Here is a 421832-nt window from a genome sequence, read left to right on the forward strand (position 1 = left end):
CGGTCTGACCGAGGCGTTCGAGCCGGAAGGGATCCCGGAGCGTTACGACGCCAAGCTCTTCTTCCTCACCAACCCGAACGCGCCGCTGGGCTTCACCTATAGCCAGAACTACATCGCCGACCTCGCCGGGCGCCTGTCCGGAATGCTGGTGGTGGACGAGGCGTACGTGGACTTCGCGGAGGAGACCTCGCTGGAACTGGTGCGCTCCCTCGACAACGTCGTGGTCACCCGCACCTTCTCCAAGAGCTACTCCCTGGCGGGGATGAGGCTCGGCCTCGCCATCGCGCGCCCGGAGGTGATCGCCGCTCTCAACAAGATCCGCGACCACTACAACCTGGACCGCCTGGCACAGGCTGCCGCCACCGCGGCACTGCACGACCAGCCCTACTTCCTGGAGTGCGTGGCCAAGATCAAGGAGACCCGTGCCTGGTTCACCGCCGAACTGGAAAAGATCGGCTACCATGTCATCCCCTCCAGCGGCAACTACGTCTTTGCCAGTCCGCCGGACCGGGACGGGACCCGTGTCTACCAGGGGCTGTACGACCGCAAGATCCTGGTGCGCCACTTTACCGATCCGAAGCTGCGCCATGGCCTGCGCATCACCATCGGCACCAAAGAGGAGATGGAGCGCACCATCCAGGCGCTGATCGAGATCGGCCCGGGGCGGTAATCCCGGCAACGGCAATTTTTTCGGCAAAAGCCGATCTGGACTTGTGTAGAAAGTGAAAAAGTTGTAATCTTTCCGGCTGGCGCTGTCGCCGTGACCTGAGCAGGTCGCAAAAACGCCAAATATCTCGCAAGCATATATAGATGCAGAAACGGACGGAACCATTTGCAGAACAAGAATAAAGCCACAAATCCCGCAGCGGCACATCTCGTAACCGACCAAAAGACCCTGGATGAACTCGTAGAGCGGCTCTCGAAGGAGTCGGTGCTTGCTTTCGACCTGGAGGCCGACTCTCTGCACCACTACACCGAGAAGGTCTGCCTGATCCAGGTCTCCTCCCTGTCGGAAACGCGCCTGATCGATCCGCTGGCCCCCATCGACGTGCGGGCGCTGGCGCCGATCTTCGCCAACCCGGCTATCAAGAAGATCTTCCACGGCGCGGACTACGACATGCGTTCGCTGTATCGGGACTTCGGCATCGAGGTGGTCAACCTCTTCGACACCATGATCGCCAGCCAGTTCCTGGGCGAGAGCGAGTTCGGCCTGGCCGCGCTCTTGAAGAAGCGCTTCGGCGTCGAGCTGGACAAACGCTACCAGAAGGCCGATTGGAGCAAGCGCCCCTTCTCCCAGGAGATGCTGGAGTACGCCATGAAGGACACCTCCCTCTTGATCGAGCTGTACCGTCAGCTCGAGGCCGAGCTGGTCGCCAAGGGGCGCCTGGCCTGGGTGGAGGAGGAGTCCGAACTGGTGGCGGGGGTGAGATCGCCGTCCCGCGAAGGCGAGCTCATGTGCCTGCGCTTCAAGGGTGCCAACAAGATGAAGCCGCGCGAGCTGGCCGTCCTCGAGGAACTGCTCAAGTTCCGTGACGAGAAGGCGCGCCTTGCCGACGTCCCCCCGTTCCGTATCCTCAGTAACGACCTGTTGCGCGAACTCGCCGAGAAGCAGCCCAGGAGCAACTTTGAACTGGTCGGCATCCACACCATGTCGTCCAAGCTGATCGAGCGGCTCGGGCGCGGGCTGCTGCAGGCGATCGCCAACGGGCTGGCCCTGCCGCAGGACAAGCTGCCGCAGGTGCAGCAACACCGCCGTCCGGTGCTGGACCGGCTCCAGGACGAGAAGGTAAAGCGGCTCAAGATCTGGCGCGAGGCGAAGTCGGCCCAGCTCGGTCTGGGCGTGGGCCTGGTGGCCAACAACACGCTCCTGGAAGCGCTCGCCGAGCCGGGTTCCTCGCACAACGCGCTCTTGAAGCGCTGGCAGCGCGAGGCGTTCGGCGATGAGCTGGCCTCGCTGATCTCCTGATAGACAGACATGGCGGCACGATGGGCGGGTTCCTTATGAGGAGCCCGCCTTTTTTCGTCCTATGAGTGTCCAGCCGGGGGCATTTCCATTAGAATGCCTTGTGCAGTCCGCCCCCTGTTGTATAACATGATGCTGTGGTGGAGACGGGTGGGAGGCACGCCATGATCCTGTACATTGGCACCAGCGGTTATTCCTACAACGAATGGAAAGGGAGTTTCTATCCCACCGACCTGCCGTCCCGCGAGATGCTGCACTACTACGGCGGGCAGTTCAACAGCGTGGAAATCAACAACACCTTTCATCGCATGCCCAAGGATTCGATGCTGGAGGGGTGGCGCGACGAGGTGCCGGAGACCTTCCGGTTCGTGCTCAAGGCGCCGCAGCGCATCACCCACATCAACCGGCTGAATAACGTCGCCGACCAGGTCTCTTACCTCTTCGACGTTGCCGGAGTCCTGGGGCGGCGGCTGGGCGCCGTGCTGTTCCAGCTTCCCCCCAGCCTCAAGAAGGATCTCCCCCTGCTGCACGATCTGTTGGCGTTGATACCACCGGGGCGCCGGGTGGCTCTGCAGTTTCAACACCGCTCCTGGTTGGATGACGAGGTGTTCGCGCTTTTGCATAGAAATGACGCTGCGCTCTGCATTGCCGACGTCGAGGGAGAGTTGGAGATTCCGGCCGTGGCGACGGCAACCTGGGGTTACCTGCGGCTGAGACGCCCGGAGTACCAGGTGGAGGATCTGAGGAAGTGGGCGGAGTTGGTGCGCGGTCGGGGATGGAGCGAAGCCTTCATTTTCTTCAAACACGAGGACGAGGCGAAGGGGCCGCTCTTCGCACGCCGGTTCGTCGAGGCTGTATCAGGATGAGTAGAGGAGGCCCGGAGGATTTTCCCCCTCCCTAACCCTCCCCCTCCGGGGGCGGGGACTAAAGCGACGGAGAGAGCGGCTGCTATTGGTTTCAGGTACGTACTTTAAGGATAAGGAGGCACCATGAGCGTCTGGAGCGTAGCCAAGATCGCGGCGACCAGGATCCCCTGGGGCAGGTTGGTGGAGAACTTCCCGGTGGTTATGGAGATGGCCAACCGTGCTAAGGGAAGGCTGATGGGAGCGGGATCCCCAAGCGGCATCGAGGCCAGGCTGCACCATCTGGAAGAGGAGAACCGGAAACTGGAGCGGGCGCTCCTGGAGACCTCCGGGCACCTGCAACTCACCATCAAGACGCTCAAGGTGGTGCTGGCCCGCGAGAAGATGCTCATGGCGGTGGCAGGGGTGTCGCTGCTGGTGTCGATTGCGGCGCTGGTCGTCGCGCTCAGATAGGGGACTAAAGAAAAGGGGACTGGCTACGCCAGGTGCCTGTCCCCCTACACCCTCCGCTTCACCCCAGGTCTCCCCAGTGGAACTGCAGTATCGAGACCAGGGCCAGCCCCGCGGTCTCGGTCCGCAGGATCCGCTTCCCCAGCGTCACCGGGGTGAAGCCGCAGGCAAGGGCGGCCGCCACCTCTCCACTGGTGAGTCCGCCCTCCGGGCCGACCACCACGGCCACGCTTTCCGGCGCCTGGTAACGCTCCAGGCACTCCCGTAGCGTGGTCTTCTCTTCCCCTTCCCACAAGAGCAGCTTCACCGCCTGCGGCGCATCGCTCAGCACGTCCTTCAGGCTCCCGCGGATGGCGACCTGCGGGGCGGCGCTGCGCCCGCACTGGCGCGCAGCTTCCTGCACGATCTTCTCGAAACGCGCCAGCTTGCCCGCCGTCTTCTCGCCGCGCAGCTTGGCCACCGACCGGGCGGCATCGAAGGTCACCACCTCGGCAACGCCGAGCTCGGTGCACTTTTGCAGGATCAGGTCGAGCTTGTCCCCTTTGGGGAGCCCCTGGTACAGGGTGATGCGCAGTCCCTGTTCCGGTTCGGGCGCGGCCGTGGTCGCGGCAATGCGGACGGTGAGACTCTTCGCCCCTACCTCCTCGACCACGCCGCTGTGGCGCCTGCCGTCGTTGTCGACAAGCTCCACCTCAGCCCCCTGCTTAAGCCGCAGTACGCGCGCCATGTGCCGGTACAGTTCGCCGGTCACGGTGGCTTCCCCGTCGCTGACGGGATTATCGCCGAGGAAGAAGCTGCGCACTTAGAGCTGTTTCCTCAGGGTGAGGCAGGACCACTCGGCCTCCCTCGGGTTTTCCACCAGTTCAAGGGCGGGGAAACCGGCCCGGACGAACTCCTCTTTCTCGGTGAGGATGCCGGAGAGGATCAGCCACCCGCCGGGCGCCACACGGGAGGTGAGCTGGTCGGAGAGGCGCACCAGTTCCTCGGCGAGGATGTTGGCGACCACGACGGCATACCCGCCGGGAAGCTGGGACAGGTCGGTGGTGGAGGCCTTGACGACGCCGTCCACGCCGTTCAGTTCCAGGTTTTCCTGGGTCACCCGGACCGCTTCCGGGTCGATGTCCACGGCGGTGATGTCGGTGGCGCCCAGAAGGGCGGCGGCGATACTGAGCACGCCGGAGCCGGTGCCGACGTCGAGGACCGGGTCCGGGAGTTTCTCCGAGTCGGCGGCAAAGGCGATGCGCTCCAGCGATTCCAGGCACATCTTGGTGGTGGGGTGGGCGCCGGTGCCGAAGGCCATGCCGGGATCGATCTGGATCACCAGGTCCCCCTCGACCTGCTGGTACTCCTCCCAGGTCGGCTTGATCACCAGCCGCTTGCCGATGCGCACCGGCTTGAAGTGCACCTTCCAGTTGTTGGCCCAGTCCTCGTTCTTGATGACGGTGATGACCGGCGGGGTGTAGACGAAGCCGGGGAAGTCCGGCCCGTGCTGGGCCAGGAACTGTTCTATCTTGATGCGCATGTCCTCTAGGGAGTCGTCCAGGGGGAGGTACCCCTTCACCGTCTTGATGCTGGTGTCTTCGAGGGTGTCCAGGGAAAAGGTATCCAGGTGCAGGTTGTCCACGCCGACGCCGTTGCCAGTCAGTTCTACGAGGAAGTCAGCTAATGTGTCGACCATCTCGGCCGGGACGTCACAGGCGATTTCCGCCCAGTCTGTAATCATAATGAGTTTTGCTCTCCTTTGGGGTGTGCGAATTGCCGCATTAAACTAGCAGAGAAATAAAGGGAATGGCAATGAAAACCTTGACATCCAAAAAAACTAGGGCGTAATTATAATTAAAATTTTTCCCGCCTCTGCCGATAAGAATTTACAGAAGCATTTCCCATTAAATTTTAGTTTTGCCTAAAATGAAAAAACATGGTATATATCTAATGAGTTTGACGGGAAACCCTGTAAGGTCTTGGCAGTACGGCAGTTTTCGGGTGACAACGGATGTACCACGTTTATTTACTTTCTGATGCGACGGGCGAGACCGTCGAGCGGGTGGCGCGGGCCGCGCTGACCCAGTTCAAGGACGTGGATGTCCGCCTGCGCCGGGTCGGTCAGATCAGGAACCGCGAGGACATCCTGAAGGCCCTGGACGAAGTCGACCGCTTCCCGGGCATTATCTTTTATACGCTGGTGAACACGGAGCTGGCGCAGTTCGTCAGGAACGAATGCGAGGCGCGGCAGCTCGACGCGGTGGACCTTATCACCCCGCTGCTCTTCAAGCTGGCCGAGTTCCTGGAAATGAGGCCGCAGAAGCTGCCCGGCCTGCAGTACGAGATGAACTCCGAGTACTACCGCCGCATGGAGGCGGTTGATTTTACCGTAAAGCAGGATGACGGCCAGGAGCCGCGCAACCTGCATAAGGCGGACATCGTCCTGATCGGCGTGTCCCGCTCATCGAAGACTCCGCTCTCCATGTACCTCGCCCACAAGGGGTACAAGGTGGCGAACGTGCCCATCATCCAGGGAATCGATCCCCCCCCCGAGTTGGAGGAGGTAGAACCGGAACGGGTGGTAGGCCTCATTATCGACACGCAGCGACTGGTCGATATTCGCAGCGCGCGGCTCAGGAACTTAAGGCAGAGCCCGCGCGGCAGCTACGCCGACTACAGGCAGGTTGAAGAAGAACTCGCCTATTGCCGGCGCTTTTACCGAGCCCACCCCGCCTGGCTGGTTATCGATGTAACCAACAAATCGGTTGAGGAGTCTGCCGCAGAGATTCTGAGCAGGCTTCATGGTGATATCAGGCACGATTAGAGGTCGACATAATTTAAAAGAGAGGGAATCAACATGAGAATCTTGGTGGTTGAAGACGAGAAAAAGGTTGCCAGCTTCATTAAGCGCGGGCTCGAGGAGGAGCAGTACGAAGTCCACACGGCCGCAGACGGTGAAGAGGGGCTTAAGCTTGCGCTGGAGAAGCCGTTCGATCTGATCGTGCTGGACTGGATGCTTCCGAAAAAAGACGGTCTTTCCGTGCTCAAGGAACTCAGGGAGCGCAAGAACGTCACCCCGATCCTGATGCTCACCGCGAAGGATTCGGTAGAAGATATCGTGGCAGGTCTGGACTCCGGTTCCGACGACTACCTGACCAAGCCGTTCGCCTTTGCCGAGCTGCTCGCCCGCGTCCGTGCGCTGATGAGAAGGAGCGAACTCGACCGCGGTGCCGAGATCCGCTTCGCCGACCTGCGTCTCGACCCGGTTACCCACAAGGTATGGCGCAAGGACAAGGAGATCGATCTCACCGCCAAGGAATACGGCCTGCTCGAGTACTTCATGCGCAACCCGCACCAGGTGCTCACCAGGACCATGATCGCCGAGCACGTCTGGGATTACACCTTCGACAGCTTCACCAACATCATCGACGTCTACGTCAACTACCTGCGTAAGAAGATCGATCGTGAAGCCGACAAGAAGCTGATCCACACCGTGAGGGGCGTGGGCTACATCCTCAAAGAAGAAGAGTAGCCGCCTGCCATATCCACTGTCCGACAAACGGACCTCCCCCGGCCGCAGCCGCTGGGGCGGGGTCCGTTTTTTTGTTTACGGGAGCGGCTTCTCAGGCAGGCTTGACAAACTACAGGTGCAGTATTAGCTTTACCGTACTCAAATCCCAGGAGGTAGCCATGCAGGCAGCAATCGTAGCAAGATTTCTGGTGTTTAGCTTATTTCTCTCCTCCGTTTTCTCCACCGTCGCGGGTGCCGCGACGCTCACCCCCGACTTCGCCAAGCTTGCCAAGAAGCTAAAGCCCGCGGTAGTCAACATCAGCACTTCCAAGACCATCGCCATGAAGAAGCGACAGCATCCCGGCGGCGATCCCTTCCAGGAGTACTTCGACAAGTTCTTCGAGGCCCCGCGCCAGCAACCCCACAAGCAGCAAAGCATGGGATCGGGCTTCATCATCAGCGATGACGGCTACATCATTACCAACAACCACGTCGTGAAGGACGCCGACGACATCAAGGTGAAGCTTTCCGATGGCCGCGAGTACAAGGGCGAGATCAAGGGGCGCGACGACAAGCTCGACCTGGCCCTGGTGAAGATCGATGCCAAGGCACACCTGCCGGTGGCTCCGCTGGGCGACAGCGACAAGATGGAGGTGGGTGACTGGGTCATGGCCATCGGTAACCCCTTCGGCCTCTCCCAGACGGTCACCGCCGGCATCATCAGTGCGCAGGGGAGGGTGATCGGCAGCGGCCCGTACGATGACTTCATCCAGACCGATGCCTCCATCAACCCGGGCAACTCCGGCGGTCCGCTCTTCAACACCGACGGCGAGGTGATCGGCATCAACACCGCCATCGTCGCGGGGGGGCAGGGGATCGGTTTCGCCATCCCGATCAACATGGCCAAGGAGATCCTGCCGCAGCTCAAGGAAAGCGGCAAGGTGACCCGCGGCTGGCTCGGCGTGTCGGTGCAGATGGTGACCCAGGATCTGGCCAAGTCCTTCGGGATGGAGAGCGAGCAGGGCGCCCTGGTGGCCGAGGTGATGAAGGACAGCCCCGCCGAGAAGGCAGGCGTCAAAGGTGGTGACATCATCCTCGAGTACGACGGGCACGTCATCAAGGATATGGCCGAACTGCCGCGCCGCGTGGCGGCAACCCCGGTAGGGAAGAAGGTGAAACTCGTGGTGCTGCGCGACGGCAAGCAGGTGCCGCTCCAGGTGACCGTCGAGAAGCTGAAGGATGGCGGCGAAGATGAGGATGCCGCCGTAACTGGTGACCGCCTCGGGCTCAAGGTTAGCGACCTCACCGCTGAGCGCGCCCAGCAGATGAGGCTGCAGGGGGAGAAAGGGGTCGTGGTGACCGACGTGGAAGCCGACAGCCTTGCCGAGAAGGCAGGGATCATGGATGGTGACGTGATCAGGGAGATTAACGGGGTCCGTATCACCAGCGTTAAGGATTACAGCAAGGTCATTGCCGGTGTGAAGAAGGGTGGCTACGTGAAGATGCTGCTGAGAAGGGGCGAGGCTTCGCTGTTCGTGGCGCTCAGGCTCGACTAGGCGCAATATTAAGTACAGAGGAAATACACAGAAAGGGGATCCGGGTGCCGGGTCCCCCTTTTTGCGTATGGTGTCGGTGACTCTGCCCCCTCCCCGACCCTCCCCCTCCGGGGGAGGGAGGTTCCAGGAGTTCCTCCCCCCGGAGGGGGGACGCTGGAGGGGGGGCGCTAACTACCTACCTCTCCCCTCGAACGCCTCCGCTACCTCGCGGCGCAGTTCGTCTTCGGCACCGAGGTGCCTGGGGGAGAAGTGGAACGGGATCACCCTCGCGGCACCGGCTTCGCGTGCGAGTTCTCCGGCCTGGCGCGCGGTGAGATGGGCACGCTCCCGGGCGCGCTCCGCATCCACGTTCAGGAATACGGCCTCAATGAAGAGGTAGTCGGCGCCGCGGGCAAGTTCGACGATGCGGCGTCGGTTGTCCGGGGTGAAGGCGGTGTCGGTGACGTAGGCGATCTTCTCGCCCGGCACCACCTGCAGTACCTTCTCTTTCAACTGTCCGATGGTGAGACGGCGACCTTCGCTTTGGCCGGGGAGCGAGGCGGTTATCACCGTGTCATCCGGCTCGCCGCGCAACACGGCGCGCTTCACTTCCGACAGCCAGGGCCCGACCGGCAGCCCCAGTTCCTCCAGGTGGTTCTTCATGAAGTTCACGTGCAGCTTTTCCTCGAAGGCGTAGGCGAGGCAGGGGATGCTGTGCTCCAGGAAGGTCGCCCGCAGGCGCAGGTTCTCCTCCTCCTGGATCACGCCGTCACTGAAGCGGAGCTTCTCCACGTTTTCCCGCGCGAAGACCCGGCGCGAGCTGAAGCGGGCGCGGACTCCGCTGCCGTCGGGGTGCAGTTCGGTGACGGTGATGACGAACTCGGTGGGGTAGCTCTGGATCAGGTTCCAGCTGTAGGAAGCGAGGCGATGCTCGACTTGGCTCAGGATGCCGGGAGGACCGAACAGGCGTAACGCCATGTCGCGCCCCAGCATGATGCGCAGCATGAGGTCGAAGCCGATGAAGTGGTCGATGTGGGTGTGGGAGATGCAGACGTCGCTTAAGCGCAGGATCTTGCGCGGGCCGAGGCGGTGGATCTCCCCCAGGTCGAAGAGGATGGCCCTCCGGGCGAACTGGAAATCGACGTACACGCCCGGGTCTCCGAAGGGAGGGTTCACCAGGGTGGGGAGGAAATGGGGAGTCATGCGTGCCTCCGGGACCGTGGATACAGGGAGTGGCGAGCCACCCATTGCTATATATCCATAGGAACTGGAGCGCAAGACGAAAAAAAGGGGACCGTCACCGGATCCCCTAATTTCTTATTGCAGCTCTCTCCGCCTTGTCGTTTGGTTGGGGGGCCTCACAGCGAGTTCCCATTCAGGTGGGCTCCTGTAGACCGCTTCAGGCAATTCCCGCGCAATGGGGCAGCACACCACGGTCGAAACAGGCTCCCGTACAATAAATTATTCCGCAGGGGCGTTAATAACCTTCACGGGCATGGCAGAGAGAGCGTGTTAGTGGCTGTATTGTAGATCCGTGCTTATGAGAAATCAACCTTGTTTTCTTTAATGACAATGCCGCTCATACAGTCCCCAAAACTGTTGCAATTTTGACCGGTTGACGTACAATGCGCGGAACCGAAACCCTTTAATAAACGGGAGGCAAGATGCGTCTTAAGGAAGAACAGATCGCGCGCCTGGCGGAGAAGGTGCTGGGTGACCTGGAGCGCGCTCAACTGGTGCAGCAGAAACAGGGACGCGGCGCCGTGCTGGCCGGCATCAAGGCCGCTATCGCTAAGGACATCAAGCAGGAGGAAGACCTGGAGCGCGACGCCGAGGCACTGTTGGAGCAGACGCTGAAGGCCGTGGGAGGCCAGGGGATCGACCGGCACAAGATGCTCAAGATGATCAAGGATAAACTGGCCAAGGAGAGGAAGATCGTTCTGTAACCGACCGCCCCGCCGGACCGGCACGCCGGCACGCATCCAAGGAGAGACCATGCACATCTCGGAAGACCGCATTTCCCATATAGCGCACAAGATCTACGACAAGCTCTATAACGACGACCTCGCCGACTTCCCCGACGAGCGCCGCGCCCTCGACTCCATCAAGGACTCCATCGAGGGATTCTTCTCCATCATGGAACAGGTGGACCAGGCGGTGCGCGCGAAGCTTGCCTCGTACAGCCAGGCCAAGGTTCCGGGGAGCCGTGACTGGGAGATCCTGTACCAGAAGTTTTACGCCGAGGAACTGGCAAAAAAGAAGTGGTAACGAGGGGATAGCTGCAGGAAAATTATTTTGCAGACCGCCCTTGATTTTTAGGGTCATGCTGTTTATATTTAGCAGGCATTTAGCACTCAGCAGTTTTGAGTGCTAATATTTTTTTCAATATCAAGAGATCGATGCATCTCAAGAAAGGAGAGGAAAGCATGAATCTTAGACCGCTGCAGGACCGTATCATCGTGAAGAGGGTTGAGGAAGCTACCATGACCGCCGGTGGTCTGTACATCCCGGAAACCGCCAAGGAAAAGCCGCAGCAGGGCGAAGTCGTGGCAGTGGGCAACGGGAAGAGGGGCGAGGACGGCAAGGTGTACCCGATCGATCTCAAGGTGGGCGACAAGGTGCTGTTCGGCAAATATGCTGGGAGCGAAGTGAAGCTGGAAGGCGAGGATTTCCTGATCATGCGCGAGGACGACATCCTCGGCGTTCTCGAGAAGTAAGCGAATACTATAAATTTCAAGGAGGATATTTGATATGGCAGCAAAGATCATCAAATTCGACCAGGACGCACGCAACTGCATCCTTAAAGGCGTCAACACCCTGGCAGATGCGGTTAAAGTGACCCTGGGGCCCAAAGGGCGCAACGTCGTCATCGAGAAATCCTACGGCGCGCCGCTCATCACCAAGGACGGCGTTACCGTCGCCAAGGAAATCGAGCTGGACGACAAGTTCGAGAACATGGGTGCACAGCTGGTGAAGGAAGTTGCCTCCAAGACCTCCGATGTCGCCGGTGACGGCACCACCACTGCTACCGTGCTGGCCCAGGCCATCTACCGTCAGGGCGCGAAGCTGGTCGCTGCCGGCCACAACCCGATGGAGATCAAGCGCGGTCTGGACCAGGCCGTCGAAGTGCTGGTCGCCGAACTGAAGAACATCTCCAAGCCGATCAAGGACCACAAGGAAATCGCGCAGGTCGGCACCATCTCCGCCAACAACGACAAAACCATCGGCGACATCATTGCCCAGGCCATGGAGAAGGTCGGCAAGGAAGGGGTCATCACCGTCGAGGAAGCCAAAGCGATGGAGACCACCCTTGAGACCGTCGAGGGCATGCAGTTCGACCGCGGCTACCTCTCTCCGTACTTCGTGACCGATCCGGAGCGCATGGAAGCGGCCATGGACAACGTCGCCATCCTGATCCACGACAAGAAGATCTCCAACATGAAGGACCTCCTCCCGGTTCTCGAGCAGACCGCCAAGTCCGGCCGTCCGCTGCTCATCATCGCTGAGGACATCGAGGGCGAGGCGCTGGCCACCCTGGTCGTCAACAAGCTGCGCGGCGTCCTGAACGTCTGCGCCGTCAAGGCCCCGGGCTTCGGCGACCGTCGCAAGGCCATGCTGGAAGACATCGCCATCCTGACCGGCGGCAAGGTGATCTCCGAGGAAGTCGGTTTCAGGCTCGAGAACACCACCATCGACATGCTGGGTAACGCCAAGAAGATCACCGTCGACAAGGACAACACCACCATCATCGACGGCTACGGTGCGGAAGCCGACATCCAGGGCCGCGTCAAGATGATCCGTGCCCAGATCGAGGAAACCACCTCGGACTACGACCGTGAGAAGCTCCAGGAGCGTCTGGCGAAATTGGTAGGCGGCGTTGCCGTGATCAAGGTCGGCGCGGCCACCGAGATCGAGATGAAGGAGAAGAAGGCACGCGTCGAGGACGCTCTGCACGCAACCCGCGCGGCTGTCGACGAGGGCATCGTCCCTGGCGGCGGCGTCGCTTACCTGCGCGCTCTGAAGGTGCTGGACAACCTCCAGCTCGCTCCGGAGCAGCAGTTCGGCGTCAACGTGATCAAGCGCGCCCTCGAGGAGCCGATCCGTCAGATCGCACAGAACGCAGGCGTCGACGGCTCCATCGTCGTTGACAAGGTGAAAGGCGGCCAGGAGGCCTTCGGCTACAACGCAGCCGAGGACGTCTACGTCGACATGATCCAGGCCGGCATCATCGACCCGACCAAGGTCTCCAGGAGCGCTCTGCAGAACGCCGCTTCCGTTGCCGGTCTCATGATGACCACCGAGGCTATGATCGCTGACAAGCCGAGGGATGAGTCCGCTATGCCGGCGATGCCGGGTGGCATGGGCGGCATGGGTGGCATGGGCGGCATGGGCGGCATGATGTAAGCCCTGCAGTCCCCAAGCAGCAACCAAAGGGAGTCGGCCTGAAGCCGGCTCCCTTTTTTGTGCTCATCCGAATCGCCCTTGATCAATTGCCACTGTTGCTGCTGTAGGGGCGAATAATCATTCGCCCCCCCCTCGAATTGCGGGAGGGGGCGGCAATGGAGGATGCTGTGGCTACCGCGGCTAAATCCCCCCTGATCCCCCCTTGCAAAGGGGGGGGACGTGAGGGCTCGTACAAAGGCCGCTTTTTTTAATAAGCAACGTAGCGCCGGCGCCGCCCCAAGTGCCTCTCTTTACAAAAAATAAAGGAAAGCGTATGCTTACGCCGGTGTGCATGAGGCTGAGAGCTCATGAAGGAACAGGAAAGGCTAGGGCGGTCGGAGCGACCGGGAGCAGCACCGCAGGCGAGGGAGCATGATGGAACAGGCTGTTGAGCAGCAGGAGGTCGGCAAGGAAGAGCTTGCTTCGGTGACGCAGATCGTTCTCGGAATGATCAAGACGTCGAAGGGACTCAGGATCTACCTGCCCAACAATCCCGTACTGATAGGGTTCATCTCCGATCTCGGCACCAGGATGACCGTTCACCTGGCGCGCTACGGCGAGCTCACCCTCGACGTGGAGCAGTTTGCGTTGCGCTACCAGGGGGCAGTCGTTTACGAGAACAAGGACCCCAAGGAGAGCATGGCGAGCCGGCTCCATGCCGACGGCATCCGGACCGTGTTCTTCGACCAGGGGGTGGAGCCGGCAGAAATCGTGGCATTTCTCGGCGTGGTCGGTTTCGAGCGCCCCAGCAGCGATGACGACGTCGTGACGCAGCTTTGGGAGCGCAACCTCCAGCATATCGGCTACCTTACCGAGGACGATTTCACCGATCCTTACCTGTTGCGGGACGCCGAGAATGCCGACCAGCAGCGCGACGCGCTGGAGCGCATCCGGCAGGAACTGGTGCAACAGCCTCCCCCCCCGCCGCGTATGATTCCCAAGCACCTCCTCATGCTGAGCGCCGAAGAGGAGGCGTGGTTGCGCAAGGCCGTCGATTTCGAGGGGCGCTGCAACGGTCTCGATGACGTGATCGGCATCCTGGCCGCCATACTGGGCGAGATCCAGGAGCCGGAACTTTTCGCCGATTTCACCGCCATCCTTGGCAACCTCACGGTGAACCTCGTGGTCGCCGGGGATATTGCCCACGCCCTCAAGCTGGCGCAGTTTCTGGACCGCTTGCAAAAGCTGCCGACCACGGCGCCGGAGCAGCGGCAGCAGTTGGCGGCAGCCCTGGCCGCGATTCTCTCGGATTCCACCGTCCAGGTGCTCAAGGTGGCGCTGGACAGCTCCGAGGCTAGCATCGACTACGTACAGTTGAAGGAACTGCTGCTTATTTTGGGCATCCCTTCCCTGGGGGCGATCTGCGAACTGTTGGGACGGGTAGAGAAACTCAAGGTGCGCAAGCTGATCGTCGAGGTCCTGGTGGAGTTGGGGCAGGATAACCCGGCGGTATTCGAGCCGTTTCTCAGTGACCCGCGCTGGTACTTGGTGCGCAACGTGGTGCTGATCCTTTCCCTGATAGGAACGCCGGCGGCGCTCAAGATGATCCTCGGGCTGATCTCGCACCGGGAGCCGCGCATACGGCGCGAGGTGCTGGGGTTCCTGGAGCGCACCAGTGACGCCAAGGCGAAGACCTACGTCCTGAAATACCTGCGGGACGAGTCGAGCGCCCTGCGCATCAAGGCCCTGCAGGTACTGACCAGGGAGAGGCTTCCTTTCGCGCTGAAGCCGGTAGTGGCGCTGGTCGGCGCAGACGATTTCCAGGAGCGCCCGCTGGAGGAGAAGAAGGAGATTTTCCTGGCGCTGGGCGAATTGGGGCAGGAGAGCGTCCTCCCCATGCTGCGCGAGCAGCTCCTGAAGCGCTACTGGTTCCAGAAGGGGAACGAGAAGGAATCGGTGCAACTGGCGCTCCTCGGGCTGGGACGGATCCGCAGCAAAGCCGCCCTGGAGCTTTTGGAAGAGGCGCGTGGACAGAAAAAAGGAGGCGAAATCCGGTCCATGCTGGACCAGGCCATCGCCTCTCATGCCGCCCGGCAGAGAACTCCGGGGGGAGCGAGGTGAGGTTGAGCCATGGTGCTTGAGAGGGATCGGGAACCTGCGGGAGACGAGCTGGCGAGACTGGGCAAGACCCTGGTGTCCCATTTCTTCGTCCTGCTCAAGAGCTCCGTCAATTACGGTGCCGGTCACGCGGCGGTCGTGCAGCGGGTGGGGAACCTGCTCGAGGTGTTGCGGGCGATCAGCGGGCAGCATGACGATGCTGCGCTGGTTCTCAAGAGCGGGCATCTCTACCTGGGAGAGTTCCGGCTCAGGCCGGACATCGCCAGCTTCGAGGGGCCGCGCTACATCATGGAACTGATGCGGCGCCATCACCTGGGAAGTATCACCTTCGGACCCGGCGTCACCAGCACCGACCTGCAGCGTTTCGTGTACCTGTTGCAGGAGCCGCAGGAGGATGAAACGGATTGCTTCCAGAGGTTGGTGGATGCGGTGCAGCAACGCGGCATCGGGAACCTCGAGCTCGACGTGCTGCGCGAGGACGAGGTGCTGAGCATTACGCCGCAGCTCAAGCGGCTCAGGTCGGCGGGTGACAAGGTGCGGCCGCTGTACCGCAAGCTCCTCACCACCATGGACGAGGTGGCGGCGGAGGTTGCATCCGGGCGGAGGCTGCGACTGCGGGAGTCGAAGCGCGTGGTGCAGCAGATCGTCGACCTGCTCTACACCCACGAAGCCGACCTGCTCGGCCTCAGCACCATGCGCTCCCATGACAGCTCCTCGCAGCATCACGCCGCCAACGTCTGCATCCTCTCCCTCGTGGTGGGGAAGCGGCTCGGCATGAACAAGTTCCATCTCTGCGAGTTGGGGCTCGCCGCGCTTTTCCATGATATCGGCAACTGCGACGTGCCGGTGGAGATACTGGACAAGGCGGGAGAACTCTCGCCCGACGAGCGGGCGCTGATGGAAAAACACCCGCTGTACGGGGTGCGCAAGGTGATGAAGCTGAAGGGGCTCGACGACCTCACCGCGCGCATCATCACGGGGATCTTCGAGCACCACCTGATGGCGGACTTTTCCGGCTACCCGCGCCTGGGCTACCGGAAGCTGGGGCTTTTAGGACGCATTATCAGCATCGCCGACAGCTACGACGGCCTTACCTCTTCGCGCATCAGCGGCCGCACCGCCTATCCTCCGCACAAGGCGCTCAGGGTGATGCTGTCGCAAAGCGGCAAGTCCTACGACCAAGCGCTCTTGAAGGTTTTCGTCGGTTGTGTCGGGATTCACCCGGTGGGGTCGTTGCTGCTATTGGATGACAAGGATATTGCGGTGGTGGTGGGGAACAGCGAGGATCCGGCCCAGTGGGACAATCCCCTGGTGCGCATCATCGCGGACCGCGAGGGGCGCGAAACGGAGGGGGGAGAGGTGATTGCGCTTGGCTCACCCGGCTCCCCCCAGACCATTACCGCTGTTTTGGATCCTTACCTCTACGATTTAGACGTGAGTCGTTACTTCTAGAAGTGGACTACCGTCAGCCTCGGCTCGTTTACCACCGTTGCCTCGTCGATCTCGACGATACCGGGGACGGTGGTAAGCAAATCGTTGTCCTGCAGAATCCTCACCTGGAAGTCGGGCAGCCTGCGGAACTGGGCCTCATCCATGAGCGAGGTGACGTCGATGTTCACCTCTCGGTTGACGTCGGCCGAGGAGACGGAGACCACGATCGGGGTTGCCAGGGGCAGCAGGATGGTCCGGTCCCAATCATTGCCGACCAGCGGCGGATCGAACGCTACCAGCTCGATGCGAAGCGGTATGGTCGCCGTCGGCGGGACCACGGTGACGCTGCGTACGACGATGCTGAGGGTCGCCGAATTGATGAGATGGGTGGTGGGGATCCTGGTCAACGGGAAGCTCAGGAAAGCGCGGAAGACGTCGTCGTTTACCGGGTCCACCCCTGCCAGCACGCCCGGAAGCGCATCCCTGGTCACCAGGGAGACGGTGCGCACCCCGGCTACATCGACGATATCCCCATCCACTGCCGGATCGCTGGCGATGGTCGTCTGAATGAGGGGACGGTCGCTGCTGCCGCATCCTGCCAGCGCCACCAGCACCGCCGCCAGTACCAGCCACAAAATTTTCTTGTTCATGTAGGCCTCCTTTTCTTCATCCCAATGAAACCCTTGCCCTGATCAGGACCAGCAAATGGTAACAGAGGATGGGCAAATTTAAAGTCAAGTGCATTCTTCAACTGCCCCCCCCCCCGCTTTTTCCACTCCAGCAGAATCCCTCTTCCCTTGGTTGCAGAAATAAAAGCTGCCGGTACAATTCATTTGCTAATTTTCTAATGTATTCGCCGCAGTAACGAGGTTAACGGCGGGCCGGTAGGAGTTGTCCCTGCCGGCGCCGTCCGCAGACCCTTCCCCGTTAAGGCTTTGCAAATGTAAAGGGAGGGGGGGTATAATTTTTTATGGATGTCAAAATCAATTAAAACGAAGACCGCAGCTTAATAACACGCGGAGGGAAACCATGACTGCCAAGAACGAAACGCTCCGTCAGCACCTGGCCGCCGTCAAGGCGGGAGAAAGGGTTTTTGAGAACGCCTTCCAGGGGATCATCAGGATGATCCTGGAGCCGGGTTTCGAGAAGGTCGTCGTCAATGGCAAAACGACCTACGACTTCAACATCTTCCGGACCGGACGCAAGCACACCATCGGCATGTACGACGAGATCAACAGCTTCGTCTCGTTCGTGAAGGACGCCGCCGAAGGTGGCTCCAGTAAGGAGATGGCGTTCGTGCTGGTCGGCGAGCCCGGCAACGGCAAGACCTTCTTCGTGGAGTTCCTCTGCGGCAAGTACCGCAACTTCCTGCAGGGGCGCAACCGCAAGTACAGCTTCCGGTTCCTGAACATGGACCAGTTGGGCAACTACGGGCGGATCCGCGAGATCGACTCGGAAACCTACGAGGATCCGATGATCCTGGCCATGAACCTCTTCGACGACCCGGAGGCAAGCCGCCGCTTCATTGGGGAACAGGGCTTTTCCGACGCGGAGATCGAGACCCTGTACCGGAACTACCGCCCGCTGGGTGCCAGCACCGGCTATATCCTCAACGAGATCCGGCAGTACCACGACAACGATATCGAGAAGGTTCTCGAGAGCATTGCGATTCTTCCGGTGCCGATGAGCGAGAGCCTCGGGACCTTGACCGGCAAGTATCCGGCCAAGGACAAGATCACGTCGTCGGCAGTGGACCTGCTCGGTGAGGAATCCATCCAGCGCCTGCTGCACCTGTCGGACACCAACAACCCGTACCGCTTCGACCTGCGCCGCGGCGCCCTGGCCCGCGTGGCCGGAGGCGGCATCCACTTCTCGGACGAGATTTTCAAGAACAAGAAGGACCTGGTGCAGGTCTACCTGGGCGTGATCCAGAACCGCGCCATCGAGATCGACGGTTACAAGTGGCCCATCGACTCCATGATCATCGCCACCAGCAACAACTCCGAGTTCAACCGCTTCCTGGCGGAGAAGGAGGAGGCGCCGATCGTGGACCGTTGCCGGATCTGCTACGTCTCGCACAACACCAACTACCGGATGCAGGAAGGTCTCACCGCCTACGCCATCGGCGGCGAATCGAAGACCACCCTGACCAAGGAAGTGCTGCACCAGGACCCGAACCTAAACTACGCCGCCTCCGTCGGCGTGGTGCTCACCAGGCTGCCCAGGTCGGAAAAGCTGACCCCGATCGAGACCATGAAGCTTGCCGCCGGCGAGGTGGCCGGTGAGAAGAGCATCAAGGCGCTGGCCGAGGTCATTGACACCCTGGGGCAGGAGCCGGACATCACCAAGCGCTTCGGGCAGCGCGGCCTGGGGCACAGGAGCCTTGGCCGCAGCATCCAGATCCTGAAGGAAAGCTCCGAGACCAACGAGGGGCGCTGCATGGTGGCCTATGACGTCTTCAGGAGCCTGGAGCGGGTCGTGCTCGACTACGTGGTGGAACCCAATGAGCGGGCCAAATACCTGGAAGACCTGAAGACCGGGAAGAAGCTGTACCGCGAGCGGATCATGACCGAGATGTTCAACGCCTACATGGACGAGCCTTTCGCCATCAAGAAGGACGTGCAGAACTACGTCAACATGATCATCGGCATCGATGCCGAGAACCTCGGCCCGGACCGGATGTGGAAGTACAAAGACCCGCAGACCGGTGAGTTAAAGGCGCTCAAGATCGATGAGCGTTACGTGAAGAGCGTCGAGGAGCGCATCGGGCTGAAGACCGAGGAGCAGCGCGCATCCTTCCGGACCTCGATCCGCAAGATCTACGGCCAGAAGATCTCGGTCGATCCGAGCTACGACTTCATGGACAACCTGGAACTGGTCAAGGCGGTCACCGACGTGCGGCTCAAGTCCGACATCGCCGGTGCCGGCAGCCTGATCGGGGCGCTGGCCAACCGCACCAACGAGGAAAACCAGAAGCTCTACGACCGGATGATCGTGACCATGCTCGGGAAACTCGGCTACTGCCGCACCTGCGCCCAGAAGACCATAGAGTATTTCTGCACGCAGGAGGATGAGAGCTAGCAGCAACGCCTGTCCGGGGTGAGGGGGGCGAATAATTATTCGCCCCTACAGAAGGTTGCGCGTTTGGAAGCTGCAATGGGAAGAGAAATGACCGTAGGGGCGAACGATCATTCGCCCGCCTTTAAAAGGCCGACGATGCCATGAAAGATTCCGAAAAATACCTCGAACGACTGAAGGCCCAGGGGCTCGACCCGGAACGCGAGGCGCGCTTCCGCGAGGAACTGTCGGGAGTGCGGGAGATCTCCGTCTCCGACCGGCGCGGCCCTTTCCCGGACTTCTCCCGCGGCCTCTACACCTGGCACGACCTGGCGGTGCTGCAGGACCAGGAGCGGGTCCCCAACCCGTACCAGCTGCACATGAAGGCGCTGGATGAGCTCCTGGAGCGGGACCGGCAGCGCGAGAAGGACGGTTTCCCCCGCAAGATCCGGGTGGGGAGACTGATCAAGCCGGGCAAAGGGGGCAAGGGTAAGATCGTCGTGGTTCCCTCCACCGAGGAGGAGAAGTTCCTGCACGACCCGACCATCCGTCCTCCCGGCGAGGGTGGCTCGACCGGCGGCAGCGGCAAGGGCGAGGAAGGCGAGGTCATCGGCGAGCAGAAGGTGCGCGAGACCGGCGAGGAGCCGGGGCAGGGGCCGGGACAGGGTGAGGGTGAAGCCCACGAGATGGGCGCGTCCGCCTACGAACTGGGGCGGGTCCTCACCGAACAGTTCCAGCTCCCCAACCTGAAGGAAAAAGGGAAAAAGCGCTCCTTCACCCGGTACATCTACGAACTCACCGACAGGAACCGCGGTTCCGGGCAGGTACTGGACAAGAAGGCGACCCTCAGGAAGATCGTGGAAACCAACATCTCCCTGGGCAACCTCCCTGACCCTGCCGATATGGACCCCACCCGGTTCCTCATTTCGCCGCGGGACAAGGTGTACCGCATCTTCTCCCAGGAGAAGGATTACGAGCCGCAGGCGATGGTCTTCTTCCTGCGCGACTACTCCGGCTCCATGGCGGGCAAGGTGACCGAGCTGGTGGCGACCCAGCACGTCATGATCTACAGCTGGCTTTTGTACCAGTACGCGGGACAGGTGGAATCCCGTTTCATCCTGCACGACACCGAGGCCAAGGAGGTGCCGGACTTCGACACCTACTACAACTCCCGGGTGGCCGGCGGGACCGAGGTGGCCAGCGCCTACAAGCTGGTCAACGAGATCGTCGAGAAGGAAAACCTGGCCGCGGACTATAACATTTATGTTTTCCACGGCACCGACGGCGACGACTGGGATACCGGCGGCGACAAGTCGATCCCGGAACTGGTCAAGATCCTCAGTTACGTGAGCCGTATGGGGGTCACCATCGCGGAGCACGCGGGGACGCAGTGGACCGAGGTGGCGCGCTACCTGGAGAACTCGGGGCTGTTGCGCGACAAGCCGGACCTTCTGCGCATGGACATCATGCATGAGGATGCCGAAGAGGCCCGTGTCATCGAGGGGATCAAGAGGCTCATCTCTTAAAAAACGGTGTCTTTCTCTGGCGAGCCTCCCCCCGGAGGGGGGAGGTTGGAGGGGGGAAGGTTGATGGATTGTCCCCCTCCCTAACCCTCCCCCTCCGGGGGAGGGGACGATAGGTGGCAAGAGGCAGTTATGGAACTGATCAACCAACATACCAAGGCGATCATGGAAGGGTGCAAGGAGCGGGCGCGTGCGGCAGGCCTCACCTTCACCGACGAGAGCCTCGAATATATCGTCACCAACCGCGACCTCATCGAGCTCTCGCCGAAGGTGATGATTCCGACCCTCTACGATTACTGGGTGCACGACGTGGAGGTGCTGCGGGGCAAAGGGGAGTACGAGCTCTACCCGCATAACCCCTACGAGACGGTGATCAACACGCGCCCCCCGATCTCGTTCTACAACGACAACAACCCCGACTGGCTCAACGTGATGATCTTCTACCACGTGCTGGGCCATATCGATTTTTTCCAGAACAACCTCTACTTCCGGCACACCTGGGAATACGACTTCACCGGCCAGGCGCTCTCGGACAAGCGGGTCATCGCCAAGCTCAGAGCCGAGAAGGGGCGCTGGGTGGACTACATCCTGGAGTTCGCCCGCTCCATCGACAACCTGGTCGGCTACCACGACGAGCTCTCGCCCCTGTTCATGGCGCCGGAGGCCGCCACCTCGAGCCGCCTGGACTACTACTTCGACGTTTTCCTGCAGGTCGAGAAGAAGCTTCCGGTAGGAGAGTACCTGAAAGAGGTGGCGCGTTACAACGACGCCATCTCCCAGAACCGTGAGGAAGGGGAGCGCATCTTCTTCGCCGAGGTGACCGCCAAGTACCCGGAGATGGAAGCACATTTCACCAAGAGCCAGAACGTGAAGCGGGTCGAGCGGCGCGACCTGATGAAGTTCCTGATCGAGAACTCCGAGTTCCTGGCCCGCGACGAAAACCAGTGGATGCGCTCGGTGCTCGAGGTGGTGCGCAAGACCTCCATCTTCTTCCAGCCGCAGATCCGCACCAAGATCATGAACGAGGGGTGGGCGAGCTACTGGCACGAGAAGCTCTTCCTGGTGGACGACCGCATCAAGGGGCACGAGGTAGATTTCGCCCGCGTCCATGCCGGCGTTACTTCCATGCCGCGGGTCGGCATGAACCCGTACGCGCTGGGCATGCGGCTCATGTACCAGCTGAAGGAGAACGGCGACAAGGGCAAGACCGGCTACGAGTTCAACCGGCTCTCGGACCGCGAAGAGAGAAAGCGCTTCGACGCCGCGTCCGGCAAAGGGGACGAGTACCTCTTCAAGATCAGGAGCAACTACTGCGACTACCTCTTCATCAAGGACTTCGTGGACCAGGAGTTCACCGACCGCTACGACCTCTTCGTGACCGGTAAGCGGCTCGACCCGCAGCGCATGGTCTGGCAGTACTACGTCAAGAGCCGGGATGCCAACGACTACCGCGACATGGTGCTGGCCTCACTGTACCATCCACCCTACATCGAGATCGCACCGGAGCGCGGTGAAGAGGGAATGCTCTACCTGGTGCACCATTTCGAGGGAAAACAGCTGGTCTCCGAATACATCGCCAACACCATGGTCGGCATCGAGTACCTGTGGGGGGCGCCGGTGCAGCTGGAGACCAGCGAGGCGGTGATAGAGCAACAGCGCGGCAGCTCCGGCCGGGAAGGTGTGGAAGAGCCGGAGATCACGTGGCAGCGGGTGGTGTACACCATGAAGGACAAGGTCCTCAGCCGGCAGATACTGTGACAGGCGGATAAGCTATGCCAGATCTAGAGACAGTCATAAAGCAGTTGAGTCGCTCCATCGTCGAGCACAAGAACACCTCGTATATGTCGTTCGAGGAGTTCATACAGCTCGTCACGGAGAAACCGGAACGGATGATGCGCAACATCTTCCAGCTCTTCCACGACATGGTGAGTAGCTACGTCAACGCCGGAACCGATGAGTACCCGGAGGATCCGGAGTCGATCAACTTCGTCCCCTACGACACCACCAAGCTCTTCGTGCAGAACTCCGACCGCCCGTTCTTCGCCGACCGCCTGTTCGCCAATCGTTTCATGAACCACGTGGCCGACATGAAGAGCGGGGCGCGCCAGAACAAGATCTACATCTTCGAGGGCCCCCCCGGCTCGGGCAAGAGTACCTTCCTCAACAACGTGCTGATGAAGTTCGAGGAGTACTCCAGCACCGACGAGGGGAGGACCTACGAGGTGGTCTGGCACCTAGATCGCCGCGTCTTGGGGAGTTTCAAGGAGCACCAGGTCAGCGCCTTCGTGGAAAAACTCTCCCACCTGCTCGACGAGTACGAACTGGAGAGTCACGACCACCTGGACACCCGGGCCCTGCTGCGCGGCGGCGACGTGGTCGAGGTTCCCTGCCCGTCGCACGACAGCCCGCTGCTCATGATCGACAAGGCCCAGCGGCGTGCCTTTTTCGACGATGTTTTCCAGAACGACTCCTTCAAATGGAAGCTCTTCACCGAGAAGGAGTACGACTGGGTGTTCCGCGACTCGCCCTGCACCATCTGCACCTCCATCTTCCAGGCGCTCGCGGCGCGGCTCGACGACCCCGCCGACATCTTCCGGATGATCAAGGTGCGCCCCTATCGCTTCAACCGCAGGCTGGGCGAGGGGGTCACGGTGTTCAACCCGGGCGACAAATCCATGAAGATGAACATCCTCACCAACGACATGCTGCAGAGGAAGATCGACCTGCTCCTGGGCGACAGCAACGAGGTGAAGTACCTCTTCTCCAACTTCGCCAAGACCAACAACGGCATCTATGCCCTCATGGACGTGAAGTCCCACAACGCCGAGCGGCTCCTGGAGCTGCACAACATCATCAGCGAAGGGATTCACAAGGTCGAGGACATCGAGGAGAACGTGCGCAGCCTTTTCATCGCGCTGATGAACCCCGAGGACGAGCGGAGCATCGAGGGGGTGCAGTCCTTCTCGGACCGCATCGAGTTCATCAACATCCCCTACGTCATGGATCTCAACACCGAGGTGGAGATCTACCGCAACATCTTCGGCAAGCACATCGATACCAGCTTCCTGCCGCGGGTGCTGCACAACTTCGCCCGGGTGATCATCTCGACCAGGATGAACGTGAAGTCGGACGCGCTTTTGGAGTGGATCGGCGATCCGGAAAAGTACCGGCTCTACTGCGACGAGAACCTGCAGATCCTGAAGATGGAGATCTACACCGGGCACATCCCGGATTGGCTCTCCGAGGAGGACAGGAAGCGCCTCAACGCCAAGCGCCGGAAGAAAATCATCGCCGAGAGCGAGCACGAAGGGGACCACGGCTTCTCGGGGCGCGAGTCCATCAAGATCTTCTCCGACTTCTACTCCGCCTACGCCAGGAAGGACAAGATGATCACCATGAACAACCTGTCCACTTTCTTCACGCGCTGGCACAAGGAGTTGAAGGAGTCGATCCCGGACGGGTTCATGGAATCGCTGGTGCACAACTACGACTACGTGGTGCTCCAGGAGGTGAAGGAGGCGCTCTACTACTACAACGAGGCCCAGATCGAGCGCGACATCCTGCACTACATGTTCGCGGTCAACTTCGAGCCGGGAGCCGTCGAGGTGTGCCGGTTCACGGGAGAGAAGCTGGAAATTACCGAGGAGTTCCTGGCGGGGATCGAGCGGCGCCTGCTGGGGGCCAAGGTGGAGGATGATGCACGGTTCGCATTCAGGCAGGAGACCCAGCGTGAGTATACCGGTAGGACGTTAACCCAGGAGATCATGGTGGAGGGGAAACGGGCACAGGATACGGCGCTGTACCAGTCGCTGCACGACCGCTACGTCTTCAACCTGAAGGAGAAGGTGCTGGAGCCGTTCCTGGAGAACGCCAACTTCCGCCGTGCCATCAAGGATTTCGACACGGAAGCCTTCAAGACCTACGACAAGCGCATCAGGGACGACGTGACCTTCCTGATCAACAACCTGAGTTCCGACAAGTTCAAGTACACCAAGCAGTGCGCCAAGGAAATCTGCGTCTACGTCATCGACAACGACCTCGCCCGCAAATTCCACGTGTAAGCCAACCCTCCCAGTCAGTCCCCTCCCCCTCCGGGGGAGGGAGTCACAGCACTTCCGTTACCCTTTTTACGCCGCCACCCTGAAGCGACTCACCATGTCCTGCAGTGCCCGCGCGGAGTTGGCAAGGTCCTCGGCGGCCCGGGCAGACTCCTGTGCGCCCCCTGCGGTTTCCTGCACCACACCGATGATCTGGCGCATGCTCTCGGAGATGTTGATCGTGGTTGCAGACTGCTGTTCGGCCGCGGTAGCGACCTGTGAGACATACTCCAAAAGAGGAGTGATGTGTTCCTTGATGGTCCCGATGGCGCGGCTGGAATGTTGCACGTCATCGGTGCCGCTCCTGACGCTGTTCGCGCTGCGCTCCATCAGTGCCACAACGTTCTTCACATCCCCTTGCAACGACGCGATGATCGACTGTACTTCGCGGGTGGACGAGGTGGTCCGCTCCGCGAGCCTTCTGACCTCGTCGGCGACCACCGCGAACCCGCGCCCCTGTTCGCCGGCACGCGCGGCCTCAATGGCGGCATTAAGCGCGAGGAGATTGGTCTGGTCGGCGATGTCTTCGATAGCAACAACGATGTCCCCGATCTTGTCCGAGTTGGAACCAAGGGCCTTGACGGCGTCGACGGTCCCTGTCACCATCTGCTCGATTTCTCCCATGACCGAGGTCATGCGTGTGATGGTTTCTTCCCCCTTGCTGGTCGCGGTGTTGGTACTTCCCGCCCGGTCCGCCATCTTTTGGCAACTGAGCGCGATGTCGCTGCTGACCCCCGCCATCTCGCCGACGGCGCTGGAAACCGAGCTCGATTGCTGCGAGGCGTGCTCCGTCCCCTCGGCCATCCTGGTAGAGGTGTTGCTCAGTTGACTGGAGGCGCTGGCGAGTTCGTCGGCGGTTTGCTGGATCCCTTGGATCATCCCACGCATGGAAGTCTGCAGTTTCTGCAGGGACCTGAGCATCTGACTGATTTCATTACGGCGGTTCACCACGATCTCTTCGCTGAGGTCCCCCTGGGCCATGGTCTCCAGGTAGCGCATGGTGCGCGCCAGCGGGGTCCTTATGGACCAGATGTTGATGGCGCCAAAGGCGCCGCCCAGAACGATGAAAAGGGTGAGTGAGCCATACTTGATCAGCAGGGAATCGGCCTGGGCGGCAACTGCGGTAGCGATCAGGCAGAGGCTGTAGCAGATGCACAGCAGGCTGAGCCTGAACTTGATGGTGAAGTTGAGGTAAAGGTTCAAAATTTCCTTCATGTCCTTCTCCTTGCTGACGCCTTAGGGCCGTACCGCTGCTGTGAACGTTGTTTCAGTGGTGCAGGTCACTTATCGGGAGATGCGGTTTGTACTTGAGACGTGTTGTAAACAAAAGAGCTGGTGTTGGTGAAAAATAATGTATTGTCCGCTGCCACCCTCACCCTAGCCACTCCCGGAGGGAGGGGGGACGTGGCAGCATCTGGTCGAAGATGATGGCGAATCAGGAAAAAGGATGGCTGTCGTTGCAGATCGTGATAAGGTGTCCTGGCCGTTTCTGTAACTTGCCAGGAGGTGTCAGAGATGAGAGAAGCCCTGTGCCGGATGATCGAGCGGTTCGTCCAGGAGGAGCCGGGTAACCGGTTCCCGGATGACAGTGCGCCCTACTTCACCGAGCCGTTGCTCGGCTTCGCGGCTGCCGATGATCCTTTATTCACGCAGTACCAGACCGTGATCGGCCCCTTCCATCTCACCCCGACGGAACTCGCGCAGCGGGAAGACCCGCCCTGGCAACCGGCCACGGTCATCTGCTGGGCCCTCCCCATCTCGGAACAGACCCGCCGTAGCAACCGCAGCGAGACCACCTATCCCTCCCGCGCCTGGGCGCTGACCAGGCAGCACGGCGAAGCCTTCAACGCTGCCCTGCGCCGCCAGGTGGTGCAGTTCCTGGTCGATGCCGGTTACCGCGCCTTCGCGCCGCAGTTGCACCCGGCCTGGCGGGAGTACCCGGACTCACCGGTCGGGATCGCGTCTTCCTGGTCGGAGCGCCACGCCGCCTACGCTGCGGGGCTGGGGACCTTCAGCCTCAACGACGCCCTGATCACCTCCCGCGGCATCGCTCACCGACTAGGTAGCGTCGTCACCGACCTCGCCATCGAGCCGAGCACGCGGCCGTGGAGCGATCACCGATCCAACTGCCTGTGGTACCGGGAGGGGAGCTGCGGGGCGTGCATCGGACGCTGTCCGGTCGGTGCGCTTTCCAGGGACGGGCATGACAAGGCCATTTGCCGCGGCTACGTTTATGGGACGGTCCCCGGGGCAGTGGGCGAACGGTATGGGGTCACCAGCACCGGCTGCGGCCTGTGCCAGACCAGGGTCCCCTGCGAGGAGAGGATTCCGGTGGGTAAAAAAACTCCCTCACCCTGACCCTCTCGCTGAGGGAGAGGGGATGTGGACCTCTATGGTGAAAGATGGTAAGGGATAGAAAAGAAAGGGGCACCCCCGTGAGGAGGTGCCCCTTTTTACGTTGCTGCCCGGACCGGCATCGTCACTTCTTCTTGCCGTTCCCCTTGGCGCCGATGGCTGTCTGCATCGCCTCGCCCATCTTGGTCGGGCTGGAGGCGACGGTCACGCCGCACTCGGTGAGGGTGCGAATCTTGTCCTCCGCCTTGCCCTTGCCCCCGGTGATGATGGCGCCGGCGTGCCCCATCCTCTTGCCCGGCGGCGCGGTGACCCCGGCGATGAAGGCCGCCACCGGCTTTTTCATGTGCTCCTGGATCCAGTGCGCGGCGTCCTCCTCGGCGGATCCCCCGATTTCACCGATCATGAACACCCCTTCCGTGCCCGGGTCCTCGTTGAAGAGCTTGAGCACGTCGATGAAGTTCATGCCGATGATGGGGTCGCCCCCGATCCCGACGCAGGTCGATTGGCCGAGCCCCATGTCGGTGAGCTGTTTGACCGCCTCGTAGGTGAGGGTGCCGGAGCGCGAGACGACGCCGATCTTGCCCGGCCTGTGGATGTGCCCGGGCATGATGCCGATCTTGCACTCGCCGGGCGTGATCACGCCGGGGCAGTTGGGGCCTACCAGGCGCATCTTGCTCTGCTTGAGCACCGCCTTCACCGGGACCATGTCGCGCACCGGGATCCCCTCGGTGATGCAGACGGCGAGCTCGAGGCCGGCTGCCGCCGATTCGAGGATGGCGTCGGCGGCCCCCGGCGGCGGCACGAAGATCATGGAGACGTTGGCGTTGGTGTACTTCACCGCCTCGGCCACGGTGTTGAAGACCGGGATCCCCTCGATGTGGATGCCGCCCTTGCCGGGCGTGACACCGGCCACGATGTTGCTGCCGTACTCACGGCACTGCTGGGTGTGAAACAGGCCGCTGCGGCCGGTGATCCCCTGCACTACTATCCTGGATGAATTGTTGATCAATATGGACATAGGCTTATCTCCCGAATATGTAGATTACCCCAGCATTCCCACGATCTTCGAGGCGGCATCGCCCAGGTTGTCGCTGCACTGGACGTTCAGGCCGCTCTCGGTGAGGAGCCGTTTCCCTTCTTCGACCTGGCTGCCGTCCATGCGCACCACGATGGGGAGGGTGCAGTTCACCTCGCTGGCCGCCTCGATGATACCGTGGGCGATCACGTCGCAGCGCATGATGCCGCCGAAGATGTTGACGAAGATCCCTTTCACGTCGGCGTCCTGCAGGATGATCTTGAAGGCCTCCGCCACCTTCTCACGGGTGGCCCCACCCCCGACGTCGAGGAAGTTGGCGGGCTCCCCGCCGAACTCCTTGAGCACGTCAAGCGTGGCCATGGCCAGCCCGGCGCCGTTGACCAGGCAGCCGATGGAGCCGGAGAGCTTGATGTAGGCCAGGTCGTACTTGCCGGCGTTGATCTCCAGCGGGTCGAGCTGGGAGTAGTCCATCATGTCGGGATATTCACGGTGCCTGAAGATGGCGTTGTCGTCGAAGGTGATCTTGGCGTCCATGGCCATGAGCCATCCGGCCCTGGTGACCACCAGCGGGTTGATCTCCACCAGCGCGCAGTCCTTCTCCAGGCAGACCCGGTACAGGTTTTGGATCAGGTTGACGCAGTCCTCGCAGACGCTCCCGGACAGGCCGAGCTGCAGGGCGATCTGCCGTGCCTGGTACGATCTGAGCCCGAGGAACGGGTCGATGGTCAGGGTGTGGATCTTCTCCGGTGTCTTGGAGGCGACCTCCTCGATTTCCATGCCGCCTTCGGCGGAGGCGATCAGGACGTAGCGGGACGTGCTCCGGTCCAGGGTGATGGAGAGGTAGAACTCGCGGGCGATCTCCACCGCCTCCTCTACCAGTATGCGCCGGACCTTGAGCCCTTCGGGGCCGGTCTGGGGCGTGACCAGGGTCTTGCCGAACAGTTCCTTCGCGTACTCCTGGGCCTGTTCCGGATGGTGCACGAGCCTGACGCCGCCCGCCTTGCCGCGTCCGCCGGCATAGATCTGCGCCTTGACCACGCAGCGCCCCCCCATCTCCTTGGCTGCCCGCTCCACCTGGTCGGCGGTGAGCGCGACGCGACCACGAGGGATGGGGATGCCGAACGAATTCAGTATCTCCTTGGCCTGATACTCATGAATGTTCATCCTGTTCTCCTATGGTGCCGCTTTGGATTTAGCCTGATGCAGCTTGTGTTAAGAAGGTAAGCTTTCAGAATCGTGGGGGTATGGCGGAGCGACCGGAGGCGCCTCCCGTACTCTTATCGGCACGTCGTCGCTGGAAATTCAAATTAAGATCAAATACTATCACAATTAAAAAAAAGAGAAGCCCGACGGGGCTTCTCTTTTGACCTTTCCTTCACCTTTTGCCTGCCGCTATCTGGTCTGGATTCTGCGGCGTACCTCGATTCTTTCCGTGCCTTTGCTGCACTGCAGTTCGACGTCGGAAGACGCAGTAAAGTTGCCGCCAGGGTTCTTGCGGGCGGCGCGACCCTGTCGCTCCAGCGCGATCTTCCTGCACTTTTCCAGCACTGCCTGGACGTCGTCACCGGTCACGTCGGCGACCTCGAAACGGTGCTTGCGTGCCACGATCCCTTCCCCCTGGGTGCTGATGATGTTCCCCCGGCAGACGAGTTCTTCGGCGCCGGCAGTACCGGCCAATAACAGCAAAATGCCTACGACAAGGACTTTCATTACCGCCTCCGCTTCCGAGGGACTGGCTCCGCGAGGTGCCTGTCCCCTTAGTGCTCGGGTAAGCTGGCGGAGCGGAATAGAGCGTACCGCTAGAGGGACAGGCACCAGTCGGAGCCAGTACCTTCTGCTAAGTGTATGATACCAGCCCAACCGCTACTCCTCGCCGGTGTTGTTGCTGCGCCTGCCCTGGGCCCGGAGCTCCCTGCGCGAGAGCCGCCCCGGGGCGCGTGTCGAGTTTTGGGCGGCGGGCGCGCGCTCTGCCACCGGCGGCGTCGGGGATACAGCGGCTGCCGCAGGTGCACCCGCCGCCTGAGGCGCAGCCGCCTGGGGGGGCTGCGGTGGTTCCGGCGCGGCCGTGGGCAGCATCGACGGGGCTTGCTGCACCAGCTGCGGTCGGGCGGGTGCGGGCGCGGTGCTGCGGCCCGCAGTGGCAGGTGCTGCCGGTGTTGGCGGCTGTGCCGTCGCCAGGCCTCCCAGTTTGCCGGTTGCCACGTCGAGCACCCGCGCCTTTTTCAGGTAGCGCGCCGGGATCTCGTGCAGGCTGTTGGTGTAGAACCTGGTCCCGGTGCTGTCTTTCCAGGTGTAGATGTCGGCGCAAGCAGCCGTTGCAGTCATAAAAACCATCAGGACTACCAAAAGACCCTTCATTTTACCTCCCAGGCAATGCAGGCAACGTCACTTATTATTCAGGATATCCCCTTCTGCTTCAAGCCAAAAAGGTGAAGATACTTTTCGGCAGATGTGGCTCTTTCTTAACCAGGTGCCCGTCATGCAATATTTGGCCGCCTATGCTATCCTAAGGGTTATGCAAGAGGATATGTTTTCAACAACCTACAGGAGATCGCGCCATGAACTTAGGAAGACTCATTCTGGTTTTTTTGTTCTTTCTCGCGGCGGCAGTAGGTATCGAAGCTGACGCCGCTTCCCGTATCAAGGTCTATTCAGCCGAAAAGGGGAACTACATCATGTCTGACGAGGTAGTGAAAACCAACGCGGAATGGAAGAAGATATTGACCCCTGAGCAGTATCACATCCTTCGGGAAAAGGGGACCGAGCGTGCCTTCACCGGCAAATATGCAGCTACCCATGATCACGGTATCTACCGTTGCGCCGGGTGCGGATTGGACCTTTTCAAGTCCGAGGACAAGTTCGAATCCGGTACGGGGTGGCCCAGCTTTACCCAGCCGATAGCCAAGGAAAACGTGAAGACCGAGACCGACCGCAGCTTCTTCAGCACGCGGACCGAAGTGTTGTGCCGCCGCTGCGGTGGCCACCTGGGGCATGTCTTCAACGACGGACCCAAGCCCACCGGGCTGCGCTACTGCATGAACTCCGCCGCGCTGCAGTTCGTGGCGACCAAGTAAGAGGGAGACGGATAGAAACCCGAAGGCTTTAACGCAAAGGCGCCAAGGCGCAGAGGCGCGGCGGGAACCTCTAAAAACTTTGACTGCTTGTCTTGGCGACTTTGCGCCTCCGCGTCTTTGCGTTGAGGCAGTTGTGGTTTTGGGGGAGGCATCAACATGAAAACTCTGACTTTCCTGGCGACTGCCTTGCTGCTTGTCCTAGCCATGGCAGGTTCTTTGCCGGCCGCGCAGTTGCAGAAGGCGACTTTTGCCGGCGGCTGCTTCTGGTGCATGGAGCATCCCTTCGACGAACTGCCGGGGGTGGTGTCGGTGACGTCGGGCTATACCGGCGGCCACGTGAAGAACCCGACCTACGAGCAGGTCTCCGCGGGAGGCACCGGCCATGCTGAATCGGTGCAGGTCCTGTACGACCCGACCAAGATCAGTTACGACATGCTGCTCAACCGTTACTGGCACAACATCGACCCCACGGTAAAGGATCGCCAGTTCTGCGACGTCGGGCATCAGTACCGGAGCGCGATCTTCTATCATAACGAAGAGCAGCACCGCCTGGCCCTGCAGTCAAAGCAGACTCTCGAGAAGAGCAGACAGTTGAAGGCGCCCATTCAGACTGAAATCGTTGCGGCGACCGAATTCTACCCGGCGGAAGAATATCACCAGCACTATTACAAGAAGAACCCGCTGCGGTATTCTTACTACCGCCTGAGCTGCGGCCGGGATCACAGGCTGAAGGAACTCTGGGGCGACCAGGCAGGGAAGTGATAGAGGACCTGAAAATTCCCCCTTGTCAAAGGGGGATTTAGGGGGGGGTGCTTTTTGTTTGAAGCGGCAAATCCCCCCCGGCCCCCCTTTGACAAGGGGGGAGCCGTTTGCGGCAGGTTTAAGTTGAACATTGAACGTCGAACCTAGAACGTAGAACTCGCCGTTGGCCTCGGGGGATGCCATGAAGAACCGAGAGATAGCCAGGATGTTCGATGAGATAGCAGACATCATGGAAATCCGGCAGGACAACGTCTTCAAGATCAGGGCCTACCGGCGGGCGGCGCTCAACCTGGAAGGGCTGAACCGGGACCTGGCTCAGATGTCGCACAAGGAACTCCTGGAGATCCCGGGGATAGGCGCGGACTTGGCCGCGCGCATCGAGGAGTACCTGCAGACCGGTACCACCGCCCACTACGACCAGCTCAAAAAGGAGGTCCCCGCCGGCGTCTTCACCCTGCTGGCGGTGCCCGACCTGGGGCCGAAGACGGCGAAGGCAATCTACGAGGCGCTGCAGATCACGAGCCTCGAGGAGCTGGAGCAGGCCGCGCGGGAACACCGCCTGAGCGGCATCAAGGGGATCAAGGAGAAGACCGAGGAGAATATCCTGAAGGGGATCCAGGCCGTCAAGCGCGGGCGCGAGCGGCAGCCGCTGGGACGGATGCTGCCGGCGGCGGAGGAACTGGTGGCGGCACTTAAACAGATGGCGCCCCTGGAGCGGATCGAGGTGGCGGGAAGCATCAGGCGCCGGCGCGACAGCATCAAGGATATCGACATCGTGGCGACGTCCCCCGATCCGGCGAGTGTCATGGAGGCCTTCCTGAACCTGACCCAGGTGCACGACGTGATCATGCGCGGCCCGACCAGGGCCAGCGTCACCATCCGCGAAGGGGTGCAGGTGGACCTGCGCGTGGTCGAGCCGGCTTCCTACGGCGCCGCGCTGGCCTACCTCACCGGCAGCCAGGCCCACAACGTTCGGCTGCGGGAAATGGCGCAGAAGCGGGGGCTGAAGATCAACGAGTACGGCATCTTCCGCGAGGAGGACAACGTCCGCCTGGGTGGTGAGAACGAGGAGGATGTCTACCGCCTGCTCGACCTTCCCTTCGTGCCGCCGGTCCTGCGCGAAGACCGCGGCGAGATCGAGGCGGCGCAGGCGGGGAAACTGCCGCAGTTGGTGACCAGGGAGCAGATCCTGGGGGACCTGCATGTGCATTCCCGCTGGAGCGACGGTGCCCACGGCATCGCCGAACTGGTGGAGGCGGCGCGCTTGCAGGGCCTTTCCTACCTTGCCGTGACCGACCATTCCCAGGGGCTCGGTGTGGCGCGCGGCCTGACGGTAGAGCGGCTCAAAGAGCAGCAGGCGGAGATCCGCGAGGTGAACCGCGAGCAGGAAGGGTTCCGGGTGCTGCACGGGACCGAGATGGACATCCGCGGCGACGGCACGCTGGATTTTCCGGACGACGTGCTCAAGGATCTCGACGTGGTGGTGGCATCGATCCACTCCGGCTTCAACAACTCCAAGGAAGTGATGACCGCGCGTATCGTGGCGGCGATGAGAAACCCGTACGTGCACATCATTGCCCATCCCACCGGACGCATCATCGGGGAACGGGAGGGCTACCAGCTGGACATGGAAGAGGTGCTCCAGGTGGCCAGGGAGACGGGGACGGCTCTCGAGATCAACGCGTACCCGCTGCGGCTGGACCTGGAAGACCGCTACGTGCGCCGCGCCAAGGAACTCGGCGTCAAGATCGCCATCAACACCGACACCCACGCCAAGATTCAGTTCGAGACCCTCCCCTGGGGCATCTCGGTCGCCCAGCGCGGTTGGCTGGAGCGGGAGGACGTGCTGAACACGCTGACGGCGGTGGAGCTTTTGAAAGTGTTGAAACGGAAGACGCGCAGACACCTGTAGGGGCGAATAATCATTCGCCCCACCTGTTGCAGCACCATCAGCATCTCGCTCCTCCCCCCGGAGGGGGAGGGGGGGAGGCCTTGAACTGCTTCCCCCTCCCCGACCCTCCCCCTCCGGGGGAGGGAGCAAGAAGACGGCCGCCTCCACGGGGAGGGGGTGACGAGCAAAGAAATGAAAGGAACACAACATGCCCAACTACTGGCTCTTCAAGAGCGAACCCTCCAGTTTCTCCCTCGATGATCTCAAGGGCCGCCCCGACGCCACCGAGCATTGGGACGGCGTACGCAACTTTCAGGCGCGCAACTTCCTGCGCGACCAGGTCCAGGTCGGCGACCTGGTGCTCTTCTACCACAGTAACATCGCGGAACCGGGCGTGGTCGGCATCGCCGAGGTGGTGAGAAGCGGGTACCCCGATTTCACCGCCTTCGATCCCAACAGCAAGTACTTCGATCCCAAGAGTGCGCCGGATAAGCCGACCTGGTACATGGTCGACGTGCGCTTCGTGCGTGAACTGCCGCGGCCGGTGACCCTCTCCGAGCTGAAGTCCATTCCCGAACTCGGGGGGATGGCCCTTTTGAACCGCAGCCGCCTCTCGATCCAGCCGGTGCGCAAGGAAGAGTGGGACCGCATCATGAGGCTCGCCGGACTATGACTTCGATAAAGAAGCGCTCGAAGAAAGCGGGACTGGCCCCGGGGACACTGATCCACATGGGGCGCGACAAGGCCGGCGCCACGAGGGTCGACCTGGTGCAGTACGACGAGACCCACCTCGAAAAGCACCCGGTCAGCTCGCTGGGTGAGTGCCTGATCAAGAAGGGCGGGCCGGGGGTGACCTGGGTTAACGTGGAGGGGCTGTCGGACCTCGAGGTGTTGCGGCATTTCGGCAGCTGCTACGGCATCCACCCGCTGGTCCTGGAAGACATCCTCGCCACGGACCAGCGCCCCAAGGCGGCCGACTACGGTGAGTACCTCTACGTCGTGCTGAAGATGATCGGTCTGGACGAGGGAACCGGCGAGATTAAGAGCGAACAGGTGAGCCTGGTGCTGGGACAGAACTACCTAATCTCATTCCAGGAGGGGCTGGAAGGGGACGTGTTCGAACAGGTGCGCGCCCGCCTGGCCAACGAGAAGTCCCGGCTGCGGGCCATGGGGGCGGACTTGCTGATGCACGCCCTTTTGGACGTGATCGTAGACCATTACTTCCTGGTGCTGGAGCAACTGGCGGACCGGATCGAGGATATCGAGGACGAACTGATCGACAACCCCACCACGGCGACGGTCCAGGCCATCTACCGGCTCAAGCGCCAGTTGCTCTTCCTGCACAAGGTGTTCTGGCCGCTGCGCGAGGTGGTGAGCAGCCTGCAGCGCCGTGATTCGCTGCTGATCCGGGACACCACGGTGATCTACCTGCGCGACCTTTACGACCACACCGTGCAGGTGCTCGACACCCTGGAGACGCTGCGCGAGATGCTCTCGGGCATGCTGGATATCTACCTCTCCAGCGTCTCGAACCGGTTGAACGAGGTGATGAAGGTGCTCACCATCATCGCCACCATTTTCATGCCGCTTTCCTTCATAGCGGGGTGGTACGGCATGAACTTTAAGGGAATGCCCGAGTTGGACCGGCCCTACGGCTACCCGGCGGTCATAGTGTTGTGCCTGTCCATCGCCGGCGGTATGCTGGTCTATTTCAAGAAGAAGCGCTGGCTGTAAAAAAAAGGGGGGACAGGCACCTGCGGAGCCAGTCCCCTTCCAACGGGCTCAGCCCCCAGAAACCAAATCCCCCCTGTCCCCCCTTCGCAAAGGGGGGAACCCTTGGGTCACGTTTTTGCGCTAAGCGACACCCTGGTGATTCCCCGATTACTACAGGCTTTTCGCCGCCAGCTCGTACACGTCCCTTGCCAGGCCTGGTTCTGCCAGGATGCGCTCCAGTTCCTTCTTCATGAGCTCCTGGCGGTGCAGGTCGTAGCGCCGCCACCGGCTGAAGGGGGTGAGCATGCGCGCGGCTATCTGCGGGTTGATCCCGTTCAGGCGCAGGATCTGGTCGCCCAGGAAGCGGTATCCCCTGCCGCCGGCATCGTGGAAGCGGACCTGGTTGCCCTGGCTGAAGGCGCCCACCAGCGAGCGGACCCGGTTCGGGTTGCGCAGGTCGAAGTCTGGGTGCTCCAGAAGCGCCAGCACCCGGTCCATGGTATCGGGCAGACGCGACAGCGCCTGGTGGGTGAACCACTTGTCGATGACGCCGCGGTCGCCGCGCCAGCACTCGTAGAAAGCCGCGAGCGCCTGCTCGCGCTCGGGGCAGGCACAGCTGGCCAGCGGGGCGAGCGCGCCCAGGCTGTCGGTCATGTTGTCGGCGCTTCGGTACTGGGTCATGCAGGCGTCGATCGCCTCCTGCCCCCCCGCCGCCATCAGGTAGCCCAGGCAGAGGTTTTTCAACCTGCGGCAGCCGGCCAGCCCGTCGTCGGGGCGGTAGGGGGCCTTGGGGGCGCAGGCGGCGCGCGCGGCGAAGAGTTCGGCGGCAAGGACCCGCCCTACCGTGGCCCGCACCAGCTCACGGGCCTGGTGGATGGCGTCGGGGTCGATCACCGCCATCTGCTCGGCGAGGTAGCTCTCGGTGGGGAGGGTGAGCGTCTCGGCCAGGAAGGCGCGGTCCTGGCGGTCGTCGGCAAGGAGCCTGCGGAAGGAGTCGATGAAGCTCTCCGGAACCTGCGCCTGGCGCCCCGCCTGGATCTCGCCGATCAGCGCCATGATCAGCTTCACCGCCTGCACCTGTCCCGCCTCCCAACGCACGAAGGGATCGCTGTCGCGGGTCATCAGGAGGTTCAGGTCGTCGTCACTGTAGGGATAGTCGAGCTTCACCGGCGCGCAGAAGTTGCGCAACAGCGACGGCACCGGGCGCTCTTCCAGCCCGACGAAGGTGAAGCTTTCCGTCTCCTGCCTAAGCTCCAGGACGCGGGAGGTCCCGACGGCTTGCGCCTCACCGGCGAGCTGGAGCGGCAACTCGTTGCCGTCCCGGTCCAAAAGCCCCATGGCGAGCGGGATGTGGAACGGCTTCTTCTCCGGCTGACCGGGAGTCGCCGGGCAGCTCTGGGTCACGGTCAGGGTGTAGCTGCCGTCTTCGGGGCGGTAGTCGTCCCGTACCGTCAAGGCCGGGGTGCCGGCCTGGTCGTACCAGAGCATGAACTGGGAGAGGTCGCGCCTGCCCGCGTCCGCCATGGCCTGCACGAACTCGTCGACCCGCACCGCCTGCCCGTCGTGACGCTCGAAGTAGAGGTCCATACCGGCCCGGAATCCCTCGCGCCCCAAAAGGGTCTGCAGCATCCGGATCACCTCGCCCCCCTTGTGATACACGGTCATGCTGTAGAAGTTGTTGATCTCCACGTACGACTCGGGGCGCACCGGGTGGGCCAGGGGGCTCGCGTCCTCGGCGAACTGCGCGCTGCGCAGGCTCTTCACGTCGGCGATCCTCTTCACCGGGCGCGACTGCATATCCGCGGAGAACTCCTGGTCGCGGAAGATGGTGAGCCCTTCCTTCAGGGAGAGCTGGAACCAGTCGCGGCAGGTGATCCGGTTGCCGGTCCAGTTGTGGAAATACTCGTGGCCGATGACCTCCTCGATGGCCTCGTAGTCGTCGTCGGTCGCGCTTGCCGGGCTCGCCAGCACGTAGCGCGAGTTGAAGACGTTCAGCCCCTTGTTCTCCATCGCCCCCATGTTGAAGTCGTCGACGGCCACCACCATGTAGGTGTCCAGGTCGTACTCGCGGCCGAACTGCTCCTCGTCCCAGCGCATGGCGCGCATCAGGGATCTGAGGGCATGTTCGCACTTGTCCTTGTTGCGCTCCTCCACGTAGATCTCGAGCTGCACCTGTCGTCCGCTCATGGTGGTGAAGCGGTCGGCGATGTGGACCAGGTCGCCGGCGACCACGGCGAAGAGATAGCTCGGCTTCTTGAAGGGGTCGTGCCAGACGGCGAAGTGGCGTCCGTCGGGGAGGTCGCCCTTGTCGACCAGGTTACCGTTGGCCAAAAGCACCGGACAACCCGCCTTGTCGGCGCGCAGGGTCACGGTGTAGACGGCCATGACGTCGGGACGGTCGGTGAAGTAGGTGATGTGTCTGAACCCCTCGGCCTCGCATTGGGTGCAGAGCATGGGGCCCGAGGCGTACAGGCCGGAGAGGGCGCTGTTCTCTTTCGGGTTGATCCGGGTTTCCACTTCGAGGACGAACCGCTCCGGAGGGGCGAGCAGGGTAAGGGAGGCGTCATCGACGCGGTAGGCGCCCTGCTCCAGTTCGACGCCGTCCAGCTTGAGCGACACCAGGGTCAGCTCCTCTCCGTCCAGCACCAGGGGGCTCACGCCGTTGCTGCGATCGTGGTTGCTGTGGATGGCGAGCCGGGATAGCACCCGGGTGTCCTCCGGGGACAGGTCGAAGGCGAGTTCCACTGTATCGACCAGGTAGTCGGGAACCTTGTAGTCCTTTTGATGGATGGTCTGGTGCTGGCACTGTGACATAGCGTTCCCTCTTTTCTCAGTTCGTATTGGCTGCGGCCAAGGGTGTTATTGTATCGGGAGCCACTCTTCTTTTCAATGGCCAGGGACGGGAGAGAGATAGATTTGATGAATGATGCCGCATGTTTGGGCAGACTATCCGCCGCGGGGCGTCGCCGGGTGCGCGAGGCCCGCACCGGGAAGCACCCCAATTTGTTGACTTTACTGGTGAATAAGGCTATACAGTCGGCATGAAAAGTCTGCTTCTCTCGTTACTTTTCCTGCTCTTCACTTCTCTTGCCGCTCCGGCCCTCCCTGCCAGTGCCACAGAGATCTACGCCCAACAGACCGGGAAGAGCTGCAACGCCTGCCATGTCGATCCCGCAGGGGGCGGCGAACTCACCGCGGCCGGCAAGGAATTTGCCGCCTCGCGTGCCGCGAAAACCGAGGCACCGCGGGTCGCCACGGCCGGCAAGGTGGTGCGCTTCGTGGCGGGCTACCTGCACATGCTGATCGCCATCCTGTGGTTCGGCACCATCCTCTACGTGCACCTGGTGCTCAAACCCGCCTATGCGGCGGGAGGGCTCCCGCGCGGCGAGGTCAAGGTGGGCGTGCTCTCCATGGTGGTGATGGGCATCACCGGGGCCATCCTCACCCACTTCCGGGTCACTTCCCTGGACATGCTGCTGCACACCCGCTTCGGGCTGCTGCTGCTCATCAAAATATCCCTCTACCTGGTTATGGTTTTCTCCGCCGCCTACGTGGTGCTGGTGATCGGACCCAAGCTGAAGGGGAAACGCCGCGAGCCGGTGACGCTGCCGGCCGGCAAGGAGCTGACGCTGGACGAGTTGACCTCATTCGACGGCAAGGAGGGGCGCCCCGCCTACTTCGCCTACGAGGGGAGGCTCTACGACGCGAGCGCCAGCCGGTTGTGGAAACAGGGGGTGCACATGGGGCGCCACCATGCCGGCGAGGACCTGAGCGAGGCGCTCAAGCTGGCGCCGCACGGGTCGGACAAGGTGCTGCTCATGCCCGACGTCGGGAGCCTGGCGGACGTGACCCAACGCAAGGCTCCGCTGCATGAGCGGGTCTTCTTCTTCATGGCCTACATGAACCTGAGTATCGTATTTCTGATCGTGCTGATCCTGTCCCTTTGGCGCTGGGCCTGATCGCACGATGCCCGGGTTACCCGGACAAGGACTGACCGTGAAGCTATTCCCCACCATATTCCAGGCCGACGCCAAGAAGGACCCAGATAGCCTGCTGCGCCTGTTCGTCTCAGTCGCCCTTGTTTCCATCATCGTCATCACCTCGCTTGCCGGCTACGCCTTCTACCAGGTTCTGCAAAAGAACCTGGTGGCCAGCGCGGAAGAGGACGCCATCAAGGTCAGCACCGCCCTCTCCGAGGATGAAAAGGCGCGCTTCACCATGGTCAAGAGCGACGGCACCGTCGCCGTCGAGGTGTCGCCCGATAATTTCTTCATCCTCGACCGGGATCTCCGGACGTTCCTCGCCCCATTCGACATCGTCAAGATCAAGATCTATTCGTCCGAGTACCGCATCGTGTACAGCACTGAGGCCAAGCTGATCGGCGAGGTGAACCGCGGCAACAAGCGGCTCGCCCGCGCCCTCGCCGGCGCCTTCGACTCCAAGCTCGAGCGCAAGGAAGAGGTGAAGGATCTCGCGGACGAACTTAAATTCAATGTGGACGTGGTGGAGACCTATATCCCCATCCGCGCCCGCGGCAAGGTAATCGGCAGCTTCGAGGTCTACATCGACGTCACCAAGTACCATCAGCAGACCATGAACGCGGCGCTCGTTTCACTGGGGGCGCTGTGCGGCATCCTGATGACGGTGTTCGGGATCTCTTTCGTGCTGATCAAACGCGGCACCAACGAGTTGAAGGAAACCCAGGAGATTCTCCGGAAGCAGACCCTGATCGACGGGCTGACCGGCACTTTCAACAAGCGGCAGATTGAGTTGATCGGGCGCAGGGAGTTCGCGCGCGCCCTGCGCCGCAGGGAGAAGGGGCTGGCTGACGCTGAGGTCGGTTTCATCATGATCGACATCGATCACTTCAAACAGGTGAACGACCGCTACGGTCACCTGGCCGGCGATCACCTGCTGCAGCAGTTCGCGGAAAGGGTGACGGCATCCTTACGCAGCTACGATTCCGTCGGGCGCTTCGGAGGCGAAGAGTTCCTGGTGGTGCTGCCGGGATCGGGGCGCGAACAGACCCTCAGCGTGGCGCACAAGATCTGGTCGCTGATCCGCGAAGAGCCCTTCCTGGTCGATGGCGAAACCCTGCGGGTCACCACCAGCGCCGGCGTCGCCAACGTACAGCACAGCGACGACGACCTGCTGCAGGTCCTGAAGCGTGCCGACCTGAACCTGTACCAGGCCAAGAGCGGCGGTCGGGACCGGGTCGTCTAGTCAGACGGCAGCACCCGTTCCGTTGGCGAGCCAGTCAGCGGACCCGCCCGGCCGCGGACGTCCTTCCGCATCTTCCACGCGCCACATTGACCGCGGCAGCAACTCGCCGCTTCCACCCCCGCTGGTACTCCTCCGGCTTCCCCTCCCGTCGTTCCCCCCGCACCCAGTTACCCCCGAGACGATTTTGAGATGACGGTGCCAGCCTAAAAAGTGTAGTATCGGGAGGCCGCACCGGCTCGCGGCAGACCAGACGTACCAGGAGAGCATTATCATGACCGACAAGAACCTGCGCCTCGAGGGGATCTACCCCCAGCGCCAGAAGGAATTTTTCATGCAGCGCGTCAAGCTTCCCGCCGGCATCATCTCGGCCGACCAGGCCCTCAAGGTGGCGCAGCTGGCCGGTCGTCACGCACGTGGCTTGGTCCACCTGACCACCAGGGGGAGCATCGAGCTGCACTGGCTCACCGAGGCGGACCTCCCGGTGGTGGCAGGACAACTGGCGCAGGTGGGTCTCTACAACCGCGGTGCCTGCGGCGGCGCCGTGCGCGGCGTCATCTGCGGCAGCCTCTCCGCCGCGGGCGCCCCGGCGCTCGAGGCGCTGGTCAGGAAGATCCACCGGCATTTCACCGGTAACCCCCGCTTCGAGAAGCTCCCCAAGAAGTTCAAGATCGGCGTCGAGGCGGACACCGCCAGCAAGAGGCACCTGATCCAGGACCTGGCCTTCGTCCCCGCGGCCTCCGACGACGGCAGGGCGCGCTACGACGTCTACGCGGCTGGCGGGCTCGGGCGCGAACCCCAGCCCGGATTTCTGCTGGTGCAAGGCGTAGCCGAGGAGGCCCTGATACCGCTCATCGAGCGGGTGCTGGTGGAGTACGAGGCGAACACGCCGCCGCCCAAGCGGCTGAAGTACCTCGTGGGGCAGATAGGACAGGAGGAGTTCCGGCGCAGGGTGTTGGGGGACGAGCTGGCAGAACTGCCGGTGTCGGCACCGACACTCACCGGGAGCCTGGTGCCGGTGCCGGCAGCGGTCGAGGACCGTCTGGAGGCGCACGTATTTGCAGGAGAGCTGGCGGCCGACGGTCTGGCTGCGCTGGCAGATGTCGCCGCCAGGTTCTGCGGCGGCATGCTCATGATCACGGGGAACCAGACCGTGGTCATGCACCTGGTTGAGGGGAGTGAGCGGGAAGAGGCGCTCAAGGCGCTGGCGCAGGCGGGTTTTGCCAATGAAAGTGTGGCGGAGCGGGTCGTGTTCCGGGTCTGCCCGGGCAGCCATGAGTGCATCATGGGGCTTGCTGCCACCCGCGACGTGGCGGCGGCCGTGGTGGCGGAGCTCGGGGCAGAGGCGCTCAAGCTTAGCTGGGCCATTTCCGGCTGCCCCAACTGCTGCGCCCAGCCGCAGCTGGCACAGGCGGGGATCGTGGCGTCGCGGCTGGTGAACGACCAGGCCGGGCGCGCCCCGCGTTTCGACCTCTACCGCGCCGGTGCCGGCGCCTTCGCCGAGCCGGTGCAGCAGGGACTCAACCTGACCGAGCTGCTGGCGGCCGTAAAGAAGATCTAGGACCGGTTCTACGTTCTACGTTAGTTCTCTTACCCCTCTCCCTCCGGGAGAGGGTGCCCGTAGGGCGGGTGAGGGCGATGCCATCTGCACCTCACCTGCCTCGTGCAATGCCCTCACCCCCGCCCCTCTCCCAAAGGGCGAGGGGAGCACACCTTCCTCACATCAGTACCTCGCTCCCGCTCCCGAACCTAGAACGTCGAACGTAGAACGTAGAACGTAGAACCTAGAACGGCCTCTAGTTTTCGTCCAGCAGCTCCCTCACCCGGGCCAGCAGCTCGTTGATCTTGATCGGCTTGGAAATGAAATGACGCGGATCGCCCATGGTGAGCGTGTCGGTGATGATGTCGGCGGTATAGCCGCTCATGAAGATGACCTTGACGCCGGGGGACTGCGCGGAGATGGCCTGGTAGGCGTCCCTGCCGTTCATGCGCGGCATGATCACGTCCATGATGATCAGCGCCACACTCCCCGCAGCCGCCTGGAACTTCTCCACGGCATCGACCCCGTCCACCGCCGTGATGACCCGGTAGCCAAAATCCTGCAGCAGCTCCCGCACCATGTCCCGTATCACCGCGTCGTCCTCGACCAGGAGCAGGGTCTCCTCGCCGCCATGCACGGCATCGTCGACGGCGACGCTCTCGCCGGGCGCGGGGAGATCGATCAGGGGAAGGTAGAGCCTGAATACCGTGCCGTGCCCCAACTCGCTGTAACAGTTGATGAAGCCGGAATGCTGCTTCACGATGCCGTACACCATGGCCAACCCCAGGCCGGTCCCCTTGCCCGGCTCCTTGGTGGTGAAAAAGGGCTCGAAGATCCGGTCCCTGGTTTTCTCGTCCATGCCGACACCGGTGTCGGCCACCGTGATCAGGGCGTAGCTCCCGGGGACGCCGTAGCCGTGCGCCGACACGAACTCTTGATCGAGCATGATGCGGTCGGTCGCGATGCTCAGTATGCCGCCGTCGACCATGGCGTCCCGGGCGTTCACGGCCAGGTTCATGATCACCTGCTCGATCTGCCCCGAATCCGCCAGTACCGAAAGCTCCTCGCCCCCCACCTGTATCCTGACCTCGATGTGTTCCGGGATCAGGCGGCGCAACATGACCTCGAGGTTCACCAAGATGGCATTCAGCCCCACGGGGGCCGGGTTGGTCACCTGTTTTCTGCTGTAGGCCAACAGGCTCCGGGTCAGGTTGGCGGCCCGCTCCGATGCCCGCAGGATCTCGCTTACCTTCCCCTGCAGGGGATGATCCTCCTCCAGCTGGACCTGCATCATGGTGCTGTAGCCGATGATGGCAGTGAGGATGTTGTTGAAGTCATGGGCGATGCCGCCGGTCAGGGTGCCGATCGCCTCCATCTTCTGGGACTGGGTCAACTGGTGTTCCAGTGCCCTCCTCTCTTCCTCGGCCTCGAGTCGTTCGGTCACGTCGTAGCAGGTCCCGATGTACCCAGCGAACCTGCCGTCCAGCCCGTTGAAGGGCCGCCCCATGTCGATGATCCAGCGGTAGCTGCCGTCGGTATGGCGCAGACGGTACTGCATCTGGAACGGTGCCCTCTGCGCGAAGGCGTCCCGGTAGGTTTTGAGGCAGTATCCCATGTCCTCGGCGTGCACGCCGGTGGCCCAGCCGTCCCCCAGTTCTTCCGACAGATCCCGCCCCGTGAAGTCGAGCCAGGTCCGGTTGAAGTAGTTCACCTTGCTGTCGGTGCCGGCGCGCCAGATCATGGCGGGGAAATTATCGAACAGGGTCAGGTAGAAGTCTGCGGAACGCTCCAGTTCCAGGAGCATGGTGTTGAAGGTGCGGGCCATCTGGCCGATTTCGTCGTCGGAGGTAACCGGAGCCAGTTTCTGCGAGAGGTCCCCCATGCTCGGGAGCAGCTCCAGGTGTCTGGTGAAGGAGGCCAGCGGCCTGGTGAGGTACTGCATGAAGGGCCAGACCAGGCACAGCGACAGGAGGGCGGCGACCAGGGAGCCGGCGATGAAATAGTTTCTGGCCGCATAGACCGGGGCGTAGGCTTCCTCTATGGGATAACTGACCGCAAGCACCCACCCCGTCGACTTCAGCCGCTTCACCGAGCGCAGCACGGGGATGCCGATCCGGGCCATGGTCTCGGCGGTGCCCTGGAAACCCTGCAGGGCGCGCTCCACCATCAGGTTCGTCCCCGGAGGATCCTGGCGCAGCACCCTGCGTTTGTCCGGGTGCATGAGGACGTTGCGCCGGCTGTCGTAGAGGGACAAAAAACCCCTCTTGCCCAGCTTCAGGTTCGCCAGCGAGCGCAGGAAGTGCTGCTCGCGCAGATCGATGCTCCCCCCGACGATGCCGGCGAGCTGGCGGTTTTTATTGAAGATGGGGACGGTGAACATGATGATGGGGTGGCTTTGCTTCTGCAGCGACGCGAAGGGCGGGGAAATGTAGGTGGTGCCGCGCTTCACGGTCTCCTTGTAGTACTCGCGGAAAGAGAAGTCCGTGCCGATGAAATTGAGGTTCCGCGGGGTGGCCGCAACCAGTTTGCCGGAGGCGGAGAAGAGGAAGAGCGAGTTGTCGAAAAAGGCATGCTGTTTCTGCTCGGCATCGAGCATGCGCTGGGCCTGTCCGGGGTGGTCCACGGCATCGGCGCCGAGGCGGCCGGAGAGGTTGTGCAGCACCTGGGTGAAGTCGAAGATCCGGTCGTCGACTTGGGCGGCCAACGAGTCCAGGAGGAGGGCTTGTTGCTGTGAGATGCTTTCTTTGAAGGTCTTCTCGAAGAACAGGTACGACCCGACCGCGGAAACGGCCATCAGCACCGCGACCAGGAGGAACACGGCCAGGGTCATCTTCGTCTTCATGCTGGTGAAAAGCACAAACGCTCCGGTGGCAGCCGGTTCGCGGTCCCGGCTGCTGTCACAGTCCCTGCTCCGGCACGCTGCCTCGCTGGCAGCCTCGTCAGTCATGCAGATTCTTATAAACCTTCTTGTGCCAATAACAACTTAGATGTGAGCTTTTAATATTTGTTTTTGCCAATACTTTAACTGTTTTTTATAGAAAAGCCAGTTCTTATGAGAGCTTTAACTAATTTTATGAGAGAGAAGATTTGTATGTGCCCAGTATTGAAAGACTTCTCAGCGGCGGGAAACTGCGGACCCGCCCCGCGCCGGAAGCAGGGGAACAGCCGCAGCGTCAATTTACTGTCGATTCTGGCGCAGACGGGGGCAAAGTGGACAACTATCAATGCTTTAGCGGCGTTTACGGTGTAGACTGCGGCTGGCAGTAGTTCTTCTATCCACGTCAGCTGTGGAAAACTATGTGGAGAAAAGGGGGTGGTCGGCATGAAAATACCGTAATGGGGAGGTCTCCAGCAGATTGCACTAATTTTAAGCAGTTAAAACCGGCGTGATTACAGGGGGCGCCAATGATTTGGCGCCGGCAATTGGAACACAAAAAAAGGGGGGCAGAGCCCCCCTTGTGACAGTACTGAATTTTACTATGCCATTACGAAAAGGAGCTCCTCTTTCTCGACCTTGCCCCCTTCCTTGCACTTCACCTCGGCGACGGTGCCGTCCTCCTTGGCCTTGATGTTGGTCTCCATCTTCATGGCCTCGGTGACGGCGAGGATGTCGCCCGCCTTGACCGCGTCACCGACCTTCACATTCAGCTTGATCACCTTGCCCGGCATGGGCGCGCCGACGTGCTTGGGGTTGCCCTTGTCGGCCTTCTCGTGGCCGCACTCGTCGCTTTGCACCGACTGGTCGCGCACGGTGACGCTCCTCGCGTTGCCGTTGAGCTCGAAGTAGATCTTCTTGGTGCCGTCGGGCTGGGTCTTGCCGATGGCGTTGAGCTTCACGATCAGCGTCTTGCCCGGCTGGAGCTCGATGGAGGTCTCCTGCCCCGGCTCCAGGCCGTAGAAGAAGATCGGGGTCGGAATCACCGATACGTCGGAGAACTCCTGGCGGTGCTTGGCGTATTCCACGTAGACGTTCGGATACATCATGTAGGACATGAGTTCTTCGTCGTTCACCGGGTGCCCCACCTTGGTCTCGGCGGCGGCGCGCTCCTTCTCGAAGTCGGCCGGCTCCAAAAGCTCGCCCGGGCGGCAGGTGATGGGCTCCTGCCCCTTGAGGATGATCTTCTGCAGCTCCTGCGGGAAGCCCTGGTAGGGTTGGCCGATCATCCCCTTGAAGAAGCCGACCACCGACTCGGGGAAGGCGAGGTCGGCGCCGGGGGCGAAGACGTCCTCGGGCTCCAGGTTGTTCTTCACCAGGAACATGGCCATGTCCCCCACCACCTTGGAGGAGGGGGTGACCTTGACCACGTCGCCGAAGAGGAGGTTCACCTTGTGGTACATCTCCTTGCACTCTTCCCAGCGCTCGATGAGGCCGAGGCCGGCGACCTGCGGCTTGTAATTGGAGTACTGCCCGCCCGGGATCTCGTGGTGGTACACCTCGGCGGTGCCGCTTTTCAGTCCCGACTCGAAGGGGGCGTAGTAGTCGCGCACCGTCTCCCAATAGTTGGCCAGCTGCTGCAGGCCGCGCTCGTTCACCTGCGGGTCGAATTCGGTCCCTTTCAGGGTCGCCACCAGCGCGTTGAGGTTCGGTTGCGAGGTGAGGCCGGAGATGGAGGAGAGTGCCGCGTCGACGATGTCGACGCCGGCCTGCGCCGCCATCAAGAGCAGCGCCCCGCCGTTGCCGGAGGTGTCGTGGGTGTGCAGGTGCACCGGGATGCCGATCTCCTCCTTGAGCGCCTTGACCAGCTGGTAGCCGGCGTAGGGTTTCAACAGGCCCGCCATGTCCTTGATGGCCAGGATGTGGGCACCCATCTTCTCCAGCTCCTTGGCCATGGACACGTAGTAGGAGAGCGGGTACTTGGTGCGGGTGGGATCGGAGATGTCGCCGGTGTAGCAGATGGCGGCCTCGCAGATCTTGCCCGACTTCTGTACCGCCTCCATGGCCACCTGCATGCCGCGGGTCCAGTTGAGCGAGTCGAAGACGCGGAAGACGTCGACGCCGGACTCCGCCGCCTGCGCCACGAAGCGCTGCACCACGTTGTCCGGGTAGTTGGTGTAGCCGACGGCGTTGGAGCCGCGCAGCAGCATCTGGAACAGGACGTTGGGGATCGCCTCGGTGAGGGCGTGCAGCCTCTGCCAGGGATCTTCCTTCAAAAAGCGCATGGAGACGTCGAAGGTGGCGCCCCCCCACAGCTCCAGGGAGAACAGGTCGCTGGCCAGGTGCGAGGTGGCGTCGGCGACCTTCAACAGGTCATAGGTTCTGACGCGGGTGGCCAAAAGCGACTGGTGCGCGTCGCGCATGGTCGTGTCGGTAAGGAGAAGCTTCTTCTGCTCCAGCACCCACTTGGCGAGCCCCTCGGCCCCTTTCTCGCGCAGGATGTCCTTGGTCCCCTTGGGCTTCTGGGCGAAGAGGTCGATCTGCGGCACGGCCGCCTCGATCAGGTCCGCGGAGCGCAGCGGTTTGGCGACGCCGGCCGAGCCGTTCACGATGACGTCGCCCAGGAAGTTGAGCACCTTGTTGGCGCGGTCCTTCTTCTCCGGGATCACCAAGAGCTCCGGGTGCTGGTCGATGAAGGAGGTGTTGCACTCGCCGGCCAGGAACACCGGGTGGGTGATCACGTTCTCCAGAAAACCGATGTTGGTCTTCACGCCGCGCACGCGGAATTCCTGGAGGCTCCTATCCATGATGTGGGCGGCCTCGGTGAAGGTGAGGCCCCAGGAACTGACTTTCACCAGCAGCGAGTCGTAGTGCGGCGTGATCTGGGCGCCGGTGAAGGCGTTGCCGGCGTCGAGGCGCACGCCGCAGCCGGCGGAGGAGCGGTAGGTGGTCAGGGTGCCGAAGTCGGGGGCGAAGTTGTTGGTCGGGTCCTCGGTGGTGATGCGGCACTGGATGGCGAAGCCGCGCATCTCGATGGAGCCCTGGTTGGGGATGTTGATCTCCGGGTCTGAGAGGCGTTTCCCCTCGGCGATCAGGATCTGCGCCTGCACCAGGTTGCGGCCGGTGATCATCTCGGTCACCGTGTGCTCGACCTGGATGCGCGGGTTCATCTCGATGAAGTAGTAGCGCCCTTCCTCGTCCAAAAGGAATTCGACGGTGCCGGCGTTACGGTAGCCGACCTGCTTGGCGATCTTCAGCGCGTCGGTGCACAGGGCGAGGCGGGTGTCGCCGGGGAGCGCCAGCGAGGGGGCGAACTCGACCACCTTCTGGTGGCGGCGCTGGATGGAGCAGTCGCGCTCGTAGAAATGCACCAGGCTGCCGTAACCGTCGCCCAGCACCTGCACCTCGATGTGCTTGGGGTTTTTCAGGTAGCGCTCGAGGAAGACCGAGGGGTCGCCGAAGGCGGCCTTCGCCTCGGAGGAGGCGGACTGCAGCCCCTCCAGGAGCTCCTTCTGGTTGGTGGCGACGCGCATGCCGCGACCGCCGCCGCCGGCCGCCGCCTTGATGATGATCGGGTAGCCGTGGTTCTTGGCGAAGATGAGGGCGTCTTCCTCGTGGACGATGGGCTCCTCGGTGCCGGGGACGGTGGCGACGCCGGCCGCCTTGGCCACCTTCCTCGCGGCCACCTTGTCGCCCAGGGCGCGCTGCATCTCGGCGGTCGGTCCGATGAAGGCGATGCCGTTTTGCTCGCACTTCTCGGCGAACTCGGCGTTTTCGGCCAGGAAGCCGTAACCGGGATGGATGGCGTCGACATCGCGCTTTTTGGCCAGGGCGATGATCTCGTCGATGCCGAGGTAGGCGTCGATGGGGGCTTTCCCCTTGCCGACCTGGTACGCTTCATCAGCCTTGTAGCGGTGCAGCGAGAGCTTGTCCTCTTCCGAATAGATGGCAACCGTGCTGATGCCGAGTTCGGTGCAGGCGCGGAAGATCCTGATTGCGATCTCCCCGCGGTTAGCTGCCATCACCTTCCTGAATTTCCGTGCTTCCATTTCCTCTCCTTTAGTGGGGGTATTTTTTTACCGAGACTAAAACAAATGGTGGAAATTTTATCGCCGTTTTAAAACAGCTGGCGCTGTATTGGTAAAACCAATTTTCCCTTAATTTTTGAGGGGTTAATTGTGTATTCAAAGGGAGGCATATAAAAGCAGATTCCCTTTAGAATGTCAATCCTGGAATCGTGTTATATTTTTGTATACTTTCCTCAAACGCGGTACGACAGATAAAGATTAAGATTGAGATTAAGAAAAGCCTATCCTAAATCTTAATCTTTGTCTTAATCTGGTGGTTCATTTTGCTTGCCTTAGCACCGAGAACTTCCTATCTTTGCCCGATGATCATGCAAGGAACGGCGGTAAACGCAGCGGCAATCGTTATCGGCAGCGCCCTCGGCCTTAAGGCGGGGCACCTCATCTCCAGCAAGGTGCGCGGCACCGTCATGGCCGGACTCGGGCTTGCCGTACTACTTATCGGCATCCAGCTCGCTTTCAAAAGCCAGCAACCGATGATTATTATAGGTTCGCTGATCGGCGGGGGGATCATCGGGGAGCTGCTCGGCATAGAGGCGCGCCTGGAAGCCCTCGGCAACTGGATCGGCGACCGCTTCAAGGGGAGCGGCAGGATCTCCGAGGGATTCGTGACCGCGAGCCTGCTCTACTGCGTCGGGGCCATGGCCATCATGGGTGCACTCCAGGACGGACTCGGTTCCCGCCCGGACATCCTCTACGCCAAGGCGGCGCTGGACGGCATCGCCTCGGTGGCGCTCGCCTCCACCCTCGGCGCCGGCGTGCTCTTTTCGGCGCTTCCTCTTTTTGCCTACCAGGGCGCCATCACCCTCTCCGCGACGCTGGCCCAGCAGATCCTGACCCCGGTGGTGGTGCAGGAAATGAACGCCGTGGGCGGCCTTCTCATCCTCGCCATCGGGCTGGACATGCTCGGGGTCAAGAGGGTCCCGGTGGGCAACCTGCTTCCCGCCGTTTTCCTGGCGCCTCCCCTGGTGATGCTCTTCGTGTCGTAAACCTTGACATTCCATCTGAGAATTTAATAACATGCGATACTTCCCGCCTTCGCGCTGCGCGCTACGGTGGGGTGCGGCAGAAGGGGCTGGCTGCGTTAGGTGCCTGTCCCTCTAGCGGAACGCTTCTTTCAGCTCAGCCGTCTTCCAAGGAAAAGGGGACAGGCACCTCGCGGAGCCAGTCCCCTCCTGGTGGCGAAGAGTCGCATCAATAAGAAGTATTGGAGAAAAGATTTTGGCCTGGAAAGCAATCGGGATATTCGATTCCGGCGTGGGCGGGTTGACCGTCCTTAAAGAAGTGGTGCAGACGCTCCCCCAGGAGGACACCATCTACCTCGGGGACACCGCCCGGGTCCCCTACGGCACCAAGTCACCGGAGACGGTGATCCGCTACTCGCGCCAGATCGCCCGCTACCTGTTGAACCGCGACATCAAGCTCCTCGTCGTCGCCTGCAACACCGCTTCCGCGGTGGCGCTCGCCGCGCTGCAGCAGGAGTTCGACATCCCCATCGTGGGCGTGATCGAGCCCGGCGCCCGCGCCGCTGCCGCCGCGACCAGGACCGGCAAGGTCGGGGTGATCGGCACCGCCGCCACCGTGGCCTCCTCCGCCTACACCAAGGCCATCAAGCGCATCAACCCGGACATCGAGGTGGTGAACCGTGCCTGCCCGCTTTTCGTGCCGCTGGCCGAGGAAGGGTGGGTGGACAACGAGGTGACCCGAATGACCGCGCGCATCTACCTCGAGGACTTGAAGGCGCAGGGGGTGGACACCCTGGTGCTGGGCTGCACCCATTACCCGATCCTCAAGGAAGTGATCGCGCAGGTGATGGGGCCTGAGGTGACCCTGGTGGATTCGGCGGCCGAGACCGCCCGCACCGTGGCGCAGATCCTCACCGAACAGGGGCTGTTGCGTCCTGAGGCCGAGCGGGGCAACCACCATTACTACGTCACCGACATCCCGGCCGGTTTCATCAGGGTCGGCAACCGGTTCCTCGGCGGCGAACTGGGGGACGTCTACCAGGTGAGCCTGGAGCAGGAACAGGAAGAAGGAGGGGACGGTGAAGAGACGTACTAACAGGGCCAAGGGCGTCCTGCTGATCGCCTTCCTCGTGTTCGCGGTGGTGGTCGGCCTGCTGGTGTTCAGGAAATACCGGACGGCGACCCAGGTGACGCCGCCTGCCGCGCCGGCCGAGCAGGTCGACACCCGCGTGGTGACGCTGTTCTTCTCCAACCAGGACGGCACCTCGCTGGCGCGTGAAGGGCGTGAGATCGCGGTCGAGGACACCACCGACGACATGATCGCCAGCGTCGTCGACGAACTGGTGGTTGGGCCTTTGGGGGATCTGGCGCCCACCCTGCCGCATAACGCCAAGGTGCTCGGGGCGCAGTTGAAGGGGGACGTAGTAAAGGTCGATTTCTCCAAGGAGTTGGTGGAGAGCCTGCCCGAGGGGAGTTCTGCCGAGATGACTGCTGTGTATTCCGTGGTCGACACCGTGGTCGCCAATTTCCCGCAGGTAAAAGCGGTGCAGTTGCTGGTCGATGGCGTGCCGGTGAAGGAGTTGAAGGGGCACCTGGACGTCTCAGCCCCCATCGCCGCCGATTTCACGCTGGAAAAGAAAGAGGCGCCTGCGGCGCCGGAAAAACAATAAACAGACCCGGAACACAGAGGACACGGAGGTCCACAGAGGGCACAGAGGGCACAGAAGGGTAAAACCTTTACGTCCTTTAAAAGATTTTCCTCTGTGTACTCCGTGATTCTCTGTGTCCTCTGTGTTAATGCTTTTGTTTTTAATTTCCTTATAGGGGTGACTGATGAAGATGCCGTTTATGCAGGCGGTTAGAGAGCGGGTGCTGGTTCTGGACGGCGCCATGGGGACCATGCTGCAGGAGCGCGGGCTGAAGCCGGGACAGTCGCCCGAGGAAATGAACCTGACGGCCCCCGAGGTGGTGGCGGGAGTCCACCGCGCCTACGTCGAGGCCGGTGCCGACATCATCGTCACCAACACCTTCGGCGGCACCAAGGCCAAGCTCGATCACTACGGCCTGGGCGACCAGGTGACCCGCATCAACGCCGAGGCGGTGCGCATCGCCCGCGAGGTGGCCGGCGAGGACGCCTACGTGGCGGGCTCCATCGGACCGACCGGACGCTTCGTGGAGCCGGTAGGCGACATGAGCTTCGACGAGGCGCACGCGCTCTTCACCGAGCAGGCCCGGGCCCTCATCGACGCCGGCTGCGACGCCATCTCGCTGGAGACCTTCCTGGACATAAAGGAGATCCGCGCTGCGTTGATCGCCATCCGCGAACTTTCCGCCGACATCCCGGTCATCGCCATGCTCACCTTCGAGGAGAAGGGGAGAAGCGTGCTCGGCTCGCCGCCGGAGGCCGCCGCCATCACCCTGGAAGCGGCGGGCGCCTCCATCATCGGCTCCAACTGCGGCCTGGGCGTGGACGGTATCTACGACATCCTCTGCGCCATGAGGAAGGTGACCTCCCTGCCGCTCATCTCCCAGGCCAACGCGGGGCTTCCCATCCTGAAGGACGGCGTCACCGTCTTCCCCGGCACCCCCGACGAGATGACCGCCTACCACGACCGCATGATCGGGCTGGGCGTGCGCGTCATCGGCGGCTGCTGCGGCACCACCCCGGCCCATATCGCCGCCATCAAGGACGCGCTGGCCGGCAAGCAGGTCCCCTTCACCCCCAAAGAGGATGACGGCACCACCTGGATCTCCAGCCGCGGCTCCTTTGCCGCCATCGGTAAGAAGCACCCGGTGGCCCTGATCGGCGAGCGCATCAACCCGACCGGCAAAAAGCTCTATTCGCAGGAGTTGCGCGAAGGGAAGGTGAGCTACATCCGCCGCGAGGCCCTGGAGCAGACCGAGCTGGGGGCGACCCTGCTCGACGTCAACGTCGGCGCCCCAGGCATCGACGAGCCGGCCGCCATGGAGCGCGCGGTCTTCTGCATCTCCGGCGCCGTGCAGACGCCGCTGGTGCTCGACTCGTCCTCCGCGGAGGCGCTGGAGGCGGGGCTCAAGTCCGCCGACGGCAAGGTGCTGATCAACTCGGTGAACGGCGAGGAGAAGAGCCTCGCCGCGGTGCTGCCGCTGGCCAAAAAATACGGCGCGGCACTGGTCTGTCTGACCCTGGACGACGCCGGTATCCCTGCCGAGGCCGAGGGAAGGGTGGCCGTGGCCGAGAAGATCGCGGAGCGCGCCGCCGCTGCCGGGATGAAGCGCAGCGACCTCGTGGTCGACTGCCTCACCCTCACCGTGAGCGCCGAGCCCAAGGGGGCGCTGGTCGCCCTGGAAGCGGTACGCCGGGTGAGCGAACTGGGACTGAACAGCACCCTCGGCGTTTCCAATATCTCCTTCGGGCTCCCCTGCCGTCCGCTCATCTCGTCCACCTTCTTCTCCATGGTCATGGCGGCCGGTCTCACCTCCGCCATCGTCAACGTGAAAGAAGCTCCCATGATGTCTGCCTGGAGAAGCGCCATGGTGCTCCTGGGCAAGGACGTCAACGCCGCCGGGTACATCGACGCTTACCGCGGCCAGGCCGTCGGCGCCACCGTGCTACCTGCGACCGCAGCCGGGACCGTCGCCACCGTTCAGGCCGAGGCCGCGCAGCCGGAAGGGGTCCGCGGGCGCCTGGCCAAGGCCGTCATCAACGGCGAACTGGAGGCAGTGGTTCCGCTGGTCGAGGAGGCCCTGGCGGAGGGACTCTCGCCGATGCAGATCAGTTCCGAAGCACTATTGGTCGGCCTGGACGAGGTCGGTCGGCGTTTCGGCAACGGCTCCTTCTTCCTGCCGCAGGTGATGGTCTCCGCCGACACCATGAAGGCCGCCTTCGCCCGCCTCAAGCAGGAGCTTTCCGGCGGCGGGCTGGCGAGCATCGGCAAGATCCTCATGGCCACGGTCGAGGGTGACATCCACGACATCGGCAAGAACATCGTGGTGACGCTTCTGGAAAACAACGGTTTCGAGGTGATCGACCTGGGCAAGAACGTGCCGGCGGCCAAGATCCTGGACGCGGCGCGTACTCACCAGGTGGACGCGGTCGGGCTCTCGGCGCTGATGACCACCACCATGGCCCGGATGGAGGAGGTGGTGACCCTCTTGAAGTCGGAAGGGGTGAAGAGCTTCACCATGGTGGGGGGCGCCGTCGTCACCCAGCAGTACGCCGACGAGATCGGCGCTGACCTCTACGCCAAGGACGCCATGGAGGCGGTGGCCCGCATCAAGGAACTGCTGGCAAAATAAACGCTTTTTTGCGGTCAGGGGAGCCGGTTTGGCCCCGAATATCGCTTGCAACGCCGCTCCCGCTGTGCTAACTTGCCACGGGTCCGCCATTTGGCGTAGAGGGTAGCATGGTACTAGGTTTCAACCACAATATCAGGTACAAAGGGGAGCTGTTCCACGTCCAGACCGAGGACAGCGGCGTTGCCAATCCCCATATCATCACCCTGCTTTACCGCGGAGGGGTCATCCTCGCGTCCGCCAAGACCAGCTATGCCGACATCATCAAGGTGGAGCAGCTGGAAACGGTGGTCGAGTCGATCATGAAAGAGCAGCACAAGGACATGATGCGCCGCCTGAAAAACGGCGAGTTCGACGCCCGCATCTTCCCCGACGGGGTACCGGCGGGCGCGAGCGAAGAGAAGAGTCCCGCTGCCGAAGAGCAGAGTCCCGCTGCACCGACAGCCGCCGCATCCCCCACACCGCAGCAAGCACCGGCGCCCCCCGCCATGGCGCGCCCTGCGCAGCAGCCCCCCCCGGCGCCGCCGGCCCCTGCCGCGCCCCCGGCATCCCCAGCCCATCGTAGCCTGGATGAGGTGATCCTCGATTACCTGATCACGGGCGAGGACAAATAAAGCCAGCCTGAAAGGAACCTTCGTGAAAGAAAAGATTGCAGATCTGGAAGAAAAGGCGAGGCGCCTGCGCGTCGCCATCGTGAAGACGCTGCACAAGTCGCAGTCCGGCCACACCGGCGGCTCGCTCTCCGCCATTGACATGGTGTGCGCGCTGTACTTCCACAAGATGCGCCACAACCCGGCGGAGCCCGCCTGGGACGGCAGGGACCGCTTCGTGCTCAGCAAGGGGCACGCTGCTCCGGCGCTCTACGTGACCCTGGCCGAGTGCGGCTACTTCCCCGCCGAGGACCTGATGATGCTGCGCCGCCTGGGCAGCCACCTGCAGGGGCACCCGGACAGCAAGGGCACCCCGGGCGTCGACGTCTGCACCGGTAGCCTCGGGCAGGGCCTTTCCATGGCCAACGGCATGGCGCTGGGGCTCAAGCTGGACGGCAAGGAGAACCGGGTCTACGCGGTGCTCGGCGACGGCGAGCTGCAGGAAGGGCAGATCTGGGAGGCCGCCATGGCCGCCGCTCACTACAAGAGCGACAACCTGTGCGCCCTGATCGATTCCAACGGCCTGCAGATCGACGGCGACGTCGCCAAGGTCATGAACGTTTCCTCCATCTCGGACAAGTTCAAGGCCTTCGGCTGGAACGTGATCGAGATCGACGGGCACGACATGGGGCAGATCGTGGCCGCCCTGGACCAGGCCGAGGCGCACAAGGGGGCTCCCACCGCCATCGTCGCTAAGACCGTCAAGGGCAAAGGGGTGCACCTGTTCGAGAACAAGGCCTCCTACCATGGCGTCACCCCCAACGACGACGAGCTTCCCGAGGCGCTCAGGTGCCTGGGATGCTGCGACTAGGACCGTTAGCTTCCGACGCCTCCCAGCATTCCCCTCCCTCCGGAGGGGGGAGGTCGGGAGGGGGGCTTGGGCTGCGACGAAAAATCTTTTTCCCCCTCCCTGACCCTCCCCCTCCGGGGGAGGGGACGTGGGGCGGCGGACACATACAGAAAGGGACTTAACTATGATCGCAACGAGGGACGCTTACGGCGAGGCGCTGGCCGAGCTGGGTGGCGAGAACGATAAGATAGTGGTACTGGACGCGGACCTCTCCGGGTCCACCAAGACCGGCGTGTTCGCCAAGAAATTCCCGAACCGCTTCTTCAACATGGGCATCGCCGAGGCCAACATGGTGGGCACCGCCGCAGGGCTTGCCGCGGTGGGGAAGGTTCCCTTCCTCTCCACCTTCGCCATCTTCGCCGCCGGCCGCGGCTGGGAGCAGATCCGCCAGTCGGTCGCCTACCCGAAAGCCAACGTGAAGATCGTCGCCACCCACGGCGGGGTCACCGTCGGTGAGGACGGCGGCTCGCACCAGTCGGTCGAGGACGTCGCCATCATGCGCGCCATCCCCAACATGACCGTCATCGTCCCCGCCGACGGCGAGGAGACCAAGGGTGCCATCCGTGCCGCCGCCGCCTACAAGGGGCCGGTCTACGTGCGCCTGGGCCGCAACAAGGTCCCCAGCGTGTTCCCGGCAGGGCACCAGTTCGAGATCGGCAAGGGCGTGGTCGTTGTGCCCGGCACCGACCTTACCTTCATCACCACCGGCCTCATGACCGCCGCAGCGGTCACCGCCGCCGAGAAGCTGAAGGCCGAGGGGATCTCCGCACGCGTGCTGCACATAGGCACCATCAAGCCGCTGGACAAGGAGCTGGTGCTCCAGGCGGCCGAGGAGACCGGCGCCATCGTCACCGCCGAGGAACATTCCGTCGTGGGCGGCCTGGGCGGCGCCGTCGCCGAGTTCCTGGCCGAGACCCGCCCGACCCTGATGAAGAGGGTGGGCATTCACGATCGCTTCGGCACCTCCGGCAAATCGGACGAACTGCTCAAGTATTTCGGGCTCAACGCCGAAACTCTCATCGAAGAGGCCAGGGAGATCGTTTCGAGGAAGAAATGATGCCACGGGCGCTCCGGTCCGACAGGGGCTTCACCTACATCGGCGCCCTGGTGATGGCCGTGATCCTCGGGATCATGGCCAGCCGGGCCGCCGTGGTCATGAGTACCGCCATGAAGCGCGAGCGGGAGGATGAACTCATCTCCCGCGGCACCCAGATCCGGGACGCACTGCGCAAGTGGTACAAGGTCAAGGTCGTGGACGGGAAGCTGGTGTCGAGCCAGACTCCCTCCAACGCCGCCCCGACCGCGCCGGCGGCGGTGGCGGGTCCTCCCGAGCTGAAGTCGCTGCTCCAGGACCCGAACACCCCGGGCAAGTTGCGCTATCTGCGCCCTTATGCCCTGGTCGATCCCATGACCGGCAAGGAGTGGGACGAGATCAAGAAGGACGGCAAGATCGTCGGGGTCAAGTCCAAGAGCGAACAGGCCCCGGTCAAGCAGGGGAACTTCCCCTTCGACCTGCACCCTGAAGACTTCGAGCACAAGAAAAAATACAGCGAGTGGGAATTCGTGTACGACCGCGTCCCGCCGCTTACCAAGACCGGCGGGGCGATACAGGGGCTGAAGACGGAAAGCAGCCCGAGCCCGTTCACTCCGGGGGCATCAGACAGCTCCGGCACGTCCGGTACTTCCGGTACTTCCGGTAGTTCCGGTAGTTCTGACGATTCATCGTCGACCAGAAGGTCGCGGTTCAACAGAGGAAACACCACCCCCTAGGCTGCAGGTGGGCCCCCTCCCGGAGGGGGAGCAGCACCCGAAACCGGAGGCACCCTGATTTTCAAGAGTCTCACATCGCGGGTTATCGTGCTTTCCATCTGCCTGCTCGTGTTCGGCATCGGGACCTTCGCTTTCCTGACGCTGCGACGCGAACAGATGCAGCTCGTCAACTCCGCCCGTGAATCCAGCGAGCTTCTGCTCGATACCATCGAACGCTCCCTGTACAACTCGATGCGCCACGGCAACACCGAGGACGTGAAGGTGATCCTGGAGATGGTGGGGCAGAGCGAAAACCTGGTCGGGGTGCGTATCTTCCATCCTCACGGCGTGATCCTGAAGTCCTCCCAGGCCTCCGAGGTCGGGCGCGTCGTGGACCAGCACGACTTCAAACTTTTCCTGGACAACAAGCGCGAGGGAGTTTTCACCCTGGACGGGCACGGCGAGGTGCTCGGCATGGTGAAGCCGATCTACAACAACCGGCAGTGCAACCTCTGCCACGGCGCCAAGAGCCGCATCATCGGCCTCTTGAACGTGAACTACTCGCTGGTGGAGACCAGGCGGCGCATCGTCGAGCTGACCAAGCTCTTCGTCATGTCCACGGTCGCCATCATCGGCTTCCTGTCGCTGGCCATCTCGCTGGTCATGCTGAAATTCGTGAAGAAGCCGCTGCACCAGCTGGCCAGGAACATGGCCCGCGTCGAGGCGGGGGACCTCTCGGTGCGCATGACGCCGGAAGGCAAGGATGAGATCGGGCGCCTGATCGTCTCCTTCGACTCCATGGTGGACCGGCTGGACCGCGCCAAGAAAGAGTTGGAAACCTATCACTACCAGCAGATGGAGCGCGCCGACCGGCTCGCCTCGGTAGGGGAGATGGCCGCCGGCATCGCCCACGAGATCAAGAACCCGCTCACCGGGATCGCGGCCGCCATCACGGTGCTGAAGGACGACTTCTCCCCCGAGGACGGGCGCTCCCTGATCATCGGCGAGGTGCTGGAGCAGATCTCCCGGCTGGACAAGACGGTCAACGATCTCCTTTTCTTCGGCAAGCCGACCGTGGCCGAGCCGACCTGCACCGACATCAACAGTGCCCTGAAGAAGATCCTGATCTTCGCGTCGCAGCACCGTGGCGGCAAGAACATCGAGAAGAAGCTGGAGCTCTCCGAGGACCTGCCGCCGGTCTACGTCGATCCCAAGCAGATCCAGCAGGTGTTCCTGAACCTGTTCCTGAACGCGGTGCAGGCGATGCAGTCGGGCGGCGTCCTTACGGTGTCCAGTTCCCTGGCCCAGGTCGACGGCATGGACATGGTGCGGGTGCTGGTCAACGACACCGGACCGGGGATCCCGCCGCAGATCCTGGAAAAGATCTTCACACCGTTTTTCACCACCAAGGCCCAGGGCACCGGCCTTGGCCTGGCCATCAGCCATCGCCTCATAGAGCAGCACGGCGGGCGCCTTTCCTGCGTCAGCCAGGATGGCGTCGGCACCACCTTCTCCGTGGAACTCCCGGCGTACTGCCCGAGCCAGGAGGAGATGGAAAAAGCACACCTGAGTAGCGGCATTATCGGTTAAGCGATCGCAGCAGAAAGCAGTACGGCAGACCCCTACCACCCCGGGCCAGCGGGCCCGGCACCACATCCTAAGGAGCCGCCATGCGCAGAGCGAAAATAATGGTCGTCGACGATGAGCACCTGATCCGGTGGTCCCTGGAGCAGAACCTCAAGAAGCAGGGTTACGAGGTTTGCACCGCGGGGACCGGAGAGGACGCGCTCAGGATCGCCCGGGAAGAGCAGCCCGAACTGGTGCTGCTGGATTATCACCTCCCCGGTATCAACGGCCTGGAGGTACTGCAGCGGCTTAAAGAAATCGACGAAGAGATCCTGGTGATCATGGTGACCGCCCAGGGAGGCCTGGAGACCGCGGTCAACACCATGCGCCACGGCGCCTACGACTACATCAACAAGCCGTTCAACCTGGACGAGATGGGGCTGGTGGTCAGGAAGGCCCTGGAGACCTCGGAGCTGCGCCGCGAGGTGGTCCAGCTTCGCAGCGAGCACAAAAAGCAGGGGCCGCCCAAGATCCTGGGCAACTCCAAGCACATGAAAAACGTGCTGGAGATGATGGCCAAGGTGGCCAAGAGCGACGCCTCCACCGTCCTGGTGCAGGGTGAGTCTGGGACCGGCAAGGAACTGGTGGCGAAGTACATCCACTACGAATCCGCCCGCGCCGACAAGCCGTTCGTAGCCATCAACTGCGCCGCCGTCCCCGCCACCCTGTTGGAGAGCGAGCTCTTCGGCCACGAGAAGGGGGCCTTCACCGACGCCAAGACCTCCAAGAAGGGTCTCTTCGAACTGGCCGACGGCGGCACCGTGTTCCTGGACGAGATCGGGGACATGGAAATCGGCATGCAGGCCAAGCTGCTCCGCTTCCTCGAGGACCGCACCTTCCGGCGCATCGGCGGGGCCAAGGTTATCCCGGTGGACGTGAGGATCATCTCCGCGACCAACAAGGACCTGATGAAGGCTATCGAGGAGAAGAGCTTCAGGAACGACCTGTACTACCGGCTCCAGGTGATCCCGATCTTCCTGCCCGCCCTGCGCGAGCGCAAGGAGGACATCCTGGTGCTGGCCAACCACTTCATCGAGGTCTTCTCCAAGGAGTTCGCCAAACCGACTAAGGGAATCTCCAGCATGGCCGAAAAGCTCCTGGTGGACTACAACTGGCCGGGCAACATCCGCGAGCTGAAGAACGTCATCGAGCGCGCCATCATCCTGGGCAACGACGAAAACCTGCTCTTGGAGAACCTGCCGCTGGAGATCGTGGCCAAGGCCTCCCAGGTCACCGTGCCGCTCACCACCTTCAAGCTCCCCCCCGAAGGGATCGACATCGAGGAGGTGGAGCGCGAGCTGATCAAGCAGTCCCTGGAGATGACCGACTGGAACCAGTCCAAGGCCGCCAAGAAGCTCAACCTCGGCATCGACGCGTTCCGTTACCGCATGAAGAAATTCGGCTTCCTCAAATAGGAGCCACCCCGGGAGGTTCCACTGCGCCCTCGCGGGTGACAGACAGGCCGCAGCAGTAGGTGCACCGGATGCCGCCTCTATCGATGAACCACAGCATGACCACGCGCCCTGGCAGATTCTCTGCCGGGGCGTTCTTCGTCCAGGGGGTGCTGCTGGCGGTGCTGGTCGCTTTCCCCTCCTGCGCAGGCGCCTCGTTCGCCGAGCCGGTGGCGCCCGTCGTGCCTACTACGCCTGCCGCGTCCGTCGCACCTGCCGCGTCTCTGGCGGAGCATTCCCCACAGCCTGACATCTTCCCCCTGTTGCTGCCCGGTCTGCCCCTGGCGCCGGCTGCCGTCCCCCCCGGCGTCCGCACGGAGTTTCGCGCCGAATTCCCCATCGAGCCCTGGAACGGCGTCCGCGCCGCCGACCCTACCTTCGTATTGCAGCGGGGCGAGTACGACGGCAGCAGCTACAAATTTTTCGCGGAGATGGGTGACTTGAAGCTGCAGCAGACCAGGAACACGCTGCAGGAGGTGCACGGGCGGGGAGGGCACTTTTCCCTGCTCACGGGGAACTCGGGCAACCGGGCCGTGGTGGAGACCTTTGCGGCCTCGCGTGGGGGCGGGGGCGACGATACCTTGGTGGGGGCCACCGGTGAGCTGTCACTCCTGGACGAGAGCGCCCGCTTCAAGACCATCTTCCTCTCGGGCCGCAAGTCCCTCGACCGTGAGGGGCGCTGGCCTACGGCGGGCGCCCGGCGGGGCGACGTGGTCGGCTTGGTGGCGCAGCTGGAGCCGCTGAAAGGCGTAGTCGCGGCCGAGGCGGAATACGACTATTCCAGCTACGACGCCAACACCGCCGACCCGACCTCGCCTTTGCGTGACAGCGCCTACCGTTTGAAACTGTCGGGGGGACTAGGCGCCAGCCGCTACACCGCGCTCTACGAGCGCACCGGCCCCCGCTATCGGCTCATGAATGACGGACCTGCCCGCGACCGCCAGGGGGGGAGCTTCGGCGTGGAAACGGCGATAGCGGCCCACGTCTTCGACGTCAAACTCTCGCGTTACAACGACAACCTGGACAACGACCCGCTTGCGCCCAGGCTGTACCGTTACGAGGGGGTGTTCGACTACCGCTTCAAGGGGGTGCGGGAGCTTCCCCTGGCGCTGCAGTACAAGAAGAGTTTCATCGACAGCACGAAAGAGCCGCTCGGGTCGCTGCCCAAGGACGTGGCGGAGGATGCGGTTTCGGGGCAGGTGAACTACCTGGCGGGGAGCTGGGACCTGGGGCTTCGCGGCGGGATGTCGCAGCGTACCGACCGGCTGCGCCAGCAACGGGAGCTGACCACGACCAGCGTCGGCTTCCTCCCCAAATTCTCCGCCGGCAGCTTTACCGTGGCGCCCGACCTGTCCCTGAAGAGGGTGGTGGACTTCTCCGCGGCGCAGCGCACCGACCAGTACGCGGTGAATCTGGGGCTTTCCGGCAAGCTGCTGGAGCAAAGGCTCGACTACGAGATCAAGGGGGGCTACAAGCGGGAGTGCACCGGCGTGCCGGGGACCGGCAGGGAGGTGCTTGGCGCCAAGCTGAAGGCGGTCTATCCGCTGGCCCGCTTCTTCAACTGGACCCGGCAGCCCAGCCTGGGAGTGAAAGGGGAGTACAACGAGGTGAACAACTGGACCGAGGATCGCAGGGAGAACAATTTCTCCCTGCTGATCTCTCTGGACGGGGGGAGCTTCTTGTAGGGGCCATTACCCCCTCGCCCTCCGGGAGAGGGGCAGGGGTGAGGGCGCCGCAATCGGCAAAACGTTCCCTTCGTGGCGCCTCCCTCACCCGCCCCGCGGCACCCTCTCCCAGAGGGAGAGGGGACTGGGAGATGTCTCGGCTGAGGGTCAGATTCTGATGAGTTCGTAGGCACGTGTCCCGATCCCGATCTTCTCGGCGTGCTCCAGCTGCACTTCCCAGTCGATCTGGGGGTGCACGCCGCGGAACTTGTCGCCGCCGGGCTCGTGGCCGCTGGCGAGCGCGGTCTCCTGGTTGCCGCGGGCGTTGTTGACCAGGTCCGCACAGGCCTGGTCCAGCGCCACCGGATCGGCCGAGGCGCAGATGCCGATGTCGTTCACGATGGGGGCGTCGGCATGGCCGTAGCAGTCGCAGGCAGGTGACACTTGTGTGATGAAGTTAAGGAAGAGGGTCTTGCCCTCTTTGCCGTGGAGGGCGCCCTTGGCGTACTCCGCCATCTTGCGCATCACCAGCGACGCGCTTTCGTTCCACTGGATATTGATCGCCTTTTTCTGGCAGGCGGTGATGCAGCGGCTGCACCCGACACAGGCGGCCGGATCGATCTGGGCCTTCCCCTCGATGATGGCGATGGCGGCGTGAGCGCAGGATTTCAGGCAGACGCTGCAGCCGTTGCAGAAGCGCTCGGCTACCTTGGGTGCCACCGTGGAGTGCTGCTGCATCTTACCGGTGCGGCTGGAGCACCCCATGCCCAGGTTCTTCAGCGTGCCGCCGAAGCCGGTCAGCTCGTGGCACTTGAAATGGGAAACCGCGATGAGCGCGTCCGCTTCCAGGATCTCGGCGCCGATGTTCACCGTCTTCAGAATCTCGCCGTCCACCTGTACGTCCTTGGCGTTGTGCCCCTTGAGGCCGTCGCACATGATGAGCGGCGCGTTGACCACCGCGTAGGCGAAGCCGTTCTCGACGGCGCAGGCCAGGGCGGAGACCGCCTCCTTGCGCTCGCCGGGGTAGAGGGTGGAGGAGTCGGTCAGAAACGGCTTCCCCTCCAGCGCCTTGATCTCGTCCACCACGCGGCGCAGGAAGATGGGGCGGATGAAGGTGTGGTTGCCCCGCTCGCCGAAGTGAACCTTGATGGCGACCAGGTCCCCGGCGGCGACACTCTGCGCCAGGCCGGCCTGCTGCATCAGGCGGCCGATCTTGCCGAACAGGTTTTCCTTGGCCCCCGCCCTCATATCCGCAAAAAACACCTTGCTCTTCATAAACTTCCCCTCCTTTAGGCAATGCCCACAAAACGATCTGCGATTGGTATCACATATCGCCGGCCAATTCAACAGCACGTAACTTTTTCTTGCTCTGTCGATAAAATATGTTATTTATTAAAAATTCTCAGCGTACTGCGTTGGGAATCAGCGGAAACGACGCTACAGGAGCGGGATCGCGGCCGGTTGCTGTCGGCAGGTCCCGGGGCGGCGACGCACCGCAAACCATTAAAAATTCGGCCCCCACAGCCGTTTCGCCTGCCGCGTGACCGCGGTAGAGCGCGGCTGTGGGAACGATAAAGGAGCACCGATGATCGAATGTGACGAGCGAGAACTTTGGATCATGGGACTGGGCGAGCGGGTGGAGCGCGGCGCCATCGTCTGCAGCTACCTCGCGGAAGGGGGGCACAGGGCCAGGACAGCCAAGGTGTCCGAGCTCTCCGGCTGCACCCCGCGGGCGATCCTCCTGGATCTCTCTCCCTGGTCCGATGACGGCTGGGGCGTGCTGCTGGCGCTGAAGGAGAACCCGGCGACCCGTGAGATCCCGATTCTCCCCATGTACTTAAGCGAGATCGGGCAGGTGGGTGCCGTCTTCCCCGTGGCGGGCTTTTTCACCCTCCCTATCGATACCGCCTACATGACCAGGAAATTGAAGCAACTGGGGCTTACCGACGAGTCGGACGACTACGACCTGCAGGTGATGCTGGTGACCCGCAAGGGTGAGGAGCAGGTGCAGCACGCCATCACCAAGCTCGGCTTCGAGGTGGTCAACGCCTACACTGGGAAGGAAGCAGTGGCCTTGGGGACCATCATCCACCCCTACATGATGTTCTGCGCGCTGATGCTCCCGGACCAGGCAGCATTCGAGCTTCTGGAGCGTTTCCGGCTCTACCCGCAGACGCGCAACATCCCGTTCTTCGTGCTGCTCAAGGGAGAGATGAAGGACGGCGAGCGCCAGGCCATGAGCCGCAGCATCGAGCACCTGGTACGCAAGAAGTGGCTCACCAGGCAGGAATTCCTGGCTTACTTCAAGAGGAGCAAAGAGTAACCGGCAAGGGTTAGACACAACAAGGGGGGGACGGCAGCAGCCGTCCCCCCCTGTTAGTTTGTGCATCTCACCCCAGTGCAAACCCTTTACTTGGTCTCTCTCGGAATTGTGGGAGTGGTGAGAGTTATGGGAAGGGTAGGACGAGAAGCCACGAAAGATAAGGCAAGCGCATCACGTCCCCCCCTTTTGCGAAGGGGGGACAGGGGGGATTTGCACTTAGTCGGCAGATCCGAGACCTCAATCCCCGCTTAGTACGGTTTGGGTCAGGTGGCGGCGGAAGGGAGCGTTCCGCTAGAGGGACAGGCACCTAAAGGAGCCTGTCCCTTCTGCTATCACCGATCTTAGCGCCTCCTCCTGGCGCTGCAGAGAGCGGCGGTGAAGACGGCACTTCCTGCCAGCAAAGCAGCTACGCCCCACTTGTGCTCCGATAGCCAGACCTGCGGGCTCACCCCCTTCGAGCGGGCATCGAAACGGCCGTGCGCGGTATAGGGGCCGGGGACGGTTTGCCAGAGGTTGGCCGGCCGGTCCGGGCGCTCCGGTTCGTCGGTCTGCTGCGACTTGTACCCGGTGCGACCGAGGTAGACGTCGAGCAGGCCCCGGATAAATTTGTTGCCCCACATCGCCTTCACCGTCGGCAGACCGACGTAGATCTCCCGGCGCCGGTGGTGCGACGCCCAGACGATGGCATCGGCAGCGACCTCGGGCTGGTAGATGGGAGGTACCGGCTGGGGCCGGTTGGGGAGGCGCGACTCGACCCAGTCGAACTGCGGCGTGTTCATGGCGGGAAGCTGCACCATGGTAATGTGCACGCGGCTTTTCTCGTGGATCAGCTCGCAGCGGATCGAGTCGGTGAAGCCCCTCATGCCGTGTTTGGCGCCGCAGTAGGCGGATTGCAGCGGGATGCTGCGGTCCGACAGCGCCGAGCCCACCTGGATCACCTTGCCCCGGTTCCGCGGAAGCATCCGTTTCAGCGCAGCCATGGTGCCGTGTACCGCGCCAAGGTAAGTCACCTCGGTCACCCGCCTGAACTCCTCCGGCGTCATCTGGTTGAAGGGGGAGAAGACCGAGGTCATGGCGTTGTTCACCCAGACGTCGATGGGGCCGAACTCACGCTCGACCTCTTCCGCCGCGTCCTCGACTCGCTGCGCGTCCGCCACGTCCCCCACCAATACCAGCGCCTTCCCTCCCAACTGTTCGACCTCGAGTTTGGTCGCTTCGAGTCTTTCGCGGTTCCTGGCGAAAAGTCCTATGCTGGCCCCCTCGCGCGCGAAAGCCTGTGCGATCGCCCGTCCCAAACCTGCTGAAGCTCCGGTCACTACGACCACCCTTCTCTCGACTGACGCCACTTGTAGCCCCCTTTGCATCGCCACCCCCGCCGCGGGTGACGATGCTTTTATTGGTTGCGTGTAATGTTGCGCCCACTAGAATACCAGATGCGCCATCTTAGTCAGCGTCATCCTTGGGGATGCCAGATCGGACTGTTGCTAATCTATAGCTCTCAGTGCTATAGTCGGAGGAATAAGTGCGAATATTAGCTACCAAATGGTTTGCCAAGTTCGCAAAGAAAAACAGTCTCGACGAGGCTTTACTTGTTAACGCAATCGGTGAAGTGGAAAAAGGGAATGTAGATGCTGACTTAGGCTGTGGGCTTATCAAAAAGCGCATTGCCAGGGCAGGCGGGGGTAAGAGAGCAGGATACAGAACCATAATTGCTTACAGGAAAGGATCGAGGGCCATTTTCCTGTATGGTTTCTCAAAAAGCGCCGCTGATAACGTAGACGAAGAGGACCTCCGAACATTGAAGAAACTGGCCGCGATCTATGGAGCATTCTCCGAAGACAGGCTTTCAGAAGCCATAATCGAAGGGGCTTTACTTGAGGTGAGGAATGAGCAAACCAGCGAAGAGTGATATAGCGGCGGCTGTTCATGAAGCTGCAAATGACTTATACGAAGCAGGCATCATCAGCGCAAGGACAATGCGAGGCTTCGACAAAACCTGCCTGACCACGGTGGAACCGCTCTCTCCCGAGGAAATCGTAGATGTCAGGAGACGCTCTGGGGTAAGCCAGGCAGTATTCGCTCAGTACCTGAACGTGACTCCCGGAGTGGTCAGCAAGTGGGAGCGGGGCGAGAAAAGACCGACAGGGGCGTCACTCAAATTGTTGTCGCTGGTGAAGTGTAAAGGTTTACAATCCATCGCCTAGCCCACCAAGTAAAAAGGGGCCGCTGCTGCGGCCCCTTTTCCGTTACGTATAACAGTCCAGCCCAGCCGACTTCGGCAAGCCAAGGGGACAGGCACCTGGCGGAGCCAGTCCCCTTCCGTCGGTCTACTTGTTGATGCTGAACTCGTCGCGCCTGTTCTTGGCCCAGGCCTCCTCGTCGTGGCCGGTGACGGCGGGCTTTTCCTCGCCGTAGCCGATGGTGGAGAGGCGGCTGGCGGGGATCCCCAAAGACACCAGGTACTTCATCGCGGACTGGGCGCGACGCTCGCTGAGTGCCAGGTTGTACTCGTCGGAGCCGCGCTCGTCGCAGTTACCCTCGATGCGGATCTTCACGTTGGGCATCGCCTTGAGCTTCGCGTAGTTGTCGGTCAGGGTTTTCCTGGCTGCGTCGCTCAGCACGTCGGAGTCGAAGTCGAAATAAATCTTCTCCAGTGCGCCAACCAGGGCTACCTCCTTCTGGGTCAGCGGCGCGGGCTGCGACTGGAGCGGCTCGGATTTGATGGAGGACGACGGCAGCGCGGTGGTGGTCGGAGCGGCCTGTGCTGCGGGGGCGGGAGCCTGCACCGGGGCGGGTGCCGCCTGCTGGGTGGTTGCCGAGGGGGCCAGTCCCTGGTCGCCCTTTACGGTCTGCTGCTTGGCGCAGCCGCTAAAAATGAATACGCCGGTGCAGAGGACCGGGATCAGTCGCTTCAAAGTCTTTTTCATGGAGTTCCTCCCTTATGCTTTCGTTATAGGTGAGCGGGGCAAAGCGCGTGCGGGCGCAAGCAACCGCTGCTCTGCGCTGCTGTGACTGCAAAACGGTGCAGTGACTGCTGGATGTCAGACGGCGAGAGCAGGTGGCCCCCGTGATAGCCTGGAGCAAAGCGGGGAGGGTGCCACGCCCTGGAAGGCGGGCGGGTACTCGGTGACGAAGGTGGCGTGGAGAACGGGTTCGCAGGCCTGCGCCAGTTCGGCCTGGATCTGGTCCAGGTGCTTCTTGGCCACGCCCTCCTGCGACTTCTTGAACTGCTCCTCGATGTAGGCGCGGGGCTTGGGCTTGGGGCGATTCGGGCGCGACAGGTCCGGTCCCCGCATCCCGAAGGTGAGGATGCAGATCGAGGTGATGCAGGTGACCAGTAGCAGCAGGCTTTTGTGGTTGAGGTTCTTGTAGATCATGGCCCTGTGACTGCGCGAGAATTGCAGCGAACGAGAGCGTTATAACGCATCTGCACCCGAAAGACAACCTGCTACTTGATGCAGACCCGCCGCACCTCGTGTATGTCGGTGAGCCCCTGCATGCACTTCAGTATTCCGTCCTGCTTGAGAGTAGTCATACCATCGGCTATGGCCTGATCTCTCAATCGCGCCACTTCTGCCTTCCCCTTGATCAATGCCTTCATCTCGTCGCCGCAATCGAGCAACTCGTGCAGGCCGAGCCTCCCCTTGTAGCCTGAGCCGTTGCACTTGGGGCACCCCTTGGCGCGAGCGAGCTGGAATGCAGCTGAACCCGCTGGCGCTGCTGCGCGACCGCACCGATGCTATTTTGCGGGACGAGACCCGGCTTGGGCAGGATATCCCGCAACTGTCGCGGGCCAGGGAACTGGTGGAGTTGACCGGCACCTTCAACGATCTGTCCCGCCACCTGCGCGCGGAGCGGGAAGGACTGGTGGGACAGGTGCGCCAGCGGACCGCAGAACTGCAGGAGTTGAACCAGACCCTGGAACAGGACGTGGCACAGCGTAAGGCGATCCAGGCGGAACTGGCGACCAAGGTGGAGCAGTTGGAGGCGGCGCTGGCCAAGGTTCACATCCTGGAGGGGGTGATACCGATCTGTTCCTACTGCAAGAAGATCCGCAAGGACGAGGAGATCTGGCAGCAGATGGAGCAGTACATCTCGGAGCACACCGACGCCATGTTCAGTCACGGCATCTGTCCCTCATGTTTCGACCAGCACTGCAAGAGAGGAAAAGAAAAAGAGCAGGGCGACCAGGAATGATTCGGGAGCAGCGCGGAGGGAATTGAAAAAGCCGGCCCAAGGGCCGGCTTTTCGTTTTCGTTTAGCGGGTCTGGCTGATGTCGGCCAGGTAGATGCCGTTCAAGTCGCTGAAGACCACGTAGTTGCCGTGAATGGCGGGGGTGTACCGGTCCTGGCTGCAGCCTGCCAGCGCGGTCTCTTTCCCGGTGACCAGGTCGAGGACGTGGATGTTCTCCACTTCTCCCTGGGAGTTGTCCACGAAGGCGACTTTGGTGCCCCAGATACGCGGAAAGCGCTGGTTGGCATCGCTCGTGGTGAGCCGGCGCTCCTGTCTTTTGTTGACGTCGTACAGGTAGATGTCGTAGTTGGGGAGCACGTCCTTGTTGCGGTTATCCTCCCAGACCACCAGGCTGCCGTACACCGACGGCGACCACTGGGCCTCCGGATTGGAGGTCACCCGCTGCTCCTTCCCCTTGCCCAGGTCGTACAGGTAGATGTCTCCTGAATCGTTACGCTCATCCTTCCAGGCCAGGTAGTCGATTCCAAGTGCGGCAAAACCCTGGCCTGCCGGCCCGGCTTCCATGCGCTTTTCCTTCCTGGTCAGCAGATCAAGGAGGCAGACCGTCGCCTTGCCTTCGTTCATCTCGGTATAGGCCAGGTAGCGATCCGACACTGCCAGGTCCACCTTGGGAACGGCGGAAAGGACTACCGGCGCTTCTTTTCCCTCGGCGATGTCGTACATGTAGATGTCCGACGTCCCGTTGCGGTAATCCTGCCAGTAGATCCTGTTGCCGTAGATGCGCGGTTTCTTGTGGTTGTCCCCACCTTGGGTGATCCGGGTTTCCGTGCCGGTCTCAATGTCGTAGAGGTAGATGTCCGCCTTGCCGTCGCGGGTATCCTGCCAGACCACGCGGTTGCCGTAGATGTCCGGGAACTGCCTGGTCCCCACTCCGGAACTGATCAGCTTGACCGGGATGTCCTGGGCGCTGCACCAGGAACCGATCAGCAGGGATGCGATGAGCAGGCAGATAGTCTTCTTCATTGAGTTCCTCACTTGGGGGGACGTTGTCGGCTGCTTGAGCCGCCTGCTTTTGTATGAAATTTCCCTTAGCATGTCAACGTTTCAGTTCTAATAGGCATTTCACCCTATCTTGTGGTGTAAAACACCCAAGAAGGTGAGGTCCCCCACCTATCCCTGTTCACCTTTTGCGAGCCTCCTGGAATTTAATTAGAAATATCGCGTAGTTATTACCGCCGGGCAAGTTGGTATAAGGGTTGCTTATTGCCGAACGTTTGCAAAACAGCACCCGTGGCCACGGAAGACTGTTGATTCATCACTGCAGGGAAAAATTCCAAGGAGGTAGACATGAAGAAAACCGTATTGGTAGGGGGCGTGCTGCTGGCATCCTTCTACGGCACCGCTTTTGCCGCGACGCTGTCAGTGCAGACGGCGACCAACAAGCTGAACTACGGCCAAAGCTCCGTCGTCACCGTCAAGGCCAACGCAGAAAACGGCACCAACAGGATCACCACGGGTAACATCCGCTACGCCAACGTCACCATCAAGAACCCCAGCGGCACCACGCTTTTGAACGGCGTCGCCATGAGCAAGGACCAGTACACCGGCTTCGCCTACTATAACTACACCCTCTCCAGCTCCGCCCCGAAGGGCACCTACACCGCGACCGTCAGCTTCACCGACACCAGCGGCAACACCGGCACCGGCTCCACCACCTTCAAGGTGCAGCTCCCGGTCCCCAGCCACGTAAGCTACGTGACGGCCTATAACGGACCCGCCACCTGCATCACCAGCGCCTGCCATGCGGCCCAGGCAACAGCGATGTTCGGCTCGGTGCACTACCAGTGGACCGGCGATAACCAGAAGGCAATCGAACTGGCCGCCTCCGGTTCCAAGGCGTCCAAACTGGGCGGCATCAACAACTTCTGCATCCAGCCGGACATGAACTGGCTGACCATCTTCCAGAAGACTGACGGCACCACCGGCCCCGGAGGCTGCGCGGTCTGCCACGCCGGTAACGGCCTCAAGCCCTCCACCACCTCCAGCCAGGCACAGCTCGAGAACATCGACTGCCTCATGTGCCACGGCAACGGCTACTCCAGGAAGGTGGTGCAGAACCTCGACGGCACCTTCTCCATGGTCCCGGCCGATGGCCTGAACGTGCTCTCCATCGCGCAGAACGTGATCCGCCCGACCCGCACCGCCTGCATGCGCTGCCACGAGAAGTCCGGCGGCGGCGACAACTACAAGCGCGGCGACATAGAGTCCACCAACAAGACCTGCACCAAGGCCTACGACGTGCACATGGGCAGCGACGGCCAGAACTTCCCCTGCCAGGAGTGCCACCGCACCACCAACCACAAGATGGCCGGCCGCGGCTCCGACATGCGCGCCCTCGACACCACCGCGCCGCTTAGCTGCGAGAACTGCCACTCCCGCATTCCGCACCGCTCCACCAACGTGAGCTACAGCGACCTGAACCGCCACAGCGACAAGGTGAACTGCTCCGTGTGCCACGTGCCGACCTTTGCCAAGACCATCCCGACCGACATGAACCGTGACTGGTCCGTCATGGAGATCGACACGGCCAAGGCACTGTGGGATCCGACCATGGTCAAGGCCACCAACGTGATGCCGACCTACGCCTGGTTCAACGGTTTCAGCCACTTCTACAAGTTCAAGGATCCCGTCAGTCTCGACGCCCGCGGCGTCCAGGTGATCAGCAAGCCCGACGGCGCCTTCGAAGACCCGGCCGGCAAGTTCTCCAAGCTGTTCCCCTTCAAGCTCCACCTGGGGTCGCAGCCGATGGAGACCACCACCAAGCAGCTGCTGCCGTTGAAGAACAAATACGCCTTTGAGACCGGCGACGTCGCCACCGCCATTCAGCTCGGCGCCGCTGCCCAGGGCATGACCTACAACGCCCATACCTTCGTCCCGACCGAGCAGTACGAAGGCATCTTCCACGGTGTCGGTCCCAAGACCACCGCGGTTTCCTGCGCCAACGGCGGCTGCCACCCGCAGATCACCACCGGTGCCAACAGGATTCCGTTCTCGACCCTGGGCTACACCCGCCGCGGTACCACCGCCCAGATGTGCGATGTCTGCCACTCGCTCAAGAGCTACACCAGCTTCACCAGCCTGCACAGCAACCATCGCGACCGCAAGAACTGCGCGGCTTGCCACGGCACCGGCTACCCGCTGAAAGAGCCGACCACCACCCTGTGCGACAACTGCCACAGCAGGGAGACCTTCACCAACGCCAACGACATCCACAGCAGGCACGTCCAGGGCAAAGGGTATGACTGCAGCAACTGCCATACCTTTAGCGCAGGCATGACCGGTGGGCACACCGAAGAACACTAGCAGTACGCTTCAGCAAAATCTGCACCGGAAAGCCACCCCGCAGGGGGTGGCTTTTCCTTTTTCCCCTCCCCCCGGAGGGGGGGGGAGGGCAGGCTAACTCCCCCTCCCTAACCCTCCCCCTCCGGGGGCGGGGACCACCGAGGCGGCTCTTTCTGCAATTGAAGTTGTGGCGTCCACCGGGACACAAGGGCTCTGCACGGAGTTCGCTGTTTTGGCTGCATCAGGCACTTTGTGGTATGCTGTTAGTCGGTGCAGCACACAAAGATGCGCCCTATGAGCTACCTACAACACCTACTGAGAGGATGGAGGACGACATGCGAAGATTGCGTTATGGCTTCATTGTACTGGGGTTGTTGTTCTGTCTGGCAACGACTGCGACAGCCTCGGTGAGCGTTGGCATAGGCATCGGTCTCCCCAACGTGAGCATAGGGATCAACCTGCCGGTCTATCCGGATCTGAGACCGATCCCCGGCTATCCCGTTTATTATGCACCCAACGTCTACGGCAACTACTTCTTCTACGACGGCATGTACTGGGTCTTCTGGAACGATGCCTGGTATGCGAGTTCCTGGTACAACGGCCCTTGGGCGTTGGTCGACCCGTACGTGGTGCCGGTCTACATCCTGCGCGTCCCGGTGCGCTACTATCGTGAACCGCCCCCCTATTTCCGCGGCTGGGTGCCGGATAGACCGCCGCGCTGGGACCGGCATTGGGGACGCGGTTGGGAAGAGCGCCGTCATGGCTGGGACCGCTGGGACCGCAGCCGTGCCCCGAGACGGGCGCCGCTCCCCACTTACCAGCGCAGCTACTCCGGTGACCGCTATCCGGCCCTCGATCAACAGCGCCGGCTGAACAGGGAAAGCTACCGCTACGAGCCGCGCAACCCCGCGGTGCGTCAGCACATGAGAGCTGTAGAACAACGTCCGCCGGCACCGGCACCCCGGCAGGAACGCCCCGATATGAGAGGGCCGGCAGCGGCACCACCGGCACAGATGCATCGTGGCCCGGAACATGAGCGCCAGGCGCCGATGAGGATGGAACCGCGTGCACCGCAAGGTGTCGAGCCAAGGCCGATGGAGCCCCGGCATGAGCCGCGGATGGAGCGGCAGGAGCGGATGCAGGAGCGCATGCCGATGGAAAGGATGGAAAGAGGTGGAGGTGGTGAGCGTGGCGGCGGTCCGGAACGTGGACGCGGCCAGGATAGAGATGACCGCGGCCGCTGATGCCGCACGTGATTAGCCCCCGACCCCGCCTGCTGCGGTGTCTTGTCGGCGAGAAAGTGCACCTCCCCCTGGAGGGGGGAGGCTGGGAGGGGGGAAGCCGGATCGAGCCGCTACGCTCCCCCTCCCTGTCCCTCCCCCTCAGGGGGCGGGAACGCTTCGGCAACTTTATCAGAAGCGCAAAGAGCCCCTCCCGGTATCGGGAGGGGCTCTTCTTTTGTGTCTGCTTCGGGTACGCTAGGCCTGGCTGCCAGTCTGCGCGTAGTTGCGTCCCCAGTCGCACATCATTTCCAGGATGGGGAAGATGGTCCGCCCCTGTTCGGTCAACGAGTACTCCACCTTGGGCGGGACCTGTGGGTAGACCTTTCTGTGCACCAGCCCGTCCATCTCCAGTTCGCGCAACTGCTGGGTGAGCATCTTCCTGGTGGTGTCGGAGAACTGCCGCTGCAGGTCGGAGAAGCGCATGGTCTCCTGCGCCAGGTGCCACAGGATGGAGGCTTTCCACTTACCGCCGACGAGCGCCAGCGTCACGTCGATGCCGCACTTGTACTCCCTGTCCCTTAGTGTCATAAGCTCCGCTGCCGCTTGATTCTGCTGCATAGTTTCCCCGCCTTTGTCGTGGTTTCCAAAAAGGTACTGTGTTTCGTTACAGGTACTACGTTTCAAAAAAGTTCGTTATTGACGATTTGGAACTAATGGTCCTATATAGCCCATCCGGCAAAAAAAGAAAAGCGTCCGGTTCACCCAGACCGGCTCAACGGGAGGAGCAGATATGAAAGTCGTCGCATTCAACGGCAGCCCCAACAAGGAAGGAAACACCTACCACGCCATCAAGCTGGTCGCCGCGGAACTTGAGCAACAAGGAATCGAGACCGAAATCGTCCATGTGGGCAACAAGGCCATTCGCGGCTGCATCGCCTGTTACCAGTGTGTGAAGAACCAGGATGAGCAGTGCGCCATCAAGGACGAGGTTAACGAGTGGGTGCAGAAGATGAAAGAGGCCGACGGCATCATCATCGGTTCCCCGGTACATTACTCCGGTGTCGGCGGCACCATGAAGTCCTTCCTGGACCGTGCCTTCTTCGTCGCCGGTGTCAACGGCGGCCTGTTGCGTCACAAGGTGGGGGCGGCCGTCGTGGCGGTGCGCCGCTCGGGCGGGGTCACCACCTTCGACGAACTGAACCATTTCCTTAACTACTCCGAGATGCTTTTGCCTACCTCCAACTACTGGAACGTCATTCACGGCAGGACGCCGGGCGAGGCGCTGCAGGACGGCGAAGGTATGCAGATCATGCGCGTCCTGGGTAAGAATATGGTCTGGCTCCTGAAGCTCCTGGAAAACGGCAAAGGCGTCGTACCCGAGCCGGAGCGTGAAGCGAAGGTAATGACCAACTTCATCAGGTAAGCCGGAAAAACTTGGAACCTGAAAGCGGTTACGCAAAGAACGCTGAGTATCCGCGAAGAACTCAAAGGAAAATCTTTATTTGGGGAAAGCATAAGGCTTTTAACCCGGTATTCAGATTCTCTTCGCGTTCTTCGCGCACCCTTCGTGTCCTTTGCGTAACTGCTTTTGACTTATTGCACTTAGGATTTTGAGGAGAGACCATGCTCGATTTCAAGGTTGCCAAAGATACATGTACCCGTTGCGGGTTGTGCGTCGCCGACTGCCCGGCCCACGTCATCGACACGGCAGACGGGTTTCCGTTGATCACCGCGGAGAAGGAAGCGGGCTGCTACCGCTGCCAGCACTGTTTCGCGGTCTGCCCGACCGGCGCGGTTTCCATTCTCGGGCTGGACCCGGGGAAGAGCACGCCGCTCACCGGCGACTGGCGCCCGGACCCGGCGCGACTTGAGACCCTGATCAAGGGGCGCCGCTCGGTGCGTCGCTACAAGCCGGAGAACCTGGAGCCGGAACTGATGCAGCGGCTCCTCGAAGTGGCGTGGCACGCGCCGACCGGGGTCAACACCCGGCAGGTCCGTTTCACCGTTATCGACGACCGCGATAAGCTGGCCGCGTTCCGCGAGGAACTCCTGGCAGGCATCAAGCGCCTGGTGCAGGATAACGCTCTTCCCGAAGGACTCGCCTTCTTCGCAGACTTCGTGAAGCTCTGGGAGGAGCAGGGAGTGGACGTTTTGTTCCGCGGGGCTCCGCACCTGCTGGTGGCGTCGGTGTCGAGCAAGGCCGTATCGCCGCTGCAGGATTGCGTCATCGCGCTCAGCTACTTCGAACTCTTCGCCCAGACCAACGGCGTCGGGACCGTCTGGGACGGGCTCGCCAAGATCGCCATCGCCGACCTGGTGCCGGAAGCGCAGGCGACCCTGGGGATTCCGGAGGATCATACCCTCGGTTACTGCATGGCCTTCGGCAAGCCCGCCGTCCAGTACGCCCGCACCGTGCAGCATCGCGGGGCGCTGATCCACAGGGTTTAGTAAGGCAAATCCCCCCTGTCCCCCCTTTCACAAGGGGGGGACGCGGGGGCTCCTGCAGCGCGAAAAGGGGACTGGCTCCGCCAGGTGCCTGTCCCCTTTTCCTATTTCCTCCCGCCCCCGGAGGGGGAGGGCTGGGGAGGGGGAATCATCGTGCCGCTTGGCTCCCATTATTGACTCCCATCAGCTTGGCCATGGTGTCCAACTGGTTGCCCGTAACCCGGCTCCCCTCGTGGTAGAAGGTCACCAGTTGTAGCGATCCACCTTTGACCGCCTTGATGGCCACGTCGTCGGGCGTGAAGGTGGTGCGCCCGAGCGATTTCTTGGTGGGCCAGTCGATCCCGCTGTAGCTCAGGTAAACCAGCTTGGAGCAGTAGACCCGCCCCTTGGACTCCACGTCGAAGTTGAAGTCGTACGGCTTGCCCACCTGGCGCAACGCCTGGATCACCATGTTGGCTCGCTCGGAGCGGGTGGCCCCGGTCTTGCGCATGATGCCGATGCTGTCGATGTTGAGGAAGTGCTGCACGGTGTTCATCTCGACGCCGGAGCGCAGCGCCTCGACCACCTCATGGCCGCTTCTGATCTGCTCCTGGTAGGGGCGCACCACGGGGTGATCCCAGATGCCCAGATCCTTCAGCTCCGCCTCGCTGCCGGTCCAGACCGCAGCATGTCCCCAGTAGCCAGGGATAAGCTTGTCGGTCAGACGGAAGGGTGTCTTCTCCAGCAGGATATCCCCAGCTTGCAGCGTCTTCTGCATTTCGGTCCGCACGTCCTCGCGGCCATAAAGCTTCCCCTTGCGGGTTTCGACCAGTCCCACCGCATTGCCGAAGATCATGCTGAACAGGCTGGTTCCTTCCCGCTCCAGCCCGAGCACCGTGTCGGTGGTCACCGCTCCGAAGAAGCCGAGCTTGCGCCCCACCACGTAGAACGGCGACCACTTCTTCACCATATCGTAGGAGGGGCTCTGCTTGATCAGCGTGGAGACGTAGTCCATGGCCAGCGTGTCCGACGAGAAAGGAGACTTGCGGATCTGCTTCTCGTAGAACTTGATGGCCTTGCGTACCCTTTGCCGGTTGGAGATGGAGTCGTAGCTCATGGTCACCTTGGCGAGCTCGGCGCTCCTCACCGCGTAGCCGGGATCGCGTTCGTTGAGGATGCGGCGCAGTTTGCTGTCCCCTTCGAACAGGGACACGGCGAGCAGGTAGTTGTCGTAGAGGACCAGGGCCGAAGAGAGCGAGAGCATCACGCCTTTCAGCCGGCTTTCCGGGGTGATGCCGAGCGTAGCCATCTCCTTCTCGCCGGCATCCAGCCAACACTCGTGCGCCTCAGCCAGGGCGAGCAGTTTCTGGCGCAGCGCCATGTGCTGGATGATCCCCTGGTTGATGAGGGCGAGGTCGTCGCCGGTGAGCGGCTTGCCCTGGTCCATCTCCTGCTTGATGCGCACGCCGGTCTTGATGGTCTCGGCCCTTAGCGAAAGGGCCTCTTCCGCCAGGGTGCGGAACTCGGTCAGTTCCCTGGTCAGCCCCTGTTCGACCGATGCCTTGCCGCAGCCGTGCGCGGCCAGGAAGTGCCCGGCGCAGGTTTTATTGGACTCGCCTTCGCTGCAAAGCCCCTTTTGTGCCAGGTCTTTAAGCGAGTCGCCGGCGCGGACGGGGAGGGCGCAGGAAAGGGTGATGAGCAAAGCGAGTAGGATGTAGAGCCGCAGTTTCATTGAAATCCTCCAGCAGAGCTCCCTCTCCCTCCGGGAGAGGGCTGGGGTGAAGGCGTTGCGATGATTGACTCTGTTGCCGAGTGGCAGCGCCCTCACCCGGCCTTTCGGCCACCCTCTCCCAGGGGGCGAGGGGATGGACGGATAGTGAGTATCAGCCAAACGCGGCAAAGATACCGGCACTTTACTGCCGTGACAACTAATTTGTTGCCGCGAGCGCCAGTTCCTTGAGCCCCTTCAGGTCGAGCTTGCCGGTGCCGAGGATGGGAAGGCTCTCCACCTCGATATAGCCGTCGCGTCCAGGCTTCCAGAGGTTGGGGAGCTCGCTCTCGGAGAGAAGCCGGGCCAGGGTGGCCGCATCGGTGGTGCCGCGGGTGTAGATCACCACCAGCCGCTCTCCCTTTTTCTCGTCCGGGACCGCGGTTACCGCCAGGATCCCGGTCTGCCCCAGCCTGCCGTGCAGCTCGTCCTCCACCGCGCCGTGCGGGACCATCTCGCCGCCGATTTTGCTGAAGCGCGAGATGCGGTCGGTGATCCTGATGAAGCCGTCATCGTCCATGATGCCGAGGTCCCCGGTGGCGTACCAGCCGTCCCGCACCACCGCTGCGGTCTGTTCCTCTTTCCCGAGGTAGCCCACCATCACGTTTGGTCCCTTCACCTCGATCATCCCGGTTTGCCCCGGTTTGAGGATGGCGCCGCTTTCCGTATCGACCACGCGGATCGCCACGCCCGGGATCGGGTGCCCGACGCTCCCCTCCTTGGCACCCAGCTGGCGCACCCCGTCGATCTCCACGTCCGGCAGGCTCAGCGAGATGACCGGGGAAAGCTCCGTCGCGCCGTACCCTTCCATGGGGCGCACCCCGAATTTCTCCTCGAAGCTGTCGGCCACCTTGCTTTTCAGCTTCTCGGCGCCGGTGATCACCAGCCGTAGCGAGGCGAAGTCCTCGCGCTTGGCGCGACGCAGGTAGGAAAGCAGGAAGGTCGGCGTCGCCAGGAGCAGGGTCGACTTGTGCTCCCGCACCACCTGGGCGATCTTCTCGCCGTCGAGCGGGTTCGGGTGGTATGCCGCGGAGAAGCCGCTGGTGAGCGGGAACCAGAGCGTCGCCGTGAAGCCAAGGGAGTGGAAGAAGGGGAGGGCGGAGCAGATGTTGTCGTTCAGGTCCACCCGGAACACCATGCGCAGCGCCTCGATGTTGGACATGATGTTGTGGTGGCTCAGCATCACCCCCTTGGGCTCGCCGGTGCTCCCCGAGGAGAAGATGACGGTGGCGCTCTTGTCGGCGTGGAAGCCGTTGCTCCGGCACAGTAGCGACGCCGGGAAGAGGCGTGCCTTGAAGAGGGCGACGAGCTTGTCCAGTCCTGAGATGGTCGGGGCGATGTCCTCCAGGCAGATCATTCCTTCCAGCTGCGGCAGCGTGGGCATCTTTTCCAGGAAACTGCGCGACGTGATCACGGTACGGATGCCGCATTGATCGATTGCGGAGCGCAGGGACGCCTCGGAGGCGGTGAAGTTGAGGTTGACGGTGACCCGCCCCAGCATGGAGAGCGCCAGGTTGGCCAGCACCCCGCCCGCTGACGCGGGGAGCAGAAGCCCCGCATGCTCCTCGGGACCGATCAGTCGCTCCAGCTTGCCCGCCAGCGCCACGGCGCCGACCAGGGTGCGGCCGTAGTTCAGGTCTTTGCCGGAGGTGTCTGCCACGGCGCGGCGGCTCCAGTACTGGCGTGCGGTGCGGATGAAGTATTCCGGCAGCGGCCTCCTTTGCTCCTTGCGGGAGGCGAAGTAGTCACAGGAGAGTTCGGCTACCTTCTGGCGCACCTCGACGGCGGGGCTGGTGGCGGGCATCGCCGTGCCGAACAGGATGGTTACCGGGTACGGGGAGAACGCGGGCAGCCGCGACAGGAGTTTGCCGTGGGCGTAGGAGAGGATGCTCCCCCAGGCGCCGCCGATGTAGACCGGGATGATCGGGTGGCCGCTGTCCTTCACGATGCGCTCGAAGCCGCCGCGGAACTCGCCCAGCATGCCGTTCCTGGTCAGGGCGCCTTCGGCGAAGATGCAGACCATGTACCCTTCGTCCAGGGCGGCACGGGCCCGCTTGATGAATTCCAGCATCTCGCGCCTGCCGTCGGTCGAGGAAACCGGGATCACCCCCATGAGTTTGAACAGGCCGCGCAGCACCGGCGTGTTGTAGATGCTGCGTTCCATGACGAAGCGGATGCGGCGCTGGCAGGTGGCGGTGAGGAGCAGCGCGTCGACCCAGGTGACGTGGTTGGGGATCAGAAGGGCCGGCCCCTCCACGGGCAGGTTGTCCTGGCCGATAATGCGCAGGCGGTAGAAGATGCGCATGGTCACCAAGGCGATGAAGCGGAGCAGAAAGTCCGGTAGGATCCGGAAGGAAAGGATGGTGAGCGCCAAGGTCAGCGCCCCTATGATGCTGAACCCCTGCGCGGCGGAGAGTCCCAGCGGCCCGCTGAAGAGCCAGGTGAGGCCCGAGGCGAACAGGATGCCGATCCAGTTGATGAAGGTCGAGGCCGCCAGTACTTCGCCGCGCATGGAGGCGTCGGCGCGCAGCTGGATGAAGGTCTGCAGCGGCAGGCTGAAGACGCCGGCGGAGATGCCGAAGCAGACGATGACGGCGAGGCTGACCGGGAGGCTGGCCGGCAGTACGTGCAGCAGCCACGGTGACAGGGTGAGGCCGGCGGCGCCCAGCGGGACGATGCCGAACTCGACGTCGCGGCCGGAGAGCTTGGCGGCGAGCAGCGAGCCGAGACCGATACCGAGCGCCGCCGCCAGGAAGAGGTAACCGCTATGGGTCTCCGAGAGCCCGAGCCGCTCCATGCCGTAGCCGATCAGGTTGAGTTGGGCGAAGGCACCGATGAACATGAACCAGGCCAACCCGATGATGGCGAGCATGAGGTGGCGGTCGCGGCTCACGCCCCTGATGGTGCGCAGGATCTCGGTCGGGAGCAGCGCCACCGGGTGGTTGGCGTCGCAGTGCTCGCTCTTCCCGATCAGGCGGGCCGAGCAGAGGCCGGCGACCGCGATGGCGAGGCAGAAAAGCGCTGCCACCCAGAAACGTCCGTCGACCAGTTGGGCCAATCCGGAGGCCAGTCCGGTGCCGACGATGATCGCCATGAAAGTGCAGGATTCCATAGCCCCGTTGGCCCGGGAGAGTTCTTCCTTGGCCACCAATTCCGGGAGGATGCTGTACTTCGCGGGAGCGAAGAAGGTGCTGTGGGCGGCCATCAGGAAGGCGACCAGGTAGAGGGCCTGCTCCAGGCGCAGGGCGAAGGCCGCGACCGCCAAGAGCGTCACCAGGACTTCGACCAGCTTCACGTTCACGATCAGCTTCGCTTTCGGGAACCGGTCGGCGAGGCAACCGGCCGGTGCCGAGAAGAGCAGGAAGGGGAGCACGAAGGCCGCGCCTACCGTGGCGGTGACGGCGCCGGCATGGGCGCGCCCGTGGCTGCCGATCAGGAAGAAGATGATCAACAGCTTCAGGATGTTGTCGTTCAGCGCCCCGAGGAACTGGGTGGTGTTGAGCCAGGCGAATGATTTCGATGAGGTGGTGTCGGTGCTCATGGCGGTGCTCCTGGGCTAAAGCCTGATGATCGAATTGGCGTTAAAGAAGATCTGCTCCGGGACGCCCAGCGCTTCCTTGAGGGCGACGTCCTGGTCCCACGGGTTGGGGACCTGCGCGATCTGCAGCATGCGCCGCGGCGAGAGCCGGTTAGGGAACCCCAAGGGGGTGACCGCCGCCGTGTTGGGGATGGGCATGTCGGTGCCGTAGAGGAGCCGGCCGAACAGTTCCGGGTGCTTGAGCAGGCGCTGCAGGTGGGTCAGCCGGTTCAACTGCGTGAGCGCGGAGATGTCCGCGTACAGGTTGGCGTACTCGCCGCAGAGTCTGAGGAAGCGGCGGTGGTTGCTCTCGCCGTGGTTTCTACCGTTACTGGCCGCGTGGGCAGCGATGACGTTGACGCCGAGGCTGAGCGGCAGCCTCAGACGCTCCGGGTCCGCCAGTTCGTTGCGGACTGCGGTGAAGGATTTCTCCGAGCCGGTGTGGGTGAGCAGCGGCAAGCCAAGCTCCACAAGTTTCAGGTAGAACGGCGTCAGGCTCCGGTCGGCCGGGTCGAAGTGCTGGATGGAGGGGAGCCACTTCACCAGCACCGCGCCGTCCGCCGCCGCCCGCTCCAGGCGCTCCAGCGCGTCGCGGCGCAGGGGATTGATGCTGGCGCCGAAAAGGAGGTTCGGGTATTTGGCCGTCTCCGCCGCCACGAACTCGTTGGGGATGAACATCTCGGTCTGCGAGCGGTCCAGTTTCCCCTTGTCGTCCACAGCGCCGTCCATGGCCAGGATGACCGCTGCAGTCACCCGCTTCGAGGTGATCAGGCTCTGCGACGTGCGCCGCATGACCAGCCCGTCCCCTTCCTTGAGCAGTTCCTGTTCCGTCACGCCGAAGGCTTTCAGGAACACTCTGTATCTCCAGCTCCTGCGCATGGCGGGTGAGATGAAGCAGCCACTGTTTCCCGCACCGATGCCGGCGGTGTGGCAGTGGATGTCGATGATGCCTTTTGCTGTGGTGGTGTCCATGTCATTCTCCTGCTAGGTCGGTTTTGGGAAGGGGACTGGCTCCGCCAGGTGCCTGTCCCCCTTAATGCTGCCCCTTAATGCCTAGGGAAGCAGGCTGAGCTGAAAGGAGCGTACCGCAAGAGGGACAGGCACCTAACGGAGCCAGTCCCTTCTGCTATCCCTTGCAACACCATCCGCTGATAGAGCCTTCTTTTACAGATACTATGCCAATTGTGGAACAACGAAGAGTGCAGGTGTAACTGTCTGATTCTGTGCTGGTAGTCGAAAAGAGGCCGCTTCGTGCTGTAAACACAGCTTGACATTTGGTGTACATAGATAATACATAAAATGTATGACTGCTACCAAAATGACTGATCAAGAATGGGCTTTCCTGGAAACAGTTGCGCGGGCCGCCTTTGCCAATCCTTTCGGCGAGACCAGGGGCGATCTCGATTTCGCCATCGGAGGCGCGCCGCGCGGGTCTTCGTCTGAAGAGATCCTGGAGTCGGTGCTGAGCCGGGTAGCGACGCAGGTGGAGAGCCTGCGCCGGCGCGGGCTGGCGGATCTGAAGGGGCAGCGGGATAACCGGCGCGAGGTGCTGCGCCGGTTCTGCCTGTTCCACGTTTTTCACCGGCACGTCGATCACTTCGACCGGCTCATCCAGGCGCAGTTGCAGGAGGGAGACAAGCCCTGCCGCGTCAGCTTCGCCCGGCAGGCCTTGGAGGAGTTGTCCGGTTTCGGCCTTACCACTGAAGAGGCGGAGCGGACCTTTGCCGTATTTTACCAACTGCGCCGCGCCTTTTACTTCATAAGGAACGGGCTGGTGGGGAGCTCACCTTCCATGAAAGCGCTGCGCCGCCACCTCTGGGACTGCGTCTTTACCCACGACGTGCGCTGGTTCGAGGCAGGGCTGTGGAACCGCATGGAGGAGTTTTCTATCCTGCTGCTCGGGGAGACGGGGACCGGCAAGGGGGCTGCTGCGGCCGCTATCGGGCGCTCCGGCTTCATCCCCTACGACCCGGCCCGGAACGGCTTCAGCGAGAGCTTCACCCGCAACTTCGTGGCCATCAACCTTTCTCAGTACTCCGAGGGGGTGCTCGAATCCGAACTCTTCGGCCACAAGAAGGGTTCCTTCACCGGTGCCGTCGAGAACCACGAGGGGCTTTTCAGCCGTTGCGCCCCGCATGGTGTCATCTTCCTGGACGAGATCGGAGACGTCAGCATCCCTGTGCAGATCAAGCTCTTGCAGGTGTTGCAGGAGCGGGTTTTCTTTCCGGTCGGGAGCCACGAGCCCCGGCGCTTCAGCGGCCGCATCGTGGCGGCCACCAACCGGCCTCTCGACGAGATGATGGTCAACGGGAAGTTCCGGGAAGACCTTTACTACCGTCTATGCTCCGACGTGGTCACCATTCCGCCCCTGCGCCAGCGTCTGCAGGAGGAGCCCGCAGAGTTGGAGCACCTTTTGGATGCGATCCTGCGTCGCATCGCCGGACAGCCCGTTTCGGGGCGGGAGCGGCAATTGGTGCAGAAGGTGTTGCAGCGCGATGTGGGGCGGGAGTACGACTGGCCGGGCAACGTCAGGGAGTTGGAGCAGGCCGTGAAGCGGATCATCCTCACCGGTCGCTACCAGGGCGTGCAGCGGGAAAAGGGGAAGGGGGATGCGATGGAGCGTCTGGCCGCAGGGCTCAGGGACGGCGCGCTCAACGCCGAGGAAGTGTTAGCCGCCTACTGCGGGCTTCTCTACGACACCCATGGCACCTACGAAGAAGTCTCCCGCCGCACCCAGCTCGATCGGCGTACGGTGAAGAAGTATGTGCAGATGTGTGGGCGTGAACAGTGAAGCAACTGGGCTAGGCTCGGCGGTCCCGTGAGGTCAAGGGGCCGGGGCTGTTTTCCTGCGTTGGGGGCGAGTGGGTAGGTCCCGGGAGAAACGGCCCTGCAACGGCAATTCTTGCATTTCCTTGAGCAACTCCGGGTGCCTTTCGATTAGTTTTAGGAGCTTCACTACGGGAGCGGGGGGGCGGGTTTCGCCTCTTTCGTAACGTGAAAATGCCACTTTACCTACACCGAACGCTTCAGCCAATTCGGATTGCGTCAGCTTTAATTCCTTCCTTATTCGCCTGATATCGGAACTGACGTCCTCTTTAACTGTACGCAGCAACATGTCCTGCGCTTCCGTATAGCGGCGATAGCTTTGCTCATCCCAGACCCCCTCGTCGCAGGCGCTGCAGAACTGTCCCCGCATTCCGGTCAAGGTCATTACTTCTCCTCCGTACCGAAGGGTCTCTTCACGAACTTCTGCCACCATATCCTTGCCACACGCTGGGCACTTCATAATCAACCTCTCATTTCTTCTTGAATTGGATCACGGGCGGACCCTCTTCAGACCAAGTTACCTTTATATAGACGACAACACCCGTGTCGGTTGTGCAATGATAAACATCCTGCCATTGTCTCGGGTCAGCGAAGGTTGTCATGGACTTGTAGAAATTCTGCCTTCTCAAGGTACACACGACTTGCCGCATCTCAGCTTCCGTCAGCCCGAGAGCCAGCCCGCCACGCAAGGGCGGTCACCGTGAAAGGCCGACTTTGTGGATCGGCCACCATGGCCTGGATAAGTGACAGCGGGTAATGTGGCGTGCGCTTCTCCATGCCAGATGTTATACACGTGCCGCCAATTAGTCAAATTGATAAAAAACCTAAGTCGTCTACCTTGTTCTTCCCTCAGGCAAATCGAAAAAATACTTTCAAAAACTTGAATATATGTTTCACGCGTGCTATGGTCTCCCGCGTTAAGTTGTCAAGATCATTGTCAGTCGTAGCGAAAGCTGACGCTGCGGTGACCTCGGGGACGTGAGATGAAAAATTTTGTTATGAGGAGGAAGCAGTGAAGAAGATTCTTTATGCAGGTCTGTTGGCTGGTTTTGGGATCATGTCCGGTTGTGCCTCTCCTTTCCCGATGGGCGCCCTCTACACCGAATTGAAGCTTCCGGTTGCGGCTACCGCAAACGGCGGCGAGAGAAAGCACGGCACTGCCGAGTGCAAGAGCGTGCTGGGCCTCGTGGCTACCGGCGATTGCAGCATCGAGACCGCCAAGAAAAACGGTGGCATCAGCAAGGTTTCCACCGTGGACTGGGAAGGCAAAAACGTCCTCGGTATCTTCGGTGAGTACAAGCTGCACGTCTACGGCGAATAAGCAGACAAAACATGAAAAAAACGAAGCCGGGCTCCCCAAGGGATGCCCGGCTTTTTTTGTGTCAGACCACCAGGTTGCGCGGGTGGCCGAGAACGAAACCTTCCACGTTCCCGATCACCTGCTCGGCCAGGGTGGCCAGGGAACGGTCGCTGATCCAGGCCACGTGCGGCGTGACGATCAGGTTGGGCTGTTTCAGGTCCAGCAGGGGAGAACCGTCACGTGGCGGCTCCTGGGTCAGGACGTCGAGCCCGGCACCGGCGATTACGCCTTCCTCCAATGCCTTGGCCAGCGCCGCTTCGTCCAGCAGCCCGCCCCGGCCGCAATTGACCAGGATCGCGTGGCGCGGCATCGATTTAAGCTCCGCCTCCCCAATCATGCCGCGGCTCTCCTCGGTAAGGGGGCAGAGCAGCACCAGTACGTCGCTCTGGGCCAGAACCTCCTCGAACGGCGTCCGGTCGGCGCGCACTTCCACCGCTCCCTTTCTTTCCGCGTAGAGCACCTCCATGCCGAAGGCCTCTCCCAGCGCTGCCACCGCGCTCCCCAGCGCGCCTACCCCGATGATGCCGAGCTTGGCCCCGGAAAGCGACCGCGGCATCGGCTCCACCTGAACCAGGTATCCTTCCGAACGCTGCCAGGCGCCCCCCTGGACCACGTCATGGTAGGCAAGCAGGTTGCGCCGCAGGGCAAGGATCAGGGAGAAGACGTGTTCCGGGACGCTCACCGACCAGTTGCGCACGTTGGTCACCGCGATTCCCTGGTGGCGGCAGACGTCAACATCGACGTGGTCCACCCCGGTGGCGGCGACGGCGATCAGGCGCAGATTCGGCAATTCCGCCAGGTGCTCGGCGGTGATGGCGACCTGGTCCGTGATGGCGATGGTCGCATCGGCAAGACGCTCCACCACCTCATCGGCTCGCGTGTCCGTGTATTCCTGCCACTGGTGCGGGAAGCACGGGGTGCGCAGCGGCACCGAGATGCCGCCGCGATCCAGAAAGACGATCCTCTCCATCAATGCGACATGAGGACCGGGATGGTCATGTGGTTTAGCACGTGTTTGGCGACGTCGCCCAGCACGTAGTTGCCGAAGTGCAGATCGGCGTAGGCGCCCATCACGAGGAGATCGCTCCCCTCGTCCGAGATGCGGTTCAGGAGCACGTCGCCCACATGCAGTTCGGTGATGAGGCTGGTTTCGACCTCTGCCTTGACGCCGTGCGCGGCGAGATAGCGGCGCAGGCTCTCCAGGTCCGCCTCTTCTCCCTGGCTCGGGTTGACTTCGAAGATGTGGGTGGACGCAGCGGCCTTCAGGAAGGGAACGGCGTCGGTGAGTGCACGGGACGACTCACGCCCCGATTTCCAGGCCACCAGGACCTTGTCGCCAACGCTGCTGTACTTGCCGGTGTAAGGGACGATCAGGACCGGCTTGCCGGAACCGAAGACCACCTTCTCCGGGAGGAAATCGGTGGCGCGGCGCTCGGAGGAACCGTGCTCGCTCTGCCCCACGACGACGAGGTCGGCGAAGGTGGCGTAGTGGTTGATCGCTTCGACCACACCCCCCAGCACCTTGGCGTCGACAGTGACCCATTCGCCCTTCACGTCGGCGGCAGCGATCTTCTCGCTGAAGAGACGCGCCAGTTCTTCGGTGGTGTCCTGGTCGTGGTCCCGGCGCAGCGGGAGCAGGTGGTGCGGCTGTACCTTGAGCCCGATTAACCCCGCGCGGTGCCGCTTGGCGAGGTTGAGGGCGAGGTCGAGCCGGTCGGCGGAATGGTCGGGATCATCCATGAACACAAGAATCTGTTTCAGCTCCATCAGGTTGCGCCTCCTTGATAAGTGAGCGTGACGTGCTCGGTCGCTGGTGCTGCGGATGTGGTCGGTAAAGTCCTGTCCAAGGCGGCGAAATTGCGCAGCAGGTGCCCCTTGATCATCTCCTTGAAGTCCGCCTCCTGGTCGCCGCGGTAGACCAGCGACGAGGCGATCTCGGCGGCAAGGATGGCGTAACGGCACTTGGCGGGCAGGCGGTCCAGCCGGGTGCGGTACTCGGGCTCGCGCAGCATGGCGGGGAGGTGCGCCAAAATAGCCTGCCGGAATACCTGCTCGTCGCACAACTCCGGGTTTCTCTGGAAGAAGGAGAAGAGCCGCGCGTAGTGCCCGTTGATCTCGTGGCTGATCGCCTCGGAAATCTCGGTGTAGGTGAAGCTGCTCCCGGCCTCGCGGTGGCGCCGGAAGATGAGCTGCGCCTCGTCGCGGGCCCGCTGCTCAAGGATCTGCAGCACATCGCCGACGTAGCGTTCCTTGTGCTGCAGGAACTCCTCCTCGGAGAGCATCAGGTTGGCAATGATCTCGTAGGAGGATGAGATGACGCCGCACTTGTTGGCCGAGGCGTCGCGCATGATGACGATGCCGCGGCGCTGCATCTGGGTCCTCGCCTCCGGCGTGATGAAGGAGTTGGCCCCCTCGACGATGGCGCGGGTGGTGGGTGTGCCGTCCTCGCGGAAAAAGCGCGCCCAGTTCTCGGCGTCGATGGTCTCCGGGCGCCCGCCGGCCGGGATGAAGAGGTCGGTGGGGACGGAGAAGAGGAGGTTGCCGAACTCGCGGTGGAACTGGTCCGTGGTGACCCACTGCTCCTCGACGCCCAGGCCCGTGCTCACTGCCCGCTTGAACAGTTCGCGCAGGCCGTCGGTGCGGCGCTGGTTGCGGTACAGGATGAAGCCGCCCGGGTGCAGACGTTTGGGGTCGAAGGCATCGAGGTCTTGCTTCAGGACGATGCGGGCCAGTTCCTCATGGTCCATACCTTCCGGGTCGAAGATGGCGCCACTGCCGTCCAGGATCAGCTTGATGCAGGCCTGCGGGGAGCGCTCCAGCATGATGCGCAGGGCGTTGCCGGCCACGTCGCCGCTGGGGCCGCCGGTCAGTTTCACGCTGAAGCGGTCGCGCCGGATGTCGATCCCCAGCTCGCGCATGGTGGTCTCGGCGAACTGCATCACGCCGGTGGAGGTGACGCCGTACTCTTTATGGTTGATGCCGACCCGCTTGCTGGATATGAGGCCGATGCCGAGCAGGTAGCCCCGTTTCAGCGACTGGCGCGCGATCATCTCGATCATCACGTCGTGCATGTTCTCGTCGGGGCCGATTTCGATCGGTTCGTCCTCGCCGTAGTAGTCCACGACACGCGGGTCGCGGGCCCGGCCGCCGTCGGTGACGAAGATGTCCAGGAAGGCGTTGATGAAGCCGAACTGCAGCTTGTACAGGCGCTGCGTGGAGAGGTCGTGTGCCTCGAGGCGGGCGGCGTCGAGCACCACCACCATCTTCGAGCCGCCCTCGTAGATGTCCTTGTTCTTCAGGTGCTGGGTGTGCGCCAGCACGTAGACCTCGCGGAACAGGGTGCTCGCCGAGGTGACGTAGTCGTCGCGATTCTTGGTGATGATGGTGCGCCAGCCGCCGCGGGCGATGTCGGAGAAGCCGATGTGGTAGCCACAGCCGTAGCGTCCGAAGAAGAAGGTGATGCGGAACGGCAGCTCCGGCGGCAGGTCCGCGGTGAACTCGGGCGCCAGTTCGGCAAGGTAGGCCGGGTCGAGCCGGAAGGCCAGCGCATGCTTCTCACGCACGTAGAAGTTGGTCTTCAGCGTGTTGCGGATGAAGGCAATGGCGCAGCGGAAGATGGAGCGGCGCAGGTCGTCGATGTAGCGGTGCCCGGTGTTGTACGACTCGACGAAGCGGACCGTCTCTTCCAGGGTCTTCTTGTAGAACTCCTCGCGCAGGGATAACCCCGGCTGGAAACGGGTCCTAAACAGCTTGGCGAGCTGCAGGGCGATGTCCGGGTGGGAGTGGAACGCGAGCCGCACCTCTTCGTGGCTAAAGGGGTCGGGGTGGTGATGGGCCAGGTTGGTGTGGCAGAAGGCGATGAAGGCGTTCACCAGGCTCGCCTCTTCCCCGGTCATCACCTGGGTGGTTACGAACCTGCGGTAGGTCGTCGAGGCGGTGGAGAGGATCTGGGTGTTGTAGAGCTCCATCTGCAGCCGGTCGAAGAGTTCGCTCCCCTTGGAAAGAAGTGCTTCGCCGCCGCGCTTTCTGACGTAGAAGGTGCCCAGGAAGTAGGGATGCACGCCGTTGGAGATGGTCAGGCAGTAGGCGCGCTGCACCCCGAAGTCGAGCCGGTTGAAAACCTCCATGGTCTGCAGCAGGAAGTCGTTCTGGGGCGGGTTGCCGACCGCGAAGAGGACGCGGGTTTCGGCATCGGGGCCGGAGTCCTCGGTTTGCTCGACGTCGAGGAAGATCCCCCCCTGGCGGTTACCCTCCTGGAAGACCCAGAGGAGCTGGGCCACCCGGTTCGGGGGGGAGATGCGCACGTACTGTTCATTGTTGAGCCACAAGAGTCGCAGAAGCGGATCGAGCTGGTTCATGTCGAACAGCGAATAGCGGCTTTGCAGCGCCTGGACGATCCCCTCTTTTATGGCGGGGGGGATCGCCGGCGCCGGCGCGTTGGCGATCTCGCCATGCTCCTTACGGTCGAAGTCGAAGCGCTGCACCTCGAGCCCCTGCTCCAAGCCCGGTACGAGGCCGCGCGAGTGGGTGAACTCGGCGTAGGAGATGTCGCGCTCCTGCAGCGTGCGCAGGGTGTCGTACAGCGAGCCGGGCTGGTTCAGACGGGCGAGGATCAGCGTCTTCGCACGGTCCGCCACGGTGAGCTTCTGGTTGTGGGCCAATGTTCTCAGCCCCACCGCCAGCGCGTGCACCGCCTCGGCTTCCTCCTGCATGGTGATGAAGAAGTAGGAGTCCATCTGGCCCTGGAGCCAGGCAAGGTTGTCCCTGGTGCACCCCTCGTTGGCCCCGATCAGGCGGTCAACAGCGGCGAGCACATTCCCCTCGGCGGCGCACATGTCACTCCCCCTGGACCGGCAGCAGTCCTTCCATTTCCGGTTTGAAAATACTCCAGACGCGCTGGCGCAGCTCACCCAGGAATTCATTCGTGATGAATTTCGGCAGCGTGACCTTGGGGTTCGGGTCGTTCATGACCTGCGAGGGGAGGGTGTACTCCTTCTCCTCGTGGAACCCCTGGCGCAGCTCCAGTGCCAGGCCGCGCAGGTAGGCCCGCCGCACGGCGGCGAGGATGTCGGCGGAGGCAATCTCCAGTCCCGCGGCCTCTTTCAGTGCCCGCACGATAATGTTGTGCCCGATGCCGACCCCGACGAACTTGCACAGGCCGATCATGTCGTAGCCGACCTGGAAGAGCCCGGCGGTGGTGATAGCCTGGGTCCACTCATCAAGGGAGTGTTTTCCTTCCTTGGCGAGCATCATGTGGGTTCCCATGGACATGTGGCCGCCGGCGATGGCGAACATGTAGCCGGGATTGGTGTCCGGGAGGTAGGCTGGGAGTTCCAGGCCCTTCACGTGCATAGCGTAGGCTGTCTCGCCGGTCTCTTCGGAGAGGCGCTTCACGCCGCGGGCGATGCCGGGGAGGGTGCCGCGGCCTGCCCCTTCGATCAGTTCCGCGATCTTCTCGTAGTCTCCGAAGGTGGCGCCGTTGAAGAGCGGCTTGTCCGGGTGACGCTCGTTGTAGTCGAGCACGTAGGAAATGGTGGTCCCGAGCGAAATGGCGTCCATGCCCAGGAGGTCGCAGCGGTGGATCAGGTCGCAGACCTTGGCAGGCTCGTGTACGCCCAGGTTGGAGCCGAACAGGATGAGCGGCTCGAAGTCGAACTTGGCCGCCAGCTTGCCGCGGCTGCCGTCCTCGTTCTTGTAGAAGAGGTTGTTGTGGCAGCGGATGCCGCAGCGGTGGCAGGCCTCGGTGGCGATGTCGAATTCCTTCTCAACCTCGTCACGGAACAGCCGCTCCACGTCGTCGTTGCCCTTGGGGCGGAAGTTGTTGAGCGGGACCGCGTGGAAGACCTGGAGCACCTCGATGTTGGCCCAGGTCCCGCCGCCGCCACCCTGGCTCGCCGGCTGAAAGCGGGCGCTGCCGCCGCTTTTGAGGATGTCGCGGTTCACGTCGCGGATTTCCGGGGTGATCTTCTGCAGCTTGTCTGAGCTGAGCGCCACCACGGCCAAGAGGTTCTTGTACCCCAAAAGGCTCCCCATGCCGCCGCGGCCGGCGAAGCGGCTCTTGGGCTCGCCCGACTTCAGCTCGTTGTCGGTGCTCATTACCACGGCGCCCATGTAGTTGTTCTGCCAGTTCTCGCCGGCGGGTCCGATGGCGGCGAAGTGGGCCTCCGGGTACTCCTGGTACAGCGCCATGATCTTGGCGTGGCCGGTGAGCCCGACCAGGTGGTCGGCCGGCTTCAGCTCGACCTCGGGGCCGTTGGCCCCTTCCTTCAACAGGGCGTAGACCGGCTTGTCGGAGCGGTTCTCGAAGATCACCTCGTCCAGCCCGGTCCACTTGAACTTGTTGCCGAAGTTGCCGCTGCCGGTGGACCACATGGCGCCGGGGCGTCCCGTGCCGGACTGCTTTAACGGGCTGTAGCCGGAGAAGTAGCTGCGCATGCCGGTCATGATGCTGGTGCCGGTCAAGAGGCCGGTGTTGAGGATCACCGGGTTCTCCGGGCAGTAGGCCTCGGCGATGTCGCGCTCGGCGAGGATCTGGAAGCTCCTGCCGAAGCCGCCCAGCACGTCTTCCAGGTTTTTGCAGGGGACTTGGGCGAAGGTGGTTGTGCCGCTGGCAAGGTCGACGGTGCAGCGTTTATAGATGACGCTTTCCGGATTGTTGCTGATGGTTTTTTCGCTCATATCGTAGCTCCGCAAAAATATAGTTGATGGACTGTAGGGGACTGGCTCCGACAGGTGCCTGTCCCCCTGGTCTTAAGGTGGTGATCGAAAGTCCCCCTTGTCAAAGGGGGATCTAGGGGGATTTGCTACTACCCTCCGCCCATGCGCGGCAGGAAGGAAACGACGTCCCCCTCCGCTACCGTCTCGTCCCATCCCGCGTGCAGGCCGTTGACGAGCACCGTGCCCACGTCCTGCCTGGCGAGTCCCAGCTGCTCCACGATCGACGCGATCTTTTGGTCCGGGGTGATCTCCCAGTCCGCTTCGTCGAACTTCTGCCTGCGCAGGGACGCGTAGAGTTTTACCTTGATCTGCATGTGAAACCTCCCGTCATGACAACGGAAAAAGGATCCCTCCGGCCCCGGGGCGACCTGGGGCGGAGGGAGGGTGTGAAAGGAGCGGTGCTACAGGTTGCTGCTTAGAAACCGAGGTAGGCTTCGCGGATGGACTCGTCTGCTTCGAGGTCCTTGCCGGTCCCCTGGCCCACGATGCGCCCGTTTTCCATGACGTAACAGTAGTCGGCGACCTTCAAGGTCTGGTGCACGTTCTGCTCGACCAGGAAGATGGTGAGCCCCTGGTTGTGCAGCTCCTGGATTACCTTGAAGACCTCCTGTACCATGATCGGCGCCAGGCCGAGGCTCGGCTCGTCGAACATGATCACCTGGGGATCCTGCATCAGCGCGCGGCCGATGGCAACCATTTGCTGCTCGCCGCCGGAAAGGGTCTCGGCGGTCTGGGTGCGCCGCTCCTCCAGTCTGGGGAATATCTCGTAGATCCGCTTCAGGGTCTGGGCGCGCTTGGAATGTGCCCTCTTCAGGTAGGCGCCGACCAGGAGGTTCTCCTCCACGGTCATCTTCGGGAAGAGCTGGCGCCCTTCCGGGACCAGGGTGATGCCCAGGTCGACCACCTTGTGCACCGGCATGCCGGTGACCAGCTTGCCGTCATAGTGGATGGTGCCGCTGGCGGTCGGGATCAGGCCGCACAGCGATTTGAGGGTCGTGGTCTTGCCGGCGCCGTTGGCGCCGATGAGCGCGACCAGCTGCCCCTTGGCCACCGAGAAAGAGATGTTCCACAGGGCCTGGATGTCCCCGTAATTGACTGAGATGCCGTTGACGTCGAGCAGATTCATGCCGCTTCCTCCCCAAAGTACGCTTGAACGACATGCGGATCGCTGGACACCTCGGAGGGGGTCCCTTCGGCGATCTTCTTGCCGAAATTGAGCACCACCAGGCGGTCCGAGATGTTCATGATGACGCGCATGATGTGCTCGACGATGAGGATGGTGAGACCCTGCGCCTTGAGCTTCATGATCAGCTCGACGGTGCGGTCCGCCTCGGTCGGGTTGAGGCCGGCGACGACCTCGTCCAGGAGCAGGAAGGACGGCTCCAGTGCCAGCGCCTTGCTGATCTCCAGGCGCTTACGCCCGGCCAGGGTGAGCCCGGCTGCAGAGACGTTGGCGCGGTCGGCAAGACCGGTGGTCTCCAGCACCTGCCAGGCGTGACGCTCGGCGTCGGCCTTTTTCGGGTGCTTAAGGAAGGAGGCGATGGTCACGTTCTCCAGCACGGTCAGGCCGGCGAAGGGCTTGACCACCTGGAACGTGCGGCCGATCCCTACTCCCGCTAAGTCGTAGGGGGGCTTGCCGGAGATGTCGTTCCCCTGGAAGATCACGCTCCCCTTGGTGGGGGCGTAGTAGCCGGAAATGACGTTGAACAGGGTGGTCTTGCCGGCGCCGTTGGGGCCGATGAGGCCGACGATCTCGCCTTTTTCGACGCTGAAGCTGACGTCGTCCACGGCGGTGAGACCGCCGAAACATTTGGTTACCGAATTTACCTTGAGGATAGGTTCAGCCATGAGTTAGTTCCCCTCTTCCGGTGCTGCCACGGCGGAAAGAGCCGCGGGTTCCGATACCGGTTCCGCGTTTTGCTGCGGCCTGGCGGCGCCTGCCTTGCGCTTTACCATGGTGCCCCAGAGGCCGTTGGGTATGAAGATGACGCTGATCGCGATCAGCGCGCCCAGGATGATGAGATAGAGGAGCTGGAAGTCGGACAGGTAGGCCCAGAAGATCGTCTTGAAGGCGAAGATCAGGATGGCCCCGAGAGCCGGTCCGAACAGGGTCCCCATGCCGCCGAAGACCACCATGACCACCGCCTGGTCGCTGACCAGGTCGCCCAGCGTCGAGGAGGGGTCGATGAAGGTGATCCAGTAGGCGTAGATGCCGCCCAGGATGCCGGTGGGAAGCGCCGAGAGGATGAAGGACTGCATCTTCAGCTTGGTCGGGTTGAGGCCCAGCGCCTTGGCGCCTTCCTCGTCCTCGCGGATCGCCTTGAGCTTAAGCCCGAAGGGCGCGCGCTCCAGCAGATACCAGAGGATGGCGAAGGTGCCGCCTACCGTGATCAGCATCAGGTAGTAGAAGAACTGCGGGTTCAGGAACGCCTCCAGGCGCATGCCGTCCGGGCCGCCGGTGAACTCGACGTTCAGGGCGAGCTGCTGAATGGCGCGGGAGAGCGCCCAGGTGGCGATGGCGAAGTAGGCGCCTTTGAGCCTCAGGGTCGGGATGCCGGCGATGAGCGCCACGATAGCGGCAGCGACGCCGCCAGCCGGCAGGGCCGCCCAGAAGGGGAGGTTCGCCTGCATCATGAGGATGCCGATGGTGTAGGCGCCGATGCCGAAGAAGGCACCGTGGCCGAAGTTCAGGTAGCCGGTGTAGCCGGCGATGACGTCGAAGGCGATGGCGAGCCCGATCCACATCACCCCCTCGGTGAGGACACGCAGTACGAAGGTGTCATGCACCACGAGAGGCAGGATCAAAAGGGCGGCACCGATGATGGCCAGTATGGTTGCGCCACGATTTTTCATGTCAGACCCCCTTGCCGAACAGCCCGCGCGGGGAAATCAGCAGGATGATGTAGAGGATGGCGAAGACGGCGAGCAGGGTGTGGCTCGGGTTGAAGTAGATCATGAAGATCGACTGTACCAGGCCCAGAAGGAGCGCCGCCCAGGGCACGCCGGCCAGGTAGCCCATGCCGGCGAGCACCACCACGAAGAAGGCGAAGATGGTGTACTCGTTGCCCATCTGGGCGCCGATGGAGAGGATACAGCCCAGGAGCACGCCGGTCATGGCCGAGATGCCGACGTAGATGCCGTACACGTAGGAGCCGGTGCGCTTGCTGTTCACTCCCATGAGACCCGCGGCATCCTTGTGCTGTGCCAGCGCACGGACGCCGAGGCCGAAATTGGTCTTTTTCAAGAGGTAGTGCAGGATCAGGGTGATCGCCAGCGCGTAGGCGAGACCCACCAGACGCACGGTCGGGATGGTCACGGTCAGCCCCAGCGGCTCCAGGTTGAACGATCCTTCCGAGAAGGCGGACGGGATCGAGTTCGAGTAGAAGCCAAAGGCGGTGAGGGCGAGCCCGCGGAACATGATGGCCAGGCCGAAGGTGAAGACGAGGCCCATCAGGAAGGGGTTGCCCTTGGTCCCGGAAAGCACCCGGTGGATCACCGGCTGGATCACGTAGCCGACCCCGAAGTAGAGGACGAAAATGACCGGCAGAAAAAGGAAAGGATCGAGGCCGGTCCATTTGTTCAGGTAGTAGCCGGTGAAGGCCCCGAACATGATCCATTCCCCGACGGCGAAGTCGATGACGTGCATGACCCCGTAGGTGAGCGAGAATGCGATGGCGATGGTGATGTAGATCCCCCCCAGCAGTATCCCGTCGGTCAAAGCTTGTGGCAGCAGTTCCATCATAAAGCAAGTCCTCCAGCGTTGCGTTTCCAGCGAATAGTGCAGCTACGTTGTGTGCGGTCCGTCTGGACCGGCGGCGGTCGCCCGCCCGGGCCGCTCTGGCCGTTGTGGCTCCCCGATGCGGGGAAATCCCCTGCCGGCGGCGTTTGCTGCCGGCAGGGGATGCTTCATGCAGCTATTAACGGGACTTCCACTCTTTCATCGGGTAGATGGCCGGAGCTTCGACGGAAGCCTTCGGGCCGACGGTCTTGACCTGGCCGCTCTGGATCTGGACGGTGAGCGGGTCGAGGCCGACGTTGGCGTGGTAGAACTCGCCGGAGGTGGCGAACTTCACGCGGCCGTAGAAGGTCTGCACGTCGATCTGCTCGAGAGCCGCGATCAGCTTGGTGCGGGTAGCCTCGTCCATCCCCGGCTTCGCGCCGATTTTCTGCAGAGCGGTCTGGAAGGCGATGCCGGCGGCGGAGCAGCCACCCTGGGTGTAGTCGCCCGGGTTGTTGAATGCTTTCTGGGAAGCGGCTGCGTAAGCGGCAGCGTTCGGCCAGAGCACCTTGCTCTTGGTCTTGGCGGTGCCGGTCCAGCAGGTGGTGCCGAAGATCTGCTCGCCGTCTTTGCCGACTGCGTCGATGAATGCCTTGTCGGTGATGCCACAGTGCATGAGGAGGGCTTTCGGGGTGTAGCCGATCTGCTTGAGTGCTTTCACGAACTTCACGTGCTCTTCGTCGTGGCCGCCGAAGGCGATGACGTCGGGCTTCATGCTACGTACTGCGGAGAGGAGCGGGGTCATGTCCTGACCGGACGGGACGATGCTGAACTTCACGATCTTCAGCTTGGCCTTCTCGGCGGCTGCCTTGTAGGACTCGGCGGTTGCCTTGGAGAATGCGTCGTTGGAGCCGATGATGGCGATGGTCTTCGGAGCCGGCTTCATCTCGGTCAGGGTCTTGATGGAGGTAGCGCCGGTGAAGTTGATCGGCGGGATGGTGCCGAAGGTGTACTTGAACTTGTTCTTCCAGATGAGCGGGCTCTCGGCGGAGCCGGTGATCATCGGGATCTTGTACTTGTCGACGACCGGGGCCACGGCGAGGGTTACGCCGGAGGAGTAGGGGCCGAGGATGAAGTCGACTTTCTCCTGGGTGATCAGCCTCTCAGCCGCTGCCGCGCCGGCAGCCGGGTTGGACTGGGCGTCTGCGTACACCAGCTTGACCGGGTACTTCTTGCCCTGGATCTCGATACCGCCCTTGGCGTTTACTTCCTGCGCCCAGAGGTCGTAACCGCGCTTGGTGATGTTGCCGCCGGTGACCAGATCGCCGGACAGCTCGGTGATGACACCGATCTTGAAGAAGTTCCTCTGCTCTGCGTGGGCCGGGATGGCCACGAAGAGGGCTGCGATGAGCAGCAGTACCCTGACGAATCCAAACTTCATTGTGCTACCTCCTGTTGTTTGATGTGCCAAAAAAAGTTTTTGAAACAACCTGCATCGCATTCCATTCAGGGTTCGCGGCCGGTGCGGTGGACGACGTCGGCTACCGTCGGCCGAGGGAACCCGGCGCCCGCACCTCCCGGCGCTGGCAGCCCGTATACAGCAGAAAGCATGCCAAATGGCCCGTTCCGGCGGCAAAGGAGAATTTTGCAGAACGGGGTTTGGCGAAACTCCGCATGCTTACTGACAATGAACGGTGAACGGGGCGATGCGGGGGAGGCAGGAGGGGGATTGTGCCCCGCCGAGGCGCCCCGGGTCGACGGCAAAATTATTCACATGTGAATAAAGGTCGTATACAGGGTCGCGCCATCAGCAGGCGAGCCCGTAGCGTTTTAATTTGCGTGCTATGGTCGGCTGGCTCACGCCGAGCGCCTCGGCCAGGTCGGCCTGGCAGCCGTGTGATTTGATGGCATGGGCCAGCAACGCACGCTCAGTACTTTCAATGACTTGCGGCAGGGTCATGCTCTCGGGCCACTGTGCCGGTGCGGTCGCCTCGCTGGTGTCACCCTTGGCCACGTCGGCGGGGAGATCCTGCAAGCTGATCACTTCGGACTCGGTCATGACCACCAGGCGCTCGCACAGGTTCATCAGCTCGCGCACGTTGCCCGGGAACGGGTACCCCAAAAGGGTGTCGCAAGCCGCGCGGGAGAGGCGTTTGCTGGTTTTGTGCTTCTTCGCGTACCACTCGATGTAGTGCAGGATGAGGGGGAGCAGGCATTCCTTGCGCTCCTTGAGGGATGGGACGTGGATCGGGATGACCTTGAGGCGGTAGTAGAGGTCGAGGCGGAACTTCCCTTCTTCGACCATTTGCTCTAGGTTTCGGTGGGTTGCGGCGAGGATGCGCACCTTCACCTCGCGGGGGCGGGTGCTCCCCAGGCGCATGATGGTGCCGTCCTCCATGAAGCGCAAAAGCTTCACCTGTGAGGGGAGCGGCAGTTCGGCGATCTCGTCCAGGAACAGGATGCCGCCGTCGGCGAGCTCGAAGTAGCCCGGTTTGCCGCCGGTCTGGGCGCCGGTAAAGGCCCCCTTGTCGTAGCCGAAAAGCTCCGATTCTATGAGGGATTCCGGGATGGCGCCGCAGTTGATCTTGATGAGGGGCTTGTTGGCGCGCTCCGAGTTCTTGTGGATCAGGTCGGCGAAGAGCCCCTTGCCCACGCCTGACGGCCCCAGGATCAGCACGGTGGACTCGACCTTGGCGACCTTGAGCGCCTGGCGCAGCGCCTTGAGCATGGCGGGGCTGCGGGCGATGATCTGCTGGTTCTCAAGCTGCTGTTCCTGCTGCATTTCCAGCATCTGGTTGCGGTACTGGTCCCGGATCGCCTCCTGGTCCTCCAGTTCGCGCTGCAGGTTGTCGATTTCCGTGATATCCCGCTCGCTGACGACTACCCGGGTGATGCGGCCGGCCGAGTCGAAGACGGGGGCTGCCGTGGTGATCAGTTTGCGCCCCTCGCGCTGCTGCAGGAGGTTCACCCGCGTCCCCGTCCTGAGCACCTCGAGGGTAGCGGAACGGTCGAAAACACGGGCGTTGATGAGGTCGCGCATGTTGCGCCCGACCACGTCCTTGGCCTGGACGTTGTTGATGCGCTCGGAAGCCGGGTTGATGCGCACGACGTTGGCGTCGGCGTCGCAGATCCAGAGGCCGTCCGACGAGGAGTCGATGATGGTGTCGAGCTCTCGGGTAAGTCCCTGGAAAAACTCCATCTGCTTGGCCATCTCTTCGAGTTCCGTGCTCTCGACGAAGACGCAGACGGCGCCCACCTGCTCGTGGTCCAGGAGCATCGGGCTCACCCGCACCAGGAAGTTGGATTCGATGCCGCGTACCGAGATCTCGGCATTACGCGCATGTCCCAAAAGCCGCTGCGCCACCTTGGGCCAGAGGTCGGGGAGCACGTCGTTCAGGTGCACCCCCTGGAACGCGCCGAAGCTCTCCCGGACCGCTCGGTTGGCCAGGATCACCATGCCCGAGGTGTTGACGGCCAGGATGCCGACATCGACGGCGTTGACCATGGCTTGGTAGAAGGCGTCCGAGCGCAGCTCGCCTCCGCTGGAAAAACCGATCAGTTCCACTGGGTTAAGCGAGTTGTTCACGGCGGAGCTTCTCCTTCTGCGTACTCTCTTTTACCGGTCGGGAGGCCTGGAAGGGCGGGCAGTTGTGGCGTATACCATATCCCCGTTGAGGCGCATTATGCAGAAATGAATCAAATATTCAAGTGTAAATAATAGAACAACCCCGAAACAGTCATAGCCGTTCTTATCACCCTCAGTAGTGAAAGTCCCTCCTTTTCGCGTATGACATTTTTGGCCTTACTTATAGTGCGTTGCCTGCACCCCTGCCAGTATACATATAACGCGTTACTGTAGCGTGCGTTTTGCCTCTGTCACGAGAGAGGACCGTCGGTCAGCTAACCTTTACGTCAACGGCCAGGTCAGTCGATACAGGCTCCTCTCTGACAGCTTGGTACGGTCTTTGTAGTGGGGGATGACCGGGCGGACTGAACGAAGTCCGGTCTCTTCGATCCGACACCTTTACCGGGGGCCTCACACGAACCCGGTAGTCACCAACTACTAGGCAAAGGAGCTTCACCCATGACTGCTGGTAACGAGCAACTGATGGAACTGCGCAACAAACACGTCCCCGGAGGGGTGGCACTTTTGAGCCCCGCCTTCATTGCCAAGGCCCAGGGGGCCATCATGACCGACGTCGACGGACGTGACCTGATCGACTTCGCCGGTGGTATCGGCGTCAACAACGTCGGCCACAGCCATCCGAAAGTCGTCAAAGCCATCCAGGAGCAGGCCGAGAAATTCATCCACACCTGCTTCCACGTCGCTCCCTACCAGGGGTACATCGAGCTGGCACAGCGCCTGAACGAACTGGCACCGGGCAACTCCCCGAAGCAGACCATGCTGGCCAACTCCGGCGCCGAGGCGGTCGAGAACGCCATCAAGATCGCCCGCTACGTCACCAAGCGCCCGGGCGTCATCTCCCTTGAGAACGGCTTCCACGGCCGCACCCTGATGACCATGACCCTGACCTCCAAGGTGAAGCCTTACAAGTACGGCTTTGGCCCCTTCGCTCCGGAGAGCTACCGCATCCCGTCCGCATACTGCTACCGCTGCCCCTACGGCGGGAGCTACCCGAGCTGCGGCTGCGCCTGCGCCCACAAGCTCGACGAGTTCTTCACCGGCTACGTGGCGGCCGAGCAGACCGCTGCCATCATCATCGAGCCCATCCAGGGCGAGGGCGGCTTCGTCACCCCGCCGAAGGAATACTTCGAGATCGTGCAGGGGATCTGCAAGAAGCACGGCATCCTCCTCATCATCGACGAGATCCAGAGCGGCATGGGGCGCACCGGCAAGCTGTTCGCCATCGACCACTGGGGCATCGAGCCGGACCTCATCACCACCGCCAAGAGCCTTGCCGGCGGCATGCCGCTCTCCGCGATCACCGGTCGCGCAGAGATCATGAGCCAGCCGCACCCGGGCGGACTGGGCGGCACCTACGGCGGCAACCCGCTCTCCTGCGCGGCTGCCCTCGCCGTCCTCGACATCTTCCTCAACGACGGGCTGCTGGACCAGTCCGTTAAGCTGGGCGAGAAGCTGCAGCAGCGCTTCGACGAGATGCAGCAGAAGTACGAGATCATCGGCGAAGTGCGCGGCAAGGGCCCCATGCTCGCCCTCGAGCTCGTGCGCGACCGCAACACCAAGGCGCCCGCCGGCGACCTCGCCAAGAAGCTGGTCAAGCTCTGCTACGACAAGGGGCTCGTCATCCTGTCCTGCGGTGCCCTCGGCAACGTAGTCCGTCTGCTGATGCCGCTGGTCATCACCGACGAGCAGCTCGAGCGCGGCATGGCCATCCTCGAGGAGTCCCTCGCCGAGGTGAACGCCGAGATCTAAGGCTCAAGGCAAAGCAGTAAGAACGATACGGCAACGGCAGTGTCTGGCATCTTCGGGGTTGGGGAAGAAGAGATGCACAGCACTGCCGTTGTCGTTTTTTTAATACCTTAAAACCATTGGCCACGGAGAAAATCTGAGGAAATCTGAGAAAGGCGAAAACATGAACTTCAAGAGCTTTTGGTTTATGACAGCAGTATCTCCCTCTCCCTCTCCCTCGGGGAGAGTGGTTGGGGGTAGGGCGCCAGTTAACTCTGCCGACCTACCCCTTGCCAGCGATGGCCGGCAAATGGCATAGTGGATAGCGCCGCGATGGGGCAGATTTTCAGGAAGGGGAACCTACATGACGGAGCAAAAAGATCCGAGACATACCGTGGTGGTAGGATGCCTGGTGCGCAACGACGAAAATCAGGTCCTGTTGATCCGCCACCGGAAGCGTGGCTGGGAGATACCGCAGGGGCGCGTCGAGGAAAGCGAGGACCTGGTCGCTGCTGTGCGCCGCGAGGTCGCCGAGGAGGCCGGTGTCGACGTGGAGATCGGTCCGCTTGCTGCCGTCTGGTCCATGGTCTCCCCCACCTCCGCGCTCATCTTCGCCTTCCTGGGACGCTACATCTCTGGGGAGTTGAACCCGACTGATGACAGCGAAGCCGCCACCTGGGTGGCAGCAGCAGAGGCCGTCGAGATGGTGACGAGCCCCGTCATGCGCGAGCGGCTCGCCGTGCTCCTCAACTACGACGGCGGCGTAAGCTACCGCTCCTATTCGCTGAAGCCCTACCACCTGCACCACGAACGGAACCTGCTGGCCTGGCCGGAACCCGGTTCCAACTGCGACGTTTAGCCCAGCAGCGCGCCGATCTTCTGCAGGCATTCCCTGAAGTCAATCGGTTTTGAGATGTAGTCATCCATGCCGGCGGCGATGCAGCGGTCCTCGTCCTGTTTCATGGCGTGCGCGGTCATGGCGAGAATGGGTAGCCGTCCCCCGCGCTGCTGTTCCAGCTCCCGAATGGTCCGCGTCGCCTCGAAACCATCGAGATGCGGCATCTGGACGTCCATGATGATCATGTCGAAGCTGGACCGCTGCCACTTTTCCACAGCCTGTTCGCCGTCTTCAGCGAAGTCCACCTGGTAACCAAGCCTCCCCAGCATGGTCCCCAGCACCTGTCGAATGGTAGGGTCGTCCTCGGCGATCAGCAGGCGTCTGGTGATTGCCGTTGCCGCTGCCGCTGTCTCTGCGGCTTGGGCAGGAGGGCGCGGCGAGGGAGGTTCAACCTCCGCCTCGCCCTCGATGAGGTCCAGCAAAACCGAGAACGAGAAACAACTCCCTCCACCCGCTTCACCTGCCACGACGATGCTTCCTCCCATCCGCTCAACGATCTCCTTGCTGATGGCCAGCCCCAGCCCAGTGCCCCCATGGCTGCGGGTGTTGGAGTCGTCGAGTTGGCTGAAGGAATTGAAGAGCAGGTGCCTCTTGTCTGCCGGGATGCCGATGCCGGTGTCGCGCACCGCGAAGCGGAATTCCATCTGGCCGTCGGACCCTGCTCCTGCGCGCACGTCTATGGCGACTCCGCCGTGCTCGGTGAATTTGACCGCGTTACCAACGAGGTTGGTCAGCACCTGGCGCAATCTGACCTGATCCCCCTGCACGTGGTCGGGGAGGCCGTCTTCAACCTGCAGATCAAGCTCCAGCCCCTTGCGCTTCACCTCGGGCATCACAATGTCAACAGCTTGGCCCAGGCAGGCGCGCAGGGAGAACGGCCGGATGTCCAGGGTGAACTTGCCTGCTTCCACCTTGGCCAGGTCCAGGATGTCGTTCAGTATGCGCAGCAGCGAGCGCGCCGACCTCTGGGCCGTCTGGATGTAATCGGCTCTCTCTGCGGCGTCCGGTGTGAGCAGGGCGAGGTCGAGCATGCCCAGGACTCCGGTCATCGGGGTGCGCAACTCGTGGCTCATGTTGGCCACGAACCTGCTCTTGGTGTTGCTGGCCTCTTCGGCCGCCTGCTTCGCCTGGCGCAGCCGTTCTACCATGAGGGTGCGCTCCATGGCGATGGATACCTGGTCGGCAACCGCTTTCATCAGGGAGAGATCATCCTCGCTGAAGCTGGTCCTGCTGCAGGTGCCGAAGGAGAGGGTTCCCAGCACCCGCCCCTGTGACAGCAGCGGGTGGCAGGCGTATGCCTTTACTCCCAGCGATTTGACCAATTCGGTGCGCGCGTCGAGCGACCCCGGGATGTTCTCTGCCACGATCCTGCAGCCGTCGCGTGCTGCGCAGCCGCAGACGGCTACCCCCAGGTTCAGCCGCTCGATGGCTTGGGCCTGCTTCTCGTCGATGCCGGCACAGGCATTTAGTTTCAGTCCACCTTCCTCTGCATCCATCAGGTAATTGAAGAAGACATCGCACTCTAAAAACTCCATCACCTGCCGGCATAAGGCATTGGCAAGTTGCCGGGGATCCTTGCTCTGCAGCAGTTGGCTTGCCGTCTCCGCAAGAAGGTCGAGCCGCTGGTTGCTCCGCTTTAGTGCGGCTTCGCGTTCCTCCTTCTCTATCAGTTCGCTGGTGCGTTGCTCCAGGGCGCGCTGTAGCCGGGCCTCACTCTGCTTGAGGGCTTGTTCGCTCTGTTCCAGGCTGCGGAACAGCACCGACGCGGGTTCTTTCAGTCCCATGGAAACGATGGCCCGGTAGATGAGGAAGGAGGAGAGGAAGAGAAAGAAGTGGCCAACCTGGTTGGCCTGGCCGTAGACGCTCATGTATTGAGTGAACGCGACATCGGCGCCAGCTGCGCTGAGCGTGGAGGCAAGGAGTATTCTCAGGACGCGACGGTCGAAATGTTCCCTGTTGGCCCACAGCACCCCCACCGAGGCCAGCAGGATGGCTATGATGCTGTATTCACTGTAAATCTTGAATGGGGTGAGCCCCTGTCCCTCAATGTAGCATTGAGGGAATTGTCCCGAGAAGATGGCCAGGATGAGCAGCACAGTCGTGCCGCCGAAAAAGGCCAGGGTTGCGGGAAGGTTGAGCTTTCGTCTAATGAACAGTGGTGCCGCCAGGAAGGAGAGGCTAACCACATAGCGGGAGGAGATCCAGAGTTGAGTGGGGAGGTTGGCGTCGTATCCGATAAAGATGCCGATCCCCTTGTAGGAAAAGGTATGTAGCAGTTCCAGGACGCCGGAGACGGCGAAAGAAATCGCCAGGAAAAGAAAATAATGGTTATCGAGAAACTTCCGCGAATTCCAGGCCAACAGGAAGACGCCCAAGGTCACCAGAACGCAGAAGACCTCGACCATGGTGTGGAACAGCAGGTAGGAGTAGCTGCTGCATACGTAGAGGACCAGTATGGCGAGCGTGAACAGGACGAGTGATAGGATCCTTGTCTCCGTCCGTTGCGCTTCGTTGCGGGCGGTGGCCTCGCTCACTCGTTCTCCTCCATGCTGCTTCATAAGGGGAAACTCAATAGTTGCGTTGGGAATTTATCATTGTGACGCGATTAGAGTCAAAGTGTTTTTGGGGCTTTTCGCACCTGGCGGGCTGTTTTTGCCTAGAAGGATGATGTGCGACCCGCGTTCGCTGGACCGATTACGTTGGAAGGGCACCTCCATTGACGCACAGGTTAAAAGGTATTATATTTTTAGTCCGGCCATTGAATGGAGGTGACGGTGCCACTCTCAATGCCAAAAAATCTGAGGAGGGATTACATGTTACGGAAAATTGCTGTTGCTGTTGTACTGACTCTGTCGGTTTCGGGTGTTTCGTATGCCGGGCTTGATGCTGTCAAAGGGCTCGGTAAAGACTTGGGCAAGGAAGCTGCGTCCACCGCTAAGCAGGGCGCTCTCAGTGCCGTGACCAAGAAGCTCAAGAAGGTCCAGAACGAGAAAGGCCCCATCAAGTTCAAGACCGGCAAGGCCGAGGTCGATCCCGCTTGTGACAAGACCATGACCGCCATCGCGGCGATCATGACGGATTATCCCGGCTTCCATGTGCAGGTCGATGGCCACACCGACAACGTCGGCAAACCCGAGGCTAACATGAAACTCTCTCAGGACCGCGCCGACGCAGTCGTCAAGTACCTGGTCGACAAGAAAGGCGTAGCAGCCAACCGCCTCTCCGCCAAAGGTTTCGGCGACACCCAACCCATCGCCGACAACAAGACCAAGGCGGGGCAGGCCAAGAACCGCCGCGTCGATTTCACCGTCACCAAGATGTAGCGAGATGTGGGGAAACCGCGCCGCTGCGGTTTCCCCATCACTCCACATCCACCCCATCCTCCCCTGACTCCCAACCCGCGCCGATAGCCTCCTCGTGGACCAACAATCATCCAGTAGCGGCTCTAAAGCCCTCCTTTGCGTAGGTTCAGCAGAGGATTCCTTGGACCTGCCGACTATGTTCCCACAACGCACTGTGTGTGAACAAGCGTCCCCCCCCTTTTTTGCCTTTAGAAGCCACCTCACACACATACGTTGCTTCGGGCTCAGAGGAATGTTAAGCTGCAGCCCCACATCCCAGTGCAGCTTGTTCCCTGTAGCCTTTGGAGAGAGCCATGAAAAAGATCCTCGCCGTAGAAGACAGCAAGGTGGCGCAGGCCCAGGTGCTGGACATCCTCAGCGGAGAGTATGAGGTCACCCTGCATGAAGACGGGGCCACGGCCAAGTCCGTCGCGCTGGAAGTCACTCCGGATCTGATCCTGCTCGATGTCAACCTCCCCGGGATGAACGGCTATGAAATCTGCGGCCAACTGAAGGCGGACGTGGCAACGCGGGAGATCCCGGTAATCTTTCTTACCAGTTGCGACACCAGCAGTGAAAAGGTGAAGGGATTCGAGGCCGGGGCGGATGACTACATCGTGAAGCCCTTTTACCCGGAGGAGTTGGTAGCCCGTGTCTCTCTTCACTTAGCCTCGCGACGAGAAAAACAGATGGCGGTCGAGTTCGAGAGGCTGAAGCTGTTGCGGGAGATGGCCGTCGCTATCAGTCACGAGTTCAACAATCCACTAACCGCGATACTGTGGCATCTGCACCTGGCTACCAAAGAACTGGGCGAGGGGAACGACAAGGCCCGCACTCACCTTTCTGACTTAAAACTAGAATTGGACAAAATCCGCCGCATCGTAGCCCGCCTCGCCGAAGCCTCCCGTGACGCCAAAACCGAGTACGTCATGGGCGAAGCCATGATCGACGTCAACAGCATTTGATCCCTTGTCTGGGAAAAGGACCTGTTGCTTTTAAGGATGAGGCCACGCGCCAGGTTCTTTTGCGAAGGGGGGACAGGGGGGATTTCCCTTCGGTCGCGAGCGCCGCACACAATACCGCCCCTTTTTTACCACCATCTGTATCTTTTCCACACCAGTCCATAAGTAGTAGTCTGTGAATCCAGACGAACAAATTGCATGGTAGCCAGCACCAAGGAAAAGTATGAAACACAGGAAGCCCGAGATGATCAGGGGAGCCAGGGCCAACGTGCCGGTGGCCGCCAGCGCCATGGCCTATGGCAGCGTGCTGGGCGTGCTCGCCGCACAAAAGGGATTGAGCTGGCTGGACATGATGTACATGAACAGCGCCGTCTTTGCCGGTGCCGCCCAGTTCGTCATGGTCGACATGTGGTCGAACCATATGCCCATCTTCGAGATGACCCTCGCCGTCCTGGTGATCAACCTGCGTTACCTGCTGATCGGCGCCTCACTCGATCCGCTCTTCTCCGGACGGGGACTGCTGCACAAGATGGGGATGATGCACCTGGTTGCCGACGAGAACTGGGCCGTCACCATGTCCGAGCAGCGCAACGGGAGCGCCACCACCTGGTTCCTCTTCGGCGGCGGCGTCTTCCTCTACCTCGCCTGGAGCAGCGGGACGTTGATCGGTCTCTTGGGCGGTGGTTTCATCACCAGGCCCGAAGACTACGCCCTGGATTTCGCCTTCACTGCGGTGTTCACGGCGCTGGCCGTAGGGCTTTGGCGCGGCAAGGGCGACGTGCTCCCCGGGGTTGTCGCCGGAGCAGCCGCCCTGTTGGCTCACAAGTTCCTGCCGGGGAAGTGGTATATCGTGGCGGGGGGGCTCGCCGGTGCCGTAAGCGCCATGCTAGGGCCGTGCGAGATCGAAGAGGCGGAGGAGGTAGAAGATGTTCCCAGCTATTAAACCGCAGGTGTTGGTCGCCGTTGGGCTCGCCGCCTGCGTAACCTATTCATTGCGGCTGGGCGGGTTACTGTTGGCCTCCCGTTTTCCGCGTTCGGGGCGTTTTCGGCGTGGCATGGACGCCCTGCCCGGTGCCCTGTTGTTCTCGCTCGTGTTGCCGTCCATCGTTGCCGAAGGCGTTTGGGGGCTCATGGCCGCTGCCCTCACCGCCATCGTCGTCCTTCGCACCCGCAACACCTTGGCCGCCATGCTCTGCGGCATGCTGGTCATCTTCGCCGTGCGCAAGATGGGGCTGTAAACCGCGCCGAGACCATAGAGCGGACAGTCGCTCATCTCAAGCCCCCCTTTCACCGCTGTTTCCTCTGTTGTTCTCTCATCATAAGCCGCACATGCGTCATCCGTTCCCCGAGGCCGCCGTCTTTCAAGGAGGAGGAAGTTCGCCTGGCGGATCAGGGATGTGGCTATGTTGGCCATTACTTCGGCGTGGCGGTTTTAGATTTATGGCTAGTTGAGACCTTCTCTTTACTACATCTCACTAAATTGTGTGTTTGTTACAATTGGGTTGTATAAACGTTACGTTTTGAGATTGAGTGAGTTAGGTAAAATTAAGTACGAATCCCTGCCATTCTTCTGGTAGTGTGATCTGAATAACAGACGCTAAGGGGTGAAGAGCATATAAAAAAGAATGGTTGCCTGTCTGCTTCAGACAATGGCCCGCAGGATGGCTCGGCGGTGTTATGGCGGCAACCGTTGTTTGCTCTTTATATTACGTCTGCCCTCGGCCATAGAGCCGGCTGGGCATCATTGACGGCGTGCCGGCACTGTCTGCACCCTGAACAGGGCCCCAGGGCCGTAGCAGGCTCCTGGCCAGCCGCACCATGCACTACCCGGAGCAAAGATGAGCCGCAGTAATCGCCTCTTTCTGCTGATTTTCGTCACCTTCCTTTTTTGCGCCTCAACCTGCCTTGCCGAAGAGGAGTTCGTCGGCACTGTGAGTGGCCGTAACGGTGCCCAACTCTCGATCCGGCTCCCCGACGGGTATAGCCGCAGCGTACGCATCACAGGGCAGACCAGGTTCTTCAACCAGGACTCGCCGGTGCCGCAGCGACGCATCCTGCCGCACACCCTGGTGCGCATCGCTCCCAAGGACGGCGAGGCCCTCACGATAACGATCCTGGAGGCGCCCCGATGAAGAAGCTTTTCTCCGTCCTGGTCGCCTGCGTCCTTTTGGGCCTCTGCGCCGGGACTTCCTTCGCGGCCCCGCAGATCATCGCCAGTTCTCTTTCTCCCGCAAGCGGCGCCACCAATGTCGATCCCGCGGTGGTCGATACCATCTGGGCGCAGTTCGATGACAGCAAGATGGACAAGGACAGCTTTGCCGGAAGGATCAGCGTGGATAGCGGGGCGAGCTACACGGTGAGCCTCGTCAACGACCCCGGCGGTGACTGGGCCAAGATCTCCCTGAAAAGCGCACTGAAGTACAGCACCACCTACACGGTTACCATCGACTACCGCGTAAAGAACAAAAACGGCACCCAGATGGGGTCGAGCAGCGCCTACAACTACAGCTGGAGTTTCACCACCAAGGCGAAGCCCTACACCGACACGACTCCTCCCACGGTCACCTCGACCTTCCCGGCCAGTTCGGCCACCGACGTGCCCCTCGCCGCCGACGTCAGCATCACCTTCAGCGAGGTGATGGACCCGGTCAGCATCACCACTTCCAGCATACGCGTGAACAACGGGGCGGTGAGCGGTACCGTCTCCCTCGACAGCAGCGGCAAGGTCGCCACCTTCCACCCCGGCGCGGGCTTCAGCTCGGACACCCCGTACACCGTGACGGTCAGCACGTCGGTGCGCGACAGCGCCGGCAACGCGCTGGCAATGGATTACACCTTCAGCTTCCGCACCCTTAAATTCGACAACATCGCCCCCACGGTGACCGCCGCCTCGCCGCTGTCCGGCGCCACCAACGTAAGCGTCGCCACCACCATCAGCGTGACCTTCAGCGAGGCGATCAACGCCAGCACCATCTCGACTTCGAGCTTCACGGTCGGCGGCGTGAGCGGCACGGTGAGCTACAACCCCGCCACCTGGGTCGCCACCTTCACACCCTCCGCACCGCTGGCCAACTCGACCACGTACACCGTGAGCCTCGGCACCGCTATCCAGGACCTCTCCGGCAACGCCCTTGCGGGCACGAGGACCTGGAGCTTCACCACGGAGGCGACCACGCCGCCCCCCTCTCCGAACGAGTACTGCCAGATCCCCCCCTACGTGACCACTGACGGGACCGGCATCAAGCCCAACCTGCTCCTTATCGTGGACAACTCGGGGAGCATGTACGAGTTCGCCTACAAGGCACCGGGGACCGGGACCAGCTCCTACGACACCAGCTACAACCCGGCCTCCGCCTACTTCGGCTACTTCGACAGCGGCAGGATGTACAAGTACAGCGGATCCTACTTCGAACCCGACACCGCCGCCGTTAACAAGAGTTCCTTCTGGTCCGGCAACTTCCTGAACTGGCTCACCATGCGCCGTGTCGACATCATCAGGAAGGTGCTGGTCGGCGGCAAGGCCCTCTCCCGTTCCACCAACACGACCAACTACCTGCTCGCGGCCGAGGACCCGGACCGGGATTTCTACAAAAGCTACAACAACGTGCGCTACACGGTGCGGGCCGGCACCTCGACCGAGGTGGTCCAGGACACCACCAACAACAAAAGCTACAACGTGAAGATCTACATCGGGGACAACCCGCCCCAGGACGGCCTGATCCAGGGATACCGCGACAAGATCAACTTCGGCCTCATGTTCTTCAACGACGGCTACCGCTACGAAAGCGGGGTGAACGCGGTGCGGGACGGCGGCGTCATCAAGGTCGACCTCGGCACCACCGGGACCAACCTCATCACGCAGATCGAGAGCACCGACCCCTCCACCTGGACGCCGCTGGCCGAGAGCCTGTTCGAGGCGGCACGCTACTTCGAGGCCGCGGACAGCGCCTACAACGGGGGGACCTACTCCGGAAAAGATCCCATCGCGTACCCCTGCCAGAAGAACTTCGTGATGGTCCTGACCGACGGCGAATCCACCATGGACCAGAACATCCCCGGGAGCTCGGCGACGGCTTCCGGCAAGGTGACTGATACGAGCCTCGACGTGAAGAGCTGGATGGACAGCATCGCGGCCCAGGAAGGGTACGCGAGCCAGTATGCCTCCAGCGCCAACGGCAGCGACGGGACCTACTACTTGGAGGGGGTCGCCTACTGGGCCCACAACACCGACCTGCGCTCCTCGACGCTGGGCAAGAATGCCATGCCCGGCAAGCAGAGCCTCACCATCTACACGGTGTTCGCCTTCGACGACTCCCCCATCGGGCGTGACATCCTGAAGAAAACGGCGAAGTACGGCGGCTTCGACGACTACGATGGTACCGGCAGACCGGACAAGACCCGGAAATGGGACAAAAACGGTGACGGCATCCCGGACACCTACTTCGAGGCCCAGGACGGGTCGGTTCTCGCCAACTCGCTGCAGACCGCGTTCAACGACATCCTGGCCAAGGTGTCCTCCGGCACCGCCGCCTCCATCCTTAGCAACAGCGAAGGGAGCGGGGCCAACGTGCTGCAGGCGCTCTTCTACCCCAAGCGCTTCTTCAGCGGCCAGACCTCGGCAGACTGGACCGGCGAGTTGCACAACCTGTGGTACTACGTGGACCCCTTCATCAACGACAGCACCATGCGGGAGGATAGCGACTACGTGGGGGGGAATCCCGCGCCGCCTCACTACCTGAACCTGGGCAGCGACAACGTGGTCCGGTTTCGCTACAACGCCTCGCTCGACCGGACCACGGCGCGACGCTATCGCGACGCCGGCGGGGACGGCAGGGCCGATGTCGACAGCAACGGGGACGGCGTCGCCGACAGCTACACCTTCCTGGACGAGGTCGACGCCGATGCGGTAAAGAGCATCTGGCGTGCCGGCAAACTGCTCTGGCAGAGGACCACGCCGCGCACCATCTACACCCAGACGGTAGGCAGCCTCACCAGCTTCACGGGGCTCGACACCTCGCTTGCCTCGACGAGGACCCTGCTCCAGGCCGCGAACCAGACCGAGGCGGACAAGATCATCGCCTACGTCGCCGGTGCCGACCAGAGCGGCTACCGCAGCCGCACCGTCAACATCGGTGGGACCACGGGGGTCTGGCGGCTGGGCGATATCGTTGCCTCCACCCCGAGGCTGCAGTCCACCCTCAAGCTGAACGCCTACAACGTGGCGGCGCCCAGCGGCTACGGGGACACCTCCTACGGGGACGACCGCGCCAAGGCCGGCTTCATCTACAGTTCCGCCTACGCCAACCGCGGCATGGTCTACGTGGGGGCCAACGACGGCATGCTGCACGCATTCAAACTCGGGAACCTTTCCGTCAACAGCTCCGGTGACCTCAGGGCCACCCTGTCGGGCTCCGACCTCGGCGAGGAGCAGTGGGCCTTCATCCCGAGAAACGCGCTTCCCTACCTCACCTACTACGCCGACCCCGCCTACGCGCACCTGTACTACGTTGACGGCGCCACCACGATCAACGACGTGAGCATCGGGACCACCGCCGGCTGCAGCAACTACTGGGACTGCCCCAAGGCCGCCGACGGCAGCACCTGGCGCACCGTTTTGGTCGGGAGCATGGGGCTTGGCGGTGCGTCCAAGATGAAGGGGGCCGGATGCAAGGGGACCGCCTGCGTGGAAACGCCGACGGTCGACCCGCTCGACAGCAGCAAGGGGCTTGGCTATTCCTCCTACTTCGCCCTTGACGTGACCCAACCGGACGCCCCCTCCTTCTTGTGGGAATTCGGGCACTCCGGCCTTGGCTTCTCGACGGCCGGCGCCGCGCTGGTCAGGATCAGCGCCCGCAAGGCAGACGGCGCCCCGGACAAGAGCAAGAACGGGAAGTGGTTCGCCGTGCTGGCCTCCGGTCCGACCGGCCCGATAGACCCGTCCAACCACCAGTTCAAGGGGACCTCGAACCAGAACCTGACCCTCTACGTCCTGAACCTCGTGGACGGCACGGTGGCGGCCGTCATCGACACCCTCGTCGACGGGAGCAAGATCTCCAACGCCTTCGCCGGGACCATCACCAGCGCCGTCAGCGATACCGACCGGTGGAACAGCAACGCACCTGGGAACTATCAGGATGACGCCCTCTATATCGGCTATACCCAGCTTTCCGGCACCACCTGGACCGGGGGGGGGGTGCTGCGGCTCGTCACCGGAGAGGACCCCGACCCGCGCAACTGGAAGCTCAGCAAGGTGATCGACGGGACCGGCCCGGTCACGAGCAGCGTGGTTCGGCTCCAGGACCGCAAGAACCATAACCTCTGGCTCTACTTCGGCTCCGGGCGCTACTACTACAACCAGGACGACAACAACGGGCAGCGCCGGCTCTACGGTGTGAAGGAGCCATGCTACCTTGCGGCCGACCGCCTCGACGCCACCTGCAGCACCGGGACGTCGCTGTCGGCCCTGACCGACCAGTCGACCAGCATCTCGGCGAGCATCGGCAACCAGGGGTGGTACATAAACCTCGCCCCCGAGAACACGGCGGCGAGCTTGGGCGCCGAGCGCCTGGTTACCGATCCCGTTGCTCTGACCAACGGTGTCGTCTACTTCACCACGTTCGCACCCACTTCGGACCCCTGCGGCTACGGCGGGAACTCCTACTTGTGGGGGGTGAAGTTCGATACCGGGGGGGCCGCCTCTGCCGCCGCACTGCAGGGGAGGGCACTGGTGCAGGTTTCCACGGGGAGCTTCGAGGAGGTCGACGTGGCCAGCTCGCTCACCGACCGGGGGGGGCGCAAGCAGCAGAACCCGATGGTCGGCAAGCCGCCCGCCGATCCTCCCCCCATCGTCAGCAAGAGCAACCTCAAGCCGGTGAAGCGGATCCTGCACATCAAGGAGCACTAGGGCGCCATGGCCGGAGAGTTCGCATGAAACGGAAGACGTCTGCGGGGTTCACCCTCTTGGAGCTGCTCGTGGTCCTGGCCGTGATGTCGGTGCTCCTTACCCTTGCCACGCTGCAATTCAACCGCTACTCGCGCAAGAGTTCCATTGAGGCACAGGTGAAAAAACTGCACGCCGATCTGCAAGCGGCGCGCAGCCGGGCTCTTTTCGAGAAGCGGGACAAGGCGGTCGCCTTCAGCGCCTCGGGGTTCGCCGTCTACTCGTCGGGAAGCGCTACCGGTGCCCCGGTCGACCGCAAGCCCCTGCAGTACCGGCTCGTGCTGAGGGCGGACCCGTTCGTGGTCGTCTTCAACGGCGCCGGCGTGAGCTCCACGGAAGGGGACGCCGTCTGTACCGAGCCGGCCGACAACGAGGCAGCATTAGACGCCTTGCTGATCACACCAACACGTATCGATATGGGGAAGAGAAATGCCGCGGCACCCTGCAGCGCCGAAAACATCACCATCCGCTGACGCCGGATTCACCATGGTAGAGGTCCTGGTCGCCATGGTGATCATGGCGGTCAGCCTGCTCGGGCTTCTCGAGGTAATCGGGACCAGCACCGTCAGCAACGTGAAAAACCAGTTGCGCGACGATGCGGTGCTCATCGGGGAGGCACAGATGGCAGAACTGATCCGGCTGCCCCAGTCGGCGCTGGTGCCGGTGCAGACGCTCACGGTGCCGGGCAGGATGCGGGGCGGGGACAAGCCGTATGCGGTGACGCGGGAGGCCCAGCGGCTTTCCACCAGCGACAGTTACCAGTTCATCGTCAAGGTGAAATGGGCCTACAAGAACGTCACCTCGTTCCACGAGGTGAGGACCGTGCGCAGCTACAAGGACGGCAAGTGAAGCACTCCCGAAACGACAAAGGTTTCACCCTGGTCGAGATGGTCGTCGCCATGGCGATCTTTCTCTTCGTGATCCTGGCGGCGAACCAGGCCTTCCAAAGCGTCGTGGCCTCCTCGACACAACAGACCAAGTCGCTGGCGAGCAACATCGACGGCATCGTGGGGCTCGAGCTTTTGCGCTACGACGTGGAGCACGCCGGCTACGGCCTCCCCTGGCGCTTCCAGAGCTACACCGGGGCCATCTCTTTCAGGAATCTCGGCGGCAGCGCGAACGTGGAGGCGGAGGTGGCCAACGAGGCGCTGGCGAAGGGAATGGATTCCGCCTCGCTAAACGCGGTGCAAAGCGCGAACATCAAGGCGATCGACGCCGGGACCTGCGGCAAGGAAGTCAACGGCAGCGACGCGACCAACGTAGGCGGCGGCCCGGACTACCTGGTGCTCCGGTCCGTGCTGGCGCCACTCAACCGAGGCGCGGGCGACGCCAGCCGCAAGTGGAGCTACCTAAACTACTCCTCCTCCGGTGGGAGCAATCACAGCTATCTGCGCAAGTGGAACAACGCCGAGGACCTCGGCGCCAACGACCGCGCCACGGCGATCCTCTCCACCTTTACCTCTTCGGGAAGCGAGGAGAAGGTGCTCTTGATGAACGGGCTGGACTTCGAGGTACGGGTCGGGACCAACGGGGCGCTCCCCGCCGGGGACCCCTTTAAACCCAACGACCGTTCTGAGGTGGTGGTGGCGTACGGCATCGCGAACAGCGCGAACGCCGGGAGCGCCCTGCGCATGCCCTATCACCGGACCGACTACTACCTGTTCCGTCCGGCCGTCATGCCCCAGACCTGCAACCCCGGCACCGGCATCCTCTACAAGGCAGTCGTCGACCAGGCCACCGGGCGCTTCGGCACGCAATACCCCCTGCTCAACTGCGTGGCCGACCTCCAGGTCGAGTTCGAGTATGACGCCAAAGACGACGGCAACATCAGCTACCTCTCCGGCGCCACCCTCGCCTCGTTGCGTGCCGCCGAGATACGGGACCATCTGAAAATCGTACGGGTCTATCTCCTGGTGCAGGAAGGGAAGCGGGATGACTCTTTCAATTACCCGGGGGACTCGATACAGGTGGGGGACCGGGCCAGGCCGACCACATCCGGCAGGACCCTGAGCGCAGCAGACATGGCGAGCCTCTTTACCGCCGATTGGAGAAAATACCGTTGGAAGCTTTACACCATCGTCACACGACCCAAAAATCTCGTCCAGTAGCGAAAGGGGTGCGGTTCCCAGCGGACAAGCTCGGCAACGAGCGTGGTATCGCCCTCGTGACGGCGCTCATGCTGGCGCTGATCTCGCTGGTGATCGCCCTTGCCGTCCTGTACCTGCTGCTCACCCAGACCAAGGTCTCCGGTGCGCACAAGCGCTACAAGAACTCGCTGGAGGCGTCCCACGGGGGCGTGCAGCTGATCACCAAGGAGCTTATCCCGCGCATGTTCGGCACCCCCACACCGGGAAGCTCTTTGAAGCTCGAGTTCTCCTCCCTGAACCTCGACCTCAGTTCCGACCTCTGCCTCGGCCAGAAGCTGAGTCTGCCCTCGTCCGGGTGGGCCGCCTGTCTTCCCGGCAGCAAAAGTAACGACCCCAAGCAGGCTCCCGACATGACCTTCAAGCTCCCCGGAGCGAGCGGTCCGGGGTACAAGGTGTACGCCAAGATAGTCGACACCCAGCCGGGCAACTCCGACACCTCTGGGGTCGAGCTGTTGGACAGCGCCACAGGGGTCACCGGTGCCTCTCCGGGAGTCTCACCGAAGCACGTCCCGGCGCTGTACCGTCTCGAGACTGAAGGTGAGAGCATCTCGAACGCGAGGGAGAAAGCAGCACTCACCGTTCTTTATTCGTACTGATTGTCCTGCAGGCCCGTACGGTACCAGGCTATGCCGTGACACGGGGGTGATATCCAGCCAAGGCCGTAAGTTGCTGAGCGATCTGGAATGGTGGGAGGGTAGGGTTCTCCTACGGCTTTTTCCGCTGTTGTTCACGCACCATAAGCCGTGCATGCGTCATTCGTTCCCGGAAGCCGCCCTCTTTGAGGAAGGACTTCTCCAGCCCTTTGAGCTGTTGGTCGAGAAGGAAGTTCGCCTGGTGGATCAGGCAGATGACTATGTTGGCGACTACCTCTGCGGGACGGGTTTCGGTGAACTCCCGTAACAACTCAAAGGAGAACGGCGTGCTCCTGCCCAGCTTGCGCACGTACTGTGCCTCGCGGCAGTCCTTGTCCCAGGCGGGGAGGTTGCGGGTGGAGAGGAAGTCGCGGTAGTCTTCCAGCAGTTCTTCAAGGCTGGCGCGGGCCACGTTTGTCAGTTTGATTTCCGTTTCTTTTGAGGTTGTCGCCGCCTTGCTTCCTTCGATGATGTTCTGCTTGCCCGAGCGAGCCGCCTGTACCATTTGGTCGACGGTGCGGTCGCCCCTTGAAAGAAAGCGGCGGCAGAAGCGGTAGGTGATTTCGTAGATTACTGAGGCCTTCTGGTAGGAAAGCAGGGTGTGGTAGTCGCCGCGCGGCGGCAGGAGCGGACCGGCGGTTTTATGGGAGTCATGGGACTGCTGATGCTCCCGTGGTTTCCCGTATTTCCCATCATTCCCAGAACTCCCATAATTCCCATTTTTCACAAGTCACCTCCGGTTCCGGCCTCAACCCCTCGGTGATGTTACCAGACTTTCCCCCGCCGACTAAACCTTCACCGTCTTGTAAAGGAAGTTTAAGGCAACTTCAGTTAAATTAGCTGGTTATCTATGGTGGGTACGATATGGGTACGAAAAAAATTAGAGAAAGTTAATTATAAGTTCAAAAACTCACTCCTGATTTTGCTTCATTTTGTCTCATCTTCCGGTAGGTGTTTTGCGGATTGCACCGCTACACCTCAGTATAGGGCTGCAGCCAGTTCTTTACCAGCCCCCCTCCACCCAGGGGCTCTTTTCCCGGACCTCCCGCTTTGAGGACCTCCTCTCCACTACCAAAGGTACGAATTCGCAGGTCTGAACCTCTAGACAAACCTGCTGAATATGTCCGTACGGTAATTTCTGGTTGGTTTCCCCGCGAGATCAGGTGTAATGTGTCCGTACGGAAAAACGGAGGGAAGCATGGACCAAGAACAAAAGACAAGGGTCGGTGAGGCAATCTACGGCAGGGTCGTCAGCGCCAAGGATCTCGGGCAGGCCATTCGCAGCAAGCGCAAGGAAATCGGGATGCGGCAGGAAACCGCCGCAGGAATGACCGGGGTCGGGACCAAGTTCCTTTCCCAACTTGAGAACGGGAAGGAAACGGCGGAACTGGGTAAAGCGCTCCAGGTGCTGTACAAGATGGGGCTCGAACTGTACGTCTTCCCGAGAAGCGCCGACCCCTTCAAGGAACGATAAGTCTCCCCATATTCAGGAGATCCTGCCACGTGACGCACCTGTCATGGTGTTCCGGGCGCAGCGAGAATTAGGGATACGGCAGCCTGAGCGGACCGCATACAGGCGGGCGGTCCGCCCCGGCTGCTGACCTGGTTTCACCTCCTGCCGGGGTCGCTGGTGCTGGTGCGAAAATGTGCATCGATGAACTGCCGCACCGCCTCCTCCTGGTAGCGCACCGCACCGTGCTGGGCCATCTTTATGAACGGGATGCCACCCCCCTCCCAGCGCTTTCTGCGCAGCCAGTGCACCGACATTCCCACCATCTGGGCCGTTTCCTGTTCCGTCATCAGCCGGTTCATATTTTCCTCCTTTCGGGCCAGGTTCAGGACCCGGTTAGATTTGAATCCTCCAATCTTTAGGCATGGAACATGCCAGCCCCAACTGCCCGATTTCACGTGCTTCAGCTGGTCGTGGCAATGCCAGGCTGGTCAGGATCTGCGCTGGCTGCTGTTCAGGATTCGAACTTTGGGTTGAGTGACGTGGAACGTGGTGGCGATCAAGGCAGGGCCGTTCGAATAAAAAGGATAGAAAGAGGGGCTTCCGGGTTTTCCGTGGGTGGCAGGGTAAAGATTGAGCCCGCCCAGCCGGAACCAGATCATGATTTTGAACTAGACACGAGATTTTGCTTGCAATCGTTCCGGCTGGGCTCTATAGTTGAGTAACTACTCAGTTAAAAAGTGGGATAAATAATGGCGCGGCCCAAAAGCGAAGACAAACAAAAGGCAATTTTGAACGCAGCGGTCCTCGAAATTGCAGAACATGGGGTAAGTGCCCCAACTGCACGGATAGCTAAAGTTGCCGGGGTTGCAGAGGGTAGTTTGTTCACCTATTTCAGCAACAAGGATGAACTGCTCAATCACCTTTACCTTTATTTAAAAGAAGAGCTTCGTGAGTCCATGATGTCGGACTACCCGAAGGCTGAAACCGTTAAGAACCGCATCAAACACGCTTGGGAAAAATACGTTGCCTGGGGTATCAAAAACCCATCGAAACGAATAGTTCTTGCTAAACTTGGTATGTCGAACCGCGTGAGTGAGCAAACCAAAGCACTGGGGCTGGATGCTTTTTCTGATGTCGTTAAAATGATTCAAGAGAGTACAGCAAACGGGTTGTTACGTGATTATCCGTTCGACTTTGTATGCGCAATCATGGGGTCGCTTGCAGATACTTCAATGGATTTCATCGTCGGAGAACCTGCTAAAGCTGAATACTATACTAATGCCGGCTTCGAAGCGTTCTGGAACGCTGTAGCAAACGATTAGTTTTTTTACCATCATAAATGAGCAAGTACTCGCTCGTTTATATATTAACAAAGGAGAACCTATATGTCTAAAAACACAAAAGTCTGGCTGGTCACAGGAAGTTCACGAGGACTCGGACGTAAGGTAGTGGAAGCTGCGCTCAAAGCCGGTTACACCGTCGTGGCGACAGCACGGAAGCCGGAGCAACTCAATGACTTGGCAGCCGAATATGGAGAGCGCCTATTTCCGTTAGCACTTGATGTTACTGACGCTGAAGCAGTACAGGCAACAGTAACTCAAGCTCACAAAACTTTCGGTCAAATCGACGTTGTTGTGAATAATGCGGGCTACGCAAATACAGCGTCTGTCGAAGACATCACTCTCGACGATTTCACACAGCAGGTTCAAACCAATTTCTTCGGTGTTGTGTACGTCAGCAAGGCTGTTGTCCCCATTATGCGCGAGCAGGGGCATGGCAATATCTTCCAGATTGCTTCTATTGGTGCACGGCTCTCAGGTCCAGGATTGACAGCTTATCAGAGTGCAAAATTCGCTGTTCGAGGGTTTTCCCTGGGGTTAGCACAGGAAGTAGCGCCGTTAGGTATCAAGGTTACCACCATTGAGCCAGGTGGAATCCGGACTGATTGGGCGGGAGCCTCAATGAACATTCCCCCTGTTAGTCCACCTTACGAACAGACAGTAGGCGCATTTGCAAAAAAGCTCCGGTCAATGGCGGGCAACGAATCGTCAGATCCGGCTAAAATTGCCAACGCGATCATCGAACTCGCAAACCGTGAAGACACACCATTCGAGATCTTAATGGGAGCGGATGCAGTCGAATATGTTGCCAACTCGGATAGCGCGGTTTCTGAAAATGATCGTAAATGGCACGACTTCTCCGTTTCCGTTAAAGCCGACTGAAAGGGGTTATTTCATGATATGGCCGTGACCCCTGTTTTTATCGGTTGGAAAACAAGAAAAGCCGGTCAAGATGTCAGTGACTCCGCTTCCTTGCCAGAAGCGGAGTGCTACACAAGATAACTTGTTGAACCCGTATTCACATTGAAGGGGCTCAATACAATGAAAGTGATAATATTTGGCGCCACTGGCATGGTTGGGCAGGGAGTATTGCGTGAATGTCTTCTTGCGGATGACATCGAGTGCATCCTGACTCTTGGACGCTCGCCTTCTGGTCAACGCCACCCGAAGTTGCTGGAACTGTTGCATACAGACCTATTTGACTACAGGGCAATCGAATCAGACCTGCATGGCTTTGACGCGTGCTTCTTCTGCCTTGGCGTGTCAGCAGCAGGGTTATCAGAAGCTGAATATACCCGATTAAGCCATGATCTGACTCTGGCGGCAGCACAGACGTTGGCTCACATAAATCCAAAAATGACGTTCACTTATGTATCGGGTGCAGGTACTGACAGTACCGAACGAGGCCGTACGATGTGGGCAAGAGTTAAAGGCAAGACAGAGAATGCCTTGTTACGATTGCCATTCAAAGCTGTATATTTATTCCGTCCAGGCATTATTCAACCGTTACATGGCGCACGATCCAAAACGACCGCGTATCGGATCGTGTACACAATACTCAAGCCGCTGCTGCCTATACTCCGCGCATTGCTGCCCAATATGATATTAACAACTGAAATTATTGGAAAAGCAATGCTTGCAGTAGCCCGTCACGGTGCAGCCAAGGCAATTTTAGAAGCTCGTGATATTAATACTGTTGCACAGGAAACTGCTGTGGAAGATGACTGCCCCAATTGACTCGAGAAGAGTGCGACCGCAGTTCAAAACGAAAGAGCGCCAACTTCAAGTGCCAGAAAGAGGGAGGGACGGAGGCGGTCCTTGTGAGGGAGCCGCCCCTTTATGTTAGGTACCCATAGGGAAGAGGTCGGGGAAGAGGTGTCCTGCGGCGTGCGCCGGGAACCCCATTCTGACGGGGCCTTTTGCCGAAGAAGATACGAGGAGGCCTTCAGCCAGAAGCTGAGCGAGGATGTCTCTACCCATGCGCGGGGACGGGCAAGCGGCGGCAGCTTGGCCACGGGTCATCTCTCCCCGGAGCAGCACTTCCTGGAGGATATGTGCGGCCTCCACCCTCAAGGCGGGATACTGATCGGGTAGTGGCGCCGGAGCCATCTTCAACTCGCGGAGCTTCACGTAGCCAAGGATCCTTCCCAAGAGGCCATCAAGGGAAAGCATGGACGTCATGTACTCCACCTGATCAAGACAGGTCAGCAGGAAAAACTTGCAGAAAAAGATGAGTCCTTCGTTGGACAGGTTCCCTCTTCCGTCCAGGTCATTTCTCCTGCCGGCATCGGCTACCGCCAATGCCTCCATGTATCTGTCCTTGCCGCGGGCCAAGCCTCGGCTGACATTCCATAAGCCATATCCAGGCAGAGAAATCGATCTTAAATAGGCGTCGGAGAAAAGCCGCGCAACCCTGCCGTTTCCGTCCAGAAATGGGTGGATCCAGACGAGCCTGTGATGAGAGGCGGCAGCGGCAATAATGGGTTCCAAGCCATGGAGCGTTTCGGCCTGGTACGCGTCGTGGAACCGAGCCAGAAACATCGGTAATGAGGCGTATTCCGGGGGGAGGTGTCTTCCTACCTCTACGTCACGCTCCCGGAATTGCCCGCCGATGACCTCTACCTTTTCCCCGGTCTTTTCGTTGGTCACCCAGCGCATCTCATCCGGGATCAGCTTGTAGAACTCGTCATGGACCCACGAGAGGAAGTGAGCTGTCGTAGGGTTGAAAGCCTCGGGAGTTTCTGCCGCCAACCCCTCTACGGCTCGCTGGCAACTGATGTGCGCCAAGCTCTCCAATTGGAGGTTGCGCCTCGCGGGGGCCTGGGAATAATCGGCGCGCATGGCGCGCTCGATCTCCACGGGGTGGGTGCTATTGCCTTCGATGAGGTTGGAATAGTAGCTGTTGATGATCCGCACCAACTCGACAACCCCCTCTTGCGTTTTGGGGTGCAAGATGCCGCTAAGGACGGAGGAGCGGGAGAGGAGATCCCGCGCCAAGTCCGCGAGCTCACCCGAAGGATCGGTAGGGAACATAGGAAACATTTTGGATGGCAAGTCAGGCATGACGTCAATCTTATCGGCGATTGTCAGTTTAGTCAAACACTTTATTTTTTTCGATAAATTACAATACGTGCCTGTGGATAAACCTTATTTGCCGTCAATCCTTCCGTCGATCCCTCCCTTGTCAACAAATCGAGCTACAAAAAGTACTCGTTTGCGCCCTTTCCGGGGGTCGTCCCGCTGAAAAATTGCCGGTGCGGAGGGAGGCGTGCAGCGTGAGCGAAAGCGCCTCCCGTAGCACGGGCTGGGACCGTTTAAAGCTGCCGGCGCTTTCCGGCCGGCTGCTTTGGTCCACGATCAGCGCCTCTTTTTGGCATCCTTCCTGGGTGGCGGCTGGGGCACGCCTGTTAGTCGAAAGCCTGCGGACCAGCGATCCGTTGAAAGCGTGCATGCTCGGCTTGATCGTGGGCGACCAGCTGTTTTTCCAAGACTTGGAAAAAGTGTCTTATCTTGTCGGCGCTCAGCGTTTTCTGATCCAGAAGCTCCACTTTTTCTATGATCGAGAGGGCCAAAACCTCCAGATTTTCGACGCGCTCCAGAAGCGTTTCCGGGAGATATACTTCCCGTTCCAGAGCGTCCAGCGCACCGGAAATGAGGTCTCCCATGGAGAGCTTTTGGGACTCCTGCAGTTGCATCAACCGCTCGAAAACCTCGGCAGGTAATCTCTGATTCATCTTTGTTTTTGCCATCTCTTATCCCTCTCAAGCGCTGGACCACCTGGTCCGGTAGTGATATCAACGACCTAGCACACTCCATGCGCCGTTCTGGCGGCAGTCTTTTTGGCCTTTTTCAAGGACTTACACCTGATGCTGCGGCGAAAGGCTGCGTCAGGTGTATAAGGAAAAATGAAGCTGAGCGGAAGCGAGGCTCGCCGTTAAAAAACGGGATGACCTGAGGCATTCCTAGCCAATGATTATTTCGCAAGATCACCCTTGAATTTCCTCGGCAGTGAAAGCTCTGTTGGCGGTCCCGGCATCCTCTAAAGATAACCTCCCGCACTGAAGAGTTAGACGGTCACAGTGAGCGGCGTAGCGAATGCACGATGTGTTCAAAAGGAAGAGTCTTCCTCGACCTGTGCTCCGGTCGCTAAATGACCGCGTGATCACCTGCAGCATCTCTCTGACGCCGAACACTCAGGGGACTGTGAAAGCTTCAGGCTCTCCTCCAGGTGATGCGCGACCGCCTTGCACTTCCTGTCCTCAGGGTTCTGCACCCGGGTGATCTGCCTGAGCTGAGGGTCGCCTGCATGATGATCTCTGTCTAGGTGTGGCTAGTTGATTGACTCCCGAAGATGCACAGCAAGAGGCCCAGCGCCTGAATCTTCTGCATCTGCTTGGCAAACCCCATAAGGTGCAACTTCACGTGCCCCCTCTCGTTTCCGCCCCCTGGACAACGTCGAGCAGGCGCTCGGTCTGCCTTGCCCCGAGAAAACCGGCCTCGTCCACCCGGAGCACCATCTGCTGCTGCGGCCCCCATAGGCATGAGGATTTTTTTACCCCTTGCTACTACATTGGTGGCTCCCGGTTTTGCCTCTGTAGGGCAAATTTGGAAGCCAGGTGTCCTTCTCGAAACTCTGGGGCCCAGGCGAGCGCCTGCCGGTACAAAAGCCCGAGGGGGCTCTGGTCCTGGAAGATGGCCTTCGGCTCGTTGGCTTTCCAGCTTCCGTCCTGGGCATGGACGACGTTCAGCGCGAAGACGTGGGAGTGCAGCTGCGGGTCGATGTTCCTCGAGGTGGCATGGTCGAACTTAGCGGCCACCATTCCGCCGTTCATGATGCCGCCAGGGGTCAGGCAGTGGCAGTAGTGCTCCTCCACGTGGGAAACCACCGAAAGCACCGCCGCGTCGTGCGCCTCCTTGATCCCGGTGACTCTGGCGACATAGGCGATGGATACCGACTTGGGCGCTGAAAAGGTTAGGTCGTTCCCGGCCCGGTGTCGCTCTACGAGCGCCCCCGTATCCGGATCCCGGAAAAGCCAGAAAGACACAAAACGATTACCGGCAGGATCCTCATCCCTGCAGAGGACGCGGAACTCCTCCTCCTCCTGGACCGCGCCTTCAAGTCCAAGGTCCCGGCTCCCCCTGCCGACCCACAGGGAGTTCTCCCCCAGGGCGTCGCCTCCCAGATGGTAGTCCTCTTTGGATCCTCCTGCATGTCCTGCTGTCATGCCGGGTGAGATGGACATCATAATGAGGGGTCCATAACTGATATTTGCATTAGGAATCAAAAAGAATATTGGTAAAAATTAACAGAGGATGTCGGTTTGCCAAGGTTTCATACAGAACTTTCTTATTGTTGTTGGTTAACTTGACATGCTATAGTGCTGCCCCTGATTTCTGTGATGGTTATAAAAATACTGGGGGAGTGGCGAAGTGAAAATATCTGAAGCACGCTTGACACTGTATGCGCTTATTTCGGCGTTGGAATCGGATCTTAAAGCAATCATCCAGACCCAAGTTATTCCATGTCATAGGGACAGCAGCTTTATTGTTGACAAAAAACTTCGAGAAAATGCAACAAGCCGATTCGCGAAAGATTACCCTGGTACCAGTCCCGAATGTAATTTTAACGAATTAGTGCATTACCTTGATTTTCAAGATAGTTATAAAGTCATATTGCAGAACAGAGAGATACTTTCCGACGAATTTATAATGAAAATCCAGGCGATTGTGGAAAGGCTCGATTTAATTGTGCCAATCCGTAACAGGGTGATGCACAATCGGCCTCTGCTGCATGGCGATTTAGGCTTTGTTTATGGCTTTGCTCAAGACATTTCAGCAGATGAAGATTTCAACTCCACAAGAAATGTTCTACACCAAATCGAGTCTGATCCCACCTTTATATTGACTGTTGACCTCCCTAGGGTCGATGTTGAGAACGAGATTGTCTATAACAATCTGCCAATCCCAGATTTTGATGAAACGGGCTTTATTGGTAGGAAGAAGGACACGAAAGAAATAATAAAACTTTTGCTGGGTTCTACCAGAGTTGTGAGTGTGATCGGAGAGGGGGGGATCGGTAAATCAGCACTTATGCTTAAAGTAGCTTATGACATAGTTGATATGTCTGAGATCTGTCCCTTTGACATGGTGTTATGGACCACGGCTAAAACTACCATGCTTACCCCTGCAGGTATCGTAGAAATAAAAGAGGCTATTGATAGTTTTCCCGGGATAGTCAGAAACCTTGCGAGTCACCTCAATCAGCCCCAGCATTCCCTCACTGATAACATACAGGCAGTGATGGACGTGATGCAAAACTTCAAATGCCTACTGATAATTGATAACTTGGAAACCATAATTAGCGAAGAAATAAAGGAGTTTATACGAGAGGCACAGTTGTACGCGAAAATTGCTATCACTTCTAGGGTGGGCCTGGGGGAGTTGGAGTACCCGCGTCACCTAGAGGGGTTGACGGAGATAGAATCCGTGACTTTGATGAGAGAGGCGTCCAAAATGCGTAACGACGATGTGTTGTTGCGTTTGCCGACAGCACGACTTTCTGACATTGCAAAAAAGCTACACTACAACCCTTTGGCGCTAAAATGGTTTATTAACTCTGTTGCCTCAGGTCAGAGTCCCGACCAAGTACTGCTGAATAAAGACTCGCTGTTGGAGTTTTGTCTGTCAAATGTTTTCGACAAAATGAGCGCAAGCGCAAAAAAGGTTCTTCAGACAATGTTAGCCGCACGAACTGAGTTGACGGAAGCTGAAATTATTTTTTATTCAGACATAGAAACGCTTGAGCTAAAGCGCGCAATAATCAGCTTGATATCTACATCCTTTGTAAAACGTCAAATTTGTAAAAGTTGCACAGACAACGAATTGCTTTACTCTATCACCGAATTTGCGAGAGAATACCTTCTAAAATATCATGCCCCTGATAAAGAATTTATAGATGCTGTTACAGACAAAAAAAATAAACTTGTAGGAGCGACAGAGCAAGGCAAAATTACGAAGAAATATTATGAGTTCGGAGTCAACGCAATTGAAGCACGAAACTCGACTGAAACAATAGCAGCAAGCTACTTGCAGCAGGCACTGCAACTGTCAAGGCAAAATAAATGTGAACCTGCACTAGAAATGATAAAGGTTGCAAAAAATCTGGCACCTGGATACTTTGAAGTGTACCGGTTGTCGGCGTTTATTAAAGCCATGACAAATGATGTGCTGGGAGCTGAAGAAGATTATCGTATGGCTCTGGAAATTGAACCTGATAATGCGAGGTTGAATTATTTTTATTCTGGGTTCTTGTTGAGATCTTTGAGTGATTCAACAAAGGCAACCGAATACATACAGAAGGCGTATTTGTTAAGGCCAGATGTTCCAAATGTGGTAATAGAATACGCCAGAAATCTTGTCTATCAAGGTTCATATGATGAGGGAATAGCACTCCTGGAAAAGGTCCTTAAAGAGAATCCAGATCTGCCGGTAAGAACATCAAGAATAGCAGGTACATTATTAATAAACTCGTATAGGAGATATGCAGAAAAAGAAGTGATACTGACTAAAAATACAGGGGAAGCCTTCAAAAAGCTTCTGAGTTCTATTAATGTCTTTAAACTGTGCGGAGATATGCGGGTCATAGACCAAAAATTAATAGATGAATTCGGTAATACTGTCTCCGACCTGATCCGAATAATATCAGAAAAACAGTTGAAACATCTTTCCAAGTTTGTCCACCAGATTTACTCTGAAAATAAAAAATACTTGGATAAGTCTGCTTATCTCCCTTATATCCTGAGGTACATTGCTGCTAATCCACTATGACGTGCCTTAGTTCGTCAAGAGGCTTTGCAGCACAATAAACGGAACGTGCACGTTTGGCAAGGATGCCAGACGCTAAATGTTAGGCCGGCACTGATATTTGTGAAAGCAACACGAGGAAGCAACCATAGCGCTGACCTGACCGACAAGCTCTGTCGGGTCAGCGCCGACTCAATTCGCGTCAATGAAGCTGTAGCACCTTAGCTGTTCCCTCCTTCATTAACCGCTCAAGTTCGCCAGCAATGGTCTGCAAGGGCCTGCGCAGATCTTCAACGTCAGTCGCATCGTAGTGCCGCCCGGAAATCGTGCTGTCCACGTGGTTGGTGAGCCTGTCCGCGTCCTCGAAAATTTTCAACCGCCGAGCCGTGGTTATAAAGGTCCGGCGCAGGCCGTGCACGGTGATGTTCAGCCCGGTGTTGAGCTTAAGCGCTGTAGCCATGAGCCTGACGTGCCCGGTCTTGTTGGTGCTGTAGCGAACCGTCTTCACCGCCGGGAATACAAAAGGACAACCCTCCTCGCGTTGCGCAAGCCTCCGTTCCAGGATCTCCAGCGACTGGCGGCAGAGCGGAGCATACAAAGGCCTGCGGTTTTTGGTGTCGGGTATGGTCAGGGTCAGCCGGTCCAGGTTGACGTACTCCCATCGCAGGGTGGCAGCCTCCTGGCTCCTCAGGCCATGGTAGAGGCAGAACAGGTAGCAGTCCCGGATGTTCTCGTTGAACTTCTGGATCCCCTGGTAGAAGATGCCGAACTCCTTCCCCTCCAGTCGCTCGGTCCTCGCCTGGATCTTCTTCATGTGCTTGCCGAACCGCAGCACGGCCAGCGGATTAGTGGCGACGACACCCGGGTATTTCACCCGTGCATAATTGATGATCGCCGCAAGCATGACAAATGCGTTTCTGGCGCCGTAGGGGCCATGGCCGATTTCCGCTTGCCGGTAACGGTCAATGACCACCTCTGGTGTCAGTTTCCCGATCTCGGCGAGGGGGAGGGAGAGCCAGGTTTCGAAGTGGCGGGTGACGATGTTGGTGTACCCCCTGACGGTTGATGGTTTGTAGCTGTTCCCTTCCGCAGTCTTCTTCTCCAAAAAGTATGCCTCCAGCATTTGCGCCAGGGTGACATCCGACCCGTGCATTTTGGTCTGCCCCCGCTTGATCTCGAGGCGCACGCCGGGGACAAACCCCTTGTCGCGGTCGTCATACCCCTGGATCTCCTTGCGCGCCTGTTCCAGTGTGATCTCTCCGAACCGCCCCAGCGTCTTGCGCACGCTGCGGTATCCGGTCTTCGAGCCCGCATCGCGGATGTCGACCTTCACGAAGAAGGTCTTGGACGAGTTGCCCACCCTCAACCCCAGGCCGCGTGTCTCGGTGTCGAAGTAATCCACCCGCTCCCCGGGAGGGGCTGCCAGCTTTTCCAGCGTCGACTTGGTAAACTTGATCTTTGGCATTGGCACCACAATTAGAATATTTTTATCGTACCCAGGCCTAAAAAAAGGGGGGCTGGGTACGATATGGGTACGAAGATCAGTAAAAAACCCGCTAAATCTGGCTTACAGATTAGCGGGTCTTTATGGCGGTGTCAACTTCTAAGTAATTGTTTTTTATTGATAAATATCCTTGTTTAACACTCCTTTAAAAGGGGTCAAATCTTCACCGTCTTGTAAAGGAAGTTTTTGAACCGGAAGAACCGCTTCCTCTCTTCCTCATCCTCCTGCGGGGAGCCGGTGACGGCTTTCAGGTGCCGGGCGACTTCGGGCATGCTCTTGCCGGCAACACTCCGGCTTCTCTCCACGACCAGCCGCACCACGTCCTTCGAGATCCTGCTCTGCGAGTACGGCTCGTACACGGCTTCCCAGAAGTCCTTCCCAGCTTCGATGTCGCTAAGGATGTCGCTGGCCACTTCCTCGGCCAGCAACTCAAAGGCCGGGACCACCTGCTCGCGCGAACCATCCCTGATGGCCTTCCGGATGTCCTCGCCGGTCACCATCTTCCCGGTCCTGAAGAACAGGGCGCGCAAGAGGATACTCCTCAGCTCTCGGATGTTCCCCTTGTAGTTATGGCCCACCAGCGCTTCCTTGGCGTCTTTGGAAAGGCTCGGTTCGTCGTCGCGGCCGGCTTCCTCGGTGCTTCTGTAGGTACGGTAAAGCTTGCCCAGGAAGTGGGTGGAAAGGTCGGGGATGTCTTCGCGGCGCTCGTTCAGGGACGGCACCACAACGGAGAGCTCGGTGAGACGGTGGTACAGGTCTTCACGGAAGTTGCCGAGGGCGATCTCCTTTCTCAGGTCCTTGTTGGTGGCGGCCACCAGTAGCACACGGCTGATCCTCTCCCGGTTCTCACCGAGACGGACGAACCCGCCGTTGTCCAGGAAGCGCAGCAGCTGTACCTGGGTCTTCGGGTCGGCATCGCCAATCTCGTCCAGGAAGACGATGCCGCCGGAGGCTTCCTCCAGGATCCCTTTCCTGTCGCTGTAGGCGCCGGTGAAGGCGCCCTTGATGTGCCCGAAGAGCTCGGAGTAGGTGAGATCCCCGCTGTAGGCGGCGATGTTGGTCTTCTTGACCGGCAACTCGCCGTCGGGGTTGATCTGCTGCCGGTACAACTCGTTCAGCTTGTTGTACAGGTTGTTGAAGAAGAACTCCTTCCCCGCGCCGGTAGGGCCGAGCACCAGGATGGAGGGGAGGCCGATGGTGGCTTCCTGCAGCACGTGCCGGCTCCAGAGGGCGATCCGGTTGGAGAGCGGCTGCGACACGGTGTTGATGAAGGCAACGATCTCCTGGGCCTTGCGGCTGTTGCCGATGATGTTGCCTAGACGATAGGAGGAGACCTTCGGGTCTTTGTAGGCGATGTCGCTTTGCAGCTTGTTCACCTCGGACTGCAGCCGCTCGATACGCTGGATGTCGGAGATATGCCGCGAGGTGAGGCGGTCGATGATCTGAAGGATGCGCTTGTGCTCTTCGGTGAAGTACGCGTCCTGAAGCGAGTTGAGGCAGATGACGGCAATGACCTCGTCGTCGCTGATCACCGGCACGGCCATCTCGCTCTTGATCAGCTCGTTCATGGGGCGATGAAAGCCTTCGTGCTGCGTGGTGTCCGCGACCTGCCCGATGATCTTGGGTTCCTTGGTCCAAGCCACGTAGCCGGTGAGACTGCGCTCCTGCGGCGGAAGATCGCTGCCGCCGATCTTGAAAGGGGGAATCTTCTTCTTCAACCATTCCTTGTTCTTGGCGCCGACGATGGTCCCCTCCTCGTTCTCGACGACCAGGTACTTCTCCCCTTCGCGCTCCTGCACGATGGCGATGCTGCCGGTATCGGCGCCAATCAGCTCGGTCGCCTTGGAGAGCACCTTGGTCAGGAAGGGGTGCAGCCCCTCGTTGCGTTCCTGAAGCAGGTCGGAGATTTCGGAGAGGACCTTGATTTCGAGGTGCTCCCCACCGACTTCGTTGATGACCCGTTCCACCATCTCGGCGTGGGTCTGCAGCAGCCCTTCCTCGAACTCGGAGAAGCTGGCGAGTTGACGGGTGAAGTAGTTGATCAGGCAGATGAGCCGCCGCGTGCCCGGCTCGATGCGTGGCACCATGTACAGCGTTCTCAGCCCCATCTCCTCGGTAAGCGCCCGGCGCTGGATGGTCTGGTCCTGGAGGTCGGCGATGAAGAGCGGCTTCAGGAGCTGGTCGTCGGTTACTACCCCAGCCTCGTTGACGTAGCGCGACACCAGCGAGGTGCCGTGTTTCAGGTCTATGCTGCCGACGTTGTCGTAGCGGGCTTTGAGGTCCGCGTCTTCTGCGTGGCTCGCCAGCACCTCCATGCCGCCGCGCGCCGGAACCAGGACCGAGGCGAGGGTCAGCCCATCGATCAGGTTGACTGCAGAGCGCACCATGAAACCAGCCGCCTCTCTTCTCTTGTAGACCTCGACGCGGCGCGCCAGCAACAGTTGCTGGTGGTACTTGCGGGCCTGGTCCACCCGCTCACCTGCTCTGGCCAGGAACGGCACCAACATCTCGATCCGATCGCGGGACAGGAGCTGACCGTCCACGCAGACCACGCCGATCGACTTGCCGTCGTTGGTTATCGGGAGCATGGTGGTGCCGTCGATGCTGAAGCGGCGGGAAAAGTCCTGGTCCAGTGGGAGGCCACTCTCGGCCGGGCGCAGGAATTGGGAAGGCATCTGGGTGACGAAGGTATTGGAAACGCCGGCTTCGGCCGAGATGATAGGGAAGGTCGCCTGGCGGATCTCGTCGGCGAAGCTGCCGCAGACGAAGGCGCAGGAAAGCGCGCCGCGGGTCAGGTCTTCGAGGTAGATGCGCACCCGTTCCTGGTCCGAGACCAGTCGCGCTCCTTCACCGACCAGGTGCAGCGTTTCGTCGAGGTTCTCTTTGCCGAAGGAGGCGATGCGGTCGCCTAGCGTCTTGAGTTGCGGCTCTGTAACGGACATGTGCTCCCCTGAGTACAAAAAATACACACTGTGCGACAGTAGTGGAAATGGCGGCGGGTGTCAAGGGTGCAAGGGAGTGATGGGAGTGATGGGAGTGATGGGAGTGATGGGAGTGATGGGAGTGATGGGAGTGATGGGGGCGCCACAGCTGGCGGTAGGGCGGTGGCAGGAGATGAGGGGGGGGTAGGGGCAAATAATCATTCGCCCCCTGCCGTTTAGTTGAACCCTTTCCTGATCTGGTACAGCTCCTCCAGGTTCAGGCCGTTGAGCTCGAAGAATTCGCGCTCGAGTTCCTCGACGTAGAAGCGGTCCAGACCCGAGTTCTCCAGGAAGTCCTCACGCAGCGAGGAGTTCTTCTCGAGGATGATCTGTGGCAGCAGGTTGTGGATGTAGACCGCCTCTTTCTTGATGGTGAGGATGGCCTCGTGGAACAGGTGGTCCGGGATCTCTTCGTCGATGAGCTTCTTGTTGAGCAGTTCCTCGGTGAGCTCCTTCTTGAGCGCGTCCTGGTCCGCCTTGGTGGCGTATTTCGAGTAGAAGTTGCGGATGCGGTCCTTGACGTGCTCAAGCAGGGTGAGGTGCAGCCGCTCGTCGCTGTCGATGCGCACCAACTGCTCCAGGAGCGCGGTCGTCGTAAGCCGGTTCTCTTCGATGAGTTTCAGTCCCGAGGCCAGGTGGCTCACCTTCTTGCGGCCGTAGATTCCCAGGTACTTGTCCTCGAAGATGCCGGAGAGGAAGAGCTTGGTGAATAGCTGCGGGGCCAGCATGTCGAAGGCGTGCTTGTTGCCCAAAAGGCTTCGGATCATCTCCTCCGAGATCCTGACGTTCTCCATGAAGGCAAGCTGGTTGATTGCAGAGGAGGTGGCGTCGTAGCGGTCGAAGTAGGTGATGATGTAGGAGTACCCCTCCAGAATCGATATGTCGGCGCCGTCGCGGATCTTCTCGTCGCAGGCCTTGCTGGCGTCGAGCAGCATCTCTTCGAAGGCATGGTCGCGGTTCTCCGCCGCCTGCTTTTTGGCGAAGAGAAGCTTCAGCATGTCCTCAGGCTCGATGGTGCTCTCGATGTGACGTTCTGAGAGGAACATCCCTTCCAGGATCTGCCTGGTTTCGGAGATGTAGTTGCTCTCCTCGAGGTCGACCAGTTTCTTGTCCTTCTTGAGCATCTCGTCCAGCGTATAGAAGAGCGCTCCCGGGATCTTGTTGCGCACCGACAGCGTCTTCAGGCGAGTCAGGCGCGCGTTCTCCAGCTTGTTGATCTCGCCCTTTCGGTTGCAGGCGATCAGGATGTTCTTGTACTCGTCGACGATGCGCCGGTTGTCCGGATGCTTGTACATCACGTCGATGCGGATGCGTTCCTGCTGGTAACGGTCGATGCCGTAGCGCTCGGCCAGCATGGCCAGCGACTGGAACTCGGCATCGGTTATCTTCTTGTTGTTGAAGTAGAGCGACTTGAAGGCCTCGCTGTACTCGCGGTGCCGGATGTTGATCAGCTTGAACAGGAAGAGGTGGGCGCTAGGATCGTCGACGATGTCCAGGATCTCCTGGATGATCAGGTTGTCCTGTTCCTCCCCGACCGCGCCAGAGCGCTTGAGCGCCTTGCCCAGCACCCTGAGGATCCGCTCCTGCTGGTCGTGCATGGGACCGCTGAAGTCGGCACCGGTGAGGGCGAAGAAGTAGTTGAAGATGGCGTTGCCGTCGAAGAAGATCTTGTCGTAGCTGACGTATCCTTCGGTGCGGTCGCTGAACCTCAGTGTCCCGCTTCTGTGGTCGTAGTGGGTGCCGTAGATGATGAGGCGGTTGGAGACCTCTTCCTTGGCCAGGTCGGCGATGGGCTGGTCCACGCCGAACATGTACTCGCAGAAGGAACCGCCGTTGCCCCGGTGGCTGATACCGTTCTTGGCGATGATGAATTCGTTGCCCGGAGAGAAGAAGCGGATCTCGTCGGGATCGGAGGGGTCGGTGTTGAAGAAATAACGGTTGTACGCCTCGCTGCCCGCCGTGATGGCGTAGAACTCGATCTGGTCGTTTGCATAGCCGTGCAGCCGAATGTCTCTGAACATCAGTTCCGTCCGTTTCTCAGGTTCATTTGGTTCGTCTTCAAAGCTCGACCGTCATGCCGTCGTAGGCGAATTCAACACCCTGGGGGAGTCGCGCCGCGTCGCTGTGGTGCACCTCGTGGGTCAGGTGGGTCAGCACGGTGCGTCGGGGTTTCAGGATTTCCGACATCTTGAGCGCACCCTCCACGTTGAAGTGATTGGGGTGCGGGGAAAAACGCAGGCCATCGATGATCATCAGGTCCAGTCCCTGTAACAGGGCCAGCGACTCTTCCGGGATCTCGCTGCAGTCGGTGAGGTAGGCAGCGTTGTCGAACCGGTAGCCGGTGGCCAGGAAGGAACCATGCCGGATCGGCACCGGCGTCACGCGGCAGCCGAACAGGTCAAAGGGATCCGCAACCGGGAAAGCCTCCAGCAGCGGCCAGTACCCCTCGGAGTGCAGCCCCTCGAAGATGTACGAGAAGTTGGTGCGAACCTGGTCGATAGTCTCCTGGCTGGCGTAACACGGGATCACCCTGCGGTGGATGAAGTGAAAGCCGCGCAAGTCATCGATGCCATGGATGTGGTCGGCGTGGGTGTGGGTGAGCAGAACGGCGTCGATCTGCGGAATCCCTTCCCGCAGCGCCTGCATCCTCAAGTCGGTCGAGGTATCGACGAGGATGCGTTGGCCGCCGGATTCGACCAGGATGGAGGCACGTGTTCTCTTGTCGCGCGGGTCAGAGGAACCGCAGACCTGGCAGTGGCAGCCGACCATGGGGACCCCGGTCGAGGTACCAGAGCCGAGGATGGTAATTTTCATGTGTCGCACCTCGGAATGCGGCTAAAGTACCATGATCCTTTGAGTGAGGCAAGGGGTTTATCCCTTGCCTAGTGCGGGTTTTACGGCTATTATCTGAACCTGTTGCGGCCGGTGTTTTCTAATGATGGTCGTTGCAAAAACTCAAGCAGAGGTTCTTCATGCGTGTCGGCATCATCGCCCCCAACTACTATCCCGCGGAAACCGGCAACGCCGTCACAGTAAGGCGCATCGAAGGGCAGCTCAGGCTCTTGGGGTGCGAGGTGCGGGTTTTCCCGGTGGGGCGGCTGGCGGGCGAGCGTCTGCAGGCCGAAGTCGAGGAGTTCGCGCCGCAACTGTTGCATGCCTTTCATGCCTATCACGGGGGCAGGGTGGCGCACGCGCTGTCCAAGTCCCTTGGCGTCCCCTACCTGATTACCCTGACGGGAACCGACATCTACCAGGCGCTGAGCGATCAGCGCGGCCTGGAGATGCACGGCGCGCTGCGCCACGCCTCGCGGCTGGTCGCCTTTCACGCGTGCGTCAAGAAGCGTCTGGGTGAGCATCTGCCGAGTCTCGAAGAGCGGACCGTCCTGATCCACCAAGGGGTGGAGCTCCCGGCGGAATACGCTCCCCTGGCGGGCGTGGAGGCACGGGATGAATTTGTTTTCCTGCTCCCCGCCGGCCTGCGCCCGGTGAAGAATGTGATGTTCCCGCTGGCCCCATTGGCGGAACTGCATGCCCGCTACCCCCAGGTGCGGCTGGAACTGGCCGGTCCGGTGCTCGAGCCGGCGTATGCTGCGGAGGTAATGGAAGCGTTGGAGCAGTATCCTTTTGCACGTTATCTGGGTGTCGTCGCCCACGATGTCATGGGAGATCTGTACCGGCGGGTCGATGTGGTACTGAATACATCCGTTACTGAGGGGGGCATGGCCAACACGGTCCTCGAGGCCCTTTCCTATGCCAAGCCGGTCCTGGTTTCCGACATTGAGGGGAACCGTTCCATCATTAAAGACGGTGTCGCCGGTCTGGTGTACCATGATGCCGCCGATTTCTGCCGCAAGGCCGAGCACCTGGTGACCGACGCGCAGTTGCGCGACCGGCTGGGGAAAAACGGCAGGTGTCTCGTGCGTGACAGCTGTTGTCCTGAGAAAGAAGCCGGCGCCTACCTGGCCCTCTACCGCGACATCCTAGCTGCTGCGTAGCTGCCCAGTGCCACGCGCGCCCGTCCCCCTATAAGCACGCTCAGTTTTTGTCCACCCAGCGATCCCCGTCCACCGGGTCCACCGCGTCCACTTTTGTCCATGTCGTCCACCTGACGCTGCCCCTCGGCCGCCGTCGGTGCCCCATTGCCGTAGACTGTCCCACCCCCTCGGCCGCCGTCTCCCCCCCACTGCCCTCCCCACCTTAAAATAGACATTAACTCTTGCCAATGAGCCTCCTTCCCGTACACTATCCCTTCGTGGAAAGGGGGGAGATATGAACCGTATCATCGACATCACCGAACTGGCCCTGCGCGATGCCCACCAGAGCCTGATAGCGACCCGCCTGGGCATCGACGACATGATCCCTGCCTGCGAGGACCTCGATAATGCTGGCTTCTGGTCCCTGGAGTGCTGGGGGGGCGCCACCTACGACGCCTGCATCCGGTTCCTCAACGAGGACCCGTGGGTGCGGCTGCGCACCTTCAAGTCGCTTATGCCCAAAACCCCGTTGCAGATGTTGTTGCGCGGCCAGAACCTGCTCGGCTACCGGCACTACCAGGACGAGGTGGTGGACCGCTTCGTCCAGAAGAGCGCCGAGAACGGCATCGACGTCTTTCGCATCTTCGACGCCCTTAACGACCTGCGCAACATCGAGCGCTCGGTCCAGGCGGTGAAAAAGAGCGGCAAGCACGCCCAGGGCGCCATCTCCTACACCGTGAGCCCGATCCACACCACCCAGGCCTACCTGGAGCAGGCCAAACGCCTGGTGGAGATGGGGTGCGATTCCATCTGCATCAAGGACATGGCGGCGCTCATCAAGCCGCAGGCGGCCTACGAGCTGGTGCGTGGCATCAAGGAGTATTGCGGCGAGCAGACCCGCGTGCAGTTGCACGTCCACGCCACCACCGGCGTCACCATGGTGAGCCTGATGAAGGCGGTGGAAGCGGGGGTGGACTGCGTCGACACGGCGGTCAGTTCCATGTCGCTGGGACCCGGACACAACCCGACGGAAAGCTTCGTGGAGATGCTGGAGCATACCGGCAACGCCACCAGGATCGATCTCGGCCGGATGCTGCGCGTGAAAGAGCATTTCTCCAAGATCCTGCCGCGCTACCGGGAGTTTCTCTCCACGGTGACCGGCGTCGAGACTGAAATCTTCAGGAGCCAGATCCCCGGCGGCATGCTTTCCAACATGGAAAGCCAGTTGAAACAGCAGGGGGCGGCAGATCGCATGCACGAGGTGCTGGATGAGATCCCGGTGGTGAGAAAGGACACCGGGTACGTCCCGCTGGTGACCCCCACCAGTCAGATCGTGGGGACGCAGGCAGTGCTCAACACGCTGATGGGGCGCTACAAGGTGCTGACCGGCGAGTTCGCGGACCTGATGCTCGGCTACTACGGTGCATCTCCCGGAGAGCTGAACCCGGAGGTAGTGGAGATGGCTCGCAGGCACGCCAAGAAGGAGCCCATCACCGTCCGTCCGGCGGACCTGCTCGAACCGGAATGGGACAAGCTACGGGCGGCGGCGCTGCCGCTGGAGGGATGTGACGGCAGCGACGAGGATGTGCTCACTTACGCGTTGTTCCCGCAGGTGGCGCCCAAGTTCTTTGCCAGTAGACACGAAGGACCGAGAAACGTCGGCAAGGACCCTGCCACCGGCGCTTCCGAAACCACCATCCCGGAGGGGCACCCCGGCAAGATCACAGGCCCCGTAACCTACACGGTCACCCTGAGCGGTCAGCAGCACAAGGTTACCGTGGCGCCGTACGGCCAGGAATAGACGCCGCACCCGCTAAAGGAGCGCGCTCATGTCGATAGAGGAAAAGGTAAAGGAACTCAACGAGAGGAAAGAGCGGCTGAAGCTGGGAGGAGGGCGGGCCAAGATCGACCAGCAGCACGCCCAGCAAAGTCTAACCGCGCGGGAGCGCATCGAGACGCTCCTTGACAAGGACAGCTTCCAGGAGGTCGGCCTCTTTGCCAGGCACCGCTGTACGAACTTCGGCATGGCGGGCAAGGAGTTTCCGGCGGAAGGCGTGGTGACCGGTGCCGGAACCGTCGGTGGCCGGTTGGTGCACTTGGCCAGCCAGGATTTCACTGTGGCTGGAGGCTCAGCAGGGGAGGTGCATAGCGACAAGATCGTCCAGTCGATGCTCTCCGCCCTGAAGACGGGCACCCCCTTCGTCTTCATGAACGATTCCGGCGGTGCGCGCATCCAGGAAGGGATCGACTCCCTGGCCGGTTATGGCAAGATCTTCTACCACAACGTGATGCTCTCCGGCGTGGTGCCCCAGATATCGCTCATCTGCGGCCCCTGTGCCGGCGGTGCAGCCTACAGTCCGGCACTGACCGACTTCATCATCCAGACCGCCGGCGCGCGCATGTTCATCACAGGCCCATCGGTCATCAAGGAGGCCACCGGTGAGGAGATCACCGCCGAGGCCCTTGGCGGTCCTCTCTCCCAGATGAACTACGCGGGCGTCGCCCATTTCGTCGCGGAGAACGACCTGGTGGCGCTGCGCATCTGCAAGCGGCTGCTTTCCTTCCTCCCATCGAACAACCTCGAAGACCCGCCGCAGCTTCAGGCCGATGATATCGTGGTGCCGGACAAGACCTTGAACACCCTGGTTCCGACGGATCCGAAGAAGGGGTACGACGTGCGCCAAGTGATCACGCGTCTGGTGGACGGCGGCGACTTTTTGGAGGTCCAGCCGCTGTTCGCGCCCAACATCGTGGTGGGGTTTGCCAGGATCCTGGGTCGCAGCGTGGGCGTGGTGGCAAACCAGCCCAGCGTGCTAGCGGGCGCCCTCGACATCAACGCCTCCGACAAAGGGGCGCGCTTCGTCCGCTTCTGCAACGCATTCAACATCCCGCTGATCACACTGGTGGACGTACCCGGGTTCCTCCCCGGCGTGCAGCAGGAGCAGGGGGGGATCATCCGCCACGGCGCCAAGATGCTTTTCGCCTACTCGGCCGCCACCGTTCCCAAGATCACCGTGATCATGCGCAAGGCCTATGGCGGCGCCTTCCTGGCCATGTGCGGCAAGGAGCTGGAAACCGATCGCGTCTTCGCCTGGCCCACCGCCGAAATTGCCGTGATGGGGCCGCAGGGGGCGGTCAACGTGATCTTCAGAAATGAGATTGCGCAGGCCGAGAACCCGCAGAAGAGGCGGCAGGAGTTGATCGAGTCCTACCAGAGCACCTTCGCCACGCCGTACGCGGCAGCGGGGAGGCGCGACGTGGACGATATCATCGAGCCTGCCGAGACCAGGCGCCACCTGGCCATGACGCTCGACATCCTGCATAGCAAACGCGAGTTCCGGCCCATGAAGAAGCACGGGCTGATCCCGCTGTAAGGAGGAGGCCGTGGAAGAGCACGCAGGGAACCATGAGGAGATAACGCCGGAACTGCTGATGGTGATGTCGGCGTCGATAGCGGCATACCTGGGCAGGACCGTCCGCATCAGGAAAGCGAGGTTCCTCGACCCGATGCAGGTCAACGCCTGGGGCCAGTCAAGCCGCGTTGTGCTGCAGGCGTCGCACAACCTCAACGTAAGGCACCAATAGTGTTCCCTCCCCCGGAGGGGGAGGGCTAGGGAGGGGGCTGCTTGAACACGTTGCCCTCTTTCCCCCCCACCCAGCCTCCCCCCTCCGGGGGGAGGGGCAGGAACCTGAGAGGCTACAAGTGAACCGCGCAGCAATAAGGAGACCACCGTGCAGCTTACAATGACCATTGACGGAAAGAAGTACCGGGTGGATGTGGAGGTTGAGGAGGGCGAAGAGGTCCGGTTGGCAGAGTCGTATCCGACCACGACGGTGCAGGCGGCACCGGTGCCGATGGCCGGCATGCCGATGGCTGCTCCGGCACCGGTAACCGGCGCACCGCCGGGAGGCATGTCGGCGGCATCTGACAAAATCTGCCGCAGCCCCATAGCGGGCGTGGTTTTCAAGGTGGTGGCGCAGGTCGGCCAGCACCTTGAGGTGAATGATCTCCTCGTGGTCCTCGAGGCGATGAAGATGGAGACCAACATCACGGCACACATGTCCGGGAAGGTGGAAAAGATCCTCGTTTCCGTCGGCGAAGCCGTCCAGCCCGGGCAGGCCATCGCGGAATTCGAATAGTGCAGAACCCTCCGACATCGACATCTGTCAAACCAGCCCAAATTAAATGCATAGAGTTTTTTGAATATAAAGGGTACAATCGGCAATAGTGGTAGTACAAAGGATGTAAAGGAGGCAAGCGATGAGAAAGGTCAGGCTGTTACTGCTGGTGTTGGTAGCCGCGTTCTTTGCTGTCTCGACCGGCTATGCCGCTGAGCACAGCTTCAAAGCAAAATTGACCCCGAAAGAGGAAGTCGCCAAACCTGATGCCAAGTCTTCAGGCAAGGCTGAATTCAAGCTCAGTAAAGACGGCAAGGAGCTAACTTACAAGCTCTACGTCAAGAACATCATGGACGTCAGCGCGGCTCACATCCATGTGGCCAAAAAAGGGGAAAACGGTCCCCCGATTGTGGGCCTTTTCAGCGGCAGCAAGAAAGGGAAATTCTCGGGCATGCTCTCCGAGGGTAAAGTCGGTGCCAACGACCTGATGGGCGACTACAAAGGGAAGTTCGACGAACTGGTCAAATTGCTCAGGTCGGGCGACACCTACGTGAACGTCCACACCGACAAGTACCCGGACGGCGAAATCCGCGGGCAGATCAAATAACGCAGCGGTCAGTCCGCGCATAAATAAGCCCGCCGGCACCGGTTCCATGGACCGGCTGCCGGCGGGCTGTTTTTATTCGACTATCGCCCGCCCCTTGCGGGAGGGGGAGAGACGGGTAGCAGCCACCTTGCTGTTTAGGCCTCGTCGATCAGCACCACCTCACCTGGCTCTATGTCGGGACCGGCGGGGAGCTCCACCCCCAATATCCCCTTCGCCTCGTGCTCGGGCAACTCCTCGATCCCCTGCATCTTGCGCTGGATCCGGCGCGTCCTCGTTGCGGCGGTGTCGATGCTGGAGGATGCCTCGTCGAGCTTCTTCCTCGTTTTCTCCAACAGCGTCCCGAAGGTCATGAACTCTGTCTTGATGGCACCCAGCAGGCGCCAGACGTCGCTGCTGCGCTTCTCGATGGCGAGGGTTTTGAAACCGAGGCTCAGCGAGGAGAGCAGGGCCGCGATGGTGGTGGGCCCGGCGACGATGACCTTGTGCTCGCGCAGGATGGCGTCGAATAGTCCGGGGCGGCTCAAGACCTGGGCGTAGCTCGCCTCGTTGGCCAGGAACATGACCGCGAAGTCGGTGGTCTCAGGAGGCGCCAGGTACTTGTCGCAGATAAGCTTGGCCATCCCCTGCACCGTCTTGTCGAACTGCTTGGTGGCCTCGATAACGGCAGCCTGGTTCCCCTGCTCCTGGGCTTCCACCAGGCGCAGGAAGTCCTCCTGCGGGAACTTGGCGTCGATGGGGAGCCAGAGCGGTTTGTCGTTTCGCCCCGGAAGCCGTACCGCGAACTCGACACGGGCGTCGCTGCCCGGCTTGGTGGCCACGTTGGCGCCATACTGGTCCGGGGTCAGGATCTGCTCCAGGAGGTTGTGTAACTGCACCTCGCCTAAGGTGCCGCGGGTCTTGATGTTGGAGAGGACCTTTTTCAGATCGCCCACCCCGGAAGCCAGCGACTGCATCTCTCCCAGGCCCTTGTGGACCTGCTCCAACTGACCGCTCACCTGCTTGAACGACTCACCCAGGCGCTTCTCCAGGGTTTCGTGCAGCTTCTCATCGACCGTGGCCCGCATCTGTTCCAGTTTCTTCGAGTTATCCTCCTGCAGCCACTTGAGCCGTACTTCCACCGTCTCGCGCAGCTTGTCCAGGCGCTGCTCGTTGCTGGCGGTGAGATTTGCGAGTTGCTGCGTGAACCCCTCCATCTGCCCTTTCTGCAGCGACGCGATATCCACCATCCTCTTTTGCACCGCCTCGCCGAAGTTGCGCAGGTTGCCCCCCAACTCCTCGCGGTTGCGGCGCAACTCGTCCTGCAGGGTCCGCTCCAGGCGTTCCAGCCCCTTTTCCAGTTGATCGAAGCGCGCCTCAGAGGAGGAGTGCCGCTTGAGGCTCAGGTAGCACAAAAGCGTGACCGCTAAGGTGGCGGCCAGAAGCAGCAGGGTAAGCAATTGCAGGACATCCGCGTTCATGGTTACTCCGGCAGCGAGTTGAGGAACTCGATCAGGGTCTGGTTGAAGATCTCGGGCTGCTCCATGTTGACCATGTGCCCGGCTTTATCGATCACCTTGCTCCGGCAACCGGAGAGGCCATCAATCAGCGTCTGGGCGGCTTCGGCGGGAGCGGCACGGTCCTCGGCCCCGGCTATCACCAGGGATGGGTGCCGGAAGGAAGGGAGTAGCGGCGTGTAGTCCTTGCGGTCGCGCATGGCGAGCAGGCCGCCGGCCAAACCTTTGGGGCTGGTGTCGCGCATCCAGGAGGTGACGCGGGCGATCAGTTCCGGGCTGGTCTGTGAGGTTTCCGCGGCAAAGAGGAGTTCGGCGAAGATCTTGATGATCGGGTTGGCGCCCAACCGTTCCGCCTCGGCGGCCATGGCCTTGCGGCGCTCACGCCCCGCCTCGTCATCGGCGTTGCTCCTGGTCGCGATGAAACAGGCGGCGCGAACTCGGTCCGGGTAGCGCTCCAGGAGGTTCATGAGGATGTAGCCGCCCATGGACATGCCGCCGATGACAGCCTTGTCGAGCTTCAGGGCGTCGAGGAGGGCGATGATGTCGTCGGCGAACCGTTCCATGCTGTAGCCGCCGGCGGGGGCGTCGCTGGCGCCGAAGCCGCGCAGGTCAGGGGCGATGACACGGAAACCGGCGGCGGCCAGCGGCTTAAGTTGCGGCTGCCACATCTGGCGGTTCAGCGGGAAACCGTGGATGAGGAGGACGGCGGGGCCGGTGCCCGCGTCGTCGTAGGCAAGATTTATATCATCAACATTGATGTTCATGGCTGCTCCTTAGGTGGAAGGCGAATGATGTCGGAACCATCAGGGAAAAAAGGTGCAACAAGTTCTTCTTGGCTTCTTCCAGCTTCCCCCTTTTGCAAAGGGGGATTGAGGGGGATTTGACCACCGTTGCAGCTAAGATGCTGTGGCTACCTCGGCTAAATCCCCCCTGCCCCCCCTTCGCAAAGGGGGGAACCTCAGGCCCCGTGCATCGCTATCAGGGCGACAGTATCAATGCCCCCACAGTCGTTCCCGCAAGCCCGATCGTCTCTCGACCCGGCGACCGATGGCCGTTGCGAGCAACTCTGTGGATGACACGATTTGTACTGATTTCTTCGCCCTCGTAATCGCCGTGTAAACCAGTTCCCGCGTCAGCACCGGGGTGTCGCGGTCGGGGAGGACCAGGAGGACTTTCTCGAATTCGGAGCCCTGGCTCTTGTGCACGGTCATGGCGAAGGCGCACTCGTACTCGGGGAGCCGCAGCGGCAGCACTTTCCTCATGCCGCCGGAACCGGAGGGGAAAAAGGCGCGCAGTTCTCCGCCGTTCTCGGCGTCCGGCAGGATCAGTCCCACGTCGCCATTGAACAGCCCCAGGTTGTAGTCGTTCCTGGTGATCATCACCGGCTCACCGGCGTAGCACCGGCCATGCGGGTTGAACAGCCCGGCCTGCGCCAGCCGCTGGCGCACCAGCAGGTTTAGGGCCTCGACACCGTACGGGCCGCTGCGCATGGCGCACAGGATACGGAACCGGCTGAATTCTGCAAAGGCTTCTTCCGGCGTCTGCGTGCGCAGATAGTCTCCGTAACCGTCTGTGATGCGCCTGGCAAGGGCATCGGCGAGCCCCGCGGCAGGCGGCAGGGAGGCCAAGGAAACGTCGCTCAGGGTCGGATCGAGGCAGGCCGCCAGGGCGCCTTGGGCGTCGCCGGCGTTGACCAGCGTGGCGACCTTGCCGATGCCTCCTGAGGACGAGAAACGATAACTCTTGCGTAGCAGCACCACGGCATCGCCGAGCGGCCCGATGCCGGGCTGGACCTCAACCGCATCACCGGCCACGTCGGCGGCCAACTCTGCGAATGCGGCGGAGAAACCGTGCGCTCCGCCGGTGTCGCACATGTCACCCAGGACAGCGCCGGCTTCGACCGAGGCGAGCTGGTCCCGGTCGCCGAGCAGGATCAGGCGGGAATCCTGGCGCAGCGCACAGACGAGCTTTGCCATGAGCGGCAGGGAGACCATCGACGCCTCGTCGACGATGATGACATCGTAGGGGAGCGGGTTGTCGCTGTTGTGCCGGAAGCCGCTGGAACCTTTCAGGTAGCCGAGCAACCGGTGCAGGGTGAACACCTCCTCCGGGATCAGCTCGCGCACTACGGGATCCGCCTTGTCGAGTCCTCCGGAGATGGATTCCTTGAGGCGCGCGGCGGCCTTGCCGGTGGGGGCCGCCAAGGCGATGCGGAGGGCGCTGCCGGCACCGGCGGTTTCGGCTTGTTCCAGCAGCAGCGAGAGCACCTTGACCACGGTGGTGGTCTTGCCGGTTCCCGGCCCGCCGGAGATGACGCAGAAACGCCTGGTGACGGCGGCAAGGGCCGCAATGCGCTGCCAGTCGGTCTCGCCCGGAGTGGGGGGGAAGAGGCGCGCGAGGCCCTTCCGCAGCTGTTCGCGGTCAAATGGCGCCGGTTCTCCCCGGTCCAGGATCGCCTGCGCCAGTTCGCTCTCGTAGCGCCAGTAGCGCTGCAGGTAGAGGCGCCCCGTGGGGTCCAGGATGAGAGGCTTGAACTCGCCGGGGGCGCCGACTGCGGGGGACGCTTTCAGGCGGTCGCGCCAGGTCGACGTCGATTCGAGGCGGAAACCCGCGGCACGCCCCTCCTCCAGTGCTGTGTCGAGATCGAGGCAGACGTCGCCGGCGGTGACCCCGCGGCTCAAGAGCGCGGCGGCAGCCTCGACGTGCTGATCCCGGCTCCCTGCCAGGCGGCAGATGAAGGCGGCGAACTGCCGGTCTATGTCGTTGAGTTGAACTCCATCAGGAGTCATAGGGGCACCTTCTAAAGCTTGAAAGCATGAAGCTTTACCACAGAGGACACGGAGGTCCACAGAGGTCACAGAGGAAAAGCGAATTCAAGGGGAGAACAACAACCTTCTGTTTCCTCTGTGTCCGCCGTGGCTTTTCCTCTGTGCCCTCTGTGATCCGCCTTTCGCCTCACACTCTTATGCCAGATCGAAACTCAGTTGATCGTCGGCACCACTCTTTTTCGACTTCTTGCCGGTTCCCCCTCGCCCTTTGGGAGAGGGCTGGGGCGAGGGAAGCGCTTCTACTGCCACACGCACCGACTCCGGCAGCAGTACAGCGGCCAATTCGGCGATGAACTCCTTGGGCGGTCGGTCGGCGAAGACGCCGTTGCCGGTGCCGTCGATGCCGCGCAGGAAGAGGTAGAAGATCCCGCCGAAATGACGGTCGTAATCGTAATCCTCGATGCGCAGCCGCAGGTAGTTGTCGAGCGCCACAGTGTAGAGGAGGTACTGCAACGGGTAGAAACTCGCCTCCATCTCCCGCTTCAGCGCAGGCTGCCCGTAATCCCCGGCACTGTTGCCGAGGTGGTTGGACTTCCAGTCCACGATGTAAAAACGCCCGTCGCGCTCGAACACGAGGTCGATGAAGCCCAGCAGCATCCCCCGCACCGGCGAGAAGGAGAGCCGGCTGAAGAGTTCTGCCATGTCCACCGGGAAGGCGGCCTTCGCGCCATGATGGTTCATGAAGCGGGTGACGGCGTCCTTGAGCCCGTCGGAGGTGACCTGGGCCAGCGGGAAGAAGAATTCCAGCTCCGTCAGACGCCGCTCCAGGGGTACCTGCGCCAGGGTTATCCCTTGCTCTCCCAGCGGCGCCTGCAGCACGTTCAGCACCATGTCGCGCACGGCGCTGTGCCATTCGGCGGCAAAGCCGTGCTTGTCCAACTGCTCCTCGACCAGCGGCGCCAGTTGGTGTCCGGCCTGGGTGAAGTCGAGGTCTTCGAAGATCTTGTGCAGGAAGATACCGGCCTTGGCCCCTTTGGGGAAAGCGAAGATGCCGGTCGGCTCGACGTCGCGTACCGGGCTGTCCTCGACCGGAGTGGTTTCGTCGCGGTCGGGGAGCTCGGCGGTGTGATGCTGGCGGCTGGAAAGGGAGGTGAAGCTCGCGACGCGCCAGTCACGGGCGATGGTTCCGGTGAAATGCTGCGGCGCCAGTGCCGGCACGTCCTCTGCGCCCTCCCGGAACCCCAGCAGGTCGGCAGCGGGCATCGCGACAGCCTCGATGCTCCCGGCGGAAGCGGCCGCCAGTTCACCCAGGCGCTCCATGATCTTCTCGTCGGATAGCTTCACCTGCCCCTTCACCTCGTCTTGGTCCGGGTGCAACAGGTAGTGCAGCGAACTGTCGGCGGCGTCCTTGAAGGCGCCCCAGACGACGTAGGTGCGGTGCTTGCCGCGGGTGAGCGCGACGTACAGGAGCCTCAGGCTCTCGGCGAGCGCCTCCTGGGCCGCTTTCGCATTGCTCTGCTCCATCTCTTCGGAGCCGATGTCCAGCACCACCTTGCCGTTCTCGTCGTGGAACAGCGCCCCTTCGTCCTTGCCGCTGATTTCGGCCCAGCAGAAGGGGAGGAAGACGATGGGGTACTCGAGCCCCTTGCTCTTGTGGATGGTAACCAACTGGACCGCGGCCTCGTCGGTTTCCAGGCGGACTTCGTACTCCTCTTTCTTGGGCTCCTCGGTGATGCGGCAGGAGAGCCAGGTGACGACCCCTTCCATCCCCAACCGCTCCTTGACCTGGGCCTGGTGGATGACCTCGATGGCGTGCAACACGTTGGTCAGGCGGCGCTCGCCCATCGGCCCGGCGAGCAACCGTTGCCGCACCTTGCGCCGCTCCAGGAACTGCAGGGCCATGGCCATGCAGGAGGCAGAGTTCCAGGTGTCGTGGTAGCCCCGGAATTCCTCCAGGATTTCCTCCCACTTGTCCTCATCGTGGACCAGTTGCGCCAGCTCCGGGCCCGTGACCCCAACCAGGTCTGTGGCGAGCGCACCGCGCAGCAGCGCTTCGTGCCCGGGCTGCGCTACCGCCGAGAGGAGCCGCAGCAGTTCCGCCGCTTCGTCGGTTTCGAACAGGTTTCCCGCGCTGCAGAGTACGCTCGGGATACCCCTGCGGCTCAGCGCCTGCTGCATCAGCCTGGCCTGCCGGTTGGCCCGCACCAGGACCGCCACGTCGCGCGGCCGGACCGGCCGCGGCACCCAGCGTTCCTCTTCGCCCTCCTGCCGGAGTTCCTTGACCGTGAGCTTCCCTGCCGCGCCGTCACGCAGGATGCGCGCGATCTCAGAGGCAACAGTTTCCGGGAGCAGGTCCCACGCCTCACCCTTGTTAATCGGCTTGCCCACATCCTTACGGGGGGCGAACCAGAACTTGAGCGGCGCCTTCCGCTCGCCCTGCTCGGTGAGGATGCTGCGCTCCTTCGGTGCCGCCTCGACCTCGTTGAAGCCGATCTTGTCGTGTAGGAACGGGAGCTCGCGCGAGGTGAAGAGCTTGTTCACCGCCGTGATCAATCCCGGCTCGGAGCGGAAGTTCTGCAGCAGGGTGTGGCGCTGCTTGGTCGCGTCGGCAGCTCCCAGGTAGGCGAAGATGTCGGCGCCGCGGAAGCTGTAGATGGCCTGCTTGGGGTCGCCGATCAGGAAGAAGGGTGCCTCGTACCCGACGGGATAGACGGCGTCGAAGATGGCGAACTGGACCGGGTCGGTGTCCTGGAACTCGTCGATCAGCGCGGCCTGAAAACGTTCGCGGATCAGCCGCGGCAGCGGTGAGCCCGGGCGGGTCAGGGCGGCGTGGAGATCGCCCAGGAGGTCGTCGAAACAGCGCACGTTCTTGAGCCGCTTCCGTTTGGGGAGTTCGGCGCGCAGGTAGTCGAAGAAGTTCCGCTTGAGCGCCAGCAGCCAGTCGGCGTCCTCCTCCGTTGCGGCAGGAGGGTCGGGGACGACGGTGGCGTAGGGATCGCTGCAGACTCTTTTCGCCAGCTTGAGCAGGGAATCGGGGGTGATCTTGGCCTGGTCGGCCGCCGCGATCCTCTCGATCGGCTCGCCGTAGCAGTTGATACGCCAGTAGTCCTGGGCGATCTCCTTGAGGATCTTCTCCTGGTCGGTCAGCAGTTCGGTGTCGCACAGCGAGCCGCTCTCGAAGGGGTTGTCCTGCAGCATCCTCTGGCAGAACCCGTGGATGGTGAAGATGGCGGCCTCGTCGAAGCTGCGCACCGCGTTGGCAAGCTGACGCCGCGCCTTATCGCGGTCGGCGCTCCGCTCCAGGAGCCCGCTCACAAGGAAGTCGTCGCTGGCCCCGGTCTCGAAGGCCATCTCGGCGTCTTTCAGTTTCTGCCGGATGCGCTCCTTGAGTTCCTTGGTGGCGGCCTCGGTGAAGGTGACCACCAGGATGCGGGACACGTCGAGCTCTTCCTCGAGCACCAGGCGCAGGTAGACGCCGGCGATGGTGAAGGTCTTGCCGGTCCCGGCACTCGCCTCGATCAGGTTGCGCCCGCCCAGCGGGGTATGTAGGAGGTCGAATTTCTTCATTTCATATCCTCCCTCTCCCTGTGGGAGAGGGGCGGGGTGAGGGCGGTGCAGTCGGCAACCGGTCCCTTCGTGGCGTCGCCCTCACCCGGCCTTCGGCCACCCTCTCCCAAGGGGAGAGGGGATGGAGGCAACGTATTTCTTTTACGGATTGGCGACGATCTGCCGCTACCTGCCACTCCCCCCTTTGCGAAGGGGGGGCGGGGGGGATTTGCCTCTTCGGAACCAAAAGCAAATCCCCCTAAATCCCCCTTCGCAAAGGGGGCCTTTTACCAGCGTAAGATTGTCACAAATAGGTTTTCTTCTTGGTGCTTTTGCCGCTCTTCACCAGGTTGTCCAGGATCGGATCCCACACTTCCCGGGCCAAGGCCTGGAATTCCTCGTCCAACGGGGGCGCCTCTCCGAAGCAGCGGCGGCAGTACTCGTCCTTGACGTCCCCCTTCTTGTACTCGCTGCCGTTCCAAGCTGCAGCTGCTGCGCCGAGAGCCTTGGCGGCATTCTTCGGCTCGCGGGCATTTTTCACGTACTCGAACGAGGTGTCCGGGAAGAACTTGAGCGGCCGGCTCATCCCTTCCTGGTAGAGCTCGAGGAGTCGGTTCAGGTGCCCTTCGCTCTCGTCGATGGCGGGGAGGTGGACGGTGCTCTTCGCGGCGACGAAGGTGCTCTGCAGCGGGTAGCCCGCGGCCTGCGCGCAGTTGAGCACCAGGTGTTCGACCCAGAGCCGCAACTGGTCCTTGGGCTTCAGGTCGGTGTAGCGATAGCGGACCATCCGGTCGTCGCGCAGGTTTTCCAGCCGGCCGATGATGCGCCCGGCGGGGAGCTTCAGGTCGATGTCCAGGGCGGGGAGCTGAGCGCCGGTGCAAATTTCGGTTACCTTGCCGGCAAACTCGGCCGCCGGGTCGCCCAGCTTCTGGTATAAGGCGGCGCCGCAGACCCCGGGGGGGAGGTCGCCACGGGCACAGGCAACGGCGAACGGCGCCTCCAGTTCCTCACCGCGCAACACCGCCGCCACGATCTCCTGCTCCAGTTGGTATTTCTCCAGCGAGCCGAGGGCGAACGGCTCCACCTCTTCCAGCGGGTCATCCCCCTCCACGATCCGGACGCCGAGCCTGCGCCGCAACAGTTCCTTGGACGGGTTGCACAGGAAATCGACCAGGGACTTCAGCGTGACGGTCTCTGCCTCCTCCCACGGCGGCAGGGGTGCGGCAAGGAACGGCGCGGGCGGGGTGGGGGGGAGCAGCTTGGCCTGGGCCCCGGCGCAGTTTTGCTGCGAATAGCTGAAGTGGCCGTCGGCGCCGGTAAAGTACCTGGGGCTGAAGGGCTGGAGCGGGTGGCGCCGAGCCGCTCCGGCGGGGTGTCCCTCCGCGGTTACGAAGCACCTGGCCAGGTAGTCCTGCAGTTCGCTGACCAGCACGCAGGGGGGGAGTTCCGCGTTGTCCTTGATGCTCTGTCCCACGTAGCTTATGTGCAGCCGCTTGCGGGCGGAAAGGAGTGCCTCCAGGAACAGGTAACGATCCTCGTCGCGCGGCGACCGGTCGCCGGCGCGGCGCTCCCGGGTCATCAGGTCGAAGCCCTGGGCCGCGTTCTTGCGCGGGAACTGCCCCTCGTCCATGCCGATCAGCGCCACCACCGGGAACGGGATGCTGCGCATCGGGAGCATCGCGCAGAAGGTGACGCCGCCGGTCAAAAAGCCCAGGCCGCGTTCGGAGCTGCCGAGCTGCTGTTCCACCCAATAGCGCACCACCTCGAGCCCGATCTCGTCCTCGAAGCCGGCCTGGCTGCCGCACTCCCCCAGTTTCTTCACGATCTCGATCAGGGAGAGGAGTTCGCGCTCCCCGTCCTGGTCCGGGAGGATGAAGTCGTCCAGGATGCGGCGCAAGACCGGCACCCATTCCGCGGCCGGTCTGCGGCGAGAGAGGGCCTGGGTCTCGGCGAACAGTTTTTCGCAGAAGGAGAGGAACCGTCCCAGCACCAGGGCCACGCCCCCCTCCATGTCGTCGAAAGGAAGGATGCCCTTGTAGAAGGAGCGCCCGTCGCCATTCATGGCGTAGCCCAGCAGCAGCCTGTCCAGCCCCGCCGACCAGGAGTTCTCGTGGAACGGGGGGACGCCATGCTCGGCGCGCTGGCCGGCGTCGATGCCCCACCTGATGTTGGCCCCCCTGAGCCAGTCGCGCACGGTCTCCAGGTCGTCCTCGCTGAGGCCGAAGCGGCGCGCCACCGGCGCCGACTCCAGGATGTCCAATACGGTGGCCACGCCATAGCGGCCGCCGCACAGCCCGAGGATGGATAAAAGAGCCTGGGCCGCCTCCCCCTCGTTCTTGAGGCTGCGGTCCGCGATGGAGTAGGGGATGCGCTCGGCGCCGGATTCGGGGTTGCCGAAGGCGGCGGAGATGTAGGGGGCGTAGCTTTCGATGTCCGGCGTCATCACCAGCACGTCGCGGGGCGACAGGGACGGGTCCGCGACGAAGATCGAGAGCAGGGTGTCGTAGAGCACCTCGACTTCCCGCATGGGGGAGTGGCAGGAGTGCACCTGGAGCGAGAGGTCGCCGGCGGTAAGCTGGCGCGCCCCCGCATCGGCACCGCGCAACTCGACGATGTCGCCCTGGACCTCGTGCAGCAGCGAGCCCTGCGGCAGCCCGGCAAAGCTGTCGAGCCTCTCGTGCTCCCCGCAGCCGTCGATGATGGCGTCGAAGAAGTCGCGGCCCAGTTTGCCCCAGGACGCCAGCAGGGGATTGCCGGTCTCGTACCACTGCTCCTTTCCCTCTCCCTGCTTTTCCAGGCGGGCCAGTTCGCGCTCGGAGACGATCTCGCCCCAGTACTGGCGGCAGGGGTTGAGGAGGAACAGGTTCACCTCGGCGTGCTGGGCGAGGCGGGCCAGAACCTCGAGGTGGAAGGGGGGGAGCGAAGGGATGCCGATGACGGAGATGCGCCGCCGGTCCGGGAGCCGGCCGCCGTCCAGCGCCTTGCGGAACTCCTGCAGCAGCCGGGCGCGATGCTTCTGGGGCACCTCCGCGGTCAGGGAGCGCCAGAGCTGCGCCTGCCAGTGATCTTCCTTCCCCTGCTCCCACTCCAGGAGCTTTTCCGGGCGGTAGACGGTGTAACGGTCGAAGGTGTCGGCGATGCGCTGGGCCAACTGCATTCTTTTCAGCCCGTCGGCGTCGTCGGAGAGGTACGCAGCGATCTCCTCGAACCCAGGGTTCGCCGTCGCCTGCTGCAAAAGCCCCAGGATCCTCCAGGTCATCACCTCGGGGGAGAACAGGGGCGCCTCCTCCGGTGCGTCGGGCAGCACCTTGGCGAAAACCCGCTCCACGAACCGGTTGGGGAAAAGGAATTCTCCGTTGGCCCAGACACCGATCCTCGCCGCCAGCTCCATGGCAAGCCAGCGCTGCATCCCCTTGCTCTGCACCACGATCAGTTCCTTGTCGAACGGGCTGCAGGGCGCACGGTGCGGCGCGCGGACCACCTTTTCCAGGCGGTCCACCAGGTGTTCCATGAGGTTGCTGGTGTGGATGTACAGCGGCATCGGTCCTCGTGGTGCGGGGGCGTGCGGGGGATTTCCGGGGGGGGAGGCGGACCCTGCCCCGCGGATGGCAAAACATATCATATCCTCCTGCAGCTGTCTCGGTGAAAAGCGGCCTGCGGGGCGGCGTCCCGCCCTTTGTGGCTGCTTGCATTGCGCGCCGGTTTTGGATATATTTTGTCTTTGCATTTCCTAATTAGTTTACGTTGTTTGTCTGGTTTTCCCCGTCACCGACAACCCACCGGCCCAATAATGGAGGCCTGTGCGACATGCAAAGGAGAGGTCATGAAGCCCTTCATCGAAGAGGCCCTCGCACGCGCTTATTACCGGGTGAAGCCTTGGATGTCACGTCGGTTTCAGATCATGCTGCGCAGCGCAGTGGCAAAATACAAACGCTATATCTTTCAAAACGTCTGGCCCATAGATCCGGCCGCTGGCGCGGTGCCGCCAGGTTTCAGGGGGTGGCCGCAGGGAAAACGCTTTTCCGTGGTGCTGACCCACGATGTGGACACGGCCCGAGGTGTGGCACGGTGCGAACAACTGATGGCCCTCGAGCAGGAACTCGGCTTCCGCTCCTCGTTCAATTTCGTCGCGTATGACTACCATCTCCCCCCTGCCTTGCGTAACAAGCTCGTCAGCCACGGGTTCGAAGTGGGGTTGCACGGTCTGGAGCATAACAGGAAGCTTTACGAATCGGCCGAAACCTTTGAGCGGCATGCCGTGCAGATCAATAACTACCTGAAGGAATGGGGAGCGGTCGGCTTCCGCTCCCCGTGCGTCTACCATAACTTCGAGTGGCTGCACCAGCTGGATATCATTTACGAAGCGTCGGCGTTCGATACCGACCCCTTCGAGCCGCAGTCGGACGGACTGAAAACGATCTTCCCTGTGCAGCAGACCAAGGTCCCGGGAAGGGAGTACGTGGTGCTCCCCTACACGCTTCCCCAGGACTTCACCATGTTCATCCTGTTTCGGGAGAAGGACATCAGTATCTGGAAGGAGAAGCTGCGCTGGATTGCTGAGCACGGCGGCATGGCCCTGCTCATCACCCACCCCGACTACATGAACTTTGGTGGCGAGGTCGGGTATGACGAGTATCCTCATGAGTTGTATCGGGACCTGCTGGACCATATCAGGAAGGAGTACCAAGGGCAGTACTGGCACCAACTGCCCCAAGAGGTCGCGTGTTTCTGGAACAAGAGCATGTGCAAGCTGTGAAACGACGCAGGGGAGGCGTCGGCGGGGCAGCCCCCGGCGCCAAGGGAGGCAGGCGGATGAGTATGTTCAACTGGCTCCTCGGACTAAACGCGGCCTATATCCTTTTGCTGGCCGCCATCACCATTCTCAACTGGGCCGGCCCGGACAGATTCTGGGTCGGCGCTTTCAATTTTTACCTCCCCCAACTCATCTGGGCGGTCCCGGGCCTGCTGCTGGCCCTGGTCGCCTGCCGCAGCACCAAGATCCTGGTGTGGGCGCCCCTGGTGGGAGTCCTGTGGGTTTTGGGACCGATCATGGACTGGCACTGGTCCACGCAAAAGGCGTGGGCAAACTCCCCGCAGACGCTGCGGGTGATGACCTGGAACGTCAAGTACGGCAAGCGCGACCTGATGCCGCTGGTCGAGGAACTGGCCAGGAGCCGCCCCGACATCATCCTGTTCCAGGACGCGGTCGATGCCGGGGACGGGCCGCTGGCGGATTACCTTGCCGGCTGGCAGATGTACAGCGAGGGGCAGTACCTGGTCGCCAGCAGGTTCCTCATCTCCGACGTCGAAGTGCATGATCTGCCTTACCATGAGAGAAAGGGAGAATCTTTCCTGCGGTGCCGGGTGCGGGTCGGTTCCCGCGACATCTCCCTCTACAACGTTCACTTCAAGACCCCCCGGAGAGGCCTGAGCGCTTTCCGCAAGGTGCGCCGGGGCGCCTGGTACATACCCAAGGCCATCGATCGCTTCGAGGCCAACGTGGATACCCGCCTCAGGCAGGCACGGGCGGTGTCGGGGTATCTTGCGCAGGAAAAGGGGGACGTCGTGGTGGCCGGCGACTTCAACTCGCCGGACCACTCGCTGGTCTGTGAGACGCTGAGGGAAGCAGGCCTCAGCGACGCCTTCGTCCAGGGGGGGAGGGGGTACGGTTACACCTACGGGCATTTCCTGCTCAAGAACAAGGTGCCCTGGCTGAGGGCGTCCTGGATGCGCATCGACCACATCATGACCACCCCGGGGATCAAGGCCCAGCGCTGTTGGGTAGGCACCAGCAGGGCCTCGGACCACCGCCCCGTGATAGCGGACTTCATCCTCAGTGATTCCCGTTAGTTTCCTTTTGTCATACCCGTTACTGTTTGCACTTTTCAACAGATAGTGCTAGTTATGGACGTTCCGTCAATGCGAGACCGTGAAGACCGCGGCATCCCACCGATCACACTCTCCACACGTATCGTAGCTGACATCCCCGTACCACTCCCGGTGATACGCAAATAGCAGCGGGCACGGCTGAACTTTCTCCTGCCCGGATCGGAGTTTAGCAGCATGCTGATTCTCACCCTCAACTGCCGCAGATTCTCGGCGCAGTACCAACTCTACAACTGGGGCGACCAGGCCGTTATGGCCACCGGCATGGTTGAAAGGATTGTTGTCGGCGACTCCTTCCTGACCCACCGTGTTCCCGGAGCCGATGCCAAGCACCTGGAAGGGGAGTGCGCGGACCACAAGGATGCGCTGCGGCTGATTCTGGACACCCTGGTCGGGGAGGGGCTGATCAACGCTGTCACCGATATCAAGGCCATAGGGCACCGCGTGGTGCACGGGGGAGAGCGTTTCACCCAGTCGGTGTTGATCGACGAGGACGTGGTTGAGGCGATCAGGGAGGTGGCGACACTGGCGCCGCTGCACAACACCCCGAACCTCGCCGGCATCCGTGCCGCCCAGGAACTCCTCCCGGAACTGCCCCAGGTCGCCATCTTCGATACAGCCTTCCACCAGACCATGCCCGAGCCCGCCTACATGTACCCGCTGCCTTACGAGTGGTACCAAAAGCACGGCGTCAGGCGCTACGGCTTCCATGGTCAGTCCCACCTTCATGCCGCCAGGCGAGGGGCCGAACTGGCCGGCGTACCGCTGGAGAGTTCCAACCTGGTCACCATCCACACCGGCAACGGCGTCTCGCTCTGCGCGGTGAGAAACGGCGTATCGGTCGATACCAGCATGGGGCTAACCCCGCTCGAAGGTGTCATGATGGGGACCCGCTGCGGGGATATCGATGCGGGGATCATCCCGTTCATGGTGAACGAGGCCGGGGTGTCTGCGACCGAGCTCGACCTGTTCCTGAACCAGAAGAGCGGCCTGGCGGGCATCGTGGGGCGCCGGGTCAGTCGCCGGACCGTCGTGGACGAGGCGGTCGTAGGGGACGCTCGCTGCCAGCTGGCGCTCGACATGGAGGCGTACCGGTTGAGGAAGTACCTGGGCGCCTACATCGCCGTGATCGGCAGGCCGGACGCCATCGTGTTCACCTACGGTGAGGGATGGGAGGACTGGCCGGTGCGCGGCATGGCGCTTAACGGGATGAGCCAGTTCGGCATCAAGGTGGACCTGAAACGGGACGCCGAGGCTCTTTTGGGAGGAAAGGACATCATGATCAGTGCGGACGACTCAGCCGTGAAGGTGTTCGTGATACCAAGCGGTGAGGATATGGTGCTCAACGAGGACGTCGCCGCCATCATGGGGTGGCAGTAGCGGTAGTAGCGCGAAAAGAGACGACAACGGGCGGATGATTTGAGATCATCCGCCCGTTTTTTTATTGTGCGTCCCCTCTCCCTCCGGGAGAGGGTGCCCGAAGGGCGGGTGAGGGCGTTGCTACGAAAGCAAGGTCAGAACTTGATCCCATCCAGGAAGGTCTGCACCATCGGCGTGAAGGTCTGGTGCTCGAGCAGGAAGGCATCGTGGCCGTAGGCGGAGGTGATGAGGTGGTACTCCACCGGCTTCCCCAGCTTCTGGAGCGAGATCGCCATCTCCTCGGTCTGAGCCGGCGGGTAGAGCCAGTCTGAGGTGAAGGCGAAGAACTGGATCGGCGCCTGCACCGGTTCGAAGGCTTCTTCCAGCGTTTCGCAGCCGGCGGCGACGTCGTAGAGGTCGAGGGCCTTGGCCAGGTAGAGGAAGGAGTTGGCGTCGAAGCGGTCCACGAAGTTGTAGCCGTTGTAGTTGAGGTAGCGCTCCACCTCGAACTGCCCGAAGAAGTCGAACTGGCCGTCACGTGCCGAGAAGCGGCGCCCGAACTTGGCGGTCATCGATTCGTCGGAGAGGAAGGTGATGTGACCGATGCCGCGGGCCAGCGCCAGTCCGTCCTTGGGGTTCTTGCGGTACTCCCCCTTCTTCCAGGTGGGGTCGTTGAAGATGGCCCAGCGCGCCACGGCGTTCAGCGAAATAGCTTGCGCCGACGGGCGCGGCGTGGTGGCCAGCACCACCGCCGAGGCCACCCGGTCCGGATACTGCGTCGCCCACTCCAGGGCCTGCATCCCTCCCATGCTGCCGCCCAGCACGCAGAAGAGTTTCTTGATGCCGAGCCGGTCCATGAGCAGCGCCTGGGCCTTGACCATGTCGCGCACGGTGATGACCGGGAAGGCGAGGTTGTAGCGTTTGCCGGTCTTGGGGTTCAACGAGGTCGGGCCGGTGGATCCGAAGCAGGAACCGATGACGTTGGAGCAGATGACGAAGTAGCGGTCGGTGTCCAGAAGGCAGCCGGGTCCCACGATGTCGTCCCACCAGCCGGCCCGCTTCTCGTCCTGGCTGTAGCGGCCGGCCAGGTGCGCGCTGCCGGTCCAGGCGTGGGTGACCAGGATGGCATTGGAGCGGTCCTCGTTGAGGGTGCCGTAGGTTTCGTAGGCGATATCGATCGGCCCGAGAATACGGCCGCTCTCCAGGCGTAAATCGGTCTCAAAGGTGGCTATCTGTTCTGTCGCAATGCCGTAGGACATGTCTCTCTCGTACTTTCGGGTGCCGGGACCGGCACTAAAAAAGCCCCATCTCGGTATGAGAAGGGGCTTTTCGGGTGTGACAGTAACTAAAAGCGCCTTTCTCATCTTCGCCTTTCGGCAGGATTTAGCACCTGTCGCCCAATGGGCCGGTTGCTGTGGCTTCGCAGGGCCTTTCCCTCCACCACTCTAGATAAGCAGGTCTTTCTATTCAATTTTCGGTGCAGAATAAGGGAGCCGCTCGTATTTGTCAACGGCAAACTGAGCCGCAGGTTTACCGTGCCGCTAGAGCTGCCGGTGGTATTTGACCAGGATATACAGGCACGCCGCACCAGCCACGAACATGCCGATGTCGCGCAGCCAGGGGACCGGCTTGTCCAAGCCTGACTGTATCAACGGGTCCAGCAGGGCACTGGTCAAAAGCGTTACCGCGGCAAAAGAGAGCAACTTTTTCATGAGGTGATGGCCTTAAGGACGGCGCAGAAGTCGCGGTCGGCAAGACCCATCCCCTTTGCCCTCTTGAAGCTCTCATTGGCGGCCGCGGCGGAGACCAGGGGCTGGTTCAGTGTGTCGCCCAGGGCCACGGCCAGGCGCATGTCCTTCTGCATGTGTTTGAGCGGGAAGGCAGGGTCGAACATCCCCTGCGTCATCTGGGCTCCCTTCAGCTTGAACATCGGGTTGGCCAGCGCGCCGGAGTCAAGCACGTCCAAAAGGTCCGCGCTGGCAAGGCCCGCCTTCTCCGCCAGGGCCAAGCCCTCGCAGAAGATGGTCATCATCCCTCCCATTACCATGTTGACGATGAGCTTCATCTCTGCGCCGCGCCCCACCTCGCCGAGGAAGAGGCTCTTTTTGCCCATCTTCTCGAAGAGCGGCATGGTCTTATCGAAGAGGCCGTGGTCGCCGGCGGCGAGGATGATCAGGGTGCCGTCCTCGGCCGGCTTTTTGCTCCCCGACACCGGCGCCTCGAGGAACCTGCCACCCTTGGCGGTGACTGCGGCCGCGATCTCCTGGGCCGTGGCGGCGTCCACCGTGGACATGTCCACGTAGCCTCGGCCGGCGCCGATTCCTTCCAGCGCTCCCTGCGGGCCGAAGCAGACGTCATGGGCCGCGGCCGGGTCGGCCAGCATCGCGATGGTGATGGCGCAGGTGGAGGTAACTTCCGCCGGCGTTGCCGCGACCGCTGCCCCGAGTGCCGCGAACTCCTCGCACTTGGCAGGAGAACGGTTCCAGACCTTGACCTTGAAGCCCGCCTTGATGAGGTTCTTGGCCATGGCGCTCCCCATGATGCCCAACCCTAAAAAGCCGTACGTTTCCATGTTCATCCTCCTTCTACATGTGATGTAGCCAGAATAGTATCGTCAGTCCATTCCCCTCCCCCCGGAGGGGGGAGGCTGGGAGGGGGGAGCTTCAGTACCGCGCCCCCTCCCTAACCCTCCCCCTCCGGGGGGGGACTTACCGGCATCAGCCTCTCAATCCAACAGCCTCGCCTGCCGCCACCCGCGCACCGAGTTTACCAGAAAAACCGCCTCGGCCCGCTCCAGGTCCTCTCTTTTCAGGATCCTCTCCTTGATCGTCCACTGGGCCAGCAACTCCTCGCGGAGGGTGCCGGGGAGGAGCCCGCAGCCAAGGGGCGGGGTGCATTTCATGCCGTCGATGACGGCGACCAGGTTGCTGTAGGTCCCTTCAGTCACCTCGCCGCGCTCGTTCTCGAAGATCACCTCGTCGAGGTCCGGCCGGGCGGCGAGCTCCCGGTGGAACATGTCGCGCCGGCTGGTCTTATGGTAGAGAAAGGGATCCGAGGAGCTGACACGCTGTCGCGCGAAGGAGACTTTCGCCTCCGGGGTGGCCTCGGCGAGCGGCGTCGCTTCGCAGCTGAGGCGCCCGTCCCTGAAGAGCAGCAGGCGCACCTTGTACCGTGTTGAAGGGATGAGACCCGCCGCGGTTTCCTGCAAGGCGCGCAGTGCGGCGCCTTCTGCAAGGGGAAAGGAGAAGTAGCGGGCTGAGCGCTCCAGCCGCTCCAGGTGCCGCTCCAGCAGGGAATACCCCTGCTCGTCATGCAGCAGCGATTCGATCAGGTGGAATTCCGGCCGCTGCTGTCGGATGAACGTTCCCTTGTCCAGGCACTCCTGGTACTCCGCCTCGGGCTTGGAATCATAGGTGATACCGCTGCCGATACCGAGCTCGCCCCGCCCGGTGTCGCAGTCGAGGACGGCGGTGCGGATGGCAACGCTGAAAAGGGCCTCGCCGCCGGGGGAGAAATAGCCGAGGCAGCCGGTGTACAGACCGCGCGGGTCCGTTTCCAGCTGGGCGATGATCTCCATGCTGCGCTTCTTGGGGGCGCCGGTGACCGAGCCGCAGGGGAACAGGGCCCGGAACAGCTCCGGCGGTGTGATTCCGTCCCGGACGCGCGACTCGATGGTGGAGGTCATCTGGTGCACCGTCGGGTGGCTCTCCACGTCGAAGAGCGACTCCACCCGGACCGAACCGGTCTCAGAGACTATCCCCATGTCGTTGCGCAGCAGGTCTACGATCATGAGGTTCTCCGCCACCTCCTTAGGGCTCTGTCGGAGCTGCGCTTTCCGGGCCAGATCCTCGGCGTACCAGCGGCCGCGCGGGGCAGTCCCCTTCATGGGGCGGGTAACCAGCCTGCCGTCGGCCAGGGAGAAGAACAGTTCGGGGGAGGCCGAGAGCACCCGCCACCTGCCGCACTCGAGGTAGCAGTTGTACGGGGTGGGCTGGCTGCGGCTAAGCTCGCTGAAGAAGGAACGGGGGCAGCCGGTGAAGGCGAAATGCTGCCTGATGGTGTAGTTGACCTGGTAACTGTCCCCGGCGGCTATCAGATCCCGGATCTCCTGCACGCAGTCGCGATACGATTCCCACCCCGGTGTCGCCTGCCATTCAGAGCAGCGAAAGGGGTTGTCATGGCGCGGGAAGGCCTGGGGGGCGCGCTGGGTGTAGAGCACGAACCAGAGAAGCGGCATCGGGTGCGGTGCAGAAGTGGTGAGTGCATTGTTGATGGCGCCCGCCGCCTCGTAACAGACAAAGCCCGCGGCATGGAGCCCAGCAGAGAGCTGACGCTGCAACTCCTCGAAAGCCGGGAGCACCTCTTCCGGCGTCAGCGCGACTATTTCGCCGACCTGACCGGTGAAGGCGAAGCCGTGCAGGTATGCCGGGAAGGGGAGCGTCAAGTGGGCCCTGCCGAGCAGATGTCGCCGATCGGGCAGGTAGCGCACTTGAGGCGGTCCTTGCCGTCGCACCCTTCCGAGATTCCCAGGTGGCAGATGGCGAAGTCGTACTTCACCGGGTCGGCCTGGTCGAGCTGCCGCAGGGCCCGGGTGATCTCGCAGGCCATGCGCCAGTCCGCCTGCTTGCGGCTGGTGAAGCCGAGGAAGCGGCAGATGCGCTGGATGTGGGCGTCGACGGGGATGACCAGCTGCGCCGGGGAGATGCCGTGCCAGATGCCGAGGTCGATGCCGTCGGCGGGGCGTACCATCCATCTGAGATACATGCAGAGCCGCTTGCAGGCGCTCCCCGAGGCTGGGGAGGGGAAGAAGAACGGGAAGTAGGAGTCCGCGGGGACGCCACCGGGGCCGAACACGGGGGAGAGGTCGAGGCTTTTCACGGCCTCGGAAAAACCGGAGAGGGTTCCGGTCAGGTCCTCGTCCGCCGGGGTGTAAAAGCGCAAGAGCCACTTCTCGATGGAACCGGCCTCCTCGATCATTATCCGGGCTGCCAGGAGCAGTGCGCAGAGGTCACGGGCGTCGTTGAAGCGGTGCTTGAAGCCCGCGAAGTCGCGGCTCCCCTGCTTCGGGTCGAAGCGCTCCACGAAACGGCGCGGGGAGGGGCCCATGGCATCGAAGATAACCGCCAGGTTCTTCTTGATGATTTTGACGTTGCCGTAGGCGAAAGACGACGCCACTAGCCCGGCGACCTCCTGGTCCAGGGGATCCTGGTAGCGGTGGCAAAACGAGAGCGGGTCGTTGGCCAGGTGGGCCTGGGAGCGGTTCTGGTACAGCGCTTCGAGTATTGTTTTCAGCTCCACGTGTGGTTCCTTCGCTGCGGCCGCCCCGGTGTCGGCGCGGTAGACAATCGGTTCGAGCCTGCTAGATTATCATAGTTGCTTCATCAGCTTAAAGAGAAAAGGGGGCGGAACACATGAAGCTTGCTGAACTGTTTCCGGAAGGGGGGCGCGGCATTTTGGGCACCGCCGACGCGAACGGCGTGGTCAATCTCGCCGTCTTCGCCGTCCCGCACGTGGTCGATGACCAGACCCTGGCCTGGGGCTTCGGCGACGGGCGCAGCATCGCCAACCTGAGGCAAAACCCGCACGCCAGCTACCTCTACCTGGCGCCGTCGCGAGGCTACAGCGGCTGGAGGCTGACCCTTACTATGATCGAGGAAAAGGGGGAGGGGGAACTCTTGGGTGAGATCAAGGAGCGGACCGCACTGGTGGCGAGCCCGCAGGCAAGTGCGGCGGTTTCCCGGGTGGTCTACTTCAAGGTGGACGAGGTCCGGCCACTCATGTGAATCAGCGGTTGGGCGGGGTCTCCAGGACGAAGGTCACCGGCCCGTCGTTCACCAGCGCCACCTCCATATCGGCCTGGAAGATCCCGCTTTGCACCGGCACTCCCAGCTCCCAAACCTGCCCCATGAAGTAGCTGTACAGCTTGTTGGCCTCCTCGGGGGCAGCCGCGGTATCGAACGAGGGGCGCCTCCCCTTGGAGCAGTTGCCCGCCAGGGTGAACTGGGATACCGCCAGCATCTCCCCCTTGATGTCGGGCAGGGCCAGGTTCATCTTGCCCTGGTCGTCACAGAAGATCCTCAGGTTGACGATCTTCTCCGCCATCCAGTCCGCCTGCTTGCAGGTGTCGCCAATCTCCACGCCGAGCAGCACCAGGATCCCCGGGCCGATCTCCCCGACCACCTTTCCTGCCACCGTGACGCTTGCCCGCTTGACCCGCTGAATTACCGCCTTCACGCCAGAACCTCCTGCATCGTTTCCCGATAAATGTCCGCGTCCTCGGCGGAGAATGCCGTAAAAATAATCTTCTTCAAATCCGGGTAGCTGGCCAGTGCCGCCTTGGCCTCTTCCAGCGCGATGCGGCAGGCCGGCCGCTTGGGGTAGCCGTAGACGCCGGTACTGATGGCGGGGAAGGCGATGCTGGCAAGCCCGTTTTCGTGCGCCAGCCGGAAACAGTTGCGGTAGCAGGAGCGGAGCAGTTCCGCCTCGCCGCGGCCCCCGCCGTGCCAGACCGGCCCCACGGTGTGGATCACGTGCCGGGCCGGGAGCCGGTATCCCCCGGTGATCTTCGCCTCTCCGGTCGGGCATCCCCCGAGGGTGCGGCACTCGGCGAGAAGCTCCGGGCCTGCCGCACGGTGAATGGCTCCGTCCACGCCACCCCCGCCCAAAAGCGAGCTGTTGGCAGCGTTGACGATGGCGTCCACCGTCACCTTGGTGATATCTACCTGTACGATCTCAACCTTGTCGCGCATGCCGCACCTCCTGCCGGTGCCGGATCAGCTTTCGATCAGGCTCCGCAAAAGTTTGAGGTTTACCGCGTCCATCTCATCCTCGTCCCCTTTCGGCGTCTCGATCACCTTGGGGACCAGGGCGAAGTGCGGGTCGTTCAGGATGAAGCGGAAGGGCTCCAGCCCAAGCGTGCCGGCGCCGATGTGCTCGTGGCGGTCCACCTTGCAGCCGAGACCCTTCTTGGAGTCGTTGAGGTGGAAGGCCATCAGCCTGTCGATGCCGAGCAGGGCGTCGAACTCGTCGAAGGTCCTGCGATAGCCGTCGTGGTCGGCGATGGGATAGCCGGAGGCGAAGGCGTGGCAGGTGTCGAAGCAGACGCCGAAGCGGGTCGGGTCGGAGCAACCGGTCATGATCGCCTTCAGGTGCTCGAACTTGTAGCCCAGGTTGCTCCCCTGGCCGGCCGTGTTCTCCAGGAGCACCTTGCCGGTAAACTGTGGCACCTCGCCGAAGAGCTGGTCGAAGGCCTCGCAGACGCGCCGGATGCCCACTTCCTCCCCGTCGCCGTTGTGGGAGCCGGGGTGCATGACCACCTTGTCGATGCCGAGCTTGGCGCAGCGCTCCAGCTCCTCCCGGAAGGCTATCAGGCTCTTGTCCTTCACGTCGCCGGGGGCTGCTGCCAGGTTGATCAGGTAGATGTCGTGGCTCATGACGCTTTTCATGCCGCTGGCCGCGAACTTGTCCCGGAAGAGCTGTGCGTCGGCGTCGGAAATCGCCTTGCCGCGCCACTGGTTGGAGTTCTGGGTGAAGACCTGGATCACCCCGCAGCCGGAGGCGACCCCGCGGTCGACGGCGTTGTGGATCCCCCCGGAGATGGAGACGTGTGCGCCCAAAAGGTCCATTACGCCCTCCCCTTGACGCCCAGTTTGCCGAGGTGGGTCCTGATCAGCTCGGTCCGGGCCAGGTACTCCTCGCTTTTAAGGATCAGTTCCTGGTGCGGCTCGCTCCAGTGCGGGCGCGGCCAGAGCGCGTCGGACGAGCGGCGCGGCACCACGTGCCAGTGCATGTGCGGCGCCATGTTGCCCAGCAGTTCATAGTTGATCTTGTCCGGGCTGAAAGCGTTGTAGAGGGCTTCCGCCACGGCACAGACCTCCGCCATCACCCCGTTGCGCACCGTCTCGGAGAGGTGGAACAGTTCGGTGACGTGGTCCTTGGTATAGACGAAGCAGTAACCGGCGAAGAACTGGTCCCGGTTCAGCGAAACCATGGTGTGTTCGAGCTCGATGACACGCTGGTCCACGTCGTCTTGCCACTTGGTGCAGATGGGGCATGAGTTCACAAAAGGCTCCTAAAGGCAGATTGAGATTAAGACAAAGATTGAGCTTCTCCTTAGTCTCACTCTCAGTCTTCGCCTTAATCTTAATCTTGATCTATGTTTATCTCGCCGCTGAAGACCTCTACCGCCGGACCGGTCATGTAGATGTTGCCGTCCTCGCTCCATTCCATTTCCAGGTCGCCGCCGGTCAAGTGGTTCAGGATCTTCTTCTCGGTCAGGCCGTTTAAAACGCAGGCCGCGGTGACCGCGCTGGAACCGGTGCCGCAGGCGAGGGTCTCACCGGCGCCGCGCTCCCAGGTGCGCTGGCGCACTTCGGTGCGCGAGATCACCTGCACGAACTCGACGTTGGTGCGGCGCGGGAACAGTTCGTGGTTCTCGATCAGCGGCCCGTACTTCGCCACCTCGAAGTTGTCGACGTCATCGACGAAGATGACGCAGTGGGGATTCCCCATCGAGGCGCAGGTAATGTTGAAGGTGGAGTGCAGGATATTGAGCGGTTCGGCGATCACCTTCTCGTCGGGACTGCCGACCATCGGGATCTCCTTCCGGGTGAGGCGGGGCGGTCCCATGTTGACCCGCACCTTCTCCACCTTGTCGGCGGCGCCGGTGAAAAGCTGGAGGGTGAGTATCCCGGCGCCGGTCTCGGCGGTGATCTCCTTCTTGGCGACGATGCCGTGGTCGTAGGCGTACTTGGCGACGCAGCGGATGCCGTTGCCGCACATCTCGCTCTCGGAGCCGTCGGAGTTGAACATGCGCATCCTGACGTCAGCCACCTCACTGGGCATGATCAGGATAAGGCCGTCGGAACCGATACCGAAATTGCGGTCGGACACCTTGACGGCCACGGCGGCGGGGTCCTGCACGGTTGCTTCGAAACAGTTGACGTAGACGTAGTCGTTGCCGGCACCCTGCATCTTTGTGAATTTCATAGAGAAAGACCCCCAAGGAAAGTATCTTACCTAAATAACAAAAACGGCCTGCCGCAACAAGCTAAAACCGGAGTTGCTTGACCGGAGCGTATACTTTTCAGTAGTATCATGAGAAAAAAAGGCTGGGAGGCTTAATGGAAATCAAGAACAGAATCTGGATGAACGGCAACCTGGAGTGGTACGCCTACATCGACGACGCGGAAGTTTTCCTGGGGAGCCGCGAGGTTCCGACTCCGCTGGAAGAAGGGGACAAGTGGACCAACATGTACGGTGACGTCTTCCAGGTCATCGACGGCGCCATCACCCTGGTGGAGCGGGTCGAACCGCCGCAGCGCTACTGGTGATATGGCGCAGGTCTGCAGTGGTAAATGCGGACATGCAATTCTTTATATTCTTGACATGAAAAATGTGGTATTGTATCCTCGCTTAACCATTAAACAGCGGGAGATACAGACATGAGACTTTCCACCAAGAGCCGTTACGGCTTGAGGGCTCTTTTTGACATCGCCTACAACGCCGGGTCCCAACCGGCGCAGATTCAGGACATCTCGCGGCGCCAGGACATCTCGCCCCGTTACCTCGAGCAGATCTTCCAGGGGCTGAAAAAGCACGGCATCCTGAAGAGCAAGCGCGGACCCCAGGGGGGGTACTGCCTCGCCAAGAGCCCCGAGGACATCACGGTACGCGCCGTGATCGAGGCGACCGAGGGGGACACCCTCATCGTCGACTGCGCCGGGAGGAGAAAGGGCGAGTGTGGTTTCGATGGGAGCTGCGTGACCCAGACCGTCTGGGAGGAATCCAACTCCAGGCTAAACGAGTTCTTCGAATCGATCACCCTGAAGACCCTGTGCGAACGGGGTGAGGCGCTGGGCATCAAGCGGGAGCAGGATCACCGCTTCATGTACTTCATCTAGACGGCAGGCCGCTTTACATACCAAAACGACTGCAGCCGCGGCGGCTCCAACGGCTGTTACGTGTGGGGTGTCCCCGGGCGCGGTCCTGCGAGGCCCCATGGCATCACCCCCGCAAAAGTACACCAAACTGCAAGAGATCCTGCGCGAGATGGGGACCGTCCTGGTTGCCTTCTCGGGCGGGGTCGATTCCACCTTTCTGCTCAAGGCGGCCATCGATACCCTCGGAACCGAGAAGGTTCTCGCCGTAACCGCCACCTCACCCACCTACCCCGAAAGTGAACTGAACGAGGCGAAGCGGCTGGCCGCATCCCTTGGCGCCACGCAACTCCTGGTCGAGTCCAACGAACTGGAAATCCCCGGTTTCAGCCACAACCCAAAGGACCGCTGCTACCACTGCAAGAGCGAGCTGTTCCGGATCTGCAGCGACAAGGCGCGGGAACTCGGCTTCACCTTTGTCGCCGACGGCAGCAACACCGACGACCTCGGCGACTACCGTCCCGGGCGGGTCGCCGCCTGCGAACTGAAGGTGCGCTCGCCGCTGCTGGAGGCGGAATTGGCCAAGGCTGACATCAGGGAACTGTCGCGGGGCCTGGGCCTTCCCACCTGGGACAAGCAGGCCTATGCCTGCCTGGCCAGCCGGTTTCCTTACGGCACCGAGATCACCGAGCAGAGGCTGAACCAGGTGGAGCGTTGCGAAGAGTTTCTCAAGGGGGAAGGGTTCCGGGTGTACCGGGTGCGCTTCCACCAGGAGAGCGCGCGCATCGAGCTCTCCGAGGCGGAACTGGGGCGGATGCTGGAGCCGGCCCTGCGGCAGCGCACCCTGGACTTCTTCCGGCAGGCCGGCTTCACATACGTGTCGCTCGACCTGCAGGGATACCGCACCGGCAGCATGAACGAGGGATGACCCCTCAGCCGATCTCGACGGTGATGGTCTTGGGTATGACGATGGTGAGGACGCCGCAATCGCAGCTCGCGTTGAAGCCCGCGGCGTCGAAGTCGGGGGGGACGGCGAAGCTCCTCTGGAAGGGGCCGAAGTAGCGCTCGATGCGGTGGAAGTTCTCCTTCCGGATCTCCTCGCTGTGCTTTCGTTCCCCCTTGATGGTCAGGGTGTGGTCCTCGGCCCTGATCTCGATGTCGGAGAGGTCCAGGTCGGGCAGTTCCACCTTGATGGTGACCGCGGCGTTGCTCTCGTAGACGTCCGCCGGCGGGTGCCAGACCCCCTCCCTGATCTCCTCGCCGATTTCGCGGGTCCAGGCCAGGTCGAGCAGCCGGTTCATCTTGTCCTGCATGCTTCTGAGTTCGCTGAGCGGGTTGTACCTGACAATCGCCATCTTCTCCCTCCGCTGGTGCGCCACCGGGCGCGTATGGTAGGCAAAATTTAAGGGGAGGGAGCCGTTTCCTCAAGCCCCCTCCCCGTTGTTTCCTTCTCCTGGTTTAAATCCGCTTCCCTTTGGGTACGGTGTGCTTCAATTTTTTGGAGCCGTCGTAGAGATGTTGTTTCACCAACTCCCTTTGTGCCTTCAAGTCCTTTTTCTCGTAGTCCATTGCCAGGTTGATTTCCATCCTCTGTGCCAATTCGTCGATGGTTTTTTCTTCGTCTCGTGCCATGCTGGCTCCCCTTTTACCTGGTTGTTAACGCCGATGTCTAACTGCCTGAACTTGCTGGACCTCCTTTTTTGAGTTTTGAGAATCATAGCAGTTTGGATCTTTTTTGCAACAGAACATTTCGCCTTGAAGCATAAGGGTTTATCGGATAATATGGCCGGGAAAATCCCAGTCGTAAGGAGTGTTTATGCTGCAGTACAAGGTCGTCGAGCTAAGCCATGTTTCCGAGGACACCATCGAGGAGGCGCTCAACGAATGGACCCGGAAGGGGTGGAAGTTCGACGCCATGCAGTTCGCCATGCGTGACGCCAGCAAGCGTCCGGCCATGGCTTTTGTGGTCTTCACCAAAGAGGAGAACTAGGTGACCACCGAGAGAGAAACACTGTACCTGCTGGACGGCTCTTCCTATATCTACCGTGCCTATTTCGCCATCCGCCACCTGAGTTCCCCCAACGGTTTTCCCACCAACGCGCTCTACGGTTTCACCCAGATGCTCTTGAAGGTCATGAAGGACCGGGCACCGGCGCACGTGGCCGTGGTGTTCGACGCCGGCAAGATCACCTTCCGAAATGAGCTTTTCCCCGCCTACAAGGCGACCCGGAGCGCCATGCCCGAGGACCTGGCCCAGCAGATCGAGCCGATCAAGCAGATGGTGCGCGCTTTCAACATCCCGGCGCTGGAGCTGCCCGGCTGGGAGGCGGACGACATCATCGGGACCATCGCCAAGAAAGCGGAAGCCGCGGGTCTGGACTGCGTGGTGGTCACCGGCGACAAGGACCTGATGCAGATCGTCACCGAGCACGTGACCCTTCTGGACACCATGAAGGACAAGAGCTTCGGCATCCCGGACGTGATCGAGAAGTTCGGGGTGGAACCGGCGCGGGTGGTCGACGTGCTGGCGCTTTGGGGTGACACCTCCGACAACATCCCCGGCGTCCCGGGCGTCGGCGAGGTGACCGCCAAAAAGCTGCTGCAGGAGTTCGGCACCCTGGACGAGCTGCTGGCGCGGGCGTCCGAGGTGAAGGGGAAGACCGGCGAGCGGCTGGTCGAGTTCGCCGACCAGGCCCGGCTGTGCCGCACCCTGGCCACCATCGACTGCGCCGTCCCCATCGAGTACAACATCGACGACTTCGCGGTCACCCCTCCTGACAACCGCCGGCTGGCCGCGCTGTTCCGCGAGTATGGTTTCGCCACGCTCCTGAAAGATTTGACCAGTTCGCCCACCCTGTCCTGCGACCGCTACTCGCTGGTGCTGACCGAGGCCGAACTGCGCGAACTGGTGGCGAAGCTGGAAAAGGCGCCCGCCTTCGCCATCGACCTGGAGACCACCAGCCTGAACCCGTTCGAGGCCGCCGTGGTCGGCTACGCGGTGAGCTGCCACTCCCACGAGGCCTACTATATCCCGGTCGGGCACCGCTACCTGGGCGCTCCGGAACAGCTCTCCGAAAAGCTGGTGCTGGAGCTTTTGGGACCGCTGCTCGCCGACCCGAACCGGAAAAAGATCGGCCAGAACCTCAAGTACGACTACCAGGTGCTGCAACTGGCGGGCGTGGAGTTCGCCGGCATCTGGTGCGACACCATGCTGGCCGCCTACCTGGTCAACCCGTCGCGCAACAGCCAGGGGCTGGACGCGCTGGCGCTGGAGTACCTGGACCACCGCATGATCTCGTACGCGGAGGTGGCCGGCACCGGCAAATGCGAACTGAACTTCTCCGAGGTGGACCTCGACCGCGCCGGCCCGTACTCCTGCGAGGATGCCGACGCCACCTTCCTGCTGCACGAGATCCTGCTCCCCAAGGTGCGCGAGCAGGGGATGGAGGAGCTTCTCTTCGACATCGAGATGCCGCTCATGGAGATCCTGGCGGACATGGAGCTGTGCGGCGTGAAGCTGGACCTTGAGCTCATGAAGGAGCTGTCGGCCGGATTCGGTAAACAGCTCATCGAGCTGGAAGCGAAGATCCACGACCACTGTGGCGGCCCCTTCAACATCAACTCGCCCAAGCAACTGGGCGAGATGCTCTTCGAGCGCATGGGGCTCGCCGTCGGCAAGAAGACCAAGGGGAAGACCGGCTGGTCCACCAACGTTGAGGAGCTGGAACGGCTGGCCGAGCAGCACGAGGTGGCGCGCCTGCTGCTGCAGTACCGCAGCATCTCGAAGCTGAAATCCACCTACACCGATGCGCTCCCGAAGCTGGTGGACGCGAGGACCGGGCGCGTGCACACCTCCTACAACCAGGCGGTCACCAACACCGGCAGGCTCTCCTCGTCGGATCCAAACCTGCAGAACATCCCGGTGCGCGGGGCGGAGGGGCGCGACATCAGGCGCGCCTTCGTGGCCGAGCCGGAAAGCCTCATCCTGTCCGCGGACTACTCGCAGATCGAGCTGCGCGTGCTGGCGCATCTCTCCGGGGACCGGGTGCTCAGTGAGGCTTTCGCCTCGGGCGAGGACGTACACCGCCGCACAGCGGCCGAGGTATTCGGCATGTTCCCGGAACTGGTCACCCCCGAGATGCGGCGCCAGGCCAAGGTGATCAACTTCGGCGTCATCTACGGGCAGGGGGCGTTCTCGCTGGCCAAGGAGCTCGGGGTCACCGCCAAGCAGGCCAAGGCCTTCATCGACAGCTACTTCGAGCGCCATGCCGGGGCGAGGAGCTTCCTGGATAGCTGTATCTCCGAGGCCGAGACCTGCGGCTTCGTCACCACCATCCTGGGAAGAAGGCTGCAGATCCCGGAGATCGCCAGCAAGAACGGCAACATCCGCGCCTTCGCCCAGAGAAACGCCACCAACTACCCGATCCAGGGCTCAGCGGCCGACATCATCAAGGCGGCCATGATCGAGGTCTCCCGCCGCATGCGCGAGGAGCGGGTGGCCAGCCGCCTGATCATGCAGGTGCACGACGAACTGGTGTTCGAGGTGCCGGAAAACGAGCGGGAGCTGATGGAGGAGCTGGTGCGCAGCGAGATGGAGGGGGCGCTGCAGTTGTCGGTGCCGCTCAAGGTCGATCTCAACTTCGGTCAAAACTGGGCCGAGGCGCACTAAGGTTTTCCGCGCCAGCGACCGAAGAGGAGCTTGGCAGGACGGAGGGGCTATGGCAGAGGAGCTGGAACAATACGCGCGGTACTTCCGGGAAGGGACCCGGGTTCGCGTCGGGATTCCGCTGGAGGGAGGCGGCTGGTTCCCGGAATGGGGCTCGGTGGCCGTGCTGGACGACGACCTGCTGCTGGTCGATCTCTCCCGTGACCAACTCCCCGAGGAGGCCAGGCTCGAGACCGGGCAGACCCTGAACGTGGGGCTTCCCGAGCAGGAGCAGTCGCTCACCTGCCGCGCGGTCCTGGTGCAGGTGGACAGCGTCGAGCACCGCCTGGCGTTGCGCCTCATCGAGGAGGTCTACCCCTTCGAGCCCAGGGAGTACTACCGGCAGGACGTCTACCTCCCCCTGGACTACCGGTTGCCCCTGTCCCAGATCGAGGCGGACGTGCGGCTGCGCTGGTTGCAACGGCGCCGGGAGATGGAGTTCGCGGCCCAGACCCCGGAACCGGGGGAACCTGAGGAGCTGGAGGACAGCCGGGAGGAGATTCGGGCCAGGCTTGAAAAGCGCAAGGACACCCCGCCGGTGGCAGCCAACATCTCCGGCGGCGGGCTGCGCATCAACATCAACCAGAAGCTGATCGTGGGGCAGTTGATCGAGTTGAGCATCTACATTCCCAACGTCCAGCACCTGGTGGAAATAGTGGGGGAGGTGGTCGAGGTGCGGGACCTCCCTGATCAGATGCGTTTCAGCACCGCAGTGCGCTACCGCATGATCGACGAGGCCGACCGCGACCGCCTGATCGGCTACATCTCCGCGCAGCAACTGCTGCAGCTTTCCCAGCAGACCCCGCGGGTGCTGCCGTCGCCGGAGCCGAGGATGTCGACCTTCGCCTGGCGCCTGCAGATCGCCCTGGCCTTCATCCTCCTGGTCGCCTTCATCGGCTGCCAGGTGAAGGCCATCCGCCAGGCCAAGGACCGTGGTGAAAAGTGGGAAGTACAGCGTATCTTCGACGAGGGATTCGTAGAGTTTCTCAAGAGGCAGCGGTGACCATCTCCATGGCGTCCTCGATCATGATCTCCAGCTCGGCGAGCATGATCTCCTTGATCCCCATGCTTTGTGCCTCGAAGGTGGCCGCCAGCATCAGGTTCGGCTCCGGCGCCCCCCCAAGCCCCAGTTTCCGGCAGGCGTGATCCACCAGCCGCACCAGGCTCAGCAGCACGTCGCCGGTGTCGGTAAGTTCCTTGTGGTGGTCGCGCACTATGGTGCAGTACACCTCCGGCAGGTTCCATTTCTGCATCAGCTGGTATCCCGATTCCGTGTGCATCGCCGCCATGATCTCCGCGGTGAGCTCGCGCGAAATCCCTTTCCGCTCCGTGTCGGCGTTGACGATCCCCTCCAGCACCTTGAGTATTAACAGGCTGCCGATGTCGTGCAGGAGCCCGGCGATGAACCCCTCCTGCGCCAGTTGCTTGTAGCCGCTTTTCTCGCACAGCCAGCGGGTGCCGATGGCGCAGCCGATGGCGTGCTTCCAAAGAATCTGCGACTGACTCTTCAATTCCGGATGGGTGAAGCTGTTGTAGCTGTTTTGCTGGGAGGCGAGCATGGCCACGCTGGCGATCTCGCGTGCCCCCAGCCGCACCACCGCGTCCGTGATGGTGGTCACCTTGGCCAGGCCGCTGAAGAAGGCGGAGTTGGCCAGCCGGAGGATCTGGCTGGTCAGTGCCTGGTCCTTGATGATGAGCGCCACTACCTGGTCGATGGTGAAATCCTTGCCGGACAGGATCGCCTGCAGCTTCACGGCGACCGGGTGGAACACCGGGAGGTTGAGCGTTTCCGATTCCAGGTGCTCTTTGACGACGTCGACGAAGGGTTTGCTTTGCATGTCATTCCCCCAGAAGGCGCCTGATCTCGGCGATCGGGCGCGGCTTGCCGATCCTGGGCAGGAGCCGCACCGTGTCGTGCAGCGATACCTCGCCCCGTGCCGCCTTGCACAATCCTGATTCCAAGAGGGTCACCATGCCGGTGCTCTCGGTGGAGATCTTCCGGATCTCGTAGGAGGTCTTCTTGCTCAGGATGGCGTCCTTCACCAGCTCGTTCAGGATCAGCATCTCGAAGACCCCCACCCGCCCCCGGTAGCCGCTGTAGCGGCACTTGCCGCAACCCCGCCCGGTCCTGAACTCGGCCCCTCTCAGATCGACGTTGCTGTAGCCGATCCTTCTTAGCTCGGTGGGGTTGGGGAGGTAGGGTTCGGCGCACTCCGGGCACACCCGGCGCAACAGGCGTTGTGCCAGCACGCAGACCACGGTGGAGGCGATCAGGAACGCCTCGATGTCCATGTTCATCAGGCGCAACAGACCGCCGACGCTGTCCTCGGTGTGAAAGGTGGTGAGCACCTTGTGCCCGGTGAGGGCGGCCTGGATCGCGGTCTCGGCGGAGAAGCTGTCCCTGATTTCACCCAGCACGATGATGTCCGGGTCCTGGCGCACGATGTGGCGCAGTGTTTCGTCGAAGGTCACCCCGATCTTCTGGTTGATGGAACACTGGGCGATCCCCTCGATCACGTACTCGACCGGTTCCTCCGCGGTGGCGATGCTGGTGGAGAGTTCGTTCAGGTGCTGCACGCAGCTGTACAGGGTGGAGGTCTTGCCGCTGCCGGTGGGGCCGGTGACGATGAGGACGCCGCTGGGCGTGTCCAGCGCGTCGTCGATGAAGCGCTCCAGCATGCGCCCGGGCATGCCGATCTCTTTCAGGTCCAGCAATTCACCCTTCATGCTCAAAAGGCGCAGCACGATCTTCTCGCCGTAGATGGTGATGTAGAAGGAGACCCTCATGTCCAGCGTGGCGCCGGTCTTGGGACTCTCGTAGCAGATCCTGCCGTCCTGGTGCCTCCTTCTCTCGGCGATGTCGGCCTCGGCCAGGACCTTGATCCTGCTGCTGACCGGCAGCGCCAGCTCCTTGGCGAGGTCCTTGTAGAGCACCAGCATGCCGTCCCGGCGGAAGCGGACCCGGAGCGCGCTGCGCATCGGCTCGATGTGGATGTCGCTGGCTCCCTCCTTGAGCGCCTCCTCAAAGATGGAGTTGACGATGCCGGTGACGGTGTGCTCGTCGGTCGCGGTGCCGTCCCCCTGGATCATCCCCCTCTTGAGCAGGGTGAAGGCGTCGCGGATCGCCTTCATGGTGCAGATGGCGAAGATGGTGTTGCCCTGCCCGAAGAGCTTCTCCGCGGTCCTTCTCCCCTCCAGGTTCAGTGGATCCGCTATCGCTACCAACACCTGTCCGTTCTCCTCCCGGACCGGGACGAAGTTGTGTTGCGCGAGCCAGTGCTGCGGCACCTTGGCCAGGAGCGAACGGTCGATATCGGCGGCCTGCAGGTCGATGAAGGGGTAACCCAGTTGGAAGGCGAGCACCTCGGCCAGCGTGTACTCCTCGATGAAGCGCTGCTCCACGAGGATCTCCCCGAGCATCTTGCTGTTGTCGCCGTCACGCTGGATGCCGAGCGCCGCCTGCAGTTCGGCCGGTTTCAGGTAACCCAACTCCACCAGCAGGGCGCCCAGCTTCACCGAAATAATATTGTTGCGCAGGGTCTCGCGCAGCTGCTCCCGGCTGAAAAAGCCCAGCTCCAGCAGCACCGCGATCAGAGTCCTTGGCGTCGCCAGCTTGGTCTTCACCCGCTGGGCGTAGGCCAGCTGCGTCTCCGCCAGGTAGCCGGACTTCACCAGCAGCGAGGCTATTTCCAGTCCGGAGTCGTCCATCCCGTCTTTCCGGGCCGTCTGGTTCGGGTAGTTGCCGTAGCTTTCCATGCACCTTCCCCCGCGTGCGCCAGGATCGCAGTACCTGCCGCTGGCCGACACTGATCGTTGACATGCACCCCAAAACCTTGGTAGTATACCATGCCGATTGGAGCAGGCTAATTTATCTCCTCTCTCGAAGTCGCACCACCTCCCCCTTCAATACACGCAAAAACAGCAGCTTATGCTGGCGCGCATTGGTCACTCCGCAGCAATGGCCCGCAGGCAGAGCAGAAGCAAAGGAAAGGGCCCGCCCCATGAAAAAGAAGGACAAAGAGAAACAGCAACCCAAACAGAAAGAGTTCAGCGCCTCCCCCTTCCAGGCACTCAAGGGTGCCACTCTCAACCTGCAGGGTGCGCCGTCGGCCCCGGTTCCTCCCAAGAAGAAGGAGGAGAAGCCCGCGAAGCCAGCACAGGAAATGTCGGACGAGATGTTGTTCTTCGAGGCCGTGGCCGGGGTGAAGCGGATCTCGGGTACCATGCCGCCGGCGCAGGTGAAGGCGCAACAGACGGCGAAGGCCCGTCGCGACGAGGAGGATCAGGAAGTCTTCCTGAAGGCCCTGGAAGCTCTGCGGCTCGACGTCCGGTTTTCGGACCAGGTCCAGGAAGAGGAGGCAGCTCCGCGCCCGGCGGCGGTAAACCGGCTGCGCCAGGTGCGCCGCGGCGGCATCAGGATCGACCTGCAGCTCGACCTGCACGGGCTCACCCGCGACGAGGCGCTGGAAAACCTGGAGAGGTTCGTTAAGGCGGCGTACAACCGCGGTCAGAAAGGGGTGCTGGTGATTACCGGGAAGGGGAACAATTCTCCGGGGGAGCCGGTGCTGAAGGTGGCCGTCGCCAACTGGCTCAGGGAACACGGCAAGGGGATGATCGCGGAATTTGTGCAGGCTCCCAGCGACATGGGAGGAAGCGGCGCTTTCGTGGTGTTCTTCAAGGAGAAAAAGGCGGAGCCGTTAGAGGCGGGTGAGGCAGGGGGGAAGGCGTAAGGGTCACCCTTCGTCAAGCGGCACTTGCTGCCCTAAACCGCTCGGACCTGACGCCCCGAAGGGGATAGAAAACGTCGGTTTGCGCCGGCGAAAAAGACACCCCCGCATGACAGCAGCCTGCGGGGGTGTCTTTTGCTTGAAGCGCAGCAGTCACCTGAGTCGTAAACCGCTGACCCGCACAGGCGTTGCCCGGTTCGTGGTAGTGCCGTCGCCCAATGCTCCGCTGAAATTGTTGCCCCATGCCCAGATGGTCCCGTCTGCTTCAAGTGCCAGCACATAATCAAGACCTACCGATATACCGGTTATTCCGGCCAGAGAGCTTACCTGTATGGCGGTTTCGTCTCCCCCCCAGTTCCACACGGTCCCGTCCGCTTTCAACGCCACCGTCGGTTTGATCGGGTAATTGAGCCCCCCGGAAATAGAGTCCGAGATTGCCGTCAGGCCGGAAATGGTGGTGATCTCCGCAACGGTGGTTCCCAAGCTCCACACCGTGCCGTCCGACTTGATGGCATATTGCCCCCCATTTGGAACCATGGCTCCAGCCCCAAGCTCCATCAATGAACTGATGCCGGAAAGGGCGGTAACCTGCTCCGGAGTCGTGGCAAAATTCAAGGTCCAGACAGTTCCGTCGGTCTTGAGGGCGTAGTAGGCGGATATTGATTTGACCCCGGTTAGCCCCGCGATTTGAGCCGGCGCTGTCGCGAACGTTATGGGGTAGGAATCCCGCCCCCACCACCAGACCGTGCCGTCGCTTTTCAACGCGACCCCGTGGCTGTGGCCGGCGGCGATGGCAGTCACCTGTGACAGGCCCGGCAACTGCTGAGGCGTAGTAAGGCTCGGAGCTGCCATGGTCGTATGATCTGCATGACGTTGGTCCCGCCCCCAGATCCATACTGTGCCGTCATTTTTCATGGCTATGGGGGTGTTGTCGCCGGTTCTTATGTCGACGATATTGCCCAAGCCGTGCACCTGAATGGGTGTGGTTCGGGAGGCGGTGGTCCCATCGCCTAGCTGACCGTCGTTGTTGTTGCCCCAGGCCCAGACGCTGCCGTCAGCCTTCAAAGCCATGGATGCGTAGTATCCCGCAGCGACTTTGGGCGTGGTGGTAAAGCTCTCGTTGCCCCTGGTTGAAGGTGTCGGTACATTTGCATCGGCAACAGTACCGCCGAAGGCGCCGGAGGACGTTATTGTGGCGATGTAGATAGTTGCGCCGGTTGCGGTGTTGGTTATGGTCACCGATGCGCCGTCGCCGGCGACGGTTACGGTAATGGCATCGAAGAGCCGATCCAGGGCATTTCCTATCGAGTAGGCGGAATGCAGCGGGTCAAAGTCGTTCGGCACGTGGTAGGTGGTCAACATGATGCCGAACCTTGCCTTAAGTTGCGCAACGGCGCCGGCAAGGTTTCCCCTGATGATACCGTGAGAGGTTTCGGCGGCGGCCCCGCCACATGCAGAGCGGACCACCAGGTCGGAGAAGGGGTTGACATTGGCGGTGCCCGCGTCGTCGGCAAAGGAGTAAAGGAATCGGCCCGCGCCGGCATCGACCTTTACTACGTACGGTGCGGTCATCCCGTAGACGTTGATGCTGAATCTTCCTGCTGCCGAAGTCGTTGCTGTTTTAACGGCCGCCTGGGAGTCGATCACTGTCACCGCAGCATTGCCGAGCGCCTTACCTGTCGCGGCGACACCTCGCACCGCAGGCGGCGTAGGCGAACCACCACCTCCACAGCCTGCAACACAGACAACGAGGATCAACGCAAACATGATTCTCTGTAACTGTCCCATTATGGACGACCTCCCAAGCAATTGTAGGCTCTGTCAGTGGCAGGGGATCTCGATAAAACCGTATCGTCAGACAACCGGCGATCTTGAATGCTTGATTAAGTGTTACGAATTCTCTTATGCTGGTCGGACTTCACCCGGTGACAGGAGCAGCAATGGTTGCAACAGAGATGTTTCGCATCGGCATTGACTTGGGCGGGACCAAGACGGAAGGGGTGCTGCTCGATCCTGCGGACGCGGTGCTGGTGCGGGAGCGGCGGTCCACGCCTCTCGCCGAGGGGTACCAGGCTATCCTGGAGTCGGTGGCGCATCTGCTGCGCGACCTCGCCGCGCGAGTGCCAGAGGGCACACCCTATAGTGTGGGCGTGGGTATTCCGGGTTCGGTGGATGCACTCACCGGCCTGGTGCGTAACGCCAACTCGGTCTGCCTCATCGGCCGTCCCTTTCAGGCTGACCTGGAGCGGCTTTTGGGGAGAAGGGTAGGGGTGCGCAACGACGCCGACTGCTTCACCCTGGCGGAGTGTCGCAAGGGCGCAGGTGCCGGGCACCAGGTGGTGTTCGGCGTCATCATGGGGACCGGCTGCGGCGGCGGGATCTGCTACGACGGCGTGGTGCGCGAGGGACCGCACCGGATCAGCGGCGAGTGGGGGCACGTTTCCATCGATCCCGCCGGGGCACCCTGCTACTGCGGCAACCGCGGCTGCATCGAGACCAAGATCAGCGGGTCCGGCGTGGAGGCGGCGTATCTGGCCCGCAACGGGGTGAGCCTCACCATGGAGGAGATCGTGGCCGAAGCCCGCCGCGGGGACGCGCGGGCGCTGTTGGCCTTCAACACCTTCCTCGACGATTTCGGCCGCAGCCTTGGCGGCCTCATCTCCGTCCTTGATCCAGATGCGGTGGTCCTGGGAGGGGGGCTTTCCAATATTGACGAGCTGTATCACGCCGGCGTGGAACGGGTGCGCCACTACGCCTTTCACAACGACCTGCGCACGCCGATCCTGAAAAACGAGCTCGGAGATTCCGCCGGCGTCTTCGGCGCGGCCTGGATCGGAATCTAGCCGTCCCCGGCGATAAATTTGAAATAACTAATGTCTTTGCTACTATAGTCTGGTTTCTGGCCCCAACCCCAACCAAGGCGGTGCCCCATGGAAACCGAACCCGGCAAAAGGATCAACATCAGGTACAAGTGCAGGCTCGATGACGGCAGGGTTTACCTGGTCGGCGAGCACAACACCCTCGAGTTCGTGGTCGGAGCGGGACGCGTTCCGCCTGCACTGGAGCAGGGGCTGATGGGGATGGCCCGCGGTGATCACCGCGTCATCCGCGTCCCTGCCAACGAGGCCAATCTCTTCCCGTTTCCACTGGGCTCCCACTTCGCCTTCTCGACCGACCGCGCCCCCGGTGTCGCCTATGATTTCGGCCCCGGCATGGGCGGCGATGTCTCCCTCTCCCTGGGCAGGCGCGACTACCGCGAACCCCTCCCCGCCGACCAGGACGTCTTCTTCGAAATCGAAATGCTCTCGGTGGAGATGCAGTAGCCACGACCTGCCGCGCCAGAAGGGACTGGCTCCGTTAGGTGCCTGTCCCTTTAGCGGAACGCTCCTTCCCGCTCAGCAACCTTCCCCAAACACTAAGGGGACAGGCCCCTAGCGGAGCCGGTCCCCTTATTCGCGTCCCTACATCACTGCGCAGGCACCGGCAACTCCAGGTTGATCGTGATGTAGCCCTTGCTCCTGGCAGTATAGGCGCCGCGGCTGAAGCCGTAGACGTAGATCTCGTCCCCGGGGTCGTAGTTGTCGATCAGGAACTTGTACCCCTCCCGGATGTTGAGCGACAGCCCGTAGCCGAAGGCGCCGCCGCGGATGTGTTCGAACCACTTGGTGCCCACCCCGGAGTCGTACCATTTCAGGGTGCCGGCAGTCAGATCGCCACCGGAGTAGCTGCGGGCATTGACGCCGGAGATGGAGGCGAAGAGCCTCTCGACGTTGGTGTTGGTATCTTTGCCGTCGCTGCCGTCATCGGGCTTGTTCCAGGTCCCATCAAAACACACCACCAGTTTCTTCGACATAGGCGAACCTCCTGAGGGTTTGATTGACGTCTCTTCTTTACATCTTCTCCTGCACGCTCCTGATCTTGTCCTCCATGGTCTGCTCCCGGTCGGTGCGGGTGCCCAGTTTCACCGTGGTGGTGATGCGCGGAGCGCCCATGGCGTGGACGGTCTCGTGGCAGCGCTTGATGGCGGCGAAAACCTCGTCCCACTCCCCTTCGATGTTGGTGCCGTAGGAATGCAGCGCGATCTTCAGCCCGGCTTCGTTGAGCACCTTTTCGCAGGCTGCGATGTAGCTGGAAAGGGATACGCCGACACCCAGCGGGACGATGCACAGATCCACCATGACTCTCATGACTATGCTCCTTCAGTGCAGTTAGTTGAGGACTTGCCAATGACGGCGGCCCGAGTAGCAATGATAATAGATGATGAGCAGGTTTTAAAGCGACAAACTTTACGACCGGCACCGGAGTGCACACAGCTGCGCCACGGTGTTGACTTTGACTGCCCAGCCCCTAAACTGATTCAATTCCCATGCGTTAAAGACCTGCCACAGCGGAGAGGATCGTGACCCAGACAGAGAAGGCAAAAGCGAAGGTACTGATCACCGGGGCCACCGGTTTTATCGGAAAGAGACTGGTGCATGCCCTGGCGGCGGAGGGGATCCCGATCCGTTGCCTGGTGCGCAGGTCGGATGTCGTTTTCCCGCCGCAGGTGGAGGTGGCGCAGGGGGACCTGCTGCAGCGCAATTCGCTGCTTGCGCCGCTGCGGGGGATCGAGACTGCCTACTACCTGGTGCACGCCATGGGGGGCGAGCGCGCGGGATTCGAGCAGCGCGACCGCCAGGCGGCGGAGAACTTCGTGGCGGCGGCGGAGATGCAGGGGGTGAAAAGGGTCATCTACCTGGGAGGGCTGGGAGAGGAGGGTGACCAGCTCTCGGAACACCTGGCGAGCCGCCTGGAAGTCGCGAGGATCCTGCAGCGCGGCGCCTTCCAGACCACCTACCTGAGGGCTGCCGTCATCATCGGCGCGGGGGGCGCCTCCTTCGAGATGATCCGTTACCTCGTGGAGCGGCTGCCGGTCATGATCACGCCGCGCTGGGTCTCTACCCGCTGCCAGTTCATCGCGGTGCAGGACGTGATCGCCTACCTGGTGGGGTGCCTGAAAGACGGGCGCACCGCCGGGCACACCTACGACATCGGCGGGCCCGAACTGCTCTCCTACCGCGACATGATGGAGCGCTTCGCCGAGGTGGAAAAGAAGTTCATCAAGATCATCCCCGTCCCCCTGCTGACCCCGAAGCTCTCCTCCTACTGGGTCTGGCTCATCACGCCGGTGAAGCCGTCCATCTCCATGCCGCTCATCGAGGGGCTGGGCAACGAGGTCATCTGCCACGACCAGGAGATCAGGAAGATCCTGCCCATCCCCCTGACCGGGTTCGAGGAGGCGGTGCGCCGGGCGCTCGAGGAAGAAGCCGGGCAGGGGGAGGCGACGCTCGCATGAAAAAATCAGCCCGCTTCCTCTTCAAGGTTCATTAAGGGGTGCCGATAAGCTGAACAGGTCAGGTAGCCAGTCGTTGTCAAATCCGCTTTGACATCGGTCGCTTCGCCATCGCAGCAGGCGGTAAGGGGAGAGAGATGAAGTGCTTGATCATAGAGGACAACGAATTCCTTCGTGAGGGGCTCATTATGTTCCTGCAGGGAGTGGCGGACATCGAGACGGCGGGCAATGGCCGGGAGGGGGTGGATCGCTTCACCTCGGCGCTGCAGCAGGGGCAACCCTTCGACCTGGTGCTGCTCGACATCGTCATGCCGGAGATGGACGGTCAGCAGGCCCTCAAGCTGATGCGCCAGGCGGAACAGGAACGCGGGAGTGCCGGAAAAAAGAGCGTGATCATCATGACCACCGCCCTCAACTCCCCTGCCAACATGGAAGAGGCGATGTGGGACGGGGACTGTTCCGATTACCTGGTGAAGCCGGTGGCGCGGGCCGACCTGATGGCTATCCTGCACCGTCACGGCCTGCTCTGAAGCCGGAAGGGAACCCGACATGGAACCTAACTTTTACCGGCCCACGGTGCAGATCTCCCTGGAACAGGACTCGGCGGAGATACTCTCAAGCTTCAGGGAGATCATCAAGAGCGGCGCGGGGACCAGGGTGAAACTGCTGAACTACTACAAGGGGCTGCCAATCAGCTATCCGGCCAACCTGGTGGAGGTCAGCGGGCAGGTTCTGGAACTGGACGTGCACCCGCAGCAGGCGGTGGCCCTGGGGCTGTCCGGGCGGACCTGCATCAAGTGCGGCACCTTCAGCCATACCCTCTTGGCCGACGTCAAGGACGCGGACGTGCGGCGCATGGTGGCCTCGCTGCACAACTTCAGCTACGTGGACCTGATGGCGGAACAGCGCGCCTCGCTGCGGCTCGAACTGGATCCGCCCTGTGAGGCCGAGATAATCGCCTCTGGGCGCACCGTGGCGGCGCAAGCGCTGGATGTCTCCCTGGGGGGATTCTCGGCGTTGAGCGCGCAGCCGAGCCAACTGGCCAAGGGAGACGAGGTGCTGCTCAAGGTGCGGATGCCCAACCTGCTGCACAACACGGTGAGCCTGCTGGAGGTGCCGGCAACCGTGGTGGATGTTGCCTGTGGCGATGACGGCGACCTCTGCCGTTTTTCCATCAGCTCGGACGCCCAGGCGGAGGGGATCCTGTCCCGTTTCATTTTCCAGCGCCAGGTGGACCTGATCCGGGAACTGAAGGAGATGAGCGGCTAAGGCCAACCCGGAAGAAGGAGAGAGAGATGCCTGACAACCTGTTCATACCGTCGGTGGATTTGCGGATAGGAAGCCTCGAGGAGTACAACCGCAGACAGAAGGAGAAGGCTGCGTCGCGTCACGCCAAGCCCAAGGCCCGTCCCTGCATCACCATCTCCCGGGAGTACGGCTGTACCGGTTATCCGACGGCGGAGCTTCTGCGCGACATCCTGATGCAGCGGACCGGCGAGGAATGGGTCATGATCGACCGCGCCATCATCGAGGAGGTCGCCAAGCGCCACAACCTGTCCCAGGAGATCCTGCGCACCTTGGGCGAAAACAACCGGCTCCTGTCCGAGATCCTGGCTACCTTCTCCTCGCGCTGGAAGAGCAACTACGACTATTTCCTGCCGCTGTCACAGCACGTGGTAGCGCTCGCCGAGCAGGGCAACGTCCTGATCCTTGACTTGGGCGGAGCCATCGTGGCGAGGCACCTGGAGCATTCCTACCACTTCAGGATCTACGGCTCCGAGGCCTTCAAGATCGCCACACTGGCCCGTCGCCTCAATATCGAAGAGGAGGAGGCCGAGAAGCTCATGCACCGGCAGCAGAAGGTGCGCGACCGCTTCACCAGCGATTTTCTTAACCAAAACGGCCACGACCCCGCCCTCTATGACATGCTCTTCAACAACGACCGCTGCGCTTCGGACCGGATAGCCCACACCATCGCCGATTTCGTGCTGGGGAAGGCGGGGTGAAGCCGCCCCCGCGTGCCGAACGGGTGATCAGACCGGCACCAGCTTCAGGTACTGCACCTCGTTGGGCAGCGTGAACACCACGTAGATGCCGTTGTCGTAGATTTCCCGCGCCTCCCGCGGCTCCGGCCACAGGTCGCGGTGCGCGTCGTCCGCCACCAGGTTCCTCGCCTGGTACTGGCCCGATAGCCTGATGTGCTCGGGCAGGCGGAACACCCCCGCGTTTCCCCCAGTTACGTTCAGGTTCACGAATACCAGCGTCACCGCGTCCTTCTCCCCGTTCTCGCCGCGCCAGCGCGCCACCGAGAAGATCTCCTCGTGGAACCCGCCCCCGACCAGGCCCAGGAAGTAACGGTTCGGCTCCCGCAGCTCCGGCGTCGCGGCTCGCGCCTGGTTGATCTTCAGGTACATTCGCCCCACGGCCTCACGCTCGGGGATGTGCTCGGTCCATGCCTTGTACATGTTGGCCCAGCTGTCCCGGAATGGGAGCTTGTCGGCCAGTCCCAGCGGCTGTCCCATGAAGACCATCGGGCAGCCGTACATCGAGGCGGTCACGGCGTAGCGGGCCATCATGGCCCACTTGTTGTCGTTGTCCACCTCGTCGTGGCTGGAGCCGTTGTGCATGACCAGCGCCTCACCGCCGAAGAGGGTGCTCTCCTCCTCCAGCGAGTGAAACAGATCCGTCATCCTCACCGTGTTCATCCGGTACAGGTGGTGGTCCTTGGTGGTCAATACGTCGAAGACCCGGTTCAGCCGGTACTGGATCACGTCCGGGTCGAGCACCTCGGCCAGGAAGATGAAGTCCCAGCGGGCCTTTCTGGTGCGGTTGACGATGTACTCCCAGAGCTGGTTGGGGAGCCCCTGGGCGAAGTCGGCGCGGATCCCCGCCAGCTTGCCGCCGCTCTTTTCGATCCAGTAGGGGAGGATGTAGCCGAAGTACTGCCAGAGTTTTTCAGTATCACTGTCGGAGGCGAGGTCGGTGTAGAAGAGGTCGCGCTCGTCCTCGGCGTTCCCCTTCGGATCCCAGTGGGTTACCGGGTTGCCCCAGTAGTCGGTGCCCCGGCCCGGTTTGGGGCCCAGGGCCGAGTAGTCGCCGAAGAACCAGTCCACGTTGGCGTCGTCCCAGATGTGCTCGTTGAGGCGGTCCGTGGGCGCCCAGACCGCGCATTCGAAGTCGGAGTGGGCGGCCTCGCGGTAGTAGGGGACGCTGTGCCCGTCGACGAAGGCGGTGCCGCGGGTGCACCAGGAAGGCCTGTGCTGCCGGATCCAGTTTTCCGCTTCCTGCATGGTGCAAAAGCCGAGGTCGATCGCGCCTGCACCGTAGATGACATCGCGGCCGGCATGGTTGAAGGCGAGGTCGAGGATGACGTCCAGGTCCACGTCGCTTGCCTCCTTGAACAGGATCTTAAGCAGTTCCAGGGCGCGGTCGGCAGCGGCGTTGTCGGCGAGCCAGCGGTTGATGCTCCAGTAGTCCCGTGACGAGTAGGGGCTCCCCGGGCTGTCGTTGGGCGCCCAATCCCACTTCTGGCGGTCCCAGCGCCACTGCGTGTTGGGGAAGACCGGCATGAGCCAGAGCGTGTTGAAGCCGAGGTCGTTGGTGATGTAGGTGAGCTGGAAGGGGTTGAAGCCGTCGAAATCATGGGTGGAGAGGAAGTCGTCCAGGGTGCTGCGGTTCTCGTAGGAACCGCCGGCCAGGGCCTCCACGGTGAGCGCGTTGGCCTCGTACAGGCACGCCTTGGCAGCCTTGTGGGGGGAAACCACGACGGCGCAGTCGCGCTGCAGGGGGGTATCCGGCCAGGGGGGGAAGTCGTTGTGCCACCACCAGGTGTCGGAGCCGGTGGCGCGGTAGCGGGCGGTGAGGCGGTAGGCGCCGCACTGCTCCACCGGCAGGGTGAGGCCGAAGACCAGGTTGTCGAAGGAGTTGCCCTGGAACGCCATCCGGTGGGGCATCCAGTACGACGTGGGGCCGCCGGAGTCGGCAAGCGGCTCGTGGGTCTTGACGAAGTCGCGGCGGTTCAGGTTGCTGAAGAGCTCGACCTCGAACTGCTCCGGCGCCGTGCCTTGGGCCGCGATCTCAATGCTGATATTGAGTTGTGGTGCCGTTGCGCCGCCGGTGGTTTCGTCCAGCAGGAGCTTCACCGTGCCGTAGTTACCCCAGCGTCCGTTCACCTTGAGGTTGCCGATCCAGGGACTGTATGCCATCGCCGCACCTCCCGCGCCGGCAGGTGCCCCACCGGCAGATTTCTCACTTTTGGGAACAAGGTAGAACAGTAGCGGAGATTGGCTGGTTGGCAACAAGTGGGGGGAGCGGGAAGGACTGTAGGGGCGAATAATCATGCGCCCGGCTCCGTTGCGATCGCGTCGATCTGTCTAACAGGGATGAAGGTGATGCTAGGCAGGAACCCTAGGGTAGGTTGGCGCGGATCTTCTTCAACAGGCGGACCAGTTCCCGCTGTTCCGCCTCGTCGACGTCGCGCCACATCTGCTCGATCAGGTTGCGCGAGACCTCCTCGAAGACCGGCTGCAACGCCTGCCCTCGCTGCGACAGCCTGACGTACACGGTCCTTTGGTCCTGCGTGCTGCTCACCTTGTCCACGTAGCCGTTGGCGACCAGTTTCCCCACCAGGGCGGTCACCGTCGACTTGTCCCGGCGCACCGCCTTGGCCAGGTCCTTCATGGTGACCTGGTCGTTGTTGAAGAGGTGGTACAGGATGGCACCGTGCGAAGGGGCCAGTCCCTCGATGCCCAGGCGCTTGAGCTCCTGGAGCAGGTACCGGTTGATGCCGGCGCGGGTCTCGCTGATGATGGTGGCTATGTTGCGGGTTTCCATGACATGGGAATTTAGTTTGACGGCCAACTAAAGTCAACAAAAAAACCGGCAGGTTCAAACGGCCCCCCCGCCGGTTGGGAAAATCCGGGTGCAAGGGGATCAGTCGTCGGAGAGGAAGGTGTCCTCGATCTTGACGGAAAGGGTACTGATGTCGAAGGGTTTCTGGATGAAGTGCATCCCTTCCTCGACCACACCGGTTCTCGCCACCAGGTCGGCCGTGTAGCCGGACATGAACAGCACCTTCACCTCCGGGAAACTCCCCTTGATCTCGTGCACCATGTCGCTGCCGCTCATCCCGGGCATGATGACGTCGGTCAGCACCAGATCGATACTGTTCTCCCTGCTGGTGCAGATGTCGATCCCGTCCCGGGGGGTGTCGGCTACTATGACGCGATATCCCAGCTCCTCGAGGTAGGATCTGGTCACCCTGCGCACCATGTCGTTGTCCTCGACCAGCAGCACGGTGCCCGTCCCGATCCGGACGTCGGTGCATCTCCTCTGGGCTTCCGCCGGCGCGGCAGTACTGCTGCGGGGGAGGTAGATCTTGAAGGAGGTGCCGTGGCCGACCTCCGAGTAGACGTTGATGAAGCCGCCGTTTTGCCGGACGATGCCGTAGACGGTGGCGAGCCCGAGGCCGGTCCCCTTGCCCAGCCCCTTGGTGGTGTAGAAGGGCTCAAAGATGTGCTCCAGCACCTCCTTGCCCATCCCCATCCCCGTATCGCTCACCACCAGCTGCACGTACTCGCCCGGGAGGGCGTCGCGCAGGTACTGGCAGCTTTTCTCACTCAGGTGCACATTTTCGGTGTGGATGGAGAGGACGCCTCCGTCGGGCATGGCGTCACGGGCGTTGACGGCGAGGTTGACCAGCACCTGGTCGACCTGGGACGGGTCCATCTTGACGCTCCAAAGGTCGGTCCCGGGGCAGAAGTTCAGAGTGATGCTCTCCTCGATGAGCCGCAACAGCGTCTTTTGCGCCTCGCCCACGAGCTGGTTCAGGTCCACCGGCCTGGGGTCGATGATTTCCTTGCGGGAAAAGGCGAGCAGCTGCCGGGTGATTTGGCCGGAGCGTTGCGCGGCGGAGGAGATCTGCTCGAGCGACTGCCACAGCGGGTGGTCAGGCGTGATCTTCATCTGGGCCAGTTGCGCCTGTCCCAGGATGACGGTGAGCATGTTGTTGAAGTCGTGCGCCACCCCGCCTGCGAGTCGACCCACTGATTCCATTTTCAGCGCCTGGCGCAGCTGTTCCTCGGTGTGCTTGCGCTCCGTGATATCACGTACCGTGGCGATGACGCCGACGATCTCACCGCCTGCATTTTTCAGTGGGGCCAAGGTGTCCGCATGCCAGATGGAGCGGCCTGAACCGGGGAGTTGCAGTTCGACCTCCCCCGAGCTAACGCCCTGGCCGGCCAGCACCTGCTTGAGCCTCTCCACCACCCCCGCCCGCTCGAGCATGGGAAAGGCGTCCCCGGGGCGCTTGCCGATAACCTGCTCCGCGCGGTATCCCGACATCTCCTCCATGTAACGGTTCCAGACCTGGAAGCGCAGTCCGCAGTCGTAGACGATGATCCCTTCCTGGGCTGAGGCGATGATCTGCTGCACGCGCTCCTCGCTCTCGCGCAGGCACTCCTGGACCTCCAGGCTTCGCAACTGCGTCAGGCCCTGTATGGCGAGCAGTTCGGTCAGGTTGGCGATGAAGGAAAGGTTCTGGTCCAGCTTGTCCTGGCTGATCACCGGGACCCGGTCCATCGCCAGCAGGTAGGGGCTTGCATCAAAACCGTATTTGTCCGCCTGGAGTTGGAAACGCTGCCGGTCGGGAGGGCTAAGAAACAGCTGCCCCGTGAAGATGTTGGCCAGGTGTTCCCCCTCTATCAGCAGGGGAGTGGCGGTGTCGGTAAGCCCGAGGGGGCAGGTGATCTGGACGTGGCGCTGCTGGTCCTGCAGGCCGCTGGTGATTTTCCGGTCGCTTTCGATGCAGAACTTCTCGGTGGTGGGGTTGGCGCGGTGGAACCTGGTGCAGATGTCCTGCCACCCGGAGCCGGTCAGGATGTTCCCTTCCAGGTCGATGATGGCCGAAGGTATTCCGGATACCTCGTACAGGCTGTCGAGGATCGTTTGCAGCTTCGGAATGTCGAGAAGTTGCGCGATGGTGTATTTCATCAGGTGGCCGTTATCCGCAATGTCAGAAAGTCACATCGTTTAACTATGAGTCACGGGATGATATCACATTATCCTAATAGATCATTAGGGGAAGCTGTCAATGAGGGAAAAGGAAGGGGCGGTGGGGAAAGATCGAAAGAGTCACTTCCACAAAGAGCACCGCTTACTTGATGAAGTCCTTCATGGCTATGGCAGCGCACTCCGGGCAATAACTGTGGCTGAACAGTGCCTCCGAGTGTTCCGAGATGTAGCATTCCAACTGGTTCCAGTAACCCTGGTCGTCGCGGATCTTCTTGCAGGTCATGCAGATGGGGAGGAGCCCGGAAAGCTCCTTCACCCGCGACAGGGCCGCCTGCAGGGCCTCGTTTTGCCGTTGCAGCGCCTCCTTGCGGGCTTGCAGTTCCAGGTGCACCGCCACGCGCCGGGCCAGGATGGCCGGCTTTGCCGGCTTGGTGATGAAGTCGACCGCGCCCATCTCGAAGCCGCGGGTCTCGTCCACCTCTTCGTTGAGCGCGGAGATGAAGATGACCGGGATGTCCTGCAGCCGCGGGTCCTGCTTCAACTGGCGGCAGACCTCGTAGCCGTCCATTTCCGGCATCATGATGTCCAGAAGGATCAGGTCCGGCGCCGCAGTCTGCACCAGTCGCAGCGCCTCGATGCCGCTGTTGGCGCCGATGACTTGGTACTCGGAGCGCAGCACCTTGTACAGGATGATGAGATTGTCGATGGTGTCGTCTACGACGAGAAGTGTTTTTTTCGCCACCGGACCCTCAGAACGATCAGGAAGTCTGTTGCAGACGCTGGTCAATTTCGATATTCAGCTCCTCGCACAGCCTTTGCACTGTTTGCAGGGCTGCCGAGCAATCAAACTGTTTGATTTGCTGGTTCAACCGAGACAGCATGGGAAACTCGGGAGCAACATCGGCAAGGTCACTCAACTTATCCAGCACCATCATGTTTCTTTGCTGTAACAGTGGAACCACGGAGCTAAGTATGTCGGCAAGTCTGGGGATGTCAACAGACACTGCCGCTGAGGGGGGGACTGCGTCGGAGGGGACTTCCTGTCGAGCTGCGGGGACCTGCAGGCAGCGCTTCAGTTCCTGCAGCAATGATGCGACCTCGACCGGTTTGGCGACGTAGCCGTCATAGCCCAACTGCAGGAACATCTCCTGCTGGTTCTTCAGTGCGTGCGCGGTGAGCGCGATGATCGCGGTACGGCTGCCGGAACCCTGTTCCAACTCCCTGATGCGGCGCATCGCTTCGTTGCCGTCCATGGTAGGCATTTCCACGTCCATGAGGATCACGTCGAAGCGCTGCTCGCGCCATTTGTGCAGCACCTCTTCCCCGTGGGCGGCGGTGTGCAGCGTGTGCCCGAAGCGCTCCAGGAGCCGAGACATGATGTTGCGGCTGGTTTCCTGGTCATCGGCCAGCAGGATGCGCAACTTCTCTCCCTCCCATAGCGGCCTCGCGTCGCTCCTGGAGGTGGCGTGGGGCCCCAGCAGCTCGTCGGAGCGCCGAAACGGGATCACCATGTGGAAGCTGCTTCCTGCATTTTTGCGGCTTTCGGCCCAGAGCCGCCCCCCCATGAGTTCGACCAGCTTGCTGCTGATGGAGAGCCCGAGCCCGGTGCCGCCGTACTTGCGCGTGGTGGAGCTGTCCTCTTGGCCGAAGGGGGAGAAGATGCGGTCGATGGCCTCGGCGGTGATGCCAACGCCGCTGTCGGTGACGTTGATCTCGAGATCGGCGACCTCGCCGCGATCCTCCTTGACCGAGACCGAGACGGTGACGCCCCCTTCCCTGGTGAACTTGATGGCGTTGCCGACGATGTTTAACAGCACCTGCTTCAGTCTCAACTGGTCACCCACCAGGGTGTCGGGAACGTCCTCGGCGACCTCGGGGCGCAGGAAGAGCCCCTTGGCCACCACCGCGCTCATCTGCGCCTTGAGGACTTCGTTGATGCTGCGCCTGATACTGAAGCTGTGCAGTTCCAGGTCGATCTTGCCCGCCTCCACCTTGGAGAGGTCGAGGATGTCGTTGATGATGGTCAAAAGCCCTTCGGAAGAGGCGAGGATGCCGTCCACGTACTCCTTCTGCTCGGCCGTGAGCTCGGTGAAGGCTAGCAGTTGCGACATCCCCATGATGCTGTTCATCGGGGTGCGGATCTCGTGGCTCATGGTGGCCAGGAAGTCGCTCTTGGCGCGGTTGGCCGCTTCCGCGCTCTCCCGGGCCAGCACCAGCTCCATCTCCGCCTTTTTGCGGTCGGTGATGTCGAAACAGTAACCGATGTAGCCGGCGAAGCTGCCGTCCACCGCCAGCATGGGGCGGCCGATGTCCAGGATCCAGCGGAACTCCCCGTCGTGACGGCGCAGACGGTACTCCATCTCGAAGCTTTCGCGCTTCTCGAATGCTCCCAGCCAGATATCCACACAACGCTGCAGGTCATCCGGGTGCACCCCTTCCGCCCAGCCGTTACCGTATTCCTGTTCCATGCTCCGGCCGGTGAACGAAAGCCAGGTGTCGTTGAACCAGTCGCACTCCGCCTTGATGTTGGCCCGCCAAATCAGGACCGGCGCCTGGGCCAGGATTTTCAGGTAGTGGTCTGCCAGCATCTGCTCGAGGGGGGGACCCTGCCGCCCGGAACCGGTCGTGCGTGGGTGCGTGCTGGAAGGGTGATTGTCGTTCGTTGCCATTCTGGCCCTCTCCTGCTAGCGGCTCGGGTCTTGGATGAACTATCTAAGCTCGGAAACATTATTATCAGATAATTTGATTCTCTCAAACATATTTTTTCTTGAAGTGGTTTATTGGCATAGTTTCGAAAAATAAGGGGGTTATAGTACCCAGATTGGCGGTTGATACTGTCCAACTCGGGAGAAGTGCAATGACGCAGTTGCCTAGAAAGAGAAGCCATATTTCTTCAATACGGAGACCGCCTCGGGCTGTTTCAGGTAACGCAGGAAAGAAGCGGCCTCCCCCTTGCCGACCGCGGAGGCGGTCAGTGCTATCGGGTAGGTTACGCGCGGGTAGAGTTGCTGCGGCACCGTGAACAGGATGCGCGCCCGCTTCCCGAATTGCGCGTCGCTGCGGTAGACGAAGGCGCCATCCACCTCGCCGCGTTCCGCGTACATCATGCTCTCCCGGACGTCCTTGGCGAAGACGAGCTTCCCGCCCAGTTGCTGCGTCAGGCCTGCCTTGCTGATGGCCTCTGTTGCATACTCGCCGGCGGGGACGCTCTTGGGGCTTCCCAGGGCGATCCGGTCCAGGGCGGCGAGGTCGTGCATGCCGGTGACTTTCCTGGTCGTGCTGCCGGCAAAGACCAGAATGTTGTAGGCCAGGGGCTCGCTGGAGGAGACCAGTTTCCGCTCTTTCAGGTAGCTCATCCATTCCTCGTTGGCGGAGATGAAGATGTCGGCGGGGGCGCCGCTTTCTATCTGCTTGGCGAGGGTGCCGGAGGCGCCGTAGTTCCTGACGATCCTGGTGCCGGGATGCTTGCGGGTATAGCCGTCGGCGATTTCGTTGACCGCTTCCTTCAAGCTGGCGGCGGCCGAGATGTTGATTTCCCCGGCGAGGACCGGGGTTGCCAGCAACAGCAGGACGACGAGTGATGATACAGTCCGGGGCAGTAGATTCTTCATGGCACGCTCCTTTTACAACCTGAATAGGGCGGGAGCTACACAACGCGTGCCATATCTGTCTGGTAGGGGTGAACGTCAGAGGGGTCTTGCCCCCCCTCCCTTGACGGGAGGGGGACGGGGGGTGGGTGAAGCCGCAAACATTGGAAATGATGGCATTTCCCCCCACCCCCTTCCCCCTCCCGCCAGGGGAGGGGGAAGGGGGCGTGATCTGGGATGTTGCCGGGAAAAGCGGCACCTGCCGCGTGATGCGGCACAGGTTTTCCCCAACGGCCCGGCGCCGGAGCGGGCTTAGTAAGTCATGCAGGCGGCGTTCACGATGCCGGCGGCGAGGGAGAGGGCACCCAACAAAATGGCCGGAGCCAGCATGTCGCCTGCGATGGCGCGGCTCAGGTCGGCGAAGATCAGGCGCAGCACCAGGAACACCAGCAGCTGGACCAGGAGGGCGACCGCGGCCCAGACCAGCATGTCCAAAAGTGAGACGCTGTGGGCGATGGCGCTGGCCAGGGAGATGGCGAAGCCCAAGAGCGCACCGGCAAAACTCACGGCGGGCGCCACCTTGCCCTGGGCGATGAGCTTGAACTCCGGGTAGGGGGTGATGCGCACGTAGATGACGCAGAACAGGGCCACCAGCAGCGCCGCGGCCAGGAAATGCAGGAAGTAGCCGTTCACTCCCCCCAGGGACTCCACCACCGTTACCGAATTCATCTCATCCCTCCACGAAAAAGTGCGGCAGGAACCTGCTGCCGTTGGTAGTGATTTCCGTCGCGTCCTCACGGATGCCGATCCCGGCGGGGTCGCCGTCGATGACCCAGGAGCCGATGACCGGGTAGTTGCCGCCGAAACAGGGAAGCGGCTGGTACTGCTGCCGGATGTAGCCGTCGCCGCCGTAGCTGCCGGGGGTGCTGGTGACGCTACCTTGCCGGTGGATCTCGATGTTGCTCCCCTCCCGGGAGAAGAGCGGCTTACGGACGAAATCCCCCGGCAGGGGGCGGTCCTCGAAGCCGGCCGGCAGGAGGTTCGGGTGCCCCTCGAACAGGTTCCAGAGGATGGGGAGGATTCCCTTGTTGCTGAGCACCATCTTCCAAGGTGGCTCCATGAGGCGGATCCTGGCCCGGGTGAGGTGGCGCCCGAACTCCTCCCGGATCATCCACTCCCACGGGTAGAGCTTGAACAGGACCCTGATGGGCGCATGGTCCAGGTCGACGAAATCCAACCTGGTGCTGTCCCAGCCGATCTCCTCGACGTAGAGCCTGCGCGTGCGCGCGCCCGCCTGCAGTGCGGTGTCACGCAGGTATTCCAGGTTGCCCAGGTCCTCCATGGCGTCGCCGGCGCATGCGAAGTGGACCGGGGTCCGCTCCAGGTTGGGCCAGCGCTGCCAGAAACGGATCAGCTTCTCGTGGATCGAGTTGAACTGGTCGTCATCGGGGCGGGTCTCCCGAAGCCAGAACCACTGCACCACGCTTGCTTCCAAAAGTGACGTGGGGGTGTCAGCGTTGTACTCGTACATCTTGGGCGGGCCGCTGCCGTCCCAGACCAGGTCGAAACGGCCGTAGAGGGTGGGCTCGTCGTTCTCCCACGAGTCGGTCACCAGGGCTGCGAATTCCTTGGGGATGTGGAGCTTCGCGAACAGGTCGCGCCGGATCACCTCCTCGACCGCCTGCAGGCAGAGCGAGTGCAGTTCCGCGGTGGCGATGTCGAGGGTGTCGATCTCGCTGCGCGTGAAGCGGTAGCAGGCGGATTCGTCCCAGTAGGGGGCGCCGTCGATGGTGTGGTAGAGCATCCCCACCGACTCGACACGCTCGCGCCAGTTCTCGCGCGGCGTCACCGCGATGCGCTGCACCGGCTACCCTCCGAAGCCGGCGTGGAAGCCGCCTAGCGAGCCGAAGCCGCCGCGGCTCACGCTGGTGACCCCGACGGCGCGGGCGGCCCTGCCGGAACCGCTGCCGTAGCGGGGGCCGTAGTAGTGCACGCTGCCGCCATAGCTGCCACCGCCACCCCCCTCGCCAGGGACCTCCCGGCATGAGGAGTCGCCCCAGTCGTCCTGGCAGTCTTTCTTGTTGGCGTAGAGGTAGTGGTTCTCCTCGCCGTAGCTCATCACGGCCAGCGTCCCCATGAGCACCAGGGAGATCTGCAGTGAGCGCCGTGGCAGCAGTTGCGCCGGCGCTACGGAGGATTCCGGGGCGGTTTTGCCGGCCGCAAGGGCCTCCCAGGTGGAAAGGCGCGGGTAGCCGTCCCGGAAGTAGAACCAGGCCACGACCATGAAGAGGTACAGGTCGAGGGCGTTGCCGAACAGGATGAAGAGCACGAGGCCGATCCCGGCGACCACGACGGCGACCGTGGCGCAGTAGAAGGCGTTCAGGTCGGCGCGCTCCAGCCGGGCCATTACCGGCGCGACACCTGCCTCGCCGTTGCGGCGCGAGGGGGCGCTCCAGTGCCGGATCAGGAAGAAGCCGGCGACGGCGAGGGCGATGCCGCAGATGCGGATGGGGTAGGCGGGGAGCGAAAGCGCCATCCCCATGAAGACGTCGGAGAGCCCGACGGTGAATATGGCGATCAGGGCGAACAGTAAGAAAAAGCCGGCCATTAGGCGGTAGCTCCCGGCCGACTTGAGGAACTGGTCCAGGGCGATCCTGCTGCAGTGGGATTCGGTGGCGCCGACGGTCTTGTTGGTGAAGCTGACGTGGTGGACGTCCTGCAGGTAGCCCAGGGCATCGGCGAAATCGTCGTCGCTGATCAGGTAGCGGTACACCTTGATCGATTCGCGCAGGTTCTTGTCCGAGCCGTGGTGGAGCTTCAGGTTCTCCTGCTTGTCGACCTGCAGTTTCAGGTCGTAGACCGGGATTTCCTGGATGCCGAGCAGCCCCGTTTTGAAGATCCGGTCCGGGGTGAGCATGATCTCCTGGGTGAGCAGGCAGTCCGCTCCGATCTCCCAGCAGGCCACCAGGGCAACCACGCACAGGATCTGGAACACGAAGAAGCCGTCCTCCAGGAAGAGCTGGAATAAGGGGAGCAGGACGACGGGGGTGATCAGCGTGGTGAGCTTCGGCCAGAGCCGGTAGCGGATGGTGAGGGTCTCCCCCTCCTGCCAACTGCGCAGGGAGCGTTCCGGCCGGCCGGGCTGGTCTTCCATGTTGTCGAACGAGATCTTTTCGAAAAGGGCCATGGCACTCCCCGCTGTAGTAATGGCGGTCGGAATATATGCCACAGTTTGCATAAAGTAAATAAGCAAAAACGAGCGGGCTTTAATGCCTGTGGCCGGTGCTGGTCTTCGCCCGGATGCGTCCACATCCCCTCTCCCTCTGGGAGAGGGTGCCCGAAGGGCGGGTGAGGGAGGTGCGGCTGCTGTCCCCTCACCCTGGCCGAAAAAGTTCCCCCTCCCCTTGCGGGAGGGGGATATTTGGGAGACGGGCGGTCGATCAGCGGAAGGTGGCGAGGATGTACTCGGCGATGAGGCGGGCGTCGGCGTCGGGGATGGTTCCCTGGTCGAAGCGGGTCATGCCCGGGCCGGGGGTGCGCATCCTGGCTACGATCCCGGCGGGCGTGGTGATGCCGTGGTCAGCCAGCACGCCGCCGTGCAGGGTCTTCTTGGGGTTGATGACGTTGCCGCCGTCGGGGTGGCAGGCGGCGCAGCGTTCCTTGAAAAGCTGGGCACCGCGCTCGCTTGCCACCGGAGGCGATTTGCTTTTGTTCGGTTCGGTGCAGCCGCTAAGGAGCGCGGCTACGGCGAGGCAGGCGGCGATGTGGCGGCCCGGCAGCGGCAGCCGCACCGGACGGCGGACCTGCCTGCTGCCAAGCCCCCCTCCCGGCCTCCCCCCTCCGGGGGGAGGGGCTTGGGGAGGAGTTGTGCCAGGAGCGCGACACAGCGGCATGGCGGCTAGTCCCGGCAGACGTTCACGGCGCGGGCGACGGGGCGGCACTGGACGCCGAAGGCGGAAAGTTCCTTGAGCACCGCCCCCTTCATGGTCTCCACCTGCAGCGACACCTCGTGGGTCAGCTCGGTCCCCATCTGGATGCTCCCCGGCTGCACCCCGATCAGCACCATCTGGCCCGGCGCCTGCCCCATGAGTCGCGCCACCGAGAGGAGGTCCTTGAGCCCCATCTGGTGCGGCGACACCTTGGTCTCCAGCGCGATCGGCAGTTCCTCGCCGGCAAGCCGCACGCAGGTCCCAGGCTCCTTCCCCGTTTCCACGGCGTCCACCATGATCAGGTGGCTCCTCCCCTCCAGCACCGGGAGGAGGTCGAGCCCCAGCGTGCCGCCGTCCACGATCTCCACGCCCTTGGGGAAGGTGTACTCGCGCTGCAACTGCTGCACCACGCGGATACCGACACCGTCATCCCCCATCACCACGTTTCCTACCCCAAGCACCAGGACCTTCGGTGCGTTCTTCACGGAATGAGCCGCCACGTGTGAATTCTCCTTGTTGATTAGATGTGATCTCCGCCCCTGGCGTGCACAGTCCCCTCTCCCCCCGGGAGAGGGTTAGGGTGAGGGGAAACGGTTACTCTCCTTTTTTCACCGTGAACTTGTAACCGCTGAACATGCTGGAAATTTCGCCGCCGTGCTCCTTGATGTCCATGAGCCAGGCGCTGTAGATGTGGTTGATTACAAAGCCGAAGATGAGCCACATGCCGAAATGGTGGGCGAGCCGCATCCCCTGCAGGCTGAAGTGACCATACATGAAGCCCAGCGACTTGAACATAATCCCCCCGGGCGCGTGGGTGGCATACATGGCAAAGCCGGTGAGGATCATGGCCAGGTAGATCAGGAAGAGGACGAAGTAGGCGGTAGTCGCCAGCGGGTTGTGTCCTACGATCTCCGGTACCTGGTGCGTCTGCAGCGTGTAGTAGCGGATCATGTGCCGGAGCTTTTCCCTCCCCTTGGCGGAGTACATGGGGAAGAAGGCGCGCCAGCTGGCGTGCTCGTTGCCGATGAAGGCCCAGACCACGCGCGAGGCGACGCTCACGGTGAAGGCGTAGGCCGCGACGAAATGGATCAGGCGGATCCATCCCATGGCGTAGTCGCTGGCGCTGGCGCCGAGCGTGACCGGGTGCCCGATGAGAAAGCCGGTCCCCGACAGCACCACGATGGCGAGCACGTTGATCCAGTGGAACCAGCGCAGCGGCAGTTCCCAGACGTACTGCTTGAACTTGCAACGATCCGACATGGCCCACCTCCTCTAGGATGCCTTCACCCTGATCATCTCCCTGCCGGTGGCGTCGAGAACGTGCACGGCGCAGGCCAGGCAGGGATCGAAGGAGTGGATGGTGCGCAGGATCTCGAGCGGCTGCTCCGGATTCGCGACCGGCGTGCCGAGCAGGGCCGCCTCATACGGCCCCGCCTGCCCCTTGGCGTCGCGCGGCGAGGCGTTCCAGGTGGAGGGGACCACCGCCTGGTAGTTGAGGATCTTCTGGTCCTTGATCTTGATCCAGTGCCCCAGGCCGCCGCGGGGCGCCTCGTGCCAGCCGTAGCCGTGCGCCTCGGCTGGCCAGGTGGCCGGGTCCCAGAGCTCATTGGAGTGGATCCTCAGGTCTCCCTTGGCGATGTTGCCGATCAGCTCGTCCAGCCACTTGGGTGCCTGCTGAGCGATGACCAGGCAGTCGATGCCGCGGGCGCCGGTTCTACCCAGGGTGGAAAAGAGCGCCTCCGGGCCGACCCCGAGTTTCTTCAGCACCAGGTCCACCGCCGCCTTGGTCTCCTTGTGCCCGGAGACGTAGGCCACCAGCACGCGGGAGAGCGGCCCGACCTCCATCGCTTTCTCCTCGTAGCGCGGCGCCTTGACCCAGGAGTACTTCTTGTCGGTGTCCAGGTACTGGTAGGGGGGCTTGGGGCCGGTGTAGTTGGGCTCGCTGGAGCCCTCCCACGGGTGCAGCCCTTTCCCCTCGCTCCCCGCATCCTGGTACCAGGAGTGCTCGACGTGTTCGGTGATCTTCTTCTGGTCCAGCGGCACCACCTTGGAGATGTCACGGTTCAGGATGGCGCCGCCGGGGAGCCACGGCTTGCCGCTGGCGTCCGGGAACTCCGGGTAGCACATGTAGTTGCCGACCCCGGCGCCGATCCCCGCCCAATCCTTGTAGAAGGAGGCGACCGCCAAGAGGTCAGGGATGTAGACCTTCTCCACGAATTCCTGGGCCTTGTGCAAGAGGCGCTTCACCTCGATCAGCTTGTCGGCGTTCAGGGCGTTCTGCGAATCCGGGTCGATGGGGATCGACATCCCTCCCACCAGGAAGGTCTGCGGGTGCGGGTTCTTGCTCCCCAGGATGGCGTGGATCTTGATGATGTCCTTTTGCCACTCCAGCGCCTCCAGGTAGTGCGCGGTGGCCATCAGGTTCGCCTCGGGGGGGAGCTTGTAGGCCGGGTGCCCCCAGTAGGCGTTGGCGAAAGGCCCCAGCCGCCCGGAGCCGACGAACGCCTTCACCCGGTCCTGCACCGACTTGAAGTAGGTGGGTGAGTTGTTGGGCCAGTCCGAGATGGAGGCGGCCAGCTGCGCGGTCTTGACCGGGTCGGCCTTGAGCCCCGAGGTGATGTCCACCCAGTCCAGCGCGTGCAGGTGGTAGAAGTGGATCACGTGGTCCTGGGTGTTCTGGATGGCGATGATGATGTTGCGGATCAGCTGCGCGTTGGGGGGGACCGGGATCTTCAGCGCGTCCTCGACGGCGCGGATGGAGGCGATCGAGTGCACCGTGGTGCAGACGCCGCAGAAGCGCTGGGTCCAGTACCAGGCGTCGCGCGGATCGCGCCCCTTCAGTATCGTCTCGATGCCGCGGAACATGGTGCCGGAAACCCAGGCGTTACTGATCTTGCCGCCGGAGACTTCCGCTTCGACGCGCAGGTGCCCTTCGATCCTGGTGATCGGGTCGACAACGATCTTGCTCATCTTAGTCCTCCTTGGCGTCTTCGCCCGGTTCCTTGTCCTTTCTCATGGCGGAAAGCGCGCCGTGCACCACGAAGGCGCCCGCGGCACCCGCCGCCAGCCCGAGGCCGATGGCGTCTGCGGTGTGCTCGATGCCGAAGCCGGGCACGTTGGGGAGCCGCCGGTACATGGGGGACATGACGTCCCAGAACTGGGGTTCGGCGCAGCCGACGCAGGGGTGGCCCGAGCCGATGGGCCAGGCGGTCTTCTCGTTGTAACGCTGGGTGGGGCAGTTGTGGAAGGTGGCGGGACCCTTGCACCCCATCTTGTAGAGGCAGTACCCCTTGCGGTGCCCGTCGTCCCCCCACTTCTCCACGTACTGCCCGGCGTCGAAGTGCGGGCGCCGCTCGCAGTTGTCGTGGATGCGCTTGCCGTAGGCGAAGAGCGGCCGGCCGTGGCCGTCGAGAGCGGGGATCTTGTTGAAGACCAGGTAGTGCACAATGGTGGCGGTCAGGTTGTCGGCGTTGCAGGGGCAGCCGGGGAGGTTGATCACCGTGGCGCCCGGGACCGCCTCCTTGACGCCCACCGCGCCGGTCGGGTTGGGGGCGGCCGCGGGGATGCCGCCGTAGGAGGCGCAGTTGCCGATGGCGATGGTGGCCGCGGCGCCGCCGCAGACCTGGCGTGCGCGCTCGAGGTTGGACTTGCCCCCGACGCAGCCGTAGACCCCGCCGTCCTTCATCGGGATCGACCCCTCGATGACGGCGAAGTACTTACCCTTGTAGTCGGTGATGGTCTTGTCCAGCGCGGCCTCGGCCTGGTGACCGGCGGCGGCCATGATGGTCTCGTGGTAGTCGACCGAGAGGATGTCGAGGACGATCTCGGCGACGGTCGGGTTCGCCGAGCGTAACAGCGCCTCGCTGTCGCCGGTACAGCCCTGGAATTCGAGCCAGACCAGGGGCGGCCGTTTCACCTCGTCCAGCGCCTGGGCCACGGACGGGGCGAAGGAAGGTGGCAGCGCGAGCGCCGCCGTGACCGTTGAGCAGAACTTGAGGAAGTCGCGTCGTGACACGCCGCGCTCCTTCAGTATCTGGCTGATAGAGAAAGTTTCGTTACACGGCTCTGTTCTCGTCGTGCTCATCCCGGCCTCCCCTTGCTGACAGCGAAACGGTGGACTCTTTGGCGCGTGAACCAGAACTGGCAGTATATCCTATTTTAGTAGAAAGATGTTTTATTGCAAGAGGAGAAAATGAATCGGGTGAGAAAATTATTCATGGAGAGAAAGGGGTTATGGGTAAAACGAATATTTTATGTCTGTGGAGGCGGGTGCCAGAACGGAATGATCTCCTGTTAGCACCCTCTCCCAGGGGGAGAGGGGATGTGGACGCATGTGGCGGAGGATCGCTGCTAGACCAACCCTTTTTCCTGAGCGTAGCGCAACAGCGCCACCCTGCCGTCCACGTCGATCTTCTGATAGATGTTGTGCAGGTGGACCTTGACCGTCCCTTCGCTGATACAGAGCTTGTCGGCGATCTCCTTGTTGCGCAGCCCGCCGGCCACCATGCGCACCAGCTCGACCTCGCGCTGGGTCAGGAGACCCGCCACCTCGCGCCCCCCCGCTTCGCGCTTCAACAGTTTTTCCAGGGCCTGCTTGGCGGAACGGCGCTCCAGCCACTGTTCGCCGGCGTGCACCTTGCGGATGCACTGCACCAGGAACTGCGGCGCCATCTCCTTCAGGACCACCCCCTGGATGCCGAGCATGACCGCGTCCAGCATGTCCTCGTCCTCAAGTGCAGCCGTGAGCAGGACCAGCCGCGCGCCGAGCCGTTCCTCGGTCACCCTGCGCGCCACCTCGATGCCGTTCAGTCCAGGCATGCGGATGTCGAGCACAGCGACATCGGGTTGCTGCCGGCGGATCTCTTCCAGCGCTTCGGTGCCGTTGCTGCAACTGGCCAGTACCTGGAAATCCTCCTCGAAATTGAACAGGCCGGTCAGCCCGTTCAGGATCAGCGGGTGGTCGTCCGCGATGACCAGTCGTATCATGTCAGCCTCCTAGTTCCATGACGGGCAGGGTGATGTCGAGACGGGCGCCGCGCTCGCTGGAGTCAATCACCAGTTTCCCGTTCAGGGCGTCGATGCGCTCCCGGAGCGTTACCGGGCCGCGCTTAAGGTCGCTGAGCTGGTCCTGGTCGTAGCATCCCTGGAAGCCGAAGCCGCGCCCGTCGTCGATCACGGTGATGCGCGCCCACTGGGCGTCGAAGCGGATCTCCGCGCGCAGGGTGGTGGCGCCGGCGTGGCGCACCGCGTTGATAAGCGCCTCGTGCACCACGAAGTAGATCTCACGCGCCATGTTGCGCTGCAGGCGGGGCGCCGGCGTGTGGCAGGTGACGGAGCAGGCGACCTCCCACTGGCGCTTGATGCGGCCGGCCAACTCGTCCAGCCGCTTCACAAGTCCGAACTCCTCGGTTTTGCGCCGGGAGAAGAGCGGTTTCATGTCGTTGATCTGGGTCCTCAGGTCACGCTGCTCGGCGGCCAACAGCTGCTGCACCTGCAGGATGCTCTCTCGGGCGCCGGCCGGGTCGCTCTCGATCAGGCGGCTCACCGCCGCCAGCTGCAGCCCCGCTCCCGCCAGCGACTGGAGCAGGCCGTCGTGCAGGTCGTGGGCAAGACGCAGGCGTTCGTCGGCCGCGGCTCCCTGCTGGAGCTGTTTCAAAAGGAGGGCGTGGTCGAGCCTGGCGGCGATCTCGTGGGCGACGATGCCGCCCAGGACCAGGTCGTCCGGGGTGAAGTGGCGTCGATCCAGGGCGACCAGGTACCCGGAGATTCTCTCGCCGTTCAACGGAGAGACGCAGGCGGAGGTGACGTTGAAAGCCCGTACGAACTCCGGGTGCAGCGGGGCGCAGTGGCGCTGCTGCAAGCCGGCCAACGTATTGCAGACCACGAGCCCCCGGCTCGAGCCGGCCTCGCGGGTGAAAAAGCTCGCCTGCTCCAGTCCTTCGGTCACGATCTCCCCGAAGACGCCGGGCTCTTTCCACTCGTAGCGGCATCCCTCGGCGGTCCAGCAGAGCTGGTGCAGCCACGGCTCGTCTTCCTCTTCCCACAAAAGCACAACCCGCGGCACTTTCAGTATGGCCGCGGCATGGCCCAGCATGCCCTGGCTGTCGGTGCCCGGTTCCTCGGGGAGTGTTTCCCGCGGCCACTGGGACAGCATGGCGAGGATCTCCAGCATCGACTCTTCGTAGGCGCCCAGGTAACCGAGCAGGCCGGCCACGACCGCCAGGTAGGCGATGCGGATGATGAAACGGTTCAGCTCGAAGCTCTGTTCCAGGAGCAGGTTGGAAGGGTAGCAGGCGAGCAGGACGGTGATGGACATCGCCGCCACCGCGGTCCAGAGGGTGCCGCGCCACTGCCAGCGGAAGGTGGCGCAGACCAGGATGAAGATGAAGTAGACGAAGAACGGGCTGTTCGGCCCCGTGGTGAGGAACATCAGGCAGGCGAAGACCAGGAGATCGATGCTGTGAGTGGCGAGGTGCAGCGGGGCCCAGCCAAAGCCCTTGCGCCAGGCGACCGCCCCGACCACGAGCGAATAGACCACGTAGCCCCAGAGGATGGCGTAGGTGAACTGTGCGTAGCGGGTCGGTTCGGACGGGTCGAGCCAGACCGCAAACAGGAAGAACGCCGAGAGGATGACGCGCCCGGTGGCGATCAGGTACTCTGCCCGGGTTTTCGAGTGGAATGTCAGTCGCGTCATTTCGTTGCTCGTGCGCTAGCAGGGCGGCAGCCGAAGCAGGGGGCGGTCACCGTGCTACGCGGCATAGGACCGGTTTTGGAACGGTATTGTATACATCGGCCACATGGTACGTCAACGGTTTAGATGAGATTTGACGGATTAAAGACGGGAAATGTTTTCCGTGAAGTGGAACGGTGGATTATCAACCACCATTTCCGGAGCACATGACCACGTCAGGAAAGCATTTGCCGAGGGCGGCAGGATGGGAGCGTGATGGTAGAGCTGGCAGAGGAACCGGCAGCCTCACTCCAGCGACTTGCGGAAGCGGAGCACGCTCACGGTGAGCATGACCGCGGCGATGAGCGCCATGGCCGCCATCTGGGGCCAGAGCACGTCGAAGCCGACCCCTTTCAGGTAGACGCTGCGCAGCACCACCTCCTGATAACGCAGCGGGTTCAGGTAGGTGAGCCGTTGCAGGAACACGGGCATGCTGGAGATGGGGGAGCCGAAGCCGGAGAAGATGACGGCGGGCATGATGAAGAAGAAGCTGGTTACCATGGCCTGCTGCTGGGTGGCCGAGACGGTGGAGATGAAGAGGCCGACGCCGAGCATGCACAGGATGAAGCAGACCGTCCCGGCGGCCAGCACCAGGAAGCTCCCGGTAAGCGGCACGTGGAACCAGAGCGTCCCGGCCAGGCTGATCAGCGCGGTGTCCAGAAGGCCGATCAGGAAGAAGGGGATCGTTTTGCCCAGGATGAACTCGGTGCGCCGTATCGGCGTCACCATGATCTGCTCCAGGGTGCCGATCTCGCGTTCGCGCACCACGGCGAAGGCGGTGAGGGTGACCACGATGACCAGCACCAGGTTGCCGATCACCCCCGGCACGAAGAACCATTGGCTGGTCAGGTCCGGGTTGTACCAGGGACGGCGCTCGACCACGATCTCGGGGAGGGAGGCCGCCAGGGCCGGGGCCTGCCGCTCAAGCGCCGCGGTGCGGAAGTCGCGGGCGAAACCCTGCGCCACCTGGTTCACGTACCCCAGACCGACCAGGGCCGTGTTGGAGTTGCTGGCATCGACGATCACCTGCAGGTGGGCGGTCTCACCCTTGCCGAGATCGCGCGCGAAACCGGAATTGACCTGCAGCGCCATGGTGACCTCGTCGCGGTCGATCAGGTCCGCGATCTCGCGCCGGTCGGCGATGCGGCGCACCTCGAAGTAGCGGCTGGCCTGGAAACGGGACACCAGGTCGCGGCTGGCCTGGCTGTTGTCGTAGTCGACGATGGCCACCGGCACGTGCTTGATCTCCAGGGTGGCGGCGTAGCCGAACACAAGGGTCTGGATGATGGGCGGTCCGAACAGCAGGAAGCGCGCCCTCTTGTCGCGGATGACGTGCAGGAACTCCTTGATCAGCATCTGGCGCAGGCGGCCCAGCATGGTTCCCCCTCAGGTGAGCTTTTTGCGGAAGACCCGCGTTGCCGCCAGCCCGAGCACGGTGGCGAAGATGGCCAGTCCCGCGAAATCCTGCCACATGGTCAGCGCCGGCGATCCCTTCAGGAACACGTTGCGCAGGATGGCCATGTAGTAGCGGGCCGGCACGACGTGGGTGATGCCGCGCACCACCGCCGGCATCTGGTCGATCGGGTACATGAATCCCGAGAGCAGGAACGCTGGGAGGAAGGTGGCGATCAGCGAGACCTGGCTGGCGGCCAGCTGTGTCTTCGCCACCACGGAGAAGAAGTACCCCAGCGACAACACCACGATCAGGAAGAGCAGGGTACTCAGCAGAAAGACCCAGATGTGCCCCCGGAAGGGGACGCCGAACCACCACACCCCCATCACCGCGCAGAGGCTGGTGTCGGCCAGGCCGATCACCACGTAGGGCGCGAGTTTGCCCAGCATGATCTCCAGCGGCGTCACCGGCGTCGAAATGAGCTGTTCCATGGTGCCGCGCTCCCACTCGCGCGCCACGGTGAGCGAGGTGAGGAAGGTCCCCACCACCGCCATGACCATGGCCACCACGCCGGGGACGATGGTGACCATGCTCTCGAGGTTCTCGTTGAACCAGGTGCGGGCGTCGACGCTTACCGGCAGGCGTGGCTGCCCCTGCCCGCGTCCCCGCAGCCATGCCAGCTGGAGTTGCTGTGAGTGCGCCTGCGCCACGGCCTCGGTGTAGCTCATCCCCAGGCTCGCGCTGTTGCTGTCGGTGCCGTCGAAGATCGCCTGCACGCTCACCTTCTGTCCGGAGAGGAGCTTGCTGGAAAAATCGGGAGGAACCACGAGGCCGATCTGGCAATCCCCCCTGTCGATGGCCCGCACCAGTTCCGGGTAGCTCTGCACCGTCCTGACCACGTTGAAGTAGACCGAGGCCTGGAAGCGTTTCACGAAGTCCTGGCTTTGCTGGCTCTTCTCCTGGTCGTAGACGTAGACCGGGATGTGCTTGGTGTCGAAGCTCACACCGTAGCCGAAGGCGAACATCATCACGATGGGCATGGCGATGACGATGCCGATGCTGCGGGCGTCGCGCCGGATCTGGATCATTTCCTTGCGCGCCATGGCGCAGAGCCGGTTCCAGTTCATGGTTGCCCCTTCTTCTCGTCGGTTACGGCCGTCCCCGTTGGATCGCCTTTATCCTTGGTGCCGCCTTTATCCCTTTTATCCCCTTGATCCCTGTTCGCTTCGCCTTTGTCCCCTTCATCCCGGTCCCTGTTCAAGCTGGTCAGCGACACGAATACGTCCTCCAGGGAGGGGCGGATCTTTTCGATGTGGCTGACCGTGATGCCGCGCGTGGCCAGAAACTCCTGTACCTGCGGGATGGCGCTCTGCGCAGAAGCTACCACCAGGTGCAGCGCGTTACCGAAGATGGCGGCGTCGGTGACGCCGGGCGCCCCCTGCAGCTCCTCCAGGGCCTTCCCCACCTGGTCGCATTCGAGCAGCAGGAGATCCCCCGCCATGCTCTTTTCTTTCAACTCCAGGGGCGACCCGGAGGCGACGATCCTGCCGCGGTCGATCAGCACCAGGCGGTTGCAGTACTCCGCCTCGTCCATGTAGTGGGTGGTTACAAAGACGGTCACCCCGTCGTCGGCCATGCGGTGGATCAACTCCCAGAAGAGCCGCCTGGAGATGGGATCCACCCCCGATGTGGGCTCGTCCAGAAAGACGATGGGGGGGCGGTGCAGGACGGCGCAGCCCAGGGCCAGGCGCTGCTTCCAACCCGCGGCAAGGGTGCCGGTCAGGAGCTGTTCCCGGCCGGCAAGCCCGGCCATGTCGATGGCCCAGTCGATGCGCTCTTTAAGGTCGGCGGCGGGGACGCTGTACATCCCGGCGAAAAAGCGCAGGTTTTCGATCACCTTCAGGTCGTTGTACAGGGAGAACTTCTGCGACATGTAGCCGATGTTCTGGCGCACCCGCTCCGGTTCACGCGCCACGTCCAACCCGGCCACCAGCGCCTGCCCGGACGTCGGCAGCAACAGGCCGCAGAGCATCCTGATGGTGGTGGACTTGCCGGCGCCGTTGGGCCCCAGGAAACCGAAGATCTCGCCGGGACGCGCCTCCAGGGAGATGTTGTCCACCGCCACGAAGTCGCCGAAGCGCTTCACCAGGTCTCGCACCACGACTGCCGGGGGCGCGCCGTTCATCGGTTGCCCCCTTGGTCGCCGTGACCGCCCTTTTCCTTTTGGCGGTCCTGGCCCACCTGGTCGCCCTTGCGCTCCTGGCCCTGACCACCCTGTACCGCCTCCACGAACAGGTCCTCGATGGATGGCGCCACCTGCTCTATGGCGTCGCAGGCAAGCCCAGCCGCGGCGATCCGGCTGCGCAGTTCCGGGATCATGCGCTGGGGTTCGCGCACCACCAGGTGCAGGCCGTCCCCGACGATCATCGCGCTGGAGATCCCCTCGACGCCGGCCAACAGGTCCCGGACCGGGCGCGGATCGACGCAGACGATGGAGAGGACGGCGCCGGGAAGGGACGCCTTCAGGTTGGCAGGGGTGTCGCAAAAGAGCATGCGCCCTTCGTGCAAAAGGGCCACGCGGTGGCAGCGTTCCGCCTCGTCCAGGTAGGCCGTGGTGGTGAGGATGGTCACCCCCTGGTCCAACAGGGTGTAGAGGATGCGCCAGAAGTCGCGCCGCGACACCGGGTCCACGCCGTTGGTCGGCTCGTCCAGGAGGATCACCTCCGGGGTGTGGACCAGCGCGCAAACGAGCCCGAGCTTCTGCTTCATGCCGCCGGAGAGCTTGCCGGCCAGGCGCGAGCGGAACTCGGCCATCCCGGCCGCCTTGAGCAGTTCGGCGGAGCGCTCCTCCCGCTCGCGGCGCGGCACCCCGAAGAGGTCCGCGTAGAAGCGGATGTTCTCGTCCACGGTCAGCTCCTCGTAGAGCCCGAAGCGCTGCGGCATGTAGCTGATGCGGTGCTTGGCCGGCTCGGCGTCGCGGGTAAGATCGAAGCCGGCGACGGTGGCGCTCCCCGCATCCGGGGCGAGGACGCCGGCGAGCATGCGCATGGTGGTGGTCTTGCCGGCGCCGTCCGGGCCGACCAGCCCGAAGATCTCGCCGCGACGGACGGCGAAGCTCAGGCCGTCCACCGCGCGCACGCCGGGAAAGGACTTGGTGAGCCCGTTGAGCTCTATGGCGTTCTCTTGTCCGCTCATGTCACCTGGCCGGCGCCACGGCGAGGGTCGCATCCGCCGGCATCCCCGGCTTCAGCTCGTGCCCGGGGTTTTCCAACTCGATCTTGATGCGGTACACCAGGGTCACCCGCTCCTTGTGGGTCTCCACCGACTTCGGGGTGAACTCCGCCTGGGAGGAGATGAAGGAGACCCGCCCCCGGTAGCTCTTGCCCGGGTAGGTGTCGGTCTTGATGGTGGCGACCTGGCCCAGCTTGACCCGGCCCAGGTCGGTCTCGCTCAGGTAGCCGCGCATCCAGAGATGGTCCAGGTCCGCAATGGTCGCCACCGGCGTCCCGGCGGTGAGTACTTCGCCCAGTTCGGCCTGGCGCACCAGCACCACGCCGGTGATGGGAGACTGGAGGGTGGTGTAGGAAAGCTTGATCTTGGAGAGTTCCAGCGCCTGGCGCGCCGAGCGGACCGTGGCGCGGTTGATGTCCACCTGCTCCTTGCGAACCCCCTCCAGCACCTGGTCGTAGTTCTGCCTGGCCCGCTCCAGGCCCGCCTGGCTTCGCTTCAGCGCCGCGGCGGCCGTGTCGCGCACCTGGGCCGAGACCTCGTCCTTCTCGTAGAGGGCCTGGTAGCGTTGCAGGTCGTGCTTTTTCAGCTCGTAGTCCGCCTGGGCGTCCACTACCGACTGCTGCGCCGCCTTCTTCTCCTGTGGACGGCTCCCCGCCGTGGCGAGGCCGAGCTCGGCCTGGCGCGCGCCGACCGCCGCTTCGTCGATCTGCACCTGCTGCCGGTAGTCCCCCTGGTCCAGCCTGGCCAGGACGTCGCCCGCCTTGACCAGCTCCCCTTCCTCGATGGGAAGTTCCGTCAGCCGCCCGGGCACCTTGAAGCCGACCACGCTCTCGTGCGCCTCGATGTTGCCCGAGAGGGTGATGGCGGTGGCGTCTGCGTCGTTCTTGGCGCGATGGGTGAAGAAGTATCCGGCGCCGACCAGCACGGCGACCAGCAGCAGGATCGGGATCAGTTTTCTTTTCATGGCTACGTGACCTCGCAGTTATTCGATGCCCAGGAAGAGCCGGTACACCTTTTCCGTGTCGCCCAGGGCGCGGGCGAGCGCTATCTTCGCCTCGGCGTGCTGTGCCAGCGCGTTCAGTTCGTTGTCGCGGGCCCGTGCCAGTGCGTCCTGCGCCGTGACCACTTCGATGTTGTTGGCGATGCCGTTTCTGAAGCGGTCGCCGGCGTACTGCAGTTCCCGTTCGGCAAGCTGCGCCCCTTCCCGCGCCGTGGCCACCTGGTCGGTGGCCGACGTCAGGTTCAACAGCGCCGCACGGATGTCCTGCTCCACCCCGAGCTTCAGGTCTGCGATCTGGCGCTGGTTGCGCTCGAGGCGGCTCTCCAGCTCCAGTCGCTCACCCTTGCGGTCGTAGTCGAACAGGTTCAGCACCATGTTGACCTGGAGCATGCCGCTCGGGTCGAGGTTACTCATCTCCTGGCCGCTGGTGCCGTAGTTGCCGCTCACCACGATCTTCGGGAGGTAGCGCGAGCGGGACGCCTTGACCTGCTCCTCCAGTGAGGCGCGCTGGGCAAAGAGCGAGCGGTAATCGGGGCGGCGTTCCAGTGCGGCCTGGATTCCCTGCTCGATCTGTGGCGGCTCCAGGGGCTTGAAGGAGAGCTGGTCGGTGAGGGTGATGGGGGTGCCGAGGTCGATGCCGACGCTGCGGGCCAAGGCGAGCAGGGCGAGCTGCGCGTTGTTCCCGGTCACCATGAGGTTCTGGCGGTCGTTGGCGAGCTGCACCTGGGCACGCAGTACGTCCAGGCCGTCGGCAACGCCGGCGGCACGCTGGTCCCGGGCCAGCTTCTCCAGCACCTCCGAGGTCTGCACCCGGCTGCGCGCCGTCGCGACCCGTGCCTCGGCGTAAGCCGCGTTCAGGTACTGCACCGTGACCAGCCGGATCACCTCACCACGCGCGTCGTGGTAGTCGGCGAGCCGCGCCTTCTTCTCCTGCTCGGCCGCCTTGATGGCGTGGTAAGTCTGCAGGTCGAGGATGCTCTGTTCGCCGTAGATGCGGAAGTCGTAGCTGGTGAAGGGACCCACCACGGCAGGGGAGTGGGGGAGGCTGATCCCCTGGGCGCGCAGGTTGCGGGTCTGCCATGCGAAGGGCGTCTCGATGCGCAGGTGCGGGAGGTAGCCGGCAAGTCTTCGTTCCCGTGTTCCTTCCGCCTCGTCCATTCGGGATCTCGCCAGTACGGCGTTCAGGTTGGTCTCCAGTCCGCGGGTGATGGCCTGGTCCAGCGACAGCGCGAGCGGTGGGGCATCCTGGGCCAAAGCCTGCCTCCCCGCCAGGGCCAGCAGTAGGGATACGATCAACAGTTTCAAGGTCTTTGCGATCATGGCGTGTCCTTTGTCGCCTGCTGCTACTTGGAGCGGGCCCCGTCGACGAATACCTGGATGCTCCTCTTCAGGTTCTCCTCCAGGGGATCGACCGGGTTGAGGGACCAGGTGATCATGGTGCCGAAAATGATGCGCTGGAACGATTGTGCGATGCTGAAGGCGTCGAGGTCGCTGCGTATCTCCCCGGACTGCTGACGTCGCGCCATGACAGTGGCCAGTTGCCGGATGTTTCCTTCCATCGCCTCCGCCATCCGTTTCTGGACCGTCTCGTTGGCGAACACCGCGGTCATCAGGCTCTGGATCAGCCCGGGGCTCTTTTCCTGCTCCATGGCCAGCGTCAGTGCCAGTTGCAATAAAAGCGGCGCGAGCGGGCGGTCCGAATCCCGGTTGGCAGCCACGAACTCCGCGACCCGCGCCATTTGCAGCTCACGGTATTCCAGCAGGACGCTTTCCTTGTTGTCGAAATAGTTGAAGAAGGTTCCCTTGCCCACGTCCGCGGCGGCGGTGATCGCCTCTATGGTGGTGGCGTTGATGCCCCTTTCCGCGAAGAGGCTGAGCGCGGCGCGAAAGATCCGTTCCCTGGTCTCCTCGCTCCTTTTCGCCCTGCGTCCGGATGGGCGCTGGGATGGGGACGTCTCCTTTTCCATGACGGTCGTCATCGCTGTTCTCCTGTTGTTTGTGACCGATGGTCAAGTTTGACTTTAAGTCACAATGTGGGGAATGTCAAGAGGCAACTGGAAATAAGCATGGGAGGGGGTGATTGCGGGGGGGGGGATGAAAAACAAGATGGGGGATGTCACCTGACACCCCCCACCATTATCTTACCTGACTTGCTGATCTTTCATTTGCGGCAAAACCTGCTCCAGAGTTCCCGGTACGTGCTCTCAAGCCGCAGGGTAAAGGCCCGGCCGTCGCAGATGCTGCTGGAGGCCCAGAAGGGAAGCATTGAGCTGATGGTCTTTCTTTCCTCACTGTTGCGAGCCAGGGCCGCGGCTTTGTCGACATAATCGTCATGGTCTGAGGCGATCAGTTGCTCCAGTTCCAGCAAGTGCAGGAACGCGGCGGTTTGTCTCCCCACCGGCCGGTCGCCCGACAGTGTCACCACCGGGACCCCTGAATACAAGGCTTCACAGCTCGTCAGGCCACCGGAGTAGGGAAACGGGTCGAGTGCAATGTCGATGTCGCCGTACTCCCTGAGCATGTCCGCATGGGATGAGCCGGGACGCAGGATGAGCTGTTCAGGAGTAATGTCATGGCTGCCAAAGAGGGTAACAATCTTTTCCCGGACTTCCGGGGATGCCAGGGTATGCCATTTCAACAAGAGTTTCGATCCCTTCACCTCTTTCAGAATCCGGCTCCACGTGGAAGCGACCATGGGCGTGATCTTCGCCAAGTTGTTGAAAGAACCAAAGACAACGGTATTGTCTTCGCCCCTGGCACGGGCGGATTTTGGTGCATACCTCGGGGGGGCGTAACAAAAACGCGATCCCTCGAGGCGGATCACTTCTTCCGTGTACCATTTCTCCTCCCCGGCAGGGACGGTCCAGGCGTCGGTGAGGTGGTAATCCATGGCCGGTACGCCGGTGGTTCCGTGGAAGCCAAGCCAGGAGACCTGCACCGGAGCCGCACGCCGGGCAAAAACCCGGAGCCTGTTCATGGCGGTGTGGCCGGAGAGATCCACCAGGATATCCACTCCATCCTTTTTTATGGCAGCATGCAAGGCGTCGTCGTCCCATCCTTCCACCTGTCGCCACTCCACGTGTTTTTGCAGGATCTGTGTCAGCCAGTTGTCCGGGCGGTTCGCCGTCGCGTAGCAGATGACGCGAAAGCCTTGCCGGTCATGGTTTTCCAGGATGGCTTGCAGGAAGTAACCGACCGGGTGTGGCCACAGGTCCCCGGAGACGTACCCCACCGTGAGACGCTTTTCAGGGCGCAGATCGACGCCCTCGGCCTTGGTGGGCTCGATGCCGTCGCACTGCTGGCGATACCAGCGTTGCGTCTCCGAGAAAATCGTTTGCAACGATTCCGATGCCGAATAGTACATGGAGAGGAGCAGGTTGGAGTGCACCGCCGGGAGGTGGGGATTCAACTCCAGCGCCTTCCGGTAATGCGCTATGGCATCGTCCACCATCCCCTCGTGATTGAGGATGTTGCCGATGTTGTTCCATGCCTTGAAAAAGTCAGGATCAAGCCTCAGCGCTTCCTGGTAACAGGTTTTGGCTTCGTTCAGGCGAAACTGCGCGTTGAGGATGTTGCCAAGGAGGTTGTGCATCTCGGCCGATGCTTCCGACCTGATAGCATCGCGGGCCGCTGCTTCAGCTTCGGGAAGGCGATTGGACAGCAGAAGTTGTGTTATCCGCTCTAGGTTGGTCATGGAGGTTTCCCCCGGAGGAGTCATTGCAATCGGGGTATCCTATCATCTTTTCGGTCGGCAATCATCCTCCTTCGCAATAACCCTCGATGGTCCCCTGAAAAAAATGAATGGGGGGTGTCGCTCAAACAGTCCCCATTCATTACTACCTTTTGCCTTGCCTGCTTAGTCCGCTCCAGTCGTTCTCTTCATCCGAGGCCAGTTCGCCCGTGCCTCTGCTGACAGAATTATCCGTGTCGTCGATGGCAATCAGTATTCTCATGGCTGTCACTCTCTTAGAGGGAACCGAAAGCAAGGGTATTACTATAACACGTACTGGCAGGTGAACATCTGTCGCAGTAAGAAGTTGTCAGATTCTCTCTGAGTCGAGAAAGCAGGCAGGATAATGGAAGGGGGAAACGAAAAAAGGGTCGCAGCTTGCGCTGTGACCCTTGAAAATTTTGGCTCCCGAGGTAGGACTCGAACCTACGACACACGGATTAACAGTCCGCTGATCTACCGACTGATCTACTCGGGAATACTGGTTTTCTTCGCCCTGTGCCGCGAAGAGATTACGTGTATAGCATAGCGGTTTTTCAGTGTCAATAATATTTCTGCAGCGTCTTGTCCCGAATCTTTCATTTTTCCGAGGTACTGATGACGCCATTTTCAGAGTCTCGCAGAAACGATTACTTGCGCTGGATGACATTGCCGCTTCCACAAAAGTGAAATGGGCGGTGGTGCGGGCGTTGACTTTCACGGCGACTGCACGATATATTCAAAACTTGCAATGTGTCAACTCCTGACCAAAGGACCCTCATGACCCGGGAACTCGACAAGCTCTACCGCACTGCGGCGCTTCTGGCGCTGATCACCATCCTGTACAACATCCTGGAAGGGGTGGTTTCCGCCTGGTTCGGCTTCGAGGACGAGTCCCTGGCTCTCTTCGGCTTCGGCCTGGACTCCTTCGTCGAGGTCATCTCGGGAGCGGGGATCTGGCACATGGTGCGCCGCCAGCAGGAGAACCCGGAGCAGGCTCCTGACGAGTTCGAGCGCGTGGCGCTCAGGATCACCGGCGGCGGCTTCTACCTCCTTGCCGCGGGCCTCCTGCTCACCGCCGTCTACGACGCCTTGCACCGCCATGCACCCACCACCACCTTCTGGGGCATGGTGGTTTCCTGCATCTCCATCCTGTCCATGTGGCTGTTGATACGGCAGAAGGTCAAGGTGGGGACGGCCCTCGGCTCCCAAGCCATCCTGGCCGATGCCGCCTGCACCAGGGTATGTCTCTACCTTTCCGTCATCCTGCTCGTCTCCAGCGCCGGTTATTATCTCACCGGCATCGGCTGGCTCGATGCCGCCGGCGGTCTCGGCATCGGCTGGTTCTGCTTCAAGGAGGGAAAGGAGGCCTTCGACAAGGCGAAGGGTATCCCCTGTTCCTGCAGTTGAAGCTCTCCAGGTTAGCCGGTGGCTAACCCCGTTCCCCTTCTTCCCCTTCCACAGCATCTCCACTCCGCCCCCTAGACGCCGGGGCATCTGCCATTCTGCGCCTTAAACAACGGGAGCAGCGAACCATCCCGCACCCCCCGCTGCACCATTATCGCCGCCCGTAAAAAACGAAGGCGTTTTGTTGCGCACGGGGGGGGAGGGTGGTAGTGTCTTAATGTGTATTGTCTGGACATGATCTTAATTGGAAGGAGGGAACGCTGAAATGCTTGAAGAATTCAAGAAGTTCGCCGTGAAAGGTAATGTGCTCGATCTCGCCATCGCCGTCGTGCTCGGGGCCGCCTTCGGCAAGATCGTCACGTCTTTTGTCGCCGACATCATAACCCCGCCCATCGGAAAACTGCTCGGCAACATCGATTTCGCCTCCCTGTTCATCAACCTCTCCGCCACGCCGGTTCGTTCCGTGGCCGAGGCCAAGGCGGCCGGCGTGCCGGTCATCGCCTACGGTCTCTTCCTCAACGCCGTCTTCGATTTCATCATCATCGCCTTTGCCCTCTTTCTCGTGGTGCGCCAGATCAACAGGCTGATGCCGGCGCCTCCCCCCCCGGTGACCACCAAGGAATGCCCGCGCTGCTGCACCATGATACCGATGAAGGCGAACCGCTGCCCCAACTGCACATCCGACCAGGAGTGAATCCTGAAATAACACAGGAGGTAATCAGATGAACAAGAAAGTGCTGTTTCTTCTCGCTCCGGCCTTGCTGCTGGGCGTCCACACCGCAGCCCGTGCCGAGGTAAAGGCGGAGAGCTTCTCCCTGTCACCCTACATCGGCGGGTACACCTTCATCGGCAAGGACCGTCTCGAGACCATGCCGGTGTACGGTCTGCGCGCCGGCTACAACCTCAGCAGGCACTTCGGGCTGGAAGCCGTCTTCGACTACGTCAACACGGAAGGGAAGAAAAACAGCGGCATCGGGGATGGCGTGGACGTGTACAACTACCATCTCGACGCCCTTTTCCACCTGATGCCGGAATCCCAGTTGGTGCCGTACCTCGCCATGGGCTTTGGCGGGCAGTCGAGGAAATATCCCAGCGGCGCCGACACCGATCACTCCACCTTCAACTATGGCCTGGGCGCCAAGTACTTCCTGAAGGACGCTCTCGCCATTCGGGGCGATGTGCGGCACCTGATGCCGATGGGAGACGGCGAGAGGGTCCACAACCTCGAGTACACCGTCGGGATGGACTTCATCTTCGGCGGCGTCAAGGAAGCGCCCGTCGCCGTGGCAGCCCCCGCTCCCAAGCCGGAACCGGTGCCCGCACCGGTGGTTGTGCCGCCGCCCCCCGCGCTCCCGACCGACCAGTTGACCATCACACCTGCCTCGGTGACCAAGGGAGATAGGGTCACCTTGACCTGGACTTCCAGCAACGCGACCTCGTGCGCGATCGAGCCGGGTATCGGCCCGGTGCCGACTTCCGGTTCCATGTCGGTCACCCCCGCCCAAAGCGCCGACTACACCCTCGTCTGCAACGGCGCCGGCGGAACGGCGAAGAGTCTGGCCAAGGTCGACGTCGTGGCCCCGCCGCCTGCTCCCGCACCGGCACCCGTCGTGGCACCGCCGCCGCCTCCGCCGGTCGTGGTCCCGGTTGCCGAACCGGCCAAGCTGTGCAAGCCGGCGGTGATCAACATCAAGTTCGACACCAACAAGTCGGACATCAAGCCGCAGTACCACGATGAGCTCAAGGCCGTGGGCGCGTTCCTCAAGGAGTTCCCCCAGGCAAAAGGGACCATCGAAGGTCACACCGACAACGTCGGCACCAAGGCGGCCAACATGAAACTGTCCCAGCGTCGCGCCGAGAGTGTGCGCAACTACCTGATCAAGAACTTCGATGTGGCCCCCGATCGTATCAAGGCGGTCGGCTATGGTCCCACCAAACCGGTTGCCAGCAACAAGACCGCTGCCGGGAAACAGCAAAACCGCCGCATCGAGTCCAACTTCAGCTGCGAATAGAATCAAGCTGAGCAGCAACAGGAAAAGGCGCTCCCAGCCTGGCGGGGGGCGCCTTTTAAATTTCCCTTATGTCTGTTTTCACGACATCAGTTTCTTGCGCCGCGGTAAATGAGTGGTAGCCTTGGCGATGTGTTTTTTTCGGGCAGCCACAATATTCATGTGGCGCGAGCAACTACTCGCAAGAAGAGCCCGCTCTGTCTCACCCTCGCCTTCCGTTGCATCAGTATAACCGGGCCGTTGCCCGGAGTTCCCCAATGCATTCATCACAGTGAAGCCTAAACAACATAGGAGGTGTCAGATGAAAAAGTACCTGCTGTCGCTTGTTCTGGTTCCCGCATTGTTGTTCACGCTGCTCCCGCAGGCCCACGCTGAGATCAAGGCACAAAGTTTCTCCCTCTCACCCTTTGTAGGCGGCTACAGCTTCATCGGCAAGGAGCACCTGGAAACCGCTCCAGCCTTTGGCCTGCGCGCCGGCTACAACGTCACGCGCCACTTCGGCCTGGAGGCGGTCTTCGACTACATTCCCACCGAAGGGAAGAGCCACAGCAACATTGGTGACGTCGACGCGTACAATTACCATCTCGACATGCTGTACCACTTCATGCCGGACCGCCAGTTGGTTCCCTACGTCGCAGCCGGCTACGGCGGGCAGTCCCGTGAAGCCGCCGGTCCCTTCGAGACCAGCCGTTCGGCCTTCAATTACGGGGCGGGGGTCAAGTATTTCATCACCGACACTATGGCGCTCAGGGGCGACCTGCGGCACCTCATCCTCCGCGAAGACGGCGAGTCGTTCCACAACCTCGAGTACACCCTCGGGGTCGATTTCGTGTTCGGCGGCGTGAAGGAAGCCCCCGCTGCCGTGGCCAAGCCGGCGCCCCCGGTGGCACAGCCCGCCGAGGAGCCGCCCCTGGAGGGCGTCCCCGCGGCTGAGCCGACGCCTGGTCATTACAAGTACTGCGTCACCCTGCACGGTGAATTCGACATCGACAAGGCCGCCATCCGCCAGGAAGACAAGGAGCAGATCACTCCGGTTTGCGAATTCATGAAGCAGTATCCCACCACCACCGCAGTCATCGAGGGGCATACCGACAGCGTGGGGACCGCCGAGTACAACCTCGACCTCTCCAAACGCCGCGCGCAGGCCGTCGTCGACTACATGGTCGCCAACTGCGGCATCGACCGCTCCCGTCTCGAGGCCCGCGGTTACGGTCTGACGCGGCCGATAGCGTCCAACGCCACCGACGAGGGGCGCCAGGCCAACCGCCGCATCGAGGCGATCATCGACTGTGCCTTCGACGTGAAGGAGGTCAAGCCTCCCGAGCGCCTGTGCATGGCCCTGGTGGTGGAATTCGACACCGGCAAGTCGGACATCAAGCCGCAGTACAAGGATGAACTGGCCAAGGTAGCCGACTACATGAAGAAGTACCCGACCACCACCGCGATCATCGAGGGGCACACCGACAACGTCGGCGGCTACGAGTACAACATGAAGCTCTCCCGCGAGCGCGCCGAAAGCGCGGTACGCTACCTGGTCGAGAACTTCGGCATCGAGAAGAGCCGCCTGACCGCCAAGGGGTACGGCTATACCAGGCGCGTCGCTTACAACAGCACCGCTGAAGGGCGCGCCAAGAACCGCAGGATCAACGCCATCATCGACTGCGTGGTGACGAAGTAGATCAAGATAAAGATTGAGATTAAGAACACCAAGCGGCTGCTATCGGGGACCGCTAAACCAAAAAGGGGAGGCCGTATGGCTTCCCCTTTTTCTTGTGCTGTCTCGACGCTATCTCAGTCCGCTCCCCTCCCCCGGAGGGGGAGGGCTAGGGAGGGGGAGCAGGCGGCTCGTTCAAACAATCCCCCCTCCCGTCCTCCCCCCTCCAGGGGGAGGAGAGTTGGTCTTCCTCTAACCTATCTCTTTCGCGATGAAGCGCTGTACGCCGCGCAGCATCTCGTCCACGTCGGCGGTGCGATAACGCTCTCCTTGCCCGGCCAGGAAATCCGCCTTCATGTAGCACCAGTCCTTGATCCGCTGGTAGGTCCCCACCTGGTATGCCTTCGCCTGGTAGAGCGCCTCGTTCATCTCGTCGGTGCTGCCCGTTGCAATCCCCTTGTTGCCGCAGATCAGCATCAGCACCTGCTCCAGCAGCACCGAGGCCAGGATGCAGGCGGTGTGGTTGTCGCCACGCTTTAAAAACTCCGACGTCCTGCCGCCCAGGTACTCCAGCACGGCATGGTCCAGGAACAGGCGGACTTCGGTGAGGCCTCCCGCTTCGTACTCCTCGCGGGCCGACTGCACGATGGCGCGGCAGTTGTCGAAGTTTTCCTTGTAGGTGATGTTGATGATCTTGGCGTAGATGGATTGGAAGTTGCGGTAGTAGGCGCTTTCCTCGCCGAAGATCTGCTGCAGAAGGCTCAGCGCAGAGTTGGCCCAGTCCTGGAACAGTTTCGAGTCTACGGTCGCGGCGATGTCGTTGATCAGTTGCGAAGAGCTCACCTTTTTGGCCTTCTCGGCGAGTTCCTCGAATTTGCGGGTGACGGTGTAGTCCAGTTTCAGCATGACGTTGTGCCCCCTTTGGGGTCTGCGGATCTGTGGATGCCTGCCAAGTTATAGTTTTGTCAGTGAAAAGTCAAGAATCGGCTTGTCATTAAGCCGGCGTGATGCTGATGCGGGGAGCCTGCAGGCGGCGGGCCACGATGGCGCTGTGCCGCGAGCGCAGAGCGGCCAGGTTTCCCTCCAGGAAATCCAGTGCGGATCGGTCCGGGATCTCTGCCAGGTAGCGGTCCACCAGTTGTCCCATCAACAGGTTGTAGGCCATGGTGGAGGAGCCGTGGGCGTAGTTGCGGCCGGGGAAGCGGCGGATGTCGCCGTCGCAGGCAGGCGAGATGTGGTACAGCTCGTGGAAGATGGTGATCAGCTTCTCGCGGAAGGAGAGTTCCAGGAAGCGGGGGACCAGGAAGTAGATGACGTAGAGCATCTCCTCGCCGCGGTGGGTGATGCTGGGCATGGTGCACAGGACGCTGCGCCTGCCGCGCCGGGACTTGACCGACCGCTCGCCGCCGGCAAAGCGCAGCGGGTGGATCTTGGCGAGGCTGCCGCCGCGGCTGTCCCTGCCGCTGGAGACGCAGACCAGCAGCTTTTCGGGGATGATGTGGTGCAATTCCGGGGAGCGGAGGGTGATATCGTAGATCAGCCGCTCCAGCTCCCCGGTCAGGTTCAGCGTGGACATTACACTCCGGCGAGTTTGAGCTTGTGGCAGAACAGGCAGCGCATCGGCCCGTCCTTGGGTTTCACGGGGTGTTTGGCAGGGAAGGGGACGCCGCCCGGTGCGGTGTTGTGGCAGGTGGGGCAGCCCTTGTCAGCCTCCATCTTGCTGCCGGTCTTCTTGAACAGCTCGTAGGAAGGCTTATGCGTGTCGTCCAGGGGGACGCGCTTGGTCTTTTCCTCGCCGGAAATGACGTAGAAGATGATGAAAACGGCAGCGATGATGCCGATGAAGATCCAGTCTTTCTTGCCGATACGCATGTGCCCTCCGGGGATCAAATCTAAGCGGCGAGGTTAAACGGGCCGCCGGGAAAATTCAAGCGAAATTGTTAGAAGAGCTTTTAACGCAAAGCCGCCAAGGCGCCAAGACGCAAAGGGAAAGAAGCAAACGGGGACCTGCAAAAGCCTTTGTGTCTGTAAAACGTTCCTGCTTTTCCTTGCGCCTTTGCGGCTCCGCGTCTTTGCGTTGAGGCTTTAACCATGTAACGCAAAGCCGCAAAGCCGCAAAGAAAGCTTGAAAGTCAAAACAAAAGGATTTTTTGTTTTTCGTGCTGTCTTTGCGCCTTTGCGTCTTTGCGTTGCAAATTGGTTTTAAGGGTTTGCCGCGCAGCCGATGGCGCCGTTGTGCTGCGGGTGCTTCGGTATCACGATCTCCATGCCGCACTGCCCCTTCAACAGCTCCACCATGGCGCTATTGAGGGCGACCCCGCCGGTGATGACCAGGGTGTCGGAGGGAAAACGCTTCAGCATCGGCATCACCCGCTTCACCAAAGTCAGGTTGACGCCGGCGCAGAGCCTGGCAACCGGATAGCCGCGCAGGATCTGACCGATCAACTCGCTTTCGCCGAAGATGCCGCAGGTGGCATCCAGCGCCACCGGTTCCTCCGAGTGGGAGGAGAGCTCGTCCAGGCTCACCTCGAGGACCGCCGCCATGTTCTCCAGGTAGCGCCCGCTGGAGGCGGCGCACTTGTCGTTCATGACGAAGTCGGTGAGCCGCCCCGCCACCACCTGGGCCACCTTGGTGTCCTGCCCCCCCATGTCCAGCAGGGTGAAGTTGGCAAGCCCGGTCTGGGTGCGCGCGCCGGCGACGTGGGCCTTGATCTCCGAGATGACGCGGGCGCCGTGCAGGTTGATGCTGTTGCGACCGTAGCCGGTCACCGTGATCTGAGCCTGGGCCAGTTCCTCGGCGCTGAAGATGCCGCTCCCCAAGAGGTCGAGCGACAGCTCGTCGTTGACGATGCTGCCGTACTTCTTGTAGAACGCGATGGTGTCGAGGTCCGCCAGCCTGACGATCTCGTCACCGCGCATCAGTGCGAACTTGGCCTTCCTGCTCCCCAGGTCGATCCCTATTTTCAAAGTGTCTGACACCTGAATCTCTTCTCCTGTCATTGCCTGCCACTGCGATACTTTTCAGAAAGCATCCGGTGCGGTTTTATCTTGTGGCGCTGCTTGCCAATTGCCGATGCCATTGTATATTTGGTCACGGGTTTGGCATAGCCGAGGGATTTTCAGCTACGTTCCTCGAGCAGTTCCAGAAACCCTTCCAGCCTGATCTTCGTCCTGGCATCTATATCACCCGGCTTGTCACCTTCGAGCGTCAGAATGGGGAGCTTGATGCTCTTTCTGAGCACCATATCCTCGATCTGCCTGAAGCAGAAAGATTGCACATAGTGGATCACCCCGTCCACCTTTCGTTTCTCCAGCTCACGACTGATGTCGCCGATGCGGTGGAAGATGTCGTAGGGGTAGCTGTAGGCGCGGTACTGCTCCACGAGGTCCTGGATACCGTACGGCATGGAGAACTGCCGCTGGGTCTCGTTGAAGACGACACGGGCACCTACTTCCTCGACGAAACCGTAAAGCCCGTCTACGATGGGGGGGACGCCCAGGTAGGCCAGCCTGATCCGCTCCTTGCGCTCGGGCCTTTGCACAGCCTGCGTGAGAAACGCGTCCACCTCGGCCTCGAAGGCGTCCAGGTCGCCGTTCATGTCGGAGGTGCAGACCTGGAAGTAGTGGTTCTCCTCGCCGGTGACCCGATTCTCCTGCCAGGTGAGGCGGTCGATCTCGTGCACCTTCGCCCTGATCCGGTCCAGGCGCAGTTTCGCCTCGCCCACCTCGGCCCAGCCGACGCCGAAAACGGACATGAGCTTCTCGATCTCCGCCTTGAGCGGTCCGGCTTCACGGCCCGCCGGGTAGGCGAAGGGATAGACCCGCACCCCGTTCAGCGACAGGACTTCCATCAGGGCCTTGGTGTAGCTGCAGTCCCCCTCGGTGACGGCGATCATCTCCTTGACGCCGCTGGCGACCACGGCGCCATAGATGCCTTTGATCCAGGCGCAGACGTTGCGGGGGAAGCCGGTCAACTCGGCATCTTCTATCAATGAGGCCTTTTCGGGGTGGGTGATGAAGACGTTGTTGAGATCGATGGGGACCACGCCCGCCGCTACCAGTACTTCCAGCGGGATGGTGGTGGTAAAGCCTACTCTGCGCAAAAGTTCTACTCCGTCTTGATGAAATACAGATAGATGAGGAACGCTCCGATGGCGAGACCGCCGAAGGCGAAGGGAAGGGTCGAAGAAACGTTCAGCGAGTCGCCTTCAGCCGGCATGGTGTAGCGAATCAGGAGCAGTAATGAAATGGTGGTGAAGAGGGTTGCCAGCACGAATTTCGACCGCACCACCACCGCGTAGAAGGCGACGATCAGGAAACCGCAGACGATCCACGGGTTGGCGAGCGCGGCTTTCACGGTGAGGTGCCGGGCGAAATCTACCAGGTGGGCCGTTTCGAACGGCGAAAGCTTTTCGGCAGTCTTTTCTAATAGCTGAGACTTATCCATGAGTTCTCCTAACAACGGCTAGATTATATGCATATCGGTGCATTTAGCAAGAAGTTAAAGAGATAGAGCCTTTGAGGCCGTGTCACGATCCTTTTAGTTTAATAGATGCTAATTCTGGTTGAGTGAAAGGAGTCAGTTATGGAAGAGCTCAAGGCGACCCCCCTGCGTGCCGACCACGAGAACCTGAAGGCACTGATGGCACCCTTCGGCGGTTGGCTCATGCCGATCCAGTACTCGGGCATCATCGCCGAGCACAAGTGGTGCCGGGAACAGGCCGCCCTTTTCGACATCTGCCACATGGGGGAGTTCCTCTTCAAGGGTGACGTAGTCGCCGATGGGCTGGAGGATGTCTTCACCTTCTCGGTCAACTCCATCCCTGTCGGGCGCTCGCGCTACGGATTCCTCCTCAACGATGCCGGCGGCGTCATCGACGATCTCATCGTTTTCCGCCTGGCCGAGGACGAGGCGATGATCGTGGTCAATGCCGCCACCACCGACAACGATTTCGCCGTGATACGCTCACGACTGAAGAACCCCGCCGCCCTCACCGACATCTCGGCCCGCACCGGCAAGGTCGACCTGCAGGGTCCGCTCTCCCGCGAGATCATGGTGCAGCATTTCGGACCGTCCATCCAGGACATCCCCTTCTTCAAGTTCATCAAGACCAGCATCCTCGGGAGCGACGCCATCGTCAGCCGGACCGGCTACACCGGGGAACTCGGTTACGAGATCTTTCTTCCGGCGGACAAGGTGACAGAGTTGTGGCGCCTGCTGCTCGAGGACCCGCGCGTCGCGCCGGCGGGGCTGGGCGCCCGCGATCTGCTGCGCCTGGAAATGGGATACTCCCTCTACGGCAACGACCTGGACGAGACTATCACGCCTCTGACCGCCGGGCTTCCCGGCTTCGTCAACATGAACAAGGAGTTCGTCGGCAAGGCCGCCTTGGAGCGGGAGATAGAGCAGGGCTCGCCGCGGACGAAGGTCGCCTTCAAGGTCGACTCCCGGCGCGCTCCCCGTCACTTCTACCAGATCCTGCACGATGGGGCGGAGGTCGGAGTGGTGACCAGCGGTGCCTTCTCCCCCATGCTCTCCTGCGGCATCGGCCTGGGACTGGTCGAACCAAAGGCGGCGGCGCTCGGCACCCGGCTCACCATAAAACAGGACCGGGTCGAAATGGAAGCGCAGGTGGTCGAGCTTCCCTTCTACACCGGCGGCTCGCTCAGAAGCTGAAATCATTAACAGGGATAAAAGGGATACGGGGGATAAAGACCTGTCTCTAGCAGTTATCCCTTTTATCCCCTTTATCCCTGTTCGTTTTGTTTTTCATCCAATAAACGGAGGTCGCACCATGGCAAAGTTCTACACCAAAGAGCACGAGTGGGTCGAGATGGCGGGGGCGCAGGCGACTGTGGGGATCAGCGAGCACGCGGCCCACGAACTCGGGGACATCACCTACGTCGAGCTTCCCAAGATCGGCAAGAGTGTCAAACAGTTCGATGCCCTGGCGGCCATCGAGTCGGTGAAAGCCGCCAGTGACATCTACGCGCCGGTCTCCGGCAAGGTGGCGGAGGTGAACCAGGCGCTGAATGACGCGCCGGAACTGGTGAACCAGGGGGCCGAGTCGCAGGGCTGGATCTGCAAACTCGATGGGGTCAACGAAGCCGAACTTGGCGCGCTGATGGATGCCGCCGCCTATGACGTGTACCTGAAAGGATTGTGACATGGGATACTGCCCGAACACGCCGGATGACATCCGAGACATGCTGGCGGCGATCGGCGCGGCCAGCGTAGAGGAGCTCTTCGCTCCCATTCCCGCGGAACTGCGCGCCAAATCCTTTAACCTCCCGCCCGGCATGTCTGAACTGGAGCTCCTGCGGCTGATGAGGGAGAAGGCGGCCTCCTGCGGCGCCGATATCACACCCTTCATCGGCGGGGGCATCTACGACCACTTCATCCCCGCTGCCGTCGATCACCTTGCCTCCCGCGCCGAGTTCTACACCGCCTACACCCCCTACCAGCCGGAATGCGCGCAGGGGACGCTCCAGGCGCTTTACGAGTACCAGACCACTATCTGCCGGTTGACCGGAATGGAGGCGTCCAACGCCTCGCTTTACGACGGCGGCACCGCGGTGGCCGAGGCGGCGCTGATGTCGCTGCGCATCACCGACCGGCACAAGGTGATTCTGGACGGATCGGTCAACCCGCTGCACCGGGGGATCGTCACCGGCTACCTGCACGGTCTATCGGCGCAAGCGGTACACGTGGCGCCCGACGGCTGCGCCTCCGACCTCGCCCGCCTGATGTCCTCCATCGACGACGAGACCGCAGCGGTCATCGTGCAGAGCCCGAACTTCTTCGGCTCGGTGCAGGACTTCCGGGAGCTGGCCCAGAAGGCGCACGACCACGAGGCGCTCCTCATCGTCTCCTGTTACCCGATCGCCATGGGCCTCGTCGCCAGTCCCGGCGAGATGGGGGCGGACATCGCGGTGGGCGAGGGGCAGAGCCTGGGCAACCACCTCTCCTTCGGTGGCCCCTACTTCGGCTTCATCGCCACCCGCAAGCGCTTTATCAGGAACCTGCCCGGGCGTATCGTCGGCGAGACCATCGACCACCAGGGGCGGCGCGGTTTCGTGCTCACCCTGCAGGCGCGCGAACAGCACATCAAGAGGCACAAGGCGACCTCCAACATCTGCAGCAACCAGAGCCTGTGCGCCCTGCGCGGCCTCATCTTCTGTGCCTCCCTCGGTCGCAAGGGATTCGAGGAACTGGCCCAGTTGAATTACGACAAGGCGCAGTACGCCAAGTCCGTGCTCGCTGCCGTGCGCGGCGTCGACCTGCTCAACAGCGGCGCCACCTTCAACGAGTTCACCTTGGTCCTTCCCAAGGATGCCGCCGAAGTGGTACAACGGCTGCTCGACAAGGGAATGGCGGCGGGGGTGCCACTGGGACAGTACTATCCAGGCATGGAGCGGGCGCTGGTGGTGACCGTGACCGAGAAGCGGACCAAGGACGAGATCGATCGCCTGGCGGCGCTGCTTGAGGAGGTGTTATGGAGCTGATCTTCGAGAAATCCGTCTCCGGACGCACCGGCGTCAGGGTCCCCTTGAGCGACGTTCCCAAGGCCGCGTCCCTTCCCGAAGCGGTGCGGCGGCAGGAGCCGGTGCGCCTGCCCGAGGTGGGTGAACTGGACCTGGTACGGCACTACACCAACCTTTCCCGCAGGAACTTCTCGGTGGATACCAACTTCTACCCGCTCGGTTCCTGCACCATGAAGTACAACACGAAAGTCACCGAGAATGCCGGTGGACTCTTTGCCTCCTGCCATCCCATGCTCGCGCTGCTCCCGGGCGGGGACAGTCTGGTGCAGGGGCCGCTCTCCATCGTGTACGAGCTGGAACGCCAGTTGGCGGAGATCACCGGCATGGAAGAGGTGACCACCCAGCCCTTGGCCGGCGCCCACGGCGAGATGACCGGCATCATGGTGATCGCCGCCTATCACAAGGCGCGCGGCGACGAGAAACGCAAGTACGTCATCGTTCCGGACTCCTCGCACGGCACCAACCCGGCCAGCGCTGCCATGGCGGGGTACGAGATCGTCACCGTCCCGACCGCCCCCTACGGCGACATGGACCTCGACCTGTTCCGGCAGGCGATGAACGACGAGGTGGCGGCGGTGATGCTGACCTGCCCCAACACGCTGGGGCTGTTCAACCCGCACATCGCCGAGATCTGCGCCATCGCCCACCAGGGGGGCGCGCTCACCTACTACGACGGCGCGAACCTCAATGCCATTCTGGGCAAGGTGCGGCCGGGCGACGTAGGCTTCGACGTCATCCACGTCAACCTGCACAAGACCTTCGGCACCCCGCACGGTGGAGGCGGCCCCGGCAGCGGCCCCATCGGCGTGAGGGGCGACCTGGTCCGCTTCCTCCCCACCCCGCGCGTGGTGCGCAGGGTGGACGGCAGCTATGCCGTGGAGGATCATCCCGAAGGAATCGGGCGGGTTTCCGACTTCTTCGGCAACTTCGCCATCATGGCGCGGGCCTACGCCTACATCACCATGCTGGGGCGCGAGGGGCTCATCGAGGTGAGCGAGCAGGCGGTGCTCAACGCCAACTACATCATGGCGAGGCTCAAGGAAGAGTACGAGCTTCCTTTTGACCAGACCTGCATGCACGAATGCGTCTTCTCCGCGAGCCGGCAGGTGCAAAACGGCGTGCACGCCATAGACGTCGCCAAATACCTGATCGACAGGGGCTTCCATCCGCCGACCGTGTACTTCCCGCTCAACGTCAAGGAGGCCATCATGATCGAGCCGACCGAGACCGAGAGCAAGCAGACCATGGATGCCTTCATCGAGGTGATGCTGGAGGCGGCGCAGTTGGCCAAGGAGGACCCGGAGCGGTTGCACGAGGCGCCGGTAACCACCCCGGTCGGGCGCCTGGACGAGACCCGCGCGGCGAGGATGCAGCAGGTGTGCTGCGAATAAAACAAAAAGCAAAAGCAAAACCTTGGCCACGGAGAAAATCTGAGGACATCTGAGGAAAGACAAAACCGGAGAAAGGCAAAAGACCTTTAAAGGGAAAGGCCACAGGGGACAGGCATTCGTGACTAAAGTGAAGCTGACCAATGCTTCTGTTTTTTGCTGTACCTCAAAAGTCTTTTGCCTCTCTCCGATTTTCTCAGATTTTCTCCGTGGCCAATGGTTTAGAGGTTTTGATGTGTAAGTGGCGTTTGATAGATACGGGGCCGCTGGAAGGCCCTGCCAATATGGCCCTGGATGAGGCGCTCCTCAACTGTTTCCAGAAGGATCCCACCCGGCCGGTACTGCGCCTGTACGGCTGGAATCCCGCGACCCTCTCCGTTGGACGCTACCAGGACGCGGCCGCGGCGCTCAACCTCGATCTCTGCCGGGAGGAGGGGGTGCCGGTGGTGCGCCGCATGACCGGCGGCGGCATTATCTACCATGCCGCCGAGGTCACCTACAGCGTGGTTTGCTCGCCGGAACACCTGGGTGACCGCACCGGCGTCAAGGACGGCTTCCGCAAACTGTGCGGCTTCCTGCTCGGCACCTACCAGCGCCTCGGACTCGACGCCCGCTTTGCCGTCGATTGGAATCCCGCTGAGGAACGGCTGGGAGAGCGGACTTCCTTCTGCTTCGCCGGTAAAGAGGAATTCGACGTGGTGGTCAACGACCGCAAGATCGGCGGCAACGCCCAGCGCCGCCTCTCCGGCGCCATCCTGCAGCACGGCTCGATCCCGCTGCAGAACCGGGTGCAGCAGGGGGTGCGCTACTTGAAAGAGCCGGCTCCCGGCGCGGCACGTTCGGTGAGCCTGTCGGAACTGGGCCATGCGCCCGAGCCGGATGACCTGAAACGTCTGCTGGCAGAGTCGTTCCAGGAACTGATGAGCGTCGACCTGGTGCCCGAACCGCCGACCGACCAGGAGATGGTGACCGCGGGGAAGCTGGAGGAACACAAGTATCGCTGCCCAAGTTGGACTTTCGAGGGGCGGAGCTGAAGGTAGACGGTGCTAGTCCCCTCTCCCAGAGGGAGAGGGGATGTGAATGGTTTTGGGGGTGAGATGGAGGTTTTACGCAAGCCGGAATGGCTGCAAAAGAAGGTAAACCCGGCGGCACACGCGGAGATGGAAGGGCTGCTGAAAGAGCTCAACCTGAACACCGTCTGCCAGCAGGCCCGCTGCCCCAACATCACGGAATGTTTCCGTCAGAGGCAGGCGACCTTCCTGATCCTTGGCCGCGCCTGCACGCGGCTTTGCTCGTTCTGCTCGGTCGCCAAGGAAGTGCCCCTGCCGCCGGAACAGGGCGAGCCGACCGCGGTGGCCGAGGCAGTGTGCCGTTTGAAGCTCTCCCACGTGGTAATCACGAGCCCCACCCGCGACGACCTCGCCGACGGCGGCGCAGGGCAGTACGCCAGCACCGTCGCAGCCATTCGTACGGCTTCGCCGGCAACGAAGATTGAGCTGCTGATACCTGATTTCCAGGGGGGCCTGGAGGCGCTGAAGGCGGTGCTGGCGAGTGCGCCGGACATCCTGGGGCACAACCTGGAGACGGTGCCGAGGCTGTACGCCATTCGGTCCGGCGCGGATTACCAGAGATCTCTGCGGCTTCTGGCCGACGCTCACCGGCTCGAACCGGCGTTGAAGACAAAGTCGGGATTGATGCTGGGACTGGGTGAGGAGGAGGGCGAACTCCTCGCGGTGTTCCAGGATCTGGTGGAGGTGGGGTGCAGCTACCTGAGTCTCGGCCAATACCTTGCACCCAGCCGGCAGCACTACCCGGTGCAGCAGTTTATCGAGCCGGAGCGCTTCGACCGACTGAAGCAGCAGGCCCTTGCCGCCGGCATGCTCCACGTCGAGAGCGCCCCTTACGTGCGCAGCTCGTACATGGCGGAGCGATATCGCTGACTCCCCCCCTCCCAGCCTCCCCCCTCCAGGGGGAGGTGCCATGGACCGAGCGTGCACCTAGACAGCCAGGAAGGTAAACGAGGTCCCCTCCCCCGGAGGGGAGGGACAGGGAGGGGGAAGAAGCACTCAGCTCCTGCATAAACTCCCTCTGTCTCCCCTTCGCAAAGGGGAGGACGCGAGGCCTGGTACAGCGCTTAAATCATGCGGCCCTCATTCCCCTAAACTGTCCAGCACGTTCTTCAAATGGGCGAACCCCGACGCTGCCGTCGGCCAGCCGGCATAGAACGCGATGTGCGTGATGGCCGCCACCAGCTCTTCCTTGGTCAGCCCGTTCTCCAATCCCTTCTTGAGATGAAACTCCACCTGCTCGATCCGGTTCAGCGCCACCAGGCAGGTAACCGTGATCAGGCTTTTATCCCGCGGCGACAACTCCGGCCGCTCCCAGATCTCCCCGAACAGGAAATCCTTGGTCAGCCTGGCAAAGTCCGGGGCCACTGCCTCCAGGTCACTCATCCCTTTTGCTGCTTCGGGTTTTGTCATTGTGTCCTCCTGTGCGGCTCGTTATGCCGCCTCTGCTATGCCGAGCTTGCGCAGCCAGGCCGATAGTTTCTGCCCGGCCCGGTTGACTTCACCGCCACGGATGGCAATGCCTTCCAGAACGGTGGCCCCGGGGCAGAGATCCCTGATGTCCCGTGCGCTTTGCCCCAAGCCGGTCCCTTCATGCGTGATGAACGGCACGATGGCCTTGTCGCTGAAGTCGTGCCCGGCCAGGTACGTCATGACCGGCGGCGCCACCGTGTTCCACCAGTTCGGCGAGCCTACGAAGACGACGTCGTAGTCATTGACGTCCGTACCTTTTGTCTTCAACTCCGGCCGGTGCCTCGCCCGCAGTTCCCGCTTCGCTTGGCTCACGACCGTGTCGTAGTCCTGAGGATACGGTTGTACCGGTGTCAGTTCGAGCAGGTCGCCGCCCACCATCTGGTTGATCTGCCGGGCACACTCCCTGGTGTTCCCTGAATGCGAGAAGTAGACGGTCAGCACCTTCCACCCCCCAAAGCTTGTCTTGCTGCTTTCTCTCGTCATCAAATACCCCTCTTTGTTACTTGCTCTTGGGCAGGAGGGACAGGCTCCTCCAGGTGCCTGTCCCTTTAGCGGAACGCTCCAGTCAGCTCAGCCTCCTTCTATAAGAACTAAGGGGATAGGCACCTGGCGGAGCCAGTCCCCTCCTTCCGGACAGAGGGGATTTGCCTTTCCTATATATTTTCCAGCCCCAGTTCCTTCAGTTTTGCCTCTCCCGGCTTGGTGGTCACAGTATCCCAGCCGCGGTCCCGGTAGTACGTGGTCAGCATGTCCTCGAACTTCTTGCGATCCAGCACCGCTCCTTTCTTGGCGCCGATGGTGAAGGCGTCTTCGAAGAAACGGTCGGGAAGCTTGTCGTCACCACGGCGGAAGCCCTCGCGATAGTTGAACATTTTCTCCAGATTGAAGATCCGCTCCCCCGCCTTCTCGAACTCAGCCTGGTGGTACTCGTGGCCGGTGATCGCACTTAGCAGTTCGAGCATGGGCTCTTCCAACGCCGGCTCAAAGGTGGGGAAAAAGCACATCCCGGTCGAGTCGAGCATGGCACGCCTGTTCTGCATGGCGATGTTGTTGCCGCTCATGTGGCAGGCCCCCCGGGACGCGGTGACGTAGGAAAGCGCCCTGGGCTGGTTGCCCTGGATGTTGTGCGCCGCCAGTTCCAGCCCCTTCACGTGTATGGCAAACTTTTCGCTTCCTTGGCCGATGTGGCGGGACAAGTTTGCCACACCCTGGGCGGCGAGGGCGCCTACGCCGTCCTTGGCGGCGATCTTTTCGATCATGGCCAGGGTCGCGTCCACGCTCCCCCACTTGAGGTCGATGCCGTCCAGGAATTTGCGGTCGATCATCCCCTTCTCGTACGCCTCCATCAGGAAGCCGATCACGTTGCCGGTGGAGATCTGGTCCAGGCCCAGGTCGTCGATGTTGTAGATCGCCCTCAGCAGACCGGGCATGTCGGAGATCATCAGGTTGGAACCGAGCATGACGCCGGTTTCGTACTCGGGGCCGTCGTGCACCACGCCGCCGTACTTCCCCTTGGTGACGCCGCTTTTCTTGCAGGCGAGCGGACAGCAGTAACAGGCGAAGTCCCTCACCCACACGTCGCGCCGCGCCGCGTCGCCGCCGATCTTGTCCGCCTCGGTGAAGGTCCCCTCGCGGTAGTTGCGCACCGACTCGGTCCCGGCGTTGCTGTTGCCGACGATGGCCCTGGCCGTCCCCTGCTCGGCCCACGACTTGGCATAAGTCGTCCCGTACAGTGCGCGCCTGGCCTTTTCAAGTGCAGTGAGGAACCGTTCGTGGTCGGCAACGCCCGGCTGGCCGGAGCCCTTGACCGCGATGGCCTTCAGGTTCTTGGAGCCCATGACGCAGCCCGATCCGCCGCGCCCTGCTGCCCGCCCTGCGGTATGGATGATGCTGGAGTAGGGGATCAGGTTCTCACCGGCAGGCCCGATGTAGACCGTCTTGTATTTCCGGTCGCCCAGCTCTTCCAGGAAGGCCCTATCGAAGGCATCAGTCCGCATCCCCTTGAACTTCCTGGCGTCCCGGATGGAGACCTTGTCGTCGTCGATGACGATGTAGGAAAGCTCCCGCGCCTTGCCGATGACCACCAGCCCGTCGTACCCCGCGAACCTGATCTCCGGGCCGAAGAAGCCTCCCATGTTGGAGTAGGTGACGGTGGAGGCATGGCGATGCTCGGACGTCAGCGGTGCCGTGATGGGGGACTTGGTCACCACGCAGGTCCGCGACGAAGAGGGGACGGGGAGTCCCGAAAACGGTCCCGGTATAAACATGAGCGGGTTTTCCGGGGAGAGCGCATCGATGCCCGGCTTTTTGAGCCGGTCCCAGAGCAGCTTCATGCCCAGCCCTTGCCCCCCGACAAACTTGTCCAGGTCCTCGGGAGCGATGGCCACCGTCCTCGACTTCCCGGAGCTCAAGTCTATTTCAAGGATCCTGCCGTGGTATCCCGGTTTACCGCTCATTTCACACCTCCGAACTCCGCCGTCCCGTACCAGTTCCTAGCCAGTTCAGCAGCTATTTTTTCCGGCCCGAGGCCGTAGAATTTCCTGTCGCGCCGCACCTCCACGTAAGAGAGCGCGCCGAAGGGGCAGCGCTTGACGCACTGCGGATCGCCCCCGCACAGCGTGCACATCCGCTCCGGCTTCCCCGTCTCCGGGTTGGGGCGAATGACGCCGGTGCGCTGCGAGGCGCATGCCTTGGCGCAGCTGCCGCAGCCGATGCAGCGGCTGGCGTCGTTATGCATGGTGTGGCTCGCATCGTCCCGGTAGAAGGCGCGCCGGCCCGTTTTCCCGTCTGGTTCCACCGGGCACGCCTTGGCGCAAGGGGTGTCGGCGCACATGGCGCAGACATTGGGGACGTCGACGTCCGGGTTGAAGTTGTGGACCTTGATGTTGGCAAAGTAGGGGTTACCCAGCCCCGGCAGTTCTTTCCCGCCTACCGCCGCGGGCTTATTGCGCGATGAACACGCCGTTTCGCAGGTCCGGCATCCCGTGCACTTTTTGTAATCCACCACGACCATCTTCAGGGTCGCTTCGCCCGACAGCGCCCAGGCCGCCGAGTGAATCCCGAACTGTCCGAACAGCACCAGCGCGCCGCCCCCGACCCCGACTCCCTTGAGGAACTCCCGGCGGGTGAAGGTCCCCCCATTTTCCTTTGTCATGTCAGCCTCCAAAACTGGGAAAGCATTTGCCGTAGCAGTTCAATGCCGAGAGACGTCTTGGTCTCGGCGCATTTCTCTTTTCTCAGATTTCCTCAGATTTTCTCCGTGGCCAATGGTTTCGATTTTCCCGTGACCAGCGCAGGCACCGCATCGACCGCTGCCCACCAAGGTCGGTCCTGGGTGGCCGCTGATGAGTAGACCGGCTCACCGATGACCGGGATGGCTACCTCGATGTCGCGCGCCTTGGTCAAGGAGAGGATCCTGTCGGACGGTTCGCGCCATGCGTGCATGGAAAGATCGAAGGTGCCGTTGTGAATCGGCAGCATCCTTTTGCCTTTAAGGTCGAGGTGTGCCTGTACGGTTTCTTCCGGCATCATGTGCACCCCGGCCCAGTTCACGTTGTAGGCTCCGGCCTCGAGCAGGGTCAGGTCGAAGGGGCCGTACTGCTCGCCGATCCTCTTGAACCCTTGGAAGTAGCCGGAGTCCCCGCTGAAAAAGACCCGGAAGCCGGGGGCGAGGATGGTCCAGGAGTTCTGCAGGGTCTGATTCTTGTTGAAGAGGCCGCGGCCGGAGAAGTGCTTACAGGGAGTTGCCACCAGACGGACCTCGTCCACCTGCGTCGACTGCCACCAGTTCAACTGCCGTACCTTGGCGGTGGGGACGCCCCAGCCGGTGATGATGTCCCCCACGCCCGCCGGTACCAGGAAGTGCTCCGTCTTGGCGGCCAGCTTCACGATGGAATTGCGGTCGAGGTGGTCGTAGTGGTCATGGGAGATGATCACGGCCTTGATCGGGGGCAGGTCCTCGATGCTGATCGGCGCTTTATGGAACCTCTGCGGGCCCGCCCATTGGACCGGTGAAGCCCTGTCCGAGAACATCGGGTCGGTGAGCCAGAAGGCGTCCTGCAGTTTCAGGAGCACCGTGGAGTGCCCGATCCGGAAGACGGTGTTATTGGGCGCGGAGAGCAGTTCTGCGCGTGACATCTTGTGGATCGGGATTGTTCCGGTAGGACGGGTGTCGGCCGGCTTGTTGAAAAAGAAATTCCACATGACGCGGGTTGATGCCAGGATTCCTCCGGTGGTCATTATATCTCCTGATGGTTTCTGCCCGGCTTCGGCTGACCGAGCCCGGTCAACCTCGCCGCCGCTACGTACTGCCATGACTGTTAAGCCTCCGACAACCAATACCATGATCATGTTACGCTTCAGGTTCATTTCTTCCCAAGGGGCCGCGGCCCGCGGCGGACGCGGTGCCGGCGGCATTTATTTTTGGTGCTTTCGGACTTCGCGGGAAGCTGTCTTGCTGCCCCCCCTCCCTTGAGGGAGGGGGGGCATTCCGGCGAACTTACTCAGCTTTCAGCGACGCCATGTCGATGGAAAAGCGGTACTTCACGTCCGACTTGACCAGCCTCTCGTATGCTTCGTTCACCCTCTGGATCGGGATCACTTCCACGTCGGAGGTGATGTTGTGCTGCCCGCAGAAGTCGAGCATCTCCTGGGTCTCGGCGAGGCCGCCGATGAGCGAACCGGAGACGCTGCGCCTGCCGAAGAGGAGCGCGAAGGAGGAGAGGGCAAGCGGCTTGTCCGGCGCGCCGACCAAGGTGATGTTCCCCTCCAGCCCCAGCATCTGGATGTAGGCGTTCAGGTCGTGGTCCGCGGCGATGGTGTCGAGGATGAAGTTGAAGGTGCCGGCATGCTGCTTCATCTGCTCGGCGTCGGTGGAGATGATCACCTCGTCGGCGCCCAGGCGCAGGGCATCTTCTTTCTTGCCGGGCGAGGTGGTGAAGACCACGACGTGGGCGCCGAATGCCTTGGCGAATTTGACTCCCATGTGCCCCAGTCCCCCGAGGCCGACCACGCCGACCTTTTTGCCCTTGATGTCGCCCCAGCGGTGAATGGGCGAATAGGTGGTGATCCCGGCGCAAAGCAGCGGTGCCACCCCGGCCAGGTTGAGGTTGGTGGGAACGCGCAGCACGAAGTGCTCGTCCACCACGATGCTGTCCGAGTAGCCGCCATAGGTGACCCCGCCCAGGTGCTTGTCAGGGGAGTTGTAGGTGAAGGTCGCGTTGGTGCAGAACTGCTCCAGGTTGGCGTCGCAACTCGGGCAGCTGTGATCGGAATCCACCAGGCAACCGACCCCGGCCAGATCGCCCGGCTTGAACCTGGTTACCGCGGAGCCGACCTTGGTGACGCGCCCCACGATTTCGTGCCCGGGCACGCAGGGATAGATGGTCGGCATGACGCTGTTCCACTCGTCGCGCACGGTGTGCAGGTCGGAGTGGCAGATGCCGCAGAAAAGGATTTCGATCTGGACGTCGCGGTCGGTCGGCTCGCGGCGCTGAATGGTGGTCGATGCCAGCGGTGCAGTCGCGCTGGCGGCGGAATATGCTTTTGCCTTATACATGATTGATCCTCCTGTTCGTTGTTACTGGTTGGTGAGCTTTTCCAGCATCTCGGGGTAACGATCCCCCTGCACGTGTATCTTAGCGGCGGCGGAGTCGATTTGGCGCAGATCGTCGGCGCTCAGGATGATGTCGACGGCGCCGTTGTTCTCGTCCAGCCGCTCCAGTTTCGTCGTCCCCGGGATGGGCACGATCCACGGCTTTTGCGCCAGCAGCCACGCCAGGGCGATCTGCGCGGGTGTGGCTTTTTTCTGAGCAGCGATCTCTCCCAAGAGGTCCACCAGGGCCTGGTTCGCCTGCCGCGCCTCGGGGGTGAAGCGGGGGAGGGTGGTGCGGAAGTCGGTGCTGTCAAAGGTGGTGCTGGCGTCGATCTTTCCAGTCAGGAAGCCCTTGCCGAGCGGGCTGTAGGCGACCAGGCCGATGCCCAGCTCTTCCAGCGTGGGGAGGATCTCCGCCTCGGGGCGGCGCCACCACAGCGAATATTCGTTCTGCAAAGCGGTGACCGGCTGCACGGCGTGGGCACGGCGGATGGTCTGCACGCCCGCCTCGGAGAGACCGAAATGCTTCACCTTCCCCTCCTGGATCAGCTGCTTTACCGCACCCGCGACCTCTTCGATAGGCACGTCCGGGTCGACCCTGTGCTGGTAGAAAAGGTCGATGGCGTCGATCTTGAGTCGCTTCAGGGAGGCTTCGGCAACTTCCCTGATGTGCTCGGGGCGGCTGTTCAGTGCCGGAGTGGCGCCCTTCATCCCCCTGGGATCCTTACCGGGGGCGATGTCGAAGCCGAACTTGGTAGCGATCACCACCCGGTTCCGCACGGGGGCGAGGGCCTCGCCGACCAGTTCCTCGTTGGTGAACGGGCCGTAGACCTCGGCGGTATCGAAGAAGGTGACGCCGCGCTCGACAGCCGTTCTCAGCAGGGTGATCATCTCCTGCTTGTCCTTTGGGGGGCCATACGAGAAGCTCATGCCCATGCAGCCTAAACCCAGGGCGGAAACTTCCAGACCGCTGTTCCCCAGTTTGCGCTTTTGCATTTTGGTCTCCTTTGAGTAATTGTGTTGTTGTTATGAAAGCAGGGACCGATGCTGTGACAGTCGACTTCCGGCAAATTCTATCGCATCGTGCCTCATGCTCCAGTCTGGCCTGCCTTGTTGCGATGATGTGATCCTAGCTCTTAAACAGAAAAGGTGGGTAGACCGATCCTGCCTGATTTTTGCCTGATCCTCCGGATGCTTCGAAAAAAGTTGTAAAGCACAGGCCGGTTGGATAGGATGGGACAGGTCAAAGAGTTGTTAAAACAGCCTGTTGGGCTGATGGTTGGAGGCCGACGCAATGGAAGAAGCTATTGAAAGTTTGAGGCGGAGTATTGCCCGATGGACTGAGCAGGGAGAGTTGTTCGAGACACCGGTCCCGGGGCTGTCACTGTTCAAAAGGGAAGACGTCACCGAGCCGGTAAGCGGCATGTACGAGCCCAGTGTCTGCCTGGTGGCGCAGGGCGCCAAGCGCGTTCAACTCGGTGATGAGACCCTGGTCTACGATGCCAATCACTTCCTGATCACGTCCGTGCATCTGCCTACGGTGGTGCAGATCGTCGAGGCGAGACCCGAAAAGCCCTACCTCGGCTTGCGGCTCATGCTCGACCTGCGCGAGGTTTCACAACTCATGCTGGATAGCAACCTCCCCCAGCCCCGTACCCAGCAGTCCAGCCGCGGCATGGCGGTTGGCGAGGTGACCCTGCCGCTCATCAGCTCTTTCCAGCGCCTGCTCGACCTGCTTGACGAGGAGAAGGATGTCCCGATTCTTGCGCCGATGATTCAGCGCGAGATCATCTACCGGCTGCTCGTTGGCGACCAGGGGGCGCGCCTGAGGCAGATTGCTTCGGCGGGAAGCCAGAGCCAGCAGATCGCCCGGGCCATCGATTGGCTGAAGGGGAACTTCGCCAACCCGCTGCGCATCGACGAGTTGGCGACCAAGGTCAACATGAGCACTTCCACCTTTCACCACCACTTCCGGACGCTGACCGCCATGAGCCCGTTGCAGTACCAGAAGATGCTGCGCCTGAACGAGGCCCGGCGCCTGATGCTGACGGAACGCTTGGATGCTACTACGGCCGCCTTCAACGTCGGTTACGAGAGCGCCTCCCAGTTCAGCCGGGAGTACAGCCGCCTGTTCGGGACCCCGCCGCTGCGGGACATCACCCACTTGCGCCGCATGGCTACCGACGTTCCAACCTCCGTCTCCGCGTGACCCTCACATACTGCTTGGAGCATCCGCCCGCAGGATGATGGTGCCTATCCAACTTCCCACAGACGCGTTGCAAGTTACTGCGGACGCATGATAAATTACCATGTGCACCATGCAATCTGGTATGGACGGAATGGGGCGTGTAAAGGATTTTGTGTAAACACGGCTGAGATTATTGCTGGTCCTCGATGTTCCAGTACCCCGGTTTTGCACAAATACTAAGGCCTTCAGAATCCTTTTCTGATGCAGCCGACTGCCGGGACTTCACTGCAGCTTCCTTGGTGAGGATTATCATTTCGACCTCCTCCCCCACGTGACTCTTGATCACCCCGACATCCTGGCCTTTCTTCAACTCGAGGACTATGTGGCCATCGTCGTCCTGTCCAATTATCCCCGTTGCTCTCAGTTTCATGGATAACCTCCTCTGTTGATGTGGTCGGGAAAAAGCACCCACGAATCGTGCCATGCGATTAGAGAAAGTCAATGTTTCTGCTTGGGGAGAAATGGACCTGGAATCAGCGGGGGGGAGGGCTTGGAAGCGGGGGAGATGAACGAAAAGAGCGGCTGCTTCGCAGCGACTACCGTGACGGTATCGCAGCGAAGAGCCGCTCTCATTTTTTTACGTGCAGCTGCCAGTGCCTATTCGGCGAGCAGCCTCTTGATGGTGTCTTCCATCGTCTTCGCAGTCTGGTCGGAGAAGCCCTGGAACCTTTCCACGACCACCCCTTTCTTGTTGATGACGAAGACGGTGGGGATGGAACGCAGTCCGTACTCGGTCTGCATCTCCTCGCCTGCTATGGCGACCGGGTAGCTGATCCTGCGCTCGTTGATGAAGGTCTTGACGTCGCGGTCGCTCCCTTCATCGACACTTACTCCCAGCACCTGCAGCCCCTGCTTGCCGTACTTGGCCATCAGCGAATTCAGGTGGGGGATGGCTTCCTTACAGGGGATGCACCACGTGGCGAAGAAGTCCATCACCAGCACATACCCCTTGTAATTGTTCAACGTGATCGGCTGGCCGGAAGTGCTGGTCAGCTTGACCGGGGGAGCGGGATCACCTTTTTGCAGTATGGCATGGGCGGACTGCGTGAAGAGCAGCAGGCCTGCCAGCGCCAGGGGGGTGATTCTCAACAGGGATTTCTTCAACTGCATCAGCTTTTTCATTTTAGAGAGCCTTATTGATCAGGGCCTCCAGCTGGGCTTTCGGGATTGCGCCGACCACCTGGTCCAGCACTTTGCCGTCCTTGATCAGGATGACGGTCGGAATCCCGCGCACGCCGTACTTGCCGGGGGTTGCCGGGTTGTCGTCAACGTTGACTTTGCCTACTTTAACGCGTCCTTCGTACTCGGACGCCACGGTATCGATGAGGGGGGCGATCGCTTTGCAGGGGGCGCACCAGGTGGCCCAGAAGTCTACCAGCACCGGGATGTCGGACTGCAGGACTTCTTTTTCAAAGTTGTCATCGGTAAAGGTCTGTACATTTTCGCTGGCCATGGAACCTTCTCCTTTAATAAAAAAAGTGAGTTCTACTATAAAGGAGCCGATGAAAAAAGCAAGGGGTAAATGCCCCTTGGGTGAGAGGCAATTAAGGCGTCCGAACCCCTCTGCATCGTTGATGTATTCAGCATTGACAGGGCGGCGGGATAGGGCCATATTGGGGCGGCCGCCCCGCCAGAATGAGATGTGATCCCGGCTGCGCTGCGGGGAAAACAGGGAGTGCTCGTGCGTCATTACCCGATAAACCTGAACCTGAAGGACCGTCTGGTCGTAGTGGTTGGCGGAGGCAAGGTGGCCGCCCGCAAAGCGGCCCGGCTGGTCGGTGCAGGCGCGCGCGTCACGGTCGTGGCCCCGGCGGTCGAAGACTCCCTTGCCGCTCTCGCCGCGCAGGGGCGCATCGTGCATCTGTGTCGCAGCTACCGCCCCGGCGACCTTGCCGGAGCAACCCTCGCCTTTGCCGCCACCAGTGAGCCCGCCGTCAATCGCGAGGTGGCGCGGGCAGCCCGCGCACTGAATGTCCTCGTCGACTGTGTCGACCTGCCAGAGGACGGTGACTTCGTGACACCTGCTGTTCTCGAACAGGGAGACCTGCTGATTACGGTCTCGACTGGTGGAGCCAGCCCATCTCTGTCAAAACAAATCGTCAATCAACTGAAGCCCCAGTTCGGTCCTGAATACGGTGAGGCGGTGGCGCTTTTAAGTGCCATCCGTGAAAAGCTATTGACTGAAAAGGTGGGGAACGCATACAATGACACGGTTTTTGCCGAGCTTGCCGCGCTGGATCTCCCCGCGCTAATCAGAAACGGGCAGAGAGATGCCATAGACCAGATACTCCTGAAGCTCTCCGTTGCCGGGGCCGCACCGGGCTCGGTAGGGGCAGGAAAAGAGGACCCTTCATGAACGCCTTGCTCTTCAACAGCACCCTGGTCATCTACGCGGTCGTCACCGCGGTCTACCTGATCTACTTGCTCAAACCTAAGGAATCCTTAGGTAAAGCGGCCCTCTGGCTCACTCTGGCCGGATTCCTCGTGCACTGCGGCTTCACACTGAACCGCTTCCTCGAGGCGGGGCACACTCCGATCACCAACCTGCACGAATCGCTTTCCTTCTTCAGCCTCTCCGTGGTCGGCATCTTCCTGCTGCTGGAAAGGCGGTACAAGATCAGCATCCTCGGCTCCTTCATGATGCCGGTGGCGCTGCTGATCATGATCATCTCGGCCTCCTTCTCCACAGTCATTCCGCCGTTGAACCCGGCTCTCAAGAGCAAGTGGCTCGCGGTGCACACCATCATGGCCTTCCTGGGGTATGCCGCCTTCGCCATCTCCTTCGGCGTCAGCATCATGTACCTGATCCAGTCGCATTTCCTGAAGACGCGCCGGCTGGGCTCCATGTTCCAGAAGCTCCCCTCGCTGGACATCCTGGACGACATCAGCTACCGCTGCCTCACCTTCGGTTTCCCGCTGCTCACCTTCGCCATCATCTCCGGCGCCATCTGGGCCGAGACCGCGTGGGGGACCTACTGGAGCTGGGATCCCAAGGAAACCTGGTCGCTGATCACCTGGTTCATCTACGCCGCCTTGCTGCACGGCAGGCTCACCACCGGTTGGCGCGGCAGAAAGGCCGCGATGCTCTCCATCTTCGGCTTCGTCATCATGCTCTTCACCTTCCTCGGCGTTAACCTGTTGCTGCCGGGGCTGCACAGCTACAAGTAAGAGGGATTTCCCCAGAAGGGGCAGGGATTGTTATGAACATTATTGTGGTCGGGCTTTCGCATAAAACTGCCGGAGTTGAGGTCCGGGAAAAGGTAGCTTTCTCCCCCACCCAGATGGAGAAGCCGCTCAACGCCCTCGTGGCGCTCCCCGATATCACCGAGGCCGTGATTGTTTCCACCTGCAACCGCGTGGAGATCTACGCTACCACCCGCGACGTCGCCGGCGGCATGGCCCGCCTGAAGCGCTTCCTTGCCGATTACCACAACTACCCGCTGGAAACGCTCGAGAAGCACCTGTACAGCTACCACGGGGAGGAGGCCACCCGCCACGTCTTCCGCGTCGCGTCAAGCCTCGATTCCATGGTGGTCGGTGAGCCGCAGATCCTCGGGCAGATCAAGACCTCCTACGGCTACGCCGCCGAGTTCAAGAGCTCCGGCATTATCCTGAACCGCTTCCTGCACAAGGCCTTTTCCGTTGCCAAGCGGGTGAGGACCGAGACGAAGATCGCCTCTTCGGCCGTCTCCGTGGCCTTCGCCGCGGTGGAGTTGGCTAAAAAGATCTTCGGTGAGCTCTCCGACAAGACCGTCCTGCTTATCGGCGCCGGCGAGATGTGCGAGCTGGCCGCCAAGCACTTCATCAACGTGGGGGTGCGCGGCGTCATGGTTACCAACCGTACCTACGAGCGTGCCGAGAAGCTGGCCGAGGAATTCGACGCCAAGCCGGTCCACTTCGAGGCCCTGATGGAGCACCTCCCCAAGGCGGACATCATCCTCTCCTCCACCGGCGCTCCGCACTTCATCATTCACGAGAAGGACATGGAAGAGGTGCTGCGCCGTCGCAAGCTGAAGCCGATGTTCTTCATCGACATCGCCGTGCCGCGCGACATCGATCCCAAGGTCAACGACGTGGAGAACTGTTATCTCTACACCGTCGACGACCTGAACGGCGTGGTGGCCACCAACCTGGAGCAGCGTAAGGTTGAGGCGGCCAAGGCCGAGGCGATTGTCGAGCAGGAAATCGGGCAGTTCTTCAAGTGGCTCTCCTCGCTGGACGTGACCCCGACCATCGTGGCGCTCAGGAGCCACTTCGACGAGATCAGAAAGGCCGAGCTGGCCAAGACCCTCTCCAACTGGAAGGATCTTCCCCCCGGTGCGGATAAGAAGATGGACGCACTCACCAACGCCATCATGAACAAGCTGCTGCATCATCCCACCAGCCTCCTGAAGCGGACCGACCAGGGGAGCCGCAACGACCTCTATGTCGATGCGCTGCGCCACCTCTTCGATTTGGAGACTCCGGAGCAGCAGGAAAGCATGATGGAGCTGGAAGACTGAGAGGCAGGGGCTAAAGGCAAAAACAGGGACTAGGGGCTAGGGGCTAGTAAAGACTCGCCCCCCCCCCGCTGTTGACGGTGGAAACAAAATAAACTTCAAGGGGTTAGGTAGTAGGGGTCAGGGTTGGCGATTGTGCTAGTCCCTAGCCCCTAGTCCCTAGCCCCTCGATTCAACTCAAAGGAGAAGTACATGGCGCTGAAAGAGCTGAGAATAGGAACCCGCGCGAGCCAGCTCGCACTCTGGCAGGCAAACTGGGTCAAGTCCGAGCTGGAAAAACGCTACCCCGACATGACCGTCACCCTGAAGAAGATCAAGACCATCGGCGACAAGATCCTCGACGTGCCGCTGGCGCAGGTCGGTGGCAAGGGCCTGTTCGTCAAGGAGATCGAGGAAGCGATGCTGCGCGGCGAGATCGACATCGCGGTGCACAGCATGAAGGACGTGCCGACCGAGTTCCCGGAAGGCCTGGGCCTGTACTGCATCACCGAGCGCGAAGATCCGCGTGACGCGGTCATCTCCCGCAACGTGAAGTTTGCCGACCTGCCGCAGGGCGCCCGCATCGGCACCTCGGCGCTGCGTCGCCAGGCACAGCTGCTGAAAGTCCGTCCCGACCTGGAGATGGTCATCATCCGCGGCAACGTGCAGACCCGTATGGACAAGCTGGAGACCGAGGGGCTCGACGCCGTCATCCTGGCCGCCGCCGGTCTGAACCGTCTCGGCTTTGCCGACCAGATCACCGAACTGCTCCCGACCGACCTGTCGCTTCCGGCCATCGGCCAAGGCGCCCTCGGCATCGAGTGCAACCTCTCCAACGAAGACGTGAAGGACGCCATCTCCTTCTTCAACCACCCGGACACCAGCCGTGCGGTACGCGCCGAGCGCGCCCTGCTCTGGCGCTGCGAGGGCGGCTGCCAGGTTCCCATCGCCGCCTTCGGCGAAGTGACCGGCGACGAGCTGAAGCTGACCGGCTTCATTGCCTCCGTGGACGGCAAGGTTTCCGTCAAGGGCGTGGTTACCGGCCCGGCCGACGACTGCGAGAAGCTGGGCGTGAAGCTCGCCGAGCAGCTCCTCTCCGAGGGTGGCCACGCCATCCTCGCCGAGGTGTACCAGCGTGAAGTTTCCCGGGAGAAAGAAATCCCGGTATAAAAACCGAAAAGCATTACCACAGAGGACACTGAGGTCCTCTGTGGTCAAAGCTTTTGCTTTTGAAAGGCTAACGGTTCTACCTTAGCCTTTTGCCTTTTGCGCACGACACTCTCTTTTCCTGGTGCGAGATGACTGTTGATATGACTAAGAAGGGCTACGTCTACCTGATCGGCGCGGGTCCCGGGGATCCCGGACTCATTACCGTCAAGGGACGGGACTGCCTGGCCAAGGCGCAGGTGGTGATGTACGACTACCTGGCCAACGACGAACTGCTCCGGCTGGCTCCCAAGGATGCGGAACTGATCTACGCCGGGAAGGTCGGCGGCGAGCACAACCGCGAACAGAGCCAGATCAACGAACTGCTGGTGCAGAAGGCGCTTTCCGGCAAGGTGGTGGCGCGCCTCAAGGGGGGCGATTCCTTCATCTTCGGCCGCGGCGGCGAAGAGTGCGAGGCGCTGGTGGCCGAGGGGATTCCCTTCGAGATCGTGCCGGGCATCACCGCTGCGGTAGGCGCCACCAGCTACGCCGGGATCCCGCTTACCCACCGCGGCGTGACCACCTCGGTTGCCTTCGTCACCGGGCACGAGAAGAAAGGGAAAGCATCCTCGGAGATCGACTGGGAAGGGCTTTCCCTGGGCAGCGGCACCGTGGTCTTCTACATGGGGGTCACCAACCTGCCGCACATCGCGCAAAGCCTCATGGAACACGGCCGCGCGCCGGAAACCCCGGTGGCGCTGATCCGCTGGGGCACCCGTCCCGAGCAGGAGGTGCTGGTCGGCACGCTGGCCGATATCGCCGACAAGGCCCGCACCGCCGGTTTCAAGGCTCCGGCCATTACCGTGGTCGGCGAAGTGGTGAGCCTGCGGGAGACGCTGCGTTGGTTCGACAACCGCCCGCTCTTCGGTCGCTCGGTGCTGGTCACCCGCGGCGCGGACCAGGCCGGTGAGTTCACCTCCATGCTGGAGCAGCTCGGCGCCCGGGCCTACTGCTGCCCGACCATCGAGATTGCCCCACCGGAAAGCTACGCCGCCCTGGATGAGGCCATCGAAGGTTTGGACAGCTTCCACTGGATCATCTTCACCTCGTACAACGCGGTCAAATACTTCTTCGCCCGGCTTGCCGAGCACGGTCTCGACAGCCGGGCCCTCGGGCGCTGCCACGTCTGCGCGGTCGGCCCCAAGACTGCCGCGGCGCTGGCACCGTACGGCATCCGTCCCGACCTCATCCCCGCCGACTACAAGGCGGAGGGCGTCGTGGACGCCTTCTCCGAGATGGACATGAACGGCAAGTGGGTCCTCTTCCCGAAAGGGGATCGGGCCCGTGAAGTGATCCCGGAAGAGTTGACTAGATTGGGCGCACAGGTGATCGCTCCCGTGGCCTACGCCAACCATACCCCCGCGGGCATTCCGGAGGAGGCGCTGCTGGCGCTGGAGGAGAAGCGCATCGACTGCGCCACCTTCACCTCCTCGTCCACTGTGCAGAACCTGGCCGGCATCCTCGGTGAGAACCGTTTCCTGCACCTGATGGAAGGGGTCACGGTCGCCTCGATCGGCCCGATCACCTCCAAGACCTGTCGCGATCTCGGACTGGATGTGCACATGGAACCGGCCGAGTTCACCCTGGAGGCCCTGTCGCGGGAGATGATCACTTTTTTCGGCCGCGCGTCCACACATAGTTAACCCCGCTCCTCAGGCCAGCATCCCCTCCCCCGGAGGGGGAGGGCCAGGGAGGGGGAAGGTTTACAGCTTATCCACAGCAAGCAAAAGGAGAAATCTATGTTCTACCCGGTGTACAGAGCGAGACGGATTCGGGGCAAGGAAGTCTTCAGAAACATGGTCAGGGAGACTGCCATCTCCGCCAACGACCTGATCTACCCGATGTTTTCCGCATTCGGCAAGGGGATCAAGAAAGAGATCTCGTCCATGCCGGGCATCTACCAGCAGTCCATCGAGAACATCGTCGAGGAGGCCCAGGAGGCTTACGAACTGGGCGTTCCGGCGGTGATCCTCTTCGGCATTCCGGAGCAGAAGGACGCCATGGGTAGTGATGCCTACTCCGAGAGCGGCATCATCCAGGAGACCATCCGCGCCATCAAGAAGGAAGTGCCCAAGCTGGCCGTCATCACCGACGTCTGCATGTGCGAGTACACCGACCACGGCCACTGCGGCGTGATCAAGAACGGCGACGTCGACAACGACGAGACCCTGGAACTGCTGGCCCGCGAGGCCCTTTCCCACGCGAAAGCCGGCGCCGACATGGTTGCCCCCTCCGACATGATGGACGGCCGCGTAGCGGCGATCCGCGAGTCGCTGGACAACAACGGCTTCAACCACATCCCGTTGATGAGCTACGCCGTGAAATATGCCTCCGGCTACTACGGCCCGTTCCGCGAGGCCGCCGAGTCCACCCCGCAGTTCGGTGACCGTCGCTCCTACCAGATGGATCCGGGCAACAGGCTCGAGGCGATCCGCGAGGCGAGGATGGACGTCGAGGAAGGCGCCGACATCCTGATGGTCAAGCCGGGCCTGCCGTATCTCGACATCGTGCGCGAGGTGAGAAACGAGTTCAACCTCCCCACCGCCGTGTACAACGTCTCCGGCGAGTACAGCATGGTAAAGGCCGCCGCCAAGATGGGATGGATCGACGAAGACCGCGTCATCATGGAGACCATGATGTCCTTCAAGCGTGCCGGTGCCGACCTGATCCTGACCTACCACTCCAAGGAGGTGGCCAAGCTGCTGAGGAAGGGGTACGAGGCCGAGCTGAACGGCCGCTGCGGCTGCGGCTGCAGGTAGGTTCAAAAGCCTGACCACAGAGGGCCCTGAGGTCCACAGAGGTCACAGAGGAAAGGCTTTAACAAGGAAACACAAAAAAGAGGGGGCGCAGATTATGAATCTGCGCCCCCTTCGTTTGTTTTACCCTCGATTACCTCTGTGTCCGCCTTGGCTTTTCCTCTGTGTCCTCTGTGATCCGGGTTTCGGTTTAAGCCCTGATCATGACCAGGAGCATCTTGAAGCGCTGTACCGCCCTCAGCGAATGAGGGATGTTCGCGGGCATGATGATGATCTCGCCAGCGGCCACGTTGTGCGCTACCCCATTTATGTTGATCTCTGCCTCACCGTCCAAAACCTGGACAAAGGCATCATAGGGCGCCGTGTGCTCGCTCAGCCCCTCGCCGGCGTCGAAAGAGAAAGCGGTGATGGTGCCAACCGGCTTGTCGATAACGGTCCTGCTGACGACCGCGCCGTCCGCATATCCCGCCAAGTTAAGAAGATTGATTGCTTCACCCAGTGCCACACCTTTTTTCTCTGCCATATCCATTCTCCTTTGCCGGTTGATTGCTGTCGATGTCTGAACTTTAGCGCGTTCAGAGAGTCATTCAATTGATGCAGGTCAATCTAATGGTAAAATTCTGCGCATGCCCAAACCTTTCCGCTACCTCGAACCCACCTTCTTCGCAGGACTGTTCGACGACCCGCTGCTTTTAGTCCGGGTGCGTCCGACAGGACGTGCACTGTTATTCGACTGCGGCAAGATGCATCACCTCGCCAAGAGGGTCTACACCTCCATCGACGCCATCTTCATCAGTCACGCCCACATGGATCATTTCATGGGTATGGACAGTGTGATCCGCCACAGCCACGCCTCCCCTCGCACCATCGACGTATTCGGTCCTCCCGGATTGTCCCGGCGCATGGCGAGCAAGTTCGCCTGCTACGACTGGAACCTCGCCGATACCTTCTGGGGGAACTTCAGGGTCAACGAGATCGGTGCAAACGGGCGGGTAACCAGCATGCTCTACAGCGGCCCGGAAGCCTTTGCCGCAACTTCTGAAGGCGAGCGCAACGGCGTCCTCTACGGCAACCGTCACCTCACCGTAAGCGGGACCCACTGCGAGCACCACATTCCGGTCATGGCGTATCGCATAGACGAGGGGGCGGCTTTCGTGCTCGATGACGAGCGCATGGCGGCGGAAGGGGTAAAGAAGGGCGAGTGGCTCAAGGACATGGAGAAGCTGTTCCACGACGGCGTGATGGAGATGAGCCCGGTCAGGTATGTGCAGGACAGCGGCGGGAGTATCGATGAGAAGGTTGCGCCGGATGCCGCGCAGCTGTACCAGCGCATCAGGAAGTTCGAGGAGCCGGCGAGCATCGGGTACGTGACCGACATCGGTTACTCCGAGGAGAACGTTGCGAAGCTTTCGGGGCTGGTGCAAGGGGTGACGCTACTTGTGTGTGAGTGCGCCTTCCTCGCCTCCGAGTCTAAGAAGGCGGGGGTGTCCCGCCATCTCTGTACGACGCAGTTCAACCAACTCCTGGACCGGCTGCGTCCAAGATACGTGTTGCCTATGCATTTCTCCAAGACCTACCAGAGGGGGAGCGAGCCGTTGTACCAGGAGATCGAGCCCCCGCCCGGCGTCACCGTTTTGAAGATACCTGACCGCCTCACCCCCCGCCCCATAATGGAAAGCGAGGTTCCGCGGCCAGTTGAGATATAACCGGAAAATCTCCAACGCAAAGTCGCAGAGCCGCAAAGGCGCAAGGTCCTAGGACCTTAACATCATTTTTGCTTTACCTTTGCGACTCCGCGCCTTGGCGTCTTTGCGTTAATGCCTTTGATGTTTTCTTGTCTTGAACCTTTTGCGCCTTTTCTGCTACAAAGGCAGCCATGAAAAAGTCCAGTTCCAGCGATGCCCCCCTCGTCTACTCCTCCGAATTCGGCCGTATGTGTCCCGGTTGCGGCAAGCCCGCCAACACCTGCGCCTGCAAGAAGTCTTCAGCTCCCGCAGGTGACGGCACGGTGCGCCTGAGACGCGAAACGAAAGGGCGCGGCGGCAAGACGGTCATCGTCATCACCGGCCTCCCCCTCGACGCGGCGGCCCTGACCGCTCTCGCGGGGGACCTGAAGAAACGCTGCGGCTGCGGCGGGACCGCCAAGGACGGCGTCATCGAGATCCAGGGCGATCACGCCGACACCCTGCTCGCCGAACTCACCAAACGAGGCTACAAAGCGAAGCGTGCCGGGGGGTAAGCCCCGGCTACTCCACCGAGAAGGTCTGTCCCCCCAGTCCCACCTTGTCGCCGGGGCGCAGCTTCCTGCCGCGGCGCAGTTCCACCTCGCCGTTCACAGACACCATTCCTTCGGCGATAATGATCTTCGCCTCGCCACCCGAACAGACTGCATCCACCGCCTTCAGAAAACTGTCCAACTTGATAAACTCCGTGTCGATCTTCACGTATCCTCCAATCTCTATGACAGCCGCCGTTATGGCGCGGTTGAACTTATCACACTTTTCTGCTAAAAAGGGGCATTTCGCAAAGGAGATTGTGCATGTATACCACTAACGATTTCAAGAAGGGGCTCGTCATCAAGCTGGACGGCGCTCCCTGTGTCATCATGGATGTAGCCTTCCAGTCCCCCTCCGCCCGCGGCGCCAACACCATGGTGAAGACCAAGTACCGCAACCTGCTCACCGCCCAGGTGCTGGAAAAGACCTTCCGCTCCGGCGACAAGGTGGACGAGGCCGATTTCGAGCGTCACAAGGGGCAGTTCCTCTACGCCGACGGCGGCCGCGGCATCTTCATGGACCTCGAGAACTACGAGCAGTTCGAGATGGAAGAAGACAACTTCGAGGCCATTGCCCCCTTCCTGCTGGACGGCACCGAAGTACAGCTGGGCATTTTCCAGGAGCGCATGGTCAGCGTCGACCTCCCCATGGTCGTCGAGCTGGTCGTGACCGAAACCGCCCCGGCCCTCAAGAACGCCACAGCCACCGCGCAGACCAAGGAAGCGGTACTTGAGACCGGTCATCGCCTGCAGGTTCCGCCGTACCTTGAGACCGGCGAGAAGATCAAGGTCGACACCCGCGACGGCCGTTTTATCTCCCGCGCATAGTCAGTCATAAAAATTAGAAGAAAAGGGTTGACACAGTCGGCGATTCAAAGTATAAAGTTGGTCTCTTGCCCAGATAGCTCAGTCGGTAGAGCAGAGGATTGAAAATCCTCGTGTCGGCGGTTCGATTCCGTCTCTGGGCACCATTTTTACAATAAAAGCAGGCGTCTACGTTTTAACGTGGATGCCTGCTTTTTTGTTTGTAGGCTTGTTGATAAATCTTCGTGTCGGAACTTCAGTATAGCCTCTGATTGCTCGCCGGGAGGCAGTTGCGCAAAAGATGCCGGAAAGCTGAGACTGTGCCCTAGCTTCCCAAAGGCGCCCCAGCCATCCCCCCATACGTCCAAACCCTCAAAGATGAGTGTCCCCCCCTCCAAGCAGTTCCAAAAACTCACGATAGCCAACACTTATTTATGGTAAAAATTGATACTCAAGTAAATTTAGCTTTCTTGGACTGCTTGGATGCTAGTTTTAGTTACTTAATGGTTTTGAATTAAGTGTTGAACTGTCATCAGGGGGCCGCTGCTCAACCCCTATCAAACAGTCAATTCATAGAATTTTCAAAAAGGTTGCATGGAAGCAAAGGGGAACCCTTGCGGTGAAATTAGTAAGTGTTTTTGTTGGTAATTCGAATCAATGCGGATGTAATTCCTACATTTTACAATGACTAAAGTTTAGTGTAGACTTTGCGGTACAGCAGGCACTTTACCTCTGCAACAGCACCGAGTGCTGCGGGTCATTCTTCTATAACTGTTATATTTCGTATCTTGCGCAGCGTGATCAATGACCCGAGGTGCACTGTGGGTATCGAGACAATCCTGATCGTGGATGACACCCAACAAGCGCGAGCGCTGCTTGACGTGCAACTGCGTGCCTGGGGGTTTGCGACGGTCCTCGCGGAAACGGGGACGCAGGCCCTCAGGGTCCTGGCGGAGAACCGGGTGGACCTCATCCTTTCCGACCTGGTCATGCCCGACATGGACGGCATGAAGATCCTCTTCCACGCCCAGGACAGGTTTCCCGACATCCCCTTCATCATGCTGACGGCCCATGCCTCCATCGACAAGGCGGTCGCCGCGCTGAGGCTTGGGGCCACCGATTTCGTGGAGAAGCCGTTCGTCGGCGAGGAGCTTTTGGCCCGCATCCGGAAATCTCTGGGCTACCGGCAGGTCACCGAGGAGAACAGGAAGCTCAAGCTGCAGCTGGGCGACCAGTTCAGCTTCCAGCAGATCGTCTCCAAATCCCCCGGGATGACCCGGGCGCTGCAGATGGCCGAGCAGGTCTCCGCCTATCCCCGGACTACGGTGGCGCTGCACGGCGAGAGCGGGGTGGGGAAGGAGGTGCTGGCCCGGGCCATCCACTTCGCCAGCGGCCGGCCGGAGAACCGCTTCGTCGCGGTGAACTGCGCCGGCATCCCGGCTACGCTTCTGGAAAGCGAGCTGTTCGGGCACGTCCGGGGCGCCTTCACCGGGGCGGACCGGGACCGCGAGGGGATGTTCGACCTGGCCCGCGAAGGGACCATCCTGCTGGACGAGATCGGGGACATGCCGCTGGAGCTGCAGGCCAAGATCCTCCGGGTGATCCAGGAGAAGAGCTACGCCCCCCTGGGGTCGAGCCGCCAGGTGCAGGCGGACTTCCGGATCATCGTCGCGACCCACCACGACCTGGGGCTTTTAGTCCGGCAGGGGCGCTTCCGCGCCGACCTGTACCACCGGATCAACACCTTCCCCATCAGCATCCCCCCCCTGCGCGAGCGCAAGGAGGAGATCCCCCTTTTGGTGGAGCATTTCGTGTCCCACCTGCGTACCGAACTGGGCAAATATTTGCCCGGCATTTCCAAGCGCGGCATGGACTTCCTCCAAGGCTACGACTGGCCCGGCAACATCCGCGAGTTGAAGAACTCGCTGGAGCGGGCGGCCATCGTCGTCGACCACGAACTGATCAATCCCTCCCATCTCTCCTTTCTCGGCGGTCCCCGCACCGGCGACCGGCGCCAGCGTCCCAAAACCGACGGCCTGATCGGCGGCGGCGAGGAGAATTTCGAGCTGCAGCTCACCCTGAAGCCGGGGGATTTCTCCCTGGAAGCCGTCATCAACCGTGTGCTGGAAATAACCCTCGCCCGCTGCAACAACAACAAATCCCTCGCCGCACAGATACTCAAAACCGACCGCCGCATCTTCTACCGCTCCAAATAGCGTTGTACCTGGGGCGTACAAGTTGTACGTTTCAGGTACAAACTCTCTATTTCGTAAACTTCCAACTGTCTAAATAATGTGGTGTTGTCGTATGGTCTGATTCTTGCGGTGGCCGCGGGGGGCGCCTGCCTGTTCCGGGAGTGTCACAGCTATTTCACGTGTTCACTCCACTCCGGGGAAAAGATCGGCAAAGATCGGCAAGAAGAGGCCTGAGCTTACCCGCACAGTGAAGTGCCGTACTGCGAAGAAAACCATGTGCACTCAAGTTTGAGCGGAACAGTTCCTGTTATGAACCGGATATGAATTCCTTTTTGTGGAGTCTCTTTATGAAGTGGCTGAAATTTAGTTCGATCCTCTTCCCGCTTATGTGCTTCCTGTTACATGCTGTGCCGGTGGCTGCCGCTCCCGGTGACAGTGCGGCGAATGCCGGGTTCTCGTGCAGGTACATAAAGAGTGCATCCCCGTCGGCCACCGACGGGGTATATTGGATAGACCCTGATGGAGGCAGCACAAGTAATGCCTTCCAGGTCTATTGCGACATGACCACCGATGGGGGCGGGTGGATGCTTGCGGTCAACAGCGTCACCGGTGCGAGGCCCGCGAGTACCGACATGGTCGCCAACACGGGCACTCCCGGTCTCAACTCATCACATACCCGCAATCTGGCGCAGTTCGCGGTGGCCCAGAGCGCCACCATACGGCACCACATCGTGGATGCCTCCAGCGGCAGGACCTTCCATGCCAAATACACCGGAAAGTACCATGACGCGCTGCCTGCCTGGGGCAGTTGGACCACGCTCTCCGGCCACGTGACCGGTTCCGATTCCCTGCTGACCGCAAGTTTCGGCTGGGCCTGGGGAACCTCCGGGGCATGCGGCTCGTACGGCGTGCCCTGGTATTTCAACAACGCGGGGCAATGCTTTTCCTCCATTCCCCTGACGACTTCGGGCTCGGTCCAGGGGCCGGAAAAATACCTGCATCTGCCCATCGACCGGTACTCGGTCTGGGTCCGTGAACTGGTGACTCCGCCGCCTCCTGACTCGGATGGCGACGGGATTCCCGACTTCGTCGACAACTGCCCGTACGTCGCCAATCCAAGCCAGCTGGACAGCGATGGAGACGGCATCGGCGACGCCTGCGACCCCACGCCGTTCGGGAATCCCCTGACCGTCTCCGGCACCCCTGGAAGCACCGCCACCGCGGGAATTACCTACTATTTCGCCCCCACGGCGACCGGTGCCACGGGTTTCAGCATCGCCAACAAGCCCTCCTGGGCCGGCTTCAACAGCGCCACAGGTGCCCTGTACGGGACGCCGACCGACCCGCAGGCTGCCAACTACGGCGGCATCGTCATCACTGCCACCAACGCCGGCGGCAGCGCCTCGCTGCCCCCCTTTAGCATCGCGGTAGCGGCCGTCTCCACCGCTTGGCATCCGACCGGCGGTCCCGGCGGTGGGAATATTACCGCCCTGGCCGTCAACCCGGGCACCCCCCGGACCCTTTATGCCAGCGCGCAGACCGGCGGGATTTTCAGGAGCAATGACGGAGGCGATTCCTGGTTCGCAGTGAACAACGGGGTGACCGGGACCTACGTCTATTCGCTGGTCCTCGATCCGACAGATGGTGCAACGCTTTATGCCGGCACGGACAACGGCCTGATCAAGTCCGTTAACGGCGGCAACTCGTGGAACCCGGCCAACGCCGGCCTGCCTCCCAGTGCCGTCGTCGTCCTGGCGGTCGCCCCCGGAAACAGCCGGAACCTCTATGCCGGGACCTTCCAGGGGGTGTACCGGTCCACCGACGGCGGAGCTTCCTGGAACCTGGCCAACAACGGACTGCCGGCGTACGGCGTCAATGCCCTTGCGCTCGATCCCGGCAACGCTCAGATCCTTTTCGCCGCGGCCAGTACGGGAGGGGTGTTCAAGTCCGTCAACGGCGGAACGTCCTGGAGTCCGGTCGGCGGGTTGGCCGCTACTTTCTCCTCCCTGACCCTCGACCCCGGCAACGGACAGTCCATTTACGGCGGGAGCTCCTCGGGCCTTTATAAGTCCAACGACGGCGGGGCCACCTGGAGCGCCAGTTCCCAGATCACCGGGGTGTCGGCCCTGGCCATCGATCCGGCCAACAGCCAGACCATCTACGCCGGATCGTCCAGCGGCGTCAAGAGGTCCACCGACGGCGGCGCCTCCTGGAGTGTGCTTAGTGCGGGGGTGAACTTCCTCGGCTTAACTCCCAGCAGTACCACGTGCCTGGCGGTCGCTACCGGCGGACAGGGCGTCTACCTCGGCACCTCCGGCGGCGGGGTGTACCGGCTGGACAACGGCAGCTGGACTCCGGCAGGCCGCGGGATGACCACCAGCGAGGTGCAATCCATGGCCCTCGATCCCACGGACAACCGGACCATCTATGCCGCGACCTACGGCGCCGGCATGTCCAAATCCTTTAACGGCGGCGGGTCCTGGGAGACGATCTCCAGCGGGCTGTATCCCTATCTTATGGCGGTCACCGTTGACCCGGCCAATGCACAGACCGTCTACGCCGGCAGTTACGGCGCCGGCGTGTACAAGTCTCTCAATGGTGGCGCTTCCTGGAGCGCGGTGAACAGCGGCCTGGCCAGCTTAACGGTCCTCACCGTAGCGCTCGACCCGGCCAGCAGCCAGACCGTTTACGCCGGGACCAGTAGCGCTGGCGTGTTCCGGTCGCTCAACGGCGGCGCCTCGTGGAGCGCGCTGAACAGCGGCCTCGGCAACCTGTCGGTTCAGTATCTTGCCGTTGACCCGGCCAGCAGCCAGACCATCTACACCGCAACCGGAGGCGGAATATTCAAGACGGTTAACGGTGGGTCCTCCTGGAGCGCGGCAAACAGCGGGATCTCCACCCCCTCGGCGGGCACCCTTGCCATCGACCCGAGAAACAGCCAGACCGTCTATGCCGGGACCTCCGGCGGGGTATTCAAATCGACCAATGGCGGCGCTTCCTGGAGTGCCGCCGGATTGAACGGCCAGCGTGTGGCGTCCCTGGCCGTCGACCCGGGGAACAGCCAGTTGGTCTATGCGGGTACCGACGCCGGCGTATTCGCATCGCCGAACGGTGGCTCTTCCTGGAGCGCGGTAACCAGCGGTCTGGGCAGCCTCTCCATCAATGCGCTCGCCATCGATCCGGCCAACAGCCAGTCGATCTACCTGGGGACCCGCGGAGGGGCCTACAAGGGGCTCATCAAGCTCCCCACCATCGGCGGCACTCCCGCCAGCAACGCAACGGCGAGGACGGCCTACAGTTTTGTTCCCACTTCCAGCGACGCCACCGGCTTTGGCGTCTCCGGCACCCTGCCTCCCGGGCTTTCCTTCGATACCGCAACCGGTGCCCTGAGCGGGACCCCGACCACGGTAGGCAGCTGGGGCGGTATCGTAATTTCGGCCAGCAACGTCAGCGGCTCGGTGTCCCTTCCGGCACTGACCATCACCGTCAACCCTCCGGCGCCGACCATCTCGGGCACGCCCGCAGCCAGCGCCCTCCTGGGCTTTCCCTACAGCTTCACCCCCACGGCCACCGACGCCGCCAGTTTCAGCATTACCGGAACCCTCCCGCAGGGCCTTGTCTTCAACGCGGCGACCGGCGCCTTGAGCGGCACGCCCATGACCCCCGGCGTCTCGGGCACCCTGCAGATCAGCGTCAGCAACGTCGCCGGCTCGGCATCCCTCGCTCCCTTCACCATCACGGTCTACCCGCCGTTGCCGACCATTTCCGGCCTGCCGGCCAGCAGCGTCGCCCGGGTCGCGGCCGGAGGCCACTTCACCATGGTGCTGAAAACCGACGGCACCCTCTGGGCCTGGGGTAATAACGGCTCCGGCCAGCTGGGAGACGGCACCTGGACCAACAGTCTCGCCCCGCTGCAGGTCGGCTCTGATTACGCCACCGTGGCAGCCGGCGCCTATCACACCGTGGGGGTGAAGAACGACGGCACCCTCTGGGCCTGGGGAGAAAACGGCAGCGGCCAGTTGGGGGACGGCAACTACCCCAACAGGAATCTCCCCGTGCAGATCGGATCGGGGTACGCCTCCGTGGCCGCCGGCGCCTATCACTCCGTGGGGCTGAAGAGTGACGGCACCCTCTGGGCCTGGGGTGAGAACCGCAACGGCGAACTGGGCGATGGCAGCACCACCAGCAGGCGCACCCCCGTGCAGATCGGCGCGGGCTTCGCCTCCGTCGCTGTCGGCTACTCCCACACCCTGGCGCTGAAGAACGACGGTACTCTCTGGGCCTGGGGGTTGAACTCCAGCGGGCAGTTGGGGGACGGCACTACGACCAACCGGCTCAGCCCGGTGCAGATCGGATCCGGCTACGCCTCCCTGGCTGCCGGCTATTACCATTCGCTGGGGTTGCGGTCCGATGGCTCCCTCTGGAGCTGGGGGCTTAACGCTTTCGGCGAGCTGGGGGACGGCAGCCACACCCAGCAACTGGCCCCGGTGCAGGTCGCCGCGGGCTATGCATCCGTGGCTGCCGGCGTCTTTCACAGCCTCGCGCTGCAAAACGATGGCACTCTCTGGGCCTGGGGACGCAACTCGGAATACCAGCTCGGAGACGGCACCCGCAATGACCGGAGCGCACCGGTGCGGATCGGCCCGGGCTACGCAGCCGTTGCCGCCGGGTTCTTTCATACCGTCGCGCGCAAGGATGACGGCACCCTCTGGAGCTGGGGGATGAACACCTGGGGACAGCTGGGTGACACTACCACAACCACGAGGAGCGTCTCGGTCCAGGTAGGTTTGGGCGGCCTCTTTCCCCCCGCGGCCTCCGGCGGCCAGGTTACCGTTGCCACCGTAGGGGTCCCCTACAGCTACACCCCCACCAGTACCTACGCCGCCGGCTTCAGTCTGAGCGGCAGCATCCCACCCGGGCTCGCATTCAACGCTACCTCGGGAACCCTGAGCGGGACCCCGACCACCGTCGGGGTCTACAGCGACCTGCAGATCACGGTTTCCAACCTGAGTGGCTCGGCGACGCTCCCGGCGTTTACCCTCACGGTAAATCCGCCTGCACCGACCATTTCCGGCACACCGGCCGGCGGTGCAACGGTCGGGGGGGACTACAGTTTCACCCCCGTGGCCACCAACGCCACCGGTTTCACCATCAGTGGCAGTGTGCCGCCCGGAGTTACTTTCGACGCCGCGTCAGGAACCCTGAGCGGCTCGCCCACCTCCGCCGGCATCTACGGCGATATCCGCATCAGCGCAACGAACGCAGGCGGTTCGGCACAACTGGCACCTTTCGCCATAACGGTCGCCAGGGCGACCCCGAGCATCACGGCCTGGCCGAGCGCCACGGGGATCACCCTGGGCCAGGCGATCTCCGCCTCGGTCCTTTCCGGTGGGGCCGGATCAGTCCCGGGTGCCTTCGCCTTTGCCGCACCGGTGACCATTCCCTCCGGCATCGGCAGCTACAGCGCGGCCATCACCTTTACCCCCGCCGACCTCGCCAACTACACCACCGCTAACGGCAGCGTCACCGTCATTGTCGGAGCGCCCCCGGTGCACGGCGCCTGCGGCACGGCGATCGTCGGCAGCTATGAAACCGCTCCGGGCCTCAACCTCTGCTCCGCCGGCAACGCCTCGGCCCTCTCCGGTAGCGGCCCCTGGTCCTGGAGCTGCGGCGGTCAGTACAGCGGCTCCACGGCATACTGCGCAGCAGCCAAGCTGGCCCACACCATCCCGGTCCCCGTTTCCGGACCACCCGCGACCGACTTCAGCGGCGGCAAGGCCGGCTCCAGCTACACGGTCCTGCGCTCCGAAGCCGCCCAGGCAGTCACCCCGGTGCACACCGGGCCCTCGGCCAGGGTTGCCGACAGCTCCCCCCTCAAGCCGAACACGATCTACCAGTACAGCGTCACCTCCGACAGCGATCCCGTCCCGACGGTCATCATGACCGTGAGGACGGCGCTCGGCAGCGGCTGGAACATCGTCGCCGTCCCTTATGACACGGCTGGGGTCGCCCCCGGCACCCTCCTGGGCGCTGCCGGCGGCAATGTCTTCCAGTGGGTTCCCAGCGGTGCCACTGCCGAAAACAGCAACTCGGTGCTGGGCTCCTACGTCAAGGTTGACGCGCTGGTGCCGGGGAGCGGCTATTTCGTCAAGACGGCCAACACTACTACCACGCTCGCCTTCGACGGGAAGCCCGGGCCCTCCAGCGCCACGGTCGTCCTGAAGCCGGGCTGGACCATGGTCGCCAATCCCCAGACCGCCAACAAGACCGACATCGGCAGCAACTGGCTCATCGACGGCAGCCCCCTCGGCACGGCAGTCGTCGCCGGCAAGATAGGCGGCGGCATCTACCACTGGAACGGCACCACCTACGACTCGTGGACCATCCTGGGCGACAACCCCCGCGTCGAGCCGTGGAAGGGTTACTGGATCGTCAACATCGACAGCGTCGATCACACCCTGACCATTAGGTGATGAAGAGAACCTGCTTCGGATACCTGCCGGTTATCGGCGCAATGCTCTGCCTTACCTGCGCGGCGGCCTGGGAGGGCGACCCCATGGCCGCCACCATCAGGGTTTCCAGCGGCAACCTTTATGATTACGTGCTGATTGGAGAACACCCCAAGGCGACGGACGGTTTCGATAATGCCTACGACACCATCTCGCCGGGGAATCTCAATGCCAGCATGGGAGAGCCATACATCAGCGTGATTGTGCCGCACCCTGACTGGAAACCGGCAATGCGTGAGTTGCGTGGCGATATCCGCACCCTGGCCAAAAAACAGGAGTGGCAGCTTTTGATCACCTCCAGCCTTGCCAAAGGGACACCGCTCGTTATTGCTCTCACGGCAGAACAGAGCAGCATGCCAAGAGCGATGAGGCTGACTCTTAGAGACGAAAAAACCGAAGCCGACCTGAGGAAAGGGGGCTACACAATCCCTGCTCCGGGACCGGGGATAAAAACCAAAATTCTCATTGTAGTTGAACAACCATAAAGGAGACAGCCCATGCAGAAAAAAGTTAATCAATACGTCAGGGTGTCTATACTTGCCGCACCTGTTCTGCTTTCCCTTTGCTCGACAAGTTGGGCCAATCCTCCTTCGCCGCCGTCAGATATTGCTCCTGTTATCTCCGGTACTCCTCCCAGTACCAGCACTGCTGGAACGTACTACAGCTTCACCCCGACAGCCTCGGACGCAGATAGCAGCAACCTTACCTTCAGCATTATAAATAAGCCCTCATGGGCCACCTTCGCCACCGCGACCGGCACCCTGAGCGGCACGCCGACACCGGGCAGTTACAACGACATTCAGATAAGTGTCGGTGACGGGACTTTCACAACTCTTCTCTCGTCTTTCTCAATCAACGTAGCATCGTCTGGTGGCACGGGCACTTCTGTTCCGGTCATGGAGGGTTGGTGGCTGCTGCCTGGGGTGCTGGCTGGAGTGGGGATTTTTGCCAGAAGACGGAAGAACGCCTGATGTCACTTGTGGAACCCGAGATCAGCTCTGCTAGGCCACAAAGAAACGGGGCGGTTAAACGCCCCGTATCGCCATTGATCACGACATCTTTGCTCTTTGCTGCCTTCATGCTGAGCCTTCATGCGGTTTTATGGCTGGCTGTGCCCGTATGGAAGGAGACCGACCCGCTTCGTGCCTATACCACCAAGACCGTCTCCTTCTTACTCGACAAGCTCAACATCGCTAATGCAGTTAGTGGAAATACCATCACCCTGCACAACGACATCTGGTCCGTCACCCAGGAATGCACCGCCATCAATGTGCTGATCCTGTTCGTCTCCTTCGTTCTAGCCTATACTTCCTCTATCAGGGCCAAATTGCTGGCAATGCTTGCAGGCATACCCTTCATAGTCATCTCTAACCTGGCAAGGCTGGTTACCTTGGGCCTGCTCACCGAATATTTTCCCCGGAAGGCCCATTTTTTCCACGACTTCGTGTGGCAGACCGTTTTTGTTTTCCTCGTAATTGCTATGTGGCTTATCTGGATCGAACTGGTGGTGAAGCGTGAAGACAATCATGCTGTTTCTCGGTAAGTTGCTGCTCTTTTCCCTGTTGGCCCTTCCAATGGTCGAGTGGTTCGACAGAGCCTACCAGAGCATCCTGCAACTAGGAGTTGCGGATACCGGCGACATTCCCTTCATGAGCGCCCACCTGCTCTACCTTTTCTTCGTGCTGGTCCTAGCCACCCCCCGCTTAGGCCTCCGCAGGAGAGTGATCGGCATCGCCATCGGGCTTCTCCTTTACCTTCTCATCGACCGCTTGATGATCTCTGTCTGGAAAGCGCTCCCGTATACTCAGAAGCCCGGCCCAGTCCCAGCCAAAGAATTCTACACTAACGTCTATTACATGGTAATGCATTGGATGCTGCCATTCCTACTCTGGATCGTGATTGCTTACAGGCAGATCGAGGTGATGTGCAACCGGCAGATTCAAAGCCAAACCGTTCGAGGGGTAGAGACCTGAATATCGGCTCAAGCAAAGCGACCGACTAGGCAGCCGGATTGTCAAGGCCGCCTGTGCATGGATTGATCGGATTGTCTCGCCATGCTATGGTTGTGTGACTGAAGAAAAGCCTCGCTTTGTTGGATTACGGATCAGATTGATGAGCGCACCGGATTGACCATCCGGAGAAGCGCTGGGCAGTAAGATACAGACTTAACTTCGTGCGTTTTCGATGGCTTGGTAAAGGCAGGTGGGGAGGTGGGAGTGACTACCTAGCTACTCGACAATCGGGAAAAACATACATTTTATCAGCGTGTTAGCGCGCAGCGCTCAGGATTGAAAATCCTCGTGTCGGCGGTTCGATTCCGTCTCTGGGCACCACTAGAAAGTAAAGCGGCCAGCTAGAAATAGCTGGCCGCTTTTTTTATTCAATTCCCGATCCCGCTGATATCTGTGAGACCTCATCCCTTCCCACAGAACAAAAGGGCCAGCTTTTCTGCAACTGGCCCCTTTTTGCTTTTACCCCTTCCGCAACGTCACTTGAATCTGAGGTTCTCCACGACGACCTTCCCGCTTTTCACCGCCAATTTCCCGAGTATCCCCGTCGTCTGCGTGTTGATGGAGTAATGGCAGTCGAAGCCGCCCCGCAACTTAACCGTGATATCGCGATCGAAGCTGAGATCGCCGGGGAAGTCGTAGGCCTGCAGCATGATGGAGCCGCCGCCGGAGGCCTGGGCATAGGCGCCTTGCGGATCGTCAAAGGATGCCGGGGGGACCGAATCTGCCGTCACCTGGGCGCGCGGGTACACGCACGCCAGGACCGTCACGCTGCTCAAGGACGCGGTGGAACTGCCATAGGCGTTAGAAGCGGTGAGCGAGGCGACGTAGGTCCCGGGTGCCGCGTAGACGTGCGCGGGATGCTGTTTGGGGCTGCTGGTACCGTCGCCGAAATCCCAGGCCCAGGTGGAGGCCGCGCCGACGGTGGTGTCGGTGAACTGCACGGCAAACGGCGCATAGCCTACCTGCTGGTTGAGGGTGAAACCGGCGCTCAGGTTGGTCACCGACATGGTCACCTCCCGGTCGCTGCTGGTTCGACCCAAGGCGTCACTTACCCGCACCGTGAAGGTGAAGGTGCCGGAGGCGGTGGGGGTGCCGGATAGTTCGCCGGTGACGGGGTCGAGGCTGAGCCCCTGCGGCAGGGTTCCGGCTGTCACGGACCAGGTGAAGGGGGCGACCCCCCTTACTGCGATCCGATGGCTGTAGGGGATCAAAAGCAGCCCGCCGGGGAGTTGCGTCGCAGTTATGGTGAGGGGAGCTGTCTCGTACTCGATGGTCAGCATGTCGAAGTCGTTGCCGTTCCAACTGTACCCGGTGGCAAAAATCTGGCCGGAGGGGCCGAGGGCCAGCGAGAAGGCACCCTCATTGCCCTGCATCACCGACCAGTCGTTGGGGAGGCCGCCGGAGTCGCTGGTACGGTTCCACAGCAGTTCCCCTTGCGGTGAGTAGCACAGGATATTGAAGTCGGAGTTGTGACCGTTCTTGAAGCCTGCGACGTAGGCCCTGCCGCTGCTGTCGACGGCGATGCCATAGCCGTTGGGGGTGCCCCAGGCATCGTAGTCGGCACTCCAGAGCATGTTGCCGGCAGTATCGTACTTCCTGGTCACCTGCATCCCGATGCGGTGGCCGGAGACGTACGGGTTGCCGGCGGAGTCCAGGGCTAGTCCCTCCCACTGGTCCTGCAGGGTGCCGTTGTCTTCCTTCTTGATCCACAGGAGTTGGCCGGCCGCATCATATTTCATCAGCAGGAAATTGTAGTCGTAGTCGGGGCGTCCCCCTTCGGTGCCGGCCACGTAGATGTTGCCGGAGGCATCGACGGCGACCGCGTTGGCCCAGCCGTCGATGGGGCTGGTGTAGGTGCGGTGCCAGAGTTCCTCGCCGCTCGGGGACAGTTTCACGGTCAGGACCTGGTTCCTGAGGTCCTCCATGCTGAAGGTGTGGCCGGCGAGGTACAGGGTGTTGTCGGCGCCGACGGCGATGCCGTCGGCATAGGCATAGGCATAGTTTGCCACTGTGTATGTCTTGTCCCAGAGCAGCTCTCCGTTGCGGCTGATTTTCAGCACCACGTACTTGCTGTCATCGAGGTTACCGCAAACGAAGGCCTCGCCGGCGGCATTTACCGCGACCGCCGCACCTAAGTTCCTTCCCGGGTGGTAGTAGCGGTAGGACCAGAGTTCCTGGCCGGAAGGATCGTATTTGACCAGCAGAATCGAAGGGGTGGCCGCGTCGCTCATATTGCTGACCACGTAGGAGTTGCCCTCACCGTCGGCGGCAACGGCTTCGCCGACATCGTCTGCGGAGGTTCCCTTTACCGCGGCCCAGCGCTCCACTACAGGCGAGTCTGTGACATGCAGGTTCACCACCCGGCTGACGGTCTGCCCCAGGGCATCGGTCAGCGCAACGCGTACCGGCCAAATGCCCGCCTCCGTCGGTACCCCGGATATCTCGCCACTGCCCGGGGCCAGATCGAGGCCGGGGGGGAGGGGGCCTTCGACCACCGACCACTGGACCGGGGCGCTGACGCCGGAGGCCTTCAACTGCTGACGGTAGGGCAGACCGACGTTGCCGGCGGGGACGTAGTGGATGATGGACGGTGTGGGCAGATAGACCGTGGCGCTTCCCGCCGGCGATGTGAAGGTGAGGCGCTCCGGGTTCCTCAGGGGAATCCAGGAGGCTGAGAAGATGCCGTCGCCGGCAACGGCGTCCGGGGCGATGCCGTCGTCATGCAGGGTGATGGTTTCGCCGCCGGAGGTGGTCGCGCTGACGTCGCCCAGGGGGGATCCGCAGGAGATGCTGAGCACCGATATCACCGTCGCCACGCCCGGTACGAGGTCCGCAGGGAGCTGCTGTACTGCGAACAGCTTCTGGTCCGAGCAGGTGAGTGAGCCGTAGGCATTGAGCCGTTTCCCGGTGAGGGTTTTTCCTTCCGCGGCTGGAATGGGGTCGCCGCCGGTGAGGATCAGGTTGCGCAGCACGTTTGCGTCACGGGACGGGTCGGCCGCCTTCAAGAGTGCCGCGACGCCGGTCACGTGGGGGGCGGCCATGGAGGTGCCGGAGAGGGTGCCGTACCCGCCGGCGATGCCCCATTTGTTGATGGCGGGGATGGTGCTGAGGATTTTGAAACCGGGCGCGGCGAGGTCGACGCTCTTTTTGCCGTAGTTGGAGAAGTAGGCGAGCTCGTCCATGCTGTCGGTGGCCGCAACCGAGATGATGTTGGCGGACGGGTAGGCGGCGGGGTAGGAGGGGGCCCGGTCGGTGTCCTGCGCATCGTTGCCTGCCGACGCGATGAACAGGGTGCCCGCCTCGTTGTCGATTGCGTCCAGGAGCGCCTGGGAATAACTCCCCCCGCCCCAGCTGTTGTTGGAGGCCACCACCGGGACCCCGCGCTCTTTCATCTGTTTTATGTACTGCAGGCAGGTGATGGCGTCGGCACTGTAACCCTCTCCGGCTGCGTTGAGGAACTTGCACGCCATGATCTTGACGTTCCAGTTGACCCCGACCACGCCGGTCCCGTTGTTGCCGACCGCGCCGATGGTGCCGGCGACGTGGGTGCCGTGCCCGTTGTCGTCAAAGGGGTTGCCGGTGCCGCTGCTGGCGTCGATGCCGTAGACGTCGTCTATGAAGCCGTTGCCGTCGTCGTCGATGCCGTTGCCAGGGATCTCGAGTTTGTTGACCCAGACGTTTCCGGCGAGGTCGGGATGGGTATAGTCGATGCCGGTGTCGATGGTGGCGACGACGACGTCGGCGCTGCCGGTGGTGATGTCCCAGGCCGCCGGCGCCTTGATGTCCGCACCCGGCATGCCGGCTAAGCCCAGGTTCTGCAGCCCCCACAGTTCGCCGAAGAGCGGGTCGTCCGGTTGTGCCTGGAGCTTGAACAGGAAGTTCGGCTCTGCGTACTGCACGTCGGGGTCGCCCTGGTACAGTTTCATCGCCTCCTCGACGGTCATTCCTTTCTTCAGCTTCAGGTGGTGCAGGCGCAGTGCGTCGAATTCCTTCAGCTTTTCCGCACCGTGTTTCTTGTGGAGATTCTTCTTTCGCTCGGCGGGGACGCCGGGTTTGAACTTGACCAGCAGTTCTCCGTCCTTGAACTTTTTCGGCGGCGCTACGGGAGTGTCACCCTTGCGCGCCAGGGAGGGCTTGCGGGGAGGGGCCGGGGCGGCCTGCGCCGTTTCGACCGGGGCCTTGGGGGAAATTGCAGCATGCAGCTCACTGCCGCAGAAGAGGGAGAAGGTGAGGGCGAAGAGTCCGAGCAGGCTGCAGCGGCGAGTCATGGTTCCTCCATTGCAAAGTAATACCCGGAGCGGGCAGGTCAACATTAAATGCCGGCAAACTTATATTTACACATGAAAATTGTCAATACCAAAGGTGCTGCCGTCCGCAGTCCAAAGCACTTGTCATTGATGCCGTTGTCCTCGCTGTACCTCCTGGCATAAGAGAGCCTATAGTTGAGATCATGATTGATTGCCCTCCTGCTGGACGATTGGAAATAGATTCTGCCATTTCTCTTAATTGTAGAACGTGAAGTTTGTTGTAACCTTGTTGTGATACCTTGGTATAACGGGGCGGGAATTACTGTCATGGTAATTTAGCTGTGGGATGCCAGCTGGGGTGATACACATTGCAGGCAGGGAATTGCTTTTGCTTTGCCTTTATTGGTTCCTCCTTTGAGAGTGGATGGTAAGGCACACTCTGAATAAAGCCCACAGAAAAACGGCAAGCTTCACTAAAGGCCGTTGCCAAGGAGACGCATGACGGCTCCCCCCTCTGTCCAAAAGCTGCCCCGCTGGACGAAACCGGTCTGTTTCGTCGCCCGTTCCCTTTTTACCCATCCCCGCGGTCTCCTCTCCCTTTGGCTTTTATTGACCCTCACATGTCTTGTTTCCGTGCCTGCCGACGCCTCCGACAGGACCGTGACGGTCGGGGTCTACGAAAACCCGCCCAAGATCTTCACCTCAGAAGCGGGCAAGCCAACCGGGATATTCATCGACCTCATCGAGCACATAGCCGAGAAAGAAGGGTGGCGTCTGCGCTACGTGCCCGGCACCTGGAGCGAGGGGCTGCAACGCCTGCAGAGGGGGGAGATCGACCTGATGCCGGACGTTGCCTACACGGCGGAGCGGGAAAAGATCTACACCTTCAACAAGATTCCCATCCTGTCGGGCTGGTCCCAGGTCTATGCGCGCAAGGGGAGCGGCATCCAGTCCATCCTGGATCTGAACGGCAAGCGGGTGGCTGGTCTGGAGAAGACCATCCAACTGGAAACGGTCGACCGCCTGGCCAAAAGTTTCGGCCTGAAAGTCACCCTGGTCCCGGTCTCCAATTACAAGGCCGAGTTCCAGATGATCGCAGCGGGGCAGGTGGATGCCGGGGTCACCAACCGTTACTACGGGTTGATGTTCGCCAGGAAGTCCGGCCTCGAAGACACCCCGATCATGTTCGATCCCGCCCCGTACCTGTTTGCCGCGCAGAAGCCCACCTCCGAGGAGGCCCTGCAACTGCTCGATGCCATCGACCGGCACCTCGCCGAGATGAAGAACAATCCGCAGTCTGCCTACTACAGCATCCTGAAACGATGGACCTCGGAAGAGGTCGACTGGAAACTGCCGCTGTGGCTTCAGTTCCTGGGGCCCGTGCTGGCGATCGCCCTGCTGATGAGCGTGGCCGGAGCCGTGATCCTGAAGCACCAGGTCAAGGCCCGCACCAGCGAACTGCGGCTGATCAACCAGGAGATGGAGCAGCGTATCGAGGAGCGGACCCGCTCGCTCCAGGAGGCGAACTCAAAACAGCATGCGACGTTGGATGAGCTTGCCGTCGCCAAGGAGGGGGCCGAGGCAGCCAACCGCGCCAAGTCGCTGTTTCTCGCCAACATGAGCCACGAGATACGCACGCCGCTCAACGCGGTGCTGGGCTTCAGCCAGATCGTGCTGCACGATCCGCAGTTGTCGCCGGAGAACCGCCATAATCTCGAGACGGTGAACCGCTCGGGGGAGCACCTGCTGGCCCTGATCAACGACGTCCTCGACATGGCCAAGATCGAGTCGGGGCGGGTGACCGTAGAGCAGGCGCCCTTCGACCTCGCCGGGCTGCTCCGGGAAGAGACGGAGCTGCTCACCCCCAAGGCGCTGGCCAAGGGGCTGCAGCTGGTACTCGAGGTCCAAACGGACCTGCACCCGTACGTCACGGGGGACGCGGGCAAGTTGCGCCAGATCGTCATCAACCTGCTCGGCAACGCCATAAAGTTCACCGAGCAGGGCGGAGTGTCGCTGCGTGCCCGGACCACCGAGCGGGACGGGGCGCTGTGGCTCGAGGCGGAGGTCCAGGACAGCGGCCCGGGGATCGACCCGGAGGATATCCAGAACGTTTTCGGGGCCTTCGAGCAGGCCGAGATGGGACGCAGGACCGAGGGGGGGACCGGGCTGGGGCTCGCCATCAGCCGCCAGTACGCCCGGCTCATGGGGGGGGAGCTCACCGTCACCAGCGAGCCGGGGCATGGGGCGTGTTTCCACCTGACCCTGCCGGTCACCGGGGCGGAGCGCCCGGCGGCACCGGTCCGGGGGGCGCTCCCGCGCATGGCGCACCTGAAGGCGGGGCAGCAGGCGTGGCGGGTGCTCGTGGTGGACGACCGGGATACCAACCGGGAGATCCTGGTGAAGATGCTGGCCCCGATCGGCTTCGAAACCATCGAGGCCAAGGACGGCGAGGGTGCCGTCGCGCTCTTCATGGCCCAGGCGCCGCACCTGGTCCTCATGGACGTCGTGATGCCCGTGATGGACGGCCGCGAGGCGACCAGGCGCATCCGCGCCCTCCCCGAGGGAAGGGAGGTCCCCATCATCGCCGTCTCTGCCAGCGTCTTCGAGGAGCAGTTGCGCGATGTGATGGAGGCCGGGGCGGACGAGTTCCTGCGCAAGCCGTTCCGGGAGGAAGAGCTGCTGGAGAAGATCGCCCGACTGCTCCCGGCGCAGTTCGTAGACGACGAGGTCGAGTCCCGGCCGCCGGCGCTGGAGGGCCCCTTTTCGGAGCGAAGCGAGGCGGAGGAACTGGGGGCAATGTCCTGCCAACTGCACGAATCGCTGATCGCCGCGGTCAGGGAGCTGGACCGGGGGCGGGTGGTGGCGCTGCTTGCGGAGCTGGCGGCTGTCGCGCCCGAGGCCGCCGGCCGCCTGCAGGCCCATGCCGATAGCTACCGTTTCGACCTGATCGAGGAGGCGCTGCTGCGTTGCCCGGCGCAGGGGGGACAGGCATGATGCGGCGCCTCACCCAATGGCGCGTTCCCCTCGTGGTGCTGACGGGTCTGCTGATCACCGTGGTGCTCTTCTTCCTGGTGCGCAGATCGGAACTGGCCTCCTTCGACTCACGCCTGGAGCGCGACGTGTCCAACTGTGCCGACACCTTCGGCAACAGGGTCGACGACACACGCATGGTGCTGATGGCGCTTCGCAATCATTTCGCATCGAGCAAGGAGGTGAGCAGGAGCGAGTTCACCATCTTCACGGAACCCTTCCTCAGGGAACACGCCGAGATCAAGGCGCTCTCGTGGAACCCCGCCGTGCCGCTACGGCAAAGGGGGCGCTTCGAGGAGGAGGGACGCAGGGAGGCGGGCCCCGGTTTTGTGATCACCGAGCGCAGCGCTGGGGGGGGACGCGTCCCGGCGGCGGACCGGGGTTATTACTACCCCGTCTGGTACATCGAGCCCATGGCGACCAACGGCAAGGCCATCGGTTTCGATGTCGGATCGGACCAGGTGCGGCTGGCCGCGCTGGAACGTGCCCGCGACACCGCAGCGGCGACGGCCACTGAGCGGATCAAGCTGGTGCAGGATCGGGCCTCGACCTACAGCGTGTTGGTCTTCCACCCGCTCTACGCCAGAGGGCTTCCCACCGAAACGCCGGCGCAGCGCCGGATGGCCTTTCTGGGCGCCACCGTTGCCGTGCTCAACATCGAGCAGCTCCTGGTAGCTACCTTCGGAGCCGCGACCCCCTTCGGCCTGGACTTCGACCTCGTCGACCGTTCCGCCCCGTTCGGGCAGCAACTGCTGTACCGGTGGAGCAGCCGGAAGCAGGCGGGGGCGACCTGGTTCGCGCCGCTGCTCCCCCCCTCCCGGACCATGGTGCGCAACTTCGAGTTCTGCGGGCGCCAGTGGGGGATGAGGCTTTCACCCAGCAGGGAGTACCTGGAGCGCAACGCGCCCGTGGCGTACTGGCTGTTGCTGCCGGCGGGGGCGCTGCTCAGTGCCTTCCTGGGGCTCTACTTCCGGGCCATCAACGCGCAACGCGAGGAGCTGGAGCGGCTGGTCCTGGAAAGAACGGCGGAGCTGCAGTCCAGCGAGGCGACCTTGCGGGAGCTGAACGTCCATCTCGAGGAACGCGTCAAGGAGAGGACCCGGCAGCTGGAAGAGGCGATCGAGGCGCTGTCCCAGGCCAAGGAGCGGGCCGAGGTGGCGAACCGGGCCAAGAGCGTTTTCCTGGCCCACATGAGCCACGAGATCCGCACCCCGCTGAACGCGATCCTCGGCTTCAGCGAGATCGCCCTGCACGACGCCACCCTCACCCTTGAGAAGCGGCACAACCTGGAAATCATCAATCGTTCCGGCGAACAGCTCCTGGCACTGATCAACGACGTGATCGAGGTCTCCAGGATCGAGGCGGGGAGCGCCACCCTGGAGCGTCACGTATTCCGGCCCCACTCCCTCCTGGAAAAGGTCGTCGCCGGCTTCCTGCGCGAGGCGCGCGCCAAGAACCTGCAGCTGGTCCATGAGCCGGCCGGGGAGCTGCAGAGTGTCGCCGCCGGGGACGAGGCAAAGATCCGCCACGTCCTGCGCGACCTGGTCGGCAACGCGGTCAAGTTCACCCGCGAGGGAGGGGTGGTGGTGCGAAGCAGCACCGGCACGCGCAACGCAGGACAGTGGTTGGACGTGGAGGTCCAGGACAGCGGGTGCGGGATCCCTCCCGAGGACCTCGAGCGGATCTTCAACGCCTTCGAACAGGCGCAACTGGGCGAAGGCGACCTGGGGGGGACCGGCCTGGGGCTGACCCTCAGCCGGCAGTATGCCCGCCTGATGGGGGGGGACATCGCCGTGCAGAGCACCCCGGGGCAGGGCTCCTGTTTCCATTTCAGCGTCCCGCTGACCCATGCCACTGCGCAGGAGGTGGCGGAGGCCCTGCGCAGCCGGCCTCATCGTGCCGGGAGCGAAGAGAAGCCGGAACCGGCAGAGCTGGACCAGGAGCTGGACCGGTTGTCGCCGGAGCAGTGCCGCACCCTCGCTGCCGCCGCCAGGGGGCTGGACAAGAACCGCCTGTTGGAGCTGCTGCAGCCTTTGGCGCAAAGCGCGCCCGAGGTGGCCCGGCGGCTTAAGGGGCTCGCGGAGAGCTACCGTTTCGATTTGATCGAGGAGCTGGTCGGACCGGAGGGGATGGGAGATCGCCAGAGGCCGTACGGGGGGCATCCCCCGAAGCGATAGGGAGCGCAACATGACGCAGAGCAGAGGGAACATCCTGGTGGTCGACGACACGCCGGCCAACCTGCAGCTTTTGGAGTCGATCCTGCAGGAGAGAGGCTACACGGTCCGGGCGGCCATCAACGGCCGACTCGCCATCAAGGCCGCGCGGCTCCAGCCCCCCGACCTGGTCATGCTGGACATAAACATGCCGGAGATGAACGGTTTCGAGGTGTGCCGGGAGCTGAAGAACGACCCGCAGTCCGCGGCTATCCCCGTGATCTTCGTGTCGGCGGCGGTGGAAACAGCGGACAAGTTGCACGCCTTCGAGGAAGGGGGGGTGGACTACGTCACCAAGCCTTTCCAGCCGATGGAGGTGCTGGCCAGGGTGGAAACCCATCTCGAGCTGGCCCGGGTCCGCTCGGAACTCCAGCGGCAAAACCAGGCCCTGGCGCAGGCGCTGCAGACCCTGACCCGGGCGCAGACCCAACTGGTCCAGTCCGAGAAGATGGCGGCGCTGGGGCTTTTGACCGCCGGTGTCGCCCACGAACTCAACAACCCCCTCAACTTCATCTCTGCCAGCGTCCAGGGGCTGCAAAAGACGGTGGCGCCGGTCGACCAGCTGATGCTGCTCTGCCAGGACCTGGCGGGGGGGGAGGCCGGCGCGGCGCTTAGGCGTCTCCAGGCCTGGATCGGCGCCAACCACCCCGAGGAGCTGCGCCAGGAGATGAACGAGCTGGTGAGTAACGCCTGTTACGGCGCCAACCGGGCCGCCGAGATCGTTGCCAGCCTGCGCATATTCTCCCGGCTGGACGAGGCGGACAGGAAAAATGTCAACCTGCATGAATGCCTCGACGCCGCCCTGCTGCTGTTGCACAACCGCTACAAGGACCACATCCGCATCGAGCGTCGCTACGGCGACCTCCCCCTGTGGCTGTGCCAGCCGGGAAGGCTGAACCAGGTGTTCATGAACCTCTTGGGCAACGCGGTGGACGCCATCAACGCCAAGCCCGCTCACGCTGCCGACGAGGAGATCCGGGTCAGCACCAGGCTGCAGGAGCGCGGTGGGCGCTCCTGTGCCGTCGTCGAGATCGCGGACACGGGGATCGGCATGAGCGACGAGGTCAAGCAGCATCTCTTCGAGCCGTTCTTCACCACCAAGGAGGTGGGGGGCGGGGTCGGCCTCGGACTCGCCATCTCGCACGGCATCGTGCGCGACCACGAAGGGAGCATTGAAGTGGAAAGCCGGGAGGGGCAGGGGAGCCTGTTCCGGGTGGTGCTGCCGCAGTTTGAAGTCTAGGGGAAAAGGATCTCAACCATGGATGAGCTGAAAGGCGTTGCCAAACCGAAACTCCTTTACGTCGATGACGAGCGCCCCAACCTGGTGGCCTTGCGCGCGCTGTTGCGCGACACCTACGAGGTGCTGATAGCGGAAACCGCCGACGAGGCCTTCGCGATACTTAAGGAGCACGACATCCCCCTGATCGTCTCCGATCAGCGCATGCCGGGGATGACCGGCACGCAGTTCCTGGAAAAAGTGGCCGAGCTGTTCCCCGACAACGCCCGCATGATCCTGACCGGTTACGCCGACATCGACGCGGTGATCGAAGCCATCAACCGCAGCCAGATCTACTACTACTTCAAGAAACCGTGGAACGAGACGGAGATCCGCCTCACCCTGGCCAACGCGCTGGACTCGGTACAGACGCGCCGCAAGCTGATCGACAGCGAGCGTCGCTTCCGGAGCACCTTCGAGCAGGCGGGGCTGGGCATCGCCCACCTCCAACTGCACGGCGAGATACTGAGGGCGAACAGCCAGTTGCAGGATTTCCTGGGGAGATCGGAAGCGGAGTTGCTGGGGCAGTCGTTCCGGAACTGGTTCGCGGGGTTCGACCCCGAGGAACTGCTGCCGGCACCGGGCCGGGTCGTGGTACGGGAGTCGTCGGTTCCCACCCCGAGGGGCGCGCGCTGGAGCCGCCTCACCTCGTCGGTCTCCCTGGACGGCAAGGGGGTGCCCGATTACCTGATCGCACTGGTGGACGACCTGACCGAGCGCAGGCACACCGAGGAGCAGGTGCTCAAGCTTTCCCATGCCGTCGAACAGTGCCCGGTCTCCATCCGCATCACCGACCGCAACGGGGTGGTCGAATTCGTCAATCCCAGGTTCACCGAGATGACCGGGTATTTGGCGGAGGATGTGGTAGGCAGGCCGGCGGACGTCTTCCTCACCTTGCAAGACGATACCGGCAGCGCCAAGGGGGAGTTGCAGGCCTGTCTCGCCGCCGGCGCCGCATGGGAGGGGGAACTGCTGAACCACCGGAAGGACGGTGCGTCCTTCTGGGCCAGGGTCTCGGTTTCGCCCATATGCAACAGGCAGGGGGAGGTGACCCACTACCTGATCCTGAAGGACGACATCACCGAGCGGCACAAGCTCGAGGAGCAGCTCAGGCAATCCCAGAAGATGGAGGCCATCGGGCAGCTCGCCGGCGGCGTCGCACATGATTTCAACAACATCCTGATGGTGATCATGGGGTACGGCTCCATGCTCACCGCGGACGCCCTGCTGGCACCCCCGCAGAAGGAAAAGGTGGAGCATATCCTCGAGTCCGCGGACAAGGGGGCGCAACTGACCGCGAGCCTGCTGGCCTTCTCGCGCAAGCAGGTGATGAAGCTGGAAGTGGTCAACCTCAACGACGTCATTCAGCACGTGGAAAAATTCCTCACCCGGGTCATCGGCGAGGACGTCCAGCTCAGGTCGGTGCCCAGCGCCTCCCCGCTGCCCGTCAACGTCGACTGCGGTCAGATCGAGCAGGTGCTGATGAACCTGGCCACCAACGCGCGGGACGCCATGCCCAAGGGAGGGGTGCTGACCATCGAGACCTTGCACCAGGCGTTCGAGGAGCCCTGCGTTATGCCCCATGATCTCGGGTCACCGGGCGTCTACGCGGTCATCGCCGTCTCCGACACCGGCGTGGGCATGGACGAGAACACGAGGTCCAGGCTCTTCGAGCCCTTCTTCACCACTAAGGAGCAGGGGAAGGGGACCGGTCTCGGCATGTCCATCGTGTACGGCATCGTCAAGCAGCACAACGGCGTCATCAACGTCTACAGCGAGCCGGGCCAGGGCACCACCTTCCGGGTCTACCTGCCGCTCATGGAGGGGGGGGAGTCGGGCGAGAGAGAGCGGGGAAGCTTCGCACCTCCCCGCGCCGGTTCCGAGAGCATCCTGGTGGCCGAGGACGAGCCGGCCCTGCGCGAAATGCTGGAGAGCATCCTGGTCGAGTACGGCTACCGGGTGATCCTGGCAGGGGACGGCCAGGAGGCGGTGGAGAAGTTCCGCGCGGCAGGCAGGGTCGACCTGGTGCTTTTGGATATGATCATGCCCAGAATGAATGGCAAGGAAGCCTGCGACGCCATCAGGAAAACGGACCCGGAGGTCAAGGTGGCGTTCACCAGCGGCTACACCAAGGATTTCATCTACCAGCGCGACGCACTGGACGCGGGGACGGAGCTGATCATGAAGCCGGTGCAGCCGATGGAACTGTTGAGGCGGGTCCGGGACATCCTGGACCGGCAGCCGCCTCCGCGCAGCAACGGTTAGGGGTGCGGAAGCCAGTCCACGTCACGGCGGGCTGCTCCGGCACTAGAGAACGCCCAGTGGCCGCAGGTCTGCCGGCAGACTGCATACGGTTTCGAAGCAAGCAGAAGGCATGGAACGACGTCTGATGGCAGGGGCTTTGCGGACAGCATTGCCATATCGATGAATTGCAGCAAAATACTGAACTAGCGGGTGGTTTAATGATCGACAACTGACAGCGGTATTTTGAGCGTATGGATATGGTAGCTACAAATACAGAGCCTGATACAGCCCTGGCCAAGTCAGTCAATGTTCTCAAACGGCACCTGTTTTCCGGTGTGCTGGTGCTGAACCTTGTCGTGGCGGCAATGATCACCTTCACCGTGCTGCAAAGCAGGGAAGCGTATCGTAGCAGGAGCGAGATAACGACCCAGAACCTCGCGAAGGTGATCGACGCCAACATCTCCGGCATCCTTGCCAAGATAGACGTCGCCCTGCTCGCGGTCTGCGACGAATATGAGCGCCAGCTTGGAGCGGGGGCGGTCGCGTCAAAGGATCTGAATCACTTCATCGTGCGCCAGCACAAGAGGCTCCCGGAGCTGGTAGCTCTCAGGGCCACCGATCCTGCCGGTATGGCCATCTACGGCCCCGAAGTCACACCCGCCACCACCAAGAGCCTCGCCCACCGGGACTATTTCAGTGCCCAGCGCGACAATCAGCACCTCGGCTTGGTAATCTCGAAACCCCTGGTAGGAGGTATCTCCGGGAAATGGATGGTTGTGCTGTCCAGGCGAGTCAACTTCCCCGATGGCTCGTTCGCCGGTCTGGTCTATGCCGGGATCACGCTCGACTACCTCTCGCAAAGCTTCTCCACGGTTGACGTAGGCAAACAGGGCCTGTTGTCGCTGGTGGCGGCGGACCGGACCCTCTTGGCGCGTTACCCGAAACTGAGCCGGCCGTCGGGTGCGCCGGAAATAAAAATCAACTCGCCGCAGTTCGATGCCTTGCTGGCTTCCGGGCGAGCATCCGGTACCTACCTGGCCAAAAGCAGCATCGACGGGCGCGATCGCATCTACTCGTACAGGAAGATCTCGCTGTCGCAGCCGCTCTACGTCTTCGTGGCCCTGGCGACCTCCGACTACCTTGCCAACTGGTACAAGGAGGTCTACCACGGCGTCTTTTTCATGCTCATCTTCCTTACCATCACCATCGCCCTCGCCATGATCTTCAGCAGACAGTGGGACCGAAGCCGGAAGGCGGAGCAGGCGTTGAAGGCACTGGAAGACGAGCGGCTCAAGATGGAGAAGCTGGAATCGCTGGGGGTGCTGGCCGGCGGCATAGCCCATGATTTCAACAACATCCTGACCGGCATCCTCGGCAACATCTCCTTTGCGAAACTGCAGTTAGAGCCGGAGCACGGCTCCCAACCGCTGCTGGAGGGGGCGGAGAAGGCCGCGCTGCGCGCCGCGGACCTGGCCAAGCAACTACTCACCTTTGCCCGCGGGGGAGCGCCGGTCAGGGAGGTGACTTCGGTGGCGCTCCTGGTCGACGAGGCCCTGTTGCTCACCCTGAGCGGTTCCAACGTCAAGGGGGTCGTCGACATCCCCGGGACCCTGAGCGCGGTCCAGGCCGACGTGGGACAGATGAGCCAGGCTTTTCGCAACATCATCATCAACGCGGTGCAAGCCATGCCTGACGGCGGGGTGCTCAACATCACGGCGCGCGAGCTTGTTCTCGAGCCGGGCAACCCCGCGAAGCTCCCCCCCGGTCCTTACGTGCGCATAGCGTTCACCGATCACGGGGAGGGCATCCCCGAATCTGCCCTCAAAAAGGTATTCGACCCCTACTTCAGCACCAAGCCGAAGGGGAGGGGACTGGGGCTGGCCTCGGCATACTCCATCGTGAACCGGCACGGCGGCAGCCTCAGTGTCGATTCCCGTGTCGGCGAGGGGAGCACCTTCACCATCGACCTGCCGTCTCTGGAGAGGAGATTTCAGCCGCGGGAGCCTGAGACGACGCTGCCCCGAGGCGAGGCGACCGCCCAGCTTTCGATACTGGTGATGGATGATGAGGAAGTGATACGCCACCTGGCGGAGGGGATGCTGCTACATCTGGGGCACCAGGTCCGCACCTGCCCGGACGGGGCGGAAGCGGTGAGGCTTTACCAGGAGGCGCTGCGGGATGGGACGCCGTTCAGCCTGGTGTTGGCCGATCTTACCATCCCGGGGGGGATGGGGGGACGGGAGGCGGCCCAGCAGATCCTGGCGGCGGATCCCGGGGCACGCCTCGTGGTGATGAGCGGTTATTCCAACGACCCGGTCATGGCTAACTTCCGTGAGTACGGCTTCGTCAAGGCCCTGCACAAGCCGTTCGGGATCGAGGCGCTGGCCGCGCTGCTTCAGTCGTTGGACGGGGTGACGACCACCGGACAGGGGAAAGCCTGACCATTGCGGCTGGGAATCCCTCCTGGGGGGCGAGGCACCGTCACTGCGCCAGCATCTGCGCGATCTTCTCGTGCAGTTTCCTCGCGTCCAGCGGTTTCGGGATGTAGTGCATCCCTTCTTCCACGATGCCGCGCTGCGCCACGATGTCGGCGGTGTAGCCCGACATGAACAACACCTTCACCTCGGGCCGGATCGCCCTGATCCGCTCGGTCATCTCCCGCCCGTTCATCCCCGGCATCACCACGTCGGTCAGCACCAGGTCGATGTGCTCTCCCTTGCCGCAGATCTCGATCGCCTGTGCCGGGCCCTGCGCCTGGACCACGGTGTACCCCATCTCCTCCAGCATCCTGGTCGTGGTCCACAAGAGCATCTCCTCGTCCTCCACCAGGAGCACGGTGCCGCTGCCGGTGGAGGGGATGGCGACATCGACCTCCTCCGCATCGGCCTCGGCGTCATGCAGGCGCGGGAAATAGACGGTGAACACGGTGCCGTGCCCAGGCTCGCTGTACACCGTGATGAAGCCGTTGTTCTGGGAAACGATGCCGTACACGGTGGCGAGCCCGAGTCCGGTCCCCACCCCCAGCCCCTTGGTGGTGAAGAAGGGCTCGAAGATGTGCTCCCGGGTCTCCCGGTCCATGCCGATGCCGGTGTCGCTCACGGTGAGCTTGACGTAGTCTCCGGGCGAGCAGCCGGTGTGATGCCGGCAGTAAGCCTCGTCCAGGCGGACGTTGGCGGTCTCGATGTTGAGGGTGCCGCCGTCGGGCATGGCGTCGCGTGAGTTTGCCGACAGGTTCATGAGGATCTGGTCCACCTGGGACGGGTCGATGAGGACGGTCCAGATGGAGGTGGCGGGCTTGAAGCTGAGGCGGATATCCTCGCCGATCAGGCGGCAGAGCATCTTCTCGGCGTCGATGACCTGGCTGTTCAGGTTGACCGCCTTGGGCGAGACGATCTCTTTTCTAGAGAAGGCCAAAAGCTGACGGGTGATCTCGCTGGAGCGCTGCGCCGCTTTCAGGATGTGCTCCAGGTACTTCTCAACCGGGGTGTCTTCGGGGAGCTGGTGCCGGCACAGTTCCGCCGATCCGATGATGACGCCCAGCATGTTGTTGAAATCGTGAGCCACGCCGCCGGCCAGGCGCCCCACAGATTCCATTTTCTGCGACTGACGCAGTTGCTCCTCCAGTTTCTTGTGCTCGGTCACATCGCGCCAGATGCAGTAGTACACCGGGTGATCCTGGATGTTGACGATCTGGGCGTGGACCTCGACGTTTCTCAATTCACCGCTGCGGGTGCGCTGCACCGTCTCGAAGCTCCCGCTGCCGTTGGCCAGGATGTCGGCAATGCGCCCGCGGGTCTCCTCCTGCGTTTCCTGGGCTTCTACGTCGAAGATCGACAGATGCTCGAACTCTTCCCTGCTATAGCCCAACTGCCGGCAGGCGGCGCCGTTGAAGTTGATGAAGCGGGCCGTAGACGGTTCGATGATGACGATGCCATCCGGGGACTGTTCCAGGAGGATGCGGTTGAACTGGGACTCCTCCTCGATCGCCCTTTCCATCTTCTTGCGCTCGGTGATGTCGGTGATGACAGCTATGCGGCAGGTCCTCCCCTTGTACACGGCGTCGTGTGAGGTTACCACGATGGGAAATACGGTGCCGTCCTTGCGGCGATGGTGCCACTCGCCGACATAGGTGTGGCCGGAAAGCCGCGCCGCCATCTCCATGAGCTTCTGCCGCTCGCTTTCAGGATAGAGGTCAGTCAGGTGCAGCGAGAGCACCTCCTCCAGCGTGTAGCCGTAGGCGATCAGGAAGGCCTCGTTGACTGCCACCATCTCCATGGTGCCGCGTTCGTAGACCAGCATCGGTGCCGGGTTGTGTTCGAACAGGTCGCGGTACCTCTGCTCGCTTGCCCTCAACTCCGCCTCGGCCTCCCGGCGTGCCTCTTCTTCCTTGACGATCACCATGGCCCTCACCACGAACATGGAGACCGCCACCCCTGCCGCCAGCAACATCAGCACCGCCAGCAGCAGGCGGTTTCGGTACGCGGTCAGCGAAGATAGAATTTCGCTCTCCGATGAGGCTACGGCGATAGACCAGAAGGTGGTGCCCATGGTGATGGGGTGGTAGACGGCGAGCTGGCGGGCAGGTGTGCCGCGCGGATCCCTTTCGGCGGGTGCGGTATAGGTCGCCGTGCCCGAGCGCCCCTGCAGCATCTGCCGAGCCATGGCAAGCAGGGAGGGATAGTCCCTGCCGTTGGTGAAGATGCTCTGGCCGCTGTGCCCCGGCAGCGGTGAGTACAGCTCGGTCCCGTCGCGGCTGATCACCCAGGCGTGGCCGGTCTTGCCGATCTTGATCACGTCGAGGTAGCGCTTGGCTAGGTTCTGGAAGTTGATGACGATGGCGATGCTGCCCCTGAAGCGGCTCCCGTCGTAGACCGGCACGTGCAGGGCGATGGCGTCATATCCCTGCACCGCCCGGAACACGTCGCTCACCACCGGCTTACGGGTGCGCAGCAGTTCCTGTATGTGCTTCTGAGAAGAGATGTTCCTGCCTGCCGCCGCGCGCTGCGGGATGCTGACCAGGACGATGCCGTTTTCGTCCATCCGGGTGAAGGAGCGGATCTGCTCCTTGTGGGCGTCGTAGAAAAACTCCATCTGCTGCCGGCCGGCGGCGTCCGCCGCCGCGATCTCCTTCATGCGCGCCATGGAACTGAGGATGCCGCTCCAGGTGCTGAAGTAATCCTGGATACCCTGGGCCGCCTGCTTGGCGTGGATCATCTGCTCGTCGTGCAGCCTCGATATGGCTGACTCCCTGGCCTGTTGGTAGGCGAACAGGAACACGAGGCCACACAGGCAGGTGCAGACGAGCACCAGGAATGCCAGTGCCGGTTTCTGGATCAGGCGTGGTTTCATTGACAGGGACATCCTTGCAACGAGAGAGTAAGACATGCTGCTACGGCTCTTATCGGCCAGTTGTGCCGAAAATTGAGGGCGTCGCGAAAGACACAGGCGGTGGGGCCGATCATTGAAAAAGCGGTGGTGCTCGCTACACTATGTGAGTTGTTTTTAATCTAAGAGTGGGGGCTCGCCATGGAAAGCTACAAGGAAATTGTCGCTATAGTCCTCGCGGTAGCCACCGCCTTCTTCTACCTGCTCTGGTTCTTGCTCCCCCCCGTCCGCCTGGTCTGGCGCTGCCTCTCCATCCAGGAAAACCTTCCCGTTTTGAACACGCTGAAGGCCTGCTATGACTCCGCCTGGCCCTTCCGCCCCGCCATGTTCAGAAGGCAGATGCGGCTTTGGCTGGAACTGCGTCTTTTGCACCCGAAACCGCGCCGGGAGCCCAAGTGGTTCTTCGATCCGAAGACCAAGCGCTACCAGTTGCAGTACGACGACACCGCCCACCGGCAGGAGGTGGCCGAGTGGAAACGCTCCACCCGTGCCAAGTTCGGGGCGCTCAAGATCAAGGAGAAGGAGCCGGTGATCGAGGTGGTGGACGTCTTCCGCCTCAACGACGAGGAGACCAAGGACGGTATCAAGCAGTACCTGCTGGCCGTGTCGGAATTGAGACTCTCGCTGGACGAGCAGGCCTCCTTTCTCTGCAGCGTCAAGATCGAGCACGGCTTTTTGTTGCCGCTGAACCTTTTGGCGGGGCTCATGTCCCGCTTCGCCGACGACTGGGACCCGATCATCTCCTGTTACGATCGGATGGCCAACCGGGCCTTCTCGCCGCAGCAGATGACCATCTTCAACCTGTGGCTTCTGTGGGGACCGAGCGTGCCTATCTGCAGCTGCGACCAGTGGAACGGCCCGGTCACCTTGCAGTACGGCTTCGGCGATGAGAACAACTCGGTACGGGTGCGGGTCAGGGACGAGAGGAAGGAGCAACTGCTGGCCGACCTGCGCAAGGCGGTGGCGGCAAGAAGCAGCACGGCCCACCCCGCCCTCCATGCCAGCATCACCGGGAGGCTGTGGCCCCCGAGCAGCTTCTTCCAGGGGGAGATCTGCGGAGCGCAGCAGGAGCTTTTGAACCCGGACCGCGAGGCCTTCATTCTCGAGTACGAGGGGCACAGCGTGATCGGCAACCCGGCCAGTTCCAGGCTCTTCTATACGGGATACGTGTGGGCGCTGTTCGTGGTGGGGCGGGAGCAGAGGCCGAGCGGGGAGCAGGTGCGCAAGGAGCCGTGGCTGCACGTGATCCCGTTCTTCGAGCACGGCAACATCGTGGACGAGTCCTGCTACAACATGGCCAAGCTGCAACTGGCACTCAAGGTGATCAACTTCGTGAAGACCAGCGGCCACCTCGAGGCCGACCCGGGACTCGCCCCGTTGAGGCTTTGGTACGTGTGCGCCCTGGACGACTCCGGGTGCGGGCGGGACATCGAGGTGGTTCCCAAGGGGAAGAGCATCCGCAGGATACTGGACGAACTGCTCTCGGAGAGCGAGCACAGGCCGCTCAAGAAGCGGATCATCACCGACGACCGCGGCTACTGCCAATTCCTGTCGGGGTGCCACCTCTCCAAGGTGGTGTCCGGGCTCTTCGACACCATCGCGGACAGCGCCGGGGGGCGGGCAGGCCGGCTTAGGAGAGGGCCTTGACCAGGGCGGTCGGGTGCAGCGCGAGGCCGAAGAGGCCCGCCACCCCCATCACGATGCCGAAACCTGCGAAGACCAGCGCCAGGTAGAGGAGCTTTCGCTTACCGGTGAGCGAGGTGATGGCCAGCATCGCCAGTGAGACGGCCAAAGTGGCGTCGGAAAGGTCAAACTGGTCGTCGCGGTAGTTCAAGTCGTCGTATTGCTTACCCAGGCCATTGGCCTTGTCAGCCAGCTTCGCTTCCTCCACCTTGTAGCGGGCAATATTATCGGAGTACTGTTTCTGCTGCGCCGCCAGGGGGGGCGACACTTTTCCCGGCGCCAGCGACTCCAGCGCCGCCACCTGGTTCAGCCCCAGTTCAGCCAGGTGCTGTTTCAGTTTCTTGGCCTGGTATTCGTTCCAGGCATCGACCTGGTCCGATTTCGCCTGCAGCATGGCCTGGACGATGTTGTCGTCCTTCACCTTGCAGACCGCCATGAAAACGGAGATGAGCGCCACGGTGATGGCGACCCAGTTGTTGAGGGTGTTTCTGGCTTCCGAGGAATCGAGCCGGTTTTGCAGGTCGTTTATTTCTGACATAAGGGATACTCCTTTCACAGAGGGGACAGGCTCCGCCAGGTGCCTGTCCCCTTTTTGCTTTGTCCCCTTTTCGCTTCCTTTTAGCGTTGAGAAGCCGGCTGCGCTGAAAGAAGCGTGCCGCTAAAGGGACAGGCACCTGACGGAGCCTGTCCCTTCCTCTCTTACCCAGCGTCACTTCCCTCCGGACGTCCTGAGGGCGAGACAGTCGATGAGGAGGCGCTCGCCGGTGAAGGAGGCTTCCTTGCGCTTGACGATGCGCCAGCCGCCGGTGTTGAAGGCGCTGTGCCCGGTCAACTCACCAGCCAGCCCCGGGAACCCTTCCAAAAGCTCGACGAGCGCCTGGTCGTGGCCGAGGACCACCGGCTTCAGACCGTCCCCCACCAGGATGGTGATCGGCTCGACGATCAGGTTGGCCAGGTCGTAGGGGGCGGGCTCCACCGCGGCGGCCCTGCCCTGCAGGCGGATCATCCGGGCGCGCGAGTCGGGGCCGACGGTCCCCTTGGTGGTACTGATCAGGTCGAGCAAGTGGTCGCGGATGTCGTTCAGGCTGTCCGCCGCGTTCAGGCGCTCGATCTCCGGGTAGATCTCCAGCGCCTTGGCCAGCAGGGAAACCTCGCGCAGGTAGTTGCTGCGCTGGTTCTCCGGGACCAGGTACATGGCGATCACCTTGACCGGCTTGCCGTCGGGTGAGCCGTAGTCGATCCCCTTCGGGCTCCAGCCGACGACGCAGATCAGGTCCTCCTCGAAGGGGACCCGGGCGTCGGGGCAGGCCCACCCCTTGCCGAGGGCGGTCTTGGAGGCCCCTTCCTTGGCCAGGATCAACCCGGCGACGTCGGTGTCCGGCGGCAGCGACGGGACCGCCTCGAGGATGTGGGCCAGGAAACGGAGCGCGTCCTCTTTATCGTAGTCGTCGGGTATCTCGAGGAGTCGTCCTTCCTGTAGTGCGTCGAGCAAGCTGTCCATCAGTCACCTCCAAAGCGGTTGAAGAACCAGGTCTTCACGAAGTGGGTCAGTATCGAATAGGTCAACAGGAAGCCGATGATCCAGACCCAGTAGACCGGCGGCAGCGGCACCAGGTTGAGCGCCGAGGCGAAGGGGGAGTAGGGGAGCCAGGCGCCGATGCCCATGATGAGCAGCGTGGTCAGCGTCATGGGGAGCGAGGCGCTGCTGCCGAAGAACGGGATGCGACGGGTCCTGATGATGTGCACGATCAGGGTCTGGGTCAAGAGCGACTCCACGAACCAGCCGGTCTGGAACAGCTTGGCGAGCCCCTCCTGCTGCAGCGCGGTGACGCCCGGGGCGTTGTAGGCGGCGCAGCCGAAAACATACCACATAAGTGCGAAGGTCGCGTAGTCGAACAGGGAGCTGATCGGGCCGACGCAGAACATGAAGCGCTTGATGTTCTCGATGTTCCACTTGAGCGGCTTGGCCACCAGTTCCGGGTCGACGCGGTCGGTCGGGATCCCGGTCTGGGAAAAGTCGTACAGGAGGTTGTTGGCCAGGATCTGCACCGGCTGCATGGGGAGGAACGGGAGCAGGTAGCTAGCCCCCATGACGGAGAACATGTTGCCGAAGTTGGAGGAGGCCCCCATCCTGATGTACTTGACGATGTTGGCGAAGACCCGGCGCCCCTCCATGATCCCCTCTTCGAGGACCAGGAGGCTCTTCTCCAGGAGCACGATGTCCGCGGTCTCCTTGGCGACGTCGACCCCGGAGTCGACCGAGATGCCGACGTCGGCGGCCTTCAGCGCCGGCGCGTCGTTGATGCCGTCTCCCAGGAAGCCGACCACGTGGCCGCTGGCGCGCAGGCTGCGCACGATCTGCTCCTTCTGGGCGGGAGATAGCTTGACGAAAACATCCACGTCCCGGACCACCTGGGCGAAGTCATCCTCGCTGATGCGGGAGAGTTCGGCGCCGGTCAGCATCCGGTCCGCCTTGAGACCGACGTTGGTGCAGACCCTCTGGGTGACCAGGCCGTTGTCGCCGGTCAATACCTTCACCCGCACCCCTGCTTCCTGCAACAGCCCCAGCGCCTCGCTGGCCTGCGCCTTGGGCGGATCGAAGAAGGCGATGAAACCCAAGAGGATCATCTGCGACTCGTCCTTCACCTCGAACTGGGTCTTTTCGCGCGGGAACTCGCGGTAGGCGATGGCGAGCACGCGGAAGCCGTCGCGGTTGTGGCGCTCGACCTCCTCGAACAGGTTGTCACGGATCATGTCGAAGAGCGGGAACACCTCTTCGCCGATCTGGTAGTGGCTGCAGCACTCGTAGATCTCCTCCACCGCGCCCTTGCAGATGAGCACGTGGTCGTCCTCGAAGTCCACCACTACCGACATGCGGCGGCGCTGGAAGTCGAAGGGGAGTTCGTCCACCAGGCGGCAGAGCTGCACGTTCATATCGGTGTGGTCGAGGATGGCGCGGTCGATCAGGTTCCTAAGCCCGGTCTGGTAGTGGCTGTTCAGGTAGGCGTAGGTGAGCACGTCCTCGCTGGTGCGGCCGGTAAGGTCGACGTACTTCTCCAGGACGACCTTGTCCTGGGTCAGGGTGCCGGTCTTGTCGGTGCACAGGATGTCGATGGCGCCGAAGTTCTGGATCGAGGGGAGCCGCTTGATGATCACCTTCTTGGCTGCCATGGTGAGTGCGCCCTTGGCGAGGTTCACCGTCACGATCATCGGGAGCATCTCGGGGGTGAGGCCGACGGCGATGGAGAGGCCGAAGAGGAGGGCGTCGACCCAGTTCCCCTTGGTCATGCCCACGATCATGAACACGGCGGCGGTCATCACCAGCATGAAGCGGATCATGAGCCAGGTGAAGGAGCGGGTCCCCTTGTCGAAGCTCGTTTCCTCCGGCTTCTCGGCGAGCGAGGCAGATATGGAGCCGAACAGGGTGCGCACGCCGGTGTTGACCACGACGGCGCGGGCCGAGCCGCTGTTGACGCTGGAGCCCAGGTAGCAGGCGTTGGGGAGTTCCCACGCGGAGAGGCCGGCCTCGTGCTCCTTGTCTACCAGCGCGCTCTTTTCCACCGGCATCGATTCGCCGGTGAGCGCCGACTGGCTGACGAAGAAGTCCTTGGCGGAGAGAAGCCGCACGTCGGCGGGGATAATGGAGCCCGCCATGAGGAGCACGATGTCGCCCGGCACCACATCCGAGATGCGGATCTCGGTCTCCTCGCCGTCCCGAAGCACCAGGGTGCGCGACTGCACCCTCTTGCCCAGCGCCTCGACCGCCTGTCCGGAGCGGCGGTCCAGTATGAAGGAGAGCCCGACGCTCAGGATGATCATGGCGCCGACGATGGTGGCGGACTTGGTCTCGCCGACTATGCCGGAGATGATGGCGATCACCAGGAGCTGGATGACCAGCGGGCTCTTGCAGCGCTCCAGGAGGTCGGCCACGACGCCCAGGCGCTTGGCATGGGCCAGTTCGTTGGCACCGTACTCGTCGAGGCGCTTTTCGGCCTCTTCCGTGGTGAGCCCTTCCTTGGCCTTGGTGTCGAGTTCCTTAAGGGTGTCGCGCACCGACATCGAGCAGAGCTCGACCAGGCGGCGCTCGCTGGCACCCTGGGTGGCGGTTTTCTGCGCTGCTGCGCGCTGGGCGGGGGGCTGGTGCTTCGAGGAACGCCCGGTAGGTATATTGGAAATCATGAACATCCTTCCTTCTCCTGTCACTTCCGTGCTGCTGGGTGGCGCCTGAGTGCGGCGGACCACGGCCTTGCACCGGCACGCCGAGAGGGATGCCGGAAAACGGTCACGCGAAGACGCGACTGGGCGGAACGGGAACGCGCGGACCAATGACGACGCTGTTCGCACTCCGGCCTGCACGCGGCCGGGCAGACGAACTGCCGCCGATGCGTGAACCGATCGGTGATTGCACTTATGAGGGAGTGGGTACGACAACTCCCCGCTGCTTCTTCATGTCCCGTTCTTGGGCGGAAAGCGGGTCAAAGCAGGCAGGGAAGGAGGAAGGCTTTGAAAGGAGGCTAGCGCCGCAGGAACGGGATGGGTAACGGATATTCGCTACTATGACTGTCCAATTTGTAGAACCACCACCTTTCTGGTTTGACGTGAAGGTACGAAAAAAGGCCACGGGAGAACCCGGGCCTGAACGTCTGCCTGAGATTCCCCTCTCGTAGGTTTTCGGCAGTGCACAACGTAGGTCGCGGGGACCAGCTACCTTAAGTAAAGCCTTAATCCGGCAATACCTGGTCTACCCATTGGCGTCTTTCGACGTTTCCGGGCAGTAGCCTGTGTTTGTGCAAACGCCTCATCTTAACGAGGAATTCGGTGCTGCTATGCGTATGTAGTCGGAGCCGGGCGGATTTGCAGCGCTACTGCCGCGGTCTGACCAAAAATTTGTAACAGGTTTGGCTGCGGGAGGCAAGCAAAAAAGGGGACAGGCTACTTTTGTAACCCGGCTTTCCTGGTTCCCAAACTCCAGCTTGGGAACCCCATATGGCGTATAGCTCCAGCTATGTATCCGAGGGAAGCTGGAGCTTCTGAAAGGCTTTGCGGTTCCCAAGGCGGACCTCGGGAACGAGATCAAGGGAAATACCAACACGGTCGCTAATACAACCAATTTGTTTCAGCTTCAGGACGGCGAAGGCCACCGTGGCGAACCGCGGTGGCCTTTGTCTGCGGAAGAGTGGTGCCGGGGGAGCTACTAGTGGCCGGGCTTGTTGAGGTCGTCCAGGATGTCGTTAGCCTCTTTCAGTTTTTCGTGGAGCTTTTTCAGTTCATCGGCGGTGTAGACCTTGCCACCCTTGTTGATTTCTCCCTGCAGCTTGGCGATTTTCTGCTGGATGCTGTCTACCTCGTTTTTGCAGTTCTTCGAGATGAGCAGGCACTCGTCCTTGCCGCCCATGTCAGCGGCGTAGGTAGGTACGCTGCCCAGTGCCAGAAAACCTGCCATCACAACCAGAGCAATCCTTTTCATTGTGCGCCTCCTGTCTGAAGTGAGATTTCCGGAATAGTCAGTAACAACTCCGCGGCCCGTGCAATAGCCTGCCCGAAGGTCAGGCAGGCTATGACTTGAAGCGTGGAGCTGATACTGGAATTATCTCACATTCTGAGTTTAGTGGATAGCTTTGAAGAGTGTCTGGATGACCGGCACCTGGGGGACTGGTGCGCTACAGGATCACCATGAAAACCGCCGCGGCGGCCAGGATGAGCAGGCGGTGCCCGATGAGCGCCCGGGAGGGGAGGCCGTCCTGGCGCTGCAGCTTGGCCAGGATCACCCAGGCGAAGAGGGCCGCGAGCAGCAGCAGCGGGTAGATGAGCAGGCGCAGCGTCCCCAGTTCCGGGGTGAGCGCAGCGGCGTCGAGCACGTTGTCGAGTCCGAGCGCATGGACCAGGAGCGGAACGATCTGCGCGCCACCCTCGACCAGCGCCCTAAAGAAGATCATGAACAGGCCGGCCACCGCCAGGGGGAGATAGGCGAGGCCGCTGGTGGTGAAGACCGCACGCCAGCCGGTGCCGCGCACCGAGGCGGAGGCGAGGCCGGCGAGCAGGGTGAAACCCGCCACGATGCCCAGGGCGAGCAGGTAGTCCTGCACGCTCCAGATGGTGCGCGAGAAGATCTCCACCTGGCGCCCGGCCACCAGCGGCGTCCCCTTGGCGGCGATGACCACGCCGACCAGGGTGGTGCTGAAAAGGGCCTCGCGGAAGCCGCGCCGGGCCCGGTTGAAGCCGCCCCAGGTCGGGTTTCTCAGGTCGAGCTGCATGGAGCGGTGCGGGCAGCTCCTGACGCAGTTCAGGCAGAGCACGCAGTGGTCGGAACTGTCGACGCCGGAGGGATGCAGCCCCATCGGGCACCCCTTTTCCTTGATGCAGTCGTCGACGCGGCAGCGGCTCAGACAGACGTTGTGGTTACTGTGCATCTCCAGCGGCGAGATGCGCGACACCAGGCTCACGATGCGCCCCAGGGGGCACAGGAACTTGCACCATCCCCGGCGGCCGATGACCAGGTCGGCGCTCACCGTGGCACAGAGGATCCCCGAGAGGAGCATGCCGGTGGCGCCCGCGTAGCTGAACATGCCGGTCGCCTGCTCCAGAAGGAGGATCACCACCAGCGCGGCGAAGGAGAGTGACGGCCCCCAGCGGCGCAGCCAGGGGGCGGGGTCGCGCACCACGCGGCTGGAGACCCCCAGGTACTCGCCGATGGCCTCCATGGGGCAGAAGCTGCACCAGCCGCGGGCGAACAGGAAGGCGGTGAGCAAGAGCGCGGGCCAGCCGATGGTCCAGGCAACCAGGTTGGCCGCGTTGTGCTGGCGCGGCCCGAACAGCGTGTAGAGGGTGACGCCGAGAAAGAGCGGCACGGTGAGCCAGCGTAGAAGGCGCGGGAAGCGCGGGTTGCGCGCCAGGTTCTCCACGGCCGGGAGGGTGAGCAGGTTGAAGCGGCCGTCGCCGAAGGGGTGCCCCTGCAGCGAGATGTGCTCGGGCTGGATCTCGTCGTCGTTGCAGACCACCACCGCGCGGGAGACGACCTGGTACAGCTCGCTCGCGTTCAGGGGCCAGTCGTGGTCCACCAGGCGGTTCAGGGCGTCCTGGGAGAGGCGGCGCACCTGTTTGTGGTGCTTGGCGTTCAGGGACTTCAGAAGGCTCCGGGCGATGACCGGGATGTCCTTCTTGCGCTCGCGCAGCGGCACGAGTTCCAGTGTCTCGCCGGAGAGCTTCTTGAAGAGCACCGCGTTGAACTTGCCGCTTTCCACCAGCGGCCGCAGCGGTTTGCCGCTGGTGGCGATGATACGTAACTGGGCGCTTCTGAGCTTGGTCTCGCCGCGGCGGGTGAAATGGCCGCTCTCCATGAACTCGACCAACTCCTCCTGAACGGCGGCGGAGAGGCAGTCGATGTTCCTCAAGATGATGTCGCCACCGGCGGCCAGCTCGATCATGCCGCGCCTGACCCGGCGCGCGTACATGGCCCCCTCAGGCGCATGGCCGAACAGTGCGGCCTCCTGGGCGAGTCCCAAGAGGAGCGAGTTCTGCTGCGCGGAGTCGCTGGCGGAGCATTCCTCGCCCATGACCGGGGGGGGGGAGGCGCAGTCGAGGAAGAGGACGGGGCGGTCCCCGGTGCTGTGGAAATGGATCAGGCGGGCGGCGAGGTCCTTCCAGGTCCCCGGCTCGCCGAGGATGAGGACGTGGCTCCTGGTCCCGGCCAGGTGCTGCAGGCGCTGGTTCAAGAGGCGGACCCACTGCGAGGTGCCGGGGAACTCGCCGAATTCGGGGAGGAGCTGCCAGCCGATGATGTTGGTGATCACCTCGCGGTGCTCGCTCTCCTCGCGCTGGTGCCGGTGCGCCCAGCTCCCCAGTTGCGCCGCCAGGATGCGGCTCAGGTTGGCGTAGAGCAGCGGCATGCTCTCCAGCAGCTCCTCGAAGTGCTCACGGGTGAGCCGTGCGGCCTGGACCTCGGTGATGGCGCGCACGTCGGCGGAACGTTTTTCGTCGGTCAGGATGGCGCGTTCGCCGATCACGTTGCCTATGCCGAGCTCGGTGAGGTTGAGGATCTGCCCGGAGCGGTCCAGCAGTTCCACCCGGATCCTCCCGGAGAGGATCACGTAGAGTTCCTGCGCCGGTTCGCTCCGGGCGAGGATGACGTCACCCGCGGCGAAGTCGCGCAGTTCCAGGCGCTGCGCTATGCGCTGCAGGTCGTCCTGGTTGAGGCCGCTGAAAAGGCGTATGCCCGAAATGGTCTCGGAACTGATTGAAGCCATCGTTCTCCCGGCTTCGGCAGGAGGTTACCCGGTGCGGTGGAGTTGGGCCGGGGCAGGCTGCCGAAGAGGGTTACGATGGTAGCGTAAAAGGCGGGGCAGTGTCTAAAACGTATACCGCGCAAAGGGTTGCGGGCGCGTATACGTCGACGGGCTTAGGCGGGATCAGTGGCGCACGATGGAACGTGTGGTGCGGAGGGTTTCCATAGCCTTGTTGCGCTCGGCGGCAGCGAGTTGGCGCTGCAGCATGGCGAGGAAACGGAGCCGGCTCAGCACGACCAGGGCCAGCTTGCGGTTGTTGTCGGCTCGGGACTCGAGGTAGAACTCCTCCTGGGCCTCGCGCAGCAGCTGCAGGTCCAGGATGAAGTGATAGTACTCGTCGTCTTCCTGGTAGCGCTCCAGGAGCTTCGTGTAGATAACCACTTGGGCCAGGGCCATGGTGGCGCGGGTTTCGTTGCCGGCTGCCTGCGCCTTCATGTGTTTCGATACCAGCTTGGGCCCGATGTGGTTCAGTATGTTCGCCAACATAACGGTGAGGTCGATGTCCATGCGGCACCTCCGTCTCGTGCGTCGAATTGGGAAAGGTTAATTTCCTGCATCGCGTTGTCAAGACGGTGCCCGCGTCACCAACTGCGGCGTAGCGCAGCCATAAGCCGCCGGGCCCCGTGCAGCGCGCCCAGCGGGCCCCGTTCCGAGCCGTAGGGGAGATCGCCCCCGACGGTGACCTTCCAGGTGTCGGTTAGGTTGTAGCCGACCTCCCCTTTCAGAAGACCGTCGCCGCGCTTGAGGCCGCAGTCCCAGACCAGCTTCCAGGCGCCCCACTCCTCGGTCTGGTTCCAGGCGACGATCAGGGCGGGGAGCAGGCCCCGGTCGAAGAGGAGTGTCGGATCGACCGGCGGGTCGATGGCGTTGCCGGCCAGGGTGACCAGGAGCGTCCCGTCCCCGAAGCCGCGCTCGACGCTCAATGTGCCGATCAGCGCGTCGCCCAGTTCCGGGTCGGCTGAGAAGAGGGCGGCCGCTTCGCCGCGCACGACGTAGGGGCCGGCCACCCGTGAGACCTCGACGCCGACGCCGTGCTCGCGCGGGTAGCGCCGGCCCACCGAGATCACCGGGACCGGCCCGTTCTGCAGCGCCGGGTCGAGGGAGAACTCGAGGATGGGCGCCGGGCGCACCCCGCTTCTGGCCCAGACGCCGAGGTCCCAGTCGCCGTGGGTCGCCAAGAGGCGCAGGGCTGCGAAGCCTGGCAGCGGCGGGGCGTCGTCCTCCTCCTGGAACCTGGTCCCCTTCGGGAGGGCGCCCGAAGCGATGGGGGCGTTGCGGGTTCCCAAGGGAGGAAGGCGCCAAGGGGTGGTTACCGGCACAAGCACCGCCTGGTAACGCAGGTTTTCCTCCTGGCCGCTCAGGCGGACCGCCCACAGCGGCAGCTTCTCGTCGGCAAAGGGATCGGTCACGTCGCGGGGGAGGAACGCGTCCGCGGGGGAGTAGCCGTCGGTCTTGCCCCAGCCGAGCTGGAAGCGACCGAATTCCAGGTCGTGCGACGGGGCGAGCGGGACGCGCAGCCACAGCTCCGGGACAGAGAGCGGCGGGCGGCGGAGCTTGCGGTCGGCCGGGTCGAAAACCAGCGGGCTCGTCTGCGGCCAGGTGAGCCATTCCGCGCGCAGGGAGGCGGTGAACTGGCTCTCGGCCAGGCGCTGCTCCCACTTGCTGTAGAGCGTGCCCCACCCGGCACCGTAGGGTTCGCCGGGGAAGCGCTCACCGTAGGCGAAGCCCTTCAGCTCCGCGTAGCCGGAGAACCCTTCGGCCAGCGCGGCGCAGGGAAGACATAGCAGCAAAAGGAGCAGGAGGAGCGTTCTCAATCGCCCCCCTCGCGGGTGAGGTTCTGCAGCGTGAAGCGGCTGGCAGGCTGGGGGCGGTTGAAGGAAATCTGCTTCAGCGTCACCGTGGTGTGGCTTCCCTTCTTCAGGTCGGTCATCTCCATGCGCGCAGCGACGTAGTGCCCCTCGACGTTCTTGATGTCCGAGAGCACCAGGCGCTTGGCCGGCTCCTTGTCACCCTTCCTGATCAGGTCCTCGCGCACCAGGTAGAGGATGTCCTTTCTGAGGTAGAGGATCAGCTTCTGGTAGATGGACTTGCTTCCCTTTTCAAGCGGGATGGCGCTGATGACCCAGCAGGGCTGGCCGTCCAGCGTCTCCTCCCCCTGCAGCGCGACCTTGTACTTCTCGTGGTCGAACTCCTCCATGTCCTCGTAGTTGAAGTCGGTCCCCACGAAGGAGGCGTCGCGGTCCTGCGGGGCGATGCGCCGCTCCCGTTTCATGGAGGGGAGGTAGAGCCACTGGTCCGGGTTGTCCGAGCCCGGTCGCGGCAGGGAGAGAAAGCCGACGCCCTTCACTTCCGGTGGATCGGTGAAGCGGATCAGGTTCTTCGAGTCGCCCGCGTACCCCTGGCGGTAGCTGTTCCACCCCTTTTTGCGGACTTTCCCCTCCTTGTTCACCACGGTGAGGTCGCCCGAGTACTGCTGGGTCTTGGTGCGGTGCCGGCTCTCAGATTCCTTCAGGAGCGCGCGGGCATCCGGCGCGGCTAGGGCCGGGGCGGTACAAAGCGGCAGGAGAAGGGCGGCTGCGAGCAACAAAAGAAGCGATTTGAAACCTTTGCGGGTCATGGTGCAAAACCTCCTGTTTGGATGAAACTTTCGTGCGGTATCCACTAGCTCCTCCCCCCGGAGGGGGGAGGCTGGGAGGGGGGACACAGCGCGACTTTCCCCTCCCCGTCCCTCCCCCTCCGGGGGAGGGGGCCCTGTGGGACGACGTACTCTATTCGTACTCGATCGCCTCGGTCACCTTGACCCCGGCGGCCTGCCGGGCGGGGATACCTGCGGCAAGGAACGAAACCAGCGGAAGCGCGACCAGGAGCTGTCCCAACACCTCCCAGGGGTAGTGATGCGGCATGGCCCACCCGGTGAATGCCTTGGCCACCGGCCCCTCCATGAAGGCAGCAAAGAGATTGCCGGCGGGAAGCGCCAGCATGAGCCCCACCATGGCGAGTACCAGGGCCTCCAGCACCACGCTGCGCGCGATCTGCCCGGGGAGCGCCCCGAGCGCTTTAAGAATCCCGATTTCCCGGGTCCGCTCCGCCACCGAGATGAGCAGCGAGGTGACGATGCCGAGGAAGGCGACCCCGAGCGCCAGCAACACGGTGATGCGCATGACGGCATAGAAGGCGTCGATGGCCTTGCCGATCTCGTCCTTGAACTCGCGCTGGGTGGAGATGAGCGCGGGGTAGCGGCCGGAGAGCTTGGCGCGGATGGCGTCGCGCACCTTGCCCGGGTCGGTCCCCGGTGTCACCGAGACGTCGTAGATGTCGACCCGGTCATCCTGCCAGTGCCTGAGAAATACCTTGCGGTCCAGGAACACTGCCCCCTGGTCGGAGGAGTAGTCGCGGATCACCGCGGCGATGGGAAACTCCACCATCCCGCCCGGCGTGTTGAGCGGCACCTTGTCGCCCACGCTCAGGCCGAAGCGGTCGTGGAAGTTCTCGGTGACGGCGCACATCTCCTTGTTGAGCAGCCCCTCCCGCATGGCATCGCGATTGCCCTGGGCGAAGTCGTAGCGCACCCGCTGCATGAGGGTGTCCATCTCGACCGAACCGACCAGGATCTGCCTGCCGTGAAACTGCGGCCTGATGGCGCGGTAGCTCTCCACCGTGCGCACCCCCGGGAGCGCCAGGATCTCACCCTTAACGGCGCCGGGGTAGAGGAAGTCGGGACGCGAGAAGTTGGCCGAGGCGCGCACGAAGAGGTCGCAGGTGAGGATGTCGTCCATCCAGCGCACGATGGTGAGCCGGGTGGAGCCCATGTACCCCCCCAGCCCCAGCACGAAGGTGAGCGAGAGAGCCATGGCCATGATGGTGCCGGCACTGCGGCGCGGGTTGCCCAGGAGCGAATCCGACGAGAGCGGCCCGGCGGAGGGAAAGAGACGGGTGAGCAGCGGGCCCAGGGCGACCAGGACGGCGCGGGAGAGCGGGCCGATCAGGAGCACGAGGCCGATGCCGCCCAGAAGGAGCACCGACAGTACCAGTCCGTTCCCCCTGACCACGTTGCTGAGCGCGAGCGCCACGGCGCCGGCCACCAGGGCGGCCCCGGCGGCGATGCGCGGCGCCACCCGGCGCTGCACCCTGGCCTGGAAGGATCCCTTGGCGAACGCCTCGGTCGGGGAGATGCGCGATGCGGAGAGGGCCGGTCCCCAGGCTCCGACCAGCGAGGCGACCAGGCCGAGCAGCATGGATTGCAGCACGATGGCCGGGGTGAGGTGCACGATACCCGAGCCGGAGATGCCGTACACCATCTCGGTGCTCTGCCCCATGCTCACCAGCAGCGCCTGTGAGAAGGCGGTGCCGGCCAGGCAGCCGAGCGCGCCGCCGAGAAGGCCGATGATGAGTGCCTCGGCCAGGAACAGGACCTGCACCTGGCGCGGCGTGGCGCCCAGGGCGCGCAGCGTGCCGATGTCGCGGCGACGACGGTTCACCGAGACGTTGAAGGCGTTGAAGATGAGGAAGATGCCGATGGAGAGGGCGAAGGCGCTGGAGACGTTGAAGCCGGCGGTGAAGTTGGCCACCAGCCGTTCCATCTGCTCGCCGCGCCGCGCCGGAGTCTCCACGCGGTAGGCGGGGCCGAGTGCCTTTTGCAGCATCTCGGTCCCTTGGGCGACCGTCACCCCGTCCTGGAGGCGCACGTCGATGCGGTCAAAGCGCCTGCCGCGGCCGAAGAGTTCCTGCGCTGCGTAGACATCGACTACCATCAGGTTGCCGCCGAAGGCCTGTGCAAACCCCTTGGGACTCATCAGGCCGCGCGCGGTCACCTTCCTGACGCCGCTGGGGACCTTGACGGCGAGCGAGGTGCCGGTAGTAAGCCCGGCGCGCTTGGCGAACTCGCGGGTGAAGAGGGCGGAGTCCGGCTGGGCCAGGAAGAGCAGGGGATCGTCCAGGTCGGCGTCGTCACCTTCGAAGCCGTAGTCGCGCATCTCCCGGTCCCCCAGGAGGTCGACGCCGATCACCATCAGGCTCCCCAGTTCCCCCTTTTCAGGGACCACGATCTGCTCGATCACCGGCGAGGTGGCCCGGATGCCGGGCATGTTCCTGAGCCGCTCCTGTAGCGCCTCGGGGACGCCCCCCTCCATGGTCACCTGGAGCTGCGCCTTGCCGGCGACGCGGTCCACGGTCGAGCCAATGCCGACTACCAGGGCGTCCTGCGCCGTCTTGATCGAGCTGAAGGTGGTGACGCCGACCACGACCCCCAGCAGGGTTAGGATGGTCTTGGCCAGGTGGCGCCGGGCGTAGGAGAGGGAGAGGTGCCGCAGCAGGAACCTCATCTTTCACCTCCCGGTGCGGCACCGTCGTCCTCGACCTGGCCGTCCCTGAGACGAATGAGGCGGTCGCAGGCCGAGGCCGCCTCGCGGTCGTGGGTCACCATGACGATGGTGGTGCCGCGCCGGCTGTGGATGGAGCGGAGCAGGGCAAGGATTTCCTTGCCGCGGGCGCTGTCCAGGTTGCCGGTCGGCTCATCGGCCAGAAGCAGCGGCGCGTCGGTGACCAGGGCGCGGGCGATGGCGACACGCTGGCGCTCGCCCCCGGAGAGTTCGTCGGGGAGGTGGTCGGCGCGGTGTTCCAGTCCCACCTCCGACAGCACCCGCTCCACGCGCGCCTCCGCCTCCTTGGCGGGAATCCCGGCGAGCCGCAGCGGCAGGGCGACGTTCTGCCTGACCCGCAGCGTGGGCATCAGGTGGTAGGCCTGGAAGATGTAGGAAACGTGGTCGCGCCGGAACAGGGAGCGTTCCTTTTCGCCTTGCCGGGCCAGGTCGGTCCCCGCCACCAGCACCTCGCCGGAACTGGGCACATCCAGCCCCCCCATCAGGTTCAGCAGCGTCGACTTACCCGAGCCCGACGGCCCCATGATGGCCACCATCTCGCCGGCGGCGATGGAAAGGGTGATGCCGGCCAGCGCCGTCACCGTCGATTTACCGTCGTACGATTTCACCACGTTGCAAAGTTGCAGCACGGTTGGTTCCTCCTTGAGGAAAAAGTATCTTCGCAAACAGCTCCTCCCCCCGGAGGGGGGAGGTTGGGAGGGGGGGAGCGGGAGCAAGATGCTACGCTCCCCCTCCCTAGCCCTCCCCCTCCGGGGGAGGGGACGGTTCTGCCGGAGGAGTCAGCGGCGGACACAGCGTGGTGCTCCTTTCTCGACCGCCCCTCCCGCTCTCCCGCCGGTAGATCTCCTGGAAATCGCAGCGTCCCTTCAGCCGGTACACGATGCCCCGCGCCCCCAGGATGAAGCGGTTGGTCCAGATGTGCACCGGCATGCCGCGGGTGAACCCCTTGCGCATCACCTCGACCATGGCGTCCATGCCGCGGCGGAAGAAATCCTCGTCGCCGAAGTCGAACATCCCCTCGCTGAGCCAGGGCTCCAGTTGCCAGCGGATCACCCTGCCGATCAGCTCCAGCCGCTCCCGCCCCATCTGCCCGGCCGAATCGTAGAGCGAAGCCTTGACGATCAGGCGCTCCATCTCCTTCTCGTCACGGCGCAGCAGCGCGTCTTCGACCTTGACCTGCAGCTGCCACTCCTCGTCGGTCAACTCCCGGGTGCAGCCGAAGTCGACCAGCCCCAGCCGCCCGTCCGGCATGAAGATGTAATTGCCCGGATTGGGATCGGCGAGGAGCCAGTGGGTGCGGTACAGCATGCGGGTGGTGGCGACGGTCAGCAGGTGGGTGTAGCGGTCGCGCAGTTCCTGGGACGGCCTGGATTCAAGGAGCTCCTCCAGGTGCACCCCCTCCAGGTATTCGGTGGTCAACACCCGCCGCGTGGAGTATTCGGGGTAGACGCGCGGGATGACGATGCCGTCCCCGGGGGTGAATGCGTCGCGCACGGTTTGGGCGAAGGTCGCTTCGGCAAGGTAGTCGGTCTCGGCAAGGAGCACCCGTTCCACCTCGGCCAGCTTGACCACGGTATTGTCCCAGTCCTCCCCCAGCCGCATCGGCTGCATGAGCAGGCGCAGGTTCTTCAGGTCGGACTCGATGGTGCGGGCGATGCCGGGATACTGGATCTTTACCGCCACCAGTTCCCCGGAATGCAGCCGGGCACGGTGCACCTGACCCAGTGAAGCCGCGGCGAAGGCCTGCTTCTCGAAGCTCGCGAACAGTTCGTGCGGCTCCTTGCCGAACTCGTCCAGGAAGACCTCGCGCACCATGGCGTAGTGCATGGGGGGAGCTTCGAAGTGGAGTGCCGGGAGGAGGCGGGCGAACTCTTCGGGGAGGGCGTCCGGGAAGGTGGCTAGCATCTGCCCCAGCTTCATGACCGCGCCGCGCAGGTAGCCCATGGTGCCCAATAGCTCGAGCGCCGCTTTCAGATGGGTCTCGCTCTTGAGCCGCTCCCGCTCCTCAGCGTCGGCCCAGCGGCTGCGCAGCCAGTAGGCGAGGTAGGCGCAACTGACCTTGGCCTGCAGCGACCCCAGGATCCAGAACCGGGAGAAGGAGGTGGTGGGAGGGCGCTTGGCGGCGACGTTTTCCACCAGCTCGGCCAGGCGCCTGCGTGCCGCCTCTTCCTGGCGCGGCATGAGATCGAGCAGCGCAGCCCGTGCCTCGATTCCTCTTTTGCGCGGGGTGTCAGCGGACATGGTCGCCTCCCCTGTGCGCGCCGGAGATCATCTGCACGAAGGTGCGGATGGCGTAATCGATGAGGGCCCGGGAGGACTCCTGGTTGTCGGATTGGTCGCCGGTCCAGGAGGCGAGGATGCCGAGGTAGAGCGACCAGTAGATGGTGCCGGCAACGTCTTCGGGGGTAGTGACGAAGCCGTGGCGCAGCAAGATCTGCCGCACGCACTCCAGGTGTTCCTGGCGCGCCGTCTCACCTTCGGGGCAGACGCTCTTGCGCGGAAAAGGGCTCAGGGAGCGCTCCAGCACCGGCCCCAGGAAGGGACGCAGGGGGCGCAGGCGGCGCAATTCGGTGCCGATCAGCAGGAACAGTTCCTCCTCCAGCGATTCGCCGCCGTCCAGCCGGGTCAGGAATTCTTCCCGCCCCTGCGCCAGCGCCTCGTTCACCATGGTCATCGCCATGGTCTCCTTGCTGGGAAAGTAGTTGAACATGGTGCCGGCGGCGACGCCGGCAGCGAGGGCGATGTCGCGGGTGGTGGTCTGGTCGAAACCGCGCGCGGCAAAGAGCTCGGCGGCCTTTTCCAGGATCCGGGCCCGGCACAACTGTTTTGCCTGCTCGCTGATGCGCATCGACTGCTCCCTTAGGAAAATGAACGCGCTCACTATAGCAGAATGGCTGCTTCGGTCAATATTTAAAATGAGCATGATCACAAATGACGCCAGGTGCCGGTCGCCAATGAGGCCAATATAATTGCGGCCTCATTGTCTGTGTGGGGCCCTGTGCTATGATTGCCGATGTGCCAAGGTGGTAGATAAATCATTGGATGTCGTAAGAAGTTCAATGCCTGTCTAAACACATAGGTGCCTTATGATTAGCTCAAGGAAGGTGCATTTAAGGCTGAAAGCATTGATCGCTGTTGCCTTGGGTGGCATGTTCTTCTTCAAGGTCGGCGGCGCCAATATCTCCCACCAGACCGGCGCCACTGGCATCCTCACCATGGCAGAGTGTCTGGCATGCCACTCGGAAGGGTCGAAACGACCGGTTTCAATCTGTCTCACTGATCACTGTCTATACTCGAATGAGCACCCGGTCATGCGCAGGTATCCTCCCCCCAAGACGGTGGAAGATTTTGCTCCGGTAGCAGACATACTCGCTGCTGGCTGCGTGCTGGAGGATGGCAAGCTCACCTGCCTGTCCTGCCACGACCTGACCAAGCCGGCGCCGCACCTGGTGCGGGACGGCGACGAATTATGCTACATCTGCCACAGGTACCTAAAGTCCACTCGCTGAGGGGGGCGAACAGGTTTGACTTTAAATGACGGAGATGATAACAAGGCACGTGGTCTGAGTTCTTCCCCTTCCTGTCGCAACTCCAGCGTACCTTGGGACTTTTGCTGATGCTCCGTCGCCTCCTTGCCTACATCAGTACCCTTCGCGTCAGACGCGTCATCTTCGTCGGCTGCACCCTGGCGCTGTCCGCGGTGCTGTTGCTGGTGCTGCTGGTGGCGTCGCTGCCGGTCCTACTTTCCACCGCCCCCGCCCAATCCCTGCTGCGGCTGGGTATTTCCAAAGCTCTCAAAAAGCCGGTCTCCTGGTCCGATCTCCAGGTCTCCTGGTCCGATGGCGTAGCCCTTACCGGGCTGGTGCTGGGAGACGGCCCGCCGCCGCTGCTGCACGCCTCTCTGCAGCAACTCAAACTCGAGCCGGGCCTGTCGCGCGATCAGGCGACCAAGCGCTGGTGCGTAAGCCTTGACCTCAAGGTCACGAAACTCGAGGCCGAACTCGCTCCGGGACCCCCGAAGCCCCCCGAGGCAAAGCCGCTCAAGGATCCGTTGACCCGCATCGCCGAAGGGGTGCAAAAGTTCCAGTCCCTGGAGTGGCCGCTGCCGCTCGATCTGCGCCTGTCGGCCGATGCCACCCCGATGAAGATCTACTACGCCGATCCCGCCTCGAAGCGCGAACTGCTGTTGAGCGACTTCTCCTTCGGTCTCGCCGCACCTTCCCTGAGCAAGCTCCCCATCCGCAGCTCCATTGCCGGGAAGGTCGCCGTTGACGGCGGTAAGCCGCAGCCCGTCAGCCTCGGCATTGAGGTGGCCGACCTGGTGACGGCCAGCTACCGCATCAAACCCTCGGCGGCATCCTTGACGGCGCGGGCGGATCTTCCGGGTGTCGCGTTGAGTGCCGCTGGCGGCGTGACCCGGCCGGAGGGGCTCAAGGCGAAACTGGCACTCTCGCTTCCTGAGCTTGCGCGACTGGCGGCCCCCTTTGCCAAGAAAACTCTCCCCGAGCCCGCCGGAAAGCTGGCGCTAGACCTCACCGCCCACAGCGACGCGACGGGGGACCTGCGTGTTGCGTTCGCGCTGGACGGCGACCGCCTGGCGGTGAGCCGGCTTCCCGGCAAGAAGGGAGCGCTCGCACCTCTTGACCTGCACCTGCGCCAGAAGCTGGTCAGTAACCACGAGCGCCAGCAGGTCTCGTTCGACGAGGGGAGCCTGACCAGCCCCGGGCTCATCACCGCGTCCTGGCATGCGCTGGTCGATCGTCCCACCGAGAAGTCGCGCAGTGTTGCGGCGGAACTGGGGCCGCTGCGCCTGGACCTGGGGCGGGCGCGGCAGGTGGCGGCACCCTTCCTACCCAGGAACCTCCCGGTGCGGGAGCTGCAGGGGACGGCGTCGCTGGCCAGGCTGAATGCGCGGCTGCAGGGCCCTGGCAACGACGGGACGGTGCAGATCGAAAAGTTGGGCCTCGACCTGCCGCGGCTGCAACTGGCGCTGGCCGGTGGCCCGCTGCAGGGGGAGGGGCTGGCCCTCTCCATAGACAAGGGAACGGTCCCCCTCAAAAAGATGAAGCCGGTGCGCGTCGTCGCCGATCTCTCCTGGTCCGGACGCCGCGTGGACCTGGCGGGCAAGAAGCCGGTGCGGCTCGACGGCATGAAGGGGGGCGTGAGCCTCGTCCTGACCGAAATCGACCTGAAGGGGAAGCGCGCCCTGGTGGACGCCCGGCAGCGGCTGGAGCTGGAGCGGGTCGGCGTGGGGAGCGAACTGGCCGTGGAGCAGTTGCGGGAGGACCTGGAGCTGAAGGCGCGTGCCTTCTCCGGCGGGGCCCTCGATCTGGCACTCCCGGCGCTGCAGCTTTCCGCCCGGAGCGTTCAGGCGCACCAGCAGGGTAAAGACGTGACGCTGCAGCCCTTCAACGCGCGGTTGGCCGCCGAAGGGGTGCACCTGCCGCCCAAGGGGCAGGGGAGCCCGACCGTGCAGCGCGCCACCTGCTCGCTGTCCGCGTCGGACGCCCTGGCGCTGGAGGCCGAAGCGGCACTAACCGGGCAGGGACGCCAGTTGGCCGCCAGCAAGGGGAACCTGCGCCTGGACCTGCGCCGCCTGATGCCGGTCGCGCGCCCGTTCCTTCCGGCAGGTCTCGATGCCGCCGGTCTCGCCGCCGCCTCCTGGGATGTCGCGGCGCCGCTACCGGTCGCCCAACTCCCGAAAGAAGAGAACCCGCTGCGCAAGGCGAAGGGGAGCCTAGCGTTACTGGATCGCGCGGACCTGGCGCTCACCTTGAACGACCTGGACCTGCGTCTGCCCAACGCCCAAGGCACCTACCGGGTGCAGGGGCTCACCACCGCGCCGCAACTGCGCCTGGCCCTGCCGCGCCCGGGAGAGCCGCTCACAATCGACGGCGCTTTCCGCTTCGCGGCGCTCAGCGGCCTCTCCGGCACCGCAGCAACGCTGCCGCTGCAGTCCGGGACCATGACCCTGCAGGGGGAACTGGCGGGGTGGAAGGAACTCCGGCTCACGGAAGAATTGAAGGTCGCCTCGCTGGGGCTCTCCCAGATCGCCGACCTCACCGTCGGGCGCATCGACGCGCTCCTCGAGGACCAGGGTGGCAAGTTCGACGCCGCCACTTTGTTGAAGCGCCTCGACGCCACCATGTTCGCCCACCTGGAGGGGAACTTCCCGGCCGAGGCCAAGAAGGTGCTGGCGGGGTGGCAGCTGGCAGGGAACGTTTCCGCCGGTGCGCGTGTCGACCTCACTGCCGCGCGCGAGCTGAGGGTGCGCGGCTACAGCAAGTGCCGCGACTTCGGGGTGGCGGACGGCAAGGGACTGGCGGCCAGCGGCATCCGGGCCGACCTGGTGCTGGACCGCAGCTACGCACTGGCGCAGGCGCAGGGGAAGGGCGAGGAGTGGGTGCCGCTCTCGACCGGGCTGGTGCGGCCGGCGCCGGTGGCGCCTCTGGGCGCGGCCAATTCGGATCTGGCGGCCCGCATCTACGAGGACCTGCGCGGGCTCATGGGGGCACCGCGCAAGATCGGCGTGCACCGCGCCTCGTTCAAGTCCGGCGCCGTCCCCATCGAGGCCAGCGCGCTGGAGGCGGATCTCCTTTTGGAACCCGAGGCCCTGGGGGTGAGCTTCTTCCAGGCCGAGGTGGGCGGGGGCACGGTGCGGGCGCGGGGTATGATCGATCTCTCCCGCGAGGTGCCGGTGCTGTCTACTTACTGCTATTTCTCGAAGCTCGACCCGGTGCTGCTCTTCCCGGCGGCGGGGGGGCAGCGTCCCGGCGGGGAAGGGGAACTGACCGGCGAGTTGAGCCTTTCCGCGCCTCTTGCCACCGAGCAGCGGGCGCTCCTGGAGGGGATGCGACTGAACCTCAACCTGCGCCGCTTCAGTTCGCGCATCCTGGACCGCGCCCTGTTCGCGCTCGACCCGTACCAGCGCAACGAGAAGATCGTGGCACAGCGCAAGTCCCTGCAGAGCGCCGACCTGAAGGGGCTGCGGGTGAGCGCCGTCGATGGCGCCCTCGACTGCGAAGGGGAACTGGCGGTGAAGGGGATCGATATCGCTATACCCAGGATCGAGCGCCTGCGCCTTTCCGAGCTTCCCATCCAAAACGAGTTGAAGCGGCTGCTGGTCTCCATCGCCTCGTCCAGGACGCTCCTGGACCTGGTCCGTTCCGACACGCTGGTGATCGACGAAAAAGGTAGGCCGTCCCTGAAAAGGAGGAGCAATGCCAAGAACTAACACACGTTCAACGTTCAACGTTCGACGTTTAAACCACTCTCCGTTGTCAATTATCCATCGTCAATGGTCCGTTCTTGCCCGCGTCTCCGTCGCCGCTCTGCTGCTGGCGGGTAGTTACGGCTGCACGCTGGCCAAGGTCGACGTGAACGTGGTGAGCGAGCGGACTTCGCTGGAGAACCAGGTGCTGGGAACCTACAACGCGCTCTCCGAGGACGTGCTCCTGGTCGCGTCGGTGCGCGGCGTGTCGCCGACGGGCAAGGTGGAAACGCCGCCCAAACACTCGCCGGAACAGCAGGAGGCGGCACAGGCGCTGGAGAACATCGCCTTCCACGCCGACGATGTCGAGGCCCTGAAACGACTGGGGTGGGTGGGGGAAAACCTGGAGGGGACCCTGACCAGCTTCAGCCGGGAGGTCCCGGAGAAAGCCCCGGCCGACCTGAAGACCTTCGCCGGCCGCTTCGGCGAGGGTGAGTTCCGACAGGTGGTCAATGAAGTGAACCGCTCCCGGGAGATCCTGATGCTCAGGGTGGTGCAGACCAACGAGAACTTTACCGCCAAGGACCTCCCCGCCATCCGCAGGGTGTTCGCCAGGGTGAACCGCCAGAACAGCGCCCCCGGCACCAAGGTGCAGGAGGATGACGGGAAATGGGTAACCCGATGAACGCCGCCGCCAGGAAAATCACCCTGCTGCTGGCCCTGGCCGCGCTCCTCCCCGGTACGGCACAGGCGGTGCCGCTGGGCGAGGAACTGCTGGCCCCGGCCGCGCCGCGCCCGGCCCCGCGCTCGCGCCCGGAGGTGGCGCCGACACCGGCGGTCTACACCCCGCAGTCGGTGCTCTACGCGGCACGCTCCCGGGACGGCCGCTGGATCGCCACGGTCGAGAAGGGTGATGCCGGATACGAGCTCTGGCTGCACCCGGCGGGCAACGTCGCGGAGCTGCCGCGCCTCTTGACCAAGGGGCCGGTGCGCATCTCCGCTCCCGCCTTCGACGCCACCGGGACCAGGCTCGCCTACGCCGACGAGCGCGACGACCTCAAGGGGGACATCTGGCTCATCGATCTGGCTCGCCCGGGCGCGCAGCCGCGGCGACTCACCGGCAACGACGCCGGCGAAGACGCCCCGGGTTTCGCCCCCGACGGCAGCGCGATCTACTACCAGCGCCAGTTTCCCGGCGCCGAGCGCCGCGACCTGGTGCGCCTCGAACTCGCCACCGGCAAGGGCGAAGCGCTCCCCATCGGCATCGACGCGGCCTTTGCGGCGGTCTCCCCCGACGGCAACCGGATCGCCTTCGTCTCCCGCGACAAGGATCAGGGGGGCGACCTCTGGCTGTGGGATAGGCAGGGCGGGCGCCTGACCCAGTTGACGGCCGGCGCCGAGCGCGACCTGTACCCGGTCTGGCAGGACGTCGACACCCTCCTCTTCACCCGTTTCGCGCCTCCGGTGGGGGATGCGGCCAATGGCCCGGATGGGGGAGCCGTGTTCCGGCTGCAGCTCAAGCGCGCGGGGAGCCACAATTTCCCGGCGGCCTTCCCGCTTACCTCCGGTCTTCTTTCCACCGCGGCCCCGATCCCGGCCGGAGAGCGGGTGCTGTTCGTGGCGGGTGCGGCGGCGGGGGGGCAGGTGCTGTCGCTGCCGGCCTCGGGTGAGATCCCGGAGCAGGCGGATGTCGCCGCCCAGTGGCAGGTCGCCCGGGTCATCCTGGAGCGTCAGCCGGCGGACCCGGCCACGGCTCGCCTTGCCTGCCTGCGCGTGCTGGCGCGGGAGGATGCCCCAACACGGGAAGGGGCGCAGGCGTCGCTGGCCCTGGCAGGACTGATGGAACAGGCCGGCGAGCACAGCCAGGCGCAGGACCGCTATGCCGAGGCCGCGCTGCGCTATGCCGCTTTCCCGGAAGCGGCCCTGGCGGAGATCGCGCGGCTGCGTCTGGAGGCGGAGAGCCGCTGCGAAGAGGTGGTGGTGGCCGGACGCCGCAAGGGGGTCATCGCCGATGCGCAGGAGGAGATGCTTCGGGCGGCGAAGGGGAAGGGGAGCGACGCGGCGGCGCGGGCCCTGGTTGATGGCGCCCGGCTCCAGGCCGAATACGGTTCCGGCGCCGAGGACCAATTGGCCGCCATCGCCCGTTTCGAGAAGGCGCTCGCCGAAACAGCCGCCGCTCCCGACATCCTGGCCGAGGCGGCCTACCGCCGCGCGCGGCTCTTGTCCCGGATCGAGGGCGGCGAAGGATCGGTCGCGGCCCTGGTCGAGGTGGCCAGGAAGTACGACCGGCAGGAACAGTGGGCCGAGGCGGCCATCGCCGAGATCCTGGACCAGCTGACCGCGAAGAACGCCGACGCGCGGGAGCGCCTGGCGGCTCTCGCCGAGCAGTACCGGACCTCCCTGCCGCGTCTGGCCATGGGGGCGTGGAATCGGGTTGGTGACCTTGCCTACCGCGGCGGCGACTGGGTCCGCGCCAAGGACGCCTACCGCACCGTGCTGGAGCAGTTCCCGGCCATCGCCACCCCGACCGCCGCGGCCCGCTTCGCGTTAGCCGAGATCCTCTACCGCGAGGAGCGCTACGGCGAGGCGACCGCACTGTACGAGAAGGAGATGGGGGAGCATCCCGAGGACGCGCCGCTGTACCAGTTGGCCCGCGCCGCCTACCTCAGGAAGAGCCTCGCCGCCGGCGAGAGCCTGTACCGCCTGGGAGAGGTTTCCGCCGCCCGCGCCGCCTTCCTGGACCTGATCCGCTACGAGGGGAGGAGCCTCGAGGCGCACCGCGGCTACATCAAGTCGGTCGCGGCGCAGGGGCAGGCCCCGGAACTGCTGGCGCTGTACAAGAAGATGCTGCAGTCCTACCCGGACGATCCGGTACTCCTCTACGGCGCCGGGCTCTGCTACACCTACCTCCCGGGGAAGGAAGCCCTCCAGGAGGGGGACCACCTGATCGCGCGGGCCGCCGAGCGCCTGCCGGGCTCCGAGTACCCCTTTCAGACCCGCGGCTATATCGCCGAGGTGCTGGAAACGGTGCATGGCGAGCAGGGGGGGCTGGAAAGGGCGCTGAACCTCTACCGCCGCGCCAAGCTGTTGAACCGTCCCCAGGAAAACCCGGAGAACAGTGCCAATCTCTCGCTCAACATCGGCAACATCGCCTACCTGTTGGGGCGCAACGCCACGGCCTGGAGCTTCTACAGCCAGCGTCTGGCGGCCAAGGTCCCCTTCGATAACGTCGATACCGAACTCCTCTTCGACCAGCGCTACGGCGCCGTCGCCTTCCAGGTGGGGGAGAAACAGGCCGCCATCGACGGCTACGGCCGGGCGCTGAAACTGGCCGAGTCCCGCCTGGACCCGGCGCGCTCCCTGGAGCAGTTCGGTCGCCTGACCCGCCGGGTCAACGAGCGCCTCTTTGCCGGGCAGAAGCTCTCGCCCCAGCAGGAGCAGCGGCTTGCCGAACAGCAGGCCATCAACGCGGAGCTGGAACTCCTCGGCGCGGACCGGGTCGAGGCGCCCCCGGCAGCGGGTTGGCAGACGTTCGACTCCGCCCTCAGGAGCCTCCTGGCGCGGCAGCGCAAGTTTGCCGCCGCGGCCTGCACCGGCGTGCCGCAGGGGGACAAGTACCTCCTGGAGCTGAACGCGATGGCGAGCGCGGTGGAGCGCGAGCTGGACAACGTACCGCGCCTGGTGGAGACCGGAGCGGAGCTGCACGACCGGCTCGGCCTCGCCAACTTCGACGCCGAACGTTTCCCTGCAGCCCTGGCGCATTTCGACCAGGCCTACCGGCTGAACCGGGCGCTCGGCCGCCACGGCAACCTGGCCGCCAACCGCCGCTCCGCGAGTATCGCCGCCTACCGCCAGGCCGAAACCGCCTCCGGTGCCGAGAAAAAGAGGCTCCTGTTGCTGTCCCGGGACGGCTTCACCGAGGTGCTGGCGCTTCTGGACCAGTATCCCCCCGAGCAGAAGAGCGCGCCCAAGCGCGGCGGCGGGCTGATCAACGTGGCCGCCAACGTCGCTTTGAACAAGGGGGGCGCCACCGAGGCCGCCTATGGATTCTCGGCCGAGCAGGAGCGGCGCCTGGCGCAGAGCTATCTCGCTCGCATCGCCACCGACCTGGGCGACAACGCCACCGCTGAAAAGCTCTTCAAGGAACTGCTCGGGCGCTACCCGGAGCGGGTGGAGCAGGTGGCCGAGGGGGACCTGTTCGGCGTTGGCCTTCTGAGCCACCGCGCCGCCCAGCTTGCCTTCGCGCGCGGTGACCGCGCCGCCGCGGCCGCCGGGTTCAGGAAGGCGACCGCCGTCGCGCTGAAAAACGGCAACGCCGTCGGCGCCATGCTGAACCTGGTCAACTGGGGCATGCTGCTGCCTGGGGACGCGGCTTCGGGCGAGGTGGCGGAGTTCCTGGAGTCGCAGGCGGCCTGCTCGGCCCTGGCCGACACCTATCGCGATGCCCTCCCCCCCGATGCCGTGGCCCGCTACGGCAACGACGCCGGTGCCGTCCTGGCCCGCCTCGCCGCCGGCCGTCCCGACGACGGCAGCAGGCAGGCGCTGGTGTACAAGGCCATAGCCGCCTGGAACAGGGTGCTCGCCTCGGCTCCCCCTCCCTTGACGGGAGGGGGGGAGGTCAACAGCGACACCTCTCGGGCGCGCCTGGCGGCGCGCCTGAACCGCGCCGCCGCGCTCGCCTCGCTGGGGCTTGCCGACGCCGCCCGGGACGGCTACACCGCAGCCCTCGCCGAGGCGCGCACTACCGGCAGCGACGCCATGGCCTGGCGCGCCCAGGCGGCGCTGGGCGACTACGACGGCGCCCTCAAACTCCTGGACCGGCTCCCCCCCACCGAGTACGACCTGCGCCTGGGCGAACTCACCGAGCGCTTCGCTTCCCGTATCGAGGCGGTGACTGCCAAGGACCCGGAGCAGGGCTTCGCCCTGGTGGAGCGGCTCTCCGAACTGGAGCGGGTGCAGATTCTGGGGCGGAGCCTGCTCGGTGTCGACGATGACGCCACCGTCGCACTGCTGGCCAAGGCCGCGCCGCACCTGGCGGAACTGGACCGGGTGAGCGCCGCGCTCCCGAAGGCAGCGCCCGAGGACGCCGCCTATCTGAAGCTGCGTGCGCAGCAGGAGCAAACGGTCCTGGACGGTACGCTGGGCAAGAAACTGGAACTGCTTCCCCCCTACTACGCCGTTGCCGGCCCCGGCGCGCTCCGCCTGGCCGCCTCGTCGGCCGCGCTGTCGGCCGGAGCCACGGCCGAGCGGGAACGCTTTGCCACCCTGCTTACCTCCTTCCGCAAGGAGTGCTCCTCAGGCAAAGGGGCCAAGTTGTGCCGGGCCCTGGCGCCGCAGCCCGCCGAGGCCATCGACGTGATGGAAAGGCTCCCGGGACGTCCCGTGCTGCGCCTGGTTGCGCTCCCGGGTGATCGCTTCCTGGTCTTCGCCTTCGGCGTCAAGGACGGCATCACTGCCGAGACCCTGTCGCGCCCCGCGGTCGCTGCCCGGTTGAACGACCCCGCCCAGGTCCTCGTCTACGAGCGCCCCGAGCAGTTCGCCTCGGCCAGGCCCCTCAGTTGGGGGGTGAGCGCGAGCCAGTTGCTGAAGAGCGTAGAGGGGCGCCGCCCGCTGCGGACCCAGGTGCTGGATCCTGCCGGGCTGTGGCCCGCCCAGACGCCGTTTGTGAAGCTCCCTGCCGACTCCCTGCCGGGGCGCCTCCCCGATGCCCATACCCTGGCGCTTCCTGCCGCCGCCGGGCTCCTCGCGTCGGCTCCCAACCGCCCCGGTGCCGGGGGCGCGCACAGCGCCGCCTGGGAGGATGCCGCCGGGGTGCGTCACGACCTGGTGCAGCTTGCCGAGGGCGACTCGGTATCGCTCCTGCTGGCTCCCAAGGGGGGGACGGGTCAGGGCTGGTACCTGGGGCAATTGGCGTCCCTGATCGGCGTGCCGAGCCTCCTCTTGTCCGATCGCCCCGCCGATCTCGCCCCCTTTGCCAGGAGCTACGCGGATCGTTCCCTGGCCCAGGCACGGCGGGAACTCCCGGGGGACTGGCTCCTGATCGGCGACTGGGGCGGCGACGCCGCGGAGAGCGCGACCCTGGCCAAGAAGCTCTTCAACGATTACGTGAAAAAAGCGGTGCAGGCGCACAACGACGGGCGCTACGCCCAGGCGCTGGCCCTCTTCGACAACGCCCTGGTGGTTGCCGAGGCGACGCCGGAGCTGGCCAAGAACCGCGCCGCGCTGCACCGCCATGCCCGCGAGAGCGCCTTCGGCGCCGGCTTTACCGAACGCGCCGTGAGCCATGCCGACAGCCTGGTGCAGCGGCTGGCCAAGGAAAAACCGTATTCCGCCGAGCACGCCGACGCCCTGTTGCGGCTGGGGCTGTTGCAGGGGCGCCTGGAGCACTTCAAGGAGGCGACCGCCGCGCTCAAGGAGGAGATCTCCATCTTTGCCGACCTGGGGCAGACCAAGGACCAGGCCGCGGCCCTCTCCGATTTCGGGGCGGTCATGGAGAACGCGGTCGATTACCCCGCCGCACGCTCGCTCTTCGAGGAGTCGGCCGGGCTGCGGGCCCAGTTGAAGGACGATCTCAACCTGGCCGACCAGTACCGCAACCTCGGGCGCATCTTCGACCTGCGCCTGAACCAGTTCGCCGTCGCCGAAAGCTACTATCGCAAGGCCCAGGAGCTCTACGCCAAGAACGGGTCGCCGGCGCTTGAGGCCGAGACCATCCTGGAACGCGGCCGCTGCCAGCGCCTCCTGGGGAATTTCCCCGCCGCCGATGCCCTGTATCGCGAGGCGCTCGCCAAGGTGGGGAACACCGAGCTGAAGACCCGGATGAGGATCGTCCTGGAACAGGGGAACAACGCCTGGTTCCAAGGGCGCTACCAGGAGGCCTTCGACCTGCGCGAGCAGGTGGAAAAGGCGGCCCTCAAGGAGAACTGGGCGCTGGAGCAGGTGATGGCCAAGAACACCGGCGGCCTGATCTGGTGGACCCTGGGGGACAACAGGCGCGCCCTGGTCGAGCTGAAGCAGGCCCTGGAACTGGCGGGCAAGCTCGAGGTGCGCCGCGACGAGAGCGCCACCACGCTGAACAACATCGGCCTGGTGCGGCGCGAGTCGGGCGACTACCAGGGGGCGCTGGAGAGTCTCGGGCAGGCGCTCGCCATCGACCGCAACCTGGGCTCGCGCTGGGCCATCGCCTATGATCTCAGGAACCTGGGCCAGACCCGGCTCAAGATGGGGGACCCGGCGGGCGCGCTGAAACTGCTCAGCGAGGCGGCGGGGCTGGCCGACGCCATCGGCGACAAGGTGAACCAGGCCAAGATCCACCTGGCGCTGGGGGATGCCCGGGCCCGCAGCAGCCAGGCCGGCCTCGCCGCGGAAAGCTACGGCAAGGCGCTTGAGCTGGCCGACGCCATGCTGCTCCGGGAGGTGCGCTGGCGCGCCCTGCTCGGTCTTGCGCGCCTGAAGGAGCAGGGTGGCGACCGCGACGGCGCCGTCGCCTCCTACCGGCAGGCGCTGGAGACGGTGGAGGGGCTGCGTGCCGAGATCAAGCTGGACCAGCTGAAAGACGGCTTCCTGGCCGACAAGATGGACGTTTACCAGGGGCTGGTCGGGCTTCTGGTTGAGCTTGGCCGTAACGACGAGGCCTTCGCCGTCGCCGAGCGCTCCCGCGCCAGGAACCTGATCGACATCCTGGGGCGGCAGCGCCTCTCGCTCTCCGGAGGCGCCGACCAGGACCTCTACGACCGCCAGGCGCGCCTGCGGGAGCAGATCCAGGAGCAGGAGCAGCTCGCGCTGCAGGCCGCCGCCCCCGCCGAGCGCGCCATGTACGCGGCGGCCCTGGACCAGCTGCGCGGCGAGTACCAGGACCTCCTGCTCGACATCGAGCGGCGCCGTCCCGAGCTCCTCTCCCTGGTCAAGGTGGCCCCGGTCACCGTGGCCGAGGTGGAGTCCCTGCTGGAGCCGGGGGTAAGCCTGTTGTCCTACTACCAGCTCCCGGACCGGCTCCTGTGCTGGCGCCTGGAGCGGCAAGGCTCGCGGCTCTTCGTGCTCAAGGCCTCTGCGCGCGAGGTCGCCGAAAAGATCGCCACCTACCGGCGCATGCTGCAGAACCTGGAGCCGCTGGAACAGAACTCACGCGAGCTGTACCGGATCCTGCTCGCGGAACCGCTCGCCGGCGTGCCCGAGGGACAGACGGTGGGCATCGTGCCGCACGGCAGCCTGCACTACCTCTCCTTCGCCACCCTCTACGACGGCAGGGACTACCTGGTGGACCGGCACACCCTGTTCCACCTCCCGGCCGCCTCGGTGTACCGCCACACCCTGGCCCGGCGCCAGGCCGGCAAGAACCTGCGCATCCTGGCCATCGGCAACCCCGACCTGGGCAACGCCGCCCTCGATCTCCCCTTCGCCGAGAAAGAGGCCGGGACCCTGCGCTGGAACTACAGCGACGTGACCACCCTGACCCGGGAGCGGGCTACCGAGAGCTGGGTGCGTGAGAACATCGCCAAGTTCGGTATCATTCATCTCGCCTCGCACGGCGAGTTCGACACCGTCAACCCGCTCTTCTCCTCGATCCGGCTTGCCAGGGACGGCAAGAACGACGGACGGCTGCAGGCAGAGGAGGTGTTCGGGCTGGACATCAAGGCGGACCTGGTGGTGCTCTCCGCCTGCCAGACCGGCCTGGGCGACGTGAAGAGCGGCGACGACGTCATCGGCATGAACCGCGCCTTCCTCTTCGCCGGGACCCATGCCCTGGTCTCCAGTCTCTGGCGCGTCTCCGACGTCTCCAGCGCGATACTGATGAAGCAGTTCTACCGGGATTACAGTCGCAACGACAAGGCCCAGGCGCTCAGGCTGGCCATGCTGCACGTGAGGAACCGCTACCCGCACCCCGGCTACTGGGGGGCGTTCGTATTGACCGGAGATTACAAGTAAACTCGACAGCCCGGCCGGATCCGCTCCGGCCGATTCACGGAGGTGAAACCATGAAGAAGAGAGCTTTAGTCGGCGCGCTGCTGCTTCTGGCCCTGTGCGCGGGGCAGACGCTTGGCGCCGAAAAACGGTGGGTGGTGAGCGAGGGGACCACCCTCAAGAAGGAACAGTCGGTGAGCGCGGCCAACCTGGCCGACCTGCCGGTGGGCGCGGAGCTGACCCTCGTGGAAGGCGAGGGACGCTGGCTCAAGGTGCAGACCGCCGACGGCAAGGAGGGATGGGTCTACGCGGGGCGCGTTTCCGATACCCAGCCGGTTGCCGAGGTGGGCGGCGGCGACGGACTGCTCGGCGACAGCATGCAGAAGAGCCAGATCAACACCGCCAAGGCCGACAGTGCCCGCAGCGTGCGCGGCCTCTCCCCGGAGACCGCCGCCTACGCCAAACAGCACGGCACGCCGGAGGCCCTGAAGAAGGAACTGGACAAGATCCTGGCGCGCAAGGTTTCCAACAACGAGGTCAAGGCCTTCCTCAAGGAAGGCAAAATCGGCGAGTACGCCCAGTAAGGAGGGAGCAAATGAACAAACTACGTCTTTTACCGCTGGTCGCCCTCTCCTGCCTGGTCGCCGCACAGGCCCACGCCGGATGGCAGGACACCATCAACAACATGATGAAGCCGGACTCCAAGGAGGGGAAGATCCTCTCCGGCGCCACCCAGGTGCTCTCTTCGTCGCAGGAGATGACCTACCAGACCGAATGCACCGTGGGCGAGAGCCTCGCGCTGGACAGCATGCAGCGTTTCGGCAAGCCGGTGCAGAACGAGGCGCTGCAGAAGTACGTGAACCTGGTGGGCAACGCGGTGGCCAGAAACAGCCGGCGCTCCACCATCCCGTACCGCTTCGTGGTGCTGGACAGCCCGGTGCAGAACGCCTTCGCCGCCCCCGGCGGCATCGTCTTCATCAGCCGGGGCCTCCTGGAGGTCCTGGATAACGAGGCGGAACTTGCCGGGGTCCTGGCGCACGAGGTGGGGCACGTGGCCGAGAAACATGCGCTGAAAAGCATCCGGCGCGCCCAGTTCCTGCAGGGCGCCAGCGCCATCACCGCGGCAACCATGAAGGGGAGCAAGGGAAAGCAGTTCGAATCGATGGTCGGCGACCTGCAGAACACCCTCTTCGACAAGGGGCTGGACCAGGGGATGGAGTACGAGGCGGACCAGGCCGCGCTGGAGACGACCTACCGCACCGGCTACGACCCCGCCGCCTTGGTGAACGTGCTGCAAAAGCTCAAGAAGCAGGAAGCGACCGCCGCCAAGAGCGGCTCCTGGTTCTCGACCCATCCGCCGCTGGACCAGCGCATCGCGAGGCTTTCGGCCCAGCTCGCCAAGTACCCGGCGACAGGGTCGGCAAAGCTTCCCGCCCGGTTCGCCAAGTACGTGAAACCGGCGAAAAGCGGCAAAGCATCCAAGTGACGGGAACACAGTCATAGGCCTCCACACCGGGGACGATAACTGACATTTGCATGGCAAGGGCAGGCTCAAAAAGCCTGCCCTTTCTTTTTGCACGCTTTCTTCTTGCTGAGACATGGGTACAATTGCCCAGTGTATGGTAAAATTAATTGCACTTTGTTAGCCACTTGTCATATATTTGCTCACTACATCGCGAGACAAAGCATGGAAGTCCTGCCGGCGATTAGAGTTAGGGGGCTTTGACAGCCATCGCAACCCCGCATAAGCTGCGCCGGACCTAAAGGAGTGGATGCTGAGAGCTGCGCTGATACTGATACTGTGCCTGTGCCTGGCCGGTTGCCAGAGCCCCGTTCAGCACCAGACGGGGCCGCGCTTGCCCCTGCGCCTGGCCTATTCCACCCAGCACGACTGCGCGCTGGTCCATATCGCCGTCGCCCGCGGCTTCCTGCGAGACGAGGGGCTGGACGTCGAGGCGCAACGGGTTGGTTACGGCAAAGAAGCCCTGCAGGCGGTGCTGGAAGGGAAGGCGGACCTGGCCACCGTCGCCCAGACACCGGTCGCCTTCGCAGCCCTGCGGGGGCAGCGGCTTTCCCTGTTGGCCAGCATCTTCACCTCGAACAACAATCACGCCATTATTGCCGACCGTAAAAGCGGCATCCTCCGTCCCGGCGACTTGAAGGGGCGGCGCGTCGGGTTCACGCCGGGAACCACCACCCAGATGTTCCTTTCGTCCTTCCTTGTCGCCAACGGCTTGAACATCGAGGATGTTGTTCCGGTCCCCTTGATGCCGGAGATGATGCTGGGCTCCCTCCGCTCCGGCGGAGTTGACGCGGTCTCCACCTGGAGCCCCAACGAAAAGATGATCGACAGGAGTCTTGCCGGTGGAGGTGTCATCTTCGAGGACCCCTACATCTATACCGAGACCTTTGTCATCGCTGGGCGGACCTCGTACGTGACAGGTAACCAGGAGGTGGCGCGGCGGTTTCTGCGTGCCCTGGTTCAGGCCGAGGCATTCGCCTCCGCCCATCCCAAGGAGGCCCAGGCCATCGTGGCCTCCACCTCCAAGCTTCCCCCCGCCGTGCTCTCCGAGTGCTGGGATGAGAGCGCGCGCAAGGTAACCCTCGACCACGCACTACTGATAGCGTTGGAGGACGAGACGCGCTGGGCCGGCAAGCTGGGCCTGGTGCGTGAGGCCGGCATGCCAAATTATCTGGAGTACATCGACCCGCGTCCGCTCTTGGCGGTGAAGCCCGAGGCGGTTGAACAGCAGGTGCTGAAAAGTGACCTTCGCCCGTAGACTCCAGATAATCTCGCTGCTCTCCTTCACCCTGTTGGTGATCGTGACGGCACTTCTGGCCTGGTCCTACAGGGAGTTGGCCGTCGCCGAGCGCAACCACATCGTGGCAGACCAGATCCAGTCCACCGTGTTCAACCGGGCCACGGTGCGGGATGAGTACTTCCTTTTCGGGCTGGAACGGGCCAGGGAGCAGTGGTTCGCACGGAACGATGCAGCCACGCGCCTACTGGCACAGGGGCTGCCGCAGGGGGATGACCAATCGGCCAGGCAGATCCTGGAACGGAGCCGGCTCGAACTGGCTGATTCGGTGCAGATATCGAAGCGCCTGGTCGAGCAGATGCGGCGCGTCCCGGTCGCCGACCCGGCCGTCGCACATCACGACGAGTTTTCCAGCCGGCTCTACAGCCAGATCATGCTCAGGGACTCGGCCCTGCAGCAGGAGGCCGTGAAGCTGCAGCAACTGGCGCGGGACCGGTTCGAGCGCGCGGGGGCGCGTATGATCTACCTCACCCTGCTGCTGGTCATCCTGATGGCGCTGGTTACCATCCTCAATTCGACTTTCCTGACCGGCGTGCTGCGCCGGCGCATGGCCACCATCAAGCAGGGTGCCGACGTCATCGCTGGCGGCGACCTGAGCCGCAGCATCGAGGTCGAGGGGAACGACGAGCTGGCGGAACTGGCGCGGGTCTTCAACAGCGTGACGCACAAGATCCGCGACTACACCCAGGCCCTGCACGACAGCGAGAAGCGCTACCGCATGCAGCTGCAGGAGCTGGCCAACATCTACACCCACACTCCGGTGGGGCTCTTCGTCGTGGACCGCGAACTGCGCTACCTGCGCCTCAACGAGCACCTGGCGAGGCTCAACGGCAAGAGTATCTGCGAGCACGTAGGGCGCCGCGTCGACGAGGTGTTGCCGCCGGAGGTGGCTGCCCGGGTCACGGAGCTTTGGCGCCCGGTCCTGGAGCGGGGTGAATGCGTCCTCAACGTCGAAGTGCAGGGGAAGGTTGATCCGGACGACCCGGTGCTGCACCACTGGCTGGCCAGCTACCAGCCGCTCACTTCGGAGGGAGGTGAGGTGAGCGGGGTCATGGGGGTGGTGCTGGACATCACCGAGCGCAAGCGGACGGAGGAGATGCTCGCCGGCGTGCGCCAGCACCTCGAGGAGGAGGTGCAGCAGAGGACCGCCAAGCTGCAGCTCATCAACGAGCACCTGACCCAGGAGATCGAGATCCGCAAAAAGGTGGAGGTCGAGCTCTTGGGGCAGCAGCAGAAGCTGCAGGACATGGCCCTCGATCTTGCCATGGCGGAGGAGCGGGAGCGCGACCGCATCGCCAGCGAACTGCACGACCAGGTGGGGCAGCGGCTCATCCTGGCCAAGATCAAGCTGGATGCCCTGGCCAGCAGCGTCCCCGGCGGTGATTGCGAGAGCGAAGCCGAGGCGGTAGGGACCCTGGTCCAGCAGACCATACAGGACATCAGGTCGCTCACCTTCCAGCTCCGCCCGCCGCTGCTGGCCAGCGCAGGGCTTGAGGCGGCGCTGCGCTGGCTCGGCGAGGAACTCAGTGCCGACTTCGGGCTGCAGGCCGAGTTCGATGACGACGGCAAGGATAAGACCTTGCCCTACGAGATTCGCTCTACCGTATTCCAGGCCGTGCGCGAACTGATGCTGAACGTGATCAAGCACGCCGGCACGCTGCGTTGCCGGGTCGCGTTGTCCCGCTCAGGCGGATATCTGGTCATCGCGGTGGACGACGACGGTGTCGGTTACGGGGGAGAGCAGGAATCAGCCGAGTCCCGAAGCGGTGGCTTTGGGCTCGCCAATGTGAGGCAGAAGATACAGCACCTGCGTGGGAGTTTTACCGTCACCAACAAGGAAACGGGCGGGGTTGTGGCCACCATCAAGGTGCCGCTGCCGTCCTAGTGCTATAGAGGGGGAAAAGATGAAGATGAAAATTTTGATTGCCGACGACCACGCCATCGTGCGCCAGGGGTTGCGCGCGTTGATCGACAAGGAAGACGACATGATGGTCAGCGCCGAGGCCGGGACCGGGGCGGAGGCTATCGCGCTGACCCGCGATGAGCGCCCGGATATCATCGTGATGGACATCTCCATGCCCGACACCAACGGCATCGATGCCACCCGCAGCATCACGACCGCGTTTCCCGAGGTGAAGGTGCTGGCCCTTTCCATGGAGTCCGACCGCCGCTTCGTGGTCGAAGTGCTGAAGGCGGGGGCCAACGGCTACGTGCTCAAGGACGCCGCTTTTTCCGAACTCGCCACCGCCATCCGTGCCGTCGCCGCCGGTGAGACCTACCTCCCCTCGCGGGTGACCACCCTGCTGATCAAGGAGTACCTGCAGCGCATCCCCGAGGACGTCCCGGCGACCTACGAGAATCTCTCCACGCGGGAAAGGGAGATCCTGCAACTCATCGCCAACGGCTCCAACGCCAAGGAGATCGCCTTTGCCTTCGGCGTCAGCGTCAAGACGGTGGAAAACCAGCGCCACAGCATCATGAAGAAGCTGGACCTGTTCAGCATCGCCGAACTGACCAAGTACGCGGTGCGCCAGGGTTTGACCTCTTTGAAGTGATGCCCGCCCCGCCCTGGCGGCATGTGATATGCCGCAGGGGCGCCTGCCGATTCACCTATTTATTTGCGGGACACTTCACCGCATACTGGCGTTGGCTTTAGTCACCTAAACCCGCCAGGAGCAGGAGATGCCCACGAAAATCGACACGGACCAGACCGCGGGTTCCGCCAAGGATGAACCGAGCAAGCTCCGCGATTTCGCCGAAAATCGGGCGGAGGATGTAGCGGCGTGCTCCGACGCCGCAGACCGCTCCGAGGTCGTGGCCGGTGAGCCTGGCGACGCCTCCTGTCGCACCCAGCCGTTAGTCCCCGCCTTCTCCATATGCCTGCCCAGGAAACGTTCCTGCCCCTATGCCATGTCGTTCGGCCACCAGTACCTGTGCCGACACCCCGACCACGCCAAGTTCCTGGTTCCTTCCGCCAAGCGCAAAAAATAATTCCCTACCCTGTAGTTCCACGCTCCCCGCCATCCTCGCTTGACACAAAAGCGGCGCACTATAAACTTGTCGAGTTGTAAATTAATAAAATCTAATAATAAATATATTTTCCTGTCAGCCGTTGCGTCGATCGCCAGCAGAGCGACCGCAGTCACCATGCAAACTGCACCTGCCGCACCAGAGCATTGCTCAGGAGGTACATCATGAAACCGAGCACGAAAGACCAAGCTAAAGGGAAAATGCATGAGTTGAAAGGACAGGTTAAAGAGTCGGCTGGAAAGACCACCCGTAACGTTTCCATGGAGCAACAGGGCAGGGGGGAGAAAATTACCGGCAAGGTCGAGAAAAACGTCGGTAAGGCGGAGAAAAAACTGGAGAAATAGCGCCGCACCTGGCCTGCCACCGGGTGGAGACAACACTGCGGAGGGGTGCCTTCGCGGGGGCTTTCCCGGATGCCTGGTGGTGGCTGCGGTCGCTCTGCTGGTGATCGCGGCGCTAGTTCGAGTTGCAGCACAAAGCCGGACCAAGAGGAGGTGCTTCATGCCTTTGGTACACGTCATACTGGTTCTGATCGTGGTCGGGGTCCTGCTGTGGCTGGTGAACACCTACATTCCCATGGCGGGATCGATCAAATCCATACTCAACGCAGTGGTGGTCATAGTGGTAGTGCTCTGGCTTTTAAACGTATTCGGACTCATGCACAACCTGACCAACCTCAGGGTGGGCAAGTGAAACAGACGGGGGGAGCACCGGCAGGCAATGGGAAGGCTCCCAAAGGAGGCAGAGATGCTTTGGACCATTGTAGTAATCCTTCTGGTACTGTGGCTGCTGGGGCTGGTGACCAGCTATACCTTGGGTGGGTTCATTCACCTGTTGCTGGTGATTGCCATCATCATCGTTATACTGAACCTGATACAGGGACGCAGGCCTCTGTAGCCGGAGGTACTGCAAACAGAGAGAGTCGGGGCCGCGTGCTCCGACTCGGATCAAAGCCAGGGGGATCGCCAGTGAAAACAGTATTGACAGTGTTAGCACTCCTTGTTGCTGTGCCGGCCTTTGCTGCCGGTCCGACCGTTACCGCCCCCGGCGGTATGCCTCAGATGGCCGACGCCGTGTCCGGTTCCCCCGGGTACGTCATGAAGAGGCCGATGGGGCGCCAGATGATGCGCTCCCCCCAGCAGCAGCTGATGATGGCCTATCACAGAAACGTCGCCAATTTCGGCCGCCTCCTCTACGCCGCAGCGGAGGACGGTGCCACGGTGTCGCCGCAGCTGGCGCGAGTGGCAGTGGCCGAGATGAGGCGTAGCGTCGACGAGATGGAGAAGTACCGCGCGTCGGTAGTGGGCGAGGTGCCGCCCGAGCGGCAGCGCATGATGGATGAGCACCTGGTGCAGGTGAAGACCCACCTGAGGGATCTGGAGCAGTTGGTGCGGCAGGACCGCATCGACTCCGACCAGGTGAAGCGACATGTCGAGCCGATGCTCACCGGTTGCGGTGCCCCCGGCTGCGCCCCGTGGCAGGGAGCTGGGATGGGGTGGCGCGGTGGCCCCGGCGGGCACGGGATGATGATGGAGGGCATGCTGCAGAAGGTGAAGGCGCAGGATGCCGAGCTCGCGGCGCTGGTGCAAGACATGGAGCAGGCGCCACGCGAGAAAAAGCTGGACCTGCTGTCGGAGATCGTGGCCAGGATGGTGCGCCAGCGGGCAGAGATGACGGATGAAATGGAAAGAAACCACCGCGAGATGATGCACCGGTTCGGGCCGATGCAGCAGCAAGAGATGGATGAGGATGACTCCGGCGACGAAGACCACGGCTGGAGTGACGACGATAGCGATGAAGATTGACCGGTAACGGTGCGGCGCGTACCGCACCGGCTAAAGACGACAAGAGGCCGGCGCATGGGAAGTGGTTTTTTCCTGCGCCGGCCTCTTTTTTACAACTGCCAACTCCCGCCGACTGCCATGGGGCCCATCAGGCTCTTTCTCCCCTTGCGGGAGGGGGCCGGGGGGTGGGCTGTGGCTGGCAATCGCCTAGGAATCAGCCTGCATGCCGCAACTTAAAACTGCTTCGCCTGCACCCGGCCGCGCGGGTTGTGCAGGAAATTGGCCTTCTCCCTGAGCAGCGCGGTCATCTTCTGCACCGGCACCGGGCGGCTGAAGTAGTACCCTTGCGCCTCCTCGCTCCCTTCAGCCTGCAGCCAGGCCAGCTGCGACGCGTTTTCCACACCCTCGGCGATCACCCTGAGCTGCATGCTGCGCCCGATGCTGATCACCGCCCGCACCACGGCGGCGTTGTCGTTGTCGCGGGCGATGTTGCGGATGAAGGACTGGTCGATCTTCAGTTTGTCCACCGGCAGCTTCTTCAAGTAGCTGAGGCTGGAGTAGCCGGTGCCGAAGTCGTCGATGGAAAGCTGCAGGCCGAGCGCCTTCATGGCCGCCATGCTTCCCAGTACCCGCTGCGGGTCGCTCATGATGGTCGCCTCGGTGAGCTCAAGTTCCAGTGATTCCGGCGGAATCCCGGTTTCCAGCAGCGACGCCTCGATAGTCTCCTCGAAGTCGCGGTGCTGGAAGAAGCTGGCCGAGAGGTTGACCGCGGCGGACACCTGTCCCAGCCCCTGCTGCTGCCACTGTCGCAACTGACGGCAGACGGTGGGGATGATCCACTTGCTGATCTGGTTTAAAAGGCCGCTGTCTTCGGCGGTCTGGATGAAATGCTCCGGCATCACCAGGCCGTGCACCGGGTGCTGCCAGCGGATCAAGGCTTCCATGCTGCTGAAGTGGCCGGTGGCCAGGTCGACCTTGGGCTGGTAATGCAGCACGAACTCGTCGTGTTCCAGAGCGTGCCGCAGTTCCGCCTCCAGTTCGAAACGCTGGGTTGCCATCTCGTTGAGCTTGTGGGTGAAGAACTGGAAGTTGTTCCCCCCCCCTTTCTTGGCGTGGTACATGGCGATGTCGGCGTGCTTCAAGAGGGCGAGGTAGTCTTTCCCGTCCTCGGGGTAGAGGCTGATGCCGATGCTGGGGGTCACGATGACGTTGGTCCCCTGCAGCGGGAACCCGGCGTTGACGATCTTCTCGGCAACCACGCTGGTTTCACTGACGCCGCAGTCCCAGAGCACCACCACGAACTCGTCCCCGCCCAGCCGGGCCACCACGTCGCAGGAACGTGTGCAGTCGCCAAGCTTGCGCGCCACCGACTGCAGCAGCCGGTCCCCCACGTCGTGCCCCATGGAGTCGTTGATCTGTTTGAAACCGTCGATGTCGAGGAACAGCAGGGCCACGCTGGTGCGTGTTTTCTGGGCCACCCTGAGCACGTCCTCGATCCTGGCGTAGAGGGTGCTGCGGTTGGGGAGCTTGGTGAGCGGGTCGTGGTGGGCCAGGAAGAAGATGTTTTCCTCGGCGCGTTTGATGTCGGTGATGTCCAGGATGAAGCCGTCCAGGCGCGAGATGGTGACCCGGTTCGCCTTGCGGGTCCGCTGCACGGCGCAGTTGTTGAGGATCCAGCGTATCGACCCGTCCTTGTGCACGATCCGGTGCCGGATCGGGTCCTGGTCCTCACCCGCAAAGATGCTGTTCAGGAACTGGACCACCTGGTTGCGGTCCTCCTCGTGGATCATGGTGAACCACAGGAGGGGATCGCGGTAGTATTCCTCCGGGCTGTACCCGGTGATGTCGAGGCACTTGGGGCTGTGGTAGATGGACTTGATGTCGCCCTCTTCGAAGCGGACGCTGTAGACGTACTCGTTGATGTTGCTGACGATGGTCCGGCACTGCTCTTCGCTTTTCAAAAGCGCATCTTCGGCGTTCTTGCGGACGGTGATGTCGCGGATGTTGAGCTGCAGCACTTTGCTCCGGTCGATGCGGTAGCCGGTGAGGACCACCTCCACGACCACGCTGCGGCCGTCACGCGTTACGAGGCGCAGGTCGTCGTTGTGCAGGTAATCCCGGTGCTGGAGCACGGCGAACTCGGCCTCGCTCGCGGCCAGGGCAGTGAGGGGCGGGACTTCCCAGAGCATGTGCCCTACCAGCTCATCCCGCTGGTATCCCAGCAGCTCCATCAGAAAGGGGTTCACGTCGTGGATCTCGCCGGTGCCGGCATCGACGATCATGATGCCGTCCTTGGCAGCCTCGAAAAGGCCGCGGTAGCGCGCCTCGGAGATCTGCAGTGCCTTGGCGGCCCTTTCACTTTCGGTGATGCCGATCAGGGCGAGCCTGATCTCGGAGCCGTCCCGGCAGGGGATGGCTTCGATGCGCAACTGCTGTAACGCGTTGCCGGCGTCGGATAGGAGGGCGTTGCAAGAACTGCTCTGGTTGGAAGCGAGCAGGCGCTCGAAAAACTCGGACAGGGGAGGGCGGGATGATTCGCTGAACAGGTCAGCGAAGGAGCGGCCAACCAGGGAGTCCCGTTCCACTCCGAGCATCCTCGCTCCGGTCAGGTTGACGGCACGGATCACCCCGAAGCGGTCCAGGGTGATGTGGGCGATCGGTGCGTGTTCGTAAAGGTCGGCGTACAGCTTGAGTTCTGCGACGAGTTCGTTGCGGGAAAGGCGCCCGCTTCTGGCGACCTTTTTCGAGCTGCTGTTTTCGGAACGAATTCCGGTCCTGCTCTTCGTCCCAACTGCTCCGCTCATGGGCTCCTCCGTGATGTCGGCCAAATGAGGTCTGCGGCTAGTTCCGATGCTGTGATTCCAAGGGGATAACCAAAAGGCGGCTGGCACCTCTCCTAATTGGTCCGGCGCCCCTCTCGTTCTTATGATAAAAATGATAAGGGAAAAGGAGCAAAAGTGCATCAGGGAATTATCGAAACAGCGGTTCATTTAGCCCCTGCAATGGGCGATATTTCAGCAAGTTGCCTCGCGCGGCAGCCTGAAGCGGGAACCTCATGAACACCGACGATCTGGAAGAATTACCGGATAGCGTGGAAAACCGACTGCTTGCGGCGAACGTGCACCCGGAGGGGTGGCAGAACCCCGAACCCGCCGAACGTTACAACCTGGTGGTCGTGGGTGCCGGCACTGCCGGCCTGGTCTGCGCGGCGGGTGCCGCCGGACTGGGGGCGCGGGTGGCCCTGGTCGAGCGCGGCTTTTTAGGCGGCGACTGCCTGAACGTCGGCTGTGTCCCCTCCAAGGCGCTTTTGCGGGCGGCCCGCGCCGTCTTCGATGCCCGCTCCGGCGGGGAGTTCGGCGTGGTCGGGCTCGAAGGGGTGGGCGCGGATTTCGGCGCCGCCATGGCCAGGCTGCGGCGTCTGCGGGCCGGAATCAGCCGGCACGACGCCGCGCGCCGCTTCCGGGATGAATTGGGCGTCGACGTCTTCTTCGGCGCGGCGCGCTTCACGGCCGCGGACCGCATCGAGGTGGCCGGTGCGGAACTTAGATTCGTCCGCGCCGCGCTCTGCACCGGCGCCCGCGCCGCCGTCCCCCCCATCCCCGGACTGGCAGAGGCGGGCTACCTCACCAACGAGACCGTCTTCTCGCTCACCGAACTCCCCGCGACCCTTGCGGTGATCGGCGGCGGGCCCATCGGCTGCGAACTGGCCCAGGCCCTTGCCCGCTTCGGCGCGCAGGTGACCCTCATCGAGCCGGGGGGGCAGCTCCTGGGGCGTGACGACCCCGATGCGGCAACGGTGCTGCTGGAGGCATTGCGTCGCGAGGGGATCACGGTGCACCTCGCCACCGAGGTGCTCTCCGTGGAGCTGCGCGGCGCCGGCAAGGTGCTTAGGCTGCAGCGGCAAGGGGTGCCGTTCGAGGTGGAGGTGGCCGGCATCCTGGTCGGCGCCGGCCGCGCCCCCAACGTGGAGGGGCTCGGCCTCGAGGAGGCGGGGATAGCCTACGACAGAAACGGCGTCACGGTGAGCGACACCCTGCAGACCACCAACCCGCGCGTCTACGCCGCCGGCGACATCTGCTCGCGCCTGCGCTTCACCCACACCGCCGACGCCCAGGCCCGCATCCTGATAGCCAACGCGCTCTTCAAGGGGAGGCGCAAGAACTCATCGCTCACCGTCCCCTGGTGCACCTACACCGACCCGGAGGTCGCCCACGTCGGCATGTCCCCGGCGGAGGCCGCGGCGCGCGCCATCGAGGTGGACACCCTCACCGTCCCCTTCACCGACGTGGACCGTGCCGTCCTGGACGGCGAGGAGCAGGGCTTCGCCCGGGTGCACCTGAAAAGGGGGAGCGACACCATCCTGGGCGCGACCATCGTGGCCCGGCACGCGGGGGAGATGATCAGCGAGATCACCCTCGCCATCGGCTCGGGCCTCGGCCTCATCGCCATCGGCAACACCATCCATCCCTATCCCACCCAGTCCGAGTCGTGGAAGAAGCTCGCCGACGCGTACCAGCGCCGCCGCCTCACCCCCCTGGTGCAGCGGATCCTGCGCGCCTGGCTCTCCTGGCAAAGAAAATGGTAACGCCCGGGACGTGGATATGTTAAAACCTGCATACCCTACCCATGCAGGAGCAGCCTTTTCATGAACCTGAAGAAGATCCTGGTATGTCTCGCAGTCGCTGGCGCCGTGGCGCTGTTCTTCTATTTCGGCCTGCAGCGCTACCTCACCCTGGAGGCGCTCAAGGCGAACCGGCAGCTGCTCGCCGACTATTACGCGGCACACCAGGGGGGCACGGTCGCCCTGTTCATGGTGATCTACATCCTGCAGACCGCGCTTTCTCTCCCCGGCGCCGCCGTCCTGTCACTCGCGGCGGGCGCCGTCTTCGGCGTCTTGGCCGGCACCGTCTATGCCGTCTGCGCCGCCACCATCGGCGCCACGCTTGCGTTCCTGGTCACCCGCTACCTGCTCCGGGATTTGATCGCCGGCCGTTTCGGCACCCGGCTGGAGGGGCTCAATCGCGAACTGGAGCAGCGAGGCTGGAACTACCTGTTGTTCCTGAGGCTGGTGCCGCTCTTTCCCTTTTTCCTGATCAACCTCGCCGCCGGTCTCACCCGCCTGCCGCTGCGCGTCTTTGTGCTGGGGACGCTGGTCGGCATCATTCCGGGAGGTTTCGTCTTCGTCAACGCCGGGGCGAGCCTCGCCGCCATCAACTCCCTTGCCGACGTCGCCTCGGCGCGCGTCTTGGGCTCCTTTGCCCTGCTGGGGCTGTTCGCCCTGGCCCCGGTTCTTTACGGCAGGCTGAAACGGCAGTAGAAACGTTTTTGACATCCCGCAAGTGTCCGTTTACACTCTCCTAATCGCCGAGCCCCCATTTTAATAAGTGAGCGTGCCATGCCGGAAGTGTTACTTGCCGATTTTCAGATCAAACGCCTGGAAGTCCTGAACGAGAAGGGGGAGGCGGATCCGGAGTTGCTGCCGGAACTGTCCGACGCCGAGATGTGGCGCCTGTACGAGCTGATGCTGCTCTCGCGCATCTTCGACGAGCGCGCCGTGGCCCTGCAACGCGAAGGGCGCATCGGCACCTATCCCCCCATTCGGGGGCAGGAGGCGGCCCAGGTGGGCAGCGCCTTCGCCCTGACGCACAAGGACTGGCTCTTCCCCTCCTTCCGGGAGATGGGTGCGCACCTGACGCTGGGCTACCCGATCCCGCAACTGTTGCAGTACTGGGGCGGGGACGAGCGGTCCCAGAAGGTGCCGCCGGGATTGAATATCTTCCCCTTCTGTGTCGCCGTGGGGAGCCAGATCCCGCAGGCCGCGGGGGCAGCCCTCGCCGCGCGCTACCGGCGCGACCCGGTGGCGGTGGTCACCTACTTCGGCGACGGCGCCACCTCCAAGGGAGACTTCCACGAAGCGATGAACCTCGCCGGCGTCTTCCACCTCCCCCTGGTCTTTATCTGCCAGAACAACCAATGGGCCATCTCCATCCCGCTCAAGGGGCAGACCGCCTCCGCTTCCCTGGCGCAGAAAGCGATCGCCTACGGCTTCCAGGGGGTGCAGGTGGACGGCAACGACGTCTTCGCCGTGTACCGGGCCACCCGCCAGGCGGTGGAAAAGGCCAGAAGCGGTGCCGGCCCCACCTTCATCGAATGCCTCACCTACCGCATGGCCGACCATACCACCGCCGACGACGCCGGACGCTACCGCTCCGGCGAAGAGGTCACCTTCTGGGCCGCGCGTGATCCCATCCTGCGCCTGGAGCGCTTCCTGGAGGGGCGCGGGCTCTGGACCCCGCAGAAACGCGAGGAGACGGCGGCGCAGGCGGCTGCTATCGTCGACGCCGGGGTCGCGGAGATGGAGGCAGCGCCCCCGCCGGCCGCGGCGGAACTCTTCGACGAGATCCTCGCCACGCTGACCCCGCGCCAGGCAGGGCAAAGGAAGGTGCGCTGATGGCCCAGCTCAACATGGTACAGGCGATCAACCAGGCGCTGGCCCAGGAGATGGCCCGCGACGACCGGGTGCTCCTGCTGGGCGAGGACGTGGGACGCGACGGCGGCGTGTTCCGGGTCACGGAGGGGCTCCTGGAGCGCTTCGGCCGCGAGCGCGTGCTCGATACCCCGCTGTGCGAATCCGGCATCATGGGGGCGGCCATCGGCATGGCTGCCTACGGCCTGCGGCCGGTGCCGGAAATCCAGTTCCTCGGCTTCACCTATTCCGCCTTCGAACAGCTCTTCGCCCATGCCGCCCGGTTGCGTTCCCGCTCCCGCGGCCGCTACAGCTGCCCTATGGTGGTGCGCACCCCGTACGGCGGCGGCATCAAGGCGCCGGAACTGCACGAGGAGAGCACCGAGGCGCTCTTCTGCCAGGTGCCGGGGCTGAAGGTGGTGGTGCCGTCCGGGCCCTACGTTGCCAAGGGGCTCCTCCTGGCGGCGCTGCGCGATCCCGACCCGGTGCTGTTCCTGGAGCCGACCAGGCTCTATCGCCTTTTGCGCGAAGAGGTGCCGGAAGAGGAGTACCTGGTGGAACTCGGCAAGGCCCGGGTGGCCCGGTCGGGGAGCGCGGTGACCGTGGTGGCCTGGGGGAGCATGCTGGAGCGGGCGCTGAAGGCGGTCGAGGGGTACGACGCGGAGGTGCTGGACCTGCTGACCTTGAATCCCTTCGACAGCGAGGCCATCGTTGCCTCGGTACAGAAGACCGGGCGGCTGGTGATCGTGCACGAGGCCGCCAAGACCTGCGGCTTCGGCGCCGAGATAGCGGCGACCGTCGCCGAGGAGGCGATCCTGCACCTGCGCGCGCCCATTGTGCGGGTCACTGCGCCGGATGTCCCGGTGCCGCTGGCCAAGCTGATCGACCACTACCTCCCCGGTTTGCAGCAGATCCGGAGCGCCCTGGACGAAGTGTTGCAGTACTAGCCCTTACTGTCCCCTCCCCCGGAGGGGGAGGGCTAGGGAGGGGGCGCTGACTGGCACCCCTTTCCCCCCTCCCAGCCCCCCCCTCCGGGGGGAGGAGCCATGGACGTCGGACTGACACGATTTAAGGAGAATTACTCATGGCTTTCGACTTCAAACTTCCGGATCTGGGCGAAGGGATCGCTGAGGTGGAGCTGCGCCGCTGGCTGGTCGCCGAGGGGGACACGGTCCGCGAGCACCAGCCGCTGCTGGAGGTGGAGACGGACAAGGCGGTGGTGGAAGTCCCGTCGCCCCGTTCGGGCGTCGTAGCCGGGCTGCGCCATAAGGAGGGGGCAACGGTGCGGGTGGGCGAGGTACTGCTGACGCTGGTGCAGCGCGAGGCCGAACCGGTGTCGCAGGCGCTGTCCCAAGCGCAGGTACAGTCGGAGTCCCAAGCCGGGCCGCAATCATCACCCCCGGCGCAGGCGCAGCCACCGCGGCCGGCATCGGTGGGTATCGTGGGATCCCTCCCGGAGGCGGAGGAGGAACCCCTTACCGTATCGGGCGGCACCGCGGCGGGATTCCCCGATACGGCGCCGTCGGTTACAGCCGCGGCAGGCTCCGCCGGGTTCGACGGGCTGGCGACGCCGATGGTACGCAAGCTGGCGCGCGAGCGGGGCATTGATCTCAGGAACGTCAAGGGGAGCGGGCCGCGCGGCTGCATCAGGCCCGAGGACCTGGAAGGCGAGCGCCAGCCTCCTGCCGCTGCCAAGGTCATGGGGGGCGCCGGGGCGGAAGAGCGGGTGCCGCTGCGTGGCCTGCGCCGCACCATCGCCCGCAACGTCGCTGCCTCCCAGAGGACCACGGCCTTTGTGACCAGCATGGAAGAGGTCGATATCACGGATATCTTCGAGATGCGGCTTCGGGAGCAGGGGGAGGTCGAGGCGCGTGGCACCCATCTCACCTTCCTCCCCTTCTTCATGAAAGCGGTGCAGCATGCGCTGAAGGAGCATCCGCTACTGAACGCTTCCATTGACGACGAGGCGCAGGAGCTGGTGTTGAAGCGGCACTACCATTTCGGCATCGCGGTGGACACCCCCGAGGGGCTCATGGTCCCGGTGATCCGCGATGTCGACAAGAAGAGCATCATCGAGCTGGCGCAGGCGATCCAGGAGTTAGGGCGCAAGGCCCGCGAGCGGAGCATCGCCCTGGAGGAGTTGCGCGGCAGCAGCTTCACCATCACCAATTACGGGCACTTCGGCGGCACCTTCGCCACCCCCATCATCAACTGGCCCGACGTCGCCATCATGGGGTTCGGGCGCATCGTCGAGCGCCCGTGGGTGCACCGCGGCCAGATCGTCATCAGGAAGATCCTCCCCCTGTCCCTTACCTTCGACCACCGTGCCACCGACGGCGCCGACGCCGCCCGGTTCCTGGGCAAGGTGCTGCGCTACCTGGAAGATCCCGCCCTGTTGTTCCTCGACTGCGGCTAAAACGGCCGCGCCTGCAACCTCATTGTTGTTTTCTGCAATGAAAATGGTAGAGTGGGGCGCGCAATCTTTCTCAGAGGTATCCCGACCATGGCTCACCCCTCCATAACCTGTCCTCACTGCGGACGCGCCACCGACGCCAGGTATGCCTCCTGCCTTTGGTGCGGCGCCGCGCTGCCCCGCTCCGGCGGCAGGATCATCGAGGTGATGCGCAGCGACCGGGGGGGCGACATGGTCATCAACGGCATCATCGTTGCCAACGTGCTCTACTATCTCCTGTCGCTGCTCATCTCCAGCAGGAGTGCCCTCGGCGGCGGGATCTTCGGCTTCCTCTCCCCGGACGACAACAGCCTTGCGCTTTTGGGTGCCACCGGGACCTACCCCGTTTACCGCTACGGGCTCTGGACGCTCATCTCCGCCAACTACCTGCACGGCGGCGCGCTGCACATCCTGTTCAACATGATGGCGCTCAGGCAGATCGGCCCCTGGGTCTGCGCCGAGTTCGGCGCGAGCCGCATGTTCGTCATCTACACGGCGAGCGGCGTCGCGGGGTATCTCCTCTCCGTGGTGGCCGGGGTTCCGTTCACCATCGGCGCTTCGGCGGCGGTCTGCGGCCTCATCGGCGCGCTGTTTTATTTCGGCAAGAGCCGCGGCGGCAACTACGGCCAGGCCGTCTCGCGCGAGGTGAGCGGGTGGTTGATCAGCCTGGTGGTCTTCGGCCTGATCATGCCCGGCATCAACAACTGGGGCCACGGCGGCGGCATCGCCGGCGGCATCATCGCGGCGAAACTGCTGGGCTACCGGGAGCGGCGTCGCGAGAGCTGGCTGCACCATGCGGCGGCCCTGTTCTGCCTGCTCCTCACCGTCATCGTCCTCGCCTTCGGCGTCTGGAACGGCATGCGCGTTCTCTCCTATCGCCATTTCTGATCCTGTGGTCAGTGGCAACGCCTTGAAGTCCCTCCTTTTTCCCGCCTCTCCGTCCTCCGCCCCGGCCGCCATCCGCGTCTGCAACCGTTAGCCGCGGCCGTGGTCTGACCACATCAAACCACCCTCCTTCCGATTGGCTCGGTCTAATGCGTAACTGCTTGTTTGCAGACGTAAAATCCGGTATGGTATGACCAAAATTTTCGACGGGAGAGGCAGATGAGCGTCCACGAAGTAAACCACCCCCTGGTGAAGCACAAGATTGGCCTGATGCGCGAGTCCGGTATCAGCACGAAGAAGTTCCGGGAACTCACCGCCGAGATCGCCTGCCTGCTCGCCTACGAGGCCACCCGCGACTTCGCTCTGGAGCCCCGCTCCATCACCGGCTGGGACGGCAGCACCATCGAGATCCAGCAGATCAAGGGGAAGAAGGTGACCGTGGTCCCCATCCTGCGCGCCGGTATCGGCATGCTGGAAGGCGTCCTGGACATGATCCCCAACGCCAAGGTGAGCGTGGTGGGCCTGGCCCGCAACGAGGAGACCCTGGAGGCGCACACCTACTTCGAGCGCTTCGTGGGCAAACTGGACGAGCGCCTGGCGCTGATCATCGACCCCATGCTCGCCACCGGCGGGTCCATGGCAGCCACCATCGAGATGCTCAGGAAAAGCGGCTGCCGCCAGATTCGCGTGCTTTGCCTGGTGGCGGCGCCGGAGGGGCTCAAGAAGATCACCTCGGCCTATCCCGACATCGACATCTACGTTGCCGCCATCGACGAGCGTCTCAACGAGCACGGCTACATCCTGCCCGGCCTGGGCGACGCCGGCGACAAGATCTTCGGCACCAAGTAACACCCCTGCTGCACGTAAGCGGGGGTGTCCCCTCCGTATCATTTCCTAGCGAGGTCAATTGCATGTCTGAAGTAAAAGATCCGGTCTGGCGCCAGGCGCTGTCCGGTGCGCAGATCCTTTTTGTCGCCTTTGGCGCGCTGGTGCTGGTGCCGATCCTCACCGGCCTCAACCCGAGCATGGCCCTTCTCGGCGCCGGGATGGGTACCCTCATCTTCCAGCTCTGCACCAAGCGCCAGGTCCCCATCTTCCTGGGTTCCTCTTTCGCCTTCATCGCGCCCATCATCTACAGCGTGCAGACCTGGGGCCTTCCCTCGACCTTGGCCGGCCTCTTCGCCGCCGGCTGGCTCTATCTCGCCTTCTCGCTTGCGATTTACCTGCGCGGCGCGGACTTCGTGCACCGCATCATGCCGCCGGTGGTGGTCGGTCCCATCATCATGATCATCGGCCTGGGCCTCGCCAACGTGGCAGTCAACATGGCCATGGGCAAGACCGGTGACGGCAAGGCTGTCCTGGTCGACTACAACACCGCGCTCCTCGTGGCCGGCATCTCGCTTGCCACCACCGCCGCCGTGGCGGTGCGCGCCCGCGGCATCTTCCGGCTGCTGCCGGTCCTCTCCGGCGTTGCGGTGGGCTACGTGCTCTCCATTTTCCTGGGCCTCGTGGACTTCTCCAAGATCGCCGCCGCACCGTGGCTCGAGGTGCCCAAGTTCGTAACGCCGGAGTGGAACTGGTCCGCGGTCCTGTTCATGGTTCCGGTCGCCCTGGCGCCCGCCATCGAGCACGTCGGCGACGTGGTCGCCATCGGCGCAGTCACCGGCAAGGACTACACCGAGAAGCCGGGCCTGCACCGCACCATGCTGGGCGACGGCTTGGCGGTCTGTGCCGCCGCGCTGGTGGGCGGCCCTCCGGTCACCACCTACGCCGAGGTTACCGGCGCCGTCATGATCACCCGCTGCTACAACCCGGTCATCATGACCTGGGCCGCCGGCTTCGCCATCGTGATGGCTTTCTTCGGCAAGTTCAACGCCATCCTGCAGTCCATCCCGGTGCCGGTCATGGGGGGCATCATGATGCTCCTGTTCGGCTCCATCGCCTCGGTCGGCCTGAACACCCTGATCCACGCCCGGGTCGACATGCACCGCCCGCGCAACCTGGTCATCGTGTCGCTGGTGCTGGTCTTCGGCATCGGCGGGCTCAGCATCAACGTAGCCGGCCAGCACCTGCACGGCGTGAGCCTGTGCGGCATCGCCGCCATTCTCTTGAACCTGCTGCTCCCGAAAGGCGAGGCCGCCCCGATGGGTGGCGACGCCGTCGAGGAAGAGCCGGAGGAGACGGTGGCGTAAGCCCGGTCTGCAGCCACTGCCGCGAAATGGAACGCCGCCCCGTACAACTGGGGCGGCGTTTTTTTTGTCCGCGGGAAAAGAACCAGCCACGTACCTGTAGGGGCGAATATTCGCCCCCCTCCGGCGGTTAAGGCGAAGTGGGACATCCTCCGCCAGCTGTCTTTTGTTGTTCCCCACTCCTTTTTTCTTAGCGTCTCCGCGCCTCTGCGCCTTTGCGTTAAGAAGTCGTGCTTTCCGGTTCTTGCTTTCCCCCAAGACTCCCTTCCAATTGCCAACCCCTCCGACGCAGGTATAATCTACTGGTTTAAAAATTAGAATAAATTAACCTGTTTAGCCGGCGCACCCTTTCGGTTGCCGGAAGCGAACCGCGCCTGCAGCCGCTGGGCGCAAAAAGGAGGTCGTCCATGAAGGGGAACGAGAGGGTGATCGAACAGTTGAACGTACGCCTGGCGGAGGAGCTGACCGCCACCAACCAGTACATGGTGCACGCGGAGATGTGCGAGAACTGGGGCTACAAGAGGCTCTACTCCGCAATCAGGGAGCGCGCCATCACCGAGATGAAGCACGCGGAGAAGCTGATCGAGCGGATCCTGTTCCTGGAGGGGAGGCCGATCGTGAGCAGGCTGGACCCGATCCACATCGGCGGCGAGATCCCGAAGATGCACCAGTTCGACCATGCCCTCGAGGAGAGCGCCATCAAGGGGTACAACGAGAGCATCAAGCTGGCGCTGGAGTTGGGGGACAACGGGACCAAGGAACTGCTGGAATCGATTCTTAAGCAGGAGGAGGATCACATCGACGACATCGAGGCCCAACTGGACCAGATCTCCCAGATGGGGGTGCAGAATTACCTGGTGGACCAGGTCGGCTGACGCCGGGGCAGGGAGAAACCAGAAGAGAGGGCGCCGGGAGTGATCCCGGCGCCCTCTCTTTGCCCAGTCTCAGGAGGCCTGTCCCTTTTCCAGCTCGGCCAGGCGCGCCCGCAGCGTCTTTTCCTTCTGCCAGCGCACGCTTACGTCCCGCATCACGGCCACGGTTCCGGCGACCTTCCCTTCAGCATCCCTGATGATGGTCATAGAGAACTCGGTTGAGATGCGCGTGCCGTCCTTTTTCAGGGCCGGGGCCGCGAGGAGCTCCGTCGCGTAGCGCGTGGTGCCGGTCTCCATGACGCGGTAGTACCCCTCCCAGTGGCGGGGGCGCTGGTTCTCCGGGATGAAGATGTCCAGCGACTGCCCCAGCGCCTCTTCGGCACTGAACCCCAGCATCTCTTCCGCTCCCTTGTTCCACAGTCTGATCAAACCTTCCCTGTCAGAGAAGATGATGGCGTCGTTGCAGTTCTGTACCAGTTGCCGGTACAGTTCCTGTTCGTCTACGTCGTTCATGGCGACCTCCCGTGCTTTTTTCTTTCAATAGTACCATCCCCTGCACAACCGACTCTTGACGAAAATCAAAAAGATCCGGTCGTGAGCCTGCGTGCACCTCTCGCTACGATTAAATGTTGATAATTTTAAACACCGTTTCTAAAGATGCAGTAAACATTTGCCGATACTGACACCAATGACAGAGGACTCTGGGGTCCATCAGGGAGGCATGATGTTCAAGAACAAGCTGATGCACAAGATCCTGGCCATCATCGGCGTGAACCTTCTGGTCGGCATCGCAATAGTAGGATGCTTGGCAATCTGGCTGCAGTACAGCTCCACCATGAAGCTGCAGGAGCAGAACAGCCGCACCATGTCGGCCGTGATCATTGACGAGATCAAGGCCTTCATGATGAAGGATGACTCCAAGTCGGTGCTCAATCTCGCCAAGACGGCGAAGGAGCAAAACTTCGGCTTCGACCTGCAGATCTATGGCAAAGACGGCAAGGATCCGGTCACCGGAGCCGTCAACAAGGACGTCACGGACAGTTTCGCCACCGGCAAGCGGGTCGAGAAGCGGGAGGTGGTGGGTGGCATCCACACCCTGCGCGCCGCGGTCCCCATGAAGAACGAGCAGCGCTGCCAGCAGTGTCACGATGCCGGTGACAAGTACCTGGGCGCAGTTTTGCTCACCTCTTCCCTTGAGGGTGGCTACCAGAGCGCGGTGAGGATGATAGCCATACTGGTTGGGGCCGGCTGCATCTTCTTCATCTGCATGATGGGTGGGATGTACTTCTTCTTCAGGAAATCGGTGATGCGGGAGATCCTCTTCTTCTCGGAGAAGCTGAAGGATATCGCGGAAGGGGAGGGTGACCTCACCAAGGAGATCCCGATACGCTCCGAGGACGAGATCGGCGACCTGGCGCGTCACATCAACCACCTGGTCCAGAAGCTGCGCGAGACCATCACCGTGCTCTACGATCTGGCTGAGAGCATCTCCATCTCGCTGTGCCAGGTTTCCAGCCGTGCCGCCAAGACGGTGACCTCGGCCGCAGACCAGAAGCAGCGTTCCGAAGCTGTCGCGGTCGCCACGGAGGAGATGGCGGCGACCCTGAATGTCGTGGCCGGCAACACGCAGCAGGCCGCAGGCTTCTCATCGGAGGTCGACGACGCCGCCAACCGCGGCATGAGCGTTGTGGACAGCGCCTGCAACTCCATCACCATGATCAGGGAGAACGTGGCGCAGACCCTGGGGACCGTGCAACGGCTGGAGACCTCGTCGGCGCAGATCGGCGACATCATCGTTCTCATCGAGGACATCGCCGACCAGACCAAGCTGCTGGCCCTAAACGCCGCTATCGAGGCGGCGCGCGCCGGTGAGCACGGCCGAGGATTCGCCGTGGTCGCGGACGAGGTGAAGATGCTTTCCGAGAAGACGGCGACGTCTACCAAGGAAATCGCCAAGATCATCACCAACATTCAGATCGAGAGCCGCGAGGCCGCCCGCTCCATCACCGAGGAGCAGGGGCGCGTGGAAGACGGGGTCGAGAAATCGGCGGCGGCACGGGAGTGCCTGGAGCGGATCCTGGGGCTGGCGGGAGAGACGGCGCAGCTCATCAACCAGATCGCCTCCGCCACCGAAGAACAGAGCGCCACTACCAACGAAATCGCGGAAAAAATCCACAACGTCTCCAGTTCCGCCTCGGGGGTGCACGAGGACATGCTGGAAAGTGACCGCTCCTTCGGGGACCTGACCAGGGTGGCGGAGCAGATCTTCTCCACGGTCGGAAAATTCAGCGTCGGCAACCGGCACGACGAGATGAAGGCTCTCGCCACCGAGCTGAGGGACAAGCTGACCGCTACCCTGGAGCAGGGGGTGGCAGCCGGCAAGATCACCATGGCCGACCTCTTCGACCGCAACTATCGCCCCATTGCCAACACCTCGCCCCAGAAGTACCACACCGCGTTCGACAGTTTCTTCGATCAGTACGTGGGGCCGGTGCAGGAGGAGGTTCTCGGGCGCAAGGGAACCATCTTCTTCGCCATCTGCGTCGACGACCACGGCTATGTCCCCTGCCACAACCTGCGCTATTCCAAGCCGCTTACCGGCGACCCGGAAACCGACAAGGTGAACAACCGGACCAAGCGGATCTTCGACGACAAGACCGGGCTCAAGGCCGCCCAGAATATGGAGCCGTACCTGCTGCAGACCTACATGAGGGATACCGGTGAGATCATGAACGACATATCCACCCCCATCATGATCAACAACCGGCACTGGGGCGCGGTCCGGCTCGGGTATCTTGCCAAGTAGCTTCCCCCCTGACTTGCTCTGAAAGGGGCCCGCCCTGAGGCGGCCCCTTTTCGTGGCGGTCCGCTCCCCTGCGGGCCATCCCCAGCCGCTTTCTGTTTTATTTTTGTGTAGGACGCGCTGTAGGCAGCCGCGCTACGGCAGCGCTCGCCGGCGCCCCAGGCCCGGGCGCCCGACGGCCGCCACGGCCGCCACCCCGCCCGGACACGCCAAGGCCTCGTCCCATAGAGGGGCAGAATAGAAAAGAAATATTCCATCAGCGGTCAACGTCGTCCCCTTCATGAAAATACCCAATTTAACAGAATAAACGCCTGCGCTTGGCCCCGGTCGAGCGCTCGGAAGACACGAAACAACTTTTTATTCTTGACGTGAACGGCAAGTTCAGATTAGATTGCATACTGTATACATTGCCGTACAGTCCGCTCAATACCGCAGAATGGCGCCTGAGGGGGCGATGGGAGGGCGGTTTGTCGCCGAAGGGGGTTTTTAGTTGACTCCATGGCCTCCCTTAAGTAGAATCCGGTTCTAATTTTTCCCCAAATCCCGATAAATCCGCGTGAGGCAACACGTTTGCCCGGCTCGGATTCGCAGTAAAAATCATGTGATTTGTCAGCTTTACGCTGATTTGGTTGTAAACATCAAAACAAAACAGGAGGCAGATATGTCCGAGTACGGCACACTTCAAGACCGGGTACAATGCAAACAACTTTTGAACAAGGTCATGGCTCCCGAGCAGACCATTGAGTTCTTCAAGAACGGGATGAACCTTGGTTGGTCCGGTTTCACCCCGGCCGGTTACCCGAAAGTGGTGCCCATCGCCCTGGCTGACCACGTCGAGAAGAACAACCTGCAGGGCAAGCTGAAGTTCAACCTCTTCATCGGCGCCTCCGTCGGTGCCGAGACCGAAGACCGCTGGGCTACTCTGGACATGATCGACCGCCGCTGGCCGTACCAGACCGGCAAGAACATCGCTGCCGGCATCAACTCCGGCCGCATCCGCATGGGCGACAAGCACCTCTCCCTGTTCGCACAGGACCTGGGCTACGGCTTCTACACCAAGGACTCCGAGAGCGGCAAGCTGGACCTCGCCATCATCGAGGTTTCCGCGGTCAAGGAAGACGGCTCCCTGGTGCCGACCTCTTCCTGCGGCGTCATCCCCGAGATCCTGATGATCTGCGACAAGATCATCCTCGAGGTGAACACCGGACAGCCCTCCTTCGAAGGTATCCACGACCTCCTGACCCCGCTCACCCCGCCGAACCGTCAGATCTTCGGCATCACCCACGCCGGTGAGAGGATCGGTTCCACCTCCATCCCGTGCGATCCGAGCAAGGTCGTCGCCGTGGTCGAGTCCAAGCTGCGTGACCAGGGCCGCGCCTTCGCCGAGCAGGATGACACCTCCGAGGCGATCGCCAACCACATCATCGACTTCTTCACCACCGAGGTGAAAGCCGGCCGTCTGCCGAAGAACCTGCTCCCGATCCAGTCGGGCGTGGGCTCCATCGCCAACGCCGTCATCGGCGGCCTGGCCAAAGGCCCCTTCAAGAACCTGACCGTGTACACCGAGGTTCTCCAGGACACCATGCTCGACCTGTTCGACTCCGGCAAGCTCGACGCGGCTTCCTCCTGCTCGCTGTCCCTCTCCGCAAGCCCGGGCTTCCCGCGCTTCTTCGAGAACATGGACAAGTACTTCGACAAGATCACCCTGCGTCCGCTCTCCATCTCCAACGCACCGGAGCCGATCCGTCGTCTGGGTTGCATCGCCATGAACACCCCGGTCGAGATCGACATCTTCGCTCACGCGAACTCCACCCTGGTCGGCGGTACCCGCATGATCAACGGCCTGGGCGGCTCCGGCGACTTCCTCAGGAACGGCTTCCTGAAGATGATGCACACCCCGTCTTCCCGTCCGAGCAAGACCGACCCGACCGGTATCTCCTGCGTCGTGCCGCACTGCTCGCACATCGACCACACCGAGCACGACCTCGACTGCGTCATCACCGAGCAGGGTCTCGCCGACCTGCGCGGCCTGGCTCCGAAGGAGCGTGCCCGTCGCATCATCGAGAAGTGCGCCCACCCGGATTACAAGGCGCAGCTCACCGAGTACCTCAACATCGCCGAGAAGGACTGCCTGGCGAGGAAGGTCGGCCACGAGCCGCAGCTGTGGGATCGCGCATTCAAGATGCACCTCAACCTTGAGAAGAACGGCACCATGAAGCTCAAGAACTGGGATGTGAAGATCGACCTCTGCGAAGACTAATCTTTCGCAGCAGCAAGCAGCAAAAAGGCCCCGCCGGCAACGGCGGGGCCTTTTTTTTGTTCGGCGGCCGGTCTGACTGGGAAGGCTGGGAAGGCTGGGAAGGCTGGGAAGGCTGGGAAGGCTGGGAAGGCTGGGAAGGCTGGGAAGGCTGGGAAGACCGGGAAGTTGGCCGTGAGGGGGGCAGGGCCGGCGACTAGCTGGGTGCTGGCTAGTCGCGGGCCTTGGGATGGGCTTTGTCGTACACCTCCATCAGCTTGTCGATGCTGACGTGGGTGTACTTCTGGGTGGTGGAAAGCGAGGCGTGGCCCAACAGCTCCTGGATGGCCCTGAGGTCGGCGCCCCCTTCCAGGAGGTGGGTGGCGAAGGTGTGGCGCAGCGTGTGCGGTGAAACCTTGCGCATGGCGGCGATGAGCAGCATGTGGTCGTCCACGATGCGCGTGACGCTGCGGCGGTTGATCCTTTTGCCCCGGCTGTTCAGAATGAGCGGCTCTGCCGGTGCTGGGGCGCCGCGCTCGTCGAGATAGGCGGCAAGGGCGGCCCGGGCGAAGGAGCCTACCGGCACGATGCGCTCCTTGCCCCCCTTGCCCATGACCCGCGCTACCCCGTCGGTGAGGTCGACGTCCCCCACGTTCATCCCGGTCAGCTCGCTTACCCTGATGCCGCAGGAGTACAGCGTTTCCAGCACCGCCCGATCCCGAAGGGGCAGCCTGGTCCCGGCCGGCGCCTCCACCAGCGCGCTCACCTGGTCTATGTTCAGGTGGAAGGGGAGACGCTTCTCCTTCTTGGGCGTGCTGACCAGTTCGGCGGGGTTCTTCTCCAGCCGGCCTTCGCGGAGCAGGAAGCGAAACAGCGCCCGGATCGCGGAGAGCTTGCGCCCGATGGAACTCTTGGCGTGCCCCTTGTGCAGTTGGGCCAGGTATTGCCTGATTGCCAGGTGGTCGACCCCCTCCGGGCGCGGCTCGCCACGCCCTTCCAAAAAGGACGCGAACTGCTCCAGGTCGCTTTGGTAGGCGGCGAGGGTATGGGGGGAGACGTTGCGCTCGGTCTCCAAGTAAGCGCAGAATTGCTCGATGGCGCGTTTCATGGTATGTGAATCTACCTCAGGGTGATCCCGGTTTACAACAGCTTTTGCAGGAGGACGAGATGTACCACGTGGCGCTGGAGCGGGTTTCCGATTACGGGCGTGAAACGATGAGGGAGGGAGTGGCCCGGCTCCTGGAACCGCTGGGGGGGATGGAGCGCTACGTGAAGCCGGGCGAGCGGGTGCTGATTAAGCCCAACCTCCTTTCGGCAAAGCCGGCCGAGGCCGCGGTCACCACGCACCCGGAACTGCTGCGTGCGGTGATCATGGAGGTACAAAGAGCCGGTGGCGTGCCGCTGGTGGGGGATTCCCCGGGAGTGGGGAGCGGCCGGCGTGTCGCCGAGCGTTCGGGCATCATGGCGGTCATCGAGGAGACCGGTGCCGAGTTCGTCCCCTTCACCGATGCCGTGCCCGTCGCCGCTTCGGGAACCTTCAAGGAGTTCGAACTGGCGCGCCCGTACCTCGAGGCGGACCGCCTGATCAACCTCCCCAAGTTGAAAACCCACGAAATGATGACCATGACCTGTTGTGTGAAGAACCTCTTCGGCGCCGTGGTGGGAACCGCCAAGGCGGCCTGGCATCTCAAGGCCGGTGCCGACAAGGAGCTCTTCGCCAACATGCTCATCGAACTGTACCGGCTGCGCGAACCGGACCTGAACATCGTCGACGCCGTCGTCGCCATGGAGGGCAACGGCCCCGGGAGCGGCGACCCCTGCCAGGTCGGCGTCCTTTTGGCCGGGGACAACGCGGTCGCCGTGGACCAGGTGGCCGCGCGGGTGGCTGGGATCCCGCGGCAACTCCTCTACCTGGAGAGTGCGGCCCGGCGCATGGGGGTTGCGGGCTCGAACCCCGAGGAGGTCGCGGTTCTGGGGGCGGACCCGGACCAGGTGCTGGAGCGCCCGCTGCGGCTCCCCCACCTTTCCGATGTCCAGTTCGGGCTTCCCGGCTTTTTGAAGAACCGGCTCAGGAATCAGTTCACCTCCCGTCCCGAGGTTGCCCCCGGTAAGTGCGAGCTCTGCAGCGTCTGCGTCAAGGCGTGCCCGCCGGCGGCGATCCGGGTCCAGGGGGGGAGGCTTCGTTTCGACTACCAGCGCTGCATCCGCTGCTTCTGCTGCCGCGAGCTCTGCCCCCATGCGGCGCTGACGCTGAGGGACGGCTGGCTGCTGTGGCTGATGAAGAAAAGCAGGCGCTCCCTGTAGCCGTGGGGCCGGTTGACAACGGCAGGGGGGACAATTATATTTTTTCCCATCCTCCGGGAACCACACAGCGAGGGATGCAAATCCAACCAGGGATAAGGAGATCACAACATGTGGACTAACTTCTTTATGATCCGTCCGGTGACCCACTGCAAGGAAGGTTGCCCTAGTTGGCCCGTCGCATGACCGCGGCGGGCGCCCCATGAAGAAAAGCCCCCCGTCGACAGCGGGGGGCTTTTTCGTTTTTCAATGGAACCGCCTTCCGCCAAGTCCCACAACTACCGCCGCCCTCGGGTTCTTGCTCCCCCGGATCATAGGGAAACCTCCCTCACCCGCCCTTCGGGCACCCTCTCCCTGGAGGAGAGGGAAACCTTTCTCGTGGGAGAGGGAACCCTTTCTCGTGGGAGAGGGAACCCTTTCTCCTGGGGAGAGGGGAGCCGTCCTCGCCGAAAGCTAAAGTCGGGTGCCGCATCGCCCGATGCGGCCATAAAGGGCGCGGGTGCCCGCCGAAGCCGCAGCCGTCTCTTGGCCCGTATTCGTCAAAACCCGTTTGAATTGACAACTGTGCCAAATTCCGCTATTCTGCGCACCTGTGCGTACGCGTGCCGTCACCCAAAAATAGGTATTGAATGCTTAAAGTTACCCTTTTCATACTCGCACTTTTGACCCCCTGCTATGCCCTCGCGGCGCCCGGAGACCTCCTTCAGGAATCCGGACGCAGGGAGCATCAGACCCAGCAACTCGCCTCGGCTGACCTCGCCCTTTCCAAGGGACTCGGCCTCACTTCCGCAGATTTTCCCGGCAACGAAGACGTCGCCTCCGCCGACCCCGATGATTTCGAGTTGAAACTGCCGGAGATGGATCTCCCCGATTCCGACATCCCCCTTACCTTCAATTCCAAGGTCGAGTACTTCACCCGCTACTTCCAGGGTTCCGGCCGCGGCTTCTTCGCCAAGTGGCTCTCCAGGAGCGAGCGCTATATCCCGATGATGAAGACGGTGCTGAAGAAGGAAGGGCTTCCCGAGGATCTGGTCTACCTGGCCATGATCGAGAGCGGGTTCATCCCGCATGCGGTCTCGGTGGCTGCCGCCGTCGGCCCCTGGCAGTTCATGCCGGCGACCGGAAAGCGCTACGCCCTTAGGATCGATCCCTGGATCGACGAGCGGCGCGACCCGCTCAAGGCCACCGTCGCCGCAGCACTGTACCTGAAGGAACTCTACGCGCTGTTCAACAACGACTGGTACCTGGCCGCGGCGGGGTACAACGCCGGGGAGAACAAGATCCTGCGCGCCATCAACATGTACAACACCCGCGACTTCTGGGAGATCTCCAAGGGGAGCTACCTCGCCCGCGAGACCAAGGACTACGTTCCCAAGCTGCTTGCTGCCGCGATTATCGCCAAGGAACCGGCCAAGTACGGCTTCGCCGACGTCGCCTACCTCCCGCCGATCGAGTTCGACCAGGTGCCGATCCCGTCCCGCACCGACCTCGACGTGATGGCCAAGGCCTGCGGGGTCCCCCTGCAGAACATCAGGGAGCTGAACCCGGAACTGCGCCGCGCCACCACGCCGCCGGACTACCCGGGATACCAGCTCAAGGTGCCCAAGGGAGCCGGCTCCACCTGCCTTACCGAGTACGCCAAGATTCCCGAGTCCGAGCGCTACGTCGAGCGGGTCAGGAACGTGCAATACCGCGCCAAGAAGCGCGACACCCTGGCTTCCATCGCCCGGCGCTTCAACACCAGCCAGCAGACCATCGCCGAATTGAACAACCTGGGCAAGAAGAAGGTGAAGCTGGCCGGCCGCGTGCTGACCATCCCGGTGCAGGTCGCCGCCGCGCGCAGCGAGACGCATCCGGCGCATGCCGCGCAACCGGAGACCCCGGTGCTGGAGGCGAAGGCTGAGACCAAGGCCCCGATCCACGTGGCCAAGGCCGAGGAGCCCAAGGAATTACACAAGTACTACACCGTCAAAAAGGGCGATACCCTCGCCTCCCTCGCCAGGAGGTTCAACGTAACGGCCCGGCTCCTCTCCGCATGGAACAACCTGAAGACCCGGGTGGCCCTGAGACCCGGCAAGCGCATCATCGTCGCCAAGTACCAGGTCAAGGACGAAGGCTAACCTGGTCAACCATTTCGCAAATCACGTGACCCGCACCACGAAAGGATAAATCAACCGATGTACAACCTTCTCATTTCCGCAGGCGCAGCTATCGCAGTATTCCTCGTCGTCCTCCTCGCCGCCGGCACCTCGTACTGGTGGGCGGCGCTCCTGGGCGCCATGGTCGTATTCATGGCGAGCTTTTTGATCATCTCACGCATCATCACCAAGAAGCTCGAAGAGATCATGGAGCCGGCCATGAAGGACATTCAGGCCCAGCGCTTCGAGAAGGGAATCCGCGACCTCAAGGCCGCGCTGCGCTACGGCAAGTGGCAGATCTACGTGGAGAGCCAGATCAACTCCGCCATCGGCATGGTCTACTTCGTCCGCCGCGAGTTCGGTACTGCTTTCCCGTACCTGGAGAAGGGCTTCTTCAAGAACTGGGTCACCATGGGCATGCTCGGCGTCACCTACATGAAGAAGAACAAGCACGACAAAATGAAGGAGACCTTCGACAAGGCGCTCATGGCGAGCCCCAAGGAGTCGCTGCTCTACGCCCTCTACGGCTACTGCCTCAACGAGATCGGCGAGAACGTCAAGGCCTGCGAGATCGTGGCCAAGGGTCTGACGAAGCTCCCCGGCGACGACAACCTGAAGCAGAACCTGGAGCTGTTACGCGAAGGGAAGAAGATGAAGATGAAGGGGTACGGCGAGATGTGGCTGCAGTTCCACCTGGAAAGCATGGCGACCATCCAGAAGCAGCAGATGGCGGCCATGGGCGGAAAGCGCCGAATTATCAGAAAATAGCTTGTAAAGATATCTGAAAAATGCCATATTGAGCTGTTTTTTAAGACGGGCTTCGCTGCTCGTCTTTTTATTTGTAGCCGAGCCAAGAAAAGGAGCAGTAAAGCATGCAGGAGAAGATCAGAAACATCGCCATTATCGCCCACGTCGACCACGGCAAGACCACCCTGGTCGATGCCATGTTGAAGCAGTCCGGTGTTTTCAGGGAAAACGAGGCGATCACCGAGCGCGTGATGGATTCCAACGACCTGGAGAAGGAGCGCGGCATCACCATCCTCGCCAAGAACCTCTCCATCCACCACGGCGACTACAAGATCAACATCGTGGACACCCCGGGACACGCCGACTTCGGCGGCGAGGTTGAGCGCGTGCTCAAGATGGTCGATTCCGTGCTGCTCCTCGTGGACGCGCTGGACGGCCCGATGCCGCAGACCCGTTTCGTGCTGAAGAAGTCTCTCGACCTGGGGCTGCGTCCCATCGTCGTCATCAACAAGGTCGATCGCCCCGGCGCCCGCCCCGCCGAAGTCGTGGACATGGTGTTCGACCTCTTCTGCGAACTGCAGGCCTCCGACGCCCAGCTCGACTTCGCCATCTGCTATACCAGCGCCAAGATGGGCTACGCCATGCGCGAGATGGATCAGCCGTCCGAGAACATGGAGCCCCTGTTCGAACTCATCAAGGACAACGTCCATCCGCCGGAGGGGAACCCCGATGCGCCGTTCCAGCTCCTGGTCACCAACATCGACTACAACGACTACATCGGCCGCATCGCCACCGGCAAGATCTTCAACGGCAAGGTAACCGCCGGCGAGACCGTGGCGCTGATCAAGCGCGACGGCGTCATCTCCAAGGCGCGCGTCAGCAAGCTTTTGGGCTACGAGGGGCTGAAGCAGGTCGAGATCGCCGAGGCGTTCACCGGCGACATCGTCACCATCGCGGGCTTCACCGAGGTCGGCATTGGCGAGACCCTGGCCGCGGCCGACAACCCGATGCCGCTGCCCTACGTCGCCATCGATGAGCCGACCTTGTCCATGAACTTCATCGTCAACTCTTCCCCGTTTGCCGGTCGCGAAGGGAAGCTGGTCACCTCGAGGAACATCCGCGAACGTCTGGACCGCGAACTGCGGACCAACGTCTCGCTCAGGGTCTCCGATACGGCCAACGCCGACACCTTCCAGGTTTCCGGTCGCGGTGAGCTGCACCTCTCCATCCTGATCGAGAACATGCGCCGCGAAGGTTTCGAGATGGCGGTCTCCAAGCCGGAGGTCATCATGCGCATGGTGGACGGCGTCCGCCATGAGCCGATGGAATACCTGGTGGTCGACGTCCCCTCCGAGTACCAGGGCTCCATCATCGAGAAGATGGGCCCGAGGAAAGGCGAAATGGTCTCCATGAACCCGATGGGGGACACCGTGCGCCTCGAGTTCATCGTTCCGGCCCGCGGCCTGATCGGTATCAGGGGCGAGTTCCTGACCGAGACCCGCGGCACCGCCGTGATCACCCACACCTTCCACGACTACGCCCCCTTCAAGGGTGACATCCCCGGCCGTAAAAACGGGGTGCTCATCGCGATGGAGCAGGGTGAGACCACCGCCTACTCGCTGGACGCCCTGCAGCCGCGCGGCATCCTCTTCCTCGGCGCCGGCGTCGAGGTGTACGGTGGCATGATCATCGGCCAGCATGCCAAAGACAACGACCTCGAGGTGAACCCCTGCAAGGGGAAAAAGCTCACCAACGTGCGCGCCTCCGGCAGCGACGACGCCGTGAAGCTCACGCCACCGCGCGTCCTCACCCTGGAGCAGGCGCTCGAGTTCATCGACGAGGACGAGCTGGTCGAGGTGACGCCGGTTTCCATCCGTCTGCGCAAGAAGGAGCTCGACCCGAACAAGCGCAAGCGCGCCGGCCGGGCCTGATAAAATCAGCCCCCGCAGCCGCGACCTCGGCTGCGGGGGCTTTTTATGAACTCATCGCACCTCAAGGAGGCATCCATGCACTCTCGATCCCTGCGTTTCCTGGGCCTTTGCTCCCTGATCGCCCTCCTGGGCGCCTGCGCCACGGCCCCCGCCCCGGTGAAGACCCCCGAGACCTTCTTCAAGGAAGGTGAGGCCGCCTATGCTTCCAAGAACTACGCGGAAGCCATCACCCAGTTTAAGAAGGTGAAGGAGAGCTTCAGCAACCCGGAGCTGAGCGCGCAGGCCGAGCTGAAGATAGCGGACGCCCATTTCGAGAACGGCGCCTTCATCGAGGCGGCCGCCGCCTACGAGGACTTCCGCAAACTCCACCCCACCAACGAAAAGGCCCCCTATGCCCTGTACCGGCTGGGGCTTGCCAATTACAACCAGATCACCGGTATCGACACCGACCAGACCGCGGTGAAGAACGCCGTGCACTACCTGGAGATGTTCCTGGCCCAATACCCCGGCTCGGAGTACGCGGCCGATGCCAAGGCCAAGCTGGCCGACTGCCGTGACAAGCAGCTTGCCTATGAGAATTACGTCGGGAACTTCTACCTCAGGACCAAGAAGTATCCTTCCGCGATCAAGCGTCTGACCGAGGCGCTGCAGCGTTTCCCGGGCGAGCCCGGGTTGGCGGACACCCTGTCTTACCTGGAGCAGGCCTACCGGAAGTCGGGCGATACCGTGCGTGCCGAAGAGGTGGCCAAAAGGCTCGAGACGGAATACCCGGCCAAGGCGCGCGAGGCGAAGGGTGAGGCGGTGCAGCCCGCCCCGGGCAAGGACGAACTGCCCATGATCATCTTCAAATAGGAAGAACGGAATTGGGAGATCCTGGTTCCCAAGCTCCAGCTTGGGAACCCCATATGGTGCAAAGCTCCAGCTTTGTATCCGAGGGAAGTTGGAACATCGGAGAGGCTTTGCGTTCCCAAGGAGGACCTTGGGAACGAGATTGAAGAACGGCGCAAGATCTCGCTGATCAGAAATAGAAAAGGCGCGCGCCCCGGTCCCGGGACGCGCGCCCTTACTGCTACCCGCCGGCTCTAGGCCACCAACTGGTGCTGCCTGCTGCCGGCGTTGCTGTTTTTGCGCCCTTTCTTCTGGCGGTACATGCGCTGGTCCGCCAGGCGCCAGGACGCCATCAACTCCTCGCCGTCGTGGGCGGTGGCGGCCCCGATGGAGAGGCTCAGGGGGAGCGCGGGATACTCGTGGTTGCTCTGGGCCAGGTGGGCCTGGAGCCGCTCCATCGCCTCGCGCAGGGTGGATTCGTCGGTGTTGGGCAGCAGCGCGGCGAACTCGTCCCCGCCGACCCGCGCCACCACGTCCTCGCGCCGGAAAGCATTTTTCAGCACCTCGGCCGCGTGCCTGAGCAGTTCGTCGCCCGCCGCGTGCCCCTGCTGGTCGTTGACCTCTTTCAGGCGGTCCACGTCCACCATGACGATGCTGACCGGGAACTTGCGCCCCTTGCTCAGCCGGTCGAGTTCCTCATCGAAGTAGGCGCGGTTGTAGATGCCGGTGAGGATATCGTGGCTGCTCAGGTAGCGCAGCTTCAGCTCGGCCTGTTTGCGCTCGGAGATGTCCAGCAGTGCCCCGACCACACCCCCGGAGCTGTTGCCGGAGTTCTTGAAGGTGGCGCTGTAAAAGATCATGTCGCGGCGCTCGCCGTCGGCGCAGGTAATGGTCCCCTCGAAGCTGCGCGGGCCCACCCCGTTTTCCGCCGTCTCCTCGCCGCGGGTGTAGAGTGCGGCCAGGTCCGGGGGGAGGATCTCGTAGATGCTCTTGTTGACGTGCTCGCCTGGCTTCATGCCGATCTGTTCCTCGAAGGCCCTGTTGCAGCCCAGGTACAGGCCGTTGGGGTCGTTGTAGAAGATCGGGGTGGGGAGGGTGTCGATGAGCACCTGGATGAATTCGAGCTTCTCCTTGAGTTCCTGCTCGTGGCGCCGGCTTTGCTGGCGCAGTGCCGCCTCGGCGATGGAACGCTGCACCGCCGGCACCAGCCGGGCCAGGTTCCCCTTGAGCACGAAATCATCGGCCCCGGCGCGGATGGCGGCCGCGGCGGCCTCCTCGCCGACCTTCCCGGAGATCATCAGGAAGGGGATATCGCAGCCGTGTTCCTTGAGTATCTGCAGCGCTTTCAAGCCGCTGAAGCCGGGCATCACGTAGTCGCAGATGATGACGTCCCAAGGCGATGCGGTCAGGGCATCGGTGAGGGCCTGGGCGCTATCCACCCGCTGGAAATGGACGTCGAATCCCCCCTGCTCGAGCTGGATCACGATCAGCTGGGCATCGTCCGGAGCGTCCTCTACGATCAGGACTCTTAACAGTCTCTTCATGTGCTATTTTCTCCGATAAAACAGGGGATTGTGGCACCGGACACCGCAAAATTGTAATGCACTCCGACACAATGGCAACCCGTGCGCCGGGCAGGTAAAACATCCCCGCGGCGGGGGTAGCCCCGTAAACGCAGGCCAGCGTCGGGTTCATGAGACTCCTATCGGCAGATGTTACGGACAACTGAAGAAATTAATTTTTTATCATTATCTTCTGATCAATGCAATGGGTGATCAATATTAATTTGTGCTTTGCCGTTGCGGTGCCGAAGCCGCTGCGTGTATATTCCTCATGAAGGTGCGCGGCGGCAGTATGGCTGCCCCAAGAGGGACAGGCACCTGACGGAGCCAGTCCCTTCTGACAGGGTGCGCCACCAGGTTTTTTCAAGGAGAGACGATGAAGCAGTTTTTTTTCGCCACCACCGCTAAGGGGGTGGAAGAGGCGCTGGCAGCCGAGTTGGTGCGGCTGGGGATCCCCGAGGTGACCGCGGAGAGCGGCGGTGCCCGCTTTGGTGGTGGCATGGAGGCGGCTTACCGGGCCAACCTCTGGCTGCGCACCGCGAGCCGCGTGCTGATGACCCTGGCGGAGTTCCCCTGTGAGAGTCCGGAAGAGTTGTACCGCGGGGTGCGCGCCGTCTCCTGGGAGCGCTTCCTGACCCCGGCCCTTACCCTCGCCGTGGACTGCAACCTGCGCGACTCGGCGCTGACCCATTCCGGGTTCGTGGCGCTCAAGACCAAGGACGCCATCGTCGACGCACTGCGCGACCACTACGGCAGCCGCCCCAGTGTTGACACCAAGGACCCCGACCTGCGCGTCAACGTGCGCCTGTTCAAGAACCGCTGCACCCTGAGTCTCGACCTCTCCGGGGAGCCGCTGGACCGGCGCGGCTACCGCCTGGACCGGCACGAGGCGCCGCTCAAGGAGAACCTTGCGGCGGCGCTGGTGGAGCTTTCCGGCTGGGACGGCAGCATGCCGCTGGTCGACCCCATGTGCGGCACCGGTACCATCGCCATCGAGGCCGCGCTCAAGGCACTGCGCATCCCCCCGGGACTCAACCGCCGCTTCGGGTTCCAGCGCTGGCAGGGCTTCGACCGTGCCCTGTGGGACCGCATCGTGGCCGAGGCGCGTGCCGGCATGCTGAACCGGCTTCCCGCGCCGGTGCAGGGCACCGACCTGTCCCACTCCGCCGCGGGGATGGCGGCGCAGAACGCCAAGCGGGCCGGGGTCCTGGAGCACCTGGTGCTGGGGCGCCTCCCCATGGCCGAGCTCACCGTACCCCCGGGACCGGGCGTGCTGATCCTCAACCCTCCCTACGGCAAGAGGCTCGGGGAGCAGGAGGCGCTGCGCCCGCTCTACAAGGAGATCGGCGACACCCTGAAGCAGCGCTGCAAGGGGTACACCGCCTACCTCTTTACCGGCAACCTGGAACTGGCCAAATCGGTGGGACTGAAGGCGACCCGCAGGATGGTGCTCTACAACGGCCCCATCGAGTGCCGATTGCTCAAGTACGAGATGTATTAGCAACGCCGACTTCTGTCATTAAAATAGAAGCTTGACACGCTAATCCTTTTACTATATGTTTTAATTTCGCTTTTCGGGCCTATAGCTCAGTTGGTTAGAGCTACCGGCTCATAACCGGTCGGTCCCAGGTTCGAGTCCTGGTGGGCCCACCACCTTACAAATTAGGATGATGTGGGGATGCCCTTAAAGCACCTGGTCAGACGAAAAAATACACTTTTAGTGGGGAGAAAGAGTGCACACCAAGCGGTTGCACTCTTTTTCTTTTGAGCGCGATGATAACTCCAAGACTTTCGGATCTAGTTGGAATAACTGGCAAAATTGCCCCAATTCACTTTGCTGAATCCTGGGACAACGTGGGGCTGCAGCTTGGTGACCCCGTCGCCCAGGTTTCCCGGATCATGGTGGCACTCGATCCCGGCCGTCCCGCTATCGAGGCGGCCATCGAGGCCGGTTGCCAACTGCTGGTCACGCATCACCCGTTCATCTTCTCCCCGCTCAAAAAGATCACCGCCGCCGACGAGACCGGCCGCCTTACCATCCTCGCCCTCAAGCACGACCTCGCTATCATCTCCCTGCACACCAACCTCGACATCGCCCACGGGGGCGTCAACGACCTTCTGGCCGGCCACCTGGGACTCCAGGGCGCGCAGCCTCTGAAGATCACGGGGGGGGAGGAGTACGTCAAGATGGTGCTTTTTGCGCCGCGCGGCTGCGAGGAGAAGCTTTTGTCCGCGCTCTCCCCCTTCATGCCCCTGATCGGCAACTATCGCGACTGTTCCTACCAGGCCGAGGGAACCGGACGTTTCACCCCGCTCGCCGGCGCCAAGCCGTTCGTGGGCGAGGTGGGGGCTGGACATGCCGAGCCGGAGAGCAGGCTCGAGTTCCTGATCCTCAAGGAGCGCATCGGCGCCGCCGTGACCGCCCTCAAGGGGGCGCACCCCTACGAGGAGCCGGCCTACGACCTGTACCCGGTGCTGAACCAGGGACCGCCGCGCGGCCTTGGGCGCATCGGCACGCTGGCCGCCCCGGTGGCCGCGGCGATTTTTGCCAGGGAAGTCCGGGAGCGTCTCGGCGCGGCAGGCGTACGCCTGGTCGGGGACCCGGAGCGCCAGGTGAAGAAGGTGGCGGTCTGCGGCGGATCGGGCGTATCGCTGTTGCACGACGCGGCGCGCAAGGGGGCCGACATCCTGGTGACCGGCGACGTGAAATACCACGAGGCCCGCGAGGCCGAGGCACTCGGGGTGGCGCTGCTGGACGCCGGCCATTTTGCCACCGAGCGACTCATGGTGCAGGGGCTCGGGGCGCAGTTGAAGGACGCCATCGCGGCGCGCCGTTTCGAGGCGGAAGTAGTGGAATACCAAGGAGAGCAGGAACCATTCAGCTTCTGGTGAGGCGTCTGCTCTTTAAGCACATAAAAAGGTAGTTGGGGAGGCGGATTTTGCGTAACAAACTGAAGGCGTTATACGAATTGCAGGAGATCGATCTCAGGATCGACGGGCTGGACGGGGAGAAGGCGCAGCTGGTGAGCGAGTCTCAGGCTCTGGACGCGAAGCTTGCGGAAGCCCGTGAGAAGATCGCGGCGCGGCGCGAGGAAGTGAGCGCGCTCGAGGAAGAGAAGGGGGCCCTGGAGGCCAGCCTCGCCTCCGAGAACGACAACATCAACCGTTCCGAGTCGCACCTCAAGGAGATCAAGACCCAGAAGGAGTACCAGGCGGTCTCCAAGGAGATCTCCGGCGCCAAGAAGCTCATTGCGGAGCTGGAGGAGCAGATCCTGCAGAAGATCAACGCCATCGAGGAGATCAGCGGCGACATCGCCAAGCGCGAAGCCGACCTGGTCGAGCTGGAAGGCAATGTCGCGGCGCAGCAGGCCGAGGTGCAGCAGAAGGTCGAGGCCCTGGAAGGGGGCATCGCCAAGGACGCCGCCACCCGCGAAGAGACCATGAAGATCATCCCGGCCTCGGTGATGAAGCGCTACAGCAGGCTGCGCGACCAGCGCAGGGGCGTCGCCGTGGTCGAGGCCAAGGAAGGGAACTGCATGGGGTGCAACATGCATCTGCCGCCGCAGCTCTACAACACCCTGTTCCGTGCCGACGACGTGCTCACCTGCCCGCACTGCCAGCGCATCCTGGTCATGAAGCAGGAAGTGCAGGACTAAAACCGGTTCAACGTTCAATGTTCAACGTTCAACGCGTGTCTCCTCCTATGCATCCGTGCCGGTACGGCGCCGCACGGTGCCGGTGGCCACAGCGATAAGCCCCGTTGAACCTTGAACGTAGAACGTTGAACGTTTTTTGCTTTTTGGCCGAAGCAGACCAGATGGTCGCCGTTCACCTCGCCTTGGGCGAAGGTGGAGGGAGGAAAGTCCGGGCTCCACAGGGCATGGTGCTGGATAACGTCCAGCGGGGGCAACCCTAGGGATAGTGCCACAGAGAGAAGTCCGCCCACCGAAGCCTCGGCGAAGGTGGGTAAGGGTGAAAGGGTGAGGTAAGAGCTCACCGGGTTCGGCGGCGACGTCGGATGCCAGGTAAACCCCACCAGGAGCAAGACCAAATAGGGAAGCGCCAAGGACGGCCCGTCCGTGCTTCCGGGTTGGTTGCTTGAGGGTGTCGGCAACGGCACTCCTAGATGAATGACTATCACCCGCCTCCGGGTAACCGGCTGCGGGAACAGAACCCGGCTTACGGGCTGCTTCGGCCAATTTTTTTGCTGGTTCCCAAGCTCCAGCTTGGGAACCCCATATGGCGCAAAGCTCCAGCTTTGCGTCCGAGGGGAGTTGGGGCTTCGGAGAGGCTTTGCGTTCCCAAGGCGGACCTTGTGAACGAAGATCAAAGCCGCAAAGAAAAGCGGGAAACCGGCTACCTCATGCCTGCCTCTTCGTTTTTGTGCTGTCTTTGCGTCCTTGCGGCTTTGCGTTAAAAACGGTTTTCAGGTGTAGGCTCGCCTTCCGATAGTACCGGACGGCGTTTTTTTATGGTGCGCGAGGTTTCGAGTGACCGGTTGGGATCGGGAGTGGCTGGAGGGGGTAAGCAGGGTGACGGCGGCGTTTGAACGGCTGCCGGGTTCCGTCCGCCAGGACTTGGAATCCCAGGCCCGGGGCATGGTCGCCCACAAACAGGCAATGCAGCAGCTGGTGGGCCAGGTCGATGCGGCCAGCCATTGCGCCGGCTGCGGCGGGGCCTGCTGCGCCAAGGGGAAGTACCATTTCAGTTCGGTCGACCTCCTGGTTTACCTGGCCGCCGGGCAGCCGCTCTTCGCGCCTCGCTTCGACAACGGGCTCTGCCCGTTTCTGGGGGAGCCGGAGTGCCTGATGCCGCCGGGCTACCGCCCCTTCAACTGCATTACCTTCAATTGCGACCTCATCGAGGATCAGTTGCCGCGGGACGAAGTCGCCCGTTTTTACAGGATGGAGCAGGAGCTTGCCACCCGCTACGCCGAGATCCGGGCCCTTTTCCCGGCGCGGAACATGGACGGGGCCCTGCTTTGACCCCACAGGAGAAGTGACCATGACTACCACCATCAACGACATCGTGCTGGCGCACATCGACAACAAACCCAGCTTCTACGCCCGGATCGAGGACATCGTCCCTGACGTGAAGCCCGGCTGGTGGCAGGTGCAGCTGCTGGTGCTCACCGTGCCGCTCCAGGTCTATCACTGGATTCTGGACGAAAGCCAGGTGAACGGCGCCCCCTTCACCATGTCGGGGACCCCCATCATGCTGGAGAAGGTGGTCTCCCCGGAGCCGCCCCAAAAGCCGGTGGCGCCGGTCGACAACGGCGGCGCCCAGAAGAAGGGGAACGTGGTTTCCCTCTTCGACAGGAAAAAGAATTAACAATGTCGCACCGTTCCGGGCGGGGCCTTCCAGGCCCCGCCCGCCGCGTTTCCCCCTTCGTTGTTCGGTAGGCATTTTAATTTACCCCGGCTCACTCCCCGCTTTTACCACTTCTTGCCACCGGTTACTGTCCCCTCGCTTAACCCACCGGAAAACCTCCCAAAAATTCCCTATTTGCCGCTAATTTTGCCTTGACATCAATGCTTGCCTCCCGTATAGTTCGTGCACCAAAGTGGTATGTAGTGGTATAAAGTGGCAATGAGTGCCGGGGAAACCATGTTCAGAGGGAAGTTCGACACGACTATCGACGCCAAGGGTCGCACCAGCATTCCCGCGAAATTTCGCGAGGTTTTGGTGGATAGCTTCGGCGACGAGCGCTTCTTCCTCACCAAGAGCATTCCGATGCGACTGGGGGGGGAGCAGATGAACTACGGTCTCGTCATCTATCCCTACACCGAATTCCTGGTCCTCGAGGAACGCCTCAAGGACGGGGGCGACTTCGGTTTCTCCGTCGACCAGCTTGCCGCGCTGCGCCGCACCGTGCTGGTTCCCGCGGTGGAGTGCACCGCCGATAAGCTGGGCCGCATCCTGGTGCCGCCCGACCTGAGAAAGACCGCGCAACTGGAGCGCGAACTCCACTTCGTGGGCATGCAGAAAAAGATCGACATCTACAGCCAGGCGGTCTGGGCCAAGGTCTGCGCCCAGGACGAGCAGAACTTCCCGCTCGACGCGCCGGGCCTCACGGCGCTGGGGCTGTAGATGGCGGATTTTCATCACATATCGGTACTCCCGGACGAGGTTCTCGAGCTCGTCGCCCCCAAGTCAGGCGGCATCTACGTGGACGGCACCCTGGGCGGCGCCGGCCACGCCGGCCTGGTCCTCACCGCGAGCAGCCCGGACGGCGTCCTGATCGGCTTCGATCGTGATGCCGAGGCCATCGCGGTGGCCCGCGAGCGGCTCGCCCAGTTCGGCGACCGGGTCAGGATCTTCCAGAGGAACTTTTCCTCGATAGCGGCAACGCTGGCCGAGATCGGGGTGGACGCCATCGACGGCTTCGTCCTTGACCTCGGGGTCTCCAGCCACCAGCTGGACAAGGAGGAGCGGGGCTTCAGCTTCCAGGCCGACGCGCCGCTGGACATGCGCATGGACCGAAGCTCCGGCGCAAGCGCCGCGGACCTGGTGAACACCCTCTCCGAGGCCGAGCTGTTCCGGATCATCGCCGAGTACGGTGAGGAGCGTTGGGCCAAAAGGATCGCCTCCTTCATCGTCAAGGCCAGACAAGAGGCCCCCATCGAGACCACCATGCAGCTGGTGGACATCATCAAGGGGGCCATACCCAAGGCCAAGTGGGAAGAGCGGCTGCACCCGGCGACGAGGACCTTCCAGGGGCTCAGGATCGCGGTGAACGAGGAACTGAAGAGCCTGGAGGACGGGCTCGCCGACCTGCTGAAACTTTTGAAACCGGGAGGGCGCGGCGCGGTGATCTCCTTCCACTCGCTGGAGGACCGCATCGTCAAGGAGGCCTTCCGCGACGCCGCCGCCGGCTGCACCTGCCCCAAGGAACTCCCGGTCTGCGTTTGCAAGCGGGTGCCGCAATACAAGGTGCTGACCAAAAAGGCGGTCAAGGCCGGGGACCAGGAACTGAACGCCAACCCGCGCTCCCGGAGCGCACGCCTTAGAGGCATCGAGAAGATTTAACAAGAGGTAGCACTATGGCACAGAGCAAAGTTGCCTACGGGAAAGTAGCCGCACCGGCACGAACCGGAGCGGTAGTAAGGGAAAACTGGATCAGCTTCCGGTATCTGACCGGGGTCATGGTCATGCTGACGCTGGTTTCCATCTTCCACGTCTGGTCCCGGGTCGAGGTGATCAACCTGAACCTGAGGATCGGCGAGGCCAACAAGCAGTTCCGGGACCAGCAGCAGGAGAACAAGCGCCTCAAGGTGGAGGTGGCGTCCCTGAAGGCGCCGGCCCGCATCGAGGCACTGGCCAAGGGTGAGCTCGGCATGGCGCTCCCCACCGACCAGCAGGTGGTCCTGGTCAAGTGATAGACAAGTGGGAGAAATGGGCCAGGGTCCGCATGCGCTTCGTGGCTCTGCTCTTCGTGGGATTCTTCATAGCGGCAACCGGGCGCGCCTTCTACCTGCAGGTCGTGGACAACGACAAGCTGATGAAGATCGCCGAGAAGCAGCACCAGAAGAGTATCCCGCTCACGCCCAGCCGCGGCGGGATCTACGACCGCAACAACGCGCCCTTCGCAGTCTCCATCGAGATGGACTCCTGCTACGCCGAGACCAGGAACATGGAGAACATCCCGGAGGCGGCGACGCAGCTGGCATCGGCGCTGGGCTGTCCCAGGGAGGAACTGGAGGCCAAGCTGAAGGCGGCCAAGAACTTCGTCTGGCTGGCCCGCAGGATGCCCCCGGAGCAGGCCCATAGGGTGAAGGCGCTGGACCTGGAGGGTGTCGGCTTCGTCAAGGAGAGCCGCCGCTTCTATCCCAACTCGCAGGTTGCCGCCCACGTGATAGGCTTCACCGGTCTGGACCCCAGCGGCCTGGAAGGGGTCGAGAAGAAGTACGACAACATCATTCTCGGCAACACCGGCTACCTGGTCACCGAGCGCGACGCCCTCGGGCGCGACATCGCCCTCAAGAAAGGGAGCGAAGGGAAGGCGGGGTCCAAGGGGAGCAACGTCGTCCTCACCCTGGACAAGAACATCCAGTACATAGCGGAAAAGGAACTTACCAAGACCATCGAGAAAAACGGCGCCAAGGCCGGCATCGCGATCGTCATGGAGCCCGACACCGGGCGGGTGCTGGCCATGGCCAACTACCCCTCCTTCAACCCGAACAACATGAAGGAGTTGACCCCGGGGGCGATCAGGAACCGCGCCATAGCCGACAGCTTCGAGCCCGGCTCCACCTTCAAGATCTTCCTGGTGGCGGCGGCGCTGGAAGCGGGGGTGATCCGCCCCGGCGACAGTTTCAACTGTGAGAACGGTTCCTGCAACATGTACGGCAGGACCATCCACGACACGCACAAGTACGGTGCGCTGACCGTGCCGCAGGTTCTCAAATACTCGAGCAACATCGGCGCCGCAAAGATCGGCCAGAGGCTCGGCTCGCAGCGCCTGTTCACGGCGCTCACCGGGTTCGGCTTCGGTGAGAAGAGCAGTATCGACCTCCCCGGCGAAGTATCTGGGATGCTCCGCCCGCAGGAGAAATGGTACGGCATCGACCTGGCCACCATCTCCTTCGGCCAGGGGGTGACCGCCACCGCCCTGCAGCTTACCGCCGCGGTTTCCGCCGTCGCCAATGGCGGCAACCTGATGAAACCCTACCTGGTGGACCGGATCGTGGACGACGAGGGGGTGGTCCTGCAACAGTTCGGGCCGCAGGTGAAGAGAAGGGTGATCTCTCCGGAGACGGCCAAGACGGTGGCCCACATGCTCGAGGGGGTCGTGGCCGAGGGGGGGACCGGCACCGGGGCCGCGGTGGACGGCTACCGGGTCGCGGGCAAGACCGGCACCGCCCAGAAGGTCGAGGGGCGCAGCTACTCGGCCAGCAAGCGTATCGGGTCTTTCATAGGGTTCGTGCCGGTGGAGAAGCCGAGGTTGGCCATCATGGTGATGGTGGACGAGCCTACCGCCAACGTCTATGGTGGTGTCGTCGCCGCACCGGCCTTCGGCGCCATCGCACAGCAGACCCTGTGCTACCTGAACGTGCCGCCGGACAAGAGCATCAAGAAGAAGCCGGCTCCGGCACCCGAGAAGGTCACCCCGCAGACCCAGCAGGCTGTGATCGAGGGCGTGACGGTCGAAGGGGCGGACGCCGGGGCCATGCCCAACTTCCGGGGCATGAGCATGAGGCAGGTGCTGAGGGTCATGGAGCAGCGCGGTCTCAACGTCAAGTTGCAGGGGAGCGGTCGGGCGGTGGAGCAGAACCCGCCGCCGGGAGCACGCATCACCACGCAGGATCAGGTCTGGGTACGGTTCGTGCCGTCGGCCTGACCATGGGGGAAGTATGGAACTGAGACAACTTCTGGCTTGTGTCCCGGGCGCCAAGGTGACCGGGGACGACGCCATCGAGATAGGGTCGCTCTGCTACGACTCGCGGCAGGTGACGCCAGGCGCGCTCTTCTTCGCCCTGCGCGGGGTGAAGAGCGACGGAACAGAATTCGTGGCATCCGCTGTAAAGGGGGGGGCGGTCGCAATTGTTGCGGACCGCCCCTGCGCCGTTGCCGGGGTAACCTGCGTCGAGGTGCCGGACGCGCGCCGCGCCATGAGCCTCATGGCCGCCGTATTCTACGGCACCCCCACCGGGGACATCCCGCTGGTCGGCATCACCGGCACCAACGGCAAGACCACCACCACCTACCTGGTCGAGGGGATCATGGAGCGGGCCGGCATCCCGGCTGCGGTGCTCGGCACCATCAGCTACCGCTTCGGTGATACCAACATCCCGGCCCCCAATACCACGCCGGAATCGGTGGACCTGCAGCGCATCCTGAGGGACCTGGTGGACCAGGGGGCGAAGGGCGCGGTAATGGAAGTCTCCTCGCACTCGCTGGAGCAGCGACGGGCCGACGGCTGTATCTTCGACGTGGCCATCTTCACCAACCTGACCCGCGACCACCTCGACTACCACGTCGACATGGAGTCCTACTACCAGAGCAAGCTTCGGCTCTTCACCGACCTTTTGACCCCCAACGTGCACAAGCCGCTGCGGCGCGCGGTGGTGAACCTGGACGACCCGTACGGGGCGAGGATCGCGGCAGATTCCGCCGCACCGGTCCTGACCTACGCCGTGAACGGCCCGGCCGACCTGAGCGTCGTCGAGGCAAACTTTTCGGTGCATGGCATCCGCTGCCGTCTGAAGTCGCCGGTGGGGGAGATCAACATCAACTCCGACCTTTTGGGGCGTTTCAACCTGTACAACATGCTGGGTGCCGTGGGGGCGGGACTTGCCCTGGGCATCTCCACGGAAGCCATCGTGGCCGGCATCGAGGGGCACAAGAAGGTGCCTGGGCGCCTGGAGCGGGTTCCCAACGAGCAGGGCATCATCGTGTTGGTCGATTACGCCCACACCGGCGACGCACTGGAGAACGTCCTCTCCACCATCGCCGAACTGAAGACGGACCGGATCATCACCCTCTTCGGCTGCGGCGGCGACCGCGACAAGGGCAAGCGCCCGGTGATGGGGGAGATCGCGGCCCGCTACAGCGACCTCGCCATCGTCACCTCGGACAACCCACGCACCGAGGACCCGCAGGCGATCCTGGCCGACGTCCGGGCCGGCATCCCGGCGGGGATGAAGGAGTACAGCCTGGAAGAGTTGGAGGCAGGCTTCCGCGAGAAGGGGTTCGCTACCATAGAGTCCCGGCGCACAGCGGTGCGCACCGCGATCCTGGCGGCGCGCCCGGGCGACATCGTGCTGCTGGCAGGCAAGGGACACGAGGATTACCAGATCGTCGGCACCGAGAAATTCCACTTCGACGATCGGGAAGAGGCGGCCGCCGCGCTGAAACTGAGGGCGTAAAAAAAGGTTCCCTTTTCCCTTATTTTGCGGCACATTACTGGTTTTCCGTTGTGCCGTGGCAAAGCAAAAACTAAGGGGCGCTGAGACGCCCGGCAGCATAAAGGAAACAGGGATTTAGATGGCGATGTTCACGCTGAGAGAAATAGCCGAGGCAACCGGCGGCAGGATGATCGGGGAGGCGCAGACCGTCGTGTCCGGCGTATCCACCGACTCGCGCCAGGTTGCCCCGGGTGAGCTGTTCGTGCCGCTCGTGGGAGAGCGCTTCGACGGCCACGACTTCATAGAGACGGCGGCAGGTCGCGGGGTAACCGCGTTCCTGATGACCGAGAGCTGGCATGCGGCACACGGGGTGCCGGCCGGCGCCTGCGCCGTGACGGTAAAAGACACCCTGCGCGCCCTGGGCGACCTGGCCGCGTGGCACCGCCGCCGCTTCGACCTGAAGGTGGTGGCGGTGACCGGCAGCAACGGCAAGACCACCACGAAAGAGATGCTGGCCCGCATCCTGGCCCAGACCGGCCCCGGCTTGAAGACCGAGGGGAACCTGAACAACCTGATCGGCCTGCCCCTCACCCTGTTCCGCCTCACCGGGCGCGAGCGTTGGGCGGTGGTCGAGATCGGCATGAGCGAGTTCGGCGAGATCGACCGTCTGGCCGAGATCGCGGAGCCGCAGGTGGGCATCATCACCAACGCCTTCCCGGCTCACCTGGAGACCCTGGGGAGTGTCGAGGGGGTGGCGCGCGCCAAGGGGGAGCTGTTCCTGCGCCTGAAGGAGGGTGCGGTGGCGGTCTACAACGTTGACGATCCTCTCATCTCCGCCTGCCCGACCCACCTGAACGTGACCCGGCTCACCTTCGGCCTGCGCGGCGCGGAGGTCTCCTCCGCTTCCATCAGGAGCCTCGGCAAAGAGGGGGAAAGCTTTACACTGCGGCTCCCCGACGACGAGGAGCAGGTGACGCTGAAGGCGTACGGCCGGCACAACATCTACAACGCGCTGGCTGCGGCGGCCGCGGCGCACGCATTGGGCGTTCCCGCCCCGGTGATCCGCCAGGGGCTCGAGGAATTCACCCCCTACGACAAGCGCTTCCAGCTCGAGGACGTGGCCGGCGTCACCCTCATCGACGACAGCTACAACGCCAACCCCGCTTCCATGGCGGCTGCCCTGACCACCCTGAAGGACGTGGCGGGTGGCGCGCGGTGCGCGGCGGTCCTGGGCGACATGCTGGAACTGGGGCTGGGGACCGAGGAAGCGCACCGGGAACTGGGCCACAAGGCCGCGGCGACCGTGGAGCGGCTTTACCTCCTGGGTGAACTGGCCGCGGAGATCGAGAAAGGTGCCCTGGAGGCGGGCCTGCCCGCAGAGCGCATCGTGCGTGGCGCGAACCACGACGAGCTTTCCCGCGAACTGATCGCCTGGCTCCAGCCCGGCGACTGCATCCTTTTCAAGGGATCGCGCGGCATGAAGATGGACAAGGTGGCGACGGCGGTAAAAGAGGCGCTGGCACCCACGAAACAAGGGGGGCATGACTGATGCTGTACCATCTTTTGTATCCGCTCGCCTCGGACTACAAGCTTTTCAACGTCTTCAAATACCTGACCTTCCGTACCATCTACGCCATGATCACGGCGCTGGTGCTCTCCTTCATCGTGGGGCCCTGGGTGGTCAGGAAACTGGAAGGGCTGCAGGCGCGCCAGGTGATCCGCACCGACGGCCCCGAGTCGCACCTGAAGAAGCAGGGGACCCCCACCATGGGCGGGGTGCTGATCCTGGTCTGCATCATCGTGCCGACCCTGTTGTGGGCCGACCTGAAGAACGTCTTCATCTGGCTCACCCTGCTCATCATCGGCGGTTACGGTGTGCTCGGCTTCGTCGACGACTACAAGAAGGTGGTCGAGAAGAACCCCAAGGGGCTCTCGCCGCGCCAGAAGATGTTCTGGCAGGTGATCCTGGCCGGCGGCGTCGGCATCTTCCTCTACAACCTCCCCGGCTTCTCCACCGAGCTGTACTTCCCCTTCTTCAAGAGGCTGCACCCGGAACTGGGGATCCTGTTCATACCGTTCGTGACGCTCGTCATCGTGGGCGCGAGCAACGCGGTCAACCTGACCGACGGCCTCGACGGCCTGGCCATCGGGCCGGTGGCCATCAACGCGGCCACCTACATGCTGTTCTGCTATATCGCAGGTAACGCTCGGCTTTCCGGCTATCTGCAGATCCCCTACGTACCGGGTGGCGGCGAACTGGCCGTCCTGTGCGGGGCGATGGTCGGCGCGGGGCTTGGTTTTCTCTGGTACAACAGCTACCCCGCCGAGGTCTTCATGGGAGACGTCGGCTCCCTGTCGCTGGGCGGCGGGCTCGGCACCCTGGCCGTGCTCACCAAGCAGGAGATCCTGCTGGTCATCGTGGGTGGCGTCTTCGTAGTGGAGGCGCTTTCGGTCATTTTCCAGGTGGGCTCCTACAAGTACCGCGGCAAGCGGATCTTCCGCATGGCGCCCATCCATCATCATTTTGAATTGAAGGGGGTGGCCGAACCGAAGATCATCGTCCGGTTCTGGATCATCACCATCATCCTGGCGCTGGTTGCGATCTCGACCCTGAAGATGCGCTAGATAAAGAAGGTCTCATGGAATTAAAGGACAAGAAAATACTGGTAGTAGGGCTGGCCAAGACCGGCGTCGCCGTGACCCGCTTCCTGGCGGAGCGCGGTGCCCTGGTCACCGTCACCGACATGCGTGACGACGAGGCGCTCGCGGACGTTCTCGCCGAGCTTGCCGACCTCGACCTCTGCCTGGAGCTCGGGCGCCACGTCCCCTACAGCTTCCTGATGGCCGACCTGATCGTGGTCTCCCCCGGCGTCCCCATGGACATCAAGCCGCTGGAGATGGCGCGGGCCCAGAAGCGCCGCGTGGTCTCCGAGGTGGAACTCGCCTCCTGGTTCATCGACGCCCCCATGGTCGCCATCACCGGCACCAACGGCAAGACCACCACGACCACCCTGACCGGCGAGATCTTCAAGGGATGCGGCTTCGACACCTTCGTCGGCGGCAACATCGGTAATCCCCTCATCGAGCTCGCCATGAGCGGCGAGCGGGTCGAGCGCGTCGTGGTCGAACTTTCTTCCTTCCAACTGGAGGGGATCGAGAGCTTCCGCCCGCACGTTGCCGTGCTCCTGAACCTGACCGAGGACCACCTGGACCGCTACCACAGCTTCCAGGAGTACATCGACGCCAAGCTGCGCATCTTCGAGAACCAGGGCCCGGAGGACTTCGCGGTCCTGAACATCGATGACCCGCTGGTCGCTGCCTGCGCCTCAAAGCTCAAGTCGCGCCTCTTCCCCATGAGCCGTTTCCACGAACTCGAGGAAGGGATCAGCTACCGTGACGGTTTCATCACCTTTGCCCACGACGGTAAGGTGCTCCGCTTCGGCACCGACGGCTTCAAACTTAAAGGGGTGCACAACCTGGACAACATCATGGCCAGCATGGCGTCCACCCTGCTCATGCGCTGCGACGGCGACTGCGCCTACGCGACGGTCAAGAATTTCAAGGGACTGCCGCACCGCATGGAGTTCGTTGAGGAAGTGAACGGCGTCGCCTACTACGAGGACAGCAAGGGAACCAACGTCGGCAGCGTCGTGAAATCCCTGGAGAGCTTCGACTCCGGCATCACCCTGATCGCCGGGGGCAAGGACAAAGGTGGCTCCTACGAGCCGCTGGCGCAACTGGTCTCGCAGCGGGTCAGCCACCTGGTCCTGATCGGCGAGGCGCGCGAGCGCATGCACCAGGCGCTGGGCGATCTTACCGACACCCACTTCGCCGACACCCTGGAAGAAGCGGTAGAGACCGCCCGCAAGCTGACCCAGCCCGGCGGCGTGGTCCTCTTCTCGCCGGCCTGTTCCAGCTTCGACATGTTCAAGAACTACGAGGAGCGCGCCGAGCGCTTCAAGGCGGCGGTACGCGCGGCCAAGGAGGCGGAAGGGAAGTGAAGCGACTGGAGGGGTACGACATGATCGTGCTTATGATGGCGGTGATCCTCACCTGTTTCGGTGTGGTCATGGTCTACTCCGCGTCTTCCGTCATGGCCGCCAAGAAGTTCCACGACGGCTTCTTCTTCCTGAAACGGCAGTCCCTGTACGCCCTGATCGGCTTCATCGGCATGGGGCTCGCCATGCACGTCGACTACCACGTCTGGAAAAAGTGGGCCGTGCCGCTCTTCCTCGGGACCTTCTTCCTGCTGCTGCTGGTGTTCGTCCCCGGCATCGGCGGGACCGCCAAGGGCGCCTCGCGCTGGATCCGGCTCCCCGGCTTCAACTTCCAGCCCTCCGAGCTCGCCAAGGTGGCGCTGATCATGTACATGGCCTACTCCCTGGAGAAGCGGCAGGAGAAACTGAAGCAGTTCACCTCCGGCTTCCTTCCCTACATGCTGATCCTCGGGATGTTCATCGCGGTGCTCCTGGCCCAGCACGACATGGGGGCGGCGCTCACCATGCTGGTGGTGGCCATCGTCATGCTCTTCGCGGCCGGCACCAAGGTGCAGTACATCCTGGGCATGGGGCTCGTCGCTTTGCCCGGCGTCTGCTACCTGGTCTTCACCAAGGCCTACCGTATGCGGCGCATCACGGCATTCCTGGATCCCTGGCAGGATCCCACCGATGCCGGCTTCCAGATCATCCAGTCCTGGCTGGCGCTCGGGACCGGCGGTTTCTTCGGCCAGGGGCTGGGCGAAGGGAAACAGAAATTGTTCTACCTCCCGGAAGCGCATACCGACTTCATCCTCTCCGTGCTCGGCGAGGAGATGGGGTTCATCGGGGTGATCGTGATCGCCTCGATGTTCCTGTTGTTGGTGCAGAGAAGCATCCGGGTCGCCATCGCCGCCGAGGACAGCTTCGGCCGCTTCCTCGCCTTCGGCATCGCCTCGCTGCTCGGGCTGGAGGCCTTCATCAACATGTCCGTCGTCACGGGACTGCTCCCCACCAAGGGGATCGCGCTCCCGTTTCTTAGCTACGGCGGCAGTTCGCTGATCATTTCGCTGTGCGCGGTAGGCGTGCTTCTCAACGTCTCCACCAGGATGAGGGGGACGCCATGAGGCTGATTATCGCGGGAGGCGGCACCGGGGGGCATCTCTTCCCCGGCATAGCGGTGGCCGAGGAATTCCTGGCCCGCGGCCCGGAAAACGAGGTCCTTTTCGTGGGCACCGAGCGCGGCATCGAGGCGCGCCTGTTGCCCAAGCTGGGCTATAAGCTGGAGCTGATCTCCGCCAGCGGGATGAAGGGGATGGGCACCGTCAAGAAGCTCATGAGTGCCGGGCGCCTGTTGTACGGCTACTCGCAGTCCAGGAAGATCCTGAAGAGCTTCAAGCCGGACGTGGTGCTCGGTGTCGGCGGCTATGCCTCCGCCCCGATCCTCCTCGCCGCGCGCGGCATGGGCATCCGCACCTTCATCCACGAGCAGAACGCCGCACCCGGCCTCACCAACAAGGTATTGAGCCGGGTGGTCGACGGGATCTTCATCTCCATGGAGGAGGCTGCCAGCTTCTTTCCGGGGAAAAGCACCCAGATGACCGGCAATCCGATCCGCAAGGAAATCCTGTGGGGGTTCCAGGAGCAGCGCAGCAGGACTACGGGCGACACTTTCAGCCTGCTCGTTTTCGGCGGCAGCGCCGGTGCCCAGCGCATCAACAGCGCCATGCTGGAGGCGCTGCCCCACCTGGGAGAGGTGAAGCACAAACTGCGCATCACGCACCAGACCGGCGAGAAGGACGTGGCGCGGGTGCGCGAGGGGTACCAGGCCCAGGGTGTCCAGGCGCAGGTGCTCTCCTTCATCGACAACATGTCCGCGGCCTACGGGGCGGCCGACCTGGTGATCTGCCGGGCCGGGGCCACCACCATCGCCGAGGTGACCGCCTGCGGCAAGGGATGCATCTTCATCCCGTATCCGTTTGCGGCCGACGACCACCAGAGGAAAAACGCCGAGTCGCTGGTGAAGCGCGACGCCGGGCGGATGATCCTCGAGGAAGATCTGACCGGCGAGCATCTGGCCGCCGAGGTCCTGAACCTGATGAATCACCCGGAGCAGGTAGCCGAGTTGGAGAAGAACGCCAGGTCCCTGGCCCAACTCGACGCCGCCCAGGCCATCGTTGCGGCCATGGTTTTGAAAAACTAAAGACGTTCAACGTTCAAGGTTCAACGTTTGAAACGTGAACGTCGCTCCGGGCGTTCCACTGGTACGGCACCACCTGCAGTGATCGGATTTTGAAGTAGCAGTCACCGGACTGCCGAACGAAGCAAAGTAATTGGGCGAACGTTGAACGTTGAACGGCCTTTAAGGAGTTTTAAGTGTACGGAAAGATAGAGCGGATACATTTCGTCGGCATCGGCGGCATCGGCATGAGCGGGATCGCGGAGGTGCTGCTGAACCTGGGGTACAAGGTCTCGGGCTCCGACCTCAGGAGTTCGGACACCACCCAGCGCCTGGAAACCCTGGGGGGCGAGATCTTCATCGGCCACGCCGCCGAGAACGTGGCCCAGGCGGACGTGGTGGTCATCTCCAGCGCCGTGCACGAAGACAACCCCGAGGTGATAGAGGCGCACCTGAAGCTGATCCCGGTGATCCCGCGTGCCGAGATGCTGGCCGAGCTGATGCGCATGAAGTACGGCGTCGCGGTCGCCGGCACCCACGGCAAGACCACCACCACTTCCATGGTGGCGACGCTCCTGGCCAAAGGTGGCATCGACCCGACCATGGTCATTGGCGGCAGGCTCAACTCTCTGGGCACCAATGCGCGTCTCGGGCAGGGGCAGTTCCTGGTGGCCGAGGCGGATGAGTCCGACGGCTCGTTCCTGCTCCTCTCCCCGACCATCGCCGTGGTCACCAACATCGACGCCGACCACCTCGACTTCTACAGCGGCATCGAGGAGATCAAGGACACCTTCGTCGAGTTCATCAACAAGGTGCCTTTCTACGGCTTGGCCGTGCTCTGTCTGGATAACGGCAATATCGCCGACATCCTGCCGCGGGTGAAGAAGCGCTTCACCAGCTACGGCCTGTCGGCCCAGGCGGACTTCCGCGCCACCGACGTGCGCCTGTCCGGCTTCTCCACCAGCTTCGTGGCACACCACAAAGGTGTCAGACTGGGCGAGATCACCTTCTCCATGCCCGGCGCACACAACGTGCTCAATGCCCTGGCCGCCATCGCGGTCGCCATGGAACTGGACATTCCGTTTGAGACCATCCAGGAAGGCTTCAAGGCCTTCGGCGGCGTCGGGCGCCGATTCTCCCTGAAAGGGGAGGTGAACGGCATCATGGTCGTCGACGACTACGGCCACCACCCGACCGAGATCAAGGCGACCCTGGCCGCGGCCAAGTCCGGCTTCGCCGAAAACCGCCTGGTGGTCGTGTTCCAGCCGCACCGCTACTCGCGCACCAAGGAACTCTTCGAGGACTTCGTCAAGGCGTTCCACGACGCGGACGTCCTGATCCTCACCGACATCTACGCGGCCGGCGAGGCCCCCATCGAGGGAATCACCGCCGAGTCGCTGGCGGCACGGGTGAGAAGGCACGGCCAGAAGGACGTCACCTGGATCCCGGAACGCGACAAGCTTTGCGAGCACCTGGAGCGGGTGCTGGTACCGGGCGACATCCTGCTCACCCTCGGCGCCGGCAACGTCTGGCAGGTGGGTGAGACCATGCTGGAGCGCCTGAAGGCGGCGGGGGAAAAGTGACCTGGTCCCGCGCCGATCTGGAGCAGGTAGCGCAAGGGACGAAAGGAACCGTCCGGTGGGACGAACCGATGTCCCGGCACACCTCGCTCAGGGTAGGCGGACCGGCGGATCTCTACCTGGAACCGGCGGACCTCGATGACCTGGAGCAAGCCCTGGGGCGGCTCCGGTCGGCAGGCATCCCCTGCCTGGTCATCGGAGGCGGCTATAACCTCCTGGTCCGCGACGGCGGCATCAGGGGATGCGTGGTCTCACTGAAAGGATTCGACAACCTGGAGCCGTTGCCGGGCGCGCGACTCGAGGTCGGCGCCGGGGTTACCAACCAGGCCCTCACCCGCTACGCGGCGCAACAGTGCCTGGGAGGGATCGAATTCTTGAGCGCCATCCCGGGAAGTTTCGGCGGTGCGCTGACCATGAATGCGGGCGCCCACGGCGGCGAGACCATGCAGCGGGTCGAGTTGCTGACCACGCTGCGGGAGAGCGGGGTGCTGGTCCGCAAACGGGACGAGTTGCAGTACGGCTACCGCTTCCTGAAGCTGGAGCCGGGCGAGATAATCCTCGGGGCGCGGCTGAGACTGGAGCCGGTCGAGCGCCGTCTCATCGAGGAGAACATCCAGGAGTACATCGCCAAGCGCGGCGGCCAGCGGGTCGGCTTCCCCAACGCGGGTTCCTTCTTCAAGAATCCCGCCGGCGAGAGCGCCTGGCGGTTGATAGACCAGGCCGGGCTGCGCGGCTGGATGATCGGTGGAGCCCAGGTCTCCGAGGTGCACACCAACTTCCTGGTCAACAAGGGTGGCGCGCTGGCCGCCGACTTCCTGGCCCTCGCCGAGCTGATCAAGGCGCGGGTGAAGGAGCATAGCGGCGTCGAGCTTGAGGAAGAAGTAAGGATAGTCGGCGAAGGGTAGCTCAGAGGTATCTATTCCGCCGCAGTTACCCTCACCCCGCCCCTCTCCCAGAGGGAGAGGGGGACACGAAAAGTTCCCTCCCCCGGAGGGGGAGGGTTAGGGAGGGGGAAGTTATAAGCTTTCCCCCCACCCGACCTCCCCCCTCCGGGGGGAGGAGTTACGGCCCCCCCTAGAGAGGGGAACAAGCCGGACGAAGGAAACAAAAAGAAGAGGACGTAACACGATGACTGTAGCTGACCTGAAAACCAAGAAGATTGCCGTGCTGATGGGGGGGCTTTCCGCCGAGCGCGAGGTGTCCCTGAACAGCGGCAAGGCCGTGCTCGCCTCCCTGCAGCGCCAGGGTTTTAACGCTGTCGGCATCGACGTCGGCCGCGACCTGGCCCAGCGTCTGGCCGAGGAGAAGGTGGAGCTGGCCTTCATCGCCCTTCACGGCCGCTTCGGAGAAGACGGGTCCGTTCAAGGTCTCCTTGAGTTGATGGCGATCCCCTATACCGGTTCCGGCGTGCTTGCCTCGGCGCTGGCCATCGACAAGGTCGCTGCCAAGGTGATGTTCGCCGCCGCAGGCTTGAGGCTTGCGCCCTACCAGGTGCTGCGCCGTGGCGAGGAACTGAAGCTTGAGAACCCCCTGCCGGTGGTGGTGAAGCCCTCGAAGGAAGGTTCCTCGGTCGGCGTCAGCATCGTGAAAGAGCCCGGCCAGATGGCAAAGGCGCTCGAGGATGCCTTCCGTTACGACTCGGAGATCCTGGTCGAAGCGTTCATTAGCGGCAAGGAAGTCCAGGTGGGCATCCTCGACGGCCGTGCCATGGGCGCTATCGAGATCGTGCCGAAAAACGAATTCTATGATTACGAGGCGAAGTACACCGATGGCGGCGCCGAGCACATCCTCCCGGCGCGCCTGCCGGAGAACGTGTACCAGGCGGTGTTGAAGGAAGGCGAGAAGGCCCACGCCGCCCTTGGCTGTGACTGCTACAGCCGCGTCGACTTCCTTGTCAACGAGGCCGGCGAGTGCTACCTCCTTGAGGTCAACACCCTGCCGGGCATGACCGATCTGAGCCTGCTGCCGGAGATCGCCCGCGGCTCGGACATAGATTTCGACCAGTTGGTGGTGCGCATCATCTCTGCCGCATCGCTGAAGATCTGAAAGACAGGTTAAGGTTGAGGTTAAGACGGTCTCTCAACCTCAACCCTAACCTCAACCTAGATGTATCGCCGGATGCTATTTAATTGCATTGAAATTCAATCTAGACGGTAACTGCCATGCGCGATTTACACGCCAAAAAACAGAGGGTGCCCCACAATAGGGTCAAGAAGCCGCCCAAGGAGCGTAAGCCCATCAACTGGGGCCCCATCCTCAAGTGGCTTTCCCGGGGGATAGGCGCCACCGCCATCTGCGCCGTCGCCGGTTTCGGCGGCTGGAAGGCGTACCACCTCGTCTCGCGCACCACGCTGCTCCGTCTGGAAACGATCGAGGTGTCGCCGCTGAAGAAGGTCTCCAGGGACGAGATCATCACCCTCGCCGGCGTCCGCCCCGGCGATTCCATGCTGGGACTCGACCTGAAGACCATCATGGCACGACTCTCCAAGGATCCCTGGCTGGAGCAGGTACAGGTGCGCCGCTACTTCCCGCACACCCTTTCCATCACCGCTTCGGAAAGGACCCCGCAGGCGGTGGCCAACGTTGGCTGCCTCTACTACCTGGACGAAAAGGGAGTGCTGTTCAAGTCGCTCTCCGAGGGGGACCGGCTCGACTTCCCGCTCATCACCGGCATCACCGAGGAGGACCTGACCCAGGATCCGAAGGGGTCCCAGGAAGCGCTGAAGAGCGCGCTGCAACTGATCGGCACCCTGAAGTCCGGGAGCGTGTTCAGCCTGGCGGATATTTCGGAGATTCATTACAGCAAGGGGTACGGCTTCACCCTGTTCACGATGCAGGGGGGCGTTCCGGTGAAACTGGGTAACGGCGACTTCAGTCAGAAACTGGCGCGCCTGTCCAACATCTACCGCGACCTCCAACCGCAGATGCATGCATTGGATTACATAGACCTCGATTACATCGACAAAATCATAGTGAAAAAAGTGTAGGAAAAGGGGGGAGTATGTCCGCAACCAGAAGGGATAACCTGATCGTCGGCCTTGATATAGGCACAACCAAGATCTGCGCCATCGTCGGCAACGTTACCGAGGACGGTATCGACATCGTCGGTATCGGTACCAGCCCGTCCAAGGGGCTCAGAAAAGGTGTCGTGATCAACATCGAGAGCACCGTATCCGCGATCAAGAAGGCGATCGAGGAGGCCGAGCTGATGGCCGGCTGCGAGATCAAGTCGGTCTACGCGGGCATCGCGGGCGGGCACATCAAGGGCTTCAACTCCCAGGGTGTCATCGCCATCAAGAACCGCGAGGTTTCCCCCGAGGACGTGAAGCGTGTCATCGAGGCCGCCAAGGCCATTGCCATCCCGATGGACCGCGAAGTGATCCACATCCTCCCCCAGGAATTCATCATCGACGACCAGGACGGCATCCGCGAGCCTCTTGGCATGAGCGGTGTCAGGCTGGAGGCCAAGGTGCACATCGTCACCGGCGCCGTCGCCAGCGCCCAGAACATCGTCAAGTCCTGCAACCGCGCCGGGCTGGAGGTTGCCGACATCGTCCTCGAGCAGCTTTCATCCTCCGAGGCCGTGCTCTCCGCCGACGAGAAGGAACTGGGCGTGGCGCTGGTGGACATCGGCGGCGGCACCACCGACATCGCCATCTTCGTGGACGGCGCCATCAAGCACACCTCCGTGCTTTCCCTGGGCGGCAACCATCTCACCAACGACATCGCCGTCGGCCTCCGCACCCCCATGGCCGAAGCCGAGCGCATCAAGCAGAAGTACGGCTGCTGCCTCTCCTCCCTGGTCGGCAAAGACGAGACCATCGAGGTCCCCAGCGTCGGCGGCCGCAAGCCGCGCATTCTCTCCCGCCAGCTCCTGTGCGAAATCCTCGAGCCGCGCGTCGAGGAGATCTTCACCCTGGTCAACCGCGAGATCGTGAAGAGCGGCCTCGAGGACATGATCGCCTCGGGCGTGGTCATCACCGGTGGCTCCACCATCCTGGAAGGTATGCCGGAACTGGCCGAGCAGATCTTCAACCTCCCGGTACGCCGCGGCCTGCCGCAGCGCATCGGCGGCCTCACCGATGTCGTGAATTCGCCGGTTTACGCAACCGGCGTGGGCCTGGTGGTGTACGGCTCCAAGAACGTCGGCGTGCACGAGTTCCCGACCCAGCAAAGTGACGAAACCGTCTTCCGTCGGGTGAGCCGCAGGATGAAGGATTGGTTTGGCGAGTTCTTCTAAAAAAACACAAGATATAGTGTTTTAGGGCTTCCATTATCGGGGCAAACGTAGTATAAAACCGGCTAATATTTTTGCCGCCGCCGGGGGGCGCGATAATAAGGGGGGTAGTTCATGTTTCATTTCGATGAAAGCATCGACCAGACTGCGAAGATAAAGGTGATAGGCGTTGGTGGTTCCGGCGGGAACGCGGTCAACACCATGATGGCTGTGGGCATCGCAGGGGTCGATTTCATCGTTGCCAATACTGATGCACAGGCGCTCAGGATGTCCAAGGCGCCGGTCAAGATACAGATCGGAACCCAGCTTACCAAGGGTCTCGGCGCAGGCGCGAACCCCAACGTGGGCCGCGACGCCGCCCTCGAGGATAGGGACAAGGTCGTCGAGGCACTGAAGGGTGCCGACATGATCTTCGTAGCCGCCGGCATGGGCGGCGGCACCGGCACCGGTGCTGCTCCGATCATCGCCGAGATCGCCCGCGAGCAGGGCGCGCTCACCGTGGGCGTGGTCACCAAGCCGTTCACCCGCGAAGGGCGTCAGCGCCTGGCCAAGGGTGAGGACGGCATCAAGGAACTCAAGAAGCACGTCGACTCCCTGATCGTGATCCCCAACGACAGGCTCTTGGGCCTCGCCGGCAAGTCCATGTCCATCCTGGACGCCTTCAAGCCGTCCGACGACGTGCTGCGCCAGGCGGTGCAGGGCATCTCCGACCTGATCACCCAGTCCGGCCTGATCAACGTCGACTTCGCCGACGTGAAGTCGATCATGAGCGAGCGCGGCATGGCCATGATGGGTATCGGTCTGGGCAACGGTGAGAACCGTGCCGTCGACGCAGCTCTGAAAGCCATCTCCAGCCCGCTGCTGGAAGACATCGACATCTCCGGCGCCAAGGGCGTCCTGGTCAACATCTCCGGTTCCTCCTCCATGACCATGGACGAGTTCGATGCCGCCAGCAAGGTGATCCACGAGAAGGTGCACGAGGACGCCAACATCATCGTCGGTCTCGTCATCGACGAGAACCTTGGTGAGACCATCAAGGTCACCGCCATCGCCACCGGCTTTGGCGACCGTTTCGACCTCGAGAAAGGGCGTCACGAGATCAAGAACGTGAGCACCCTGGTCAAGCCGCAGCCTGAAGTGAACCGCGAGATCCCGACCTACATCCGCGCCAAGCAGGAGCGTGAAGCCACCAGGCAGCAGCGCAGCTTCCTGATGGACGACGAGGATCAGTACGACATCCCGACCTTCCTGAGGAAGTCGGTCGACTAGTACCCGACCCGAATAAAAGCAAAAAGGCCCGGCCCCGTGAGGGAGCCGGGCCTTTTTTTATGCCGGACTCTCGCGGCAGAAGGGACTGGCTCCGTAAGGTGCCTGTCCCTCTAGCGGAACGCCCCTTTCAGCTCAGCCACCTTCCTCAAGCACTAAGGGGACAGGCACCTGGCGGAGCCAGTCCCCCTCTTTCGCAGAAGGGGGCCAAGATGGGAAACCAACATGCAACGGTAATAGAGACTTTCCCTAAAGCATCCGCCGATTTATCCGATATGTGCACAATGGCCTTTTCTGCAGCGAGGCCGTCCCTTGTGTCGCATACGACGTCGGAGTTTCCCTTGACGATGGAAGAGCAGCCACTCTACAACAGCAAGATCATCAGCATCTTCGTGAGCCTCCTGCAGAAGAAGTATCCGCACGTCGACGTGCCGGAACTGCTGCGCTACGCCGAGATAACTCCGTATGATCTGAGCGACGAGGGACACTGGCTCACCCAGCGCCAAGTGGATCGGTTCCACACCCGGATGACCCAACTGGTGGGGGCGGACATCGCCAGGGAAGGGGGACGCTACGCGGCGTCGGCCGCCGCCCACGGCATGATGATGAAGTACACGCTGGGGCTGATCGGCCCGGCCAACACGCTGCTCGCCATCGGTAAATGTGCAAGGAACTTCAGTAGGTCCGGGACTTACACTGCGACGAAACTGGCCGATAACCGCGTAGAGATTACCTTCGTGCCGCACGATGGGGTCGAGGAACAGCCCTACCAGTGCGAAAACCGCATCGGCATGTTCGAGGCCGTGGTGATGCTGTTCAACTACCACCCCCCCGAGATCGAGCACGACGAGTGCATCTTCCAGGGGGGCGAGTGCTGCCGCTACATCGTTTCCTGGCAAAAGACCCTGTACGCCAAGGTGCGCAGCCTCAGAAACCGCCTGGTCCCCCTCGCCCTCATCGTCTATGCACTGTTGCTGCACTTCGGGCAGGTGGGGCACCCGTTGACATTCCTCACCGCAGTCGGCTTCCTCGCCTTGGGGAGCTCTTACCTGGCACAGCGGATGGAAACGCGGGAGATCGTCACCGCCCTGGCCCAGGTGGAGGAATCGACCGAGCGCATCGTGGCGCAGATGGGCGTCAACTACAACAACGCCCGCATGGTCAACGAGGTCGGTCAAGCCCTCAGCAAGCAAAGCGGGATCACCGACGTGCTCAAAAACGTTACCAAGGTGATCGAAAAGCGGCTCGGCTATGACCGCTGCGTCATCATGCTGGCCGATGCCAGGAAGTCCCGCCTTACGTTCAGCACCGGCTACGGCTATACCGACGCCCAACGGGACGCGCTCCTCAACGCCTCCTTCGACCTCACCTCACCCGACGCCCAGGGCGTCTTCGTCACCTGTTTCCGTGATAACCAGATCAGGTTCGTGAGCGATTTCGCCGAGGTGGCGTACCTGCACACGCCGCGCAGCCTCGTCTTCTCCCAGGAACTGGAGGCCCGTTCCTTCATCTGTTGCCCCATCGCCTGTGACGGCGAAGTGCTCGGGATCCTGGCGGTGGACAACAAGAAGTCGCAGCGTCCGCTGATGCAGAGCGACCTGAGCCTTTTGACCGGCATCGCACCGGTCATCGGCATGAGCCTGCGTAACGCCATCCACCTGGAGCGGCAGCGGCGCATGTCGGAGCAGATCCGGCAGTCGCAGAAGATGGAATCGGTCGGGGTCCTGGCCGGAGGCATCGCACACGACTTCAACAACCTGCTTACCGGCATGATGGGCTTCGTCGCCCTGGCGCAGATGAAGCTGAAAAGGGATGACCCGGCCCAGGAGTACCTGGAACAGGTGCTGAGCGCCGCGGACCGGGCTGCCTCGCTGACCCAGGGGCTGCTCGCCTTCAGTCGCAAGCAGGTCAACCATCCCCAACCGGTCAACCTGAACCAGGTCATCGCCAACCTGCGCAAGCTGGTGAGCCGGTTGGTGACCTCGAAGGTCACGCTGCGCATCGAGCTTTGTCCGGGGAAACTGGCCGTCGTGGCGGACTCGGGACAAATCGACCAGGTGATCACTAATCTTGTGAACAACGCCCGCGACGCAATGCCGGACGGGGGGACCCTCACCATCTGTACCAGCCTGATGGACATGAACGAGGAGTGGATCGACCAGAGGGGGTATGGGAGGCCGGGCAGCTACGCTGTCATCTCCGTCACCGACACCGGCACCGGCATCGACGAGGCGACCAAGGCACACGTGCTGGAACCGTTCTTCACCACCAAGGAAGTGGGCAAGGGAAGCGGACTCGGGCTTGCCATCGTCTACGGCATCGTGAAGCAGCACGAGGGGTACGTCGAGATCGACAGCACCCCCGGCGTGGGCACCACCCTCAACGTCTACCTTCCGCTGCTGACCGGGGAGGCCGCGGCTGGCGTTGCCGACCTGCAGGATCCCGACGCGCCGCCTCCGAATAGCAGCTCCTTCAGCCGTCCAGAAAACCGACCCATTTCACCCTGAGCGTCGCCACGCCGAACTCCACCTCCACTACACCCTTCAAAAGGTAGGGGCGGCGCTGCGAGAGCTTCCGGCAAAAGCGCGCATAAACGTCCGGGAAAAATGTGGCGTCGAAGATCGCGGTCACGTCCTCGAAAGAGACGAATTCCATGGGGCGGCCGTGCTTGTCCTCCACCGTCTTCGTGGTGATCCACCATCCCACCATGGTCACCCACTGCCCCGAGTGCTTGATCAACTCCGATGCCTTGATGGGGCGGTGCCGCTGCCACTGCGCCTTGTACAGGGCGAGCGGGTGCCGCGAGGCGAGAAAGCCGAGCGCCTCCACCTCCTGCCTCAATACCGTTTCCGTATCGTAGGGCGGTGGCGTGGGGAGCTCGGTTTTCTGCTCGAAAAGCAGGGCCGTCGCCTGCTGCTGAAAATGGAGCAGTTCCCACAACAGTGCCGGCCGCCTTTGTTCCCCTTCCAGTGCGTCGAAGCATCCCGCTTTCACCACCCGCTCCGCATCCGCCCGCTGCACGTTGGCCCGGCGCAGGAACTCCGTGAACGACGTGAAGGGGCCGCGCTCGCGGCGCTCCTTGATGAGCCGCTGCGCCCCCTCGCGGGTCAGCCCGTCGATCTGCATCAGTCCGATGCGCAGCGTCTTCTCCAAACCGGTGTAGTGGTAGTCGCTCTCGTTGATGTCCGGCGGCAGGATGGTGAGCCCCAGCCTGCGCCCCTCCGAGATGTAGGCGAACGGCGAGTAGTAGCCACCCTGGTTGGAGATGACGGCGGCGATGAACTGCGCCGGGTGGTTCGCCTTCATGTAGGCCACCTTGGCGCTCAGGAGGGCGTAGCTTGCCGAATGCGGCTTGCAGAAGGAATAACCGGCGAAGGAGAGGATCTGGTCCCAGATCGCATCCAGCACCGGCCCGGTGACGCCCCGCTCCTTTCCCCCTGCGACAAACTTGGCGTGGAAGTCCTCCAGCCTTTTGCCGCGGTGCTTCTTGGTGATCACCTTCCTGAGCTGGTCCCCTTCGCTTGCCGAGAAACCGGCCAGTTCCATGGCGATCTGGGTGATCTGCTCCTGGTAGATGGCGATGCCCAGCGTCTCCCCGAGAACTGGTTCCAAGAGCGGGTGCAGGTGCGTCCATTGCTTGCCCTGCATGCGGGCCACGTATTCCTGGATGAAGCTGTTCGCCGCCGGCCGGATGATCGACGATGCCTGCACCAGCACCTCGAAGAGGTCGATATCGAAGGTCTCCCGCGGCGCCGTCGAACTCCAGATTTTCCTCAACAGCAGTCGCACCGAGGGCGATTCCAGGTAAAAACAGCCGATGGTGAGCCCGCGGCGCATCAGGCTCTGCGTCCTCTCGTCCTCCAGCGGGCGCCAGCTCGCGTAGTCGATCTCTATTCCCTTCTGCTCCTTCACCGCCGCCATCGCGTCCCGGATCACCGCAAGGGACCGGTTGCCCAGGATGTCGATCTTGACCAGTCCGGCGTCTTCGGCCTGGTCCTTTTCCCACTGGATCAGCGGCAGCCCCTTGTGCGAAATCTCCACCGGGACGTAGCGGCGGATCTCGTCCGGGACGATGACCAGCCCGCCGCAATGCAGCGACAGGTGGCGCAACTGGCCGTTCAGGTGGCGCGCCGTGGCGACGATCTCCTGCCAGTCCGGTGACAGCGTCTCTCCCTGGAACAGCGGGTGCCCCGACATCGCCGCGGCACTCTGTTCAGCGCGCCAGAACCCCGAGATCCGATCCGTCATCTCCTTGATCTCGAAGTCCGGCAGCCCGTACACCTTGGCCACCTCGCGCAGGGCCGATCTCCCCTTGAAGCCGACCTGGTTCGCCACCATCGCCGCGCGCGCGGCGCCGTAGCGGGCGAAAGCGAAGTCGAGGATGGCGTCGCGTTCGTCCCAAGGGAAATCCACGTCGATGTCGGGCGGGTCGCTGCGTCCCTCGTTGAGGAAGCGTTCGAAGAAGAGGTTGTGGCGGATGGGATCGACGTGGGTGATGCCGAGGCAGTAGGCGACCAGCGACGCCGCCGCGCTCCCCCGGCCGCAGGTGCGCTGCGACTGCCGGGTGATCTCCTCCACCACCAGGAAGTAATGCGCGAACCCCTTGTCGCGGATGATGGAGAGTTCCTTCTGCAGGCGCGCCTCCACGTTGGCGGCGATGCTGCCGTAGCGCCAGAGTGCCCCCTCGCGCGCGCGGCGGTTGAGCGTCGTGAAGGCATCGTCGTTGCCCAGCCCGCGGAAGGCCGGAAAGATGGTGCGGGAGAAGTCCCACTCCCTGCGGCACATGGCAGCTATGCGCAGCGAGTTCTCCAGCGCCTCCGGGCAGTGCGGGAAGAACTCCGCCATCTGCGCCGGAGCGTAGAGGGCGTCCGACTGGCAAGCCGTCACTTCCGGCGTCAACCGTGACAGTTTGGTGTTGAGGTGAATGGCCCGCAGCACCCGGTGTAAGTGGAAGTCGCCCAGAGGGGACTGGCTCCGCCAGGTGCCTGTCCCCTTTCCCCCTTGGGCTATGGCGTTGGCCTCGGCAGCATTGGAGTGAGGGGGACAGGCACCTGCGGAGCCAGTCCCCTTCCCGCTCTTTCCCATACAGAGTAGGCTCGCTTCGTTCCCATTTCCCCTCTCCCCCTGGGAGAGGGCCGGGGTGAGGGCGTCGGCAGCACCGGAGTCTTGGCCCAAGCGCCCCGCACGCAGGAGCGCGCGCGAAGTTGCCACCGCCGGCAGCTTCAGTTCTCGCGCCGTTGCCAGTGCCCGGTGCATGTCGTGTCCCGGCGACAGCTCCACGAAAAGCCTCTCCGCCGAAACCCGCTTCAGCGTCGAAAGCAGGCGCCGATCATCGCTCACGACGATCACCCCGTGCCGGTAGCGGGTGAGCGCGTGGCAGAGGTCGAACGACGTGTCGCAGTGCAGGTCCGAGAGCAGGCGCGAGATGTTGGCGTACCCCTCCTGGTCCGCCGCCAGCAGCACCGCGCGGTTTTGCTCCGTTACCGCCTCCGTGCCGATGATGGGAGAGATGCCCGCCTCACGTGCCGCGTCGAGGAATCGCGGCACTCCGTAGAGCCCGTTGCGGTCGGTGAGGGCGAGCGTATCGAACCCCAGCCGCACCGCCTCCGCGCAGAGCGCCTCCGGCGAGAGCACCCCCCAGTTGGGGGAGAGGGAAGAATGTACGTGAAGATGAATGAACATGCAGAACCAGAAAAGCTGTTACGCAAAGTACGCGGAGTGTACGCAGAGAACGCAATGAGAAGAATCTGGCCGAGGGGAGACCCAACCCCAAGATTCGTTCAAAGATTTTGTTTTAGCCGTCCCCCAAAAAAAGATTGTCTCCGCGTTCTCCCAAGCACCACTAGGTTACGGCCTTTCTCTGTGTCCTCTGTGAACCCCTGTGTCCTCTGTGTTCCGCTTTTTACTTAATTTTTTGTCACCGTCATGTACTTGTTCTGCTCCGGGTCCCACGCCGCAGGCGCTTCGCTGGCAAGGGTGACTTCCCGGCGCGCCGCCAGTCCCTTCCCCCAGCGCACCGCGTTTTTGCCGTGTTTTTCCCTCAAGAGGTCCAGCGTCTCCTGCAGATCGGTCTCCTTGCGCGACACCTCGGCCGGTGCGGCGGCAAAGAGATCCATCTGCCCCGCATCCTCCGCCACCTGATCGCAGCTAAGCCGCAGCCCCTTGACCCGCTGACGCCTCTTGCAGGTGGCGAAGAAGAGTTCCTCCACGGCCGCCAGCAGCGGCAGGTCCAGCGACGTCGGAACCGGCAACACCTTCTTCCCCTGCTGTGTTACGCCGTCCGCGTACATCACCGAGAGCGTAATCTTGCGCGCCCCCTTGCGCAGCCGCCGCAGTCTCAGCCCGCATCCCTCCACCAGCCGCAGCAGTTCTGAAAGCAGGATGGCGTCATCGTTCTCCTCCTGCTCCAAAAGCCCTTCCTCGACGATCTCGGTCGACATGCGCGGCGGCTGTACCGGCGAGCGGTCGATGCCGCAGGCCCGGTCGTGCAGCAGCGGCGCAAATGGACCAACTGCCAGCCGCAGTTGCGGCACCGAGAGCGACGCGACCTCCTGAACCAGTTTCAGATTGAGATCGCGGAAAAGAAGCGTCTGCCGAGACTCTCCCACTCCCGGGAGTACCGAGACGGGGAAAGGTGCGAGGAAAGGGCGTTCGGCGCCGTGGAAGACGTCATAGACACCCGGTTCCCGCATAGTGTCCGCCGCGACCCGCGACACCAGCTTGTTGCCGCCCGCGCCGGCCATAGCCTCCAGCCCCAGTTCTCCGGCTATCGACTTTTCCAGCCGCGCCGCCACGTCGCGTGCGGGGCCGAACAGTCGTCTCGACGCGGTGACGTCCAGGAAAACCCGACCCGCTCCCGGTTCCACCATCGGAGTGAACTCCGCCGAGAGTTCCATGAGCGCGTGGCTTCCTTTGGCCATCAGGTGCGGATCAGGCGCGATCACGATAAGCGACGGGCAGGACCTGCGGGCATGATAGATCGGCGTCCCCACGTGCACACCCTCGGCGGCAGCCTCCGACGAAACCGACTGCAGCAGCGCACGCTCCGAGTTGAGCGGAGCCACCGCCACCGGGCGCCCGCGCAGCTGCGAATGGATCACCCGTGCCAGCGCGATAGGAAAAGCGGGGATAGTTATGTGGAGGATTTCCCGGTCCACTTGCGATAAAACCTCATGGAGCCCACCAGCACTCCCCTGATATGAAACTCGTCCTCTTCCGTCACCGTGATGGGGCTCATCGCCGAGTTGGCCGGCAGCAGTTGGATCGTATTCCCCTTGCGCAGGTACTTCTTGATGGTGATCGATCCGTTCACCTCCGCGATCACTGTCTGGCCGTTCTCCGCGACCGCCTGCGGGTGTACCGCCACGTAGTCGCCGTCCATGATCCCCATCTCCACCATCGAATCCCCGCGCACCTCGTAGACCACGTTGCCCGGCCCCGCCATGGCGGAAGGGACCTCGATGGCGTCCGCCAGTTGGAACGCCTCCACCGGCCGTCCCGCCGCCACGATGCCCACCAGTGGCAGTTCCAGGAAAGTTAGACTCCCCCCCTGGCCCACTCCCCCAGCCACCGCAGCCCCTCCCTTCGCGAGCCTCGGCGCCGCAAGCGTTTCCTTCAGAGAAGAGGCCGCAAGCGTCCCCCCCTTTGCGAAGGGGGGATGGGGGGGATTTGAAAGTTGCAGCCCCCTCTTGGCATTCCCCTGTCGCGCCAAGTGCCCATGCCGTTCCAGCGCGCGCAAGTAATGCTGCACCGTCCCCAGCGAATCGAACCCGCATCCCTGCGCGATCTCCAACTGCGAAGGCTGGAACCCGTTGCGGTCCACGAAATCCAGGATGAAATCAAGCACCCTCTTTTGTTTAGGTGTCATTCCCAACCTCCATTCCATCACGCCCATTCCCCCCTCTCCCTCTGGGAGAGGGGCAGGGGTGAGGGAAGATGGTCACTCGATCAGGGATGCGAGAATACTCGCAAGTTCTTCGCAAGTCAAGCGCGGGTGAATGTGAAGGGTGACATTGATGAACAACGGTGAAAGGATGGTATAAATCCGTGGTTGATTAAAACTCTCCAATATTTGGAGGCCGGTATGGACGGGAACACACTGATCATTATCGGGTTAGGCGTTATCGCAATTGTGCTGGCAATCGCTGTTTTTGCCCTGTTTCAAAAGCGGCAGACTGCCGGTCTGCGGCAGAGAGGTTAGCCCTTGGAGCGCCACAACATGGCTGCCGGAAGTTCCCGGCAGCCGCTTCATTTTCCACACTTCAACACATCCCGCCTCCGCGGCAAGACTTCGTTTGGCAAAGTACGACCGTACTTTCGCAAAGTGCGTTCATAAAATCGTAAAGTACGATCACAAAATCGTAAAGTACGGTCGCAAACTCCCAAAGTGCAGGCACAAAATCGTAAAACGCGTCCTAAAATCGGAAAACACAATGACAAAATCGGAAAACGTCACCCTGAAATTCGAAAACAGGATGACAAAATCCGAAAACGCCATGACAAACTCGTAAAACGTCCTCGTAAATCGGTAAACGCGACCGCAACATCGGAAACCCGATCATGAACCCATGAAAGCTGCCCCGAGTTGGTCACTTGAGAAGCGATCGCTTTAGCTCCTTCCCACCATGTAAGGTGGGTCAATCTGGATACTCGTTAGCTGCTCGTCGCAACGGTTCGGTAATGTCTCGAGGCAAGTAAAGTGTTTGACAACCTGCACCGGCTGCTGATATACACCTCCGCATGTACTATCCCTTCTCCAGCATACTTCCCCCTCTCGCCGCCATTCTCGCCTAGCAAGGCAGTCTGGCAGCTTCCCCATCCTGTTCGCGTCCAGCGTTCCCACTAGAGTTGCGCCTTTCTGCCTTGACCTCTGAGTGCTTCTTTCCCCTCTGAGCTTCAAGGAGATTTCACATGCAATCCATACACTCTGCCCGCGCCGAGTCGTGCAACGGGCTTTTATTGATCATGCTCGCCGCCGTCCTTTGGGGGACCGTCGGCATTTCCACCAACATCATCTACAAACTTGCCGCGACCAACCCGCTGTCCATCGGGTTTTTCCGGCTGACGACATCCCTTCCCGTCTTGTTCTTCATGTGCTGGGTCCGGCTCGGTACGCAGATGTTCCGGGTCTCATGCGGGGACCTCGCACTTATGGCGCTTATCGGGCTGCTGACAGCGCTGTACCAGGTCTGCTTCTTCGGCGCCATTGCGCGTACCGGAGTCGCGGTGGCGACCGTCGTTACCCTTTGTACGGCACCGGTCATGGTGGCTGTCGTCTCCGCCGCCTTCGCCAGAAAAAGGACCTCCAGAACCATGCTGGCGGCCCTCGCGGGTTCCCTCTCGGGCACGAGCCTGCTGGTCCTGTTCCAGGAGCAGTCTAACAGCTACGGAGCGGACGCCGGTGGCATCGGCCTTGCCTTGGTGTCTGCCTTTTGCTACGGCATGATGACCATTTTCTCTCAGAAGATGGCAGCGCGCCGCGATCCTTTCCAGTCTCTTGCCATAAGCTTCAGCCTGGGGGCTGCCATGCTGTTCGCCTTTGCCCATTCACGAGGTATTGTCACGACCTATACACCTCAAGCCTGGATGCTGCTCGTGTACCTGGGGACGATACCGACCGCCCTCGCCTATGTCCTCTTCTTCAACGGCATGCGTTCAACTTCGGCAACGGCGGCCAGCATCAGCACCCTGGTGGAGCCTATGGTCGCGACCCTGCTGGCCTGGTTCCTCTTCGGCGAACGTTGCACTCCCGTGGGCTTTCTTGGGATTGCCCTGCTGGCAGGATCGTTGTTGCTGTTGTACCTGGGTGCCACGGCCTCCCTGCGTAAAAAGGGGACGATCGTGGCCGATGCGGGCGTGAGGTGAGTGCGAGGCCTTCGGAAGTGAGCGGCGGTTTCCTGCGTTGACGGCACAAATCGCCCTGATAAGATGAACTTTTCTGCGTCAGGGAGGTTCACATGGTAAAGCCAGGGGGGCGATGGGTGCCGAAAGAAGGGTTGATGCTGCTTTTGTCCCTGTCGCTGCTCCTGGCTGGTTGTGCCGCCGGGAAAAAGTGGCAATACCTGCCGGCTACGAAAGCGGAGGAGCGGTCCATCTACGTGATAGCCCACGGCTGGCACGCGGGGATCGCGCTGCCGGTGGAAGAGCTCGGCGAGGAGTTGGGCTTCGTCAAGGAGTTCCTGCGCCCGGGGCGGTACTACGAATTCGGCTGGGGAGAGGCGGAGTTCTATCAGGCCGACAAGGTCACCCCCGCCATTTTCCTAAAGGCGGTGTTCTGGAGAAATCCCAGCGTCATGCACGTATTCTCGATGCCGGTTCCCCCGGCGGAGCAGTTCAGCGGCGCCGACCTGGTCGAACTCAAGCTGTCGCAAACGGGCTTGAAGCACCTGAAGGACAGCTTGCGTGCCAGTTTCAAGCTCGCCCCGGCGCAGCGCCCCTACCCGTTGAAGAGGGGGCAGCAGGGTGAGTACCGTTTTTTCAAGGCGGAGGGGGACTACCTCATCACCCATACCTGCAACACCTGGACGGCCAAGATGCTGGCAAGCGGCGGCGTGCCCATGGACACCGTCTTTACCCTGCGCTCGGCGGGCGTGATGCGGCAGGTAAAAGACGCGAGGAAGGAGTACCTGAGGCTGCGGCCGCAAGGAGCGGAAACGGGTAACGAGCGGCGGGCTCTTCCCAGCTCGCTCCAGCTTGCCCCTTTGGCAAAGGAAGGAGGGGACTGGCTCCGCCTGTTGCCTATCCCCTTAGTGCATGGGGAGGGCGGTTGAGCTGAAAGGGGCGTTCCGCCAAAGGGACGGGCACCTAACGGAGCCAGTCCCTTCTGCTTGTTGTCGCCCCTTCCGCCTCTTTGGTTATGCCACCTTGAAGCGGCTCACCAGGTCCTGCAGCTCCTGGGCCTGCACGGCTAACTGCGCCGCCGCGGTCGCGGTCTCTTCCGCCCCCTTGGCGCTTTGCTGCACCACCTCGGTGATCTGCTGGATGTTGCTGGTCACCTCTCCGGTAGTCGCGGTCTGCTCTTCGGCTGCCGTCGCGATCTGGCTCACCTGCATGGATACCTCGTTGATCCGGTTCAGGATCTCCTCCAGCGCCTGCCCCGATTTCTGCGATGAAACCGCTCCCTTTTCCACCTCGACCACCCCCTCCTCCATGGCCTTCACGGCAGCCTTGGTGTCGTTCTGGATGGCCTTGATCATCTCGCCGATCTCCCTTGTCGCCCTGGTGGTCCGCTCCGCGAGCGCCCTGACCTCGTCGGCGACGACAGCGAAGCCCCGTCCCTGGTCACCGGCCCGGGCCGCTTCGATGGCGGCGTTCAAGGCCAGCAGGTTGGTTTGGTCCGCGATGTCCTCGATGGTGCCGACGATGTTGCCGATCCGTTCGGAACTCGAACCGAGCGCCTCGATGGTCAGGGAGGTCTCCCGGACCCTGTTGGCGATGACCCCCATCCCGACGATGGTCTCCTGGACGACCTGGGCCCCGGTGCCGGCAGCGCTGGCGGAGAGCTGGGACGCTTCCGCTGCCATGGTGCAGTTGCGGGCGATATCGCTGCTGGTGGAGGCCATCTCCTCGCTGGCTGTGGCAACGGTGTTGGTCTGGCAGGCGACCTCTTCGGCACCGGTCGCAATCTGCTCGGAGGTGGCATGGAGCTGGTTGGAGGCCGAGGCGATGCCGGTGGAGATGTCGACGGTCCGGGATATCATCTGGCGCAAATTGATGACCATGTGCTGCAGGGCGGACATCAGTTGCCCGGTTTCGTCCTTGGTCTTCGCTTCCGGGCTGACACTCAGGTCGCCCGCCGCGATGGCGTTGGCAACGCTTACCGCGTCAGCCAGCGGCCTGGTTATCCCCCTGGAGATGAACACGCCCAGAGCGAGGGACACGAGAAAGCCGAGCGCGGTGAATGCCAGCATGATGTAGCCGGAACGATCGGCGTCGGTGGAGTTGCGCAGGGAGGTCTCCCTGGCTGTCTTGAGGTTGAGGTCGAGCACCTGTCTCAGCAGTTGACGGATCTCGACGCGCTTTTGTTTTTCCGAGGCCCGCAGCGCGAGCATCTCCTCGAACTTGGCTCCCTGTGCCAGCGACCTCATGTGCTCCGCGTACTTGGCGTAGCCGGCGAGTCCCTCCAGCATCCGGTTGTAATTCTTCTCGTCCTCGGCGTCGATCAGGGTGCTGCGGTATTCCTTGAGAGCGGCATCTATCTGTTTCAGGTCACGCTCGACCAGATCGAGATAGTTGGGATCGGCCTTCCTTTCCAGGGCCAGGTAGTTCAGGTTCGCGACGGACCGCTCGAACCCTTCGGTGATCCTGGCCAGCTGCCCCAGCGGCACGGTGCACTTCTCGTACAAGAAGGTGTCGGCCTTGTCCACCTTGTGGATGTCCAAGTAGCCTATGATCCCGATGATGGCAGCTATGCACGCGACCGCAAAAAAACCCACTAACAGCTTCGTTCCGACTTTCATCTTTGTCTCCTTTCGATCTTGAACGACCGGTTACTCCGCGTTGTGTTTCGTCGACGGGCGCCTTGGCAACCCCAACTGCTGCAGGCATGACATGAACTCCACGACGGTGAAGGGTTTGGCCAAAACACCGTCGGCACCGAGCGTTCTGGCAGCGGCCAGCAGGGGATCCTTGTTCCCCCAGGGGGATCTCCTCAGCAGGGCAAGGATCCGCGGGCACTCCTTTTTCATTTTCAGGTTCAAGATCACGTCGAGGCCGTTGGTCCCCGGCATGAGGAGTTCGGTGACCACCAGGTCGAACGAGATGATGTTGATCATCTTCAGACCGGCCAGCCCGGTGTGCGCCGCGAAAAGGATGTAGCCGGCATCGGCCAGAGGATCCTGGAGCCGTTCGATTGTCGTCACATCGTCATCTATGAAAAGAACTGAGGCCATGGTCATTCCCTCCTATCGTATCCGCCTGTTCGGGCGGGTGCCGGTGTCCCTTCATGGGGACACGTGCTGCGCTGGGCGCGCTTCCTGGCCGTATACATCGCAGGGGGCGTGCCAAGAACAGGTTTGTCGAGAAAACGGAGGGTTAGCGGCGGAAGGGAAGGGGGGTGTGTCCCTCGGGAGGGACACGTGCGGCGGAGAGGGGACACAAGCTTAGCGGTAAAAGATCTTCCGGTTCACCTTGAGCAGGTCGGCGGCCTTGCGCTTGTTGCCGTGGCAGCGTTGCAGGGTTATCTCCAGGACCTTTCCGGTGAAGTCGTCCACGATGGCACTGAGGCTCAGGTCACCCAAGGGGATGCGCACCTGGTAGTCAACGGCGTCGGTATCGCTGTCGGTGGCGAGGGGGGAAGGGGAAGGGGAAGGGGAGAGCCGGATATGCCCGGGCTTGATCAGCTCGTCGCCCACCATGATGGCCGCGTATTCGAGTACGTTGCGCAGCTCGCGCACGTTGCCGGGCCAGTCGTAGGCGGTGATCAGTTCCATGGCCTGCTGGGCCACCCCCGGCAGCGCCTTGCCCAGGTGCTTCCTCAGCAGCTTCAGGAAGTGGTCGACCAGCAGCGGGATGTCTTCCTTGCGCTTTCTCAGCGGTGGGATGGTAATCGGCACGACGTTGATGCGGTAGAAGAGATCCTCGCGGAACCTCCCCAGCTTCACCTGTTCGGCCAGGTCGCGGTGCGTCGCCACGATCACCCTGAAGTCGACGGGAATCTGCCGGTTGGATCCGGTCTTCTCGTAGACGCGTTCCTCGAGCACGCGCAAAAGCTTCGCCTGCAGTTGCAAAGGCATGTCCCCGATCTCGTCCAGGAGGATGGTGCCGCCGCTTGCCAGGCTGAATTTCCCGTCACGCTCCTTGTCCGCCCCGGTGAAGGCCCCTTTGGTGTGGCCGAACAGCTCGCTCTCCAGCAGGGACTCCGGGATGGCGGCGCAATTGACCCCGACGAAGTTGCCGGGGAGCCCGCCGGAACCGACGTGGATGGCGCGCGCGAACACCTCCTTGCCGACCCCGCTTTCGCCGAGCAGACTCACCGTCGTCTGCGGAGAGGTGGTGATGTGGGCGGCGACCTCCAGTGCCTGCCGCATCAGCGGAGAGTTGGTCACGATGTTCTGAAAACTGTACTGATCGGAGAAATGCTCGCGCAGGTGCTCGTTCTCGCCGGAGATGCGACCGAATTCGAGGGCCCGTTTCAGGATGATGTCGAGCGTCTGGGGCGTGAGAGGCTTTTCCAGGAAGTCGAAGGCGCCGCTGCGAACGGCGTCCACCGCGCTTTCCACGCTGCCGCGTGCCGTGAGCACGATGAAGGTCAGGTTCGGCGACTGCAGCTTCGCTTTCCTCATGAGCTCGATGCCGTCCATCCCGGGCATGTTCAAGTCGGTGATCACCAGGTCGACCGGGTGGCTGTCCACCAAAGAGAGGGCCGACTCGGCATCGGAAGCGGTGATGACCTGGTAGCCCAGGCGCAGTACCTGGTTTTTGAAGGCCAGCAGAAAGACTTCTTCGTCGTCTACCAGCAGAATGAGTGGATTTTTTATACCCATGGTGGTTCCCCGTTTAACGAGCCGCGTCGAGAGCCGCCAGCAGCCGTTCTAGTTCCCGTTTGATCCCTGACACTGCTTCTGCCATGGCGCCGGGGTCGACGGCACCCGATCCCGACGCATCCTCCAGTGTGCCGGCAAGTGTTGCCAGCGACTGGCCGCCCACTGCGGCGGCAGCTCCTCTCAGCTTGTGAGCGAAGAAGCATATCTTGGCGCAATCGCCGCCACGCAGCCCGGCCTCGATCTGGTCCAGATATTCCGTAGCCCTGGCCCGGAACAGGTCGATCACCTCGACATCGTCGGTGATGTTTTCGGAAAGAGAGACATCCTGCACAACAGCCTCGGCCGGTGCGGGTGCGGCATCCCTTAGCACCCTGCCGATCTCCTCCCGGAGGCGGTGCAATTCCAACGGTTTCTGGACGTAGTTCATTCCCGCTTCGACGATGCCGCGGTGAGCCACGATGTCCGCGGTGTATCCTGACATGAAGATCACCTTGAGGTCAGGCCTCACCCCCTTGATTCTGTCGACCATCTCCTTCCCGTTCATCTCGGGCATGATGACGTCGGTCAGGATCAGGTCGATGGCCTGACCCGGCTGCTCGCAGATCGAGATGGCGGCTTGGGGCGATTGCGCCTGGATGACGGTGTAGCCCAGCTGCTGCAGCAGCTTCGACGCTATCCTCATCAGCATCTCTTCGTCTTCCACCAGGAGAATGGTTCCGGTGCCGGTCGATGGCAGGTCCCCTGCCTCCTCGCTTTCCGGCGTCGGTTCTGCCAGGCGCGGCAGGTGGATGTAGAAGGTGGTCCCCTGTCCGGGCTCGCTGCAGCACTGGATAAACCCTTCGTTCTGGGTGACGATGCCGTAGACGGTGGAGAGGCCGAGTCCGGTACCTTCGCCCAAAGGTTTGGTGGTGAAAAACGGCTCGAAGATGCGCTTTTGCGTCTCGCTGTCCATGCCGCACCCGGTGTCGGCGACGGTCAACAGGACGTAGTCGCCGGGGCGCGCGCCGGGATGAGAGTGGCAGTAGTCGCTGTCGATGTGGATGTTCTTGGTGGCCAGTGTCAGTGAGCCGCCGCCGCGCATGGCGTCGCGGGCATTGACCGACAGGTTCATCAGGATCTGGTCGACTTGCGACGGATCCATCCTGATGGTCCACAGATCCGCCCCGGGGAGGAACCTGAGCTGCACGTCTTCGCCGATCAGCCGGCCCAGGTTGGTCCGAGCCTGCGCCACGTGGGCATTTAAGTCGATGGCCTTCGGGAGGATGGCGTCCTTGCGCGAGAATGCCAGCAATTGCCTGGTGATGCCGCTGGAGCGCTCGGCGGCCATGGTGATGGCGTCGAGCAGCTCCCACAGCTCGCTCCCTTGCGGCACTTTGGGCATGGCGAGCTGGGCGGCTCCGAGGATGACGGAAAGCATGTTGTTGAAATCGTGGGCGACGCCTCCGGCGAGCCGACCGATCGATTCCATCTTCTGGGACTGGTACAGCTGTTCCTCCAGTTTCTTGCGCTCGGTAAGGTCCTGGATGAAGCCGACCAGGCACGGTTCCTGGGAATGGGGATCGGTGGTGGCCATGATGTAGAATATGGCGTCCAGCAGGGAGCCGTCTTTGCGGTACAGGGTTACCTGGCGCTGCACGTAACTCCCCTGCGCGCTCCTCGCTGCGGCGACCAACTCGGCGCGGGCTTCGGGCGAGGCCCACAGTCCGGCCGCCCCTGACGGATTGACTTCGTCCATCATGCCCTGCGGGCTGCTGTACCCGAACATTGCGGCCTGCGCCCCGTTCATCTGCAGAAAGCGGCCGTCGAGGGTGGTGCGGAACATGCCGACGGGAGAGCCGTCGAAGAGGGAACGCAGGTGCCCCTCGCTCTCGGCCAACCCCTTTTCCGCCCGGATGCGGTCCTCGATCTCCTCTTCCAAAAGCGCGGCCTGTTCCTGGAGGTCCTCTTCCCTTTGCCGGACTGCTTCCATCGCCTCGGTTTCCTGGCGCCAGCGCCGGCGGATCTGGCGCACCGAGAACAGGGATAGCAGGGTGAAGAAAGCCAGCAGGGCTGCCGCAAGCCCCGCCTCGTGGTACCAGGGGGCGAGGTAGTCCTGGGTGGCCTGCCCGACGAAGATGTACAGGGGATGCTTGGCGAGCTTGCGGTAGCTGATGGTCCGTCTGATCCTGTCGGTTTTCACCTCGGCGGTGTAACTGCCGTGATCGGGGGTGGCCCGCACGGACGCGAGGACTTCCCGGGAAAGGTTCCTCTCCCCCACGGCGCTACCCACGCCTTGGCGGTCCGGGACCCGGACTATCTGCGCCAGGTCGGAGTCGCGCAGCGACATCGCCCCGTGCGGGCCCAGGTCGAGAGAGGCAAAGGTCTCCTTGAAGTGTTCCAGGGTGATGGTGCCGGTGACGATCCCAAGGAAGGTGCCGTCGGCCGCGGAGACTTTCCTGGCGATCACCAGCACCCACTTCCCGGTGGCGTGGCTGACCAGCGGCTTCGAGATCACCATCTCCTTGCGCGGGTCGTCCCGGAGGGCGCGGAAGTATTCACGGTCGGAGGCGCTGATGATGCGGCCGGGGGCGAAGTCGGTGCCGCAGATGAGCTCGCCCCGAGCGTCCGCAACATGGATGCCGTACAGTTCAGGTGTCTGTTTTTTCAGGCGCCCGAGGAAGGAACGCATGAGCGTCGGCTGCAGGCGACCTTCCGAGAGCTCCGCGCCGGCCTCTTCGGCAACCGCGAAAAGCACCGTGTCGATCCTGTCGATGATGCTGGATACGTTTGCCTCCAGCGTCTGGGCGAGGTTGTAGGTGGAGAAGGCGACACCTTGGGCATACTGCTGACGGATCTTGTAAAGGGATAGCCCGACGATGGCATAAACGAACAGGTTGAGCAGTATGGCAGTGGCCAGCAGTCGAGCAGCCAGTCGTGTTGGTGCTTGACCGCTGGTACGGGTATCTTTCATCACTTCCTCGTGTTTGGAAAGGTCTATGACAAGGGTATGTTTGATGGGTGATTTCAACTGAACAGCAAAACCCCTCTCGAAGGCACAGTATACCGTAATTATGCCAGTGTCACTCGGTGACAGATTTGCCAGTTTTATTTTGTAACTGGACGGCAGCAGTAGGTGGTCCGGTACAAAACGTTACGAAATTCCACATCCTGTTCATTCTCTCATGTCTGGTAACATATATACTGCGGCCGTTTCCGAACGGGATCTGATAGATACTCGGAAGAGAGTCGATTTTCTCGAATCTATTTTTTCTGGCAACGGAGTCCCTGATGGCTAAAAGAATCGTACACTGCCTCAGCTTCTGCCTTTGCCTGTTCTTCCTTCTGTGTTTGTCAGTACCCGTCCATGCCTCCGTTGCCAAGAAAGTCCTCGTCCTGCATTCATACGATCCACAGTTCCGAGTGACGGCCGAGGAAACGGAGGGGATGCTGGCCGTGTTCAAGCAGCACTCGGACCTGGTCCAGCTGCAGTTCGAATACCTCGATGCCAAGCAGTACTCAGACCCCGTTTACCTCACCGAGGTTCTCGATGCAGTCTTCGGCCACAAGCTCGCCAGGAAGCGCTTCGACCTGGTCCTCGCCGTCGACAACGACGCCCTCAATTTCGTGGAGCGGCACCGGCGCGACTTTTTCGCCGGCCTCCCCGTCGTTTTCTGCGGCATCAACGACTTCACCCCCGATCTGATAGCCGGCGACTCCGATGTCACCGGCGTCACCGAGCACCCCTCCTTCCAACAGACCGTCGACATCGCGCTGTCGCTGCATCCGGCTGCGCGGGAGCTGGTCTTTATCGGCAGTCCCCAAAACGAGACCGGCAAAAGCGTGCGCAAGGAACTGAAACGTCTCGAGCCGGGGTACGCGTCGCGGGTTCGCTTCACCTTCTGGGACGACATCCCCATCGAGGAGTTGACGGTCAAGTTGCGGGGGCTCCCTGCCGACCGGCCGCTGTTCATCTACAGCTTCGTCAAAGACAAAAGCGGCTTCGCCCTCCTCCCTGACGACAGCATCAAGCGGATCCGCGAAGCCAGCGCCGGGCCCATCTATTCCTTCTGGTCCTTCTTCATCGGCAAGGGGATCGTCGGCGGGGAGCTGGTGAGCAGCAGGGCCCAGGGGGAACTGGGCGCCCAACTGGCGTTGCGCGTGCTCCAGGGGGAAGCGCCGGGCTCCATACCGGTGCAGACCTACCAGGCCAACAAGCTGATCTTCGACTACCAGCAGTTGGAGCGATTCTCCATCAGCCCAAAAAAGCTCCCGCCAAAGAGCACGGTGATCAACAGGCCCCACAACGCATACTCCATCAACAAGCAGGCGTTTTGGATGATACTGGGCTTGCTGCTGCTGTTTGCGACCATCTCGGTGCTGCTGGCCAAGGCCATCATCGGGCGTCGCAGGGCGGAGTCGCGGCAGCTCGAGAGCGAGAACCTGTACAAGACCCTCGTGGAAAACGTCCCGCTGGGAATTTCGCTCATCGACAACGAAAACCGGATCAGGATGATCAACCGCTCCCAAGCCGGGTTGCTGGGGCGTCCGCCGGAATGGTACTTGGGGCGCAGCTGCTACCAGGAATTTGAGGGGCGGGAGGAGAGGTGCCCGCACTGTCCCGGCGTCATTGCCATGGAAACCGGTGCGGTCGCCGTCGCCGAGACGGAAGGGATTCGGGCCGACGGAAGCGTGGTCTCGGTGCGCATCCACGCGGTGCCGCTGACCGGCCTTGCCGGAATTCCTTCCGGCTTCATCGAGGTGGTGGAGGACATCACCGGCGTCAAACAGGCGGAGGCGGAACGGCAAAAGATGGAGCAGCAGCTCTTGCATGCCCAGAAACTGGAAAGCCTGGGAGTACTCGCCGGCGGCATCGCCCACGATTTCAACAACATCCTCACCACCATCATCGGCAACGCCGACCTCGCCCTGATGCGCATACCCTGCGAGGCGGCCGCCGTGGAAAACGTGAAAAGGATCGAGCAGGCGGCGCTCAGGGCGGCGGACCTGGCCCGGCAGATGCTGGCCTACTCCGGCAAGGGAACCTTCGTCATCGAGCCTACCGACCTGAACCGCCTGGTGGAAGAGATGGGGCACATGCTGGATGTCTCGATATCCAAGAAGGCCGTCCTGCGTTACCACCTTTGTCGGCCGTTGCCGCCGGTGGAGGTGGATGCCACCCAGATACGCCAGATCGTCATGAACCTGGTCATCAACGCCTCCGAGGCGATCGGGGATGCCACCGGGGAGATCTCGATCCGTACCGGGACCATGGAGTGCACCAGGGAGTACCTGCTCGACACCTGGCTCACCGATCCTGCGCCGGAGGGGCTCTACGTCTTCCTGGAGGTCTCCGACACGGGCTGCGGCATGGACGGCGAGACCGTCGCGCGCATCTTCGACCCGTTCTTCACGACCAAGTTCACCGGCCGCGGCCTGGGCATGGCGGCGGTACTGGGGATCGTCCGCGGCCACCAGGGTGCCATCAAGGTCTACAGCGAGCCGGGGCGGGGGAGCAACTTCAAGGTGCTGCTGCCGGCCAGCGACCGGCAGCTCGAGCGGGCCGACGACCAAGAGCCCCGTGGGGAGCAGGGGGAGGCCTGGCGCGGCAGCGGTACGGCATTGCTGGTCGACGACGAGGAGACGGTGCGCGGCATCGGCGCCGACATGCTGCGCGAACTGGGATTCGAGGTGCTGACTGCGGCGGACGGTTGCGAGGCGGTGCAGATTTACGCTGCCAGGCAGGATCTCGCGGTGGTCGTTCTTGACCTCACCATGCCGCAGATGGACGGGGAGCAGTGTTTCCGGGAGCTGCGCCGCATCGATCCGCAGGCACGGGTGATCATGTCGAGCGGCTTCAGCGAGTACGAAGTAACCCGGAAGTTCACGGGTAAGGGCGTCGCCGGGTTCATTCAGAAACCGTACAAGCTGTCGGCCCTGCGGGAGGTCTTGCGGAGCTGCCTGGACAGGCCCCAATGAGGGAGTGGCACACGGGTAGAAGAACTATCCGACGTAACGCAACGACGCGAGGTGCATTAACGCTCTAAGGATGGTATAAATCCCTGGTCGATTACAAAACACCAATGTGGCCAGGGTGGAAGGGTGCGAGCGCCAGCGGGTCCGGAAAAGGCTTCCGAAATCATGACTGCCCTGGTGCCGCCGGCACAGTGGGCGGTCTATGCCGAGTTCATCGCCGAGACCGCCAGGCGCGGCATCCCCTTCGCCGTCGGCGGCGGGCTCGCGGTATCCGCCTATTCGGACTGTGTCCGCAACACCAAGGACATGGACATCTACATCATGGAGCGGCACTCCGCGGAGGTGATGGCGATCAGCCGGGAACTCCGCTTCACCGAGTACACCGCCGTCCCCTATGACCGCACCTGGAGCTACCGCAGTTTCCGGGACGGTTACATCCTCGATTTTCTCTGGAAGATGCTCAACGGCAAGGCATTCGTGGACGAGAGCTGGGTGACCCTGGGGTGGGAGCTGAAGGTCCGCGGAACCTCGTTCAGGCTTCTCCCCGTTGAGGAACTGATCTGGTCCAAGCTGTACATCCTCAGGAACGACCGCACCGACTGGCCCGACATCATCAGCCTGCTCTATGCCCGAGGCGCCGAGATGCAGTGGGACCGGCTGCTGGCCAGGGTGGGCGAGGACCGGCTGCTCCTAGGCGGCACAGCTGGCGGAACTGCTCGACCCGCTGCCGGAACTGGGGCTGCACCTGGACATCGGCCACACCGAACTGATGCTGAAAACGAGCAGCGCCGACGAGATCATCGAGCGCTTCGGCTCCCGCCTGCTGCACGTCCACCTGCACGACAACAAGGGAGGGGACGCCGACCTCCACCTCCCGCTCGGCGCCGGGACCATCGACGTGGCGAAGCATCTGGCCACCTTGCAGCGTGCCGGCTATGACGGCACCATCACCCTGGAAGTCTTCACCCCCGACCCGGCTTTCCTGAGGTACAGCGCCGACCGGCTGCGCGCCATGTGGGGCGAGGCAGGCCGGTGACCTCACTCCTTTTCCGCCCAGCCTCGGTAGGTGTACCCCGCCAACTTAGGCACCCCCGCCGCATATCCCGCTTCGAGTGCGGTCACCCTGAAACCTGCCGACGCGATCTGTCGCGGGATAGGGCGGTCGAGGTGACATCCCCCGGCTAGATGTTGCCACCAGGGCGTGATCCGCTCCTGCCAGCGGAGCACACCGGCATCGGGCGCGGCCCCGTGCTCGCAAAAAAGAAGCTTTCCCCCCGGCGCAAGCACGCGCCGCATCTCCGCCAACGCGCCTCTCCAGTCGTTTATGCTGCACAAGGTGAAGGTCAACAGCACCGTGTCGACGCTCGCGTCCTCCAGGGGGATGGTCGCAGCCGGCAGGTCGAGCCAGCGCACCTCCAGCCCGCTGCGCCGAACGTTTTTCTCTGCCGCCTTGCGCATCCCCGGCGACGGCTCCAGTCCCCAGATGCAGCTCACCTGCTCCCGATCGTAAAAGGGAAGGTTCAGGGCCGTCCCCATCCCGACCTCCAGCACCCGCCCTCGCGCCAGCGGTACGATCAGCGCCCGCTGCCGCTGCAGCGCTTTCATGCCGCAGACACAGTTGGTGAGATGAGGCAGACACAACTCGTGGTAGAGGTTCACGACAGTACCTCGCACCATGAAGCGATGGCAGCGCGTGTCGGCACTGACGGCAGTACGACAGCGTGGACTGTATCGGCGCAGAGCATTAATGACATATGGCACCCTGTTCTTCGCATTGTCACATTTGGAGTAGCTTTGATTTCTGCTAAGGTAGATAAAGCGTTTGTCATCATTTTGTCAATGTCGTGTTTTCATTGAACCCGGTGAGGTATGATGCTCCGCCCGTCATTGTTGTCGATCCGCTTTCTGCTACTGCTCATCATCTTCGTGGTCGCCTTGCCCGCGGCCGGCGTCATTTTGTATTCCGGTATCGAGTTCCGCAACGCCATGCTCGAGGAGGCGCGGCAGGAGACCCTGCAACTGAGCGAGAGGATCGCCACCGAGCAGCGTAACCTGGTGGTGGCAGCCGAGCAACTGGTGACCTCGCTGGCACAGCTTCCCGAGGTGAAGGAACGGGACAAGTCCAAGGTGGAACCGATCCTGAGGGATCTGCTCAAGCTGAATCCCATGTACGCCAACATCACCATCGCGGACCGCCGGGGGATGATGTGGGCCAGCGCCGCGCCCATGAAGCAGCGCCTCGACCTCAGCAACAGGCGCTTCTTCAAGAGCGCGATCACCAGCGGCAGGCTCTCCTCGGGTGAGTACATCGTGAGCCGTATCATCACCAAACCCATCTTCAACCTGGGCTACCCGCTGAAGGACCAGGATGGGCGCAGCGCCGGGGTGATCGGGGTCAGCATCAACATCGGCAACTACCAGCACCTGCTGCAGCAGATGAACCTCCCCAGCGGGTTCAGTTTCGTGATCCTGGACCATAAGGGGATCATCCTGGCCCGGGGCATCGACCACGCGCGCTACGTCGGCAAACCCTATCCGGAAAAGCCCTTCCGCAACATCCAGCAGGGGCCGGACACCGGGACCGAAATCCGGCCGGGGTTGCAGGGGGACAACAGGATCATCTCCTACCGCAAGCTGCGGCTGCCGGGGGAGGCCACCCCCTACATGTACGTCACCGCCGGTATACCCACGGAGGTGGCCACGCGGGAAGCCAGCCGCGCGCTGACCCGCAGCATGGTCTTGCTTTCCTCAGTACTGCTCCTGGCCTGCGGCTGCGCCATTTTGATCGGCAAGCGCAGCATTGGAGATCGTATCAGGGTCCTGGAGGATGCCTCGGAAAGGCTGGCCGGCGGAGATGCCGAGGTCAGGGTCTCCGCCCTGGTGGTGGGGGGGGAACTGGGGAGCCTGGCGCTGACTTTCGACGCGATGGCGGAGCAGTTGCGTGCCAGGGAAGAGGCCCTTGCCCGCAGCGAGGCCTTTTTGAACACCATAATCCAGACCGAGCCGGAGTGCGTGAAGCTGCTCGACCGCAACGGCTGCCTGGAGATGATGAACCATGCCGGCCTGGCCATGATCGACGCGGAGTCGCTGGCCCAGGTGCAGGGGGAATGCATGTATCCCCTGGTCACGCCCGAGTACCGGGATGCCTTCATCGAGCTGACCAACAATGTCTTCCGCGGCGCTACGGGTAACCTCGTCTTCGAAGCGGTCGGACTCAAGGGGAGACGGGTGTGGCTGGATACCCATGCCGTCCCCTTCCGCAACGATCACGGCGACATCGTTTCCCTGCTGGGGATCACCAGGGACATCACCGAGCACAGAAAGAGCGAGGAGGAGCGGCGCGAGAATCTGCTGCTGTTCGAATCGCTGATGCGCTACTCCCCGATGGGGATCCGTATCTTCAATGGCGAGTCGGGGCAATGCATCCTGCTGAACCAGGCGACGGCGGAGATCGCCGGGGGGCGGGTGGAGGCGATGCAGGAACAGAATTTCCGTACCCTGCGGTCATGGCAGGAAAGCGGCCTGCTGGAGGTCGCCGAACAGGTGCTCGACGACGGCGTGGCCCGTGTGCGCGACGTGGATCTCACTACCAGCTTCGGCAAACGGGTCGCCATGTCCTACAGCCTGTCCCGACTGCTGATGAAGGACAAGAAGCACCTGCTGGTGGTGGGGCGGGACGTCACCGATGAGCGGCGCCTGGAGCAGGAAAAAACGGAGATGGAAGCCCAGATCCTGCATGTCCAGAAGCTGGAGAGCCTGGGCGTACTGGCGGGGGGGATCGCCCACGACTTCAATAACATCCTGATGGCGATCATGGGCAATGCCGAGCTGGCGCTGCTCAGGCTGCCGCAGGAATCGCCGGTGCGTACCAATCTGCACAACATAGAGAAGTCCTCGCAGCGCGCGGCGGACCTGGCCCAGCAGATGCTCGCCTACTCCGGCAAGGGGCGCTTCGTCATCGAGGTGCTGGACATCAACGCCATCATCAAAGAAATGAGCCACATGCTGGAGGTCTCCATCTCAAAGAAGGCCCAGATGCGCCTGGAACTCGCCGGCGACCTCCCCCCGCTGCAGGTGGACGCGACGCAGATCCGCCAGGTCATCATGAACCTGGTCATCAATGCCTCTGAGGCGATCGGCGACCACAACGGGGTGATCTCGGTCCGGACCGGGGCCAGCGAACTGGAAGGGGCGGCGCTGTCCCGGCTCTGGCTCACCGACCGGCTCCAGGAGGGACTCTACGTCTACTTCGAGGTGGCGGACGACGGCTGCGGCATGGACCAGGATACCCTGGGCAAGATCTTTGATCCCTTCTTCACCACCAAATTCACCGGACGGGGGCTGGGCATGGCTGCCGTATTGGGGATCGTGCGCGGACACCGGGGGACGATCGAAGTGCACAGCGAACCGGGACGTGGCTCCCTGTTCAGGGTATACCTGCCCGCCCATCAGGCGGAGCTCCGGCAGCAGGCGCGACAGGAACAGGGTGTCGTCGCGGCGTGCGGTTCCGGTACGGTGCTGCTGGTCGATGACGAGGAGGCGATCCGCAGCCTCGGTAAAGAGATGCTGGAGAGTCTTGGCTACAGCGTGTTGACCGCCGAGGATGGTGCGGTCGCCATCGAGATTTTCCAGCAGCGCCGGGACGAGGTGGACTGCGTGATCCTTGACCTGACCATGCCCCACATGGACGGCGAGCAGGCCCTGCAGTTGTTGCGCTCACTGGATCCACAGGTACAGGTGATCCTCTCCAGCGGCTACAGCGAGCAGGAAATCACCGAGAGGTTCACCGGCAGGGGGCTGGCCGGGTTCATCCAAAAGCCCTACCGCCTAGCGGACCTGGGGCTGAAGCTGCAGCGCGTCCGGACTATGGCGCGGCGGCAGTAAGCGGTGCGGTTGGTCCGCCGGCGCGCGGGACGGCAACGGTGCACCCGCTCCCGGGACAGGCCGGCCGCGTCCGGTGCAGGCTAACGGATCATGTCGGTGATGCTGGCGATGGGGAGAGTGTCGGCGTGGATGGTCTGCTGGAGTGCGTGGAACTCTTCTATGTGTTTGAAGAATAACTCGAGCAGCTGCGGGTCGAAGGCCTTGCCGGTCTCGTCGGTCATGATCGCCATGCTTTCCTCCAGGCTGAAGGCCCTCTTGTAGACCCTCTCGGTAAGCAGGGCGTCGAAGACGTCCACGATGGAGACCACCCGCGCGAAGATGTGGATCTCGTCACCTTTGAGCCCGTACGGGTAGCCGGTGCCGTCCCATTTTTCGTGGTGTTGCAGCGCGATGACCCTTCCCGCCTCGATCACCGGGTAGTCCCGGGCCCCCGACATGATCTTCCCGCCGATCACCGTGTGCTCCTTCATGGTTGCGAACTCTTCCGGTGCCAGCTTGCCCGGCTTGAGCAGTATCGAGTCCGGGATGCCGATCTTGCCCACGTCGTGCAACAGCGATGCGAAATAGAGGATGTCGCACTGGTCGCCGGGGATGCCGGCCAACTGGCCCAGCCGCTTGGAAAGCTGGCTGATGCACTTCAGGTGCGATCCCGTCTCGTGGTCCCGGAACTCGGCCGCCCGCCCCAGGCGCAGCGAAATCTCGTACTCCGTCTGCATGGCCTTGGCCAGCGCCTGCTGCAGGGCGGCGGTCCTTTTGGCAACTTCCACTTCCAGGACCGCATTGGTGTCCTTGGCGAAATCGGCCAGCCTCTTGTTGCGGATCTGGTTCATGACCCGATGGCGCAGTTCGCACAGGTTGAACGGCTTGCACAGGAAGTCGTTGGCCCCCAACTCCAGTACGTTGGCCCCTTCCTTGCCGTCTGTGGTGACCACGACGACCGGTATGTCGTGCCAATGCACGTCCTGCTTGATCCGGCGCAAGACCTCGCAGCCGTCCAGTACCGGCATGTTGAGGTCCATGACGACCAGGTCCACCTGGGGGTGGGCCGAGATGGCGTCGATCACCTCCTGGCCGTTGCCGGCCTTGATCAGGGTGCACTCGAACTGCTGCAGCATCGTCTCGAGCATGTCGAGGTTGAGGGGATCGTAGTCGGCCAGGATCACCTTCACGTCTTCGAACATCTTCTTCTCCCTGCCTTGCCAGGATGCTGTGCGGGAAATAATTAAGCAGGCTTTCCCACCCATGCACCGTATCGGATGATTTCCATTTCACTTGAATAGGCATGGTGCCGGGCCGGAACGGCAGAGAGATGGTGACTTGGTCGCCGTAGCGATCATGGCTTCGGCTTCGGCTGTTGGAGCTTCGTTGGGGTCAATAGGCACCAATTATGCCCCTAAGCCCCAGAAAGGACGGATAATTTTATTGTCTTGCACCACAATCTGTTTGCCATGGAAATTGATTTTGTATATAAAACGTTACTCACGATGCTTATGGCGGCGGCCTTGTTCACGGTAAGACTGATGGGATCGTGTCGCCGCCGGCGGTGAATCTTCGAGGTGTGTTGCAGTGCTCTTTGAGTACATCATTAAATGAGGAAATGGTTAGGAGGGAGTTTGATGTTCAAGCAAGTCGGGAAAATTTCGGTCGTATTGTCATGTCTGCTTTCCCTGGGGTGCGCGAATCACGTCAAGGTGAACACGATCACGGAAACCCAGGTGGCCCGGGATCTGAAGACCCACACGGTCGACATCGATGCCAATACCGGGTCGCTGGTCACCATGCCGCAGATCAGTGTGCTGGTCCAGGACTCCAAGGCGTTCCGGGTGAAGTCCTACGAGATGAAGACCGATTACGACTTCTCCACCCCCTACCAGGGAGTACGCGAGCTCTACGAAGTTCCGGTCGGCATTGTGCTGCTGCCGGTGGGCGTCGTGGTCAACGTCCTCGATTTCGCCCTGCTCGGCCTGATCCCCAACAGCATCACCGACTCCATCCTGGACACGAGCTTTGCCGGGCTTAACCCCTTCATGAACATCGAGTCCGACACCCGCGTGGAGCGCACCGAGATCAAGTCCGAGAAGAAGCTGCTCGACGAAAAAGACGAATTCGTCAAGTTGCCGCTGGCGAACAAGGAAATTACCGTCAGCTCCGGGGACGGCGCCACCATCCCGGTCCTGCTCGACGACAACGGCAAGGCGGAAATCAGCCTGGTCCGCCTGAGCGCGGTGAGCGACGACATCGAGAAGATCATCATCACCGCGAAGTCCGACGACGTGGTCAGCAAGAAAGACATCGACGTGTCCAGGATGCTGAGAAGCCAGCTGCAGCAGGCAAGCGTCATCACCAAGAAATACGCCAACCTGGTCAAGAAGGATGTCAAAGGGGACGACCTGAAGCAGGTGGACATCGCCGTCTTCGCCGGCGACCTGATGAAGCTGAACAAGCTCGGTTTTGAAGGGGAATCGCTGCGGATCGAGCGGAACGCGATGTCGGTCATGTCCGACGAGCAGAAGACCCTGCTCAAAAAGGAGATCGACAAGCTGCTGAAGACGGACCTGGCCAAGGCACCGGCAGCCGGCTAGCAGGAGAGCTTCCCTCACTGGTTGGGGATGAAAAGCGGGCGCACCCGATACGGGGCGCCCGCTTTTTTTTTACGCGGCTCTCACAGCAGCACCCACATCGTGACCGGGAGGGTGAAGAAGGAGAGGCAGGTCTGTGCGGTGATGATGGAAGCCATGCTGTCGTGGTCGCCACCCATCTGCCGGGAGAGGATGTAGGCTGTCGGCGCAGTAGGGACACTGAAAAGGAGCAGCACCACCCCCGCCGCCTGGCCGGTCAATCCGGTCGCCGCGGCCAACCACCACGCCAGCACCGGTTTGCACAGAAACTGTATGGTGCAACTCACCACGGTAGGTTGCCAGTGCCGCGCCAGGTTGCCGACCCGGTAGGCGGCTCCCACCGCCATGAGCCCCACCGGGAAGGCCGCTTTACCGGCCAGGGCGAGTGTGCCGTCAATGGCGGCGGGGAGTTGCCACCCCGACGCGTTGATGCCGATCCCCACCAGGCAGCCGATGATGAGCGGGTTGCGCGCGAGGTCGGCGCCCAGGCGCTTGAGGTCGAGCCCATCGCCGCTGCCGACGGTCAGGGAGAAGGCGGAAACGCAGAGGACGTTGATGAGGACGATCATGAAGCCCGCACCAAGGGCCGCCAGGAAGAGGCCGTCCTTGCCGAAGAGGCTTTCGGCCAGCGCCAGCGCCACGAAGGTGTTGAAGCGGACGCCTCCCTGGAACAGCGATGTGAAGACGCCCCCTCCCATGCGCCGGTTGGCGGCGCCCCAGAGGATGATCAGGACGGCGCTGGCGGCGACCACACCTTCGACGGTCAGCAGGATGCCGAACCAGGGGAGCGTCCCGATTTTCTTTCCCGCCAGGCTGTGGATGAGGGCGGCGGGCATGAGCAGGAAGTAGGTGAGCCGCTCCGCCGAGGGCCAGAAGGAAGGGGACAGGAATTCGCTACGTCTGATCAGGAAGCCGACCAGGATCAGAGACAGCACGGGGGTGAGGGCATTCACTATGGTGATCAAGCTACTCTCCTTGTGTCTTGCAGTGGAAAGAGAGTAGCACGGGCTCACTTTGCGAAAAAGTTCATTATTCTTGCGTGAGGCTCAAGTATTTCTTAAGTAACCGCACTCGCGGCAGAGCTCGTCCAGCACCAGTTGCGTCAGTGCGAGGCGCGGATGACGGCGCTTCTGGTACATGCCGACCCTCCTCACCAACTGGGGGGAACCGAATGCGGTCAGCGTGAAATGGGCCTGCGCCTCCTCGAGCCGGCGCCGGTTCAGCGGCATGACGGCGATCCCCAATCCCTCTTCCACCAGGCTCAGCGCGGCCTCCAGGGAATCGAACTCCATGACCTCGCGCGGGCGGATCCCCTGCGCCAGCAACTGCCTGTCCACCAGGGCACCTGCCCAGGCCGTCTTGTCGAAGCGCACGAAGGGGTAAGCCTGGAAGAGCTCGGCAACCGTGGCGGTTTCGCTCCCCTTGGGGGCGACCACGAAGAAAGGCTCCTCGTCGTAAGGGTGCCACTGGAACTGCGCGGGGACGGCAAACGGCGGCTCGGTGGTGAGGGCCGCGTCGAGGTCGCCCCCCTGTACCTGTCGCACCAGCTCCGCCGACAGGCTGGAGACCAGCCGCACCTGCATCTCCTGGTGCTCCTTGCGCAGGCGGCCGAGGACCGGGGGGAGCGCGCCGGTGATCACGGTGGGGACGGCGCCGAGGGTGAGCACGCCCCGGATGGCCGCCGATGGCGACAGCTCGGTCTTGATGCCGTCGTAGAGTTCGAGGATCTCGCGAGCCCGTTCCACGACCAGCTTCCCGTTCAGGTTCAGTTTGGTGCCGCGGCCGATGCGCTCGAAAAGCCGCACGCCCAGTTCTTCTTCCAGGTTCTTTATCTGCAGGCTGATGGCGGATTGGGTCAGGCAGAGTTGCTCCGCCGCCGCTGTGAAACTTCCTTTGCTGGCGATGGCGGTGAGAATGCGCAGGCTGCGTAGGGACATCTAAAGGCTCCGAAGTAGTGAGTATATGTTGTTCAGAGGTGCAGTTGTTCGATGGTTATTCCCAGTGCGGCGGCTATTTTTCTAAGAGTCGCCATGCGCGGACGTGCAGTGGGGTGTTCGAACTTAGCGACGGCTGCTTGTGAAACACTCAGTCGTTTGGCAAGGTCATCCTGGGTTAATCCAAGTTCTTCCCGCCATGCCCTAATCAGGGACATGTCGTGTAGAACATGGGCTTCGACAACGGATTGGGGTATCCCGGTTGCCTGAGCTTTCCTCGCTTTTAGCATTGGCCGGATTCTCTGGAACTCTGCCCAGGGAACCAGGACGTATGCCGGTTGTCCCGCGTGTTCTATGATTTGATATTCAGTATGTTCGTTCATCACGCTTCTTTATCTCCTCGATGCTGATGAGATTTGCCTCCTCCTGTACTACCAGAAGCAGGCGCCAATCGCCCACCCGAAAGCGATGAGTGTATCGATGGTCCACCATTGCTTTTATGTTGGGACAGGCAGGAAAGTCTGCGAGAGTCCGCGTCGCCATGAGGATGCGCTGCTGGACGGACCGGTCGCCGAGCTTTCTGAGTTGCTTGACCGCCTTTGACTGCCACACGATCTCCATGCCATTATAACCTAATATAACTCTTTGGACAACGAGTCGTCTGCAGTGCCATCATCATGGGACGACGATGCGGTAGATGGTGCCGCTGCCGTAGTCGGCGAGATAGAGTTCGCCATCCTCGTCTTCCCCGAAGGTGGAAATGGCGTAGGGCGTGTCGACCAGCAGCTTGACCTGCCACGTGCCGCCGACCCTGCGCAGCCCCCAGATGCGGCCGCTGCAGAAATCCCCGTACAGGTAGGTGCCGTGCAACGCCTCTGACTTGCCCCGGTAGACGTAACCGCCGGTGACCGAGCAGTCACCCTTGCCGTGGCGGTAGACCGCGACGGGGAGGGTGAGACCGGACTGCTTGCAGTCGGGTTTTTTGAAGCAGCGGTCCCCTTCCATGATGTTCCAGCCGTAGTTGGCGCCGGCCCCGGAACCGGCGGGCTGGAAGTCGATCTCCTCCACCTCGTCCTGGCCGACGTCGGCGATATAGAGGTCACCGGTGCCGCGATCGAAGGAAAAACGCCAGGGATTGCGCAGGCCTAAGGCCCAGATCTCGTTGCCGAAGGGGTTTTTCGGCAGCCGGTAGCGGGACGGGTCCGATGTCACATCTATGCGCAGGATCTTGCCCAGCAGGGTGTCGAGCCGCTGCCCGTTGCCGTGCGGGTCGCCGCCGCTGCCGCCGTCACCCATCCCGATGTAGAGCAGCCCGTCTGGGCCGAAGGCGAGTTGGCCGCCGTTATGGTTGGCATAGGGCTGGACGATGGTGAGCAGTTGTTTCCGGCTGGCCGGGTCGGCGCGGTCCGGCCTGTCGCCCACCTTGAAGCTGGCGATGACCGTGTTGCCGATGCCGGTCCTGTCGGTGTAGTCGACGTAGAAGGTTTTGCTGGAGGCGAAGTCGGGTGGGAAGGCGAGGCCGAGCAGTCCCCGCTCGCCCCCGGACTTCACCAGCGCGGTTATGTCCAGGAAGGGAACTGGATCGAGCGCGCCGTTACGGATGATCCTGATCCTGCCCGGTTGCTCGAGCACGAAGAGCCGTTTGCTGCCGTCTCTGGCGCTGACGATGGATGTGGGCTGTTTGAGCCCCCTGACTACCGGCGTCAGCGCGAGCTTGGCGGGGAAACCCGCGCTTGCCGGCGCCGCGGCATGGGCGCCGCCGGTGCTGACAGCAAGGCAGAGGGAAACGGCAATGGCATGGAGCGCGGTTGGCAGCCAGGATCTCTTGCAACGCATAGACACCTCCCCGGGCGGGTTCTCAAGCTGCAGCGGATGAACGCGGCAAGTATATCCGGCGCGGGGGCGATGTCCACGCAGGCAGAAGCTGGCAAGGATGCTGTCATCTGCTTGGATTGTTTGGGGACCGTGCCGTTATCCTATCTCCCCCTCCCTTGACGGGAGGGGGAACCAAAAGCAGTTCTTCTACAAACCCTTACCATGGCGGGCGGGGATGGTCTGGCGAGGGTTCACATATTTACATTGATAGTAATTAACGGCGCGTGCTATGCTGCGCCTGCCGGAGGCAAGCTGGCTCGTGATGTGCCAAGCGGTCGATAACAGGAGGGATTATGAACAGGTGGATGGTCAACGTTGTCCTGGCGCTCATGCTCTCGCTCGCCTTGTCTCTTCCTGCAGGCGCAGTGACGGCGTGGTGGCTTGAGCCGGGGATAATGGTCGAGGCGGACGAGGCGGTCACTCCTGCCGCTACGACCGGGCAACCGCTCGCCGTTACCAGCGCCAACAACTCGCTCAGCACCGCCCGTGCCTTAAAGGTCGGGGGCGCGCCGGTGGACGGTGTCATCGTGGCGGGAATGAAAAGCTGGTTCGCAGTCGCGGCCGAAGACGGCCCGGGTTACATCCGCATCGGATCGGCCGGGCCGCTACTGGTCGAGGATGCCGTCGAACTACCCGGTAAGGAAGCAGCGGCTCCAGGCCCGTGGTCGCGCAAGAGTGTCGCACCTCAACACGGGGCCAGGCTGATAGAAACCTCCATGATCTCCATTACCGACCTCGCCCGCATCCGAAAGGCTCGGCGCGGGTTGATCCGGCTCAGCACCGAGAGCACCACGCCGGTCGCATACCGGATCTCCTTCGTTGCCGAGCTTCCGGAGAGCCGGATCGGGTCCGCTTACGGCCCGGGGAGCGCCGCCAACCAGTACCTCCTGGCCCTTGCCAACGGCGGCCCCTTGACCGACCTGTACCGCACCACCCGCATCCGTTACAGCAGGGAAGGTGCCATGGCGCTTCGGGAACAGCTGTTCGGCAAAGGCGATGCCGCCTCCCAGTTTTTCCGGGTGCACCAAAAGGATCCTGCCCTCGACCCCAATGTCAGCGACGGGCTCCCTCTCCAGCACATCATTCTTTCGGATGACCTGGGCCGGCACTGGGCCTTCCTGATCACCTGTGAGCAGCGCGACGGGCTGTGGGTGGTGGTCGACGCCCGCAAGGACCCGGGGCTAAGCGATGCAGAGGTGGCGGCCATCGTCCGCCGCGACCAGGAGGCAAGCGGCAATTTCAGGAGCGGTGAGGTAGCCAGGGGGAGCGGGGCTGCCGCCAAACCACTGTCGGCAGGGAAGGCAAAGAGCAAATAAAGCGGGCACCGCGAGAGGGGCTTGCGGCTCGCCCGACACACGAATCAACAGGAGGAGTAATGGAACAGCACATGTCACGTTTCAGCCGCTTCGCCACCTGGGCTTCCCATACCTCGGGACACCCCTCCTCCTTCATATTCGCCCTGGCGATCATCGTGGTCTGGGCGGTCACCGGACCGTTGTTCAAGTTCAGCGACACCTGGCAACTGGTCATCAATACCGGCACCACCATCATCACCTTCTTGATGGTCTTCGTGATCCAGAACACCCAGAACCGCGACTCCGCGGCCACTCAGCTCAAGTTGGACGAGATCATCCGGTCGCTGGACGGGGCGAACAACGCACTCCTGAACATGGAAGAGCTGGACGAGAAGGATCTCGAGGTGATCCGGGAAAGCTACCTGAAGCTGGCTGAGGACGCGCGCGCCAACCTGCGCAAGGGAAGAAAACAAAAACATGCGAGTCCCCCCGCGGTTTAAGGCAGCATGTGCCGGCGGCGGATGGACTGATTACTTATTGGCAGGGAGGGGGTTATGTCGACACCACTAATTGCTCTGGCGGCGATCCTGGCGTTCTTCGCCGTCGTCATCATTCCGTTCATGTTCATGAAAAGCGGTCAGCAGCCGACCGTCGAGCCGCAGCACGACCATGGTGACCATGCGAAGAAGGCTGCCCGGAAGAAGAAAAAGAGACGGTAATGCGCCGGTGCAAGGGGACAGGCACCTGGCGGAGCCAGTCCCCCGTTATTTCGCGATGGCGTTGAATTCCACGCGGCTGCGGCTCGCGGTCTCCTTTTCGGGCGCCTTGTAGATGTTGTCGCTTGCCTGGAACAGTTTTTCCGGCGGCAGCCCTCCCTTGGCAACCAGGTACTTGATCACGGTGGCGCTGCGCTCCCGCGCCAGCGACTGCAATTCGTTCTCGCCGACCACCGTGTTGGCGACGATCAGTTTCTTCATCTCGTTGTCGGGCAGGTCCTTCACCATTCCCAGCGCGTTGCGCGGCTTCGGGAACTTCTCCTTCTTGTAGACGGCCTTCAGGAACTTCGAATATTCCTCTGCGGTGAGCTGAACGTTTTCGCTGCTGTCGCCTTCCCTGGTCTGCTGCTCCTTGACCAGGTGGAGGAACTTCTCGTTCTTCACCTTGCGCGTCAAAAGTTCCTGCCGATAACCCTCCGGATCTTTCCCCTTGTCCACGAATCCCTTGATCTCCACCTTGAGCCCCGGACGGTCCGCAAGCACTTTGGCCAACTGGGTCAGCTTCTTTTCCTCGTCGGCCGGCAGATCGCTGGAGCCGGGTTGGAAATTGATGACGCTGAAATCCTGGCCGCTGCCGCCCAGCGAGGAGAGCAGGGCGAAGGGGGAGGTGGCGGCCTTCACCAGCAGGTTCTTCAGCACCTGTCCGATCAGGCCCCAGATGCTGAACTGGGGATCATCGGTGCGGCCGGTCACCGGGAGGTCGAGGTGGATCTCCCCGTTGCGGTCCTTGAGCAGGGCGACGGCAAGCCTCACCGGAAGACTGGTGGCCTGGCTGCTCTCCACCTTCTTGCCGAAGGTGAACTGGTCGATGAAGACCTTGTTTTCCGAGGTGAGCTGTTTTCTCTCGATGAGGTACTTGAGATCGAGGAACAGCTTTCCCTTGTCGATGGCGTAGCCGAGGTAGGTGCCGGAGTAGGGGGTGACCGGGGAAAGTTCGATGTCGCGGAACGAAATCTTTAGGTCTACGAAGAGGTCGTCGCGCAGCGGGTTGAGTCTGCCGGTGATCTGCATCGGCGAGTGGTTCTCCAGGTTGCCGCGCAGGTCGACGTCCGCGAACTTCGACTCCTCGGAGGTCAGCCCGCTCACCCGCCCACCCAGGTTGTAGAAGGTGCTGTTGAAGGTCTGGGGCAGATGGTTGTCGGTGAAGGCCAGGGTCCCGTTCTGGATGGTGACGCTGCCGACGGAGACCTGCCGCTGTGGTGCCGGTGGCGATGCGGGTGACGGTGCGGCGCTAACCGTGGCAACCGTCGCAACCGCAGCAGTTGTGACGACTGGCGCGGGTTTCGTCCCTGCTGGTGCGGAAGCCTGGACCCTCGCCGGGAGGGTGGCCGGCTCCTTCTTCACCAGGTCCTGCAGGTTCAGGGTCCCATCCCTCCTGATGATGATGCGCGAGTAGACGTCGTTCAGTGCCACTTCGCGGATGGTGAGCGAGAACGGGTCGAGGTCGCCCTGGAATTCGTCGAACTGCAGGCTCTCCCACTTGAGGAGGTCCTGTTCTGCCACGGCGTCGATGCTGTGGAAGTCGCGCACCCCGGCGTTGCCCCGGAAGCTCCCCTTTGCCTTGCCGTCCTTCAGGGCGAGATCGAGGTTCATGTTGGTGTCCAGCGCCCCCCCTATCACCGAGAAGTTGAAGGTGTCAGGGAAGTAGGGCTCGAAGTCGGCGATGGGGAGCCGGGATACGGCGACGCTCCCGCGGTAGCGGAACGGAGCCGGGGTGACCGTGCCGTTCAGCTTAAGCGCCGCCCCCTTGCCGTAGGTGGTGGAGAAGCGCAGGGGCGCCGGGGCGAACTTCGGACCCTGCAGGTTGGCAAGGGTCAGGTTCGTGTTGCGCAGGGTGAAGCGCGGCGGCTCTTCGAAGGTCTTGTCGGTGAAGGCGAAGTTCAGTTTTTCCAGTTGGATCTGCTTCAGGTGGTACGAGAAAGGCTTGACGGTTCGGGGAGGGGGCGCTTCGCCCCTTCGCGCTGCAGCGTGGGGAGAGCCTGCCCCGCTGCGCGGTGCGGCCGGTTGGTCGATGATCAACGACAGCAGCGATAATTTCCCGTCGGCCTCCTTGGAGAGGGAGAGGGAGCCCCGGGACAGGCGGATGTCGCCGATCTCCATGCGGTTTTCGATCTGACGGAAGGCGGCGTCGTTCACCTGCAGCAAGGCGAGGTCGAAACCCTCTTTCTGGCCGTAGCGGGCGGCAAGACCTGCGACCGAGAGGTTGCCATTCTGGACCGTCACCCCGGTGGGCTCGCTGTAGCTCACCTCGCCGGCCAGTGCCACCGTGCCCTGCACCGGCGCGGTCAGGTAAGAAGTCAAGTACGGCCAGGCGCGCTGGAGCTTCAGCCCCGAAAGTTGGATGGCGGAGGTGACGGCAAGGGGAGTGGTGGAGAATTTCCCTTCCGTTTTCAGCGTTGTCCCCTCGTCCGGCTTCAGCGAGAGCTGGTAGTTCGCCGCGGTCCCTGCCGCAGTGCTGACGTTATTCGCCGTGAGATCGATGTCCGAGATAGTGGTCCTGAAGCCCCCTTTGGGGAGATCGTCCCGGAAGTGGATGGTCGCCTTGCTGCAGGAGAAGGTGGAAACCAGGAGATTCGTCTGCTGCTCGGCCTCGGCCGGTTTCTTGGGCGCCTCCTCTTTCTTGCCCGCGGGAACGAGCCGGGAGTGCATCCACTCCCCCCGCTGGTTGCGGTCAACGAAGAGCTCCAGACCGCTGGCGTTGATGGACTGGAACTGGAAGTTTCTGGCCAGCGCCTCAAGTTGGGTTGCCTTCACCTCCAGCGAGGGGAGGCGGAGCAGCGGCTTCCCTCCGGGTAGATCCACCGCCACGGTATCCAACCGGGTCAGTCCTTTCAGGGTCAACTCCGGCTTTTTGTCGGCGGAGATGCGGTAGGCGAGGTCGAGGTCGGCGGTCAGGTTACCCGAGGTAAGGTCGGCCGGTGGCTTGACCGGGTAGTAGGCCACGTATTGGGGGAGGCTTAGTTGCTTCAGCCCGATGTGCACCGAGGTTTCCAGCGACTTGCTGAGCGGCTTAAGCTTGCCGGCGAAGCTGAAGGGGGCGCCGTCGACCACCGCCGAGATACGCGGGTCGATGTATTTCTCCGCCAGGTAGGGGCTGTTGCTGATGAACGGCAGCGCGATGTCCAAGCCGCGGATGCTGTGTTTCCGTCCCCCGCCGACCATGCGGTCATCGAAATCGATCGACCCGTTTTTCAAACGGATGTTGTTGAGGGAAAAACGCAGCGGTGTTTTCTTCTCGTTCTCCTTTTCCTTGGGTTGCCGCTCGATGATGTCGCTGAAGTTGAACCGGTTGGGGGCGGTACGGACCAGGTTGACGGCCGGGGTGTCCAGGGTGATCTCCGAGAGGATCAAGGCCCTCTTGAAGATGGATGCCGGCGCGACTGAGGCCTCCAGGGTTTTGAAGGCGACCAGGGGCGGACCGGTCTTCTCGGCCAGAGTGAAGTCCCTGACGGCGACGTGCAGCGTGAGCGGGTTGATGCTGACCGAGCCGATGCGCGTAGTGCGACCGGTGGCGTCGTCGATCGCCGCTACAGCCTTGTTTTTTACGATGATAGGCAACACGGCCGCAGTAAAAAGAATGAGGGCGGCAAGTATTGCGGTGGAAATGAGAAGATATCTGTTGCGCCTTGACAAGGGAAACCTCGATTAGCCTGAGTGTCGTTTCACATACTATAACTTAGCACGTTTGTGACAAAGCGCACGCAGCATCAGTGGACAGGACGCTGTAGCCCTGAGCTTGCGCACAGAGCGAAGCAGGCACAAATAAAGAATATTCACCATATAAAACATTGCCAAGTTCGAATAAAAAGGTGGCAATCCATATCTAGTGGGCTAGAATCGTATTCCAACTGTCTCAAAGTCAAAGTACATGTAGATCCGGTTGATTCGAGTTCTGGTTAGAGGTAGAAAATGCCTTGGATAATCATTGCCGCTATAGCGACTGCCAGTTCGGTGACGATACTGTCGCTTGTTAATGTCTACCTCTACTCCCGCTACAAAGAGCCCTTCATGAAACTGTGGGCGCTCGCCTGGGGGATTCACGTCTGCCGCTACCTTTTTCTCATCTTCTCGGTACTCTGGCCTTCCAGTCTGATCTTCAAGGAAATCAACTACCTCTGCATCGTCGCCAGTGCGGTGATCCTCCTGGCCGGCACCAGGAATTTCATCGGCCGCCCTCTCGCGCACGGGTTCACCGTCACCGGCACGGCCATAGCGCTTTGGACCATCGGCATCCTGTCAACCGGGTTGCCGGTCATGTACGCCATCGTTCCCATCTTCGCCTTCCTCGCCTTTACCTACATCCGCATCGGCATCGAGGTGCTGAAACAGGCCGCGCCAGGTGAGGTGGCCGGCCGCGTGGTGGGCTGGCTCTTCATCGTCTGGGGTCTCCACCAGGCCGACTACCCGTTGCTGCGTCCCATAGCATGGTTCGCGCCCTGGGGCTTTCTCTTCGGCAGCATCGTTGCCACCAGCATCGCCATCGGCATGATCCTCATCTACTTCGAGAGAATGCAACGGGGGTTGCAGGAAAAGGAGACCCGTCACCTGAACCTGATCGAGTCGTCGCACAACTGGATCTGGGAGGTAGACGCCAACGCCCGTTATACCTTCGCGAGCCCCCAGGTAAAGGAGCTGCTCGGCTATGCGCCGGAGGAGGTGATCGGGAAGACCCCTTTCGACCTGATGCCGGACGGGGAGGCCGACCGCATCGGCGCCATCTTCGCCGGGATCAGCTCCCGGCGCGACCCCTTTCACCGGCTGGAGAACACCAATCGCCACAAGGATGGCCGCCTGGTGGTGCTGGAGACCAGCGGCGTACCGTACTACGACGGGCAGGGGAGCTTCCTTGGCTATCGCGGCATGGACCAGGACATAACCGAGCGCAAGCAGGCGGAGACGCGCCGGGAGGTGAGCCGGGAGGTGCTGCAGGTCCTGAACGAACCGGGAGACCTGAAGCAGTCGGTGCAACGAGTCATCGAACTGCTCAAGGTGAAGCTGGACCTTGCCGCGGTGGGGATTCGCCTGCAGGAGGGGGAGGACTACCCGTACTGGTCCCAGTCCGGATTCCCGCAGGCGATGCTCGATCAGGAAAATACCCTGGTGGAGCGCTCCGCGCAGGGCGGGATCTGCAGGGACCAGGACGGCAAGGTCCGCCTGGAGTGCACCTGCGGCCTGGTCATTTCCGGGAGGGTGCCGCAGGGGCACCCCAACGTCACCCCGGGGGGAAGCTTCTGGACCAACGATTCCTTTCAGCTGCTGGATCTCCCCCGGGACCAGGATCCGCGCCACAACCCGCGCAACGTCTGTATGCACCGCAACTACGCCTCCATCGCTCTGGTCCCGATCCGCTACAAGGACAAGATCGTCGGCCTGATCCAGTGCAACGATCATCGCAAGGAACGCTTCAGTCCTGAGTCGTTGCAGCACCTGGAAGGGATCGCGGCGTACGTCGGCGCGGCGCTGATGCGCAAGTGGTCCGAGGAGGAGCGGATCACCCTGGAGACCCAGCTGCAACAGGCCCAGCGGATGGAATCGATAGGGCGGCTGGCGGGGGGCGTCGCGCACGACTTCAATAACATGCTGGGGGTCATCATCGGACATGCCGGGCTGGCGCTGATGGACACCGCCCCGGCGGAGCCGATCCAGGTTCACCTGCAGGAGATCAGCAAGGCCGCCGAGCGCTCAGCCGATCTTACCCGGCAGCTGCTCGCCTTTGCCCGCAAGCAGGCCATCAAGCCCCAGGTGCTGGACCTGAACGAGACCATAAGTGGCATGTTGAAGATGCTGCAGCGGCTGATCGGCGAGGAGATCCATCTCTGCTGGCAGCCCGGGAGCAGGATCTGGCCGGTAAAGATGGACCGGTCCCAGATCGACCAGATCATGGCCAACCTCTGCGTCAATGCCCGCGATGCCATCGTCAACGTCGGCAACGTCACCATCAAGACCGGCACCGTCGGCATCGATGACGGTTACCGCTCGCAGCACCCCCAGGCGGAGCCGGGGGAGTATGTGTGGATCTCGGTCACCGATGACGGGGAGGGGATGGACAAGGAAACGCTGGGGCATATTTTCGAGCCCTTCTTCACCACCAAGGGCGTCGGCGCCGGGACCGGGCTTGGCCTTGCCACCATCTACGGCATCGTTACCCAGAACAACGGCTTCATCGATGTCGCCAGCGAACCCGGGCAAGGCGCGACCTTCACCATCCATATCCCGAGGTACTGCGGTGCCGACGCGGCCGGCGCGCTGCAGCATCAGGTGCCCGAACCGCCGCGCGGCCGGGAAACCATCCTGCTGGTGGAGGATGAACCGGCCATACTGCAGATGACGACCATGCTCCTGGAGAGCCTGGGGTACGTGGTGCTGACGGCGGGGTCCCCGAGCGAGGCGATCGGCATGGCGGAGCAGCGGCCGGGGGGGATCGACCTGCTGATGACGGACGTGGTCATGCCTGAGATGAACGGCCGTCAACTGGCCGGCGCGCTGGGGACCGGCCACCCGCGCCTGAAGTGCCTGTTCATGTCCGGTTATACCGCCGACATCATCGCCCACCACGGGGTCATCGACGACGGGCTGTACTTCATCCAGAAGCCGTTCTCGCTTCCGGTACTGGCGGTGAAGCTGCGCGAGGTGCTGGAGCAGGTTTGACGGGAAGGCCCGGATCTGTGCTGGTGCGGGCTGTCTTGTGGACGCGAGAGTCGGGGGGGGGATGGAGTTCGCGATAGTACTGCCGGTTGCTTTTCTCGCTTCGCTGCTCAGTGCCATGAGCGGCGCGGGTTCCGCCATGCTCACCACGCCGGTGTGGCTGGCGCTCGGTTTCCCGCTGCCGGTGGCGATCGCTTCCAACCAGCTGAACGGGGCGGCCTGGACGCTCCTCGCCGCCCGCAACTACCTCAAGGGGCGCCGGGTCGACTGGGGGCTCATCGGGGTGATGATCCTGTGCGGCCTAGCCGGTGCCTACGTCGGGACCATGATCGTGCGGGGCGTCGACCCCCGCCTGCTGCAGCGCGTCATCGGCACCATCATCCTGTCACTGGTGGTCGTGGTGGCGCTGAACCCTTCCCTGGGACGCGAGGAGCGCGAGCCCGCGCTCTCCCGTGCCGTCACCGCGCTGCTCGCCTTTCCCCTGGGCGTCTACGAATCCTTCTTCGGCTCCGGCAACGGGCTCTTCACCTCGCTGCTCCTTGCCAAGGGGCGCGGCCAGACCCTGGTCGTCTCGCTGGGGTGCTATTACCAGATCGCCTTCTTTTGGAACTGTTTCGCCGTCGCCATCTACAGCAGTGCGGGTCTCGCCGATGCCCGGCTCATGCTCCCTTCGACCGTCGGCTCGGTGGCGGGCGCCTACCTTGGGTCCAGGATCGGGCGGCACAAGGGACACGACTGGGTGCGCGGGCTCTTCGTGCTCCTGGGTGGCATCCTGGGGCTCAAGCTGGTGCTTGGGCGGTAAGTGGGCGGTAAGTGGGCGGTAAGTGGGGAGTCGGTGGGGAGTCGGTGGGGAGTCGGTGGGGCTAGCCTACCTGTACCGCCAGCATGGAGATGGAGCCGCCGTCGACGCCCTGCACCGGGAAGGTGACCTGCTCCCCCACCTGCCTGGTCGCCAGTACGTACAGGAGCGGCAGGTAATGGTCCGGCGTGGGGATGGAGAGCCTGGCGTCCTCCCCTAGCGTGTCGTACGCCACCAGGGGCGCGTGGTCCCCTGCCAGCATCAACTCCCTCGCCCTCGCTTCGAAGCGCACGGCCCAGTCATAAGGCTCGGCAAGGTGTCTCCCCCAGGCATACGTGTGCAGGTTGTGCACGAGGTTGCCGCTCCCCACGATGAGGATCCCCTCCTCGCGCAGCGGGGTGAGCTTTTCGCCCAGGTCGTAGTGGAACTGCGCCGGCTGCGTCTCGTCGATGCTCAACTGCAGCACCGGAATGTCGGCGTCCGGAAAGAGGTGGCATAACACGGCCCAGGTGCCGTGGTCCAGCCCCCAGCTGTCGTCTCCCTGCACCGCCATGGGCGCGAGCATGCGCTGCAGTTGCCGGGCGAGTTCCGGAGCACCGGGGGCGGGATACTGCATCTGGTAGAGCTCCGGTGGGAACCCTCCGAAGTCGTGAATGGTGCGGGGGCTCTCGTTGACGGTGACCGCTGTGCCGGGGCGGTACCAGTGGGCGGAAACGCAGACGATGGCCTCCGGGCGCGGGATGTTGCGCCCCAGGCTACGCCACCCTTGGGTGTAGTCGTTGCTGGCCAGCGCATTCATCGGGTTGCCATGTCCCAAAAAGAGGGCGGGCATTCTTGACGGCATGTCAGGCTCCTTTCCTTGTGAGATATCCGACAGTTATACTGCCCCCCGCGCTCGGGTGCAACCGCCGTACAAAAATGGGGCGCCTGACGGCGGCGCCCCATCTACCTTTGCCGGCACCGCTCAGGCCGCCTTGGCGTAATCGATCATCCCCTGGAAATCCACTACCACGGCCGGTTCATCTCCGACTACCCAGGCATCGTGTCCCATCGGTAACAGTGAGACGTCGCCCGGGCCGCAATCGAACTCGCTGCCGTCGTCCATCACCACGTGGAGCCTCCCGGAGACGTGGTACTGGAAGTGCGGGGCTTCACAGCTCTTGGTGTGCACCAACGGCTGCACCGACGTCGACCAGCGCCAGCCGGGGAGGAAGGTCGCTCTGCCCACCAGCGCCCCGCCGATCATGATCAGCTCTACCTTGCCCTTAGGGAACTCCCTCACTTCGTAGGGAGTCGCGAAGTTTCTTACCTCCGCTTTGTCACTCGATATGACTCTCATAGCGCTCTCCTCAAGACGCGTTCGTTTGCTCATGAGTCATTGTAGTACTGTCATTGCCCCCCGGTCAAACTCCCCGGGACACCTTGCGTTGGCCGCTGATCCGATGCTCGCTCTGCGTCCTGTAATGCTTTTCGAAATCCTTCCTTCCAAACCACTCACCTCGCCAGCTAAATCCCTGTCACTACAAGAGGTATAGCCGCAGGTTATAACGATAACCTGAGGTTATGGCCCGTGCTAACCGGCCGAAAAGACAACCGCTTTCCTAATGAGCCATGGGGCCCCCATAACCTGCGGTTATCGTTCGCTGTCGTTGTCAATTAAGGCCGTGCGGCTAAAGTTATCATTAATTCGACACCTTGGCCTGTTGCACCGGTATTGGCATCACTCGTGCTCAGTGGAGGAGGTTCGCATGGGGAGGAGGTCTGCTCCCCTGCGGCCATTTCCGGTGCAATAACGCGGGTTACCACCCGAGACAACAAGAAAGGAGAAAGATGATGAGTTCGAGGATAGGCATTGTGTTGGCGGCATTGCTGGTGCTGATCTCCGCCACGGTCACGTGGGCAGGCGGCTCGGAGCCGCTGGCGAAGCTGCACGAAGGGAAGGCGACCTGCGCCGATTGCCACGGCAGCAGCAAGAAGATCAGCGTCGACGACAGCGAGAAGGGCGTGAACAAGAACTGCGTCGGTTGCCACGGCACCTTGGCTGAGATGGGGAAGAAATCCCAGGAGGAAGTGAACCCCCACAAGTCGCACCTGGGTGACATCAACTGTACCGCCTGCCACCACGGCCACACCGCATCCTGGGCTTACTGTCTGAGCTGCCATCCGTTCGACATGAAGATCGCCGGCGCAGGCGCCACCCCGACCAAGGCCACTCCCGTTGCCAAGGCCAAGAAGCGCGCCGAGAAGGTGGACATCGTGGTCATCGGTGCCGGTGCTGCCGGCTTCACCGCGGCCATTACCGCACATGACGCCGGGGCCAAGGTGGTCATCATCGAGAAACAGCCCATCACCGGCGGCAACAGCATGCTGGCGGCCGGCGGGATGAACGCCGCCGAGACCACCTTCCAGAAAGAGAAGGGAATCGCCGACTCGGTCGATCTCATGTACAAGGACACCATGACCGGCGGCGGCAACCTGAACGATCCGGCCCTGGCCATGGTGCTGGCCAAAAACTCGGCCGGTTCGGTTGCCTGGCTCACCGGGCTCGGCGCAGATTTGAGCGACGTCGGCCGCATGGGGGGCGCCAGCGTCAACAGGACCCATCGTCCCAAGGGGGGCGCCGCGGTCGGAGCCCACATCACCGAGGTGCTGCGCAGAAACGCCGCCCAGCGCAACATCGACATCCGCGTCAACAGCAAGGTGGTTAAGATCCTGGAGGACAAGAAGGGGCGCGTGACCGGTGTCCGCGTGGCGGGCAAGCACAGCGGCGAGTACACCATCAATGCCAAGGCGGTCATCATCGCGGCGGGTGGCTTCTCCGCCAACCCCGAGCGGGTCGCCTACTACCGTCCCGAGTACAAGGGGATGACCACCTCCAACCAGCCCGGCGCCACCGGTGACGGCATCGACCTCGGTACTGCCGTGGGCGGCGACCTCAAGGACATGAAGGAGATCCAGATCCACCCGACCGTCGCTGCCGGTAGCCGTACCCTGATCACCGAGGCGGTGCGGGGCAACGGCGCCATCCTGGTGAACCATGAAGGGAAGCGCTTCGTAAACGAGCTCACCACCCGCGACAAGGCATCCGCCGCCATCCTGGCCCAGAAGGGGCAGTCGGCCTACCTCGTCTTCGATGACGGCGTCCGCAAGAGCCTGAAGCAGATCGACGGCTACTTCCACCTGAATCTGGTGCAGCAAGGGGCGACCCTCAAGGACCTCGCCGCCGCCATCAAGGTCCCGGCCGAGACCCTGGAAGCGACCGTCGCCTCGTACAACAAGGGGGTCGACGACAAGAACGATGCCGAGTTCAAGCGCCCCGACCTGCCGCGCGCGCTGCGCACCGCCAAGTACTACGCCATCGAGGTGAAGCCGGGCGTGCACTACACCATGGGCGGCCTGAAGATCACCACCGGCAGCGAAGTCGTCGCCAAGGACGGCAAGACCATCCCCGGCCTCTTCGCGGCGGGCGAGGGGACCGGCGGGGTGCACGGCAAGAACCGGCTGGGCGGGAACTCCATCTCGCAGACCATCACCTTCGGCCGCATTGCCGGCGAGAACGCAGCCAAGCTCGCCAGGAACACCCGTCCCTAGCAGGTGTAGAGTAGATACTGCAGTTTTCAAAATCGGACAGTTCCCAGCTAGCCCCCTCCCTTGACGGGAGGGGGCCGGGGCGTGGGTGACCTTGCCATGACCGCAAATGTGGCACCTACCCCCACCCCCTAACCCCTCGCGCGAGGGGAGGGGGGATTTTGTGAGGCAAACACGAGGCGGGCATGTTCAACTCCAGCTTTACGCTGATGCGTGACGACAATTACCGTATCTTCTCGGCCGGGCAGGGGATTTCCTGGCTGGGGAGCGTGATGCAGTCGGTGGCCCAGGGGTGGCTGGTCTGGTCGATCACCAAGTCACCGGCGCAACTGGCCCTTGCCGCCATCATGGTTTCTTTCCCGGTGCTTTTGTTGAGCTTGCCGGGCGGGGTGGCCGCCGACCGCTTCGATAAGCGCGCCCTCCTGGCGATCACCCAGGGAGGTTCGATGATCCCACCCCTGTTCCTGGGCATCCTCGCCCTGCGCGGCGAGGCGACCACGCCGGCCATCATGTTCCTCGCCTCGTGCCAGGGGGTGCTGAACGCTTTCGAACTCCCGACCCGCCAGGCGCTGCTGGCCGAACTGGTGCCCCGGGACCGCCTGGGGCAGGCGGTGGCCGTCAACGCCGTTTCCTTCAACGCCACCCGTCTGTTCGGGCCTGCCGCCGCCGGCTGCATCATCGCCGCCTTCGGCGTCGCCCCCTGCTTTTTCCTCAACGCCGCAAGTTACCTGGTCGGCATGGCCTCCCTGCTCCTGCTGCGCCTTCACTGCCGTGAGGCGGAGCATCCACTGCGCTCGCAGGTGCTCCCGGTAAGCGAGTTGCGCGAGGGGCTTGGCTTTGTGCTCGGCAAAAAGGAGGTCCGTCAACTGCTCCTGTCGGTGCTGCTGGTGAGCGTTTTCGCCATACCCTTCGTTCCGCTGCTGCCGGTCTTCGCGGAGCTGTTCCGGAGCGGTCCGCGTGGCCTGGGCTTCATGTCCGCCTGTCTTGGCAGCGGTTCGCTACTGGCCGCCCTGGCACTTGCCTCTTTCGACCACCTCCCCCACCCGGACTCCGACGGAGCCGGTTGGGGGGTGCTCTTCGCCTTGGCGCTGCTGCTCTTTTCCCGTTCGACCGATTACCCCTTGGCCCTGGGCGCCCTGGCCGTTGCCGGCGCGGCTTTGGTGGTCTTTCTGGCCCGTGCCAACCGCTCCCTGCAGCGGGCCTGTCCGGATCGGCTGCGCGGCAGGGTGATGGGCGTCTACACCCTCTTCCTGCTGGGGATGGCGCCGGTAGGCAGCGCCCTCATGGGCGGCATCGCCGCCAGGCTCGGCGCTTGCTCCGCACTCACCCTCACCTCCGCGCTCTGCGTTGCCGGTCTTTCCTTGCTGCAGCTTAAGTCGCGCCGCAGGGCACCTGTCACTGTCACCTGCGATACACTCTGGAGCGGAACGTTGTCCCGCAATGAAGGGGGTGATGTAGGTAAAGGTGCGATTCATCGCACTTTGTGACCTGGGTCACCCGTGGCTAATGCCTGATAAGGTATGGTTGCTTCACGTTTGCCATCCCATACTCAGGAGTCCGTATCTACATGATGCACCGCCTCATTGCCGGCGCAGGCATAGCCCTGCTCTTCCTGGCCTGTTCCGCCCCCTTGTTTGCTTCCGATACGGCTTCCTGTGAACTGAAGGTGAGAGAAGGTTACCGCTTTTATGACATAAGCGGCAAAACCCTGGACGATCTGATCCATGAGATCAGTCTCAATGGAACCAAGTGGAACGATGGCAAAGTGTACTCCGCCATGACCAACTGGGACATCCACTACAAGTACGACGTAACCTGCCAGAATGGCCGTTACTCCGTCAAATCGGCCGCCACCCGCGTCGATATCCTGTACAACATGCCCCGCCTGAATCTCGCCACCTGCGCCCCGGAACTGGTCACTCCGTGGAACGACTACCTGACCCATCTGCAGGGCCACGAGTTCGGTCACAAGGATCTCGCGGTCAAGGCCGCGTCCGAGGTCAACGAGATGTTCGGCACCCTCCCCAGTTTCGGCAGTGAGGAGGAACTGGCTGCCGAGATCACCAGGCGCACCGAGGAGAAGTTCAAGAAGTTGAAAGAGATCCAGATAGAGTACGACCACGACACCCGGCACGGTGAAACCCAGGGTGCCTTCCTGCTGGCCGGATCACACTAAAAAGGGGCTACAGGCCCCGCCCGCAACCCCTTCTCCCTACCTTACTCTTTATTCCATCTTACCTGCCGCTACCGCCGGTTCCGGTGCCCGTGCCCATGCCGGTGCCGCCGGTGCCCGTTCCCGTGCCGCCGGTGCCGGTGCCGGTTGTGCCACCCGTACCGGTGCCCATGCCGCCAGTACCCATGGTGCCCGTACCTGTGGTGCCGGTGCCCATGTTACCGGTTCCCATGGAACCTGTGCCGGTTGTGCCACCGATCCCCTGGTTGTAGTAGCTGCCGCCGGTGCCTTGGTTCATAGTTCCGCCGGTGCCCTGGTTCATGGTGCCACCCGTGCCGCTACCAGTGCCGGTTCCGTAATAGCTGCCGCCGGTCCCCTGGTTCAGGGTGCCCCCCGCGCCTGTGCCGCTGGTGCCCTGGTTGTAGTAGCTGCCGCCGGTGCCCTGGTTCATGGAACCGCCGGTGCCCTGGTTCATGATTCCGCTCGGGCCGCGATCAAGGGTGCGGCCCGTGTTGCTCCCGGTACCCTGTTCGAAGTAGCTGCTGCCGGCGCCCGGGTTTAGTGTCCCACCTCCGCCTGTGCCTCTGGTGCCCTGGTTATAGTAGGTTCCGCCGGTGCCACGTTCCATGGTGCCACCCATGCCGCTGCCGGTGCCGGTGCCGTAGTAGCTGCCACCGCTGCCCTGGTTATAGGAGCCCCCCTGGTTGTAGGTGCCGCTGGTCCCTCTCTGATCGTAGCTGCCGCCGGTACTGCCGCCTACTGTTCCGCCTGCACCGATGCCCGTGCTGCTACCGGATTCAGGTCCCAGCCGCTCGACGGTGAAGTCCTGCCGAACCGTGGTCCTTGCTCCTGTTCCGATGGGGAGAGTGGTGCTGCCGTAGCCCTGTACGCTACCGCCGCCGGAGGAGCCGGAGACCGTCCCGCTCCTGTGGGAGGTTTTTTTGTGCGTCATGCCGGCTTTGTGGGTAGTCCCGGATTTATGCGTCATCTTCTTGTTGCACTGGGATCCCGTGCCGGCTGCATAGCTTGTGCCTGTGGTCATGCCCATCATGCCCACCAAGGCGATGGTGGTGAATAGCAACCTTCTCACTGTTCTCATAGTGGACCTCCGTTCCCGGTCTGCACCGGCCGGGAGACACCGCCTGCTCTTTGCAGATCGGCCTTGCTGATCCTCGCGGTGCCACATTTTGGTTGTATACAAATCGGTGCTGCTGATCTCAACTTATCACATCCGATTAAAAAAAGCCAATCTTGGTAAATCGGTGTCGCAGCTGTAAGTGGGCGTATCCACGATGGATTAGTGTGCAGAGGTGGGGCTGTGGCTAAGCGTCAGTTTGCGGCTCTGCACAAAAAAGAGGCGAGAGGAGCGCAGGGGGGAACTCATGAGGGGACGTGCGGCCGGCAGGATGCGCCGGCACGCACTCACGGGAGCGACATCACAGTTCGACGAGGTAGTCGGCCTCGCTGGTGGTGGAGTTGCTGCTGTTGAGGTAGGGGGTCTCCGGGAGGATCACGATGGGGGCGAGTCCGCTCCCCAGGCGCTGCAACTGGTCGGGAATGGCGTACTTGACGGCATGCCAGACGCCGGTCAGCACCACCAGGGTCCGTCCGGGCTCTTTCTCGCGGTAGCGCATGATGTTCAGCGCCATGCCGCTGTTACGCACCGTCTGTGCCTCGCAGAAGAAGTCGAACTTCCTGCCGTTTTGCTGGTGATGCGGCGCCATGCGGAAGGTCTTCTTCAAAAACGCGACCTGCGGGTTGGCCAGGTCGCAGCTGGTCCCTGAAGGCAGCCCCTTTTTCTCATCCGGCGTCAGCGCCGCGAACCCCTGTCGTGAAACCTTGCGCACGATGGCGAGAGGCACGTTGAGGGCAACCATCGGGATGTGCTTGTCCCTGGCGAACAGGAAGATGTCCCGGTACATGTGCCACCCGGTCCAGTTCCTCTCGAACGCCTGCTCCATTTCGGGCTCCCCGAGCCTTCCTGCCACCCAGTCGTCCAGTTCCTGCTGCGAGTCGCTCTGCATCATCTCCAGCCCGATGGCTATGGGGCGCTCTCCGGCATTCAGCAAGCGCAGCAGGTAGAGCTGCAACTCGTGATGGTAGGCTTCCTCATGGGATTCCCCGACCAGGGTGACCTGGCTTGCGGCAGCCACGGCCGCCAGTTGCGGGATGGAGAGGGTCTGGCCATCGCTGAGACGGGTAACGACGGTGTGTCCTTGTGCTTGGGAGCAGCAAACCGAGACCAGCACCGCGACGAGAAAAGCCCTGAAGCACCCGGACATGATCGTCTCCTTGCGCGGCTTTGCCTTGTTGCAACGCGTTGGCAGCAGCGGCGCCCGCTGTGAGTGCGGACCCTTCTGGGGCCTGGAAGGTGTGTCTGGTTAACAGTGGCTAATTGTATCGGGTTGATGTCCGGCGACAAGGAAGGCGTTTGATTTAGGCAACGGGCGACGCCGTGGCAGCCTGACCGTGCGGGGGAGGGGGACTACGATCCCTGGAGTGCGGGGTCGCGCAACTTGCGGAGCATGTAACGCATCTGTTCCCTGTTGTAGGGCTTGGCGAGGAACGCCGCGTAGGGGTCGCTGTCGATGAAGGGTGACACTTCTTTTTTGCCGTAGCCGCTGCAGAAGAGGATGGGCAGTGCGGACGCCTCCCTGCGCAGTTCCTGGTAGGCTTCGACGCCGTCCATCTCGGGCATGGTCAGGTCCATGAGGACCAGGTCGATGTCTTGGGGGCGCTCGCGGTAGATCTCCAGCGCTTCCCGGCCGTTGCAGGCGGTGATGACGCTCAGGCCCAGCCCGTTCAGGAGCACGGTTCCTACCTGGCGCAGTTCCGGTTCGTCGTCAACCAGCAGGACGGTCCCTTCCAAGCGTTCCGTGGATTGCGGTGGCGGTTCGGCAGGGGGGGCGCCCCGGCGGGGGGGCGAGGTAGTGCAGGTCGGAAAGAAAATTGTGAAGGTGGAACCTTCCCCGAGGGCGCTGGAGAGCTGCAGCGCCCCGTTATGGCTCCTGATAATGCCCATGGTGGCGGACATCCCCAGGCCGCGCCCGGTGAACTTGGTGCTGAAAAACGGGTCGAACACCCGCTGGCGGGTCTCCTCGCTCATGCCGCAGCCGTCGTCGCTGACTTCGAGGCAGACGTAGGAGCCCGGGGCAATGGCGTTGCCGAAAGCGTCGCAGCCCGTTTCATCCGGAGCAATAGTGTGTTCGGCGAGGGAAATGCCGACGGTCCCTTTCCGGTCCCCGATCGCCTCCACCGCGTTGACCACGAGATTCATGATGATCTGCTGCACCTGTCCCTGGTCCCCCTTGATCAGCGGGAGGTCCGGCTCGATCAGGTACTTGAAAGCGACTTTCTTCTTGAAGGCGGGCTGGAGCATGCTGACCACTTCGCGCACCTGTATGTTGAGGTCTATCTCCGTCTGCACCAGGGGACTTTTGCCAGCGTAGTTAAGCATCTGGCGGCACAGGTCCGCCGCGCGGTTACCCGCCTGCTCGATCTGTTCCAGGTGCTTCTGTATCTCGAAGGGAGTCGCGGTGCGGGCCATGGCGCAGTGCCCGAGGATGATGGTCAGGATGTTGTTGAAGTCGTGGGCGATGCCGCCGGAGAGCACGCCCAGGCTTTCCAGTCGCTGGGTCTGTTGCAGCTGCTGCTCCAGGGCGAGCCGGTATTCCTCGGCCTTCTTTCGCTCTGTCACGTCCCGGGCCACGTGCACGCAGGCGGTGATCTCGCCGAGTTCGTTGTACAGGGGGGAGACCGAGATCTCGAAGAAGCCGCCCAGGTGCCTTTCCTCCATCTCCACGCGGGGGGCATCGCCGTCCTGCAGCAGCTTTAAGAAAGGGCAGGCGCCGGGGACTTCGCCGATCTCGTGGAAGAGGTCGTAACACTTGCGGCCCGGGATCTCGGCGGGGCGCATGCCGAGGCGCTCGGCCATGGCTCGGTTGGCGCGGGTGATGGTGTGCTGGGTGTCGGTGATGAAAATGAGGTCGGGGACGGCGTCGAAGGTGAGTTCCCATTCCCTTTTGCCGCGGCTGAGTGCTTCGTAAAGAAACTGAGTGGTAAGATCGCCATCTACTGACATGCCGTCACCCCGAAATCAGGAAGAAAACGTTACGGGAGCGGTCGGCCTTCCCCGTTGCTGCACTGCAGGTGCATGCCGGGTTGCATTCCATTCTCTGCACTGGACGCAAAAAAGCCGGGGCAGAATATCGAATGATATTTCGGCAACCCGGCTGTCTCGGAGAGACCCAATAGGCTTTCCGCCCCATCCTCGCGGATGGTTGAGTATTATCGTGTATCTTGTTGATGTATTTAATTTTTGTCCATTATGCTCTTAGCCTCATACCAAGTCAATGGAATGACAGCGTGTGCCATCACTATCCCTGTGAGTTGAATCACTAAAAGACCACTTTTGTCAGAAATAGCAGTTCCACAGCAGGCTGTGTTCGGAAACGGTGTGCCCTGAGACATCACCGACACTCATGTTAAGGCTGACGCTTTGTTGCTGTGACAACCGGAAATTCTGTGCCAGTCTCGCTTTGAGAGAAATACGCTCGTCTCCCAGGACGTAGAAGAACGAGGATGCTTCCAGGTTCACCTTCCACCACTCCGTGACCTGCTCCAGCCAGCCCAGGCTCATCCCGGGCGCCGCAGCCACCGTTGCGCGCAGATGCCTGCCCACATTGACGTCGATTTCGGCGAAGCCGTACATGATGCCAGCCAAGGGGGACCTGCGGGCGACGCCCCCGCCGCTGTTCAGCCTGAAGATGAGGGAGTCCCTGCCGTCCTCCATCACCTCCGTGTCCCAGCCGGCGGCCACCTTCCAGGAGAATGGCTTGAACAGGCGGTCCCGGGGAGCGGTGGAGAGGATGTCCAGGAGATGCAGGGTCCGTAGCCGTGGGCGTCCCGTCTCCGGTACGTAGTCGACCCGCGTGTCGAAAAACTTGATCTGGGCACCCTTGAGGTAGCCCTGGTCCGGGTCGAGCAGGCTGTGGAATTCCGGCTGCAGATGGATGGCCGCGAACCAGTCTCCCCGGCGCACGCCTCCTCCCAGGCCGACCTTGGAAGTGTGGTGCCCTGCGTCAGGGGGCGCAGGGGGCGTGACGGCATAGTCAGCCTCGTTCACCGTTCCAAGTGCGCTGCGCTGTGCCAGGATCTTTAGGTAGAGCTTCGAGTAGTCATCCTGCTCCAACTCCTTGCGGGCCAGACGCAACTGCACCAGCTCCGCAGCCAGGTCCAGCACCTCCCTCCGTGTCTTCTCCGTCATGGCCACCAGGTCGAGACTTGCCGGGGCGCGCTTTCCCTGGGCCAGTTCCAGGGCGGCCTGCTGCCCCTGGCCGTCGAGCAGCGATGCTACCTTGACGATGCGCGCCCCCTGCGAGGGGCGATAGACCGCCGGCTCCAGGATCCCGCTTTCCTGCGCAATTTCGATGGTGTTGGTGGGGTGCACCAGCAGCCCGGTGCGGTCGGAGAGGTGCAGGGTGGGGCGGGCCGCCTCGATCAAAAAGAGCAGGTTGTAGGAACAGTTCTCGTCCAGGAAATAGTAATCCGAGGCGATCCGCTGCAGTTCCAGGGCGTGCAGCAGCAGCTTGTCGACTTCCTCCCTGGATAGCTTCAGGCGATACTCCCACATGTCCCTGTGCTCGAGGTCGCTGTACTCCTTCACCTTCTGGTAGTACGGCATCAGGGAGTAGTACCCCTTGTACAGTCCGGTGAGCCCCTTGAAGGCATAGAGAAAGCCGTTGGAGTCGGTGGCGTCGGCCGCGTAGTTCACCGCGTACGAGATGAGGTTGCTCTTGCTGGAGCCGTCGATCCGGATCAGGGTATGACCGAACATGGAGGCGGGGCTGTTGATGTGCCCCACCGGGAAAACCAGTGCCGCCGAATGGGCATCGATGGTCCTGAGCTGTTCCTGCTGCTCCGAGCACGGAGGCGCCGGGAGCCGGGCCGGATCGATGGCCAGTTCCCCGCTGAGCCACGCCAGGCGCGCGGGGAAGCGGCAGATGGGATGTTCCCCGTCCGGGGCCTCCGGCTGGAAGAATGCGGAGAGGGTGGCGGACAGCTCGGCCTGCGGGTCCCTCCTTCCGGTGGGGGCGAGGAAAAAGCTGGGGTCGGAGATGCGGCTCACGGTGCCGCCGGTCAGGCTCTTCTTGTAGTGCAGCAGGATCTGCCAGGGGCGCTCTTCCCAGAGGTGCTTGGCATGTGCCTCCTTGAGGAGCTGGTCGCGGTAGGCAAGATCCGCAGCCGTCGCGGAGAGGCTGTGAAGAGTGAGCAGCAGCAGGATGGACAGGGCACGGCGCAGCAGGGTCATGTTCATTCCAGTGTTCATTACAGGTGGCGGAGGCATGCTCCAGAGACTAAAAAGGGTGCACAGTTTCGCTGTGCACCCTGGTGACGTCGTTGCGGCAGGGTCAGTTGCTGGTAACGGTGACGACGTTGTCGATGACCTCGGCCATCACGATCTTGTCGGAGGTGAAGATCTTGCTGAAGTTGGCCTGCAGCTTCGCCTTGTAAGCGTCGCTCTGGGTGGAGGGAACGCCCATCATCTCGACGAAGGTGTCGAGAGTCTCGCCCTTACCCATGGCGATTTCCTTGGCCAGGTTGTCCATGTTGGCGCGGACGAACTCGTTCAGCTTCTCGTTCTGCACGATCTTGCCCGGCTTGACGCACTCGGAGGTGCCGGAGGTGATGCCGAAGGTCTGGGTGCCGGAGGTGCCGTTGGTGGTCGATTGCAGGATCTCGAACAGGATCGAGCCGTCGGCCTTGTTCTGCCAAAGCATGGTGCCGAGGCCGCACCCTGTATTGGTGTGTGCCTGGCCGGCAGCAAAGGCGGAACCGGTGATCAAGAGAGTGAGTGCGAGTGCCATCATCAGCTTTTTCATGGTCGTTCTCCTTTTGTGAAGAAATTTTTATGCAAGTATATGGGCCACTGCGTCACTGTCAACTCAAACGCTGAAAAAGATGGCGCTACCTCCTGAAAGTCGGCGAAGTAAAGGGACAAGTCATTTCCCAGAAGACGCGGCATTCAGCGCAAACGAATGCGAGCCTCCCCTTTAGAAGAGGAGGCTCGCAGGCCCGTTCTTACTGCTGCATGTCTCGTGGAACTTGCCACGATTTTTCTTGCTCAAGCTCGAGGTACGCGACGATGGTTCCGGCCCTCGAGTGGTGACCGATTATGCCAGTTTGAAGCGGCCTACTATCTGTTGCAGCTCTGCCGCAAGGCCGGACATGTGTGTCGCCGCATTGGCTGTCTCGTGGGCGCCTCCCGCCGTCTCGGAAACCACGTCGGTTATGGTGCCGATGTTGGCCGTAATCTCGCCGGTGACGGCGGTCTGTTGTTCGGCCGCGGTCGCGATCTGGTGGATCTGGGAGGTGAGCTCGTTGATGGCGTTCATGATGTCGTGGTGAGCACATCCTCGACCTGCTTCATGGTATCGATCTTCTCGGTAATGACCGGGAACCAGCTCTCGGCGGGGATGCCGAAGTGCCCGGACAAGCCCCTCGACAGCACCGCTCCCCTGATCTCCTCGACCTTGCCGAAGACCGGCGCCTTCGCTTTCTCCTCGTAGGCTGCCAGCGCCTGCGGCGAACCGAACTTGCGGAACAGGTCCAGGTAGTCCTGCTGAGCGGCGAGGATGGTCATGGTGCGCTGCAGTTTCTCCTGGTCCAGGACATCCGCTGCCAGCACAGCGTTCAAGGCCGCCCGTTCCTTCCCGGTTTCCTCCTTGGCTTTCACGAAGCTGTAGTAGGCCGTCGCCTGGCGCATCACCTCGCGCTTGCCGCTGGTCGTGGCCACCGCGGCCACCACATCCATGTACGAGTTGATCAGTCCGGTGTAGAAGGTGTAGGCCTGGGCGCCGGTGACCTGGAGGGTGTCGATCCCGCTGCGGGTCTCCTTCAGCTTGGCGATGGCGCTTGCGGCAGCATCGAGGCTCGGTTTCACCACAACCACCGATGCCTCGTTCTTCTCAAGGAACGCCGCGACCGCTTCGATTTCGTGGTCCACCTTGGCCCTCTGGCCAGTCAGTTCCTCGCGGAATTTTGTCCCTTTGGCGTTGAGGTAGCCGGAGGTGTAGCCGCGTTCTTTCTGGATCTGGTGCGACAACTCCCCTACCTGGACGGCAAGGGCGGTCAGCTTCTGGGTCTGGACCAGCCCTTCCAGGACGGCGTAGTCTTTCCTTGCGTTGTAAATGGAGAACACGATCATCCCGAGCACGGGGACGGCGATCATCAGCAATAGCTTGGTGCGGATCTTGAGATTCTGAAACATGGTAGTTCCTTCCTTTGCGCGGGGTTCTCCAGCCCTTGACCCCGCGCCACAGCGCGACTGGCGGCGCCTTATGACAGAAATGCTGTCTGCAGTTGATATCCATTTTCAGCTATCGGCGCGGCGGTAGGGAAACTTTAGGGAAAATTGCAGGGGGAGGACGGTGGCAAAGGCAATGGGAGTCAAAGGGGGCATGGGAGTTATGGGAGCGGGAAAAGCAGGTGCGTGAGGGGGTGATGGCCGTGGGGAGGCTGGGGCACGCCGGGAGCAGGCCGGGACAGGCCGGGACAGGCCGACTGGGAACTGGCAGGGAGCTGATTGGTTGGTTCAAATCCCCCCTGCCCCCCCTTTGTATAGACCGGAGTCAAGGGTGACAGTCGTTCGGAGACATGGGTGACACTTTTTTATCGCCGATCCGGATCTCCCG

Annotated in this window: 335 protein-coding genes, 3 tRNA genes, 2 other RNA genes, 1 pseudogene and 3 riboswitches (1 of these 344 only partly in view); of the genes and pseudogenes, 188 read left to right on the forward strand and 153 right to left on the reverse strand. The window is 62.5% G+C overall.

The window, feature by feature from the left end:
• The 4 genes from hisC to JFN91_RS01690 form a co-directional block, all read left to right on the forward strand.
• A protein-coding gene (hisC, locus tag JFN91_RS01675; protein ID WP_199387483.1) for a histidinol-phosphate transaminase crosses the window boundary here: on the forward strand, nt 1-670 show its 3' portion. The gene continues 383 nt to the left of window position 1, outside the view; the window shows 670 of its 1053 coding nt (coding positions 384-1053); its start codon lies off the left edge, out of view; the stop codon is at nt 668-670.
• 162 nt (nt 671-832) lie between these two features.
• Nucleotides 833-1966, forward strand: a complete 1134-nt coding sequence (locus tag JFN91_RS01680) for a ribonuclease D (RefSeq protein WP_199387484.1) — start codon at nt 833-835, stop codon at nt 1964-1966.
• Between the two features lie 161 nt (nt 1967-2127).
• Nucleotides 2128-2829, forward strand: a complete 702-nt coding sequence (locus JFN91_RS01685) for a DUF72 domain-containing protein (RefSeq protein ID WP_199387485.1) — start codon at nt 2128-2130, stop codon at nt 2827-2829.
• Nucleotides 2830-2952: 123 nt separating this feature from the next.
• The gene (locus JFN91_RS01690) at nt 2953-3279 is read left to right on the forward strand and encodes a hypothetical protein (RefSeq protein WP_199387486.1); all 327 of its coding nucleotides are present in this window, start codon (nt 2953-2955) and stop codon (nt 3277-3279) included.
• Nucleotides 3280-3337: 58 nt separating this feature from the next.
• Here JFN91_RS01690 and JFN91_RS01695 read toward each other — a convergent pair whose 3' ends face one another.
• A complete protein-coding gene (locus tag JFN91_RS01695; protein ID WP_199387487.1) occupies nt 3338-4078 on the reverse strand; it encodes a 16S rRNA (uracil(1498)-N(3))-methyltransferase in 741 nt (246 codons plus the stop codon).
• Nucleotides 4079-4999, reverse strand: a complete 921-nt coding sequence (gene prmA, locus JFN91_RS01700; protein ID WP_199387488.1) for a 50S ribosomal protein L11 methyltransferase — start codon at nt 4997-4999, stop codon at nt 4079-4081.
• A gap of 270 nt (nt 5000-5269) precedes the next feature.
• Between prmA and JFN91_RS01705 the strand changes: the two genes are divergently transcribed.
• From JFN91_RS01705 to JFN91_RS01715, 3 genes are all read left to right on the forward strand, one after another.
• Nucleotides 5270-6082 (forward strand): pyruvate, water dikinase regulatory protein, encoded by an 813-nt coding sequence (locus tag JFN91_RS01705; RefSeq protein ID WP_183344733.1) that lies wholly within the window; start codon nt 5270-5272, stop codon nt 6080-6082.
• A gap of 33 nt (nt 6083-6115) precedes the next feature.
• Nucleotides 6116-6790: a response regulator transcription factor gene (locus JFN91_RS01710; RefSeq protein ID WP_183344735.1), complete on the forward strand. Its 675-nt coding sequence runs from the start codon at nt 6116-6118 to the stop codon at nt 6788-6790.
• 158 nt (nt 6791-6948) lie between these two features.
• Nucleotides 6949-8325, forward strand: a complete 1377-nt coding sequence (locus tag JFN91_RS01715) for a DegQ family serine endoprotease (protein WP_199387489.1) — start codon at nt 6949-6951, stop codon at nt 8323-8325.
• 171 nt (nt 8326-8496) lie between these two features.
• Here JFN91_RS01715 and JFN91_RS01720 read toward each other — a convergent pair whose 3' ends face one another.
• The gene (locus JFN91_RS01720; RefSeq protein ID WP_199387490.1) at nt 8497-9507 is read right to left on the reverse strand and encodes a ribonuclease Z; all 1011 of its coding nucleotides are present in this window, start codon (nt 9505-9507) and stop codon (nt 8497-8499) included.
• 122 nt (nt 9508-9629) lie between these two features.
• A non-coding RNA gene (gene ssrS / locus JFN91_RS01725) (6S RNA) lies at nt 9630-9812 on the reverse strand.
• 156 nt (nt 9813-9968) lie between these two features.
• Between ssrS and JFN91_RS22215 the strand changes: the two genes are divergently transcribed.
• From JFN91_RS22215 to JFN91_RS01755, 6 genes are all read left to right on the forward strand, one after another.
• Nucleotides 9969-10250, forward strand: coding sequence for a DUF507 family protein (locus JFN91_RS22215; RefSeq protein ID WP_199387491.1), 282 nt, complete (start codon nt 9969-9971; stop codon nt 10248-10250).
• 49 nt (nt 10251-10299) lie between these two features.
• The gene (locus JFN91_RS22220; protein WP_199387492.1) at nt 10300-10572 is read left to right on the forward strand and encodes a DUF507 family protein; all 273 of its coding nucleotides are present in this window, start codon (nt 10300-10302) and stop codon (nt 10570-10572) included.
• 158 nt (nt 10573-10730) lie between these two features.
• A complete protein-coding gene (gene groES / locus JFN91_RS01740; protein WP_085814245.1) occupies nt 10731-11021 on the forward strand; it encodes a co-chaperone GroES in 291 nt (96 codons plus the stop codon).
• 34 nt (nt 11022-11055) lie between these two features.
• Nucleotides 11056-12708, forward strand: a complete 1653-nt coding sequence (groL, locus tag JFN91_RS01745) for a chaperonin GroEL (RefSeq protein ID WP_199387493.1) — start codon at nt 11056-11058, stop codon at nt 12706-12708.
• A 414-nt stretch (nt 12709-13122) separates the two neighbouring features.
• Nucleotides 13123-14808, forward strand: a complete 1686-nt coding sequence (locus JFN91_RS01750; RefSeq protein WP_236014866.1) for a HEAT repeat domain-containing protein — start codon at nt 13123-13125, stop codon at nt 14806-14808.
• Between the two features lie 9 nt (nt 14809-14817).
• On the forward strand, nt 14818-16257 hold the full coding sequence (locus tag JFN91_RS01755) for an HD-GYP domain-containing protein (RefSeq protein WP_199387495.1): 1440 nt from the start codon (nt 14818-14820) through the stop codon (nt 16255-16257).
• On the opposite strand, the gene JFN91_RS01760 is transcribed toward JFN91_RS01755, so the two are convergent.
• A complete protein-coding gene (locus JFN91_RS01760) occupies nt 16254-16886 on the reverse strand; it encodes a hypothetical protein (RefSeq protein ID WP_199387496.1) in 633 nt (210 codons plus the stop codon). The genes JFN91_RS01755 and JFN91_RS01760 overlap by 4 nt on opposite strands.
• A 379-nt stretch (nt 16887-17265) precedes the next feature.
• Between JFN91_RS01760 and JFN91_RS01765 the strand changes: the two genes are divergently transcribed.
• The 4 genes from JFN91_RS01765 (at nt 17266) to JFN91_RS01780 (ending at nt 24877) form a co-directional block, all read left to right on the forward strand.
• The gene (locus JFN91_RS01765; protein WP_199387497.1) at nt 17266-19317 is read left to right on the forward strand and encodes a serine protein kinase PrkA; all 2052 of its coding nucleotides are present in this window, start codon (nt 17266-17268) and stop codon (nt 19315-19317) included.
• 140 nt (nt 19318-19457) lie between these two features.
• The gene (locus JFN91_RS01770) at nt 19458-20819 is read left to right on the forward strand and encodes a DUF444 family protein (RefSeq protein WP_199387498.1); all 1362 of its coding nucleotides are present in this window, start codon (nt 19458-19460) and stop codon (nt 20817-20819) included.
• A gap of 129 nt (nt 20820-20948) precedes the next feature.
• Nucleotides 20949-22574 (forward strand): SpoVR family protein, encoded by a 1626-nt coding sequence (locus tag JFN91_RS01775; RefSeq protein WP_199387499.1) that lies wholly within the window; start codon nt 20949-20951, stop codon nt 22572-22574.
• 14 nt (nt 22575-22588) lie between these two features.
• Nucleotides 22589-24877 carry a serine protein kinase PrkA gene (locus JFN91_RS01780; protein WP_199387500.1) on the forward strand — a complete coding sequence of 763 codons (2289 nt, stop codon included), beginning with the start codon at nt 22589-22591 and terminating at the stop codon, nt 24875-24877.
• 66 nt (nt 24878-24943) lie between these two features.
• Here JFN91_RS01780 and JFN91_RS01785 read toward each other — a convergent pair whose 3' ends face one another.
• Nucleotides 24944-26128: a methyl-accepting chemotaxis protein gene (locus JFN91_RS01785; protein ID WP_199387501.1), complete on the reverse strand. Its 1185-nt coding sequence runs from the start codon at nt 26126-26128 to the stop codon at nt 24944-24946.
• Between the two features lie 300 nt (nt 26129-26428).
• Here JFN91_RS01785 and JFN91_RS01790 point away from each other — a divergent pair, with 300 nt between their 5' ends.
• The gene (locus JFN91_RS01790) at nt 26429-27271 is read left to right on the forward strand and encodes an epoxyqueuosine reductase (RefSeq protein WP_199387502.1); all 843 of its coding nucleotides are present in this window, start codon (nt 26429-26431) and stop codon (nt 27269-27271) included.
• Between the two features lie 121 nt (nt 27272-27392).
• Here the strand turns inward: JFN91_RS01790 and sucD are convergent, their stop codons facing one another.
• The 4 genes from sucD to JFN91_RS01810 form a co-directional block, all read right to left on the reverse strand.
• Nucleotides 27393-28286, reverse strand: coding sequence for a succinate--CoA ligase subunit alpha (sucD, locus tag JFN91_RS01795; protein ID WP_199387503.1), 894 nt, complete (start codon nt 28284-28286; stop codon nt 27393-27395).
• A gap of 24 nt (nt 28287-28310) precedes the next feature.
• Entirely contained in the window at nt 28311-29468 is a 1158-nt protein-coding gene (gene sucC, locus JFN91_RS01800; RefSeq protein ID WP_199387504.1) for an ADP-forming succinate--CoA ligase subunit beta, read from the reverse strand.
• Nucleotides 29469-29696: 228 nt separating this feature from the next.
• The gene (locus JFN91_RS01805; protein WP_199387505.1) at nt 29697-30014 is read right to left on the reverse strand and encodes a hypothetical protein; all 318 of its coding nucleotides are present in this window, start codon (nt 30012-30014) and stop codon (nt 29697-29699) included.
• Between the two features lie 153 nt (nt 30015-30167).
• Entirely contained in the window at nt 30168-30662 is a 495-nt protein-coding gene (locus JFN91_RS01810) for a hypothetical protein (RefSeq protein ID WP_199387506.1), read from the reverse strand.
• Between the two features lie 200 nt (nt 30663-30862).
• Here JFN91_RS01810 and msrB point away from each other — a divergent pair, with 200 nt between their 5' ends.
• The 5 genes from msrB (at nt 30863) to corA (ending at nt 35765) form a co-directional block, all read left to right on the forward strand.
• The gene (gene msrB, locus JFN91_RS01815; protein ID WP_215907238.1) at nt 30863-31378 is read left to right on the forward strand and encodes a peptide-methionine (R)-S-oxide reductase MsrB; all 516 of its coding nucleotides are present in this window, start codon (nt 30863-30865) and stop codon (nt 31376-31378) included.
• A gap of 204 nt (nt 31379-31582) precedes the next feature.
• A complete protein-coding gene (gene msrA / locus JFN91_RS01820; protein WP_236014906.1) occupies nt 31583-32140 on the forward strand; it encodes a peptide-methionine (S)-S-oxide reductase MsrA in 558 nt (185 codons plus the stop codon).
• Between the two features lie 181 nt (nt 32141-32321).
• Nucleotides 32322-34052, forward strand: coding sequence for a DNA polymerase/3'-5' exonuclease PolX (gene polX, locus JFN91_RS01825; protein WP_199387508.1), 1731 nt, complete (start codon nt 32322-32324; stop codon nt 34050-34052).
• 187 nt (nt 34053-34239) lie between these two features.
• Nucleotides 34240-34704, forward strand: a complete 465-nt coding sequence (locus JFN91_RS01830) for an EVE domain-containing protein (protein WP_199387509.1) — start codon at nt 34240-34242, stop codon at nt 34702-34704.
• Nucleotides 34701-35765: a magnesium/cobalt transporter CorA gene (corA, locus tag JFN91_RS01835; protein WP_199387510.1), complete on the forward strand. Its 1065-nt coding sequence runs from the start codon at nt 34701-34703 to the stop codon at nt 35763-35765. Before JFN91_RS01830 ends, corA begins: the two co-directional genes overlap by 4 nt.
• A gap of 150 nt (nt 35766-35915) precedes the next feature.
• Here the strand turns inward: corA and pepN are convergent, their stop codons facing one another.
• Complete coding sequence (gene pepN / locus JFN91_RS01840) at nt 35916-38558, reverse strand: aminopeptidase N (RefSeq protein ID WP_199387511.1); 2643 nt, start codon at nt 38556-38558, stop codon at nt 35916-35918.
• 227 nt (nt 38559-38785) lie between these two features.
• Here pepN and JFN91_RS01845 point away from each other — a divergent pair, with 227 nt between their 5' ends.
• The 3 genes from JFN91_RS01845 to JFN91_RS01855 all read left to right on the forward strand — a co-directional run bounded on the left by JFN91_RS01845 (nt 38786) and on the right by JFN91_RS01855 (nt 42525).
• Entirely contained in the window at nt 38786-39703 is a 918-nt protein-coding gene (locus tag JFN91_RS01845; protein ID WP_199387512.1) for a CopD family protein, read from the forward strand.
• A gap of 37 nt (nt 39704-39740) precedes the next feature.
• The gene (locus JFN91_RS01850; protein ID WP_328745383.1) at nt 39741-40967 is read left to right on the forward strand and encodes a GGDEF domain-containing protein; all 1227 of its coding nucleotides are present in this window, start codon (nt 39741-39743) and stop codon (nt 40965-40967) included.
• 271 nt (nt 40968-41238) lie between these two features.
• On the forward strand, nt 41239-42525 hold the full coding sequence (locus JFN91_RS01855) for a nitrite/sulfite reductase (RefSeq protein ID WP_215907239.1): 1287 nt from the start codon (nt 41239-41241) through the stop codon (nt 42523-42525).
• A 235-nt stretch (nt 42526-42760) separates the two neighbouring features.
• Here JFN91_RS01855 and JFN91_RS01860 read toward each other — a convergent pair whose 3' ends face one another.
• Nucleotides 42761-45451: a cache domain-containing protein gene (locus JFN91_RS01860; RefSeq protein ID WP_215907240.1), complete on the reverse strand. Its 2691-nt coding sequence runs from the start codon at nt 45449-45451 to the stop codon at nt 42761-42763.
• Between the two features lie 530 nt (nt 45452-45981).
• Nucleotides 45982-49428, reverse strand: coding sequence for a pyruvate carboxylase (locus JFN91_RS01865; protein ID WP_199387514.1), 3447 nt, complete (start codon nt 49426-49428; stop codon nt 45982-45984).
• A 347-nt stretch (nt 49429-49775) separates the two neighbouring features.
• On the opposite strand from JFN91_RS01865, the gene JFN91_RS01870 reads away from it, so the two are divergent.
• The 11 genes from JFN91_RS01870 (at nt 49776) to JFN91_RS01920 (ending at nt 62715) form a co-directional block, all read left to right on the forward strand.
• A complete protein-coding gene (locus tag JFN91_RS01870) occupies nt 49776-50453 on the forward strand; it encodes a DUF554 domain-containing protein (RefSeq protein WP_236014867.1) in 678 nt (225 codons plus the stop codon).
• Between the two features lie 232 nt (nt 50454-50685).
• A complete protein-coding gene (murI, locus tag JFN91_RS01875; RefSeq protein ID WP_199387515.1) occupies nt 50686-51525 on the forward strand; it encodes a glutamate racemase in 840 nt (279 codons plus the stop codon).
• Nucleotides 51509-52099, forward strand: a complete 591-nt coding sequence (locus tag JFN91_RS01880) for a GerMN domain-containing protein (protein WP_199387516.1) — start codon at nt 51509-51511, stop codon at nt 52097-52099. The genes murI and JFN91_RS01880 overlap by 17 nt, the downstream gene beginning before the upstream one ends.
• A gap of 163 nt (nt 52100-52262) precedes the next feature.
• Nucleotides 52263-54707 carry a homocysteine S-methyltransferase family protein gene (locus JFN91_RS01885; RefSeq protein ID WP_199387517.1) on the forward strand — a complete coding sequence of 815 codons (2445 nt, stop codon included), beginning with the start codon at nt 52263-52265 and terminating at the stop codon, nt 54705-54707.
• A gap of 107 nt (nt 54708-54814) precedes the next feature.
• A complete protein-coding gene (locus JFN91_RS01890) occupies nt 54815-55318 on the forward strand; it encodes a hypothetical protein (RefSeq protein ID WP_199387518.1) in 504 nt (167 codons plus the stop codon).
• Nucleotides 55319-55340: 22 nt separating this feature from the next.
• Nucleotides 55341-56165, forward strand: coding sequence for a transketolase (locus JFN91_RS01895; protein ID WP_199387519.1), 825 nt, complete (start codon nt 55341-55343; stop codon nt 56163-56165).
• Nucleotides 56166-56328: 163 nt separating this feature from the next.
• A complete protein-coding gene (locus tag JFN91_RS01900) occupies nt 56329-57261 on the forward strand; it encodes a transketolase family protein (protein ID WP_199387520.1) in 933 nt (310 codons plus the stop codon).
• Complete coding sequence (locus JFN91_RS01905) at nt 57261-57974, forward strand: type II secretion system protein (RefSeq protein WP_236014869.1); 714 nt, start codon at nt 57261-57263, stop codon at nt 57972-57974. The genes JFN91_RS01900 and JFN91_RS01905 overlap by 1 nt, the downstream gene beginning before the upstream one ends.
• Nucleotides 57975-58061: 87 nt before the next feature.
• Entirely contained in the window at nt 58062-59543 is a 1482-nt protein-coding gene (locus tag JFN91_RS01910; RefSeq protein WP_328745391.1) for an ATP-binding protein, read from the forward strand.
• Nucleotides 59544-59623: 80 nt separating this feature from the next.
• Nucleotides 59624-60994 (forward strand): sigma-54-dependent transcriptional regulator, encoded by a 1371-nt coding sequence (locus JFN91_RS01915; protein WP_199387521.1) that lies wholly within the window; start codon nt 59624-59626, stop codon nt 60992-60994.
• Nucleotides 60995-61062: 68 nt separating this feature from the next.
• Entirely contained in the window at nt 61063-62715 is a 1653-nt protein-coding gene (locus tag JFN91_RS01920; protein WP_199387522.1) for a hypothetical protein, read from the forward strand.
• A 147-nt stretch (nt 62716-62862) separates the two neighbouring features.
• On the opposite strand, the gene JFN91_RS01925 is transcribed toward JFN91_RS01920, so the two are convergent.
• Entirely contained in the window at nt 62863-63969 is a 1107-nt protein-coding gene (locus tag JFN91_RS01925; RefSeq protein ID WP_199387523.1) for a DUF362 domain-containing protein, read from the reverse strand.
• A gap of 310 nt (nt 63970-64279) precedes the next feature.
• Here JFN91_RS01925 and JFN91_RS01930 point away from each other — a divergent pair, with 310 nt between their 5' ends.
• Nucleotides 64280-65017, forward strand: coding sequence for a response regulator (locus JFN91_RS01930; protein ID WP_199387524.1), 738 nt, complete (start codon nt 64280-64282; stop codon nt 65015-65017).
• A gap of 341 nt (nt 65018-65358) precedes the next feature.
• On the opposite strand, the gene JFN91_RS01935 is transcribed toward JFN91_RS01930, so the two are convergent.
• Nucleotides 65359-66363, reverse strand: coding sequence for an SDR family oxidoreductase (locus tag JFN91_RS01935; protein ID WP_199387525.1), 1005 nt, complete (start codon nt 66361-66363; stop codon nt 65359-65361).
• A gap of 176 nt (nt 66364-66539) precedes the next feature.
• On the opposite strand from JFN91_RS01935, the gene JFN91_RS01940 reads away from it, so the two are divergent.
• Both JFN91_RS01940 and JFN91_RS01945 read left to right on the forward strand, forming a co-directional pair.
• Entirely contained in the window at nt 66540-66926 is a 387-nt protein-coding gene (locus JFN91_RS01940) for a type II toxin-antitoxin system RelE/ParE family toxin (protein WP_199387526.1), read from the forward strand.
• Nucleotides 66904-67221 (forward strand): helix-turn-helix domain-containing protein, encoded by a 318-nt coding sequence (locus JFN91_RS01945; RefSeq protein WP_199387527.1) that lies wholly within the window; start codon nt 66904-66906, stop codon nt 67219-67221. Before JFN91_RS01940 ends, JFN91_RS01945 begins: the two co-directional genes overlap by 23 nt.
• Before the next feature lie 123 nt (nt 67222-67344).
• Here the strand turns inward: JFN91_RS01945 and pal are convergent, their stop codons facing one another.
• The 3 genes and pseudogenes from pal to JFN91_RS01960 form a co-directional block, all read right to left on the reverse strand.
• Nucleotides 67345-67944: a peptidoglycan-associated lipoprotein Pal gene (pal, locus tag JFN91_RS01950; RefSeq protein ID WP_199387528.1), complete on the reverse strand. Its 600-nt coding sequence runs from the start codon at nt 67942-67944 to the stop codon at nt 67345-67347.
• A 114-nt stretch (nt 67945-68058) separates the two neighbouring features.
• Nucleotides 68059-68394 carry a hypothetical protein gene (locus tag JFN91_RS01955; RefSeq protein ID WP_199387529.1) on the reverse strand — a complete coding sequence of 112 codons (336 nt, stop codon included), beginning with the start codon at nt 68392-68394 and terminating at the stop codon, nt 68059-68061.
• Between the two features lie 71 nt (nt 68395-68465).
• Nucleotides 68466-68708, reverse strand: a pseudogene (locus JFN91_RS01960) (ATPase, T2SS/T4P/T4SS family); the annotation flags it as partial.
• Between the two features lie 5 nt (nt 68709-68713).
• On the opposite strand from JFN91_RS01960, the gene JFN91_RS01965 reads away from it, so the two are divergent.
• Nucleotides 68714-69214, forward strand: coding sequence for a hypothetical protein (locus tag JFN91_RS01965; RefSeq protein ID WP_199387530.1), 501 nt, complete (start codon nt 68714-68716; stop codon nt 69212-69214).
• A gap of 61 nt (nt 69215-69275) precedes the next feature.
• On the opposite strand, the gene JFN91_RS01970 is transcribed toward JFN91_RS01965, so the two are convergent.
• Entirely contained in the window at nt 69276-70235 is a 960-nt protein-coding gene (locus tag JFN91_RS01970; RefSeq protein WP_199387531.1) for a TolB family protein, read from the reverse strand.
• A 324-nt stretch (nt 70236-70559) separates the two neighbouring features.
• Between JFN91_RS01970 and JFN91_RS01975 the strand changes: the two genes are divergently transcribed.
• Together JFN91_RS01975 and JFN91_RS01980 are read left to right on the forward strand one after the other, a co-directional pair.
• Nucleotides 70560-72575, forward strand: coding sequence for a hypothetical protein (locus JFN91_RS01975; RefSeq protein ID WP_199387532.1), 2016 nt, complete (start codon nt 70560-70562; stop codon nt 72573-72575).
• Nucleotides 72576-72889: 314 nt separating this feature from the next.
• Nucleotides 72890-73798 carry a hypothetical protein gene (locus JFN91_RS01980; RefSeq protein WP_199387533.1) on the forward strand — a complete coding sequence of 303 codons (909 nt, stop codon included), beginning with the start codon at nt 72890-72892 and terminating at the stop codon, nt 73796-73798.
• Between the two features lie 234 nt (nt 73799-74032).
• Here the strand turns inward: JFN91_RS01980 and JFN91_RS01985 are convergent, their stop codons facing one another.
• A complete protein-coding gene (locus JFN91_RS01985; protein ID WP_199387534.1) occupies nt 74033-74395 on the reverse strand; it encodes a winged helix-turn-helix transcriptional regulator in 363 nt (120 codons plus the stop codon).
• 172 nt (nt 74396-74567) lie between these two features.
• On the opposite strand from JFN91_RS01985, the gene JFN91_RS01990 reads away from it, so the two are divergent.
• On the forward strand, nt 74568-75200 hold the full coding sequence (locus tag JFN91_RS01990) for a flavodoxin family protein (RefSeq protein WP_199387535.1): 633 nt from the start codon (nt 74568-74570) through the stop codon (nt 75198-75200).
• Nucleotides 75201-75400: 200 nt separating this feature from the next.
• Nucleotides 75401-76225, forward strand: coding sequence for a nitroreductase family protein (locus tag JFN91_RS01995; protein ID WP_199387536.1), 825 nt, complete (start codon nt 75401-75403; stop codon nt 76223-76225).
• A 145-nt stretch (nt 76226-76370) separates the two neighbouring features.
• On the opposite strand, the gene JFN91_RS02000 is transcribed toward JFN91_RS01995, so the two are convergent.
• The 3 genes from JFN91_RS02000 to JFN91_RS02010 all read right to left on the reverse strand — a co-directional run bounded on the left by JFN91_RS02000 (nt 76371) and on the right by JFN91_RS02010 (nt 82518).
• Nucleotides 76371-77933, reverse strand: a complete 1563-nt coding sequence (locus tag JFN91_RS02000; RefSeq protein WP_199387537.1) for a YiiX/YebB-like N1pC/P60 family cysteine hydrolase — start codon at nt 77931-77933, stop codon at nt 76371-76373.
• A 196-nt stretch (nt 77934-78129) separates the two neighbouring features.
• Nucleotides 78130-81510 (reverse strand): acyl-[ACP]--phospholipid O-acyltransferase, encoded by a 3381-nt coding sequence (locus tag JFN91_RS02005; protein WP_199387538.1) that lies wholly within the window; start codon nt 81508-81510, stop codon nt 78130-78132.
• Between the two features lie 15 nt (nt 81511-81525).
• Entirely contained in the window at nt 81526-82518 is a 993-nt protein-coding gene (locus JFN91_RS02010; protein ID WP_199387539.1) for an amidohydrolase family protein, read from the reverse strand.
• Between the two features lie 346 nt (nt 82519-82864).
• On the opposite strand from JFN91_RS02010, the gene JFN91_RS02015 reads away from it, so the two are divergent.
• Nucleotides 82865-84337 carry a sigma 54-interacting transcriptional regulator gene (locus tag JFN91_RS02015; protein ID WP_199387540.1) on the forward strand — a complete coding sequence of 491 codons (1473 nt, stop codon included), beginning with the start codon at nt 82865-82867 and terminating at the stop codon, nt 84335-84337.
• Nucleotides 84338-84370: 33 nt separating this feature from the next.
• Here JFN91_RS02015 and JFN91_RS02020 read toward each other — a convergent pair whose 3' ends face one another.
• Together JFN91_RS02020 and JFN91_RS22460 are read right to left on the reverse strand one after the other, a co-directional pair.
• Complete coding sequence (locus tag JFN91_RS02020; RefSeq protein WP_199387541.1) at nt 84371-84832, reverse strand: type II TA system antitoxin MqsA family protein; 462 nt, start codon at nt 84830-84832, stop codon at nt 84371-84373.
• Nucleotides 84833-84842: 10 nt separating this feature from the next.
• Nucleotides 84843-85022: a type II toxin-antitoxin system MqsR family toxin gene (locus JFN91_RS22460; protein WP_407932145.1), complete on the reverse strand. Its 180-nt coding sequence runs from the start codon at nt 85020-85022 to the stop codon at nt 84843-84845.
• A gap of 362 nt (nt 85023-85384) precedes the next feature.
• Between JFN91_RS22460 and JFN91_RS02030 the strand changes: the two genes are divergently transcribed.
• Nucleotides 85385-85693 (forward strand): TRL-like family protein, encoded by a 309-nt coding sequence (locus tag JFN91_RS02030; RefSeq protein ID WP_198424602.1) that lies wholly within the window; start codon nt 85385-85387, stop codon nt 85691-85693.
• A 61-nt stretch (nt 85694-85754) separates the two neighbouring features.
• Here the strand turns inward: JFN91_RS02030 and JFN91_RS02035 are convergent, their stop codons facing one another.
• The 11 genes from JFN91_RS02035 to JFN91_RS02085 all read right to left on the reverse strand — a co-directional run bounded on the left by JFN91_RS02035 (nt 85755) and on the right by JFN91_RS02085 (nt 99753).
• A complete protein-coding gene (locus JFN91_RS02035) occupies nt 85755-86702 on the reverse strand; it encodes a D-2-hydroxyacid dehydrogenase (protein WP_199387543.1) in 948 nt (315 codons plus the stop codon).
• Nucleotides 86702-87499 (reverse strand): universal stress protein, encoded by a 798-nt coding sequence (locus JFN91_RS02040; RefSeq protein ID WP_199387544.1) that lies wholly within the window; start codon nt 87497-87499, stop codon nt 86702-86704. Before JFN91_RS02040 ends, JFN91_RS02035 begins: the two co-directional genes overlap by 1 nt.
• Nucleotides 87499-90567: an NAD-glutamate dehydrogenase domain-containing protein gene (locus JFN91_RS02045; RefSeq protein WP_199387545.1), complete on the reverse strand. Its 3069-nt coding sequence runs from the start codon at nt 90565-90567 to the stop codon at nt 87499-87501. The genes JFN91_RS02040 and JFN91_RS02045 overlap by 1 nt, the downstream gene beginning before the upstream one ends.
• A 1-nt stretch (nt 90568) precedes the next feature.
• Nucleotides 90569-92410, reverse strand: coding sequence for an aldehyde ferredoxin oxidoreductase C-terminal domain-containing protein (locus tag JFN91_RS02050; RefSeq protein ID WP_199387546.1), 1842 nt, complete (start codon nt 92408-92410; stop codon nt 90569-90571).
• 128 nt (nt 92411-92538) lie between these two features.
• On the reverse strand, nt 92539-92763 hold the full coding sequence (locus tag JFN91_RS02055; RefSeq protein WP_199387547.1) for a MoaD/ThiS family protein: 225 nt from the start codon (nt 92761-92763) through the stop codon (nt 92539-92541).
• A gap of 101 nt (nt 92764-92864) precedes the next feature.
• Complete coding sequence (locus JFN91_RS02060) at nt 92865-93575, reverse strand: ABC transporter ATP-binding protein (RefSeq protein ID WP_236014870.1); 711 nt, start codon at nt 93573-93575, stop codon at nt 92865-92867.
• Complete coding sequence (locus tag JFN91_RS02065; protein ID WP_199387548.1) at nt 93572-94297, reverse strand: ABC transporter ATP-binding protein; 726 nt, start codon at nt 94295-94297, stop codon at nt 93572-93574. Before JFN91_RS02065 ends, JFN91_RS02060 begins: the two co-directional genes overlap by 4 nt.
• 3 nt (nt 94298-94300) lie before the next feature.
• Nucleotides 94301-95302 carry a branched-chain amino acid ABC transporter permease gene (locus JFN91_RS02070; RefSeq protein ID WP_199387549.1) on the reverse strand — a complete coding sequence of 334 codons (1002 nt, stop codon included), beginning with the start codon at nt 95300-95302 and terminating at the stop codon, nt 94301-94303.
• 1 nt (nt 95303) lies between these two features.
• Entirely contained in the window at nt 95304-96191 is an 888-nt protein-coding gene (locus tag JFN91_RS02075; RefSeq protein WP_236014871.1) for a branched-chain amino acid ABC transporter permease, read from the reverse strand.
• Between the two features lie 175 nt (nt 96192-96366).
• Entirely contained in the window at nt 96367-97608 is a 1242-nt protein-coding gene (locus JFN91_RS02080) for an amino acid ABC transporter substrate-binding protein (protein ID WP_199387550.1), read from the reverse strand.
• Nucleotides 97609-97974: 366 nt separating this feature from the next.
• A complete protein-coding gene (locus tag JFN91_RS02085) occupies nt 97975-99753 on the reverse strand; it encodes a sigma 54-interacting transcriptional regulator (protein ID WP_199387551.1) in 1779 nt (592 codons plus the stop codon).
• A gap of 498 nt (nt 99754-100251) precedes the next feature.
• Here JFN91_RS02085 and gabT point away from each other — a divergent pair, with 498 nt between their 5' ends.
• Together gabT and JFN91_RS02095 are read left to right on the forward strand one after the other, a co-directional pair.
• Nucleotides 100252-101562: a 4-aminobutyrate--2-oxoglutarate transaminase gene (gabT, locus tag JFN91_RS02090; protein WP_199387552.1), complete on the forward strand. Its 1311-nt coding sequence runs from the start codon at nt 100252-100254 to the stop codon at nt 101560-101562.
• A 340-nt stretch (nt 101563-101902) separates the two neighbouring features.
• Nucleotides 101903-102397, forward strand: coding sequence for an NUDIX hydrolase (locus tag JFN91_RS02095; protein WP_199387553.1), 495 nt, complete (start codon nt 101903-101905; stop codon nt 102395-102397).
• On the opposite strand, the gene JFN91_RS02100 is transcribed toward JFN91_RS02095, so the two are convergent.
• Nucleotides 102394-104970 (reverse strand): MASE3 domain-containing protein, encoded by a 2577-nt coding sequence (locus tag JFN91_RS02100; RefSeq protein WP_328745417.1) that lies wholly within the window; start codon nt 104968-104970, stop codon nt 102394-102396. The genes JFN91_RS02095 and JFN91_RS02100 overlap by 4 nt on opposite strands.
• Before the next feature lie 279 nt (nt 104971-105249).
• Between JFN91_RS02100 and JFN91_RS02105 the strand changes: the two genes are divergently transcribed.
• From JFN91_RS02105 to JFN91_RS02150, 10 genes are all read left to right on the forward strand, one after another.
• On the forward strand, nt 105250-105759 hold the full coding sequence (locus JFN91_RS02105) for an OmpA family protein (RefSeq protein WP_199387555.1): 510 nt from the start codon (nt 105250-105252) through the stop codon (nt 105757-105759).
• A gap of 332 nt (nt 105760-106091) precedes the next feature.
• Nucleotides 106092-106742: a response regulator transcription factor gene (locus tag JFN91_RS02110; RefSeq protein WP_199387556.1), complete on the forward strand. Its 651-nt coding sequence runs from the start codon at nt 106092-106094 to the stop codon at nt 106740-106742.
• Between the two features lie 220 nt (nt 106743-106962).
• On the forward strand, nt 106963-107682 hold the full coding sequence (locus tag JFN91_RS02115; RefSeq protein ID WP_199387557.1) for an AzlC family ABC transporter permease: 720 nt from the start codon (nt 106963-106965) through the stop codon (nt 107680-107682).
• A complete protein-coding gene (locus JFN91_RS02120; protein WP_199387558.1) occupies nt 107666-107977 on the forward strand; it encodes an AzlD family protein in 312 nt (103 codons plus the stop codon). Before JFN91_RS02115 ends, JFN91_RS02120 begins: the two co-directional genes overlap by 17 nt.
• A gap of 600 nt (nt 107978-108577) precedes the next feature.
• Nucleotides 108578-108871, forward strand: a complete 294-nt coding sequence (locus tag JFN91_RS02125; RefSeq protein WP_199387559.1) for a hypothetical protein — start codon at nt 108578-108580, stop codon at nt 108869-108871.
• On the forward strand, nt 108868-113643 hold the full coding sequence (locus JFN91_RS02130; protein ID WP_199387560.1) for an Ig-like domain-containing protein: 4776 nt from the start codon (nt 108868-108870) through the stop codon (nt 113641-113643). The genes JFN91_RS02125 and JFN91_RS02130 overlap by 4 nt, the downstream gene beginning before the upstream one ends.
• Before the next feature lie 23 nt (nt 113644-113666).
• A complete protein-coding gene (locus JFN91_RS02135) occupies nt 113667-114152 on the forward strand; it encodes a prepilin-type N-terminal cleavage/methylation domain-containing protein (protein ID WP_199387561.1) in 486 nt (161 codons plus the stop codon).
• A complete protein-coding gene (locus JFN91_RS02140; RefSeq protein ID WP_199387562.1) occupies nt 114109-114528 on the forward strand; it encodes a type IV pilus modification PilV family protein in 420 nt (139 codons plus the stop codon). Before JFN91_RS02135 ends, JFN91_RS02140 begins: the two co-directional genes overlap by 44 nt.
• Nucleotides 114525-115787: a PilW family protein gene (locus JFN91_RS02145; protein ID WP_328745423.1), complete on the forward strand. Its 1263-nt coding sequence runs from the start codon at nt 114525-114527 to the stop codon at nt 115785-115787. Before JFN91_RS02140 ends, JFN91_RS02145 begins: the two co-directional genes overlap by 4 nt.
• An 8-nt stretch (nt 115788-115795) precedes the next feature.
• A complete protein-coding gene (locus JFN91_RS02150) occupies nt 115796-116422 on the forward strand; it encodes a pilus assembly PilX N-terminal domain-containing protein (protein WP_328745425.1) in 627 nt (208 codons plus the stop codon).
• A gap of 109 nt (nt 116423-116531) precedes the next feature.
• On the opposite strand, the gene JFN91_RS02155 is transcribed toward JFN91_RS02150, so the two are convergent.
• Nucleotides 116532-117185, reverse strand: a complete 654-nt coding sequence (locus tag JFN91_RS02155; RefSeq protein WP_199387564.1) for a four helix bundle suffix domain-containing protein — start codon at nt 117183-117185, stop codon at nt 116532-116534.
• A gap of 471 nt (nt 117186-117656) precedes the next feature.
• Here JFN91_RS02155 and JFN91_RS02160 point away from each other — a divergent pair, with 471 nt between their 5' ends.
• Nucleotides 117657-117932, forward strand: a complete 276-nt coding sequence (locus JFN91_RS02160) for a helix-turn-helix domain-containing protein (protein WP_183344920.1) — start codon at nt 117657-117659, stop codon at nt 117930-117932.
• Nucleotides 117933-118066: 134 nt separating this feature from the next.
• Here the strand turns inward: JFN91_RS02160 and JFN91_RS02165 are convergent, their stop codons facing one another.
• A complete protein-coding gene (locus JFN91_RS02165; RefSeq protein ID WP_183344922.1) occupies nt 118067-118270 on the reverse strand; it encodes a helix-turn-helix transcriptional regulator in 204 nt (67 codons plus the stop codon).
• A gap of 390 nt (nt 118271-118660) precedes the next feature.
• On the opposite strand from JFN91_RS02165, the gene JFN91_RS02170 reads away from it, so the two are divergent.
• From JFN91_RS02170 to JFN91_RS02180, 3 genes are all read left to right on the forward strand, one after another.
• Nucleotides 118661-119233 carry a TetR/AcrR family transcriptional regulator gene (locus JFN91_RS02170; RefSeq protein WP_199387565.1) on the forward strand — a complete coding sequence of 191 codons (573 nt, stop codon included), beginning with the start codon at nt 118661-118663 and terminating at the stop codon, nt 119231-119233.
• 63 nt (nt 119234-119296) lie between these two features.
• The gene (locus JFN91_RS02175) at nt 119297-120133 is read left to right on the forward strand and encodes an SDR family NAD(P)-dependent oxidoreductase (RefSeq protein WP_199387566.1); all 837 of its coding nucleotides are present in this window, start codon (nt 119297-119299) and stop codon (nt 120131-120133) included.
• Nucleotides 120134-120292: 159 nt separating this feature from the next.
• Nucleotides 120293-120988 (forward strand): Rossmann-fold NAD(P)-binding domain-containing protein, encoded by a 696-nt coding sequence (locus tag JFN91_RS02180; protein WP_199387567.1) that lies wholly within the window; start codon nt 120293-120295, stop codon nt 120986-120988.
• 105 nt (nt 120989-121093) lie between these two features.
• Here JFN91_RS02180 and JFN91_RS02185 read toward each other — a convergent pair whose 3' ends face one another.
• The 3 genes from JFN91_RS02185 to mobF form a co-directional block, all read right to left on the reverse strand.
• Nucleotides 121094-122167, reverse strand: a complete 1074-nt coding sequence (locus JFN91_RS02185; protein ID WP_328745581.1) for a Fic family protein — start codon at nt 122165-122167, stop codon at nt 121094-121096.
• Nucleotides 122168-122658: 491 nt separating this feature from the next.
• On the reverse strand, nt 122659-123000 hold the full coding sequence (locus JFN91_RS02190; protein ID WP_199387568.1) for a hypothetical protein: 342 nt from the start codon (nt 122998-123000) through the stop codon (nt 122659-122661).
• 816 nt (nt 123001-123816) lie between these two features.
• Nucleotides 123817-124497 (reverse strand): MobF family relaxase, encoded by a 681-nt coding sequence (gene mobF, locus JFN91_RS02195; protein WP_199387569.1) that lies wholly within the window; start codon nt 124495-124497, stop codon nt 123817-123819.
• Nucleotides 124498-124681: 184 nt separating this feature from the next.
• On the opposite strand from mobF, the gene JFN91_RS02200 reads away from it, so the two are divergent.
• Nucleotides 124682-127078, forward strand: coding sequence for a tetratricopeptide repeat protein (locus tag JFN91_RS02200; protein ID WP_199387570.1), 2397 nt, complete (start codon nt 124682-124684; stop codon nt 127076-127078).
• Nucleotides 127079-127256: 178 nt separating this feature from the next.
• On the opposite strand, the gene JFN91_RS02205 is transcribed toward JFN91_RS02200, so the two are convergent.
• From JFN91_RS02205 to JFN91_RS02220, 4 genes are all read right to left on the reverse strand, one after another.
• Nucleotides 127257-128519, reverse strand: coding sequence for a tyrosine-type recombinase/integrase (locus JFN91_RS02205; protein ID WP_199387571.1), 1263 nt, complete (start codon nt 128517-128519; stop codon nt 127257-127259).
• 194 nt (nt 128520-128713) lie between these two features.
• Nucleotides 128714-131500, reverse strand: coding sequence for a GPMC system transcriptional regulator (locus tag JFN91_RS02210; RefSeq protein ID WP_199387572.1), 2787 nt, complete (start codon nt 131498-131500; stop codon nt 128714-128716).
• A gap of 215 nt (nt 131501-131715) precedes the next feature.
• Nucleotides 131716-133560 (reverse strand): TIGR04442 family protein, encoded by a 1845-nt coding sequence (locus JFN91_RS02215; RefSeq protein WP_199387573.1) that lies wholly within the window; start codon nt 133558-133560, stop codon nt 131716-131718.
• A gap of 37 nt (nt 133561-133597) precedes the next feature.
• Complete coding sequence (locus JFN91_RS02220; protein WP_199387574.1) at nt 133598-134353, reverse strand: GPMC system MBL fold metallohydrolase; 756 nt, start codon at nt 134351-134353, stop codon at nt 133598-133600.
• Between the two features lie 131 nt (nt 134354-134484).
• Between JFN91_RS02220 and JFN91_RS02225 the strand changes: the two genes are divergently transcribed.
• The 6 genes from JFN91_RS02225 to JFN91_RS02250 all read left to right on the forward strand — a co-directional run bounded on the left by JFN91_RS02225 (nt 134485) and on the right by JFN91_RS02250 (nt 140239).
• Nucleotides 134485-135534 (forward strand): GPMC system family 4 glycosyltransferase, encoded by a 1050-nt coding sequence (locus JFN91_RS02225; RefSeq protein WP_236014874.1) that lies wholly within the window; start codon nt 134485-134487, stop codon nt 135532-135534.
• 274 nt (nt 135535-135808) lie between these two features.
• Nucleotides 135809-137314 (forward strand): methylmalonyl-CoA carboxytransferase subunit 5S, encoded by a 1506-nt coding sequence (locus tag JFN91_RS02230; protein ID WP_199387575.1) that lies wholly within the window; start codon nt 135809-135811, stop codon nt 137312-137314.
• Nucleotides 137315-137342: 28 nt separating this feature from the next.
• Nucleotides 137343-138887 (forward strand): acyl-CoA carboxylase subunit beta, encoded by a 1545-nt coding sequence (locus JFN91_RS02235; protein ID WP_199387576.1) that lies wholly within the window; start codon nt 137343-137345, stop codon nt 138885-138887.
• Between the two features lie 10 nt (nt 138888-138897).
• On the forward strand, nt 138898-139098 hold the full coding sequence (locus JFN91_RS02240; protein ID WP_199387813.1) for a hypothetical protein: 201 nt from the start codon (nt 138898-138900) through the stop codon (nt 139096-139098).
• Between the two features lie 147 nt (nt 139099-139245).
• Entirely contained in the window at nt 139246-139653 is a 408-nt protein-coding gene (locus JFN91_RS02245) for a biotin/lipoyl-containing protein (protein WP_199387577.1), read from the forward strand.
• Nucleotides 139654-139774: 121 nt separating this feature from the next.
• Nucleotides 139775-140239 carry a CHRD domain-containing protein gene (locus JFN91_RS02250; RefSeq protein ID WP_199387578.1) on the forward strand — a complete coding sequence of 155 codons (465 nt, stop codon included), beginning with the start codon at nt 139775-139777 and terminating at the stop codon, nt 140237-140239.
• A 134-nt stretch (nt 140240-140373) separates the two neighbouring features.
• On the opposite strand, the gene rmuC is transcribed toward JFN91_RS02250, so the two are convergent.
• From rmuC to recC, 5 genes are all read right to left on the reverse strand, one after another.
• Nucleotides 140374-141696 carry a DNA recombination protein RmuC gene (gene rmuC, locus JFN91_RS02255; RefSeq protein ID WP_199387579.1) on the reverse strand — a complete coding sequence of 441 codons (1323 nt, stop codon included), beginning with the start codon at nt 141694-141696 and terminating at the stop codon, nt 140374-140376.
• A gap of 2 nt (nt 141697-141698) precedes the next feature.
• Complete coding sequence (locus tag JFN91_RS02260) at nt 141699-142496, reverse strand: alpha/beta fold hydrolase (RefSeq protein WP_199387580.1); 798 nt, start codon at nt 142494-142496, stop codon at nt 141699-141701.
• A 228-nt stretch (nt 142497-142724) separates the two neighbouring features.
• A complete protein-coding gene (gene recD / locus JFN91_RS02265) occupies nt 142725-144521 on the reverse strand; it encodes an exodeoxyribonuclease V subunit alpha (RefSeq protein ID WP_199387581.1) in 1797 nt (598 codons plus the stop codon).
• Between the two features lie 174 nt (nt 144522-144695).
• Nucleotides 144696-148067, reverse strand: a complete 3372-nt coding sequence (gene recB / locus JFN91_RS02270; protein ID WP_199387582.1) for an exodeoxyribonuclease V subunit beta — start codon at nt 148065-148067, stop codon at nt 144696-144698.
• A gap of 283 nt (nt 148068-148350) precedes the next feature.
• On the reverse strand, nt 148351-151587 hold the full coding sequence (gene recC, locus JFN91_RS02275) for an exodeoxyribonuclease V subunit gamma (RefSeq protein ID WP_199387583.1): 3237 nt from the start codon (nt 151585-151587) through the stop codon (nt 148351-148353).
• Between the two features lie 282 nt (nt 151588-151869).
• Between recC and JFN91_RS02280 the strand changes: the two genes are divergently transcribed.
• The 3 genes from JFN91_RS02280 to JFN91_RS02290 all read left to right on the forward strand — a co-directional run bounded on the left by JFN91_RS02280 (nt 151870) and on the right by JFN91_RS02290 (nt 155312).
• Complete coding sequence (locus JFN91_RS02280; protein WP_199387584.1) at nt 151870-152802, forward strand: polysaccharide deacetylase family protein; 933 nt, start codon at nt 151870-151872, stop codon at nt 152800-152802.
• Nucleotides 152803-152858: 56 nt separating this feature from the next.
• Complete coding sequence (locus JFN91_RS02285) at nt 152859-153896, forward strand: endonuclease/exonuclease/phosphatase family protein (protein WP_199387585.1); 1038 nt, start codon at nt 152859-152861, stop codon at nt 153894-153896.
• A gap of 213 nt (nt 153897-154109) precedes the next feature.
• On the forward strand, nt 154110-155312 hold the full coding sequence (locus JFN91_RS02290; RefSeq protein ID WP_199387586.1) for an acetate kinase: 1203 nt from the start codon (nt 154110-154112) through the stop codon (nt 155310-155312).
• A gap of 134 nt (nt 155313-155446) precedes the next feature.
• On the opposite strand, the gene metX is transcribed toward JFN91_RS02290, so the two are convergent.
• The 5 genes from metX to JFN91_RS02315 all read right to left on the reverse strand — a co-directional run bounded on the left by metX (nt 155447) and on the right by JFN91_RS02315 (nt 160589).
• Nucleotides 155447-156550 (reverse strand): homoserine O-acetyltransferase MetX, encoded by a 1104-nt coding sequence (gene metX / locus JFN91_RS02295; protein WP_199387587.1) that lies wholly within the window; start codon nt 156548-156550, stop codon nt 155447-155449.
• A 98-nt stretch (nt 156551-156648) separates the two neighbouring features.
• A riboswitch (SAM riboswitch) is annotated at nt 156649-156747 on the reverse strand.
• Nucleotides 156748-156832: 85 nt separating this feature from the next.
• A complete protein-coding gene (locus JFN91_RS02300) occupies nt 156833-157003 on the reverse strand; it encodes a hypothetical protein (RefSeq protein WP_199387588.1) in 171 nt (56 codons plus the stop codon).
• Nucleotides 157000-157863, reverse strand: coding sequence for an NAD(P)-dependent oxidoreductase (locus JFN91_RS02305; protein WP_199387589.1), 864 nt, complete (start codon nt 157861-157863; stop codon nt 157000-157002). Before JFN91_RS02305 ends, JFN91_RS02300 begins: the two co-directional genes overlap by 4 nt.
• A 153-nt stretch (nt 157864-158016) precedes the next feature.
• Nucleotides 158017-159780 carry an aminodeoxychorismate synthase component I gene (pabB, locus tag JFN91_RS02310; protein WP_328745446.1) on the reverse strand — a complete coding sequence of 588 codons (1764 nt, stop codon included), beginning with the start codon at nt 159778-159780 and terminating at the stop codon, nt 158017-158019.
• Nucleotides 159732-160589 (reverse strand): TIGR02757 family protein, encoded by an 858-nt coding sequence (locus tag JFN91_RS02315; RefSeq protein WP_199387591.1) that lies wholly within the window; start codon nt 160587-160589, stop codon nt 159732-159734. Before JFN91_RS02315 ends, pabB begins: the two co-directional genes overlap by 49 nt.
• A gap of 113 nt (nt 160590-160702) precedes the next feature.
• Here JFN91_RS02315 and JFN91_RS02320 point away from each other — a divergent pair, with 113 nt between their 5' ends.
• Nucleotides 160703-161074 (forward strand): pyridoxamine 5'-phosphate oxidase family protein, encoded by a 372-nt coding sequence (locus JFN91_RS02320; protein ID WP_199387592.1) that lies wholly within the window; start codon nt 160703-160705, stop codon nt 161072-161074.
• A gap of 1 nt (nt 161075) precedes the next feature.
• Here JFN91_RS02320 and dtd read toward each other — a convergent pair whose 3' ends face one another.
• From dtd to dapF, 5 genes are all read right to left on the reverse strand, one after another.
• Nucleotides 161076-161525: a D-aminoacyl-tRNA deacylase gene (gene dtd / locus JFN91_RS02325; protein WP_199387593.1), complete on the reverse strand. Its 450-nt coding sequence runs from the start codon at nt 161523-161525 to the stop codon at nt 161076-161078.
• On the reverse strand, nt 161522-162040 hold the full coding sequence (locus tag JFN91_RS02330) for an O-acetyl-ADP-ribose deacetylase (RefSeq protein WP_199387594.1): 519 nt from the start codon (nt 162038-162040) through the stop codon (nt 161522-161524). Before JFN91_RS02330 ends, dtd begins: the two co-directional genes overlap by 4 nt.
• 24 nt (nt 162041-162064) lie before the next feature.
• Nucleotides 162065-162916, reverse strand: coding sequence for a deoxyribonuclease IV (locus JFN91_RS02335; RefSeq protein WP_199387595.1), 852 nt, complete (start codon nt 162914-162916; stop codon nt 162065-162067).
• Nucleotides 162916-163353 (reverse strand): HIT family protein, encoded by a 438-nt coding sequence (locus JFN91_RS02340; protein WP_199387596.1) that lies wholly within the window; start codon nt 163351-163353, stop codon nt 162916-162918. Before JFN91_RS02340 ends, JFN91_RS02335 begins: the two co-directional genes overlap by 1 nt.
• 80 nt (nt 163354-163433) lie before the next feature.
• Nucleotides 163434-164279: a diaminopimelate epimerase gene (gene dapF / locus JFN91_RS02345; protein WP_199387597.1), complete on the reverse strand. Its 846-nt coding sequence runs from the start codon at nt 164277-164279 to the stop codon at nt 163434-163436.
• A 134-nt stretch (nt 164280-164413) separates the two neighbouring features.
• On the opposite strand from dapF, the gene JFN91_RS02350 reads away from it, so the two are divergent.
• From JFN91_RS02350 to larE, 3 genes are all read left to right on the forward strand, one after another.
• The gene (locus tag JFN91_RS02350; protein ID WP_199387598.1) at nt 164414-164623 is read left to right on the forward strand and encodes a hypothetical protein; all 210 of its coding nucleotides are present in this window, start codon (nt 164414-164416) and stop codon (nt 164621-164623) included.
• A 111-nt stretch (nt 164624-164734) separates the two neighbouring features.
• Nucleotides 164735-165193: an RrF2 family transcriptional regulator gene (locus JFN91_RS02355; RefSeq protein WP_199387599.1), complete on the forward strand. Its 459-nt coding sequence runs from the start codon at nt 164735-164737 to the stop codon at nt 165191-165193.
• A gap of 97 nt (nt 165194-165290) precedes the next feature.
• Nucleotides 165291-166097 (forward strand): ATP-dependent sacrificial sulfur transferase LarE, encoded by an 807-nt coding sequence (larE, locus tag JFN91_RS02360; RefSeq protein WP_199387600.1) that lies wholly within the window; start codon nt 165291-165293, stop codon nt 166095-166097.
• 4 nt (nt 166098-166101) lie between these two features.
• On the opposite strand, the gene JFN91_RS02365 is transcribed toward larE, so the two are convergent.
• Together JFN91_RS02365 and JFN91_RS02370 are read right to left on the reverse strand one after the other, a co-directional pair.
• Entirely contained in the window at nt 166102-166524 is a 423-nt protein-coding gene (locus JFN91_RS02365; RefSeq protein ID WP_199387601.1) for an Hsp20/alpha crystallin family protein, read from the reverse strand.
• A 103-nt stretch (nt 166525-166627) separates the two neighbouring features.
• Entirely contained in the window at nt 166628-166801 is a 174-nt protein-coding gene (locus JFN91_RS02370; RefSeq protein ID WP_183345018.1) for a hypothetical protein, read from the reverse strand.
• A 184-nt stretch (nt 166802-166985) separates the two neighbouring features.
• Here JFN91_RS02370 and JFN91_RS02375 point away from each other — a divergent pair, with 184 nt between their 5' ends.
• From JFN91_RS02375 to JFN91_RS02385, 3 genes are read left to right on the forward strand one after another with little or no spacing between them, the layout of a single operon-like run.
• Complete coding sequence (locus JFN91_RS02375) at nt 166986-167159, forward strand: DUF4177 domain-containing protein (protein WP_183345020.1); 174 nt, start codon at nt 166986-166988, stop codon at nt 167157-167159.
• The gene (gene polA / locus JFN91_RS02380; RefSeq protein WP_199387602.1) at nt 167160-169838 is read left to right on the forward strand and encodes a DNA polymerase I; all 2679 of its coding nucleotides are present in this window, start codon (nt 167160-167162) and stop codon (nt 169836-169838) included. It abuts the gene before it with no gap.
• A gap of 49 nt (nt 169839-169887) precedes the next feature.
• The gene (locus tag JFN91_RS02385; protein ID WP_199387603.1) at nt 169888-170877 is read left to right on the forward strand and encodes a PilZ-like domain-containing protein; all 990 of its coding nucleotides are present in this window, start codon (nt 169888-169890) and stop codon (nt 170875-170877) included.
• Here the strand turns inward: JFN91_RS02385 and JFN91_RS02390 are convergent.
• The gene (locus JFN91_RS02390; protein WP_199387604.1) at nt 170861-171712 is read right to left on the reverse strand and encodes an HDOD domain-containing protein; all 852 of its coding nucleotides are present in this window, start codon (nt 171710-171712) and stop codon (nt 170861-170863) included. The two genes, JFN91_RS02385 and JFN91_RS02390, sit on opposite strands and share 17 nt — an antisense overlap.
• A gap of 1 nt (nt 171713) precedes the next feature.
• A complete protein-coding gene (locus JFN91_RS02395; RefSeq protein ID WP_199387605.1) occupies nt 171714-173630 on the reverse strand; it encodes a GspE/PulE family protein in 1917 nt (638 codons plus the stop codon).
• A 245-nt stretch (nt 173631-173875) separates the two neighbouring features.
• Between JFN91_RS02395 and JFN91_RS02400 the strand changes: the two genes are divergently transcribed.
• Entirely contained in the window at nt 173876-174604 is a 729-nt protein-coding gene (locus tag JFN91_RS02400; RefSeq protein ID WP_199387606.1) for a Smr/MutS family protein, read from the forward strand.
• 150 nt (nt 174605-174754) lie between these two features.
• Here the strand turns inward: JFN91_RS02400 and JFN91_RS02405 are convergent, their stop codons facing one another.
• On the reverse strand, nt 174755-176389 hold the full coding sequence (locus JFN91_RS02405) for an RCC1 domain-containing protein (RefSeq protein WP_199387607.1): 1635 nt from the start codon (nt 176387-176389) through the stop codon (nt 174755-174757).
• Between the two features lie 152 nt (nt 176390-176541).
• Here JFN91_RS02405 and JFN91_RS02410 point away from each other — a divergent pair, with 152 nt between their 5' ends.
• Together JFN91_RS02410 and JFN91_RS02415 are read left to right on the forward strand one after the other, a co-directional pair.
• On the forward strand, nt 176542-177444 hold the full coding sequence (locus JFN91_RS02410) for an ROK family protein (protein WP_199387608.1): 903 nt from the start codon (nt 176542-176544) through the stop codon (nt 177442-177444).
• A gap of 87 nt (nt 177445-177531) precedes the next feature.
• A complete protein-coding gene (locus JFN91_RS02415) occupies nt 177532-177924 on the forward strand; it encodes an FKBP-type peptidyl-prolyl cis-trans isomerase (protein WP_199387609.1) in 393 nt (130 codons plus the stop codon).
• Nucleotides 177925-178067: 143 nt separating this feature from the next.
• On the opposite strand, the gene JFN91_RS02420 is transcribed toward JFN91_RS02415, so the two are convergent.
• Both JFN91_RS02420 and JFN91_RS02425 read right to left on the reverse strand, forming a co-directional pair.
• Complete coding sequence (locus tag JFN91_RS02420; protein ID WP_199387610.1) at nt 178068-178454, reverse strand: phospholipase effector Tle1 domain-containing protein; 387 nt, start codon at nt 178452-178454, stop codon at nt 178068-178070.
• 37 nt (nt 178455-178491) lie between these two features.
• Nucleotides 178492-178788, reverse strand: a complete 297-nt coding sequence (locus JFN91_RS02425; protein WP_199387611.1) for an MTH1187 family thiamine-binding protein — start codon at nt 178786-178788, stop codon at nt 178492-178494.
• A 212-nt stretch (nt 178789-179000) separates the two neighbouring features.
• Here JFN91_RS02425 and JFN91_RS02430 point away from each other — a divergent pair, with 212 nt between their 5' ends.
• The 4 genes from JFN91_RS02430 to JFN91_RS02445 all read left to right on the forward strand — a co-directional run bounded on the left by JFN91_RS02430 (nt 179001) and on the right by JFN91_RS02445 (nt 181939).
• Nucleotides 179001-179936, forward strand: a complete 936-nt coding sequence (locus JFN91_RS02430) for an NAD(P)H-binding protein (protein ID WP_199387612.1) — start codon at nt 179001-179003, stop codon at nt 179934-179936.
• 134 nt (nt 179937-180070) lie between these two features.
• Nucleotides 180071-180463, forward strand: coding sequence for a response regulator (locus JFN91_RS02435; RefSeq protein WP_199387613.1), 393 nt, complete (start codon nt 180071-180073; stop codon nt 180461-180463).
• Between the two features lie 19 nt (nt 180464-180482).
• Entirely contained in the window at nt 180483-181202 is a 720-nt protein-coding gene (locus JFN91_RS02440) for a PilZ domain-containing protein (protein WP_199387614.1), read from the forward strand.
• Between the two features lie 26 nt (nt 181203-181228).
• A complete protein-coding gene (locus tag JFN91_RS02445; protein WP_199387615.1) occupies nt 181229-181939 on the forward strand; it encodes a cytidylate kinase-like family protein in 711 nt (236 codons plus the stop codon).
• A gap of 27 nt (nt 181940-181966) precedes the next feature.
• Here the strand turns inward: JFN91_RS02445 and JFN91_RS02450 are convergent, their stop codons facing one another.
• The 25 genes from JFN91_RS02450 to JFN91_RS02570 all read right to left on the reverse strand — a co-directional run bounded on the left by JFN91_RS02450 (nt 181967) and on the right by JFN91_RS02570 (nt 211022).
• The gene (locus JFN91_RS02450) at nt 181967-184138 is read right to left on the reverse strand and encodes an alpha-amylase family glycosyl hydrolase (RefSeq protein WP_199387616.1); all 2172 of its coding nucleotides are present in this window, start codon (nt 184136-184138) and stop codon (nt 181967-181969) included.
• Between the two features lie 202 nt (nt 184139-184340).
• The gene (locus JFN91_RS02455; RefSeq protein WP_236014876.1) at nt 184341-184793 is read right to left on the reverse strand and encodes a MarR family winged helix-turn-helix transcriptional regulator; all 453 of its coding nucleotides are present in this window, start codon (nt 184791-184793) and stop codon (nt 184341-184343) included.
• A gap of 72 nt (nt 184794-184865) precedes the next feature.
• Complete coding sequence (locus JFN91_RS02460) at nt 184866-186923, reverse strand: PocR ligand-binding domain-containing protein (RefSeq protein ID WP_199387618.1); 2058 nt, start codon at nt 186921-186923, stop codon at nt 184866-184868.
• A gap of 163 nt (nt 186924-187086) precedes the next feature.
• Nucleotides 187087-187686 carry a response regulator gene (locus JFN91_RS02465; protein WP_199387619.1) on the reverse strand — a complete coding sequence of 200 codons (600 nt, stop codon included), beginning with the start codon at nt 187684-187686 and terminating at the stop codon, nt 187087-187089.
• Between the two features lie 16 nt (nt 187687-187702).
• A complete protein-coding gene (locus JFN91_RS02470; protein WP_199387620.1) occupies nt 187703-189613 on the reverse strand; it encodes a PAS domain-containing hybrid sensor histidine kinase/response regulator in 1911 nt (636 codons plus the stop codon).
• Nucleotides 189614-189814: 201 nt separating this feature from the next.
• Nucleotides 189815-190555 (reverse strand): molybdate ABC transporter substrate-binding protein, encoded by a 741-nt coding sequence (modA, locus tag JFN91_RS02475; protein WP_199387621.1) that lies wholly within the window; start codon nt 190553-190555, stop codon nt 189815-189817.
• 288 nt (nt 190556-190843) lie between these two features.
• The gene (locus tag JFN91_RS02480) at nt 190844-191260 is read right to left on the reverse strand and encodes a DUF350 domain-containing protein (protein ID WP_199387622.1); all 417 of its coding nucleotides are present in this window, start codon (nt 191258-191260) and stop codon (nt 190844-190846) included.
• 1 nt (nt 191261) lies between these two features.
• On the reverse strand, nt 191262-192395 hold the full coding sequence (locus JFN91_RS02485; RefSeq protein ID WP_199387623.1) for a glutathionylspermidine synthase family protein: 1134 nt from the start codon (nt 192393-192395) through the stop codon (nt 191262-191264).
• 3 nt (nt 192396-192398) lie between these two features.
• A complete protein-coding gene (locus tag JFN91_RS02490; RefSeq protein WP_199387624.1) occupies nt 192399-193718 on the reverse strand; it encodes a hypothetical protein in 1320 nt (439 codons plus the stop codon).
• Between the two features lie 253 nt (nt 193719-193971).
• On the reverse strand, nt 193972-194322 hold the full coding sequence (locus JFN91_RS02495; RefSeq protein WP_328745476.1) for a c-type cytochrome: 351 nt from the start codon (nt 194320-194322) through the stop codon (nt 193972-193974).
• Between the two features lie 107 nt (nt 194323-194429).
• Nucleotides 194430-194960, reverse strand: coding sequence for a HyaD/HybD family hydrogenase maturation endopeptidase (locus JFN91_RS02500; RefSeq protein ID WP_199387626.1), 531 nt, complete (start codon nt 194958-194960; stop codon nt 194430-194432).
• A 94-nt stretch (nt 194961-195054) separates the two neighbouring features.
• On the reverse strand, nt 195055-195720 hold the full coding sequence (cybH, locus tag JFN91_RS02505) for a Ni/Fe-hydrogenase, b-type cytochrome subunit (RefSeq protein ID WP_199387627.1): 666 nt from the start codon (nt 195718-195720) through the stop codon (nt 195055-195057).
• A gap of 12 nt (nt 195721-195732) precedes the next feature.
• Nucleotides 195733-197430: a nickel-dependent hydrogenase large subunit gene (locus tag JFN91_RS02510; RefSeq protein WP_199387628.1), complete on the reverse strand. Its 1698-nt coding sequence runs from the start codon at nt 197428-197430 to the stop codon at nt 195733-195735.
• Nucleotide 197431: 1 nt separating this feature from the next.
• Nucleotides 197432-198544: a hydrogenase small subunit gene (locus JFN91_RS02515; RefSeq protein ID WP_199387629.1), complete on the reverse strand. Its 1113-nt coding sequence runs from the start codon at nt 198542-198544 to the stop codon at nt 197432-197434.
• A gap of 266 nt (nt 198545-198810) precedes the next feature.
• Nucleotides 198811-199446 (reverse strand): response regulator, encoded by a 636-nt coding sequence (locus JFN91_RS02520; protein ID WP_199387630.1) that lies wholly within the window; start codon nt 199444-199446, stop codon nt 198811-198813.
• Nucleotide 199447: 1 nt separating this feature from the next.
• Nucleotides 199448-201154, reverse strand: a complete 1707-nt coding sequence (locus tag JFN91_RS02525) for a GAF domain-containing sensor histidine kinase (RefSeq protein ID WP_199387631.1) — start codon at nt 201152-201154, stop codon at nt 199448-199450.
• Nucleotides 201155-201436: 282 nt separating this feature from the next.
• Nucleotides 201437-202567 (reverse strand): ABC transporter permease, encoded by a 1131-nt coding sequence (locus JFN91_RS02530; protein ID WP_199387632.1) that lies wholly within the window; start codon nt 202565-202567, stop codon nt 201437-201439.
• A 9-nt stretch (nt 202568-202576) separates the two neighbouring features.
• Entirely contained in the window at nt 202577-203710 is a 1134-nt protein-coding gene (locus JFN91_RS02535; RefSeq protein WP_199387633.1) for an ABC transporter permease, read from the reverse strand.
• The gene (locus tag JFN91_RS02540; protein WP_199387634.1) at nt 203707-204768 is read right to left on the reverse strand and encodes an ABC transporter ATP-binding protein; all 1062 of its coding nucleotides are present in this window, start codon (nt 204766-204768) and stop codon (nt 203707-203709) included. The genes JFN91_RS02535 and JFN91_RS02540 overlap by 4 nt, the downstream gene beginning before the upstream one ends.
• Entirely contained in the window at nt 204765-205778 is a 1014-nt protein-coding gene (locus JFN91_RS02545) for an ABC transporter ATP-binding protein (RefSeq protein ID WP_236014877.1), read from the reverse strand. The genes JFN91_RS02540 and JFN91_RS02545 overlap by 4 nt, the downstream gene beginning before the upstream one ends.
• A gap of 1 nt (nt 205779) precedes the next feature.
• Nucleotides 205780-206778 (reverse strand): HlyD family secretion protein, encoded by a 999-nt coding sequence (locus JFN91_RS02550; protein ID WP_199387635.1) that lies wholly within the window; start codon nt 206776-206778, stop codon nt 205780-205782.
• Between the two features lie 18 nt (nt 206779-206796).
• Nucleotides 206797-208134: a TolC family protein gene (locus JFN91_RS02555; protein WP_199387636.1), complete on the reverse strand. Its 1338-nt coding sequence runs from the start codon at nt 208132-208134 to the stop codon at nt 206797-206799.
• Nucleotides 208135-208157: 23 nt separating this feature from the next.
• Nucleotides 208158-208793: a TetR/AcrR family transcriptional regulator gene (locus JFN91_RS02560; RefSeq protein ID WP_199387637.1), complete on the reverse strand. Its 636-nt coding sequence runs from the start codon at nt 208791-208793 to the stop codon at nt 208158-208160.
• A gap of 182 nt (nt 208794-208975) precedes the next feature.
• A complete protein-coding gene (locus tag JFN91_RS02565; RefSeq protein ID WP_199387638.1) occupies nt 208976-210508 on the reverse strand; it encodes an O-linked N-acetylglucosamine transferase, SPINDLY family protein in 1533 nt (510 codons plus the stop codon).
• A 438-nt stretch (nt 210509-210946) separates the two neighbouring features.
• Nucleotides 210947-211022, reverse strand: a tRNA-Asn gene (locus tag JFN91_RS02570).
• A 281-nt stretch (nt 211023-211303) separates the two neighbouring features.
• On the opposite strand from JFN91_RS02570, the gene JFN91_RS02575 reads away from it, so the two are divergent.
• The 4 genes from JFN91_RS02575 to JFN91_RS02590 all read left to right on the forward strand — a co-directional run bounded on the left by JFN91_RS02575 (nt 211304) and on the right by JFN91_RS02590 (nt 215617).
• The gene (locus tag JFN91_RS02575) at nt 211304-211933 is read left to right on the forward strand and encodes a cation transporter (protein ID WP_199387639.1); all 630 of its coding nucleotides are present in this window, start codon (nt 211304-211306) and stop codon (nt 211931-211933) included.
• Between the two features lie 262 nt (nt 211934-212195).
• Nucleotides 212196-212624: a large conductance mechanosensitive channel protein MscL gene (mscL, locus tag JFN91_RS02580; RefSeq protein WP_199387640.1), complete on the forward strand. Its 429-nt coding sequence runs from the start codon at nt 212196-212198 to the stop codon at nt 212622-212624.
• A 28-nt stretch (nt 212625-212652) separates the two neighbouring features.
• Nucleotides 212653-213942: an OmpA family protein gene (locus tag JFN91_RS02585; RefSeq protein ID WP_199387641.1), complete on the forward strand. Its 1290-nt coding sequence runs from the start codon at nt 212653-212655 to the stop codon at nt 213940-213942.
• Nucleotides 213943-214240: 298 nt separating this feature from the next.
• Nucleotides 214241-215617: an OmpA family protein gene (locus JFN91_RS02590; RefSeq protein WP_199387642.1), complete on the forward strand. Its 1377-nt coding sequence runs from the start codon at nt 214241-214243 to the stop codon at nt 215615-215617.
• Between the two features lie 228 nt (nt 215618-215845).
• On the opposite strand, the gene JFN91_RS02595 is transcribed toward JFN91_RS02590, so the two are convergent.
• The 6 genes from JFN91_RS02595 to JFN91_RS02620 all read right to left on the reverse strand — a co-directional run bounded on the left by JFN91_RS02595 (nt 215846) and on the right by JFN91_RS02620 (nt 220040).
• Complete coding sequence (locus JFN91_RS02595) at nt 215846-216499, reverse strand: hypothetical protein (protein ID WP_199387643.1); 654 nt, start codon at nt 216497-216499, stop codon at nt 215846-215848.
• Nucleotides 216500-216587: 88 nt separating this feature from the next.
• On the reverse strand, nt 216588-217169 hold the full coding sequence (locus JFN91_RS02600; RefSeq protein WP_199387644.1) for a putative metallopeptidase: 582 nt from the start codon (nt 217167-217169) through the stop codon (nt 216588-216590).
• Entirely contained in the window at nt 217169-217465 is a 297-nt protein-coding gene (locus JFN91_RS02605) for a cytochrome C (RefSeq protein WP_199387645.1), read from the reverse strand. The genes JFN91_RS02600 and JFN91_RS02605 overlap by 1 nt, the downstream gene beginning before the upstream one ends.
• A 330-nt stretch (nt 217466-217795) precedes the next feature.
• Complete coding sequence (locus JFN91_RS02610) at nt 217796-218572, reverse strand: acyl-CoA dehydratase activase (protein ID WP_199387646.1); 777 nt, start codon at nt 218570-218572, stop codon at nt 217796-217798.
• A 140-nt stretch (nt 218573-218712) separates the two neighbouring features.
• Nucleotides 218713-219696, reverse strand: a complete 984-nt coding sequence (locus tag JFN91_RS02615) for a 2-hydroxyacyl-CoA dehydratase family protein (protein WP_199387647.1) — start codon at nt 219694-219696, stop codon at nt 218713-218715.
• Nucleotides 219697-219701: 5 nt separating this feature from the next.
• The gene (locus JFN91_RS02620; RefSeq protein WP_199387648.1) at nt 219702-220040 is read right to left on the reverse strand and encodes a hypothetical protein; all 339 of its coding nucleotides are present in this window, start codon (nt 220038-220040) and stop codon (nt 219702-219704) included.
• A gap of 138 nt (nt 220041-220178) precedes the next feature.
• Between JFN91_RS02620 and gcvT the strand changes: the two genes are divergently transcribed.
• The 6 genes from gcvT to lipA all read left to right on the forward strand — a co-directional run bounded on the left by gcvT (nt 220179) and on the right by lipA (nt 226466).
• Nucleotides 220179-221270 carry a glycine cleavage system aminomethyltransferase GcvT gene (gcvT, locus tag JFN91_RS02625; protein ID WP_199387649.1) on the forward strand — a complete coding sequence of 364 codons (1092 nt, stop codon included), beginning with the start codon at nt 220179-220181 and terminating at the stop codon, nt 221268-221270.
• Between the two features lie 118 nt (nt 221271-221388).
• Nucleotides 221389-221760, forward strand: coding sequence for a glycine cleavage system protein GcvH (gene gcvH / locus JFN91_RS02630; protein WP_199387650.1), 372 nt, complete (start codon nt 221389-221391; stop codon nt 221758-221760).
• Between the two features lies 1 nt (nt 221761).
• Entirely contained in the window at nt 221762-223099 is a 1338-nt protein-coding gene (gene gcvPA / locus JFN91_RS02635) for an aminomethyl-transferring glycine dehydrogenase subunit GcvPA (protein WP_199387651.1), read from the forward strand.
• The gene (gene gcvPB, locus JFN91_RS02640; protein ID WP_199387652.1) at nt 223090-224529 is read left to right on the forward strand and encodes an aminomethyl-transferring glycine dehydrogenase subunit GcvPB; all 1440 of its coding nucleotides are present in this window, start codon (nt 223090-223092) and stop codon (nt 224527-224529) included. The genes gcvPA and gcvPB overlap by 10 nt, the downstream gene beginning before the upstream one ends.
• Nucleotides 224530-224759: 230 nt before the next feature.
• Nucleotides 224760-225560 carry a lipoate--protein ligase family protein gene (locus JFN91_RS02645; RefSeq protein ID WP_199387653.1) on the forward strand — a complete coding sequence of 267 codons (801 nt, stop codon included), beginning with the start codon at nt 224760-224762 and terminating at the stop codon, nt 225558-225560.
• A gap of 63 nt (nt 225561-225623) precedes the next feature.
• Complete coding sequence (gene lipA, locus JFN91_RS02650) at nt 225624-226466, forward strand: lipoyl synthase (RefSeq protein WP_199387654.1); 843 nt, start codon at nt 225624-225626, stop codon at nt 226464-226466.
• A gap of 210 nt (nt 226467-226676) precedes the next feature.
• Here lipA and JFN91_RS02655 read toward each other — a convergent pair whose 3' ends face one another.
• From JFN91_RS02655 to JFN91_RS02685, 7 genes are all read right to left on the reverse strand, one after another.
• Nucleotides 226677-227006 (reverse strand): carboxymuconolactone decarboxylase family protein, encoded by a 330-nt coding sequence (locus JFN91_RS02655; RefSeq protein WP_199387655.1) that lies wholly within the window; start codon nt 227004-227006, stop codon nt 226677-226679.
• A gap of 21 nt (nt 227007-227027) precedes the next feature.
• Entirely contained in the window at nt 227028-227549 is a 522-nt protein-coding gene (locus JFN91_RS02660) for a flavodoxin (protein WP_199387656.1), read from the reverse strand.
• Nucleotides 227550-227719: 170 nt separating this feature from the next.
• Entirely contained in the window at nt 227720-229522 is a 1803-nt protein-coding gene (locus tag JFN91_RS02665; RefSeq protein WP_199387657.1) for an aldehyde ferredoxin oxidoreductase family protein, read from the reverse strand.
• Complete coding sequence (locus JFN91_RS02670; RefSeq protein ID WP_199387658.1) at nt 229519-230220, reverse strand: 4Fe-4S dicluster domain-containing protein; 702 nt, start codon at nt 230218-230220, stop codon at nt 229519-229521. The genes JFN91_RS02665 and JFN91_RS02670 overlap by 4 nt, the downstream gene beginning before the upstream one ends.
• A 92-nt stretch (nt 230221-230312) precedes the next feature.
• The gene (locus JFN91_RS02675; RefSeq protein ID WP_236014878.1) at nt 230313-231305 is read right to left on the reverse strand and encodes an MBL fold metallo-hydrolase; all 993 of its coding nucleotides are present in this window, start codon (nt 231303-231305) and stop codon (nt 230313-230315) included.
• A gap of 259 nt (nt 231306-231564) precedes the next feature.
• A complete protein-coding gene (locus JFN91_RS02680; protein ID WP_199387659.1) occupies nt 231565-232623 on the reverse strand; it encodes an NAD(P)-dependent alcohol dehydrogenase in 1059 nt (352 codons plus the stop codon).
• A 21-nt stretch (nt 232624-232644) separates the two neighbouring features.
• Nucleotides 232645-233655, reverse strand: coding sequence for an aldo/keto reductase (locus JFN91_RS02685; protein WP_199387660.1), 1011 nt, complete (start codon nt 233653-233655; stop codon nt 232645-232647).
• A gap of 298 nt (nt 233656-233953) precedes the next feature.
• On the opposite strand from JFN91_RS02685, the gene JFN91_RS02690 reads away from it, so the two are divergent.
• Nucleotides 233954-234868: an AraC family transcriptional regulator gene (locus JFN91_RS02690; protein ID WP_199387661.1), complete on the forward strand. Its 915-nt coding sequence runs from the start codon at nt 233954-233956 to the stop codon at nt 234866-234868.
• Between the two features lie 169 nt (nt 234869-235037).
• Here JFN91_RS02690 and JFN91_RS02695 read toward each other — a convergent pair whose 3' ends face one another.
• The 3 genes from JFN91_RS02695 to trxA all read right to left on the reverse strand — a co-directional run bounded on the left by JFN91_RS02695 (nt 235038) and on the right by trxA (nt 236360).
• Complete coding sequence (locus tag JFN91_RS02695) at nt 235038-235277, reverse strand: hypothetical protein (protein WP_199387662.1); 240 nt, start codon at nt 235275-235277, stop codon at nt 235038-235040.
• Nucleotides 235278-235504: 227 nt separating this feature from the next.
• A complete protein-coding gene (locus JFN91_RS02700) occupies nt 235505-236029 on the reverse strand; it encodes a TlpA family protein disulfide reductase (RefSeq protein WP_236014879.1) in 525 nt (174 codons plus the stop codon).
• Between the two features lies 1 nt (nt 236030).
• Nucleotides 236031-236360 carry a thioredoxin gene (gene trxA, locus JFN91_RS02705; RefSeq protein WP_199387663.1) on the reverse strand — a complete coding sequence of 110 codons (330 nt, stop codon included), beginning with the start codon at nt 236358-236360 and terminating at the stop codon, nt 236031-236033.
• Nucleotides 236361-236588: 228 nt separating this feature from the next.
• On the opposite strand from trxA, the gene JFN91_RS02710 reads away from it, so the two are divergent.
• The 6 genes from JFN91_RS02710 (at nt 236589) to hemB (ending at nt 243350) form a co-directional block, all read left to right on the forward strand.
• Nucleotides 236589-237263 (forward strand): precorrin-2 dehydrogenase/sirohydrochlorin ferrochelatase family protein, encoded by a 675-nt coding sequence (locus JFN91_RS02710; RefSeq protein ID WP_199387664.1) that lies wholly within the window; start codon nt 236589-236591, stop codon nt 237261-237263.
• Entirely contained in the window at nt 237260-238075 is an 816-nt protein-coding gene (gene ccsB, locus JFN91_RS02715; RefSeq protein ID WP_199387665.1) for a c-type cytochrome biogenesis protein CcsB, read from the forward strand. Before JFN91_RS02710 ends, ccsB begins: the two co-directional genes overlap by 4 nt.
• 32 nt (nt 238076-238107) lie before the next feature.
• Nucleotides 238108-239409: a glutamyl-tRNA reductase gene (hemA, locus tag JFN91_RS02720; RefSeq protein ID WP_199387666.1), complete on the forward strand. Its 1302-nt coding sequence runs from the start codon at nt 238108-238110 to the stop codon at nt 239407-239409.
• A gap of 189 nt (nt 239410-239598) precedes the next feature.
• A complete protein-coding gene (hemC, locus tag JFN91_RS02725; protein ID WP_199387667.1) occupies nt 239599-240555 on the forward strand; it encodes a hydroxymethylbilane synthase in 957 nt (318 codons plus the stop codon).
• 128 nt (nt 240556-240683) lie between these two features.
• Nucleotides 240684-242234: a uroporphyrinogen-III C-methyltransferase gene (gene cobA / locus JFN91_RS02730; protein ID WP_199387668.1), complete on the forward strand. Its 1551-nt coding sequence runs from the start codon at nt 240684-240686 to the stop codon at nt 242232-242234.
• 96 nt (nt 242235-242330) lie between these two features.
• A complete protein-coding gene (gene hemB / locus JFN91_RS02735) occupies nt 242331-243350 on the forward strand; it encodes a porphobilinogen synthase (protein WP_199387669.1) in 1020 nt (339 codons plus the stop codon).
• A 187-nt stretch (nt 243351-243537) separates the two neighbouring features.
• On the opposite strand, the gene JFN91_RS02740 is transcribed toward hemB, so the two are convergent.
• Nucleotides 243538-243870: a cupin domain-containing protein gene (locus JFN91_RS02740; RefSeq protein WP_183345145.1), complete on the reverse strand. Its 333-nt coding sequence runs from the start codon at nt 243868-243870 to the stop codon at nt 243538-243540.
• A gap of 103 nt (nt 243871-243973) precedes the next feature.
• On the opposite strand from JFN91_RS02740, the gene JFN91_RS02745 reads away from it, so the two are divergent.
• Together JFN91_RS02745 and JFN91_RS02750 are read left to right on the forward strand one after the other, a co-directional pair.
• Nucleotides 243974-245053 carry a ribonuclease Z gene (locus JFN91_RS02745; RefSeq protein WP_199387670.1) on the forward strand — a complete coding sequence of 360 codons (1080 nt, stop codon included), beginning with the start codon at nt 243974-243976 and terminating at the stop codon, nt 245051-245053.
• Between the two features lie 170 nt (nt 245054-245223).
• Nucleotides 245224-245586, forward strand: a complete 363-nt coding sequence (locus JFN91_RS02750; protein WP_199387671.1) for a translation initiation factor Sui1 — start codon at nt 245224-245226, stop codon at nt 245584-245586.
• A 7-nt stretch (nt 245587-245593) separates the two neighbouring features.
• Here the strand turns inward: JFN91_RS02750 and JFN91_RS02755 are convergent, their stop codons facing one another.
• Nucleotides 245594-245791: an RNA-binding S4 domain-containing protein gene (locus JFN91_RS02755; protein WP_199387672.1), complete on the reverse strand. Its 198-nt coding sequence runs from the start codon at nt 245789-245791 to the stop codon at nt 245594-245596.
• A gap of 95 nt (nt 245792-245886) precedes the next feature.
• Here JFN91_RS02755 and JFN91_RS02760 point away from each other — a divergent pair, with 95 nt between their 5' ends.
• The 8 genes from JFN91_RS02760 to JFN91_RS02795 all read left to right on the forward strand — a co-directional run bounded on the left by JFN91_RS02760 (nt 245887) and on the right by JFN91_RS02795 (nt 257103).
• Nucleotides 245887-246450: an elongation factor P gene (locus tag JFN91_RS02760; protein WP_183345153.1), complete on the forward strand. Its 564-nt coding sequence runs from the start codon at nt 245887-245889 to the stop codon at nt 246448-246450.
• Between the two features lie 67 nt (nt 246451-246517).
• Nucleotides 246518-246593: transfer RNA gene (locus tag JFN91_RS02765), tRNA-Phe, on the forward strand.
• Nucleotides 246594-247247: 654 nt separating this feature from the next.
• On the forward strand, nt 247248-248642 hold the full coding sequence (locus tag JFN91_RS02770; RefSeq protein WP_199387673.1) for a sigma-54-dependent transcriptional regulator: 1395 nt from the start codon (nt 247248-247250) through the stop codon (nt 248640-248642).
• A 365-nt stretch (nt 248643-249007) separates the two neighbouring features.
• Nucleotides 249008-255094, forward strand: coding sequence for an RCC1 domain-containing protein (locus tag JFN91_RS02775; protein ID WP_268898683.1), 6087 nt, complete (start codon nt 249008-249010; stop codon nt 255092-255094).
• Nucleotides 255095-255177: 83 nt separating this feature from the next.
• Nucleotides 255178-255615: a hypothetical protein gene (locus JFN91_RS02780; protein ID WP_199387675.1), complete on the forward strand. Its 438-nt coding sequence runs from the start codon at nt 255178-255180 to the stop codon at nt 255613-255615.
• A gap of 12 nt (nt 255616-255627) precedes the next feature.
• Nucleotides 255628-256101: a putative Ig domain-containing protein gene (locus tag JFN91_RS02785; RefSeq protein ID WP_199387676.1), complete on the forward strand. Its 474-nt coding sequence runs from the start codon at nt 255628-255630 to the stop codon at nt 256099-256101.
• Nucleotides 256038-256673, forward strand: coding sequence for an archaeosortase/exosortase family protein (locus JFN91_RS02790; RefSeq protein ID WP_199387677.1), 636 nt, complete (start codon nt 256038-256040; stop codon nt 256671-256673). Before JFN91_RS02785 ends, JFN91_RS02790 begins: the two co-directional genes overlap by 64 nt.
• Nucleotides 256645-257103 carry a hypothetical protein gene (locus JFN91_RS02795; protein ID WP_199387678.1) on the forward strand — a complete coding sequence of 153 codons (459 nt, stop codon included), beginning with the start codon at nt 256645-256647 and terminating at the stop codon, nt 257101-257103. The genes JFN91_RS02790 and JFN91_RS02795 overlap by 29 nt, the downstream gene beginning before the upstream one ends.
• A 515-nt stretch (nt 257104-257618) precedes the next feature.
• Here the strand turns inward: JFN91_RS02795 and JFN91_RS02800 are convergent.
• On the reverse strand, nt 257619-261410 hold the full coding sequence (locus tag JFN91_RS02800; RefSeq protein ID WP_199387679.1) for a S8 family serine peptidase: 3792 nt from the start codon (nt 261408-261410) through the stop codon (nt 257619-257621).
• A gap of 477 nt (nt 261411-261887) precedes the next feature.
• Here JFN91_RS02800 and JFN91_RS02805 point away from each other — a divergent pair, with 477 nt between their 5' ends.
• From JFN91_RS02805 to JFN91_RS02825, 5 genes are all read left to right on the forward strand, one after another.
• Entirely contained in the window at nt 261888-264383 is a 2496-nt protein-coding gene (locus tag JFN91_RS02805) for an ATP-binding protein (RefSeq protein ID WP_199387680.1), read from the forward strand.
• Nucleotides 264380-266596 (forward strand): CHASE domain-containing protein, encoded by a 2217-nt coding sequence (locus JFN91_RS02810; protein WP_199387681.1) that lies wholly within the window; start codon nt 264380-264382, stop codon nt 266594-266596. Before JFN91_RS02805 ends, JFN91_RS02810 begins: the two co-directional genes overlap by 4 nt.
• Before the next feature lie 10 nt (nt 266597-266606).
• On the forward strand, nt 266607-267872 hold the full coding sequence (locus JFN91_RS02815; RefSeq protein WP_199387682.1) for a sensor histidine kinase: 1266 nt from the start codon (nt 266607-266609) through the stop codon (nt 267870-267872).
• A gap of 18 nt (nt 267873-267890) precedes the next feature.
• Complete coding sequence (locus JFN91_RS02820) at nt 267891-270173, forward strand: response regulator (protein ID WP_199387683.1); 2283 nt, start codon at nt 267891-267893, stop codon at nt 270171-270173.
• Between the two features lie 236 nt (nt 270174-270409).
• Complete coding sequence (locus tag JFN91_RS02825) at nt 270410-272593, forward strand: hybrid sensor histidine kinase/response regulator (protein WP_215907245.1); 2184 nt, start codon at nt 270410-270412, stop codon at nt 272591-272593.
• A 40-nt stretch (nt 272594-272633) separates the two neighbouring features.
• Here the strand turns inward: JFN91_RS02825 and JFN91_RS02830 are convergent, their stop codons facing one another.
• A complete protein-coding gene (locus JFN91_RS02830; RefSeq protein WP_199387685.1) occupies nt 272634-275501 on the reverse strand; it encodes a hybrid sensor histidine kinase/response regulator in 2868 nt (955 codons plus the stop codon).
• A 177-nt stretch (nt 275502-275678) separates the two neighbouring features.
• On the opposite strand from JFN91_RS02830, the gene JFN91_RS02835 reads away from it, so the two are divergent.
• A complete protein-coding gene (locus tag JFN91_RS02835; RefSeq protein ID WP_199387686.1) occupies nt 275679-277184 on the forward strand; it encodes a hypothetical protein in 1506 nt (501 codons plus the stop codon).
• Here the strand turns inward: JFN91_RS02835 and JFN91_RS02840 are convergent.
• From JFN91_RS02840 to JFN91_RS02895, 12 genes are all read right to left on the reverse strand, one after another.
• The gene (locus JFN91_RS02840; protein ID WP_199387687.1) at nt 277168-277758 is read right to left on the reverse strand and encodes a DUF4337 domain-containing protein; all 591 of its coding nucleotides are present in this window, start codon (nt 277756-277758) and stop codon (nt 277168-277170) included. The two genes, JFN91_RS02835 and JFN91_RS02840, sit on opposite strands and share 17 nt — an antisense overlap.
• Before the next feature lie 171 nt (nt 277759-277929).
• Nucleotides 277930-278721 carry a PTS sugar transporter subunit IIA gene (locus JFN91_RS02845; protein ID WP_199387688.1) on the reverse strand — a complete coding sequence of 264 codons (792 nt, stop codon included), beginning with the start codon at nt 278719-278721 and terminating at the stop codon, nt 277930-277932.
• Complete coding sequence (mgtA, locus tag JFN91_RS02850) at nt 278721-281405, reverse strand: magnesium-translocating P-type ATPase (protein ID WP_199387689.1); 2685 nt, start codon at nt 281403-281405, stop codon at nt 278721-278723. The genes JFN91_RS02845 and mgtA overlap by 1 nt, the downstream gene beginning before the upstream one ends.
• A 464-nt stretch (nt 281406-281869) precedes the next feature.
• Nucleotides 281870-282038, reverse strand: a riboswitch (M-box (ykoK) riboswitch).
• A gap of 376 nt (nt 282039-282414) precedes the next feature.
• The gene (locus JFN91_RS02855) at nt 282415-282687 is read right to left on the reverse strand and encodes a hypothetical protein (protein ID WP_199387690.1); all 273 of its coding nucleotides are present in this window, start codon (nt 282685-282687) and stop codon (nt 282415-282417) included.
• Between the two features lie 193 nt (nt 282688-282880).
• The gene (locus JFN91_RS02860) at nt 282881-285463 is read right to left on the reverse strand and encodes a sigma 54-interacting transcriptional regulator (RefSeq protein ID WP_199387691.1); all 2583 of its coding nucleotides are present in this window, start codon (nt 285461-285463) and stop codon (nt 282881-282883) included.
• Nucleotides 285464-285625: 162 nt separating this feature from the next.
• Nucleotides 285626-286009, reverse strand: a complete 384-nt coding sequence (locus tag JFN91_RS02865) for a hypothetical protein (RefSeq protein ID WP_199387692.1) — start codon at nt 286007-286009, stop codon at nt 285626-285628.
• 74 nt (nt 286010-286083) lie between these two features.
• Nucleotides 286084-287316 (reverse strand): hypothetical protein, encoded by a 1233-nt coding sequence (locus JFN91_RS02870; RefSeq protein ID WP_199387693.1) that lies wholly within the window; start codon nt 287314-287316, stop codon nt 286084-286086.
• Nucleotides 287313-288119, reverse strand: a complete 807-nt coding sequence (locus JFN91_RS02875) for an outer membrane lipoprotein-sorting protein (protein ID WP_199387694.1) — start codon at nt 288117-288119, stop codon at nt 287313-287315. Before JFN91_RS02875 ends, JFN91_RS02870 begins: the two co-directional genes overlap by 4 nt.
• Nucleotides 288120-288270: 151 nt before the next feature.
• A complete protein-coding gene (locus JFN91_RS02880; RefSeq protein ID WP_199387695.1) occupies nt 288271-290823 on the reverse strand; it encodes an ABC transporter permease in 2553 nt (850 codons plus the stop codon).
• Nucleotides 290820-291509, reverse strand: coding sequence for an ABC transporter ATP-binding protein (locus JFN91_RS02885; protein ID WP_199387809.1), 690 nt, complete (start codon nt 291507-291509; stop codon nt 290820-290822). The genes JFN91_RS02880 and JFN91_RS02885 overlap by 4 nt, the downstream gene beginning before the upstream one ends.
• A gap of 106 nt (nt 291510-291615) precedes the next feature.
• On the reverse strand, nt 291616-293121 hold the full coding sequence (locus JFN91_RS02890) for an ABC1 kinase family protein (protein WP_199387696.1): 1506 nt from the start codon (nt 293119-293121) through the stop codon (nt 291616-291618).
• Nucleotides 293111-293728, reverse strand: coding sequence for a TetR/AcrR family transcriptional regulator (locus tag JFN91_RS02895; protein WP_199387697.1), 618 nt, complete (start codon nt 293726-293728; stop codon nt 293111-293113). The genes JFN91_RS02890 and JFN91_RS02895 overlap by 11 nt, the downstream gene beginning before the upstream one ends.
• A gap of 301 nt (nt 293729-294029) precedes the next feature.
• Between JFN91_RS02895 and JFN91_RS02900 the strand changes: the two genes are divergently transcribed.
• The 14 genes from JFN91_RS02900 (at nt 294030) to JFN91_RS02965 (ending at nt 314645) form a co-directional block, all read left to right on the forward strand.
• On the forward strand, nt 294030-294389 hold the full coding sequence (locus JFN91_RS02900; protein WP_236014882.1) for a cytochrome c3 family protein: 360 nt from the start codon (nt 294030-294032) through the stop codon (nt 294387-294389).
• A 107-nt stretch (nt 294390-294496) separates the two neighbouring features.
• A complete protein-coding gene (locus JFN91_RS02905; RefSeq protein WP_199387699.1) occupies nt 294497-298114 on the forward strand; it encodes a hypothetical protein in 3618 nt (1205 codons plus the stop codon).
• Nucleotides 298115-298157: 43 nt separating this feature from the next.
• Nucleotides 298158-298775, forward strand: coding sequence for a DUF1318 domain-containing protein (locus JFN91_RS02910; RefSeq protein WP_236014883.1), 618 nt, complete (start codon nt 298158-298160; stop codon nt 298773-298775).
• Nucleotides 298760-307015 (forward strand): CHAT domain-containing protein, encoded by an 8256-nt coding sequence (locus tag JFN91_RS02915; RefSeq protein WP_199387701.1) that lies wholly within the window; start codon nt 298760-298762, stop codon nt 307013-307015. Before JFN91_RS02910 ends, JFN91_RS02915 begins: the two co-directional genes overlap by 16 nt.
• Nucleotides 307016-307065: 50 nt before the next feature.
• The gene (locus JFN91_RS02920; protein WP_199387702.1) at nt 307066-307575 is read left to right on the forward strand and encodes an SH3 domain-containing protein; all 510 of its coding nucleotides are present in this window, start codon (nt 307066-307068) and stop codon (nt 307573-307575) included.
• An 11-nt stretch (nt 307576-307586) separates the two neighbouring features.
• Nucleotides 307587-308477: a M48 family metalloprotease gene (locus tag JFN91_RS02925; protein WP_199387703.1), complete on the forward strand. Its 891-nt coding sequence runs from the start codon at nt 307587-307589 to the stop codon at nt 308475-308477.
• A 286-nt stretch (nt 308478-308763) separates the two neighbouring features.
• Complete coding sequence (locus JFN91_RS02930) at nt 308764-309771, forward strand: ABC transporter substrate-binding protein (RefSeq protein ID WP_199387704.1); 1008 nt, start codon at nt 308764-308766, stop codon at nt 309769-309771.
• Nucleotides 309755-311695: a sensor histidine kinase gene (locus JFN91_RS02935; protein ID WP_199387705.1), complete on the forward strand. Its 1941-nt coding sequence runs from the start codon at nt 309755-309757 to the stop codon at nt 311693-311695. Before JFN91_RS02930 ends, JFN91_RS02935 begins: the two co-directional genes overlap by 17 nt.
• A gap of 19 nt (nt 311696-311714) precedes the next feature.
• Nucleotides 311715-312365 (forward strand): response regulator transcription factor, encoded by a 651-nt coding sequence (locus JFN91_RS02940; RefSeq protein WP_199387706.1) that lies wholly within the window; start codon nt 311715-311717, stop codon nt 312363-312365.
• Between the two features lie 127 nt (nt 312366-312492).
• Complete coding sequence (locus JFN91_RS02945) at nt 312493-312801, forward strand: hypothetical protein (protein ID WP_199387707.1); 309 nt, start codon at nt 312493-312495, stop codon at nt 312799-312801.
• Nucleotides 312802-313004: 203 nt separating this feature from the next.
• Nucleotides 313005-313184: a CsbD family protein gene (locus JFN91_RS02950; RefSeq protein WP_199387708.1), complete on the forward strand. Its 180-nt coding sequence runs from the start codon at nt 313005-313007 to the stop codon at nt 313182-313184.
• A gap of 157 nt (nt 313185-313341) precedes the next feature.
• Nucleotides 313342-313533, forward strand: coding sequence for a Thivi_2564 family membrane protein (locus JFN91_RS02955; protein ID WP_183345219.1), 192 nt, complete (start codon nt 313342-313344; stop codon nt 313531-313533).
• Between the two features lie 54 nt (nt 313534-313587).
• The gene (locus JFN91_RS02960; RefSeq protein WP_183345221.1) at nt 313588-313737 is read left to right on the forward strand and encodes a lmo0937 family membrane protein; all 150 of its coding nucleotides are present in this window, start codon (nt 313588-313590) and stop codon (nt 313735-313737) included.
• A 71-nt stretch (nt 313738-313808) separates the two neighbouring features.
• Complete coding sequence (locus tag JFN91_RS02965; protein ID WP_328745530.1) at nt 313809-314645, forward strand: hypothetical protein; 837 nt, start codon at nt 313809-313811, stop codon at nt 314643-314645.
• Nucleotides 314646-314857: 212 nt separating this feature from the next.
• Here the strand turns inward: JFN91_RS02965 and JFN91_RS02970 are convergent, their stop codons facing one another.
• Nucleotides 314858-317428 carry a sensor domain-containing protein gene (locus tag JFN91_RS02970; protein ID WP_199387709.1) on the reverse strand — a complete coding sequence of 857 codons (2571 nt, stop codon included), beginning with the start codon at nt 317426-317428 and terminating at the stop codon, nt 314858-314860.
• Nucleotides 317429-317679: 251 nt separating this feature from the next.
• On the opposite strand from JFN91_RS02970, the gene JFN91_RS02975 reads away from it, so the two are divergent.
• The 9 genes from JFN91_RS02975 to bfr all read left to right on the forward strand — a co-directional run bounded on the left by JFN91_RS02975 (nt 317680) and on the right by bfr (nt 327491).
• Nucleotides 317680-319209, forward strand: coding sequence for a mercuric reductase (locus JFN91_RS02975; RefSeq protein WP_199387710.1), 1530 nt, complete (start codon nt 317680-317682; stop codon nt 319207-319209).
• Nucleotides 319210-319269: 60 nt separating this feature from the next.
• Nucleotides 319270-319941: a TVP38/TMEM64 family protein gene (locus tag JFN91_RS02980; protein ID WP_199387711.1), complete on the forward strand. Its 672-nt coding sequence runs from the start codon at nt 319270-319272 to the stop codon at nt 319939-319941.
• Between the two features lie 78 nt (nt 319942-320019).
• Complete coding sequence (pdhA, locus tag JFN91_RS02985) at nt 320020-321075, forward strand: pyruvate dehydrogenase (acetyl-transferring) E1 component subunit alpha (protein ID WP_199387712.1); 1056 nt, start codon at nt 320020-320022, stop codon at nt 321073-321075.
• Complete coding sequence (locus JFN91_RS02990) at nt 321075-322037, forward strand: alpha-ketoacid dehydrogenase subunit beta (RefSeq protein ID WP_199387713.1); 963 nt, start codon at nt 321075-321077, stop codon at nt 322035-322037. The genes pdhA and JFN91_RS02990 overlap by 1 nt, the downstream gene beginning before the upstream one ends.
• A gap of 137 nt (nt 322038-322174) precedes the next feature.
• Nucleotides 322175-323506, forward strand: coding sequence for a dihydrolipoamide acetyltransferase family protein (locus JFN91_RS02995; RefSeq protein WP_199387714.1), 1332 nt, complete (start codon nt 322175-322177; stop codon nt 323504-323506).
• Nucleotides 323507-323593: 87 nt separating this feature from the next.
• Nucleotides 323594-324430 carry a rhomboid family intramembrane serine protease gene (locus JFN91_RS03000; protein ID WP_199387715.1) on the forward strand — a complete coding sequence of 279 codons (837 nt, stop codon included), beginning with the start codon at nt 323594-323596 and terminating at the stop codon, nt 324428-324430.
• A 216-nt stretch (nt 324431-324646) separates the two neighbouring features.
• Nucleotides 324647-325276, forward strand: a complete 630-nt coding sequence (gene upp, locus JFN91_RS03005) for a uracil phosphoribosyltransferase (protein ID WP_199387716.1) — start codon at nt 324647-324649, stop codon at nt 325274-325276.
• 62 nt (nt 325277-325338) lie between these two features.
• Complete coding sequence (locus JFN91_RS03010) at nt 325339-326619, forward strand: uracil-xanthine permease family protein (RefSeq protein WP_199387717.1); 1281 nt, start codon at nt 325339-325341, stop codon at nt 326617-326619.
• A gap of 404 nt (nt 326620-327023) precedes the next feature.
• Nucleotides 327024-327491, forward strand: coding sequence for a bacterioferritin (bfr, locus tag JFN91_RS03015; RefSeq protein ID WP_199387718.1), 468 nt, complete (start codon nt 327024-327026; stop codon nt 327489-327491).
• Between the two features lie 69 nt (nt 327492-327560).
• On the opposite strand, the gene JFN91_RS03020 is transcribed toward bfr, so the two are convergent.
• Nucleotides 327561-328001: a PAS domain-containing protein gene (locus JFN91_RS03020; protein WP_199387719.1), complete on the reverse strand. Its 441-nt coding sequence runs from the start codon at nt 327999-328001 to the stop codon at nt 327561-327563.
• A 211-nt stretch (nt 328002-328212) separates the two neighbouring features.
• Between JFN91_RS03020 and JFN91_RS03025 the strand changes: the two genes are divergently transcribed.
• Together JFN91_RS03025 and JFN91_RS03030 are read left to right on the forward strand one after the other, a co-directional pair.
• Entirely contained in the window at nt 328213-330294 is a 2082-nt protein-coding gene (locus JFN91_RS03025; RefSeq protein WP_199387720.1) for a methyl-accepting chemotaxis protein, read from the forward strand.
• A 658-nt stretch (nt 330295-330952) separates the two neighbouring features.
• A complete protein-coding gene (locus JFN91_RS03030) occupies nt 330953-332551 on the forward strand; it encodes an acetyl-CoA hydrolase/transferase C-terminal domain-containing protein (protein ID WP_199387721.1) in 1599 nt (532 codons plus the stop codon).
• A gap of 208 nt (nt 332552-332759) precedes the next feature.
• Here the strand turns inward: JFN91_RS03030 and xerC are convergent, their stop codons facing one another.
• Nucleotides 332760-333635 carry a tyrosine recombinase XerC gene (gene xerC / locus JFN91_RS03035; RefSeq protein ID WP_199387722.1) on the reverse strand — a complete coding sequence of 292 codons (876 nt, stop codon included), beginning with the start codon at nt 333633-333635 and terminating at the stop codon, nt 332760-332762.
• Between the two features lie 59 nt (nt 333636-333694).
• Between xerC and JFN91_RS03040 the strand changes: the two genes are divergently transcribed.
• From JFN91_RS03040 to JFN91_RS03060, 5 genes are all read left to right on the forward strand, one after another.
• Nucleotides 333695-334831 carry a DUF362 domain-containing protein gene (locus JFN91_RS03040; RefSeq protein ID WP_199387723.1) on the forward strand — a complete coding sequence of 379 codons (1137 nt, stop codon included), beginning with the start codon at nt 333695-333697 and terminating at the stop codon, nt 334829-334831.
• 626 nt (nt 334832-335457) lie between these two features.
• Nucleotides 335458-336948: a lytic transglycosylase domain-containing protein gene (locus tag JFN91_RS03045; protein ID WP_199387724.1), complete on the forward strand. Its 1491-nt coding sequence runs from the start codon at nt 335458-335460 to the stop codon at nt 336946-336948.
• A gap of 57 nt (nt 336949-337005) precedes the next feature.
• Nucleotides 337006-337734, forward strand: coding sequence for a tetratricopeptide repeat protein (locus JFN91_RS03050; protein ID WP_199387725.1), 729 nt, complete (start codon nt 337006-337008; stop codon nt 337732-337734).
• 104 nt (nt 337735-337838) lie between these two features.
• Nucleotides 337839-339644 carry a translational GTPase TypA gene (typA, locus tag JFN91_RS03055; RefSeq protein WP_199387726.1) on the forward strand — a complete coding sequence of 602 codons (1806 nt, stop codon included), beginning with the start codon at nt 337839-337841 and terminating at the stop codon, nt 339642-339644.
• A gap of 75 nt (nt 339645-339719) precedes the next feature.
• A complete protein-coding gene (locus tag JFN91_RS03060) occupies nt 339720-340496 on the forward strand; it encodes an outer membrane protein assembly factor BamD (protein ID WP_199387727.1) in 777 nt (258 codons plus the stop codon).
• A 230-nt stretch (nt 340497-340726) separates the two neighbouring features.
• On the opposite strand, the gene JFN91_RS03065 is transcribed toward JFN91_RS03060, so the two are convergent.
• Entirely contained in the window at nt 340727-342016 is a 1290-nt protein-coding gene (locus JFN91_RS03065; protein WP_199387728.1) for a sensor domain-containing diguanylate cyclase, read from the reverse strand.
• 394 nt (nt 342017-342410) lie between these two features.
• Between JFN91_RS03065 and JFN91_RS03070 the strand changes: the two genes are divergently transcribed.
• From JFN91_RS03070 to JFN91_RS03185, 24 genes are all read left to right on the forward strand, one after another.
• On the forward strand, nt 342411-343535 hold the full coding sequence (locus JFN91_RS03070; protein WP_199387729.1) for a THUMP domain-containing class I SAM-dependent RNA methyltransferase: 1125 nt from the start codon (nt 342411-342413) through the stop codon (nt 343533-343535).
• Nucleotides 343536-343610: 75 nt separating this feature from the next.
• Nucleotides 343611-343687 (forward strand) — tRNA-Ile (locus tag JFN91_RS03075).
• Between the two features lie 120 nt (nt 343688-343807).
• Entirely contained in the window at nt 343808-344926 is a 1119-nt protein-coding gene (locus JFN91_RS03080) for a Nif3-like dinuclear metal center hexameric protein (RefSeq protein WP_199387730.1), read from the forward strand.
• A 47-nt stretch (nt 344927-344973) separates the two neighbouring features.
• A complete protein-coding gene (locus JFN91_RS03085; RefSeq protein WP_199387731.1) occupies nt 344974-345690 on the forward strand; it encodes a zinc ribbon domain-containing protein in 717 nt (238 codons plus the stop codon).
• A 149-nt stretch (nt 345691-345839) separates the two neighbouring features.
• An RNA gene (rnpB, locus tag JFN91_RS03090) (RNase P RNA component class A) lies at nt 345840-346231 on the forward strand.
• A 293-nt stretch (nt 346232-346524) separates the two neighbouring features.
• A complete protein-coding gene (locus tag JFN91_RS03095) occupies nt 346525-347019 on the forward strand; it encodes a hypothetical protein (RefSeq protein ID WP_199387732.1) in 495 nt (164 codons plus the stop codon).
• Between the two features lie 19 nt (nt 347020-347038).
• Nucleotides 347039-347365, forward strand: a complete 327-nt coding sequence (locus JFN91_RS03100; RefSeq protein ID WP_199387733.1) for a hypothetical protein — start codon at nt 347039-347041, stop codon at nt 347363-347365.
• Nucleotides 347366-347641: 276 nt separating this feature from the next.
• Nucleotides 347642-348124 carry a division/cell wall cluster transcriptional repressor MraZ gene (gene mraZ, locus JFN91_RS03105; protein WP_199387734.1) on the forward strand — a complete coding sequence of 161 codons (483 nt, stop codon included), beginning with the start codon at nt 347642-347644 and terminating at the stop codon, nt 348122-348124.
• The gene (gene rsmH / locus JFN91_RS03110; protein ID WP_199387735.1) at nt 348125-349063 is read left to right on the forward strand and encodes a 16S rRNA (cytosine(1402)-N(4))-methyltransferase RsmH; all 939 of its coding nucleotides are present in this window, start codon (nt 348125-348127) and stop codon (nt 349061-349063) included. It abuts the gene before it with no gap.
• A gap of 14 nt (nt 349064-349077) precedes the next feature.
• Nucleotides 349078-349413 (forward strand): cell division protein FtsL, encoded by a 336-nt coding sequence (gene ftsL / locus JFN91_RS03115; RefSeq protein WP_199387736.1) that lies wholly within the window; start codon nt 349078-349080, stop codon nt 349411-349413.
• Nucleotides 349410-351374, forward strand: coding sequence for a penicillin-binding protein (locus JFN91_RS03120; RefSeq protein WP_199387737.1), 1965 nt, complete (start codon nt 349410-349412; stop codon nt 351372-351374). Before ftsL ends, JFN91_RS03120 begins: the two co-directional genes overlap by 4 nt.
• A 13-nt stretch (nt 351375-351387) precedes the next feature.
• Nucleotides 351388-352902: a UDP-N-acetylmuramoyl-L-alanyl-D-glutamate--2,6-diaminopimelate ligase gene (locus tag JFN91_RS03125; protein WP_199387738.1), complete on the forward strand. Its 1515-nt coding sequence runs from the start codon at nt 351388-351390 to the stop codon at nt 352900-352902.
• Nucleotides 352903-353020: 118 nt separating this feature from the next.
• Nucleotides 353021-354430 carry a UDP-N-acetylmuramoyl-tripeptide--D-alanyl-D-alanine ligase gene (locus JFN91_RS03130; RefSeq protein WP_199387739.1) on the forward strand — a complete coding sequence of 470 codons (1410 nt, stop codon included), beginning with the start codon at nt 353021-353023 and terminating at the stop codon, nt 354428-354430.
• Entirely contained in the window at nt 354430-355506 is a 1077-nt protein-coding gene (gene mraY / locus JFN91_RS03135; protein WP_199387740.1) for a phospho-N-acetylmuramoyl-pentapeptide-transferase, read from the forward strand. The genes JFN91_RS03130 and mraY overlap by 1 nt, the downstream gene beginning before the upstream one ends.
• Nucleotides 355507-355520: 14 nt before the next feature.
• On the forward strand, nt 355521-356882 hold the full coding sequence (murD, locus tag JFN91_RS03140; protein WP_199387741.1) for a UDP-N-acetylmuramoyl-L-alanine--D-glutamate ligase: 1362 nt from the start codon (nt 355521-355523) through the stop codon (nt 356880-356882).
• A gap of 20 nt (nt 356883-356902) precedes the next feature.
• Entirely contained in the window at nt 356903-357982 is a 1080-nt protein-coding gene (gene ftsW, locus JFN91_RS03145) for a putative lipid II flippase FtsW (protein WP_199387811.1), read from the forward strand.
• On the forward strand, nt 357979-359058 hold the full coding sequence (gene murG / locus JFN91_RS03150; protein WP_199387742.1) for an undecaprenyldiphospho-muramoylpentapeptide beta-N-acetylglucosaminyltransferase: 1080 nt from the start codon (nt 357979-357981) through the stop codon (nt 359056-359058). The genes ftsW and murG overlap by 4 nt, the downstream gene beginning before the upstream one ends.
• 173 nt (nt 359059-359231) lie before the next feature.
• The gene (murC, locus tag JFN91_RS03155) at nt 359232-360617 is read left to right on the forward strand and encodes a UDP-N-acetylmuramate--L-alanine ligase (RefSeq protein ID WP_199387743.1); all 1386 of its coding nucleotides are present in this window, start codon (nt 359232-359234) and stop codon (nt 360615-360617) included.
• Entirely contained in the window at nt 360614-361519 is a 906-nt protein-coding gene (gene murB / locus JFN91_RS03160) for a UDP-N-acetylmuramate dehydrogenase (RefSeq protein WP_199387744.1), read from the forward strand. The genes murC and murB overlap by 4 nt, the downstream gene beginning before the upstream one ends.
• A 223-nt stretch (nt 361520-361742) precedes the next feature.
• Nucleotides 361743-362660, forward strand: a complete 918-nt coding sequence (locus JFN91_RS03165; RefSeq protein ID WP_199387745.1) for a D-alanine--D-alanine ligase — start codon at nt 361743-361745, stop codon at nt 362658-362660.
• Nucleotides 362661-362776: 116 nt separating this feature from the next.
• Nucleotides 362777-363601 (forward strand): cell division protein FtsQ/DivIB, encoded by an 825-nt coding sequence (locus JFN91_RS03170; protein ID WP_199387746.1) that lies wholly within the window; start codon nt 362777-362779, stop codon nt 363599-363601.
• A 14-nt stretch (nt 363602-363615) separates the two neighbouring features.
• On the forward strand, nt 363616-364854 hold the full coding sequence (ftsA, locus tag JFN91_RS03175; protein ID WP_183345316.1) for a cell division protein FtsA: 1239 nt from the start codon (nt 363616-363618) through the stop codon (nt 364852-364854).
• A gap of 111 nt (nt 364855-364965) precedes the next feature.
• A complete protein-coding gene (ftsZ, locus tag JFN91_RS03180) occupies nt 364966-366120 on the forward strand; it encodes a cell division protein FtsZ (RefSeq protein ID WP_199387747.1) in 1155 nt (384 codons plus the stop codon).
• Between the two features lie 344 nt (nt 366121-366464).
• Nucleotides 366465-368624: a sensor histidine kinase gene (locus JFN91_RS03185; protein WP_199387812.1), complete on the forward strand. Its 2160-nt coding sequence runs from the start codon at nt 366465-366467 to the stop codon at nt 368622-368624.
• Here JFN91_RS03185 and JFN91_RS03190 read toward each other — a convergent pair.
• From JFN91_RS03190 to lexA, 3 genes are all read right to left on the reverse strand, one after another.
• Complete coding sequence (locus JFN91_RS03190; protein ID WP_199387748.1) at nt 368590-371799, reverse strand: DNA polymerase III subunit alpha; 3210 nt, start codon at nt 371797-371799, stop codon at nt 368590-368592. The genes JFN91_RS03185 and JFN91_RS03190 overlap by 35 nt on opposite strands.
• A gap of 224 nt (nt 371800-372023) precedes the next feature.
• Nucleotides 372024-373274: a DNA polymerase Y family protein gene (locus JFN91_RS22365; RefSeq protein ID WP_199387749.1), complete on the reverse strand. Its 1251-nt coding sequence runs from the start codon at nt 373272-373274 to the stop codon at nt 372024-372026.
• The gene (gene lexA / locus JFN91_RS03200) at nt 373250-373984 is read right to left on the reverse strand and encodes a transcriptional repressor LexA (protein WP_199387750.1); all 735 of its coding nucleotides are present in this window, start codon (nt 373982-373984) and stop codon (nt 373250-373252) included. Before lexA ends, JFN91_RS22365 begins: the two co-directional genes overlap by 25 nt.
• A gap of 1043 nt (nt 373985-375027) precedes the next feature.
• On the opposite strand from lexA, the gene JFN91_RS03205 reads away from it, so the two are divergent.
• Nucleotides 375028-375981 carry a DMT family transporter gene (locus tag JFN91_RS03205; protein WP_199387751.1) on the forward strand — a complete coding sequence of 318 codons (954 nt, stop codon included), beginning with the start codon at nt 375028-375030 and terminating at the stop codon, nt 375979-375981.
• A 134-nt stretch (nt 375982-376115) separates the two neighbouring features.
• The gene (locus JFN91_RS03210; protein WP_236014884.1) at nt 376116-376886 is read left to right on the forward strand and encodes a DUF2459 domain-containing protein; all 771 of its coding nucleotides are present in this window, start codon (nt 376116-376118) and stop codon (nt 376884-376886) included.
• A gap of 84 nt (nt 376887-376970) precedes the next feature.
• On the opposite strand, the gene JFN91_RS03215 is transcribed toward JFN91_RS03210, so the two are convergent.
• The 4 genes from JFN91_RS03215 to JFN91_RS03230 all read right to left on the reverse strand — a co-directional run bounded on the left by JFN91_RS03215 (nt 376971) and on the right by JFN91_RS03230 (nt 383550).
• Nucleotides 376971-378575, reverse strand: coding sequence for a methyl-accepting chemotaxis protein (locus JFN91_RS03215; protein WP_199387753.1), 1605 nt, complete (start codon nt 378573-378575; stop codon nt 376971-376973).
• 30 nt (nt 378576-378605) lie between these two features.
• Nucleotides 378606-379007 carry a response regulator gene (locus JFN91_RS03220; protein ID WP_199387754.1) on the reverse strand — a complete coding sequence of 134 codons (402 nt, stop codon included), beginning with the start codon at nt 379005-379007 and terminating at the stop codon, nt 378606-378608.
• 210 nt (nt 379008-379217) lie between these two features.
• Complete coding sequence (locus JFN91_RS03225; RefSeq protein WP_199387755.1) at nt 379218-380600, reverse strand: sigma-54-dependent transcriptional regulator; 1383 nt, start codon at nt 380598-380600, stop codon at nt 379218-379220.
• A gap of 13 nt (nt 380601-380613) precedes the next feature.
• On the reverse strand, nt 380614-383550 hold the full coding sequence (locus JFN91_RS03230; protein ID WP_199387756.1) for an ATP-binding protein: 2937 nt from the start codon (nt 383548-383550) through the stop codon (nt 380614-380616).
• A gap of 473 nt (nt 383551-384023) precedes the next feature.
• Here JFN91_RS03230 and JFN91_RS22370 point away from each other — a divergent pair, with 473 nt between their 5' ends.
• Together JFN91_RS22370 and JFN91_RS03245 are read left to right on the forward strand one after the other, a co-directional pair.
• On the forward strand, nt 384024-386555 hold the full coding sequence (locus JFN91_RS22370; RefSeq protein WP_328745559.1) for a hybrid sensor histidine kinase/response regulator: 2532 nt from the start codon (nt 384024-384026) through the stop codon (nt 386553-386555).
• Nucleotides 386556-387303: 748 nt separating this feature from the next.
• The gene (locus tag JFN91_RS03245) at nt 387304-387588 is read left to right on the forward strand and encodes a sugar phosphate isomerase/epimerase family protein (protein ID WP_328745586.1); all 285 of its coding nucleotides are present in this window, start codon (nt 387304-387306) and stop codon (nt 387586-387588) included.
• Between the two features lie 2 nt (nt 387589-387590).
• Here the strand turns inward: JFN91_RS03245 and JFN91_RS03250 are convergent, their stop codons facing one another.
• The gene (locus JFN91_RS03250; RefSeq protein WP_199387758.1) at nt 387591-388211 is read right to left on the reverse strand and encodes a class I SAM-dependent methyltransferase; all 621 of its coding nucleotides are present in this window, start codon (nt 388209-388211) and stop codon (nt 387591-387593) included.
• A gap of 213 nt (nt 388212-388424) precedes the next feature.
• On the opposite strand from JFN91_RS03250, the gene JFN91_RS03255 reads away from it, so the two are divergent.
• Nucleotides 388425-391436, forward strand: coding sequence for a response regulator (locus JFN91_RS03255; RefSeq protein ID WP_199387759.1), 3012 nt, complete (start codon nt 388425-388427; stop codon nt 391434-391436).
• A gap of 80 nt (nt 391437-391516) precedes the next feature.
• Here JFN91_RS03255 and JFN91_RS03260 read toward each other — a convergent pair whose 3' ends face one another.
• Nucleotides 391517-392617, reverse strand: a complete 1101-nt coding sequence (locus tag JFN91_RS03260; RefSeq protein WP_199387760.1) for an HD domain-containing phosphohydrolase — start codon at nt 392615-392617, stop codon at nt 391517-391519.
• 435 nt (nt 392618-393052) lie between these two features.
• On the opposite strand from JFN91_RS03260, the gene JFN91_RS03265 reads away from it, so the two are divergent.
• Entirely contained in the window at nt 393053-394018 is a 966-nt protein-coding gene (locus JFN91_RS03265; RefSeq protein ID WP_199387761.1) for a hypothetical protein, read from the forward strand.
• 80 nt (nt 394019-394098) lie between these two features.
• On the opposite strand, the gene JFN91_RS03270 is transcribed toward JFN91_RS03265, so the two are convergent.
• The 5 genes from JFN91_RS03270 to JFN91_RS03290 form a co-directional block, all read right to left on the reverse strand.
• On the reverse strand, nt 394099-395019 hold the full coding sequence (locus tag JFN91_RS03270) for an AEC family transporter (RefSeq protein WP_199387762.1): 921 nt from the start codon (nt 395017-395019) through the stop codon (nt 394099-394101).
• A gap of 81 nt (nt 395020-395100) precedes the next feature.
• Nucleotides 395101-395991: a LysR family transcriptional regulator gene (locus JFN91_RS03275; RefSeq protein WP_199387763.1), complete on the reverse strand. Its 891-nt coding sequence runs from the start codon at nt 395989-395991 to the stop codon at nt 395101-395103.
• Between the two features lie 32 nt (nt 395992-396023).
• A complete protein-coding gene (locus tag JFN91_RS03280; protein WP_236014934.1) occupies nt 396024-396371 on the reverse strand; it encodes a helix-turn-helix domain-containing protein in 348 nt (115 codons plus the stop codon).
• Nucleotides 396355-396609: a type II toxin-antitoxin system RelE family toxin gene (locus JFN91_RS03285; protein ID WP_199387765.1), complete on the reverse strand. Its 255-nt coding sequence runs from the start codon at nt 396607-396609 to the stop codon at nt 396355-396357. The genes JFN91_RS03280 and JFN91_RS03285 overlap by 17 nt, the downstream gene beginning before the upstream one ends.
• A 54-nt stretch (nt 396610-396663) precedes the next feature.
• Entirely contained in the window at nt 396664-397824 is a 1161-nt protein-coding gene (locus tag JFN91_RS03290; RefSeq protein WP_199387766.1) for a PQQ-dependent sugar dehydrogenase, read from the reverse strand.
• Between the two features lie 332 nt (nt 397825-398156).
• On the opposite strand from JFN91_RS03290, the gene JFN91_RS03295 reads away from it, so the two are divergent.
• The 3 genes from JFN91_RS03295 to JFN91_RS03305 are packed head-to-tail and all read left to right on the forward strand — an operon-like array spanning nt 398157 to nt 399877.
• On the forward strand, nt 398157-399179 hold the full coding sequence (locus tag JFN91_RS03295; RefSeq protein ID WP_199387767.1) for a hypothetical protein: 1023 nt from the start codon (nt 398157-398159) through the stop codon (nt 399177-399179).
• Nucleotides 399180-399238: 59 nt separating this feature from the next.
• On the forward strand, nt 399239-399658 hold the full coding sequence (locus JFN91_RS03300) for a low affinity iron permease family protein (protein WP_199387768.1): 420 nt from the start codon (nt 399239-399241) through the stop codon (nt 399656-399658).
• A 54-nt stretch (nt 399659-399712) separates the two neighbouring features.
• A complete protein-coding gene (locus tag JFN91_RS03305; RefSeq protein WP_199387769.1) occupies nt 399713-399877 on the forward strand; it encodes a hypothetical protein in 165 nt (54 codons plus the stop codon).
• Between the two features lie 45 nt (nt 399878-399922).
• Here the strand turns inward: JFN91_RS03305 and JFN91_RS03310 are convergent, their stop codons facing one another.
• On the reverse strand, nt 399923-403567 hold the full coding sequence (locus JFN91_RS03310) for a DUF748 domain-containing protein (RefSeq protein WP_199387770.1): 3645 nt from the start codon (nt 403565-403567) through the stop codon (nt 399923-399925).
• 276 nt (nt 403568-403843) lie between these two features.
• Between JFN91_RS03310 and JFN91_RS03315 the strand changes: the two genes are divergently transcribed.
• Together JFN91_RS03315 and JFN91_RS03320 are read left to right on the forward strand one after the other, a co-directional pair.
• Nucleotides 403844-406582: a PAS domain S-box protein gene (locus JFN91_RS03315; protein WP_199387771.1), complete on the forward strand. Its 2739-nt coding sequence runs from the start codon at nt 403844-403846 to the stop codon at nt 406580-406582.
• 61 nt (nt 406583-406643) lie between these two features.
• Complete coding sequence (locus tag JFN91_RS03320) at nt 406644-407381, forward strand: sulfite exporter TauE/SafE family protein (RefSeq protein WP_199387772.1); 738 nt, start codon at nt 406644-406646, stop codon at nt 407379-407381.
• Nucleotides 407382-407442: 61 nt separating this feature from the next.
• Here the strand turns inward: JFN91_RS03320 and ygiD are convergent, their stop codons facing one another.
• Together ygiD and JFN91_RS03330 are read right to left on the reverse strand one after the other, a co-directional pair.
• Nucleotides 407443-408222, reverse strand: a complete 780-nt coding sequence (gene ygiD / locus JFN91_RS03325) for a 4,5-DOPA-extradiol-dioxygenase (RefSeq protein ID WP_199387773.1) — start codon at nt 408220-408222, stop codon at nt 407443-407445.
• A gap of 120 nt (nt 408223-408342) precedes the next feature.
• Nucleotides 408343-408717 (reverse strand): cupin domain-containing protein, encoded by a 375-nt coding sequence (locus tag JFN91_RS03330; protein WP_199387774.1) that lies wholly within the window; start codon nt 408715-408717, stop codon nt 408343-408345.
• 494 nt (nt 408718-409211) lie between these two features.
• Between JFN91_RS03330 and JFN91_RS03335 the strand changes: the two genes are divergently transcribed.
• From JFN91_RS03335 to JFN91_RS03345, 3 genes are all read left to right on the forward strand, one after another.
• On the forward strand, nt 409212-410969 hold the full coding sequence (locus tag JFN91_RS03335; protein WP_236014886.1) for a flavocytochrome c: 1758 nt from the start codon (nt 409212-409214) through the stop codon (nt 410967-410969).
• Between the two features lie 182 nt (nt 410970-411151).
• Nucleotides 411152-412453 (forward strand): MFS transporter, encoded by a 1302-nt coding sequence (locus JFN91_RS03340; RefSeq protein WP_199387776.1) that lies wholly within the window; start codon nt 411152-411154, stop codon nt 412451-412453.
• A gap of 80 nt (nt 412454-412533) precedes the next feature.
• On the forward strand, nt 412534-413142 hold the full coding sequence (locus JFN91_RS03345; RefSeq protein WP_199387777.1) for a DUF922 domain-containing protein: 609 nt from the start codon (nt 412534-412536) through the stop codon (nt 413140-413142).
• Between the two features lie 58 nt (nt 413143-413200).
• Here the strand turns inward: JFN91_RS03345 and JFN91_RS03350 are convergent, their stop codons facing one another.
• The 7 genes from JFN91_RS03350 to JFN91_RS03380 all read right to left on the reverse strand — a co-directional run bounded on the left by JFN91_RS03350 (nt 413201) and on the right by JFN91_RS03380 (nt 421408).
• A complete protein-coding gene (locus JFN91_RS03350; protein ID WP_199387778.1) occupies nt 413201-414238 on the reverse strand; it encodes a hypothetical protein in 1038 nt (345 codons plus the stop codon).
• A gap of 337 nt (nt 414239-414575) precedes the next feature.
• Nucleotides 414576-415421 (reverse strand): ChaN family lipoprotein, encoded by an 846-nt coding sequence (locus JFN91_RS03355; RefSeq protein WP_199387779.1) that lies wholly within the window; start codon nt 415419-415421, stop codon nt 414576-414578.
• Between the two features lie 203 nt (nt 415422-415624).
• Nucleotides 415625-417220: a hybrid sensor histidine kinase/response regulator gene (locus JFN91_RS03360; protein WP_199387780.1), complete on the reverse strand. Its 1596-nt coding sequence runs from the start codon at nt 417218-417220 to the stop codon at nt 415625-415627.
• 138 nt (nt 417221-417358) lie between these two features.
• A riboswitch (cyclic di-GMP riboswitch) is annotated at nt 417359-417435 on the reverse strand.
• Nucleotides 417436-417553: 118 nt separating this feature from the next.
• A complete protein-coding gene (locus JFN91_RS03365; RefSeq protein ID WP_236014887.1) occupies nt 417554-419455 on the reverse strand; it encodes an Lnb N-terminal periplasmic domain-containing protein in 1902 nt (633 codons plus the stop codon).
• Nucleotides 419456-419549: 94 nt separating this feature from the next.
• The gene (locus JFN91_RS03370; RefSeq protein WP_199387782.1) at nt 419550-420020 is read right to left on the reverse strand and encodes a DUF3015 family protein; all 471 of its coding nucleotides are present in this window, start codon (nt 420018-420020) and stop codon (nt 419550-419552) included.
• A 291-nt stretch (nt 420021-420311) separates the two neighbouring features.
• Nucleotides 420312-420533 carry a hypothetical protein gene (locus tag JFN91_RS03375; protein WP_199387783.1) on the reverse strand — a complete coding sequence of 74 codons (222 nt, stop codon included), beginning with the start codon at nt 420531-420533 and terminating at the stop codon, nt 420312-420314.
• The gene (locus tag JFN91_RS03380; RefSeq protein WP_199387784.1) at nt 420530-421408 is read right to left on the reverse strand and encodes a nitrate- and nitrite sensing domain-containing protein; all 879 of its coding nucleotides are present in this window, start codon (nt 421406-421408) and stop codon (nt 420530-420532) included. Before JFN91_RS03380 ends, JFN91_RS03375 begins: the two co-directional genes overlap by 4 nt.
• Nucleotides 421409-421832 lie beyond the last annotated feature (424 nt).

This window comes from Geomonas anaerohicana (assembly GCF_016458305.1).
In the GTDB taxonomy this organism is placed as follows: domain Bacteria; phylum Desulfobacterota; class Desulfuromonadia; order Geobacterales; family Geobacteraceae; genus Geomonas; species Geomonas anaerohicana.

Coding starts and splice junctions, on each gene's coding strand:
- JFN91_RS01685 (WP_199387485.1), top strand. CDS start 2,128: ATGATCCTGTACATTGGCACCAGCGGTTATTCCTACAACGAATGGAAA.
- JFN91_RS01690 (WP_199387486.1), top strand. CDS start 2,953: ATGAGCGTCTGGAGCGTAGCCAAGATCGCGGCGACCAGGATCCCCTGG.
- prmA (WP_199387488.1), bottom strand. CDS start 4,999: ATGATTACAGACTGGGCGGAAATCGCCTGTGACGTCCCGGCCGAGATG.
- JFN91_RS01705 (WP_183344733.1), top strand. CDS start 5,270: ATGTACCACGTTTATTTACTTTCTGATGCGACGGGCGAGACCGTCGAG.
- JFN91_RS01710 (WP_183344735.1), top strand. CDS start 6,116: ATGAGAATCTTGGTGGTTGAAGACGAGAAAAAGGTTGCCAGCTTCATT.
- JFN91_RS01715 (WP_199387489.1), top strand. CDS start 6,949: ATGCAGGCAGCAATCGTAGCAAGATTTCTGGTGTTTAGCTTATTTCTC.
- JFN91_RS01720 (WP_199387490.1), bottom strand. CDS start 9,507: ATGACTCCCCATTTCCTCCCCACCCTGGTGAACCCTCCCTTCGGAGAC.
- JFN91_RS22215 (WP_199387491.1), top strand. CDS start 9,969: ATGCGTCTTAAGGAAGAACAGATCGCGCGCCTGGCGGAGAAGGTGCTG.
- JFN91_RS22220 (WP_199387492.1), top strand. CDS start 10,300: ATGCACATCTCGGAAGACCGCATTTCCCATATAGCGCACAAGATCTAC.
- groES (WP_085814245.1), top strand. CDS start 10,731: ATGAATCTTAGACCGCTGCAGGACCGTATCATCGTGAAGAGGGTTGAG.
- groL (WP_199387493.1), top strand. CDS start 11,056: ATGGCAGCAAAGATCATCAAATTCGACCAGGACGCACGCAACTGCATC.
- JFN91_RS01750 (WP_236014866.1), top strand. CDS start 13,123: ATGGAACAGGCTGTTGAGCAGCAGGAGGTCGGCAAGGAAGAGCTTGCT.
- JFN91_RS01755 (WP_199387495.1), top strand. CDS start 14,818: ATGGTGCTTGAGAGGGATCGGGAACCTGCGGGAGACGAGCTGGCGAGA.
- JFN91_RS01760 (WP_199387496.1), bottom strand. CDS start 16,886: ATGAACAAGAAAATTTTGTGGCTGGTACTGGCGGCGGTGCTGGTGGCG.
- JFN91_RS01765 (WP_199387497.1), top strand. CDS start 17,266: ATGACTGCCAAGAACGAAACGCTCCGTCAGCACCTGGCCGCCGTCAAG.
- JFN91_RS01770 (WP_199387498.1), top strand. CDS start 19,458: ATGAAAGATTCCGAAAAATACCTCGAACGACTGAAGGCCCAGGGGCTC.
- JFN91_RS01775 (WP_199387499.1), top strand. CDS start 20,949: ATGGAACTGATCAACCAACATACCAAGGCGATCATGGAAGGGTGCAAG.
- JFN91_RS01780 (WP_199387500.1), top strand. CDS start 22,589: ATGCCAGATCTAGAGACAGTCATAAAGCAGTTGAGTCGCTCCATCGTC.
- JFN91_RS01785 (WP_199387501.1), bottom strand. CDS start 26,128: ATGAAGGAAATTTTGAACCTTTACCTCAACTTCACCATCAAGTTCAGG.
- JFN91_RS01790 (WP_199387502.1), top strand. CDS start 26,429: ATGAGAGAAGCCCTGTGCCGGATGATCGAGCGGTTCGTCCAGGAGGAG.
- sucD (WP_199387503.1), bottom strand. CDS start 28,286: ATGTCCATATTGATCAACAATTCATCCAGGATAGTAGTGCAGGGGATC.
- sucC (WP_199387504.1), bottom strand. CDS start 29,468: ATGAACATTCATGAGTATCAGGCCAAGGAGATACTGAATTCGTTCGGC.
- JFN91_RS01805 (WP_199387505.1), bottom strand. CDS start 30,014: ATGAAAGTCCTTGTCGTAGGCATTTTGCTGTTATTGGCCGGTACTGCC.
- JFN91_RS01810 (WP_199387506.1), bottom strand. CDS start 30,662: ATGAAGGGTCTTTTGGTAGTCCTGATGGTTTTTATGACTGCAACGGCT.
- msrB (WP_215907238.1), top strand. CDS start 30,863: ATGAACTTAGGAAGACTCATTCTGGTTTTTTTGTTCTTTCTCGCGGCG.
- msrA (WP_236014906.1), top strand. CDS start 31,583: ATGGCAGGTTCTTTGCCGGCCGCGCAGTTGCAGAAGGCGACTTTTGCC.
- polX (WP_199387508.1), top strand. CDS start 32,322: ATGAAGAACCGAGAGATAGCCAGGATGTTCGATGAGATAGCAGACATC.
- JFN91_RS01830 (WP_199387509.1), top strand. CDS start 34,240: ATGCCCAACTACTGGCTCTTCAAGAGCGAACCCTCCAGTTTCTCCCTC.
- corA (WP_199387510.1), top strand. CDS start 34,701: ATGACTTCGATAAAGAAGCGCTCGAAGAAAGCGGGACTGGCCCCGGGG.
- pepN (WP_199387511.1), bottom strand. CDS start 38,558: ATGTCACAGTGCCAGCACCAGACCATCCATCAAAAGGACTACAAGGTT.
- JFN91_RS01845 (WP_199387512.1), top strand. CDS start 38,786: ATGAAAAGTCTGCTTCTCTCGTTACTTTTCCTGCTCTTCACTTCTCTT.
- JFN91_RS01855 (WP_215907239.1), top strand. CDS start 41,239: ATGACCGACAAGAACCTGCGCCTCGAGGGGATCTACCCCCAGCGCCAG.
- JFN91_RS01860 (WP_215907240.1), bottom strand. CDS start 45,451: ATGACTGACGAGGCTGCCAGCGAGGCAGCGTGCCGGAGCAGGGACTGT.
- JFN91_RS01865 (WP_199387514.1), bottom strand. CDS start 49,428: ATGGAAGCACGGAAATTCAGGAAGGTGATGGCAGCTAACCGCGGGGAG.
- JFN91_RS01870 (WP_236014867.1), top strand. CDS start 49,776: ATGCAAGGAACGGCGGTAAACGCAGCGGCAATCGTTATCGGCAGCGCC.
- JFN91_RS01885 (WP_199387517.1), top strand. CDS start 52,263: ATGAAGATGCCGTTTATGCAGGCGGTTAGAGAGCGGGTGCTGGTTCTG.
- JFN91_RS01890 (WP_199387518.1), top strand. CDS start 54,815: ATGGTACTAGGTTTCAACCACAATATCAGGTACAAAGGGGAGCTGTTC.
- JFN91_RS01900 (WP_199387520.1), top strand. CDS start 56,329: ATGATCGCAACGAGGGACGCTTACGGCGAGGCGCTGGCCGAGCTGGGT.
- JFN91_RS01905 (WP_236014869.1), top strand. CDS start 57,261: ATGCCACGGGCGCTCCGGTCCGACAGGGGCTTCACCTACATCGGCGCC.
- JFN91_RS01915 (WP_199387521.1), top strand. CDS start 59,624: ATGCGCAGAGCGAAAATAATGGTCGTCGACGATGAGCACCTGATCCGG.
- JFN91_RS01920 (WP_199387522.1), top strand. CDS start 61,063: ATGCCGCCTCTATCGATGAACCACAGCATGACCACGCGCCCTGGCAGA.
- JFN91_RS01925 (WP_199387523.1), bottom strand. CDS start 63,969: ATGAAGAGCAAGGTGTTTTTTGCGGATATGAGGGCGGGGGCCAAGGAA.
- JFN91_RS01930 (WP_199387524.1), top strand. CDS start 64,280: ATGATCGAATGTGACGAGCGAGAACTTTGGATCATGGGACTGGGCGAG.
- JFN91_RS01945 (WP_199387527.1), top strand. CDS start 66,904: ATGAGCAAACCAGCGAAGAGTGATATAGCGGCGGCTGTTCATGAAGCT.
- pal (WP_199387528.1), bottom strand. CDS start 67,944: ATGAAAAAGACTTTGAAGCGACTGATCCCGGTCCTCTGCACCGGCGTA.
- JFN91_RS01955 (WP_199387529.1), bottom strand. CDS start 68,394: ATGATCTACAAGAACCTCAACCACAAAAGCCTGCTGCTACTGGTCACC.
- JFN91_RS01965 (WP_199387530.1), top strand. CDS start 68,714: ATGCAGCTGAACCCGCTGGCGCTGCTGCGCGACCGCACCGATGCTATT.
- JFN91_RS01970 (WP_199387531.1), bottom strand. CDS start 70,235: ATGAAGAAGACTATCTGCCTGCTCATCGCATCCCTGCTGATCGGTTCC.
- JFN91_RS01975 (WP_199387532.1), top strand. CDS start 70,560: ATGAAGAAAACCGTATTGGTAGGGGGCGTGCTGCTGGCATCCTTCTAC.
- JFN91_RS01980 (WP_199387533.1), top strand. CDS start 72,890: ATGCGAAGATTGCGTTATGGCTTCATTGTACTGGGGTTGTTGTTCTGT.
- JFN91_RS01985 (WP_199387534.1), bottom strand. CDS start 74,395: ATGCAGCAGAATCAAGCGGCAGCGGAGCTTATGACACTAAGGGACAGG.
- JFN91_RS01990 (WP_199387535.1), top strand. CDS start 74,568: ATGAAAGTCGTCGCATTCAACGGCAGCCCCAACAAGGAAGGAAACACC.
- JFN91_RS01995 (WP_199387536.1), top strand. CDS start 75,401: ATGCTCGATTTCAAGGTTGCCAAAGATACATGTACCCGTTGCGGGTTG.
- JFN91_RS02000 (WP_199387537.1), bottom strand. CDS start 77,933: ATGAAACTGCGGCTCTACATCCTACTCGCTTTGCTCATCACCCTTTCC.
- JFN91_RS02005 (WP_199387538.1), bottom strand. CDS start 81,510: ATGAGCACCGACACCACCTCATCGAAATCATTCGCCTGGCTCAACACC.
- JFN91_RS02010 (WP_199387539.1), bottom strand. CDS start 82,518: ATGGACACCACCACAGCAAAAGGCATCATCGACATCCACTGCCACACC.
- JFN91_RS02015 (WP_199387540.1), top strand. CDS start 82,865: ATGACTGATCAAGAATGGGCTTTCCTGGAAACAGTTGCGCGGGCCGCC.
- JFN91_RS02020 (WP_199387541.1), bottom strand. CDS start 84,832: ATGAAGTGCCCAGCGTGTGGCAAGGATATGGTGGCAGAAGTTCGTGAA.
- JFN91_RS22460 (WP_407932145.1), bottom strand. CDS start 85,022: ATGCGGCAAGTCGTGTGTACCTTGAGAAGGCAGAATTTCTACAAGTCC.
- JFN91_RS02035 (WP_199387543.1), bottom strand. CDS start 86,702: ATGGAGAGGATCGTCTTTCTGGATCGCGGCGGCATCTCGGTGCCGCTG.
- JFN91_RS02040 (WP_199387544.1), bottom strand. CDS start 87,499: ATGGAGCTGAAACAGATTCTTGTGTTCATGGATGATCCCGACCATTCC.
- JFN91_RS02045 (WP_199387545.1), bottom strand. CDS start 90,567: ATGTGCGCCGCCGAGGGGAATGTGCTCGCCGCTGTTGACCGCCTGATC.
- JFN91_RS02050 (WP_199387546.1), bottom strand. CDS start 92,410: ATGAGCGAAAAAACCATCAGCAACAATCCGGAAAGCGTCATCTATAAA.
- JFN91_RS02055 (WP_199387547.1), bottom strand. CDS start 92,763: ATGCAGATCAAGGTAAAACTCTACGCGTCCCTGCGCAGGCAGAAGTTC.
- JFN91_RS02060 (WP_236014870.1), bottom strand. CDS start 93,575: ATGAATCTGCTCGACGTCAACGGCATCTCAGTCAATTACGGGGACATC.
- JFN91_RS02065 (WP_199387548.1), bottom strand. CDS start 94,297: ATGGCTGAACCTATCCTCAAGGTAAATTCGGTAACCAAATGTTTCGGC.
- JFN91_RS02070 (WP_199387549.1), bottom strand. CDS start 95,302: ATGAAAAATCGTGGCGCAACCATACTGGCCATCATCGGTGCCGCCCTT.
- JFN91_RS02075 (WP_236014871.1), bottom strand. CDS start 96,191: ATGATGGAACTGCTGCCACAAGCTTTGACCGACGGGATACTGCTGGGG.
- JFN91_RS02080 (WP_199387550.1), bottom strand. CDS start 97,608: ATGAAGTTTGGATTCGTCAGGGTACTGCTGCTCATCGCAGCCCTCTTC.
- gabT (WP_199387552.1), top strand. CDS start 100,252: ATGACTGCTGGTAACGAGCAACTGATGGAACTGCGCAACAAACACGTC.
- JFN91_RS02095 (WP_199387553.1), top strand. CDS start 101,903: ATGACGGAGCAAAAAGATCCGAGACATACCGTGGTGGTAGGATGCCTG.
- JFN91_RS02105 (WP_199387555.1), top strand. CDS start 105,250: ATGTTACGGAAAATTGCTGTTGCTGTTGTACTGACTCTGTCGGTTTCG.
- JFN91_RS02110 (WP_199387556.1), top strand. CDS start 106,092: ATGAAAAAGATCCTCGCCGTAGAAGACAGCAAGGTGGCGCAGGCCCAG.
- JFN91_RS02115 (WP_199387557.1), top strand. CDS start 106,963: ATGAAACACAGGAAGCCCGAGATGATCAGGGGAGCCAGGGCCAACGTG.
- JFN91_RS02120 (WP_199387558.1), top strand. CDS start 107,666: ATGTTCCCAGCTATTAAACCGCAGGTGTTGGTCGCCGTTGGGCTCGCC.
- JFN91_RS02125 (WP_199387559.1), top strand. CDS start 108,578: ATGAGCCGCAGTAATCGCCTCTTTCTGCTGATTTTCGTCACCTTCCTT.
- JFN91_RS02130 (WP_199387560.1), top strand. CDS start 108,868: ATGAAGAAGCTTTTCTCCGTCCTGGTCGCCTGCGTCCTTTTGGGCCTC.
- JFN91_RS02135 (WP_199387561.1), top strand. CDS start 113,667: ATGAAACGGAAGACGTCTGCGGGGTTCACCCTCTTGGAGCTGCTCGTG.
- JFN91_RS02140 (WP_199387562.1), top strand. CDS start 114,109: ATGCCGCGGCACCCTGCAGCGCCGAAAACATCACCATCCGCTGACGCC.
- JFN91_RS02160 (WP_183344920.1), top strand. CDS start 117,657: ATGGACCAAGAACAAAAGACAAGGGTCGGTGAGGCAATCTACGGCAGG.
- JFN91_RS02165 (WP_183344922.1), bottom strand. CDS start 118,270: ATGAACCGGCTGATGACGGAACAGGAAACGGCCCAGATGGTGGGAATG.
- JFN91_RS02170 (WP_199387565.1), top strand. CDS start 118,661: ATGGCGCGGCCCAAAAGCGAAGACAAACAAAAGGCAATTTTGAACGCA.
- JFN91_RS02175 (WP_199387566.1), top strand. CDS start 119,297: ATGTCTAAAAACACAAAAGTCTGGCTGGTCACAGGAAGTTCACGAGGA.
- JFN91_RS02180 (WP_199387567.1), top strand. CDS start 120,293: ATGAAAGTGATAATATTTGGCGCCACTGGCATGGTTGGGCAGGGAGTA.
- JFN91_RS02190 (WP_199387568.1), bottom strand. CDS start 123,000: ATGGCAAAAACAAAGATGAATCAGAGATTACCTGCCGAGGTTTTCGAG.
- mobF (WP_199387569.1), bottom strand. CDS start 124,497: ATGATGTCCATCTCACCCGGCATGACAGCAGGACATGCAGGAGGATCC.
- JFN91_RS02205 (WP_199387571.1), bottom strand. CDS start 128,519: ATGCCAAAGATCAAGTTTACCAAGTCGACGCTGGAAAAGCTGGCAGCC.
- JFN91_RS02210 (WP_199387572.1), bottom strand. CDS start 131,500: ATGTCCGTTACAGAGCCGCAACTCAAGACGCTAGGCGACCGCATCGCC.
- JFN91_RS02215 (WP_199387573.1), bottom strand. CDS start 133,560: ATGTTCAGAGACATTCGGCTGCACGGCTATGCAAACGACCAGATCGAG.
- JFN91_RS02220 (WP_199387574.1), bottom strand. CDS start 134,353: ATGAAAATTACCATCCTCGGCTCTGGTACCTCGACCGGGGTCCCCATG.
- JFN91_RS02230 (WP_199387575.1), top strand. CDS start 135,809: ATGAACCGTATCATCGACATCACCGAACTGGCCCTGCGCGATGCCCAC.
- JFN91_RS02235 (WP_199387576.1), top strand. CDS start 137,343: ATGTCGATAGAGGAAAAGGTAAAGGAACTCAACGAGAGGAAAGAGCGG.
- JFN91_RS02250 (WP_199387578.1), top strand. CDS start 139,775: ATGAGAAAGGTCAGGCTGTTACTGCTGGTGTTGGTAGCCGCGTTCTTT.
- rmuC (WP_199387579.1), bottom strand. CDS start 141,696: ATGAACGCGGATGTCCTGCAATTGCTTACCCTGCTGCTTCTGGCCGCC.
- JFN91_RS02260 (WP_199387580.1), bottom strand. CDS start 142,496: ATGAACATCAATGTTGATGATATAAATCTTGCCTACGACGACGCGGGC.
- recD (WP_199387581.1), bottom strand. CDS start 144,521: ATGACTCCTGATGGAGTTCAACTCAACGACATAGACCGGCAGTTCGCC.
- recB (WP_199387582.1), bottom strand. CDS start 148,067: ATGAAGAAATTCGACCTCCTACATACCCCGCTGGGCGGGCGCAACCTG.
- recC (WP_199387583.1), bottom strand. CDS start 151,587: ATGCCGCTGTACATCCACACCAGCAACCTCATGGAACACCTGGTGGAC.
- JFN91_RS02280 (WP_199387584.1), top strand. CDS start 151,870: ATGAAGCCCTTCATCGAAGAGGCCCTCGCACGCGCTTATTACCGGGTG.
- JFN91_RS02285 (WP_199387585.1), top strand. CDS start 152,859: ATGAGTATGTTCAACTGGCTCCTCGGACTAAACGCGGCCTATATCCTT.
- JFN91_RS02290 (WP_199387586.1), top strand. CDS start 154,110: ATGCTGATTCTCACCCTCAACTGCCGCAGATTCTCGGCGCAGTACCAA.
- metX (WP_199387587.1), bottom strand. CDS start 156,550: ATGTCCTACGGCATTGCGACAGAACAGATAGCCACCTTTGAGACCGAT.
- JFN91_RS02300 (WP_199387588.1), bottom strand. CDS start 157,003: ATGAAAAAGTTGCTCTCTTTTGCCGCGGTAACGCTTTTGACCAGTGCC.
- JFN91_RS02305 (WP_199387589.1), bottom strand. CDS start 157,863: ATGGAAACGTACGGCTTTTTAGGGTTGGGCATCATGGGGAGCGCCATG.
- JFN91_RS02320 (WP_199387592.1), top strand. CDS start 160,703: ATGAAGCTTGCTGAACTGTTTCCGGAAGGGGGGCGCGGCATTTTGGGC.
- JFN91_RS02330 (WP_199387594.1), bottom strand. CDS start 162,040: ATGCGCGACAAGGTTGAGATCGTACAGGTAGATATCACCAAGGTGACG.
- JFN91_RS02335 (WP_199387595.1), bottom strand. CDS start 162,916: ATGGACCTTTTGGGCGCACACGTCTCCATCTCCGGGGGGATCCACAAC.
- dapF (WP_199387597.1), bottom strand. CDS start 164,279: ATGAAATTCACAAAGATGCAGGGTGCCGGCAACGACTACGTCTACGTC.
- JFN91_RS02350 (WP_199387598.1), top strand. CDS start 164,414: ATGGAAATCAAGAACAGAATCTGGATGAACGGCAACCTGGAGTGGTAC.
- JFN91_RS02355 (WP_199387599.1), top strand. CDS start 164,735: ATGAGACTTTCCACCAAGAGCCGTTACGGCTTGAGGGCTCTTTTTGAC.
- larE (WP_199387600.1), top strand. CDS start 165,291: ATGGCATCACCCCCGCAAAAGTACACCAAACTGCAAGAGATCCTGCGC.
- JFN91_RS02365 (WP_199387601.1), bottom strand. CDS start 166,524: ATGGCGATTGTCAGGTACAACCCGCTCAGCGAACTCAGAAGCATGCAG.
- JFN91_RS02370 (WP_183345018.1), bottom strand. CDS start 166,801: ATGGCACGAGACGAAGAAAAAACCATCGACGAATTGGCACAGAGGATG.
- JFN91_RS02375 (WP_183345020.1), top strand. CDS start 166,986: ATGCTGCAGTACAAGGTCGTCGAGCTAAGCCATGTTTCCGAGGACACC.
- JFN91_RS02385 (WP_199387603.1), top strand. CDS start 169,888: ATGGCAGAGGAGCTGGAACAATACGCGCGGTACTTCCGGGAAGGGACC.
- JFN91_RS02390 (WP_199387604.1), bottom strand. CDS start 171,712: ATGCAAAGCAAACCCTTCGTCGACGTCGTCAAAGAGCACCTGGAATCG.
- JFN91_RS02395 (WP_199387605.1), bottom strand. CDS start 173,630: ATGGAAAGCTACGGCAACTACCCGAACCAGACGGCCCGGAAAGACGGG.
- JFN91_RS02400 (WP_199387606.1), top strand. CDS start 173,876: ATGAAAAAGAAGGACAAAGAGAAACAGCAACCCAAACAGAAAGAGTTC.
- JFN91_RS02405 (WP_199387607.1), bottom strand. CDS start 176,389: ATGGGACAGTTACAGAGAATCATGTTTGCGTTGATCCTCGTTGTCTGT.
- JFN91_RS02410 (WP_199387608.1), top strand. CDS start 176,542: ATGGTTGCAACAGAGATGTTTCGCATCGGCATTGACTTGGGCGGGACC.
- JFN91_RS02415 (WP_199387609.1), top strand. CDS start 177,532: ATGGAAACCGAACCCGGCAAAAGGATCAACATCAGGTACAAGTGCAGG.
- JFN91_RS02420 (WP_199387610.1), bottom strand. CDS start 178,454: ATGTCGAAGAAACTGGTGGTGTGTTTTGATGGGACCTGGAACAAGCCC.
- JFN91_RS02425 (WP_199387611.1), bottom strand. CDS start 178,788: ATGAGAGTCATGGTGGATCTGTGCATCGTCCCGCTGGGTGTCGGCGTA.
- JFN91_RS02435 (WP_199387613.1), top strand. CDS start 180,071: ATGAAGTGCTTGATCATAGAGGACAACGAATTCCTTCGTGAGGGGCTC.
- JFN91_RS02440 (WP_199387614.1), top strand. CDS start 180,483: ATGGAACCTAACTTTTACCGGCCCACGGTGCAGATCTCCCTGGAACAG.
- JFN91_RS02445 (WP_199387615.1), top strand. CDS start 181,229: ATGCCTGACAACCTGTTCATACCGTCGGTGGATTTGCGGATAGGAAGC.
- JFN91_RS02450 (WP_199387616.1), bottom strand. CDS start 184,138: ATGGCATACAGTCCCTGGATCGGCAACCTCAAGGTGAACGGACGCTGG.
- JFN91_RS02460 (WP_199387618.1), bottom strand. CDS start 186,923: ATGAAATACACCATCGCGCAACTTCTCGACATTCCGAAGCTGCAAACG.
- JFN91_RS02470 (WP_199387620.1), bottom strand. CDS start 189,613: ATGGCAACGAACGACAATCACCCTTCCAGCACGCACCCACGCACGACC.
- modA (WP_199387621.1), bottom strand. CDS start 190,555: ATGAAGAATCTACTGCCCCGGACTGTATCATCACTCGTCGTCCTGCTG.
- JFN91_RS02480 (WP_199387622.1), bottom strand. CDS start 191,260: ATGAATTCGGTAACGGTGGTGGAGTCCCTGGGGGGAGTGAACGGCTAC.
- JFN91_RS02490 (WP_199387624.1), bottom strand. CDS start 193,718: ATGGCCCTTTTCGAAAAGATCTCGTTCGACAACATGGAAGACCAGCCC.
- cybH (WP_199387627.1), bottom strand. CDS start 195,720: ATGTCGGATCGTTGCAAGTTCAAGCAGTACGTCTGGGAACTGCCGCTG.
- JFN91_RS02510 (WP_199387628.1), bottom strand. CDS start 197,430: ATGAGCAAGATCGTTGTCGACCCGATCACCAGGATCGAAGGGCACCTG.
- JFN91_RS02515 (WP_199387629.1), bottom strand. CDS start 198,544: ATGAGCACGACGAGAACAGAGCCGTGTAACGAAACTTTCTCTATCAGC.
- JFN91_RS02520 (WP_199387630.1), bottom strand. CDS start 199,446: ATGATACGACTGGTCATCGCGGACGACCACCCGCTGATCCTGAACGGG.
- JFN91_RS02525 (WP_199387631.1), bottom strand. CDS start 201,154: ATGACGCGACTGACATTCCACTCGAAAACCCGGGCAGAGTACCTGATC.
- JFN91_RS02530 (WP_199387632.1), bottom strand. CDS start 202,567: ATGCTGGGCCGCCTGCGCCAGATGCTGATCAAGGAGTTCCTGCACGTC.
- JFN91_RS02535 (WP_199387633.1), bottom strand. CDS start 203,710: ATGAACTGGAACCGGCTCTGCGCCATGGCGCGCAAGGAAATGATCCAG.
- JFN91_RS02540 (WP_199387634.1), bottom strand. CDS start 204,768: ATGAACGGCGCGCCCCCGGCAGTCGTGGTGCGAGACCTGGTGAAGCGC.
- JFN91_RS02545 (WP_236014877.1), bottom strand. CDS start 205,778: ATGAGCGGACAAGAGAACGCCATAGAGCTCAACGGGCTCACCAAGTCC.
- JFN91_RS02550 (WP_199387635.1), bottom strand. CDS start 206,778: ATGAAAAGAAAACTGATCCCGATCCTGCTGCTGGTCGCCGTGCTGGTC.
- JFN91_RS02555 (WP_199387636.1), bottom strand. CDS start 208,134: ATGATCGCAAAGACCTTGAAACTGTTGATCGTATCCCTACTGCTGGCC.
- JFN91_RS02560 (WP_199387637.1), bottom strand. CDS start 208,793: ATGACGACCGTCATGGAAAAGGAGACGTCCCCATCCCAGCGCCCATCC.
- JFN91_RS02565 (WP_199387638.1), bottom strand. CDS start 210,508: ATGACCAACCTAGAGCGGATAACACAACTTCTGCTGTCCAATCGCCTT.
- JFN91_RS02575 (WP_199387639.1), top strand. CDS start 211,304: ATGACCCGGGAACTCGACAAGCTCTACCGCACTGCGGCGCTTCTGGCG.
- mscL (WP_199387640.1), top strand. CDS start 212,196: ATGCTTGAAGAATTCAAGAAGTTCGCCGTGAAAGGTAATGTGCTCGAT.
- JFN91_RS02585 (WP_199387641.1), top strand. CDS start 212,653: ATGAACAAGAAAGTGCTGTTTCTTCTCGCTCCGGCCTTGCTGCTGGGC.
- JFN91_RS02590 (WP_199387642.1), top strand. CDS start 214,241: ATGAAAAAGTACCTGCTGTCGCTTGTTCTGGTTCCCGCATTGTTGTTC.
- JFN91_RS02595 (WP_199387643.1), bottom strand. CDS start 216,499: ATGCTGAAACTGGACTACACCGTCACCCGCAAATTCGAGGAACTCGCC.
- JFN91_RS02600 (WP_199387644.1), bottom strand. CDS start 217,169: ATGTCCACGCTGAACCTGACCGGGGAGCTGGAGCGGCTGATCTACGAT.
- JFN91_RS02605 (WP_199387645.1), bottom strand. CDS start 217,465: ATGCGTATCGGCAAGAAAGACTGGATCTTCATCGGCATCATCGCTGCC.
- JFN91_RS02620 (WP_199387648.1), bottom strand. CDS start 220,040: ATGGATAAGTCTCAGCTATTAGAAAAGACTGCCGAAAAGCTTTCGCCG.
- gcvT (WP_199387649.1), top strand. CDS start 220,179: ATGGAAGAGCTCAAGGCGACCCCCCTGCGTGCCGACCACGAGAACCTG.
- gcvH (WP_199387650.1), top strand. CDS start 221,389: ATGGCAAAGTTCTACACCAAAGAGCACGAGTGGGTCGAGATGGCGGGG.
- gcvPA (WP_199387651.1), top strand. CDS start 221,762: ATGGGATACTGCCCGAACACGCCGGATGACATCCGAGACATGCTGGCG.
- gcvPB (WP_199387652.1), top strand. CDS start 223,090: ATGGAGCTGATCTTCGAGAAATCCGTCTCCGGACGCACCGGCGTCAGG.
- JFN91_RS02645 (WP_199387653.1), top strand. CDS start 224,760: ATGTGTAAGTGGCGTTTGATAGATACGGGGCCGCTGGAAGGCCCTGCC.
- lipA (WP_199387654.1), top strand. CDS start 225,624: ATGGAGGTTTTACGCAAGCCGGAATGGCTGCAAAAGAAGGTAAACCCG.
- JFN91_RS02655 (WP_199387655.1), bottom strand. CDS start 227,006: ATGACAAAACCCGAAGCAGCAAAAGGGATGAGTGACCTGGAGGCAGTG.
- JFN91_RS02660 (WP_199387656.1), bottom strand. CDS start 227,549: ATGACGAGAGAAAGCAGCAAGACAAGCTTTGGGGGGTGGAAGGTGCTG.
- JFN91_RS02665 (WP_199387657.1), bottom strand. CDS start 229,522: ATGAGCGGTAAACCGGGATACCACGGCAGGATCCTTGAAATAGACTTG.
- JFN91_RS02670 (WP_199387658.1), bottom strand. CDS start 230,220: ATGACAAAGGAAAATGGGGGGACCTTCACCCGCCGGGAGTTCCTCAAG.
- JFN91_RS02675 (WP_236014878.1), bottom strand. CDS start 231,305: ATGACCACCGGAGGAATCCTGGCATCAACCCGCGTCATGTGGAATTTC.
- JFN91_RS02680 (WP_199387659.1), bottom strand. CDS start 232,623: ATGTATAAGGCAAAAGCATATTCCGCCGCCAGCGCGACTGCACCGCTG.
- JFN91_RS02685 (WP_199387660.1), bottom strand. CDS start 233,655: ATGCAAAAGCGCAAACTGGGGAACAGCGGTCTGGAAGTTTCCGCCCTG.
- JFN91_RS02690 (WP_199387661.1), top strand. CDS start 233,954: ATGGAAGAAGCTATTGAAAGTTTGAGGCGGAGTATTGCCCGATGGACT.
- JFN91_RS02695 (WP_199387662.1), bottom strand. CDS start 235,277: ATGAAACTGAGAGCAACGGGGATAATTGGACAGGACGACGATGGCCAC.
- JFN91_RS02700 (WP_236014879.1), bottom strand. CDS start 236,029: ATGAAAAAGCTGATGCAGTTGAAGAAATCCCTGTTGAGAATCACCCCC.
- trxA (WP_199387663.1), bottom strand. CDS start 236,360: ATGGCCAGCGAAAATGTACAGACCTTTACCGATGACAACTTTGAAAAA.
- ccsB (WP_199387665.1), top strand. CDS start 237,260: ATGAACGCCTTGCTCTTCAACAGCACCCTGGTCATCTACGCGGTCGTC.
- hemA (WP_199387666.1), top strand. CDS start 238,108: ATGAACATTATTGTGGTCGGGCTTTCGCATAAAACTGCCGGAGTTGAG.
- hemC (WP_199387667.1), top strand. CDS start 239,599: ATGGCGCTGAAAGAGCTGAGAATAGGAACCCGCGCGAGCCAGCTCGCA.
- cobA (WP_199387668.1), top strand. CDS start 240,684: ATGACTGTTGATATGACTAAGAAGGGCTACGTCTACCTGATCGGCGCG.
- hemB (WP_199387669.1), top strand. CDS start 242,331: ATGTTCTACCCGGTGTACAGAGCGAGACGGATTCGGGGCAAGGAAGTC.
- JFN91_RS02740 (WP_183345145.1), bottom strand. CDS start 243,870: ATGGCAGAGAAAAAAGGTGTGGCACTGGGTGAAGCAATCAATCTTCTT.
- JFN91_RS02745 (WP_199387670.1), top strand. CDS start 243,974: ATGCCCAAACCTTTCCGCTACCTCGAACCCACCTTCTTCGCAGGACTG.
- JFN91_RS02750 (WP_199387671.1), top strand. CDS start 245,224: ATGAAAAAGTCCAGTTCCAGCGATGCCCCCCTCGTCTACTCCTCCGAA.
- JFN91_RS02760 (WP_183345153.1), top strand. CDS start 245,887: ATGTATACCACTAACGATTTCAAGAAGGGGCTCGTCATCAAGCTGGAC.
- JFN91_RS02775 (WP_268898683.1), top strand. CDS start 249,008: ATGTGCTTCCTGTTACATGCTGTGCCGGTGGCTGCCGCTCCCGGTGAC.
- JFN91_RS02780 (WP_199387675.1), top strand. CDS start 255,178: ATGGCCGCCACCATCAGGGTTTCCAGCGGCAACCTTTATGATTACGTG.
- JFN91_RS02785 (WP_199387676.1), top strand. CDS start 255,628: ATGCAGAAAAAAGTTAATCAATACGTCAGGGTGTCTATACTTGCCGCA.
- JFN91_RS02800 (WP_199387679.1), bottom strand. CDS start 261,410: ATGACTCGCCGCTGCAGCCTGCTCGGACTCTTCGCCCTCACCTTCTCC.
- JFN91_RS02805 (WP_199387680.1), top strand. CDS start 261,888: ATGACGGCTCCCCCCTCTGTCCAAAAGCTGCCCCGCTGGACGAAACCG.
- JFN91_RS02810 (WP_199387681.1), top strand. CDS start 264,380: ATGATGCGGCGCCTCACCCAATGGCGCGTTCCCCTCGTGGTGCTGACG.
- JFN91_RS02815 (WP_199387682.1), top strand. CDS start 266,607: ATGACGCAGAGCAGAGGGAACATCCTGGTGGTCGACGACACGCCGGCC.
- JFN91_RS02820 (WP_199387683.1), top strand. CDS start 267,891: ATGGATGAGCTGAAAGGCGTTGCCAAACCGAAACTCCTTTACGTCGAT.
- JFN91_RS02825 (WP_215907245.1), top strand. CDS start 270,410: ATGGTAGCTACAAATACAGAGCCTGATACAGCCCTGGCCAAGTCAGTC.
- JFN91_RS02830 (WP_199387685.1), bottom strand. CDS start 275,501: ATGAAACCACGCCTGATCCAGAAACCGGCACTGGCATTCCTGGTGCTC.
- JFN91_RS02835 (WP_199387686.1), top strand. CDS start 275,679: ATGGAAAGCTACAAGGAAATTGTCGCTATAGTCCTCGCGGTAGCCACC.
- JFN91_RS02840 (WP_199387687.1), bottom strand. CDS start 277,758: ATGTCAGAAATAAACGACCTGCAAAACCGGCTCGATTCCTCGGAAGCC.
- JFN91_RS02845 (WP_199387688.1), bottom strand. CDS start 278,721: ATGGACAGCTTGCTCGACGCACTACAGGAAGGACGACTCCTCGAGATA.
- mgtA (WP_199387689.1), bottom strand. CDS start 281,405: ATGTTCATGATTTCCAATATACCTACCGGGCGTTCCTCGAAGCACCAG.
- JFN91_RS02855 (WP_199387690.1), bottom strand. CDS start 282,687: ATGAAAAGGATTGCTCTGGTTGTGATGGCAGGTTTTCTGGCACTGGGC.
- JFN91_RS02860 (WP_199387691.1), bottom strand. CDS start 285,463: ATGGCTTCAATCAGTTCCGAGACCATTTCGGGCATACGCCTTTTCAGC.
- JFN91_RS02865 (WP_199387692.1), bottom strand. CDS start 286,009: ATGGACATCGACCTCACCGTTATGTTGGCGAACATACTGAACCACATC.
- JFN91_RS02875 (WP_199387694.1), bottom strand. CDS start 288,119: ATGACCCGCAAAGGTTTCAAATCGCTTCTTTTGTTGCTCGCAGCCGCC.
- JFN91_RS02880 (WP_199387695.1), bottom strand. CDS start 290,823: ATGAGGTTCCTGCTGCGGCACCTCTCCCTCTCCTACGCCCGGCGCCAC.
- JFN91_RS02890 (WP_199387696.1), bottom strand. CDS start 293,121: ATGTCCGCTGACACCCCGCGCAAAAGAGGAATCGAGGCACGGGCTGCG.
- JFN91_RS02895 (WP_199387697.1), bottom strand. CDS start 293,728: ATGCGCATCAGCGAGCAGGCAAAACAGTTGTGCCGGGCCCGGATCCTG.
- JFN91_RS02900 (WP_236014882.1), top strand. CDS start 294,030: ATGTTCTTCTTCAAGGTCGGCGGCGCCAATATCTCCCACCAGACCGGC.
- JFN91_RS02905 (WP_199387699.1), top strand. CDS start 294,497: ATGCTCCGTCGCCTCCTTGCCTACATCAGTACCCTTCGCGTCAGACGC.
- JFN91_RS02915 (WP_199387701.1), top strand. CDS start 298,760: ATGGGTAACCCGATGAACGCCGCCGCCAGGAAAATCACCCTGCTGCTG.
- JFN91_RS02920 (WP_199387702.1), top strand. CDS start 307,066: ATGAAGAAGAGAGCTTTAGTCGGCGCGCTGCTGCTTCTGGCCCTGTGC.
- JFN91_RS02925 (WP_199387703.1), top strand. CDS start 307,587: ATGAACAAACTACGTCTTTTACCGCTGGTCGCCCTCTCCTGCCTGGTC.
- JFN91_RS02930 (WP_199387704.1), top strand. CDS start 308,764: ATGCTGAGAGCTGCGCTGATACTGATACTGTGCCTGTGCCTGGCCGGT.
- JFN91_RS02940 (WP_199387706.1), top strand. CDS start 311,715: ATGAAGATGAAAATTTTGATTGCCGACGACCACGCCATCGTGCGCCAG.
- JFN91_RS02945 (WP_199387707.1), top strand. CDS start 312,493: ATGCCCACGAAAATCGACACGGACCAGACCGCGGGTTCCGCCAAGGAT.
- JFN91_RS02950 (WP_199387708.1), top strand. CDS start 313,005: ATGAAACCGAGCACGAAAGACCAAGCTAAAGGGAAAATGCATGAGTTG.
- JFN91_RS02955 (WP_183345219.1), top strand. CDS start 313,342: ATGCCTTTGGTACACGTCATACTGGTTCTGATCGTGGTCGGGGTCCTG.
- JFN91_RS02960 (WP_183345221.1), top strand. CDS start 313,588: ATGCTTTGGACCATTGTAGTAATCCTTCTGGTACTGTGGCTGCTGGGG.
- JFN91_RS02970 (WP_199387709.1), bottom strand. CDS start 317,428: ATGAGCGGAGCAGTTGGGACGAAGAGCAGGACCGGAATTCGTTCCGAA.
- JFN91_RS02975 (WP_199387710.1), top strand. CDS start 317,680: ATGAACACCGACGATCTGGAAGAATTACCGGATAGCGTGGAAAACCGA.
- JFN91_RS02980 (WP_199387711.1), top strand. CDS start 319,270: ATGAACCTGAAGAAGATCCTGGTATGTCTCGCAGTCGCTGGCGCCGTG.
- pdhA (WP_199387712.1), top strand. CDS start 320,020: ATGCCGGAAGTGTTACTTGCCGATTTTCAGATCAAACGCCTGGAAGTC.
- JFN91_RS02990 (WP_199387713.1), top strand. CDS start 321,075: ATGGCCCAGCTCAACATGGTACAGGCGATCAACCAGGCGCTGGCCCAG.
- JFN91_RS02995 (WP_199387714.1), top strand. CDS start 322,175: ATGGCTTTCGACTTCAAACTTCCGGATCTGGGCGAAGGGATCGCTGAG.
- JFN91_RS03000 (WP_199387715.1), top strand. CDS start 323,594: ATGGCTCACCCCTCCATAACCTGTCCTCACTGCGGACGCGCCACCGAC.
- upp (WP_199387716.1), top strand. CDS start 324,647: ATGAGCGTCCACGAAGTAAACCACCCCCTGGTGAAGCACAAGATTGGC.
- JFN91_RS03010 (WP_199387717.1), top strand. CDS start 325,339: ATGTCTGAAGTAAAAGATCCGGTCTGGCGCCAGGCGCTGTCCGGTGCG.
- bfr (WP_199387718.1), top strand. CDS start 327,024: ATGAAGGGGAACGAGAGGGTGATCGAACAGTTGAACGTACGCCTGGCG.
- JFN91_RS03020 (WP_199387719.1), bottom strand. CDS start 328,001: ATGAACGACGTAGACGAACAGGAACTGTACCGGCAACTGGTACAGAAC.
- JFN91_RS03025 (WP_199387720.1), top strand. CDS start 328,213: ATGTTCAAGAACAAGCTGATGCACAAGATCCTGGCCATCATCGGCGTG.
- JFN91_RS03030 (WP_199387721.1), top strand. CDS start 330,953: ATGTCCGAGTACGGCACACTTCAAGACCGGGTACAATGCAAACAACTT.
- xerC (WP_199387722.1), bottom strand. CDS start 333,635: ATGAAACGCGCCATCGAGCAATTCTGCGCTTACTTGGAGACCGAGCGC.
- JFN91_RS03040 (WP_199387723.1), top strand. CDS start 333,695: ATGTACCACGTGGCGCTGGAGCGGGTTTCCGATTACGGGCGTGAAACG.
- JFN91_RS03045 (WP_199387724.1), top strand. CDS start 335,458: ATGCTTAAAGTTACCCTTTTCATACTCGCACTTTTGACCCCCTGCTAT.
- JFN91_RS03050 (WP_199387725.1), top strand. CDS start 337,006: ATGTACAACCTTCTCATTTCCGCAGGCGCAGCTATCGCAGTATTCCTC.
- typA (WP_199387726.1), top strand. CDS start 337,839: ATGCAGGAGAAGATCAGAAACATCGCCATTATCGCCCACGTCGACCAC.
- JFN91_RS03060 (WP_199387727.1), top strand. CDS start 339,720: ATGCACTCTCGATCCCTGCGTTTCCTGGGCCTTTGCTCCCTGATCGCC.
- JFN91_RS03065 (WP_199387728.1), bottom strand. CDS start 342,016: ATGAAGAGACTGTTAAGAGTCCTGATCGTAGAGGACGCTCCGGACGAT.
- JFN91_RS03070 (WP_199387729.1), top strand. CDS start 342,411: ATGAAGCAGTTTTTTTTCGCCACCACCGCTAAGGGGGTGGAAGAGGCG.
- JFN91_RS03080 (WP_199387730.1), top strand. CDS start 343,808: ATGATAACTCCAAGACTTTCGGATCTAGTTGGAATAACTGGCAAAATT.
- JFN91_RS03100 (WP_199387733.1), top strand. CDS start 347,039: ATGACTACCACCATCAACGACATCGTGCTGGCGCACATCGACAACAAA.
- mraZ (WP_199387734.1), top strand. CDS start 347,642: ATGTTCAGAGGGAAGTTCGACACGACTATCGACGCCAAGGGTCGCACC.
- rsmH (WP_199387735.1), top strand. CDS start 348,125: ATGGCGGATTTTCATCACATATCGGTACTCCCGGACGAGGTTCTCGAG.
- ftsL (WP_199387736.1), top strand. CDS start 349,078: ATGGCACAGAGCAAAGTTGCCTACGGGAAAGTAGCCGCACCGGCACGA.
- JFN91_RS03125 (WP_199387738.1), top strand. CDS start 351,388: ATGGAACTGAGACAACTTCTGGCTTGTGTCCCGGGCGCCAAGGTGACC.
- JFN91_RS03130 (WP_199387739.1), top strand. CDS start 353,021: ATGGCGATGTTCACGCTGAGAGAAATAGCCGAGGCAACCGGCGGCAGG.
- mraY (WP_199387740.1), top strand. CDS start 354,430: ATGCTGTACCATCTTTTGTATCCGCTCGCCTCGGACTACAAGCTTTTC.
- murD (WP_199387741.1), top strand. CDS start 355,521: ATGGAATTAAAGGACAAGAAAATACTGGTAGTAGGGCTGGCCAAGACC.
- ftsW (WP_199387811.1), top strand. CDS start 356,903: ATGATCGTGCTTATGATGGCGGTGATCCTCACCTGTTTCGGTGTGGTC.
- murG (WP_199387742.1), top strand. CDS start 357,979: ATGAGGCTGATTATCGCGGGAGGCGGCACCGGGGGGCATCTCTTCCCC.
- JFN91_RS03165 (WP_199387745.1), top strand. CDS start 361,743: ATGACTGTAGCTGACCTGAAAACCAAGAAGATTGCCGTGCTGATGGGG.
- JFN91_RS03170 (WP_199387746.1), top strand. CDS start 362,777: ATGCGCGATTTACACGCCAAAAAACAGAGGGTGCCCCACAATAGGGTC.
- ftsA (WP_183345316.1), top strand. CDS start 363,616: ATGTCCGCAACCAGAAGGGATAACCTGATCGTCGGCCTTGATATAGGC.
- ftsZ (WP_199387747.1), top strand. CDS start 364,966: ATGTTTCATTTCGATGAAAGCATCGACCAGACTGCGAAGATAAAGGTG.
- JFN91_RS03185 (WP_199387812.1), top strand. CDS start 366,465: ATGGAAGAGCAGCCACTCTACAACAGCAAGATCATCAGCATCTTCGTG.
- JFN91_RS03190 (WP_199387748.1), bottom strand. CDS start 371,799: ATGTTCATTCATCTTCACGTACATTCTTCCCTCTCCCCCAACTGGGGG.
- lexA (WP_199387750.1), bottom strand. CDS start 373,984: ATGACACCTAAACAAAAGAGGGTGCTTGATTTCATCCTGGATTTCGTG.
- JFN91_RS03205 (WP_199387751.1), top strand. CDS start 375,028: ATGCAATCCATACACTCTGCCCGCGCCGAGTCGTGCAACGGGCTTTTA.
- JFN91_RS03210 (WP_236014884.1), top strand. CDS start 376,116: ATGCTGCTTTTGTCCCTGTCGCTGCTCCTGGCTGGTTGTGCCGCCGGG.
- JFN91_RS03215 (WP_199387753.1), bottom strand. CDS start 378,575: ATGAAAGTCGGAACGAAGCTGTTAGTGGGTTTTTTTGCGGTCGCGTGC.
- JFN91_RS03220 (WP_199387754.1), bottom strand. CDS start 379,007: ATGGCCTCAGTTCTTTTCATAGATGACGATGTGACGACAATCGAACGG.
- JFN91_RS03225 (WP_199387755.1), bottom strand. CDS start 380,600: ATGGGTATAAAAAATCCACTCATTCTGCTGGTAGACGACGAAGAAGTC.
- JFN91_RS03230 (WP_199387756.1), bottom strand. CDS start 383,550: ATGAAAGATACCCGTACCAGCGGTCAAGCACCAACACGACTGGCTGCT.
- JFN91_RS22370 (WP_328745559.1), top strand. CDS start 384,024: ATGCTGGCCGTGTTCAAGCAGCACTCGGACCTGGTCCAGCTGCAGTTC.
- JFN91_RS03255 (WP_199387759.1), top strand. CDS start 388,425: ATGCTCCGCCCGTCATTGTTGTCGATCCGCTTTCTGCTACTGCTCATC.
- JFN91_RS03260 (WP_199387760.1), bottom strand. CDS start 392,617: ATGTTCGAAGACGTGAAGGTGATCCTGGCCGACTACGATCCCCTCAAC.
- JFN91_RS03265 (WP_199387761.1), top strand. CDS start 393,053: ATGTTCAAGCAAGTCGGGAAAATTTCGGTCGTATTGTCATGTCTGCTT.
- JFN91_RS03275 (WP_199387763.1), bottom strand. CDS start 395,991: ATGTCCCTACGCAGCCTGCGCATTCTCACCGCCATCGCCAGCAAAGGA.
- JFN91_RS03280 (WP_236014934.1), bottom strand. CDS start 396,371: ATGAACGAACATACTGAATATCAAATCATAGAACACGCGGGACAACCG.
- JFN91_RS03285 (WP_199387765.1), bottom strand. CDS start 396,609: ATGGAGATCGTGTGGCAGTCAAAGGCGGTCAAGCAACTCAGAAAGCTC.
- JFN91_RS03290 (WP_199387766.1), bottom strand. CDS start 397,824: ATGCGTTGCAAGAGATCCTGGCTGCCAACCGCGCTCCATGCCATTGCC.
- JFN91_RS03295 (WP_199387767.1), top strand. CDS start 398,157: ATGAACAGGTGGATGGTCAACGTTGTCCTGGCGCTCATGCTCTCGCTC.
- JFN91_RS03300 (WP_199387768.1), top strand. CDS start 399,239: ATGGAACAGCACATGTCACGTTTCAGCCGCTTCGCCACCTGGGCTTCC.
- JFN91_RS03305 (WP_199387769.1), top strand. CDS start 399,713: ATGTCGACACCACTAATTGCTCTGGCGGCGATCCTGGCGTTCTTCGCC.
- JFN91_RS03315 (WP_199387771.1), top strand. CDS start 403,844: ATGCCTTGGATAATCATTGCCGCTATAGCGACTGCCAGTTCGGTGACG.
- JFN91_RS03320 (WP_199387772.1), top strand. CDS start 406,644: ATGGAGTTCGCGATAGTACTGCCGGTTGCTTTTCTCGCTTCGCTGCTC.
- ygiD (WP_199387773.1), bottom strand. CDS start 408,222: ATGCCGTCAAGAATGCCCGCCCTCTTTTTGGGACATGGCAACCCGATG.
- JFN91_RS03330 (WP_199387774.1), bottom strand. CDS start 408,717: ATGAGAGTCATATCGAGTGACAAAGCGGAGGTAAGAAACTTCGCGACT.
- JFN91_RS03335 (WP_236014886.1), top strand. CDS start 409,212: ATGAGTTCGAGGATAGGCATTGTGTTGGCGGCATTGCTGGTGCTGATC.
- JFN91_RS03340 (WP_199387776.1), top strand. CDS start 411,152: ATGTTCAACTCCAGCTTTACGCTGATGCGTGACGACAATTACCGTATC.
- JFN91_RS03345 (WP_199387777.1), top strand. CDS start 412,534: ATGATGCACCGCCTCATTGCCGGCGCAGGCATAGCCCTGCTCTTCCTG.
- JFN91_RS03350 (WP_199387778.1), bottom strand. CDS start 414,238: ATGAGAACAGTGAGAAGGTTGCTATTCACCACCATCGCCTTGGTGGGC.
- JFN91_RS03355 (WP_199387779.1), bottom strand. CDS start 415,421: ATGTCCGGGTGCTTCAGGGCTTTTCTCGTCGCGGTGCTGGTCTCGGTT.
- JFN91_RS03360 (WP_199387780.1), bottom strand. CDS start 417,220: ATGTCAGTAGATGGCGATCTTACCACTCAGTTTCTTTACGAAGCACTC.
- JFN91_RS03365 (WP_236014887.1), bottom strand. CDS start 419,455: ATGAACATGACCCTGCTGCGCCGTGCCCTGTCCATCCTGCTGCTGCTC.
- JFN91_RS03370 (WP_199387782.1), bottom strand. CDS start 420,020: ATGAAAAAGCTGATGATGGCACTCGCACTCACTCTCTTGATCACCGGT.
- JFN91_RS03375 (WP_199387783.1), bottom strand. CDS start 420,533: ATGAACGCCATCAACGAGCTCACCTCCCAGATCCACCAGATCGCGACC.
- JFN91_RS03380 (WP_199387784.1), bottom strand. CDS start 421,408: ATGTTTCAGAATCTCAAGATCCGCACCAAGCTATTGCTGATGATCGCC.